423 protein-coding genes and 14 pseudogenes (1 of these 437 only partly in view) are annotated in these 461,373 nt (G+C 58.1%); 248 read left to right on the forward strand and 189 right to left on the reverse strand.

Annotated features, from left to right (window positions below; translation table 11 throughout):
• The 7 genes and pseudogenes from PH552_RS00005 to PH552_RS00035 form a co-directional block, all read left to right on the forward strand.
• Positions 1-341, forward strand: a pseudogene (locus PH552_RS00005) (bifunctional methylenetetrahydrofolate dehydrogenase/methenyltetrahydrofolate cyclohydrolase); the annotation flags it as partial.
• A 114-nt stretch (positions 342-455) separates the two neighbouring features.
• The gene (locus tag PH552_RS00010) at positions 456-1,589 is read left to right on the forward strand and encodes an aminomethyl transferase family protein (RefSeq protein WP_112345238.1); all 1,134 of its coding nucleotides are present in this window, start codon (positions 456-458) and stop codon (positions 1,587-1,589) included.
• A 10-nt stretch (positions 1,590-1,599) separates the two neighbouring features.
• Complete coding sequence (locus tag PH552_RS00015) at positions 1,600-2,205, forward strand: dimethylamine monooxygenase subunit DmmA family protein (protein WP_112345239.1); 606 nt, start codon at positions 1,600-1,602, stop codon at positions 2,203-2,205.
• Positions 2,202-3,167, forward strand: a complete 966-nt coding sequence (locus PH552_RS00020) for a PDR/VanB family oxidoreductase (protein WP_285165258.1) — start codon at positions 2,202-2,204, stop codon at positions 3,165-3,167. The genes PH552_RS00015 and PH552_RS00020 overlap by 4 nt, the downstream gene beginning before the upstream one ends.
• Before the next feature lie 29 nt (positions 3,168-3,196).
• Positions 3,197-4,237 (forward strand): heme-dependent oxidative N-demethylase family protein, encoded by a 1,041-nt coding sequence (locus PH552_RS00025; protein WP_285165259.1) that lies wholly within the window; start codon positions 3,197-3,199, stop codon positions 4,235-4,237.
• Between the two features lie 68 nt (positions 4,238-4,305).
• The gene (locus tag PH552_RS00030) at positions 4,306-5,643 is read left to right on the forward strand and encodes an NAD(P)-binding domain-containing protein (protein WP_113251756.1); all 1,338 of its coding nucleotides are present in this window, start codon (positions 4,306-4,308) and stop codon (positions 5,641-5,643) included.
• 115 nt (positions 5,644-5,758) lie between these two features.
• Positions 5,759-6,358 (forward strand): methyl-accepting chemotaxis protein, encoded by a 600-nt coding sequence (locus PH552_RS00035; RefSeq protein WP_113251763.1) that lies wholly within the window; start codon positions 5,759-5,761, stop codon positions 6,356-6,358.
• Here PH552_RS00035 and PH552_RS00040 read toward each other — a convergent pair.
• Positions 6,355-8,724 carry a trimethylamine N-oxide demethylase gene (locus PH552_RS00040; RefSeq protein ID WP_113251755.1) on the reverse strand — a complete coding sequence of 790 codons (2,370 nt, stop codon included), beginning with the start codon at positions 8,722-8,724 and terminating at the stop codon, positions 6,355-6,357. The genes PH552_RS00035 and PH552_RS00040 overlap by 4 nt on opposite strands.
• Before the next feature lie 242 nt (positions 8,725-8,966).
• On the opposite strand from PH552_RS00040, the gene PH552_RS00045 reads away from it, so the two are divergent.
• Positions 8,967-10,751, forward strand: coding sequence for a trimethylamine N-oxide permease (locus tag PH552_RS00045; RefSeq protein WP_113251753.1), 1,785 nt, complete (start codon positions 8,967-8,969; stop codon positions 10,749-10,751).
• 84 nt (positions 10,752-10,835) lie between these two features.
• Here the strand turns inward: PH552_RS00045 and PH552_RS00050 are convergent, their stop codons facing one another.
• Positions 10,836-12,059, reverse strand: coding sequence for an MFS transporter (locus PH552_RS00050; RefSeq protein ID WP_113251752.1), 1,224 nt, complete (start codon positions 12,057-12,059; stop codon positions 10,836-10,838).
• A gap of 137 nt (positions 12,060-12,196) precedes the next feature.
• Here PH552_RS00050 and PH552_RS00055 point away from each other — a divergent pair, with 137 nt between their 5' ends.
• Positions 12,197-12,790 carry a TetR/AcrR family transcriptional regulator gene (locus PH552_RS00055; RefSeq protein WP_162737093.1) on the forward strand — a complete coding sequence of 198 codons (594 nt, stop codon included), beginning with the start codon at positions 12,197-12,199 and terminating at the stop codon, positions 12,788-12,790.
• Positions 12,791-12,848: 58 nt separating this feature from the next.
• On the opposite strand, the gene PH552_RS00060 is transcribed toward PH552_RS00055, so the two are convergent.
• The gene (locus tag PH552_RS00060) at positions 12,849-13,499 is read right to left on the reverse strand and encodes a glutathione S-transferase family protein (protein ID WP_113251751.1); all 651 of its coding nucleotides are present in this window, start codon (positions 13,497-13,499) and stop codon (positions 12,849-12,851) included.
• 329 nt (positions 13,500-13,828) lie between these two features.
• Positions 13,829-14,560: an SDR family NAD(P)-dependent oxidoreductase gene (locus PH552_RS00065; RefSeq protein WP_113251750.1), complete on the reverse strand. Its 732-nt coding sequence runs from the start codon at positions 14,558-14,560 to the stop codon at positions 13,829-13,831.
• Between the two features lie 81 nt (positions 14,561-14,641).
• Here PH552_RS00065 and PH552_RS00070 point away from each other — a divergent pair, with 81 nt between their 5' ends.
• Positions 14,642-15,034: a winged helix-turn-helix transcriptional regulator gene (locus PH552_RS00070; RefSeq protein WP_113251749.1), complete on the forward strand. Its 393-nt coding sequence runs from the start codon at positions 14,642-14,644 to the stop codon at positions 15,032-15,034.
• An 86-nt stretch (positions 15,035-15,120) separates the two neighbouring features.
• Here PH552_RS00070 and PH552_RS00075 read toward each other — a convergent pair whose 3' ends face one another.
• Entirely contained in the window at positions 15,121-15,510 is a 390-nt protein-coding gene (locus PH552_RS00075) for a limonene-1,2-epoxide hydrolase family protein (RefSeq protein WP_285165260.1), read from the reverse strand.
• 78 nt (positions 15,511-15,588) lie between these two features.
• Positions 15,589-16,329 (reverse strand): SDR family oxidoreductase, encoded by a 741-nt coding sequence (locus tag PH552_RS00080; protein ID WP_113251747.1) that lies wholly within the window; start codon positions 16,327-16,329, stop codon positions 15,589-15,591.
• A 105-nt stretch (positions 16,330-16,434) separates the two neighbouring features.
• Here PH552_RS00080 and PH552_RS00085 point away from each other — a divergent pair, with 105 nt between their 5' ends.
• From PH552_RS00085 to arr, 3 genes are read left to right on the forward strand one after another with little or no spacing between them, the layout of a single operon-like run.
• On the forward strand, positions 16,435-17,376 hold the full coding sequence (locus tag PH552_RS00085; RefSeq protein ID WP_113251746.1) for a LysR family transcriptional regulator: 942 nt from the start codon (positions 16,435-16,437) through the stop codon (positions 17,374-17,376).
• Entirely contained in the window at positions 17,363-17,854 is a 492-nt protein-coding gene (locus tag PH552_RS00090) for a hypothetical protein (protein WP_162737092.1), read from the forward strand. The genes PH552_RS00085 and PH552_RS00090 overlap by 14 nt, the downstream gene beginning before the upstream one ends.
• Positions 17,851-18,273: an NAD(+)--rifampin ADP-ribosyltransferase gene (gene arr, locus PH552_RS00095; RefSeq protein ID WP_113251745.1), complete on the forward strand. Its 423-nt coding sequence runs from the start codon at positions 17,851-17,853 to the stop codon at positions 18,271-18,273. Before PH552_RS00090 ends, arr begins: the two co-directional genes overlap by 4 nt.
• 299 nt (positions 18,274-18,572) lie before the next feature.
• Here arr and PH552_RS00100 read toward each other — a convergent pair whose 3' ends face one another.
• Positions 18,573-19,613 (reverse strand): aldo/keto reductase, encoded by a 1,041-nt coding sequence (locus PH552_RS00100; protein ID WP_113251744.1) that lies wholly within the window; start codon positions 19,611-19,613, stop codon positions 18,573-18,575.
• 118 nt (positions 19,614-19,731) lie between these two features.
• Here PH552_RS00100 and PH552_RS00105 point away from each other — a divergent pair, with 118 nt between their 5' ends.
• Positions 19,732-20,334 carry a TetR/AcrR family transcriptional regulator gene (locus PH552_RS00105; protein ID WP_285165261.1) on the forward strand — a complete coding sequence of 201 codons (603 nt, stop codon included), beginning with the start codon at positions 19,732-19,734 and terminating at the stop codon, positions 20,332-20,334.
• A gap of 327 nt (positions 20,335-20,661) precedes the next feature.
• Here PH552_RS00105 and PH552_RS33685 read toward each other — a convergent pair whose 3' ends face one another.
• Entirely contained in the window at positions 20,662-20,931 is a 270-nt protein-coding gene (locus tag PH552_RS33685; RefSeq protein ID WP_113251742.1) for a hypothetical protein, read from the reverse strand.
• Positions 20,932-21,594: 663 nt separating this feature from the next.
• Between PH552_RS33685 and PH552_RS00110 the strand changes: the two genes are divergently transcribed.
• The gene (locus PH552_RS00110; protein WP_112345259.1) at positions 21,595-21,846 is read left to right on the forward strand and encodes an AbrB/MazE/SpoVT family DNA-binding domain-containing protein; all 252 of its coding nucleotides are present in this window, start codon (positions 21,595-21,597) and stop codon (positions 21,844-21,846) included.
• A complete protein-coding gene (locus PH552_RS00115; protein ID WP_113251741.1) occupies positions 21,843-22,256 on the forward strand; it encodes a type II toxin-antitoxin system VapC family toxin in 414 nt (137 codons plus the stop codon). Before PH552_RS00110 ends, PH552_RS00115 begins: the two co-directional genes overlap by 4 nt.
• 100 nt (positions 22,257-22,356) lie before the next feature.
• On the opposite strand, the gene PH552_RS00120 is transcribed toward PH552_RS00115, so the two are convergent.
• From PH552_RS00120 to PH552_RS00135, 4 genes are read right to left on the reverse strand one after another with little or no spacing between them, the layout of a single operon-like run.
• Positions 22,357-23,538 (reverse strand): site-specific integrase, encoded by a 1,182-nt coding sequence (locus tag PH552_RS00120; RefSeq protein ID WP_113251740.1) that lies wholly within the window; start codon positions 23,536-23,538, stop codon positions 22,357-22,359.
• Entirely contained in the window at positions 23,531-23,815 is a 285-nt protein-coding gene (locus tag PH552_RS00125; RefSeq protein ID WP_113251739.1) for a DUF7673 family protein, read from the reverse strand. Before PH552_RS00125 ends, PH552_RS00120 begins: the two co-directional genes overlap by 8 nt.
• Positions 23,816-23,847: 32 nt before the next feature.
• Positions 23,848-24,249, reverse strand: a complete 402-nt coding sequence (locus tag PH552_RS00130) for a type II toxin-antitoxin system VapC family toxin (protein ID WP_113251738.1) — start codon at positions 24,247-24,249, stop codon at positions 23,848-23,850.
• Entirely contained in the window at positions 24,246-24,503 is a 258-nt protein-coding gene (locus PH552_RS00135; RefSeq protein WP_113251737.1) for a type II toxin-antitoxin system VapB family antitoxin, read from the reverse strand. The genes PH552_RS00130 and PH552_RS00135 overlap by 4 nt, the downstream gene beginning before the upstream one ends.
• Before the next feature lie 650 nt (positions 24,504-25,153).
• On the opposite strand from PH552_RS00135, the gene PH552_RS00140 reads away from it, so the two are divergent.
• Together PH552_RS00140 and tcmP are read left to right on the forward strand one after the other, a co-directional pair.
• Positions 25,154-25,999 (forward strand): DUF5131 family protein, encoded by an 846-nt coding sequence (locus PH552_RS00140; protein ID WP_285165262.1) that lies wholly within the window; start codon positions 25,154-25,156, stop codon positions 25,997-25,999.
• 29 nt (positions 26,000-26,028) lie between these two features.
• Positions 26,029-26,874 carry a three-Cys-motif partner protein TcmP gene (gene tcmP, locus PH552_RS00145; RefSeq protein ID WP_285165263.1) on the forward strand — a complete coding sequence of 282 codons (846 nt, stop codon included), beginning with the start codon at positions 26,029-26,031 and terminating at the stop codon, positions 26,872-26,874.
• Positions 26,875-26,888: 14 nt separating this feature from the next.
• Here the strand turns inward: tcmP and istB (PH552_RS00150) are convergent, their stop codons facing one another.
• Both istB (PH552_RS00150) and istA (PH552_RS00155) read right to left on the reverse strand, forming a co-directional pair.
• A complete protein-coding gene (gene istB, locus PH552_RS00150; protein ID WP_113251376.1) occupies positions 26,889-27,683 on the reverse strand; it encodes an IS21-like element helper ATPase IstB in 795 nt (264 codons plus the stop codon).
• Positions 27,673-29,190 carry an IS21 family transposase gene (istA, locus tag PH552_RS00155; RefSeq protein WP_113251377.1) on the reverse strand — a complete coding sequence of 506 codons (1,518 nt, stop codon included), beginning with the start codon at positions 29,188-29,190 and terminating at the stop codon, positions 27,673-27,675. The genes istB (PH552_RS00150) and istA (PH552_RS00155) overlap by 11 nt, the downstream gene beginning before the upstream one ends.
• Positions 29,191-29,303: 113 nt before the next feature.
• Here istA (PH552_RS00155) and PH552_RS00160 point away from each other — a divergent pair, with 113 nt between their 5' ends.
• On the forward strand, positions 29,304-29,651 hold the full coding sequence (locus PH552_RS00160; RefSeq protein ID WP_285165264.1) for a hypothetical protein: 348 nt from the start codon (positions 29,304-29,306) through the stop codon (positions 29,649-29,651).
• Positions 29,652-29,817: 166 nt separating this feature from the next.
• On the opposite strand, the gene PH552_RS00165 is transcribed toward PH552_RS00160, so the two are convergent.
• The 3 genes from PH552_RS00165 to PH552_RS00175 all read right to left on the reverse strand — a co-directional run bounded on the left by PH552_RS00165 (position 29,818) and on the right by PH552_RS00175 (position 34,805).
• Complete coding sequence (locus tag PH552_RS00165; protein WP_285165265.1) at positions 29,818-31,026, reverse strand: helix-turn-helix domain-containing protein; 1,209 nt, start codon at positions 31,024-31,026, stop codon at positions 29,818-29,820.
• Positions 31,023-31,712 (reverse strand): hypothetical protein, encoded by a 690-nt coding sequence (locus tag PH552_RS00170; protein WP_285165266.1) that lies wholly within the window; start codon positions 31,710-31,712, stop codon positions 31,023-31,025. The genes PH552_RS00165 and PH552_RS00170 overlap by 4 nt, the downstream gene beginning before the upstream one ends.
• Before the next feature lie 783 nt (positions 31,713-32,495).
• Positions 32,496-34,805 carry a hypothetical protein gene (locus tag PH552_RS00175; RefSeq protein ID WP_285165267.1) on the reverse strand — a complete coding sequence of 770 codons (2,310 nt, stop codon included), beginning with the start codon at positions 34,803-34,805 and terminating at the stop codon, positions 32,496-32,498.
• A 296-nt stretch (positions 34,806-35,101) separates the two neighbouring features.
• Here PH552_RS00175 and PH552_RS00180 point away from each other — a divergent pair, with 296 nt between their 5' ends.
• The 6 genes from PH552_RS00180 (at position 35,102) to PH552_RS00205 (ending at position 40,980) form a co-directional block, all read left to right on the forward strand.
• Positions 35,102-36,013 (forward strand): HNH endonuclease, encoded by a 912-nt coding sequence (locus tag PH552_RS00180; RefSeq protein WP_285165268.1) that lies wholly within the window; start codon positions 35,102-35,104, stop codon positions 36,011-36,013.
• A 372-nt stretch (positions 36,014-36,385) separates the two neighbouring features.
• Positions 36,386-36,670: a hypothetical protein gene (locus tag PH552_RS00185; protein ID WP_285165269.1), complete on the forward strand. Its 285-nt coding sequence runs from the start codon at positions 36,386-36,388 to the stop codon at positions 36,668-36,670.
• The gene (gene hxsB, locus PH552_RS00190) at positions 36,667-38,073 is read left to right on the forward strand and encodes a His-Xaa-Ser system radical SAM maturase HxsB (protein WP_285165270.1); all 1,407 of its coding nucleotides are present in this window, start codon (positions 36,667-36,669) and stop codon (positions 38,071-38,073) included. Before PH552_RS00185 ends, hxsB begins: the two co-directional genes overlap by 4 nt.
• Positions 38,070-39,152, forward strand: coding sequence for a His-Xaa-Ser system radical SAM maturase HxsC (hxsC, locus tag PH552_RS00195; protein WP_285165271.1), 1,083 nt, complete (start codon positions 38,070-38,072; stop codon positions 39,150-39,152). The genes hxsB and hxsC overlap by 4 nt, the downstream gene beginning before the upstream one ends.
• Positions 39,149-39,796, forward strand: a complete 648-nt coding sequence (gene hxsA, locus PH552_RS00200) for a His-Xaa-Ser repeat protein HxsA (RefSeq protein WP_285165272.1) — start codon at positions 39,149-39,151, stop codon at positions 39,794-39,796. The genes hxsC and hxsA overlap by 4 nt, the downstream gene beginning before the upstream one ends.
• A gap of 23 nt (positions 39,797-39,819) precedes the next feature.
• Positions 39,820-40,980, forward strand: a complete 1,161-nt coding sequence (locus PH552_RS00205) for a COG3904 family protein (protein WP_285165273.1) — start codon at positions 39,820-39,822, stop codon at positions 40,978-40,980.
• Here PH552_RS00205 and PH552_RS00210 read toward each other — a convergent pair whose 3' ends face one another.
• Entirely contained in the window at positions 40,981-42,852 is a 1,872-nt protein-coding gene (locus PH552_RS00210; protein WP_285165274.1) for a DUF4236 domain-containing protein, read from the reverse strand.
• A 629-nt stretch (positions 42,853-43,481) separates the two neighbouring features.
• On the opposite strand from PH552_RS00210, the gene PH552_RS00215 reads away from it, so the two are divergent.
• The 4 genes and pseudogenes from PH552_RS00215 to PH552_RS00230 all read left to right on the forward strand — a co-directional run bounded on the left by PH552_RS00215 (position 43,482) and on the right by PH552_RS00230 (position 48,031).
• Positions 43,482-45,143 (forward strand): DUF6119 family protein, encoded by a 1,662-nt coding sequence (locus tag PH552_RS00215; RefSeq protein ID WP_285165275.1) that lies wholly within the window; start codon positions 43,482-43,484, stop codon positions 45,141-45,143.
• Between the two features lie 604 nt (positions 45,144-45,747).
• Positions 45,748-46,225, forward strand: a pseudogene (locus tag PH552_RS33690) (ATP-binding cassette domain-containing protein); the annotation flags it as partial.
• A 60-nt stretch (positions 46,226-46,285) separates the two neighbouring features.
• Positions 46,286-47,302, forward strand: a complete 1,017-nt coding sequence (locus tag PH552_RS00225) for a serine hydrolase domain-containing protein (protein WP_285165277.1) — start codon at positions 46,286-46,288, stop codon at positions 47,300-47,302.
• A gap of 9 nt (positions 47,303-47,311) precedes the next feature.
• Complete coding sequence (locus tag PH552_RS00230) at positions 47,312-48,031, forward strand: DUF930 domain-containing protein (protein ID WP_285165278.1); 720 nt, start codon at positions 47,312-47,314, stop codon at positions 48,029-48,031.
• 342 nt (positions 48,032-48,373) lie between these two features.
• On the opposite strand, the gene PH552_RS00235 is transcribed toward PH552_RS00230, so the two are convergent.
• Complete coding sequence (locus tag PH552_RS00235; RefSeq protein WP_285165279.1) at positions 48,374-49,126, reverse strand: nucleotidyltransferase domain-containing protein; 753 nt, start codon at positions 49,124-49,126, stop codon at positions 48,374-48,376.
• Between the two features lie 384 nt (positions 49,127-49,510).
• Between PH552_RS00235 and PH552_RS00240 the strand changes: the two genes are divergently transcribed.
• Positions 49,511-50,017 (forward strand): HIT family protein, encoded by a 507-nt coding sequence (locus PH552_RS00240; RefSeq protein ID WP_285165280.1) that lies wholly within the window; start codon positions 49,511-49,513, stop codon positions 50,015-50,017.
• A gap of 240 nt (positions 50,018-50,257) precedes the next feature.
• Here PH552_RS00240 and PH552_RS00245 read toward each other — a convergent pair whose 3' ends face one another.
• Positions 50,258-50,626 carry a hypothetical protein gene (locus tag PH552_RS00245; protein WP_285165281.1) on the reverse strand — a complete coding sequence of 123 codons (369 nt, stop codon included), beginning with the start codon at positions 50,624-50,626 and terminating at the stop codon, positions 50,258-50,260.
• Between the two features lie 415 nt (positions 50,627-51,041).
• Between PH552_RS00245 and PH552_RS00250 the strand changes: the two genes are divergently transcribed.
• The 5 genes from PH552_RS00250 (at position 51,042) to PH552_RS00270 (ending at position 57,552) form a co-directional block, all read left to right on the forward strand.
• Positions 51,042-52,307, forward strand: a complete 1,266-nt coding sequence (locus tag PH552_RS00250) for an MFS transporter (RefSeq protein ID WP_285165282.1) — start codon at positions 51,042-51,044, stop codon at positions 52,305-52,307.
• A 152-nt stretch (positions 52,308-52,459) separates the two neighbouring features.
• Complete coding sequence (locus PH552_RS00255) at positions 52,460-53,632, forward strand: MFS transporter (protein WP_285165283.1); 1,173 nt, start codon at positions 52,460-52,462, stop codon at positions 53,630-53,632.
• Positions 53,633-53,815: 183 nt separating this feature from the next.
• Positions 53,816-54,940, forward strand: coding sequence for a hypothetical protein (locus PH552_RS00260; RefSeq protein ID WP_285165284.1), 1,125 nt, complete (start codon positions 53,816-53,818; stop codon positions 54,938-54,940).
• A gap of 90 nt (positions 54,941-55,030) precedes the next feature.
• The gene (locus tag PH552_RS00265; RefSeq protein ID WP_285165285.1) at positions 55,031-56,179 is read left to right on the forward strand and encodes an McrB family protein; all 1,149 of its coding nucleotides are present in this window, start codon (positions 55,031-55,033) and stop codon (positions 56,177-56,179) included.
• Positions 56,179-57,552 carry an McrC family protein gene (locus PH552_RS00270; RefSeq protein ID WP_285165286.1) on the forward strand — a complete coding sequence of 458 codons (1,374 nt, stop codon included), beginning with the start codon at positions 56,179-56,181 and terminating at the stop codon, positions 57,550-57,552. The genes PH552_RS00265 and PH552_RS00270 overlap by 1 nt, the downstream gene beginning before the upstream one ends.
• Positions 57,553-58,252: 700 nt before the next feature.
• On the opposite strand, the gene PH552_RS00275 is transcribed toward PH552_RS00270, so the two are convergent.
• From PH552_RS00275 to PH552_RS00285, 3 genes are all read right to left on the reverse strand, one after another.
• Entirely contained in the window at positions 58,253-59,773 is a 1,521-nt protein-coding gene (locus PH552_RS00275; RefSeq protein ID WP_285165287.1) for a hypothetical protein, read from the reverse strand.
• Positions 59,770-61,062 (reverse strand): hypothetical protein, encoded by a 1,293-nt coding sequence (locus PH552_RS00280; RefSeq protein WP_285165288.1) that lies wholly within the window; start codon positions 61,060-61,062, stop codon positions 59,770-59,772. Before PH552_RS00280 ends, PH552_RS00275 begins: the two co-directional genes overlap by 4 nt.
• A gap of 691 nt (positions 61,063-61,753) precedes the next feature.
• Complete coding sequence (locus PH552_RS00285; RefSeq protein ID WP_285165289.1) at positions 61,754-62,527, reverse strand: SOS response-associated peptidase; 774 nt, start codon at positions 62,525-62,527, stop codon at positions 61,754-61,756.
• Between the two features lie 293 nt (positions 62,528-62,820).
• On the opposite strand from PH552_RS00285, the gene PH552_RS00290 reads away from it, so the two are divergent.
• From PH552_RS00290 to PH552_RS00300, 3 genes are read left to right on the forward strand one after another with little or no spacing between them, the layout of a single operon-like run.
• The gene (locus PH552_RS00290; RefSeq protein WP_285165711.1) at positions 62,821-63,579 is read left to right on the forward strand and encodes an ImuA family protein; all 759 of its coding nucleotides are present in this window, start codon (positions 62,821-62,823) and stop codon (positions 63,577-63,579) included.
• Entirely contained in the window at positions 63,494-65,008 is a 1,515-nt protein-coding gene (locus PH552_RS00295; RefSeq protein ID WP_285165290.1) for a Y-family DNA polymerase, read from the forward strand. Before PH552_RS00290 ends, PH552_RS00295 begins: the two co-directional genes overlap by 86 nt.
• Positions 65,005-68,265, forward strand: coding sequence for an error-prone DNA polymerase (locus tag PH552_RS00300; protein WP_285165291.1), 3,261 nt, complete (start codon positions 65,005-65,007; stop codon positions 68,263-68,265). The genes PH552_RS00295 and PH552_RS00300 overlap by 4 nt, the downstream gene beginning before the upstream one ends.
• Positions 68,266-68,466: 201 nt before the next feature.
• Here PH552_RS00300 and PH552_RS00305 read toward each other — a convergent pair whose 3' ends face one another.
• The 3 genes from PH552_RS00305 to PH552_RS00315 all read right to left on the reverse strand — a co-directional run bounded on the left by PH552_RS00305 (position 68,467) and on the right by PH552_RS00315 (position 69,605).
• Positions 68,467-68,670, reverse strand: coding sequence for a CsbD family protein (locus PH552_RS00305; RefSeq protein ID WP_152094911.1), 204 nt, complete (start codon positions 68,668-68,670; stop codon positions 68,467-68,469).
• A 136-nt stretch (positions 68,671-68,806) separates the two neighbouring features.
• Positions 68,807-69,394, reverse strand: coding sequence for a hypothetical protein (locus tag PH552_RS00310; protein WP_285165292.1), 588 nt, complete (start codon positions 69,392-69,394; stop codon positions 68,807-68,809).
• Positions 69,387-69,605 (reverse strand): hypothetical protein, encoded by a 219-nt coding sequence (locus PH552_RS00315; RefSeq protein WP_285165293.1) that lies wholly within the window; start codon positions 69,603-69,605, stop codon positions 69,387-69,389. Before PH552_RS00315 ends, PH552_RS00310 begins: the two co-directional genes overlap by 8 nt.
• 258 nt (positions 69,606-69,863) lie before the next feature.
• On the opposite strand from PH552_RS00315, the gene PH552_RS00320 reads away from it, so the two are divergent.
• Together PH552_RS00320 and ligD are read left to right on the forward strand one after the other, a co-directional pair.
• Positions 69,864-70,094, forward strand: a complete 231-nt coding sequence (locus PH552_RS00320; protein ID WP_152094914.1) for a hypothetical protein — start codon at positions 69,864-69,866, stop codon at positions 70,092-70,094.
• Between the two features lie 52 nt (positions 70,095-70,146).
• Positions 70,147-71,190, forward strand: coding sequence for a non-homologous end-joining DNA ligase (gene ligD, locus PH552_RS00325; protein WP_285165294.1), 1,044 nt, complete (start codon positions 70,147-70,149; stop codon positions 71,188-71,190).
• Between the two features lie 193 nt (positions 71,191-71,383).
• Here the strand turns inward: ligD and PH552_RS00330 are convergent, their stop codons facing one another.
• Together PH552_RS00330 and PH552_RS00335 are read right to left on the reverse strand one after the other, a co-directional pair.
• Positions 71,384-71,809 (reverse strand): phage prohead protein, encoded by a 426-nt coding sequence (locus PH552_RS00330; RefSeq protein ID WP_285165295.1) that lies wholly within the window; start codon positions 71,807-71,809, stop codon positions 71,384-71,386.
• Between the two features lie 109 nt (positions 71,810-71,918).
• The gene (locus PH552_RS00335) at positions 71,919-72,854 is read right to left on the reverse strand and encodes a LysR family transcriptional regulator (RefSeq protein WP_285165296.1); all 936 of its coding nucleotides are present in this window, start codon (positions 72,852-72,854) and stop codon (positions 71,919-71,921) included.
• Positions 72,855-72,916: 62 nt separating this feature from the next.
• On the opposite strand from PH552_RS00335, the gene PH552_RS00340 reads away from it, so the two are divergent.
• Positions 72,917-73,828 (forward strand): SDR family NAD(P)-dependent oxidoreductase, encoded by a 912-nt coding sequence (locus PH552_RS00340; RefSeq protein ID WP_285165297.1) that lies wholly within the window; start codon positions 72,917-72,919, stop codon positions 73,826-73,828.
• Positions 73,829-73,907: 79 nt separating this feature from the next.
• Here PH552_RS00340 and PH552_RS00345 read toward each other — a convergent pair whose 3' ends face one another.
• The 4 genes from PH552_RS00345 to PH552_RS00360 form a co-directional block, all read right to left on the reverse strand.
• A complete protein-coding gene (locus PH552_RS00345; RefSeq protein ID WP_285165298.1) occupies positions 73,908-74,354 on the reverse strand; it encodes a carboxymuconolactone decarboxylase family protein in 447 nt (148 codons plus the stop codon).
• 93 nt (positions 74,355-74,447) lie between these two features.
• Positions 74,448-74,885, reverse strand: a complete 438-nt coding sequence (locus PH552_RS00350) for a cupin domain-containing protein (protein WP_285165299.1) — start codon at positions 74,883-74,885, stop codon at positions 74,448-74,450.
• 25 nt (positions 74,886-74,910) lie between these two features.
• A complete protein-coding gene (locus PH552_RS00355) occupies positions 74,911-75,663 on the reverse strand; it encodes an SDR family oxidoreductase (protein WP_285165300.1) in 753 nt (250 codons plus the stop codon).
• Between the two features lie 11 nt (positions 75,664-75,674).
• The gene (locus PH552_RS00360; protein ID WP_285165301.1) at positions 75,675-76,187 is read right to left on the reverse strand and encodes an RrF2 family transcriptional regulator; all 513 of its coding nucleotides are present in this window, start codon (positions 76,185-76,187) and stop codon (positions 75,675-75,677) included.
• Positions 76,188-76,362: 175 nt separating this feature from the next.
• Between PH552_RS00360 and PH552_RS00365 the strand changes: the two genes are divergently transcribed.
• Both PH552_RS00365 and ada read left to right on the forward strand, forming a co-directional pair.
• Positions 76,363-76,767: a YybH family protein gene (locus tag PH552_RS00365; RefSeq protein WP_285165302.1), complete on the forward strand. Its 405-nt coding sequence runs from the start codon at positions 76,363-76,365 to the stop codon at positions 76,765-76,767.
• On the forward strand, positions 76,767-77,849 hold the full coding sequence (ada, locus tag PH552_RS00370; RefSeq protein WP_285165303.1) for a bifunctional DNA-binding transcriptional regulator/O6-methylguanine-DNA methyltransferase Ada: 1,083 nt from the start codon (positions 76,767-76,769) through the stop codon (positions 77,847-77,849). The genes PH552_RS00365 and ada overlap by 1 nt, the downstream gene beginning before the upstream one ends.
• Here the strand turns inward: ada and PH552_RS00375 are convergent.
• Entirely contained in the window at positions 77,806-78,264 is a 459-nt protein-coding gene (locus PH552_RS00375; RefSeq protein WP_285165304.1) for an Rrf2 family transcriptional regulator, read from the reverse strand. The two genes, ada and PH552_RS00375, sit on opposite strands and share 44 nt — an antisense overlap.
• Before the next feature lie 104 nt (positions 78,265-78,368).
• Between PH552_RS00375 and PH552_RS00380 the strand changes: the two genes are divergently transcribed.
• From PH552_RS00380 to PH552_RS00395, 4 genes are read left to right on the forward strand one after another with little or no spacing between them, the layout of a single operon-like run.
• Positions 78,369-79,091 (forward strand): TehB-like domain-containing protein, encoded by a 723-nt coding sequence (locus PH552_RS00380; RefSeq protein WP_285165305.1) that lies wholly within the window; start codon positions 78,369-78,371, stop codon positions 79,089-79,091.
• Positions 79,072-80,286 (forward strand): NO-inducible flavohemoprotein, encoded by a 1,215-nt coding sequence (gene hmpA, locus PH552_RS00385; RefSeq protein WP_285165306.1) that lies wholly within the window; start codon positions 79,072-79,074, stop codon positions 80,284-80,286. The genes PH552_RS00380 and hmpA overlap by 20 nt, the downstream gene beginning before the upstream one ends.
• Before the next feature lie 57 nt (positions 80,287-80,343).
• Positions 80,344-81,477, forward strand: coding sequence for a hypothetical protein (locus PH552_RS00390; protein ID WP_285165307.1), 1,134 nt, complete (start codon positions 80,344-80,346; stop codon positions 81,475-81,477).
• Positions 81,478-81,497: 20 nt separating this feature from the next.
• Positions 81,498-81,746: a hypothetical protein gene (locus PH552_RS00395; protein ID WP_285165308.1), complete on the forward strand. Its 249-nt coding sequence runs from the start codon at positions 81,498-81,500 to the stop codon at positions 81,744-81,746.
• Positions 81,747-81,946: 200 nt separating this feature from the next.
• Here the strand turns inward: PH552_RS00395 and PH552_RS00400 are convergent, their stop codons facing one another.
• Positions 81,947-83,206, reverse strand: coding sequence for an epoxide hydrolase family protein (locus tag PH552_RS00400; RefSeq protein ID WP_483315471.1), 1,260 nt, complete (start codon positions 83,204-83,206; stop codon positions 81,947-81,949).
• A gap of 324 nt (positions 83,207-83,530) precedes the next feature.
• On the opposite strand from PH552_RS00400, the gene PH552_RS00405 reads away from it, so the two are divergent.
• Positions 83,531-84,040, forward strand: a complete 510-nt coding sequence (locus PH552_RS00405; RefSeq protein WP_285165310.1) for a cytochrome P460 family protein — start codon at positions 83,531-83,533, stop codon at positions 84,038-84,040.
• A 230-nt stretch (positions 84,041-84,270) separates the two neighbouring features.
• Positions 84,271-85,863: an ABC-F family ATP-binding cassette domain-containing protein gene (locus PH552_RS00410; RefSeq protein ID WP_285165311.1), complete on the forward strand. Its 1,593-nt coding sequence runs from the start codon at positions 84,271-84,273 to the stop codon at positions 85,861-85,863.
• A gap of 53 nt (positions 85,864-85,916) precedes the next feature.
• On the opposite strand, the gene PH552_RS00415 is transcribed toward PH552_RS00410, so the two are convergent.
• Both PH552_RS00415 and PH552_RS00420 read right to left on the reverse strand, forming a co-directional pair.
• Positions 85,917-86,675, reverse strand: coding sequence for an alpha/beta hydrolase (locus PH552_RS00415; RefSeq protein ID WP_285165312.1), 759 nt, complete (start codon positions 86,673-86,675; stop codon positions 85,917-85,919).
• A gap of 40 nt (positions 86,676-86,715) precedes the next feature.
• Positions 86,716-88,485 carry a cytochrome c biogenesis protein DipZ gene (locus PH552_RS00420; RefSeq protein ID WP_285165313.1) on the reverse strand — a complete coding sequence of 590 codons (1,770 nt, stop codon included), beginning with the start codon at positions 88,483-88,485 and terminating at the stop codon, positions 86,716-86,718.
• Positions 88,486-88,832: 347 nt separating this feature from the next.
• Between PH552_RS00420 and PH552_RS00425 the strand changes: the two genes are divergently transcribed.
• The 6 genes and pseudogenes from PH552_RS00425 to PH552_RS00450 all read left to right on the forward strand — a co-directional run bounded on the left by PH552_RS00425 (position 88,833) and on the right by PH552_RS00450 (position 94,472).
• Positions 88,833-89,888: an alpha/beta fold hydrolase gene (locus PH552_RS00425; RefSeq protein ID WP_285165314.1), complete on the forward strand. Its 1,056-nt coding sequence runs from the start codon at positions 88,833-88,835 to the stop codon at positions 89,886-89,888.
• 123 nt (positions 89,889-90,011) lie between these two features.
• Positions 90,012-90,752, forward strand: a complete 741-nt coding sequence (locus PH552_RS00430) for a response regulator (RefSeq protein WP_145633521.1) — start codon at positions 90,012-90,014, stop codon at positions 90,750-90,752.
• Positions 90,749-92,079: pseudogene (locus PH552_RS00435) on the forward strand (sensor histidine kinase). Before PH552_RS00430 ends, PH552_RS00435 begins: the two are co-directional and overlap by 4 nt.
• A gap of 163 nt (positions 92,080-92,242) precedes the next feature.
• Positions 92,243-92,659 carry an organic hydroperoxide resistance protein gene (locus PH552_RS00440; RefSeq protein ID WP_285165315.1) on the forward strand — a complete coding sequence of 139 codons (417 nt, stop codon included), beginning with the start codon at positions 92,243-92,245 and terminating at the stop codon, positions 92,657-92,659.
• Between the two features lie 432 nt (positions 92,660-93,091).
• A complete protein-coding gene (locus tag PH552_RS00445; protein WP_285165316.1) occupies positions 93,092-93,670 on the forward strand; it encodes a TetR/AcrR family transcriptional regulator in 579 nt (192 codons plus the stop codon).
• A gap of 70 nt (positions 93,671-93,740) precedes the next feature.
• Positions 93,741-94,472 (forward strand): SDR family NAD(P)-dependent oxidoreductase, encoded by a 732-nt coding sequence (locus PH552_RS00450; RefSeq protein WP_285165317.1) that lies wholly within the window; start codon positions 93,741-93,743, stop codon positions 94,470-94,472.
• A 397-nt stretch (positions 94,473-94,869) separates the two neighbouring features.
• Here the strand turns inward: PH552_RS00450 and PH552_RS00455 are convergent, their stop codons facing one another.
• Both PH552_RS00455 and PH552_RS00460 read right to left on the reverse strand, forming a co-directional pair.
• Positions 94,870-95,616: a pirin family protein gene (locus PH552_RS00455; RefSeq protein WP_285165318.1), complete on the reverse strand. Its 747-nt coding sequence runs from the start codon at positions 95,614-95,616 to the stop codon at positions 94,870-94,872.
• A 62-nt stretch (positions 95,617-95,678) separates the two neighbouring features.
• Positions 95,679-96,254 (reverse strand): isochorismatase family protein, encoded by a 576-nt coding sequence (locus PH552_RS00460; protein ID WP_285165319.1) that lies wholly within the window; start codon positions 96,252-96,254, stop codon positions 95,679-95,681.
• A 139-nt stretch (positions 96,255-96,393) separates the two neighbouring features.
• Between PH552_RS00460 and PH552_RS00465 the strand changes: the two genes are divergently transcribed.
• A complete protein-coding gene (locus PH552_RS00465) occupies positions 96,394-97,293 on the forward strand; it encodes a LysR family transcriptional regulator (RefSeq protein WP_285165320.1) in 900 nt (299 codons plus the stop codon).
• 2 nt (positions 97,294-97,295) lie between these two features.
• On the opposite strand, the gene PH552_RS00470 is transcribed toward PH552_RS00465, so the two are convergent.
• The gene (locus PH552_RS00470; RefSeq protein WP_285165321.1) at positions 97,296-97,619 is read right to left on the reverse strand and encodes a winged helix-turn-helix transcriptional regulator; all 324 of its coding nucleotides are present in this window, start codon (positions 97,617-97,619) and stop codon (positions 97,296-97,298) included.
• 108 nt (positions 97,620-97,727) lie between these two features.
• Here PH552_RS00470 and PH552_RS00475 point away from each other — a divergent pair, with 108 nt between their 5' ends.
• Positions 97,728-98,714, forward strand: a complete 987-nt coding sequence (locus PH552_RS00475) for an NADPH:quinone reductase (protein ID WP_285165322.1) — start codon at positions 97,728-97,730, stop codon at positions 98,712-98,714.
• Between the two features lie 30 nt (positions 98,715-98,744).
• On the opposite strand, the gene PH552_RS00480 is transcribed toward PH552_RS00475, so the two are convergent.
• Positions 98,745-100,163 carry an aldehyde dehydrogenase family protein gene (locus PH552_RS00480; RefSeq protein ID WP_285165323.1) on the reverse strand — a complete coding sequence of 473 codons (1,419 nt, stop codon included), beginning with the start codon at positions 100,161-100,163 and terminating at the stop codon, positions 98,745-98,747.
• A gap of 99 nt (positions 100,164-100,262) precedes the next feature.
• On the opposite strand from PH552_RS00480, the gene PH552_RS00485 reads away from it, so the two are divergent.
• From PH552_RS00485 to PH552_RS00520, 8 genes are all read left to right on the forward strand, one after another.
• A complete protein-coding gene (locus tag PH552_RS00485) occupies positions 100,263-101,165 on the forward strand; it encodes a LysR family transcriptional regulator (RefSeq protein WP_285165712.1) in 903 nt (300 codons plus the stop codon).
• A gap of 192 nt (positions 101,166-101,357) precedes the next feature.
• Entirely contained in the window at positions 101,358-101,969 is a 612-nt protein-coding gene (locus PH552_RS00490) for a glutathione S-transferase family protein (protein WP_285165324.1), read from the forward strand.
• Between the two features lie 57 nt (positions 101,970-102,026).
• A complete protein-coding gene (locus PH552_RS00495) occupies positions 102,027-104,084 on the forward strand; it encodes a 2Fe-2S iron-sulfur cluster-binding protein (protein ID WP_285165325.1) in 2,058 nt (685 codons plus the stop codon).
• Between the two features lie 124 nt (positions 104,085-104,208).
• Positions 104,209-104,757 (forward strand): carboxymuconolactone decarboxylase family protein, encoded by a 549-nt coding sequence (locus PH552_RS00500; RefSeq protein WP_113251629.1) that lies wholly within the window; start codon positions 104,209-104,211, stop codon positions 104,755-104,757.
• Positions 104,758-104,835: 78 nt separating this feature from the next.
• A complete protein-coding gene (locus PH552_RS00505) occupies positions 104,836-105,300 on the forward strand; it encodes a nuclear transport factor 2 family protein (RefSeq protein WP_113251630.1) in 465 nt (154 codons plus the stop codon).
• A gap of 23 nt (positions 105,301-105,323) precedes the next feature.
• Positions 105,324-105,638: a hypothetical protein gene (locus tag PH552_RS00510; RefSeq protein WP_285165326.1), complete on the forward strand. Its 315-nt coding sequence runs from the start codon at positions 105,324-105,326 to the stop codon at positions 105,636-105,638.
• A gap of 65 nt (positions 105,639-105,703) precedes the next feature.
• Positions 105,704-106,594 (forward strand): LysR family transcriptional regulator, encoded by an 891-nt coding sequence (locus tag PH552_RS00515; RefSeq protein WP_113251632.1) that lies wholly within the window; start codon positions 105,704-105,706, stop codon positions 106,592-106,594.
• Between the two features lie 136 nt (positions 106,595-106,730).
• Positions 106,731-107,702 carry an alpha/beta fold hydrolase gene (locus PH552_RS00520; protein WP_113251633.1) on the forward strand — a complete coding sequence of 324 codons (972 nt, stop codon included), beginning with the start codon at positions 106,731-106,733 and terminating at the stop codon, positions 107,700-107,702.
• A 251-nt stretch (positions 107,703-107,953) separates the two neighbouring features.
• Here the strand turns inward: PH552_RS00520 and PH552_RS00525 are convergent, their stop codons facing one another.
• A complete protein-coding gene (locus tag PH552_RS00525) occupies positions 107,954-108,412 on the reverse strand; it encodes an NUDIX domain-containing protein (RefSeq protein WP_285165327.1) in 459 nt (152 codons plus the stop codon).
• A 570-nt stretch (positions 108,413-108,982) separates the two neighbouring features.
• Here PH552_RS00525 and PH552_RS00530 point away from each other — a divergent pair.
• The 5 genes from PH552_RS00530 (at position 108,983) to PH552_RS00550 (ending at position 111,382) form a co-directional block, all read left to right on the forward strand.
• Positions 108,983-109,267, forward strand: coding sequence for a DUF1330 domain-containing protein (locus tag PH552_RS00530; protein ID WP_113251635.1), 285 nt, complete (start codon positions 108,983-108,985; stop codon positions 109,265-109,267).
• 27 nt (positions 109,268-109,294) lie between these two features.
• Positions 109,295-109,600 (forward strand): putative quinol monooxygenase, encoded by a 306-nt coding sequence (locus tag PH552_RS00535; protein ID WP_113251636.1) that lies wholly within the window; start codon positions 109,295-109,297, stop codon positions 109,598-109,600.
• Positions 109,601-109,704: 104 nt separating this feature from the next.
• Entirely contained in the window at positions 109,705-110,169 is a 465-nt protein-coding gene (locus PH552_RS00540; protein WP_285165328.1) for a thiolase C-terminal domain-containing protein, read from the forward strand.
• Positions 110,166-110,576 carry a Zn-ribbon domain-containing OB-fold protein gene (locus PH552_RS00545; protein ID WP_350223701.1) on the forward strand — a complete coding sequence of 137 codons (411 nt, stop codon included), beginning with the start codon at positions 110,166-110,168 and terminating at the stop codon, positions 110,574-110,576. The genes PH552_RS00540 and PH552_RS00545 overlap by 4 nt, the downstream gene beginning before the upstream one ends.
• An 8-nt stretch (positions 110,577-110,584) precedes the next feature.
• Entirely contained in the window at positions 110,585-111,382 is a 798-nt protein-coding gene (locus PH552_RS00550; RefSeq protein WP_285165329.1) for an HpcH/HpaI aldolase/citrate lyase family protein, read from the forward strand.
• Position 111,383: 1 nt separating this feature from the next.
• On the opposite strand, the gene PH552_RS00555 is transcribed toward PH552_RS00550, so the two are convergent.
• From PH552_RS00555 to alr, 3 genes are all read right to left on the reverse strand, one after another.
• Positions 111,384-112,205, reverse strand: a complete 822-nt coding sequence (locus tag PH552_RS00555) for an IclR family transcriptional regulator (RefSeq protein WP_285165330.1) — start codon at positions 112,203-112,205, stop codon at positions 111,384-111,386.
• 213 nt (positions 112,206-112,418) lie between these two features.
• Positions 112,419-113,669, reverse strand: a complete 1,251-nt coding sequence (locus PH552_RS00560) for a D-amino acid dehydrogenase (protein ID WP_285165331.1) — start codon at positions 113,667-113,669, stop codon at positions 112,419-112,421.
• A gap of 27 nt (positions 113,670-113,696) precedes the next feature.
• Positions 113,697-114,827 carry an alanine racemase gene (alr, locus tag PH552_RS00565; RefSeq protein ID WP_113249188.1) on the reverse strand — a complete coding sequence of 377 codons (1,131 nt, stop codon included), beginning with the start codon at positions 114,825-114,827 and terminating at the stop codon, positions 113,697-113,699.
• 125 nt (positions 114,828-114,952) lie between these two features.
• On the opposite strand from alr, the gene PH552_RS00570 reads away from it, so the two are divergent.
• Positions 114,953-115,441, forward strand: coding sequence for an Lrp/AsnC family transcriptional regulator (locus PH552_RS00570; protein ID WP_113249189.1), 489 nt, complete (start codon positions 114,953-114,955; stop codon positions 115,439-115,441).
• A gap of 88 nt (positions 115,442-115,529) precedes the next feature.
• Here PH552_RS00570 and PH552_RS00575 read toward each other — a convergent pair whose 3' ends face one another.
• Positions 115,530-116,159, reverse strand: a complete 630-nt coding sequence (locus PH552_RS00575) for a TetR/AcrR family transcriptional regulator (RefSeq protein ID WP_113249190.1) — start codon at positions 116,157-116,159, stop codon at positions 115,530-115,532.
• 72 nt (positions 116,160-116,231) lie between these two features.
• Here PH552_RS00575 and PH552_RS00580 point away from each other — a divergent pair, with 72 nt between their 5' ends.
• Positions 116,232-116,966 carry an SDR family oxidoreductase gene (locus PH552_RS00580; protein ID WP_113249192.1) on the forward strand — a complete coding sequence of 245 codons (735 nt, stop codon included), beginning with the start codon at positions 116,232-116,234 and terminating at the stop codon, positions 116,964-116,966.
• A gap of 47 nt (positions 116,967-117,013) precedes the next feature.
• Here the strand turns inward: PH552_RS00580 and PH552_RS00585 are convergent, their stop codons facing one another.
• On the reverse strand, positions 117,014-117,904 hold the full coding sequence (locus PH552_RS00585) for a LysR family transcriptional regulator (RefSeq protein WP_285165332.1): 891 nt from the start codon (positions 117,902-117,904) through the stop codon (positions 117,014-117,016).
• A gap of 161 nt (positions 117,905-118,065) precedes the next feature.
• Here PH552_RS00585 and PH552_RS00590 point away from each other — a divergent pair, with 161 nt between their 5' ends.
• The gene (locus PH552_RS00590; RefSeq protein ID WP_113249194.1) at positions 118,066-119,022 is read left to right on the forward strand and encodes a DMT family transporter; all 957 of its coding nucleotides are present in this window, start codon (positions 118,066-118,068) and stop codon (positions 119,020-119,022) included.
• A gap of 248 nt (positions 119,023-119,270) precedes the next feature.
• Entirely contained in the window at positions 119,271-120,044 is a 774-nt protein-coding gene (locus tag PH552_RS00595) for a hypothetical protein (RefSeq protein WP_285165333.1), read from the forward strand.
• A gap of 48 nt (positions 120,045-120,092) precedes the next feature.
• Here PH552_RS00595 and PH552_RS00600 read toward each other — a convergent pair whose 3' ends face one another.
• Positions 120,093-120,782: a glutathione S-transferase family protein gene (locus tag PH552_RS00600; RefSeq protein ID WP_113249196.1), complete on the reverse strand. Its 690-nt coding sequence runs from the start codon at positions 120,780-120,782 to the stop codon at positions 120,093-120,095.
• A gap of 36 nt (positions 120,783-120,818) precedes the next feature.
• The gene (locus PH552_RS00605; protein WP_285165334.1) at positions 120,819-121,499 is read right to left on the reverse strand and encodes a class I SAM-dependent methyltransferase; all 681 of its coding nucleotides are present in this window, start codon (positions 121,497-121,499) and stop codon (positions 120,819-120,821) included.
• A 300-nt stretch (positions 121,500-121,799) separates the two neighbouring features.
• Here PH552_RS00605 and PH552_RS00610 point away from each other — a divergent pair, with 300 nt between their 5' ends.
• A complete protein-coding gene (locus PH552_RS00610) occupies positions 121,800-122,240 on the forward strand; it encodes an Rrf2 family transcriptional regulator (RefSeq protein ID WP_285165335.1) in 441 nt (146 codons plus the stop codon).
• A gap of 62 nt (positions 122,241-122,302) precedes the next feature.
• On the opposite strand, the gene PH552_RS00615 is transcribed toward PH552_RS00610, so the two are convergent.
• From PH552_RS00615 to PH552_RS00635, 5 genes are all read right to left on the reverse strand, one after another.
• Positions 122,303-123,034, reverse strand: a complete 732-nt coding sequence (locus PH552_RS00615; protein ID WP_113249198.1) for an SDR family oxidoreductase — start codon at positions 123,032-123,034, stop codon at positions 122,303-122,305.
• Between the two features lie 73 nt (positions 123,035-123,107).
• On the reverse strand, positions 123,108-123,656 hold the full coding sequence (locus PH552_RS00620; RefSeq protein WP_113249199.1) for a flavin reductase family protein: 549 nt from the start codon (positions 123,654-123,656) through the stop codon (positions 123,108-123,110).
• Positions 123,657-123,711: 55 nt separating this feature from the next.
• On the reverse strand, positions 123,712-124,461 hold the full coding sequence (locus PH552_RS00625; protein WP_113249200.1) for an SDR family oxidoreductase: 750 nt from the start codon (positions 124,459-124,461) through the stop codon (positions 123,712-123,714).
• Positions 124,462-124,722: 261 nt separating this feature from the next.
• Positions 124,723-125,112, reverse strand: coding sequence for a RidA family protein (locus tag PH552_RS00630; protein ID WP_113249202.1), 390 nt, complete (start codon positions 125,110-125,112; stop codon positions 124,723-124,725).
• Between the two features lie 191 nt (positions 125,113-125,303).
• Positions 125,304-126,275 carry an AraC family transcriptional regulator gene (locus tag PH552_RS00635; protein ID WP_285165336.1) on the reverse strand — a complete coding sequence of 324 codons (972 nt, stop codon included), beginning with the start codon at positions 126,273-126,275 and terminating at the stop codon, positions 125,304-125,306.
• A 761-nt stretch (positions 126,276-127,036) separates the two neighbouring features.
• On the opposite strand from PH552_RS00635, the gene istA (PH552_RS00640) reads away from it, so the two are divergent.
• The 7 genes from istA (PH552_RS00640) (at position 127,037) to argE (ending at position 133,989) form a co-directional block, all read left to right on the forward strand.
• On the forward strand, positions 127,037-128,566 hold the full coding sequence (istA, locus tag PH552_RS00640) for an IS21 family transposase (RefSeq protein WP_285165714.1): 1,530 nt from the start codon (positions 127,037-127,039) through the stop codon (positions 128,564-128,566).
• Positions 128,567-128,578: 12 nt separating this feature from the next.
• The gene (gene istB, locus PH552_RS00645; RefSeq protein WP_285165337.1) at positions 128,579-129,316 is read left to right on the forward strand and encodes an IS21-like element helper ATPase IstB; all 738 of its coding nucleotides are present in this window, start codon (positions 128,579-128,581) and stop codon (positions 129,314-129,316) included.
• A gap of 324 nt (positions 129,317-129,640) precedes the next feature.
• The gene (locus PH552_RS00650) at positions 129,641-130,432 is read left to right on the forward strand and encodes an ABC transporter ATP-binding protein (RefSeq protein WP_113249205.1); all 792 of its coding nucleotides are present in this window, start codon (positions 129,641-129,643) and stop codon (positions 130,430-130,432) included.
• A complete protein-coding gene (locus tag PH552_RS00655) occupies positions 130,432-131,127 on the forward strand; it encodes an ABC transporter permease (RefSeq protein ID WP_285165338.1) in 696 nt (231 codons plus the stop codon). The genes PH552_RS00650 and PH552_RS00655 overlap by 1 nt, the downstream gene beginning before the upstream one ends.
• A 5-nt stretch (positions 131,128-131,132) precedes the next feature.
• Complete coding sequence (locus tag PH552_RS00660) at positions 131,133-131,873, forward strand: ABC transporter permease (RefSeq protein WP_113249207.1); 741 nt, start codon at positions 131,133-131,135, stop codon at positions 131,871-131,873.
• Positions 131,874-131,994: 121 nt separating this feature from the next.
• Positions 131,995-132,768 carry an ABC transporter substrate-binding protein gene (locus tag PH552_RS00665; protein ID WP_113249209.1) on the forward strand — a complete coding sequence of 258 codons (774 nt, stop codon included), beginning with the start codon at positions 131,995-131,997 and terminating at the stop codon, positions 132,766-132,768.
• Positions 132,769-132,831: 63 nt separating this feature from the next.
• A complete protein-coding gene (gene argE / locus PH552_RS00670) occupies positions 132,832-133,989 on the forward strand; it encodes an acetylornithine deacetylase (RefSeq protein ID WP_113249211.1) in 1,158 nt (385 codons plus the stop codon).
• Here argE and PH552_RS00675 read toward each other — a convergent pair.
• Genes PH552_RS00675 through PH552_RS00695 form a run of 5 tightly spaced genes read right to left on the reverse strand, consistent with a single transcriptional unit; the run spans position 133,983 to position 139,009 of the window.
• Positions 133,983-134,912 (reverse strand): LysR family transcriptional regulator, encoded by a 930-nt coding sequence (locus PH552_RS00675; protein WP_113249212.1) that lies wholly within the window; start codon positions 134,910-134,912, stop codon positions 133,983-133,985. The genes argE and PH552_RS00675 overlap by 7 nt on opposite strands.
• A 24-nt stretch (positions 134,913-134,936) precedes the next feature.
• The gene (locus tag PH552_RS00680; RefSeq protein WP_285165339.1) at positions 134,937-135,134 is read right to left on the reverse strand and encodes a hypothetical protein; all 198 of its coding nucleotides are present in this window, start codon (positions 135,132-135,134) and stop codon (positions 134,937-134,939) included.
• Between the two features lie 12 nt (positions 135,135-135,146).
• A complete protein-coding gene (locus PH552_RS00685) occupies positions 135,147-135,932 on the reverse strand; it encodes an IclR family transcriptional regulator (RefSeq protein ID WP_113249213.1) in 786 nt (261 codons plus the stop codon).
• The gene (locus tag PH552_RS00690; protein WP_113249214.1) at positions 135,933-137,360 is read right to left on the reverse strand and encodes an FAD-binding oxidoreductase; all 1,428 of its coding nucleotides are present in this window, start codon (positions 137,358-137,360) and stop codon (positions 135,933-135,935) included.
• A complete protein-coding gene (locus tag PH552_RS00695) occupies positions 137,357-139,009 on the reverse strand; it encodes a 5-guanidino-2-oxopentanoate decarboxylase (RefSeq protein ID WP_113249215.1) in 1,653 nt (550 codons plus the stop codon). The genes PH552_RS00690 and PH552_RS00695 overlap by 4 nt, the downstream gene beginning before the upstream one ends.
• 151 nt (positions 139,010-139,160) lie before the next feature.
• Between PH552_RS00695 and PH552_RS00700 the strand changes: the two genes are divergently transcribed.
• The 14 genes from PH552_RS00700 (at position 139,161) to PH552_RS00765 (ending at position 155,019) form a co-directional block, all read left to right on the forward strand.
• Positions 139,161-140,240, forward strand: a complete 1,080-nt coding sequence (locus PH552_RS00700; RefSeq protein WP_113249241.1) for an ABC transporter substrate-binding protein — start codon at positions 139,161-139,163, stop codon at positions 140,238-140,240.
• 63 nt (positions 140,241-140,303) lie between these two features.
• Positions 140,304-141,428, forward strand: coding sequence for an ABC transporter ATP-binding protein (locus tag PH552_RS00705; RefSeq protein ID WP_285165340.1), 1,125 nt, complete (start codon positions 140,304-140,306; stop codon positions 141,426-141,428).
• 173 nt (positions 141,429-141,601) lie between these two features.
• Entirely contained in the window at positions 141,602-142,699 is a 1,098-nt protein-coding gene (locus PH552_RS00710; protein ID WP_285165341.1) for an ABC transporter permease, read from the forward strand.
• Positions 142,700-142,709: 10 nt separating this feature from the next.
• Positions 142,710-143,618: an ABC transporter permease gene (locus tag PH552_RS00715; RefSeq protein WP_285165342.1), complete on the forward strand. Its 909-nt coding sequence runs from the start codon at positions 142,710-142,712 to the stop codon at positions 143,616-143,618.
• A 33-nt stretch (positions 143,619-143,651) separates the two neighbouring features.
• Positions 143,652-144,608: an agmatinase gene (speB, locus tag PH552_RS00720; protein ID WP_113249219.1), complete on the forward strand. Its 957-nt coding sequence runs from the start codon at positions 143,652-143,654 to the stop codon at positions 144,606-144,608.
• A gap of 37 nt (positions 144,609-144,645) precedes the next feature.
• Positions 144,646-145,845, forward strand: coding sequence for a M20 family metallopeptidase (locus PH552_RS00725; RefSeq protein WP_162736936.1), 1,200 nt, complete (start codon positions 144,646-144,648; stop codon positions 145,843-145,845).
• Positions 145,846-145,875: 30 nt separating this feature from the next.
• A complete protein-coding gene (locus PH552_RS00730; RefSeq protein ID WP_113249221.1) occupies positions 145,876-147,183 on the forward strand; it encodes an aminotransferase class III-fold pyridoxal phosphate-dependent enzyme in 1,308 nt (435 codons plus the stop codon).
• Between the two features lie 10 nt (positions 147,184-147,193).
• Positions 147,194-147,568 carry a nuclear transport factor 2 family protein gene (locus PH552_RS00735; protein ID WP_113249222.1) on the forward strand — a complete coding sequence of 125 codons (375 nt, stop codon included), beginning with the start codon at positions 147,194-147,196 and terminating at the stop codon, positions 147,566-147,568.
• Positions 147,569-147,683: 115 nt separating this feature from the next.
• Entirely contained in the window at positions 147,684-149,156 is a 1,473-nt protein-coding gene (locus tag PH552_RS00740) for an NAD-dependent succinate-semialdehyde dehydrogenase (protein ID WP_113249223.1), read from the forward strand.
• A 105-nt stretch (positions 149,157-149,261) separates the two neighbouring features.
• Positions 149,262-150,164 carry a DMT family transporter gene (locus PH552_RS00745; RefSeq protein WP_285165343.1) on the forward strand — a complete coding sequence of 301 codons (903 nt, stop codon included), beginning with the start codon at positions 149,262-149,264 and terminating at the stop codon, positions 150,162-150,164.
• A gap of 325 nt (positions 150,165-150,489) precedes the next feature.
• Entirely contained in the window at positions 150,490-152,004 is a 1,515-nt protein-coding gene (locus PH552_RS00750; RefSeq protein ID WP_285165344.1) for an aldehyde dehydrogenase family protein, read from the forward strand.
• Between the two features lie 38 nt (positions 152,005-152,042).
• On the forward strand, positions 152,043-153,257 hold the full coding sequence (locus PH552_RS00755) for a pyridoxal phosphate-dependent aminotransferase (protein WP_162736938.1): 1,215 nt from the start codon (positions 152,043-152,045) through the stop codon (positions 153,255-153,257).
• Positions 153,258-153,292: 35 nt separating this feature from the next.
• Positions 153,293-154,054: an electron transfer flavoprotein subunit beta/FixA family protein gene (locus PH552_RS00760; RefSeq protein ID WP_113249227.1), complete on the forward strand. Its 762-nt coding sequence runs from the start codon at positions 153,293-153,295 to the stop codon at positions 154,052-154,054.
• Between the two features lie 23 nt (positions 154,055-154,077).
• Complete coding sequence (locus PH552_RS00765; protein ID WP_113249228.1) at positions 154,078-155,019, forward strand: electron transfer flavoprotein subunit alpha/FixB family protein; 942 nt, start codon at positions 154,078-154,080, stop codon at positions 155,017-155,019.
• A gap of 747 nt (positions 155,020-155,766) precedes the next feature.
• On the opposite strand, the gene PH552_RS00770 is transcribed toward PH552_RS00765, so the two are convergent.
• Genes PH552_RS00770 through PH552_RS00800 form a run of 7 tightly spaced genes read right to left on the reverse strand, consistent with a single transcriptional unit; the run spans position 155,767 to position 163,364 of the window.
• Positions 155,767-157,035 carry a glycerate kinase type-2 family protein gene (locus PH552_RS00770; RefSeq protein ID WP_285165345.1) on the reverse strand — a complete coding sequence of 423 codons (1,269 nt, stop codon included), beginning with the start codon at positions 157,033-157,035 and terminating at the stop codon, positions 155,767-155,769.
• 46 nt (positions 157,036-157,081) lie between these two features.
• Positions 157,082-158,029 carry a D-2-hydroxyacid dehydrogenase gene (locus tag PH552_RS00775; protein ID WP_285165346.1) on the reverse strand — a complete coding sequence of 316 codons (948 nt, stop codon included), beginning with the start codon at positions 158,027-158,029 and terminating at the stop codon, positions 157,082-157,084.
• A complete protein-coding gene (locus tag PH552_RS00780) occupies positions 158,029-159,012 on the reverse strand; it encodes an ABC transporter ATP-binding protein (protein ID WP_285165347.1) in 984 nt (327 codons plus the stop codon). The genes PH552_RS00775 and PH552_RS00780 overlap by 1 nt, the downstream gene beginning before the upstream one ends.
• Positions 159,009-160,043 carry an ABC transporter ATP-binding protein gene (locus PH552_RS00785; RefSeq protein ID WP_285165348.1) on the reverse strand — a complete coding sequence of 345 codons (1,035 nt, stop codon included), beginning with the start codon at positions 160,041-160,043 and terminating at the stop codon, positions 159,009-159,011. Before PH552_RS00785 ends, PH552_RS00780 begins: the two co-directional genes overlap by 4 nt.
• Positions 160,040-160,885: an ABC transporter permease gene (locus PH552_RS00790; RefSeq protein ID WP_285165349.1), complete on the reverse strand. Its 846-nt coding sequence runs from the start codon at positions 160,883-160,885 to the stop codon at positions 160,040-160,042. The genes PH552_RS00785 and PH552_RS00790 overlap by 4 nt, the downstream gene beginning before the upstream one ends.
• Position 160,886: 1 nt before the next feature.
• Positions 160,887-161,804 carry an ABC transporter permease gene (locus PH552_RS00795; protein WP_285165350.1) on the reverse strand — a complete coding sequence of 306 codons (918 nt, stop codon included), beginning with the start codon at positions 161,802-161,804 and terminating at the stop codon, positions 160,887-160,889.
• Between the two features lie 27 nt (positions 161,805-161,831).
• Entirely contained in the window at positions 161,832-163,364 is a 1,533-nt protein-coding gene (locus PH552_RS00800) for an ABC transporter substrate-binding protein (protein WP_285165351.1), read from the reverse strand.
• Between the two features lie 289 nt (positions 163,365-163,653).
• Here PH552_RS00800 and PH552_RS00805 point away from each other — a divergent pair, with 289 nt between their 5' ends.
• A complete protein-coding gene (locus PH552_RS00805) occupies positions 163,654-164,808 on the forward strand; it encodes a M24 family metallopeptidase (protein ID WP_285165352.1) in 1,155 nt (384 codons plus the stop codon).
• A gap of 205 nt (positions 164,809-165,013) precedes the next feature.
• On the opposite strand, the gene PH552_RS00810 is transcribed toward PH552_RS00805, so the two are convergent.
• On the reverse strand, positions 165,014-165,931 hold the full coding sequence (locus PH552_RS00810) for a LysR family transcriptional regulator (protein ID WP_285165353.1): 918 nt from the start codon (positions 165,929-165,931) through the stop codon (positions 165,014-165,016).
• Between the two features lie 604 nt (positions 165,932-166,535).
• Between PH552_RS00810 and PH552_RS00815 the strand changes: the two genes are divergently transcribed.
• From PH552_RS00815 to PH552_RS00885, 15 genes are all read left to right on the forward strand, one after another.
• The gene (locus PH552_RS00815; RefSeq protein WP_285165354.1) at positions 166,536-167,558 is read left to right on the forward strand and encodes an amino acid ABC transporter substrate-binding protein; all 1,023 of its coding nucleotides are present in this window, start codon (positions 166,536-166,538) and stop codon (positions 167,556-167,558) included.
• Positions 167,559-167,641: 83 nt separating this feature from the next.
• Complete coding sequence (locus PH552_RS00820) at positions 167,642-168,835, forward strand: amino acid ABC transporter permease (RefSeq protein ID WP_285165355.1); 1,194 nt, start codon at positions 167,642-167,644, stop codon at positions 168,833-168,835.
• Positions 168,835-169,998 carry an amino acid ABC transporter permease gene (locus tag PH552_RS00825; RefSeq protein WP_285165356.1) on the forward strand — a complete coding sequence of 388 codons (1,164 nt, stop codon included), beginning with the start codon at positions 168,835-168,837 and terminating at the stop codon, positions 169,996-169,998. The genes PH552_RS00820 and PH552_RS00825 overlap by 1 nt, the downstream gene beginning before the upstream one ends.
• 4 nt (positions 169,999-170,002) lie before the next feature.
• Positions 170,003-170,767 carry an amino acid ABC transporter ATP-binding protein gene (locus tag PH552_RS00830; RefSeq protein WP_285165357.1) on the forward strand — a complete coding sequence of 255 codons (765 nt, stop codon included), beginning with the start codon at positions 170,003-170,005 and terminating at the stop codon, positions 170,765-170,767.
• 284 nt (positions 170,768-171,051) lie between these two features.
• Positions 171,052-172,557: a M81 family metallopeptidase gene (locus PH552_RS00835; RefSeq protein WP_285165358.1), complete on the forward strand. Its 1,506-nt coding sequence runs from the start codon at positions 171,052-171,054 to the stop codon at positions 172,555-172,557.
• 3 nt (positions 172,558-172,560) lie between these two features.
• Complete coding sequence (locus tag PH552_RS00840) at positions 172,561-173,775, forward strand: MalY/PatB family protein (protein WP_285165359.1); 1,215 nt, start codon at positions 172,561-172,563, stop codon at positions 173,773-173,775.
• A 99-nt stretch (positions 173,776-173,874) separates the two neighbouring features.
• Positions 173,875-175,275 (forward strand): amidohydrolase, encoded by a 1,401-nt coding sequence (locus PH552_RS00845; RefSeq protein WP_483315459.1) that lies wholly within the window; start codon positions 173,875-173,877, stop codon positions 175,273-175,275.
• Positions 175,276-175,952: 677 nt separating this feature from the next.
• Positions 175,953-177,536, forward strand: a complete 1,584-nt coding sequence (locus PH552_RS00850; protein WP_285165361.1) for an ABC transporter substrate-binding protein — start codon at positions 175,953-175,955, stop codon at positions 177,534-177,536.
• Positions 177,537-177,587: 51 nt separating this feature from the next.
• Positions 177,588-179,453: an ABC transporter ATP-binding protein gene (locus PH552_RS00855; RefSeq protein ID WP_483315460.1), complete on the forward strand. Its 1,866-nt coding sequence runs from the start codon at positions 177,588-177,590 to the stop codon at positions 179,451-179,453.
• 49 nt (positions 179,454-179,502) lie between these two features.
• Positions 179,503-180,993 carry a M81 family metallopeptidase gene (locus tag PH552_RS00860; protein ID WP_285165363.1) on the forward strand — a complete coding sequence of 497 codons (1,491 nt, stop codon included), beginning with the start codon at positions 179,503-179,505 and terminating at the stop codon, positions 180,991-180,993.
• A gap of 37 nt (positions 180,994-181,030) precedes the next feature.
• A complete protein-coding gene (locus PH552_RS00865; protein WP_285165364.1) occupies positions 181,031-181,972 on the forward strand; it encodes an ABC transporter permease in 942 nt (313 codons plus the stop codon).
• Between the two features lie 4 nt (positions 181,973-181,976).
• Complete coding sequence (locus PH552_RS00870; RefSeq protein ID WP_285165365.1) at positions 181,977-182,843, forward strand: ABC transporter permease; 867 nt, start codon at positions 181,977-181,979, stop codon at positions 182,841-182,843.
• A gap of 61 nt (positions 182,844-182,904) precedes the next feature.
• A complete protein-coding gene (locus PH552_RS00875) occupies positions 182,905-183,819 on the forward strand; it encodes a LysR family transcriptional regulator (protein ID WP_285165366.1) in 915 nt (304 codons plus the stop codon).
• Between the two features lie 133 nt (positions 183,820-183,952).
• Positions 183,953-184,471: an ureidoglycolate lyase gene (locus tag PH552_RS00880; RefSeq protein WP_285165367.1), complete on the forward strand. Its 519-nt coding sequence runs from the start codon at positions 183,953-183,955 to the stop codon at positions 184,469-184,471.
• 1 nt (position 184,472) lies between these two features.
• Entirely contained in the window at positions 184,473-185,663 is a 1,191-nt protein-coding gene (locus PH552_RS00885) for a pyridoxal phosphate-dependent aminotransferase (protein ID WP_285165368.1), read from the forward strand.
• A gap of 161 nt (positions 185,664-185,824) precedes the next feature.
• Here PH552_RS00885 and PH552_RS00890 read toward each other — a convergent pair whose 3' ends face one another.
• Positions 185,825-186,211 (reverse strand): Rid family detoxifying hydrolase, encoded by a 387-nt coding sequence (locus PH552_RS00890; RefSeq protein WP_285165369.1) that lies wholly within the window; start codon positions 186,209-186,211, stop codon positions 185,825-185,827.
• Between the two features lie 112 nt (positions 186,212-186,323).
• Positions 186,324-187,907 (reverse strand): ABC transporter substrate-binding protein, encoded by a 1,584-nt coding sequence (locus tag PH552_RS00895; RefSeq protein ID WP_285165370.1) that lies wholly within the window; start codon positions 187,905-187,907, stop codon positions 186,324-186,326.
• Between the two features lie 184 nt (positions 187,908-188,091).
• Here PH552_RS00895 and PH552_RS00900 point away from each other — a divergent pair, with 184 nt between their 5' ends.
• Positions 188,092-189,006, forward strand: a complete 915-nt coding sequence (locus PH552_RS00900) for a LysR family transcriptional regulator (RefSeq protein ID WP_285165371.1) — start codon at positions 188,092-188,094, stop codon at positions 189,004-189,006.
• 124 nt (positions 189,007-189,130) lie between these two features.
• Positions 189,131-190,186 (forward strand): dipeptidase, encoded by a 1,056-nt coding sequence (locus tag PH552_RS00905; protein ID WP_285165372.1) that lies wholly within the window; start codon positions 189,131-189,133, stop codon positions 190,184-190,186.
• A gap of 239 nt (positions 190,187-190,425) precedes the next feature.
• On the opposite strand, the gene PH552_RS00910 is transcribed toward PH552_RS00905, so the two are convergent.
• Together PH552_RS00910 and PH552_RS00915 are read right to left on the reverse strand one after the other, a co-directional pair.
• Entirely contained in the window at positions 190,426-191,748 is a 1,323-nt protein-coding gene (locus PH552_RS00910) for an MFS transporter (RefSeq protein ID WP_285165373.1), read from the reverse strand.
• Positions 191,749-191,871: 123 nt separating this feature from the next.
• Positions 191,872-193,233 (reverse strand): FAD-dependent oxidoreductase, encoded by a 1,362-nt coding sequence (locus PH552_RS00915; RefSeq protein WP_285165374.1) that lies wholly within the window; start codon positions 193,231-193,233, stop codon positions 191,872-191,874.
• A 179-nt stretch (positions 193,234-193,412) separates the two neighbouring features.
• On the opposite strand from PH552_RS00915, the gene PH552_RS00920 reads away from it, so the two are divergent.
• The 3 genes from PH552_RS00920 (at position 193,413) to PH552_RS00930 (ending at position 196,944) form a co-directional block, all read left to right on the forward strand.
• Positions 193,413-194,072, forward strand: coding sequence for a GntR family transcriptional regulator (locus PH552_RS00920; RefSeq protein ID WP_285165375.1), 660 nt, complete (start codon positions 193,413-193,415; stop codon positions 194,070-194,072).
• A 498-nt stretch (positions 194,073-194,570) separates the two neighbouring features.
• Complete coding sequence (locus PH552_RS00925) at positions 194,571-196,175, forward strand: CoA-transferase (RefSeq protein ID WP_285165376.1); 1,605 nt, start codon at positions 194,571-194,573, stop codon at positions 196,173-196,175.
• A complete protein-coding gene (locus PH552_RS00930) occupies positions 196,168-196,944 on the forward strand; it encodes an enoyl-CoA hydratase/isomerase family protein (protein WP_285165377.1) in 777 nt (258 codons plus the stop codon). The genes PH552_RS00925 and PH552_RS00930 overlap by 8 nt, the downstream gene beginning before the upstream one ends.
• 171 nt (positions 196,945-197,115) lie before the next feature.
• Here the strand turns inward: PH552_RS00930 and PH552_RS00935 are convergent, their stop codons facing one another.
• Complete coding sequence (locus tag PH552_RS00935) at positions 197,116-197,775, reverse strand: GntR family transcriptional regulator (protein ID WP_285165378.1); 660 nt, start codon at positions 197,773-197,775, stop codon at positions 197,116-197,118.
• Positions 197,776-198,269: 494 nt separating this feature from the next.
• On the opposite strand from PH552_RS00935, the gene pyc reads away from it, so the two are divergent.
• Positions 198,270-201,728 (forward strand): pyruvate carboxylase, encoded by a 3,459-nt coding sequence (gene pyc / locus PH552_RS00940; protein ID WP_285165379.1) that lies wholly within the window; start codon positions 198,270-198,272, stop codon positions 201,726-201,728.
• Positions 201,729-201,876: 148 nt separating this feature from the next.
• On the opposite strand, the gene PH552_RS00945 is transcribed toward pyc, so the two are convergent.
• Both PH552_RS00945 and PH552_RS00950 read right to left on the reverse strand, forming a co-directional pair.
• Entirely contained in the window at positions 201,877-202,671 is a 795-nt protein-coding gene (locus PH552_RS00945; protein WP_285165380.1) for an endo alpha-1,4 polygalactosaminidase, read from the reverse strand.
• 64 nt (positions 202,672-202,735) lie between these two features.
• Positions 202,736-203,449 carry a helix-turn-helix transcriptional regulator gene (locus PH552_RS00950; RefSeq protein ID WP_285165381.1) on the reverse strand — a complete coding sequence of 238 codons (714 nt, stop codon included), beginning with the start codon at positions 203,447-203,449 and terminating at the stop codon, positions 202,736-202,738.
• An 87-nt stretch (positions 203,450-203,536) separates the two neighbouring features.
• Here PH552_RS00950 and PH552_RS00955 point away from each other — a divergent pair, with 87 nt between their 5' ends.
• A complete protein-coding gene (locus PH552_RS00955) occupies positions 203,537-203,935 on the forward strand; it encodes a VOC family protein (protein ID WP_285165382.1) in 399 nt (132 codons plus the stop codon).
• Positions 203,936-204,122: 187 nt separating this feature from the next.
• On the opposite strand, the gene PH552_RS00960 is transcribed toward PH552_RS00955, so the two are convergent.
• Complete coding sequence (locus PH552_RS00960) at positions 204,123-205,061, reverse strand: LysR family transcriptional regulator (RefSeq protein WP_285165383.1); 939 nt, start codon at positions 205,059-205,061, stop codon at positions 204,123-204,125.
• A gap of 80 nt (positions 205,062-205,141) precedes the next feature.
• Between PH552_RS00960 and PH552_RS00965 the strand changes: the two genes are divergently transcribed.
• Positions 205,142-206,038: an MBL fold metallo-hydrolase gene (locus PH552_RS00965; RefSeq protein ID WP_285165384.1), complete on the forward strand. Its 897-nt coding sequence runs from the start codon at positions 205,142-205,144 to the stop codon at positions 206,036-206,038.
• A gap of 11 nt (positions 206,039-206,049) precedes the next feature.
• Positions 206,050-207,042: an alpha/beta hydrolase gene (locus tag PH552_RS00970; protein ID WP_285165385.1), complete on the forward strand. Its 993-nt coding sequence runs from the start codon at positions 206,050-206,052 to the stop codon at positions 207,040-207,042.
• 322 nt (positions 207,043-207,364) lie between these two features.
• On the opposite strand, the gene PH552_RS00975 is transcribed toward PH552_RS00970, so the two are convergent.
• From PH552_RS00975 to PH552_RS00985, 3 genes are all read right to left on the reverse strand, one after another.
• Positions 207,365-208,174: an NAD-dependent epimerase/dehydratase family protein gene (locus PH552_RS00975; RefSeq protein WP_285165386.1), complete on the reverse strand. Its 810-nt coding sequence runs from the start codon at positions 208,172-208,174 to the stop codon at positions 207,365-207,367.
• 4 nt (positions 208,175-208,178) lie between these two features.
• Positions 208,179-208,550 (reverse strand): MarR family winged helix-turn-helix transcriptional regulator, encoded by a 372-nt coding sequence (locus PH552_RS00980; RefSeq protein WP_285165387.1) that lies wholly within the window; start codon positions 208,548-208,550, stop codon positions 208,179-208,181.
• Between the two features lie 269 nt (positions 208,551-208,819).
• Entirely contained in the window at positions 208,820-209,710 is an 891-nt protein-coding gene (locus PH552_RS00985) for a LysR family transcriptional regulator (protein ID WP_285165388.1), read from the reverse strand.
• 172 nt (positions 209,711-209,882) lie between these two features.
• Between PH552_RS00985 and PH552_RS00990 the strand changes: the two genes are divergently transcribed.
• Positions 209,883-210,437, forward strand: coding sequence for a nuclear transport factor 2 family protein (locus PH552_RS00990; RefSeq protein WP_285165389.1), 555 nt, complete (start codon positions 209,883-209,885; stop codon positions 210,435-210,437).
• 106 nt (positions 210,438-210,543) lie between these two features.
• The gene (locus PH552_RS00995) at positions 210,544-210,870 is read left to right on the forward strand and encodes an Atu4866 domain-containing protein (protein WP_285165390.1); all 327 of its coding nucleotides are present in this window, start codon (positions 210,544-210,546) and stop codon (positions 210,868-210,870) included.
• A 95-nt stretch (positions 210,871-210,965) separates the two neighbouring features.
• Here PH552_RS00995 and PH552_RS01000 read toward each other — a convergent pair whose 3' ends face one another.
• Positions 210,966-211,865 (reverse strand): LysR family transcriptional regulator, encoded by a 900-nt coding sequence (locus tag PH552_RS01000; protein ID WP_285165391.1) that lies wholly within the window; start codon positions 211,863-211,865, stop codon positions 210,966-210,968.
• A 96-nt stretch (positions 211,866-211,961) separates the two neighbouring features.
• Between PH552_RS01000 and PH552_RS01005 the strand changes: the two genes are divergently transcribed.
• Complete coding sequence (locus PH552_RS01005; RefSeq protein ID WP_112342975.1) at positions 211,962-212,795, forward strand: SDR family oxidoreductase; 834 nt, start codon at positions 211,962-211,964, stop codon at positions 212,793-212,795.
• Position 212,796: 1 nt separating this feature from the next.
• A complete protein-coding gene (locus PH552_RS01010) occupies positions 212,797-213,342 on the forward strand; it encodes a lipocalin-like domain-containing protein (protein WP_348628022.1) in 546 nt (181 codons plus the stop codon).
• Between the two features lie 50 nt (positions 213,343-213,392).
• On the opposite strand, the gene PH552_RS01015 is transcribed toward PH552_RS01010, so the two are convergent.
• Positions 213,393-214,298: a LysR family transcriptional regulator gene (locus PH552_RS01015; protein ID WP_112342973.1), complete on the reverse strand. Its 906-nt coding sequence runs from the start codon at positions 214,296-214,298 to the stop codon at positions 213,393-213,395.
• A gap of 169 nt (positions 214,299-214,467) precedes the next feature.
• Here PH552_RS01015 and PH552_RS01020 point away from each other — a divergent pair, with 169 nt between their 5' ends.
• Genes PH552_RS01020 through PH552_RS01030 form a run of 3 tightly spaced genes read left to right on the forward strand, consistent with a single transcriptional unit; the run spans position 214,468 to position 217,191 of the window.
• Complete coding sequence (locus PH552_RS01020; protein WP_112342972.1) at positions 214,468-215,460, forward strand: MBL fold metallo-hydrolase; 993 nt, start codon at positions 214,468-214,470, stop codon at positions 215,458-215,460.
• A 22-nt stretch (positions 215,461-215,482) separates the two neighbouring features.
• Positions 215,483-216,565: an aldo/keto reductase gene (locus PH552_RS01025; protein ID WP_285165392.1), complete on the forward strand. Its 1,083-nt coding sequence runs from the start codon at positions 215,483-215,485 to the stop codon at positions 216,563-216,565.
• Positions 216,566-216,606: 41 nt separating this feature from the next.
• Positions 216,607-217,191 carry a dioxygenase family protein gene (locus tag PH552_RS01030; protein ID WP_112342970.1) on the forward strand — a complete coding sequence of 195 codons (585 nt, stop codon included), beginning with the start codon at positions 216,607-216,609 and terminating at the stop codon, positions 217,189-217,191.
• A gap of 181 nt (positions 217,192-217,372) precedes the next feature.
• On the opposite strand, the gene PH552_RS01035 is transcribed toward PH552_RS01030, so the two are convergent.
• A complete protein-coding gene (locus tag PH552_RS01035; protein WP_181592383.1) occupies positions 217,373-218,113 on the reverse strand; it encodes an SDR family NAD(P)-dependent oxidoreductase in 741 nt (246 codons plus the stop codon).
• 67 nt (positions 218,114-218,180) lie between these two features.
• On the opposite strand from PH552_RS01035, the gene PH552_RS01040 reads away from it, so the two are divergent.
• Positions 218,181-218,873 carry a TetR/AcrR family transcriptional regulator gene (locus PH552_RS01040; protein ID WP_112342968.1) on the forward strand — a complete coding sequence of 231 codons (693 nt, stop codon included), beginning with the start codon at positions 218,181-218,183 and terminating at the stop codon, positions 218,871-218,873.
• A 49-nt stretch (positions 218,874-218,922) separates the two neighbouring features.
• Here PH552_RS01040 and PH552_RS01045 read toward each other — a convergent pair whose 3' ends face one another.
• Complete coding sequence (locus PH552_RS01045; protein WP_112342967.1) at positions 218,923-219,861, reverse strand: AraC family transcriptional regulator; 939 nt, start codon at positions 219,859-219,861, stop codon at positions 218,923-218,925.
• Between the two features lie 124 nt (positions 219,862-219,985).
• Here PH552_RS01045 and PH552_RS01050 point away from each other — a divergent pair, with 124 nt between their 5' ends.
• On the forward strand, positions 219,986-220,351 hold the full coding sequence (locus tag PH552_RS01050; RefSeq protein WP_210209430.1) for a DUF1330 domain-containing protein: 366 nt from the start codon (positions 219,986-219,988) through the stop codon (positions 220,349-220,351).
• A gap of 53 nt (positions 220,352-220,404) precedes the next feature.
• Here the strand turns inward: PH552_RS01050 and PH552_RS01055 are convergent, their stop codons facing one another.
• The 5 genes from PH552_RS01055 to PH552_RS01075 form a co-directional block, all read right to left on the reverse strand.
• Positions 220,405-221,028: a class I SAM-dependent methyltransferase gene (locus tag PH552_RS01055; RefSeq protein WP_112342965.1), complete on the reverse strand. Its 624-nt coding sequence runs from the start codon at positions 221,026-221,028 to the stop codon at positions 220,405-220,407.
• Complete coding sequence (locus tag PH552_RS01060) at positions 221,025-221,663, reverse strand: DedA family protein (protein WP_112342964.1); 639 nt, start codon at positions 221,661-221,663, stop codon at positions 221,025-221,027. Before PH552_RS01060 ends, PH552_RS01055 begins: the two co-directional genes overlap by 4 nt.
• Before the next feature lie 3 nt (positions 221,664-221,666).
• A complete protein-coding gene (locus PH552_RS01065; RefSeq protein WP_112342963.1) occupies positions 221,667-222,650 on the reverse strand; it encodes an oxidoreductase in 984 nt (327 codons plus the stop codon).
• A gap of 284 nt (positions 222,651-222,934) precedes the next feature.
• Positions 222,935-223,780, reverse strand: a complete 846-nt coding sequence (locus tag PH552_RS01070) for an SDR family oxidoreductase (protein ID WP_285165393.1) — start codon at positions 223,778-223,780, stop codon at positions 222,935-222,937.
• A 64-nt stretch (positions 223,781-223,844) separates the two neighbouring features.
• Positions 223,845-225,158, reverse strand: a complete 1,314-nt coding sequence (locus PH552_RS01075) for an MFS transporter (protein WP_285165394.1) — start codon at positions 225,156-225,158, stop codon at positions 223,845-223,847.
• 163 nt (positions 225,159-225,321) lie between these two features.
• On the opposite strand from PH552_RS01075, the gene PH552_RS01080 reads away from it, so the two are divergent.
• Positions 225,322-226,245 (forward strand): AraC family transcriptional regulator, encoded by a 924-nt coding sequence (locus PH552_RS01080; protein WP_285165395.1) that lies wholly within the window; start codon positions 225,322-225,324, stop codon positions 226,243-226,245.
• A gap of 128 nt (positions 226,246-226,373) precedes the next feature.
• Here PH552_RS01080 and PH552_RS01085 read toward each other — a convergent pair whose 3' ends face one another.
• Both PH552_RS01085 and PH552_RS01090 read right to left on the reverse strand, forming a co-directional pair.
• The gene (locus tag PH552_RS01085) at positions 226,374-226,751 is read right to left on the reverse strand and encodes a hypothetical protein (RefSeq protein ID WP_285165396.1); all 378 of its coding nucleotides are present in this window, start codon (positions 226,749-226,751) and stop codon (positions 226,374-226,376) included.
• A gap of 105 nt (positions 226,752-226,856) precedes the next feature.
• Complete coding sequence (locus PH552_RS01090; protein ID WP_285165397.1) at positions 226,857-228,164, reverse strand: aspartate aminotransferase family protein; 1,308 nt, start codon at positions 228,162-228,164, stop codon at positions 226,857-226,859.
• Between the two features lie 102 nt (positions 228,165-228,266).
• On the opposite strand from PH552_RS01090, the gene PH552_RS01095 reads away from it, so the two are divergent.
• On the forward strand, positions 228,267-229,112 hold the full coding sequence (locus tag PH552_RS01095) for a LysR substrate-binding domain-containing protein (RefSeq protein ID WP_285165398.1): 846 nt from the start codon (positions 228,267-228,269) through the stop codon (positions 229,110-229,112).
• A 62-nt stretch (positions 229,113-229,174) separates the two neighbouring features.
• On the opposite strand, the gene PH552_RS01100 is transcribed toward PH552_RS01095, so the two are convergent.
• The gene (locus PH552_RS01100; protein ID WP_285165399.1) at positions 229,175-229,801 is read right to left on the reverse strand and encodes a TetR/AcrR family transcriptional regulator; all 627 of its coding nucleotides are present in this window, start codon (positions 229,799-229,801) and stop codon (positions 229,175-229,177) included.
• 175 nt (positions 229,802-229,976) lie between these two features.
• Here PH552_RS01100 and PH552_RS01105 point away from each other — a divergent pair, with 175 nt between their 5' ends.
• A complete protein-coding gene (locus PH552_RS01105) occupies positions 229,977-232,142 on the forward strand; it encodes a prolyl oligopeptidase family serine peptidase (RefSeq protein WP_285165400.1) in 2,166 nt (721 codons plus the stop codon).
• Positions 232,139-232,429 (forward strand): hypothetical protein, encoded by a 291-nt coding sequence (locus PH552_RS01110; protein ID WP_285165401.1) that lies wholly within the window; start codon positions 232,139-232,141, stop codon positions 232,427-232,429. The genes PH552_RS01105 and PH552_RS01110 overlap by 4 nt, the downstream gene beginning before the upstream one ends.
• A gap of 78 nt (positions 232,430-232,507) precedes the next feature.
• Here PH552_RS01110 and PH552_RS01115 read toward each other — a convergent pair.
• From PH552_RS01115 to PH552_RS01145, 7 genes and pseudogenes are all read right to left on the reverse strand, one after another.
• Positions 232,508-232,860: pseudogene (locus tag PH552_RS01115) on the reverse strand (cupin domain-containing protein).
• 292 nt (positions 232,861-233,152) lie between these two features.
• On the reverse strand, positions 233,153-234,070 hold the full coding sequence (locus tag PH552_RS01120; RefSeq protein WP_285165403.1) for an NADP-dependent oxidoreductase: 918 nt from the start codon (positions 234,068-234,070) through the stop codon (positions 233,153-233,155).
• Between the two features lie 146 nt (positions 234,071-234,216).
• A complete protein-coding gene (locus PH552_RS01125) occupies positions 234,217-234,681 on the reverse strand; it encodes a DUF3788 domain-containing protein (protein ID WP_285165404.1) in 465 nt (154 codons plus the stop codon).
• Between the two features lie 102 nt (positions 234,682-234,783).
• The gene (locus PH552_RS01130; RefSeq protein WP_285165405.1) at positions 234,784-235,455 is read right to left on the reverse strand and encodes an FMN-dependent NADH-azoreductase; all 672 of its coding nucleotides are present in this window, start codon (positions 235,453-235,455) and stop codon (positions 234,784-234,786) included.
• A 43-nt stretch (positions 235,456-235,498) separates the two neighbouring features.
• A complete protein-coding gene (locus tag PH552_RS01135; RefSeq protein WP_285165406.1) occupies positions 235,499-236,044 on the reverse strand; it encodes a carboxymuconolactone decarboxylase family protein in 546 nt (181 codons plus the stop codon).
• A gap of 33 nt (positions 236,045-236,077) precedes the next feature.
• Positions 236,078-236,731, reverse strand: coding sequence for a nitroreductase family protein (locus PH552_RS01140; RefSeq protein WP_285165407.1), 654 nt, complete (start codon positions 236,729-236,731; stop codon positions 236,078-236,080).
• Positions 236,732-236,844: 113 nt separating this feature from the next.
• Positions 236,845-237,813: an AraC family transcriptional regulator gene (locus PH552_RS01145; protein WP_285165408.1), complete on the reverse strand. Its 969-nt coding sequence runs from the start codon at positions 237,811-237,813 to the stop codon at positions 236,845-236,847.
• 674 nt (positions 237,814-238,487) lie between these two features.
• On the opposite strand from PH552_RS01145, the gene PH552_RS01150 reads away from it, so the two are divergent.
• Entirely contained in the window at positions 238,488-239,381 is an 894-nt protein-coding gene (locus PH552_RS01150; protein WP_285165715.1) for an SDR family oxidoreductase, read from the forward strand.
• Positions 239,382-239,515: 134 nt separating this feature from the next.
• Here PH552_RS01150 and PH552_RS01155 read toward each other — a convergent pair whose 3' ends face one another.
• From PH552_RS01155 to PH552_RS01180, 6 genes are all read right to left on the reverse strand, one after another.
• On the reverse strand, positions 239,516-240,766 hold the full coding sequence (locus PH552_RS01155; RefSeq protein WP_285165409.1) for an MGH1-like glycoside hydrolase domain-containing protein: 1,251 nt from the start codon (positions 240,764-240,766) through the stop codon (positions 239,516-239,518).
• Between the two features lie 31 nt (positions 240,767-240,797).
• Positions 240,798-241,856: an ABC transporter ATP-binding protein gene (locus tag PH552_RS01160; RefSeq protein ID WP_285165410.1), complete on the reverse strand. Its 1,059-nt coding sequence runs from the start codon at positions 241,854-241,856 to the stop codon at positions 240,798-240,800.
• A 13-nt stretch (positions 241,857-241,869) separates the two neighbouring features.
• Positions 241,870-242,730 (reverse strand): carbohydrate ABC transporter permease, encoded by an 861-nt coding sequence (locus PH552_RS01165; RefSeq protein WP_483315461.1) that lies wholly within the window; start codon positions 242,728-242,730, stop codon positions 241,870-241,872.
• Complete coding sequence (locus tag PH552_RS01170) at positions 242,727-243,578, reverse strand: carbohydrate ABC transporter permease (RefSeq protein ID WP_285165411.1); 852 nt, start codon at positions 243,576-243,578, stop codon at positions 242,727-242,729. Before PH552_RS01170 ends, PH552_RS01165 begins: the two co-directional genes overlap by 4 nt.
• Positions 243,579-243,651: 73 nt before the next feature.
• Positions 243,652-244,926 (reverse strand): ABC transporter substrate-binding protein, encoded by a 1,275-nt coding sequence (locus tag PH552_RS01175; RefSeq protein WP_285165412.1) that lies wholly within the window; start codon positions 244,924-244,926, stop codon positions 243,652-243,654.
• 43 nt (positions 244,927-244,969) lie between these two features.
• On the reverse strand, positions 244,970-245,980 hold the full coding sequence (locus PH552_RS01180; protein ID WP_113249230.1) for a substrate-binding domain-containing protein: 1,011 nt from the start codon (positions 245,978-245,980) through the stop codon (positions 244,970-244,972).
• 113 nt (positions 245,981-246,093) lie between these two features.
• On the opposite strand from PH552_RS01180, the gene PH552_RS01185 reads away from it, so the two are divergent.
• From PH552_RS01185 to PH552_RS01220, 8 genes are all read left to right on the forward strand, one after another.
• The gene (locus tag PH552_RS01185) at positions 246,094-246,678 is read left to right on the forward strand and encodes an ATP-binding protein (protein ID WP_285165413.1); all 585 of its coding nucleotides are present in this window, start codon (positions 246,094-246,096) and stop codon (positions 246,676-246,678) included.
• Positions 246,585-247,619 carry a LacI family DNA-binding transcriptional regulator gene (locus PH552_RS01190; RefSeq protein WP_285165414.1) on the forward strand — a complete coding sequence of 345 codons (1,035 nt, stop codon included), beginning with the start codon at positions 246,585-246,587 and terminating at the stop codon, positions 247,617-247,619. The genes PH552_RS01185 and PH552_RS01190 overlap by 94 nt, the downstream gene beginning before the upstream one ends.
• A gap of 75 nt (positions 247,620-247,694) precedes the next feature.
• Positions 247,695-248,930 carry an ABC transporter substrate-binding protein gene (locus PH552_RS01195; protein WP_483315472.1) on the forward strand — a complete coding sequence of 412 codons (1,236 nt, stop codon included), beginning with the start codon at positions 247,695-247,697 and terminating at the stop codon, positions 248,928-248,930.
• A 108-nt stretch (positions 248,931-249,038) separates the two neighbouring features.
• The gene (locus tag PH552_RS01200; protein WP_113249242.1) at positions 249,039-249,965 is read left to right on the forward strand and encodes a carbohydrate ABC transporter permease; all 927 of its coding nucleotides are present in this window, start codon (positions 249,039-249,041) and stop codon (positions 249,963-249,965) included.
• The gene (locus tag PH552_RS01205) at positions 249,965-250,825 is read left to right on the forward strand and encodes a carbohydrate ABC transporter permease (RefSeq protein ID WP_113249234.1); all 861 of its coding nucleotides are present in this window, start codon (positions 249,965-249,967) and stop codon (positions 250,823-250,825) included. Before PH552_RS01200 ends, PH552_RS01205 begins: the two co-directional genes overlap by 1 nt.
• A gap of 32 nt (positions 250,826-250,857) precedes the next feature.
• Positions 250,858-252,804, forward strand: coding sequence for a glycoside hydrolase family 127 protein (locus PH552_RS01210; RefSeq protein WP_113249235.1), 1,947 nt, complete (start codon positions 250,858-250,860; stop codon positions 252,802-252,804).
• Positions 252,801-253,916, forward strand: coding sequence for an ABC transporter ATP-binding protein (locus tag PH552_RS01215; RefSeq protein ID WP_113249236.1), 1,116 nt, complete (start codon positions 252,801-252,803; stop codon positions 253,914-253,916). The genes PH552_RS01210 and PH552_RS01215 overlap by 4 nt, the downstream gene beginning before the upstream one ends.
• Positions 253,913-254,953, forward strand: coding sequence for a 4-hydroxythreonine-4-phosphate dehydrogenase PdxA (locus tag PH552_RS01220; protein WP_112342928.1), 1,041 nt, complete (start codon positions 253,913-253,915; stop codon positions 254,951-254,953). Before PH552_RS01215 ends, PH552_RS01220 begins: the two co-directional genes overlap by 4 nt.
• A gap of 111 nt (positions 254,954-255,064) precedes the next feature.
• Here the strand turns inward: PH552_RS01220 and PH552_RS01225 are convergent, their stop codons facing one another.
• Entirely contained in the window at positions 255,065-255,247 is a 183-nt protein-coding gene (locus PH552_RS01225) for a hypothetical protein (protein ID WP_112342927.1), read from the reverse strand.
• Between PH552_RS01225 and PH552_RS01230 the strand changes: the two are divergent.
• Positions 255,238-255,399 (forward strand): annotated as a pseudogene (locus PH552_RS01230) (ATP-binding protein); the annotation flags it as partial. The gene PH552_RS01225 and the pseudogene PH552_RS01230 overlap by 10 nt on opposite strands.
• 304 nt (positions 255,400-255,703) lie before the next feature.
• Here PH552_RS01230 and PH552_RS01235 read toward each other — a convergent pair.
• The 3 genes from PH552_RS01235 to PH552_RS01245 all read right to left on the reverse strand — a co-directional run bounded on the left by PH552_RS01235 (position 255,704) and on the right by PH552_RS01245 (position 258,536).
• Positions 255,704-256,807 (reverse strand): NADH:flavin oxidoreductase/NADH oxidase, encoded by a 1,104-nt coding sequence (locus PH552_RS01235; RefSeq protein WP_112342926.1) that lies wholly within the window; start codon positions 256,805-256,807, stop codon positions 255,704-255,706.
• A 76-nt stretch (positions 256,808-256,883) separates the two neighbouring features.
• Entirely contained in the window at positions 256,884-258,113 is a 1,230-nt protein-coding gene (locus PH552_RS01240) for an MFS transporter (protein WP_112342925.1), read from the reverse strand.
• Between the two features lie 123 nt (positions 258,114-258,236).
• A complete protein-coding gene (locus PH552_RS01245; RefSeq protein WP_112342924.1) occupies positions 258,237-258,536 on the reverse strand; it encodes a putative quinol monooxygenase in 300 nt (99 codons plus the stop codon).
• A 303-nt stretch (positions 258,537-258,839) separates the two neighbouring features.
• Between PH552_RS01245 and PH552_RS01250 the strand changes: the two genes are divergently transcribed.
• From PH552_RS01250 to PH552_RS01295, 10 genes are all read left to right on the forward strand, one after another.
• On the forward strand, positions 258,840-261,716 hold the full coding sequence (locus PH552_RS01250; RefSeq protein ID WP_113249237.1) for an ATP-binding protein: 2,877 nt from the start codon (positions 258,840-258,842) through the stop codon (positions 261,714-261,716).
• Between the two features lie 145 nt (positions 261,717-261,861).
• Positions 261,862-263,238: an aldehyde dehydrogenase family protein gene (locus PH552_RS01255; protein WP_112342922.1), complete on the forward strand. Its 1,377-nt coding sequence runs from the start codon at positions 261,862-261,864 to the stop codon at positions 263,236-263,238.
• A 295-nt stretch (positions 263,239-263,533) separates the two neighbouring features.
• Entirely contained in the window at positions 263,534-264,295 is a 762-nt protein-coding gene (locus tag PH552_RS01260) for a response regulator transcription factor (protein ID WP_246698576.1), read from the forward strand.
• A 223-nt stretch (positions 264,296-264,518) separates the two neighbouring features.
• A complete protein-coding gene (locus PH552_RS01265) occupies positions 264,519-264,962 on the forward strand; it encodes a (2Fe-2S)-binding protein (protein WP_112342921.1) in 444 nt (147 codons plus the stop codon).
• 1 nt (position 264,963) lies between these two features.
• Positions 264,964-267,234, forward strand: a complete 2,271-nt coding sequence (locus tag PH552_RS01270; protein WP_113248534.1) for a xanthine dehydrogenase family protein molybdopterin-binding subunit — start codon at positions 264,964-264,966, stop codon at positions 267,232-267,234.
• A complete protein-coding gene (locus PH552_RS01275; RefSeq protein WP_113248535.1) occupies positions 267,231-268,529 on the forward strand; it encodes a c-type cytochrome in 1,299 nt (432 codons plus the stop codon). The genes PH552_RS01270 and PH552_RS01275 overlap by 4 nt, the downstream gene beginning before the upstream one ends.
• A gap of 100 nt (positions 268,530-268,629) precedes the next feature.
• Positions 268,630-270,066 (forward strand): cytochrome ubiquinol oxidase subunit I, encoded by a 1,437-nt coding sequence (locus tag PH552_RS01280; RefSeq protein ID WP_113248536.1) that lies wholly within the window; start codon positions 268,630-268,632, stop codon positions 270,064-270,066.
• Complete coding sequence (gene cydB / locus PH552_RS01285) at positions 270,067-271,080, forward strand: cytochrome d ubiquinol oxidase subunit II (protein WP_285165416.1); 1,014 nt, start codon at positions 270,067-270,069, stop codon at positions 271,078-271,080.
• A complete protein-coding gene (locus PH552_RS01290) occupies positions 271,077-271,214 on the forward strand; it encodes a DUF2474 domain-containing protein (RefSeq protein WP_285165417.1) in 138 nt (45 codons plus the stop codon). Before cydB ends, PH552_RS01290 begins: the two co-directional genes overlap by 4 nt.
• Before the next feature lie 244 nt (positions 271,215-271,458).
• Positions 271,459-271,977 (forward strand): Dps family protein, encoded by a 519-nt coding sequence (locus PH552_RS01295; protein ID WP_113248538.1) that lies wholly within the window; start codon positions 271,459-271,461, stop codon positions 271,975-271,977.
• A gap of 559 nt (positions 271,978-272,536) precedes the next feature.
• On the opposite strand, the gene PH552_RS01300 is transcribed toward PH552_RS01295, so the two are convergent.
• From PH552_RS01300 to PH552_RS01310, 3 genes are all read right to left on the reverse strand, one after another.
• Positions 272,537-273,451, reverse strand: a complete 915-nt coding sequence (locus tag PH552_RS01300; protein WP_183763855.1) for an alpha/beta fold hydrolase — start codon at positions 273,449-273,451, stop codon at positions 272,537-272,539.
• 24 nt (positions 273,452-273,475) lie between these two features.
• On the reverse strand, positions 273,476-274,225 hold the full coding sequence (locus PH552_RS01305) for an alpha/beta fold hydrolase (RefSeq protein WP_113248540.1): 750 nt from the start codon (positions 274,223-274,225) through the stop codon (positions 273,476-273,478).
• A gap of 224 nt (positions 274,226-274,449) precedes the next feature.
• Complete coding sequence (locus PH552_RS01310) at positions 274,450-275,916, reverse strand: mechanosensitive ion channel domain-containing protein (RefSeq protein ID WP_113248541.1); 1,467 nt, start codon at positions 275,914-275,916, stop codon at positions 274,450-274,452.
• A 593-nt stretch (positions 275,917-276,509) separates the two neighbouring features.
• On the opposite strand from PH552_RS01310, the gene PH552_RS01315 reads away from it, so the two are divergent.
• From PH552_RS01315 to PH552_RS01325, 3 genes are all read left to right on the forward strand, one after another.
• Entirely contained in the window at positions 276,510-277,484 is a 975-nt protein-coding gene (locus PH552_RS01315) for an alpha/beta fold hydrolase (protein WP_113248542.1), read from the forward strand.
• Between the two features lie 100 nt (positions 277,485-277,584).
• On the forward strand, positions 277,585-278,259 hold the full coding sequence (locus PH552_RS01320; RefSeq protein ID WP_113248543.1) for a type 1 glutamine amidotransferase domain-containing protein: 675 nt from the start codon (positions 277,585-277,587) through the stop codon (positions 278,257-278,259).
• A gap of 351 nt (positions 278,260-278,610) precedes the next feature.
• Positions 278,611-279,846 carry an MFS transporter gene (locus PH552_RS01325; RefSeq protein WP_162736900.1) on the forward strand — a complete coding sequence of 412 codons (1,236 nt, stop codon included), beginning with the start codon at positions 278,611-278,613 and terminating at the stop codon, positions 279,844-279,846.
• 252 nt (positions 279,847-280,098) lie between these two features.
• Here the strand turns inward: PH552_RS01325 and PH552_RS01330 are convergent, their stop codons facing one another.
• From PH552_RS01330 to PH552_RS01345, 4 genes are all read right to left on the reverse strand, one after another.
• The gene (locus PH552_RS01330; protein WP_113248545.1) at positions 280,099-283,011 is read right to left on the reverse strand and encodes an ATP-binding protein; all 2,913 of its coding nucleotides are present in this window, start codon (positions 283,009-283,011) and stop codon (positions 280,099-280,101) included.
• 288 nt (positions 283,012-283,299) lie between these two features.
• The gene (locus PH552_RS01335) at positions 283,300-284,076 is read right to left on the reverse strand and encodes a molybdopterin-dependent oxidoreductase (RefSeq protein ID WP_113248546.1); all 777 of its coding nucleotides are present in this window, start codon (positions 284,074-284,076) and stop codon (positions 283,300-283,302) included.
• The gene (locus tag PH552_RS01340; RefSeq protein WP_113248547.1) at positions 284,073-284,933 is read right to left on the reverse strand and encodes a cytochrome b/b6 domain-containing protein; all 861 of its coding nucleotides are present in this window, start codon (positions 284,931-284,933) and stop codon (positions 284,073-284,075) included. The genes PH552_RS01335 and PH552_RS01340 overlap by 4 nt, the downstream gene beginning before the upstream one ends.
• Before the next feature lie 127 nt (positions 284,934-285,060).
• A complete protein-coding gene (locus PH552_RS01345) occupies positions 285,061-285,672 on the reverse strand; it encodes a hypothetical protein (RefSeq protein WP_113248548.1) in 612 nt (203 codons plus the stop codon).
• A 260-nt stretch (positions 285,673-285,932) separates the two neighbouring features.
• Here PH552_RS01345 and PH552_RS01350 point away from each other — a divergent pair, with 260 nt between their 5' ends.
• Together PH552_RS01350 and PH552_RS01355 are read left to right on the forward strand one after the other, a co-directional pair.
• On the forward strand, positions 285,933-286,490 hold the full coding sequence (locus PH552_RS01350; protein ID WP_112342906.1) for a sigma-70 family RNA polymerase sigma factor: 558 nt from the start codon (positions 285,933-285,935) through the stop codon (positions 286,488-286,490).
• A complete protein-coding gene (locus PH552_RS01355; protein WP_112342905.1) occupies positions 286,477-287,118 on the forward strand; it encodes an NrsF family protein in 642 nt (213 codons plus the stop codon). Before PH552_RS01350 ends, PH552_RS01355 begins: the two co-directional genes overlap by 14 nt.
• A 493-nt stretch (positions 287,119-287,611) precedes the next feature.
• On the opposite strand, the gene PH552_RS01360 is transcribed toward PH552_RS01355, so the two are convergent.
• The 8 genes from PH552_RS01360 to PH552_RS01395 form a co-directional block, all read right to left on the reverse strand.
• Positions 287,612-288,715 carry an ABC transporter ATP-binding protein gene (locus PH552_RS01360; RefSeq protein WP_113248550.1) on the reverse strand — a complete coding sequence of 368 codons (1,104 nt, stop codon included), beginning with the start codon at positions 288,713-288,715 and terminating at the stop codon, positions 287,612-287,614.
• The gene (locus PH552_RS01365; protein WP_113248551.1) at positions 288,715-290,823 is read right to left on the reverse strand and encodes an ADP-ribosylglycohydrolase family protein; all 2,109 of its coding nucleotides are present in this window, start codon (positions 290,821-290,823) and stop codon (positions 288,715-288,717) included. Before PH552_RS01365 ends, PH552_RS01360 begins: the two co-directional genes overlap by 1 nt.
• A gap of 28 nt (positions 290,824-290,851) precedes the next feature.
• Positions 290,852-291,685, reverse strand: coding sequence for a carbohydrate ABC transporter permease (locus PH552_RS01370; protein ID WP_113248552.1), 834 nt, complete (start codon positions 291,683-291,685; stop codon positions 290,852-290,854).
• Positions 291,682-292,527, reverse strand: a complete 846-nt coding sequence (locus PH552_RS01375) for a carbohydrate ABC transporter permease (protein ID WP_112342902.1) — start codon at positions 292,525-292,527, stop codon at positions 291,682-291,684. Before PH552_RS01375 ends, PH552_RS01370 begins: the two co-directional genes overlap by 4 nt.
• Positions 292,528-292,578: 51 nt before the next feature.
• Entirely contained in the window at positions 292,579-293,898 is a 1,320-nt protein-coding gene (locus PH552_RS01380; protein ID WP_113248553.1) for an ABC transporter substrate-binding protein, read from the reverse strand.
• 24 nt (positions 293,899-293,922) lie between these two features.
• Complete coding sequence (locus PH552_RS01385) at positions 293,923-294,936, reverse strand: LacI family DNA-binding transcriptional regulator (protein WP_113248554.1); 1,014 nt, start codon at positions 294,934-294,936, stop codon at positions 293,923-293,925.
• 487 nt (positions 294,937-295,423) lie between these two features.
• Positions 295,424-295,645, reverse strand: coding sequence for a hypothetical protein (locus tag PH552_RS01390; protein ID WP_113248555.1), 222 nt, complete (start codon positions 295,643-295,645; stop codon positions 295,424-295,426).
• Between the two features lie 396 nt (positions 295,646-296,041).
• Positions 296,042-296,491 (reverse strand): cupin domain-containing protein, encoded by a 450-nt coding sequence (locus PH552_RS01395; RefSeq protein WP_113248556.1) that lies wholly within the window; start codon positions 296,489-296,491, stop codon positions 296,042-296,044.
• A 41-nt stretch (positions 296,492-296,532) separates the two neighbouring features.
• Between PH552_RS01395 and PH552_RS01400 the strand changes: the two genes are divergently transcribed.
• From PH552_RS01400 to PH552_RS01415, 3 genes are all read left to right on the forward strand, one after another.
• Positions 296,533-297,558, forward strand: coding sequence for a LysR family transcriptional regulator (locus PH552_RS01400; RefSeq protein WP_246698575.1), 1,026 nt, complete (start codon positions 296,533-296,535; stop codon positions 297,556-297,558).
• 958 nt (positions 297,559-298,516) lie between these two features.
• The gene (locus PH552_RS01410; RefSeq protein WP_183763864.1) at positions 298,517-298,822 is read left to right on the forward strand and encodes a hypothetical protein; all 306 of its coding nucleotides are present in this window, start codon (positions 298,517-298,519) and stop codon (positions 298,820-298,822) included.
• A gap of 92 nt (positions 298,823-298,914) precedes the next feature.
• Positions 298,915-299,115 carry a hypothetical protein gene (locus PH552_RS01415; protein WP_113248557.1) on the forward strand — a complete coding sequence of 67 codons (201 nt, stop codon included), beginning with the start codon at positions 298,915-298,917 and terminating at the stop codon, positions 299,113-299,115.
• Positions 299,116-299,285: 170 nt separating this feature from the next.
• Here the strand turns inward: PH552_RS01415 and pepT are convergent, their stop codons facing one another.
• The 7 genes from pepT to PH552_RS01450 all read right to left on the reverse strand — a co-directional run bounded on the left by pepT (position 299,286) and on the right by PH552_RS01450 (position 307,853).
• Positions 299,286-300,530, reverse strand: a complete 1,245-nt coding sequence (pepT, locus tag PH552_RS01420; RefSeq protein ID WP_113249043.1) for a peptidase T — start codon at positions 300,528-300,530, stop codon at positions 299,286-299,288.
• 96 nt (positions 300,531-300,626) lie between these two features.
• Positions 300,627-301,910: a CapA family protein gene (locus tag PH552_RS01425; RefSeq protein ID WP_113248558.1), complete on the reverse strand. Its 1,284-nt coding sequence runs from the start codon at positions 301,908-301,910 to the stop codon at positions 300,627-300,629.
• Between the two features lie 98 nt (positions 301,911-302,008).
• Positions 302,009-303,679 (reverse strand): dipeptide ABC transporter ATP-binding protein, encoded by a 1,671-nt coding sequence (locus PH552_RS01430; RefSeq protein WP_113248559.1) that lies wholly within the window; start codon positions 303,677-303,679, stop codon positions 302,009-302,011.
• Positions 303,676-304,551 carry an ABC transporter permease gene (locus tag PH552_RS01435; RefSeq protein WP_113248560.1) on the reverse strand — a complete coding sequence of 292 codons (876 nt, stop codon included), beginning with the start codon at positions 304,549-304,551 and terminating at the stop codon, positions 303,676-303,678. Before PH552_RS01435 ends, PH552_RS01430 begins: the two co-directional genes overlap by 4 nt.
• Positions 304,552-304,562: 11 nt before the next feature.
• Complete coding sequence (locus tag PH552_RS01440; protein ID WP_112342896.1) at positions 304,563-305,540, reverse strand: ABC transporter permease; 978 nt, start codon at positions 305,538-305,540, stop codon at positions 304,563-304,565.
• Positions 305,541-305,545: 5 nt separating this feature from the next.
• On the reverse strand, positions 305,546-307,135 hold the full coding sequence (locus PH552_RS01445; RefSeq protein ID WP_113249044.1) for an ABC transporter substrate-binding protein: 1,590 nt from the start codon (positions 307,133-307,135) through the stop codon (positions 305,546-305,548).
• A gap of 259 nt (positions 307,136-307,394) precedes the next feature.
• A complete protein-coding gene (locus PH552_RS01450) occupies positions 307,395-307,853 on the reverse strand; it encodes a hypothetical protein (protein WP_246721539.1) in 459 nt (152 codons plus the stop codon).
• A 217-nt stretch (positions 307,854-308,070) separates the two neighbouring features.
• Here PH552_RS01450 and PH552_RS01455 point away from each other — a divergent pair, with 217 nt between their 5' ends.
• Positions 308,071-308,343 carry a helix-turn-helix domain-containing protein gene (locus PH552_RS01455; RefSeq protein WP_113248562.1) on the forward strand — a complete coding sequence of 91 codons (273 nt, stop codon included), beginning with the start codon at positions 308,071-308,073 and terminating at the stop codon, positions 308,341-308,343.
• A 1,216-nt stretch (positions 308,344-309,559) separates the two neighbouring features.
• Here the strand turns inward: PH552_RS01455 and PH552_RS01460 are convergent.
• Positions 309,560-309,796, reverse strand: coding sequence for a hypothetical protein (locus PH552_RS01460; protein WP_113248565.1), 237 nt, complete (start codon positions 309,794-309,796; stop codon positions 309,560-309,562).
• Positions 309,797-309,857: 61 nt separating this feature from the next.
• Between PH552_RS01460 and PH552_RS01465 the strand changes: the two genes are divergently transcribed.
• On the forward strand, positions 309,858-310,013 hold the full coding sequence (locus tag PH552_RS01465) for a hypothetical protein (RefSeq protein ID WP_162736903.1): 156 nt from the start codon (positions 309,858-309,860) through the stop codon (positions 310,011-310,013).
• Positions 310,014-310,644: 631 nt separating this feature from the next.
• Here PH552_RS01465 and PH552_RS01470 read toward each other — a convergent pair.
• On the reverse strand, positions 310,645-311,286 hold the full coding sequence (locus tag PH552_RS01470; protein WP_113249045.1) for a TetR/AcrR family transcriptional regulator: 642 nt from the start codon (positions 311,284-311,286) through the stop codon (positions 310,645-310,647).
• Between the two features lie 70 nt (positions 311,287-311,356).
• Here PH552_RS01470 and PH552_RS01475 point away from each other — a divergent pair, with 70 nt between their 5' ends.
• Positions 311,357-312,526, forward strand: coding sequence for an FAD-dependent monooxygenase (locus PH552_RS01475; RefSeq protein ID WP_162736904.1), 1,170 nt, complete (start codon positions 311,357-311,359; stop codon positions 312,524-312,526).
• 1,899 nt (positions 312,527-314,425) lie between these two features.
• Here PH552_RS01475 and PH552_RS01480 read toward each other — a convergent pair.
• Both PH552_RS01480 and PH552_RS01485 read right to left on the reverse strand, forming a co-directional pair.
• Positions 314,426-314,992: a hypothetical protein gene (locus PH552_RS01480; RefSeq protein WP_113248569.1), complete on the reverse strand. Its 567-nt coding sequence runs from the start codon at positions 314,990-314,992 to the stop codon at positions 314,426-314,428.
• Positions 314,985-315,200 (reverse strand): hypothetical protein, encoded by a 216-nt coding sequence (locus tag PH552_RS01485; RefSeq protein ID WP_162736905.1) that lies wholly within the window; start codon positions 315,198-315,200, stop codon positions 314,985-314,987. Before PH552_RS01485 ends, PH552_RS01480 begins: the two co-directional genes overlap by 8 nt.
• A gap of 528 nt (positions 315,201-315,728) precedes the next feature.
• On the opposite strand from PH552_RS01485, the gene PH552_RS01490 reads away from it, so the two are divergent.
• A complete protein-coding gene (locus PH552_RS01490; protein ID WP_113248571.1) occupies positions 315,729-316,202 on the forward strand; it encodes a cupin domain-containing protein in 474 nt (157 codons plus the stop codon).
• 132 nt (positions 316,203-316,334) lie between these two features.
• Here the strand turns inward: PH552_RS01490 and PH552_RS01495 are convergent, their stop codons facing one another.
• The 4 genes from PH552_RS01495 to PH552_RS01510 form a co-directional block, all read right to left on the reverse strand.
• Positions 316,335-316,847, reverse strand: coding sequence for a GNAT family N-acetyltransferase (locus tag PH552_RS01495; protein ID WP_162736906.1), 513 nt, complete (start codon positions 316,845-316,847; stop codon positions 316,335-316,337).
• A 70-nt stretch (positions 316,848-316,917) separates the two neighbouring features.
• Entirely contained in the window at positions 316,918-317,751 is an 834-nt protein-coding gene (locus PH552_RS33695; RefSeq protein ID WP_350223702.1) for a hypothetical protein, read from the reverse strand.
• A gap of 603 nt (positions 317,752-318,354) precedes the next feature.
• Complete coding sequence (locus tag PH552_RS01505; RefSeq protein WP_183763870.1) at positions 318,355-319,401, reverse strand: class I SAM-dependent methyltransferase; 1,047 nt, start codon at positions 319,399-319,401, stop codon at positions 318,355-318,357.
• 199 nt (positions 319,402-319,600) lie between these two features.
• Complete coding sequence (locus PH552_RS01510) at positions 319,601-320,320, reverse strand: LuxR family transcriptional regulator (RefSeq protein ID WP_113249046.1); 720 nt, start codon at positions 320,318-320,320, stop codon at positions 319,601-319,603.
• 575 nt (positions 320,321-320,895) lie between these two features.
• On the opposite strand from PH552_RS01510, the gene PH552_RS01515 reads away from it, so the two are divergent.
• The gene (locus PH552_RS01515) at positions 320,896-321,600 is read left to right on the forward strand and encodes an autoinducer binding domain-containing protein (protein ID WP_112342879.1); all 705 of its coding nucleotides are present in this window, start codon (positions 320,896-320,898) and stop codon (positions 321,598-321,600) included.
• Between the two features lie 3 nt (positions 321,601-321,603).
• On the opposite strand, the gene PH552_RS01520 is transcribed toward PH552_RS01515, so the two are convergent.
• A complete protein-coding gene (locus PH552_RS01520) occupies positions 321,604-321,924 on the reverse strand; it encodes a transcriptional repressor TraM (protein ID WP_113248574.1) in 321 nt (106 codons plus the stop codon).
• Positions 321,925-322,161: 237 nt separating this feature from the next.
• Here PH552_RS01520 and PH552_RS01525 point away from each other — a divergent pair, with 237 nt between their 5' ends.
• From PH552_RS01525 to PH552_RS01535, 3 genes are all read left to right on the forward strand, one after another.
• Entirely contained in the window at positions 322,162-322,383 is a 222-nt protein-coding gene (locus tag PH552_RS01525) for a helix-turn-helix domain-containing protein (protein ID WP_112342877.1), read from the forward strand.
• 86 nt (positions 322,384-322,469) lie between these two features.
• Positions 322,470-323,075, forward strand: coding sequence for a DUF433 domain-containing protein (locus tag PH552_RS01530; RefSeq protein WP_112342876.1), 606 nt, complete (start codon positions 322,470-322,472; stop codon positions 323,073-323,075).
• Positions 323,076-323,095: 20 nt separating this feature from the next.
• Positions 323,096-323,470 (forward strand): DUF5615 family PIN-like protein, encoded by a 375-nt coding sequence (locus PH552_RS01535; protein WP_113248575.1) that lies wholly within the window; start codon positions 323,096-323,098, stop codon positions 323,468-323,470.
• A gap of 2 nt (positions 323,471-323,472) precedes the next feature.
• Here PH552_RS01535 and PH552_RS01540 read toward each other — a convergent pair whose 3' ends face one another.
• The 4 genes from PH552_RS01540 to traA are packed head-to-tail and all read right to left on the reverse strand — an operon-like array spanning position 323,473 to position 329,131.
• Positions 323,473-324,075 carry a TraH family protein gene (locus tag PH552_RS01540; protein ID WP_113248576.1) on the reverse strand — a complete coding sequence of 201 codons (603 nt, stop codon included), beginning with the start codon at positions 324,073-324,075 and terminating at the stop codon, positions 323,473-323,475.
• Between the two features lie 16 nt (positions 324,076-324,091).
• A complete protein-coding gene (locus tag PH552_RS01545; RefSeq protein ID WP_113248577.1) occupies positions 324,092-325,255 on the reverse strand; it encodes a conjugal transfer protein TraB in 1,164 nt (387 codons plus the stop codon).
• Complete coding sequence (traF, locus tag PH552_RS01550; RefSeq protein WP_113248578.1) at positions 325,245-325,811, reverse strand: conjugative transfer signal peptidase TraF; 567 nt, start codon at positions 325,809-325,811, stop codon at positions 325,245-325,247. Before traF ends, PH552_RS01545 begins: the two co-directional genes overlap by 11 nt.
• Positions 325,808-329,131 carry a Ti-type conjugative transfer relaxase TraA gene (gene traA, locus PH552_RS01555; RefSeq protein WP_285165418.1) on the reverse strand — a complete coding sequence of 1,108 codons (3,324 nt, stop codon included), beginning with the start codon at positions 329,129-329,131 and terminating at the stop codon, positions 325,808-325,810. Before traA ends, traF begins: the two co-directional genes overlap by 4 nt.
• Before the next feature lie 254 nt (positions 329,132-329,385).
• Here traA and traC point away from each other — a divergent pair, with 254 nt between their 5' ends.
• The 4 genes from traC (at position 329,386) to PH552_RS01575 (ending at position 332,285) form a co-directional block, all read left to right on the forward strand.
• On the forward strand, positions 329,386-329,694 hold the full coding sequence (traC, locus tag PH552_RS01560; RefSeq protein ID WP_113248580.1) for a conjugal transfer protein TraC: 309 nt from the start codon (positions 329,386-329,388) through the stop codon (positions 329,692-329,694).
• Between the two features lie 4 nt (positions 329,695-329,698).
• Positions 329,699-329,914: a type IV conjugative transfer system coupling protein TraD gene (traD, locus tag PH552_RS01565; protein WP_113248581.1), complete on the forward strand. Its 216-nt coding sequence runs from the start codon at positions 329,699-329,701 to the stop codon at positions 329,912-329,914.
• On the forward strand, positions 329,901-331,859 hold the full coding sequence (traG, locus tag PH552_RS01570; protein ID WP_113248582.1) for a Ti-type conjugative transfer system protein TraG: 1,959 nt from the start codon (positions 329,901-329,903) through the stop codon (positions 331,857-331,859). The genes traD and traG overlap by 14 nt, the downstream gene beginning before the upstream one ends.
• A gap of 264 nt (positions 331,860-332,123) precedes the next feature.
• Positions 332,124-332,285, forward strand: coding sequence for a hypothetical protein (locus tag PH552_RS01575; protein ID WP_186450781.1), 162 nt, complete (start codon positions 332,124-332,126; stop codon positions 332,283-332,285).
• Positions 332,286-332,347: 62 nt separating this feature from the next.
• On the opposite strand, the gene PH552_RS01580 is transcribed toward PH552_RS01575, so the two are convergent.
• Both PH552_RS01580 and PH552_RS01585 read right to left on the reverse strand, forming a co-directional pair.
• Positions 332,348-332,656, reverse strand: coding sequence for a DUF736 domain-containing protein (locus tag PH552_RS01580; RefSeq protein ID WP_112342867.1), 309 nt, complete (start codon positions 332,654-332,656; stop codon positions 332,348-332,350).
• Between the two features lie 636 nt (positions 332,657-333,292).
• Positions 333,293-333,756: pseudogene (locus tag PH552_RS01585) on the reverse strand (zincin-like metallopeptidase domain-containing protein); the annotation flags it as partial.
• Positions 333,757-334,260: 504 nt separating this feature from the next.
• On the opposite strand from PH552_RS01585, the gene PH552_RS01590 reads away from it, so the two are divergent.
• The 14 genes from PH552_RS01590 to PH552_RS01660 all read left to right on the forward strand — a co-directional run bounded on the left by PH552_RS01590 (position 334,261) and on the right by PH552_RS01660 (position 346,393).
• Positions 334,261-334,563 carry a hypothetical protein gene (locus PH552_RS01590; protein ID WP_113249047.1) on the forward strand — a complete coding sequence of 101 codons (303 nt, stop codon included), beginning with the start codon at positions 334,261-334,263 and terminating at the stop codon, positions 334,561-334,563.
• Positions 334,564-335,239: 676 nt separating this feature from the next.
• Positions 335,240-335,863 (forward strand): acyl-homoserine-lactone synthase, encoded by a 624-nt coding sequence (gene traI / locus PH552_RS01600; RefSeq protein ID WP_113248584.1) that lies wholly within the window; start codon positions 335,240-335,242, stop codon positions 335,861-335,863.
• A gap of 10 nt (positions 335,864-335,873) precedes the next feature.
• On the forward strand, positions 335,874-336,851 hold the full coding sequence (gene trbB / locus PH552_RS01605) for a P-type conjugative transfer ATPase TrbB (protein WP_113248585.1): 978 nt from the start codon (positions 335,874-335,876) through the stop codon (positions 336,849-336,851).
• Positions 336,841-337,224: a TrbC/VirB2 family protein gene (locus PH552_RS01610; protein WP_112342864.1), complete on the forward strand. Its 384-nt coding sequence runs from the start codon at positions 336,841-336,843 to the stop codon at positions 337,222-337,224. Before trbB ends, PH552_RS01610 begins: the two co-directional genes overlap by 11 nt.
• The gene (locus tag PH552_RS01615; protein WP_112342863.1) at positions 337,217-337,516 is read left to right on the forward strand and encodes a conjugal transfer protein TrbD; all 300 of its coding nucleotides are present in this window, start codon (positions 337,217-337,219) and stop codon (positions 337,514-337,516) included. Before PH552_RS01610 ends, PH552_RS01615 begins: the two co-directional genes overlap by 8 nt.
• Before the next feature lie 10 nt (positions 337,517-337,526).
• Positions 337,527-339,983, forward strand: coding sequence for a conjugal transfer protein TrbE (locus tag PH552_RS01620; RefSeq protein ID WP_113248586.1), 2,457 nt, complete (start codon positions 337,527-337,529; stop codon positions 339,981-339,983).
• Entirely contained in the window at positions 339,955-340,758 is an 804-nt protein-coding gene (gene trbJ / locus PH552_RS01625) for a P-type conjugative transfer protein TrbJ (protein WP_113248587.1), read from the forward strand. Before PH552_RS01620 ends, trbJ begins: the two co-directional genes overlap by 29 nt.
• A complete protein-coding gene (trbK, locus tag PH552_RS01630) occupies positions 340,755-340,943 on the forward strand; it encodes an entry exclusion protein TrbK (protein ID WP_112342860.1) in 189 nt (62 codons plus the stop codon). Before trbJ ends, trbK begins: the two co-directional genes overlap by 4 nt.
• The gene (gene trbL / locus PH552_RS01635) at positions 340,937-342,118 is read left to right on the forward strand and encodes a P-type conjugative transfer protein TrbL (protein ID WP_113248588.1); all 1,182 of its coding nucleotides are present in this window, start codon (positions 340,937-340,939) and stop codon (positions 342,116-342,118) included. Before trbK ends, trbL begins: the two co-directional genes overlap by 7 nt.
• A gap of 18 nt (positions 342,119-342,136) precedes the next feature.
• The gene (locus PH552_RS01640) at positions 342,137-342,799 is read left to right on the forward strand and encodes a conjugal transfer protein TrbF (protein WP_113248589.1); all 663 of its coding nucleotides are present in this window, start codon (positions 342,137-342,139) and stop codon (positions 342,797-342,799) included.
• Between the two features lie 16 nt (positions 342,800-342,815).
• Positions 342,816-343,628, forward strand: a complete 813-nt coding sequence (gene trbG, locus PH552_RS01645) for a P-type conjugative transfer protein TrbG (protein WP_113248590.1) — start codon at positions 342,816-342,818, stop codon at positions 343,626-343,628.
• Between the two features lie 3 nt (positions 343,629-343,631).
• A complete protein-coding gene (gene trbH, locus PH552_RS01650; protein WP_113248591.1) occupies positions 343,632-344,069 on the forward strand; it encodes a conjugal transfer protein TrbH in 438 nt (145 codons plus the stop codon).
• 11 nt (positions 344,070-344,080) lie between these two features.
• Entirely contained in the window at positions 344,081-345,376 is a 1,296-nt protein-coding gene (trbI, locus tag PH552_RS01655; RefSeq protein ID WP_113248592.1) for an IncP-type conjugal transfer protein TrbI, read from the forward strand.
• Positions 345,377-345,751: 375 nt separating this feature from the next.
• The gene (locus PH552_RS01660; RefSeq protein ID WP_285165717.1) at positions 345,752-346,393 is read left to right on the forward strand and encodes a calcium-binding protein; all 642 of its coding nucleotides are present in this window, start codon (positions 345,752-345,754) and stop codon (positions 346,391-346,393) included.
• A 95-nt stretch (positions 346,394-346,488) separates the two neighbouring features.
• Here the strand turns inward: PH552_RS01660 and PH552_RS01665 are convergent, their stop codons facing one another.
• Together PH552_RS01665 and PH552_RS01670 are read right to left on the reverse strand one after the other, a co-directional pair.
• Positions 346,489-347,229 carry a hypothetical protein gene (locus PH552_RS01665; RefSeq protein ID WP_285165419.1) on the reverse strand — a complete coding sequence of 247 codons (741 nt, stop codon included), beginning with the start codon at positions 347,227-347,229 and terminating at the stop codon, positions 346,489-346,491.
• 192 nt (positions 347,230-347,421) lie between these two features.
• On the reverse strand, positions 347,422-347,931 hold the full coding sequence (locus PH552_RS01670; protein WP_113248595.1) for a LysR substrate-binding domain-containing protein: 510 nt from the start codon (positions 347,929-347,931) through the stop codon (positions 347,422-347,424).
• Between the two features lie 259 nt (positions 347,932-348,190).
• Here PH552_RS01670 and PH552_RS01675 point away from each other — a divergent pair, with 259 nt between their 5' ends.
• On the forward strand, positions 348,191-348,337 hold the full coding sequence (locus PH552_RS01675) for a hypothetical protein (protein ID WP_285165420.1): 147 nt from the start codon (positions 348,191-348,193) through the stop codon (positions 348,335-348,337).
• 432 nt (positions 348,338-348,769) lie between these two features.
• Here PH552_RS01675 and PH552_RS01680 read toward each other — a convergent pair whose 3' ends face one another.
• The gene (locus PH552_RS01680) at positions 348,770-349,666 is read right to left on the reverse strand and encodes a LysR family transcriptional regulator (protein ID WP_113248596.1); all 897 of its coding nucleotides are present in this window, start codon (positions 349,664-349,666) and stop codon (positions 348,770-348,772) included.
• Between the two features lie 137 nt (positions 349,667-349,803).
• Between PH552_RS01680 and PH552_RS01685 the strand changes: the two genes are divergently transcribed.
• From PH552_RS01685 to PH552_RS01705, 4 genes are all read left to right on the forward strand, one after another.
• A complete protein-coding gene (locus PH552_RS01685) occupies positions 349,804-350,133 on the forward strand; it encodes a nuclear transport factor 2 family protein (RefSeq protein WP_113248597.1) in 330 nt (109 codons plus the stop codon).
• Positions 350,130-350,909: an SDR family oxidoreductase gene (locus PH552_RS01690; RefSeq protein ID WP_112342848.1), complete on the forward strand. Its 780-nt coding sequence runs from the start codon at positions 350,130-350,132 to the stop codon at positions 350,907-350,909. Before PH552_RS01685 ends, PH552_RS01690 begins: the two co-directional genes overlap by 4 nt.
• A 325-nt stretch (positions 350,910-351,234) precedes the next feature.
• The gene (locus PH552_RS01700) at positions 351,235-351,633 is read left to right on the forward strand and encodes a DMT family transporter (protein ID WP_285165718.1); all 399 of its coding nucleotides are present in this window, start codon (positions 351,235-351,237) and stop codon (positions 351,631-351,633) included.
• 290 nt (positions 351,634-351,923) lie between these two features.
• Positions 351,924-353,252, forward strand: coding sequence for an acetyl-CoA hydrolase/transferase family protein (locus tag PH552_RS01705; protein ID WP_285165421.1), 1,329 nt, complete (start codon positions 351,924-351,926; stop codon positions 353,250-353,252).
• 19 nt (positions 353,253-353,271) lie between these two features.
• Here PH552_RS01705 and PH552_RS01710 read toward each other — a convergent pair.
• Both PH552_RS01710 and PH552_RS01715 read right to left on the reverse strand, forming a co-directional pair.
• Positions 353,272-353,561: pseudogene (locus PH552_RS01710) on the reverse strand (DDE-type integrase/transposase/recombinase); the annotation flags it as partial.
• Between the two features lie 96 nt (positions 353,562-353,657).
• The gene (locus tag PH552_RS01715) at positions 353,658-354,860 is read right to left on the reverse strand and encodes an FAD-binding oxidoreductase (protein ID WP_112342846.1); all 1,203 of its coding nucleotides are present in this window, start codon (positions 354,858-354,860) and stop codon (positions 353,658-353,660) included.
• A gap of 229 nt (positions 354,861-355,089) precedes the next feature.
• Here PH552_RS01715 and PH552_RS01720 point away from each other — a divergent pair, with 229 nt between their 5' ends.
• Positions 355,090-355,374, forward strand: coding sequence for a helix-turn-helix domain-containing protein (locus PH552_RS01720; RefSeq protein WP_162736927.1), 285 nt, complete (start codon positions 355,090-355,092; stop codon positions 355,372-355,374).
• Positions 355,364-356,692, forward strand: coding sequence for a type II toxin-antitoxin system HipA family toxin (locus tag PH552_RS01725; protein WP_285165422.1), 1,329 nt, complete (start codon positions 355,364-355,366; stop codon positions 356,690-356,692). The genes PH552_RS01720 and PH552_RS01725 overlap by 11 nt, the downstream gene beginning before the upstream one ends.
• Before the next feature lie 639 nt (positions 356,693-357,331).
• On the opposite strand, the gene PH552_RS01730 is transcribed toward PH552_RS01725, so the two are convergent.
• The 6 genes from PH552_RS01730 to PH552_RS01755 all read right to left on the reverse strand — a co-directional run bounded on the left by PH552_RS01730 (position 357,332) and on the right by PH552_RS01755 (position 364,398).
• Positions 357,332-358,846, reverse strand: coding sequence for a gluzincin family metallopeptidase (locus tag PH552_RS01730; protein WP_112342843.1), 1,515 nt, complete (start codon positions 358,844-358,846; stop codon positions 357,332-357,334).
• Between the two features lie 15 nt (positions 358,847-358,861).
• Entirely contained in the window at positions 358,862-359,866 is a 1,005-nt protein-coding gene (locus PH552_RS01735) for an ABC transporter ATP-binding protein (RefSeq protein WP_113248600.1), read from the reverse strand.
• Positions 359,863-360,861 carry an ABC transporter ATP-binding protein gene (locus tag PH552_RS01740; RefSeq protein ID WP_245430378.1) on the reverse strand — a complete coding sequence of 333 codons (999 nt, stop codon included), beginning with the start codon at positions 360,859-360,861 and terminating at the stop codon, positions 359,863-359,865. The genes PH552_RS01735 and PH552_RS01740 overlap by 4 nt, the downstream gene beginning before the upstream one ends.
• A 5-nt stretch (positions 360,862-360,866) precedes the next feature.
• Positions 360,867-361,715 carry an ABC transporter permease gene (locus PH552_RS01745; protein ID WP_112342840.1) on the reverse strand — a complete coding sequence of 283 codons (849 nt, stop codon included), beginning with the start codon at positions 361,713-361,715 and terminating at the stop codon, positions 360,867-360,869.
• Entirely contained in the window at positions 361,712-362,650 is a 939-nt protein-coding gene (locus tag PH552_RS01750; RefSeq protein WP_112342839.1) for an ABC transporter permease, read from the reverse strand. Before PH552_RS01750 ends, PH552_RS01745 begins: the two co-directional genes overlap by 4 nt.
• Positions 362,651-362,820: 170 nt before the next feature.
• The gene (locus PH552_RS01755; protein ID WP_113248601.1) at positions 362,821-364,398 is read right to left on the reverse strand and encodes an ABC transporter substrate-binding protein; all 1,578 of its coding nucleotides are present in this window, start codon (positions 364,396-364,398) and stop codon (positions 362,821-362,823) included.
• A 172-nt stretch (positions 364,399-364,570) separates the two neighbouring features.
• Here PH552_RS01755 and PH552_RS01760 point away from each other — a divergent pair, with 172 nt between their 5' ends.
• From PH552_RS01760 to PH552_RS01855, 20 genes are all read left to right on the forward strand, one after another.
• Complete coding sequence (locus tag PH552_RS01760; RefSeq protein ID WP_112342837.1) at positions 364,571-365,581, forward strand: GntR family transcriptional regulator; 1,011 nt, start codon at positions 364,571-364,573, stop codon at positions 365,579-365,581.
• Positions 365,582-365,595: 14 nt separating this feature from the next.
• On the forward strand, positions 365,596-366,297 hold the full coding sequence (locus tag PH552_RS01765; protein WP_112342836.1) for a creatininase family protein: 702 nt from the start codon (positions 365,596-365,598) through the stop codon (positions 366,295-366,297).
• Positions 366,294-367,310, forward strand: a complete 1,017-nt coding sequence (locus tag PH552_RS01770) for a ketopantoate reductase family protein (protein WP_112342835.1) — start codon at positions 366,294-366,296, stop codon at positions 367,308-367,310. Before PH552_RS01765 ends, PH552_RS01770 begins: the two co-directional genes overlap by 4 nt.
• Positions 367,307-368,053, forward strand: a complete 747-nt coding sequence (locus tag PH552_RS01775; RefSeq protein WP_112342834.1) for an SDR family NAD(P)-dependent oxidoreductase — start codon at positions 367,307-367,309, stop codon at positions 368,051-368,053. The genes PH552_RS01770 and PH552_RS01775 overlap by 4 nt, the downstream gene beginning before the upstream one ends.
• Complete coding sequence (locus tag PH552_RS01780; protein ID WP_113248602.1) at positions 368,050-369,423, forward strand: dipeptidase; 1,374 nt, start codon at positions 368,050-368,052, stop codon at positions 369,421-369,423. The genes PH552_RS01775 and PH552_RS01780 overlap by 4 nt, the downstream gene beginning before the upstream one ends.
• Entirely contained in the window at positions 369,384-370,394 is a 1,011-nt protein-coding gene (locus PH552_RS01785) for a succinylglutamate desuccinylase/aspartoacylase family protein (RefSeq protein ID WP_285165423.1), read from the forward strand. Before PH552_RS01780 ends, PH552_RS01785 begins: the two co-directional genes overlap by 40 nt.
• 188 nt (positions 370,395-370,582) lie before the next feature.
• Complete coding sequence (locus PH552_RS01790; protein WP_245430377.1) at positions 370,583-371,584, forward strand: GlxA family transcriptional regulator; 1,002 nt, start codon at positions 370,583-370,585, stop codon at positions 371,582-371,584.
• A 252-nt stretch (positions 371,585-371,836) separates the two neighbouring features.
• Entirely contained in the window at positions 371,837-373,510 is a 1,674-nt protein-coding gene (locus tag PH552_RS01795; protein ID WP_112342831.1) for an ABC transporter substrate-binding protein, read from the forward strand.
• Positions 373,511-373,583: 73 nt separating this feature from the next.
• Entirely contained in the window at positions 373,584-374,597 is a 1,014-nt protein-coding gene (locus PH552_RS01800) for an ABC transporter permease (RefSeq protein ID WP_285165424.1), read from the forward strand.
• A 3-nt stretch (positions 374,598-374,600) separates the two neighbouring features.
• Entirely contained in the window at positions 374,601-375,476 is an 876-nt protein-coding gene (locus tag PH552_RS01805; protein ID WP_112342829.1) for an ABC transporter permease, read from the forward strand.
• Positions 375,473-377,569 (forward strand): dipeptide ABC transporter ATP-binding protein, encoded by a 2,097-nt coding sequence (locus PH552_RS01810; RefSeq protein WP_112342828.1) that lies wholly within the window; start codon positions 375,473-375,475, stop codon positions 377,567-377,569. The genes PH552_RS01805 and PH552_RS01810 overlap by 4 nt, the downstream gene beginning before the upstream one ends.
• A complete protein-coding gene (locus PH552_RS01815; protein ID WP_112342827.1) occupies positions 377,566-378,837 on the forward strand; it encodes an MFS transporter in 1,272 nt (423 codons plus the stop codon). Before PH552_RS01810 ends, PH552_RS01815 begins: the two co-directional genes overlap by 4 nt.
• Positions 378,834-380,267, forward strand: a complete 1,434-nt coding sequence (hydA, locus tag PH552_RS01820) for a dihydropyrimidinase (RefSeq protein ID WP_113248605.1) — start codon at positions 378,834-378,836, stop codon at positions 380,265-380,267. The genes PH552_RS01815 and hydA overlap by 4 nt, the downstream gene beginning before the upstream one ends.
• On the forward strand, positions 380,264-381,037 hold the full coding sequence (locus tag PH552_RS01825) for an SDR family NAD(P)-dependent oxidoreductase (RefSeq protein WP_245430376.1): 774 nt from the start codon (positions 380,264-380,266) through the stop codon (positions 381,035-381,037). Before hydA ends, PH552_RS01825 begins: the two co-directional genes overlap by 4 nt.
• A gap of 35 nt (positions 381,038-381,072) precedes the next feature.
• Complete coding sequence (locus tag PH552_RS01830; RefSeq protein ID WP_112342825.1) at positions 381,073-382,113, forward strand: NAD-dependent epimerase/dehydratase family protein; 1,041 nt, start codon at positions 381,073-381,075, stop codon at positions 382,111-382,113.
• The gene (locus PH552_RS01835) at positions 382,113-383,054 is read left to right on the forward strand and encodes an allantoinase PuuE (protein ID WP_112342824.1); all 942 of its coding nucleotides are present in this window, start codon (positions 382,113-382,115) and stop codon (positions 383,052-383,054) included. The genes PH552_RS01830 and PH552_RS01835 overlap by 1 nt, the downstream gene beginning before the upstream one ends.
• Positions 383,047-384,756: a thiamine pyrophosphate-requiring protein gene (locus PH552_RS01840; RefSeq protein WP_285165425.1), complete on the forward strand. Its 1,710-nt coding sequence runs from the start codon at positions 383,047-383,049 to the stop codon at positions 384,754-384,756. The genes PH552_RS01835 and PH552_RS01840 overlap by 8 nt, the downstream gene beginning before the upstream one ends.
• 21 nt (positions 384,757-384,777) lie before the next feature.
• Complete coding sequence (locus PH552_RS01845) at positions 384,778-386,112, forward strand: dihydroorotase (protein ID WP_285165426.1); 1,335 nt, start codon at positions 384,778-384,780, stop codon at positions 386,110-386,112.
• A gap of 10 nt (positions 386,113-386,122) precedes the next feature.
• Entirely contained in the window at positions 386,123-386,896 is a 774-nt protein-coding gene (locus PH552_RS01850) for an SDR family NAD(P)-dependent oxidoreductase (RefSeq protein ID WP_112343057.1), read from the forward strand.
• 47 nt (positions 386,897-386,943) lie between these two features.
• Complete coding sequence (locus PH552_RS01855) at positions 386,944-387,729, forward strand: SDR family oxidoreductase (protein ID WP_112342821.1); 786 nt, start codon at positions 386,944-386,946, stop codon at positions 387,727-387,729.
• 451 nt (positions 387,730-388,180) lie between these two features.
• Here the strand turns inward: PH552_RS01855 and dhaL (PH552_RS01860) are convergent, their stop codons facing one another.
• From dhaL (PH552_RS01860) to PH552_RS01895, 8 genes are all read right to left on the reverse strand, one after another.
• Complete coding sequence (gene dhaL, locus PH552_RS01860) at positions 388,181-388,825, reverse strand: dihydroxyacetone kinase subunit DhaL (RefSeq protein ID WP_112342820.1); 645 nt, start codon at positions 388,823-388,825, stop codon at positions 388,181-388,183.
• A 55-nt stretch (positions 388,826-388,880) separates the two neighbouring features.
• Positions 388,881-390,977: a bifunctional sugar-binding transcriptional regulator/dihydroxyacetone kinase subunit DhaK gene (locus tag PH552_RS01865; RefSeq protein ID WP_285165427.1), complete on the reverse strand. Its 2,097-nt coding sequence runs from the start codon at positions 390,975-390,977 to the stop codon at positions 388,881-388,883.
• Positions 390,978-391,110: 133 nt separating this feature from the next.
• Positions 391,111-391,752: a dihydroxyacetone kinase subunit DhaL gene (dhaL, locus tag PH552_RS01870; RefSeq protein ID WP_112342818.1), complete on the reverse strand. Its 642-nt coding sequence runs from the start codon at positions 391,750-391,752 to the stop codon at positions 391,111-391,113.
• A gap of 13 nt (positions 391,753-391,765) precedes the next feature.
• Positions 391,766-392,758, reverse strand: coding sequence for a dihydroxyacetone kinase subunit DhaK (locus tag PH552_RS01875; RefSeq protein WP_112342817.1), 993 nt, complete (start codon positions 392,756-392,758; stop codon positions 391,766-391,768).
• Between the two features lie 34 nt (positions 392,759-392,792).
• Positions 392,793-393,566: an SDR family oxidoreductase gene (locus PH552_RS01880; protein WP_112342816.1), complete on the reverse strand. Its 774-nt coding sequence runs from the start codon at positions 393,564-393,566 to the stop codon at positions 392,793-392,795.
• Between the two features lie 61 nt (positions 393,567-393,627).
• Positions 393,628-394,617, reverse strand: coding sequence for a substrate-binding domain-containing protein (locus PH552_RS01885; protein WP_112342815.1), 990 nt, complete (start codon positions 394,615-394,617; stop codon positions 393,628-393,630).
• An 85-nt stretch (positions 394,618-394,702) separates the two neighbouring features.
• Entirely contained in the window at positions 394,703-395,707 is a 1,005-nt protein-coding gene (locus tag PH552_RS01890; protein ID WP_112342814.1) for an ABC transporter permease, read from the reverse strand.
• A 54-nt stretch (positions 395,708-395,761) separates the two neighbouring features.
• A complete protein-coding gene (locus tag PH552_RS01895) occupies positions 395,762-397,240 on the reverse strand; it encodes a sugar ABC transporter ATP-binding protein (protein ID WP_112343056.1) in 1,479 nt (492 codons plus the stop codon).
• A gap of 158 nt (positions 397,241-397,398) precedes the next feature.
• Between PH552_RS01895 and PH552_RS33700 the strand changes: the two are divergent.
• A pseudogene (locus tag PH552_RS33700) lies at positions 397,399-397,912 on the forward strand (nucleotidyl transferase AbiEii/AbiGii toxin family protein); the annotation flags it as partial.
• A 441-nt stretch (positions 397,913-398,353) separates the two neighbouring features.
• On the opposite strand, the pseudogene PH552_RS01905 reads toward PH552_RS33700, so the two are convergent.
• The 7 genes and pseudogenes from PH552_RS01905 to PH552_RS01935 all read right to left on the reverse strand — a co-directional run.
• Positions 398,354-398,815: pseudogene (locus PH552_RS01905) on the reverse strand (helix-turn-helix domain-containing protein); the annotation flags it as partial.
• A 354-nt stretch (positions 398,816-399,169) separates the two neighbouring features.
• Positions 399,170-399,373: a hypothetical protein gene (locus PH552_RS01910; RefSeq protein WP_145645616.1), complete on the reverse strand. Its 204-nt coding sequence runs from the start codon at positions 399,371-399,373 to the stop codon at positions 399,170-399,172.
• A gap of 65 nt (positions 399,374-399,438) precedes the next feature.
• On the reverse strand, positions 399,439-399,576 hold the full coding sequence (locus PH552_RS01915; protein WP_181592403.1) for a hypothetical protein: 138 nt from the start codon (positions 399,574-399,576) through the stop codon (positions 399,439-399,441).
• 85 nt (positions 399,577-399,661) lie between these two features.
• Entirely contained in the window at positions 399,662-399,886 is a 225-nt protein-coding gene (locus tag PH552_RS01920) for a hypothetical protein (RefSeq protein WP_183765867.1), read from the reverse strand.
• Between the two features lie 324 nt (positions 399,887-400,210).
• On the reverse strand, positions 400,211-400,420 hold the full coding sequence (locus PH552_RS01925) for a cold-shock protein (RefSeq protein ID WP_112343857.1): 210 nt from the start codon (positions 400,418-400,420) through the stop codon (positions 400,211-400,213).
• A 212-nt stretch (positions 400,421-400,632) separates the two neighbouring features.
• A complete protein-coding gene (locus tag PH552_RS01930) occupies positions 400,633-400,899 on the reverse strand; it encodes a DUF1488 family protein (RefSeq protein WP_112343858.1) in 267 nt (88 codons plus the stop codon).
• A gap of 531 nt (positions 400,900-401,430) precedes the next feature.
• Positions 401,431-402,408 carry a 3'-5' exonuclease gene (locus PH552_RS01935; protein ID WP_113248608.1) on the reverse strand — a complete coding sequence of 326 codons (978 nt, stop codon included), beginning with the start codon at positions 402,406-402,408 and terminating at the stop codon, positions 401,431-401,433.
• A 141-nt stretch (positions 402,409-402,549) separates the two neighbouring features.
• Between PH552_RS01935 and PH552_RS33705 the strand changes: the two genes are divergently transcribed.
• From PH552_RS33705 to PH552_RS01950, 4 genes are all read left to right on the forward strand, one after another.
• The gene (locus PH552_RS33705) at positions 402,550-403,005 is read left to right on the forward strand and encodes a putative quinol monooxygenase (RefSeq protein WP_112343860.1); all 456 of its coding nucleotides are present in this window, start codon (positions 402,550-402,552) and stop codon (positions 403,003-403,005) included.
• A gap of 321 nt (positions 403,006-403,326) precedes the next feature.
• Positions 403,327-404,058, forward strand: coding sequence for a helix-turn-helix transcriptional regulator (locus PH552_RS01940; RefSeq protein ID WP_183764658.1), 732 nt, complete (start codon positions 403,327-403,329; stop codon positions 404,056-404,058).
• Between the two features lie 309 nt (positions 404,059-404,367).
• Complete coding sequence (locus PH552_RS01945) at positions 404,368-406,152, forward strand: methyl-accepting chemotaxis protein (protein WP_285165719.1); 1,785 nt, start codon at positions 404,368-404,370, stop codon at positions 406,150-406,152.
• Complete coding sequence (locus PH552_RS01950) at positions 406,152-406,625, forward strand: chemotaxis protein CheW (protein ID WP_183764655.1); 474 nt, start codon at positions 406,152-406,154, stop codon at positions 406,623-406,625. Before PH552_RS01945 ends, PH552_RS01950 begins: the two co-directional genes overlap by 1 nt.
• 484 nt (positions 406,626-407,109) lie before the next feature.
• Here the strand turns inward: PH552_RS01950 and PH552_RS01955 are convergent, their stop codons facing one another.
• The 3 genes and pseudogenes from PH552_RS01955 to PH552_RS01965 form a co-directional block, all read right to left on the reverse strand.
• Positions 407,110-407,595: a hypothetical protein gene (locus PH552_RS01955; protein ID WP_112343864.1), complete on the reverse strand. Its 486-nt coding sequence runs from the start codon at positions 407,593-407,595 to the stop codon at positions 407,110-407,112.
• 131 nt (positions 407,596-407,726) lie between these two features.
• A pseudogene (locus PH552_RS01960) lies at positions 407,727-408,098 on the reverse strand (VOC family protein).
• Between the two features lie 140 nt (positions 408,099-408,238).
• The gene (locus tag PH552_RS01965) at positions 408,239-408,847 is read right to left on the reverse strand and encodes a DUF2026 family protein (RefSeq protein ID WP_285165428.1); all 609 of its coding nucleotides are present in this window, start codon (positions 408,845-408,847) and stop codon (positions 408,239-408,241) included.
• 587 nt (positions 408,848-409,434) lie between these two features.
• Between PH552_RS01965 and PH552_RS01970 the strand changes: the two genes are divergently transcribed.
• Together PH552_RS01970 and PH552_RS01975 are read left to right on the forward strand one after the other, a co-directional pair.
• Positions 409,435-410,541, forward strand: coding sequence for an IS5 family transposase (locus tag PH552_RS01970; protein WP_113248612.1), 1,107 nt, complete (start codon positions 409,435-409,437; stop codon positions 410,539-410,541).
• On the forward strand, positions 410,538-410,864 hold the full coding sequence (locus PH552_RS01975; protein ID WP_112342108.1) for a hypothetical protein: 327 nt from the start codon (positions 410,538-410,540) through the stop codon (positions 410,862-410,864). The genes PH552_RS01970 and PH552_RS01975 overlap by 4 nt, the downstream gene beginning before the upstream one ends.
• A gap of 1,214 nt (positions 410,865-412,078) precedes the next feature.
• Here the strand turns inward: PH552_RS01975 and PH552_RS01980 are convergent.
• Positions 412,079-412,939: a LysR family transcriptional regulator gene (locus PH552_RS01980; RefSeq protein WP_112342107.1), complete on the reverse strand. Its 861-nt coding sequence runs from the start codon at positions 412,937-412,939 to the stop codon at positions 412,079-412,081.
• Positions 412,940-413,077: 138 nt separating this feature from the next.
• Here PH552_RS01980 and PH552_RS01985 point away from each other — a divergent pair, with 138 nt between their 5' ends.
• From PH552_RS01985 to PH552_RS02050, 14 genes are all read left to right on the forward strand, one after another.
• Positions 413,078-413,830 (forward strand): alpha/beta fold hydrolase, encoded by a 753-nt coding sequence (locus PH552_RS01985; RefSeq protein WP_112342106.1) that lies wholly within the window; start codon positions 413,078-413,080, stop codon positions 413,828-413,830.
• 181 nt (positions 413,831-414,011) lie between these two features.
• Complete coding sequence (locus tag PH552_RS01990) at positions 414,012-414,908, forward strand: NAD(P)-dependent oxidoreductase (protein ID WP_112342105.1); 897 nt, start codon at positions 414,012-414,014, stop codon at positions 414,906-414,908.
• Positions 414,905-415,729 carry an oxidoreductase gene (locus PH552_RS01995; protein WP_285165429.1) on the forward strand — a complete coding sequence of 275 codons (825 nt, stop codon included), beginning with the start codon at positions 414,905-414,907 and terminating at the stop codon, positions 415,727-415,729. The genes PH552_RS01990 and PH552_RS01995 overlap by 4 nt, the downstream gene beginning before the upstream one ends.
• Positions 415,730-415,779: 50 nt before the next feature.
• Positions 415,780-416,628 (forward strand): alpha/beta fold hydrolase, encoded by an 849-nt coding sequence (locus tag PH552_RS02000; RefSeq protein WP_112342103.1) that lies wholly within the window; start codon positions 415,780-415,782, stop codon positions 416,626-416,628.
• Between the two features lie 96 nt (positions 416,629-416,724).
• Positions 416,725-417,255: a VOC family protein gene (locus tag PH552_RS02005; RefSeq protein ID WP_112342102.1), complete on the forward strand. Its 531-nt coding sequence runs from the start codon at positions 416,725-416,727 to the stop codon at positions 417,253-417,255.
• Positions 417,256-417,949: 694 nt separating this feature from the next.
• Complete coding sequence (locus tag PH552_RS02010) at positions 417,950-418,372, forward strand: ParB N-terminal domain-containing protein (RefSeq protein WP_112342100.1); 423 nt, start codon at positions 417,950-417,952, stop codon at positions 418,370-418,372.
• Complete coding sequence (locus PH552_RS02015; RefSeq protein WP_183764652.1) at positions 418,369-419,730, forward strand: Y4yA family PLP-dependent enzyme; 1,362 nt, start codon at positions 418,369-418,371, stop codon at positions 419,728-419,730. Before PH552_RS02010 ends, PH552_RS02015 begins: the two co-directional genes overlap by 4 nt.
• Before the next feature lie 11 nt (positions 419,731-419,741).
• Positions 419,742-420,752, forward strand: coding sequence for a cysteine synthase family protein (locus tag PH552_RS02020; RefSeq protein WP_112342098.1), 1,011 nt, complete (start codon positions 419,742-419,744; stop codon positions 420,750-420,752).
• Positions 420,749-421,891: an NAD/NADP octopine/nopaline dehydrogenase family protein gene (locus tag PH552_RS02025; protein WP_183764649.1), complete on the forward strand. Its 1,143-nt coding sequence runs from the start codon at positions 420,749-420,751 to the stop codon at positions 421,889-421,891. Before PH552_RS02020 ends, PH552_RS02025 begins: the two co-directional genes overlap by 4 nt.
• Positions 421,888-423,762, forward strand: a complete 1,875-nt coding sequence (locus tag PH552_RS02030; RefSeq protein WP_285165430.1) for an IucA/IucC family protein — start codon at positions 421,888-421,890, stop codon at positions 423,760-423,762. The genes PH552_RS02025 and PH552_RS02030 overlap by 4 nt, the downstream gene beginning before the upstream one ends.
• On the forward strand, positions 423,759-424,991 hold the full coding sequence (locus tag PH552_RS02035; RefSeq protein WP_112342096.1) for an MFS transporter: 1,233 nt from the start codon (positions 423,759-423,761) through the stop codon (positions 424,989-424,991). Before PH552_RS02030 ends, PH552_RS02035 begins: the two co-directional genes overlap by 4 nt.
• Positions 424,988-426,148 (forward strand): ABC transporter substrate-binding protein, encoded by a 1,161-nt coding sequence (locus PH552_RS02040; protein WP_183764642.1) that lies wholly within the window; start codon positions 424,988-424,990, stop codon positions 426,146-426,148. The genes PH552_RS02035 and PH552_RS02040 overlap by 4 nt, the downstream gene beginning before the upstream one ends.
• 8 nt (positions 426,149-426,156) lie before the next feature.
• Entirely contained in the window at positions 426,157-427,212 is a 1,056-nt protein-coding gene (locus PH552_RS02045; RefSeq protein ID WP_113249049.1) for a FecCD family ABC transporter permease, read from the forward strand.
• The gene (locus PH552_RS02050) at positions 427,206-427,958 is read left to right on the forward strand and encodes an ABC transporter ATP-binding protein (RefSeq protein ID WP_183764639.1); all 753 of its coding nucleotides are present in this window, start codon (positions 427,206-427,208) and stop codon (positions 427,956-427,958) included. Before PH552_RS02045 ends, PH552_RS02050 begins: the two co-directional genes overlap by 7 nt.
• 27 nt (positions 427,959-427,985) lie before the next feature.
• Here PH552_RS02050 and PH552_RS02055 read toward each other — a convergent pair whose 3' ends face one another.
• The 4 genes and pseudogenes from PH552_RS02055 to PH552_RS02070 form a co-directional block, all read right to left on the reverse strand.
• Entirely contained in the window at positions 427,986-430,130 is a 2,145-nt protein-coding gene (locus PH552_RS02055; RefSeq protein ID WP_183764636.1) for a TonB-dependent receptor, read from the reverse strand.
• Between the two features lie 200 nt (positions 430,131-430,330).
• Positions 430,331-430,782 (reverse strand): annotated as a pseudogene (locus PH552_RS02060) (DJ-1/PfpI family protein); the annotation flags it as partial.
• A 49-nt stretch (positions 430,783-430,831) separates the two neighbouring features.
• Positions 430,832-431,887, reverse strand: coding sequence for an NAD(P)-dependent alcohol dehydrogenase (locus PH552_RS02065; protein WP_112342092.1), 1,056 nt, complete (start codon positions 431,885-431,887; stop codon positions 430,832-430,834).
• A gap of 10 nt (positions 431,888-431,897) precedes the next feature.
• Entirely contained in the window at positions 431,898-432,329 is a 432-nt protein-coding gene (locus PH552_RS02070) for a GlcG/HbpS family heme-binding protein (RefSeq protein ID WP_112342091.1), read from the reverse strand.
• Between the two features lie 304 nt (positions 432,330-432,633).
• On the opposite strand from PH552_RS02070, the pseudogene PH552_RS02075 reads away from it, so the two are divergent.
• Positions 432,634-432,936, forward strand: a pseudogene (locus PH552_RS02075) (winged helix-turn-helix domain-containing protein); the annotation flags it as partial.
• Positions 432,937-433,029: 93 nt separating this feature from the next.
• Here PH552_RS02075 and PH552_RS02080 read toward each other — a convergent pair.
• On the reverse strand, positions 433,030-433,347 hold the full coding sequence (locus tag PH552_RS02080; protein WP_285165739.1) for a hypothetical protein: 318 nt from the start codon (positions 433,345-433,347) through the stop codon (positions 433,030-433,032).
• A gap of 165 nt (positions 433,348-433,512) precedes the next feature.
• Here PH552_RS02080 and PH552_RS02085 point away from each other — a divergent pair, with 165 nt between their 5' ends.
• Together PH552_RS02085 and PH552_RS02090 are read left to right on the forward strand one after the other, a co-directional pair.
• Positions 433,513-435,480 (forward strand): ATP-binding protein, encoded by a 1,968-nt coding sequence (locus PH552_RS02085; protein ID WP_285165740.1) that lies wholly within the window; start codon positions 433,513-433,515, stop codon positions 435,478-435,480.
• The gene (locus PH552_RS02090; RefSeq protein ID WP_181592334.1) at positions 435,477-435,644 is read left to right on the forward strand and encodes a hypothetical protein; all 168 of its coding nucleotides are present in this window, start codon (positions 435,477-435,479) and stop codon (positions 435,642-435,644) included. The genes PH552_RS02085 and PH552_RS02090 overlap by 4 nt, the downstream gene beginning before the upstream one ends.
• Here PH552_RS02090 and PH552_RS02095 read toward each other — a convergent pair.
• Positions 435,634-436,440, reverse strand: coding sequence for a GNAT family protein (locus PH552_RS02095; RefSeq protein WP_183764666.1), 807 nt, complete (start codon positions 436,438-436,440; stop codon positions 435,634-435,636). The genes PH552_RS02090 and PH552_RS02095 overlap by 11 nt on opposite strands.
• A gap of 289 nt (positions 436,441-436,729) precedes the next feature.
• Here PH552_RS02095 and PH552_RS02100 point away from each other — a divergent pair, with 289 nt between their 5' ends.
• A complete protein-coding gene (locus PH552_RS02100; RefSeq protein ID WP_285165431.1) occupies positions 436,730-439,462 on the forward strand; it encodes an ATP-binding protein in 2,733 nt (910 codons plus the stop codon).
• 10 nt (positions 439,463-439,472) lie between these two features.
• Here PH552_RS02100 and PH552_RS02105 read toward each other — a convergent pair whose 3' ends face one another.
• From PH552_RS02105 to PH552_RS02115, 3 genes are all read right to left on the reverse strand, one after another.
• Complete coding sequence (locus PH552_RS02105; protein ID WP_183764628.1) at positions 439,473-440,102, reverse strand: pyridoxamine 5'-phosphate oxidase family protein; 630 nt, start codon at positions 440,100-440,102, stop codon at positions 439,473-439,475.
• Positions 440,103-440,156: 54 nt separating this feature from the next.
• Positions 440,157-440,834, reverse strand: a complete 678-nt coding sequence (locus PH552_RS02110; protein ID WP_112342086.1) for an isochorismatase family protein — start codon at positions 440,832-440,834, stop codon at positions 440,157-440,159.
• Positions 440,835-441,030: 196 nt separating this feature from the next.
• Positions 441,031-442,002 (reverse strand): alpha/beta fold hydrolase, encoded by a 972-nt coding sequence (locus PH552_RS02115; protein ID WP_183764625.1) that lies wholly within the window; start codon positions 442,000-442,002, stop codon positions 441,031-441,033.
• A 682-nt stretch (positions 442,003-442,684) separates the two neighbouring features.
• On the opposite strand from PH552_RS02115, the gene PH552_RS02120 reads away from it, so the two are divergent.
• Entirely contained in the window at positions 442,685-442,888 is a 204-nt protein-coding gene (locus tag PH552_RS02120) for a hypothetical protein (RefSeq protein ID WP_112342084.1), read from the forward strand.
• A gap of 217 nt (positions 442,889-443,105) precedes the next feature.
• On the opposite strand, the gene PH552_RS02125 is transcribed toward PH552_RS02120, so the two are convergent.
• Positions 443,106-443,402 (reverse strand): PRC-barrel domain-containing protein, encoded by a 297-nt coding sequence (locus tag PH552_RS02125; protein ID WP_112342083.1) that lies wholly within the window; start codon positions 443,400-443,402, stop codon positions 443,106-443,108.
• 196 nt (positions 443,403-443,598) lie between these two features.
• Between PH552_RS02125 and PH552_RS33805 the strand changes: the two are divergent.
• Positions 443,599-443,694 (forward strand): annotated as a pseudogene (locus tag PH552_RS33805) (IS200/IS605 family transposase); the annotation flags it as partial.
• A gap of 98 nt (positions 443,695-443,792) precedes the next feature.
• On the opposite strand, the gene PH552_RS02130 reads toward PH552_RS33805, so the two are convergent.
• The 6 genes and pseudogenes from PH552_RS02130 to PH552_RS02155 all read right to left on the reverse strand — a co-directional run bounded on the left by PH552_RS02130 (position 443,793) and on the right by PH552_RS02155 (position 455,104).
• Positions 443,793-445,625, reverse strand: a complete 1,833-nt coding sequence (locus tag PH552_RS02130) for a methyl-accepting chemotaxis protein (protein WP_183764622.1) — start codon at positions 445,623-445,625, stop codon at positions 443,793-443,795.
• A gap of 255 nt (positions 445,626-445,880) precedes the next feature.
• Positions 445,881-446,057: pseudogene (locus PH552_RS02135) on the reverse strand (IS6 family transposase); the annotation flags it as partial.
• A 128-nt stretch (positions 446,058-446,185) separates the two neighbouring features.
• Entirely contained in the window at positions 446,186-448,408 is a 2,223-nt protein-coding gene (locus PH552_RS02140) for an MGH1-like glycoside hydrolase domain-containing protein (protein ID WP_285165432.1), read from the reverse strand.
• 3 nt (positions 448,409-448,411) lie between these two features.
• On the reverse strand, positions 448,412-451,084 hold the full coding sequence (locus PH552_RS02145) for a carbohydrate-binding protein (protein ID WP_183764616.1): 2,673 nt from the start codon (positions 451,082-451,084) through the stop codon (positions 448,412-448,414).
• Between the two features lie 8 nt (positions 451,085-451,092).
• Positions 451,093-454,569: a molybdopterin cofactor-binding domain-containing protein gene (locus PH552_RS02150; protein ID WP_285165433.1), complete on the reverse strand. Its 3,477-nt coding sequence runs from the start codon at positions 454,567-454,569 to the stop codon at positions 451,093-451,095.
• Entirely contained in the window at positions 454,562-455,104 is a 543-nt protein-coding gene (locus PH552_RS02155; protein WP_432422002.1) for a (2Fe-2S)-binding protein, read from the reverse strand. The genes PH552_RS02150 and PH552_RS02155 overlap by 8 nt, the downstream gene beginning before the upstream one ends.
• Positions 455,105-455,479: 375 nt before the next feature.
• Here PH552_RS02155 and PH552_RS02160 point away from each other — a divergent pair, with 375 nt between their 5' ends.
• The 6 genes from PH552_RS02160 to PH552_RS02185 all read left to right on the forward strand — a co-directional run.
• Positions 455,480-456,610, forward strand: coding sequence for an FAD-dependent monooxygenase (locus PH552_RS02160; RefSeq protein WP_183764610.1), 1,131 nt, complete (start codon positions 455,480-455,482; stop codon positions 456,608-456,610).
• Positions 456,607-457,407, forward strand: coding sequence for an alpha/beta fold hydrolase (locus tag PH552_RS02165; RefSeq protein WP_183764608.1), 801 nt, complete (start codon positions 456,607-456,609; stop codon positions 457,405-457,407). Before PH552_RS02160 ends, PH552_RS02165 begins: the two co-directional genes overlap by 4 nt.
• Positions 457,408-457,469: 62 nt before the next feature.
• Positions 457,470-458,222: a maleate cis-trans isomerase family protein gene (locus PH552_RS02170; RefSeq protein ID WP_112342077.1), complete on the forward strand. Its 753-nt coding sequence runs from the start codon at positions 457,470-457,472 to the stop codon at positions 458,220-458,222.
• 11 nt (positions 458,223-458,233) lie between these two features.
• A complete protein-coding gene (locus PH552_RS02175) occupies positions 458,234-458,866 on the forward strand; it encodes an N-carbamoylsarcosine amidohydrolase (protein WP_183764605.1) in 633 nt (210 codons plus the stop codon).
• A 53-nt stretch (positions 458,867-458,919) separates the two neighbouring features.
• Positions 458,920-459,951, forward strand: a complete 1,032-nt coding sequence (locus PH552_RS02180; RefSeq protein ID WP_145646436.1) for a 2,5-dihydroxypyridine 5,6-dioxygenase NicX family protein — start codon at positions 458,920-458,922, stop codon at positions 459,949-459,951.
• Positions 459,952-460,114: 163 nt separating this feature from the next.
• Positions 460,115-461,373, forward strand: the 5' portion of a protein-coding gene (locus tag PH552_RS02185; RefSeq protein ID WP_285165434.1) for an MFS transporter. It continues 55 nt past the right edge of the window; 1,259 of the gene's 1,314 nt are visible here — the first part of the coding sequence; its start codon is at positions 460,115-460,117; the stop codon falls past the right edge of the window.

Raw genomic sequence — 461,373 nt, forward strand, 5'->3', positions numbered from 1 at the left:
CGGTCACGACGGCGCATTCGCGCACGAAGGATCTGGCTTCGGTCGCGAGGGGTGCCGATATTCTGGTGGCGGCCGTCGGCCGTCCGGAGATGGTCAAGGCCGACTGGATCAAGCCCGGCGCCACCGTCATCGATGTCGGCATCAACCGGATCGCGGCCCCGGAGCGGGGCGAGGGCAAGAGCCGGCTGGTGGGGGATGTCGCCTATGGTGAAGCCTCCGAAGTCGCTGCCGCCATCACGCCGGTTCCGGGCGGTGTCGGACCGATGACGATCGCCATGCTGATGGCCAATACCGTCATTGCAGCACATCGCGCTGCGGGTAAGAAGCCGCCGAAGTTTTGAGAGCGAAATACCATCCGGACGGCTAAGAAAAACCCTTCGGATCGGCTTGCCAAGGCGTGAAAGACGATTATAGTCAGGAAACAAATATTCCATAGAAGAAAAAGAGGGAACGAAATGGCATTATCATGGCGTTTCTCCGCCTTGGCGGACCGGCACCGTGCTCTCGGATCGAAACTCGAGGACTGGAGCGGCATGGGAACCGCCTGGACCTACGAGAAGGACATGTCGCAGGAACACGTCGCGATCCGCACCAAAGCCGGCATCATGGACGTTTCCGGCCTCAAGAAGGTGCATCTGGTCGGACCGCACGCCATTGCCGTGCTCGACTATATCACCACCCGCGACATGTCGAAGATCTATCCCGGCCGCTCGGTCTATGCCGCGATGCTCAACGACCGCGGCTACTTCACCGACGACTGCATCGTCTACCGCACCGGTCCGAATTCCTGGATGCTGGTGCATGGTTCGGGCTCCGGCCACGAGGAAGTGCTCAAGCAGGCGGCCGGCCGCAACTGCGCTGTCCTCTTCGACGACGATCTGCACGATCTGTCGCTGCAGGGTCCTGTCGCCGTCGATTATCTCGCAAAATATGTGCCCGGCATACGCGATCTCAAATACTTCCATCACATGCAGACGACGCTGTTCGGCGCGCCCGTGATGATCTCGCGCACCGGCTATACCGGCGAGCGCGGTTATGAAATTTTCGTGCGTGGCCAGGATGCGCCGATGATCTGGGATCGCATCGTCGCGGAAGGCGAGGAGATGGGGATCATTCCCTGCTGCTTCAGCGTCCTCGACATGCTGCGTGTCGAAAGCTATCTGCTCTTTTATCCCTACGATAACTCGCAGATGTATCCCTTCGCTGACCAGCCGCCCGGCGACAGCCTCTGGGAGCTCGGCCTCGACTTCACGGTCAGCCCGGGAAAGACGGGTTTCCGTGGCGCCGAGGAACATGCGCGCCTCAAGGGCAAGGAACGCTTCAAGATTTTTGGCATGCTGATCGATGCGGACGGTCCGGCCGATCTCGGCGACGAGGTCTATGCCGAGGGCAAAAAGGTTGGTGTCATCACCTGCCCCTGCTATTCGACCTTGACCAAGAAATCGATGGCGATCGCCCGCCTCGATGTCGACAAGGCGGTGCAGGGCACCAAGCTTGAAGTGCGCGGCAAGAGCCTCAATGCGAGTGCCATCGCCCATACGCTTCCGTTCGACGACCCTGAAAAGAAGAAGAGGACGGCTATCGGTTAAGGAGGCGCTCATGCTTGTCGAAGGCATCAAGAGCCGGCCGGTCTACAAAGGGCTCTCCATCCAGCCGCACGCCCGGCGGCATCTGTTCGCGCTGGAAGGTGAGGGGGCCAATGCCCTCCTCGACCAGACGGTCGGGCTTGACGGTACCATCCTGTCGCGCAGCGAGATCCTCTATGTCGCGCGCGGTTCGCAGGGCAGGGGCCATGATGAGGCCCTGCGCGGGCTCGGCGCCGACATGTTCTTCACGGCGCCGACCATTGCGACGTTGCTCTTCCGCCTGAAAGGCTCGCTCGCAACGGCTCACATGGGCACGCGGCTTTATATCGCCGGCACGGAAGGTTTTATCGGCCAGGCGATGATGGTGGCGTTGGACCTTGGCATGGATCATGCCTCGATCATCACGGAGCATCGCGGCTCGCTTGCAAGACGGGTGCAATGCGTCCACTGCAAGGGCATCACCGACGATGTCACGCATAGTCCTTTTGCCTGCAGCCATTGCGGGCTTCCGCTCTTGGTGCGCGACCATTATTCGCGCCGGCTCGGCGCCTTCCAGGGCGTCAACATCGATGCGGAAGAGCCGGGCACGGCGCCTGATCCCGAGGAGTTGTTCCTGTGAGCGGTGGTACGGAAATTCCGGTTCGTGTCGCGAAGGTGACGCCCGTCGCCGATCGCATCAAGCGCTTCCGCTTCGAGCGTCTTGATGGCGCGCCGATGCCTTATTTTTCCGGTGGCGCCCATGTCATCGTCTCGATGAATGACGAGGGCCATGTGCGCCGCAACGCCTATTCGCTGATGTCGCCGCCGCATGATTGCTCGGCCTATGAGATCAGCGTGCTGCGTGTCGAGGATTCGCGTGGCGGTTCCGCCTTCATGCATGAGAAGGTGCGCGAGGGTGACGAGCTCAAGGTCAGCTATCCCGTCAATCTCTTTCAACCGGACTGGCGCGGCCGCAAGCATCTGCTGATTGCCGGCGGCATCGGCATTACGCCCTTCATCGCGATGATGCAGCAGTTCACGCGCGAGGGCGCGAATTTCGAGCTGCATTATGCCGTGCGTTCGCTCGATCGCGGCGCCTATTGCCGGGAACTTGTCGAGCAATATGGCTCGCAGCGGGTGAAGATCTACTGCGACGCCGATCGCAATTTCATCCCCGTCGCCCGTCTGCTCGAAAGCCAACCGCTCGGCACGCATCTCTATGTGTGCGGCCCGACCGGCATGATCGACGGCGTGTTGAAAACGGGCATCGAGGCCGGCTGGCCGGAACAGAACCTGCATTCCGAACGCTTCCTGTCGTCGCAGCCTGGCAAGCCCTTCTCCATCATGTTGACGCGGTCGGGCAAGACCGTTCACGTCGGCCATCACGAGAGCATGCTGGAGGCGATCGAGGCAGCGGGTGTCGACGCGCCCTTCCTCTGTCGCGGCGGCGCCTGCGGGCAATGCGAGACGGGTGTTGCCGTCTGCGACGGCAAACTTCTGCACAATGACGTCTATCTGAGCGACGAAGAAAAGGCCTCCGGCCGAAAGGTGATGATCTGCGTCTCCCGCTTCGAGGGAAGCGCGCTGCATCTCGACCTCTAAGCATCCGGCCGATATCCAGGAGAATGGGCATGGCAATCGCCTTCAAGCAGGAAACGTTCAGGGACGATTTCAGCTACCGCAATAGTCCGGAAAATATCAGGCGTTTTCCGTTCCCCTTCGATCGCGACGAATACATGTATTCGGTCAACATGGAACCGCATGTGAAGGGGCGGAAGAATACGGTCTACGAAAGCCTCATCGACGTCGACGAGCACTATGTCGCCGAGATGCATGACCGGGCCCTGGTGCTGAAGGAAGATCCCTTACGCTATCAGGCGCTGCCGCACATGATGACAGCGCAATGGGACACGCTGGAACTCTTGATGGAAGAGCAGGCGGCCGGCTATCCCGAGCATTTCACGCTCACCAAGAATGGTGATCAATGGCGCTGGATCAATAGGCCGCTCGGCATAGACGACACCTTCACATTCGGCGATGCGTCCACATTGCCTTACGAACCCTTCGAATACATCACCCGCCAGGCACAGGGTGATTTCTGTATCGTCGACCAGCGTGACGGCAATCTCTGGATGGATGCCGGTATGGTCACGACCCAGGCCGACTGGTCGCTTGATTTCGATATCGGCATGAACTTCATGGAATGGCACGGGCCGGTGCCGCTCGCCCACCAGATCGGCGTCTTCGACCGCGCGCTCAAATTCCTCTTGAACCTGCAGCAAGGCAAGCCGACTCGCCGGTTCAACTGGACCATGACTATCAACCCGCGCCTCGATACCAGCCCCGAAAACTACCCGAAATGGGGTCCGGATCGCACGACGGTTACGCCCGAGAATGTCGGCGAGAAGGTGCACCTGCGCGTCGAGTTGCAGAGCCTATGGCGCCTGCCGCGGTCGAACGCCATTCTCTTCGTCATCCGCTGCTATCTGATGAACATGAATGAATTGGTGACAGTGCCAAAATGGGCGCGCCGCTTCCCGCGCGTGCTGAAGACGCTGCCGCCGGAGCTCATCGACTACAAGGGCCTGACGCGCTTCCACCAGACCACGATCGACTGGCTGTCGCAATATGATGACGGCGCCCCGACCAGTCCGGGCATTTTTCCGGATTGATGCCGGACGCGGCGCAAAACGACTGCATGCAATAAGAACTTCGATACAATCGAGAAGGGGAATGCCACATGACACGAGTTGCCGTTATCGGTGCCGGCCCTTCGGGCCTTGCCCAGCTAAGGGCCTTTCAATCGGCCGCAAAGAAGGGTGCTGATATCCCGGAAGTCGTCTGCTTCGAAAAGCAGGCGGATTGGGGCGGCCTTTGGAACTATACCTGGCGCACAGGCCTCGATGAATATGGCGAGCCGGTGCATGGCAGCATGTATCGCTATCTCTGGTCGAACGGCCCGAAAGAATGCCTGGAATTTGCCGATTATTCCTTCGAGGAGCATTTCGGCAAGCCGATCGCCTCCTATCCGCCGCGCGCCGTGCTCTGGGACTATATCAAGGGCCGCGTCGAGAAGGCTGACGTGCGCAAATGGGTGCGCTTCAGCACGCCGGTGCGTATGGTGCGCTTCGATGAAGAGACGAAGAAGTTCACGGTAACCGCGCATGATCGTCCCCAGGACCGGATGTATGACGAGGTGTTCGACTATGTCGTCGTCGCCTCTGGCCACTTCTCGACGCCGAACGTGCCCTATTTCGAAGGCGTGAAGACCTTCAACGGCCGTGTGCTGCATGCCCACGATTTCCGCGATGCGCTGGAGTTCAAGGGCAAGGACGTGTTGCTCGTCGGCCGTAGCTATTCGGCCGAAGATATCGGCTCACAATGCTGGAAATACGGCGCAAAGTCGGTGACGACAAGCTATCGCTCCAAGCCGATGGGTTTCAAATGGCCTGACAACTTCGAGGAGCGGCCGCTGCTGACGCGTCTTGAAAACAAGACGGCCTATTTCCTCGATGGCTCCTCGAAGGACGTCGACGCGCTGATCCTCTGCACAGGTTATCAGCATCATTTCCCCTTCCTGCCGGATGATCTCCGGCTGAAGACGGCCAACCGGCTCTGGGCCGACCACCTCTACAAGGGCGTGATCTTCGACAAGAACCCGCAGCTCTTCTACATCGGCATGCAGGATCAGTTCTACACCTTCAACATGTTCGACGTGCAGGCCTGGTGGGCGCGCGATGTCATGATGGGCCGCATCAAGCTGCCGCCCGAAGCGGAACTGCAGGCGAACTTCGACAAGTGGCGCGCCCGCGAGGAAACGCTTGAGGATGCCGAGCAGATGATCTGGTATCAGGGCGACTACGTGAAGGAGCTGCTCGCAGAGACCGATTATCCGAGCTTCGATATCGAAGGCACGAACAGGACCTTCATGGAATGGGAGCATCACAAGGCGGAAAACATCATGGGCTTCCGCGATCATGCCTACCGCTCGCTGATGACCGGCACCATGTCGCCGACACATCATACGCCCTGGGTCGACGCGCTCGATGATTCCATGGAGGAATATCTGCGCAATTGATCCTTGACCATTTCCCCACCTGACCGGCAAGGGAGGCGAAAGCAGCCTTTGCCGGATTTTTATGCGTTGAGACGAAACGAGTTCATCCGCAACCTTCTCTTCGGGCATGGCTTCCATGGATTTTCAGACAAGCGTTCTCGGCCGTATGGCGGGTTTTCTCTATCGCTGCCGCGCTGACGAAAACTATACGATGCTTGAGATGACCGACGGCATCGAGCGCATCTTCGGCTATCCCGCCGATGAGATCATCGGCAACCGTGCGCGAACCTTTACTTCGATCATGTGCGAAGATGATATTCCGCTCATGGATGAGCTTGTCGGCAGCGCTCTGGAAAGCCGCACCGACTGGACGATGGAGTATCGCATCCGTCATCGCGACGGCCATTTCCTCTGGGTGACGGAGACCGGCGGCGGTGTCTGGGACGAGGCCGGGGAGCTTCTTTATCTCGAAGGCAGTATCCTGAATATCGAATCGCTCTACCAACGCCTCGACGAGCAGACCGCGGACATGCGGGTCACGGCATCGAAGACCAACGAGATCCTGCAGTCGCTGCGCTACTTGAAGCTGCTTGCCGTCAATGCCGGCATCGAGGCGGCAAGAGCGGGCACGGCCGGATCGGGTTTTGCGGTCCTGGCGGCAGAGATGCGTACGCTTGCCAATTCCTCGGAAGAGGCGGCACGCGCAATCTCGGCCGCGCAGAAGAAGTCGGATTAGGATCGCGGCCGCGTCTTCTGCGGATCGTAGTGAGAAAGCGGCACGATGACGGCTGGAAGCCGCTTCTGCTGGCCATCCAGCTTGCCAATCTCGACCTTGGTTCCAACAGCTGCATGCGTGACGTCGACACGGGCGAGCGCGATGGTTTTGCCGAGGATCGGTGAACGGGTGGAGCTGGTGACCACGCCGATTTGCGCGCGGCCGATATGGATGCAATCGCCATGTCCGACGGCCTCGTTGGCCTCGATGTCCAGACCGACCATCAGATGCCGTGGGTTTTCCTTTCGCCTGACCAACGCCTCACGTCCGATGAAATCGTCCTGCTTGGATTTCAATGGCACGGTGAAGCCGATACCGGCCTCGAAAGGATCGGTCTGATCGTCGAATTCATGATGGGCAAAGATCAGGCCCGCCTCGATACGAACCATATCGAGCGCCTCAAGACCCATCGGCTTCAGCCCGTAAGGCTCGCCGGCTTTCCAGACAGCGTCAAAGACTGTTACCGCATCCTTCGGATGGCAGAAGATTTCGTAGCCGAGCTCGCCGGTGTAGCCGGTGCGCGAGACGACGACCGGCGCTCCCTCGAAGTGGCCGATGCGGCCGACGGCGAAGCGGAACCACTCCAGTTCGCCGATCGTCGGCTGACGCGGCGCCGTCCAGATGATCTCCTTCAGGATGTCGCGGCTCTTCGGGCCTTGCAGGGCGATATTGTGCATCTGGTCGGTGGAGGAGCGCACCCAGGCTTTGAAGCCCTTCTTCTCGGCCTGCTCGCGCAGCCAGATGCCGCTATAGTCGTCCCCGCCGATCCAGCGGAAATTCTTGTCTGCGAGCCGAAATAGCGTGCCGTCGTCGATCATGCCGCCATGTTCGTAGCACATGGCGGAATAGACGACCTGGCCGGTGGAGAGTTTGCGCACGTCGCGCGTCAGGCAATATTGCAGCAATTCCTCGGCATCCGGCCCTGTCACCTCGAATTTACGAAGCGGTGAAAGGTCGATGACGACGGCGCGTTCGCGGCAGGCCCAGTATTCCTCGACCGGCCCCTCCGAGGAAAAACGGTTCGGCAGCCAGAAGCCGCGATATTCGGTGTAGTCGCGCGTCATGGTGGAAAGGCGCGGGTGAAATGCGGTTTCCCGCGTCAGTTCGGGGTCGGCGTCAGGGGTCATGCGATAGGCCACCGCTCGTGTGAATTTTTCTTTGCCGGAAAAGGTGCGCACGTGGATATCGGTCGGGTCCCAGCCATTGGCCGCGTCGATGTCATCGGGGCAGGAGGAGGAGACACAGACAAGATCCGTCAGGGCGCGCATCAGGACGTAATCGCCGGGCCTGGACCAGGGCTCGTCGAGATAGAGCTGGTTATTGTGATCGACATTGGTGTTGTAGAAGTAGTTGAGTGCCTCCCAACCCTTTCGGCCGGCAATTCCATAGGGAGCGAGCGCCGCGTTGAAATTGTCGGTGCAGTTCACGTGACCGGGATAGCCCATGTCGTCATAGTAGCGGGAGTTGCAGGCCGTTGCGAAGGCGTCGTGGCGGCCAACCGTGTCCTGCACGATTTCCACCAGCGGCTCGAAATCACGGTCGAAGGCCTTGGAGGGCAGGCCGGGCGCTGGATAGCTGCGGCCAAGCAGGGTGCGGGTTACGGTTGAATCGAGCGCAAGGTCGAGGCCTTTGTCGACCTTGCGGGCGGAGAAGGCCTGGAAATCGGTGCATTGCCGGCCGTAGACGTCGATGATTTGAATATATTCGCCGGCGCGGACGAAATAGGCCGAAGCGGTCGCTGCCTTGATGCGGATGTCTTCGATCGGATCGGCGAGCGGTTCGGGGAGTGCGGATGCATAGTCTCGCAGGATCGTCGAGCGACGTATTCTGAGCTCGATGGGCGTTGCCGTATCCTGCGTCTCCGGCGACATGGTCGTTCCCGGTGCGCAGGCGATCAGCAGGCCTTTGGTCGCGATGGTGAATTCCGCCGTGCTGCCGGCGCGAGATGACCCGCCGAAAAGGTGCAATGCTGCCGCGGACGCCAGGTCGGCGCCGCGCCGTTCCAATGTTGCGCGCGTGCGGCCGGCGCTTTCATCTCCGGACGAAAGAATGGCTTTCAGACCTGTCGCTTCGCCGGTGAATGCCGACCCCAATCCTGCGGATTGAAAGCGGCCTTTCTCGTCGAGGAAGGTGAGCTCGCAGACCTGGCCACCTTCGCTATCCGTCACCGAAACCCGGTCGCCGGCCTCGACGCGCACGACCAGCGAGCCACCGCCCTTGCAGCGATAGCGTTCGGTATCTTGCGGCAAGGCCGGAATGCCTGGATAGCGGATGATGCTCGCCGAAATCGGCCGTATTCCGGCGGTCGGCGGATGGAGTTCTCGCATTAAACCCTCTCGGGAAATAGGTGCACCGAGGCACTGGAATCATGCTGACAAAATGCCGGTGGAAAGTAAAGGGATATTGACTAAAAAGAAAATATCTTCACTATGCATAAAGGGCATGCATCTGGAAATCCGCGCACAGACTCGGCTCACGAAAACCTCCAGCACGCCCCGCAATGCCATGGGAGGCACGTTCAGGGAGACGTACGAGAGATACGTCCGGAACAAAATGGGGAATATCACCAATGACTGACATCGTGGACGCCGGCGCTCCCGCCGGCACCGAAGGTAAGCTTATACGCGCGCTTGATTGGAAGGGCGCGTTCTGGGTGGCTGCGGGCGTGCCGCCGCTTGTTCTCTTCTCCATCGGCGGCATCGCCGGCACGACGGGCAAGCTTGCCTTCGTCGTGTGGATCATCTCAATGATCATGGGATTTTTGCAGTCCTTTACCTATGCCGAAATTGCCGGCATGTTCGGCAACAAGTCCGGTGGCGCCTCGGTCTATGGCGCGACGGCCTGGCTGCGTTACTCGAAGTTCATCGCGCCGCTTTCGGTCTGGTGCAACTGGTTTGCCTGGTCGCCGGTGCTGTCCCTCGGCTGCGCCATTGCCGCCGGTTATATCCTCAATGCCTTCTTTCCCATCCCCGCGGCAGATTCACAGGCCGTGCTCAGCTGGATCAGCGCCCATGCGACGTCGATCACCGCCGATAGCCCGCGTGTTGCCGAATACATCGCGGCCCATGCCGGTACATCGCCCGACGATGCGGTGAAAGCGCTGCTCAGCGCCGATGGCGTTGCAGCTTTTACGCCGGCCATCCGCACCTGGTCTCTCGTCAGCTTCAACATTCCCTTCCTCGCAACCGCCAATATCAACGCCACCTTCTTCATCGGCGGCGTCCTGATGCTGATCATTTTTGCGATCCAGCATCGCGGCATTTCCGAGACGGCAAGCGTGCAGAAGTGGCTGGCGATCATCGTGCTGGTGCCGCTTCTGATCATCGGCGTCTATCCGATCGTCAGCGGCCAGATCCTCTCCGCCAACGTCACCGGCCTGCTGCCGCCGACAGCGGCTTACGCCGCGACCGACGGCACCTGGAGCAATGGCGGCTGGACGCTTTTCCTCGGCGGTCTCTATATCGCAGCCTGGTCGACCTATGGCTTCGAAACGGCGGTCTGCTATACGCGCGAACTGAAGAACCCGAAGACGGATACGTTCAAGGCGATCTTCTATTCGGGGCTTGCCTGCTGCATCTTCTTCTTCCTCGTGCCCTTCGCCTTCCAGGGCGTTCTCGGTCATGCCGGCATGCTGGCACCGGGCATCGTCGACGGCACCGGCGTCGGCGAGGCGCTCGGTGGCCTGATCGGTGCCGGCCGCGTCGTCACGCAGCTGCTCGTCGTTCTGATGATCCTGGCGCTGTTCCTGGCGATCATGACGGCAATGGCCGGTTCTTCGCGCACGCTCTATCAGGGCTCGAAGGATGGCTGGCTGCCGAAATATCTCGACCATGTGAACGAGAACGGCGCGCCGACGAGAGCGATGTGGACGGACTTCGCCTTCAACCTCTTTCTTCTGGCCATCGCGTCCGACACCAGCGGCTATTTCTTCGTGCTCGCCGTCTCCAACGTCGGATACATCATTTTCAATTTCCTCAACCTCAATTCCGGCTGGATCCATCGCATGGACTCCGGACATATCGAGCGCCCGTGGAAAGCGCCGTCCTGGCTCATCGGCCTCAACACCGTGCTTGCCTTCGTCAACGCCCTCTTCCTCGGCGCCGGCGCCAAGGTTTGGGGCTATGCCAATGCGCTCTGGATCGGCTTTGCCTTCGCGGCCTTGATCCTGCCGGTCTTCGCCTATAGGCATTATGTGCGCGACGGCGGCAAATTCCCGGCGGGCGCGATGGATGACCTCGGGCTGATCGGCCAGGATCTGGGTGTCAGGAAAGCGGGAATCCTGCCCTATCTGGCGCTTGCCGGCGGCCTCGCCATCGTGCTGATCGCTAATTGGATCTTCCAGCTGCCGGCATAGCGGCATCCTGCCTGATCTCCGGTTCACGGCATTGAGGTCCGGCCTGCTCGGCAGGCCGGACCTTCGTTATGTCCTCGGCCCCGCTCATTCGGCGGCTTGATTGACGGACGCAGCATCACCTGCCCGCGCCCCCGACAGGTTTGTTTGACCAAGTGCCACGATCAAGACGGTGATCGCGCTCGATACGACCGAAACCCAGAAACCATTCGCCGGTCCGAAATTATCGACCATCCAGCCGGAAACGAAGGCGCCGAGCGCCATGCCGATGCCAATGCCTGTCATGATCCAGGTCACCCCTTCCGTCAGCATTGACTCCGGCACCCGGCGTTCGATCAGTCCGAAAGCGGTGATGAAGGTCGGAGAGATGGCAACGCCGCTCAGGAAAACCGCAAAGGCAAGCGAGGTCACGGACGCGCCGGCAACGAGAAGCGGAAGGGCGGTGAGGGCAAGGACGCCGACTGCGATCAGCAACTGCCTCTGGAGCGGCGCCTTCGGGTTCAGAGCGCCGATGACAAGGCCGACGATAAACGAACCGAGGGCATAGACGCCGATGACAAGGCTTGCTGCGCCGGGCTGGCCAAGCTGCTTTGTGATGGCGACGGCGCTCACTTCCGCCGTGGCGAAAGTGGCGCCGACGAAAATCAGGGCAAGCGTGATGATCTGGACCGGACGCAGCCGGATGGCCGAATATTGCGGGCGATCGGAACCAAGCGCACGCACCTTGGGCTCTGTCGACCGCTGCAGTAAAAAGGCCGCCGTTCCGAGCGAAAGGAAGATCGTGCTCACAAGCATCCCGGCCTCCGGGAACAGCGAGACGGAAAGGCCGACCGAAAGGGAAGCGCCGGCGATATAGACGAGCTCATCGGCCGCGGATTCGAATGCGAAGGCCGTGTTGAGCTCGGGCCGGTCGCGGAAGATTTCCGTCCAGCGAGCACGCACCATGGCCGGAATGCTCGGCATGGCAGCCGCAAGGAAGGCCGAGGCAAACAGCGTCCATGCCGGCCAATCCTGATTTGAGGCGATGACGAGAACGATAAAGGCCACGACCGAGAGAATGGTGGCCGGCGCGACGACAGCACGCTGGCCAAGCCGGTCGACAAACCGCGATATCTGCGGCGAGACGACTGCATTGGCCAAAGCGAAGGTGGCGGACACCGCCCCGGCAAGCCAATATTCGCCGCGCGTCTGTGACAGCATGGCGACGATGCCGATGGGGGCCATCGCAATGGGAATACGCGCGAAAAAAGCCGCGGCCGAAAAACCTTTCGCACCCGGCGCCCGGAAGATCTCGCGGTATGGATTGGACATCGGAACGCTCCCTGGAATTGGACGAAATCGCCACAGACATACGCGGCGTATGCGAATGAGATAATTGCATACGTCGCGTATGTCAAATAATATACGCAGCGTATGCGAATTTATGCAGAACCATTGACGGAGACGTAATGCGCAAACCCCGTAGTGAAATGATCGCTGAGACGCGAGCCAAGCTGCTGGCCGCCGGCCGTAAGGCATTCGGGAGCGTCGGCTATGCCGACGCATCGATGGATGATTTTACAGCGGCCGCCGGGCTGACGCGGGGGGCACTATACCACCATTTCGGGGACAAGAAGGGGCTTCTGCAGGCCGTCGTCAGCCAGATCGATGCGGAAATGACTGCAAGGCTCTGTGCGATCTCGTCCAGAGCACCATCGCGTTGGCAGGCATTCGTCGACGAGAATGTCGGATATGTCGAAATGGCGCTGGAGCCGGAAATCCAGCGCATCATGTTTCGCGACGGCCCGGCTGTCCTTGGTGATCCCTCCGGATGGCCGAGTGCCAACGGCTGCATCGCGACGATCACAGAGAGCCTCCGCGCCCTTGGAGACGAGGGGATCATCGTGAAGATTGACCCGGAAGCCGGCGCTCGCCTCATCAATGCGGCAAGCAGCTGTGCTGCGCAGTGGATCGCCAATTCGGACGATCCGGCGACAACCTCGAAACGGGCGGTCAAGGCCTTTCGAACTTTCCTCGAAGGCTTGCGGATCGAGAAAGACTGATCCGACCGAAGCCCGCGGTCGCGACCAATTTCCCGCGAAGGCACCGGATGGAGCCTCGTCAGGCCGTCGATGCGGCGGTGAAAACCGCCAGCTGAGCCTCGAAAGCCCGCTTGTATGCCGGCCGGGCTTCGCCGCGGGCGACATAGGCGGAGAGATTCTGATAGTCCTGTAATATACCCGAGTCCTTCAGCCTGAGCAGGACCGATATCATCATGAGATCGCCAGCGCTGAATGCCTCGTCGAGCCAATCGGCACTGCCGAGGTAACGGGAGAGTTCGTTCAGCCGCTGGCGGATGCGTTGATCGACCATGGACAGGCGCTGCTCGTACCAGATCTGATCGCGCTCCTGGATTCTTGCGGTTGCGCGGTCGATGATCGGCGGCTCCACCGTGGAGAGAGCGGCAAACATCCATGTGATCGCCCGCGCACGGGCGCTGGCAGCGTCCGGCAAAAGACCGGCATGGCGCTCCGCGATATGGAACACGATCGACCCCGACTCGAACAAGGCGAGATCACCCTCTTCATAGGTCGGGATCTGCCCGAAGGGGTGAAGGGCGAGATGCGCAGGCTCCTTCATCGCCTTGAAGGAGAGGAGGCGCACCTCGTAAGGCTCGCCAACCTCTTCCAGCGCCCAGCGAACGCGCATGTCACGCGCCAGACCCCTGCCGCGATCCGGCGACTTTTCAAAGGCGGTAATCGTTATCGTCATTGCTGCTCTCCATTACTTGTCTCTCTCAAAGACGGCTGGCTGAGCAAAATTCCGACACTTGGTTTGCGAGATAGCTTCCGAAAGCGAGAATGCCTGAAGAGCCGCGAGGGATCAGATGGAGGAAGCCATGGCAAAGGTTTGAGTTCGGCCCGAAGTGGACGTTTCACGACAGGTGGACGGTTCGTCGAGAACAGAGGCGCTCACATGATCGCACTCGGTGTTCGGTGACTTTTTCGATGTTGAACGGCTTCAATTTTACGTCGGTCTGTCATCGAGCGCGTTTGCCGTACCCGACCTGCTCAGATCGGGTACGGCGTTTCGACTTAACCTTAGACCTGCCGCAAGCCGCCGTCGACGCACAATTCGGCACCGGCGATGTAGCTTGCCTCATCGCTCAACAAGAACAAGGCGGCCGCAGCCACTTCCGAAGGCCGCGCCATTCGCCCCATCGGGATCGGAGCGACAAGTGCCGCACGCATGTCTTCCGAAACCGCAGCCATCATTTCGGTATCCGTTGGACCGGGCGCAACAACGTTGACGCGGATACCTTTGGGCGCGAGTTCTGCCGTCCAGGTTCGGGCATAGGAACGCACGGCTGCTTTCGTGGCGGCGTAAGTTCCGTATGAAGCGTAACCTCCACTATCGGCGATGGATCCGACGAGGACGACCGACCCGCCTTCCGTCATCACAGGCAGAGCCGCCTTCAGGCCAAAAACCATCCCGCGGACGTTGACGTCGAAGTGGCGGTCGAAGTGGTCTGGCGTTATGTCGGTAATCTGCGCAGGCTCGGAAAGGCCTGCATTCAAGACGAGCGCGTCAATACGGCCGCATGCTTTGCGCACTTTTTCGACGGTCTCCACCATATCTTCGGGCACACTGGCATCGGCGGCAATGCCGACCGCATCATAGCCGATACCCTTGGCTGCCTTCTCGGCATCTTCACTTCTACGACTGGTAATGAAGACCTTCGCGCCTTCGGCAGAAAGCCGCTCCGCAATTGCCAAGCCTATACCTTTGGCGCCGCCGACGACCAGGGCAACCTTGTTACTCATTCGAGCCATCGTAAATCCTTTCAATTGATGGTCTCGTCATGATATACGTCCTATATCTGGTATCAATTACGCACCTGAAGTAGCCTAGATATGGACGAGTATACTGACCTGGAAGCACTTTCTCATCGCGCCTGTGGCGACATGGCACGGGTTCGCCCGGTGCTCGACAAGATCGCTGACAAATGGACGATCCTGATACTGACAGTGATCTGTCCCAAACCCTCGCGCTTCAACGAGATCAAGCGGCGCCTCGATGGGATCACGCACAAGGCTCTGGCCGACGCTTTGAAGAGGCTTGAGCGGAACGGCCTTGTGACGAGAACCGTGCTCCCAACGCAGCCGATTGGCGTGGAATATGCCATTACTCCACTAGGCCATTCCCTGCGGGAGCCGTTTGAAGCACTCTGTGCATGGGCAGCCGCCAATGGCGACAAGGTCGAGGCGGCCACGCTGCGCTATGACAACATGGCAAATCGTCGGTGACGATGGCGTTATGACCGCTTCCGGCGCGCAAGGGACCTAGGGTCTCGGCTCTTGCTGGCCCTAAACAGCCAATGCATTCCATTGCGTTATTTCCCGATCAGAGCCAGCTGTCGATCGAAATCAGCGGGATCGAAATAGTCGCGCCATACGGTGATCGATCCCTCCACGACCGTAAGCGTCCCCATGACCGGAAGTATGATTTTTCCACCGCCCTCATGCAGGAAGACGTCGAGCCGTTCGTTGAGGATGACATTTCCGGCCGCCGCGATCTGTGTCACCGTCCGATCAACCGTGAATGTCGTTCCAATTCCGAAATCGCGGTGAAACTTTCGGACGTTCTCCCGCCCGACGATATTCGGGAACGGTACGTTGTCATACAGCACGGCTTCGGAAAGCATGGCGATCGCCTCGTCGATATGGCCGGTGTTCCAGTGGCCGAAAAAGGTCATGGCTGTCTTGGTTGGGTCAGTCGACATTCAGTGAATTCCTTCTTGCGTGGTTCGAAAACCGAGCTACAAATTTCAGAGAGTTCTGGCTCGCAATGCTGGAGGCCTTCAGACCAGCCGCGATCCACCATCCAGGTTGAGGGTCGCGCCGTTCATCCAGCCATTCGCCATCAAGAACACGATTGCCGCCCCGGCTTCCTCAGCGCTCCCGAGACGATGTAATGGCAATGTTGCCTTGAGGGCCTCGACAAAGGCGTCGCGACCGTCGCCAAGCGCCTTGCCAAGCAGCGGAGTATCGATCGGGCCCGGCGAAAGGGTGTTCACGCGGCGCGGCGCGAGTTCCAGCGCAAGGCCGCGTGCCAATGCTTCCATTGCCGCCGAAGCGGCAGCGAGAACGGCGGTCCCATAGGCGTTCGGCCGATCGCCCAGTGCTCCGGAAATGAATGTCACCGAACCGTCGGCAGCGAGCCGATCTCCAAGTGCCCGAAGAGTATATATCGCTGCCCAGATGCGCTCTTCGAACGCGCGGCGGAGATGGTCGACGTCGGCTTCCAGCACCTTGCCGATGACGAAGCTTCCGGCCAGCAAGACGAGGTGATCGACATGCTCGATATCAGCGAGCGCGGATTCGATGGTCTCGCGCTTGGTCACATCGGCGGCCCTCCAGCCGCTGAAGCCATGTTGTTCTGCGGCTTCTTTTGCCCGTTCGGCGTCAAATCCGACCACGATGACTTTTGCGCCGAAGGATTTGGCTTGGATGGCTGCGGCGAGACCGATCCCCGAGGTGCCGCCGACGATGAGTATGGTCTTGCCTGAAAGGATATCCGAGATGTTTGATTGAGTGCCCATCGCTCTGGCTCCGTTTTGGAGGCGCTCGATTGCGCCGACGGCCAGAAGCTAATTCCAATTGGATCGATTGATAATTGGCCCGCTATTCGCTTTACTCATGCCACCATGGCACAAATCGGTATAGAACGTCTCACGGGCCTGATTGCATTCGCGCGGGCCGCATCCCTGGGAAGCTACACGGCGGCAGCCCGTGCGCTCGCGGTGTCACCGTCGGCCGTCAGCAAGAGCGTCCAGCGGCTCGAGCAGCAGCTCGGCATCGTCCTATTCCTCCGTACCACGCGCTCTCTGACGCTTACGCCGGAGGGCCGCGATCTGCACGATCGCGCGCTGCGTCTCTTGCGGGAAGCCGAGGATATCGAGCAGGCCGCAATGGCTGCCCGCGCCGACCCGTCCGGCATTCTCCGGATATCCGCACCACTTCCGGTTGGCGTGCATATACTCGGCCCGGCGCTCCCTCGCTTGCGCGCACGTCATCCGAAACTCGCAATCGATCTGCGCCTGGGAGATCAGTTCGTGGACATGATCGAAGAGGGTGTAGACGTCGCCATTCGGGTTGGAGCGCTGGCCGACTCCCGCTTGAAGTCCCGACGGCTTGCGCCGCATCGCCTTTGCGCCTTTGCTTCGCCCGAGTATCTGAGACGACGGGGTACGCCTCGACATCCTGACGAGCTAGCGGGGCATGACTGCGTCAATTTTCGCTTCCAGAGCTCGGGCCAGACACTTCGCTGGCCCTTTGCATCAGGAAAACGCGTCTTCGAGGCCACGCCAGAGATTGGGATCACGGTGGACACAAGCGATGGTGTCGCCGCTGTCCTCGTCGCCGGCGGCGGCGTCGGCATCTCTCCAACCTACATCGCCGCGCCATATGTGAAACGCGGCGAACTCGTGCCGATCCTCACCGCCTTCGCCGTCGACCGCTCCAGCATGATTGCGCTCTGGCCGGAGAGCCGCCGCGCCAATCCGAATGTCAGAGCATTCCTGACATTTCTCGATGAGGTTTTCCCGGCACGCCCATCTTGGGATGAGGTGGTATTTGCCGGACAGTAGTGTTGCGGGGTCTGGGTACTATCAGGTCGACGGCGCGTATGATGCACTGCTCTTAGCCGATCTGGCATATCAGCAGATTGAAGGCTCGGTGATCGGCCGTCGGCAGCTGCTGCGCGACGTCGCCCTGCGGTTCCGCCGCCGCCATAATGTGGCATGGCATTTCAGTCGCGAGGATTTGAAAGTAGAGGCCGACGAGGTTATCGAAACAATCCTGCAGCTGGGAACAAAAGAGAGGGCGGCCTCGACGGTCAAGCGCGTGCAAGTCTTTTCCGAAGAGATCAGAAGCTCCGGCTGGCGGGTTGGATCAGTGATTGCGAAATACACGGAAATTGAATCTGGCAGACGAGATGATGGCGGAGCCGGTCCGAAACGTGACACGGTCCACTTCAGTGAAATCAGGATCAGGACGATAGTAAACCGAACCTACCCCGGTCGTCTTGCCGGAAGCAGACGCACAAGAGAAGGACGAACACGATGACGGAAGTGCTGGACGAGGGACCTTTCTTTCATGGAACAATCGCGGATTTGCGTGTGGGTGATTTCCTCACCGCAGGATACCGGTCGAATTATCGTCCTGAAGTGGTGATGAACCATATCTATTTCACTGCCATTCTGGACGGTGCCGGACTTGCCGCTGAAATCGCGGCCGAACTCACCGGGGGCGGCGCAGTCCCGCGTGTTTACGTCGTAGAACCCACAGGGACATTCGAGAACGACCCGAACGTCACCGACAAGAAATTTCCCGGCAACCCCACTCGATCGTATCGCAGCAGCGCACCGCTCAAAGTCGTCGGCGAAATCACGCATTGGACCAGATTGACGCCTGAAGCACTACAGGTATGGAGAGAACGGCTAACCGCACTGCGCTCAGACGAACGAGGCGAAATCATCAACTGACGCGAGATGGTCAGCTTTCCACCCCGAATTAGACAGCTGGGTCACATATGCAGAACGGCGGCTTTGAGGACATCTCGCAGCTTGGTTCAACGGCCGAATAAGACGCAAAGTACAGTTGCTTCCTCGCCCCGAAAAAAGGATATGAACCTTCGTCGCCGTTGATCAATTCGGATCAATTACTCTGTCGCAGATACCCGCGGGCAGGACGGTCCTCGCCATGCGTTCAAAGGCATACGTCCGGGTACCGGCTCATCGCCTGAGGAGACACTGTCGAGGACCTCGGTCATCGCCGGCCCGGATCAGGCGGCGGAAATAGCCGGAGCGGTGAACTCTTCGATCTTCCCACCGGTATAGCCCGGACGCGCGCCCTCGAGGACGTTGTAGGGGAAGGCCGTCGGGATCGCGCTGACCTGATCCAGGCGAGCGATCTGGTCGGCCGACAGGGTGACCTTCACCGCCGCCAGGTTGGAATTGAGCTGCTCGATGGTGCGCGGACCGATGATCGGCAGCGTGCCCTTCGCAGCGACCCACGCGATCGCGGCTTCGCCCGGCGCGACGCCCAGCTCGCTCGCGACGTCGATCAGGGTGTCGAGGATCGCCGTGCGCTGTGGCGAATTCTCCTGCTGGAAGACGTTGCCGCCCATTCCTTCCTTACGACCGGTCTCGCCCTGGCGGTACTTGCCGGTAAGAAGGCCGCCACCCAGCGGCGACCACGACACCATGCCGAGGCCTAGCGACTGACCGGCAGCAAGCAGCTCCTGTTCACTCGAGCGGACCACAAGGCTGTGCTCGAACTGGAGGCCGGCAATCGGAGCCGCGCCGCGCAGTTCGGCGATGGTGACGGCGCGCGCGGCGCGCCACGCGGGGAAATTCGACAGGCCGGCGTAAAGAACCTTGCCGGCTCGCACGAGATCGTCGAAACCGCGCACGATCTCTTCGGCCGGCGTCACGCCGTCCGACATGTGGACGAACAGGATGTCGATATAGTCGCTCTTCAGCCGCTTCAGGCTATCCTCGACCGACACGACCATCGCCTTACGGCTATTGCCGGTGACGAGAATGCCACCCTTGGCCCCGGCGGGCATCGTGTACTTGGTGGCGACGACGAAATCGTCGCGGCGGCCGACTAGCGCGTCGCCGATGATTTCTTCCGATTGACCGCCCTGATAGACCCCGGCCGTATCGATGAAGTTGCCGCCTGCATCTGCATAGGCGTCAAGGATGCGACGGGACTCGCCGCGCTCCTGACCATAGCCCCAGCCCGTGCCGAACATGCCAGTGCCGAGCACCAGCTCGGAAACGCGCAGACCCGTATGCTGGCCGAAAAGTTTGTAACGCATGTCTGTTTCTCCTGTTGGAAGTTTTAATTGCGATCGCAATGTATCGCCGTCGAGAGCACTACTTGACTTTAATTGTGACCGCAACTAAAAAATCTGGAACTTGGATCGGAGAGTTTTTATGCGTGTTTCGAAGGAGAAGGCGGCAGAGAACCGGGATGCGCTTCTCAGCGCCGCCAGCCGTCTTTTTCGGGAGCGGGGGATCGACGGAGTGGGCGTCGCAGAGGTCGCCAAGGAAGCGGGGCTCACGCACGGCGCGCTCTACGCGCATTTCAAGTCGAAGGATGAGCTCGCCGCCGCGGCGTTTTCACATGGCTTCGCCGCCAACATGGAGGCCACGCGTGAATGGATCGGCGACCGACATTTGGCGTTCGAGGAACTGCTCGACGGATACCTTTCTCCCTATATGCGCGAGAAGGTCTCCGACGGTTGTCCGATGGCCGCGTCCGTCAGCGAAATCAGCCACCATGACGAGGCCGTCAGCGAGAGTTTCACCAGTGCATTCCTGGCTTGGGCCTCAATGAACGAAGCGTCTCTCGAAGCTTCGATCCCCGAGGGCGACCGGCGAAGACTTGCGCTCGCCGCTACTGCTGCTGAAATCGGCGCTCTCGCCATCTCTCGGGCAGTGGCCAAGGCAAACCCTTCGCTGTCGGACGAGGTGCTTGAAGCTGTCCGGGCCGCGTTTGCTGACGCCCACGAGGTCGCAAAGACGCGGACCAGATGAGATATCAGCCGGTCCCGCGACGCGTGAGGGGCACAAAAGCGGCTCAATTTAATCTCGGGCCGAGGTTTGTGGGAAGGCCTAGCGACATGAGCGAAAAATCATCCCCTCTTCAAACTGTGCCGCCCAATTGAAGCTTCAATTGCCTCAACAAAAAGCCCTGCCTGGTGGGGCCAGGCAGGGCAGCAACAGGAGCACTGTTGAACGCGCGAGCCGGGTGTGAACTGGAGTTCAGTAACTTGCGCAGCTCAATCTATCATTGTGTGACGGTTTTGTGAATGCCACCATTCGCATTTCGGGCCGAACCAGAACTGCGCTCTTTCGCACGAACTACTCGCAAACAGTTTCGCGCACTACGACCCGATGATGATGGCGGTAGCCGTAGCGCCTTTCCGTCCAGCACCGGCGATGATACCGATAGCGAGGGCCATCATAGTACCCATCATATGCGTAGGGAGGCGGATCGCGATAATAGCGTGGCGGCGGCCGATCATAGTCGTAGCGAGGCCCAACTCCGTATTCAAAGTAGACCTGAGAGAATGCCGGCGAGGCGGCCAAAGTCGTTGTGAGCGCTAGCGCCGCGATCATGATTCTTTTCATGGCTTTCTATCCTGATTTACATACAACTGCGAGGCGTTGATCCACGCCTTGGATGTAGTATGCCACGAGCGCTGTTCGTGAATACGGACGAAAGTCGCGACCAAGTACGGACTTAGGCCTCATGCCCGTGATGGCATCGCTAGACGGTAACACCTTTCAGCAAGGACAAGGTCGGGGGCGCAGGCCCAGGTTCTCAGTTCAAGCTCGGGGATATGCTGGCTAAGTGGATAAGACACTGTTCGGACACTGACACGATGAAAGATGGGTCGGTGTTCCTGGATTTTTCCATGAGAAAACGACCCGTTTTAAGCGTGTTTTAGGACCAAACTGGAAGTCCAAACTGCGCGTTTTGCGGGCGATGATAGCGCGGTACTCATATTGGGAGTGAAACGCTTGTCAGTAGGCCTCTGCGGCCGAAATGCCGAAAACTTGCCACCTCATGGGAAGACACGGGAGCGCCGTTGTTGGCAGGCAGCGACGCTAAGAGGAGGGAGCGGGATGGGAATTATCGGCCCGGAGGTTTCTAATTGCGTGAGCAAGAACCCGGCCCACGCGGCATATTGGTCGAGGCTGCGACGCTGGCCAGGAAGGTTTTTGATTTGCTTGCTGGTAATGTGAATTTCAATTACTATCTAATAGTACTCAACGAAAAGGAGTGTCCTTATGACTTCCCTAACGGTAACGATGAAAGGGCAGGTCACATTAAAGCGGGATTTACTGCAGCACCTCGGCATCAAGCCGGGCGAACGCATCGACTTTGACAAACTGCCTGGCGGCGAGCTTCGGGTGAAAGCTGCAAAGCCCACTGGAACTATTGATACCTTCATCGGTCGGCATGCGGGCAAGGTTAAAAAGCCGATAACGATTGAGGAAATGAATGAGCTTGCCGCCGCTGGTTGGGCGGGTGACGAATGAAAATCTCCGTCGATACAAATGTGCTGGCTCGTGCCGTTTTGCAGGACGATGCAGAGCAAGGCCGCGCCGCGAGCAAGCTCCTGAGAGAGGCCTCGCTCATCGCGGTTTCCCTGCCCTGCCTGTGTGAATTGGTTTGGATACTGCGCCGGGGCGCGAAGCTGTCGAAAGAAGATGTCGCCGTGACGATCCGCGATTTGCTGGATGCCGGAAATGTGGTCATGAACCGGCCGGCTGTCGAGGCCGGGCTTGCGATCCTTGAGGCCGGCGGAGATTTTGCCGACGGTATCATGGCCTATGAGGGCAATTGGCTAGGTGGCGAAACCTTCGTTTCGTTCGATAAAAAGGCGGTTGAACTACTTACAGAGCAGGGGCAGGCGGCGCGGCTTTGCCCTGACGGTGCAGCACAGTAGATATCTGCCCACTCCCATAATGCGGTGGAGTTGTTTGCCCGGTCAGCGGAAGAAAATATTGATGCGGCCATAAGGATGCCGGAAGGCTGGTCAGTTTCGGCTACATTGCCAGACGCGCAGCCCGCCCATTCTTCCGGTCGGCGTTGTTATAATAGCTTGCGGCCTGCGGCACCGATTTGTGCAGCGACTGCTGCATGGCTTCCTGCAGGGGGATGCCGCGATTGGCCGCCTCGGTTAGATACCCCGATCGCAGTCCATGCGCCGAAAACACCTCCGGGTCCAAACCGGCCTGCTTGCATCGGGTTTTCAGGATCAGATTGACCGACTGCGGCGTCAGTGCTCGCCGATCAATATTTCCCCATTGGTCTATGCGCCGGAACACCGGTCCGTTGTCGATCCTGGCTTCTTCGATCCATTGCTTGAGCGCCTCAACCGGCCGGCCGATCAGAACCACATGTACTCGGTCTTCAGCCGTCGTCGTCTTGGTGCGGCCGAGATTGATGGTGAGACAGGGCATGAGAGGGGAGGCGGGGTTTGCCGGATCGGCATGCACCGGCTCCTCGTCGACGAGATCCTCGAGGCGCAGGTCAGCGACCTCGGAGCGCCGCCGGCCGCCGGAGGCAAAGGCGGTTAGCAACAGTGCACGATCGCGGACGTCGGCTAGCCGCTCGCCGGCACAAGTGGCCAGCAGCTTTGCCAGGACATCACCGGTGACAGCTTTCTTGCTTTTGCGTCGGCGCTGCCGCGGCGTGGCACGGATTGCCAGCTTGAGTGCAGACTTCAGAGAGGGAGCACCAAAGAAACCGACTAGCCCGCGCCAGCGGGTCAGGATCGACCAGGAGGTCAGGCGCCGGCGCACCGTATCCGGCGCATGCGGGCCATCGACGCGCAGCAGGCCCTTGGCACGCAATCCCATCTCGACGTCATCAGGCATGCCGTGACTCGGATCCTCGGCGCGTTCCACCGGATTCCAGAGATGGTGAGCGACGAATTTCAGGAGCAGGCTCTCCGGCGCTGGCCAGGGGAGGGGCGCGCCGGTAGCCAGCTCGCACCAGGCTTCGAGATAGCCGAGATCGGAGGCAAGCGCCCTCAACGTATTGGCGCCCATACCTTCCTTGGCCAGATGCTTGAGGGTGGCGACATCGTCGTCCGTCAGCAGGGTCGCCAGCTGATCGCGCCGGGCAAAGGGCAGGATGGCGTCGAGTGCATCCAGCTCCTCGGCGCGCGTCAGGATCCCGTCGTCAATGCGAGCGTCTGCGCTGTTTCCCTTGAGATCAGTCATGCGGTTGCGGCCGCCAGGGCGCGATGATCTGTTCGATCTCGCTGCGATAGTCATTGGGATAAACGACATCCTCCTCGCGGGCGAGAAAGGTGAAGACCGTCGCCATGTCCTCGGCGATGGCGCGATCGACATTGGCAAGATCGGTGAGGTCGAAACCGCCATGCACCTCGGCGTTCCACCAGGTGAGCAGGAAATTGGCCACCCGCCGGCTCTGGCCGGTATCCTCGTGGGCGACATTCAGCAGTTTTTCCAGGGCAAAGCGGACACGGTCTTCCATCGGACCCTCGGGCTCGGTTTCGCATTCTTTTGTCAGCCGGTCGAGGCCGGATGTAGTTTTAGGTTGGTCTGGCCGAAATCATTCCCCTTGAATAGCAAGGGTGCCTTGGCGATCGCGGCAACGGCGTACGAATAGCAGTCGCCCATATTAAGGCCGGCTGGATGGCGACCTTTGCCAAACAGGTCGAAGGCCTTCTCGGCAGCATAATAATGCCGCTCGCCAAAGGCCACCGCGGTCACATTTGGCAAAGCGACGAGCTGTGAAATGATGGTTGCAGCGTTGGGAAAGCTCTTGCCGGTGAGCACCATTCGTGCCTCAAGTAAAGTCGGCCAGCCAATGACGACTTCCTCACGGGTGACGAGCGCATGAAACCGTTCAGCTTCGGGCTCTCCCAGCGACGTGGCCACGATCACCGACGTATCGACGGCGATCATTTCGGCAAACCGTTTTCGTCGTAGAGATCATCGTGGGCGGAGGTGGTGCCGGATGGCACGGACCGTCGGCCCTCGGCCATTAACTCCCAAAGCGTGTCGGCTGGCGTCTGTGTCGGCTTTTGCCGCAGTTCTTGGTCGTAGTGCTCGAGCGCAATTTCGACGAGCTTGTTGATTGGTTGGCCGGTGCGTCTGGCCAGCGCGTGCGCCAGATCGCGTGCCTTGCTGCTGCGGATGGAAAGCTGTGGTTCGGACATTTTGGGCACTCCTGGCGCGGATGTCATGCCGCAAAGATAGTGTTTTGCGGTGAAGATAGCAAGGAATTGCCCTGAGATGGCTAACTATCGATACTTGATACCTATCGATGGTGAGACGCACAAAAAAGCGTCGTCGAGGCAACGGAAGCAACAGCGAACTTCGCTTCAACAAGGCAAAAGAATAGTTTTAATTCATATGGTTAATAACATGAAAACTCGAGAATCTCACCGTCGAGACCTAGGTAAGTGGGGCAGATTTCTGACATTGCCGATACTCTCGACTAAATCGGTAAGCAGCAGGCGGCCGCTCAGTTTCGGTTGAGGTATAATTCAACCAAATGTTTGAACTATCAGCCTTATCATGGCATTACATCTGTCCAGGTCGGTTGGTAAAAATGACATTCAGAGTCAGAAGCTCGCGTAATCCAACAGTCACACCGCTGTCTAAGTACGGAAGAAGCGCACCGAGGGAATTAAACGCGCGCACTCGTGTCTGCGTTTAGGGGGCCGTATACTCAAGTTTGGTAAAATGAACCCAATTTTTTCCGACGCGTGAAGCAGCGAAAATCGAGATTATAGACCCGGGAACCTTATCACTTTGCTAAGCCTCGCGCTGATAGCATACTGCAGGACCAAACAAGGAGATGATCGTGGCTGTCAACACTGGAATTGAATGGACTGATCATACCTTCAACCCGTGGACGGGGTGCACGAATATCAGCCCGGGCTGTGACAACTGCTATGCCGAAGCGTGGTCAAAGCGCTCGGGCCATGTGAAATGGGGCAACTCGCCAAGAAAGCGAACGACCGAGAGCTATTGGAAAGCACCGTTGATTTGGCAATCGAAGGCGGCCCTTTTTCAAAGTCAGCACGGTCGCCGTCAAAAGGTCTTTTGTGCCTCACTTGCAGACGTGTTCGATAACCAGGTTGATCCGAGCTGGCGAGCCGATCTCTTCAGGGTCATACGTTCGACGCCAGCTCTAGATTGGCAGCTTCTCACCAAGCGTCCCCAGAATATTAAGAAGATGCTGCCTGAGGACTGGGGTCCTGACGGTTATGATAACGTCTGGCTGGGGTTTACAGCTGAAGATCAGGCACGGTTTGATCAGAGAAAGAAGGTCATCGAACAAGTTCCGGCAACGGTTTGGTTTGTTTCCTACGAACCGGCGATCGGAAGCCTGAGAATCTCCAGCAATGACCCAAAGCCTGACTGGCTAATAGTTGGGGGCGAAAGCGGTCACGGCGCTAGACCTATGGACACTAAATGGGTCCGCGATATTATCCAGGATTGCGAAGCGTTAAACATTGCACCTTTCTTTAAGCAATGGGGGGCCTTCGCCAATAACCCATTGGTATCCGAAGACGGTTTAGCGGTCGATGAAGTGAAAAAGATAGATCCGAATGGCAAGGGTGGTGGCCTTCTCGATGGAAAAATTGTGAGGCGCTTCCCCAATACTTATCCCCGTTCTCAGTCCCACGAAACGAATGCCGCCTGAACCAACTCGCCGCCGTTCACCGAGAATCTATGGCAAAACAAACCGAGCTTTTCCCAGCTGCCCCCAAGCATCTCTCTCCAATGAAAATGAAGAGAGATGCCGAACATAAGGTCTGGACCGAAAACAAGGCCCAGCTGATCGCCAGATACCTGAGGTACTTTGTCTTCATCACCAAGCACGGCGCCTACATCGATGGGTTTGCTGCACCGAAAGACCCGTCGAATCCTCAGAGCTGGGCCGCAAAGCTCGTTGTCGAGAGTGAACCGAAATTCCTGCGCCAATTTTTCTGGTGCGAGCTGGAGCCCGAGAGAGCCAAATATTTGGAAGAATTGGCGGCCGGTCAGGCTGCTGTAAAGCCAGCTCGTCGGTACGAGGTTTTAGTCGGCGATTTCAACAGGTCCATTGACCGGATCTTGGCCAGCGGCGTCATCACTGATAAAACGGCGACCTTCTGTCTCCTCGACCAGTTCATGTGTGAATGCGAGTGGGCGACGTTAGAGAAGCTTGCCAAACACAAGTCTGCCGGGAACAACAAGATCGAACTCTTCTATTTTCTTGGCGTCGGGTGGATGTCCCGCGGTCTTTCTGGGTTTACGAAAAACGTTGAAATTCCGCAAAGGTGGTGGGGCAGGGATGACTGGAGGCATCTGCAATCGCTTGGTCCAACTAAGCTCACCTTGAAATTTGAGGAACGATTCCGAAAAGATCTTGGTTACCGCAATGTATACTCGTTTCCCATTTACGAACACGAGGGGAGCAGCGGCAAGCACATGTTCACGATGATACACGCATCCGATCACGATGAAGCGCCGCGCCTTGTTGGTTTCCGCGCGGAACTGAGCCGGTTTTTCCACCGAGAAGTGAGCCACCACTGATTATGGTTTTCTGATCAGGGTTTGGTCAATGGGCTGGCCTTTTCTCCTCTCTTCTGTGCCGCTGCGGCCGAGCTTGCCTTGAAGCGGAAGCTGTCGTTTCCTGTTTCCAGGATGTGGCAACGGTGTGTCAGCCGATCGAGCAGAGCGGTCGTCATCTTGGCGTCGCCGAAGACTGTGGCCCATTCGCTGAAGCTGAGGTTGGTGGTGATGACGACACTGGTGCGCTCGTAAAGCTTGCTCAGCAGGTGGAAGAGCAATGCGCCGCCCGAGGCGCTGAACGGAAGGTATCCGAGCTCATCAAGGATCAACAGGTCGAGACGGACCAGCGCCTCCGCGATCTGGCCTGCCTTGCCTTTAGCCTTCTCCTGCTCGAGCGCATTGACCAGTTCGATGGTCGAGAAGAAGCGGACCTTTCGGCGGTGATGCTCGATAGCCTGGACGCCGAGGGCGGTCGCTATATGTGTTTTGCCTGTGCCGGGGCCGCCGACAAACACGATATTCTGTGCCCCGTCGATGAATTCGCATCTGTGCAATTGGCGCACCGTTGCCTCATTGATCTCGCTGGCGGCAAAGTCGTATCCGGAGATGTCCTTGTAGGCGGGGAAGCGGGCTGTCTTCATGTGATAGGCGATGGAGCGGACCTCACGCTCGGCCATCTCGGCTTTCAGCAACTGGGACAGGATCGGCACTGCCGCATCAAAGGCTGGAGCCCCTTGCTCGATCAGGTCCGTGACGGCCTGGGCCATACCATACATCTTCAGGCTACGAAGCATGATGACGACGGCGGCACTGGCGGGATCATGACGCATGACGACCTCCCGTGATCCGGACCCGCAAGCCATCATAGCGTTCGACATTGGCCTTGGGTTCGCGAGCCAAGGTCAGCGCCTGGGGCGTATCGATATCGGGACCATCGCTCGTCTTGCCATCGATCAGTCGGTGGAGAAGATTCAGGACATGCGTTTTGGTCGCCACGCCCGCATCCAGGGCCAGTTCCACAGCGCGCAGGACGACCTGTTCGTCGTGATGAAGGACAAGGGCAAGGATATCTGCCATCTCACGATCACCGCCAGGGCGGCAGAGTATCTGGTCCTGCAGCTGTCGAAAGGCCATCGGCAACTCGAGGAAGGGCGCACCGTTGCGCAGGGCACCCGGTTTGCGCTGGATAACAGCAAGGTAATGTCGCCAATCGTAGATGGTCCGGGGTAGCCTGTGGCTGCGCTCGATGACCCGCACGTGTTCACATAGAATGTTTCCCTCGGCTGCAACGACCAGCCGCTCAGGATAGATCCGCAGGCTGACGGGCCGGTTTGCAAAAGATGCAGGCACGCTGTAGCGGTTCCGCTCAAAGGTAATGAGACATGTTGGCGAGACGCGCTTGCTCTGCTCGACGAAGCCGTCAAACATGGCGGGCAACGCCATCAATGATGCCCGCTCATCAGCCCAAATATCCGCAATCGAACCGGCTAGGCTCCCGTGCGCCGTGTCCCGCCAAAGGTCCTGGCAATGCTGCTCCAGCCAGCTATTCAATGCTGCCAAGTCCGGGAAGTCCGGCATCTGTTGCCACAATCGTGGTCGGGCATCCTGAACGTTCTTCTCGACCTGTCCCTTCTCCCAGCCTGCAGCAGGATTACAGAACTCGGGTGCAAAGACGTAGTGGTTCGTCATCGCCAGGAAGCGGACGTTGACCTGCCGCTCCTTGCCGCGGCCAACACGATCAACTGCGGTGCGCATGTTGTCATAAATTCCACGCGCAGGCACGCCGCCAAAGACACGGAAGCCGTGCCAGTGGGCGTCGAAGAGCATCTCGTGCGTCTGCAGCAGGTAAGCTCTGACCAGAAAGGCCCGGCTGTGCGCCAACTTGATATGCGCGACCTGAAGCTTCGTGCGCTCGCCGCCGATCACGGCATAGTCTTCACTCCAATCGAATTGGAATGCTTCGCCGGGCCGGAAAGATAGAGGAACGAATATGCCTCGGCCGGCCGTCTGCTGCTCAAGCCGCCACTGACGGGCGAACGCGGCGACCCGACCATAGGAGCCGGTAAAGCCGAGAACCACCAGATCGGCATGAAGTTGCTTCAACGTTCGGCGCTGCTTGCGTGACCTCCCGGCTTCGGTCTTTAGCCAGCCTGAGAGTTTGTCAGCGAATGGATCAAGCTTGCTTGGTCGTTCCGGTACCGTGAACGTCGGCTCGATCGTGCCAGCGCTCAAATACTTCGCGATCGTGTTGCGCGACAGACCGGTTCGTCGGCTGATCTCGCGCACTGACAGCTTCTCGCGCAGCGCCATCCGGCGGATGATGTTTAAAAGTCCCATGTGGATCACTCCGTTGCCCCCGTCGTTCTCCGCGTTGGGGGGAAGGTTCACATGGCTCAATTCTCAATGGAAATTATGCGCCTAACCGGCTCAGTTCAGCGTGGAAACCAACAGTGAAAATCAATGCTGAGCGGGCACAGGCGGCGTCCCAAGATGTGAAAACGAAAGTCGAAAACTATGGCTTGATAGGCGCTGCCGCGGCAGTATTCACCGTCATTGGAATTTGGGCAACGTTTTACTTCGGTGTCAGAGCCGACATTGCGGCGCTAAGCACCCGAGTAGACGCCGCAATAGATTCCAAGGATAGTAACGGCGGGGGTGCCAAAGATATCCGTTCGTCTACGGCCGAAGGGCGACTTGCGTTAGACTTAGAGAATCTCAGACGCCGTCTTGACGATGTGGTGCGAGAAAATGACTCTCTTAAGGCGCAGGTTCAAACTCTTACCGGTGGCAAGAAGTAGCGATGCGTGCGCCCATTGGCATTACTGGACCGAATTATCTAGTGCGGCCTAGAGCGCACGCGTTAGCCATTCGAGGGGCTCGGGCTCGCTCCATCCGCCGCGCCGGATGAGGCCTCGGTGCTGGGCGCGGAGGCCGGCTCGCATCAAATTTGCGGGAACAACGACGCTAGCGGCGCTTGAACTCAATAACATTGCCGCTTTCTAGATCAGTCATTTCAAAGCCAGGCTTGCGGCGCACCTGGAAATCCACAGGAGTGGCTGTGGCGAGGAAATTTGGCTCCAGGGCGGCCAGCTGTTCCAACTCCTCTAGAGGTTGCGGCAAAGACGCCAATATGGATGATCGCGCAAAATCGCCCGTCTCAAGTAGAACTTCAAAGCCGCGACGTAGCATGCGGGGCTGCTCCAGAGGCATTTCGTTCTGCGCATCAAACGGCTCGGCAAGATGACCTTTCCATCGCCTATAGGTCATGTTTCGAAATAGCCACTGCCGCTGTTCTCCATCGATCATTTGAAGGTCACCGGCCCGCATTATCATGGCGGCAATCGACATTCCCCATCGTTTCTTGAGGGATCGAAGATAGTTCAGAGAAACTTCGCCAACCTCTGATCGGAAAGCGCTCTGCGGGAAAAGAAATGCACCTGCAAATCGATGCGCCTGGCGTTCAATGACTGCGTGATTTTCTGGCTTTTCCGCGTCTTCTTTCGCTACCCGTCCATGCAGAACAATATGACCCAGTTCATGTGCCGCATCGAATCTCGCTCGTGCGCAGCTCGCTTCCTTGATGTTTATACCCACAAATGCCCGATCAAGCATCGGCGAATAAAAGTAGAATCCGTCTTGCTTATCGGAATCGATCCGAAGCGCCGCGACCGGGATCCCCGCGTTCTCTAGCGCCAATACAACATCGGGGACTGGGGCCAACCCCAAACCCCACAGCCGGCGGACAGCGCTAGCGGCGCTCTCGATATCGTCGTCGGTTATCAATCTGAAATCTGCCGGCAAGGTGAGCTCTGGAAGCTTCAGCGTCGGGAAGTCCAGCTCGCTCTCTAGTAGGCCGTACATTTCGCAAAGCCACTTAATCCTCTGGTGGGTCGCTTCTCTTGCAGCCTTTGTTTCGGAACTTCGAGAGCGCCAATGAATGAGGTCAATCTCTTCGGGCCATCCTGGTGTTACAAAGAAATTGACCGAAAACTTCAGCTCAGACGCGATCGCCTCCAACCGAGCCTCCTGCGGGCTGTCCAGACCGTCTTCGTAACGACCAATGGCCACGGCTGACACGCCAATCTTATCGCCGAGCGCGTTTTTATAATAACCCCGCGCTAAACGAGCTTCTTTGAGGCGCTCGCCACGAAAGTTTTTCACACCTACAGTCATTTCAAATTACCGATTATCTTTGCCTTCCGCTTTCTAATGACGATGACCTCGTCGCGCTGTTGTGCTACCTGTGTTCCAGAGAATTCCGAGCTCCTCGAGCCGAACATCGCAAGCTGGTGAAGATCGAAACGTGCGATCCAGCCCTGATACAGATCGTCCGGAATCGCTAGCATGAGGCCACCAAGCATTTTGTCTCGGCGAGTAAACCTCTCCCCGGCTGCGCCGTGTAGCAACACTCCGAGCACTTCGCCAGACCAATCAGTCACTCGATGCCGTCTATCGCCTAAATCGAGCTCTAGCTGCCGGCTGATTCCGAAGGTATTTGCTAACGCCACCTTGTAGTTGGACGCGGCGGGCCGATGCATCAATTCTGAGATCGCTTCCGGAATGAGCAGTACCCGACCCATCTTGATCAGAAGTTTTTGCTGGCCGTTGCAGCCAAGTGTCCAATGCAAGACCGGAACGTCGTGTTTTTTCGCCGCCTGAACGATGGCGCGAACGGCGCAGCCTGACCGACGACGGGAAAACTCGAAATTCTTCAACTCATCCGGCAGCCGGTTATCGGCTTTCAATTCCTCGTAAAGCCGATGATATTCCCAGGCGACGCCTAGAGAAAACGACTCCAAGAACTCGAGATTTACATCATCATGAAATACATGCTGCACGTCTTCGATGGAATGGAGCACTACAATTGCCTCTCAAGCGTTCGCGAAAGCAGAATTCCACAATCTTCGCAAAAAGTAAAGCGTCATCTATTCGGCCTACCGCTTGTCGGCAGCACCCTCGAGCGGAAGCCAGCAGCGTAGTGGGATTGGCTCAGCCCAAATATCATCTGCGCCATCATTGAAAGTCGATATGAGGTGGTAGCGAAGAAAACCACGTCCGTTTTGCGCCGCGGTTAGATCCATGCTCTAAGAAACAGCAGTTTTTCGCGAGAAGATTAGCATAGCGACCGTTTCGGAGTAGTGGCCTTGAAGCAGCTTTATGGCACTCCTGTCTCCCCGTAGATCGGCTGCGTGGTGCGAGCAGCCATTGAAGACTTGAGTTGGCGATTGCGGTGTCTTTGTGTCACACCCTCCCCCAAAGGGCTTCCAATGAAGTAAGGCTGTTGGCTATGGATGAGCCTCTTCCTACAATAACGGATCATTATACTCGATATTCTCGGATGGTAGGTCATCCCACAATCAACACTCGACAATTCAGATGTCTCTTTCGAAGGAGGGGCCGAGCGAGACGAGACAGTGGGGTCGGAAGTCGCCGCTAGTAGCCCTTGAGGTGGGCTAAAGTTCTATAGCCCGCACTCCCCCCGCCTCGACAAGTATGCATCCGAGTTCAAGCGAAGAAATTTTCAGCGAGGAGCATAAAACTTCTGTTAGAGAGTCAATTGGCGCGAAGCGCCGGCGCCACATCACTGCGCCAACGCCAATACATCGAACAGATGGAATCTGCGAACGGTGCGCACCCGAACCTTATGCGGCCTCCCAAACCTGATTGAGTATCTTAGCGGCCAGTGCGGCTTTGTCTTGCGGCAGGAACCGCCCGTAGTGCTGTTGGATCATGTCAGGGGTGTCCTGGATCGCATAGCTTGCCTGCTCGTAGGAACCCGTGAGCTTGAGAATGTGGGTGGCCAATACATCCCGGACATTGTGGGGACCGTGTGGCAGCAAGCCTTTGATCGCTCCGCGGCCGGTATAGGGATTATAGATGCCGTATCGCTGAATAGTCAGCCGCCAGGCTTCATAGAAGGTGGTCTGGTTGTAAGAGGCCTCAGTGCTCGATTGCTTGACCGTCTTTATAAAGAAGGTTCCCGGATCATTGGCATTCGCCAGCAGGATGCGGCGGTGCCGGTCGACGTAGGCGTTGATGTAATAATAGAGGTCAAGGAGATCTGGGAGGATGAGCCGGAATGGCTTGGAGCCGAAGAAGGATGAGTTCGAGTTCTTGAAGGCATTGGCCGGTATCAGGACCTCCCAGCCCTTGTCCCGATCGCTCCAGCGGATTTCGCCGCGCTTCAGCTCTTCAAGCCGGCGCTCCGAGGTTGGAATATGCCCGCGAGGGCAAAGCAGGAGCTGTCGGAGGTTTTTCTGACGAAGGCCAAGATGAAGGCCGAGCCGCAGCATCAGAAACGATCTGACAGATTCGGCCGCCGCTCGTGGATATCGGTCCTTGTCCGGCATCCTGAGAAGGATCTCGTCCGTGATCTTTCGGTACTCCGCCAGTGGGCTTGGCGCCTCGAGCACGCACATGATCGGTTCGAATGGATCACGATGTATGCGCATCACGCGCTGAATTTCCTTGATGCGGTTGCGCGCGTGGGTATGAAACGCGTCACAGCAGGCATGCCAGTCGCGCTTGGCAAAAGCGATCTCCTCTGCCGAGACAAGGCCTTCGATCGGAATGACCCTCTCAATCAGTTCCGGGTGCTGTCTGAGCCAGCCGGTCTCCTCGCGCGTGAGCGACAGGGCAATGCTCAGCATGTCGGCTTCCCAGGCCGAGTAAAATCCACGTCGGCGCTCGCGCCATTGCAGGTACCAGTCCCAGATACCGGGAAATACCAGAAGTCCGAAGGTGAGGGCACCCAGCGCAATTCCTCGTCCCGCGACCTGACCGTCAGGAGATGCCGCAAGGGCTCCGAACATGAGGCCAAGATGTTCCAACTTTTGCGATGCCGTTTCTTCGCCCCAGACGCTATTGCGCTGAAACCCAATTGCCGTGAGCGTCGATGTCTTGAACGAGATCAGATTCGCCATTTCGAGAGCGAGACGGGGAGGGGCATCAATGACGCCCGACAGCAAATCCGGATCACCAAGGTCGCCAATGGGATTATCCTGGCTTGAAGTGCCGCGTCCGATTGGGACCGATGACGCCCGTCCACCATAAGCCATTGCTGGAAAGCGGATTGCATAACGTTGTTTGATTGCCGCCGCCTGAAAACGGCGGTAGTCGGTTGCGCCGGTGATGATGACCCTGCGAACCCATTCGAGGATTTCCTGGCGCTTTGGTTTCGGCAGCCTGTTGAAATTGTCAGGAAGATGCCAGGCCAGCCGGCGGCGCTCCGCGGGAGAAATTTCCTCGTCGATCTCGTGGCCGGTGCCGGCGCGGGATTGATGCGGAAGCTTGGCCTTGAAGTAGCCCTTCGGCAACCGATACCGATGCTCGATACGATCCAGGATCTCGAAGCTGTCCACGCCGCGCGGCACCTTGGTGTCCTTCAGCCAACTGAGAAGAGTCTTCACATCAAAAGTGTCGTCAGGCCGCACAACAGCACGATGGAGATGATAGTAAGTCTCGCCAAAGCGTCTGATGTGCAATTCCAATGCTGCCTGAAACGAGACGGGTTCCGGATAGTCATCGAACAGCGCAACGGGGAATTCCTCAATCGGCTTGGGCCGTGCTCCCGGTTTTGAATTCCTCTTCGCAGAGCGACTGCCGCTGGCAGCTCGAGCTTTCGAGATCCGCGCGGAGCCCGACGATGAACTCGTGCCAATACGAGGTGTCGCGATGTTCGTGTTCACCCAGCGGATAATGGCATCGAAGCCGTGCTGTCCGACGCGCATCAATTTTGTGCTTGGCTTGGCAGCCAGCCGGCATGCCGCGGCGATCTCGGTCCAATCGACTGTTTTGCCCTTCATGGGAGGAAGGGCTTGATCGGTGACCAGTGCCAACATGTAAGCGGTCAAGCGCTTAAGCTCGGCCGGACTTACCAGTGGTGCCAGCCGGATCTCGCAAAAGCTTGCGATCTTGCGTTGAAAGGTTCTCGCCGTCGGATTCATGATCATTCAGGTTTCCCTTACAGATAAGATTCCAGCCCCGGGGCATGGCCTGCTAAGGAATGAACGTTAGCGAAGGGTTAAGATCGGGCCCCTTGGGACGTGGCGGAGATTGCCGGTCAAATCGTCGATCGGATCGAGATCGGCCGCCGCAAAGTCCGAGCTCACCGGCAATCGACGGGTCCCTGCTGTTCGAGAGCGCCACGAGGCGTTCCCGCTAAAAACGTGCAATTCCGGTCATTTTGTCTTCGAGGGAGGGACAGACTTCATATCCGAAGCCGATCTTCTCATGCTAAGCATCGAACATGGGATTCGGAGTTTTCATTCATCGCTCGGACTCGATCTATGACGACAGTCCGGCTGAACAATATCAGTTTCCAAGCCAGTACCTCGGTCGCGTGCAAGGGTGCGTCGGGGATTGGATCATCTATTATGAACCGCGCAAGGTTGCAGCCAGACGCGGCTATTTCGCCGTCGCCAAGGTCGCCCACGTCATTCCTGACCCGAAAGTGGCCGGCATGTATCTGGCGCTCATCGAACCTGGCAGTTATCTGGACTTTATCAATCCTGTTCCGTTCAACGGCCCTGATGGGATCATGGAGCATGGCGTGCTGAACGATGATGGGCGCATTTCCGGGAGAGCGCAATCGGCGGTGCGGCCTATTTCCGCTACGGATTTCAATCGAATCCTAACGACCGGCCTCAATGAGGCAGAACCAGAGCTACCGCGGCTGGATGGAGTGGAAACGGCTGATCTCACAAACGGATTTGCAGACACCGCTCAAGCTCCGTTCATCTTTGAGCAAGAGCGTGACCGCGTGATGCAGCTCACCTCCCGTGCTATTCGCAATCGGCTGTTTCGGCGGCTCGTTTTGCAGGCCTACGACAAACGATGCGCGATCACCGGCTTGAAACTCATCAACGGTGGCGGACGGGCTGAAGTGGACGCGGCTCATATCCGACCTGTGGAGGCGAATGGACCTGACGTCCTTAGTAACGGCATTGCTTTATCAGGCACGGCGCACTGGATGTTTGATCGCGGCCTCATCAGCCTTTCGGATGACCTCGATATCCTGATCTCGCGGCAGGCGAACGACCCGGAGAGCATAAGAGGACTGATCAGCAAGACCGGCAGAGCGATCGTCCCCCTGCGGGTGTCAGCGCGTCCACATCCGCATTTTTTGCGGTGGCACCGCGAGAATTGCTTCAAGCAATGAATTGTGACGCGGGATCAGATAACGCCCGGGGCTGGCGGTTGAAGAAAGCCCAAGGCTCATTTTGTAAATGTCGCGAGGAATAAGTAATATCTCGCGAGATTCCAGCTTCAGCGCTTCGTCAAATAGTCGACGTGATATCCGAGAAAGCATATGGCTTGGGTTTTCAGCCACGTGGCTCTTTCTGAGAATTGTCAGGAACAGGCCGGCTGGAGATGTTTGTTCATCGATGATGTAGGTTGTGTCCCACATCGCCTCGCGTCATGCTGGTGATGCACATCGGAGAGGCGCGTTCGAATCTTGCGTACAACCCTCTGGTGATCAATCGTCTGAGCGAGTACAATCGAAGTCAGAGGGATAGATCGCTATATTGCCATGGAATCAACAGAACTTGGCGAACCGAGCCAACAATGTCGGTGCACAATAATCGAGATCGACGCAGCGCATCATCCTTATCTCGCGGCTGCAATAATCCGTTTCAACGTCCTGCATGCCGGGGTGCGCGTTACCCATTCGGACGAGATTACGCTTTCTGATGACGGTACCGCTTCGGTTGACGCGTTGATCGCCGACTTCCAGCACTGTCTCTATCGAGAGAAAATCTACGCCGAAACGCTTCCTTTGCGACGGGCGCTGATAAGCGGTGTTCTAGGACGATGACGGTTTTCCCCTTGAAGTTCACGCGATTGGCTGCCGATTACCTGTTCTCGGACGACGCGGGTGGCTATTTTCGCGCAGATGGCCAGTTTCTTGATCGATACGCCACGGACAATTTAACGGGTACGGACGCCCACTTTCTGCTGAAGAACGGGCACGCCTTCAAAGAAGTCAATGACACCGCCTACCAGGGATTTTCCTATCGTTGGGCGCAGCGACTTCATCGCCCTGAAGCGCTGAACTACCTAATTCTTGTGCCGACGCTTCGCTGCAATCTCGCATGCGGCTATTGCCAGGTATCCCGTGTGAATGAAACGGCAAACGGCTTTGACTGGACCGACGAGACCCTCGCGCAAGTTCTGCATTTCTTGGACGGCATGGACGCCGCAGGTGCCAAGATTGAGTTTCAGGGCGGCGAACCGTTGCTGCGATTGGACCTACTGCAGGAGGTCCGAGAGTTTGCTCGCCGCAAGTTCCGCAATGTCACGTTCACGGTTTGCAGCAACTTGCAATCCGTCTCTGACGAAGCCTGGGAATTCCTCGATGCGCCAGATACCTTTGTGAGTACATCGCTGGACGGCGACTTATCCGTTCATCAACGACAGAGAACGGTCACCTCTGGTAATACGGAGCAGTTTGTTTCGAACCTTCGTCACGCGATCGGAAGATTGGGGCAGGGAAGGGTGTCCGCGCTGCCGACGCTCGACATCAACAACTTGCCCGCACCGACGGAAGTTATCAAAACGTTTGGCGGCTTTGGCTTTCGTTCCATCTTCTTGCGCCCCATAAACCACCAGGGGTTCGCGCGGAAGCGATTCCAGACAATGGGCCTGGAGAAACGATGGAACGACTACCATAGCCGTTTCGTCGACGCCCTGATCGAGCACAATTGGACGGCGGCAGATCCAGTCGAGGAATTCTATTTCACGCACTGTCTTCGCCGGGTTCTGCGAGGCGGCCATAACCAGCACGTAGACCTTCGAAACCCGAATATCCTGGGTAAGGACTATCTGGTCATCGATTTCGATGGCACCTTCTACCCGACCGACGAAGCCAGAATGGTCACGCGAGTGGGGCAGATCGACCTGAGTGTCGGCAATCTTTGGGATGGTATTGATCAGGCAAAATTGGATGTCTTGAATGAGGAGGCGACGAACACCTTCCATCCGGATTGCATTCACTGCCCGTATCAGGCTGCTTGTGGCATCGATGTGATCGATGACTTATCTCGATACGGACGCATCGACATGCCCAAACGAGACACCGCTTTCTGTCGACGCCACACCGCGATCTTCGACAAGATCTTCCAGCTCCTCTATTCGAACGACGAGAAGGTCCACAAAAGCTTGGCGATATGGGCTGGAATTCCGGAGTTTGAACCATCGTTGGCACCGGTACTTCGATGATCGATTTGCGCCTCAGGATCGATGAAATCCCAATCGATCAGCCCTGCATTGTCCGGCTGCGGAAGGAGGCAGCTGAGAGCGAACATGATGCAATCCTGATCGAAACGGACGAGGCCAGTCAGACATTTGATCTCGCGGGCTATTCGCTTCGCGTACATTGTGATCCGGCCACCGATCTGGATGGCGATGTGCTCTTGCTGGTTCCAGGGCGGCAGTCGGCTCATCGGCTGGTTCGAGCACGGTCCAGACACAACACTTTCTTGGTGACAGAGCAGTGTGATCAGCTTTGCGTCATGTGCTCCCAGCCACCGAAGAAATACCACGTCGACCTTTTCGACCAATTCACCGCCGCCGCCGTGCTAGCTCCTCAAGATACCCGGATCACGATATCGGGCGGGGAGCCGCTGCTGCATAAACAGCGGTTGTTTCAGTTTTTAATAGCTGCTGCCAAAGCTCGCCCGGATATTTCCTTCCACATTCTGACGAACGGTCAGTTTTTCGAGCTCGATGATATTCCAGTGATGGATGAGGTAGGGCGAGATCGCATTCTATGGGGTATCCCGCTCTATGCTTCCCAGGCAGAACTTCACAACTCCATAGTTGGAAAGCCGGGTGCTTTTAGTAGGTTGATGCAGAGTTTTGAAATTCTGATGAAAGCGGGAGCGGCCGTGGAGCTTCGCACTATCGTCCTTCAGCAGAACTGGGATGCGTTTCCCGATCTGGCGAGCTATGTCTCAACCCGGCTGCCTTTCATCGATGTTTGGGCGATCATGCAGCTCGAAAACATCGGCTACGGCCGAATGAATTGGGCGCATTCTTTCAAGGATACATCGTTAGATTTCGCCCACCTTCGCCGAGCGATAAACCTTGCTATTGGGCGTGGCATACAAACTCTGCTCTATAATTTTCCGCTTTGCTCAGTTCCTCCGCATTATAGATACCTCGCACCCGGCACGATTTCAGACTGGAAGAATAAGTTTTTGAAGCAGTGTGAAGGATGTTCTTTGCGTTCTACTTGTGGTGGATTTTTTGAATGGTATAATATCGATCAAGGGTTTGGGGGACTCTCACCGCAATGAAGAAGCGTAAGGTTTACCTGGTTTCGTCCTTGATCGCTGCCGGGTTCATGCCATCGAAAGGCGATGCCACGCCGATCACCGGTCTCACCGAAAAGAAAGCTCCAAACACCCTCTTCGAGCGGTTGCGGGTCAAACAGGTCTACACTTTGGCAGGTCATAGCTCACATTCGAGCCACGCAAGTCATGCCAGTCACGCAAGCCATGCTTCCGCTTCCGGCGGCGGCTACGCTTTACCACGTGGTGACTATGGCAGTGGCGGCACCACCTACAGTCCGCCGGACCCAGCGCCGCTTTATACTCCAAATCAATCACCCGTCATTAGAAGTCTACCTTCTATTCCGAACATACCGGCGACAACTTCAACCGGCACCTATCCCGTACAGACTGCGCCGCAGTCTTCTTCTACCAGCGTTGACCCTGCTCCATTAAAAACCTTACCTGGCAATTCCGGTAAATTTCGTCGGATCGTCATCCAGGTGCAAACCGCGTTGATCGCCTTTGGCTATTTCGGTGGCCCGATCACAGGGCAGGTCGATACGGCTACACGAGGCGGGCTGACTAGGATGCAGGCAGCCTATGGCCTGAAGGTGACAGGAACGATCACGCCACAGGTTCTGACGGCTTTTGGGATTTCAACAAATTGATCGGATGGATCAGGACGGACGCGATGCGGTGGTTTGTGTTCATTTCCGTTATCGTCACATCGATCACCTTGGCTCCAAGCCTTGGTCACGCCGCCATCAGATTTGCCCACTTAAGAGCCTCGAACAGCGATATTTTGCTGATCCAGGGAACGTTTGAACCGGGTGATCTCCCTGATAAGCTCGAAGCCGAGGTAAAGAGCAGCACTCCGAAGTTTATCGCTTTCAGTTCAACCGGCGGCGACGTCGACGCTGCGATGGAATATGGCCGAGCAGTTCGTCGCCTGAAACTTTCGACAATTCAGGTCTCGGGGTCAAAATGTGAGGCTGCATGCTTGTTCGCGTTCGTCGGTGGCGTTCAGCGCTTTGCTGAAGACGGGTCGCTGATTGTGAACCGAAATCTTCGGTCGCCCGGACCGACTGGCCAGCAGGAAAACGCCGATAAATTGAAAATCTACTTCACGGAATTGGGCCTCGACCCAAGCTTTCTCCCGTTTGTCACCGGTCTTGCCGACGGTGATCGGCGCGTGTTGTCGCTGGTCGACATGGCGGGCTTTGGGATCGTAACTGGGCAGCCTACCCCCTATGTGGCACCTTCGGCCGAAGAGACTGCGGTGCCCGACGAGAGCCCTTCGACAATGGCGAACGAGGCCGCTCTCCAGTTCTTTCAGGAAATGCAGCGGACGTGGTCGACCAACGAAGGAATGTTGTTCCTCGCCAACAACTATGGCGATTCCGTTATTTATTACGGATCTCAACGTTCGAAGTCAGATGTTCTCACGGAGAAGCAACAGTTTGCGATCCGTTGGCCGGTTCGCATCTATGCAATACGACCGGGGACCGCCCACGCATCTTGCTTCGACACCTGCGCCGTCTTCGCCATCGTCGACTGGTACACATATAGCCCGGCTCGAAAGAAATCTGCCTCGGGCGTGGTGAATGCCGTGATGACATGGGATCCTGTGACCCATAAGATTTTGGCCGAGAACGGTAAAATCACGACCAGTGATAAGTCCGTCGTGGGCCCTGATCGAATTATTCGTCGATGGTTGACCGACAGCGCGGTATGTTCGCTTACTTACTCGCAGGACGCATGCAACTCACAATCACAGCTACTCACGCAACTGGCCAGCGGTGGCTGGTGCCGAAGATCCGATTCGACTTGGGGGCAATGTACCCTTCAATAACTATCGGCCGCCCTCTCGTGGTGGGGGCGAATACGTGTTCCGCGCCTTGAGGGCGGGTTTAGCCATTTGAAGCGAGACGGGGCGCTGACTAAGGAGTTCTTTCGGGACCCATCCAACGGCTGAAGGACCGCCCGATACGCGGACCCATCCGCCTTCGCTCTCAAGGACAACGAGCAAAGCATTTTGCCCGATGCCTCCAAGAGGCACGTAGTTCGGCCCCGGACCTTCCCGAAACTGGATGGGCAGCTTCAAATAAGCGAATTTCGGCTCGGATGGAGCGACATAAGGGATGGCTGGTGGTTCAATTGGCGCGACTGCAGGAGATGTGTCGGGTGCTGTCGCGGCCGCAATGAGTGTTTCGAAGGCACCGGGATCAGGAGTTTCCACCCGGTCAGGTTGAGGACCGTTGGCCGATGTTTGGTCAATCGCCGGTGTCGAGACTTGTGCACTCGGAGCCGGAGTTGGGGTCTGAGTAGCCGACGCTTGGACGGGTTGAATACTTTGATTGGAACTGGACACAGCCATTGTTGACGTCGCGTTAGGCGTCTGCGGTGGAATTTGCCCAGGCCCGTTGCCGAAAACTGCCTGGGTCGTACTTGGCTTCGTCGAATGCCCAGCATTTTGGAATACGCTGATTGCAATAGAAAGCCCGAAGATAGCTATGACGATAAACGCTACAGTGCGAATATTGCTTTTTGGCTGCGGCACCGCCGGGACAATGATACCTGGCGAAGTCGGTTGTGACGGCTGTGCCTCTGTCGGCGGGATTGCTTTTGGGGCTTCCGACGCTTCCGCCTTTGCCTTCGCCAATGCCCGGCAGCCCTCAACAAAACCAGACAGTTTGCCAACTTGTGAGAATTCCAGCACCTCGTTTACGCCGCTGTCGCTTTGTAAATGGAGGGTGTCGTAGAGACAAACGGGCAGTTGTCGGTTATTTCGAAAGCGTCGATCAGGTCCGCCGCTCTTGTTTGGATGCTGCCAAGTGTGATCGACAATTTTTGCGTCGCGTGGGACGTGGCCATCTTCAATCATCCGTGTTTGTTGCCAGCGAGCACGCAGGTCAGAATAAGATACCGCTCCGAAGCGCGAATTGTGGGCGATCAAGGCTACGTCAGGCATAAAGTATATGACCTGCTTGCCGACATGCATCGAAGGCGGTGTGATGTTGCTCTTTATGACCTTCGGCAATGCGTAGGCGAGCTTCGTAGCTGTGCGCTTAATTATATAGGAAGCGCCCGCATTCCTTTTCCAAGTCGTCAGGTCGTTGACCGCACCGCCAGCCTCGATGTGCCATTTTCCGGCGCAGGCATTCAACGCGTCAAACGCCGCTATGGTATCCTTGTAGGCCTGCTCAACGGGGCCATCGATATCGTAAAACAGCACGGTAGAGCGACGATAAGAGTCGATCCAAGATCCAATAGCCCAGGCGGGTAGGGCGGCGACCAATACCCAAATTCCTACAGTCGATGCTTTAACAAGAAGGAAAATGCCAAGGAGAGCAAAGAGCCAGCCGAAGATGACAGACATTCGCCATTGGCTGGCCTTCGCATTGATTTCGTCGAGCAGGTCGCTGAAATTTTCGTCCCGCATCTCCATGACGTCACCGGACTCGATTTCCACCATATTGACGGTGGATTCTTCGAAGGTGAGTGGTGCCGTAGGAGGTGATTGTATCGCAGCATGACGAAGTTTGCCTGCAGAGCCAAGTGATGCGCGATAATAAACGCCGCGACGGCCAGCGTGAACGTAATGACCTCGTGGCCCAGTACCAAGGCGAAGCCCTTTCACGCCGACAGAGACACCGACGCCGCCCTTGGAGAAGTTAAATCGGAATGGCCCCGCCTTTACCGACTTCCGAATGTAAAATGGCATGCCACCCTCGCCACTGCAACGGATGGATGTTACACGATTTTCTCTTTGCAACGAACGGCTTTGTTGCCAAAATTCCGAGCTTTAGCGATGTCGTCACAGTCGTCCGCCAATGTCTTTTCGCCCTTGTTCAAATTGCTCGCGCGACTTTTTTTACAGCGTTACACGAGTTCGTTTGGGTATTCGGGACAAAAAGCTAAGAAAAGTAAGCTCCGCGATAGAAAATTGTCTAGTGAAACGCTTGTGGATCAGTAGGTTGGACAAATTCAGAGAGGGTCATTGGTTCAACTCCTCTCACCTCAATAGATTTGATGTTGATTGTGGTATGCAGTTTCCAAAAAGCATCGTAGCAAAGCTCGGTGCCAATACTAGCGCGCCTTGATTTCGGTCGTCTAGGTCCGCCGCGGCCGCACCCCGGAAGCCGACGTCCGCTTCATATCACACCTGCCTTTGAATGTGTCGTCAAAACCTTCCTTCCTCGCCTCACGGAGCGTCACCTACGGGAACTGAACCTGCAAAAGCGGAAAATAGCCGAGACGAAACGAAGTTGAGCCGGCAAGCGCTGGTAGTACGCGTGTCCGGCCTAGAGGCAACTTTCGGGTTGTGGTAATAATGTGCAGGGGGGAGCTAATATGACCGGAGAAAAGGCGCGTCTACGTACGCTCAACATTCGATTACTGCGTGAAACCCGAGCTATTGGCGACGCATTTTCACCAACTTTTGCCCAGGGAAGCGACAGGGCTCTAGAGCAGCGACCTTGGAATGGCGTAGAAGGCGCATCCCTTTTTATCGGGCAGATCTACTCAAACCCGCCATCTTGGGTGGAATTTCTAAGCTCGCAAAGTCCGGACCTACCAGCAGACATTTTTGCAAGTGGCGCTGGAGCAGTGATCTTCTTGCCGGTCGGAGATCGAATTGCCGCCATCTGCTTTGGGCATGTCCATATCGCCCTTAACGACGATGCATTCGAGCGCCAGTTCGGATTAAAGGTCACGCTCAATACGGTTTCTAGAGGACAGCTTCGAACGCTCGATCTTGCCACGCCTGACGCCGTGACATTTCAAAAACGCGTACAGGCAAGCCGGGATAGCGATTTGCAAGCTTTTGGCGTGGACATGTTGCGCGACCTAGCTCGGGTTGCAGGCGGTACGCCAACCAACTTGAAATTTGCTCGGTTCGTAGCGGGAAAAGATAGTCTGTCGATCACCTGCGAGGTCAAAGCAGACGGTCTCCAGCAAAAGTGTGCCGAGGTAGTCAAAGCATTCAAGAAGGTCGACTATCAGAGGGAATTCGCCTGGGTCGACAACATGCAGATCGTCCATGAGAAGGACATTATCGCCATGCTCGACGGGAAACTTGAAGAGGCCTTGGGTGAGCTCAGAGTTGGGCAATCCTCTCAGCTCCACATGTCGCCCCCGGAAGTTGTCAACTATACCGAAGGGAACGAGCTTCATTACAACGGATTTGGTTCGCATGGCACGACGTTTCACAGCCTTTCGATCGAAGATTATGTAGCCGAACTAAACCGCTGCGATTTTGACGGTGATTTTTCCGAAGTGAAGGCCAATCATCGCATCAAGGCCAAGGGTGATGGCGAGGAGGAATTCAGTGAAAAATGGAGGGTCTACGATTGCTTCGTATTTGAGGCATCAATTGGAGCTGGGGACAAGGAAAAGCACTATGTTCTGTTCGCAGGCGATTGGTACGTCGTCGAGAAGCGCTTCAAGAAGCTAGTTGAGGATTATTTCAACGCGCTGGAGAAAGTCACGATTATTGGAGCGACAGAGTGCGCAAATGAGCGGGATTTGATCGCGGATCTTGAGGCAAACCGGCGGGATTTGCTGAAGCTTGACCAACAAAAAATCAATCCCCAGGGAGTGCAATACGGCAATCTTGAGCCGTGCGACTTTCTCTCCAAAAACGGCGAGTTCATCCACCTCAAAGACGGGGAATCCTCCGGACCAATCAGTCATGTGTGGATGCAAGGGGTGGTTAGCGCCGAAGCCTTTGTAAGCGACGCGAAGTTTCGCAAGACTTTGCGATCAAAAGTGAAGGGCCTCGGCGACGGTTTTGAAACACAGCTCCCGAAAAGCACAGAGCGCGTCGACCGAACCAAATTCAAGGTCGTCTACGGCGTAATGCGGAAGCCCTATGCGGATGGAACGCTTGGACTTCCCTTTTTCAGCAAAGTTAGTCTGCAAGCTGCCGCGCAACGCATTGAACAGTTCGGGCTCGCAATTGCTATTGAGCTGATCGAAAAACCTGCCGGCGAGGTCGCATCTGGACACGACTAGCCGGCTCCGGCCGACCAGGCAATCTTCACACCGAAGCCGGCCGGCCTCCTCCCGCGCCCGGCCAAGCCAAAGCCTCGTACCTTTAGATTAGCGCGCGCGCCAAATTTGGCCGACAGGCGGTGGCTGAACGCATCTTAACGCAAGTCCCGGCCGAAACCTGCCAGGCCGGCAACGACCCCCATCGGCATTTCCGAGAGCAAGTAGCTGCCTGTACACGGAAATTCGACGCGAACGTATCGTCTGAACTACGGGGTCGGCGGTTCGAGTCCTTTCAAGAGCATACCGAAACCTCCAGTCATCCGGCAATATTGGCCCCTAGTCTTGAGCTTGTCAGTGAATGACCGGTGAGCGAGAGTGCCCTGGCGCACTTGTTGGCGGGGTCGTTTTCCCGGTGCACATCCCTATTCGCTATTCGCAACCATGCTCCTCTTAAAAGACTTGAACAAAGGACTAGCCTCTAAGCAAGCCTTGATTGATAATTTGATTCGTTAATCGTCAAAATCATCAATGATCACACGACGGCTCGGCTGCGATCGTGCCAGTTGATCGACTCCGACGCTTGCGCCCAGAACCTCGGAATACTTGTTTAGGGAGTATTTTCGACATGACGGACATCATAGTCGCCGAAAAGACGTCGAAAACGTTCCGCCAGCGCCGCCGCTATCCCGGGATGCTCGGTTCGATGCGAGGCCTCTTTTCTCCCGAGTATACCGAGATCAAAGCTGCCGCCGGGCTTTCCTTCTCCATCAAGGCTGGAGAAGCTGTGGGCTATCTTGGGCCGAAATGGGGCCGGAAAGTCAACGATGATCAAGATGATGACCGGGATCCTCGTGCCCTCGAGTGGCGGAGTGTCGGTCCTTGGGCGCGTCCCGCACAGGGAACGCATGGCCAATGCGCAAGAAATCGGCGTGGTGTTCGGCCAGCGGAGCCAGCTTTGGTGGGATCTGCCGGTCCGGGATAGCTTCGAGCTTAGCCGTCACATCTACGATATCACGCAGAGACGCTTTGACGGTAACCTCAGTATGCTATGCGGCATGTTGGGTATATCGGCCTATCTCGATAGGCCGGTTCGGCAACTAAGCCGCATCAGCTAAATCAAAGCATCTGCTGCAGCGCTTGCGCGGACCAACCAGAGCAAACGAATGCCGACAACTCTTAAGCTGACAAAAATTTTGTCCATATGCTCTGTCTTGATTTTGTTCCTGCTTGCGGCGATCGCAAACGCACAGTCGTGGCAAAGCGTCGATGCCGCTTCGGTCGGCTGGTCGGACGAGGGATTGAAAGCCGCCCGCGACCACACGATGGCCGGCGGCAAGCCGACTGCCATCATAGTGATGCAAGCTGGCAAGGTGATTGCAAGTTGGGGCGACCCTGGCCGCAAGGTCGACGTTGCCTCTGTCCGCAAAAGCCTGCTGAGCGCCCTCTACGGCATCGCCGTTTCAAAAGGTCGGATCAGGCTCGAAAGCACGCTTTCCGAGCTGGGCATAGATGACAAGCTGCCATCACTCACGGCGATGGAGAAACAGGCAACCGTGCGAGATTTGCTCATGTCGCGGTCAGGCATATATCACGCCGCCGCTCATGAGACTGGCGAAATGCGTCGCAACAGGCCAGAACGCGGGGGTCACGCTCCGGGCACTTTGTGGTGGTACAACAACTGGGATTTCAATGCGCTCGGCACGATCTACCGGCAGCAGACCGGAGAAGATATTTTCCAGAGTTTTTATCAGCGCATTGCCGTGCCGACCGGCATGGAAGATTTCTCACAGGCTGACGGCCGTTACTCTCTCGAAAAATCGTCTGTCCATCCGGCCTATCCGTTCAGGATGAGCGCGCGCGATCTTGCCCGCATCGGTCAGCTATATCTCGACGGAGGGCGATGGGGCGGCAGACAGATCATTTCCGAAGCGTGGGTGCGGGAGTCAACCACACCCTACTCGCACACCGACCGGGGTAACATGGGATATGGCTATCTTTGGTGGACGTTAAATCCGGATATCTTTGGATCCGGCGCAGCGATTGCGTCTGGCTATGGCGGACAACAGATTGCGATTATTCCTTCTAAGCGTCTGGTCGTCGTCCAGACCGTTGATTCCGGGAGGAAGCGAACAAGTCAGTTCGTTGACTTCCTGCGTCAGCTCGTAGCTGCTGCCCCCTGACGCGCTTGCATGAAGTTGGTGGTGAGGACAGAGGATCAATTCGATAAGCGGGGCCTTGCCGGGTCCACGCTCCTTCATATCCTGTTGGGCGTTTTCATACCGCTTTTATCCGCCACACCGAAACTGCCCGAGCAGCAGGAGCAGAGTATAGAGGTGGAAATCGTGACCCTTCCCGGATCCGCTCAACAGGAGAATTCGGTGCGCCAACCTTATCTTCCGCCTGCACGGCAGGGCGAGGGCATGCCGGCGAACACGCCCGAGATGATGTTGAAAACACCGGCAGTTCCCAAGTCGATCCCGAACGAAGCTCATCGTCTTGATGAAACGCCGACGATGGTGAAGCCGTCGCGCATGTTGTCGGAGAAGGTGTTGGACGATCCAAGAAGCCGAAATAGCAGACAACAGCTTGCGATGCTCAGGCCTGCAGATCAGATCGAACAACTATGCAATTTGGAAGCCATGGCTCAGGTCGGAGTGTGGAGCGAAGAATATCAGCCGGATCGCGTCGTGGCCTATGCGATGACCGATCCGAAATTATCGGGGAACACCTTTTCGGCGGATGGGGCTGCGCTGCATAGTAAGGGCGACTGGTATAGATTACGATTCAGATGCGATCTCACCCCGGACCATAAGAAGGTGGCCGCTTTCGAATTTCTCATGGGCGAGCCGATACCGAAAAAGGATTGGGCTGACCATAGTCTGCCCGAAGAAGGTCGCTCGCTTGATTGAGCATGCGACTGCCGCATGAACCGACCGGGTTCAACATTATCCGCGCGTCTGTTTAGTATCTTGATTGACGCTCGGCGACAGGAAGGTATTTGAGTTGCGGTTCAAGCAGCGCGGCTATCGGAGCCTGACGCTCAACGCCTCGCCCCTGCTAGGAAAAACCACTGTAACGCCTTCCCACTGTGCTTGACCTGAGCCATCACAGCCGTACTCGTGACACGCCGCCGCGATAGTTTCCCCTCCGGCTGAGAACACGTCAACAGCCACGAGCACGTCTCAGTTCCTGGACACCGCCCGTGGGATCGCATCCGAATCTTCCCGTAGTTTCCTGAAGGAATGAACCGCTTAATTAAGCGGTTCAATGCGGCGGGCTTGCGGCGCGGCCTCCTGCCGATACCCGTTAAAAAAGCGGCCGCCATGCCTTTCCAACTCGCTTTCGGCGAGCGCGGTTAGCTCAGATGCATCGCCCGACGCTGCTTTTGCAAAGGCGCTGTTTAAGGCGTCGGCCAATCCTTGGTCGAATCTGGCAAGCAAACGGGCCGCCCATTTTCCGCGCCCCGACCATGCTCCTCTGCCGATCAGCATCAAGTCAACGAGCTGCGGATAAAGCATGGCTGCCAACCCGGCTACCTCTGCCGCCGGACGGTCGGCACGTAGATCATCGGCAATATCGCTGATGACGTAGCGCATCCTGTCATAGGCCGAGTCCGAGAGAGGCTTCGGACCCAGAGCTAGCAATCGTTGCGCTTCCCTCTGCATTGCTCCTGCCGCTATATCTTCATTTCCGATGATTATGCCAGTAGCCACCATGTTGACGATGATCGGGCATCCGCTTTGTATGTCGTTGTCCATAAAATATCGGAGCGTCTGGGAATCATGCACGAAAGCCTCCACGGGAAAACCCGATATTTCGAATGACTCTCGCCATGCTCTTGGCAGATTGGGAAATACGACCACAAGATCGATGTCGGAATAATCGTTGCCTTCGCCGCGTATGATTGATCCTGAGGCAAAGGCGAAACAAGCGCCTGCAAAACGGGTCGTCAGGCAGTCAATCGCGACGTCAAGGGCACGCGCAGTGCGATGTCGATTGCTCACTTACCACTCCTCGTTTGACGGACGGAGCGGGCGCAAAATAAAACCCCGCTCGTGCCCGGCGGGGTTGATCCACTTATCAAATGAACAGGTTTAGTTCACGACAAGACCAACCACCGCATTCGGGCGGTCATGGAGGTCGATGAAGTGGAACGCATTCTGCTCATTACTTGAGGTTACCCGCGTCGTATTCTTCAGTCAATCCGCCGCGATGAAGGAGATCACCTCTCGAACGCAAGTCGCGGACTTTTGCGATGTGTGAAGTTTGCAGATTCAACGCTATGATGCCACTGTATTTGCCCGGTTTTGGCGACGTAGCTTCCCAACCTGGACTGATGCGCTAGATTGAAAGCGATACGCTGCCGAGCAACAGGGCGAAGGTTCAGAATGAACGACCGGCAACCATTCGATCTCAAGGCCTATCTGCGCGACAGTGCAACAAAACCGTGCTTCATCTGCGGCTTGGTCGGGAATGATCCCTCTTGCTTTCATCATCGGATTTTTGAGGACGGCGAAACGATTATCTTTTTGAGTAAGTACCCGACGTTACCTGGTTACTGCCTTGTCTGCCCGAAAGAGCACCGCGAGGATTTGGCTCATGATATGTCGACGGAAGAATATCTCCGGCTGCAGGAGAAGGTGCACCTATTGTCTCGCGCCCTGAAAAAGACATTTCATGCCGAGCGAATGTATGTGCTTTCGCTCGGCAGCCAACAAGCCAACAGCCATTTGCATTTTCATGTCGTACCCTTGCCTAGAGGTGTGCCGCTTGAAGAGCAGCAATATCATGCATTGATGGCTGAGTACGGGGTCCTACGTATACCTGATGACCAAATGGCGCAAATGGCGCGGCGGATCGCTGAAGCGTACCGTGCTGAGCTGCCCGCATCATAGTTTAGCTTTAGGCTTCCCATGGAACTTGCGCTTCAAAGCCATACTCGCGGTGTCCTATGACATCAGCATGCGAGATCGGCAACTTTGATACGAAAGGATGATCGTCAGGCTGGCGCGCTCACCAATTCGGCCAACGATAGTATTTTTGATTGACGGATCTCCAGTCCAAGATGATCGCCGAGATAGTGAACCGGTAAACGAAAACGTCCTCGATTGAGCGTGCCTCGCGGAAACCGGGCATCACCACACCAACGCGACTGGTCTACCATTTGAGACGGCTGTTCGACAGGCTTCAAACAGGTCCTCTGCGCATTCGTCGAACAGCGGTCGAGGGTCGTTCGGGTTGCGTTCTATCCAAACGCGCAAGGGATTTATAAGTTTGGCCGCATCGGCGGGCGCAATGAGGATGTGATCGCTCGCTGTCTCAAGCGCCTCATCAATTCCTCGAACAACACTCTCGACTTCAGATCCGGCTCCTTCCGAAATCTCGACTAACACCGCCTCAAATGGCGTCCCGGATTTGTCGCGTCCGACGAACGGTGGACAATGAATATTGATACCACCCATAATGGCGCGCCCCTCTTGCTCGGCGAAATGCTTGACAGCCAACCATGATATCCACAAATTTGGGGCGAATGCCAGCGGGCAGCATGTCATTCGCTTGCTCTGGCGCACCCTATCAAAGCCTGACGCTTAACGCCTTGGTCGTGCCAGGAAAAACGTCCGCAAAGGCTCTCGCCGTGCTTGACTTGATCTATCAGCACCGTACTCGGGTGGGACTCCGCCGCGGCAGTTTATGCTCGTTGAAGAACACGGCAAACTCACGGGCGGAATCTCGCTGGCCAAAGCCTTTAGCCTAGTATTCCGCTCCCATCCGCAAACGATCCCAAACGGGACTGATTTCGAGCAGTGTAGCTATACCGGGCAATTGTGCCACTCCCATCCTCGATCCTAATCCATGGTTGTGGTAGGGCAGATGATCGCAGTGAGTAGCGAAGAGGCTCCATGACGAAGTTCGATATTGATGGTGGTCGCATTGCATCGGTTGCCTGATAGCCTCGCGCCGCTCACCGTGCCGAAACTGCGGCGACTGCTCTTCGCGCAGATTCCTTCTGATCTTGCCGATTGGTTGGATTTTGTGGCGCTAAGTGCGCTCGTGGCATTCCAATGGCAGCTTGGACCTGTGGCGGTCGCGAGTTTAACCTTGGCGCTAGCGTTGCCCTATGTCGTTCTCGCCCCCGCCGTTGGCGTTTTGGTGGATCGCGCCGATCAACGAACGCTGCTGGTAGCGAGTAACGTCATACGGGCCATTTCGACGGCGGCATTTGTTTTGGCGCCAAATCTTGTTGTGCTCCTCATCTGTGTCGTCATCAAATCCAGTGCCGACGCTTTGTTCACGCCGGCAAAGCAAGCGGCAATTCCACTTCTTGCGACCCGTGATCGATTGTTAGCGGCAAATAGTCTCAGCCACGTCATCAATCAGCTAACCAAGATTGTTGGCCCGGCCTTAGGTGGGGTTCTGACTGTATTTCTCGACCTGCAGCAGATTTTCTTGGTGAACGCGGGCCTGTCGCTGATCGCAGCCCTGATTCTCTTTGGTTTGCCGAGCGGTTTGCGCGCAGATCGCAGTGGGGCCGCTAAGGGAAAATTTGGCCAGGAGTTTGCCGACGGCCTGAGACACGTTCTGCGTAAGCCGGTCCTTGCTACCGCCATTGTGGCCATGGCTCTCGGCTATTTTCTAATCTTCCTGTACGACGGCCTGATAGCGCTCCTGGTCAAGGAGATCGGACTTTCGAGCGCCTTGCTCGGAGCTTCCGTTGCGTCCGCAGGAGCCGGCGGAGTAATCGGCGCTTTGCTTCTGGGACAGTTCTTCGGACAGCGCGATCCTTTTCAGCTGATGATCGGTTCGGGCCTCGTTGGCGGGCTGTTAATTGCCGTGATGGGCCACGTCGGACGCGGCGATATCGAGATGTCTGCCGTGAGTTTTTGTGCACTCCTGTTTGCCACAGGTTTGGCTAGCGCCGGCTTTTTTGTCCCCTACCGCGTGGTGCTGCAGAAGGAGACACCGCTTGAGCTTTTGGGACGCGTTGCCGCGGTGGGCGAGGGGCTTAGTGCGGCAGCGATGATGACTGCGCCGCCGCTTGGAGCCGCACTGGCGGAATCTGCCGGGATATCTGCACCATATTTGATCAGCGGCTATGCCACCGCCTTATTGGCATGCTCGTTGCTCATCGTGAGACGACGAACGGACGCGAGAGGTAAAGATTTTGACGCCAGGCAGCAGGACTAGCCGCCAAATCTTCCCCACGTGCTGACGCGACGTCAAAGGGATGCTGCCTATTCTATGGACGGAGAACTGGTTGAATAAGACTAACCCCTCGATCGCGACTGGGAGATACCGGGTGTTACATTCCCGACATGGAGAATGCCTAACGTCGCCTAATGACCCGCACGCTATTCGTCCTCCTCATCCTGGCATTCACCCAAATTACCGGTTGGGGCGTTATTGGCTTCTTGCCGGTGCTTGCGCCTGCAATCGCCGGCGATCTGCACGTACCGCTTCCGACGGTCTTTTTTGGTACGGCCACCATGTATGTTGTGATGGGGCTCGCGGCACCACTCATTGGCAAGGCGTTCCGGCGATTGGGCGGAAAGAACGTCATGACTGCGGGCGCCGTTCTGATTGCCGCCGGCCTTGCGATCGTGAGTGTCGCTGGTTCCATTGCGACCTATCTTGCAGCCTGGGCGTTGCTGGGAACTGCCGGTGCGATGTTTCTGACAACTGCCGCCTACATTTATCTGTCAGATTACGCCGATGAACGGGCGCGCGGTATGATCGGTTCGCTGATGCTGGTCACCGGACTCGCTGGAAGTGTCTTTTGGCCGTTGACAGCCTATCTTCAGCATCTCGTGGATTGGCGTGCGACGATACAAATCTATTCCGCAATCATGATTGTTCTTGTGACGCCCCTCATCTCCTTTGGACTTCCCGACGTGCGCGGCGTCTCGAAATCCGAAGAACCACGGAGCCAGGCTACACATCGAAGCAAGGTCTTCTGGTTCTTTGTCACAGCGATTGCGTTGAACAGCTTTGTCACCTACGGGATGGAAGCGATCGGCATTGAATTGTTTCGTGCACTTGGTGCGGAGCAATCTTTTGCCGTCGGTATAGCGTCGCTGATTGGGATCCTCAAAGTCTGCGGCCGTCTGATCGATCTCCTCGGCGGCAAACACTGGGACGCCCTGTCGACAGGGATCGTCGCGGGAGCAATGATTCCTCTTGGGCTTCTGGTACTCCTGCCCTTTGGTGGCGCGGCTGCGGCGGTAGTCGTGTGCCTTCTGTTTTTTGGCGTCGGCAGCGGCGCCTTCGCCGTGGCGCGTGCGACCATGCCGCTCGTCTTCTTTAGAAAATCGGAATACGCCGCTGCCATGTCGGCAATCGCACTCCCGATGAACCTGACCAGTGCAATCGCAGCCCCGATCCTGTCCGGTCTCCTGACCGCCTCCGGCACGCTCGCGACATTGACGCTGCTGATCGTCTGCAGCACGATAGCGCTAATTCTGCTGGTAAAGCTTGGCGGCTTGAGAAAGCAGGATCTTGCCCCGACTTCGTAAAATTCGGCGCAACCACGGTGGAAGTCATTTTTATCGCGGACAATGGCAAATAGCGCTTCTGCGGTGACGTATTTCGTCGAGGAAGGAAGCAAGGGGAGCGAGGAACGGCCTCACGAACCTGCAACTACTGCTATAAGATGACCGATAGACAATTCGATTCGCGCCCGCCCAGGATTCCACAAATTGCAGACATTTTCTTCACATCAGTTTGCCTTGCTTAGGGAATGGCAGGGTCGGAAATATGACCGGGACAGCCCCGATCACCAGCGCGTTTATCAAGAGCTGAAAACCGCATACGACCTTACCAAGCAGTGGGCTGATGGTGTTCTTGCCGCCCTTTTTCTATCGGGAACCGTCACCTGCCGGCGGCGGCCGACCAATCAGGGAAACAATTTCGAGCGGTACAATTGGGCCCGGATATACCCGACGAAAAATGCGCCTGAACAGCTGGCTTACACGGTCGGAATCGAGGCCGAAGGTTGCTTCGTGGTCAAGATTGACACGGTCCATCTCAGCGATAGTGACCCAATCCGTAAAAAATATGCGGAGATGCGCGGCCCCTATGACAACTCTTCCCGGATAGTGGCGATGCTGTCGGCGGCAGATGGAGTGGACAGGCCCATCTCGGACCTTGTCGCCTGGAGCGTCGGAGAGATCAACAAGTTTTCTCCGGGTTACGATGAATTGGCTAAAGCACTGGGCCTTGGATCCCTTGACGATGGGGGAATCCTTCGCCGGTTCGACGGAAAGGCCGCCTTCAAAAATGCCCGTGCGTCATGGACGCCGCAGGAGACCGAACTCTTTTGCCGCCTAGCGCGGCTGGTGCATGAGCGCGACCTTGATTGGTGGCATATCGACACGGACATCGAGGTCCGGTTCGGCCGCAAGGAGCCAGGCAGCGAGCGCGCCATTGGCGTTCTCGGGACTGTTCACGGGCGCGCGTCTCGGACATTAAGCCTCAGGCACGACCTAGGAGATCTGTCGAAGTTCACGCGGCAGCCGGTGACGGCGGATCTCGTAAAGCAGCTTGAGGCTGCCCTTTCGTCGCGCAGCGCCGTGCTCCTCGATTGGGCAGCCCCCAGCCAGGACCGCCCCGGCTATTGGCCCGATGAAGCGTCGTTTGAGAAGGCCGAGGGCGACGTCGGGAGTGCGGGCGATGACATACGGCCCTCCGCTAAGGTAAGCTCGCCATCTCCACGGAACATCATCTACTACGGCCCGCCAGGGACCGGAAAGACCTTCGCAGTTCGCCGTCTGATCGAGGCCGACTATCAGGACACGACGGCGACACACGACGCCGACGAATGACGCAGAAGCTTCATTGCGGAGAAATTCAGCGAGCTCCGGTGGTGGGAAGCGATTGCTGCCGCGCTCTACGACCTGGGCAAACCTTCGAAGGTGACCGAGATCCGGGACCACCAAATCATTCGAACAGTGGAGGCCGCGAACAACAACAATCATGTGCCGTCGACGATCTACCGTGTGCTTGCATCGCATGCGATTGCCGCGGCGCAGGGCGAAGCGCACGCGCCGATCATTTTCGAGAAAAGCGAAAACGCGCTTTGGAGCCTTGCTGGCGAATGGAACGAGGCCTGCGGCGAGATCATCAAGCTCGTCGATAAGCTCCGCCTCGGTCCTCCTGCAGGCAGTGTTATCAAGCGCTATGAGTTCGTCACCTTTCATCAGTCGTATGGGTATGAGGAATTCGTCGAGGGCCTGCGACCGCTCCTCGACGGGGAAGGCGAGGGGAGTGGCGTTGCCTACAGGATCCGCCCCGGCGTCTTCCGCGTGCTTTGCGAGGCAGCCAAAGCCGCACCGGATCACCGTTTCGCAATCATCATCGACGAGATCAATCGTGGCAATATCAGCAAGATCTTCGGAGAACTGATCACTCTGATCGAGGTCGACAAGCGCCGGGGCATGAAGCAGGAGATAACGGTGACGCTTCCCTACTCAAGCGACAAATTTTCCGTGCCGGCAAACGTCGACATCATCGGCACGATGAACACAGCCGACAGGTCGCTCGCCCTCCTCGACACGGCGTTGCGCCGCCGGTTCGATTTCAAGCCGGTTTATCCGGACAGCCGCGACGAAGCGGGCGCCCCGCTACAGGGTCTGCGAGTGCAAACGGAGGAAGCGACGATCAATATTCCGCAGATGCTTTCATCCATCAACGAGCGGATTGAAGCCCTCTATGATCGTGACCATACGATCGGCCACGCCTACTTCGAGCGTTTGAAGGACTGCCCAGATGGGCTTGAGCGGTTTGAGGCACTTTCGGCGATTTTCCGGGCGAATATCGTACCGCTGCTCGAGGAATATTTCTTCGAGGACTGGCAGAAGATCAGGCTCGTGCTCGGCGATAACCAGAAAGAGCCGCTGGCACAGTTCGTGGCTGAGGTCGGCGATGCGCAAGAGGAATACCGGAGGCTGTTCGGCGCGAATTCATCGATAGATTCCTTCACCGCCAAGGCCAGGTTCGCTCTCCAGCCCGGTGCGTTCTCTATGCCATCGGCTTATGTCGGCATATACAAGATCTTCCGCTGATGGCCTATCCGAACCCCGGTCGCACGCTCACGGTCCACGAATTCGACATGCTCGTCGGAGAGGACGCGGCGCAGTCAGGGCAGAACGCAGCGGCGGTTGTTCCGAACCATGTTTTCGAATGGCTTCAACAACAATGCCTGGCCCAGACGGAGGGTAAGGGAGCGAGGTGGGCGCGGCTGGCGCAGCGCGGCGGCCGGCTAGTCGTGCAGGTTACAAACTATGTTGGCGTGATCCGCGCGCCGGGCGGCGTGCAGATCGAGGTCTTGCCGAAGGTCGGCCGCGCTGGTGGTGCCGACGAAAATTGGGCACGGCGCCTGCTGATCCGCATGCTCTCCTGCCTCGGTCCGTTTCGGCATATCAGGACCGCCCGCGCCGAGCTCGCCGCGACCAGGATGTCGCTGCTCGAGGTTTTCGTGGCTGAATTCCTCGATGCGGTCTCCGCCGTCATCAAACGCGGACTCCGAGGGGCTTATGTAACACGCCAGGGCAATCTGCCGTTTCTGCGGGGCAAGCTCATGATGTCTGATCACCTCCGACACAACCTTGTTCGCGCTGACGCCTTTTTCACAGAACATGACGACTTCTCCACCGATCGGCCGGAAAACCGGCTCATCCACGCCGCGTTGAATGAAGTGATCGCTCAGTCGGTTTCGCTTGAAAATCAGCGCCGGGCGCGGGAACTGCGCTTCGTCTTTTCCGATGTCCCTCCAACCGGCGACTTCGCCGGAGATCTCAGGAAGCTGCAGCCGGACCGGAGCATGATCCACTATGGCGAGGCACTCTCTTGGGCTGAACTGGTTCTGACCGGCTTCTCTCCTTTGACGGGCGCCGGCTACAGGTCAGCGTCGTCACTGCTCTTTCCAATGGAAATGCTTTTTGAGGCCTATGTCGCCAAACACCTTGAATATGCGATCGACCCCACCTTGCGGCTGAAGGTTCACCCGGCGACCCATTATCTCGTCGAGCACGAGACGGAGCAATGGTTCCGGCTGGAGCCCGATCTTGTCGTCCGGAAGAACGGTCGAAACATCGTGGTGCTTGACACCAAATGGAAGTTGCTCGACGTCATCGAAACAATGCGGAAAGAGAGGTACAATCTTTCGCAAGGCGATTTCTACCAGCTCCACGCTTATGGCCACACCTACCTGGAAGGGCAGGGCGACGTGGTGCTCGTCTATCCAAAGACGGAGGCGTTCCCTCGCCCGCTTGAGCCGTTCATCTTCCCGAATGCACAAAACCTTCGACTTTGGGTGTTGCCGTTCTGCCTAGATACCGGGACACTGGTATGTCCTGCTAACCAGCCCGATAGAGCTTCCTTTCCGATGATCCTGCGAGTGCATTGCCACGCTGCCTCTATTTCTGGAGCAAGCTAGAGGCGTGCCCGCCGTTGTTTAGCAGTCAAAAGTGAGAAATTGATCCCGTACATCGTTGTGGGCATGCCGCCAAACGATGATTAGGTTACAACCCCTCATCGTTTGCTCGCTCTGGAAAGATGCCGATTGCGCGCCGGTGGTCGTGCAGTGCAGCCTTCCAGTCGTTCAAAATAAGGCAGCATCGGTCGCAAGTCTCGTGGCCGCAAAGGCATCGCCGATGTGGTGGGGCGACAAGTTATTGCAAGATTTGATCAGTTGGGCTCCTGACCAAGGAGCATAATGCATAGTGCTTCGACTCTCCCGGCAGAAGCTTGTCGCTTCTATTCAAAAGGTCTTCGTGTTCATCCACGGCGGATGGTCGCTCCAGCCCTACGGCCGGGCCGATCTCAACACAAAGTGAGGAAGACCCCGATTAATGCAAAACGGCGCACGAGGCACCTTTGCCGACAAATGGCATCTTGACGACCTTGTCGTATCGATCAATGGCAGGAAATACTGACTGTGGCGTGCCGTCGATGCCGAAGGCTTTAACGTTTCCTATGACTTAAAGGTCAGAGCGGCACAGCAAAGGCCGCTGAGGACGTCGAAAGAGCAACCATGATTGTTCGCGCACCAATCATGTTCCGCCGTTTTCGTGTGGTTGGTCGGCTTTTATCGATCGGAACTAATCTTGCTCTATCCTCCGAGTGAATTTTGAAAACTACATTTTTGGCGTCAAAATCCTGTTATAGGGCAGCTTTGCTTTCCAGGCTGCCTGCGCCTTCTTCACGCGCTTGCTAGATCGGAAGACCATTTTTTGCGGTACGGTTTGGGCAGCCAGCACCTCATGCTGGAATTTAGCTATAGCGGCTAAAAGCTGATCGGTTGTAGCACCGGCGACGTTTCCACCAGTCCCGGAGTAATAGCTGTCACCAGGCTCAATATGGACACCTTTGTATCCGTTCATGGCCCGCAGTACCGGTAATGCTGCCCACTGTTGTGCTAGCTTCAATGCAAACGCGTCAATGGCTGCCTGCCCACCGTCAGATTTGATGAAAGTATCTCCGCCACTAACGGCCATCAGAAGATGGTAGCCGATCTGGTCCTGTCCGTCGGGATTGAACATACTGTCATTGGAAAGCCCCGAAGCTGCGTAGTTTCCGCTAAGGGTGCTCTGGATGATCTGATATTTACCACATGCGTTTCTCGCGCCCAAGCCGCCTTGGTAATCGAGCACATCAGCGATGGTCATATTGGTAAGCTGTGGGTTGTTTTCGTTTCTCACGCGATCGACGACCGCATTGTAATTTCCCGCGGCCTCGTACTTCCCGATGAAGTCGAGTAGGCCCAGAGCGCCCAACCGCATATCGGGACTCGCTCCTCCGATAATCGCGTCCACGACCGAGGTTTGTACCATGCCGACAAGTCTTTGCGTGACTGCGCGCTTGGCGCTTTCGAATTCGGCCTGCACAGCGCTAAACACCGCCGCCTTAGTCGTCTGTTGTTGTGCAGGGAAGAGCTTCGGGCAAGCCTCAATGACGCTGTTAGGAATCGCGGGGGTTATCGCTGATATCGGATCAGGATCGTTCATTTGTGCCAATGCGACTATGTAATCGTCGCCAATGCGATGGCCGACCCGCAAGAGCCAGGCCGCCGGGTCGGCGGTTCCTGCCGTTTTCAAGATTAACTGCAGCCGATTGGCACGGATTGCAGCGAACAGGCACTGTGCTTGAGGGGTAAGTCGGTCAACGGTGGTGTAACCGCGAACAAGTTCCGCGTATCGCGTATCGTTCAAAAGCGATTCCCACACGTCCTCATCGAAGCGGTAAGGCCCAATCTCACCGGTCAAGTCAGCGTCGGCCCCATCCCGTCCCTGCCTGTCAGTATTTGTCCAGCCGCTTTCAGCCCACGCCAACAGCAGCAAGTATTCGACATTCATGCCGCCAGCGTCCAAGAAACCCGAAAGTGCCCGCGCCCCTAAATCGCAGTCCTCGTAGAATTCGAGGTCTCCGATCTGCGGTAGGGCAAATCCAGGTGTTGGGTCCGCAATCTCGTTCAGGTCGCCGTCGTTGACCCACCAGATGGGTGTCGACTGCCCCTGGACCGTGACCGGTCGTCGATCGTTTTGGACATTTCCTTGCCCCTCGAACCGCGCGAACCCTGGTCCCATCGTCACCTTCGGATCCTGGCTCGTGGATGTTTCATAAAGCTTCAAGAATGGACGATTCGCCTCATAGATCATTTTGATGCGCCTCCTTTATCTAGCTTGGTCAGAAACTCTTGGTCTATGTAGTCGCCTTTGAGATTCAGCTCTTTTCGCTTTTTGCGGATCGCGTCACGAAGCGGAGGTTCTACGGTCGTCGCTCCTGTGCTGACAGAAACGTTGAGCGCGTTTGCCAGAAATGCGATCTCTCTGGCTCGAACTCCCGCGACTTCGGACGACGGCGTGCCGGGGCCAAGGGAAAGGGCCGGCGAGTCATAGAGGAAAGCCCGCTCGTATGCGCTCTTGTAACCGAGAGACGCGCAGCTTTTTGTATTCAGCAGATATTTGACATCTTTGTCCCCAAGGCCCTTGTTCAGATCACTGTCGGTTACCTGGGTTGACGCGCTTCCTGTTCTCCAAGCATTGATGGCGGCTCTGGTGGCAGGACCGAATCCGCCGCCCGTTGTAGTGCACAATGCCGACTGGAGCTTTTTGACCTCTGAGTCACTCAGAGCCTTTTCGAACACTCCCACAGCATTGTCCGCTGGTGGAACTTTTGGAGCAGGCTCAAGTCCGTTGCCCGGGTTGAACTTTTGCACCTTTTTCACGGTGCCGGTAATTCCTGCGACAACCCTCAGGGCGTCGGCATCGAAATCCACTCTCCTCCCGTCTGCGCCGGCGGCAGCAAGTGCGTTAAAATCGGAGTTGATGGAAATGGGAGTGCAAAGCCACTGATATTCCCGCCATGCCCTGACAACCTGTGGCTGTGATGAAATCCCCCCAGCGGCGGTGGCCCGACTGAATGCCTGCTGTCGCTTCTCGACGACGCTCATGATGTTCTCAATCGTCATGCTCTGCAGAGGATCTATCATGGATGCGTCGTAGAACGCGTTTGCCGCCGAGGAGGATAGAACCAGGTACGAGAACAGTTTTGGCCCAGCGCTTTCCAAGGTGAAAACACCACTTATGAATGCCTGTATCAGGGAATTTGTACTTTTGAATTGGCTTTCACGAACCCGCGCTTCGAAGACGATCTGAATGTACTGTCTGCAACCGAGATCTATCTCGTTGTAGCCCGCTTGGAGCAGCGCTTGGTAGCCTTCCGGCTTCATGCTTCCGGGGCAACCCGAGTATTCTCCGTACGATGAGTATGACAAGCCCGCGTCCCTGCACATGACCTTCATGTAGGCGAATAGCTGGGAGGACGATATTGACGCATGCTGGGCGTTCAGCTCGTAGCCTGGGCCCCTCAATAGATAGGAACCGTCATTTGCCTGACACGAGGCTAGCGCGAGGCCAGCTAAAATTGCAAGACAACGCGCCAGCATGCTTCACCTCGCTGGATGGAAAGTATAACATAGCAACCGCCTTGCTAATTTCAGAATTAGTACGTTAGAATCGCACTGGAGTCTGCGGCCTTTAAATTAATGGAGAAGATATAAACAACTTTTGCGATTTTTGGTGTATTTCTCCGATGTATGTACAACGATATCGGCGAGCGAAGATTATTAGGACACTAGTGATTCTCTGTTCGACCGGTGATTGGCCAAAAATGCTAGCCTGGTTTTAGAATTTACACATGATATTGTGTCTGGGCCCATTGCCGTATTAAATCCGTGATGCGGCAGCCCAGCGTCATGCGTCCGCGAGGTCGCTTAAACCCCGCAGGCTATTGAGAACAAGCCAGATAAAGGCAGTGTCCACACCGCTAGGACGACCAAGCTGCTGGTCCTTGCGGACGACACGTTATAGCCAACAGCGAGTCGAGATTCTCACGGTCGTCTCCGGCGATAGTTCCAATTCATTGCTCCGCCGAAAGCCAACGCTTTAAACTGCATGACATTTCGCTCCGCTTGATGCTGCGACCAAGAACGTCACGTCCTTCGCTTGGTCAAAGGCCGGCGACGTTCGAGTGAGGGCATTTGCGAGTGGATCGTGACCCAGTCGGCGAAGGCAGCATGCAGGAACTCCTGTTATCCGAACAGTTGCCCGTTCATTGAACCGCCGAAACGACGCTCGCTACAGCAAGCGCGATGAGCTGACCAATTCGCCATCCTTGGTGACGATGGTCGAACCATATGGCTCGCGGGACGCGACAATCAACGCATCATCCGGCAATGGCCGCGCAAGATCCATGGCTTCCTCCCAAGGCGCCCTCATCCAGACATCGGCCTCTTCCTTGGTCAGCAACAGCACCGGCATGGCCTTGTCGTGAATCGGCTTGACGAGATTGTTCGGATCGGTGGTCAGAAACCCATAGAGATCGTCGGTCGTGAAGCCATCCTTGACCTTGCGCACCGATGTCCATTGCGGAACATGAATGCCGGCAAAGAACATCAGCGGCTTATCTTCATCGCGCGCGAACCAGGCATTCGGCACATTGCCGCCTGCTTCCTGGCTTGCCGGATCCGGCTCGGCGAAGCTGGTGACGGGGACAAGACAGCGGTTCTCGACGCCGAACCAGCGCTTCCAATGCGGAAGCTTCAGATTGCGCACATTGGTGACACCACGGTCGACCTGCTCGCGCACCAACTGCTCGAAGTCGAACTCCTTACCCTTGACTCGCAGTTTCTCGGCCTTGGCCTGCGCTAGCTTTTCAAGAACGAACCTTGGGGAGGGAAGGCCCCAGCGGGCATGAACGAGCTGCTTGCCTCCGTCGGCGGTGTTGCGGACGATCGGCCCCATCTGATCTGGGTTCATCTGATAGGCCGGCATCAGGTTGATCAGGCTCTCGGCGTCCTGAGCCCACTTGTTCACCCAGTCCTTGTCTTCCATGCGGTACAAGTTGCACATCGACGCTCCATCTCCCCTTGAAGCAGGCGGACATGGTAGCCGACGAAGCGCCGGAATGCCAATCGATGGGTGCCGGCCGATCGACTTCGAAACTTTTTCGAAAGCTTCATCATCGCCCGATCGAAGTCATGTCCATGATTCCCAATGGGAATCTTAAAGTCGACTAAAATAGAGGGATAATATTCCTATTTCGGGTTGCTTGACTCGCGAATCGCGTTGGAACATTTAGTGAACAAATACACTTGACCGACATCACGTCGATGCTAACGCGACCTCGCAAGGACCCGTGAATGATGACCGCTGCCCGTAATCGGGTGATATCCGATCTGAAGGATCGCATTGCGTTACTGGAAGGCAATGCGGGCAGGAGGAGCGGCTGTCTCGCCTTTGGCGTGCCTGAGATCGATGCCGTATTGCCGGGTGGTGGTCTTGCCTATGGCGCCGTACACGAGTTCGCAGGTGGCGGAGCAGGGGTCGTCGATGGAGCAGCTGCCACGCTCTTCGCCGCCGGCATCGCGGCGCGGACCAGGGGCAAGATCGTCTGGTGCCTGACGCGGCCGGACCTGTTCTTTCCGGCGCTGGCGCAGGCAGGTCTTCATCCCGACCGGGTCATCTTCGTCGAGGCCGACCGCGAGGAGGACGTTCTCGCGTCGATGGAAGAGGCGCTGGCCTTCGGCGGCCTTGGCGCCGTCGTCGGCGAGATCGTCCGGCTGCCGATGGTGGCGTCGCGCCGCCTGCAGCTCGCGGCGGAAAAGACCGGGACGATGGGCCTGGTGGTCCGGCGCTGGCGCCGGCAGGTGGAGGCCTCGGATTTCGGGCAGCCGACGGCGTCGACGACGCGGTGGCGGGTCAGCGTCTTGCCATCGGAGGAATTGCCGGTTCCGGGCGTCGGGCGGCCGCGATGGCTGCTGGAATTGATGAGAGTGAAGGCGGGTGAGTGCGCTGAGTTTATCGTGGGAGCGTGCGATGCCACGGGTCGTATCCATCTATCTGCCGGACCTGCCGATCGAGCGGATCAGGCGCATGAATCAGAAAGCAGAATTATCGCCTGACCGGCCGCTGGTGCTGATCACGAGCAGCGGCTCCAAGCGCTTTATATCCGCGGCCGATGCAAAGGCCAGGGAGGCCGGTATTCGGGTGGGCATGCCGGCCGCCAAGGCGCAGGCCATGGTGCATGGCCTGCAATTCGTCGATGCCGATCCGGCGGCCGATGCCGAAGCGCTGGAGCGGATCGCACTCTGGGCCCTCTCACAATATTCCCCGATCGTCGCGGTCGACGGCACGGATGGCATCGTCATGGATACGGAAGGGGCCGATCATCTGCAGGGTGGCGAGCTTCCCATGCTCATCGGGATCGTCAATCGCTTCCGGGCGCGGGGGCTGACCGTCCATGCAGCGCTCGCCGACACCTGGGGCGCGGCCCATGCCTGTGCCCGCGCCACCAACCGCGAAGCCGTCATCATTCCGCCTGGAGAGACCACCCGCGCCGTCGAACGGCTATCGATCTCGCATCTGCGGCTATCGGCCGAAACCGTCATCAGCCTTCGAACGCTGGGTTTTAAAACCATCGGCGAGCTGTTGGCGACGCCGCGGGCGCCATTGGCGCTGCGCTTCGGTCCGGAGATCGGCCGGCGTCTCGACCAGATGTTTGGTCGTGTCGCCGAACCGATCGACCCCATCCGGGCGCCGGAATGGATCGAAGTCAGCCGTGCCTTTGCCGAACCGATCGGTGCCGCCGAGACGATCGACAAATATGTCGGGCGTCTCATCGTCAGGCTGGTAGCCGAACTGCAGCGCAAGGGGCTCGGCGTCCGTCGCACAGATCTGATTGTCGAAAAGGTCGATGGCAGCAGGCAGGCGATCCGCGCCGGCACGGCCAAGCCGGCCCGCGACGTCGCCTGGCTGACAAAGCTGTTTCGCGATCGAACGGAAAAGATCGAGCCCGGCTTTGGTATCGAGAAGCTGACGCTCGTCGCCGTCATGACCGAACCGCTTGCCGAGGAGCAGCGGTCGTCGCTGGTTGATGAGAACGATCAGGACATCACGCCACTGATCGACACCTTTGGCAATCGTGGCCAGCGCGTCTATCGCATCGCGCCGGTGGCCTCCGACGTCCCCGAACGCAGCGTCCGGCGGATCTCGGCGGCAGCCGAAGACATCACGGAAACGTGGGTGCATCACTGGCCGCGTCCCGTGCGGCTGCTGGCGCGGCCGGAAGCAATCGACGTCATCGCGCTGTTGCCGGATCATCCGCCTGTCTCCGTCACCTGGCGCGGCAGGCGCCGGCGGGTCAGACGCGCCGATGGTCCCGAGCGCATCTTCGGGGAATGGTGGACCAGGAGCTCCGAATTCGATGCGGTGAGGGATTATTTCGTGATCGAGGACGAGAGTGGTGAGCGTCTCTGGATCTTCCGCTCCGGTGACGGCGTCGATCCTGCCACAGGCTCGCATCGCTGGTTTTGCCACGGGATCTTCGCATGAGCTACGCCGAGCTGCAGGTCACCACCCATTTCTCCTTCCTGCGCGGCGCGTCTTCGGCCGACGAGCTATTCCGAACGGCGAAGGAACTCGGCATCAGCGCCTTGGGCATCGTCGACCGCAATTCGATGGCCGGGATCGTGCGGGCGCTTGAGGCTTCGCGGACCACCGGCCTGCGTCTCGTCGTCGGCTGCCGTCTCGATCTTGCCGACGGCATGTCCATCCTCGTCTATCCCACCGATCGCGTCGCCTATTCCCGCCTGACCCGGCTTCTGACGCTCGGCAAGGGCAGGGGTGGCAAGGGCAACTGTATCCTGCATTGGGAAGATATCGCGCTCTATGCCGAGGGCCTGATCGGCATTCTTGTCCCCGATCTTGCCGACGAGACCTGTGCCCTTCAGCTCCGGAAGCTTTCCGAGATCTTCGGCGATCGCGCCTATCTGTCGCTCTGCCTGCGCCGGCGGCCCAATGATCAGCTGCGACTGCATGAGCTCTCCAATCTCGCGGCGCGCTTCAAAGTGAAGACGGTCGTCACCAATGACGTCCTTTTCCACGAACCGTCACGCCGGCAGCTGCAGGATATCGTCACCTGCATCCGCAACACCTCCACCATCGACGATATCGGCTTCGAGAGGGAGAGGCACGCAGACCGTTTTCTCAAACCTCCGGAAGAAATGGCGCGGCTCTTTCCGCGCTATCCCGAAGCGCTCGCGCGCACGCTCGAGATCGTCGAACGCTGCAAATTCTCGCTGGAGGAGCTCACCTACCAATATCCGGAGGAAGCGATCGTACCGGGAAAGACGGCGCAGCAATCCCTGGAGCATTATGTCTGGGAGTGCATTCCGAACCGCTATCCCGAGGGCTTGCCGCCGTCTGTGCTGAAGGTGATCCGCCATGAGCTCGATCTCATCCGCACCATGAACTACGCTCCCTATTTCCTGACGGTGTTTTCGATCGTCCGTTATGCCCGCGGCCAGGGCATTCTGTGCCAGGGGCGGGGATCGGCGGCCAATTCCGCCGTCTGTTATATCCTCGGCATTACCTCCATCGATCCCGAGACCAACAATCTTCTCTTCGAGCGCTTCGTCTCCCAGGAGCGCGACGAGCCGCCGGATATCGACGTCGACTTCGAGCATGAGCGGCGCGAGGAGGTGATCCAATGGATCTACAGGACCTATGGTCATGACAAGGCGGCTCTCTGCGCGACGGTGACGCGCTACCGCGCCAAGGGAGCGATCCGCGATGTCGGCAAGGCGCTCGGCTTGCCGGAGGACGTCATCAAGTCGCTGTCGTCGGGCATGTGGTCGTGGTCGGAGGAGTTGGTGACCGAACGTAGCCTGCGTGAGCTCAACCTCAATCCTAGGGATCGCAGACTGGCTCTGACCCTGAAACTGGCGCAGCAGCTGATGGGCGCGCCCCGTCATCTCGGCCAGCATCCCGGCGGTTTCGTGCTGACCCACGACCGGCTCGACGATCTCGTGCCGATCGAGCCGGCATCCATGGTCGATCGGCAGGTGATCGAGTGGGACAAGGACGACGTCGAAGCGCTAAAATTCATGAAGGTCGATGTGCTGGCGCTCGGCATGCTCACCTGCATGTCGAAGGCCTTTGCCTTCATCCAGGACCACAAGCATCTGGATCTCGATCTGGCTCAAATCCCTCAGGAGGATCCGGCGACCTATGCGATGATCCGCAAGGCCGATACGCTCGGCACCTTCCAGATCGAATCTCGCGCCCAGATGTCCATGCTGCCGCGCATGAAGCCGCGCACCTTCTACGATCTCGTCATCCAGGTGGCGATCGTCCGGCCCGGTCCGATCCAGGGCGACATGGTGCATCCTTATCTACGTCGGCGCGAGGGCAAGGAGAAGGTCGACTATCCAACGCCGGAGCTCGAGGCCGTTCTCGGCAAGACGCTCGGCGTGCCGCTCTTCCAGGAGAGCGCCATGAAGGTGGCGATGGTCTGCGCCGGCTTTACCGGCGGCGAGGCCGATCAGCTGCGCAAATCGATGGCGACCTTCAAGTTCACCGGCGGTGTCTCGAAGTTCAAGGACAAGCTCGTCTCCGGCATGGTCAGGAATGGTTATACGCCGGAATTCGCCGAAAAGACCTTCTCGCAGCTCGAAGGCTTCGGCTCCTACGGTTTTCCCGAAAGCCATGCCGCCAGTTTCGCCCTGATTGCCTATGCCTCATCTTATGTGAAACGCCACTATCCCGACGCCTTCTGCGCGGCCCTTCTGAACTCGCAGCCCATGGGCTTTTATGCGCCGGCCCAGATCGTCGGCGATGCCCGGAAGCATGGCGTCGAGGTCCGTCCGGTCTGCATCAACAGCTCGCGCTGGGACTGCACGCTGGAACCGGTCGAAGGCAGCGATCGCCACGCCGTTCGTCTCGGCATGCACATGGTCCATGGTCTTGCTCAGGTCGATGCGGCCCGCATCATTGCCGCCCGCGCTGACCAACCATTCGAGAGCGTCGATGACCTCTGGCGGCGCTCCGGCGTGCCGGCCGCATCCCTGGTCGAGCTTGCCGAGGCGGACGCGTTTCTGCCGTCGCTCAATCTGCAGCGCCGCGATGCGCTCTGGGCCATCAAGGCGTTGCGCGACGAGCCCTTGCCGCTCTTTGCCGCGGCGGCCGAGCGCGAGCAAAGGACGATCGCCGAGCAGCGGGAGCCAGAGGTCCGCCTGCGCCAGATGACGGAAGGGCATAACGTCATCCAGGACTATAGCCATACCGGTCTCACCCTTCGCCAGCATCCGCTTGCCTTCCTGCGCCAGGATCTTACCGCCCGCAACATCGTCACATGCGAGGAGGCGATGTCCGCCCGTGACGGCCGTTGGCTGATGACGGCTGGCCTCGTGCTCGTGCGCCAGAAGCCGGGCTCGGCCAAGGGCGTCATGTTCCTGACCGTCGAGGATGAGACCGGGCCCGCCAATGTCGTTGTCTGGCCCAGCCTCTTCGAGCGCCGCCGACGCATCGTTCTCGGATCCTCGATGATGGCGATCAATGGCCGCATCCAGCGGGAAGGGGAGGTGGTCCATCTGGTTGCCCAGCAGCTCTTTGATCTCACCAGCGATCTCTCCGGTCTTGCCGATCGCGATCAGGCCTTCAGGCTACCGACCGGGCGCGGCGACGAGTTCGCGCATGGGACGCCGGGAAGCCCGGATTCGCGAGAGCGGGCAATAATGAAGGCGCGGGAGATTTATGAGCCGGATCGGCTTATTGAGAGGTTGAAGGTGAGGGTGCGGAATTTTCAATAAGCATGGGGGTGAGCTATATCGTGATCCTCACGTCCCTATGTTGTTTTGATTTCCAAACCTCTACCTGGAAGCAAGCCACAATCGGCGTGCTTCTGATCTTCACGAATTGATGAGTGAAGAACATCCGCTGGCACGGGCGGGCGAGCTTTTCGATGTGAGTTCCATTGAGAAAGGACCGGCTACGCCGGCCCTTTCGATCTCTTACCAGGTCTGACGGTCATACCAATCGTCGACGTCGGACTTGGCGCGGTCCTTAGCAAGGCCGTACCGCTCCTGGATCTTGCCTTCGAGCTGATCTCGCTTGCCGGCGATTTGATCAAGATCGTCGTCAGTAAGTTTACCCCACTGTTCCTTGATCTTGCCCTTAACCTGCTTCCAGTTGCCTTCGACGCGATTCCAATCCATGGCAATTTCTCCTTTTCGGCTTACCAAGGATCAATGCTCAAAGATGCGAATTGTTCAATTCTAAGCCACTGTCAGCGCGGCGCGCGATAATCTTCCGACTTGATTTCGGATGTACCTGCATCGCCGTTGCGAACAGTCAGGCGACTTTCGCCGCAAGCATTTCGTTGATGCAATCTTCGTTGCGCGCTTCCAGCTGCTGCATCGGAAAGGCATTGATGAACATGCGGATCGTCTCGTCGAGATCGGCACCGGATTGCGACCAGCCCGGACCGCAATTGACCTGCTCGCCGGCGAGATCCTCGACTTGGAACAGGCCACAGGTTTCGCCAGCCTCGTCATCGACGGCAAGCTGAAGCGTGCCGAAACCTCGGTGTTCGTCATTCCAGTAAACAGCCACCTGAAGATAACGGATGCCAGGCCGATTGCCGACCTCCGTCAGTAGCAAGCCATGAACCTCGTCTATCGCGAGCGGCTTCGGCTCGTCCCAGCAAAGTTCCTCGTCCAAGGTCGGGTAGTCCATGACGTTTTCCAGCAGGTCGCGCATCCTGCCGAGATGGTGCAGCATGTCTGGCGACTTGCCACGGAAGCCGGGTCGGTCGTCCCTGAAGGTGTCAAAGGCATGCCGTCCCAAATGACCGACAAAATCATAAAGCGCCTGCGCGTCGTCCTGAGATATAGTGAGGACACCATCTCTAGGCCGTGGATCTCTCGAATATTCAAACATTGCTATCTCCTCCGCTTTCAAAACTCGGAACCCAGCCGCGCGTAAAGCCGACGCTCATTCCGGCTTCACTAAGTGCCAGCTGTCCTCGAACGAATTGCAGCTCGGCGAGAAGAGCGCCGATTGCCGCATGAGCATTGCCTTCAAAGAGCTTGAGCACGGAAGCGACCTGATCGGATTGCAGTTCATCTGTTTGAGCGGCTACGGCTGTCATGAGGCAATATGTCTCCTGCACCCCTAAAATCATGGGGTGTCAAACTGCTGATTTATAAATATGGAATTGCGCGGCCGGTTTTCGCTCTGGCAATTTGTTCCTATTATGTTCTCATTTTAGATGGAGTCAAGAGCACCTCCTGTTTGGCCGAAAGCCAACAGCCTGGTGGCGCGAACCCAAAAGCTTGCAGCGGAATATGACCGAAATTATTTCTATCCGCATACGGGATTGTCGATAGGCGGGAGGAGGAAAACGGCAATGACCGAGCGGTTTGTCAGCAAGTATGATGAGCCATTGACCTCGAATGATCTCGATATTTGCCAGCGGGCCTTGGACGAAATTTTGACGAGGCTGAAGGTTGGCAAGGACACGGAGGAGGCGCAACGAGCAGCGGCGGTCATCATAGAGCTCTACCGACAAGGCGTGCACAGAGATACGCAATTGGTGGAACTGGCGGCGGGGCCGGGAGGAGCAGGCAATCCGGATTGATTGCCACGCGGAAAGACTCGACTCGTGAAGCTTTCTCTGCTGCACTGTTTTCATGACGAAGTCCCAGCGTAAGTCATCAAAACCACTTCTCGCCACCTCGGAAATGCCGCTGCGAAGCCGGGCGCGCAAAGCTCGTGATCCAGACCAACCGCAATTGCCGCTCGATCCAATGCCGGAGCGGATCGAGCCGGCGCTAGCACTTCTGAAATCCGACGTCCCGAAAGGGCCGCAATGGCTCTACGAGATAAAGTGGGATGGTTATCGTCTCGCCATTCACGTTGAACCAGGCCGCGTACGGGTCCTCACGCGTGGCGGGCATGATTGGACCGATCGCTTTCCGACGATCACCAACGAGGCCGCCAAATTTGGCACGACGATGATCCTCGATGGCGAGGCTGTCGTCCTGGATGATCAGGGGAGGTCGAACTTTGGCGCTCTTCAGCGAGCCCTTGGCGGAAGAGGAGGGCACCGCCGGGCGGATGAGGCGATCTTCTATGCCTTCGATCTCCTTTATTTCGATGGTCACGATTTGACAAAGCTGGATCTTGCCGAACGTCGACAAATCCTGGATGGCCTTCTGGCCGATCATGCAGGCGTCATAAAACTATCCGAAGAGGTGGAAGCCGACGGCGACGAGCTGCTGGCTGCCGCATGCGCGCACGGCCTCGAGGGCATAATCGCGAAGAACCGCGAGCAGCCCTATCGCTCTGGTCGTACCGGTGATTGGATCAAGGTGAAATGCGTCCAGAGCGACAGCTTTTTCATCGTCGGCTATGAACCCTCCGCTGTTGCACACGGCGGGATCGGCAATTTGTTTCTCGCTGCCTACAAAGGAAACGATCTCATCTACGTCGGCAACGTCGGAACAGGCTTCAATGAGCGCGACGCAACCAGGCTTCGCAGGGATCTGGATAAGCTCAAGACCTCGCGGGCGCCGATTGCCTTGAAACAGCGCGGCGTCGTTTGGGTGCAGCCAACGCTCATCGCCGAAATCGAATATCGTGCCTGGACCGATGATGGCAAACTGCGCCATGCTTCCTACAAGGGACTTCGGGAGCGGCAGGACAATGCCGAGGTCTATCGTCTACCGCAATGAGGCTCAGAATTATCCTCTGAGCGCGTCCGTATCGAGGCGATCGCGTTATAGAACATCGTGTGGCTGATTGCGGGTCGGTGAACACGTCGATCTCCCTGGCCGGCGCGAAATCAGTCCTCATACTCTGAGAGGGCAAAAGCTCCCTGTTGAGCGCGCAACCCGACGACACCGGGAGTGGCCCGGAGACAATATTTCAACCGGTTGGCAATGAATCCAGGATCGGATCAGGTTTGAAAATCTCCGGTCCAAAACAGAGGCGGCCGTCAAAAGGCCGGATGTCCCGTAGATCCAGGCCGTCGAGTGCAAACGAGACGTGGGGTGTGTAGTCTCGATAAAACCACGTCATCCCCGCCCGGCGAAACTCAACGTGACGGCGTGAGAGCTTGACGGAACCAAAGGCCAGTACGACGATGCCTCCAAAGTCCAGGACAGCTCTTCGTTGGCTGGCGCGGATTGTCAAATCGCTCGCGGCAGGAACCAACTTCCGACCGACGTTCGGGTCGTGGAATTTGCCGATCGTGACATGTAACGCGGTCGCCGGCACGATCTCCTGGAAGCCTTCGGTGATCGCCCAATCAATTAAGTCGTTTCGATTAAGAAGTTCCCTGATGACGAACATACGCTTCTTTCGCAGGAGCTTCAGGAGGGCGCTTATCTCTCGGTCTCTAAATGATTACAAAGATTTATGAAATCGAGACGGGACCTTTGGTTCGATTCTCATCAAGAGCTTAGATCGATCGATTGGCCTTCAGAAAGTCCAGAAAGGCCCGCATCCCCGCTCCGATATGGCGGTGTCTCGGGTAGTAAAGGCAGAGGCCGGGATAGGGCGGGGTCCATTCGGATAGCACCTGCCGGAGTCTCCCGTCGGCGACTGCGTCAGCCGCCATCCATCTTGTGACATAAGCAAGCCCGCAACCGTCCAGAGCCGCCGCCAGGAGAAGTCGGGACTGGTCGACGACGAGGTTGCCTGTCGTTGCTACGACGATCTTCTCGCCGCGACGCTGAAACTCCCAGCGGTAGATCGACCCACCGGCCATCCGGAGCTGGATGCACTGGTGAAGCGAGAGATCCGATGGGCTTGCGAGGGGAGGCGCATTATCGAGATAGGCGGGCGATGCCACGACGATATGCTGCTGGTCCGGACCGATCGGGATCGCGACCATCTCGCTCGGGACGAGTTCCGCTGCACGCACACCGCAGTCGAATCCTCCTTCAGCAATGTCGACCAGTCTTCCCTCTGACCTAACCTCAAATCGCACTGCGGGCTGAAGCTTCATGAAGCGGGTCAGCAGCGGCATTAGCACCTGCTCGGCGGCGTTGGCGTCGCAGTTGATCCGCACGAGTCCGGACAACGAGGCAGTCTGGTCGTGCAGCTCCTCGACCGCGAGGCCAACTTCCGCAAGCGCCGGCATCAGTCTCTCAGCAAGTCTCCGCCCCGGTTCCGTCAGAGATACGTTCCGGGTCGAACGGTGGAAGAGCTTCACCTTTAGACGTCTCTCAAGTCCGGCGACCGCGTGGCTCAGCGCCGACGGCGTCTGGCCGAGCGTCCTTGACGCGGCACGAAACCCACCGTGCTCGGCAACGGCAAGGAAGGCTGCTAGCTCGCCCGGCGGGAGCGAGCCGACTGTTCGAATTATCTCATCATTGCGTCCAGCGTTGGTCATCTAGTTCACGAATGCCACGTGCTTATCTTTTGGGCAAGCCGAATGTCTGAAGGAGAATGACCATGACATCACCCATCCCGTTTGGGTTCTCGTCGACCGCCGCCGATGTATTGGAGGGTATCGACCTTGCCGGCCGGAATGTCATTGTGACCGGTGGCGCCGCAGGCATCGGGTTGGAGACGAGCCGCGCTCTCGCCGCAACAGGCGCGGCTGTGACGATTGCGGCCCGCCGACCGGATGAAGCCGAAAGGGCTGTTGCGGAGCTGAAGCGCGCAATGCCTGAATCCCGCCTCCGCGTTCGTCGCCTCGACCTCGCCGACCTGACTTCCGTGAAGGAATTCGCAGAGAGCTGGAACGAGCCTCTGCACGTCCTCGTCAACAACGCGGGTGTCATGGCCATTCCGGAATTGCAGCGGAATGCGCAAGGACGGGAGATGCAGTTCGCCACGAACTACCTGGGGCATTTCGCGCTCGCACTCGGCCTGCGTCCGCATCTGGCCAAGGCAAATGGTGCCCGTGTCGTTTCGGTCGCCTCGACCGGCAACCTCTTTGCGCCGGTATTCTGGGACGATCCGGACTTCCGCTTCATTCCGTACGATCCGCTGCTTGCCTATGGGCAGTCAAAGACAGCCTGCATCCTGATGTCCGTCGGAATCACCAAGAACTGGGCCAGCGACGGCATCACGTCCAATGCGCTCAATCCCGGAGCGATTGCGACCGGCCTTCAAAAGCACACCGGCGGGCTTCGAACCCCCGAGCATCTGCGCAAGACGATTGAACAGGGGGCAGCCACGTCGGTGCTGCTCGCGGGTTCGCCTCTGGTAGAGGGCATTTCCGGAAGATATTTCGACGACTGTCAGGAAGCCCCAGTCGTCGACGAGCGCGGACCTGGGCCCTTCAAAGGCGTGGCGAGATACGCGATCGATCCGGAAAACGCCTTTCGTCTTTGGGAGATGGCGACTCGGATGGCCTGATCGACGCTTCGGTTTGCGTAACCTGCCGGACCTTGGAGAGACCGACAGGTTGGTTCCTTGCCGACCGCAACAGCCGCGATCAGGCCTTTGCCGCTACTGCAAGCCGGAACGGCGCCCCGAGGCGATTAAAGGCATTCATCGCGGCAATCGTGATCGTTAGATCGACGAGGTCCTTTGGTTCGAAGGCGGCTGCGGCTGCGGCATATGCCTCATCAGACGCGTGAGTCTGGCTGACGTTGGTCACTTCCTCGGCCCAAGCGAGAGCAGCCCGTTGCTGCTCGCTGAACAGATGGGGCACCTCGTGCCATACCGGCAGCAGGGTGATCTTGTCCACTGACATCGTCTTGCGCAAATCGCGGCTGTGCAGGTCGATGCAGTGGGCGCAGCCGTTGATCTGCGACACGCGCAGGAAGACGAGGTGGATCAACTCGTCCGGCAGGTTCGTCTTGGTTGTAACATAGTGGTGGACACCATAGAGCGCCTTTGCGCCCTCGGGGGCGACTTCGGACCAGTTCAAGCGGGACATCTTGCTTTCCTTTCTTGAGGACACGGTTCTCCGGCCGCCGGAGAAGCCGTCGCTGCTCATTCATTAGTTGAGGGCTAGGTTTGGTAGGTCGATCTACGGCTTGCGCGGCGTCGTCAGGATGGTGTCGTCAGTATCAACGACAAACACGGCGAGCAGCTTCGCCGGCTCACTCTTGCTGGCATTGGCGCTGACATCGTGGCGGTCGCCCGGTAGTTCGGTGAAGTTCTGACCGGCGGTAAAGGTCTTGGTCTCACCGCCGTTCACCGCGCTCATGACAGCGCCTTCAAGGATCGTTGCGTAGATCAGCGCGGACTTCGCGTGGGTGTGCGCGGCGCTATAACCGCCGGGGCCGTACTCGACCAGTGCGGCCTTGATGCTCTTGCCTGGTACGTCTGGAAGAGGATGCTCATAGACCAGTGTCACCTTGGCGTCCTTCGTATCGTAGGCCAGCGCAGGCTTGGTGACGTCATGCGCCTGGGCCGCAGCCAGCGAGGCTGCCAGTGCGGCGGCCGCATAGAGAAATGCTTTCATGATTTTTCTCCTGATGTTCGGTGGTTTAGGTGTTAAGCCATCCAGCGAGCGTGATCCCGCCCTTGATGTAGTTGCCGCTGGGCACCAGCGAGCCCGTGACGACGGGAGCGCCAAAGTAGTCGACGGAGGCATCGGCGCTCACCGGCCGGGCGTCGCCCTTTGCATCGAGATAGGTCCGGATGAAGGATTCGAACGGTGCGCGCTCGGGTCCGGCAAGATCGACTGTTCCATTCTTCGGGCCTCCCAGCGCGGTCTCCACCAGAGCGGCGGCGACGTCATCGGCTGCGATCGGTTGGAAGTCGATATCCGGCACTTTCACTGCACCGTCGGCTGCATAGGCGCCGGCCAGGGTTTCGATAAACTCGTGGAACTGCGTTGCTCGGACGATGGTATAGGCCTGGCCCGACGATGCCACCGCCTCTTCCTGCGCCAGCTTGCCGGCCATGTACGGGTTGGCGGCAAGGCCATCGACATTGACGATCGAGAGGACCACGTGATGGCGCACGCCCGCGGCCTGTTCCGCGCTCGTTAGGTTGCGGCTCGACGTTCCAAAGAAATCGGTGATGACGGCCTTGTCGAACGACATCATGTTCGACACGTCAATGACGGCGTCCGCTCCTTCAAGGACTTCTTCCAGTCCTTCACCCGTATAGGCGTTGATGCCGTTGCGAGAACTTGCGGCGACGGCTTCGTGGCCGGCGTCCTGCAGCAGCTTTACTGCCTTCGAGCCGATCAGGCCCGTGCCGCCGATGACGACGACCTTCTTCATCTTGGTCATGGTGCTTTCTCCTATGACGAGGCGCGATTGCCCGTCTTGCGTTCGTGGAGTTCGAGGAAGGCGCATCCGCGGGCGGCGATACCGCCGTCGTCGTCTGCGCCGAGGTCCGCCAGAAGGTCCGCGACGGACACCTTGGCGAGTTCCGCGCGGTAGGCCTTTTCGGCCTTCAGCATCGCGGCATTGATCTGGCAGGGCTTGGTGAAGTAGCGCTGCGGCAGAGGGTTCGGTCCCCGTTGGCGGATCTCGGCGCACCGGAAAGCGGGTGCCGGTCCTTCGACCGCGAGGACGATGTCGAGTAGGCTGATATCCTTCGGGGCCTTGGCTAGTCGATAACCACCCTTCGGCCCCGGCGTCGTTCCGACGATTCCGGCGCCGGACAGCGCCTGCAGGTGCTTCAGCAGATAGCTCGTCGACACGCCGTGCAGTTCGGCGAGTGCTCCTGCCGACAGCACGCCGTCTTCTGACAACCCCGCCAGGAATGCCGTGCAGTGGATGGCTTGCTCGACCCCTTCGCTTAGTTTCATCTTGCATCTCCTAATCGTGGATATAAAATGTCTATGATTGTGATTGGTGTCAATGCCCGATCACTTGGCGCGCTCGAAATTCCGAATATCAGATCAGAAAACGGAGTTTCGACGCCTTGGTGCCTCGCCATAGTCAGGACGCTCGCAGCAGCGGAACAACATCAAAGGACATCGAATGACCACCAAGCTCGCACTCTCCTCGACACCGGAAGGCATCGTCCCGGCGCTTCTCGCCCATCTGAACTCGCTCGACGTCGAGACCATGCTCGGCTTCTACGAGCCGGAGGGATTGATCGTCGACGCCGCGGGCGTCGCTCACGTAGGCAAAGAGGCAATCGGCAGGGAGCTTTCCAAGTACTTCAGCCTCGGCCTTCAGATGTCGATCACGCAGCGTCACCTGTTCGTGGCTGGCGACGTCGCGTCCCTCATCCTCGATTGGTCATATATCGGCACCGCGAAAGATGGCACGGAGATCAACATGGTCGCCACCGCGACCGACATCGCGCGCAGGGGGGCGGACGGTCTGTGGCGCTACCTGATCGACAACCCGTTCGGCTCGATGCCGAGGAGCGCCGGCTGATGACGGACGCCGCGGAAGTTCCGAACGAGGCGACAGCGCCCGCATTCCGCGGCGTGCTCACAACCGGCGTCTATTGCAGGGCGACGTGCATCTCCCGTCCGCCTCGTCCTGAGAACATGCGCTGGTTCGGGTGCGTCTCCGACGCACAAAGAGCAGGCTTTCGCCCCTGCCGACGATGCCGTCCCGACGACGAGGATTTCGCCAGGAGGAATGCCAATCTGGTTGCCGAGGCGTGCAGGCTGATCGATGCCGGGGACAGCTCTCCGACTGTGGCGGCTCTCGCACATGCGCTCGGCGTCAGCGAAGGGCACTTCCACCGGACGTTCCGCGCGCAAACAGGAGTGACCCCGCGAGCATACATTCAGGAGAAGCGGGCAGCCCTCCTACGAGAAGGACTACGGCCGGGAAAGTCGGTGACGTCGACATTTTACGACGCCGGCTACGGCTCGAGCAGCCGGTTCTACGCGGTCTCGAACAAAGCGCTCGGGATGGCGCCTGCAGACTACCGCGCTGGCGGACGCGCGGAAACTATCCGCTTCGCCCTCGGTCTGGCGTCTCTTGGCTCGATCCTTGTCGCGTCGAGCAAAAAGGGCGTCGTCGCGATTCTGATAGGGGATGATCCGGGTAAGCTCCTCAGAGATCTTCAGGATCGCTTCCCGAGCGCCAATCTCGTCGGCGGCGACCAGGACTACGAACATGTCGTCGCCTGCGTCGTCGGAATGGTAGAAGCTCCCGGCCTGGGTTTGGACCTTCCTCTCGACGTACGGGGAACCGCGTTTCAAAGGCGGGTATGGACCGCCCTGCGGGAAGTTCCGCCGGGCCAGACGGTGAGCTACGAGGAGCTTGCTCGCAGGATCGGGAGCAGGAAAGGAGGGAAAGCGGTCGCCAGCGCCTGCGCGAGTAATCCACTGGCCGTCGCTATTCCCTGCCATCGCGTAACAAAGAGCGACGGCTCCGCCTTCCGCTACACCTGGGGCATCGATCGCAAATGCGAGCTTCTGAGAAGGGAGGCAAGCTTCGCCTCGGACCGCTGCGCTGCTAAAGAATGCCTGGGCGAGAGCCAGCGGGGTCCGCATCTGTGATGATTGTGAGTAGCGCAGCAAGATCGGATTTCCTGCGAGCGACGTCGGCCAGGGTGTAGCGGTCGAATACGGAGACAAACGCGGCTGTCGCCTCTTGGAGGACCACGGGAAGACCGCATGCGGGGGCGATGATGCATCCATCGCAGACGAAGAGGTCCGTCAGCTTTTCCGTGTGGCGGAGGATCGATCCGAGGTTGATCTGATCGGCCGGCCGCGCAAGGCGGATGCCACCATTACGACCACGCATCGCTTCGATAAACCCGGCGCCGGCAAGATCCTGAACGACCTTCATCAGGTGGTTCTGGGAAATATCATAGATGGTGGCAACCTGACGGATGGATGTCAGGGCATCGTCCTTTGCCGCCAAGTGGATCATCACCCGCATCGCGTAGTCACTGTAGGTCGAGAGTTTCATCAGCATTCCTGCGACAAAATGGCAGCCGTACAAAATATGCATTTACATAGCATGTTTTTAGTCCCACGAATAGATGCATCTGTTTTGCATCATTTAGGTGAGTCATGGTTACCCAGACAATTCAGCAGGAAGACATCATGCCGGTGCTGTCGAGATTCTATGCGCTGGTCAGGCGCGATCCCGAGCTTGGGCCGGTTTTCAACGAAGTCGTGGCGGACTGGACGGAACACCTGCAGCGGCTTGAGGACTTCTGGTCATCGTTGATGCTCACCAGCGGGCGCTACAAGGGAAATCCCGTTGCGATGCACGTCATCCATGCTCACCGGATCCAGCCCCAAATGTTTTCCCGATGGCTTCAGCTATGGGAGGAAACCACCAACGATATGGTACCGCCTGCCGTTGCGCAGGAAATGCAGACGAAAGCCACTCGAATAGCGGATCGACTGAATAGGGCGATGTATGGCTCAGAGGCCGTTATCGGCGCCCGCTGGCCGTCGGATGCAGCGGTTACAGAGCCATATCGCAGAACGAGGATCTTCGACCAGGTGACCGTGCCGCCGGCTTTGCTCAGCCAGCACCAGACAAAGGACGGCGCATGGGCGGTTGTGAGGATCATGGACGGGCAGGTTGTCCTTCACTTCGAAGGGGCGGCCATCCAACCCATTGTCCTCGACCCGCAAAACCCTGGTTTCATCGAACCGCGTCGGCCTCACCATCTCGAGCTGCAAGGCCCCGTGCGCTTCCAGCTCGAATTCTTTGACCGCGATCCCCGACCAAACCTCAACCTTAACCAGCAAGGACGCCATGATGCCTGCCCCTCTCAGTAACACCACCATCAGGATCGTAAAGGCAAGCGCACCTGCGCTCGCCGTCCATGGAACTGCTATCACGACGGCGATGTATGCCCGGCTTTTCCAGGACGCGCATATCAAAGAGCTGTTCAACCACTCAAACCAGGGGGAGGGAGGATCGCAGGTTCACGCACTGGCGGCGGCGATCATTGCCTATGCCCAGAACATCGATAATCTCGCCCCGGTCGTTCCGGTGGTTGAGCGTATTGCTCACAAGCACATCGGGTACCACATCCTCCCGGAGCACTATCCTTACGTCGCCACCGCGCTCCTGGCCGCGATCAAAGACGTGCTGGGCGACGCTGCCACGCCAGAGCTGATCGAGGCTTGGGGTGAGGCGTATTGGTTCCTCGCCAATCTCCTTATGGAGCGCGAAGCTGATATCCGCGAGAGTCTCGAAGCGCAGGTCGGCGGCTGGAACGGCTGGCGACCCTTTGTGATCGCGGAGAAGCGCGAGGAAAGCAGCGTCATCACGACGTTCATACTGAAACCTGCCGATGGCGGGAGCATCGTCAGGCACAAGCCCGGCCAGTATCTGACTTTCCGTCTGTTTCTTCCGGACGGTTCTCAAATAAAACGGAACTACTCGATCTCGTGCTCGCCGAACGACGACTACTATCGCATCTCTGTCAAACGGGAAGCCAAGGGTGCGGGCGGATCGCGGTTCCTGCACGATACCGCTCAGGTCGGAGACACGATCGAGGCGACGCCGCCGGCTGGAGATTTCTTCCTGCCGGAAGAGCCCGTCCGGCCCGTCATTCTTCTCTCAGCTGGTGTCGGTCTCACCCCTATGGTCAGCATGGTGGAAACGATCGGCGGGCATTATCCTGACGTGCATACCCATTACGTTCATGCTGCATTGAACAGCTCGACCCATGCCATGGATCGCCACGTCAGGTCGATCGCCAGAGACCACGGACGCATTTCGGTGGCTACGTTCTACAGCGAACCTGCGCCGACGGACGCCGCCGGCCTCACTCACGACTTTGACGGCTTCATCAGCGTGGACTGGCTCAAGCACAATACACCGTTCGAAACAGGCGAATTCTACCTCTGCGGCCCGAAGCCGTTTCTGAAATCGCTTGTGACTGGCCTCTGGAACGCGGGTGTTGAAGCCGATCGCATTCATTTTGAATACTTCGGACCAGCCGACGACTTACTGGCAGCCTGATCTTCGAAAGTGGGGGAGGCCCTAGCCCGCCCCACACGCTCCACGAAAGAAACCTCCATGTTGAATGATCTCAAACGCGCAGCACCTCTTATTATCTCTCCCCTGCTCCTCCCCGCCAGTGCATCCGCGCACGTCAAATGGTTCGCGCCCTATATTGTCGGAGCGCCTCCAGAGCCGATCGGAAAAACACTTGCTGACATATGGTTCTGGGTCGGCATCGGATTGGTGTTGCTGTTCTTCTTGCTGACCCGCCTCGTCGAGCTGAGCAAATGGGGTGGCGCAACGATCGCGGGCTTGAACAAGGCAACAAACCCCATATGGTTGCGGCAGGACGATTACATCCGATGCATCATCGCCGCGTTTTTCGTCGCTATATTCTCTGTCGGCAACGTGTACCTGACGCCTGATTTGAAGACGCCGCACGAATGGGTATCCTGGCTGCAACTCGTCATAGCATGCTGCATCTTCTGGCGCGCGACGATGCCGCTTGCAGGGGTTGGAATCATAGCTCTCTGGGTGCTCGCCCTACGCGACTATGAACTGTTTCATCTTTTCGACTATCTTGCCCTCGGCTTGGGCGTCGCCGTGTACCTCATCCTCGAACCCCAGAAGAACGAAGCCCTCAGGGAACGCCGCTTTGAAGCCCTGCGGTGGGGGCTTGCCGTTGCGCTGATGTGGTCAAGCCTCGAAAAATTCGCCTTTCCAAGCTGGTTCTATCCGCTGGTCGTAGAAAAGCCGTTCCTGACATTTGGCATGCCGCGCGACGCCTTCATCCCTATGGCTGGAGTGACCGAGTTCACTCTGGGTTTCGGGCTTCTCTGGACCCCTCTAATCCGGCGCCTTTCAGCGATAGCCCTCCTCGTGATCTTCACGGCTGCGGTATGGCCCTTCGGACGAATAGACCTGATAGGCCATGGCCTCATCATGGCAATCCTCATCGCGGTGGCTGCCGAACAGCGTTCAGGCCTTGATCTGTTCACAGGGCTGAAGCGCAAGTTGATCAACGTGCCCGTAGGATTGTCAGGCGCTCTGATCGTCTTTTGCACTGCCTACTGGGGACTGCACGTGGCATTCTTCGGCATTAACGGAATTGACCCGAACGATCTTCAGACGAAGACGACCCACTCCTATAGCAGCGAACATCCACACGGTCCGGGCGGACCTTCGGACACGCAAGCGCATGGACACTGACGACAGAAGAGAATTGGATTATGCAGCTCTACCCGCTAGGTGAAACGTCGATCGAGCTGCTCAGTTCGATAGACGTTGTCGCCTGCAACGGACGTCTTTTGCAGGTGAGAGAGTTCCAATACCGATTGAAACAGCAAACCAAACAAGGCGAGCGCTGGTTCCCCGGCGCTCGGTTTTGGAAGACGAGCGAGGGGGAGAAGGTGAAGTTGGTGGATCTGACGATGTTTGAAGTCATCGCAACCGGCGAGATTTTGTTCTCATTGGGCTAGGCTGAGATGCTTCGCTCGAAGTGATAGCCGACTGGTAAGAAATCTGAACAACGTTTTGCCACGAAGCAGAAACTCCGCCTAAGCAATGAGAGGTCTGCGGTTCGTGTACCTTCAAGAGCGTTGGATTTAACGCAAAGTGCCATCAGCTGGATGAGATGTTCATGCGATGCCATCTGTCACCGCATGAACGAGGTGCGCGATCAGCGCATGGATTTGAACGCGGCGCGCAGCTCTTCGGCGAAAATCTGGGGCTGCTCCCACGCTGCGAAGTGACCGCCTTTCGCCGCCTGGCTGTAATAGACCAGAGAAGGGTAGGCCTGTCTGCTCCAGCTTTCAGGTGCTTTGTAGATTTCCTTCGGAAAGGCCGTGATGGCGACTGGGACCTTGATGTCCTTTGTCTTCTGCGTCTCCGAGCTGAAATTGTTGTTGTTGTTTTCCCAGTAGAAACGCGACGAGGACGCACCAACATTGGTCAGCCAGTAGAGCGTAATGTCGTTGAGCATGTCGTCTCGGGAGAGGACCCGCTCAGGTACACCGTCGCTATCGCTCCATTGCGCAAACTTCTCGTAGATCCAGGCCGCGAGACCGGACGGGGAGTCGGCCAGCGAGTAACCAATGGTCTGAGGACGGGTAACCATCATCGCACCATAGGCGGCATTCCGGCCAAAGAACGTGCTGAGCGAGTGGTAAGCGTCTCGTTCAGGCTGCGACAGGCTCGCCGGAGCCGGATCGCCGGCATTGATACCCTTCATGAGGTCGCCGGGGACGGTTGCGGGCATGTTCAGGTGAATGCCGAGCAGGCCTTGTGGAGCCTGCCGCGCCAGCGCATCCGAGATGACCGAACCGTGGTCGCCGCCCTGGGAGACATAGCTTGTGTAGCCGAGGCGCTTCATCAACACGTCCCAGGCCTTGGCAACACGATCCGGTCCCCAGCCGAGTTCAGTCGGCTTACCCGAAAACCCATGTCCGGGAATAGAGGGAATGACCACGTCGAAAGCATCTTCCGCGCGACCGCCAAATGCAGTCGGATCGGTCAGCGGGCCAATGGCCTTGATGAACTCGAACTGCGATCCAGGCCACCCATGGGTCAGAATGAGGGGCAAAGCATTTGGATGGCGCGACCGAACGTGAATGAACTGGATATCCACACCGTCGATCGTCGTGATGAATTCCGGCAGTGCGTTCAGTTCCTGCTCCGCCTTGCGCCAGTCATAGTCGGTTCCCCAGTACCGAACCAGGTTCTGGACCCGTTCAAGCTGAATGCCTTGAGAGATATCCCCGACAGTCTCCTTGTCGGGCCAACGCGTGCCGGCGATGCGGCGACGCAGGTCGTCGAGCTGTGACTGGTCGACATGGATCTTGAAGGGCCTGATGCTTTCATCGGCCTTCTGCTCGGTGGCAGTGATTGCGGCCGTTTCAGCAGCGCTTGCTTGCCGTGGTCCCAAGACCGGTAGCAACATCAGAGAGCCGATCGCAAAAGCCGAGACGAGATGCAGATTGCGGCGGGATAACGTGATGATCGAAGTCATTCAACCCTCTCCTTCTTAAAGTCGTCGGTGACGACATCTGGGTGCAGGAGGGATTTACGGAGCCAACGTATCCGGCATGTTTCGTGAACAACCCGAATTGTATCGAGACTGTAGGTGTAATTTTGGCCGATACAGTCCAGTGTCCGCAACGCCGAGGCTACAGTGAGATACAAAGAAGGGTATCCGTGGAAACATGCCAGATACATGGACCGACAAATAAGGTCTGATCGAAATCAGAACATGAAGGCTGGTCCCATGAGAAGCGCACTCTTCTGTTCCATCGCACTGTCGCTTGCAGCGACCGGCGTAGCGGCGACATACTCCGCCGCAGCTGGCAACGGGCCCGAAAATGCCTCTCCCATATATGGTGTCACCATACCCGAAGGCTATCGGGACTGGAAATTTATCGCGCCGGCACAAGAGGCGCCGCCGCTCGATGAATTGCGAGCGGTGTTGGGGAACGATATTGCGATCAACGCCTATAAAAGCGGTACGCTCCCTTTCCCCGATGGCTCGATCTTGGTGAAGCTCGCTTACAAACGAAAACAATCGACCGAGTTTGCGCCTGCGACGGTTCCCGGCGCGCCGACCACGGTTCAAGTCATGGTGAAGGATACGAAAAAATATCCGGACAGCCATGGGTGGGGTTTCGGGCGTTTCGTCGATGGGAAACCGGTTGATGTTGCGCAGCACGAGACCTGTCTCTCCTGCCACGAAAGCAACGTTAAAGATCATGACTACGTGTTCACGCGATACGCGCCGTAACGGTTCAAAAGCTTGTTTCGGAAACCGCGATAGTACGCGGACATGAGGCCAGGTGACCTCCAGTTCCGTTTTCGCTCTTCTATCGCGTCTCATCGCGACTGCCACAAACTTGAGCGCATCGCATATTGCGCTTATGGTGGCAGATCTAACGTTCCAAACAGGATAGCCGACAATGGATTTCAACCCGATCGCAACGCCACCTTGCCTTGCCACATGGGGAAACCTTGTTCATGCCTTCCATCACTCTTTCCAATCTATCCTGGTCCACGCCTGACGGACGCCCGCTCTTCTCCAATCTGAATATCGTCTTCGGTCCTGAACGCGCTGGACTTGTTGGCCGCAACGGCATCGGCAAGACAACGCTTCTGAAGCTGATATCAGGCGAATTGTCGCCGTCTCAGGGATCTGTCACTGCGCCATCACGCACCCATGTCCTGCGCCAAACTGTGCAGGTGGCCGAGGAGGAAACGGTTGCCGACCTCTTCGGCGCGCGGCATGCGCTGGTTCTGCTCGCGCGGGCGCAGGCAGGGAGTGCAACGCTGGAGCAACTAGCGGACATCGACTGGATGCTTGAGGCGAATATCGAGGCGGCACTGGCGCGTTTCGGCTTGTCCATGCCCATGACCACGTCGCTTGCAAGGCTCTCGGGCGGACAGCGCACACGCGCAGCGCTTGCTGCTCAAGTCTATCGTGCGCCTGAGTTCCTGATCGTCGACGAACCGACCAATAATCTCGACCGGGATGGCCGGGCGGCGGTGATCGAGCTTTTGAATGGCTGGAGACAGGGTGCGATTATTGTTAGCCATGACCGTGAATTGCTCGAAATCGTCGATGCCGTGGTCGAACTGACCTCCCTTGGTATTAGCCGGTATGGCGGCAACTGGAGCCATTACCGCGAACGCAAGGCGCTGGAGCTTACTGCCGCGCGTCATGATCTGGCCGACGCACAGAAGCGGCTCGGCGAGGTGGAGCGCAAGGCCCAGGAGACTGCCGAGCGGCAGGCGCGCCGCGATGGCGCGGGTAAGAGAAAGGCGGCGGAGGGCGGATTGCCGAGGATTTCTGCCGGCGCGCGCGCCATGCGTGCCGAGCAGACAGGCGGTGATAATGCTGCTGCCGCAAGCCGGGTGACCGGGGAGGCCAGGGCAGAGGTGGCTGAGGCGCGACGGCGTATCGAGGTTCTCGATCCCTTCAAGGTTTCGCTGCCATCCACGGGTCTTGTGGCGTCAAGGACGGTGCTGCGGCTGGACAAGGTGACTGCGGGTTATGCAAGCGATGCACCAGTCCTCTCTGATCTTTCGCTGACAATGACTGGTCCCGAGCGGCTTGCCATCATAGGCTCGAACGGCACGGGCAAAACGACGCTGCTGTCCGTCATCACTGGAGGCCTGGCACCGTTTTCAGGGTCCGTCAGGGTCGAGGTGCCATGCGCCTTTCTCGACCAGAAGGTCAGCCTGCTTCAGCCGCAGCTGTCGATCCGGGACAATTTCATGCGGCTCAATCCCGGAGCCAGCGAAAATGCCTGCCGGGCGGCTCTCGCCCGTTTCATGTTTCGTGGCGATGCCAGCCTCAGGCAAGTGGGACAATTGTCGGGTGGGCAGATGCTGCGCGCCGGCCTGGCCTGTGTCCTCGGTGGAGAAAGGCCGCCGCAACTGCTTATTCTCGACGAACCGACCAATCACCTCGATCTTGACTCCATCGCCGCCGTGGAGGCGGGGCTGGTCGCCTATGATGGTGCGCTTCTGGTGGTCAGCCATGACGAGGCTTTCCTCGAGGCCATCGGCATCACTCGGCGTTTTCAGCTTGGCGCGCCGCTCGGAGCGTAAAAAAGCCACGCCTTTTTGGGCGCGGCTCAGTTTGATCGGAGATCTGCGGGGTCTTAGTGTGAAAGGGCTTTTGCCGCCTTTTCGATCACATCGGCGACCTTTTCGGGCTGGGAGGCGAAAACGGCGTGGCTTGCCGCAATCTCGGTCACATCGCTGCCCGCACGCCTCGCCATGTCGCGTTCGAGATCGGGATTGATCGAACGGTCATGGGTGGCGACGACCGCCCAGCTCTTGCGCGTCTTCCAGGCCGGCTCGCTAATCTTCGCCGCGAAAGCCTGCTTGGCGGCAAAGACCTGCGATCTGGCGAGAAATTCGGCGTCCTTCTTCGGAAGGTCACCGGCAAAGTCACCCGCGCATGCAGCGGGGTCCAGGTAGAGATATTTCCCGTCCTTCGTTTCGCGGATGTTCATTCCGCCGGCAGGCTTGGAGCTTGCCAGATCGAACAGGCTTTCCCCTTTGTCGGGCTGGAAGGCCGCCACATAAACGAGGCCTGCAACATGGGGGTTGTTGCCCGCCTCGGTTATGACCATGCCGCCATAGCTGTGGCCGACGAGGAGCGACGGTCCGTCCTGCAGGTCGAGTACGCGGTTGGTGGCGGCGACATCGTCGGCGAGAGAGGTGATCGGCTCCTGCACGATGGTGACGTTGAAGCCGCGGTCCACGAGGATCTCGGTTGCCTTGCGCCAGCCGGAGCCATCGGCAAGGGCGCCATGGACGATGACGATGTTCTTCACCTCCGCAGCCTGTGCGGCGAAGGCGATGACGCTGGTGGCAAATGCGATTGCTGCGATGGAGATAAAACGGCGGTTCATGTCGTGATCCTTTATTGTCTGGATAGGTGAGGGAAGGAGTTCAGCCGAAAGTGAAGGCGTAGGCCTGCACGCCGGGATCGAGGAAACGGATGGTGAAGGTTCTGGGCGTGACGTCGCCGGACTGACGGACAAGCTGGTAGAGGCGGGTGGATGTGACCGTGCCATTACCGTCGGCATCGGTATCCGTGCCGTGGTCGGCGCCGGGCGCGTGGCCGTCGATCGTCACCTGGAAACGGACCGGTTTTCCCGAGCCATCCGGCCCCAATACGAGATGCAGGTCGCGGGCGCTGAACCGGTAAGTGATAGCACCGTCGCTCTTGTCGAGGGTCGCTTCTTCCGCGCCGACAGTCCAGCTGCCGGACAGTCCCCATTCGTTCAGGCCGGGCCTGTCGATCGAATAGGTACCGGAAGAGCCGGGACGAAGGCCTTCGTTCGAGGCAAAGCCGGTGGCCTGCCGGTACCCGATATAAGTCTCGCCTGAGCGGATATCCTTCAGGTCAGCGCTCGCTTCTGCGCCTTTTGCCTCGGGCTTGACGGGCGCAGTGGTGGCCACGTCGCTGCCGGCTTCTCTCAGCAGATCCTGTATCGCCTGCTCGGTCCGGCCATAATTGCCTTCGCCGAAATGGTGGTAGCGGATATTGCCCTTGGCATCGATCAGATAGCTGGCCGGCCAGTAGCTGTTATTGAAGGCACGCCAGATCCTGTAATCATTGTCGATGGCGACGGGATAGCCGATCTTGAAGTCGGAGATCGCCTTTTTGACATTGTCGATCTTTTTCTCGAAGGCGAATTCCGGCGCATGCACGCCGATCACGACGAGGCCCTGATCCTTGTATTTCTCGGCCCAGGCGCGGACATAGGGAATTGTGCGGATGCAGTTGATACAGGAATAGGTCCAGAAATCGACGAGCACGACCTTGCCCTTCAGGGCCTCCGCGGAAAGCGGCGGCGAGTTCAGCCATTCCACGGCACCGCCCAGTGAAGGCGCGCGTCCTTCGACGGGAAGGTCGGCGTGAAACGGTTTGCCGTTGCCGGCGAGCATGGAATTGTCGGCGCTTGCGACCTCCATGCCGCCTTCGCCTGGCCGGGTGTGGAGACGATCGAGAACCGCCTGTTCGAAGGAAGACGTGCTGGCATAGGAAAGCTTGGCGAGGAGGCCGGTGTCTAGGCCGAGCGCGATGACGCCAACGCCTGCAATGACAGCTGCGCCAAGGACTTGGCGAATACGCTCGCCGACACCCAGGGACCGCTTCAAGGCGGCAAAGATGCGCCCACCTGCCAAAAGGGCAAGGGCAAGCGATGTGGCTGCGCCCGCGGCATAGGCTCCAAGGAGAACCGTGGTTTCAAGATTGGCGCCCTGCAGGGCGGCACCGGTCAGCACCAGACCGAGGATCGGCCCGGCGCAGGGCGCCCAGAGGAGACCGGTGGCAATGCCGAGAAGCAGAGAGCCCGCAGCGGTGGGAACGCTGCCCGGCTTTCCGGCGGCAATCATCAGGCGGTTACCGAGCCTGACAACAGGCTGGCTCAGGATGGTGGCGATGCGGGGGGAGATCAGCCCGAGGCCGAACAGCGCAAGCAGCAGCAGAGCGGCAAGCCGGCCGAATTCATTGGCCTCGATGGCCCAGCCACCGCCGATCGCAGCGAGCGTCGCGACGAGCGAGAATGTCGCGGCCATGCCCGCCAGCATGGGCAGCGTGCTGCGCAGAAACGGCTGTCCCGCACGGGCAAAGATGAAGGGAAGGATCGGCAGGATGCAGGGGCTCAGGATGGTGAGCGCCCCTCCGAGATAGGCAATGACGAGAAGCGTCATGATCATGTCCTCTGAAGCCCTGGGTGGATCTTGGCGCCGCCGACATGGGCGTGATCGGCAACTGCGCCAATCTGGTCGGGCGCAGGTATCCCGGATGTGTCCGGCTTCGGGGAGAAATGTATCCGAGTGTAGGAGGCGCTCCCGCCGCTACAGTGTGAAACAATCAGGCGGGCGGGACCGGCCATCTCGTCGTCTTTTCGCGCAGGCGAGGCGAGGTCTTTGTATCGAACTGTATCTCGGCGGCGTGCCGCTACACTTGCTTGCAGTTGAGTAGGTCGCAGGACATATCGACAATACATACGGGCTGTTTCTTGGGGATCGTCATCAACGCGAACCGGAGAAAACCCATGACCGATATGTTTCAGCTTCAACGCCGCCGTTTCTTCGGCCTGGCAGCCATGACCGTCGCAGCCGTCGAGCTCGGCGCCACGTCGCTGGCCAATGCCCAATCCGCCGCCGCGGCCGGGTCATCCGGCAATTCGCAAGGCAGGCCGGGCGGCCATACGAAATTTGCTGCCCTGAAGCAGGTCGATGCCGGCGTCCTCAATATCGGATATGCCGAGGACGGCCCGGCAAATGGTCCCGTCGTCCTGCTCCTGCACGGATGGCCATACGATATCTACAGCTATGTCGATGTTGCGCCGATCCTTGCCGATGCCGGCTATCGGGTCATCGTCCCCTATCTGCGCGGTTATGGCACGACACGGTTTCTCTCGTCCGAAACACCGCGTAATGGCCAGCAGGCTGCCCTTGCGGTCGATATGATTGCGTTGATGGACGCGCTCAAGATCGAGACCGCGATCGTCGCCGGCTATGACTGGGGTGCGAGGACTGCGGATATCATGGCCGTGCTCTGGCCGCAGCGCTTCAAGGCGCTTGTGTCCGTCAGCGGTTATCTGATCGGCAGCCAAGAAGCCAATCGCGCTCCGCTTGCGCCCAAGGCCGAGCTTGCCTGGTGGTACCAGTTCTATTTCGCCACCGAACGCGGCCGCGCCGGTTACGCTGCGCATACCCATGATTTTGCACGTCTCATCTGGCAGACCGCGTCGCCGACCTGGAAGTTCGATGACGAAACCTTCAACCGTTCCGCCAGCGCATTCGACAATCCCGACCATGTGGATATCACCATCCACAATTATCGCTGGAGGCTCGGACTGGTTGCGGGCGAGGCGAAATACGATGCCTATGAGGCGCTGCTTGCCAAGGCACCGGTGGTGACCATCCCCACCATCACCATGGAGGGAGACGCTAATGGTGCGCCGCATCCGGATCCGTCCGCCTATGCCGCCCGGTTTTCGGGACGCTACGAACATCGCACGATCGGTGGTGGTATCGGTCACAACCTGCCGCAGGAAGCGCCTGCGGAATTCGCCCGTGCGGTGCTCGACGTCGCGAAATTCTAGCCGCGGCGAATTTCCGGATGAACAGGTCGCCGCGGTGCATTTCGCGGCTTCGCGGCGGCCGCATCCGGGGCTAAATGAGAATGCCTCGACACGCAGCAAAGACAGAGGATGCGAGAACCCGAGATGGAGCATATCGACCATATCCTGATCGTCGATGACGATCGCGAGATCCGTGAACTGGTGTCGAGCTATCTGAAGAAAAACGGCCTGCGCACCAGCGTCGCGGCCGATGGCCGGCAGATGCGCAGTTTCCTGGATGCCAATGCGGTGGATCTGATTGTGCTCGACGTGATGATGCCCGGCGATGACGGGCTGGTTCTTTGCCGGGAGCTGCGGGCCGGCAAGCACAAGGCAACGCCGGTCCTGATGCTGACCGCCCGCGACGACGAGATGGATCGCGTCATCGGGCTGGAAATGGGTGCGGACGACTATCTGCCGAAGCCTTTTGCGGCGCGCGAGCTTCTGGCTCGCATCAAGGCTGTTCTTCGCCGCACGAGAATGCTGCCGCCGAACCTGCAGATCAGCGAGGCGGGCCAGATCCTGACCTTCGGAACATGGCGCCTCGATACCGTCGGCCGGCATCTGCTCGATCCCGAGGGCACGGAGATTGCCCTCAGCGGCGCGGAATATCGGCTGCTCCGCGTCTTCATCGACCATCCGCAGCGCGTTCTCAACCGCGACCAGCTTTTGAACCTGACGCAAGGCCGAGATGCGGAACTGTTCGACCGCTCGATCGATCTTCTCGTCAGCCGCGTCCGCCAGCGGCTGGGCGACGACGCGCGCGAGCCGACCTATATCAAGACGGTGCGTGCGGAAGGTTATGTCTTCGCGGTGCCGGTAGAAATCTCGGAGCCCAGGACATGACGGAGCCGGCGGCGGACAAGGCGGGCCGGCATTTCGCCTTCTGGCCGGGCACCCTGCGCGCGCGCCTGTTTCTCATCCTCTTTTCGGGCCTTGCGATTGCCTATGGCCTTTCCTTCAGCATCCTGTTTTTCGAGCGTTACACATCCGCCAAGGCCGTGATGCTCGGTACGCTCGAAAGCGACCTTGCAACCTCGATCGCGGTGATCGACAGGCTGCCGGCGGCAGAACGTCCGGCATGGCTCGATCGCCTCAGCCGCGGAAACTATCGGCTGGAGCTCGGAACAGGAGTTCCGGGCGTCCCTGACATGTCGGGGCGTGGAGCCGAGATTGCCGCTCGGATCGAGGACGCCGCGGGTCAAAAATTCCCGCTGACGGTACAAGCCATTCCCGGCGAGAACGGCAGGCTGCAGGGGCATCTGACGCTTTCCGACGGTTCCCCGCTGACGATCGACGTGACACCGCGCGGTGTGATGCCGCTGGCCAGCTGGCTGCCTTATGTCTTTGCGGTGCAGATGCTGCTGCTTGTGGCCTGCACTTGGCTTGTCGTGCGTCATGCATTTCGGCCCCTTGGCGATCTCGCCGCTGCCGCCGATGCGCTTGATCCCAATGCCAAGAGCGAGCCCATTAGCGAGAGCGGTCCCCGCGAAGTGGCGCATGCGGCGCGGGCGTTCAACGCCATGCGCGACCGGATCGCCCATCATCTCGAGGAACGGGTGCAAATCCTTGCGGCTATCTCCCATGACCTGCAGACACCGATCGCCCGCATGCGGCTGCGCGTCGACATGGCGGATGAAAGCCCGGAACGCGACAAGCTGGTCAGCGACCTGCGCGAGATCGAAATGCTTGTAAAGGATGGCATCGCCTATGCGCGAAGTTCGCATGGCAATGGCGAGAAGACGTCGCGCATCGACCTTTCGTCCTTCATCGACAGCATTGCCTATGATTATCAGGATACGGGCAAGGCGGTGACGTGATTGGCCCCGTACTGGGCACGATCACGACCAAGCCGCATGCGCTGCGACGTATCCTAACCAACACCATCGACAACGCGGTCAAGTTTGCCGGAGCGGCGGAGCTGAGCGTCGAGCGAAGGGAGGGCGGCGAAACGGTCCTGACCATTCTCGATCGGGGGCCGGGCATACCTGACGAGATGCTGGAGGCCGCCATGCAGCCTTTTGTGCGGCTGGAACAGTCCCGCAACCGCGAGACCGGCGGCACTGGGCTGGGGCTTGCGATCGCTCAGCAACTGGCCACGGCCCTTGGCGGCAAGGTGAGGCTTTATAATCGCGACGGCGGCGGGCTCGCTGTGGAATTGACGTTGAGATGATGAAGGGCGCCGGTATTCCGGCGCTCATTTTTTTGGATCTGCTTTTTCCAATATACTGTTTGATACATTTCACCAGTTTTCCTGAAACAGTGCAGATACTCCAGCGGGCGAAAAACCTCCCTGTCAGCGAACAACGCTGGCCTAGCTTAGAAGGAGTTTTGCCATGCCGAAGATCGACACTGTTCTTTATACCGGACGGACCCACACCACGGGCGGGCGCGAAGGTTTCGCGCGCAGCGACGACGCTGCGCTGGAGGTGAAGCTTTCTCCTCCGGGAAGCGGCCGCCCCGGCACAAACCCGGAGCAGCTTTTCGCGGCAGGCTGGTCGGCCTGCTTCATCGGCGCCATGAGCCGCGCTGCCGGAAAGCGGCAGTTGCGTCTGCCTGCGGAAACCTCCGTCGATGCAGAAGTGGATCTCGGAACGACCGAAAACCAGTTTTTTCTTCAGGCCCGTCTGAATGTCAGCATTCCTGGCGTGGACAGGGACACTGCGCAGGCGATCGTCGACGAGGCCCATCAGATATGCCCCTATTCGAAGGCGACGCGGGGGAATATCAATTTGGAACTCCACGTGATCTAGGAGCATCGAAATGCGGTTTCTCCTAGTTCTGTTCACGAGCGTGTCGCTATTTGCGGCCCCTTGCGTTTATGACGCGACATCGAGTGAACCTTCGGCTCTCGCCGGGCTTGTCGGCGTGATGAGCTCGCGATGAACGATTAAAGGGACGGCCTGTTGGCCGTTCCACCTCCCTCATGAATGATTTTTATAGCAAGCCGTTGGAAGCGCTTATCGGCAGAGATGGGTTGGTCGCTTGATTAGCGAAGGATCAGAGTCGCTGGCACCCATCCGCGCAGCTATTCATCGCTGTGTCAATTTGCAGTGTCCCATCGATCCCGCTCGATGATTATCGACGGCTTCCCACCTAAGTTGCTGCAACGGCAGGCCCCGGCGTATTTTCCGCAAGCTCTAAATTTTATTGACTGATCTGTCCAGAATTGATAAATCGCCCGCATGGCAAGACCGAGAGAGTTCGACCGCGATGCGGCGCTGGAAAAAGCACTGAGGGTGTTCTGGGCGAAAGGTTTCGCGGCGACGTCCACAGACGATCTGCGACAAGCGATGGGAATAGGCCGCCAGAGCCTTTACGGGGCATTTGGCGACAAGCGAAAGCTATATCTTGAGGCGCTGGATGCGTATCAACAGAGAGCGACCTCCGGACATCTTAAGCGGCTGTCCGCGGGTAATCCGATCGAAGGTATCGAGAATCTGCTTGCCGGAGTTGTTGCGGAAGACGATGAAGAGCGAGCGCTCGGATGCATGGGCGTCGGATCCGTTGGCGAATTTGGAGTTACGGATGCGGAGCTCAATGAGCGCAGGAAGATCTTCGGCGAATTGCTCTGCAAGGGCATCACTGCGAGAATTCGGGAAGGGCAGCAGCAGGGAAGGATCGACGGGAGCCTCGATCCGCAGGACGCCGGAGCGTTTGTGCTTATGACCATGACGGGCCTCCAGCTTGCGGCGCGCGGCGGATCGTCGAGCGAGCACCTCAAAGCGATGGCCCGGTTCGCAACGGAGCGGCTCAAGAACTAAAAGGCCTGCCCCACAGGGCGGGTTTTCATTTGTCTAATTATGGACTGATCTGTCAAAAATGGAGATAATCATGACGATCAATGAAAGAAAGGCCGCACTTGTATTTGGAGGTGCGCGTGGCATTGGCGCGGCGTCTGTACGTAGGTTAGCCGAGGACGGCTTCGACGTTGCGTTTACCTACGTCTCCCGCCCCGACAGCGCGTCCGAGCTGGCTTCCTCGATCCTGGCGGCAGGATTCAAGGCTGTCCCGATCCAGGCTGACAGTGCCAATCCCGACGCCATCAGGGCCGCAGTCCGCAGGGCGGTGGACGAACTCGGCGCACTTGATGCCGTCGTGGTTAACGCCGGCATCCTGCGCATTAATACCGTGGACGCGGTTGCTCTCGAAGAACTCGACCTGATGATCGACGTCAATATCCGCGGTGTTTTCCTAGCGATCCAGGCCGCGGTAGCACAGATGAGGGACGGTGGCCGAGTGATCACGATCGGTTCCAACACAGCTGAGAGGACCGGCTTCCCGGGCAGCAGCGTCTATCAGTTCACGAAGGCTGCGGTCGCCGCCATGGTAAAGGGACTGGCGCTCGATCTCGCTCCGAGACAGATCACCGTCAACAACGTCCAACCTGGACCGACGAATACAGATATGAACGCTGGGTCGATCGAATTTCTCACGGACCGCAGCCCGTTGAAAAGGGTAGCCGATCCCGCAGAGATCGCCGAACTTGTCTCATATCTAGCTGGCCCACGATCCTCCTACATGACTGGGTCGAGCTTGACGATCGATGGAGGATGGGTTCTGTAATCGTTCCCATTTCGACGAGTTCAATGCGCTTCGTCAACGCAGCCGTCATTGCTTGGCGGCTGCAAAAACTGCCCGCACCGCCGGATGGGATATCCAGCCTTACGACCGCTTGAATTGGTTCTTCAAAAAAACACACGCGACGCTGCGGATTGGTGAAGAGGGTCGGAAAGTAGAGGTAGAGGACTTCCATCAAAGAAGACCACGAAGGCAGAACGCGCGACACGATTGGCTTAAATCTCGGCGGGCTTCCGCCGTCTAAGCGAAACCTCAACTTTTTACAACGTTGCCCTAACCGAACGGCCTGGGTCGCTGGTTCGACATGCCGGGTGGGGACCTTGACGTGTTGCTGGAGATGACGCCGAGGCCGACGAGCGAGGATAGATCGACCCATGCATCCCTAGGCTCGGCGCCTCTGGTTCCCACTGAACATGCCACCTCGGTAGACCTCCGCCGCAGGATCCATCGAGAATAGCAAGACGTCTGCTTCAGACCATGCGGTAAGATCGTCATAGGCAAAGGTCGAGAATACGCTTTCCCCTTCCGATATGACCTCGCCTGTGATGGCGACCTTTCCACGGTAGACGTAGAGCAAGGTGTTTCTTCCAGTTTCCTCGGCCGGCAACCGCAATTGGACCCCTTCGGTCAGGTGCGAGTCAAGGACGCGGACGTCGGATCTGACCTTCAACGGTGCAGCGCTCGGTCCGGCGATGACCCGCCAGCGATCGACGCTGTCTTCCTCCGGGAACTCATGGAACTGAACCATCGGCTCCAGATCAGGTGCGTTCGGTCGCAGAAATATCTGCAATGCCCGTACGGGTCGGTCGCTAATCATCAGTTCCTCATGCTGGAACGTATGGCCTGCGTTCATCATCATGAAATGCGTCTTGTCGAGCTTCGTCTCGTTTCCGACCGTGTCGCGATGGAGCATCTCGCCGCCACGAATATAGGTCAGGATTTCGTCGTCCTTGTGCGGGTGCATGCCGATGAGATGACCCGGCTGAACCTGGGCGCGGTCGATCCTGCCGATCGGGCCGATACCGGTGTCGTCCGACGTCAGCGTCAGGCCGGGATACAGGATCTGGACGCCGAAGCCTTGACTGAAGTCGCCGCGTATATGGCCGGCGGCAATCTTGGTGATGGTCATGATTGTATTCCTTTCATCCGGACGCGGGCTCTGTGGCCCGCGCCGAAGACGGCTATGTTCGTTCAATGGTAGTTCAGGATGCCGACCAGCTTCTGACCGAGCGGGCTCGTCCAGTCGACGGCAAGCTCGGAGATGATCTGGTCGACGGTGGTGATGATTGCGCCCGCTTTTTCCATGCGGCGCAGGGCGATATCGTCGCCGTACTTGGTGTAGGAGGCGGAGGCGTCGGCTGAGACCTGGACTTCGTAGCCCTCGTCCAGCATCCGAAGAACCGGGAAGGTGACGCAGATTTCGGTCGTGACACCGGCGACGAACAGCTTTTTGCGACCGGTCGCTTTGACCGCCTGGTTAAAGCCGTCGTGGTGCATGGCGTTGACGATGCCGGGACGCTTGACGCGGGCTTTGAACGCTTCGGGCAGGATTGCTTCGAGTTCCGGCAGCAGCGGCCCCTGGATCTGATCTTCCATGCTGGATGTCAGGATCGTCGGGATGTTCGCGGCCTTGGCAATGCGGGCAAGCTTCAGCGCGTTCTGCTTGACCAGGTTGATGTCGTGCGAGTGCGTCCAGGCCATCGTACCGACCTGATGGTCGATCAGCAGCATGGCGGAATTCTCGGGAGTGAAGACTTGCTTATGCATTGTCGTGTTCCTTTTTCTGTCGGCGGCGGTTGGTGAATTGGATTTCTATCCGTCCGATGAGTTGAATTTAACGTTGCAGATTTCAACGCGGTAGCTCTATGGTCGGCCACTCTGTGGAACGAAAAGTGGAACACGAAGAATGATCAGCTTCGAGGACATGCAGACCTTCATCGAGGTGGCGGACGGTGGTGGCATCACAGTCGCCGCCAAGCGTCTCGGCCTCCCAAAGTCGATCGTCAGCCGGCGGCTCGTCCGGCTTGAAAGCGAGCTTGGCGTTCAGCTCCTGGCACGGACGACCAGAGGCGCATCCCTCACCGAAGCTGGCGCCACCTTTCGCGAGCACGCTGCACGCATGTGCCTGGAGATGGACGTCGCACGCGAGGAGATGCTGCCGACCGGAGAGCTGCGCGGACGCCTTCGCGTGGCGGTTCCGTCGTCCTTCGGTGCCGGACACTTCGCCCCGGCACTGGCCGAGCTTGCCCGCCTGCATCCGCTCCTCCAGCTCCACGCGCACTACAGCGACAGATATGTCGACCTGGTGGCAGAGGGCTTCGACTGCGGCATCCGCGTTGGCTACCTGCAGGATTCGAACCTGACCGCGCGCAAGATTGGCGCCTTTGCAGCAGGCCTTTTTGCAAACCCGGAGTATCTGCGTGTCCATGGCATTCCACAGAAGCCGTCAGATCTTCTCGACCATCAGGCCATCTTGCAGGGGACCGAAAGCTGGAGAGTTTCCGACGGCACCCGGACCGTGGTCGTCAATGGTCAGGGACGGTTCAAGGCCGACAGCGCTGCGGGCATCGCCGAAGGGGCCGCCGCAGGCCTGGGCGTCGCGGCGCTACCCGTGGTGATCGCTCAGAATTACCTGGAAGCCGGAACCCTCGTGCCGATCCTGTCGGATTACAGCCTGCCGGAAATCGGGGTCTATATCGTGCGCCCGCCGGGGTCACACGTGTCGCGGAAGGTCCGGGTTCTGGTCGACTTCTTTGTCGAGAGGTTCTCCGCAAAGGGAGGCGCTGGCCAGAGCAAAGAAGGCTAGTATTACGTGGCCAAGCGCCGCTCCTGGAACGCGACGCCCCAGTCGCGCATTGCCATCAGCACGGGCGCGAGCGTCAGCCCGAAGGGCGTCAGAGAGTATTCTACGCGCGGCGGGACTTCTGCGAAAACTTCGCGGGCGACGATCCCGTCGGCTTCGAGTTCGCGGAGCTGCATTGTCAGCGAACGCTGGCTCGGGTCGCCGACAAGGCGGCGCAGCTCGCCAAACCGTCGCGGCCCGTCCAGCAGCCGATAAATGATCATCGGCTTCCATTTTCCACCCGTAACGTCGACGGTTGTTTCGACGGGGCACTTCTGGCCAGCAGTCATTGCGTGCTCCAATAGTGTACTTTCTATCCCTATAGGCAAAACTGTTGCCTACTTGCAAGTTCGCCTGTGTCGCCCCTAGTTGGAAGCAGCTATATTCAGAGGTGCATCATGCGAGCTGCTTTCTACAACCGACAAGGATCTGCAAAGGAGGTGCTGTCCGTCGGCGAGCTACCCGATCCGCAGCCGGGAGCCGGAGAGGTCCGGATAAGGGTGGTCGTGTCAGGCATCAATCCCTCCGACATCAAGACGAGGACTGGATTTGGCGGAAAGCTCATGCCATTTCCCAGGATCGTGCCGCACCAGGACGGCGCGGGGATCATCGACGCCGTCGGTCCCGGCGTCCCCACGTCGCGCGTCGGCGAGCGCGTCTGGATCTACATGGGCCAATGGGGTCGTGCGTTCGGTACTGCGGCGGAATTTGTTGTCGTGCCCTGCGTGCAGGCCGTAAGGTTGGCGGACAACGTTTCCTTCGAGATCGGAGCGGCGCTCGGCGTTCCTGCGATGACAGCGCATCGCTGCCTCTTCGCCGACGGCGACCTGCGCGGCAAGCGAGTCCTCGTCCAAGGAGGAGCAGGCGCCGTCGGCAATGCAGCGATCCTTCTTGCGAAGTGGGCGGGAGCGTGGGTGGCAACGACGGTGAGCCGAGAGGAGCAGGCGGAGGTCGCGCGTGCGGCCGGGGCCGATCTTGTCGTCAACAGGCACGAGGAGGACGTCGCTGCGGTCGTCCGATCAGCCACCGGCGGCCATGGCGTCGATCGCATCGTAGACGTGGATATCTCCGCCAACATCGACGTAGCAATCACCTCTCTCGCCCGCGACGGAGTCGTCTCGGCCTATTCGACGGAGTCACCAGATGCGAAGCTGACGATCCCGTTCTTCCCGGCGCTGTTGGGCGGCTTGTCATTCCGTTTCGTCTATGTCTACACCATGCCGGAAGCCGCTATGCGGCAGGCGGCCGAAGAGGTTTCGGCCTGCGCCGCATCGGGAGCATATGCTCCGCGGATTGCGCAGACATATGCCCTCGACGGAGTGGCCGAGGCACACGAGTTGCAGGAGAGCGGCAAGGCTATTGGAAAGGTTCTCGTTCGAATTTAGAACCCGTGATGCGATCTCATCGAGATCAGCTTATGAGGCGATAACGGCTTTTGGCTCCAGGAACGCCTCGAGGCCGAACACGCCATACTCGCGACCGATACCCGATTGCTTGAAACCGCCGAAAGGAGCGAGCGGCTCGTGCGGCGCGCCGTTAACAACCACGCGGCCGCACTCCAGACGATCCGCAAGCGCCTGCATGCGTGCGACATCGGTGCCATGCAGATAGGCCTGAAGTCCATATGGCGTGTCGTTGGCGATGAACACGGCTTCGTCTTCGTCTCGATAGGTGATTACCGACAGGACCGGGCCAAAAATCTCTTCGCGCGCAACGCGCATCTGGTTGTTGACATCAGTGAATATGGTCGGCTTCGTGAACCAGCCGCGTTCCAATCCGGCAGGTCGTCCCAGGCCACCTGTCAGGAGCCTCGCTCCCTCCTGCATCCCCAGTTCGATATAGGACTGGACGCGATCGTACTGCTTCTGACTGACCATCGGTCCGATCATCGCGTCCGGATCGTCTGGCGCACCGACCTTGAATGTCGCGATCTCCTGCTTGAGCCTGGCGAGGACATCGTCCAGCTGATGCTTGGGAACCAGAATTCGTGTCCCGGCAATGCAGGCCTGGCCGCTGTTGATGAAGCCCATCCGCAGTACGGCGGGTATTGTAACGTCCAGATCGGCGTCATCGAGAATGATGTTCGGTCCCTTGCCGCCAAGCTCCAGCGTGACACGCTTGAAGGTGTCGGCCGCGTTACGCAGGATTTCCCTTCCAACTGCGGTGGATCCGGTGAAGGTCACCTTGGCAATGTCCGGATGCCGGCCGAGTTCCGCGCCGACGACATTGCCGAGCCCGTTGACGATATTGAACACGCCCTTCGGCAAATCTGCGTCATGAAGACATTCGGTGAGGATCTGTGTCTGCATCGCACTCATCTCGCTGGGCTTAATGACGATGGTGGAGCCAGCGGCGATGGCGGTTGCAAGCTTCGAGGTGATGAAGCCAATATTGCTGTTCCACGGCGTGACGGCGGCGGCAACGCCGGAGGGCTGCATGACGACGCGGGCCCGGCCCATCTGTCGCTCGAAGTCGTAGTCCTCCAAGACCTTCGCCATGGTCAGAAAGCTTGAAGCAGCATGGGGAATAGCGAACCGCGTGAAGGTCTGAGGAGCACCATATTCGAGCGCCATCGCTTGCGTCAGATCATAGACGCGCGCGGCGACAGCTGCGTTCAAACGCTGAAGCATCTCGATACGCGCGGCCTTCGTCGTCCGTGAGAACGCCGGGAAGGCGCGTTTCGCGGCGGCGATAGCCTCACGGGCATCTTCGATGGCGCCAAGCCTGACTGTGCCGATCTTCTCCTCTGTCGACGGATTGTAGAGATTGGCGGTCTCAAATCCCCTCGGTGTGACGAAGCCTCCGTCGATGTAAATCTTGTCGATGTTGCGCATCTCAAACTCCTTTTGGCTGTTCCGTCACATCTGGCACTTCGGCGCTGTCCTGATAAGCTGGTCAAACATGCTCAGCCTGATAGGAGATTACGGACAATGATGCGCGGCTCACTTGCTGAACTGGAGGCTGTTCTCGCCGTCGCCTCACAAGGCGGGTTCCGTGCGGCGGCTCGCGAGCTCGGCATCTCGTCGTCATCGCTCAGCCAGCAGATCGCTACGCTGGAGACGCGCATGGGCGTCAGACTGTTCAACCGCTCGACCCGTAGCGTCGTCCTTTCAGCTGCGGGAGAGCAGTTCGTGGCGAGCGTGGGGCCGGCGCTGGAGGCGATCCGGAGCGCTGTCGAGCATGTCGATGAACATCGGGCGGAAGCAACGGGCACTCTGAGGATCAACACGTCGGTGGGCGCAACGCGGATGATCCTTACGCCGCTGATCCTGGAGTACATGCGCCGGAACCCGCAGATGGCGGTGGAGATCGTGACGGAGGGCGCGCTGGTCGACGTCAATGCCAAAGGCTTCGACGCCGGGATCAGGATCCGGGAGGCCGTTCCTCCCGACATGGTGGTCGTGCCGATCGGCGATAGTATCCGGCCGGCCATCGTCGCGTCTTCCGATTACTTCCGCCATCATGGAAAGCCGCGGGATCCGGCAGAGCTCCAAAACCACTTATGCATTCGCGCTCGAATGGCGAGCGGAACTATCTATCGCTGGGAGTTCGAGCGGCGAGGCGAGAGCTTCGCGCTCGACGTTCCTGGGAAGCTCGTGCTCGACGATAGCGACCTTATGCTCCGGGCCGCGCGTGAGGGGGCTGGGCTAGCCTACCTGAGTGAGTGGCAGGTCGCCGACGATGTCGCCGAGGGTAGGTTGGAACAGGTTCTTGCCGAGTGGACCCCGCCGTATCCCGGCTTATGTCTCTACTATCCCGGAAGGCGCAATTTACCGGCGAAGCTGCGCCGGTTCGTCGACTTGATCAAGGAGCTGCGGACAACCGTAACGATGTGACCGTACTCTTCAGCTTGGAGGATCGCCCGACGGGGTGGAGGCGAAGTTCCCCCTTTCATCCTGGTGCTACCGGACTATTCCGCTCCGCGTAACAGTCAAATGTCAAACATGCGTATTCAGCCGCGTGGCTGCGCATTGCATCCTGTGTTCACGGATCGGGAACGAACCCGGCCTTCAATCAGGAGCGATCACATGAAACTCTATCACCATCCGCTGTCAGGTCACGCACATCGCGCCCGGCTCTTCCTTTCGCTGATCGGGATGCCCCACGAGCTCGTCGAAGTCGATCTGAAATCTGGCGCCCACAAACAGCCCGACTTCCTCAAAATGAACCCGTTCGGGCAGGTCCCGGTTCTGGCGGATGGCGATGTCTTCATCTCTGATTCCAATGCGATCCTGGTCTACCTCGCCAAGAAGGCAGGTCAGACGGAATGGCTTCCGGAGGACGCTAAAGGAGCCGCCGACGTCCAGCGCTGGCTTTCTGTCGCAGCCGGGGAGATCGCCTATGGACCGGCAGCTGCGCGTCTGGTGACAGTGTTCGGCGCCAAGTTCAATCCGGAAGAAGTTATCGGGCGTGCACATACCATCCTTGGCCGGATTGAGTGCCATCTGCAAGAGCGTGAGTGGCTGGTAGGCGATCGCCCGACGATCGCGGACGTCGCAGTCTACAGCTATGTCGCACGCGCCCCAGAGGGCAACGTCGACCTGAGCGCCTATCCGTTTGTGAATGCCCTGCTGCGCCGCGTCGAGCAACTCCCGGGCTTCGTAGACTTTGTCAAAACGCCGGTCGGTCTTGCCGCCTGAGCTTCAATAGGGCGTGCGGGATCTCGCGCGCTCTTTGCCCTTTCCCGGAGAACGCAGATGTCCATGAAGCTTACAAAACTGCCGACGTGGCATGAAGGCGAGACCTTTATTCAGGAAAGGCTCGGCGTAAAGGAACGCATGGCCTCCGTCGGCCAGCGTGTCGTTCGTGACTTCATGCCGGACCAGCACCGGGACTTCTACGCCCAACTGCCTTTCATCGTTCTCGGGAGCGTCGATCAGGCTGGTGACGCCTGGGCAACTTTCGTGGAAGGCAAGCCGGGGTTTATGTCGTCGCCTTCGCCCGTCGCGCTTGACATTGCTGCGCACCGCGATCCAAGCGACCCGGCAAGCGAGGGATTGGCGGAGGGCTTGCCCATTGGCCTCCTTGGCATCGAGATGCACACACGCCGCCGCAACCGTATGAATGGTTTTGTCTCGACGATCGAAGGCGGCTTTCGCATCGATGTCGATCAGAGTTTTGGCAATTGTCCGCGTTACATTCAGCTGCGCGACTTTTCTTTCGAGCGTCAGCCAGGCGAACCATTTACCGGTGAAGTCGAGGAATTGCCCGCCCTCAATGACGGGGCGCGCGCGATCATTCAGGAAGCTGACGCCTTCTTCGTCGCGTCCTATGTCGATCGCGAGGACCGGCGTCAGGTGGATGTGTCCCACCGGGGCGGCAATGCAGGGTTTGTCCGCGTCGGCGACGATGGCGTTCTGACGATCCCCGACTTCGACGGCAATCTCTTCTTCGCAACGTTGGGCAATATCCTGCTGAACGGAAAGGCAGGACTTCTATTCGTGGATTTCAACACGGGCGACATGCTGCAGATGACGGGAACGGCCGAAGTCATTTTCGACTCGCCCGAAATCGCCGCTTTCCAGGGGGCAGAGCGGTTCTGGACGTTCAAGCCGACGCGCATTGTTCGGCGGCGTAATGCACTGGCGTTGAGATGGGCTTTTCAAAAGGACGGCTGGTCGCCGAGCTCTTTGATGACAGGCAGCTGGAGCCAAGCCGCCGACCGTCTCCGCGCCGCAGAGTTTGCTAAAAGCTGGCGGCCAATGACCGTCACCGCGATCGTCGATGAAAGCGCGACGATCAAGTCCTTCCATCTGCAGCCAGCCGATGGCGCAGGACTCCTTCCGCACGCGGCCGGCCAGCATCTGCCCATCCGCATCAAGCTGCCCGGCGAAGATAAGGCGGTCATTCGCACCTACACGCTCTCGGTCGCGCCGTCCGACGGGATCTACCGCATCAGCGTCAAGCGCGATGGTCAGGTATCTCAGTTCCTCCATGATCGCATCGCCGTTGGCGATGTCATCGAGGCGCGCGCGCCGGCCGGCGAATTCAGCATCGACGCCCGCTCGACACGCCCGGCGGTGCTTCTTGCAGGCGGCGTCGGCATCACCCCGATGCTCGCGATGCTCCGTCATATTGTCTACGAAGGGCTCCGCAAGCAGCGTGTCCGTCCGGTCACGTTGTTCTACGCGACTCGCTCCAAGGCCGATCGACCGTTCGACAAGGAGATCGCCGATCTTATCGGTGCGGCCAAGGGCAATGTGCGTTTGGTCAGAGTCCTCAGCGACACCACAGATGCTGAAGAGGGAAGGGACTTCGACGCGACAGGGCGGATCGATATGGCGATGCTGACTCGGTTCCTGCCCTTCAACGATTACGATTTCTATCTCTGCGGACCCGCCCAGTTCACCCAAGGGCTCTATGACGGACTGCGGGCTCTTAACATTGCTGACGACCGCATTCAGGCCGAAGCCTTCGGCCCTTCGTCGCTGATCCGCACGAGTCAAGCGGCACCAGCCGGGTCATCTTCCGTCGTGAAGCCTTCGGAGAAATCGGTACCCGTGGTGTTCACGAATTCCCTGAAGGAAACGCGGTGGGCACCTGGTTCTGGCACGCTTCTCGACCTTGCCGAAGCACGTGGTCTTGAGCCCGAATTCAGTTGTCGGGAAGGCAATTGCGGGACATGCCGGACCAAGCTTGTCAAGGGCGCCGTCGCTTACGTCAAGCGGCCCACAGCGAAGATCGAAGCCGACGAAGTGCTTCTGTGCTGCGCTGTTCCTGCCGACCAGGAAGGCGGCCTGCAGCTCGCTGTCTAAGGGCCGATTGCTGCGTCCAGCGTAACAGTCCCTTGTTCCCTTTCGATCTTCAGCAAGATCCCTCACCGGATCATATTCAATCTCAAGAGAGCGACGTCTCTCTCAACCGAAAAAGGAGACTACAATGTCACGCATTCCTACCCCCGCCACGATCAACGACGCGCCGGAAGCCTCTCGTCCGATCCTCGAAACTATCCAGAAGCAGATCGGCTCCGTTCCGAACATCTTTCGTCTGGTCTCCAACAGCCCTGCCGCCTTGACGGGTTTGACGTCGCTCCAGGGCGCACTCGGCAAAGGCAAGCTGCCGCCGGCCACCCGCGAACGCATTGCGCTTGCTGTGGCTGAAGCCAACGGCTGTGACTATTGCCTCTCGGCCCATACCTTCACCGGGACGAGGTTTGCGAAACTCGACGAGTTCGAAATCGCTGCCAACCGCAGCGGCACGTCGAACGATCCCAAGGCAGCTGCCGCAGTCGAATTCGCCCGGGCGCTGACCGTGGCTCGCGGTTCCGTTGCCCCGGCCGAGATCGTCAAGGTCCGTGATGCTGGCTACAGCGATGCTGAGATTGTCGAGATCATCGCCCACGTGGCCCTCAACACCTTCACGAACTACGTGAATGAGGCCCTCGACACCGAGATCGACTTCCCCCGTATTGATCGCGCGGCTGCGTGACCAAACCCTCAAGAGGCGGTGCAAGATGTGCCGTCTCTTGCCAATAAAGACAAACGCCATCTTCAGAGGAACTTGAACATGTCCCGTCCCCCGCTTCCCCCATTCACCAGAGAGAGCGCCATTGAAAAGGTCCGTCTTGCAGAGGATGGCTGGAACAGCCGCGATCCCGCCAAGGTGGCGCTTGCCTATACGCTCGATACGCGCTGGCGTAACCGAGTCGAATTCGCGACGAATCGCGCCGAAGCCGAAGCGTTTCTAACCCGCAAGTGGAACAAGGAGCTCGAGTATCGCCTGATCAAGGAACTTTGGGCTTTCACTGGCAATCGCATTGCCGTCCGCTATGCCTATGAATATCGCGATGATAGTGGCCAGTGGTTCCGCGCCTATGGCAACGAGAATTGGGAATTTGCCGAAGACGGCCTGATGCGGGAACGGCATGCCAGCATTAACGAGCACCCGATCGCCGAAGCCGATCGCAAGTTTCGTTGGCCGCTGGGCCGCCGGCCGGACGACCACCCTGGCCTTAGCGATTTCGGCTTTTAGACGGCTGAGCCAGGAGATAAAAAATGGCCGGCTCGTCAATCGATGCTCGCATAAGGCTTTCAGTAGAACTGGCTGTCACCGGAACCAATGCGAGCAAGCCACTGTTTGCGAAACAAGAAGACGCCGGTCGTGCACTTGGTATGACCGGCGCCGAGATGGACATGGCGCGTCGGGGTTCAAGCTTCGACTTCGAGACGTCGATCGCAATATCCCTTGCATTGAATGCTTGTCAGGAAACGCACCAGCGCGCACTGCGCGCCGGTCTTTCCGAGGAGGCCTGTGCGGAAATAGAGCGCATCTCGCAGGCTTGCCGTTCGCCAATCATGATCCTCTGTTAGAGGCTCTTGAGGCTTTGGTTCCAAGCCCTTAGGGTCCTGGAAACGCAAGTACTTTGGGGGAATGGATGGATCGCTGGCAGGCAATGAGGATCTTTGTGAAGGTCGCCGAAACTGAAAGTTTCGCGGATACCGCACGCCAGATGTTCATGAGCGCACCGGCTGTCACGCGTGCGGTTTCGTCACTCGAAGACCTGATTGGAGCGCGCCTCCTGGTGCGGACCACCCGCTCGGTGAAGATGACCGAAGCGGGGGTTCGCTATTTTGAAGACTGTCGCCGGATCCTTGCCGATATTGCTGAAGCAGAGGCGGCTGCCGGCGGTTCCTACGCGACGCCGACGGGGACTCTCTCGATAACCGCGTCCGCGCTATTCGGGCAGATGTACGTTCTTCCGGTCGTGACGGATTACCTCAATACCTATCCGACGATGAAGGCAAAGACACTTTTCATCGACCGGCCGGTCAACATTGTCGAGGAAGGCATCGACGTCGCTGTGCGCATCGGCCATCTCCCCGACTCTAATCTTTCTGCCGTGAAGGTTGGTACGGTCCGTCGAGTCATGTGTGGTTCGCCAAAATATTTCGAGCGCTTTGGTGTTCCGAAATCGCCAGCCGATCTCAAAGACCACCGTATCGCGGCTTCCACGGCAGCCTGGGCTTCACCAGAGTGGAAGTTTGGCGACGATCTGCGAGTATCCGTGGATGCGGCTTTACAATGCAACACCAACGAAGCAGCGATCCAGTCGGCACGCGAGGGGTGGGGTCTGACAAGAGTGCTCAACTACCAGATCGGCCCAGCTCTCGTTGCTGGAGAGCTGCAGATCATCCTCAGCGAATTCGAGGAACCGCCTTTGCCCATACACATCCTCCATCCGGAGGGTCGGCAGGCTCCAGCAAAGGTGCGCGCCTTCGTCGATATGGCTGCGGTAAGGCTGCGCGAGAACCGCCTTCTCAATTAGTCGCCTAAGCCTGTCGCGTTCATATCACCAGACGCAATAATCCCTTGTCGAATACGAACATTCTCCTTCTACGCCGAAAAAGTGATGTTGGCTGCAGGCAACAAGCCGCCCACAACCACTCCTGAGGAGAACCACAATGTCTCGCACTCTTGCCGCCCTGCTTCTCGCATCCGCCAGCATCTTTGTTACCGCCCCTGCAAGCGTAGTCTTCGCGGAAACGCCGGCGATCGCCCAGCAGGCATCTGCGACGATTCACTATCGCTCCGCGAAAATAGACGGTGTCAACGTCTTCTATCGCGAAGCCGGACCGGCCGACGGCCCGGTCGTCGTCCTGCTTCACGGCTTCCCCACATCGTCGCACATGTTCCGCAACCTGATCCCGCTGCTCGCTGACCGTTACCGCGTCATCGCCCCTGACTATCCGGGCTTCGGTCAGAGCGATGCGCCCGATCACACCAAGTTCGAGTATTCCTTCGGCCACTATGCCGATATCGTCGACACGCTGCTGACCAAGCTCGGCGCTACCAAATATTCGGTGTATCTCATGGATTATGGCGCACCCGTTGGCTACCGGCTAGCGCTCAAGCACCCGGATCGCGTCACCGGAATGATCGTTCAGAACGGCAATGCCTATGACGAAGGCATCCGGGATTTCTGGAACCCGATCCGCGCCTACTGGAAGTCGGGGGCGAAGAAGGATCGGGAAGCGCTCTCGGTGCTCGTCGCGCCGGAGACGACCAAGTTTCAATATACCGATGGCGTCAAGGACCTGACGCGGATCAGCCCCGACAACTGGGTCCACGACCAGGCGCTGCTCGACCGGCCAGGCAATAAGGATATCCAGCTCGACCTGTTCTACGATTACCGCACCAACCTGCCGCTATATCCGCAGTTCCAGGCATTCTTCCGCGACCGTAAGCCGCCGACGCTGATCGTCTGGGGCAAGAACGACAAGATCTTCCCGGAGGAGGGCGCGCATCCCTATCTTCACGATCTTCCCGAAGCGGAGTTCCATCTCCTGGATACGGGCCACTTTGCGCTGGAAGACAAGCTGGACGAGATGGCTCCGCTGATCAGGAGTTTCCTCGATCGCAAGGTTGCAAAATGAAAGCGGAGTGAGGCTCCCGCACCGGCTGGAAACTATTCAGGAAGCCTCCTCCACAAGCCTCTCTCCATGGGGCAACCATTTACTCCGATCGCCTGCCGCATCTCTCCTCCCGCGGCAGGCATTTTTAGATGGAAATGTTGGTCATCATTACCGTCGGCTCTCGTTTGGCAATCGCAGGCACAGGTCGTCGGTTCAAAACCCATCAAGAGCAAAAGTAAATCACACGCCAGCTTTCGGCGTTAAAACCGAAATCAAATGCGGCAGGAGTTATCTTTCGCCGGGAACAGAAGTTCCATCGGATAAGGAAGGGCGAGTTTCGGCATTTCCTTTAAGGAAGTGTATTTGAGGCTGACGGTCTCAGGATCGGCGAAACCGGCCGGCTCGCCGTTTGTTAAGCATTCAAAAAGGACTACCAAATACTCGACCCGATCTCCGTTCGGATATTCATATCGGAAATCCTTGCCACCAAATACCGCCAGAATTTCTGAGCGGGTGACTGTCAGCCCGGTCTCCTCCAGGACTTCGCGGGCTACAGCTTGTTGCGGTGTCTCACCCGGCTCGATAGCACCGGCAGGAAGGCTCCACCCTTCACCGCGACCTTTGCGTTGGAGAAGCAGCCGTCCTTCGGCGTCGGAAATCACGGCCGCAACGCTCGGCAGCATAATGAGGTCGTGACCGATCTTTGCGCGAAGGGATTTGATATAGTTCAAAGGCCTGATCATCCGATATCGAGGTTGCTGGACCCATGCATAGCCCAAAGCGATTAGCAGCTACAATGACCAGTCTTGGCGCTTCGACGTGAAACGTCGGCAGCACCCACAGTTTCAAGCCTTCACGGTCGCTTAGGCTTGCTCTGTCTCCAGTGCGATTTTGACCGAGAAAGTTAGCTCTGTTAGCTGTCGGCTGTGCGGGATTGCGGTTCCGACGCGGCTTCGAGCGGATCAGGGCATAAATTGGCGAAGGAGCGGCTTTGGTTTCGGTGGCTTCGTCATCCCTGGCTTCAGCACAAAAGCCTAAGAACATTCGCGTTCTTCTTCCGTCCCGCTATCTCGCCTGAGTCAGGCAGCATCGGGTGACCTGTCGAAATTTCCAAGCGGCCTCCAAGATGCAGCGACTTTACGCAAGATCACGACAGTTTGAGCAAAACGCCGTGAGACGGCTGCCGATGACTGCATATTTGCTCTTCCACAAGACAGGCCTGACTTTGACCAGCACATATCAATAGCGTCCCGTATAGTCAGGCGCCCTGTCTGCTCTGGCTCGAATTAAGGAGGAAATCCATGTCCGCCTACCTCGTCGTCGACCTTGAGATCTACGATATGAAGTCAATTGAAGAGTACCGAAACAAGGCGCTGCCCCTTGTATCGAAACTAGGGGGCCGACTGATCGCCCTTGATAGCGCACCACTTGAACTGGAAGATTGGCAAAGCACGAACATGCTGATTATCGAGTTTCCCGACAAAGACGCGATCCGTAAGCTGTTCGAGTCGCCAGATTATCTCCCGCTAGCTGCCCAGCGTCAAGCGGCGGCCAAGTCGAGAATCATAGCAATCGACGGCGTATGATCTCTTTAGGAATGGAGGTGCCGCTTTATGGCTGAACTGACCAACGTAGCGTTCTTCAAAGCGAAACATGGCAGGTCTAAGGCTCTCGGAACCGCCCTTTTAGCGCTGGTGTCCCCTACGCAAAGAGAGGCAGGAAATCTTCGATACGAGATTTACCAGTCGAAAGACGCGCCCGACGAGTGGATTGTGGTGGAAGACTGGCGCCATCATTCAGACTTCGACGAGCACATGAAGACTACCTATGTGCGCGAATTCTTGACGAAAGCAGCCGATCTGTGTGTGAACGAGATTGAGATCCAGAAATTTCAGCGGCGCTTTCCAGCGAATGGATGAAGACGTGCGAGTGCAAACACATTTACAGTGTGTTCATTAATTGCTGCCTCATAAACGATGGAGCAGTCGCATTCATCATCACCTCGTCCGAGCGCGCAAAGGATATGCGCACTACACCTGTGTTTATCAGGGGAGCCGCGCAAGCTTCGCAATTTAAAGGAAGCAGCCTGCCGCCTCAGGACTACTGGTTCGAGCCGATGCAGAAGGTCGCCAAAGAGATTTACGCTAAGTCAGAAGTGACACGAGCCGATCTCGACGGTCTCATGATTTATGACAACTTCACGCCCACTGTTCTGTTCTCTTTAGAAGGATTTGGGTTTTGCCCGGTTGGTGAGAGTGGGAACTGGGTCGATGAAGGGCACCTCAGACTAGGTTCAGACTATCCAGCGAATACAAGTGGCGGTCATTTGTCAGACGCCTACCTACAGGGATGGGGTCTAAATCTCGAAGCCGTAAGACAGATAAGAGGAGAGTGCGGAGCTCGGCAGATCAAGAATGCCAACTTCATCCAGTACATGGCCGCGTCTCCGATTGTGACCTCGGTAATCTATGGAAGGGAAGAGGCATGAGCCAATTTCCACCTCCACCAGATGACCCGCTGAACCGGCCTCACTGGGAGGCCGCAGCCTCAGGCAAGCTGATGGTCCAAAGGTGCAGCACTTGCAGAGACACCCGTTTCCCTGCTGTCAAAATCTGCCCAAGCTGTCATTCTGATCAGTCAACATGGATCGAGTGCAGCGGCGAAGGCACCCTCGAGAGCTTCTGCGTCTTCCATAAGGCCTACTGGCCCGGCCTCGAGGAACGTCTTCCTTACACGGTATTGCAGGTTTCACTGCCTGAGGGCCCTACTTTGATAAGCAACTTGGCTGGACTAACCGATCGCGAACCTCGGATAGGCGCGACAGTTGAAGCCGTGTTCGAAAAGATCGCGGAAGATCTCGTCGTCGTGCGCTTCGCCGAAAAGACGGAGCAATAGGAAACATCATGATCGAGCGCACGTTTCTTTTTGTCCCAGGGGACCGTCCAGAAAAGTTTACGAAGGCCATGGATTCAGGTGCCGATGTGACGATCATCGACCTGGAGGATGCCGTGTCGCCGCAACGCAAGTCGCTGGCGCGTCAAGCGATGGCCTCATACCTATCTGAGCCCAAAAGCAAAAAGGTCATCATCCGCGTCAACGGCGGCGATACGCCGTGGTACCATGACGATATCATGGCGGTCAGGACAACGAATATTGTCGGTCTCATGTTACCGAAGACCACAGGGCCGGAGCAAATCGAACGAGTGTTGGAGACCCTGGGGCGTCCACTCGAAATCATACCGCTTGTCGAGACAGCAAAAGGAATAGTTAATTTGCCCGCAATTTCCGATCACCCCGCCGTTCAGCGAATGGCATTCGGGTCGATCGACCTTCAGATGGATATCGGCATCCCTGGGAGCCGGGATGCGTTGCTTTTCGCTAGATCGCAGATCGTCCTTCATTCCAAGGCAAGCGAACTGCTGCCTCCCATCGACGGCGTCACCACAAACTTCAGAGATCCCTCGACTGTCTTGGAAGACTGTAGATATGCGCGCTCACTCGGATTCGGCGGCAAACTATGCATCCATCCCAATCAGATTTCGCCTGCTCGTATGGGTCTTGCTCCTGAGGAGAGCGAAGTAGCATGGGCTGAGGAAGTGCTGAATGCAGTGGCTACCGAAACAGGCGCGGTCTCATTGAATGGGAAGATGATCGACGCCCCCGTCGTTGAGTATGCCAAACGCGTTCTGACGATGACTTGAGCTAGGAGATGCCTTCGAGCTCCCTGACGTCAGGATCTTCCGGATCCCTAAATGCAGACCGCGGCGACGCGGTGAGGTTCGCGCCCAGACTGCGAGAAAGCTCCGAAGTACATTCGAGCAGAATCTTCTTGACGCCTTCCTCGTAGCCTAAGTCCTGTCGAGCGCTAGGCAAAGCCACTCCAATTGACGCTATCGGTTTACCATTCACGTTGAAAACAGGCGCTGCTAGACCGATAATCCCGAGGCGATACTCGTCGCGGACGTCAGCGATCCCCGTTTCGCGTGTGTGCGCAAGCGCCTTCTTGATCGACTCCAACGAGGTATTCGTTAGAGGAGTATATGCCGTTGGCTTGAAGCGCTCGAAAACTCCTTCTTGTTCGTGCTCATCCATGAAGGCCAGTACCGCCCTTCCCACGGCACTGCTAAGCATCGGAAGGTGTTCCCCAAGGTTGAGTGAATGCGAAAGTGGAGACGGTAGCGTTTCCGAACATACCACCACTACTTCATCACCTTTCGGTATCGCCATAGTTGTGTATTCGTTTATGGAAAGAAAGAGTTGATGCACGAAGGGTGATCCCACCCGAACTATGTTCAAGTTCTTGATGTAAGAGTGGGTCAAGAACATGATCTGCGAGCCGATCGAGAAACGGCCTGACTGCTTATCGAGCTGGAGATAGCCTGGTCTTTGGAGATCCCGGAGAAGCTCGGTCAAGCTGCTCTTGGGGATGCCGAGAGCCACGGATATCTCGGCATGCGTGGCGCCGCCCTGACATGTCGCAACAAATTCCATAATCTCGAGCACACGAAGCGCTGATTTGGCCACGTCGAATATCCCTTTGCGAACCTAGTTCGTCTATTAGAACACGAAATGGGCAGAAACAAGTGAGAGCCTGCGGCACACGCGCATCTCAGGTTGCGGGATTCGATAGAACCGGTCCCTGGCATAGCAGTCGACAAAAACAAGCGGGCACCACCTGCAGGCTGCTCGCCGGGCCATCCTCCGTTGGGAACCGGGGCGCAGTCAAAATGCAGGGCGTCAACCGTATCGCGCGATTCCGAGGTCGCTGGCGTCGATATCGGTTTCTTGGCCAGATAGCAGGTCAGCGATGAGTCGAGCGGAGCCCGAGCTCATCGTCCAACCAAGTGTACCGTGGCCAGTGTTTAAAAAGAGGCCGGCGACTTTTGTAGCACCGATCACCGGCGTCCCATCTGGCGTCATTGGTCGAAGTCCAGACCAGAAACTTGCCTTCGACACGTCGCCGCCGGGAAAGAGATCAGTGACGGAATGCTCCAACGTTAGCCGCCGGGGCTCACCGAGGTCGTTCGTATATCCGGATATTTCGGCCATGCCACCGACACGGATGCGGTCGCCCAGCCGCGTGATGGCAATCTTATACGTCTCGTCCATCACGGTCGAGACCGGCGCGCGCGTCTCATCGGTAATCGGAATGGTCAGCGAATATCCCTTGACCGGGTAGACAGGCAGGCGGATGCCATGCGGCCGCACTAGAAGTGGGGAGAAGCTGCCTAAAGCCACGACCACTGCGTCGGCTTCCAATCGGCCATGGGCAGTGATGACGCCTCGAATCCGGGCGTCATCGACATCGAGGCCCCGAACGATACTTCCATAGTTGAAACATACCCCCAACTCTGTGGCTTTGGCGGCCAAGGCGTTACAAAATTTGAAGCAATCCCCGGTCTCGTCTTTCGGCGTCAGAAGGCCGCCGACGATCTTCTCGCGCACATGCTTCAGCGCGGGCTCGACGCGAATACAGCCATCGGGATCAAGCACTTCATAGGGGATGCCGTCGGCCGCCAGCGCCCTGACGTCCTTTTCCGAGGCATCGAGCTGTGCTTCCGTCCGGAACAGCTGCAACGTGCCCCGCATGCGCTCGTCGTAGGCAATGCCGGTTTCCTCGCGCAGCGCGGCAAGCGAGATGCGGCTGTAATCCGCCAGCCGTAACATGCGGCTCTTGTTGATGGCATAGCGCTTCGAGGTGCAATTGGAGAGCATCTTCAGCATCCATGAGATCATGGCTGCATCGGTCTTCGGACGCAGGATCAGCGGCGCATGTTCCATGAACAGCCATTTTAGCGCCTTCATCGGGATGCCGGGGGCCGCCCAAGGCGAGCAATATCCGAAAGAAACCTCGCCGGCATTGGCAAAGCTGGTCTCTAATGCCGGGCCTAGCTGGCGATCAACAACCGTGACCTCGTGGCCGGCCTTGGCAAGCTGGTAGGCCGATGTGACGCCAACAATACCGGCGCCGAGAACGATGACTTTCATTATGGCCTCTAACACAGAGTATAGGGATTAACGGTAGTACCGCTGGTAACGATTGCGCAAACCCGTCAGGATCTCGTAGGAAATCGTCCCTGCATCGCGGGCGAGGTCTTCCAGGGTCTGGTTTGGGCCGAGAACCTCGACAAAACTTCCCAGCGTTAGCCGGCCCTCAGGTAGATCGGTGATGTCGACGGTGATGCTGTCCATAGATACGCGGCCGACCACCGGAAGGCGTATGCCATCGCAATAGACGGCGCCACGGCCGGAAAGGCTGCGCGGCAGGCCGTCGGCATAGCCGGCCGCGATGGTGGCAAGCCGAGCTTCACCTGCTGTGACATAGGTCCCGCCGTAGCCGACCCGCGTGTTTGATGAAACGGTGCGCACCTGCACCACGGCGACATCGAGGCGAACGACCGGCTCCATAGGATTTTTTGCGCCGCCTGTCGCAGCACCCCCATACAGCGCGATGCCAGGGCGCACTAGCATGCCGTGAAACGTTTCGCCGAGGAAGATGCCGCCGGAATTGGCGAAACAGACAGGGAATTGCGCAAATTCACCGGCAATGCGTTGCATCTCAATACGCTGGTCTTCATTCTGGGCGCTGTCGGGATCGTCTGCGGAGGCGAGATGGCTCATGATGAACATCACATCGATTTTACCTTCGATCTGAAGCAATCGAGCAAGCTCTGGCCGATCTTCCGGTGGAACGCCGAGGCGCGACATGCCGGTGTCAAATTGCAGTACGGCAGGTAGTCGGCGGCCGAGTGACTTCCCTGTCTCCGCCCAACGTTGCCATTGTTCCAGCGAATTGATGACCGGGATGATGCCATCGCGCGCACTGGTTTCCTCATTGCCCGGCTGAAGTCCGTTCAAGACGAAAACGGCAGCATTTGCTGGCAGAATCGGTCGCAGGGCCAGGGCCTCGGCGAACTGAGCAACGAAGAAATGGCGGCAACCATGCGCATGCAGTCTACGGGCGACGCGATCCGCGCCTAGCCCGTAGGCGTCTGCCTTCACGACTGCACCTGCCTTCGCCGGCGCTACCTCGGAGGAAAGCCGGGCGTAATTGCGCGCAAGGGCAGCGAGATCAATCGATAGAATACCCGAGCTTCCAATATCGTCTGCGCGGTCGCTGGGTAATTGACGTGATACCTGGCCCATTTCGCCCCTCCAATTAAATTGGGAGGATAGTGAAATAATCGTAGAATTTCCGACGGAGGAATGCTTGATAGTTGCGCACTACTCAGTTTTTCGGACGAACGAAGCAAAATTTAGAATGATCTGCAATGACGGCTCTTGATGCAATTGATCGGAATATCCTGCGTTTCCTGCGGTTGGATGCGCGAAGGAGCAATGCCAGTCTGGCGGCTGAGGTCGGATTATCTCCATCTGCATGCCTGCGGCGGATCAAATTGATGGAAAAGGCCGGTATCATTCGTGGCTATACGGCGCTCATCAATGCAGGAAACGACGAAGCGGTCATCGCGGTGATAATCAACATCACGCTTGAGCGGCAAACCGAGGATCATCTTGACCGCTTTGAAGCGGCGGTGCGCAAACATCCGGAAATTTGCGAATGTTTCTTGATGACCGGTGGATCAGACTACCTGCTACGAGTGGAGGTCGCAAACGCGCGAGAATTTGAGAGCATCCACAAGGACATTCTCTCCAAGTTGCCGGGTGTATTGCGCATACACTCCAGCTTCTCGATCCGAAATGTTTTAGCCACCCGTAAACAAAAAGCTGGCAGGCTCCGACCGGTCGTCATGGATTAGATCCAACCATCTCAGGAAGCAAGGCTCCGCTGCTACTCTTGTGAACGCGAAATTGAAGCGCGTTGTCGCTCTTGCTTGCTAAAAGAAGTCATCCGCCAGATCTTTCTAGGTAAGAAAGACACATCATTATCAATTGTGATCGAATACCAGCCTGCTGGTCTTCGGGGAGCCGCCGCTCGAACACATTTCTGACAGTGCCAAAGATTACGGACAGCAGGCTAACATTCACCAGTTCCAGATTGGCGTAATTCGCACCTGGCGCAGTCTCTAGCATGGCGATAGTGGCCGCATCCATTCTCTTGGCGAAAGCGTCGATCAGCGCCTCGTTATCGAGTTCGACGGCAGAACTGTAGAGAACCCGCGTCACGTCGCTTCGCTCTGTTTTGGCTTGCCAATAAGCGTTGATAAGAGCTTCGACCATCTTGCTGGTTGGATGACCGTGTTGATCTCGACAGACTTTTTCAACACGCTCCGCCAGGAGATCAAGATATCGCGCGTTGAGGGCATAAAGCAGCGCCTGCTTGTGCGGAAAGTACTGATACATCGTGCCGACTGATACGCCCGCGCGTTCTGCCACACGTGTGGTGGTCAACCGTTGAGTTCCTTCAGCAATCAAAACCTGAATAGTCGCCTCGAAAATAGCTTCGAGTGTCGTCTTCGATCGCGTCTGACGCGGCCTTTTCCGGGGGGTCAGGTGTCTAGGGGGCGCTGCGTCCATATGCGAATCCAAAATACGAAGGTTCCTTCATATAATACTAGCCGGCTCTAGCCAACATAGAAAGGAAACTCAATGGAAAGTGCCGGACGGATTGCGCTCGTAACAGGCGCGAACAAAGGAATTGGATTCGAAATTGCTCGACAGATCGCCCAGACCGGGGTTTTCGTGCTGCTTGGCGCCCGCAATTTAGAGCTAGGTCAGGTCGCAGCCAAGAGCCTTCAACCCTCAGGCCTTCCGGTGGAAGCCATCAGGGTTGACCTCAACAACGACGAGACAATCGCAGCAGCAGCAAAAGAGATCCATACAAAGTACGGACGACTCGACATCCTGGTCAACAACGCCGGAATCGTCGATCCGGAGGATGGCCCTCCCTCCAAGGCCTCGATTTCGGCCGTGCGCCGGATCATGGAGACCAATTTCATCGGCACCCTCGCCGTTACGCAAGCCATGCTCCCATTGTTACGCAAATCGGAAGCTGCGCGCATCGTCAATCTGTCTACTACATTGGGGTCGCTCGCGATCAACAATGATCCAACATCCCCCTATTACGAGGCACGGCTAATGGGATACAACGCCTCAAAGGCAGCGCTGAACATGTTGACTGTGCAACTCTCTGCTGAGTTGAAAGGCACTTCGATCGCGGTGAACGCAATCGCGCCCGGTTACGTTAAGACAGACCTGACGGGTGGAAACGGATACATGACGCCTGATGAAGGCGCGCGGTTACCTGTTGCGTATGCGCTTGGGCACAATGATGTTGAAGGTACCGGGCGCTTCGTTGCACCTGAAGGCATCATTCCATGGTAAGCCATTAAAGATGGCTGCCCTCATCAGGATGTCTGAAAAGGAGCCAATCAAACGGCCACCTTCAGCCCCCCGTTGCGACGGACGTGGCTCTCCACCTCCGCGATGAGCGTATCAAGGGGCGCGTTGCGTGTCTTTTTTGCTCGGCGGACTACGTAAGCAAGGTCTGGAGGCTGTGGGAGACGGTCCTTAACCGTCTCCATGTCAGTCTGGAGGTGGCGCTCGCTCAAGAGCGCCACCCCTAAGCCCGCCGCGACAGCGCTCCTGATACCCGCAGCACTCGCACATTCAAAGACCGTTTCCAACTCGAGGCCGCCGTCCTGGCCGATGTCTAGCGCCCATTGCCGGTAGAAACACTCCTCGTCGAAAGATAGAAAGGGCAGGGGGCCACTCGCCGGTAACGGCAGAGCCGCGCGCTTGACCCAAAATAGTTTCTCTCGAAACAGGATAACGTCAGTCGGCCGAACCTCGTGCATGAAGACCTGCACGATCGCCGCGTCGAGCTCGCCGCGCTCCAGCATAGCGCGTAACACCAAACTCATGCGCACCTTTGTTCGGACGGAAACTTCGGGATGGAGCCGGTGAAACCTTCCCAAGATATGCGAAAGATCTGTGCAGGTAGTGTCCTCAGTAAAACCAAGCGCAATGCGGCCGGCAAGCGGCGTTTTCACCAGGCTCACGAGCGCCTCGTCATGGAGGCTGATGATGCGTTCAGCGTAGTCCAGCAAATCCTTTCCGGCGGCGGTGAAGACAGGTGCCCCGACGGTCCGGTTCAATAGGTCGCAACCGAGGCTGGTTTCGAGTCGCTTGATCTTGTGACTCACTGCCGGCTGCGATAGGCCGAGTGCATCGGCCGCGCGGGTAATACCCCCGTGCTGACGTATAGCGGTCAGGGCGCGCAGGGCATCGACCTCCAGTCGCTGGGTCTTAAGCTCACTCATGCGTCTTCATGTCCTTCCTGTAAAGATGTACCAGATGTATCCCAATGCGGGTCAATTACTTAATACTCGAATGAGGTGTCATGACCCTATCGAAATTTGTCATGTGACGTTTCTGGGTAGATCCCGTATCGGAGGTAAGCTCTGGGCTGCCGGGACGACGGATGACTATACAAAATTCTTCAAAACTTTCTGCAAAACCTCACCCTTGGCTTTGGCCCGTCATGGCGACGTTCTTAGTTGTGGGGTGGAGTTCTGGTTTTGTCGGGATCCGATATGCGAGTGAGGGCACGAACGTACTGCTCGTGCTGTTCTGGCGCACACTCTTGTCAGGGCTGATTTTGCTGCCCTTTGCACTCGCGTTTGGACCACGGTTGCAGATCGGCGCCGTTGCAGAGCAGATGCTATTTGGCGTGATGTCGGTCTTTCTCTATCTCGGCGGCTTCGCTCTTGCCATAGAACAGCGGGTACCGACGGGGCTAGTTGCGCTCATTTCCGATCTCTTGCCGCTTGCAATTGCAATTATGTCGCGACCTCTGCTCGGTGAAGTAGTGACCCGCCGGCAGTGGCTAGGGACGGCGATCGCCATAGTGGGCGTTCTCGTTGTTTCAATTGATAGCCTGAGTTTAGGTGAGGCTCCGTTCTGGGCCTACGGCCTTACCGTCGGATCGATGCTCGTCTTTGCGTTCGCCTCGGTGCTACACAAGCGGCGCCCGGCTTTGCGAATGCCAATGCACCAGAGCCTGTGTATCCACACCCTAACCGGCGCAGTTCTTTTCGGTGTCTGTGCGGCATTCCAGGGGAGCCTTGCTCCACCGCTGACCAAAGATTTTGCCATCGGCATGGTGTGGCTGATTCTGATCGCGACTTTCGCAACCTACTCGGTCTACTACACCAGCCTACGGCTGTTTCCGGTGGCAAGCGTCAGCGCCGCAATCTATCTTAGTCCGCCCGTCACCATGCTGTGGGCATGGGCGCTATTTTCCGAACCTTTGACACCGATCATGTTCATAGGACTTGCGGTGACTCTTTTAGGGGTCTGGATGACATCGCGTGCAGCAACAACGTCGGTCAATTCGAGCGATTGCAAGAACGAATTGTCTCGGCGAGCGGCACGCTAGCGCCTGTATTTGTCAGTATTTTTGGGTAGATGACTAGACGCACGCAGTTCATCGAATGATATGTGCCTCACAGGAGGACCGAGGCGATGTACGCTGAGACATTTTTGGCATGTGGATCTGCCGCTGGTGGCTTCATAAAAGCGCTGCACCGCTCACAGTCGTCACGGCCGAATATCATACCTCTGAACGTCAGACTGATCCGAAAGCAACTTCCGCGACATTCCCGATCGGCGGGGAACTGCGCTGAGATGTTGGAAGCGGTGATGGCGCGATGGAATACGCTCGGTCGGGTCGTGTTCTTCGTCGACCCGGACCCCAACAGCCAACTCCTGCTGGTGCGGCTGCTGGCGCAATTACACTCCATCCAGGCCGAACACCGAAACCTCGTTCTCATGCATCGAGGCGAACCCTGGGGAGAGATGGACCCCGGTGAAACAGCAATGGAAACGCTAATTGAAGATCGGGTGGAAGCCGCACATCTTGAGGCGGCCTCCATCGTCTGGGCGGCATACGAGGCTCCAACACCGGAGGCATGGCCTGCAATAAGTTCGCGTTGGGGCGAAGGCCTCTTTCCCTTCCTGCCGGCCGCTGGTAACGCTCTGCTAGAGGATTTGCCCAGCAGCGATAGCGGCCTGGGCTCAAGCGAGAGGCTAGTGCTAAGCACGATCGGGAAAGACGGAGCGACAGTCCGAGATGTGCTAAGGGCACTCCACGTACGCCAAGCGAATTTTCTTGATGCCCTTCAGATTGAGGCTTTGCTCCGTGATCTTGCAGGTGGACCGCGCCCAGTCCTAGCATCCTCTGACGGGTCGATAGATCCGCTGTCCTTCGAGCGGGGGGACCGCCATATTGTACTGACCGATCTGGGGCTTCAGGTCCTTAAGGGGACCATCGATATGATAGAGGCCCATGGTATAGATCGATGGTGGGGCGGTACCCACCTGACCCGCACCGAATGTTGGCGATGGGACAGTGAGGCGAAGAGACTGCTAAAAACGGCGCCTGTCTCCGTGATAACCTAGCATGAACGGCAACTACCTGAGCAAGGCAGCCGTCTCGGTGAAGGCCGATTAAACCGCCACACCAGACTGTTGGATCAAACCGTAGGCCCTCGCACGCTTGCCTTCAGGATAAGAGGGTGTTGCAGCGCTCGATCGCTCGGTGAAGGCATCATACCAATTACGCAGGTTTACACATTCAGGCGGAATGGGCACACCGTAAAAATTGTCGGCGTACTCCAGGGTCGCCATGGCGACACAGTCTGCTATCGTAACCTGCTTGCCGGCAATGAATGGAGTATTGCCCAACATTCGCTCAACCAATCGAAGTTGGTCAAAATACCGTTTCGAACAGAGTTGGGCCACGTCTTTGCTTGTCGGCACCATGCCGTGGCCGAGTTGGCTCCCGTGCCGTGCCCAGAGACCAAAGAATGTGAGAGCCTCGTCGAAGACATGCACGACCTGGCGTGTTACCGCTCTCGCTTGCGCAGTGCTACCACGCATGTCTGGCACGGCATAGGTGTCTTCGAGATATTCAAGGATCGCAAGCGACTGCCCGATAGTCGTGCCGTCTTCATCAATAAGAATAGGAAGGGATCCCGAAGGGGTAAGTGCTTTGATTTCGGCTGGAGGTATGTTAGCGGGGCGGGCGGGCTCTTTATAGAGAGTCAGGTCAATTCCCGGAGGGTTCTTCTCGCTCAAGTAGATATTCAGCCGTTGGGGGTAAGGCCCGAAGGCGAAGTTATGAATCTTGATGGTCATTCTAACCTTCCTTTGCACGCGCCTGCATGCTGGCGTTCATACGTTCGTCATGACCCAGCCGCGGAAAGAGAGCCCAGCGTAGAATAGCGTTGGGTTGGAAAAACCTGCGTCCTTGAAGCTTGCCACCTCTTCAACAGGTGATAACAGCGGCATCCGATCGGCCATCGCTTTGCTGGACGCTATAACCTGTTCCGTTCTTGAACCCGAACCTCTGGCGAAAGCGACGGACCGGGCTAGCCAAGTCTGCGCATCTTCCCCGGGTGCAGTGTGATGTGCAACGATGAGGGAACTGCCGGGGCTTAAGCGGTGTCGAATGTCTCTCAGTATCTGCAACCGTTCGCTTATGCCGAGAAAGTGGAGAGTAAGAAAGCAAGTTGCACCGTCGAAAGGCCCGTTCGGTGCTCGGTCGACTGTGCCGAGCAGATATTCAACCCGATCGGCATAAAGTGAGGTAGTTCGTCGAGCAATATCTAACATGGGGGGTGACGGATCAACACCCAGGAACCTCCAGTCGGGCCGCAGTTGGGCCATTGCCTTGATTTCCATCCCGCCTCCCGCTCCGACCACGAGAATGTAAGCTGGACTCGCCGCTTGCTCTTCGAGCAGCACGGTGGCCATCTTGTGCAAATCCGCCAAGCCCGGAACCTTCAGCGGGGTGTCGTCAACATAGGATGCAACGGCCGCAGCATCCATGAAGGTTGTTCTGATCTCTTTCACTTCAAATCTCCCAAACTAAGAAATGTGAATATCAAACGCACCATCACACTGTCGGCCCACTGGATGGAAATATTTAGCTCGTCAGGGCTGAACCGACGAGGACCTCAGGTCGAAGCGGGCGAGCATCGGGCTCTCGGCTACGAACAAATCGTTGGAGCTGAACAATTCCATAACCTTTCATGTATCAGTTGAAGATACATAACACGACAAGGGTCATGAATCTAGAACTGATACATGATTTTTTCGCAGCCCGTCCGCGTTGCGTTTGACTGCGACAGACGCCATCAAATATGATTAGGGATGAACAAGGATACGAGACTTTCTGACGTCCTACACGTCCTCTTGCATATGGCTCAGGTTGAGCAGCCTTTGACCTCCGAAGTCTTAGCCAAGACAATGGGTACCAACGCTGCTGTTTTCCGCAGGACCATGGCAGGGTTGCGGAAAGCTGGCTACGTGCAGTCGGGCAAGGGGCACGGTGGAGGCTGGCAATTGGCACAATCGCTTGAGCAGATAACGCTGCTCGCGATATATGAGGCGCTTGGTCGCCCCACGCTTTTCGCTATCGGAAATCGTAGCGGACAGCCAAACTGCACAATTGAAAAGAACGTGAACGCGGCGCTCTCAAACGCTATGATCCAAGCACAGTCCCTGCTTTTGGAACGTTTTGGAGAGGTCACTTTAGATCAATTGTTTCCGGTGAATTCCAAAATCGCGCCAGAAGGGCACTTCCGTGACTAGTTGCTTCCGAAGCCGCGCCGACGTCCAACACGCGGCCTCATGAAGGTCTTCTGCCCTATAGGTCATGCACTCGCTGTCGGCCGAACGACGATTTCGCTGGTGTCGACATCCGACGGCTGACTGATGACGTGAACGATTGCGTCAGCAATAGCCTCCGGTTTCAACGCGATCTGGCGATACGATTCCATCGCTTTCGCTGCAATGGGATCAGTGATGGTAGCTGCGAGTTCTGACTCGACAACGCCCGGATAAACGCACGTCACGCGAATCTTTTCATTTTCCTGGCGTAGCCCATCCGAAATGGCGCGCACAGCGTATTTTGTTGCGCAATAGACAGCCGCAGTCGGAGATACGGCGAGCCCGCCAATGGACGAGACGTTGATGATTTGCCCGGACTGTTGCTGGTTCATTGTCGGGAGGACAGCTGCGATGCCGTGGAGAACACCCCGTATATTGACGTCGATCATCTGATCCCATTCGTCCACCTTCAAAGATGCCATCGGAGATAGTGGCATGATGCCGGCATTATTGACGATAACGTCGATCCGCCCAAACGCGTCGAGCGCCGCATTCGCAAACGCTTGAACGTCGTCACGGGATGTGACATCGACTTTCTGGTAGATTGCCTTCCCCCCAAAAGCGTTGATCTCATCAGCGAGCTCTTTGAGGCGGTCCGCCCGCCGCGCTCCAAGGACGACAGTGGCTCCGGCTCGAGCCACCGAACGAGCCACGGCTTCGCCGATCCCGCTGCTCGCGCCGGTGATCAAAACAATTTTGTCTTCGATACGATTCATGAAATGGTCCTCACTTCATTCGCCAAACCGAAACATTGGGTCTGGTACGCGGTTGCTGCTTCTTGCATAGTGGTCAAGGGAGGTGACGCCACTTGACCATTCGGTCCTTGAGATCGAGCGTGCCGTTGTCGACGACAAACGTGCCGTCGCCGCGGTGGTGCAACGTCCGACGTTCCTTGCGCTGTTCATTGATCCAGATGTTCTTGGCCTCAAGGATGAAGAGGTTGTAGGTCTCGCAGAGCCTGTCATCGACAACGCGGCACTCGATGTTTGCCAGGCAGTCACTGAGAAGGGGTGCGGAAACATCCCGGGCGGGTTTGGTCTTTAGGCCAAACCGCTCGAATTTATCCACCTGGTCCCCGGAGCAGTTTCCCACGTCCACAACAGTCTCAGCGAGATCCAATCCAGGAACGGCGATGACACATTCTCCAGTGTTCCGGAGTGCCTGATAACTATGATCCCAAGGCCCAATCACGCAGCCAATCAGCGGCGGTTCGTGCTGGATCATCATGTGAAAGCCCATCGTCATGACGTTCGGCTTCCCTTTGTCGCTCGTTGACACCATAACGATAGGACCAGGCTCAAGTAGACGATAAGCTTGGGACGGGGGCAAATGTTTCATAATACTCTCCTTTGTAGGGCCCCTGCGAATCGCGGGGGCCCTTGGGGTCGGCTTGTTACCAACCCTGTTCAACCGGCAGTACAAAGAGTTCGGCTACGTCGACATGCGATGGAGCTTGGGCGGCGAATACGATCGTGTCGCCAATGTCCTCGCCCTGCAAGAAAGTCATCTGGCCGGCGAGATCATCCATCTGCTGACGATAGCCAGGATCAGTAATGTGGTCATAGAGCTCCGTGGCGACAGCACCCGGCTGAATGCAGGTAACCCGGATGTTATGCTTCGGTCCGACCTCCATCCGTAAGCCGTCCGAAAAAGCCGCAACTGCATGCTTGGTAGCGCAGTAAACGGAGAGGCCCTTGAAGACCTTGCGGCCGGCAATCGAAGACATATTAAAGATATGACCGGAGTGCTGCTTGATCATCTGCGGAAGAACCGCAGCCGTGGTATTGAAGAGACCTTTGACGTTTACGTCCACCATGCGGTGCCACTCGTCAACCTTGAACTGATCGATATCGGAGAGCGGCATTAGACCCGCGTTATTCACCAAAATGTCGATCGCGCCAAAGCTATCAATGAGTTTCTTAGTGCCGGCTTCGACGGAAGCTGGATCGACTACATCCATCTCGATGACGATGGCTTCGCCACCATTGGCCTCGATCCGCTTCTTGATATCTTCGAGCTTCTCAGTGCGACGAGCGGCAAGTCCAATCTTGGCTCCTGCTTCGGCGAGCTTTACTGCGGTTGCCGCACCGATACCGCTCGAGGCTCCAGTCACCAGAGCGATTTTTCCGCTGAGATTAGTCATGTCTTCACTCCTTGTTTTGGGCCACCTGTTCAGGCGGCGGTTTGTGTTGACAAGGACAAATTTGGGATTTGCGCGTGGCGTTTCTCTCGTGCTTTTGCGCCATCTGTTGTGATTTTGCTCGAAAATACCCAATCGGGAAAAGACGAAGTGGGCTCGAAAACGCAATGAGGGCTGAAAGAACGCGAGGAAACGACGGCGAGAACACGGGGTACTCAATGAATTTGCCCAAGGAGATAATCCGGTCGAGAAACCCCTCTCGGTCTAAGGAATGCGGGCGATCACCTTTATCTCGAAGTCGAACCCGGCCAGCCAAGTTACACCGATTGCAGTCCAGTTCGGATAGGGTGGTTTCGGAAAAATTTCGCTCTTAATTGGCATGATTGTCTCAAACTGGTTTTCCGGATCCGTGTGGAATGTCGTGACGTCGACGATGTCTTGGAAGGTACAGCCGCCGGCGATAAGCGTTGCCTCCAGATTGGAGAATGCCAACCGGACTTGCGCGGCAAAATCAGGCTCCGGTGACCCATCAGGCCGGCTCCCTACCTGGCCGGAAACAAATAGCAGATCACGGGAAGCAATCGCGGCCGAATAGCCGTGCGCTTCGTAGAGAGCATGGCGATTGGACGGAAAAATAGCCTCTCTTTTGGTCATCGTTTTCACTCCTTGCTTGTTGGCCGCGTGCGCTGTTGCGCTCGCGTTTGCAAGATAGAAAGCTAGGAGATGCCGGACGCGATTCTCACGCGGTCTTGCTGGACCTGTTGAGATATTGCTGTTTTCGCTATCGTCAGGAAGCATTCCAAGCGGCTCTCGTGGCGACGCGCCCGGTACCCGTGATTTGTCCCTCAGATTGTCTTTCGGCGGTAATGATTGGGAGATAACCCGGTTTCGCGCTTAAAAACCTGGGCGAAATGGCTCGGGCTTGAGTAGCCGACTGCCATGCCAACTCGGATGATGCTTAAATCTGTTTCCTGAAGCAGTCGCTGAGCGTGGGCAACCCGCTGGCGAATTTGGTGACGAGAAGGGGAGATGCCAGTCGCTTTCTTAAATAAGCGGCTGAAATGGAACGGACTCATTCCGACAGACGCGGCCAGTTCGGCTAGATTGAACGGCTTAGAAAGATCTTGCTCCAGATGAGCTATGGCGCGCCGCAGCTTGTAGCCAGGTAACGCCGAATACTGAATTTCATCCGGCTCACTTAAGGCGTAGTTCCGGATCAAATGTACGGCCAAGCTCTGAGCAAGTCCTTGGATGAATAATTGGCTCCCTTTCCCTTCGGCAACAAGCTCTTGGTGAACGAGACCTAGAATCTGGGAAAGCTGTTTGTCCTCCCCTCCAGCAATTTCACGCAGCCGCGGAGGTGCGCTGCATCCGAGGACATCATGCGCGACGCGTTCGAAAAGCGGGACCGATATATAGAGGTGCATGACTTGGAATGGGTCGGTTCCTAATGCGCGCCATCGCATTTCATAGGGCGTGTCGCTACGAGTTAGGAAAAAGTCGCCCACTTTTACGTGCGCTTCGGACCACTCACCGTCAACATCTCGTTCCTCGACATGCGCCTCCCCCGACATTACCCATACGATAAGGGGTTCTGCTACTGCAGGTACGAGAAAGGCCTCCTGATGACTATGCCTCGAATAAACTTGCACAAAGAGGTCACTCCAGGCCAAGCTATCTCCGCTCAACAAAGTCCTTCCCGCTATGAATTGTTCCAATCCTCGGGCGGATGTCCTCTCAGGGACCGCCTCCTCGAATAAAGCGCAAGGGTTGGACGAGAGACCAAGATCGTTGAGCGGTTGCGTGTCACTCGACATGACATCCTCTTTCGGATCCGGTACCTCCATAGACCTACCTCTTTGAAACGACCGGCCGCATTCAACCCCCGACCGCTATAGCCAGATATGGTTTTGCTCTCTGATCAATCAAATATTTGATGGTGCAGAACAAGTTTAGCCTTCAACTGATATGCTGCATATTCGTATATGGTAATCCCGAATTGGCGAAGCTTAACTAGCTCAATAGAAACGAGGAATCAGTAGGATTACCCGATTTCCTTGCCTGAGCGTCATCAAGCTATTCAGGTACGCAGCACCTGGATCGGCGTTGCGTACGATGCCGCGCCATCGGTACCTCGATTAAATGGAAATAGCAGGTCGTTTGCTGCAACTTGCGCTGACCGTGCAACCTAATGCCTCTCATTGATCAGTCGCGAGATTGATCCGCACAACATTTTGTCGAGCATCATATCCAGCGTGATCCACGACATGTTTAGAATATTTCAAACCATCGTTTGAAAATGCCTCCCCTCTTATAGGGGACCATCTTCTTTGCCGCAGGCAGCGTCGTAACATGGTGTAGCACAGAAGTCTCGGCAGTCACGATTGCAAATTCCGAGGCAATCCGCCCCCTGATTCCGAAATGATCTCGCCCCCCAGTTCCGAGAATTAGTCGCCCCCTTGTTCCGAGATGATGCCGCCCCCTTTGGCAGGGATGTGGCGTGGGTGTTCTGCCGGTGTGAAGTTCCTTCCGTCGATGGTGATGGGGAAGGAACGGGATGCCTGCGGAGAGACTGGAGATGCGGCGTGTCCGCGAGATACTGAGATATCGGGCTGAGCAAGGACTGGGCCATAAATCGATTGCGGTTCGGGTCGGGGCAGCGCCGTCGACGGTGCGCGAGACGCTGCGGCGGGCGACGGCTGCAGGGCTTTCGTGGCCGTTGGACGACGACGTGAGCGATGCCGTTTTGGAAGCGGCGCTCTATAAGGCGGCCGGGACGAAGACGGGTCATCGCCGGGCCCCCGAGCCGGACTGGGCCGAGGTGCATCGCGAGCTCAAGCGCAAGCATGTGACGCTGCAAATTCTCTGGGACGAATATATCGGCCGTTATCCGGATGGCTATCGCTACAGCCGGTATTGTGACCTTTACCGCGGCTGGGCGATGAAGCTGCCTGTGACGATGCGGCAGGAGCATGCGAGCGGCGACAAGCTGTTCGTCGATTATGCCGGCGACACGGTGACGGTCGTCGTCGACCGGCTGTCGGGCAAGACGCGGCAGGCACACCTGTTCGTGGCGGTCCTGGGAGCGTCCAGCCTTTCGTTCGCGCAGGCGCGCTGGACCGAGACGCTTCCGGACTGGATCGAATGCCATGTTCAGGCGCTGGAGTTCTTCGGCGGTTCGCCGGCGCTTCTTGTGCCCGACAATGCCAAGGTGGCGATCATCAAGGCGTGCCACTTCGATCCCCAGGTCAACAGGGCTTATTGCGCCATGACGGTGCACTATGGGAGCGCCGTTCTTCCGACACGGCCGCGGCGGCCGCGCGACAAGGCGAAAGTGGAGGCCGCGGTTCGTATCGTCGAGCGCTGGCTGTTGGGACGGCTGCGCCATCGCGTCTTTTACAGTCTCGCCGAGGTCAATGCGGCGATCATGGAATTGCTCCGTGACCTCAACGACATCAGGGTCTTGCGTCGGGTCAATTGCACGCGGCGTCAATTGTTCGAGGAACTCGATCGTCCGGCTCTGCGGCCCTTGCCTGTCGAGCGCTACGTTTTCGCCGAATGGCGTATCCGGCGTGCCGGGCTGGATTACCACGTCGAGATTGAACGGCATTATTACTCCGTTCCCTATCGCTTTGCCCGCGAGCAGGTCGAGGCGCGTATCACCGCCAATACGATCGAGATATTCCATAAGGGCGAGCGGATCGCCGCGCACCGCCGCTCGAGCGGCAACGGCAAGCACACGACCATCCCCGATCATATGCCCTCGGCGCATCGTCGGTTCGCCGACTGGACGATCGAACGCATTCGACGCGAAGCCTCAGCCATGGGGCCGGATGTCGACCTGTTGTGCGAGCGCATCCTTGCCGACCGGCCGCATCCCGAGCAGGGCTTTCGCGCCTGCCTCGGGATTATCCGCCTTAACAAGAGCTTCGGCCGCGACAGGGTCAATGCTGCTTGCGCCCGAGCGCTGGAGATCGGGGCCCGGACCTATGGTTCGGTGCGCTCCATCCTCGACAACCACCTCGACCGGACGGCGAGCTCGAATGGAGCCGCCTCGCATGAACCGATCCACCACGAGAACATCCGCGGACCTCGCTATTACCACTAAGGAGAACGAAGAATGCTTGCTCATCCAACACTTGATCGACTGAACGCCATGGGCTTGGCCGGCATGGCCAAAGCCTTCGGCGAACTCGTCGCCAACGGCGAGGCCGAACATCTCTCGCATGCTGAATGGCTTGGACTGCTGCTCGAGCGGGAATGGAGTTCTCGTTATGACCGCAAGCTTGCCGCACGCCTCAGGTTCGCCAAGCTCCGCCACCAGGCTACTCCGGAGGATGTCGATTATCGCGCCGAACGCGGCCTTGACCGTGCGCTTTTTATGAAGCTGCTCGGTGGTGACTGGATCGGCGCGCACGACAATCTCGCTATCTGCGGCCCCTCAGGCGTCGGAAAGAGTTGGTTGGCATGTGCCCTCGGCCATAAGGCTTGCCGCGACGATCGCTCGGTTCTGTATCAGCGTGTCCCTCGGCTCTTTGCCCAGCTCGCGCTCGCCCGCGGTGACGGCAGATACGCCAGGCTGCAACGCACCCTGGGCCATGTTCAGGTCCTGATCCTGGACGACTGGGGTCTTGAGCCGCTCAACGAACAGGCCCGTCACGATCTTTTGGAAATCCTTGAGGACCGCTACGGCCGCCGATCGACGATCATTACCAGCCAGCTCCCCGTATCCGCCTGGCATGGCGTCATTGGGGACCCCACCTACGCCGACGCCATCCTGGATCGCCTCGTCCACAACGCCCACCGCATCGAACTCACCGGAGAAAGCCTACGTCGAAATCTGCCTCGAAAAGCTTGACACCGGGATTGAACGAACTGACAACAATCACTGCCTGCAGACCCCGCTGAAGCAGGGGGCGAGATCATCCCGGAATCCGGGGGCGCAATCATCTCGGAACAAAGGGGCGGCTTCATCGGAATCGGCAGTCACGATCAACCGCGATTGTCCGTCGCCCAGCTGACTCGCTAATCTTAGTTCCCTCGCGCCGCCTTCTTCGTTGGCCACCCTGCACCGAGCCGACCATTGGCATGAAGCCACTGCAATCAAACCGTTGTTTGAAGCATCGAGAACTCCGGCCAAAACTCCCCGGTCTATACCAAGGAAACAAAAATCGAGGGAGCAATGAAAAATCAACAGTTGAGAGAAGCTGCCGAAGCACTGAGGGTCGAGCAAATCCACAAAAACTTTGGCGCACTGCAAGTGCTAAAGGGTATATCCCTTACGGCGAGAGATCACGATGTCATATCGATCATCGGGTCATCCGGTTCAGGAAAAAGCACCTTCCTCAGGTGCATTAACTTGCTCGAGCGGCCGAGTTCCGGATCGATTCATGTGAAAGGAGAGCAACTCCAGCTCCATGGACGTTCGCCGGCCGGCTTGCAAGCGGCAAACCCGAAACAGCTTGCGCGTCTGCGGTCAAAGCTTGCGATGGTCTTTCAGAGTTTCAATCTATGGCCGCACCTCACGGTGCTGGAGAACGTGACTGAGGCGCCGATTTCAGTTCTCGGTCTGTCAAAGAAGGAAGCGATCGAACGTGCTGAAGAGACGCTGGCAAAAGTTGGCATGTACGAGCGTCGATCTTATTACCCGGCGCATATTTCCGGCGGACAGCAGCAGCGGGCAGCAATTGCACGCGCACTCGCTATGAACCCCGACGTTCTTCTGTTTGACGAGCCCACGTCAGCCCTTGATCCCGAGCTAGTCGGCGAAGTCTTGAAGGTGATGCGCGGACTGGCAGAAGAGGGGCGCACGATGCTGGTGGTGACACATGAAATCGCTTTCGCGCGAGATGTCTCGACCGAGGTGATATACCTTCGAAACGGCGAGCTTGAGGAAAAAGGCACACCCGAGGATGTTCTCCTGAATCCACGATCGGAGCATCTCCAGAAATTCCTTGCGCGAACGAGGACGTGATGATGCTCGACCTCGTCAAAACCTACTTGCCGCTCATCCTGAGCGGCACGATCGTGACAATCTCTGTCGCGATATTAGCACTCACTGGGGCAATATGCATCGGCCTTGCTGGCGCCCTGTTAAGCATCTCCGGAGGCGAATTTTCAAAGAAAGTCGTGGCGTGCTACACTACTCTGATCCGTGGCGTTCCCGACTTGGTTCTCATGCTGCTGGTCTATTTCGGAGGCCAGATGCTGTTGAACCAGTTCGGCGGCGTTACGGGGCTTTGGGATTACATCGAAGTTAGCGCTTTTGCCGCTGGGACTATTACGATCGCCGTTATTTTCGGTGCTTATATGGTCGAGACCTTTCGCGGAGCGGCCCTTGCCATTCCAAAGGGCCAGATCGAAGCGGGCCTGGCGTTCGGCTTATCCAGACAACGTTTGTTCACGCGGATCATCTGGCCACAGCTTCTCCGCTACGCCTTGCCAGGCATAGGCAATAATTGGCAGATCCTGATGAAGACAACCGCGCTCGTCTCCGTGATTGGGCTTCAGGACATGGTCTTCAACAGCTTCCAGGCAGGTCGTGCAACCCGCCATATGTTCGTGTTCATGGGTGTGGCAATGATCCTTTACCTTCTGATCACGTTGATATCCGGCGTCATCATTCATCTTCTATCGCAGAAATACAGCCCCCAAGAACGCGCGAGGTAGGTACGATGATGCAAGCGATCACTGACTTCAGCAGCAACACCTCACCCGTCGATTTCATGCTTGTCTTGTCGAACTGGCAGCTATTCGCCCGCGGGATCGTAAATACGGTTGTTCTTTTCCTTGTGTCGACGACGATCGGTGCTCTGGCCGCGCTTCCGCTCGGCGTAGCTCGGGCATATAGAGTTCCAGCCTTGAGTCCTCTAATCCTCGCCTACACATATATCTTCCGGGGAACACCACTTCTAGTGCAGACGTATCTGCTCTACTATGGAGCCAGCGAACTTGAGTGGATGCGAGAAAGCGTCTTATGGCCTATCCTGAAAGACGCGTGGGGATGTGCCCTAATCGCATTTTCAGTAAATACGGCCGCCTACGTCACTGAAATCGTCTGTTCGGGGATCCGCGCCGTCCCTGTCGGCGAAGTGGAGGCTGCAAAAGCCTGCGGTATGCGCTTCATGACCCGGCTGAAGCGGATCATTCTTCCTAGAGCATTCAGGATGATGTTGCCCACTTATTCCAACGAAGTGATCTTTGCGCTGCATGCAACCGTGGTTGCATCGACCATCACGATCGTTGATGTCCTCGGGGCAGGCCGAACGCTGAATGGCATGTTCTACCTGGCTTACGAAGGGTTTTTGTCTGCGGCAGCGATCTACCTGTTTATGACATATGGGCTCGTCAAAATCTTCAGACTTCTTGAAGTCAGATTGAACCGCCACCTTCTACCGAGAATGGATATCAGCTAGCGATGCCGCGTGGTTCTTCAAACGTTGGTTTTATCAAACGCCGTATCCTGAGATCTCGGTCACGGTAGAGTTTATGCGTGAAGGAAATAACCGCGACATAAGCGCATCTTTGGAGGGATACATGAAAAGATTTCTAGCCGCAGTTTTGTGTGCCACCACGACATTTGTATTGGCCAACGCAGCGTCAGCTCAAGATAAGCTACGCATCGCCACTGAGGGAGCCTATCCACCATTCAACCAACTTGATCCGGACGGGTCGCTAAGCGGGTTTGACATCGATATTGCAAAGGCGCTTTGCGCAGACATGAAGGTGACCTGCGAGTTCGTCAAGCAGGACTGGGATGGTCTCATCCCAGGCTTGCTCGCCCGAAAGTTTGACGTGATCGCAGCCTCAATGACCATTAACGAGGAGCGAAAGAAACGCGTCGATTTCACTGAGAAATACTACCAGACCCCTGCCCAATTTAGCGCAAAAAAGGGCTCGGGGTTGGACGTGACGCCGGAGGGGCTCAAGGGAAAGACGATTGGGGTGCAGCGCGGGACCATCCAAGCTTGTTATCTTGAGAAATTCTACACCAACAGCGAGTTGAAGGTCTATCCAAGCCAACTTGAGGTTTTCAATGATCTGGTCGCAGGTCGTGTCGACATCGCATTCTCGGATCGTGTCACCGCACAGGAGCAACTTCTAAAAGGTGCTGGTGGCGACAACTATGAGCTTGTTGGGCCCCCGCAAAAGGACCCTAGTTGTCTCGGAGAAGGCGTGGGTCTTGCCGTTAGGAAAAATGACAGCGAATTGCGTATCAAGCTGAACAAGGCCATACAGGATATTCGCTCTGACGGCACTTACGCCAAAATCAACGCCAAATACTTCCCGTTTGACCTATACGGTGACTAGGAAAATTGAAGCAGCAGCCCGGACGAGCGCCGGGCTGCTATCTCAAATGTAGGGGCGCAGTGAATGAACGGCTACTCGTCGGTCGAGATCCTCGACAAGCTCGTCGGTTTTGAATCGGTCTCCCACAGATCGAACCTCGATATCGCAGGTTATGTAAGGGACCTCGTGGTGTCCCTTGGTGGGCGAGTAGAGCGGTTTCGATCACCGGACGATCAGAAGGAAGCGTTGCTTATCGCATTCGGCCCCCCTGTAGAAGGTGGCATTGTGCTGTCTGGACATATGGACGTCGTGCCGGTGACCGATCAGATCTGGACATCCCATCCATTTCGATTGCGCCAGGCGGACAACCGCTTTTACGGCCGAGGAGCTGTGGACATGAAAGGCTTTCTGGCCTTGGCGCTTTCGTCGGCCAGTTCCTTGGACTACTCCGCCATGACGAGGCCCCTGTATCTCGCGTTCTCTTACGACGAAGAGGTTACCTGCGAGGGCGTAAAGCCGATTGTTGCTTTCTTGAAGGAACACGCCCCTCGACCGTCGTGTGTTATCGTTGGCGAACCCACAGAAATGCGGATCGTCGGTGCCCACAAAGGTGCAGTAGACTGGCGCATTCAAGTGAAAGGGCAAGCTGCTCATTCCAGTTTACCCCACTTGGGCTCGAACGCGATCCATGCAGCCGCCCAAATCGTGGCTTTGATCGATCAAATTGCGGAGAGCTTTACGCGTTCGCGCCCGCCGGGCTCAGAACTCTTCGACGTTCCATTTTCCACAGTGTCGGTCGGACTAATTAACGGAGGATCAGCACCTAATGTCATTCCTGCCCTGTGCGAATTACACCTAGAGGCCAGGCCCCTTGTCTCCGGTGATGACATTTACATAATGGATCAGTTAAAACAGCATATACGCGATAGTGTACTCCCGCGGCTTCGAAAGACAGCGGCAAACGCAGATGTCACGGTAATAGAAGTGGACTCTTTGCCACCATTGGTTCGCGATCCGAGCAGCAATGCGGAACGTCTGGTTAAGGGGCTGTTAGAAGCCAACGATGTGGAAGCCGTCTCCTACGCGACGGAAGCAGGTTTCTTCCAGTCGGCCGGATTTCCAACGGTTGTTTTCGGCCCGGGCAGTATCCGGCAAGCGCATCAGCCGGATGAATATATTAGCATGAGCCAGTTCGAGGCCGGGGAAAACTTTCTGAGAAGCCTCGTCCAGACTCTCTATTGAGGCTTTATAGTCCGCCCCAGCGCATCCGCACTTTCCAGCAAATCGTTTCGCATTGTCGCGATGAGAACGGAGTCGCGATCGAGCTTCCTCGAAACCAAAAAAACCGGCCAATCAACTCGAAACCTGGCCGGATTGATCCTTTTCAATTGCGTCGACCACTGACCTGCATAATGCTCCGGGAGATAACCGACGTGGAGTCCGGTGAGGATCAACTGCAACGTCGCTTCGGTATGCATCGCAGATACGCTCGAGTTCCAGTTGGTCTCGACCCTCTCTTGTTTCTCAGTGACGAATCCCCGCCGAACGAAGTCAACTTCGGCTAGGTCTTCGTCGGTGAGCCCATCCACATTTCCATCGAAGAGGGGATGCTTTACCCCGCAATAAAGCGCAATGCCTTCAGTGTGAAGCTCCTCGTAAACAAGGTCGGTAAGATCGGACCTGCTGCCCGTGATGCCCAGATCACACCTTCCGTCGTAAACGGCACGTTCGACGTCGTTCGATGGAGCGACATTCACAGTCAGATTTACCTCATTTGGCCGAGCTCTAAATTGTTGAAGAGCGATACCAAGTGGGTTGAGCGGATCGGTCGCCAGGTTGTCCATCAGCCAAACCGACAGGTCGCCCATCAGCTTACCCTTTGCACCGGCGACTGCTGAACGAAAACTATTCAACTCTCCAAAGAGACGCAGGGTCGCTTCATAAACGACCTCGCCCTCCGGCGTAAGAGAGAAGCCGCCGGGTCCCCTCGTGCAGAGCTTGATGCCAAAGCGAGTTTCCAGATCGGATATGTGAATGGAAATTGTCGAACGGCTAAGGTTGAGAGTTTCCTCGGCCGCTGCGAACCCATTGCATTCCGTAACAGCCTTGAAAACCTTCAACAGTCTTATGTCGATCTTGTCGAGCGGTGGGATATCAAAGCGCATTCTTAGCTCACTCTCACGCAGCAATTATCGGCAGGGCGACAGTCCCATATACTGGCTCCAGTCGCGCGACGAAGGATCATTTGGAATGCAACCGTACTTAGCGTAAATCATGCCGTCGCCTGTCTTTGGTCGCTTTTGACCATAAAGGCTAAAGACGAATAGCAGGGTGACCAGGGCAATGCATGTCACCACAAGTCCAAGTGTCTCACCATCGAGCTTCATGTGTCGGCTCCGCTACCGGTAGGTCGAAAGCAAATGCGCTAGCTTAGCGGCAGCCGATTGAACGAACCCAGCCATGTCTTTCTCCTCGAACCGCTCGTGCATCCGCGCGCTCATCCCGACGATGCCGACTGTAAGAAAGACGTTTCCATGCTCAAAAGTCACCGGTGCGGCGAGCGCGAATACCCCAGGATCGAACTCCATATCGTTGACCGCATAGCCGCGAGCGCGGACGGAACTCAGTTGCTCCATGATTTCAGCACGATCCACGGTTGTTACAGCCTGGTAACGTGGAATATCTTGGCTTAGCACATCCTCTGTGAAATCCTGTCCCTGAAACGCAAGCATCGCTTTTCCGCTCGCTGTGGCGTGAAAAGGAAACTCGTAGCCGGGGTGTATCAAAGACGTAGGAGCTTCCTGAGGAAACGCGAAAGCTTCAAGTTTGATCTTTCCGCCAACAAGTCGGCAGATAAATGCGACTTCTTGAACTCTGTTTGCCAAATCGATAAGGAGCGGCGATGCGACTTTCTCTATAGGCGCGTCGCCGAAGCTCAGGTTCAACAACCGGCGAAGCCGTGGTCCGACCAAGTAGACCTTTTGATTTGGCGCAGACTCCAGATAGCCTATATCCAAAAGTGTATTGGTGATGCGATGTGCTGAAGAAACGGGTATTTGCGCCGCGTTCGCAATGTCTTGCAAGGTCAATCCTGAGGACGAGAATGCTACTGCGTCTAAAACCGTTGCGACCCGTCGCAGCGGATTCGAGCCCTTTTCGGCGCTATGTTCACTAGGCTTCGCCATTCACTTTGTTCCGTGCTCGCATTGCGCACCCGGATAAGGAAGAAAGATCTTTCCGGGGTTCATTAGGTTGTCTGGATCCATTGCATGCTTGATAGATCTCATCACGGCAAGGCTGCTGCCATGTTCCTGCTCCAAATATTGCCGCTTCCCAAGGCCAATACCGTGTTCGCCGCTTACCGTTCCACCTAGACCGAGGGCGCGATCGATCAGCCTTTTGTGGAGGTTTTCTGCTTGCTCAACCTCTGATGCAATACCTGGATCGATCAAAATCGCCAGATGAAAGTTTCCGTCTCCGATATGGCCGACAATCGGGGCGCAGAGACTGGTTGAGCGGAGATCTTCCTTGGTCTGGGTGATACACTCAGCCAAGTTAGAGAGTGGAACACAGACGTCTGTCACCATTGCCTTGGAGCCGGGGCGAAGCAGCGGTTCTGCATGAGCCGCGTTATGTCGAGCTTTCCAAATTTCAGCCCGCTGGTTGGGTGTTGATGCAACGTAGACGGATCTTACGTCGCACTGATCAAGAAGCTCCTTTATCGCTTCGCCCGTCGCGTCAAGGGGGGTGATATTCGAGTGGAACTCTAGAAAGACCGTCGGGAGCCGCTCATAGTCAAGTTTGTCGTATCGGCAAACCGCCTCCAACGCCAACTCATCCATGAATTCGGCCCTGGCTACAGGGTATCCGAGTTGCATGAGCAGCACGACGAACTCAACGGCTGAATTCATATGTTCGAATACCGCCCTCAACGCCAGCACGTGCTCAGGTATCGGATGGAGCCGAAGAGTTACCTGCGTGATGATACCGAGCGTACCTTCCGAGCCGACGAGGAGTTTGGTCAAGTCGTATCCCGAAGAGGACTTTCTGGCACGGCCACCAGTTTTGATGATCGTTCCGTCCGCCAAGACAGCTTCTAGCCCTATGACGTTGTCGCGCATGGACCCATATTTCACTGTCGTTGTCCCGGAAGCCCGGGTTGCTGCCATCCCTCCCAGTGTAGCGTCGGCGCCGGGATCAACAGGGAAGTTTAGACCGGTATCGCGAAGAAATGAGTTGAGGACGGACCGCGTGCAGCCGGCCTCAACGGTACAATCCATGTCGGACGCATTGACCTCCAGGACGGAATTCATGCCTGCTAGGTTGATCGACAGCCCACCAAACACCGCGTTGACGCTCCCCTCCATCGCGCTGCCTGTTCCATAAGGAACCACCGGAACTCCGTATTTGGCGCAAATTTTCACAGCGTCGGAAACGTCAGCGGCCGATGCTGCGAAGAGAACGCCATCTGGTTCTGCACCTGGATGCCAGCCTTCATCGTGGCCGTGATGTGAGCGAACAGCAGCGGCGATGGTAAATTTTGAAGCAAAGCGCGCTACGAGCTCAGAGGCGGCAGCTTGAAAATTTGAGTGGCGAAACTGGCTCTCCGTCATCTCAAGAACTCGGCGTCTTGTTTGACAATGATCACAGTGGGACGGTCCGCGGCAAGCGCGCGACGGACTTCGCTCTCGATGTCCGCAAGCGACTGAGGGACAGCTGTCAAGCAGCCGAATGACTCAGCCAGTGCTTTGAAATTCGGATTAAGCGGGCGGACGCTGACCTCTGGGATATCGCGAGCGCGCATAAAGTCAGCGATCTCACCTAATCCGTCATTGTCCCAGAGTATGATCGGAAGTGGCAGCTTCTGTTCGACCGCGGTCGCGAGTTCCTGCACGGTAAAGAGGAGGCCGCCATCGCCAACGATCGCTACGCACGCGCGACCGGGCGATCCTATAGAGCCGCCGATCGAGGCGGGCAGGGCGTAGCCGAGTGTCCCGTATCCAACTGGAAAGTGCCAGGTTCCAGGGACGTCCACTGGGAAATAGACGCAGCCCGTATATGCGATCTGCGTCATATCGGCGTAAATGAGCGCATCCTCGGGGAGGGCGTTCCTCACGGCGCCCAGGACCGCGATGTGCTGCTGCTCGAGTGGGGAAACGTCTTTCTTGACCTGTCGGCGGATGGCGCCGAAGTCATTCTTCCATCCCGATGTTTCGTGTGAAGCTGGATCATGACTCAATTCTACGACAAGAGCCTCGCATGCTAGCCCAGCGTCGCCGACTATAGCCGCGTCAGGTGAGTAATCACGGACGGTCGTTGCAGGGTCGATGTCAATGCGAATGAACTTGCCCGATATCGCCAAGCGCGTGGTGTCAGTGCTTGTCGCTTCTTCGGCTGCTGCCTCGCTGTCAGCAGTCACATAAAGGTCCGGCTCTGAGATTTCCGTTCCTATCGCAATAACGAGATCGGCTTCAGTTTCCACAAGCCGGCGGATCTGGGCGCGCTGAAGAGTAGAGCCGAGCGACAGCGGATGTGCTTCCGGGACCACGCCCTTGCCAGCAACTGTCGTGATCACTGGTGCTTTCAGAAGCTCGATGAGGCGAGTGAGCTGCTTGCCGGCATTTCGGCAACCGCCGCCCGCAAGAATGACAGGGCGTTCTGCCGTCCGAATGAGTGCGGCTGCAGCCTTGATATCAGCGGGATTGGCGCCAGGTTGACGTGGCAGGTATTTCTTCGACGGTCGCGTCGCGACCTCCTCATCCAGCAGATCGAGGGGTATAGAAAGATGTACCGGGCGCGGTCGTTCGGTCTGGAAAGATGCCATGGCCTTGGCCAAATGCTCGCCTATTTGACGCCCGGTAAGCGCAGTCGCACTAAAGCCAGTGATCGGAGCGGTGACTGCTTGCTGATTAGTAATTTCATGAAGCATGCCGCGGCCCAAGCCCATATCATCGCGCGAAATTGCGCTGGCAATCGCTAGTAGGGGAATGGAATCGGAATAGGCTTGTCCGATTGGTGTTGCTGCATTCGTTACGCCGGGGCCGCTGATGATCAGGCAAACCCCGGGTTTACCCGTAGCGCGGGCGTAGCCGTCCGCCATGAAACCAGCGCCCTGTTCATGCCGCGCGCCGATATGGCGGATCTTGCTGTTCGCCAGCGGCTCAAAAAACGCCAGCGTGTGTACGCCGGGCATGCCGAAAACGGTATCTACCCCATAAGACTCGAGCTGAACGACGAGTTCTTTTCCACCAGTATTGCTCATTTACTCTCCCATTCCGTTTTTCGGAAACAATTTCTGTTAACTTGAATAAGGCGTTGACAAGCCGGCTGCAAGCCCTTTATCTTCCATAAAACGAAAAGAATTTCCGGAAAATGGAAACCGTGGAACATTAACAAAAATGGGAACTAAGAACATGAAGAAGTTTCTGACGTCTGTGGCAGCACTGGCTATCACTGCCGCATGCTTCCACTCTCAAGCCTTTTCAGCTGACGCTATCACTGTCGTTTCTTGGGGCGGCGCGTACACCGAGGCCCAGAAAAAGGCTTTCTACGAGCCCTTTACGAAAGCTACGGGCATTGCTGTAAATTCCGTCGATTACAACGGCGGTCTCGGCCAAATCAAAGCTCAGGTCGAATCCAAAAACGTGACGTGGGATGTGGTGGTCGGCGAGAAGGCGCTGGCAGAAACCGGCTGCTTCGACAATATTCTAGAGAAGCAGGATGCATCAAAGCTTCCTGCTGCGAAGGATGGCACCCCTGCTAAAAAGGACTTCATCGAGGGTACGATCGCTGACTGCGGTATCGGGTCGGTGATCTGGTCTACCGCACTAGCCTACAACAAGTCGAAGCTGGCCGATGGCCCTAAGACCATAGCAGATTTCTTCGATCTGAAGAAGTTCCCCGGTAAGCGCGGTCTTCGCAAGTCCGCCGATGTGAACCTCGAATGGGCTCTTCTTGCTGATGGTGTGCCAGCGGCAGACGTTTATAAGGTGCTTCAAACAAAGGAAGGCGTTGATCGCGCATTCGCGAAGCTCGACACGATCAAGTCCTCGGTCGTTTGGTGGGATGCTGGCTCGCAGCCTCCGCAGCTTCTTGCAGATGGGGAAGTTGTCATGACTTCCGCCTATAGCAGCCGCATCTTCAACGCTATTAATGACGAAAAGCAGCCATTTACGATCGTATGGGACGGTCAGGTGTGGGACCGCGACGTATGGATGATCCCAAAGGGTACGCCGCGCCTCGATGCCGCGACGAAGTTTGTCAACTTCGTAAGTGAGACGGCTCAGCAAGCTGCTATTACGAACTCCAGCTCCTATGGGCCCGTTCGCAATTCAGCCATCGCTTTAATTGGCAAGAATGACAAGACCGGCGTTGAGATGAAGGATTTCGTGCCAACCGCTCATCTCGAAAACGCGATCGAGTCGGACAGCGAGTTCTGGTCGACTTACCGGGACGAGCTTTTCGCCCGGTTCAACTCATGGCTCGCTAAGTAACACTTCTCGCGACCGGGTACATTATTCCTGCTGGCAACCGGGTTGCCAGCAGCCTGTGAACTATTGGGTGGAGATAACAAGTTGGCGTCAGTTAACTTTTCGAACGTTAGCAAGACCTACGATGGCAAGACCTCGGTGGTTGATAATCTGAACCTCGAAGTGCGCGAAGGTGAGTTCCTGAGCATGCTCGGACCATCGGGCTCCGGCAAAACGACATGCCTCATGATGCTTGCCGGTTTCGAGACCGCTACGTCCGGCGAAATATTCTTGGATGGCCGCCCCATCAACCGGGTTGCCCCTCAGCGGCGCAACATCGGCATGGTCTTCCAAAATTACGCGCTCTTCCCGCACATGACCGTTGCAGAGAATTTGGCCTTTCCTCTGAAGGTCAGAGACGTTTCCAAAGCAGATATCACATCGAAGGTGAAGCGGGCGTTGGAAATGGTTGAACTTCCTCATCTCGGCGACAGGCGCCCAGCGCAACTCTCGGGAGGTCAGCAGCAACGTGTCGCTGTCGCTCGTGCCCTCGTATTCGATCCAAAGCTTGTCCTTATGGATGAACCGCTTGGTGCTCTGGACAAGCAGCTGCGCGAGCAAATGCAGTATGAGATCAAGCGCATCCATGAGCGCCTTGGCGTGACGATCGTTTACGTGACACACGATCAGGCCGAAGCCTTGACGATGTCCGATACAATTGCCGTCTTCAACTTTGGCAAGATCCAGCAACTGGCAACGCCGAGCGAAATATACGAGACACCGAGTAACAGCTTCGTTGCTCAATTCATCGGCGAAAATAATGTCCTGCCAGGCACGGTCGAAATGCGTGATGGTGACGTCTGCACTGTCCGCCTTGAAAACGGAGAAGCCGTCAGCGCACTTTCCGTCACAAAGGCAGCTGTCGGCGGGACAACTCTCCTTTCACTGCGTCCGGAGCGCATCGTCGTTGAGCCAACGCTGACTGATCAGGTTACCGCGGTGAAGGGAGAGGTCGTCGATCAGATCTATGTTGGCGACCACTCTCGCATCCAAGTGCGAGTCTTTGGCAAACATGAGTTCGTGGTGAAAGTTCAGAATGCTTCGCTCAGGCGGACTTTTAATAAGGGCGAAGCAATCACGCTCGGCTGGCAAGCGAACGACTGTCGCGCTCTGGATCCGGCTTCCGGGCCGTCGCATGGAGGCGTCCAATGAGGGGGAGCGTCGCAACCGGTTGGGTAACCTCTGTCGGCCCAGACCTTCCTTCGTTGAGCGCGATGGAACGGCAGCATCGACGTTCAAAGAGGCAAGCCCAACTAAAAGCCTTGGCTCTTGTGGCGCCACTTTGCATCTTCTTGCTCGTCATGTTCGGGTGGCCACTCGCAACTATGCTGAAGCGCGCGGTGAGTAATGATGAATTTGGCGCCGTTCTCTATCGCACATCGGCCAGCATTGCCGATTGGGACGGAACCGGTACGCCATCAGAAAAGGTCTATGCCGACCTGGTCGCCGACCTGAGGCAGGCGAATGAAGAGCAGAAGCTCGGCCAAGTGACATCCGCTCTCAACTTTGACTGGGCGGGTGCCAGACCGCTTGTCGTGAGGACGGTGCGGCAACTTTCAGCAACGCCGGAAGCAGGGTGGAAGGAAACGCTGATAAAGGCCTCACCGGATTGGGGAAACCCCGACCTCTGGGCTTTGATTAAGAAATTGAGCCAACCCTACACCTCTCGACACTTCCTAGCAGCGCTCGATTTGCAAACAGCCGCAGACGGCACGGTCCAGAGGGTAGACGCAAATAAGGCGATCTATCAGACGCTTTTTCTACGCACGCTGTGGGTCAGTGCAGCTGTGGCAGGGTTGTGCCTGGTGCTTGGTTATCCGGTCGCGGCACTGCTCGCAAGGCTTCCCCTCAAAACATCGAACTTGCTGATGATGCTGGTGCTTCTGCCATTCTGGACTTCGCTGCTTGTTCGGACGACTTCGTGGATTGTCCTGTTGCAGGGACAAGGTGTGATCAATGGCATTCTAGTTTCGATCGGTCTCGTGAGCGACGGCCAGCGTCTTCCGCTGATCTTTAATGTGACGGGTACTCTCATCGCGATGACTCACGTCCTACTTCCGTTCATGATATTGCCGCTCTACAGCGTGATGAAGTCGATCCCACCGACGTATGTCCGTGCAGCCCTCTCCCTAGGTGCGTCTCCGGTAACAGCATTCCGCAAAGTTTACCTGCCTCAGACGATCCCTGGCGTCCTAGCTGGATCACTTCTCGTGTTTGTTCTGGCCGTTGGCTATTACATCACGCCCGCGCTGGTCGGCGGCCAAAGCGGCCAACTCATCTCCAACGTCATCGCCTACCACATGCAGCAATCTCTGAACTGGGGGCTCGCAGCCGCCCTGGGATCGATCCTGCTTGTTGGTGTCCTCCTCGTATATTGGCTCTTCAACCGTTTGACCGGCGGTAACGGCCTTCGGATGGGTTAGGAGACGTAGAATGTCATTGCCCGCACACACCTCGGCTCTTGGCAGGATTGCTCACTACAGCTATTTGGCCTTTTGCGCTCTTGTTCTTCTTTTCCTGATCGCGCCGATCCTCGTTATCATCCCGCTGTCCTTCAACGCTGCGCCCTATTTCACTTTCTCGAGCGACATGCTCCAGTTGAAACCTGCGGCTTTTTCGATGCGCTGGTATTGGGATATTGTCCAGAACGGCATGAATGATCCGAATGTGCCATTTGGGTGGGGCTTCATCGTCGATAGCTGGAACAACGCCCAGTGGATTCATTCCCTGAAGAACAGCGTCGTCATAGCGGTCGCGACGACCATCCTTTCGATGCTACTGGGTACCCTTGCAGCGCTGGGACTGACCAGTCCGAGCATGCCCGCAAGAGGGCTTGTCATGAGCGCTCTCATCTCACCGATGATTGTTCCACTCGTCATAACGTCGGCCGGCATGTACTTTGTCTTCTCGACCTTAGGCCTCACCGGTACCTTCGCGGGGCTTATAATCGCACACACGGTGCTAGGCACGCCTTTCGTGCTGATAACAGTCGCGGCCACGCTCGAAAGCTTCGATCGTAACCTGATTAGAGCAGGCCTTTCCCTTGGTGCCTCCCCGATCCGCGTTTTTTTCAAAGTTATCGTGCCGCTCATCCTTCCGGGAGTGATTTCCGGCGGGGTCTTTGCCTTCGCGACATCGTTCGACGAGGTCGTCACAGTGATCTTCCTTGCGGACTATGACCAGCGCACCGTTCCCAGACAGATGTGGGCCGGCATCCGCGAGCAAATCAGCCCCACAATCTTGGCGATGGCGACTATCCTCGTCTTCCTCTCGATTGGCTTACTCACCGCAGTCGAAATGCTTCGGCGCCGGTCCGACCGGATGCGCGGCGTAGCCGCTTGATCCCAACAAACTTCACAACTTTAGGAGACACTCATGATCGACAGAAACGACTTTCAACCGGTTGACGCCGCCGTCACTCCGCGCTTCTCTGACGTCGCTACCTTCTTGCGCACCCGGCGCCACGAAATTGAGCGAGGCATCGATATCGGCCTTTGCGGCGTGCCCTTCGATCTCGGCCTGAACTACCGTTCGGGACCGCGCCAGGGGCCGGCCGGCGTGCGCGAAGCCTCGCGCATTATCCGCAGAATCCATCCCGTCAGCGGTGTGCGCCCTTACGATATTTGCACTGTCGCTGATATTGGTGACGCCCCCATCAATCCTCTCAACAAGGATGCCTCGATCGATCAGATCCAGGCTTATTTCGAAGAAATCAAGGCGGCCGGAATCCGGCCAATCGCAATCGGTGGCGATCACACGATCCCCACTCCGATCCTGCGTGCGCTGGCAAAGGACCGCCCGGTCGGGATCCTCCATATCGACGCCCACGCAGATGTCATGGACACCATGTGCGGGACGAAGGTGAACCACGCAACGTTCATGCGTAGAGCCTATGAGGAAAACCTCATCGATCCTAAACGAGTAGTCCAGCTTGGACTGCGTGGCACCCGGTTCGGTGATGACGATGTGCAGTTTGGCTACGACAAGGGCTACAACATCATCACGCAAGACGAGTACGAGGAAATGGGCCGCGCGGCCGTGATCGAGAAGATCAACGCGGTAATCGGCGATGGCCCCTTCTACATCTCCCTCGACATCGACAGCATTGATCCCGCCTATGCACCGGGTACGGCCGTGCCAGAAATTGGTGGCCTGTTGCCACGCGACCTTCAGGTCATCATTCGCTCGCTGCAGGGCAAGGATCTCATTGGCGCTGACATCAGCGAAGTCGCACCGGTTTACGATCCCACCGGCATCACGTGTGTCACGGCGGCAAACATGATGTTCGAAATGCTTTGCGTCATGGCGAAGGCGATCGAGAAAGCTCGGTGAACAGATGGTTTCCTCTGGGCAAATGGGGCGCGCAACCATGATAGATCAAACAATTTTTTCAGCAATCGACAACTCTCTTGATGGCGACAGGATGGTCGCCGCTTGTCAGGAAGTTGTCAGGACGCCTAGCCTTTCCTTTGAGGAGGGAAATGTAGCGAAAATCTATGCAAGACACTTGAACGAACTTGGTTTCGACAACGTCGAAATCGACCCGAATGGAAACGTGATCGGGGTCCTTCGTGGCGAAGGTAACGGTCCCTCGCTCATGGTTAACGGCCATATCGATCACGTTCCGACCGGCGAGATGAGCGATCCCTTCAGTGGGGACCTCGTGGATGCGAGCCGTTGGGGCGAAGAAGGCCTCGCGATCTACGGTCGTGGAACATGTGACATGAAGTGCAATGTCATGGCCAGCGCCTACGCGATCGCATCGATCAAGAAGGCGGGCGTGAAACTTCGTGGGGACGTGGTATTTGTGGCTGACGTTGGCGAGGAAGTGGACTCTCCGCTGGGTGTCCCATCCGTAATTGCGAGGGGCGTCCGTACCGACTACGGTCTCAATACGGAATCCAGCCGGGGTCGTGTGCATATCGGACATCGCGGAAAAATTGATGTTGAAATCACTGTTCACGGGCGCACTTCACACGCATCGGAACCCGGAAATGGCATTAATGCCGTCTTTGAAGCTGTTCCCTTCCTCGAAGCACTTCAGCAATACGCCAATGCGATGAAGAACGATGATGTTCTTGGCCCTGCAACGGTCACTCTGATTTCCATGAAGTCCTCGCCGGATAATGGAACGGCGGTCGTCCCAGACCGCTGCATTATTCGCGTTGATCGTCGATATGTGCGCGGAGAAACGGCTGAGACTTGTGAGCGGGAGCTTCGCGATATTCTTGATCGTATTTCTTCTTCGAATTCCGGTTTCAAGTATGATCTGAATGTGATCGTCCATTACCCACTGATGTGGGTTGAGCCAGACAGCCCAGTTGTCCAGGCCGCGCTCCGCGCGCGGGAAAGCATTACCGGGAAGCCGGACTCAGTTGCTTCCTGGAGGTTCGGTGTCAACGGTACCTTCATGTGTGCTGCAGGCATTCCGACTGTCGGTCTCGGCCCAGGTAACGAGAAATGGGCCCACACCCCCGACGAGCACATATTGGTCGCAGATCTTGTCGAGGCATGCGGCATCTGGAGCCGCATGATCGTCGATGTTTGTGGCGTGGCTACAGCCAACTGATTTCTCTTTCTGGTAATTACGGAGGCTCAAATGAGCAGACTTCTTCAAACTGGTCTCAATGCCGGCAAAGATCCGGTCATCAAGGTAGTCGACGGCGAAGGTGTGTACTTCATCTTGGCGGACGGACGTCGTCTCATTGACGGCAGCAATACGGGCGGTCCACTTGGTCACAAACACCCGGTCATGGTTGAGGCAATGATCAAGGCCGCTTCCAACCCTGTTATCAATGAAGGTTGGTTTTGGGCCGAGCGTGAAGCCGCCGCCGATGATCTCATTGAGATCGCCTTTGGCGAGGAGAAAAGCTGGGTTGGCGCCGTTCGCTTCTTCATCTCGGGGAGCGAAGCGAACGATCTTGCTTTGACGTTCTCGCAAGCGTTGACAGGTCGCACGGAACTCGCAACCCGCGAGCGGGCCTATCATGGCATGACCGGCCTGTCGCGCCAGATGACCGTGCAGCCCCATTGGCACGGCGGCCTTGCTCTTCAGAGCGGGGGAAGCAAACCAGTTCCAGCTCAAGTTCCCGTCCGCATCATTCCCGGTCCCGTAAATGCCAAGTTCGGCGGTGTCTCCGATAATCGGCCTCTCAGCGAACGGATGGTTGGGACTGAGGAGGCGCTCTCTGCAGTGGCTGCAACCATTATCGACTACACTCAGGGCGGAACGTATTACGATCCCGAATACCAAGATTACGTCGCAAATGCAGCTCGTAAGGCCGGGTCGCTCTGGATCGCAGATGAAGTAGTGACGGGCCTTGGTCGCAGCGGGCGCTGGTTCGCCTTCCAGGGTGGTGAAACCCGTCCTGATATCGTCACCCTCGGTAAATGCCTTGCGGGTGGTTCGGCTCCCGCGGGTGCGGTCGTCATGTCCAAGGACATCGTTGACCAAATGAAGGGCAAGAGCTGGCAGACGTACAGTACGTTCCGCGCACATCCAAGCGCAGTTGCAGCGATCCGCGCCTATCTCTCCGTGATGAAGGACGGCGAAATCATTCGTCGCGTCAAGAAGCTTGAGGCAAAGATGAAGCAGGGTCTCATCGAGATTGCTCGGCGGCACCCGAGCGTCGCACGAGTTGATGGCTTTGGTCTGCATTGGACGGTCGAACTACATGGCCCAGATTGGCGCCAGTGGTATGCCGACACCGCTGTCTCCCCGATCGCTTCGCGAGTAGCGGCGCGCGCAATCGAGGCAGGTGCAATCATCGGGACAAGTGGCGAGCAAACCTCCTTGTTCCTCGCGCCGTCTTTCATCATCTCCGACAGCGAACTTGATACACTGCTCGCGGCTCTCGATCACGGTCTGGCGCTGGCGGACGCAGAGTTTGAACGCGGCGCAGCCTGAAGGACGACCCATGACCGAAAATACTGTTACTGAGGAAGTCACGGCGGCAGTCCAATCTTATCTAGACGCGCTATACCTTGGCGATGTCGAGAAGTTTCGCTCAGTCTTTCACCCACGAGCTCAGTTGTATTCTGCAACGGAGGGAAATCTGGTGAACCTGAATGTAGACGCCTATCTTGAGATGGTTGCCAACCGCCCGTCTCCACAAGAAAAGGGCGACACGCGCCAGGACGAGATACTTTCAGTCACCATTGCAAGCCCCACCACCGCTCACGCGCGTGTCAAGGACGTCTATCTGCCCAAGCGTTTCGTCGACGACCTGACCTTCGTTTTGGTCGATGGGAAGTGGCAGATTGTCTCGAAGGTCTGGCATTTTGAAGTCTAACTGACTCTGATGTTCGCCCCTCACGAGGCGAGCATCATTCAATCTGTTATGCGCTTTGGGCCGACTGCCGCTCTGCTGTCGGGCTGCTGCGCTATGAGCTGCCTAAAGGTGAACTATGGCCAATACGAGCCTCGTCTCAAAATTGAAAGATCCCACTCTTCTTGTAGAGAAGGCTTATGTAGACGGGCAGTGGATTACTGCTTTGGACGGATCGACCTTCGAAATTTCTAACCCTGCGAATGGTGAAGTTCTGGGCACAGTGCCAAATCTGACGGTTGCCGAAGTGAAGGCCGCTATCGAGGCGGCGTATACGGCTCAGAAGAATTGGGCGAAGCTCACGGCCAAAGTGCGGTCGTCGACACTTCGGAAGCTGTACAACCTCATCGTGGACAGTGTTGAAGATCTGGCAATCATTCTGACCGCGGAGATGGGAAAGCCTCTTCAAGAAGCTCGGACCGAAATCCTCTATGGGGCGGCCTATATTGAATGGTTTTCAGAGGAAGCCAAGCGCCTCAACGGCGATGTTATTCCTGCGCATCAGACGGACAAACGCCTGTTTGTCCTTAAGAAACCAGTTGGCGTCGTTGGAGCCATCACCCCGTGGAACTTTCCGAGCGCTATGCTCGCCCGGAAATTGGCTCCGGCGCTCGCCGTCGGCTGCGCGTTGGTCGCAAAGCCGGCAGCGCAAACTCCCCTGTCGGCATTGGCGCTTGCTGTTCTTGCGCACCGTGCGGGCGTACCAGCTGGCGTCCTGAATGTGATCACTTCCACGGATGCGGCCATGGTTGGGACTACACTTTGCACGAGTGAGTTGGTGCGAAAGATCTCGTTTACCGGCTCGACAAATGTTGGGCGCATTCTCATGCGGCAGGGCGCTGACCAGATCAAAAAACTAAGCCTCGAACTGGGGGGAAACGCCCCGTTCATTGTTTTCGATGATGCTGACATTGATGCAGCCGTGGAAGGGGCAATTGCGGCAAAGTTCCGGAATGCCGGGCAAACCTGCGTCTGTGCAAATCGCATTTATGTCCAGGCGGGTATCTACGACGAGTTCGCCGAGAAGCTTGCCAAGCGGGTTGCCAAACTGGCCGTTGGAGACGGTTTCGCTCCAGGCTCTGAAATCGGTCCCCTTATCGATGGCAAGGCCATCAAAAAGGTCAGGGAACACGTCGAAGATGCAGTATCGCGCGGCGCGAAGATCGCTGTAGGGGGCTCATTGGCTGACCAGGGCGACCACTTTTTCAATCCCACAGTTCTTGTCGGCGTTACCTCAGAGATGAAGGTCGCCAAGGAAGAGACGTTTGGTCCGCTCGCTCCCCTCTTCAAGTTTCAGACAGAAGAGGAGGTGATAGCCATGGCCAACGACACCGAATTTGGGTTGGCGGGCTACTTCTACTCTCGCGATATCGGTAGGATCTTTCGAGTGGCCGAGGATCTGGAAACCGGAATGGTCGGCGTCAATACCGGCCTGATCTCATCCGAACTCGCGCCTTTTGGAGGCGTCAAGCAATCAGGGCTGGGCCGGGAAGGCTCGAAGTATGGAGCTGACGATTATATCGACCTCAAATACATCTGCCTAGATGTGTAACGATGCATGAAGACGATGGCAGGTGCAAATGCCTGCTGTCGTCTCCGCACCGAAAGATGGTGCCTATCAAGCAGAAGTCCGCTCCTTATCCCAGGGCTTTCAAATATGACTGAGAAATCAACGTCGTTCGCCTTGATCTACGCCGCGGCGACAATTGCTGTAGTCTTGTGGGGTGCCTCGCCTGTTGGGACCAAGTTTGCTTTAGCGGAAGTCTCACCTCTTGACGTGATGACGATCCGTACAACGGCCGGCGGTCTCGGAGGACTTGCGCTCGCGGTCATCTTAAAGATCAGACCTCCGCGGCATCGTCGAGACGTTTTCCAGGTGGCTCTAGCTGGAGCCTGCGGAATGATTGCATTCCCTACGGTGTTTTCGCTGGGAATGCAGACGACGTCTGCTTCACACGGCGCTATGATTTTGGCCTTCATGCCCGTCACCACCTCTGCAATCGCTTTTGCTGTCGATTGGGAAATGCCGCCGATTCCCTGGCGGCTCGGCTGTGTTCTCGCAGTCATTGGCGAGGCCATACTCGTGTTCAAGTGGGAAGGGGCTGCCGCCATAGGCGAAGCGTCGTTCAAAGGCGACATTCTTGTTCTTTTATCTACGTTCTTTGCCAGCGCAGGTTACGTCCTCGGCGGAAGACTGCAGAAGCGCGGTTATCCGGCTCGCGGCATCACATTTTGGGGTGCAGCTATTTCCGGAGCTGTTCTTGTTCCGTTGTCGGCAAGACTAGTGGTCTCGGTAGATGCCACCCTTTGGCACCCTGCAACATGGGTCGCTCTTGGGTACCTAGCGTTTGGTGTCACGATCCTCGGCTATATCTGCTGGTACTGGGCACTCGGCCAGGGCGGAGTGAGCCGGATAAGCTTGATGCAGTTCCTGCAACCGATCTCCGGCATGGCTCTGTCGTTGGCTTTCTTTGATGACCGGGCTTCTCTCCAGTTGATCTTAGCTGCAGGTCTTATTTTTGCAGGAACGGTCATATCTTCACGAGGGGCGACGCGGTGAGCAAGTGTAGAGCACTCGCGAACGTCAGATACTTAACCAGCCTGAGAGTTGGTCTACGTCCGGAACATCGGCTTCGAGGTTGGCCTTACTCAAACAATGGTTTGGCCTATCGAGATCGCGCTCCTTCCTCATCACTAGTAAGAAGTTCATCTGGCTATTTGGCTTTGCACTGGAAAGCGTTCAGGCGCTGGCGAGGAGGAGACCCATCTATAATTCGATGCATCAAGTTGGCAGCAACGAAATGCCACAACGATTGATCCATCGCGCCTCCCGCTAGCAACCGGCTCGTATTCCTCGAGCGAAGATCAACGAAAGTGAGAGCTTGATGCACCAGAACATCGTCCATTACTTCGAGCAGTTTGGCGTTCCCGCCGAGGTTGTGTCGTTTGTTAATCGGCCCATAGGCCACTTCATCGATGGAAATGAGACTAGATCCTCGGATGACCAGATTGACCTAGTCGAACCTTTTACTTCTAAGCGCTTGACTGGCATTGCCAATGGGACTGCGGCCGACGTGGATCTAGCCGTTAATGCTGCCCGCAGGGCGCTCACGGGACCATGGGGTAAGATGTCCGCGCTCGAGCGGCAAAAGCTCATCTTGCGCTTGGCCGCTGCCATGGAAGAAGACTTGGAGGTTCTCGCGCATCTTGAGGCGATCGATGTTGGGAAATCGATCAGTGATGCGCGCACGGTCGATGTTCCGGGAGCCGTTGCCAATCTGGAGTATTTCGCGGGCTGGTCTAGCAAACTTGACGGCAGGACAGCAAGCGCGGTGGCTCTTCCTGGCCATCCACTCACCTACACGATCAAAGAGCCAGTAGGCGTCGTCGCTGCGATCGTACCTTGGAATTTCCCACTCCAGATACTTTCATGGAAAATTGCTGCGGCGCTCGCATGCGGTTGCACTATCATTTGTAAGCCGTCCGAGGTAACGCCGTTGTCGGCAATGCGCCTGGCGTATTTGGCGGCTAAAGTCGGCTTCCCAAGCGGCGTCATCAACGTCGTCAACGGTTTTGGTCATGTCATAGGGCAAGCACTTGCAGCCCATCCCGGCGTTGACAAGCTTTCTTTCACGGGATCGACCCCGGTGGGAACGTCTGTCGGTAAGACTGCGCTTGACACCATGAAGCGATTGACCCTCGAACTCGGCGGCAAGTCGCCGGTCATTGTAACGAGCAAAGCGAATGTCGACAACGCAGCCAATGCCATTCTAGCCGGAATTTTCTTAAACTCAGGTCAAGTCTGCGATGCAGGCTCGCGCGTCTATGCAGATGCGAGTGTTCACGATGAGTTGCTGGCAAAGCTCCGTTCTGGAGCTGAGAATTTGCCCATCGGACCCGGACTCGATCCGAGGGCGAAGATAACGCCTTTAGTTTCTGCGGCACATCGCGGCCGCGTGCTGAAGCACATTGAAACGGCACACGCCGAAGGGGCGGCTTTGGTCACCGGGGAGCTCGGGCAGGGCAGCGCGCGCGAAGACGGGATTTTGTTACCTACAATCTTCGACCAGTGCTCCGAGAATATGAGCATCTTCCGGGAGGAGATCTTTGGGCCCGTATTAGGTGTAGCAAGGTTCGATAGCCTCGATGAGGCAGTCGAGAGAGCAAACTCGAGCATTTATGGGCTGGCGGCTGCGATCTACTCGGAAAGCGTGGACGAGACGATCACGCTCTCGCGTCGGCTCAAGGCGGGTAACATCTACATCAACGCCCACGGGCTCGTTGACCCAACGATGCCGTTTGGTGGTTTCGGGGCATCTGGTTTCGGCAAAGATATGGGACCCGAGCAGCTGGACGGCTTTCTCTCCACCAAAAGCATATATGTGCAACTAAACGACTGATGGCGTTCGATAGCGCTTTCAGGGAAGGAAGTCTGGATATGAAAACCGTGCAGCATTTGTCCATTCCAAACCAGGACCTTAGGTTCTCGTCCCATACGCGGGCTATCGCGAGCGAGGGCGCCGCAGGTTGGGCCATTGCGGACGCGGCAGCCGATGCATTGGATAGAGGGGCAGATGTTATCAGCTTGTGCCTTGGGGATACCTCATTCGATACGCCCGAACGGATATCCGAGGCAGCGATACAAAGCATCCGGACAGGGCGAACCCACTACGCGCCGGTGCCCGGTACGCCCGAACTGCGCCTCAATATTGCCAGCGCTCAGAGCCGCTTCGATGGTCAAACATGGACGCCTAACGAGGTCACAGTCTTCGCCGGAGCACAGAACGCCTTGTTCGCGGCCATGATGACCGTCGCAGGGGCTGACGAAGAAGTCCTGTATTTCGAGCCCTGGTATGCTACTTATGAGGCGACGATCCGCGCGGGTGGGGCGACTCCCAAGCCGGTAGAACTGAACCTGGAAAGCACATGCGCGAAGGTCACTAGGGACGTGCTGGATCGGGCTGTCAGCTCGAAGTCTCGCGCAATTTTGCTCAATTCTCCCAACAACCCCGGGGGATACGTTCTTAGTCCCGATGACCTCAAAACGGTGGCTGATTTTGCGGAATATCACAACCTTTGGGTAGTTAGCGACGAAGTCTACCGAAGCGCAGTCTTTGACGGAAAGTTTACGTCAATCTCCTCACTGCCAAAATTTCGGAACCGCACGATTCTCGTCAATAGTCTGTCCAAGTCGCACGCTATGACGGGCTGGCGCGTCGGTTGGACGCTTGCACCCGTTGAAGCAACCCTGCATCTACACAACTTCGCTCAATGCATGCTTTTCGGTTCACCGACCTTCGTGCAGGACGCTGCTGCCGCTGCGCTCTCTCCAGAAGGCGAGGCCGAGATGCGCTTTTTCTCCGAGGAATTGCGCAGGCGTCGCGACTTGATGTGCGCACGCCTTTCCGAGATCGTTTCTTTGAAATTTGTCCGTCCCGCAGGTGGCATGTTCTGTTTTGTCGACGTAAGTGCGACCGGAATGACAGGCACTCAGTTTGCTCAGCGGCTCTACGATACACACGGTCTGGCGCTTGTGCCTGGTACTGCCTTCGGACCGAACATGTCTGCGTTTGTAAGAATATCGTTTTCAGGATCGGAGGATGCGATTTCGGCCGGGATGGACCGTTTGGCCCGATTCTGCTCCTCCCTGTGATCGGCAGACAAACGGTGCTTGATAGAGGAACTGGTATGAAAATTCTCGTCCCGGTGAAGCGGGTGGTTGATTACAACGTGAAGATCCGCGTCAAGCCGGATGGCACGGGTGTTGAGCTCGCCAATGTGAAAATGTCGATGAACCCGTTCGACGAGATCTCGGTCGAAGAGGCTCTGCGCCTGAAGGAAGCCGGCAAGGCTGAGGAAGTGGTGGTCGTCTCGATCGGTCCGGCCAAGGCCGAGGAAACGCTGCGCACCGCGCTCGCCATGGGCGCCGACCGCGCCGTTCTCGTCGAAACCAACGAGACGCTAGAGCCGCTCGCCGTTGCCAAGATCCTGAAGGGCGTCGCCGATGCTGAAAAGCCCGGCCTGATCATCGTCGGTAAGCAGGCAATCGATGACGATTCGAACCAGACCGGCCAGATGCTCGCCGCCCTGCTCGGTACCGCCCAGGCGACATTCGCCTCGAAGATCGAGATCGAAGGTACTGGCCCTGGGGGCAAGGCAACCGTGACCCGCGAAGTCGACGGCGGCCTGCAGACGATCGACGTCAAGCTCCCGGCTGTCGTCACCACTGACCTTCGCCTCAACGAGCCACGCTATGCCTCGCTGCCGAACATCATGAAGGCGAAGAAGAAGCCGCTCGACAAGAAGAGCCCGGCTGATTTCGGCGTCGACACGAGCCCGCGCCTGAAGGTTCTGAAGACCGAGGAGCCGTCCGGCCGCAAGGCAGGCGTCAAGGTCAAGTCGGTCGCCGAACTTGTCGAAAAGCTTAAAGTCGAAGCTGGCGTCCTCTGAGGCTCGCGAAAGGATTTACTACCATGGCCATTCTTCTTCTGGCTGACCACGACAACGCAACCCTTTCCGACCAGACCGGCAAGGCACTGACGGCCGCTTCCAAGATTGGTGGCGACGTTCACGTGCTGGTCGCCGGCAATGGCGCCAAGGCTGCTGCCGATGCGGCTGCCAAGCTCGCAGGCGTCTCCAAGGTTCTGCTCGCCGAAAGCGACGAACTCGCCAACAATCTGGCCGAGCCGCTCTCAGATCTGATCGTTTCGCTGGCTGGCAGCTACGACACGATCATCGCGGCTGCGACCTCGACCGGCAAGAACGTGCTCCCGCGCGTTGCCGCTCTGCTCGATGTCGCGCAGATCTCCGAGATCATCGAAGTCGTCTCCGCCGACACCTTCAAGCGCCCGATCTATGCCGGCAACGCCATCCAAACCGTACAGGCGACCGACGCCAAAAAGGTCATCACGGTGCGCACCGCTTCCTTTTCCCCGGCCTCCCAAGGCCCAGCTGCTGCCGTTGAGGAAATCTCAACGGCAGCTTTTTCCGGCACCTTTTCGACCTTCGTCTCGGACGCCCTCTCAACATCAGATCGTCCGGAGCTCACTTCCGCCAAGATCATCATCTCCGGCGGCCGTGCGCTCGGCTCCGCAGAAAAGTTCCAGGAAGTCATGCTGCCGGTTGCCGACAAGCTCGGTGCCGCCGTCGGCGCCTCGCGCGCAGCCGTCGATGCAGGTTACGCCCCGAACGACTGGCAGGTCGGACAGACCGGCAAGGTGGTGGCTCCACAGCTCTACATCGCCTGCGGCATCTCGGGTGCGATCCAGCATCTCGCCGGCATGAAGGATTCGAAGGTCATCGTCGCCATCAACAAGGACGAGGAAGCGCCGATCTTCCAGGTCGCCGACTACGGCCTCGTCGGCGACCTCTTCGACGTTATCCCAGAGCTTCAAGCAGCAATTGAGAGCCGGTGAGTATCCCCCAAGCTCCCTGTTCGAACTGAAACATCTGCACGGGTCCTTTGTATAAAACAGCATGGCGCGGTTGGTGCTGTAGTGAAGGCGCAGGCGACGACAGAAGCAGCACTCGCTTTGGCAACCGTCTGGGCTTTCGCAGGTGCGCTGACCGTAGTTTGGCATTCTGGTCTTAAGACCTTCGTGCCTCCCACCGCCGACCATCAACGCTCAAGCGGCCTGACCTGCGGCCTTCACCGGAGGCTTACGTCGATTCCGCTAGAGTATGTGGGTAAACAGGAAGCTGGTTGGACCATGATGAACGCGTTAACAGTGGCTGCGTGCGCAAGCAGGACGAGCGGAAAGCCTAAAATCTTCCATCGGGCCCGCGAAATCATGCATCCGCACGTGATGTGCATCGTCCGTGATCTCTTTTCGGCAGTATGGTTCTACGGGCCTCCCTTGAAATGGGATGAGCGGCCGATGCTTTTGGTGTTTCGGCCGTATGCATGCTTCACGTGTGCGATCGGCGAAAGTTTTACCGAGGATTAGCTGGCACATGCAGATCGGTGAGGAGATCGGATGCGTTGCGTCGGCATCGGCGAACGTGCCCGTATCGACCATGCTCCACGATGGCCATCTTGTAGTATGTCAAGGAGTCAATGTTTGGCCAAGAATTACGACACCGAAACACCAGCCTTAAGCAAGCGTCGAGGGAGTGGTGCTCAATCTTCCACGTCCAAGCGATGCTCCTTCTTTCCGGGATGCCTAATCAATGAGTATTGCGCGCACGTCGTTGACATTGGTTAGAGTGGGCCCTGTAACAATTAAGTCATCAACCGCGCGGAACGCTGTGTAGCTATCGTGCTTTTCCAAACAGAGCCGAGGATCGATCCCTCTTTCCTGCATGCGGGAAATAGTTGTTGGGGTTATAAACGCTCCTGCAGCGTCTTCGCTCCCGTCTATCCCATCAGTATCCCCGGCAATTGCCCAGACGCCTTGCGTGCCCCTGAGTTCGACTGCTAAGCTCAAAAGGAACTCAGTGTTCCTTCCCCCCTTGCCCCTCGAACCACCACCAATGGTCACCGTAGTTTCTCCACCTGATAAGAGGACCGCTGGGCCTTGAACCGGATGGCCGTTCCTCTTCACAGATGTCGCAATCCCGGCCATAAGCCGCCCTAGCTCCTTTGATTCTCCTTCTAATGCGTCGCCTAGTATGATCGGCGTAACTCCGGACGCTTTGGCAGAAGCGGCGCACGCCTCTAAAGCCATCCTGGGGCTTGCAATTATCTCGGTCACCATTTCGGGGAACCTCGTCTCATGAGCAGGTTCCTTTGAGCGAAGTACATCCCAGGCGGCCTCGGGAATATCCAAGTTATAGCGACGCGCGATGCTATATGCGGATTCAACGTACTCAATCGGTTTCACGGTCGGGCCGGAGGCGATCTCCGCTGGCTGATCTCCGGGAACATCCGAAATGAGGAGAGTGACAACTTTCGCTGGGAAAGCTGCTGCGGCCAGACCACCCCCCTTCACCAGGGAAAGCTTCGTACGAATACGGTTCATCTCGGAAATCGTAGCCCCGCTTAGGAGCAATGCCCGGTTGACAGCTTTTTTGTCCTCGATACTCATCTGGCCTGCTGGAGCCACCAGAAGCGATGATCCTCCGCCTGAAACAAGCGAAACGACCAGATCGTCTGGCTTCAAATTACGCACCGCGGACAGCATGCGGCAAGCAGCCTCAACGCTTCGATCGTCTGGCACTGGATGTGATGCTTCGAGCACCTCGATGCGGCCTGCCGGGACCGCATGCCCATAACGGGTGACCACAACACCGGAGAGATCGACATCTGGCCAGGCTGTATCCAGGGCGGCGGCCATCGCTGCGCTCGCCTTACCCGCACCCACGACGATACAACGCCCGTGTGGCGGAACTGGAAGATGCTTCCTGATCAGATTTCGAGGGTTAGCACTGGCTATTGCCTCTGTGAACAGGTTCGTGAGAAAACCACGTGCGTTGATCGTGTCCCAGGTCATGCACCAAACCCATTATTGCCAAAGGTGAAGCAAACCTCGAAAAGCTTTATGTGACGACGTTCGTCGGCTTGCCTTGATGAAAGTTTTCAATGAGCTCAACCACCTGGTGCCAAAGGGCTTGCATAGCCTCGTGACTCGCCCAAGCGACATGCGGCGTCACAACAACGCCCGGATGGTCAAGAACCGTAAGGATCGGGTGGTCAGGTGGGGGCGGCTCAACAGTTAGTGTGTCGACGCCGAAGCCTTGGATGAGACCGCTTTTGAGCGCAACGACAAGATCCCCTTCGTTGATAATACCGCCCCGCGCAGTATTTATAATAATGGGTTTGCGTTTCATCTTATAAAACTCACGGAGAGTAAACAGGTCGCGAGTCCCGTCGGTTAGAGGAACATGCAAGGTGATCACATCTGACGTTTCAAGGATCTCTTCAAAAAGAGCTATGTTGCTATGAGCGGGATCGGCAACGTCGTAAAACTTGACATCCATACCGATTCCGTCAGCGATTTTCCCAACCGCGTTTCCGATCGCACCTTTTCCGATGACGCCAAGCGTTGAGCCGGCAAGGTCACGTATTGGGTGATTAAAGAAGCAAAACTGGCCGGAGCGTTGCCATTCACCGGCAGCCACATCACGATGATACGGTATAAGCGATCTTCTAATGGCGAAAATGAGTGCAAATGTGTGCTCCGGAACCGTATTCCTTGCATAATTGCGGACGTTCGAAACGATAACACCGTGATCAGCCGCCGCTAGTATGTCGATTTTGTCGTAGCCCGTTGCGGCAACTGCGACCATTTTCAGTTTAGGTGCAGACTGAAGAAGCTCCCTTGTCAGCGCGACCTTATTGGTAATTACGATGTCCGCCTGTGAGATGCGTTCTTCGACTTCAGTTGGCGTCGTTTGTGCATATTCAGACCATTGATGGGAAAAACTCGGCCTGGTCAGGTCAACCGAGGGTCCGATGGTCTGACGGTCTAGAAACACGATGTTCATCAAACTGCTACTCCAATCGATTTATTTACAAAATGACACGCGGTCTTGTGATCGGCTCCGGTGTCAACCAGCTCTGGCACGAGATTCTTGCAAACGGACATCGCGTTCGGGCACCTGTTTGCAAATCGACAGCCACCGTCCAGTAGCTCTTGCTTCTCGATCTCGCCCTGAGCAGTGAGTTGTCGCTTTCGGCCGGGTTGAGGCAACGGCACCGCAGACATCAGCAACTGCGTGTAGGGATGCATTGGATTGTTGTAGACCTGCTGCTTATCGCCATACTCAACGAGCCTGCCAAGATACATCACGGCGACACGGTCCGCGATGTGCCGGACGACGCGAAGATCGTGGGAGATAAACATATAGGTCAGCCCAAACTGCTGCTGCAGGTCTTTGAGCAAGTTCACGACTTGAGCTTGTACGGAAACGTCAAGTGCTGAGACTGGTTCGTCGCACACAACAAAATCAGGACGGAGTGCAAGTGCTCTCGCGATACCGATCCGTTGGCGCTGCCCGCCGGAGAACTGGTGAGGAAAGCGATCGCCATGCTCATGCGACAACCCAACGAGCGGAAGCAATTCGCGGACACGCTCATTTTGCTCAACAACTGAGCGCCTGGCAATCTTCATCGGCTCCGCGATGACGTTTCCAACAGTCATCCGGGGGTTGAATGCGCTTGATGGATCTTGGAAAATGAGCTGTAGGCGCCGTCTTTCTTGTTTTAGCTTTTCGCCCTTTAATGTCATCAGATCTGCACCGTCGAAATCAATCTGACCGGCGGTGGGCTCGATCAATCGCATCACGAGACGACCCATTGTTGATTTTCCGCAGCCGCTCTCGCCTACAACCGCAAGGGTCTCGCCGCGTTCGATCGTAAAGGATACGTTATCGACTGCGTTCACCGCGCCAATTTGCCTCTTCATCAATCGACCGGCAAATATCGGAAACGATTTTGAAAGGTTAGAAGCGGAGATCAGAGGTTTCATAGACGAGCGCTCCCTTCAGTCAAAGGATAGAGACATGCGACATTTCGTTCTGGTGAAACCGCCCGGAATGGCGGCACTCTCTGTGAACAGTCCGGGTGTCCCTTGTCGCAACGCGGCAAAAACGGACATCCGGGAGGCATCGCCAGTGGGCTCGGAACAGACCCATCGATGCTTGTCAGCCTGTCGGCCGCGATGTCGAAACGCGGAATGCTGCGAAGCAGCCCTTGAGTGTAAGGGTGTGCTGGGTTTTCAAAGATATGGCCTACTGGCGCTCGCTCGACAGGACGGCCCGCGTACATCACTTGAACGTCGTCAGCAAATTCAGCGACAACCCCGAGATCGTGCGTGATCAAAATGATCGCAACGCCCATGTCGTCGCGCAGCTTTTGGAGCAGGTCTAGGATTTGGGCCTGCGTTGTTACATCCAATGCAGTGGTGGGTTCATCCGCGATCAACAATCTTGGCTCGCAGGCAATAGCAGTCGCGATGAGAACTCTTTGACGCATTCCTCCGGATAATTCGTGAGGATACTGATCGAGGCGGCGAACTGGATCCTTGATACCCACAAGATCCAACAGCTCTCCCGCGCGTCTCATCGCTGCATGTCGGGTCATTCCCAAATGGAATCGGAGCGGCTCCGCAACTTGAGCGCCAATCTTCATCAAGGGATTGAGCGATGTCATGGGATCCTGGAAGATCATGCCAATATCGCGACCCCTGATGCCACGCATCTCCCGCTCTGTAAGCCCGACAAGGTCAACTCCGTCGAGCAAGATTTGGCCCTCGGTCAATTCGGCCACCTCCTCGGGCATCAAGCGGAGGAGAGACAGAGCTGTTACGCTTTTCCCGCTGCCGGATTCTCCAACCAAGCCGAGCACCTGGCCCTTCCGCAAGTCGAAGCTAACCTTTTCGATGCCTCGGACCACTCCGGAACTGGTGTGGAAATCAACACTGAGATCTTTAACTCTCAGCAGAATGTCCGATCGGGGAGGGGCCAGGAACGGTGCAACTGAATCGCGGCTGGATTTCATCTCGATTGTTCCTTCGGATCGAGGTACTCGCGCAAACCGTTGCCGAGCATGTTGATGCTAAACACCACGATGATGATTGCGATACCCGCGCAGTTAGCAATCCACGGAGCGGCGAAAAGGCGTTCTCGACCCTCCGACAAGATGTTTCCCCAGGTGGCCGCCGGTGGAGGTAAGCCGAGGCCCAGAAATGACAGGGCAGCTTCTTGAAGGATCATCTGTGCGACTTGGAGAGTGGCGACAACAGCCAAGACCGGAATGATCTGCGGGAGAATGTGCTGAAACATAATGTAGCGGTCGCTCCCCCCGTAAGAAACCGCAGCTTCGACGAACGACCTTTGCTTGATCGATCGGGCCATCCCAAAGACAAGACGAGCATAGATCATCCATCCTGAGATCCCCAGGACGATGACCAGGTTTAATGTTCCGCCACCGATCGCGGCGGCCATGATGATCGCAAAGAGGATATCGGGGAAAGCCATATGTGCGTCCGCAAAACGCATGATAAATTGCTCTACACGGCCGCCCTTGAAGCCTGCAATCAAACCGGCCAAAGTCCCGATTGCGAAAGACAGGATCATGGCCGCCAGACCGACGGAAATTGACGTGCGGGCTCCATATATCAACCGGGAGAGAACATCTCTTCCGTAATTGTCGGTGCCAAGAATATTTCTGAAACTACCTCCCTCCATGAAGGCAGGCGGCTTAAGCCGACGCAAAAGGTTTTGCGCGAATGGATCATATGGCGCGACGTAGGGAGCGAATATCGCCGCCATAGCGGTAGAGGCTAGGATCGAGCCACCAATTATGATTTTCGTTCTTGTCCCGAAGATTCGTTCTTTCATATCAGTCCATCCCAATGCGAGGGTCATTGAGGGAAATCAGAATGTCGACCAGGAGGTTTACACCGACCATGATGAGACTGATTACGAAGACGCCCGCAAGAACGACAGGCACGTCACGCTGAAAGATGCTCGAAATCATCAGACGACCAACTCCCGGCCACGCGAAGATCGTTTCTGTCACAATGGCGCCTCCCATCAGACGCCCGACCTGAAGTCCCAGAAAACTTAAGATGGGGTTGAGCGCATTTGGCAGGACGTGGAAGACAAGGATGCGTGTCCTAGACATTCCCTTGGCTCTCGCGGTAATAACAAACTGCTCGTTTAGGGTTTCCAAGACGCTGGTGCGTGTAATTAGCACGAAGTTTGGCATTATGAATGCGGCGAGCGTTGTCGCTGGCATTACCATGTTGAGGATGCTTCCACGTCCAGAGGTAGGCAGCCATTGAAGATCGATTGCAAAAAACTGGATCAACAATATGCCGAGCCAAAAGCTTGGCATCGACTGCGCTCCTACCGCAGCCGTGGAGATCAGGAAATCCGATACGCGATCTTTTCGCAATGCAGCTGTGAACCCGGCAAAAACGCCGAGTACAACGGCAAGAATGACGCCTACTGCGAGCAACTCTATAGTAGCTGCCAAGCGGGACATCACCACTTCGAACGCCGCGCCACCAAACTGAAGTGACTCTCCAAAATCGCCAGTTAAGACATCTCGCACATAGATGGCGAATTGTACGACGATTGGTTCGTCCAGATGTAGACGCGCCGTTAGCGCGTCTACCTGCTCTTGAGTTCGGTCAAGGTTAAGATAGATGTCGACAGGATTGCCCGTTGCCCGCAGGGCAATGAACGCTACGGCCGACACCAGCAGCACCGATAAAGGGAGATAGACCAGTCGGCGAAGTATGTACGAGAGCATGTGAGCTACCGATGCTGGTTCTCAGGACTATTGGAAGGCGACGTCGGTCACGCGGAGTATCTTGTCATAAGGGGCTTTGAAGCCTTTTACCTTTGACGCCGCACCATAAACTGCAGGAAGACCGTATAGGAACATCGACGGATTTTCGTCGTGCAAAATCTGCATCATTCGGGCGTAAATTTTGCGTCGCGCGCCCTCGTCCAGGGTCGATCGAGCTTCTTTGAAAAGCCGCTCGTATTCCGGATTGGTCCACGTCGTGCGCTTTCCACTCTCAGTGTACCAAACGGAGGCGAAGTCCGCGTCGCCTTGACTGTACCAGCCAACCATATAGATGGGCCCCATCTCTTTGACGGCCCACTGTTTCAGGTACACACCACTCTCAACGACGTTAATGTTTGCGGTGATTCCGACGTCAAGCAGCATGCCGGCGATTGCGTTGCAGATGTCGACGTCGGACACGTATTTGCCGGCCTGCGTCATGATAGCAATGGGCGTCTTAAAGTCGAAATTTGCCTCTTTGAGAAGTTGCTTTGCCTTCTCGGGGTCGTACGGTCTTGCCCGAATGTCCGGATTGTAACCCAAAGTTTTTTTAGTGACGAGTTGACCGTCCAATAGTTCAGCTTTGTTTTTGAGAATTTCCTTGAGGATCAGCTGTTTATCTACCGCGTAATCCAAGGCCTCTCGAACTTTCGGATTGTCAAAAGGCGGCTTTCGAACATCATAGGTCAGCACCAGTCCTACTGTCGTCGACGCACTATGGATTTTAGCGACACCAGATGCCTCGACTTCCTCAACGGAATCAATCGGCACCTCCTCGATAATATCAACCTCGCCGGAAAGGAGGGCTGCGATACGAGTTGCTGCCTCGGGTATCTGTCGAATTACGAGGCGGTCGACCTTCGGCGCGCCATTCCAGTACTGCTTGTTGGCTTCGAGTTCGTACCGGTCTCCAGGCACCCATTTCTTCGCGATGAAGGGTCCGGTCCCCATCGGTTGGCGTTTCACGCCGTCGGCGCCAACCTCCTTATAGTAATGTTCCGCTTCGATAACGACGTCCGTTAGGCCTTTCGGAAGCGTTGGAAAAGTTGATTTCGTTTTGATGTCGACCGTATAAGGGTCAACGACGGCTGCGCCCGACACTTGGCTAATTCGCCCAAGGAAGCCATAACCGGTCTGCGGATCAATCACTCGGTCGATCGTAAATTTAACATCCTGGGCAGTAAGCTCCTTACCGTCGTGGAACTTTACACCCTTCCTAAGGTAAAACCGCCAGGTATTAGCGTCAATTGGATCCCAACGCTCTGCCAACGAAGGCACGAAGTTCCCGTCATTGTCGCGGGCTACTAGGGTGTCGTAGGTCTGCAAAATCAGGCTTTCTGAGGTTGCAGACGATACGCCGGTCATCAACGAATCCGGAAAAGTTGCTGCGCCAATCGTGAGTGTCGTTGCAGCCAGGGCCTGACAGGCGCCTACGGCGACGAGCGCTGCTGCGCCGGTCAATATCCCCAACATCCTCGCCTGCAGATTATTGTGTGGAATGCGTTTTTCTGTCGGATTCATTCTGGTTCCCCTAGATCTCGTGGTGGATCTGTTTTGCAAAAATCATCAGATCATGTCTCTTCGCTTACAAAAAGCTCAATTTTGCGTTCTTTATGTTGCCCATTTGGCATCAGAGCCCGGGAGATGATGGCGCAGAACCAGTGGTCTACGGCCTGAAAAGCGCTCTTCCTTAGGGTTTGACCAAGCCAGGGCACGCTATTGAGCGATGCTGAACCGGCATCAGAGAGATCGCTTTATAGCGCTTTTCGATATTCCACATGTAGGCCTAAGCTGAACCTGTACAAACTCCATGGATGAAGAGGAGCAAAAATTGAAAGTCCGTCCCAATAAAGCTGCGCTTGAAAAGCTGCTTGCCGAAAAGCAGCTCGACGCGCTCATCTGCATGAGTCCTGAAAATTTCACTTATGTTGCTGGAGTGCACGTCACTACCGTGGAAAACCTACGGCCTCGTCAGGCGTTCGTAATACTGAAAAAAGACGGCGCGGCAGAACTTGTCGTGTGCAGTATCGAAGATAGCCTGGTCCGATCGGAGAGCTGGGTCCGCGACGTGACTTTATATACCGAATTTGTTCAAGAGCCTGTCGATGCCCTGGCGGCGACCCTAAGGAAGTTAAAACTTGACCACGGTCTTGTCGGGATGGACTTGGATTATCTTCCTGTTTCCTCATACGTGCGCCTGACAGAGGCGCTGCCTGATCTCAAGATTCTTAATACTACCGAAGATGTCGCCTCCATCCGTAGCGTGAAGCTTCCCGACGAGATCGCCGTTCTTGAGCGCGTCGCAAGACAGACACATCAGGCGGTTCTGGAAGGAATTGGGGAAGGCAAGGTCGGGGAGACGGATAAAGCTCTCGCTAACCGCATTATCAAGAAGATGTTTGACGCCGGGGCGGATGGCACACTTCATTTACACCTCGCGTCCGGTGAACGAACTCCGCATATCCATAATCACCCAGGCGATTATCCTACGCAGCCCGGCCAGATATTGAGGTTGGATGTCGGGGGGTTGTATGGGGCGTACATGAGCGATTTTGCCAGGACGTTCTCGACCGGAAATCCGTCGAAACTGCAGCAAGAAACCTACCGTAAGCTGTGCGATGTCCAGGAAGTCACAATTGCAGCTATGAAGCCGGGCGTCACGGCCGAGGAGATTTTCTTCCTCTGCAAATCGGAATTCGAAAAGCGCGGCCTTCCATGCACGCTTCCTCACGTTGGGCACTCCTTTGGGATCGAAGTCCACGAGCGGCCAATGATCCGGCCGGGGGACAAAACTCCGCTCGCACCCGGCATGGTAATCAATATCGAGCCAATGACTACCGATGAAGAAGGCAGCTGCTACCACACCGAGGACCTCGTACTAATTACGGAAAGGGGCAACCGCATTCTGACACTTGGTTTAGCGCCGAAAGAAATACCCATACTTGGTGAATTCACCGCGCGCTAACAGGTCTGGACCGGCACCATATGCCGGTCCGTCCGCACAGCTTTATGCAAAATTCGATTTCTCCAAAGCCGCCCTCGGTTCCTCGCGTTAGATCATTCGTCCACGAGAGCCGTTGCTTTAACGCGTGCTGGATGTGGGACAGCGATCGGATCTAGGACCGGGAGCGCTTTGCCTCAGGGATGCCGGCACAGACAGCGTCCGATCTTCACTGTGTCAGATCAGGGACCATTCTGAAAACATCCATTTCCTGTTTGAGAATCGAAAGAAAACGATCTGCTGCAACCGGCAGACGGCGTCCGCTAAGGGCAAAGACTTCGAGAGAACCAGAGTTCAGGATCTCGTCCTCGAAGCGGATCGCCTTGAGCTTCCGGCTTCCGATTGTTTCCGCGCAGCTATGGCGGAGCAACACGGCAACCCCCGTTCCCATCTGCGCAAATCGATGCAAAAGTTCCACCGATGTAGATTCAAGAGATGGTACGATTTGAACATGCGCTTCCCTACATGCTTGATCGAAAAGTATTCTACCCCCGCTATAACGGGGGCCGAGCCCGACCTGATGCATGGCAAGATCGCTGACGCTGATTTGCTTTTTCTTCGCAAGAGGATGGGACCTCACGACAACCGCGTACAGAGGTTCCCTGGAACGGTATATAACCCGTGTTTCATCGGTCGTGTTGGGCATGAAAGCGATGCCGATATCGCACGCTCCCTCTGAAACCCTGCTTACAACTGTGTCACTGGTTTCTATCTCAACCGAGAAGGTTATGCCTGGGTACTGGGTTTTGAAGCGATCAATCGCTTTTGGCAGGAGTAGAGGGACCAGCGATTCCATCGACGAAATCCGTATGTGTCCCTTCCGCAACCCCTGCAGCGCGTCGAGCTCTGATTCAAGCCGCTCTTCTTGGAATACAGCCTCTCGACCGTAGGCGAATAACACCTCGCCGGCAGGCGTGAGAGTGACGCCTCTTGCGCGCCTCTCCAAAAGTGGTTGGCCTACTTCATGCTCCAGTTGCTGCAACTGTCTACTAATAGCGGATTGCGCAACATGCAGTTCCGACGAAGCCGCGCGAATTGACCCATTCCTTACGACCGAGATGAAATACCGGAGCGAGTTTTTCAGCATATTCCTAACGCTTTCGCGTCCGCCGACGCTGGTAGTGCCCGTTCATTATCCATAGTCCGCCTCGGCTTCCATTTTGCCTTACCCTTCATAAATGCAGGAGCAATCGTTCATTGACAACGTCCTTACCCTCAATGCCCGGGAATTCCGAGCAACGCGAGCTAGTATTTCATGATGAACGATCCATTCGCTGCACTTCCGCGGCATCTCTGTCTTTTGCAAGATAACGCGATCGCGACGCCGAACTCACGCGAGCGGATCGATCAGGACATAAAGTTATAGGGAACGTTGATTTTTGCTCCTTGAACAGGACTGATCGCTATCATCCGAGCAGCACTTTCGCTGAAAAACTTGTCAGCCAAAATCAGCCCTGGTAGGAGGGCCGCGCAATGCGCATCCTCGTCCCAATGCGCCACTCCGGCATCTGTACGTGATCAACCTGAGCCGGGGCGTTACCCAACGGGCAACGCCGAGGGTTAATCTTTGCATCTTCCTTGTGCTGCGGCTTCCAATAATTTCCCCCCATCGTCTGCTGGCTGCTCGTCCTGATCAAGAATGCGAAAAACGCATGCAAGCTTGCAATGCCGGCGCAAAGGGAGGGTAACCGATGAAAGCAGCAATATACGGCGCAATCTGTTTTGTGCTTGGGTTCAGTGTGAGCAGCGCGTGGGCGCAAGAGACTTCAACGCTTGGTAAGATCAAAGCTCGCGGCGAGCTTCTGTGCGGCGTAGGAACCGGCCTTGCCGGGTTTGCATTGCCGGATTCGGAAGGGAATTGGCAAGGGCTTGACGCAGACTATTGCCGCGCTCTGGCAGCCGCAGCGGTTGGCGATGCAAAGAAAGTTAAATTTGTGCCACTTACGGCCAAGGACCGGTTTGCTGCAATCCAAGCTGGACAGGTTGATGTGCTCGCGCGGACCACGACCTGGACGCTTTCTCGGGACACAGTAAACGGCCTCGATTTCCGCGCTGTCGATTTCTTCGATGGGCAGGGGTTTCTTGTAAGAGCCGATAGTGGTCTCAAATCCGCCGCCGAGCTCGACGGTGCCAGCATATGTCTGACACAGGGATCGACGGCGGAATTGAATACGTCCGACTACTTCCGATCGAAGGGCATGAAATATAAGCCGGTAACATTTGCGACAAGCAACGAGACGGTGAAAGCCTATGAAAGCGGCCGTTGCGACAGCTATTCCAACGATTCGTCCGCATTGTATGGCGAACGCCGCAGGATGGCTGAACCGGACCAGCATGTCGTGTTGCCAGAGATAATTTCAAGAGAACCACTAGCCATCGGGGTATTGCAAGGTGACAGCCAGTGGTCCGATTTGACGACTTGGCTTCATTTCGCTCTCCTCATTGCGGAAGACAACGGTATTACTCGAACGAATGTTGACAGCTATCTCACGAGTGAAAATCCTGAGATCCGACGCCTTCTCGGTGTCGAAGGCAACACCGGGGAACTTCTTGGCGTCGATAAGGAGTGGGCGTTGCGAGCGATCCGCGCCGTGGGAAATTACGGGGAAATGTATGACCGAAATCTCGGTTCAGGTTCACCGCTGAAAATCCCGCGGGGCCTAAATGCCTTGTGGAACAAAGGCGGCCTGCAATACGCACCACCGCTTCGATAAGCATTGTCTGCCCCGTCGACGCCCTGCCGATCAAGCGTGTCGGCGGCCAGCGGTAGAGCGCCAAAGCAAGGCAATGGTATATCATGTTAACCCGAATATCTTTGAAATCAGGACGACGCCGTTCGGCCACCGCCCGAGAGATCGCTTGGCAGGCGCTATTGGTTATCGGTATTGCCGCCTTGCTCGGGAGTGCAGCATGGAACGCGAGCCGAAGCCTTGCACGCCAGGGCATCGCTTCCGGGTTCGGCTTCCTTGGCCATACCGCAGGTTTCGACATAAGTCAGAGCCTGATATCTTTCAGCGCAGTTTCGACCTATGGCCGAGCATTCTTGGTAGGTCTGCTAAACACCGTAGAAGTCACGTTGATAGCGATACCTGTAGCAACCGTGCTTGGCTTCGTAATCGGTATCTCACGACGATCACCGAATTGGCTGCTGAACCGTGTGGCGGCAGCCTATGTAGAGGTCCTCAGAAATACGCCTTTGCTCCTCCAACTCCTGTTCTGGTATAATGCTGTCTTGGCGGCACTCCCAGCAAAGACTTCGGATAGCCTGCAGCTGGGCAATCTTATATACCTGAACCGCCGTGGCCTGGCTGTTCCACAACCAGTCGTTCAAGATTTCGGTGCCGCTTGGTTCGTAGTCGCCATCATAGTGGTATTGGCCGTTTCCTTAACAACGCATGTGGCAGTTAGAAGACGCAGGGAAACAGGGCATGGTCTTCCGCTTCTCCCAGTGAACCTTCTGATCATCTTTGGACTTCCTCTTACTTTCTATCTTGTCGCCATCTTCTGGACAGGTAAGTCACCGCTTCAGTTCGATGTGCCAGTGATGGGAAGATTCAGCGTTGACGGTGGGTGGCAGCTTTTGCCGGAATTCGTCGCTCTTCTTGCCGGTCTAATTTTTTATACGGCATCATCCATCGCCGAGGTCGTTCGCTCGGGTCTGGCAGCCGTGCCCAGAGGGCAATATGAAGCGGCCCGCTCCCTTCATCTTCCACCCAGCAAGATCATGAGAAGGGTTATATTGCCGCAGGCAGTGCGGGTCATCATTCCACCCTTGACGAACCAGTATCTTAATCTCTTGAAAAACTCTTCTCTCGCCGTGGCAATCGGGTATCCGGATCTCGTGCAGATTTTTGCCGGGACGGTTTTGAACCAGACCGGCCAAGCGGTTGAAATCGTCCTAATGACTATGGCGGTTTATCTTACCATCTCGCTGCTGACTGCATTCGGGATGAACATGTATAATCGCCGCATCAATAAGGTGGAGCACTGATGATAGTGGGTACGTCTTTTCAGCCGCTGCTGCCCTCGACCTATTGCCAGAACGATCCTTATCCGTCTGCTTCGCCCCCTCAAGCAGAGGGAGGTGCACTCGGCTGGGTTTCCCGAAATCTCTTTCCCAACTGGCGACAGTCCCTCTTATCTATCCTGTTGTTTGCCTTTCTCGCTGTCATGGTGTGGCAACTGTCCAGGTTCCTTGTTCTGGATGCTGTGTGGTTCGGCGATAACGGGGAAGCGTGCCGCTCCCAAAGCGGGGGCCGAGTTGGCGCGTGCTGGGCATTCATCGCTGACCGTTTCCCGTACTTCATCTACGGTTCCTACCCAACCGATCAACGATGGCGCGTCAATGTTGTTTTCTTAGCTGGTGCGATCTGTTTCGCATATCTGCTGTGGCCACGTGCCCCTTTCAAGCGACTTGGAATCGTCACTGTCATCACAGTTCTGCCGTTGACCGGGTTTGTCCTTTTAAGCGGCTGGGAGGCAGCTGGGCTCCGGCACATTCCGACCAATCTCTGGGGCGGACTGACGGTCACCGTTGTGGTCGCTATCGTCGGGATTTCCACTGCCTTGCCGATCGGCATATTGCTCGCACTCGGCCGCCGATCGCAGCTCCCTATCGTGCGGTGGTTCAGTATTGGCTTGATCGAGCTTCCAAGAGGGGTGCCGCTAGTAACGGTGCTTTTCATGGCAAACACGATGCTTCCGCTGTTCCTTCCGCCCGATCTCAATCCGGACAAGCTGGTACGAGCACTCGTCGGAATCACTTTTTTTGCTGCGGCCTATCTTGCAGAAATCGTCCGTGGCGGATTGCAAGCGGTCCCGCGTGGTCAAAATGAGGCAGCATCTGCACTGGGCTTTGGGTATTGGAAGACGACTTGGTTTATCACCTTGCCTCAAGCGCTCAAGGTCGCTGTTCCGAATATTGTCAGTATCAACATCGGTCTGTTTAAGGATACTTCGCTCCTGTTGATCGTTGGGATATTCGACTTCCTATCGACGATCGAAACAGCGCGGATCGATCCGAAATGGGCCGCGCCGACCATAAGTACAACCGGCTATGCCTTTGCTGCGCTCTTCTATTTCACCTTCTGTTTCTGCATGTCGAGATACGGCGCACTTATCGAGCGCCGGTTGTCCCGAGATCGTGAAAGGTAGTTTTATGGTCGCCAATGACATGGCTATCCCGGCTAATCTCCCCGCGATACAGGTCCGGGAGCTATCCAAATGGTACGGGAAATTCCAGGTGCTGAACAATATCAATCTTGACGTACCGATGGGCGAAAGAGTCGTCATTTGCGGTCCATCTGGATCAGGTAAGTCCACGCTCATCCGATGCATCAACAGGCTCGAAACTTTCGAAAGTGGCCGGCTCTACGTCAACGGCGTTTTGATCTCGGATGCACAAAAGAGTGCACGCACCGTCCAGCAGCAGATCGGCATGGTCTTTCAACACTTCAATCTATTTCCCCATCTAAGCATCATGGAGAACTGCATCCTTGGGCCTACGGTAGTCCGAGGATTGTCGCGCAGACAAGCAGAGGATATCGCGCGTCATTACCTGGCACGGGTTAAGCTAAGCGATCAAGCTTTGAAATTCCCTGGTCAGCTATCCGGCGGGCAGCAGCAGCGCGTCGCGATAGCGCGGGCCCTTTGCATGGAACCTAAAATCATGTTGTTTGATGAGCCGACCTCTGCACTCGATCCAGAGATGGTCAAGGAGATCCTCGATACGATGACGGATCTGGCAACGGATGGTACGACAATGATCTGTGTTACCCACGAAATGGGCTTCGCGCGCCAGGTCGCCGATAGAGTGATTTTCATGGACAAGGGCCAGATTGTAGAAATTAACAGGGCCGATGTTTTCTTTAAAACGCAGTCCAATGAGCGCACCCGCCAGTTCCTGGCAAAGCTGGTTCACTGACGAGATTCAGAGAGCGATATCGGTATCGCGCCATTACCATATTAATAGAAACTCGTTCTGCAACGGGCACGAGTCATAAGAGACATTGCAAGATGCTACGAGCGACGTGCACCTTCACGACCCGACATTCTGCAATGTTTAGGTGGCGACTGCAGGTGCAGTAAGTCGAGGGCAACGTGGGGCGTTGCTCTCAAGGCAATGAAGCCAACCCAAAGCTGCTGCTTCCGCAGAGACTTGCTCCCCTTTACAGCCGTTATTTCGCTGACGCAATTAGGGAGAGGGCCTTGCGCATACTTGTGGCGGGATTTGAACATGAGACTAACACGTTCGCGCCTTCAAAGGCGCATTACCGAAACTTCCTGAATGGCGAAGGTTATCCAGCTCTGAGGCGTGGAGCCGAGCTTTATGAGCTTCGGGAAGTCAATCTCGGGGCTGGCGGGTTTATCAAGGCGGCGCTTTCGGCAGGTCACGAGTTGATACCGGTTGTCTGGGGTGGTGCCAGCGCATCGGCTCACGTAACGACGGATGCATTTGAACGTATCGTCGGCGAGATTGCTGAAGCTGCACGCAAGCATTCGTATGACAGCATCTTCATCAATCTGCATGGTGCCATGGTTACTGAAGCCCATGACGACGGGGAGGGGGAAATTCTGTCGAGACTCCGCGCAATTATAGGGCCGGATGTGCCTCTCGTGGCATCCCTTGACCTCCATGCCAATGTGACTGAACGAATGATCGAAGCTGCTGATGGTATGGTCGCGTACCAGACCTACCCGCACCTGGACATGGCAGATACGGGTGCGAAGGTACTCCATTTGCTCGAAGAATACCGCCAAACGCCAGATCCCTGGTATAAAGCCTTCCGCAGACTACCATTTCTTATCCCGATCAATGGGATGTGTACCTTGGTTGACCCCGCACGTCTCGTTTATGAGAAGCTCCGAGAACTTCAAAGTGATGACGTGATCTCACTCTCCTTTGCGCCAGGATTCCCAGCAGCAGACTTCCCTGGATGTGGCCCCACAGTCTGGGGCTACGGACGTGACCGCCAAGCTGTTGAGGATGCCGTCTCGACGCTGGTCGACATGATCGTGGCTGAGGAGCCGAACTGGCGGGTAGAATTCCTTTCGCCGCGAGACGCCGTAGAACAGGCTATGCGGATTTCCGATGAGGCGCGGAAGCCTGTTGTAATCTCCGACACTCAGGATAATCCGGGTGCGGGGGGTGACGGGAATACAACGGGTATGCTCAAGGCACTTTTGGAATGCGGAGCGCAAAACGCAGCTCTCGGTGTGTTTTACGACCCAAAGACTTTCGAGACAGCAAGAAACGCTGGTGTCGGCGCTGAAATAACCATCTCGCTCGGCGGCACATCCGGAGTGGAGGGCGAATCTCCTCTCCACGGCACTTTCCGTGTGGATTTCATTGGAAGTGGGACGTGCACATTCGAAGGCCCGATGTTTCACGGCAACAAGGTCGATCTCGGAGGCGTTGCCTGCCTTAGCATCGAAGGGATCAGCATCGTCGTCAGTCCAACCAAGGCACAGATGTTTGACAGGGTGCTTTACCGAATTGCCGGGATCGAACCGGAAACGAAATCTATACTTGTAAACAAAAGCTCGGTGCATTTTCGGGCAGACTTCACTGATATGGCGGCGGCGATTTTGGTTGCAAAGTCACCGGGACCGATGAAAGCCGATCCAGAAGATTTGCCATGGACCCGCCTAGCTGAAGGAATGCGTATCTCGCCAATGGGACCAGCATTCACCTCCCAGATTTTGGAGAGTTGATAGATGCAGATGTCGGGAGGAGCCAACCCTGGTAGCGGCCGGGGCACTCAATCTTTTTTGATGGATCAGACCGCTTTGCGACGTCGCGGAAATCTGAAATGGTTGAGCTACGGTGAGGATGTGCTTCCTGCTTTCGTAGCGGAGATGGATTACGCCGTCGCGCCCGCAATTAATGATGCATTGTTAAGAATTGCAACCGAGCAGCAGTATGGCTATCCCGCCAGAAGTGGCATCGTCACCCCCGGCTACGCTGCTGAGGTTTATTCGAACCGAATGAAAAAAATGTTCGATTGGCAGCCGGACCCTGACAACGTCATTGTTGTCTCCGACCTGGTACAAGCCATCTTCACGACCGTTCTGGCATTTTCGCAAGAAGGCGATCGCATAGCGATACAGGAACCGTGCTATCCACCGTTTCGTGACGCGATCACCTCGACCGGACGCACGTTCGTGCCGGTCAAAACTGTTGATTATCGGAGCCGATTATCAATCGACTTTGATGACCTCGCGGAGTGCGTACGGCCCCAAACGCGCGTGCTAATGCTTTGCAATCCCCACAATCCAACAGGGCGTGTCCTCGATCGCCAGGAACTGGAAAAACTGGCGGCCCTCGCAATCGAGCACGACATGCTCATCATATCGGACGAAGTACATTGCGAGATCACCTTCGACCAATATCGGCATATCCCCATCGCTTCGATTAACGACGAGATCGCGAAACGAACGATCACTCTGGGGTCAGCTGCGAAATCATTTAATACGGCCGGATTGAAATCTGCGTTCGTTCACTTCGGCACGGCGGCATTGCGGGAGCGCTACCTGAAGGTCTTTCCACGCAGAGTGATTGTTCCGGGCCAAATCATGGGGATCGCCGCTACGGTCGCCGCCTGGGAGCACAGCCACCAGTGGCAAGCCGATGTTCTATCATACCTCGCAGACATGCGCGGCCTTCTTATGCGCCGATTGAAAGAAGAACTGCCGGAGATCAGGGTGCATGCCCCGGAAGGTACCTATATGGCTTGGCTCGACTGCTCCGCTCTGAAGCTGAACCGCCCGGCTTATAACTTCTTTCTCGCCGAAGCGCGCGTTGCCTTGAGCGCCGGGGAAACCTTCCTAACAGGAGGAGAGGCTTTCGCGAGGATGAACTTCGCAACTTCCGAACCAATACTGAGCGAGATTTTGCAGCGCATGACGCATGCGGTGCGCAGTCGCGCATGACCTTCGGCAATGCCGAAGCACCTGAGGAGCGCGGCGTCGCTCCGTGAAGGCCAGCCGGCCGCGTGCGCAATCTAAATGCTTGAAGAAGGAGATATGTCTGTGGATCAAGCCGCAATAGATAGTATTCTGGAAGGCGTCGAGGCAGCGGTGAGTGTCAGAGCGGCTCGCTATGCACAACTCGCGGATGAGATCTGGGAGTTTGCCGAACTGGGTTTCGAGGAAACTCGGTCTAGCAAGGCACAGATCGAAATGCTGGCGGCGGAAGGCTTTAGAGTTACCGTCGGCATTGGTGGGTTGCCCACCGCTTTTGTTGCAGAGCGCGGGGCAGGCAAGCCCGTGATCGGGCTGCTGGGGGAATTCGACGCATTGGCAGGAATGAGCCAGGTAGCAGGGGTGGCTAAACCCGACCCTCTTCGTCCGGGCTCCCCCGGGCACGGTTGCGGACATAACTTGTTGGGAACCGGTTCGGCACTCGCTGCGGTGGCTGCCGCGGAAACGATGGAAAGCTTAGGCATTCCGGGCACCATTCGATATTATGGCTGCCCTGCGGAAGAAGGTGGCGGCGGGAAGGCCTTTATGGCTCGAGCAGGTGTATTCGACGATCTGGATGCAGGGTTTTCATGGCATCCGGGACCCGCGTCTTCCGCTCATATGAATCGAACCAATGCCTTCCTTCAGGTACGCGTGGTATTCCTCGGAAGATCCTCGCACGCGGCCCTGACGCCTCATTTGGGAAGAAGCGCTCTCGATGCAGCCGAGTTGATGAATATGGGATGTAACTATCTACGCGAACATATGGAAGAAGGGGAGCGTATCCACTACGCCTATCGTGATTCAGGAGGCATAGCGGCAAATGTTGTCCAGTCCAAGGTTGAGCTGGCATACATCGTTCGATCGCGGAGCGTCGAAGGCTTGCAACTGCTCGCGACACGTGTCGAGCAGGTCGCCCGCGGAGCGGCCATGATGAGCGGGACAGAGGTGGAGTTTACGATTGAATCGGGAATGTCGCCTTATCAACCAAACTTGACTCTGACTAAAATGATGCATGAGCAGTTCACCGCGGTCGGCTCACCGGACTTCGACGAGAAAGATATAGAGGCAGCAGCCGCTTTCACCGACACACAAGACAGGCGCAACCGTCCACTGGACGACGAAATTGCGCCGCTGTCAGATCATGTGGGCAATTCCCTCGGTTCGACCGACGTCGGGGACGCGTCAATTGTGACGCCATTCGCGCAGATTTGGGTTGCGAGCTTTGCCCGCGGCACAGCGTTTCACTCATGGCAACTTGTCGCACAGGGCAAATTACCGGCTGCCCACAAGGGAATGTTGCAGGCGGCCAAAGTTATGGCAGGATCTGCCGTTCGTGCGATTCAAGATGCGGACTTGCTTGAACGGGCGAGACAGGAACATCTGCAACGGAATGGGGGGGCACGTTACAATTGCCCGATCCCAGACCACGTCCTGCCGCCTTTGCCGCGCTCTCAAGCCCGAGAATAAGGTACGGGGCAATCCTGCCCGTCAGGGTATAAGAAATGCCGTGGAACCGATGCTGCCGGACCGTTTGCCCGGGCGCTCTTCAAAACCGCGCCGAATATCCGTCGGAGTATGCGGGCTCCCGAAGGCGGGGGTCCGTTATTGGCCGGCTCCGGCTGCGACCGCTTCAGACCCTCGAAGTAAAGGAGCGGAAAAGTCAGCGGACTGTTCTCCTGTGGGGCCGGCGCACTGGAAGCGTGCTTGACTGATATCATTTAGTTCTCTGCTCACGGATCCGGGCCCATCGTGTGGACACCAGGGTCTCATTCATGCGACCTCCACAGCGGCACTCATTCTGCAGCGCTAGAGCGCTTGGCGTGCCTAATAGACGCGCTGCCAAACCGCAAGGAGCTGCTCGAAAGGGTCGGCTCGGGCAACGCTGCTCATCCTCCCTGATCGTGCCAGTTCGCAGAAACCTGCTAGCCCCACCGCACCCGCAAGTCTTGCGTCAGGTCCACTGCGCACCCGCGCCGCTGAAGACCAAGTGGTCCAACCACCGTGTTGCCTAGTGAGCAACACCGATTTGCTTCCTTTGCGGTTTTACGGCGCACGCAACTCCGCTTACGTTTCAAGCAAAGAACAAAGGCGGTTGTTATCCCCGCGATAGCGATAAGCCAAATAAAGAAAGAGGTGGAACGATCATGACAACGACAAGACGCAATTTCTTATACGGGACGGTGGCCTTCACATTCCTCGCAGCAGGCCATAGAACGCTTGCTCAATCTCAGCCAAATGTGATGCGGTTTGTGCCGGCTGGAAATCTATCGTCAATAGATCCAATCGTAACAAGCGGATATCCGATCCGCAATCACGGCTATTTGGTATACGACACCCTGTTTGCGGAGGACGAGAACTTTGAAATCCATCCGCAGATGGTGGATAAGGCCGAAGAGAGTAACGGCGGCCTCTTATACACCCTCACACTTCGGCCCGGGCTAAAGTTCCATGATGGCGCGCCAGTACGTGCCCAAGACTGCATCGCGAGCATTAAACGCTGGGGCGCAAAGGACGGCTTGGGGCAGTCTTTGCTTGAAGCGACGGAGAGGCTTGAAGCGGTCGATGACAACACGATCCGGTTCACCCTAAAATCGACATTCCCACTTATATACACGGCTCTCGGGAAGTCCTCCACCCCGGTATGCTTCATCATGCCGGAGCGCGTCGCGGGCGCCACTGATAGCAAGACGCAAATCAAGGACGCCACAGGTTCAGGTCCCTATCGCTTCCTGCCCAACGAATGGGTCCCTGGCAGCAAGGCAGCCTATGAGAAATTCAAAGACTATGTTCCGCGCAAGGAAGCGCCAAGCGGCATCGCTGGCGGAAAGCAAGCTAATTTCGACCGCGTGGAGTGGGTTATCATTCCGGACCAATCGACCGCAGTCGCCGCCTTGAAGCGTGGCGAAATCGATTGGTTCGAAAAACCGGACCTCAACCTCGTAGAACTTCTCAGGGGAGATCCCCGCATCGTCGTCGACAACTACGATCCATACCAGGGAACTTTCCTTCGATTTAACCAGCAGCAAAAGCCGTTCAACAATGTGAAGATCCGTCAGGCGGTGATGGCTTCGATCAAGCAGGATGACGTCCTCGCCGCAATGGTCGGCGAAGGCAACTACCAGGTCTGCAAGTCGTTCTTCTTCTGCGGCACACCAATGGCCTCCGGGTCCGGTTCGGAGGTTATGAAAGGCGATCCCGCATTGGGCAAGGCCATGCTCAAGGAAGCCGGTTACAACGGCGAGAAAGTAGTCCTGATCTCAGCAACCGACATCCCTTGGATTCACTCTGCCAGCTTAGTCGTTGAGCAGCTTTTACGTGAAATCGGAATGACGGTTGAGGTCCAGACTATGGATCTTGGAACGTATTTCACCCGTCGAAACTCAACTGAACCGGTCGAAAAGGGCGGCTGGAGCGCCTTGGTTTCGGGCGCTGGATCGGTTGATTTTCTAAGCCCGGCTCAACATCTCGCATTGCGTGGGAATGGTCTTGCCGGATGGCCGGGGTGGCCAGATGACCCCGAACTGGAACGCTTGCGCGCCGAGTGGATGAAAACGGGTTCTCAGGCCGAGCGGAAGAAGATTGCAAGTGACGTCGAAGCCCATGCGTTTCAGTCTGTGCCTTACGTACCGCTGGGCCAGCGCTCCCAGATCACCGCTTATCGCAAAAATATTAGCGGTATTGTGAAATCTCCTGCGCCGCTGTTTTGGAACGTTAAGAAGAACGCCTAACGCGGAAGTTCTCCACCCACCAGGCCGCGCTTAAGGCGCGGCCATTACGGCATGTTTTCGAGAATCGGAAGAGCGTCTGTGGTTGAAACTATTTTATCCATTCGGAATCTTGAGGTTGCGTTCCTCTCAAGTCGAGGCACGTCGCGCGTTGTCAATGGCGTCTCATTCGATGTCAATTCAGGGGAAACGCTCGCCATAGTTGGCGAGAGCGGCTCGGGAAAAAGCGTGACGAGTTTGGCAATCACACGTCTTCTAGATCCGCGATCAAGCTCGATCAAGGGGCAGGTAATGCTTCACGGTCGCGACCTCACCGCCTTGCCAGAGCGGGAAATGCGCCGGGTGCGCGGCGGAGAGGTCGGGATGATCTTTCAAGAGCCTATGACAAGCCTTAACCCGGTCCTGCCGGTTGGTCGACAACTAGCGGAGACGCTTGTCCTTCATCGTAAAATGTCGACGTCCGAAGCCCGCGCGGAGACGAAACGGCTGTTTGACCGCGTAAGTATCCCGGCGGCTGCCAGTCGTTTAGATGACTTTCCTCACCAGTTTTCGGGTGGCATGCGCCAGCGCGTCATGATCGCACTGGCGCTCGCTTGCCGACCTAAACTTCTGATCGCCGATGAACCAACAACGGCCCTGGACGTCACTATCCAGGCGGAAATATTGCAGTTGTTGCGCCAGCTGCAGGCCGAAGAGCAGATGTCCATACTGTTTATCACCCATGATATGGGTGTGGTGGCGGAGATTGCGCATCGTACGCTTGTGATGTTTCGCGGCAATGTCGTCGAGCACGGTGACACCGTAGATGTCTTTCATCAGCCAAGGGACAACTATACGCGCACACTTTTAGCTGCTGTGCCGCGCCTTGGGTCTATGGCCGGGCTATCAGAGCCCACCCATTTTGTTCTTCCTGATCAAGATCAGACGACCGCTGTACCGGCCGCAGCAATATCGACCTCTGGCAACGCGGCGAGCGAGACGACGTCGCCCGTCCTGGAAGTCAAAGATCTGGTCACCCGCTTCGCCGTAAACAATGGTTTCTTTGGAAGGCTTGGAGGAAGGGTTCATGCAGTCGAAAACGTCTCCTTCAGCCTGAAAGCAGGGGAGACCCTAGCGGTGGTCGGTGAATCAGGCTGCGGTAAGTCCACCACCGGCCGGTCCATCATGCGGTTGGATAATCCGCTGAGCGGTGAAATCATCCTGGATGGTCAAGATCTGATGAAAAGTTCGGCTGCCGAATTGCGCAAGGCCCGGACCAAAATGCAGATGATTTTTCAAGATCCTTACGCGAGCCTCAATCCCCGAATCCGGATCGGGGATGCCATCGCTGAACCAATGCTGTTGCACGGCATGACAAACAAAAGCGACTCTAAGGATCGAGTTGCGAAGTTGCTGCGGGAGGTTGGACTCCAACCAGATATGATGAAACGATATCCGCACGAATTCTCAGGCGGACAGCGCCAACGGATTTCGATAGCACGCGCTCTTGCCGTTCGACCGAAACTTATCATCGCGGACGAGGCGGTGTCGGCACTTGATGTGTCGGTGAAGGCGCAAGTGGTCAACCTTATGCTCGACCTTCAGAAGGGGTTAAACTTATCCTACCTCTTTATCTCTCACGATATGGCTGTGGTGGAACGGGTCAGTCATCGCGTGGCCGTGATGTATCTGGGGGAGATTGTGGAAATCGGACCCCGAGCCTCAATTTTCGGCAATCCAACGCATCCCTATACCCAAAGACTGCTTTCGGCGGTGCCGGTGCCGGAGCCGCGCGAGCGCGGTAAACGCCCCGCGCCCCCTATCCGCGAATTGCCCTCGCCAATCAAATCACCCGATTACGTCCCACCGCGTCGCACGTACCGGGAAGTCTCTGCCGGGCATCTTTGCCAAGAGTGGGATCCAATAGTCTGGGCCCGCTGATCAAGTCCCGGAAGCCGCTTGCTTCAAATTCAGGCTATAGGAGAGCCTCTTGAGAGTTTTCATTTCGACTCTGGCGACAGAAACAAATACGTTTTCGCCATTCCCATCCGTCCGTGAATCATTCACCACCCGCGAGTATTTCCGCGGTGACGGGGGGCTTCGTCCTCCTGTTCTTGGTAATATTCCTTTGATCGAATGGCGTCGCTTAGCCACAGCGGACGGGGACGAGGTGGTCGAAAGTATATGCGCTTTCGCAGCGCCAGCAGGAAAAACGCAAAAGGCTGCCTACGAAGGATTACGAGACGAAATCCTGGAGGATCTCCAGCGAGCGCTGCCGGTCGACAAGGTTTTGTTGTTCCTACACGGAGCTATGGTGGCTGAAGGATATGACGATTGTGAGGGCGACATTATCGCCAAGGTTCGGGAGGTGGTTGGACCATCCGTACCGATCGGTGTCGAAATTGATCTTCATTGCCACCTGACGGAACTGATGTGCAACAGCGCCGATATTATTGTTGCATTCAAGGAATATCCGCATACTGACATCGCAGAACGGGCTCGAGAGGTCTACGAGCTCGTGGCCCGGACAGGGGCCGGTGAGATCAAGCCGGTGATGGCGCTCGAGGACTGCCGGATGATCGGCGTGTGGCGCCCGCCAAGCGAGCCAATGCGATCATTCGTGACCCGCATGTGCGAAGCTGAAGGACGCAATGGAATCTTGTCTGTCTCGTTCGGACATGGCTTTCCGTGGGCTGACGTACCAGAGGTAGGAGCCAAGATGCTGGTGGTCGCAGACAACAATCTTGAAGCCGCGACAAATACAGCCAAACGATTCCGTCAGGAATTGTGGGATATGCGAGATGCTGCGAGTCAACAGTACGACACGGTCAACGAGGCGATAACAGCAGCGCTTTCCTCCGTTGAAGCACCCATCGTTTTCGCGGATGTCGCAGACAATGCCGGCGCTGGCGCGGCTGCAGACAACACAAACATTCTGCGGGGTCTGCTGACACGAAATGTGGAAAATGCAGCGATTGGCTGCTTCTGGGATCCGGTTGCTGTTCAGATGTGTGTTGAAACTGGGGTTGGCGGCGAGCTTGATCTGCGTATCGGCGGGAAAATGGGCCCCCAGTCCGGAGACCCGATCGACTTGCGCGTAAGGGTCATGGGCATCAAGCGGGATCACTCTCAACCTGCGCTGAGCGGCGGGCGCATGAGCCTTGGCACAGGCGTTTGGGTGCGGGCCTCGGGGCTCGATATTATTCTGACCTCGACCAGACTTCAAACGCATTCGCCGGAAGCGTTCACCGCGCTCGGATGCCACTTAGCCGACAAAAAGATCATCGTGGTCAAATCGATGCAGCATTTTCTCACGGGCTTCGGGCCACTTGCCGCCGAAGTGCGATACGTCGATGCCGGCGGATCCGCGTCGACGCAATTCGCAAATCTACCATATTCCAAAAAGACAAAGCCTTATTGGCCGGCATCCTCGAATCCATTCGAGGCAAGCACCGGACATTCTGGAGTGGAGGTCCGATGATGTCTCTTCCGTTCAAGCCAATCTTTGGAGAGTAGTCATGACATACTTCGTCGCGCGACGCATTCTGGCGGCTCTTCCGGTTATGTTCCTCGTCGCACTGATCGCATTTTCGCTGCTTTACTTCGCGCCAGGTGATCCCGCAGCCGTTATCGCCGGAGATATGGCGCGTCCAGCCGATATTGCAGCAATCCGCGAGTCCCTCGGGCTCGATCAGCCATTTCACATACGGCTTGGGATCTTCCTCTGGAACACGTTCCACGGCAATCTTGGGACTTCCATATTCTCCAACAAGCCGGTCATCACCTTGATCGCGCAGCGGCTTGAACCGACCTTATCATTAGCGGCGCTTACCATTGTTATTTCGATCGTGGTGGCGGTCCCACTCGGCACCCTTGCCGCCTGGCGCGCACGTGGTATTTTCGATCGCTTTGCGATGGCGGTGGGTGTCTTCGGTTTCTCAGTTCCGGTGTTTGTCATCGCGTATTTAATGATCTGGTTCCTGTCCGTCAAACTGGCGTGGTTTCCAGTCCAAGGCTACACCCCCTTGACCACAAGTTGGTCGGGTTGGTTATACAATCTCATTCTGCCTGCGCTTTCCCTCAGCACGGTCTACACGGCCTTGATAACCCGGATCACACGAGCGAGCGTAATCGAAGTCCTTTCCCAGGACTACATTCGCACAGCAAGGTCGAAAGGACTGAGCGAGTTTGTGGTACTATGGCGTCATGCCTTGAGAAATGCGGCCGTACCGATCGCAACAATTGTGGGGATTGGCGTCGCACTGCTCATGGGCGGCGTGGTTGTTACCGAAACGGCGTTCGCGATCCCGGGTCTTGGCCGCTTACTGGTCGACGCAATCCTGCAACGTGATTATCCGGTTATTCAAGGTGTACTGCTTCTTCTTTCAGCGATTTACGTAACAGTGAACCTGTTGGTTGATATTAGCTACGCCGTATTTGATCCCCGAATCAGAAATTAATCCTATGGCCCTTACCATCGAAAACACTCCCTCCCGTTTCGCGCTTTGGCAGCGTCTAGTGTCACAGAACCTATCAATGGTGGTTGGTGGCATCCTGCTGACAATTGTCCTTTTGATCGCGCTCGTTGGACCACTCGTCCACACGGTCGACCCGAACGCGATTTCACCCTTAAGAAGATTGAAACCACCTTCTTCATTGAACTGGTTCGGAACCGATGCCTTGGGGCGCGATGTCCTTGCGCGCGTGATCGCCGGCGGTCGAGTATCTTTGCTTGTCGGGGTATCTGTGGCAACATTATCACTCGCCGCCGGCATCCTGCTTGGCCTTCTTTCCGGCTTTTTCAGGTCGGTTGATGCAATCATGAGCCGCATTCTGGAAGCCTTTATGGCCATACCGGCCGTTCTACTCGCAATTGCCCTAATTGCGCTCACAAAAGCGAGCGTAGGCAACGTCATCATTGCGTTAACGATTTCGGAGATCCCACGCGTCACTCGTCTTATGCGCTCCGTTGTCCTCACGCTGCGCGGCCAGCCATTCGTCGAGGCAGCGATTGCTTCCGGAGCGCCGATACCTCACGTTCTTTTCCGCCATATGTTGCCAAACACTCTTGCGCCGCTGATCGTCCAGGGAACCTTCATCTGCGGATCCGCAATCATCGTTGAGTCAATCTTGAGCTTCATCGGCGCCGGTACGCCATCATCCGTGCCGACTTGGGGGAACGTTATTGCCGACGGTCGCAACTTCTTCCAAATCTACCCCCACATGATTTTTTTCCCGGCCTTGTTCTTGTCCGTAACAGTTCTCAGTATCAACCTCATCGGTGATGGCTTGCGGGATCATCTCGACCCTCGGATGTCACGCAACATGTAACTAAGATGCGCGGGCGGCGGGAGATCCACACCGTCGCCCGCCTGAAGCGAGGTTGGTCAAGATGCGGGAGATCAATGAGCGGCGACTTCGGTACTTCTACAATGTCGCACTTCACGGCTCTATTCGTCGAGCGTCAGAGGAGTTGAACACTGCACCTTCCGTCGTTACGCGACAACTGAGACTGCTCGAGCAGGAATTGGGCGTTAAGCTTTTCGAGCGTGACGTCTCGGGCAGCAAGCCGACGGATGCTGCTCAATTTCTCCTCGACTACTGGCATTCCTCCCGTTCGCTGATGGAAATCCTCGAAGAGCGCATCGAGGAAACTCGAACGTTGAAGCGCGGCAAGGTTCATATATCGCTTTCGGAAGGATTTCTAATTGATTTCGTCGACAATGTTGTCAAACCGTTCAATCGAGACTTTCCAGGGATAGCGCTTTCCGTAAACACACATTCGGTCGGAGACATCGTCGACCATGTCGCCTCTGATATTGCTCATCTGGGCATTGTCTATAACCCGCCCAAAGTCAGCTCCATCCGTTCCTTCCTGCATGTGGACGTCCCGATCAAGCTGTTTGTGAGTCACGACCATGAACTGGCAAGTGCGACGGAACCGATAACGTTAGCTCACGCCCTTTCTTATCCGATTGCGAAAATGCCCAATGACTTCGGGCTCGGAAGAACGACAGAATTATTAGCAGATTCAAAGCGAATTCCCCTGAATGTCGTCTTTTCCTCAAATTCCTCTCGCGCGATCGCCCATTTTATTTGCAATGGGACTGCTGTCGCATTTCTTGGCCCGCGGTATGTCACGGCCGAATTCGGCAGCGGCCAACTGAAGCCGATCGAGATCGCCCATCCATTGTTGACGGAAAACCAGGCGAATGTGATAGCGCGATCCGGCCGCACGCCTACCAAGGCGATGACCACCATGATCGAGTATATAAAAAGGCATTCGAAAATTTTTGGCAGACGTTGACTTCGTAAAAAGGCGGTGCCGAGCGAGCAACACCACCTCGCAGCGTTTGCGCATATCGTCCTTGAGACACGCTTGGTAGCGTCCTTGTCGGAATAGGTACTTCTGTTCTTGGCAAAAAACGAGGAGGCACTACGTGGCGTTGGGACATCGAATTCAGATTGAAGAGTTGACAGCAGAGGCGTTTGCACCCTTTGGGCGAGTACTGGAGCCATCGGAGACGGCGGACTTCGACCTTCCAACCAAAAGTCTTCACAGGTTTCCCTGGCAATGCGACGCGCCGGTCATCGTCCAGCTCCTGAGCTTCAAGCCGCAGCCATTCAAGGTTCACAAGATCGAAAGGCATTTCCACGTCACAGAGTCCCGCATGCATATTGGCGGATCCGCGACTGTTATCGTCGTGAGTGAACCTGCGGAAGAGGTGCCCTCGCCAGTGAAACTGAGGGCGTTTCGCCTAGATCGTCAGGGGGTGATGTTCAAGCAGGGAACTTGGCATGCCGTCGATGCATACCCGCTCGGCGCGGAGCCTGGACTATTCCTTTTCCTCTCGGACAAAGAAACGCAGAGCGAATTGTTCGATAATCCGGTTGCTGATCCGAGACGAAGCGTTATTCGAACATACGACGAAAATCCGCCGGAAATTTGGGTGGATTAAGATGGTCGGGAATCACCCAATTTCACGCGCAGAACGGATCAGGGGAATTGAGGTTTCGGGTATCGTCCAGATCTCCGAATCCGCTGCGCGCCTACGGGCAAAAGGTAAATACGTCATCGATATGGGCATCGGGGAACCTGACTTTCCGACGCCGGAACATATCGTGGAGGCTGCCTGTCAGGCGGCTCGGGAAGGCAAGACCAGATACACCGCAAATTCGGGCGTGCCAGAACTGCGGGAAGCGATCGGGAAGCGTCACGACGCGGAGGCGAAGGAAGTACTTGTAAGCGCGGGTGCTAAACAGGTGATCTTCAACGCGTTCATGGCAACTCTGAACGCTGGTGACGAGGTGATTTTCGCCGCACCATTCTGGACAACCTATATGGACGTTGTGCAGGTCGCCGGAGGCCGGCCTGTGATCGTACAAACAGCAGACACCGGGCTGAAGATTACTCCAAAGGAACTAGAGGCTGTAATTACTTCACGAACCCGTTGGTTGTTGCTCAACAATCCTGGCAACCCTTCAGGTGCCATGTATCAACAGGCTGAACTAGAGGCCCTTGCAGATGTCCTAAGACGCCATCCGCATGTCGCAGTCATGAGCGATGAGATTTATCGCGAGATCAGTTATATGCCGTTTGTCAGCCTGCGTAACGCAGCGCCCGACCTGCGGGAGAGGATGCTCATTGTCGATGGAGCATCCAAGGCTTATGCGATGACCGGATGGCGTATCGGGTGGGGCGTTGGTCCTTCCTCCCTGATATCCAGCATGGCGATCATTCAGGGCCAGTCAACGTCCTGTCCATCCTCCATCTCGCAAGCGGCTGTGCTTGCGGCGCTAACGGGCCCTAATGATTACCTGGCCGAGCGGTGTCGGTCATTCCGGGATCGCTCGGTGTATCTCGCCGACAAACTGCGAGAAACAGGAATATTCGAATGCGCGGTCCCCGATGGCGCCTTTTATCTTTTCCCACGCTGCACGTTGGCGTTTGGCAAGCGAAAGCCAGATGGCAAAGTCATTGAAAACGATGACGATTTCAGTAGGTACTTGATGGAGGAAGCGGATGTCGCCGCAGTTCCTGGACATATTTTTGGTAGCCCAGGCCACTTGCGGATGTCGTACGCCTTAGGCCAAGACGCATTGGAATTGGCGTACGATCGCATAAAGGCTGCGTGCGCGAGGCTGGATTAGTTACCAGCCGCACGGAAATTTGATCCCGGTCATGCCGGGATCATTGCTTTTTGGGTTCCACCCGCATCTGCATTGGGGCCGCCCTGATTTCGGAAGTCGGCCAGGCCACACATGCGTACATGCCGCGGAAGCTTTCGAGCCTGAGAGGCAAGAACGAATAACTAGGCCAGTGCGATGACTGCTTCGACTTCGACTTTAGCCCCCAAAGGTAAAGCTGCGACCTGGTATGTAGCTCGAGCAGGGTAGGGTGCTGTGAACGCTTCGCCGTATGCAGCATTTATGTCTTTGAACTGCGATAGGTCCGTGACCAGCACGGTGGTCTTAAGGCAGTTCGACATTGACGTCCCGGCGGCGTCGGCAATCGCACGGATATTCGCGAGGCACTGCCTGATTTGCTCGGCAGGCTCATCCGAGGAAAATTTCCCCGTCAATGGATCGATCGGCAGTTGTCCCGACACGAAGAGCAGCCCTGCATGAATTCTGGCTTGCGAATATGGCCCGATAGCCGCGGGGGCTTTATTGGTGTTGACGACTTCTAAACTGGACATTGACGAACTCCGATGTGGGTGAAACCAACGATCTACGGGGCGGAACTCTATACTTGGCCGGACCCGATCCCATTCGCGTCCGGTCAATCTCGGGAACGACGTTGGCTTGAGATTAAGCCTTCTGGAGGTTCCAAGCGATGGGGATTGGGGCTTTGAGCATCCCAGTGATCGTTTTAAGTCTGGCCGAAGGTGTTTTGAATTGGCCAAGCGGCACGAAAGGCGCAGTCATGAAGGTCCGCATCTCGATTTTCTTTGTAACGGAAGCCCTCGCATCGTCCGATGTCGCCTGAATCCAATCAAGTCGTAGGGCTTCGAGATCTGGATCTGTCGGCCAGCCGGGCCAGGTTGTTTTGCCCGTGGCCTGCAGCCCGAGATGCGTGGATGGATCTAGAATGTCGGTCACGTTCCATCCAGCATGGAAGATAGACCAGCCGCCCTTATCAACCGTTTCCATGTTGGTCCGGCGGGTATAAAACGTGCCAAGGTCCATGGCCTGAAGCTCGACGTTCATGCCAAGTTGCTTGAGAAGCGCTTCGGTAACCAAATTAGCGTTATACAACCAAACAAGGTCAGTAGGTGCGAGCAGGACGATTTTTTCCCCCTTATAGCCGGCTTCCTTGATCATTTGCTTGGCTTTATCTACATTGCCAGTCATCACCTCACTACCGGCGCCGCTTGATGAGGGCGTGCCGCAGAAGAACATTGACTTGCATTCGTTGTACATTGCCGGGTCGCCTGCTTCCGCCGCCAGATAATCCAGCTGGCTGACAGCCATCATGATCGCCTGACGGATTTTCACGTTGTCGAAAGGCGGATGAAGGTGGTTAAACCGAATACAGGTGATGTAACCGAAGTCATCGAAGGGTGTGAGGTCAATCTTCGGTTCATTTTGGAGGAGCGGCAGAAGATTCATGTCTGGATTATGGTACCAGTCGATCTCTCCACGGACGGCTGCGGCTGTCGCAGTCGCGGCGTCCGGGATGATGTGCCATTCGTATCGATCGACATAGACTTTTTTGCCGCCCGTTGTTCCGCTCGGCTGCTCGTCTCGCGGAATATATCCGTCGAATTTCGCGTAGACGGCCCGATTTCCCGGCACCCACTCATCCGCAACGAAACGGAACGGACCGGATCCAACTGCTTCAGTAATGGATGTATTTGCATCTGTCCTAGCGATCCTCTCTGGCATAATAAAAGGAGCAGGGCCGCCGATTTTGCCGAGAGCTTCCGGCACCAAACCGAAGGGTGACTTGAAGCGAAAGCGCAACGTTTTATCGTCAACGGCCGACACATCATCGGCGAGTGCGAACATCCGCTGACCGAGAGGATCTTTTTGGCCCCAGCGACGCAGACTTGCAACACAATCGGTGGCGCGCACGGCCTCACCGTCGTGAAACTTCAGACCGCTCCTCAGCTTGATTGTCCAGTCCTTCTTATCCTGAGACGCCTCAAAGCCCTCCGCCATCTGCGGCTTCGCCTTCAAATTTCTGTCCAAGCCGAACAGCGTGTCGTAAATTTGGTAGCCGTGGTTACGGATCGGCTGTGCAGAAGTCACGACGGGATCGATTCCTGACAGATTAGAAATAGGAACGACTTTTATAACCTTCTGTTCTGCTCGACCAATCGATGGAGTTCCGAGTAGCGCGCTACCAGCCGCGCTGGCTGCGGCGCCCTTCAAAAACGTTCTTCTCTTCATGTTATCACCCCAGTTGGATACTTGCCCTCTTGCAGCGGATCGCTGCTTTTATATTGTGTGTCATAGCCCCAAACGCTGGGGAGTTCTTTTGACAACGATGACAGAATGCGTCTTCCTCAGCGTGCGAGAAAGATGCAATGCGTCGTTCAAGCCGTTGCCTCCAAGGCAACATTTCGGGGGTGGTATGAGAGACATTCATCCGCAGCGACTGAGATACTTTTACGCTGTTACCGTCAGTGGATCGATCAGGGGCGCCGCTGAACGATTAAACACGGCCCCATCAGTGATTACGCGCCAGATTCGGCTGCTCGAGGAGGAACTTGGTGCGAAGCTATTCGAGCGGACAATCTCTGGAAGCGCGCCAACTGAAGCCGCAGTCGAGGTGCTAAAGTATTGGAAGGCATCGCGGCTGCAACTTGAAGACCTGGAACAAAGAATCAACGAGATTGGTAACCTTAGTCGAGGTCATGTACGCATGGCGGTCGGAGAGGGGTTTGCACCGGGTTTGCAGCAGCAAGTGATTATCCCGTTTTCTGCGTTGCATCCCAATATTCACTTCACGGTCGAAGTATTGGGTGTCACAGATATCCTGGAGGCCGTTGCAGACGGTATTTGCCATCTCGGTATTGCATTCAATGCGCCAGCTTCTCACAGAGTGGTCTCGCTAGCGGAGGTAGATGTGCCGTTGCGAATGCTAGTTCGTCCTCAGCATCCGCTCGCCGCAGCAGTAGGCCCTTTGACCATTCGTGAGGCGTTTTCTCACCCTCTCGCGCTGCTCACGCCGTCCTACGGCATCCGCAAGATCCTCGACCACATTGCATATTCCGAGGAAGAACAGATGATCGCGGCATTGACGACGAACAATCTGCGGATGTTGATTGATCAGGCCTTGAAAGCCGATATCGGGACCTTTCTGGATCCATTTCATGTGGCTGAATATCTTGAAACAGGGCAACTGGTTGCGCTGAGCATCGATCACCCGCTTCTTGTCTCAGGGAAGGCCTCTATCCTTGTTAGATCTGGACAAACTCTGCCAAAGCCTGCGCGCGAAGTGCTGGATTGGATCCTGAACAAATCTAGCGTTTTCGCCAAGCGCTGAAGGGGCGTTCGACATTCGGCAACGGAGGGCGGCTTCTTTTGCTGCTTTGAGAAATGAACCGTCCGCGGGATCTAGCGCTTACAGGCGATTTTTGAGCTGTTACGCCAGACTCCCGGAGGTCCCCATGAAAGAGAACGTTCCAATCTTTGACGGCCATAACGACATTCTTTTGAAACTCTATAATCAACGATCAGATGATCCAGCCCGCGCGTTCATCCACGGCAACAAGAGCTTTCATATCGACTTGCCTAAGGCGCGCTCTGGCGGGTTGTTTGGCGGGCTCTTCGCGCTCTATTCGCCGTCCCATGACAAGATATCATTCGCTGGAATGACGGGCGGTAGTTATAGAATACCGATGCCGGCGCCACTGGTTATCAGCGAGGCGCAGCCGTCTGTTTTAGCAGAGCTTTCTATCCTCCTTCGTATTGAACGCGAGTCAAATGGCGCAGTGCTTCGATGCATGTCCACCCGCGAAATCCGGGCAGCGCGTGATAGCGGCGCTCTTGCAGTAGTCGTTCACCTGGAAGGCGCGGAAGCAATTGACGAAGACTTGCACTTTCTCGACATCCTCTATGGCTGTGGGCTGCGCTCGATCGGGCCGGTCTGGAGCCGCAACAATATCTTCGGCTACGGGGTACCTTTCCATTTTCCGGCGTCGCCCGACTTGGGACCGGGCCTCACACATGCGGGTGAACGCCTCATCAAAGCCTGCAATCGGATGAAAATCCTTGTTGACCTCTCCCATATCACGGAAATGGGCTTCTGGGACGTCGCGCGCCTCTCGACCGCTCCTCTCGTCGCAACGCATTCGAACGCCCACGCCCTATGTCCGAGCCCACGCAATCTAACTGACAAACAGCTGGATGCTATCCGAGATACCGGAGGGCTAGTGGGGCTGAATTTCGCAACGTGTTTTCTGCGTAACGACGGGGAGATGCGCACCGATACGCCAATCGATCTGCTTATCGAGCAGCTTGATTATCTCCTGGAGAGGGTTGGAGAAGATCATGTTGGCTTGGGTTCAGATTTCGATGGAGCAGCGATACCAGAGGCGATCGGCTCTAGCGCTGGCTTGCCGGTACTTATGGATTCGTTGAGAACCAAAGGGTATTCGGATACGCTATTGCTGAAAATCGCCTCCGAGAATTGGCTGTCGGTTCTCGCGCGTACGATCGACTAGGATCACCTGCGGTCGGCGCAGCATGGGTTGGCAGTTGATCCTTGGCGACCTCATATAGCGCTCCAGATAAGCTACCGTGCTACACCATCATCAGGAGCTAGATGGTTGAAGAGTTAAATTAAATCGTAAGAGAAAGAGGCGCCGAAATAATTCCGGCGCCCCTTTTTTTAAACAAATCTCAAATGGGTGCGAAATATTAAGAAGTAGTCACACCTGGTAAGTTGCGAGCTCAGGAGCTATTACGCTCTTGCCATTTGAGAAGCGGATCGCATCTTGCGAGGCCCTGTCTGGATAAAGCTTGCTGCAATTATCCCCATCACCACACATGCTCCAATGAATACCCACCCCAGCGAATAGTCTTTTCCGGCCTCGTTGACGACGACCAATGCAGCAAATATTTTCGCGCTGAATGCGGCGACTGTATACCCGGCACCATTCACGAATCCCATCGCCTTTCCGTAAACTTCTGGCGTGAATATCTCCGCGGGAACCGCAAGGAATGGTCCCCAGGCCATGTTGCCGAAGAACCCCATGCCGCAGAGGCAAAATGCCAGCATTACTGGATGGGCTTCACTGAGAGTGGCCAACAAAAAGATAAAGGGGGCGAGGCCGATGAAGCACGTTAGGATCATAATCCTTCGGTTACCTTTGAAGACTTTGTCGGAAAGATATGAGGATGAGAAACTTCCGATTGCGCCGGCGCCGAAATAGAGGGCGCTCCATAGCCCCATTTCCTGAAGCTTAAAATGAAATACGTCGGAGAGGTAAAGCGGTATCCATGTCAAAGCGCCGTAAAGGGTAATCTGCATGACGATATCGACAAAGATCACAGCGACGTAGCTTCTGTTCTTGAACAGATCCAAAAACTTGACGTCATGCTTTTGAAGGATTTGGTTTTGGGCGTCTCCGTACGATCCTTCTCGGATATCGCCGCGCTCAATTTCGTCCCGGTAGGCGTATTCCAAATCCGCCGGCGTGGCTTTCTTATAATGTTCCGGTCGATCAAAAACCAGCAACGCAATCATGATTAGAGGCACGAGACCGAATGCCGCTGTCACATAGAAAACAATCCGCCAATCGCCGGCGGCATGGGCGAATTGTGTCGCGAAAACACTTGCCCAGGCAGGAGTGAGGATCCAAGCCCATGAAAGGAGCGCTTGAGCCCTCGCACGCCCTTCTTTGTTAAACCAGCGCATCAAGATACGTGCCGAAGGTACGTATTCGGTCCCGACAAGAGCGCCGAACAACGCCATTCGGAAAAAATACTCGTCCCTTGTTTGGATATGCGCCATCCACGCCGTCATGACGGACCAGGCGATAACGGAGAATATCAAGATACGCTTGGCCCCGAACTTATCGGTCAGAATCCCGGAGACGTATTGCGACGGCCCGTAAAACAGAAGCATCAGAAATGCTCCAGTTCCAAGATCGCTGACCGAGAGACCCACATCATGCGCGATGACAGGGTTCAGGACATTCGTTTTAACTCGATCCAAGTACTGAATACTGTAGGCCGCGAAAAGGGTAAAAGCGATTACCCATCGATAAGGGACTGTTTTCATTATCTCCTCCACATTTTTGTGAACACACGCCTCCGTTCGTCGCAGAGCCTCTGCGACGAAGATCCCAAACTTACTTTTGAACTGGCCGCCGACAGGGATATGCGCGAACCCCGTATCAGCAGGTTAGAGAGCGCTGCCCAGCCGAGCCATCTCTGCCCGAACCTCCTCGCCGGTGATGCTGGAAAAGGATCTGCTCTCGTCGATCGATATGACCGCTGCTGTAGCGGCGGCATTCCCATATTCAAAACATTGTGCAGTAACCCGTGCCGAGGCGAGAGCCTCATGCTCCGCACTCAACGAACGGCCTGCGACGATGATATTTTCGCCGCGCAGAGGGACCAAACTCCCGTATGGCACTTCGTAGTAATCGTCTAAGAGCCAATGAAGCTTCGGCTTGTCGCCGCTGTGCAACTCGATCGGCCATGGCACGCGGCAAATGCCGTCAGGACGTTTACGGCATGCGAGCACATCATCGTTGCAGAGTGTTTCTATGCCGACAATTGAACGAGTTTGCCGTATCCCAGCCTCAACGCCGGTATCAACGACAAAACTGTCCTGGCAACCAGGGACAGCTTCGGCAAGAAAGCGCGCATACTCTCTGACCTGACGACGTCCCTCGATCTCAGCTTCGGTGAAATCCGCCGGATCGATAACGTTCAACATTCGTCCGTTCCGTCCAGACAGCCGGGTAGCATTCACCATCAGTTCGTTTGGTCGGGTGGTCGGAAAAATCCAGATCTTATTTCTTGGAAGGTTGTACTTCCCGCTCTGATTGGCCGAAGAGATAGCGTCGGTAACCTTCGGCGGGCTTATCGTATCCTCGCCCCAAAACGCGGAAAAGGCATCCAGATCCACATTACCCAGCCTAAACAACATCGTAGGGTTTTGGATGCGACCATCGTCGCCGAACGTTGTAGAATAGCCAGCACGTGCAACAACCGCCGCGTCGCCCGAAGCGTCGATGATCCGCTTAGCCCGTATTACGGTACGTCCGGCATTTGACTCGGCAATGATACCAAGGAAGGTTTCACCTTCCATGACTACGCCCGTAATCACGGTGTGGAAGAGGACCGTTACCCCAGCTGTTTCGAGGAACTGGTCGGCAGTCTCACGCCACATCAATGGATCGTGTGTTACCGTGAATGTCTTGCCATATACTTGGGGTGCCGTTAAACCGCCGCGCTCATCCAATGCTTTCCTAAAGCGCTCGGCGAAGCCGAAGACGACCTGTTCGGGTTGGCCAATTGTCTCGCGGGCCATGTAGAGCCCGCAAATTGTGCCCGACATGCCGGCGACGGCAGCGCCACCGCAGAAGCCGTAGCGCTCGACGAGCACTACCGATTTTCCTTTTTCAGCTGCCACGGTCGCTGCCGCAACGCCGGCCGCGCCTCCTCCGACTACGAGAATATCAACGTCCGCGAGCTGCGGCAGTTCGATATCCGATCCGGCTATGCACTCGATGTTCCAACCTTCAAACTGGGTCACGGTCCCTCCCTGAGATACTCAGTTGTCGATCAATTGCATGGCACATTATGTGGATGGATTTTGTTTGTCCAGATCGGCTCGCACTTTTCAGTCAGCTTGTCATCGGCCGCTGTGAGATGGAGCACGAATGGCGAATCTGTTAGGTCAACCGGTGGAGTCGCGCGTCCGTGGAGAAGTGAATGACAAGTGACATTAGCAAAGCAGACCACGCTTATGATTTATTAGAGCGTATGATCACATTTCAGGAACTTAAGCCCGGCAGCATGGTGTCAGAAGGTTACTTGATGGAGTTGACCGATCTTGGTCGACACCCGGTGAGATCAGCGCTTCAGCGATTGTCATGGGAACGAATGGTAGAGGTTCACCCTCGCCGGGGTATTATTGTCCCACCCATATCAGTCGAAGCTCAGGTAAAGCTATTGGCCGTACGGCGGACGGTGGAAGAGTTGGCGGTACAGTGGGCTTGTCTCCGAGCAACCCCGACGCAGAGAAGAACGATGTCCACCCTCTCGACTAAATTGGAGGAGGTAACCGAAGCGGTAGACATTATCGCTTTCGGAGGCCAACTAAAGCACATCCACGAAATCATCGTACAAGCAGCCCATAATGAATACCTTCGGCTGTCGATCGCGCCCCTCCAAGGTCTATCGAGACGATTTTGGTTTGCGAACATCAAGGATCCGGAGATTGAGCTAAGACGAGCGTCGAGTCTTCATCGATCGACTCTTCTCGCGATCTCTACCGGAGACGAGCAAGCCGCAACATCGGCGTCCTTGGCGCTGAACGACTACCTGACTGAGTTCACCTATCGAACCCTGCATACAGCCGTATCATCGTGATCCTCGACCAAACCCCACAATTTCTGGGGTGGAACCGCCCTTTAGTTGAAAAAATAGAGCAATCCAACCGGCGATCACCACTTGCTCGCGTTGGTGAATCACGCAACACCGGCAGCGGTACTAGGAGCGGTCACATAGCAGTTGTCTGCAGGCGATCGCCGGCTGGTACTGACGCTCGTTTTCGATAGCGGCCATCTATTCCCAATTTGCTTGCTGGTGCTGCGCGAAGTTTCCCTTAACTTTGAGCTTAATGGTACGCTGACATACCAGTCGGCTAAAGGGATCCTGAACGGAGCGCGGCGATACCTTTAATGGATGCGCCGAAAAGACGTCCAGGCCCTAAAGTCCCTCTGGTAAGCGATTTCCATTATTAGTACCGTTGACCACGTTGTCGTCCACTGATATGTCAGACGTCGATTAGACGGCTAGTGGCAACGCTTGCGCTTAAATGGTTCGCCGCAACACCACCTCGCGATCGAAATAGAAAGGGATAAAAAGATGAGATTTGTTTCCCCGCAGGAGGCAGTATCCGGGATCGCTGACGGCGTGACCGTCGCATCTGTCGGCGTGATAGGATGGGTTACTCCTGACGCAGTGCTAAAGGCACTCGGCGACAGGTTCTCGCAGACCGCGTCTCCCCAGGGGCTTACTTTCTATTTCCCCTGTGGCACCGGCGACGCACAGTCAATCAAGGGGATGGATCACGTCGCAAAAGAAGGGCTGATGAAGCGAATTGTGGCTGGGTCGTACATCAACCCGGTGGATCCGCAGACCGGAAAGCGGCCCGAGCTGATGCGACTCATTCGAGAAAATAAAATCGAGGCATACTCTTGGCCCATCGGTGCATCCATGCACTGGCTGAGAGAAGTTGCGCGCAAGAGCCCGGGTTATATCACTGATATTGGCATCGGGACGTATGCTGACCCGGACAACGGGGGTGGTCGGTTCACTAAGCTTGCGACTGAAAACTTGATCCGCAAGATCGAGTTCGACGGACGCAAGATGCTATACTATCCCAGCTGGCCAATCGACGTTGCTATCGTTCGCGCGTCATCAGCGGATGAGTTCGGCAATCTATCTTGGGAAGACGAGGCGCTGGTTTCAGCCAACATCGGCCTTATCTTGGCAGCCAAAGCGTCCGGAGGTCGTGTCATTGCTCAGGTCCGCCGTAAGGTACCAGCAGGGGAACGGCTTGCTTCGCAAACGTCCGTTCCAGGTTATTTCGTGGACGACGTCGTGGTCGTTCCAGACATGATGATGGCATCGCAGACCCCGTTTGACCCAGCCTATTTCTCAGGTCGGCGCATCCCAATCCAAGAACTACCCAAACCAGAGATGTCGGCCGACAAGATCATTGCGAGGCGGGCATCAAGAGACGTACGCAGGCACGAACTTTCAATCTTTGGCTTTGGCGCTTCCGCTGACATTCCTCTCGTTATGGCAGAAGACGGGCTTTTCGACGGGGCCGCTGGTCGCGACTACTGGTTCACCACCGAGCACGGCTCTTATGGCGGCGTCGTGATGTCAGGTTGGCAGTTCTCTGCAAACGTGAACCCAGATGCCATCATGGACGGTCTTTACCAATTTGACGCTATCGACGGTGGGCTGTGCAGGTTCGCAGCGCTTGCCTTTGCACAGTTCGACGCCAGCGGGGTTGTGAACGTTTCAAAATTCGGCGCGGCTAATCCAGGCGCGGGCGGCTTCATCGACATTGCTCATAACGCCAAACGTCTTGTCTTCACAGGCACGTTCACGACTGGAGGGCTTCAGACCGAGGTTGAGGATGGTAAACTGAAAATCACCCAGGATGGCAAAATCTCCAAATTCGCAAAAGAGGCGGAAAGCGTAACCTATCGCGTGCTGGATGGCGTGCGCGAGAGGGGGCAAACAGCGACAATTGTCACCGAGCGTGCCGTATTTGAAGTAACTCCCCGAGGACTGAGACTGTCAGAAGTCGCGCCAGGCGTTGATGTCAGACGCGACGTGCTGGAGCGAATGGATTATGCGCCCGCCGAAATAGCCGAGCCCCTGCCACTGATGGACCGTTCGCATTTTTTAGAAAAGAAACAGCATGAGCCGATGATGGAGGCCGTCGATGCTTGATGTCGCTTTTGAAAAACGCGTCGCTACGTTGAAAATCGACCGGCCGACGCGTCGTAACGCCCTGGGCACCGAACTCGTCGAAAGACTTGGCGAGGTCTTCCAAAAACTCGGGACCGATCTTGATGTTGGCGCCATAGTGTTGACGGGGTCTCCACCAAGCTTTTGTGCGGGGAGCGACCTGAAAGAACTCGGCGCGATGGATGTCAGAGGGATGGTGCGCCACGAAGCCGATACTGCCTTCATGGCACGCTCTATAGGTTTGCTCGATGTACCTGTAATCGCCGCCGTAGAGGGGCACGCTCTTGGCGGGGGCTTCATTCTGGCAATGTCTTGCGACATTGTCGTCACATCGGAGACGGCAAAATGGAGCCTACCTGAAGTTCCAAATGGCTGGTTGCCTCCGTGGGGCTTGAAAGCGCTCACGAGCCGAGTCGGTGCTCCGACTGCTCGGCGCCTTGTTTGGGGGTACGAGGTCCTAGATGGTGCTTCAGCTCACGATATCGGGGTTGCTGATTACTTGGCGCCACACGGGGGTGCTCTGGCAAAAGCGCAAGAGATCGCCGCTCGTATCGCTTCATTGCCTCGCGCTGCTGTCAAATCGACGAAGCGTTATTTCCAAAGCGAGGTGCTTGGCCAAGCGGAGGTATGGGATTTTCAGGCGGGAGAGATTTTCGCCGAGAATTGTTCTCACGAGGAAGCGATCTCGACGCTGAAAAAATTCGCGGCGCCGCGGCAGACGGCCGGTGAGCATTCGCCATCTCAGTCCTGACTGGATCTACGAGCTTGCATGCCTCAATCAATTCTCGATCAAGTGCGCGGTACGTTTGGCGTTGCGCTTTTTGACAGAGTATTGGAGCAGCCGTACGATGCTCTAGAAACCGGAAAAGACACATAGTGATTCACCCGAGCCGTCTTTGATGGCCCGGGTGGATGGAATGAACTATAGGCGACGCTCGATCGCCATTCGCGTTAGGCTTTCCAAATAGTCCATTAACCGTACGACGTTTTCAGTCGCTTCCTTGGGCGCGTTATGGGCAATGGACATCACCACATCTGCATGCAGCGCCGCAGCTGTCCTCATCTGCTCTTCGCCGATGTAAGCGTACCAGAAACGTCGGGACAGGCCATGCACTGCACGAATGGTTTTTTCAAACGTTTCGTTATGCGTCGCAGAAGCTGTCACTTCGTGAATGGCCTTATTAGCCTCGTAGAATTTCAAGCGCTCGCCCGTTGCTGCCGCAGCCCCTATTTCAGCCGCCAGATCAATAAGCTTGCGTCTCTCCGCATTCGTGGCCCGTATTGATGCCAACTTCGCTCCCAGTTCTTCGAGAGAGCGGCGAACCTCTAAAAGCTCTAGCTGCTTTAAGACGTCTACGGGGGTCACCAGAGCCCCCCGCCGCGGATGCACATCGATGTAACCCTCTAATTTGAGGCGTTGAAGTGCTTCGCGAACAGGCGTGCGGCCACAACCGAGTTCTTGCCCGAGTTGCGCTTCCGAAATCATCGTTCCGGGAGCTAGTCGCTGCATGACGATCATTTCCTCGATCCGGCGGTATGCCTTCTCGGCCATAGAGCCTTCTTCTTCCTTCTTAGCGTTCAATACCAGCTCCATTCGTTACGCGGCGGCTGCAGCGTGCAGTCGCAAAATTCATCCATCTAGTTTATCAGTTGCATATCAGGGTCGAGTATCTATGACAACGGATGCCCTATCGCAAACGGCAGACACATGTATCACGCGTTGGTCTAGTTTGATAACAATTGCTGATCCGTGCGAAGCGGCATCAAAAACGGACTTGCGCACTTGAGCCTTCTGACATACTACTGGTCGCCCAGTGAGGCACTCAGAAGAAGCCGTCAGGATGATCGTCGCCAGACACCGTCTGTTGACAGCGTCCCTTTCTGTCCCAACGCACATGAAATGCGACGGTGACGGCTTCGAGAGCTGCCAAGTCTAACCAGTCTTGGCTTGGTCTGATCGGCACACGATCGGCTGTCCATTGCTGCTAATCGATGCGCTGATATCAGGCTCAGACTTGATAGTACGCACAACCTCTCTTTCTTTGCATGAGAAGGCTCATGCCCCGGAGAAGAAAATTGTCCATATCCAAGATTCTTGTCGCCAACCGTTCCGAAATCGCTATTCGCGTGTTCCGCGCGGCCAACGAATTGGGCATCAAAACGGTAGCGATCTGGGCGGAGGAAGATAAACTTTCACTCCATCGCTTCAAGGCGGATGAGAGCTATCAGGTCGGTCGCGGCCCGCATCTGGCGCGTGATCTGGGACCAATCGAAAGCTATCTTTCCATTCCGGAAGTCATCCGGGTTGCCAAGGCGTCCGGCGCGGACGCGATCCATCCGGGATACGGCCTGCTGTCTGAAAGCCCGGAATTCGTTGAGGCCTGCAACGCTGCAGGAATCATTTTCATCGGTCCGAGGCCCGATACGATGCGCCAGCTCGGTAACAAGGTGGCGGCGCGCAATCTGGCGATATCTGTCGGCGTTCCGGTCGTACCGGCCACGGAACCTCTGCCGGACGACATCGAAACCGTGAAGAAGATGGCCGCGGAAATCGGCTATCCTGTCATGCTGAAGGCATCGTGGGGCGGTGGTGGCCGCGGCATGCGCGTCATCAGATCGGAAGCGGACCTTGCCAAGGAAGTGACAGAGGCCAAGCGCGAAGCCATGGCGGCCTTTGGCAAGGACGAGGTCTATCTCGAAAAGCTTGTCGAGCGCGCGCGCCATGTCGAAAGCCAGGTGCTGGGTGATACGCATGGCAATGTGGTGCACCTCTTCGAGCGTGACTGCTCCATTCAGCGCCGTAACCAGAAAGTGGTCGAACGCGCACCGGCACCCTACCTCTCCGAAGCACAGCGGCAGGAACTGGCGGGCTACTCGCTAAAAATTGCCGCCGCCACGAACTATATCGGCGCGGGCACCGTCGAATATCTGATGGATGCCGATACCGGCAAATTCTACTTCATCGAAGTCAACCCGCGTATCCAGGTCGAGCATACGGTCACGGAAGTTGTGACTGGCATCGACATCGTCAAGGCGCAGATCCACATTCTGGAAGGTGCCGCTATCGGCACCCCAGAATCGGGCGTGCCTGCCCAGGAAAACATTCGCCTCAACGGCCATGCCCTGCAGTGCCGCATCACCACGGAAGACCCGGAACAGAATTTCATTCCGGATTATGGCCGCATCACCGCCTACCGCTCGGCAGCCGGTTTCGGCATTCGTCTGGATGGCGGCACGGCCTATACGGGCGCGATCATCACCCGCTACTACGATCCGCTGCTGGTGAAGGTTACGGCGTCTGGCGGAACCCCGCAGGAAGCGATCAGCCGCATGGACCGTGCACTGCGCGAGTTCCGTATTCGCGGCGTGGCGACGAACCTCACCTTCCTCGAAGCCATCATCGGCCACCCCAACTTCCGGGATAACTCCTATACGACCCGCTTCATCGACACCACGCCGGAACTCTTCCAGCAGGTGAAGCGCCAGGACCGCGCCACCAAGCTTCTGACCTATCTGGCGGATGTAACCGTCAATGGCCATCCTGAAACCAAGGGCCGCCCAAAGCCTTCCGACAAGGCGCCCAAGCCGGTCGTGCCCTATATCGAGGCACAGGTTCAACCGGGGACGAAGCAGAAGCTGGATGAGCTGGGGCCGAAGGGCTTTGCCGAATGGATGCGCAATGAGAAGCGCGTGCTGCTGACCGACACGACCATGCGTGACGGCCACCAGTCGCTGCTCGCTACCCGCATGCGCACCTTCGACATCGCCCGTATCGCACCCGTCTATGCCAAGGCGTTGCCGAACCTCTTTTCGCTGGAATGCTGGGGCGGCGCAACCTTTGACGTGTCCATGCGCTTCCTGACGGAAGATCCGTGGGAGCGTCTGGCGCTGATCCGCGAAGGCGCGCCGAACTTCCTGCTGCAGATGCTGCTGCGTGGCGCAAACGGCGTTGGCTACACCAACTACCCGGACAACGTGGTGAAGTACTTCGTACGACAGGCGGCGAAGGGCGGCATCGATCTCTTCCGCGTATTCGACTGCCTGAACTGGGTCGAGAACATGCGCGTCTCCATGGACGCCATCCAGGAAGAGAACAAGCTCTGCGAAGCCACGATCTGCTATACCGGCGATCTCCTGAACAGCGCCCGCCCGAAGTATGATCTCAAATATTATGTCTCGCTGGCTGAAGAGCTGGAAAAGGCAGGCGCCCACATCATCGCGCTGAAGGATATGGCGGGCCTGTTGAAGCCTGCGGCCGCCCGCGTGCTGTTCAAGGCGCTGCGGGAGGCGACCAGCCTGCCGATCCATTTCCACACGCATGACACGTCCGGCATCTCGGCCGCAACGGTTCTCGCCGCGATCGATTCCGGCGTCGATGCCGTGGATGCAGCCATGGATGCCTTCTCCGGCAATACCTCGCAGCCCTGCCTTGGTTCGATTGTCGAAGCGCTGTCGGGCACGGAGCGCGATTCCGGTCTCGATCCGGAATGGATCCGCCGCATCTCCTTCTACTGGGAAGCGGTGCGTCACCAGTATGCTGCCTTCGAAAGCGACCTCAAGGGTCCGGCTTCGGAAGTCTATCTGCACGAAATGCCGGGCGGCCAGTTCACCAACCTCAAGGAACAGGCCCGCTCACTCGGACTGGAAACCCGCTGGCACGAAGTCGCCCAGACCTATGCCGACGTGAACCAGATGTTCGGCGATATCGTGAAGGTCACCCCCTCCTCCAAGGTGGTCGGTGACATGGCGCTGATGATGGTGAGCCAGGATCTCACCGTGGAGGACGTCGAAAATCCTGCCCGCGACATCGCCTTCCCGGATTCGGTGGTATCCATGCTGCGCGGCGATCTCGGTCAGCCCCCGGGCGGATGGCCGGAGGCACTGCAGAGGAAGGCGCTGAAGGGGGACAAGCCCTATACGGTTCGCCCCGGCTCGCTGCTGAAGGACGCCGATCTGGATGCCGAGCGCAAGGCGATCGAGGAGAAGCTTGGCCGCTCAATCGATGACTATGAGTTTGCGTCCTACCTTATGTATCCCAAGGTCTTCACGGACTTCGCTCTCGCCTCCGATACCTACGGTCCGGTTTCCGTTCTGCCGACGCCCGCTTACTTCTACGGCATGGCCGATGGCGAGGAGCTGTTTGCCAATATCGAACGCGGCAAAACGCTTGTTATCGTCAATCAGGCGGCCAGCGTTCCAGATGCGCAAGGGTTGGTCACGGTCTTCTTCGAACTGAACGGCCAGCCGCGCCGCATCAAGGTGCCGGATCGCAGCCGCGCCGCGACAAGCATTGCGCGCCGCAAGGCGGAAGCGGGCAATGCCGCACAACTCGGCGCGCCGATGCCGGGCGTCATTTCCCGCGTCTTCGTCTCTGCCGGTCAGAAGGTGAAAGCGGGCGATGTTTTGCTCTCCATCGAAGCGATGAAGATGGAAACAGCGCTCCACGCGGAAAAGGATGGCGAAGTCACGGAAGTGGCCGTGAAGGCCGGCGACCAGATCGACGCCAAGGATCTGCTCGTTTTGTATAGAGTTTGAGGATGGTGTCCCCTTGTTGAAACATGAGAACCCAGTACGATTCCCTGGCACTTCGCCGGGGAATTTGCCCTTCAAGAGCCGCACGTAGTTGGACTGAAACCTTGCGGTTACATTTGAGAGCAGCATCCCAAACGGCTGAACATGCTGCCTACTCGCATATCTCGAGAACGTAGCCTGCAGACCCCACAGGTACTAACATCTTATCTCTAAGGATCATTTTTTCGGGGCGGTTTGGTTCGGCGCAGGCCGTAGTGAAGTCGTTCCGGAGATTATCAACGTATTCAATATCGATAACCTGCCCAATGCCATATATATTCGAGTATGTTTCACATTCGCGCCAACGGTCGCATTCCTCAGCTACTGCAAAAGAAAATCCCGCCTCATCGCGTCCCATCCTGCCGAGTGCTCCCGCATTTTTTTGACCTGAGGGCAGGCCACGTTCCCGAGCGCTGTCGACCAAGAGCTTCGCAAACGACAATGCATCTGCTTGATTGATATGGCCGCGGGAGCGGGTGTAAGAGTCGAGGTTGTCAAACTCGATCGCATCGAATCCTTTCTCGGCGCAAACGTCGATGTAGCGTTTGATTAGAGCGAGATTGCGTCTTCTGCTTTTTTCGGTCGATATGTCTAAGAGGAACTCGTCGGGCCATCCGGGATCGACCATCGGCTTCCCATCCAGTCCCCGCACGAGCAGTTCCTCGGGCCAAGCCACCCCGGGCTGCGTCTGAAACCCATTGATGTAGCATATGTTGAACAGGCCAGGCACTGGCTGGTCGGTGCTATCGCGGACGACGATTGTTACGTTCAAGCTTGGTGGGTAGCCGCCACCAAGCTGGTAATCTACAAGACCGTTGTCTGGTAGAGTACCAGCCAGTGCAGGACGATATAACCCAATTAGTGAGACCGCGATTGCAGCAAAGCTTATAAGTTGAATGAGACGCATCTCGGAATTCCTTCTTCCTTACCTTCTCCTGGTGGAAAAGCCGCGCCTGCCCGAGTATGCACTATTACGGAATTTGGATAGCGCCTCGACGGGATTGTTCCTCTTGGCGCCATTGCAGCCATTTCTGCTTCAATTTGGACTTGGGCAAGTCAATTCGGTCTTCGAGTACTTGAATGGCGCGCATGCGGTCTGATCTAAAATGGCGGAATTCCTCCTTCAATTCACACCATGCGATCAACAGACAGATGCCGCCATCGTATCCTAAAAGCACTGGCCAGACCACGCGAGAGGTTATCGTGCCGTTCAATGCTTGATACTCTAGCCGTATTTTACGTGTCTCCCGTAGAGCGCTCCGTAATGGACGGGTATCGCATCGCAAATCACCGATGACCATATCCGGTCTTATGCCAACAGTTGGTTCGGCGATGAAAGATCGCAGATTGCTCGGCACTGCCAAGGCGACCTTCGTGAGAACGTCCCTTGCGGCAGTCGTCAGAGCGCGATCCCCTAACCGAGCCACCATTTGAGAGCCCAGCACCACTGCCTCAATCTCTTCTGACGTTAGCATTAATGGTGGCATGTCGTATTGCTGATCAAGAACATATCCGATCCCTGCCTCCCCACGAATAGGGACGCGCTGGCCGATCAGGTCTGCGATATCACGATAAATGGTTCGCCGAGCAACTTCCACTTCAATCGCCAGTTGCGAGGAGGTCACTGGACCAGTCGACCGGCGAAGTATCTGGATGATTTGGAACAGCCTCTCAGCTTTTCGCATCGCCTTATGCTCCTGCTGCCACAACGTTGTCAGCACCCATGTGTCATACAGTAGATGAATGCCACTTGCCAACGCAGGAGAAACTACATGAAGTTCGCATCCGTCCGCCTTGTTGCCGAAAACATCGATGAAATGGTAGCCTTCTACGAGCTGGTGACGGGCTGCACGGCGGATTGGCTTGCACCCGTTTTCGCTGAAATCGTAACACCCGGCGCCGTCTTGGCTCTGGGTAGCGTCGAGACCGTTGCCCTGTTCAAAGAGGGCAGTGCGCTTCCCCGAACTAACAAAACGGCCATCTTGGAGTTCATGGTTGCAGACGTAGATGCCGAGTTTGAGCGTTTGAAAAACAGGGTCGAGGTTGTGCATATACCGAAGGATTTGCCATGGGGCAATCGCACCATGCAGATCGCGGACCCTGAGGGTACTAACGTGGCTCTTTATACCCCGGTAACTGTCGAAGCTCGGCGGCGCTTCATCAATCGTTGATCTCGGGCGATCCAAAATGGCTGCTCGGCCAGACGAGATACGTCCTCTGCGTGATGAGCGAAGGCGTAGATATCGAGCGCAACGACATCCAGTCGAAAATTTTTCACGACTGCAAATGTCGACGGTCAGTCGCAGATCGCACTGGATCTTTAGCTTGTTCGTAGGATGCGAGCACTTATTGCGGAGTCTATTCCACCACCGCCTGAACCAGATCTGCTACCTGCGAACGAATCCATTCTGTTGCAGGCTCACGATCGAGGTGGGCTGACCATATCATCGCAATAGGGTTTACCGTAAGTTCAAGAGGCACAGGGCTTTCGGTTAATCCGAACGTCGACGCATACCGTTTGATAATCCGCGTCGGTAGCGTCGCAAGAAGCGGCGCGACTTTTGCAGTGGACAAAACGGTTAGGAACTCGGGCGCCGCCATCGCCACGTTCAACCGAACGCCGATTTTATCGAGAGCCTCGTCTAAGCAGCCTTCAATGGCATCTTTTTGAGAAACCATAACGTGTTCGGCTCGCAGGTACGCATCCCGGCTGATTGGGCCCCGAAATGGAAGGAGATTTTCATTGTAGCAACACATCAATGATTGTTCGAACAACTGTCGGTGACGATGGCGGCTGTTTCCTTTTCCGTAGCAGCCGACGCCGAGATCGATGACGCCCTCGTCCAGCAAACGATGGACCTGCTCGGGGGGGACTGCGCGCGCAAGTAGTTTAACCCCCGGTGCTTCCTTCCGTAATTTAGCAGTGAGCTCCGGCATCAAGATAACCTCGAGCTCGCTCGAGAACCCAATGCGAAATATTCGCGACTCCTTCGACGGATCGAACCTTTCCGAGATAATCAGTGCATTGTGCGCCTGCGCAAGAATTTGCTGAATGGTCGGGGCGAGGGCATGTGCCCTCGGTGTGGGCTGCATCACCTGACCAACTCGGACAAACAGCTCATCCTGAAATAGAGCCCTTAAAGTTGATAAATTGTGGCTCATTGCAGGCTGTTGGATCTTCAGCCGCCCAGCAGCCTGCGTCACGCTCCTATCGCGCATCAGAGCGTCGAAAGCGACAAGAAGGTTGAGGTCGAAAGACCACAAATTGAAATGATCAATGGAGACTATCTCGTTCATCGATTTGATTATTAATCGACCTCGCTCTTAATGTCTAGGCCTTCTGAGGCAGGTCGTGTCTCACCTAAAAAGAGGGCATTATGACTCATCAAGGCAAAATCCATCATATTGGCGAAGTGACAATCCAAAAGGTCACCGAACAGCCGCTTCGCAACGTCCCGCAAAGTTTCCTTTACCCTCTGGCGACGACAGAGGATCTGGACGGTATTCAGTCTCATCTAGCCGTCGAAGATATGGAAGAGAACCGAAGCGATCTCATTCAGAGTATTCATACTTGGGTCGTTCGTACTCCCGATCATCTAGTGCTTATAGATACGGGGTCGGGCAACAATAAGCAGCGGCCACAGTTCCCAATTGTCCACGACCAGAATATCCCCTTTCTCGAAAGGCTTCGCGATGAGGCTGGAGTTGATCCCCGCGATGTCGACTACGTGTTCAACACCCATCTCCATGTTGATCACTCGGGTTGGAATACGGTGCTGAAGGATGATCGGTGGGTGCCAACATTCCCGAACGCTCGCTACGTGTTCCCACGAAAGGAAGCTGAGTATTACGGAAGTCCGGCGAGCCACAACGAGGTCAATATTCCCAGTCTCGGTGTCTTCGAAGACAGTGTTCTTCCAGTCATAGAGGCCGGGCTGGTGGATTGGATAGAGCCGGAAGGAGGGAAATACCTCGATCTTTTCACGTTCATCCCAACCCGTGGCCACAGCATTGGCCATATGTCGATCCGCCTGGATTCTGCTGGCAAAGCAGCCATCTTTGGCGGAGACTTGATGCATCACCCGATCCAAGTCCTTAGACCGCATTTGAATACGGTATTTTGCGAGTTCCTAGAGGACGCCGTTTCCTCGCGAGCGCGCATTCTGCAGACGCTTGCCGACGATGAAGCTCTCTACTGTTCAACTCACTTTGCTGGCTCCTCGGCGGGATATGTCTCCCGCGAGGATCGCGGCTATGCTTGGACGTATGCTTGAAAGGAATTAAAATGCGCGACAAAACGATTTCTCTCAACGAAATTCAGTTCGAAGAACATCACATCCAAAGCGACACGCCCGGCATCAATCTTTACCTGCGAAACAAAAGACCACGCGGCGTAGAGCAATTTGGGCCCGAAAAAACCATCGTAATGGTTCACGGAGCGACTTTTTCGTCTGGTAGTCTATATGACGTTCGCCTCGGCGGCTTTTCATATATGGACTATCTTGCCGCGAGCGGTTTCGACGTGTTCGCGGTAGACGTCCGCGGATATGGACGCTCGACCAGGCCACCCGAGATGGAGCAGGACGCGAGCCTGTCGCCGCCTCAGGTAAATACCGCAACCGGAGTGGCTGATTTAGCGAGTGCCGTTGACTTCGTGTTGTCTCATCGCGGCCTAGACGAGGTAAATATATTTGCCATGTCGTGGGGAGGGACCGTTGCGGGTGCCTATACCGCGAGCAACCCCGATAAGGTCTTGAAGCTGGCCCTTCTTGCGCCGCAGTGGCTCAGCGACAAGCCAATCCCGATTGATACCGGCGGAGACCTCGAGGCTTACAGGCTTGTGCCTGTGCTGGACGCGAAAGCCCGTTGGCTGTCCACAGCGCCTGAATACGCGCGCGACAACCTGGTGCCAGAGGGCTGGTTTGAAACTTGGGCTGATGCCACTCTCGCCGAAGAACCATGGAGCCGGGAAAAGTCGCCGAACCGCTTGCGTGCGTCAAATGGCCCGATACAGGATATCCGGGATTATTGGCGCGCCGGACGGCCTTTTTATGATCCCAGTCAAATAAAGTCGCCCACGTTGCTGGTACATGGCGAATGGGACATCGATGTCACGATCGACTTGGCACTAGCAATTTTTCAGAAACTTACTGCTGCACCATATCGGCGGTGGGTTGAAATTGGCGAAGCCACCCATCTGGTGTTGATGGAGAAAAATAGGCTCCAGGCATTCGAGGCCGTAGCTACTTTCTTCGCTGAAAGCTACACGCCGGAGTGACCGTCATCAAATCACACACCGGTCGACCTCACTTGGCCGGCCGGTGTTGACGTGTTGGTAGAGGCTCGCGTTGCTACCGAGCACATGTCCAAATGCTGCTCCACTTGGTGTCTTAGCTTTCCCGAATACGCGCCCTTGTTCCATAATGGAGGCTTATCCACGAAAGGCACACGACTCAGTACGTTAGATAAATTTCAGAGGGCCGTTGGTTCAGTTCCTTTCAAGAGCGCTACGAAAAAACCAACCATTCAGGTGCGCCAAGTAGGCAACAGACGCTAACAGGCCAAAATGTCGAGCTCGGCCACCAAGTTCTGCGATCCGCCTACGAAATTCCTTCCTGCCAAGCCTGATACACGGTCCTTATGCTGGCACGAAAACCCAGGCTGCGGGCGAGGGACGTATCGACATGCAGGTACCAGGGGTTTTCGAGAGGCTCGGAATTCGGCGCCAACCTGGATCCGACCATACCCGCCAGTTCGTAGATGGAGGAGGGCGCCTCGTCGGCTAAGTTTACCACGCGTCGATCGAACACACCCTCCAACGCCAGCGTGACTGCCTGGGCGATGTCACGATGGTGGATCGTGCTCATGCGTTGGGCCGGATGCCAGGTGCTGACGTGCTTGGGAAGAGATTGGAGATGTCCGTCACCATCGCCATAGATGAAGGGGAAGCGAAGGATGGACCAGTTCAACCCGCTTTCGCGCAGTTCCTTTTCCGCGGCAACCTTGCTTGCGGGATAGGCGTGCTGAGGGTCGACCGGGTCGTCTTCCCTTCCCGGATGCGGATTGTCCTTGTTGTAGACATGGCTGGTGCTCGACATGATGAAACGCGCGTCGGGAGCATGCGCCTTCACGGCGGCAATCAAGTTGCGTGTCCCGTCGAGGTTGCTCTTCCAGATGAGATCGGTATCCTGCGTGCGGAATACGGCGGCGAGGTGCACGATTGCGGAAACCCCTTGGACGGCGTTCGCCAGGGTTGAAGGGTCGAGAATATCGCCCGTTGCGGCACCTATTCCTTCAGGGCAGCTCCTGCCCGCCCGGAGCAGGGCTCGGCAAGCATAGCCGGCCTCCACCAACCGCGGCAGAAGTCGCTCGCCAACGAGCCCGGTGGCTCCGGTGATCAATAAGGTCATTTGCTCAATCCTTTCGCAACAGGGCCTGCAGCCGTTCGGTCGCTGATTTGAGGACACCGATGGTCGTGGCCAGATCGGCCTCGTCGATCCCGCCGAAGGCAGCGTCGTGAATGAAAGAAAGATCAGGGATCCGGCGCCACAGCGCCTCGCCGGCGGCTGTCAAAGTCAGCAGACGTTGACGGTGATCGTCTCCATTCGCGGTCTGCGTGACCAGGTCCTTGCGGACGAGTGTGGCAATAATCCCGCTCAGGGTCGCGCGTTCCAGTTCGAGTGCGCGACCGAGATCACGCTGGACGGACGGGCCGTTGTTGACGAGATACCAGAGAACATACCATTGCGTGGATCCCAGATCGAAGGGCCGCAGGCGCTCGTCCATGAGAGCCCGGCCCGCGAAGTAACACCGCTTCGTCCATGCTCCCACGGAGAGAATTTTGGTGTCCGCCTGATCCTGCATGAAAAGCCCATTTATTTCGTTCGCTACCATACGATAATTGCAAGGTAGCGAACGAATATCAAGGCTCGATGCTGTCGGAATCGGATGAAGCGATCTCACGGCGCCGGGCCAGAAAGCTGGACAGCCGTCTTAAACGTAAGTGACGCGATGAGGCCGGCAATGACTGTGATGACGACGACGTCGTTGGGGCGCTATCGCCACCGTTTCACATGGTCGACGAGCGCCCGAAGCTTCGGAGCGAGATTTCGCCGGCTGGGGTAGTAGAGAAAGAAGCCGGCAAACGGAGGGCAATAGTCCTGAAGGAGAGGGACCAGTTGACCAGATGCGACATAGGGTTTGAACGTGTCTTCCATACCGAAGGTGATGCCGCCGCCGGCACAGGCCGTGCGGATCATAAGCCACATGTCGTTGGTGGTGATCTGCGGGTCGACAGCCACGTCGAACTCGCGCCCGTTTTCGCCGAATTCCCAGCGATAGGGTGCGCTGTGTGGCGCTGGTCGCCAGCCGATGCACCGATGCGCTGAGAGTTCCGAAGGATGCTTGGGCCTGCCGAAACGTTCAATGTAGGACGGCGCAGCGAAGGCGCCCTGGCGCTGGTCGCCCGAGACTGGAACGGCAATCATGTCCTGATCGATGACCTCGCCCAATCGCACCCCCGCGTCATAGCCTTCCGCGACGATGTCGAATTCCTCATCCGTGACCGTCACGTCGATCTGAACTGAGGGAAAGGCATCCGCGAAACGCGCCAGAAGCGGCCCCGAAATGAAGTGCTCGGCGATGGACGACACTGCCAGCCTCAATAGCCCGTTTGGCGCACTGTCGCGGTCCGCCGTCGCGTCGAGCGCCAGTCCGACTTCGGAAATCGCCGGCGCCACCCGATGATACAGTTGTTCGCCAGCCTCCGTGAGACTGACACTGCGCGTCGTGCGCCGCACGAGCGCGACGCCCAGCCGATCTTCAAGACGTCGGACAGCCTGGCTGACCGCTGGCCGAGTGACGCCCAGATTCTCCGCGGCCACACGAAAGCTGCGCGCTTCGGCGACAGCCAGGAAAACGGAAATGCCATTCAGATCGATTGCCATTGGTTAGATAGTTTTACCAGAGCGGTCATCATTGGGCAAATTGTCCGATCTCATCGAGGCGCCTACTTTGGATCTCACGAACTAGGACGCGAGGCCTGTCGACGGTGCACGCAGCTTCATCGCCGGTCGATGGCTCTCATCAAGCTCTCAGCAGCCAGGAAAGGACTGTACCATGACCATTCTTCCGATACGCCAGTGGGTCGCCGGCGCGAGCCGTAGAGCTCTGATCACACTGGCATTGCTGTCGCTCGCCCTGCCGGGCACAGCCGTTGCAAACGCCACGGCAACGCAGGTGCAGGCCGCGGACAGTGCGGCTATCGAGCAACGGAACAGAGCGATCGTCGAAGCCGCCTTCGAAAAATGGCGCGGGGGCACCTATGTCTTCGGGGAGCTCCTCGCTCCAGACGTCGTCTGGACGATCCATGGTTCCGGGCCGGTCGCCGGCACCTATCGCAACCAGAAGGACTTCATCGAGAAGGCCTCGCGTCCCCTGACCAGCCGGCTCGCCACCTTGATCGCGCCGGAGGTGCACAACATCTTTGCGGACGGGGACACGATCATCATCCGCTTCGACGGAACGGCGACCACGACGTCGGGCGCACCTTATCGCAACCAGTTCGTCTGGATACTCAAGATGAAGGACGGCCTCGTCGTCAATGCGGAGGCCTTTCTAGACCTCGTTGCTTATCAGCAGGTGGTCGACAACAACGCCCCGCGGTCCCAATGACCGACGCCTGCGGTTCGGCAGATCTGAGAGTCTGCCGACCGATAGCCGCGCATCCGTGCGCCATGGCTTCCAAACCGAGAACAGCAACGCTCAATGGAGCAGGACCATGCGACAGGCACTTGCGGCAATCATCACGGCCACCCTTTCGATCCAACCCGCAGAAGCACAGGAGGCCAATCCGCAGCCGCAACATCCTTACGTTGGCACGTGGGTCACCGACGACAACCATGTTCGCCACGAACTTCTGCCGAGCGGACGCTATATCGAAGCCCGCGGTCAGCGCGAGCGAGCTTATGAGGGTCGGTATGAAGTAGACGGGACGCATATCGAGTATTGGGACGACACCGGCTTCACCGCTGATGGCGATTTCGTCGATGCCAACACTCTGCATCATGGCGGCATGATCTTGCGGCGCAAGCCGGCGACACCGTAAACACCGGGCGAGCCTGCGCGATGCGAAACGGGTCTGGGTGCCGCAGGTCTTCCTCAATCTACCTGATGGGACGGACGCCATTCACCGCCGCCCTGTCATCGTTGTTTTTCCACCTCTCGCAGGAGATCGATGAAGGCGCGTAACGTGGACGGCAGGTGCCGGCTGCGCGGATAATAGAGTGCCAGGCCCGGTATCGGCGGGCACCATTCATCAAGTACGGTGAGCAACTGGCCGGACGCCAGAAACGGCCGTGCGAAATACTCGGGCACATAGGCAATACCGCGCCCGTCCACCGCCGCCTGCACGAGAAGATCATTGTCATCGAGGGTGAGATTGCCCTGGACGTTGATCGCCACTTCGGCACCGCGTCTGGAAAATTCCCAGCGATAGCGCTTTCCACTGGGCAGACGTTGGCGGATGCAGCGATGCGCATGTAAATCGTCGGGCGTGTTTGGCCTTGCCTTGCCGTCCAGATAGGACGGCGCCGCCACGGTGATGAAACGGACGTCGCCTCCGAACTTCACTGCGACCATATCTTTCGGGACGGCTTCCAGCAGACGTACCCCCGCGTCGAAACCTTGTTCCACGATATCGACGAGCCGACCTTCCGACACGAGATCAAGCTCGACATCTGGATAAAGATCCAAGAAGCGCGGCACCACGTCTGCGAGCAAGATGCGGGCACCGCTTTTGTTCGCATTAATCCTAAGTGTGCCGCTTGGAGTGCCGCGCTCCTCCGAGAACGTGTCGAGCGCCCGATCGAGTTCCTGCAGAACCGGGTCGAGTCGCGCGAGCAGGCGCGCGCCGGCCTGCGTCAGAGATACGCTGCGTGTCGTCCGATTGAAGAGGCGGACGTCCAGCTTTGCTTCCAATCCGATGATCGCGTGGCTGAGGGCGGAGCGCGAGACCCCCATGATGTCGGCCGCTCTGCGGAAGCTTTTGTGATTGGCAACCGCGGCAAAAGCGGCAAGGTCATTCAGACTAGGGCGCATCATTCGTGATTTATCCTCACCACTTCATCTCAAATTGGCAGCCTTATATCACCAATCGTGCGGGTCTACATTCGGCGATGAACAGATGAGGAAAATCACATGCCAAAGACATGGTTCATTACCGGCGCTTCTTCCGGACTCGGTTTCGAAATGGCGCAGCAGTTACTCGCCCAAGGGCACAAGGTGATTGCAACGCTCCGCCGCTCAGGACCACTGACGCAACTTGAGCAGGAATATCGCGAGCACCTGGATACCATTCAGCTTGATGTGATCGAGCCGGAGAGCATTGTCTCGGCCGTCGAAGGAGCCTTTAAGCGGCATGGCCGCGTAGACGTGATCGTCAGCAACGCGGGCTATGGCCTGTTCGGTGCTGCGGAAGAGCTCACGAATGAAGAGATCGACCGGCAGATCGCCACCAATCTTACCGGATCCATTCATCTGATCCGTGCTGCACTGCCCCTTCTTCGAAAGCAAGGCGGCGGGCGGATCGTTCAGGTCTCGTCCGAAGGTGGGCAGATCGCGTATCCCGGGTTCAGCCTCTATCATGCGACCAAGTGGGGCATCGAGGGCTTCCTCGAAGCCGTGGCACAGGAAGTGGCTCCGTTCGGCATCGACGTCATCATCGCCGAGCCGGGACCAACCGGCACGAATTTCGGAGCCAATCTCGTCTGCGCGAAACCGATGGATGCCTATGACGAAACTCCTGCCGGCGCCGTTCGCCGGGCGATCACTGAGGGTAGCTTCGAAATCAGGGGAGATGCGGCGCGCACCGTGTCCGCAATCATAACAGCCGCCGAGAGCGAGACGCCGCCATTGCGGCTGGCGCTGGGCAGCACGGCCTATTCCTCGATCTCACAGGCGCTGTCCGCGCGCCTCGCCGCCCTTAAGGCGCAGCGGGGAGTGGCGAATTCCGCCGATAGGCAGGATCTGTGAAGTGCAGCAACGGCTGGGACACACAGATCTCACGCACAGGAAAGGAAACAGCATGTCCGTTCAATCAGCTATATTGGCGCTTGTGTTGACTGTGTCATCTTCTGCATCCGCGCAGACAGCAGCGGAGAACCAAGTCGTCGGAACCTGGCGTATGATGTCGGCGACGATCGACCCCGGCGGCAGAAATATCGCTGCTTATGGAGAAAAGCCCAACGGGCTTCTCGTCTTCACGCCCGATATGCACTTCGTGGAAGTTCTGACCGACGCCGATGTCCCGCGGTTTGCTTCCAATGTCCGCGGTGGGGGGACGGACGATGAAAATCGCATGGCCATGTCACGCAGCATCGGGTTCTTCGGCACCTACACCATCGATGAGAAGGGAGAATTCAGCGGAAACCGCGTCGAGGGATCGACATTCCCGAACTGGATTGGCAGCGTGCGAACACGTGATGATCTCACGCTCGTCGTCGATGGCGACCGCATGACTGAACAATTCCGCAGGCCGGAAGGCATCGAAATCAGGATCGAATGGCAGCGGGTCAAATGAGGCACTGAAGGGCGGTTCCCCTGAGGCCTCGACCTTCGAGCGTGCGCCATTCAGTCCTTCGCCTCCCAGTCGTAGCTTCTCATGAAATCGAGAAACGCACGCATGGCGGCGCTCGGAAGTCGGCGGCTGGGGTAGTATAGAAACCAATGCGGCAAGGTCGGGCTCCAGTCGGAGAGAAGCTCCACCAGCCGGCCGGTTTGGATATGCGGCTTCGCATAGTCGTCGAAGACATGGGCTATTCCTCTGCCCGCCAGCGCAGCTTGCAGTTCATTGTGTGCGGAGCTGACCGTCAAGCGGCCGGTTGGAGTGACTTCGATCTCTTCGCCCCCCTCGGAAAATCGCCAGGTAACGAGGGTGCCACCTGGGAAACGACGTCTTATACAGTCGTGATCAACAAGCTCGTGTGGTGTCTGCGGCTCTCCGCACCTCTTGATGTAGCCGGGCGAGGCGACGATTGCATAACGAAGCGCGGGCCCGAGTGGCAGCGCGATCATGTCCTGGGCCAGCTGCTTGCCGAACCTGACGCCGGCATCGAAACCCTGTTCTACGATATCGATGACGGCCGCATCGCTGATGATCTCGATCTTCACCTCGGGATAAACGTCCATGAAGTCGAACACCAGTGGGCAAAGAAAATGATCGACAGCCGGCGCCGGCGCGTTGATCCTAAGCGTTCCAGACGGACTATCCCGTAATTCGTCCACCTCGGCGATGGCGAGCCGGATGTCGCTCAGTGCAGGCGCCAGACGTTCCAGAAGGCGCTGTCCTGCCTCCGTTGGGAATACGCTCCTCGTCGTTCGGTTGAGGAGCCGGATACCCAGAGCCTCTTCCAGCCCATTCATCGTTTGGCTCAAGGCCGACGACGACACGCCTCGCTCATGTGCGGCTGCGCGGAAACCACCACAGCGCACGATGGCCACGAACACATCGAAGCTGTCCAGGCGAATAGGATCCATTGCAAAGTTTTTCTAATCAAGCCGATAAACTTAAAGCAGATTATCAGATCAATTGCCCCATGTCATGGTTGATGCCGAGCTCAACGCGGTGCTTGATGTTTGCTTTCACGGTCAATTCGACCCGTGCGAAGCGATGAAGCAATTGAGCGCCCACACGGAGGAAAACCTGATGAGTGCCTTTACCCTCAACAGACGTGCCATCATGCTGTCCGCTGTCGCCGGCGCATCGACCATGTTCATCCCAAGCCTGGGTGGCTCCAGCAGCGCCAACGCCCAGGCCGCGTCCCCGGTGACGGGCAATGCCGGTCACTACCGCTTCCGCGTCGGAGACATCAGCGCGACTGTCTTGAGCGATGGTGTGATTGGTGGCCCGCCTCGCGTCTATGCCAGCAACGCGCCGGAAGCCGAGCTTCAGGAGGTCCTGCGTCAAGCATTTCTGCCGACCGACCACATGACCCTCAATCTCAACACCCTGCTAATCGAAACCGGCGGTCGACGGATTCTGATCGAGGCCGGAGCCGGCAAGACCATGGGCCCGAATGGCGGCCGTATCTTCGATAACCTCGCGGCGATCGGCCTCGGTCCTGCAGACATCGATGCGATTGTCGTCTCGCATACCCATCCCGACCACGTCGGCAATCTGAGAACCGCAGACGGCGGCAAGGCCTTTCCCCGCGCCACGGTGTTTGTTCCGAAGGCCGACTGGGACTTCTTCGTCCGCACCGATCCGGATCTCTCCTACATGCCTGTGCCGGAGGAATTCCGTTTGCGCTTTGCGGCAAACATCAAGAACAGCCTTGGGCCGTTTGCGAACGATGTCGAGCTTTATGAAGCCGGCGCCGAGATCGTGCCGGGTCTGACGACGATCGCCGCATCCGGTCACACGCCGGGCATGGCCACCTTTCTCGTCCATTCCGGGAGCGACCAGTTGCTGCTGACAGCAGACCTTGCCTATCACCCTGTTGTCAACGTCGACAGGCCCTGGCTTCCGGGCCCGGACCGGGACAAGGAAACGGCCTTTTCCTCGCGCCGGCGCATTTTCGACAGGGCGGCCGCCGAGCGCATGCCCGTTCTTGGCTTCCACTATCCGTTCCCCGGCCTCGGCCGGATGCTGAAGACCGATGGCGGCTACGCCTGGGTTCCCGCCAACTGGCAGTTCTGACGCTCAGAAACAGGAAACACCTATGGAACAGTTGAATATCAACAGACGCGGCTTTCTCGGCACGATGGGTGCGGCGGCAACAGGGTTGGCTCTCGCCACCCACGCTACCGCGCAGACCTCGGGAACGAATGCGGCGTTGTCAGCTTCTGGAGCAAATCAGGATGTCCTGACTCGCACATTGCCACGCACCGGCGAACGGGTCACTGCCCTGGGTCTCGGAACCTTCCTGACCTTCGACCTCAAGCCCGGGGATCGCCGGGACGCTCTCCGCCAAGTCTTCAAACGTTACGTCGCCGCAGGCGGCCGCGTGGTCGACACATCACCTCTCTACGGCTCGGCCGAAGTCAGCGTCGGCCAGTTCATGGGCGAGTTTGAAGGATCCGACGAGTTGTTCCTCGCCAACAAGGTCTGGTCGACGGGAGAATATCTTGGAGACGAAAGCCACGCGATCGAAAGCTTTCGGCAGTCGCGCATGCGGACATGGCGTGACACAATCAATCTCATGCAATGCCACAGCATCACCAATGCGCCGGTCATCATTCCGCTGATGAAAGCCTGGAAGAAGGAAGGGCTCATAGGCCACGTCGGCGTGACCCACCACGAGTCGGCGGCGCAGGACCAGTTGCTGGCCATCATCCAACGCGACGATGTCGATTTCATCCAGACCAACTACTCGATCTTCAACCGCGACGCAGAGAGGCGCTTGCTGCCGGCCGCCGCCGACAAGGGCGTCGGCGTCCTGATCAATCTGCCGCTCGAAAAGGCGCGGCTGATGAAGGTAATCGAGGGGCAGCCGCTTCCCGGTTTCGCAGCCGAATTCGGTGCGACGAGCTGGGCGCAGTTCTTTCTGAAATGGGTCATGGCGCATCCGGCCGTCACGAGCGTACTTTGCGGTACGTCCAACCCCGACCACATGAGCGACAATGTCCAGGCGATGACGGGGCCGCTACCTGACGAGCGCATGCGCGCCCGCATGGTCGCACATATGGAGACCCTTCCCGGCTTCGGCTCCATCGGTACGATGCCGTGGTATCCCGGCAAGGAGAACATGTATTCCGGCCTGATCCGAGAGGCACAGGCCAACGCCGCGCAGCGCCTGCAGTAACGGCGCGTCGATTAACCCGCCATCACACCGGGAGACCGGACTTGCCCTCCACCAGACGCTCGCTTCTGATGGCCTTTCTGACGCTGCCTCTCATCGAGGCGGCGAGAATGAGGGCGTTTGCGCACGTCGCTCCCGAACTGCCGCTCACCCCCGCATGTGACGATGAAGACGAACTGACCCTCGAACGGGAAGCCGGTCCCTTCTTCAGGCTGAACTCACCGCTCAATCGGGATCTCTATTCGGATGCACCCGGAGGCGAGCGAATAACCGTCGCCGGTTTCGTGTTTGACAATCGTTGCCGGCCGCTTGGCGGCAGCCTTGTCGAAATCTGGCACGCGGACGAAAACGGCGACTATGACAGCGTGGGCTTCCGCTTGCGCGGATACCAATTCGCCGACACGCAGGGACGCTGGTGGTTCAACACCATCGTGCCCGCGCTATATCCCAGACGAACGCGTCACTTCCATTTCAAGGTCCAGCGTCCCGGTGGGCGCCTCCTGACCACGCAGCTCTATTTTCCCGGCGAGGCGAGGAATGCCGGAGACAGATTGTTTGATGAGGCACTGCTCCTCGACATCAAGCAAACCGGCGATGGAAAGTTTGGACGGTTCGATTTCGTGATCTAACGAGGAAAGCCGCTAGGGAGGGGAGTGTTTAGTCGCCAGCCTACTTTTTCCAAATTCGGCCATTGAGCTCTTTTACGGAGCCTCGTTGACAGAGACAAGCCGTCCTCACGCATTATTGGTTGTTTGAAATTGCTTGCCGGACGTCGTGATGCCCGACGTCCAAACACAGCAAGGGTTCAAATCAGGCGTTGAAGCCCGCGTCTACACTGAGAACCGCGCCGGTAATCAGACTTGCAGCGGGACCCGCCAGGAACGCCACCGCGCTGGCGACTTCACGGGGCTCGCCGAAGCGCCCAAGCGAGGTGAGGCTCCTCTGATAGTCAGCATTCTCACCATTGGCGGGATTCATTTCCGTGTCAGTTGAACCCGGTAGAACGAGATTGACGGTGATGCCTTGAGGTCCGAGTTCGCGCGAAAGGCCCCGAGTGAACGACAGAAGTGCCGACTTCGACATCGCGTAAGCCGTCACACCCGGGAAAGGAACGCGCTCTGCAAGAGAGGAGCCGAGAGAGATGATCCGGCCACCGGATGAAAGATGCGGGATTGCTGCCTGCGCAAAAAGGACCGGGGCGCGAACGTTCACATCAAGCATGGCCTGCAGGTCGACGAGTGCCAGATCCGCGGTCATGCCGGCGGTTCCGATACCCGCGCTGTTGACGAGGATATCAAGCCCTCCAAGTGTGTCGACGGTCTGGCCGACGGCGCGGCGGATGGCGTCCGGGTCGGCACTGTCGGCTTGAATGGCAAGCCCACTGCGGCCTTTTTCCTCGATGGTCTTGACCACTGACGCAGCCCTGTCCGCCGAACGCTGATAGGTGAAGGCGACATCCGCGCCCTTCTCAGCAAGAGCAATTGCAATCGCAGCGCCTATTCCGCGAGAGCCGCCGTTCACCAAGGCGCGTTTTCCAAGCAATTCCATGATCTTTCCTTTTATGCAGTGATCGATGTAGAAATACGTATGGCCATTGCAAACCGCCGTCAACTGAATTATGCAGTGGTCGATGCACAATAATTCTCCATCGTCACCTAAAGCTTCAGAACGGCCCCTCCGCTCGCGCGGTCGACCGCGAGAATTCGACCGCGTTACAGCACTCGCCAAAGCGACAAGACTTTTTTGGACCAAAGGCTACGAGGCAACTTCCATCGCTGATCTGACGGATGAGATGGGGATCGGCACGAAGAGCCTCTATGCTGCCTTCGGTTCGAAGGATGAGCTCTATGCCGAAGCGCTTAAGTACTATTACACGACCTACGAGGGGCTCGTATGGACGCGGTTCAGAAAGGCGTCCACTGCGAAAGAGGCGGCTCTCGCATTCCTCGAGGATTCCGCGGTCGCGATGACCGGTGGAGATTGCGATCTGCCTCGCGGGTGCATGGCGACACTCGCCACCGTGGGCAGTAAAGGACACTCCGACCTGAGCGAACTCATGCGAGCGACCCGCGCAGGTGGTTTCGACATCCTCAAGGCGCGCTTTGACAGAGCAAAGAGCGACGGTGATCTTGTCCCCTCGGCAGATACGACGAGGCTGGCAAGGTTCGTGCAGATCGTCCAAAGCGGCATGGCGATCCGCGCTCGCGATGGAGCGGAACGGGTCGAACTGCATGCCGCGGCGGAAATGGCGCTGTCCGGCTGGGAGAATATGGCCGGTAACGTCGATCAGCACGCGGAGCGCAGGGCCTGAGCGTCGACCCGAACCGATAAGAATTTTGGATGGTTCAACTCTGCTCTTCTTATGAAGAGCGGAACGAGCTTTCTGCGAAACGGCTTGGCGAGCAGCCGACGGCGCGGGTGAAGGCAGTGCTGAACGCACTTGCCGACTTGTAGCCAATTGAAAAGGCGATCTCCTCCACCCTTGCCGTCCCAGACTTGAGGGCCTCCTTCGCAAGCGCCATGCGCCACCGCAAAAGATACGAGATTGGTCCGATCCCGACGAGCGATTGGAAACGGGTAGCCAAAGCAGAGCGGGAAACACCGCAAAGCTTTGCCAGAGCTCCGACCGTCCAATCTTGCCCAACATTTTCGTGCATGGCCCGAATGGCTTTGGACGTAACGGGGTCGCGAAGGCCGGCGAGCAGGCCCGGACCGGCGGCTCCCAGACTTTGTTCCGGAAAATCCGAGGCCGGCATCCTGAGAATCTCGACCAGCGTCAGTTCGACGAGACGGATGATGATGAATTCGCTTGCCGGCCCAGGGTCGCGGGCTTCGGATTCTATTAGCGTGAGCAGGTTGTGAAGCCGGTGGAGTTTGGGCGAATGCGAGGGTATCTGAACCATGGGCGGAAGAAGCCCTGCCAGGAGATCCTCGTTGGCTGCTGAGAACAGAAATTTGCCCATGTGGAGCGAAATCTGCCTTTCCGGACCGGAGCCCAGCTTCAAGCGGCCCCCCTGTTTAGCGGCCACCGCGGCGACGCTGTCCAATGGCTCTACTTCCTGACTTGAGGTCAGTGTAAAGGAAAGCGTTGTGCGCAGCAGCACGAAGTCGCCCTTTTCCAGCAGCAACGGATCGCAACCGGGTCGTATCAACTGACAATTGCCGCCTTCTATCCAGAAAAACAAAAGATCTCCCAGCGCCGGAAAGCTCAGGCCCCAGTCACCGGCGGCGTCCATGCCTCTACCCAAAAGAGCAGCGCGCGGTTGCAGCAGTCGAATTAGATCAAGAAAAGGATCCATTTTTTGGGCTTTAGATAAAGTCTTCTGGAGTCTGCATTATGGAGCGTGCAGAAGCGATAGCATAGTTTGCCGGAGGATTTCACGAGACCCCTATACCTCGGGGCCGTTTCACCGGAGAATAATGTTGATCAAAGTCACTGCCGCCGATATTGACCGTTTTCTTGCCGAAGACGACGGCCAGCCCATCGTCATGCTGAACCTGCTTCGGTTCAAAGCTGACGGCGGAAGGCAGCGTTATCTCGACTACCTTGCCATGGCCGGTCCCATCGTTGCCCGCTACGGCGCCGAAATCCTTTTTGCCGGCGATGGGGCGACCGCACTCTGCGCCGAACCCGGCCAATCCTGGGATGCGGTGGCGCTGGTGCGCTATCCAAACCGGTCAACTTTCGTCGATATGATCGCCGACCCGGCCTACGCCGTTGCCGATCCAATCCGGATGTCGGCTCTGGAAGAAGCGGTGCTGCAGCCGATTAGCGTGATGAAACTCTGACGCAACTGGCGCTCTCGCATCCGAAAGGCTCAGGATCGTGCAGCTGAGTCCTTCTACCATAAGGTAACAGATCTAGACGCTTCCGATTGCACGCCCTGCCGCAGTCTTCGTCGCGTGATGCGATAGACGGCTGCGGGCGGGATATTGGCAAAGGTCCAGCCGACATACGTCGCCTTCAGGCCTAGACGGTCGAGCAAGGGTCTGGCAATCGGACATCGCGGTCCGTAGGTGAATTGGTAGAATGCTCCATTATGGCGTAGGAGCGAAAATGCCCCTTCCACGATCGCGAGCACCTTGCGCGACGGCATCGATAGAAGAGGAAGGCCGCTGACAACAGCACCCACAGGCGCCTTCGCGTGAATTGGCAACTTGCGCAACCGAGCAGCATCCATCTGAACAGTTCTTGCGGCTGGAAAGCGGTTGCTGAGCTGGTTCGCGAATTCCGCACCATATTCGACCAGCACGAGATTTTCTTCGGCAACACCCCGTTGCAGCAAGGCTTCCGTAAAGACCCCGGTTCCAGGACCCAACTCGATGACTGTGCCCGTCTGCGCCGATATCTCTGCGGTCATAAGGGAAGACAATGCGCGCCCTGACGGAGTGACGGAGGCAACGCGAAGGGGAGCAGAAAGCCACGCCCGAAAAAACAAAAATGCATCTGCAGTTCGGTTCATCATCGCTTGCTTGCTCCAAAAGCCGGGCGCGCTCGATATCGCCGCTGAAGCCGCCACACCGAGGCGACGAGCAGTTCCGCAGTAACAAGCAGGATCAGTATTTTCAGGGCGAGTGCGGACGAATTAATGCCGGGGATGGCCAGTACAGCCAGGTAACCGCCGGCAATAAACAAGCCGTTCCACAGGACGATGCCGATCGATGCGCCAGCGACAAACCGCAGCGTACTTGTGCCTAAAAGCCCAGCCGCCACCGGCGAGATCAATCGCACGGTAGGAATGAGCTGCGACAGGATCGTCAGCGCCCGTTCACGCTCGCGCAGGGAGGATAGTGTCCAGTCGATACGGGGTCGTGATAGTCCCACCCATCCACCGACAGAGTAGAGAAGCGCCGAAGTCCGCTTTTTTCCGACTGCACGCACGAGAAGATAGAGGCCGAGAGCTCCGATCAAGCTTCCAACCGTCGTCCCGATGACGGCAGTGTGGAGCGACCAGACCTCATCGTCGGCCGCAATACCTATGGCGACGAGGACCCCATAGGAGGGCAGGGCAGGCAAGAAACGCTCCGCAAGCCCGATCGCGAAGAGACCAAACATGCCATATAACGCAATCCAGCCGACAAGATTTCCGAGCGGGTCCATCTCTCACCCCTCCCGTCTGATCGTTGTCTCGTCCAGACTGGAGCGCTCGGGAAGAGGAACCTGCGCACTGAACGAGATGCCCGTGAGCTTCTCTGAAATCTCCCACAGCCTATGCGCCACATGCTTTTCCATCGCCTGTCGCGGAATCTGTGCTTCCGTTGGGTGACCACGGGTCTCGCTTAGCCTGTCAGGCCCGTAATAGCCGCCGCCGCGGGCATCGGAAGACGTAGCCGCAAACAGAGTCGGCAACGCGCCTTGTGCAACAGGCTGAAACAAAAACCACAAGAACGTCCTGAGGAGGCCTTGGGCACTATGGCGCCCAGGGGCATTGTGAAGCAGATCGGTGCGCGATACGCCTGGGTGGGCAGCGATACTGGTAACCCGCCAGCCCGCTTCTTCGCTCCGCCGTTGCAGTTCGAACGCAAACATTAGACATGCCAGCTTCGACTGAGTGTAGACAGGCATCGGCTTATAGCCACGCTCCGCTTGCAGGTCGTCGAAATTGATTGCGGCGCTTGCGCTTCGAACAGCAATGCTGGAAAGCGTGACGACCCGCGGGTACTGTGCCCGCATGAGCAGCGGCAGGAGCTGGCCCGTCAGGGCAAAGTGGCCGAGGTAGTTGGTGCCGAACTGCAGTTCGAAGCCGTCTTTGGTCGTCTGACGCGTCGGCGGCGTCATCACGCCGGCATTGTTGATGAGAACATCAATATGGTCGCGCGTTTCTTTCAGTCTTTTCGCCAGCGCCTCGATCGATGCGAGGCTGGCGAGGTCGACGATTTCAAGAGTGACCGATGACTGCGGCGCCCTTTCCTTGATGCGCCGAACGGCTTCGGCGCCTTTCGTTGGATTGCGCCCCGCGATGATCACGTCGCCACCGGCTTCAGCCATCGCAACTGCATCTTCGAAGGCCAGACCGCCCGTTCCGGTGATCAAGATCGTCCGGCTCTTCTGAGATGGCATATCGTTTAGTGTCCAGGGTTGTGGCATCGTCCATTCCTTCTGTTTCTAATGGGGCAAAAGCCGTCCGCCGAAGACGTGTTGTTGGAGCATGCCTTCGGCGGACGGACGGGAGATCGCCGTGGGGTGAAGCGACCTTTCGCGGCTCCAGAATGGGGTGGTTCCGGATCCGAGCCTATTCGATGGCATCGACCGACCTGCCGAGGCGGCGCCCGGCCCCTTCACCTCATCCAGGCCGGATGTTCGGGAGTTATCTCGCTGACAGCGTCCGGATCGACGACGTCAGCGCCAATACACGCCGCAGCGGTTGCCCATCAGGCGATGCCGCCATTCGCGAAGATGTTTTGACCATCGATCCAAGCCCCGTCCTGCGAGCAGAGAAGGCCGATGACATTGGCGATATCTTCCGGCTGACCCAGGCGACGAAGCGGGGTAGCCTCCGGTATGCCGCGAAGTGCCTCTTCCCCATGCTGGCGCAGGAGTTGAGTGTCGACGGCACCCGGCGATATCGCATTGACCGAAATGTTGCGGCCGCCCAGTTCCTTGGCAAGAACGTTTGAATAGATCTCCTGCGCCGCCTTGGTTGCAGCGTAGGCTGCGGTACCGGCAGGGCTCATTTTGATGATACTTGAGCTGAGGCTGATGATCCGTCCGCCATCGCGGACCCGTCGTGAAGCCTCGCGCAACACGTTGAAACTTCCTTTGACGTTGGTGGCCATCATCCGGTCAAAGGCCTCGTCGGTCATCTGGGCGAAAGGACCAACGTTCATGATGCCGGCGTTATTGACGACGATGTCGACGCCGCCGAAGGCTTCGTCATTGGCGTCGAAAAGAGCTTTGACTGCAGCTGGATCCGCAACGTCCCCCTGGCGAACGATGGCGCGACCGCCAGCCGCCCCGATGTCGCGCACGACCGCCTCGGCAAGATCCCGGTTTGTCAGATAGTTCACCGTCACAGCATACCCGTCTCGCGCCAAGCGTCGGGCTGTCGCGGCGCCAATGCCGCGCGAAGAGCCGGTAACCACTGCGCCACGCTTGTCGCTAGGTCGCGTGTCAGCGTCGAGCGTCTGCGCCGACGCAAGCCTTGTCATGGCAAGAGCAGAAGGAACAGCGGCGGCCAGAGCCAGAAAGGAGCGGCGAGAGTTATCGGTATTGGACATCGTGGTATCTCCTTTGAAAAAGATTCGAGATGCTGCGGACGTCGCCCGCAGCCGCGTTTCGCGCTCAGCGCTGGCGAAGGAAATTCGCGATCCGTTGATTTGTGATCAGGTAGACTACGCCTGCCAGTAGGCTCGCCAACGGTACGATCAACAAACCAAGCCCGAGGCCATTGGGAATCTCAACGGCCGTAGCCGCATCACTGACGATGCCGACGATTAAGGGACCGAGTGCAGGCCCGGCAAGACCGGATCCGATCATAACGAGGCTCGTCGCCTGGGCCTGACGCCCCGAACCGGCGATCAGATGCGCGGCTCCGAAGCCCCACGGCAACATGAACGAGAATGACAACATTCCGGGCACGAAGAGTGCAATGGACATCCAGCCAGTCGGCGCAAACAGCGCTGCGGTCGTCGTTACACTAGCGAGCAGGAACAGAATTGCAGGAGGGCCGAGTACCTTGCCGGTGCCTGAGCGAACAGCGCGATCAAACCAGCGTCCGCCGCCCAACGTCCCGATGATCCCCATCAACCCTTGCAACATGCCGAACGAAACGCCGACCTCTGTTGCGGTAAAGCCATGGGTGCGGATCAGAAACGGTATGGAAAAGGCGTAGAAAGGGGCGCCTGCGAAGCCCAGGCAAACAGCCCCCGTGAACAACCAGCGAAACGCCGGAGACGACAGCAGGTCCAGACTGGTTCGCAGAAAAGGTTCGTCGCGCGCCGCTGTTGTCTGGAGAGGGGGAGTGGGACCGGATACAAGAATGGTCAACAGACCGATCAAGACGCCGATGGCTCCAGCACCGATCAGAACGACGCGCCAGCCGAAAACATCTGCAATCGCGCCGCCTGCGGCAAATCCCACCATCGTTCCTAACGGGATGCCCATCGCGAAGAGGCCGATTGCAAGACCGCGCCGCTCTAAGCCAATTTTGCGGACGATGAGAGCGTGACCTGCCGGAACGGCACCAGCCTCACCGAACGCAACACCGAAGCGTGTGAGGGCCAGGAACATGAAACTTGCGGCGAAACCCCCGAGCGTCGTCATGACGCTCCAGATCAGGACGCAGGACACCAGCACGAACCGCGGAGATCCCCGATCTGCTGCACGGGCAAGCGGCAAAGAGAGAAGCGCGTAGCAAACCGCGAAGGCGAGGCCCGTCAGTAGGCCCATCTCGGTGTCGGTCAGCCGCAGCTCTGCCTTAATCTTTTCCGCCAGGATGAACGGAAGGATCCGATCGATCTGCGAGAACGCATTGATCAGCAAAAGCACCATGCATATGGCGGCCATTCGCGGGCCCCTTACGCGTTCCTGGCTGGACGCAACGGGCGGCGCTCGTGTCTCTGAACGGTCTATTGACCGGGCGACAATTTCTGTCATCTTGGGGTCACTCCACGCTTGGTTTGCACCCTTAAGCTAGATGGAGTGTCCAATGAGCAGAATGCCAGAACCTTCAAGAAACTTGCCTATTCCTACAAGTGAGGCGATGATGCCGGCGAGGAGCCACGTGTTGCCGTGGCCTCTGAAACAGCCGGAGCCCCGCTTGAATACACCATTGCTCTCAGCCGTCACCGCCTACATCGAAGAACAGGGTGGTGGGCAAGGCCTGTTCCCGACGGCCATAGAAGGCTTCAATATCGTCCGCTCGTTTCAATCGATGATGCCCATGCGAAACATCTATCGGCCGTCGCTCTGTGTCGTGTTGGAAGGGGCGAAGGAGTTGCAGTTCGGCGATGAACATCTCAATTACCGCAGCATGGAGTGCCTGGTCGTCAGTGTTGGCGTCCCGGCAACCGGAAGGATCGTGGAGGCAAGTGCCGCAACGCCTTATGTTGGCGTTTTGATCGACTTCGATGTGGCAACTGTGCGAGAAGTCCTTGAACAGTTGGACACACCACCAGCCCAATCGGAAACGACCGGTCCTTGCGCTTTTATCGCCAAAGTTGATCAACCACTTGCCGACTGCATCCTCCGCCTGGTTCGGCTGCTGGAAACGCCGAAGGCAATCCCGATCCTGGCGCCTTCGATCGTGCGCGAGATTTGCTATTGGCTGTTGAGTGGCCCACATGGCGGAGAGATCTGCAAACTTGCCTGCCCGGAATCAAACATCGAGCGTGTCGTAAGAGCCGTAGCCCTTTTACACACTAACTTCGCGGAAACTTTGCGCGTAGATCAATTGGCTGATGTCGCGCGGATGAGCCCATCATCGTTTCACCAGCATTTCAAGGCGTTGACCTCGATGACGCCGCTGCAGTTCCAGAAGCAACTCCGCTTATTGGAGGCCCGTCGCCTCATGGTCACGAAGGCTGCCAATGTTGCCGAAGCGGCTTACAAGGTGGGATACGAGAGCGCGTCGCAGTTCAGCCGGGAATATTCAAGAACTTTTGGCGTCACGCCTAAACAGGATGCTTTGAACCAACAGCGCCTCCACAACGAATATGCGAGCCGCACTGTACGTTCCGCGTAATCCGGTCAGAATGAGTTAGCGCCTAATGTGCAAAAGGGTGAGCATAGCCGTCAGCCGGCTTGCCGGCGCCGATCGGTCATTCCAAATGGCGAGGTCGATGTCCGTTTCACTCTTATAAAATCGAAGCCTTAGAACGCAGATTGTAGTGCCAGTATGCCGACCGCCAACACGTAGACCATTGCGATGGCGACGAGAAGCAAGAGTGGAGATCCGAACTGTCCTCCTTGTCCGACAGCCGTCGGCATCGCCAGGTCCCGTGCGCTCCTGTATAGCTTCTGCAGCAGGATCAGGTTCGTCGGAGGAAACATCGGAAGGAGTAGCACGACAACGGCAAGCCGCAGATTGCCGTCCATCGGAGCACCCTTTGCATACGGAAACAGGTCGCGACCGGAGACGATGATCGTCGCAAACGACGACATGAAGAGAAGCGCGGCCGAAGCTCGGCCACGCATACCGACCGACGCAATGGCAGCTATCACTGCAGCCAGCAGCACGAGTGCATGCATCGCTGGGTAGCTGCTTATGGCACCACTATGCATAACCTGCAGCCTCCCCACGCTTTCATCCAGTCGAAGGCATTTCCTCCAACACATCATCACATGACAGATCTGTCAGGCTCCGGAGGCAGCCTGGATGGAATCCGACATTATCTCGACACCACGGTCGATTTCCTCGTTCGAAACTGTCAGTGGCGGCGCGATGCGAAACACGCCGCCCATTCCAGGCAACTTGACGATATTCATGCTCAGTCCCCGTCGCATCGCCTCTTCCATGATCTTGGCACCGAGAGCGAACCCTGGCGCTTTCGTCTGCCGATCCGCCACGATCTCCAGACCCATCAGAAGGCCGCGGCCGCGTACATCGCCAACGCATTCAAATCTCTGTTGAAGAGAGACAAGTCCGGCCCGCAACCTCGCCCCACGCTCGATTGCGGCAGCGACCAGGCCTTCTCGTTCGACAACGTCCAGAACAGTGACGCCGACTGCGGCGAGAAGGGGATCGGAGACATGCGTGGTGTAGAACAGATATCCCTTTTCGAAGGCCTTCTGCTCGATCGCCTCGGTCGTCATCACCGCAGCCAGCGGCAAGCCGGCACCCAGCGTTTTCGAAAGGGTCAGGATATCGGGAGTGACACCATCCCTTTGGAACGCGAACATGTGCCCGGTTCTGCCCACGCCAGTCTGGGCCTCATCCAGGATGAGAAGCATGCCTCGCTCCTCGCACTTTCGCTTGAGCGCGGCCAGATAACCAGCAGGAAGCTCCAGAATGCCACCGCTCGACAGAATTGGTTCGGCTATGAACGCGGCAAGGTTTCCAGTCGACTGGTTATCGATAAGCGCAAACGCATCATCCAACTCGGTTTGCCAATCATTCGTGCCATCCGGCTTCGTGAATCGAGGACGATATGAGTTAGGGGCGGGGATCGCGAGAGAACCTGCAGCCGTCGGCCCGTATCCGCGACGTCCAGCGCTATAGGTCGCGGCGGCGGCGGCGCCCGTCATGCCATGCCAACTCTGCGCGAACGCCACCACTTCATGTCCGCCGGTCACAAGTTTGGCCATGCGAATGGCAGCCTCGTTGGATTCTGCTCCCGTCGTCAGCAACTGAACACGATCGAGACCTGGCGCGAGCGCCGCAAGACGTGACGCCAGCTCCACCACCGGACGCGAGAGCATGCCGCTAAAGAGATGTGCGACCGAGCGCATCTGTCGATCGACCGTCGCAACGATGTCTGGATGAGTGTGGCCGAGGAGGGCGCTCATCTGCCCCGACGTAAAGTCCAATATGGGGCGGTGGTCGGCGTCATACACGTAGCTTCCGCTCGCACGCTCAACGATGATGCTCTCGAAGCTTGGCCCGTATCGCGTAAGGTGCCTGTTCGCCTGATTCCAGAAGCTCTGTTCATCGTTGAGGGACACGGGTCTATTCCTTCGGTTGGCACTGAGGAGAAACTATGCAGTGTTTTCTTTTTCGGCAAATTGATATTATTCCATTCCGATATCAACGAAATCGATGGCGAAATGACCCTTGATCTTTCGGTCCTCAGAAACTTCGCGGTGGTTGCCAGGTCAGGCTCCATAAGCGTGGCATCCCAGCAGGTAGGTCGCACGCAATCGGCATTGAGCATGCAGATGCAGCGCCTTGAAGACATGATCGGACAGGCCCTGCTCCATAGGAGCGGATCCGGTATCCGCCTGACGTCAGCCGGCGAAAAGCTGCTCGTGCATGCGGAGGCGCTTCTTGCCCAGCATGACGAGTTGCTGGCGACTATGAACGGGGCCACTCTGCAGGGCTCCGTCAGTCTGGGCTGCCCTGAAGACTACTCCATCGCCTTCCTTCCCTCCATCCTGAAGGGCTTCTTCGAACGACACCCGGACGTGGAACTACGAATGGTATGCGCGCCTACCACCGAGCTCAGGCCGATGCTGAGAAGAAGGCAAATCGATCTCGGTATGGTCTCGCTTTCGGAATTGGCCAGTCCTGAAATCATCAGGCGAGAGGATTTCGTGTGGGTGGCAAATTCGTCCAGGCCAGCTATCCTGGATCTGCCCATCTTGCCCCTTGCCCTTTCCGCGCCTGCCACGCTCGACTTCCGCGCGGCCTGCGACGTCATGGAGGCGTCAAACCGCCGATACCGCGTCGCCTTTGCAAGCAATAGTCTCGCGGGGCTGACCGCAATTGCACGATCAGGTCACGCTATCAGCGTCTTCACCAGGACTGCTGTTCCGCCGGATCTCTTTGTCGTCACGGACGGACTGCCGACGCTTCCCACGATAGGTCTGGCCGTGGAGTTCGGAGAGAGCCGGCCTTCGGTGATTGCGAAGGCTCTTGCCGAGCATATCCGCTCGACCCTTCATGGGCTGTAGGGTTTGGGACCTACATAAAAACGGAGACCGGACGGACCTAGCTCATCCCTTCGCTGAGCCGGTCAACGCGGCCGCGGTGTAATTGGATCACAGAACGGTAAGGTGCTGGCGCGGCGGATTGCCTGCGCGAGCCGGTCATTGGTTTCCTCGACAGTGGGTATCTGTCCGTATTTTACTGCTGCACGGCTGATAGTCTCGTCTATGACGCGCATGGCCGCGGCGACAGTGGCAGCGCACAGGCGTACCTCAAAGTCGGTCGGCGACATATCCAGCCTGAAAGCAATCACGCGCGCCATAGCGATCTCTGTCATGCGCGTCGCCGTGAAGAATGGCTCCAGCAGTGCCGGCTCTTCATCCAGCCGGGAGATGAGGTGAACGACGAGCTTGCCGTCCTCGATTTCTTTGGTGTCGATTTTGCTGAAGTCGTACGCGATCTCCAGGAAGCGTTCGACCGACATATCGAGCGGCCATTTTACAAGCTTTTCGGCAAAGCGCTGCGACGTCAGCGCAAATAGCGGCTCGATGCAACTCTCCTTGGTGCGGAAATAACGCCAGAGAGTTCGCTTTGAGATGCCGGCCGCCTCAGCGATCTCATCTCCGCTGGTCTCTGCAACGCCCCGTTCGAGGAACAGGCGCGCGGCGCATCGCGCGACGTTGATATGGGCGTCCTCCGCAATCGTCCTGCTCATCCCATCCTCTCACTCGATCGATCTTACCCTTATATGGCAACACGTGCCACATGAGAAGCAGCTTGACGGTTGCCAGTGCACGAGTGTTCGCGTATCAACAGCCACAATAATGACATTTAGTGCCATTATTTGTTTTGCCGCTGACGAGGCTTTCGCCATCTATCGAGGGATGCCGATGAAGAATTCTACCGCCATTGCCGTGTCGCTGTTCATGCAGCTCAACAGCGTTTCCGCTCAGACCTTGGAGAGTGACGTGTCAGAGATCGAGTATCCACAAACCGAACGTGTCGACGTAACGGAGGAGCGTTTCGGGGTGACCGTTGCTGATCCGTATCGGTGGCTGGAGGACGCGGAGGGCAAGCGCGCGGCCGTCGATGCCTGGATTGAAGCCCAGAACAAGGTCACGCGGCGCTATCTCGACACGCTGCCCGGTCGAGACATTTTGGAACAGCGCATCAAGGCCTTGTTCGAGTACGAGCGTTACACGGTTCCCCGCAAACGTGGCGACAAGTACTTCTTCACGTTCAACAAGGGTCTTGAGAACCAGCCCGCCTTGTATGTACGCGACGGCGCTTTGGGACAGGCTCGTCTGCTGATCGACCCCAACGCGTGGTCTGACGACAGTGCCGATGCGATCGGTGAATGGAGCGTTTCCGACAACGGCCGTTATCTAGCGTCCAGTGTCCAGAAGGGCGGAAGCGACTGGCGGACGATCCGCGTGCTGGATGTCGAGAGAGGTCAAGAGCTTCAGGACGCCGTCGACTGGGCGCGGTTCACCCATGTCAGCTGGGCACCGGACAGCTCAGGCTTCTTTTATTCGCGCGTGCCGGAGCCCGCTCAAGGTGCGACCGGCGCAGCGATCGCCAACCACGCAGTCTATTTTCATAGGCTGGGCACCCCTCAGGATGAGGATCGGCTGATCTATTCCACACCCGACAAACCGGGCCTGCTGCACGTTGCCAATCGCGCTGAAGGGGGCCGCTATCTTGCCATCTCCTCGACGCCAGGAACGAACGAAAACGCGCTGACCGTTGTCGATCTCCACTCCATGGAATGGAAAGCTCAGACGGTCGTGCCGCACATGGAGGCGGAATGGTCCGTCATCGCCAATGACGGCTCCAAACTGATCCTTGTCACCACCGATGGCGCAGAACGCCGTCAGGTTGTCTCGCTCGACATGGGCGAGGAAAGTCCGCAGCCGAAAGAAATTGTACCCGAAGACGCTGAAGACGCAGTTCTCAATGACGCTGCAGTAATGGGCAACAGGCTCTTCATTGCCTACCTCGTCGATGCCAAGACGGAGATACGCCGCTTCGGTTTGAATGGTACGCCCGACGGGATCGTTCCGTTGCCTGGTATTGGAACTGCTGGCGGGTTTCAGGGCGGTCCGGACGAGAGCGAAGCGTTCTTCGCCTTCACGGCATTCGATGCGCCGACCGCGATCTATCAATACGACACGGAGACCAACTCGGTTAAGCCCTGGGCACAGCCGAAATCGTCCATCAATCCGGACGACGTCGTTGTCGAGCAACGGTTCTACCGCTCGAAGGACTGGACGGAGGTGCCGATCTTCATCGTGCGCCGCAAGGATGTCACGATAGCGGCTCCGACCTTGCTCTATGGCTACGGCGGCTTCGGCATTCCTCAAGTTCCATATTACAGCCCGATCCAACTCGCTTGGGTGGAGCAGGGCGGGGTCTTGGCGATCGCCGGCATTCGTGGCGGCGGGGAATATGGCCGGGCATGGCATCGCGCCGGGCAGCTCGACAAAAAGCAGAATGCGTTCGACGATTTCATCGCCGCCGGGGAGTTTCTCAAAAAGAGCGGCATCACCTTATCGAATGGTCTGGCCATCCAAGGCGAATCCAACGGAGGCCTTCTGGTCGGAGCGGTGACGAACCAACGGCCTGACCTGTTCGACGTTGCCTTGCCGGGCGTCGGTGTCATGGACATGCTCCGCTTCGACAAGTTCACGGCCGGCGGTTTCTGGATCAGCGAATTCGGTGACCCCGCGCAAGAGCGCCATTTCCGCGATCTCATCGCCTACTCGCCCTATCATACGATCAAACAGCGCAAAGACTATCCGGCCGTATTGGCGACGACAGCCGACGCCGACGATCGCGTCGTGCCTGCCCACACCTACAAATACGTCGCCGCGCTCCAGGCCGCCGAGCTCGGGTCGAAGCCGCGACTGGTCCGCATCGAAACGCGCGCCGGACATGGCGCAGGCATGCCGCTCGACAAGGTTATCGCCCGACATGCCGAGATGTGGGCTTTCGCTGCGCACTGGACCGGCCTGAAAATCAAACCCGTGATCTCAAAACCTTCAAGTGGAGAATGATGAAAATGACCATGCTTAATTCGACAACCAGATCTCTGGCGTCAATCTGCAGCGGCGGCCTGATGTTGCTGACGCTGACAGGCTGCTCGGTGGCCGACGACAATCGCTACAGTGACAGCCGACGCTGCTCCGGGTATCGCGATTACAACGGCTGCATGTCGGTGCAACGGCACTATCGCGACCGCGAGCAGCTCATCAACCAGGAAAAGGCGCTTATCAATGCGGCGCAAGCCAGAGAGAACCTGCGCATGCTTCGAGAGATCAGACGTCGGCGCGGCGAGCAGTGACGTGCACGATCCTCGATCAGGGTAGGGCCATCCGGTTGTAAGACCGGATAGTCCCGCTTAGTGAGGGGTCGTCTCGATTCATCTCTCGCGCGCCTCGGCCCAGTGCGGATAGGTCACAAAGGCCGTCGTCGCACCCTCTCCCTCGGTGGTGATGGTGACGGATTGGCCCTTAGGCATATAAACAATGTCGCCGGGTCCCGCAGTGACCCTGCCATCACTGGTAGATACGGACAATCGGCCCTCAAGGACGATCATCGTGTCGTCGACGGCCATCGTCTCGGTTAGCGACTGACCGGGAGCGTATCGGCCATAACCAATAGAGACCGGGCCACCGTTTCTCTCGTCCACAAGGTTCCCGACATAGATGTCGGCATCCTGTCCGGTGATTTGACGAGTTCTGCGTCTGTAATGCTGAACCTTTGGACCTTCACCTACGTCCTCCTGCGTTTCCGCTTGAGATAGCGCGAATTCCAGGAATGCCAACCTGATCCTACGGAGAAAGATATGACTGAGAAAACCAGCTAGGCATCGACGCCAGAACAGCGCAAGTACCTTGAGCGCCAATAGACGACGTACCCCACGAGGCACGCCAGTCGGACTGGCGACGCTCGCCTCCGCCTGATCCACCGCGTCGATTGCGGCCGGCGTTCTTACGCCGACCGTGAGGACCCGAGCTGAGGTCTTTTCCGAATATCAAGATTCGACATCGATGCCCTAGGCCTCTCATGCTTGAGGGCGGATGATCGTCTTCCCGGTCGGACGCTCCGTTGAGTTGAATGCGGCAACGGCATTGTCGAGCGTTGAGATGTTGCCGATATTCGCCCGAAGGCGTCCGTCACGTACCCGCTGAACGATCCCGCGGAGTTGGGCGCGGTCGGATTCGACGACGAAATCAATCGCCAGACCATCGGCGGGGCGCGCTTCAACAGGTCCAACCACGGAAACGAGAGCCCCTCCGGGTCGTACCAAGCCTGCGGAGCGCCTCTGGATCTCGCCGCCGATCATGTCAAGCACGAGATCGACACTCCCGATTTCCTCGAGCGTGTCATTTGCCAGATCGACGAACTCGTTCGCGCCAAACTCCAGCGACTTCTGTCGGTCGGCAACGCGTCCAGTAGCGATGACATAGGCTCCGAATTCGCGGGCTAGCTGCGTCGCGATCGAACCGACCGCACCGGCGGCGCCATGGACAAGAACGCTCTGACCGGCTTGAAGACGGCCATGCTGAAACAGCCCCTGCCAGGCGGTGAGGCCGGAGATCGGCAGGCTGGCACCCAGCGTGAACTCCACGTCGCCTGGCAGTGGAGCGAGGTTGCGCGCCTCCACGGCCACATATTCCGCCAGGGTGCCGTCGCGGTACCAGTCCGTCAGGCCGAACACGCGCTGTCCCAAGGACAGGCCGGTCGTACCATAGCCAAGCGCAGTAACCACGCCGGCGAACTCATGGCCCGGGATGGACGGCGTTCGTCTTTGGCCGACGCGATCGGTCCAGGTCGACGGCCAGCTCAGTTCGGTGGGTACAAAGCCCGACGCGTATACTTCAACGATGACGTCGTTTATCGCCGCCTCCGGCTGCGGGCGCTCCGCCAATGACATACCGGCGACACCGGCGGCTTCGTCGGTTGCTATGATCGCTTTCATCGATTGTCTCCTTAGATGTTTTGACGATTTGAGGTGATACAGCGCGAGAGACCCTCTCGATCTCCCGCAGGCTGCTGTGGGACGGTGCCGCCCATGTGTTGCTGTGGGTGTCGTGCGTGAGCGGCATATTGCAGATGAGAGAATGCTCAGCGCGGGAGCGGCGGGCGCTTCATCGCCAAAAGCTCAGTGACATCCTGCAGCTCGTCTATGGACGAGACGGGAAGCGTCAGCCATTTCCCGTCGATGTAGGTCTTTGCATCATCGTAGGCTCTGACCAGTTGCGGCCGCCAAAAATAACGCCGCTCTTCGAACTTCTCCCGTTCGGCTCTGCCCATCACGACGATGGCAGAGAACCGCCGATATTCGGGCACCAAAGTGGTAAGCGCCCTGGTCTTCTTGAAGCGCAAGGACCAACCGCAGTTCTTTCCGCCGTAAAGCCAGTCCGGTGCGAACACTCCAGGGTAAGACGCGTCGATCCAGGTTCGCAGTTCGGTCCATCGACCGTATGCCTCCGACCCCAGCCATTCGCGGATGGCACCGTCATCGGGTGGTGTCGAATTGCCGGCGATCCTGTCACCGATCTTGGGAAACGTAGACGTAGATAAAATCATCTGAAGCCTCATGTTTATGGTCCGGTTGCGCCGGGTCGTTGATGTGCTGATGTTAGAAATCTTGCGTCCTCAGTCCGCGCTTGGCGATGCTCGCGTACGCGGTTAGGTCTGCGTGCATCCGATAGCGTTCGCGATCATTGCGGGTTGGTTTTGGATTCCGGTCATGCGCTCCACCGCGGTGCGGTCCAGAGCAGCAAGCGTCTTGTCTCTCGCCTCTGCCGCCTGCTTCCAGTCAAGGAAGGCAGTTCCTTGAAGCGGGAGAAACTGCTGGCTCTTTAGCCCGATGGAGTTGAGCGCGACCGAAAGATAGGGTGTCAGAAAATCCGGTTGGTTGGCGCGCTCGCCGGTGAAGAATCCACCGGATGCCACACCAACAAAGACCGGACGGTCGCGAAGCATTCCCACTTTCCCGGCCGGCGTTGATTTCATTGTGCGGCCGACGCGCAGGATCTGGTCGATCCAGGTCTTGAGCACCGAGGGAATGGTCAGGTTGTGCATCGGCGTTCCGATGACGATCGCATCCGCCGCTTCGATTTCCCGGATAAGCTGCTCGGAAAGATCGAGTGACCCAACTGGCGGGGCCGCCAAAGTCGCCGGCGATGCCAGCGCGGCGGCATAAAGGGCTGCGGTCTGAGGTAGGGGATCGACGCCCAAGTCACGCCGGATGATGTCCGCTCCAGGCGCGACCTCGAGAAGCTTTTCGACGATCGCCGCCGAAAGCCGGCGACTATGTGATTGTTGGCGCGGACTGCTATCAATGTGGAGAATGTTCATGGGATTGATCCAACAGCTTCATGAGGTTGCGAGAGAGCGGAGCTTAGATCGCGCCGGCCGGGGCAACGGCGGGAAAGTCCTTGTCCGGATCGAAGACGTTGTTGAACAGGTTCGTCAGCGTGTACATGGCCACAAGGGTGACGATCTCGATGATGTTCGCCTCGGTGAACCCTGCATCGCGGACAGCCTTGAGATCAACATCGCTGACTTTCCCTCGGGTCTCGATAACCTTTCGCGCGAACTGCACCGCCGCATCCCGCTTTGGGTCATTCGCATGGCCCTTGCGAGCGAGAATGATCTCGTCGGCAGGCAGCTTGGCCATATGTTCGGCGGTGAAGCTGTGAACCGTGAGGCAGTAGTTGCAGCCATTCACTTCTGAGACAGGAAGGCCGATGCTGTCTCGTGTCCTCACGTCAAGCGCCTTGCTGAGCGAGCCAAGCAGCGCAGCCCATGCGTTAAAGGCAATCGGGCTCTGCGCAAAGGCTGCCAGCATGTTTGGGGTGAACCCAATGTTTCTGGTGAAAGCATCGAGGGTTTCTTTGGATGCAGGCGGCACCTGTTCCGGCGTCAGAACGGTCGTTCTGGTCATGGTAGTCTCCATAAGTGGTGATTGAGATGGGGGTTATGCGAAGGACAGGACGTCTGCCACGGGCAGGCGTGGCTTCTGCGGCCAGTTGCCAGACCGCTCGGGGCCGATGGTCAGGAGCATGACCGGGATTTCGTCGTCGGCGAGGCCGAATTCGCGATGCACGGCTTCCGCGTCGAAGCCAATCATCGGCGTCGAACCGAGGCCCAGCGAGCGCGCCGCATAGATGATCGCCGCAGTACCGAAGGTGGCGGAGCGCACCGCTTCGTCACGTTGCCGCTGGGGCTGATTGTCATAGAGGCTGCGGGCGGGTGCTTCCCATTCCGGCACCAGGTGGGCCGGCATGATGCCGGCTTCGACGACCGGCGCCAGGCGAGCGGGCACGGTGCTGGCATCGGCCAATTGCCCCACGATAATAAAAGTCACCGCCGCGTCGGTGATAGCCGGCTGGTTCCAGGCGATCGGGCGTAGCCGCGCTTTGGCGTCGGGCGTGCGAACGGCGATGAACCGCCAGTTCTGCAAGTGAAAGGACGTCGGCGCCGACGTGCCGATCCGCACCAGATCGCGGATCTGATCGTCGCTCAGTGTGGCGGTGGTGTCGTAATATTTAGCGGCGCTGCGGCTGAGGATGGTTTCGATGACAGCATTCGTCGGTGCTACTTCGGAGGCTGTGTTGCTGATGTAGTTCATTGGGTGGCTCCCTCATCAAGTGATTACGGAGCCGATTTTACGAGCGGCTTTGATATTATCGAGACTGGATCGTACCAAAATAATGCTCGAAAGGATCAAACTTGGCGGCTGCCTTAACTTGCACTTTTCTCGCCGGTCTGCGCCAGACTGCGCCACTCCCCTGGCGTCATCCCCATTTTGTCGGCGAACACGCGCCGGAATGCCGAAACGGATTGATAACCGACCCTTTCGGCGATTGCCTCGGTACTGATCGCCGGTTTCTTGAGCTCGTTGGCGGCGAGACTCATGCGCAGATCAGTCAACAGGTTCAGCGCGGAGTAACCGAGCCTGTCCTGGAAGTGACGCATGAACGTGGCGCGTGACATGCCGCAGAGGTTTGCCAGATCAGGCAATTTCCAAGGCTTGGCTGGATCAGCGAGCATGGCGTTGATCGCCGGCGCCAATCGCGGGTGGCCCGCCAACGCCAGCAAACCCTCAGGAGCTTTTGCGGATTCGCTGGCCGCGCGTAACACCAGCGTGAAAAGAGCCGAAGACAGTGCATTGAGAACGGCCCGTCCTCCCGGTCGATCGCCGGCCGCTTCCATGCGCATCAGCCCCACTAGACCGGCGAGTTGACCAGTTGCGGCCGCGACACCGTCTTCGCGGAGGCCATCTGAGGTTCGCGCCACGAGATTCAGGGGCAGGTAGTTGCGGATCAGTCTATCGTGAGGAGGTGCGATGAAAAATCGGCCACATAACAGGTCGAGCTGTTCACCATTGCTGTCGTTCTCGCTGAGCATCCAACCGGCCGAACCCTGCCGCTGCTGAGTGGGGACGGGCGTCTGCCCGCTACCGTCGTGCAATACATGCGCCGCACCATGGGGTAACAGCACGATATCGCCGCTCGTCAATTCTCGCCGCGTTCTTGCCTCCGGATCCTCAAAGATCGCCCGCCCCCTGACAATGACGTGGTAGGGAATCTCGTTCGGCGCAGCCCGGTTCCAGGTCACGCGCCACGGAGCGCCGTAGGCACAGCGCACCTCGAGCTGGCCGGTAACCGTGATGATTTGCAGGAGCTGGCTCAACCAATCAAGTTCAGACATGGGACCTCGGGAATCTACGGTTCAGGCGTTATATCGTATCGCACAACAACCAGTTGCGCTCCATGGCTGAATCCACGAGCTGACGGATATAACTCGCGGTGTCGTGCACTCCCAAGGAAGTCGAAAATTACGCGTTCCCGCGCCGAAATGAGGATAAGGGGATAGCAGGGGCATACCCCCAGATAGGGTGGCACTCGGTCGGAAAGCACTTGCCTGAGGTTTCGGCCCACCAGGACCTCTGCCGTCATCTACCGCCTCACGTGGCGGCCGCCAACAGAAGCCGGGACTGGTCGACTGGGAGATTGCCTGCCATCTAGAAGATCAGAGCCTCGCCGCACCGTTTGTATTCTAAACGGTAGATTGATCCGCCTACCATGAGCAGTTGGACGCATTGGTGGAGAGCGAGGCCGAAGGATTTTGAGACCGGGTGTAGGTGCGGCATGTCTATACTCCTGGGTCGAAGAGGCAACGCGCCGATCGGCTCTTGTTTCCGGTGGATGGAACATTGCAGCGCCACCTTAGTTTGTGCCCTGGGCAGTAACGCCCCGCACGCCGAAGGGGCAATCATGAAATCTCAGCACTCGTTTCCGATCAGCCGACGATCCGTACTCTCGGCAGCAACCGCGACGCTCGCGGCGTCGGTCTTTCCCAGCGTCGCCTGGTCAGCTTCGAACATGCAGGAGAACACGCAGATGGACGATCCCACAACGAAGTACCCGAAGCCACCGTTTCAGAAGCAGAGTCAGCCGTTTCCCGGCCTTGCCAGCAAGATGAACCCCACGCCGGATCATGGGGAGACCTCTTATACGGGTTCGGGTCGTCTCGTGGGGCGCAAGGCGCTGATAACCGGAGGCGATTCCGGAATGGGCCGCGCCGCAGCCATCGCCTACGCCCGCGAGGGCGCGGATGTCGCTATCAACTATCTTCCTGACGAAGAGCCCGATGCGAAGGAAGTCATCGCGCTCATCGAGAAGGAAGGGCGCAAGGGCGTGGCGTTGCCCGGCGATCTTCGTGACGCCGCCTTCTGCGAGAAACTGGTTGACGATGCGGTCAAGGCACTGGGCGGTCTCGACATCCTCGTGAATAATGCCGGTCGGCAGCAGCAGGCTCAGTCAATCGACGACATCACCTATGAAGCCTTCGACGCGACGATGAAGACCAACATCTACGCCACGTTCCTTCTGACGAAGGCTGCCCTCAAGCACATGAAGCCAGGATCGACGATCATCCAGACGACGTCGGAGCAGGCCTATGACCCGTCCGAGAACCTCGTCGACTACGCGATGACCAAGGCGGCAATGATGAACTTCACCAAGTCGATGGCGAAGCAGCTCGGACCGAAGGGCATTCGCGTTAACGGCGTCGCGCCTGGTCCGATCTGGACGCCGCTTCAGGTCAGCGGCGGAGCGACGATGGAAAAGCTGGAGAAGTTCGGTGGCGACACCCCGATGGGCCGTCCCGGTCAGCCCGCGGAACTCGCATCGATCTATGTGCAGCTTGCGGACCCGCAGGCGAGCTACGCCACGGGACAGGTCTACGGCGCGGCGGGCGGCGGCGGCCAACCGTAAATTCGCCCGCTGCCGGTCGCAGGTTTGATATGGTTCAACTAGACAGCACATTACTGATTGCGATTGCTTCAGGTTGAAATCTACTACACTAGTTAAGACCAAAATGTATTCGCAGGCGCCACCGGCACCTAAGTTTATGACGCGGCGAGCCACATATAAGCTGCAGCCGTCCAGGAGAAGCCGAGGCCGCCGCAGCCTTCCCCGGTGACCGGGTCGAAATATTCGGCAAAACCCTCCGCCTCGATCGCCGAGATGGTCGACCTGCGCAGCTTCTCGGCATCGTCCACGCGGCCGTTGCGCTTCAGGCCGTCGATCAGCAGCCAGTTGATGATCGCCCAGGCGGGGCCGCGCCAGTAGCGTTTCGGCTCCCAACTGTCGATGCCGGGCTTTACTGTCGGGAAGGCGACTTTCATCCCCTTGGACCATGCCTTCATTTCATCGACGAGAGCACTAACGACCGCCTGGTCGAGATCGAGCGACAGAAGCGGGATGAACCCCGCCTGTGTCGGTGCCACGATATCCTGGCCCGAAACGAGATCGCGGGATACGAAACGCGCCAGATCGGGTCGCCACTGGGCGAGGATCGCGTTGCGAGTTTTTTCATTGAACGCGGCGATCTCGGCCCCGTCTTCATTGCGGCCGAATTCGTGGGCGAGTGCTTCGAGGTCTTCACCGGCCTTGAGCAGGATCGCGGTGGTCTGGATCTCGGCGACCTTGAAGGGTGCCTTCGCCCACTGTCTAGCCGCCTCCCAACCGCAGGCCGCATAGGTGTCAACCAGGTGTATGAAGCGCTGATAGTCCTCGTTGCGGGGACGCATCAAAGCGTCCACGTGGCCGGTATCCTTGCGCACGACCGGCGTGTCGGTGGTGGTGGGAACGCGGGCGAGCGCGACGTCCCATGCGGGAGAATTGTCGCTGCCGCTTTCCCAGGGATGAAGCAGGGCAACCAGGCCGGTCCCTTCCGGGTCACGGGCCGCATACCACCAGCGGTGCCATTTCAGGGCGGCTTCGTAGAGCGGCAGGGTGCGGGTCTTGTCACCAGTGGCTTCGTGCAGCCTGCGCAGCGCGATGGCGAAAACGGGCGGCTGGGTGATGCCGGAGGTGGGGGGCGTGTGGCGGGTGCGCCAGACATTCGGGCCTGGAAAATAGGTATCGCTCGGCTGGTGGAAGACGATATGCGGGATCATGCCGTCCGCCCACTGGCCCTCGACCAGCCGCTCCAGTTCGCGATAGGCGCGGTCCGTATCGTAGAGCGCGAAACCCATGGCGACGAAGGCGGAATCCCAGTTCCACTGGAAGGGGTAGAGCCGGTCCGTCGGCACCGTATAGCCGCCGCGGTCGTTGGCGACGAGAATGCGCTTGGCTTGATCGATATGCAGGTTCATGTCGGTACTCCGGTATCGGGGAGGGACGCCACTAGGCCGTCACAGCCGGAAAGGATTGGCCGCTTTCGGGCGAAAGCCAGGTGATGCGCTTGCGATCGAGCTTCAGGCCGATCGTATCGCCGCTCCTGACGGTTTCGGAGGCAGGCAGGATGACACGGACGGGCTGATCGTGGATCGAGCCGGTCAGGAGCAGGTGCGAGCCCATCGGTTCGGCGACCCGCACTTTCATTTCGAGGCCCTCGGGCAGGCCCGCGAGCTCGACCGCCTCGCCGCGCAGGCCGAGGATGATCTCCTTGCCGGCTTCCTGCGGTGCATTCAGTTGCTCGATCCCGGCAGCGACCTGGCCGTTCAGGACGGGCACCTTGATGAAGTTCATCGGCGGGTTGCCGATGAACCCGCCGACGAAGCGCGTTGCGGGATGATTGTAGACATCGACCGGCGAACCGACCTGCTCGACGATCCCTCCGTGCATGACGGCGATGCGATCGGAAAGGCCCATCGCCTCCGTCTGGTCGTGTGTGACGTAGATCGTCGTCGTGCCGGCCGATTGCAGCACCGTCTTGAGTTCGGTGCGCATTTCGAGGCGAAGCAGTGCATCGAGGTTGGAGAGCGGTTCGTCCATGAGGAGTACCTTGGGCTCGACGGCAAGCGCGCGGGCAACGGCGACGCGCTGGCGCTGGCCGCCCGAAAGCTTGTTCGGATAACGGTCGAGATACTGCTCGATATGCAGCGGGCCGGCGGCCTTTTCGACCTGCGCCTTGACGCGCGCCTCGTCTGCCTTCTGCATGCGCAAGCCGAAGGCGACGTTTTCGTAGACCGTCATATGCGGGAAGACCGCGTAGTTTTGGAAGACCATCGCGAGCCCGCGGTCCTTGGGAGCGAGCCCGAGGACCGACTTGTCGCCAATGCGGACATCGCCGCCGGATGCGGTCTCGAGACCGGCGATGATGCGCAGGAGCGTGGTCTTGCCGCAGCCGGACGGGCCGAGAAGCGAGACGAATTCACCGTCGTTGATCATCAGCGAGACCTCTTTCAGGGCCTGGAATGCCCCGAAACTCTTGCGGACACGGTCGATGACAATATTGGCCATGGAGTTGGTCCCGTTATTTGGAGGAAATGCCCCAGATCGCGAAAAGGTAGCGCCTGACCGCGAAGATGAAGACAACAGAGGGAAGGATAAGCATCAGGCCGCCGGCGAAGCGGTAATGCATCGGGCTTTCGGAAAGCACCGTCAGCAGATAGGCTGTCAGTGTGCGATTGCGCACCGTTAGCACCGAGGCGGCGAAGACTTCGTTCCACGAAATGACGAACGCAAAGACGGCCGTTGCGACGATCCCCGGCAAGGCGAGCGGCGCAACGACCTTGAAAAAGGCCTGGATGCGGGTACAGCCGAAAACCCATGCGGCTTCTTCCAGCTCCTTCGGGACGCCGAGGAAAATCCCCTGGGTCACCAGAGCCGCGAAGGGGAGCGCCAGGACCGTATGGATCAGGCCGACGCCGACGATCGTATCGTAAAGGCCGAGCCGGATGAAGGAGACGGTGAGCGGCAGCGCCAGGATCGCCAGCGGGAAGGCGCGTGTCAGCAGAACCAGGAGCCGGTAGCTATCCTTGCCCGGAAATTCGTAGCGGGCGAGCGCGTAACCGGCAGGCGCCCCGAGCAGGATGGAGAGCGCTACCGTGATGCCTGCGGCGCCCAGTGAATTGAGGAAGGAGCGGACGACCCCTTCCGTCTGCAGGAAGAGGATGAAGGGTTCGAGCGAGATGCCGGTCGGCAGGCCGGTCTTCGGCCAGATGTAGACGCCCTGTCGCCCACCAAGTGCGCCTAGCGCCACGAGATAGATCGGCACCAGAACCCAGGCGCAAAGCGCGGCGATACCGCTCCAGAGCAACCAGCGGCGCGATGAAACGAAGCTTGCGGGATTGGCGGTGGCGGCTGCTTCGGAACTGATGGCTTGCATGTTCATGGCAGGCGCTCCGGATCGACCTTGAAGGCTTTGAGATAGACGAGGGTTGCGGCGAGCGAGATGACCATGATCAGAACCGCATAGGCGGCCGCGACGCTGTAATTCTGGTTCTGGTTCTGCCAGTTGTAGGCTTCGCCCACGAGAACCGGGAAATTACGGCCGCCCAGTGCGTATACGACTGCGAAGACCTCGAAAGCGAGCACGGTGCGCAGGATGAGGGCCGATTGCAGCGCCGGGCGGATCAACGGCAGGGTTATTTTCCAGAAGCGCGTCCAGGGACCAGCCCCGAAGATTTCGGCGGCCTCCTTGAATTCCTTCGGCACCTGGTTGAGGCCGGCGACGATGATGACCATGACGATCGCCGTGCCGCGCCAGATCTCCGCCACCGCAATGGCGATGAAAAGCGCAACCGGCGTCTGGTAGGAGAGCCAACTCGCCTGGCGGCTGATCACGCCAAGGCTAAAGAGCAGCGAGTTGAAATAACCCGTATTCTGAAGGATCGACAGCCAGACGAGGCCGGCGGCGAGATCCGAAATGCCGAGCGGGATCGTCCAAATCCAAAGAATCGTCTCCCGCCCGCGGCCGATCTTGGCGACCATCGTGCCCATGGCAAGCGCGATGGCGATCTGGATCGGTACGACAACGATCGTCAGCAGGAACGTGTTGCGCACCGATTGGATGAAATTGATGTCCGTCACCATGCGCTGCATGTTTGCAAGCGACGGCGCGCCATCATCCGAGACCGCCAGCCAGATCGTCTGCACCAGCGGCACGATGAAAAGCAGGCCGAGGAAAACGACGGATGGCAGGATCAGCAGATAGGGGATCCAGGGTCGGTTTTGGCTCATGGGTTCCCGCCTCGAAAAAGCAGGGTTGTGGAAAGGATGACCGGACATTCGAGCCCAGGCACCCCAGGGAGGATTATTGAACCGGGCAGGCGCCGTCACTCTTGGCATCCGGCGCCCAGCAGGGAGCCTTGGTATCGGTCATTAGCTTGGCCATGGCGGCACCCTGCTTGGCGAGCACGTCCCCGACAGGCTGGTTCTGCAGCACGATCAGCTGGAAGCTGTCCATATAGACCTTGTTGAACTCGCCGCCCTTGTCGCCGAGGCCGACTGGGAGAAGCGAGATCACTGCATCCTTGGCCTCCTGGGTCTTGGTGACGGCCCCGGCGAGAAGTGCGACGCCCTTGTCGAGATCCGGCGGCAGCTGGACGTTCAGCGTCGGAAAGAAGCCGACCTTGGATGCGGTGAGCAGCTGAATCTTCTGGGTCGTCAGTGTTTCGATGATCTTCATCGCGCCCGCCGCATCCGGGGCACCCTTCGGAATCGAAAGGCCCGCGAGAACGGGCATGTATCCGCGCCCCTTCGGGCCGGCCGGGGGCGGGAATACGACATAGTCGTCCGGCGAGGCGGAAATGGCATTCTTCAGTCGGGCGACATGGTCCCAGGCGACCATGACTTCACCGGCGGCCAGCGGCTCCTGCATGAAGTCGTAATTGGTCGAGTTGGGGTTTACATAGGCCCAGAGCGCCTTCAGTTTCTCCCAGCCTGCCGCGGCATCGGCGTTCTTGAAGGTGCGCACGACGCCGCCGGTGAAGGACGGATAGAAATAACCCTCGAAGTAACGTGCCATCAGGCCCTTAGGGCCGGCCGGGAAGCCGATCTGCGGCTGGCCCGTCGCCTGCTGCATGTTCTTGCCCCACTCGATCAACTGATCGTAGGTGATGGCGTTGATATCGGCGCCCTTCGGCAGATATTGCAGGGCTTCCTTCTTGGCCGCCATCACATAGGTCGCCTGCATCCACGGAATATATTGCTGGGTAGATTTGCCGAGCTTGCCGAGATCGAGGAGCGATTGCGGCATGCCGTCGGCGGCGAGCTTCTTAGCGAGATTATCAAGCGGTTCGAGCTGATCCTTATCAGCGAGTGGCGAAAGCTCACCGTGCAGCGCGCCGACCAGGCTGACGGTGTGCTTGCCGGCCTTGGCCTCGGCTTCCATGCGTACGGCGAACTGCGGCGGTTCCTCGACCACATAATCCACGTTGCCGGCATCCTTCAGCAGGTCCTGCCGCACGACCGTCGCCTCTTCGATCGGGCGAAGCTGGGTGGATACGAAAACCGTCTGAGCAAGCACCGGTGAAGCAAAGGCTAGCACGGTGAAAGCCAGAATTCCGATTGATGTAATACTTTTCATATTCTCTCCTCCTCATTGTTCTTGTCTGTGATGCACCGCCTACTCATGCCGCCTTCATCGGACGGCGATGGCTGTCGCGATCGATGAATTCGATCGCGTGAAGCTCCTGCAATTCCTCCGCAGGCTCACCGGCGATTGCCCGCAACAGCAGCGAGGCGAAGCTCGCGCCGAGGTTTTCGCCGGTCATGCGCATGGTCGAGAGGGAAGGGCTGGTGAAGGCGCCCGTCGGCAGGTCATCGTGACCGACAATGCTGATCGTGTCGCCGCCATCGATCTCGCGTAGCGCTCTGAGCGCTCCGATTGCCATTTCGTCCGTGGAGCAAACGAACGCGGTGGGACGCGAAGGCTGCCGGAGCAATTCGAGTGCGGCAAGATAACCGCCCTGCTCCGTGGGAGCGCCTTCGGCGCAGAGATCGGCATCCAGACCTGCCTCGTCCATCGCCGCCTTCCAGCCCGTGCAGCGCACATGGGCGAAGTAATATTCCTGCGGCCCGGCAATATGGCCGATGCGGCGGTGGCCGGCGGCCTGAAAACGAACCGTTGCCGCGTGGAACCCGGCAAAGCCGTCCCCGTCGATATAGGCATGCGGCACGAGGCTTTCGGTGCGACCGTTGGTGACGAAGGGAATGCCGCGCGACTGCAGAAATTCGACGCGTTCGTCCTGCCGCCTGGTGCGGACGAGAAGCATAGCGTCGACGCGGCGGCCATCAACGAAACGACGGCAGATGTCGAGTTCGCTTTCACCGCGCGGCACAGGCGCGATGACCAGATTGAGGCCGGCACCCGCAAGATGTTCGGCACAGCTGGAGAGCATGTCGAGGAAATGCGGCGGACCGATATGGCCGGGGTCGCTCGGCAGCGTGACGGCAACCAGTTCGGCACGTTGCTTTCTTAGCCTACGCGCCGATGCGTTCGGGCGGTAGCCAACTATCTCTGCAGCCTCTATTACCCGCTTGCGGGTTGCTGCAGAGACATCGTCGTAGCCGTCGAGTGCACGGGAAACTGTGGTGATCGACAGTCCGAGGGACTGCGCAAGCTGCTTGAGGTTTGCCAAGATCGTCCTCCAGAACGGCGTGAAGGATTCTCCAAAACGTTTTGGGAGTCAAGCTCAAACGTTTTGGATTGATCGGATCGACAAGAAAGCTAAGGGATAGCGCGCGAGGACGGATGGGTGGAAGCGGTCATAAGGACGCCCTGCTTTCCGGCATTGATCGGATCGAGAACCTGCTCGTCGAGAGCCTGAATTATCTTCGAAACGACTATGCCACGGAAAGCATCGAGCTTGTTGACGTTGGAAGCGCCCTGCAAACGGTCTGCAGCGAATTTGCGGATATCGGCCACGCCGTCCGATATGCTGGGCTGAACAGGGGGCTTGCCAAATGCTGTCCACTTTCCACCACGCGCGCCGTCGCCAATCTTTGCGATGACGCCATTAAATTTGCAGGCAGCGCGGAAGTGACGATGGCCGAACGGCCGGAAAGCGCGATCACTATTGAAGATAATGGCCCGGGCATCCCACAGGAACTTCGACAGCGGGTCCTTGAGCCATTCTTCAAGTCGGATCAGTCTCGCGCTGAGGGCGGCTATTCTTGCGAGTCGCTGCGCGAGAAATATTTTCTTGGGAAAGCCTTTTCCTTCTTTCTAAAATGGATTATACATTGTGGGAAAGCGCTTTCCCAAAGGAGGAAGTCTTGCCGAGCGACTTATTTGAGCGCGTCACGATATACGACGTCGCGACCGCCGCGGGCGTGAGCATCGCAACGGCATCGAAGGCGTTGAACGATACCGGTCGCATATCTGCCGAAACACGCATTCGGATCAGGCAGATTGCCCAAGAGCTCGGCTTCCGTCCCAATTCGCTCGCGCGCAGTTTGACCAGCAAACGATCTTTCACGGTCGGACTGCTTACGAACGATACTTATGGACGTTTCACGCTACCGGTCATGGCCGGAATTTCGGAGGGCCTGATCGATCACGGCGTCTCGGTCTTCTTGTGCACCATGGAAGACAATCCTGAACTCGCCAAGGTGCATCTCGATGCCATGTTGGACAAACGAGTCGACGGTATCATTGCAACCGGCAAACGTGTCGACAAGCGGCTGCCGGTGGACCTTTCCAACCTTCCGGTTCCCATTGTCTACGCGCTGACTGCAGGACCTGATGATGCCGTCACGCTAGCGCCAGATGACTGGCAGGGCGCACGGGACGCGGTCCTACATCTCATCGCGGCGGGGCGCAAGCGGATTTCCCATATCACCGGGCCTGCAAGCTTCAGGGTTGTGCAGGAACGCGCTGCGGCATTTACCGAGACGCTGAAGTCTGCGGGGCTTCCGCTGCCGGAAGTGAAACATGGGAGTTGGTCGGAGCTTTGGGGTCATCAGGCCATCGAGCAGCTGTGGGATGCGGGTCAACGTCCGGACGGCATTTTCTGCGGTAACGACCAAATCGCGCGAGGCGTGGTCGATGCGCTTAGGGAGCGGCAGGTCAGGGTGCCGGTGGATGTGTCCATCGTCGGCTTCGACAATTGGGAGATCGTCGCCGAGCAAACCCGGCCGCCACTCACCACCATCGACATGAATCTCAAGGAACTTGGACGGCAAGCCGGTCAGGCGCTCGTGCGCCTCGTGAATGGCGACCAGGTTGAGAAGGGACTGTGGAAGTTGCCATGCACGCTCGTGGTCCGTGGCTCATGACGACTTCGCAAACGAGCTGGAGGCTTGGCTCAAAACTGTAACAATGATCTAAGGGGAGGAGACCCGATCATGAAAATGCTGAGAGTTATGGCTGTTGCCACGACGACGCTTGTCGCGTTGTCATCTACGGCGCTCGCGGAACAAAAACTTACGATGTGGGCACGCAGTGCGAGCGAGGCCTTTATGCCGACCTTGATCAAGGCCTTCAATGAATCGCACGAAACGCAGATCGAGCTGCAGATCGTACCTAATACGGAAATGGTTCAGAAATACGCGACTGCTGCCGCAGGCGGGTCTGCGCCTGATTTTGTCTCACTCGATCTCGTCTATGCTTCCGCCTTCGCCAAGTCAGGGGCGCTTGAGGATCTGACTGATCTCGCCAAGGGTCTGCCCTATTTCGACAAGCTGTCGAAGGCTCACGTCGGAACCGGTACCTACGAAGGCCGGATCTATGCCCTGCCAATGTCGGCAGACGCCTCGGTTCTTCTTTGGAACAGGAAGCTGTTCAAGCAGGCAGGCCTCGATCCGGAAAAGGCACCGACCACCTGGGCAGAAATTGAAGCCGATGCAGCCAAGGTCAATGCGCTCGGCGGGGACATCAAAGGGTTTTACTTCTCCGGTGCCTGCGGCGGCTGCAACGCCTTTACCTTCATGCCGTTGATCTGGGCGTCCGGCGGCGACATTCTCGTTGATGACGGTAAGCGCGCCACTATCGATACCCCGCAGATGCATGACGCGATCGACTTCTATCGCGACATGGTCGCGAAGGGTTTCGTACCGGAAAGCGCCAAGACAGATTCGGGCAAGAACTTCTTCGGTGGCTTTGCGACTGACAAGATCGGTCTGTCGCCGATCGGCGCCTTCGCCATCGGCAATCTGGTCAAAAACTATCCGAGCGTCGAATTCGGGGTGACCTTCATTCCGGGTAAGGATGGCGGCAAGGCGTCCTTTGCCGGCGGCGACGACTTTGTGGTTACCGCCGGCCGCGATAACCTAAAGGCGGCCAAGGAGTTCCTCGAATTTGTCTATTCCATCGAAGGACAGACGCTGCTCGCCAAGGGCGGCAGCCTGCCGACGCGGTCCGACGTGGCGGATGAGGCGATCAAATCGCTGGATGAGCGCTACAAGGTCGCGACCGAGGCCATGAAGATTGGGCGCACGCCTTCCTCGCCGGTCTACAACGATATCATCAACAGCAGCACCGGCCCCTGGAAGCAGATGTTGAACGAGGTCTTCTTCGGCGATGACGTGAAGGGATCCGTCGCCAAGGCCCAAGAGGCGATGCAATCGATCCTCGACTCCGCGAACTGACGGCAACTGCAACCGGGATTCCTTCTCCCTACCTCGGAAGCTGGCGCGGACGGTCTTCTTCCGTCCGGGCCGACCGAGGCGCGTGCAATGGGCAAAAGGCCAAAGGCGATGATCCACCAGAAGCAAATTCACAACGGTGAGCCAACCCCAAGGCGCAACACACGGCAGCGGCGTAAACAGCTGGCCGGCCTTGCCTTCGTTGCGCCGGCTCTCGTCCTTGTACTGATATTTTTTATCATTCCTCTCGGAATGGCGTTCTGGATGTCTCTGCACAACTGGCCGCTTCTCGGCAAACCGCGCTTCATCTGGTTCGACAATTATGCGAGGCTGGCGAGCGACGCTCAATTCTGGTCGTCATTGCGGTTCACGGTGTATTACACCCTCGTGGTGACAGTGGCGATCTTCGCGGTCGCTTTCCCGATGGCTCTCTTTGCAGAGAAGTCACGCCGGCTCACCAAGCTTTTCCGAACGGCATTCTTCCTGCCCGTTGTCGTGGGCTTCGGGTCAGCGAGCCTTTTGTGGGCATGGCTGCTGGACGTCGACTCGGGTCTCTTTTCTCCTGCCGCGCAATATCTTGGATTGACGGCGAGCCGCTTCAACCTGCTGGCGAGCTTCGACACTACCTTCTGGTCGATCATTGTGATGGTGGTTTGGAAGACAGCCGGCTTCAACATGATCATCCTGCTGACCGGCCTCCAGGGTATCTCAACCGAGGTTCAGGAAGCGGCCCGCATGGACGGTGCATCATCCTGGCGGCGTTTCCGCCGCATCACCCTTCCGCTGATGCGGCGCACGATTGCTCTGGCGCTCATTCTCTCCGTCTCCGGATCGATGCTGGCATTCGACCAGTTCTACATCATCGCTGACGGCGGACCACGGAACAAGACGGTGACGGCGGTCTACTGGATATTCAGCCAGTCCTTCGGCTCGTTCCATCTCGGCTACGGTGCCGCGCTTTCCATGGTTCTTCTTGCGATTCTCGTTTTCATAAGCGTCCTGCAGCTCAGACTGCTGCGCAACCCGGAGGGTATGTGATGGCCCATAGCCAAATGTCAGCTACTCGGCGTTTGCTTGGAACTGCGCGCTACAACGTTGTTGGGATTGTCGCCGCACTGCTCTTCGTCGCGCCGCTTGTCTGGAGTGTACTCGTAAGCTTCAAGCCATCGATTGAGGCAAGGCAACCGCCAATTCCGCCATGGCCCACCGGCGGGTTCAGCTTACAGAACTACGAGAATCTTGCACAGTATGGCGCTGGAATCTGGACCTATACCGGAAACAGTCTCACCGTCGCCCTGGCAACGGTCGCCGCCTCCGTGATGATCAGTCTGCTTGCGGGCTACGGCTTCTCGCGATTTCAGTTTCCCTTCAAGAACGTGCTGTTCGTCCTGATCATCTCGACGGTCATGATCCCGTTCCAGTCGATCCTGACGCCGCTCTTCCTCATCCTCACAAAACTGAAGCTCCAGAACACGCTGACGGGCATCGTCTTGGTCTACGTGACGCTGCAGATGCCGTTTTCGATCTTCATGATGCGCAACGCCTTCGATGCGGTGCCAAAGGAGATCGAGGACGCCGCGCGCGTGGACGGCGCATCGATATTCGCTGTCCTCTATCGCATCATGTTGCCATTGGTTCTGCCGGGTGTCGCAACGGTGGCGATCTTTGCCTTCCTTGCCTCATGGAATGAATTCCTGGCAGCCCTGATCCTGCTCACGGACCAGAACAAATATACGCTTCCGGTGCTCATGGCTGCCGTCCGCTCCGGTCAGTTTGGGACGATCGACTGGGGGGCGGTCCAATCCGGCGTGACGCTCATGATGGCGCCCTGCCTCGTCATCTTTCTTCTTCTGCAGCGCTACTACATTCGCGGCCTGACCGCGGGTGCCGTCAAGTAATTCCAATCCACGAACCGAACAGGTAGATCGATATGACCATCTTGAATACACCGAAGACGAGCGGCTTCCGGCCCCCTGCTGTTCATGAAGTCGATGTGCGTGGCTTCTGGGGTGACCGTATCGAGGCGGTTGCCGATAAGACCGTGATGATCCTGTACGAACGCTGCGTCACTGCCGGAATGTTCGACCAGATCGATCCCGACCGTCCGGTTCCGGAACTTCGGCTGCCGTTTCACACCCGTCCGGATGGCTCGCCCGACACCGCCAACGTTCAGATGTTCTGGGACTCGGACGTCGCCAAAGTGATCGAAGCGGCAGCCTATGTCCTCTATCGCAAGCGCAATCCGGAACTTGAAGAGAAGATGGATTCCATCATCGACATGTTCTACAAATTGCAGCAGCCGGATGGCTACCTGAACTCATGGTTCATCCGCATGCAGCCAGGCCAGCGCTGGACCAATCTCCGGGATTGTCACGAACTTTATTGCGCGGGTCATCTGATGGAAGCCGCGGTCGCATATTTCTATGCGACCGGGAAGCGCCGGCTGCTCGACGCGATGTGCCGCTATGCCGATCATATCGATCGGATGTTCGGTCCACGGCCGGGACAAAGGCCCGGCTACTGCGGCCATGAGGAAATCGAGCTTGCGCTGGTACGGCTCGCCCGTGCGACTGGCGAGAAGAAGTACCTCGAACTAGCCCGCTACTTCATCGAACAGCGCGGGCAGCAGCCACATTATTTCGATATCGAAGCCGCCAAACGTGGCGCCGATCCGAAACAATTCCGCCACCGCACCTACGAGTACAATCAATCGCATCTGCCCGTGCGAGAGCAGACGCAGGTTACCGGCCACGCTGTCCGGGCCATGTATCTCTATTCCGGCATGGCTGACGTTGCGACCGAATTCGGGGATGATAGCCTAACCGACGCGCTGAAGATCCTTTGGGACGATCTGACCACCAAGCAGATGTATGTTACCGGCGGCATCGGACCGGCAGAAAGCAACGAGGGTTTCACTGACTATTACGATCTGCCGAATGAAAGCGCCTATGCGGAAACCTGCGCGTCGGTCGGCCTGATCATGTGGGCTAGCCGCATGCTCGGACGCGGCCCCGACAGGCGATATGCCGATATCATGGAACAGGCCCTCTACAATGGTGCGCTATCGGGTCTTGCGACCGACGGAGCTAAGTTCTTCTACGACAATCCTCTGGAAAGCCGAGGAACCCATCACCGCTGGATCTGGCACCGTTGCCCGTGCTGCCCGCCGAATATTGCGAGAACCGTCGCTTCCATCGGTAGCTATATGTACGGCGTCTCTGTCGATGAGGTGGGCGTTCATCTCTATGGTGAAAGCACGGCCCGCCTGCAGGTCGGCGTGGTCCCGGTGACACTGACGCAGCGTACGGAATATCCCTGGAATGGGCGTATCGTCCTTACGGTCGATGTCGATGCTCCGGCGTCCTTCAAGCTAGCCTTACGGGTCCCTGGTTGGTGCCGGAATGCGTCGTTGTCGATCGACGGGGAAGCGATCGATATCGCGTCCGTCGAAGACAAGGGCTATCTGCGGATCGACCGACTTTGGAAGGGCGGAGAGGCGCTCCACCTCGATCTGCCGATGGATGTGCGCGCTGTGCGCGCCAATCCCGCAGTCAAGGCAGATTTGGGTCGGGCGGCGCTTGCCAGAGGTCCGATGATCTACTGCGTCGAGGAAGCCGACAATAAGGCGGACCTCAACAGCCTGGTGCTTGTCGATGATGTCGCGAAGGCAAGGACGGCGCCCATTCATTCGTTGGGTCAGGCCGTCATTGCAATCGACGTACCAGCGAAACGCGAACGATGGAATGACTGGGCCGGCAAGCTTTACAGCACCGATACGCCGTCGCTGGAGGACACGACGGCGCGCTTCGTTCCCTATCACCTTTGGGACAATCGGGATCCCGGGGAAATGCTTGTTTGGGTGAGGACACAGAGATGACGCGGGTGGCTGAAAAGGCGACGATCGAGCTTCGCGGCGTTCGCAAGGCGTTCGGCGCCCTGAATGTGGTCCATGGTCTCGATCTGACAATCGAAGGCGGCGAATTCGTTGTTTTCGTCGGTCCGTCAGGTTGTGGAAAATCCACCTTGCTGCGGATGATCGCCGGCCTCGAGGACGTTACCGCGGGCGATATATTGATCGCCGGGCGCGATGTGACCGAAGTCGATCCATCCAAGCGCGGGATCGCGATGGTCTTTCAATCCTATGCCCTTTATCCGCACATGAGCGTTCGCCAGAATCTCGCCTTCGGACTCGAAATGGCGAAAACGCCCGCCGACGAGATCGAGCGCCAAGTCCAGTCAGCCGCCGAGATCCTGAAGATCGGCGCGCTCCTGGAGCGACGTCCCGGACAGCTTTCCGGAGGCCAACGTCAGCGCGTCGCGATCGGCCGCGCTATCGTGCGTAAGCCTCTCGCGTTCCTGTTTGACGAACCTCTCAGCAACCTTGACGCCGAATTGCGGGTTAGCATGCGTATCGAAATCGCAAGGTTACACCGAGAGCTCGGAAATACGATGATCTATGTGACCCATGACCAGACGGAAGCCATGACGCTTGCCGATCGAATCGTGGTTCTTCGTGATGGCCGCATCGAACAGGTCGGAACGCCGCACGAGATCTATGAGGATCCTAACAACCTCTTCGTGGCGGGCTTTATCGGCTCGCCCAGGATGAACATCATCGATGCGATCTACCTCGGAGACGGTCGCGTCACCGTGGCTGGCACCACAATTTCCCTTGGTCATCCCCTGGCCGGCGTCGCCGGGGGTGAGAAAGTCAAATTTGGCATCCGCCCCGAGCATCTGACACTCGGCCAGATATCGGAAAATTCCCTGAAGGTGAAAGTCGATTTCGCGGAGTATCTTGGCAGCACCCGCTACTTATACTCCATGCTGCCGACTGGCGAGAGCCTGACAATTGAGCAGCGCAGCGGCGCGGACCTTTCATCCGGTGAAGAGGTGTGGCTGAACTTCGATGTCGCGCGGGTGAGGTTGTTCTCATCCGTGGGCAGCAGGCTGCGTGCGGCGACCCGGGAAATGGTTGCGACACAATGACGATCGGGGCTAACCTTTCGTCAGGGGAGCGACCACTCATCGCGCTTGCGATCGGCGACCCCGCGGGTATAAGTCCGGAATTGACCGCCAAGCTCATCCACTCGCCGGCGGTCGCAGCTGTGGCCCGTTTGGTGGTCGTCGGCGACCAACGTGTGCTTGCGCTCGGCGCGCGCCAAGCGAGACTTGCCCTCAATATCGATACAGTCGAGGACGATGACATTGGTCCTGCGAACAGATCCGTCATGATTGATCTGCAAAATCTCGATCCGGCCCATGTACTGGCTGGGGAGGCGACCCAGTCGGGGGGACGTTTTGCAATCGACAATTTCGTCCATGCCCTGAAGCTTGCAGAAGCCGGCAAGGTGGATGCGGTCTGCTACACACCCTTTAACAAGAAAGCGATGCGGCTTGCCCATCCGGGCTATGACGACGAGAGCAGCTTCATTGCCGAAATTCTGAATTTGACAAGCCGGGTCAAGGAATTCAACGTCCTCGATCAGATCTGGAACGCCCGGGTCACGTCGCACATTCCGCTGAAGGATGTGTCGGCAAACCTGTCGCAACAGGCTATCCTGGATGAAATCGCTTTGACGTCGGAATGCCTGAGAAGGTCGGGCGTCGAGAGCCCGCGGCTGCTTGTTGCGGGTCTAAATCCGCATGCCGGTGACGGAGGCAGCTTCGGCATGGAAGAAATCGAGATCATCGGTCCGGCCGTCCAAGCAGCCGCGATTGCCGGCTTCGATGTTGCCGGCCCCTTTCCCGCAGACACGGTCTTCCTGACCGCGCTCAAGGGCGGCTACCACGCGGTGCTTACCATGTATCACGACCAGGGACAGATCGCGATGAAGCTGATGGGCTTCGATCGCGGCGTCACCATGCTCGGCGGGTTGCTCTTTCCCGTCTGCACGCCCGCCCATGGCACGGCATATGACATTGTCGGACAAGGCGCTGCCAATCCGCGCGCCAGCGAAGAGGCGTTGTTGCTTGCCGCACGCATGGCGATATCGTCACAAAGGAAGAGGATTGATGCATCATGAGGAATGTCATCATCAAGATTCCCGTATCCTGTCGCTCCTCGAGCCCGGCTCCTGTGTTGAAAGTCCCTCGATCTCGACAGTCTGTTGCTGTCGCTGCAGAAAATTAACGGATCAATTCATTGATGCCCACAGGCCATCATCCTCGAGTGCGAATAATCGTCTTCGCTGTTCGTCGCTCCAGGTTAGATAAATTTCAGGAAAGGTTGTTGGTTCGAACCATTTCAAGAGCTTGGATTCTTTCCGCTCGTTAAAATGCTGGTCGCCTGGCGGTGTGATGGAGATATGCAGCGACATCCGTCTCGACTTCCGATTTTTCCGGATTGCGAATGTTGGCCGAGGCATGTGGAGCGAGGTTCGTTTCAGGCATTGTCCTGTATGATCATGACAAGGTGACCCCCTTCGGGGAACGCCTATCCGCCGTGCCAATTTCGGCATTGTGGCGTTAGCGCGTGGGAATTTCTCTTCAGTCTCCAGACATGAATATTCTTGAAGCGTCGACCGTTTCGATAAAAATGAATTTCCGGTTCGATTCCCAATCAACTGCGGTAAACAACGTAATTGTGCTTCGTCGTGTTCCCGAGCGAAATCCGCTGCTATGGAGACGGCAACTCGAAGGAATAGCCGCCGCGGATCTATTACGAAGCCTTGGAGGCTACTTCGGCCTGCCATAAGGCATTGATCGCATCGGGCGAGGGCAAATCAATCACGGCCGTCAAGCCCCCGGGAGCGGCATTTCCCAACGTCAAAGTGTCATTCCGTCTCGAAAAGCTCGCGATAGCGATTGGGCTGCGAGCGAAGATACTGCTTTGGCACACGAACTTTACCCCCTAGCTCCGCAGCAGCATGCCATGGCCAGTTCGGATCGAACAAAATGGTTCTCGCCAGCGCCACCATGTCGGCATCACCAGTGCCGACGATTGCTTCGGCCTGATCGTAGCCGGTTATCAAGCCGACCGCGACGACGGGGATGCCAATGGCCTTCCGTACCTCGCGTGCCAACGGGACCTGGTAGCTAGGCCCTACCGCGATCTTCTGCGCGGGATGGAGGCCTCCACTGGACACATGTATCGCCCCAGCGCCGTGCTTTTCGAGTTCTTGTGCGAACACGAGTGACTCTTCAAGCGTCAGGCCTCCCTGAACCCAATCCGTCGCAGAGATGCGCACTGAAACCGGCTTCTGATTGAATGCCGCCCTGACCGTATCGAAAACTTCTAAGGGAAAGCGCATGCGGTTCTCGACGCTCCCGCCGTATTCGTCAGTGCGTTGATTGGCTAACGGTGACAAAAACTGATGAAGCAGATAGCCATGTGCGGCATGAAGTTGCACGATGTCGATGCCGAGTTTGTCGGCTCGCGCCGCGGCAGTTCCAAATGCATCGCGAACGCGTTTCAGTCGCTCTTTATCCAAAGCGACGGGTGGCAGCTGGTCAGCGTTGTAGGATATCGCCGATGGGCCATATGTTTGCCAGCCGAGTCCGTCAGTTGGCGCAAACTGGCTGCCACCTTTCCAGGGTACCTCGGTCGACGCCTTCCTGCCGGCGTGACTGAGCTGAATTGCGATAGGCATGTCCGACCATCGCCGGATGCTTTCGAGGGTTAAACTCATAGCCGCGTAATTCTGATCGTTGTAGAGGCCGAGATCTCCATAGGTAATCCTGCCCTCCGGGAGAACGGCAGTCGCTTCGATCGTCAAGAGCGCCGCGCCAGACAGGGAAAGCTTGCCCAGATGTATCAGGTGCCATTCGTTCATGTTCCCTTCTTCGGCGGAGTACTGACACATTGGCGCAATGACAATCCGATTGGCCAGTATGAGGCCCTTTATCTTTATCGGCGTGAAAAGCTTTGGTTTGGACATTGTTGCTGCTCCCAACACGGCTTCCTCTTGCCGTACGTTTGCCCCTACGCACCGAAGTACCGCGATGTGTAATGGTCTAAGCGGTTGCCAGACGTGGGCGGTGAGTCAACGTCACGGTGAAGACGACGAGACCGGCGAGCGTGAGGCAAAAACCCGCCCAAGCAGCGGAGAGAATGCCGAAGCCGCTCGCAATCGCGAGGCCGCCCGACCATGCCCCGATCGCATTGGACAGGTTAAGTGCCGCCAAATTCATCGCGCCGACAAGGGTGGGCGCTTCGGGAGCGAATTTAGTCAGTCTGACCTGGATAGTCGGTATCGCGGTGAACATCGTTGCGCCGACCAGGAAAAAGCCGGCGAATAGGATGGGAAGCTTGAACCCGAACGTGGCCAGTGCTGCGAGTACGACGACCGCTACGCCGAATCCGAGCAGTAGACCACGTGCGGGATACGCGTCGGCGAGACGACCGCCGAGAAAGTTGCCTGCAGTCATTCCGATTCCAAAAACTGCAAGTGCGATCGGGATCCATCCTGCTTCCAGCATGGCGACATCCGTGATCAACGGTCCTACGAAAGTGTAGATCGCAAATATGCTCGCCACGCCGAGAGCGGCGACAAACATGGTCATCCATACTGTTCCCTTACGCAGAGCGCTAAGCTCCTGTATGACCGAGCTGCCGTTGAGAGCGGCAGTTTTCGGCACGAACGCCATGAGGGCCAGGAACGATAGCACGCCGAGGCCCGACACTGTAAAGTAGGTGTTTCGCCAGCCGACCGTCTGGCCGAGGAGCGTCGCGAGCGGCGAGCCGACGATGGTCGCTATGGTCAGTCCCATCATCACCAGAGCAAAAGCCTTGCCGGTATGGCCAGGGCCGTAGACGTAGGTGGCTACAACGGCTCCCGCCCCGAAATAAGCACCTTGCGGCATGCCGCTGATGAATCGAGCGAGTGCGAACATCTCCAAGTTGGCCGCCAATCCGGACAGGACATTCCCCAATACGAACTGCGCCATAAGCATGAGAAGCAGGGTGCGACGGTTCAATCGTGCAGCCGCCAGCGTGACAAGCGGAGCGCCGATGACCACTCCGAATGCGTAGGCAGTCACGGCGTTCGTCGCAGTAGGAATGCTTATCCCAAGGCTTTCGGAAAACAGTTGGAGGATACCCATGCTGGCGAATTCGGAGGTGCCAATGCAGAAACTGCCCAAAGCCAGCGACAGCAGTGTCAGGCGGCACCGCCCGCGTTCCACGGGATCGGAGGAATGAACGTTAACCGCGGCGCATTGAGCGTGATAGGCTTTGTCGAGCATCGGTCGCATCCTTAATGGAGTGGAAAAATGTTTCGGACCCGTATCTGTCGATGGATGCGTCATCTTCACGCCGTATCTCGATCGAGAGTAATTAAGCGTTGTAAAAAGCAGTGAATCTCACGCTCATACGTCAATCACGTCGACGGCTATCACGGTATAAACGGATCGATCCGCGAGTTCGCTGATCTTGCCCACGTAGTTTTGAAAATGAGGAGTTTCACGGTGAGAGGAGTTAGCCTCCGCGTCGACGTACATCTCGTCCAGGATGAAACGCCTCGGCTCCGCGGTGTCTCGCCAAAGATCGTAGCGCAAGTTACCTTTCTCTACCCGCGAAGGTGCAGCCATGCCTCTTAGCAAGTCTTCCAATTCTAACTCTTTTCCCGGTTTTGCCGTGAGAACCGCGTAAACCTTAACCTTTGTCATATCGTGTCCTCTGATCTAACAGCCTACCGATCACGAACGGGACGATCACCGACAGACAAATTATCAGGTTGCCTTGGAAGACGTGCGTAAAACACGGTAAAAGAGCGTTAAACAGGCGAAATCGTGTCCACGCAGGGAAAGTTACCTTCCGACCGACGGCATTTAGTTCTCACGGCGGTAGCGGCTACTATTATTTACCTGTTTTTACCCCCCGCCTTTCTCACATCCTGTAGACTGCCGACACCGGACAAGTGTGCAGGGCCTCGATCGCCAAGCGATTGCGGTCACACAAGGGGGCGTGTCGTGAACGGCGTTTTCAAATTCGGCCCTTTCAGCCTTAATCCGATCTCGCGGATACTCGAGCGGGACGGGTGTGAGCTGCCCATCGGCAGCCGTGCTTTCGATATGTTGGTCGCGCTCGTCAACAAACAAGGTGAGATCCTTTCGAGACGCGAACTGATGGCTCGTGCTTGGGCCGGTCTGAGCGTTGAAGACTCCAATGTACGTGTCCAGATGGCCCACCTTCGCCGTAAGTTAGGTTGCGGCGTCAACGGCGACCGATATATTGCCAGCATCGCGGGCAGGGGCTACAGCTTCGTGATGCCTGTCGAAATGCAACAGGACGTATCCTCTGCGCATTCCGACGATATTTCCGATGAAGCAGCTTTCGGCGATTCCGCCGTTATCCGACCCGAGATCAAGGTTCCGATCGCGTTTCGCTCGGACAAGTTCTTGGGTCGTGCTTCCAATCTTGAAGAGCTGGAGCGTGCAGTCCAGGAGCGCCGATTAATCACGGTAGTTGGACCTGGTGGGGTCGGTAAAACCACCCTTGCCACAGTCTTGGCACGCAGCCTCCCGAACTTCGATGAGATCAGGTTCGTGGATCTCAGTGTTATCACGGACGATGCTCTAGTCGCGGCCGCTATCGCATCATCGGTCAATCCAAGTGTGCGAAGCAGAGATCCGCTTCGTGACGCGGTTACATGGCTTTCTAAAAGGCGAAGCCTTTTGATCGTCGACAACTGTGAGCATGTCATCAACGGGGTTGCCGATGCGGTTTCGTTCGTCCTCAAACATTCACTTTCGACGCATGTGCTTGCGACGAGCATCGAGGCACTGCGGGTCACGGGGGAGGCGGTGTATCTATTGCGGCCCCTGGGAACTCCTCCCAATACGGGACGGATGACCGCGAACCACGCTCTGGCGTGGCCATCGGTTGAGCTTTTCATGAGCCGGGCCGTAGACGGTGGCCATAAAGCGGCTCTCGCTGACGAGGAGGCAGCCATCGTCGCTGCAATCTGCCGGCGGTTGGACGGCAATCCCCTCGCGATAGAACTGGTGGCCAGCCGCGTTGGTATTTATGGATTGGACGGAGTATTGGAGCTGTTGGATAATCAATTGACGCTCCGTTGGCGTGGCGACAGGGACGCGACACCTCGGCACCAAACCGTTCAATCACTGCTCGACTGGAGCTATGTTCTGCTGTCGAAGCAAACGCAAACCGTTTTGAACAGGCTATCTGTGTTCGCCGGCGAATTCACGATAGATGCGACGACGGATGTCGTTGCTGGATCCGGAATAAGTGATGCGGACGTTTCAGTGGCGATAAGTGAGCTGGTCGACAAATCCATGGTGTCGTCGGCGGGAGTGGATCAGACAACCAGCGCGCTGAAACTCCGGGAGATGGTCAGAACATACGCGGCCTTCAAGCTGGCGCACGAACCCAAGCGGCACGAAACCCAGCGAAGGCATGCCCTTTTTTACCTAAGAAGAATGCGGGCTCGCGAGAGCGGATCGGATAAAAACACGTCGCTTCACGACTTCGACATTGGAAATGTACGCGCTGCGCTCGAGTGGGCCTTCTCCGAAGGCGGAGACGCCGAGATCGGAGCAGAGACATGCTGTCTCCTGCTCGAAACCTTCCAGGATTCGATGCAGTTCGATGAGTGTAGAAGATGGTGCCAACGCGCGTTAGAGCTTTTGCCGCCCAAACATCAAAACACGGAGCTGCACCTTAAGCTTCTGGAGAGCCTTGCGATCGCAACGCTCTTTGGGCATGGCGGCGATACGGGAGTTGCAAGCTTATTCGATGTCGGACTGGAGCTCAGTCGTCGTCTCAAAAACTATCGTATAGAAGCTCATCTGCTGGCGGGATTGGGGTTGTACCATCTGAAGCAGGGCGATTTCCGTTCTGGCTTCAACGTTGCAGAAGCTTACGCTCACAAGCTTGATCGTCACGGTGGTTCGAACGACAATATTGTGGCGGGCTGGATGCTGGGAACAGTGTACCATATGCTCGGAGAGCAATTGGAGGCTGCAGCCACTTACAATTATAGCCTCGCGCGAACCACCGGATTTTCTCCGTCGAGATTGGGGTACTTCGAGCAGGCCCATCTTGCGCTAGCGAAGATCGCCCAAGCGCGCGTGACCTGGCTCCGAGGCTCCCCGGAAACAGCGTTGCAGATGGCCGAAAGTGCTATCGGGGAGGCAAGAAGCCAACCGGCCGCCTTATGTTTGAGCCTGCTTATGGGCATATTCATTTTCCTGTACAGCGGCGAGCTAGATCGAGCAGATATCCTGACCGATGAACTGGCTGAACTGACGGCAACAAATGGCAATCTGTCCGGATACCATGACGCTGGCATGGCGGTGCGCGGCCAACTTCTTGTCATTCGTGGCGAAGCGGAGCAGAGTATTGATCTGTTGCGAGGGAAGCTGCGATCCGTGAGTTCGATTGGCTTTCAGAGTATGATATTCGGGTCCCTTCGTGCCCTTGCAGAGGGACTTTCCATCGCCGGCGAGCATACCGAAGCGATTTCGGCCATCGATACTGCATTGGGTCTATGCGAACGCGCTGGGGGAACCTACCTCCTGCCGGAGCTTTTACGAACGAAGGCTATGATCCTTCTTTCGTCGCCACACTCGAACTTCAATGCGGTACATCGCCTTTTAAACGATGGTACGGCAATTGCGCGAAGAACCTCGGCGCTGGGGTGGGAGCTTCGACTGCATCTTGCCCGGATAAACGCCGACAGGTCGATGGGTCTCAAAACGACCGAAGAAGGTTTCAGCAACCTTGCGGAAGTCGTGCGGAGTTTTCAGGACGGTTTCGAGACCGCCGACCTACGAGCGGCCAACTCGCTGCTGCGACAGCGGGTAGATATGGCGCTCGTAAGCTGAACATGATTTCCCACGAAATAACCAGCCTTAACTCGCCGAAGCCCGAAGCAGCCGCTAGCCTTACGCCAAGGGCCATCGCTGCCGCCGATCACCTGCCTCGGCTTTGGTGCCGATGCGAAAGAAACTCTCGAAGCAGGATAGAACCATGATCGAGATCGTTCAAGCTTATGACAGGAAGCACCTTGCAGATGTTCAGAGCGACGACGCAGCCGCCCTGGAGAAGAAGCTCTCCAGCGCATTCAAACTTTTCAAGGATCGTAGCAGCTGGCTGAAGCCGCATCAGCGTTTGGATATCTTGCATAGGCTTGCGGCGCTGATGCAAGAACGGAGGGAAAAATTCGGTCGTCTGATCGCGCAGGAAGGAGGCAAGCCTCTAACCGACGCGCTGATCGAAACCGGCAGAGCAATCGATGGCGTGCGAGCAGCTGCGGACTATCTCCGCACCAGGGGTGGGCGGGAAATCCCCATGGGGTTGACTGCGGCTAGCGACAATCGGCGTGCCTGGACGCTCGTCGAGCCGATCGGTGTCGTTGCCGCCATCTCGGCGTTCAACCACCCTTTGAATCTTGTAGTCCACCAGATAGCCCCGGCAATTGCAACTGGCTGCCCAATCATTATCAAGCCGGCCACCGCAACGTCACTCAATTGCATCGAGTTCGTGAAGCTCGTTCACGAAACTGGAATGCCTCACGAATGGGTGCAGACATTTTTGCCGGAAGAAAACGGGCTGGCGCAGGTGTTCGCAACAGACTCGCGCATCGCCTTTCTTAGCTTCATCGGATCGGCGGCAGTTGGATGGAGCCTCCGGTCCAAACTCGCGGCCGGCGCCCGCTGTGCACTGGAGCATGGTGGCGTAGCGCCAGTTATCATCGATCGTTCGGCCGACATCGAGAAACTGATAGAGCCGCTGGCGAAGGGCGGCTATTATCACGCAGGCCAAGTCTGCGTGTCTGTTCAGCGGATCTATGCCCACCGATCGATCATGAATGAGTTCACAAAGCTCTTTCGGGAGCGGGTCGATCGGCTTATCGTTGGGGATCCGCTCTTGCCGGAGACGGAGGTCGGCCCGCTGATTAAACCAAGAGAGGTTGACCGCGTGGCGACCTGGATCGCGGAAGCCGTGACAGGCGGCGCCCAGAAATTCGGGGGCGAGCAACTGTCGCCGACGACCCTGAAGCCCTGCATCCTGGTTGAGCCACCCAAGACCGCGAAGGTCTCGACGCACGAGGTTTTTGGCCCGCTCACATGCGTTTACGGTTTTGACAGCCTCGACGATGCAATTACGGAGGCGAACTCTCTACCGGTTGCGTTCCAATCGAGCATTTTTACCCAAAACCTCTCGACGGCTCTGGACGCGGCCGAACGCCTCGATGCATCCGCTGTGATGATCAACGATCATACCGCCTTCCGGACGGATTGGATGCCCTTCGCGGGCCGGCGCGAGTCAGGCTACGGTATTGGCGGTATTCCGTACACCATGGACGAGATGTCGTCCGAAAAGATGGTCGTCTTCCACACCTGACGGTACGAACGGCGCCACGGCCATCGCTGGATGGCTGCGGCTGGTCGATAAGTCCTGAAAACTAGCTCGCCTTGCTCCGGCGATGACTGGACCAGTGCCGTTGCTGATCTTGCGTCGACAGTGCAAGCTTTCATCCCGGCGTACCGCCGTGGTGGGAAAGACGCCGGCGGACAATTGTCAAAGCGGGTTTGCCTCCGCTTTTGCACCGTTTGACACGATTTCACTGACTTCAACTTTTGTCTTGGGGAAACACGCGTAAGCTTGACTTGTGTCGAAGCGCGAGAGGGGAAGCCCAATGATGATTTCTGCATCAAGGCGAGCAACGAGTTCCACTCTGAACGATGATCTTCATAAACTGGGCTGCGTTGCAGTCATCGAGGATGATCCGGATACTCGCATGCTGGTAGCGGATCTGATCGAGAATGTGGGGTTTTCGGTCGTGAGGTTCGCAGGAGCCCTCGAGTTTCTCTCATCTCCACTTACGGTCGAACCCAGCTGTATTTTGCTGGACGTAAGGCTGCAGGGGATGAGTGGCCTTGATCTCCAGCAGCGCCTGTCGCATCGAGGCTCGCAGTCCCTGATCGTGTTCATGACCGGTTTCGCGGACGTGAGCATGAGCGTGCGCGCGATGAAGGCCGGCGCATTCGACTTCCTCCAAAAACCGTTCCGGGAGCAGGAAGTCCTCGACGCCGTTTGCGCCGCTGCTCTGGCGTATAGGCACCGTGCCGGCATCAATCGTACCAAGGCCGCGATTGACCGGCGTTTTCACTCCTTGACGTCACGAGAGCGCGAGGTCTTGGAGGGCGTTGTCGACGGACTTTTGAACAAGCAGATCGCCGCCATACTTGGAATTTCCGAAATCACCGTGAAAGTGCACCGTGCAAACTTGATGAAAAAGATGCAGGCGAGGACCCTGGTAGATTTGATAAGGGACGTCTCGCTGCACCTGTCGTTCGAACGGTCCCAAACTCTCGCGAACGCGGACGACGGCGGCTTCAACGAACCCCGGGGGTGGACTGCCGATACTCGGAGCGTCGTGATGCCGACCTTTGCCTGAATGCGGGTATTGTTCCGATAGAACGTCGCTAAAACCAGTTGAGCGGATGTCGTTTCGATAACAGTGTGGCTGTACGAGGTCTTCGATACCACGCGTCCGCGCGGTTGGCCCAAGCCAGGACTATACCGCGGTATAAAGCCTCTTAGCCTCGCGTATCTCTACATAAATCAGCATGGAGAATTAACAATCGCAGGCGTTGAGTTGCGCTCAAGAGGAACCGAGTATGTCAATACCAGCCACCATAAACGGCAAGCGCATTGAACTGGATGGTCCTTCGGATATGCCGCTGCTGTGGGCGCTACGCGACCTTCTGGGGATGACGGGAACTAAATTCGGATGTGGTGTGGGGCAATGTGGAGCGTGCACCGTCCACCTCGACGGAAAGCCGGTACGCTCTTGCGTGCTTCCGATCGGCGACATCCAGGGAAACATAACCACGATTGAAGGCGTGGCCGAGACAGAGGCCGGTCGGCGTATCCAGGACGCATGGTTGAGACACGAGGTCGTCCAGTGTGGGTACTGTCAGTCGGGCCAGATTATGGCCGCCGCTGCCCTTTTGTCACGAGACTCGGCACCCGACGATGCGGAAATCGACGCTGCCATGTCCGGCAATATATGCCGGTGCTGCACCTACGTCAGAATACGCGCTGCGATCAAGGATGCCTGACATGCAATCGATCGGCGTACTCGACGCAACATCCCCACTCCTGGCCAGCCGCAGGGAATTTCTGTTCGCAAGTGCAGCGCTTCTTCTGGGCTTTGCCCTCCCGAAGAGGGCCAGCGCGATGGTGGATGAAAAAGGGCTGCTGGCGGCAGGCGCGACTGATGCGGCCGCCTCTGGGTTCGACGGGTTTGTCCCCGACGGCTTTATTCGCATCGGAGGAGACGGCCGCATCGTGCTCGTCGTACCGAGTTCCGAGATGGGACAGGGGATCGCGACAACCGAAGCGATGTTGCTGGCAGAGGAGCTGGAAGTCGGTATGGACCAAATCGAGGTCGCCCTGGCTCCGGCAGATCTTGGAGCATATGGGCAGTCGATTCTCAAGAACCAGATCACGGGTGGATCGACATCGGTGCGTGCTTTTTTTGATCCGCTCAGAAAGGCAGGTGCGGCAGCACGGACTATGCTGGTGAACGCAGCTGCGGAGCAGTGGCAGGTCGCGGCATCGGAATGCCGTGCCTCCCGGGCGACTGTCCTACATCAATCGAGTGGGCGCAGCGCGTCCTATGCATCGCTCGTTGAACTCGCCCGGGCACAGCCTGTCCCCACGGAAGTGACGTTGAAGAAGCCGTCCGAATTTAAGTTGATCGGGAAGCCTTTAAGGCGCGTCGACACGCCCGAAAAGGTCAACGGAACGGCTAAGTTCGGGATAGACGTCGCAGTGGCGGGTATGCGCTATGCCGCGATCAAGATCTGTCCCACCATCGGCGGAAAAGTCAAATCGATAAACGATCGCGAAACCCGAGCTTTGCCCGGCGTACTCGATGTCCTTGAAATTGAGGACGCGGTAGCGGTTGTCGGAGAGCATTACTGGGCGGCAAAGAAGGGCCTTGACGTTTTAGAGGTTGAATGGGACCCCGGGCCGCATGCAACATTGTCGTCCGCCGATCTATGGCACGAGCTGCGGACCTGCAAGGCGACGCCAATCGTCGCAAAAGTGCAGGGGAATCCCGACGAAGAGCTTGCCAGTGGAATTCGCATCGAAGCCACATATGAATTGCCCTTTCTCGCACATGCGGCCCTTGAGCCAATCAATACGACCATACATGCGAGAGCGGACGCATGCGATGTTTGGGTCAGCACACAGGTGCCAGTTGATGCTCAGACTGTCACGGCCGAGATTCTCGGCCTTCGGGCCGAGCAAGTAAATATTCACTCCTATCTCATCGGCGGGGGCTTCGGCCGACGTCTGGCTGTAGACACGGTCCAGCAAGCGGCGCGGTTCGCAAAGCTGGCAGATTACCCGCTCAAGATAATCTGGACCCGAGAGCAGGACATCCAGCACGACCGGTTCAGACCCGCCTATTGCGATCGCGTAGTCGCAACGCTGGACGAGAAGACGCGCTTTCCCAAAGCGTTCCATCACCGCACAACGGGATCGACGGTCCTCCAATATTTCACGCGAAAAGGTTGGCCTGAAGGTCAACTGGATCCGGATCTGGTCGCGGGTTCCGTCAGCCAGCCTTATCGCATTCCCGCAGCGAAGTGGGAGTGGCTTCGACAGGATAGCCCAGTGGCCGTGAACTGGTGGCGCGGCGTCGGGGAAGGACATAACGTGTTCGTCGTGGAAGGCTTCATCGATGAACTCGCCTCGGCTGCCGGTTTCGATCCAGTAGCATATCGCAGAGCACTTCTAAGCGACAATCCACGCGCCAGGGCCGTCCTGGACAAGGTAGCTCGCGCCTCGAATTGGGGCGAGCCGCTTCCACAAGGTCACGGCCGCGGCGTTTCGCTCCATCAGTGCTTCGGTTCATACATGGGGCTTGTCGTACAGGTTGAGGTCGATGAGTACGGCGAAATCTATCTCCGCCGGGCGACTGCCGCGGTCGATTGTGGCGTTCCGATTAACCCCGACAGCATCGCCGCGCAGATGCAGGGCGGCGTGCTGTTCGGCTTGTCGGCTGCGCTTTTCAACGGCGTTACTTTCAAAGACGGCAAGGTCGAGCAGAGTAACTTCCATGACTACCGGCAAATCCGCCTGAACGAGGTTCCGGCTTTCGAGGTTTTTGTGATGCCGAGCATCGAAGCTCCGGGCGGAATTGGGGAGGTGGGTACGGCTGCCGCTGCACCCGCGCTGACGAATGCGATTTTTGCGGCCACCGGCGTTCGATTGCGTTCGACACCGATCGACAAGTCGAGCTTGGCCAGGAAGGGCAACCGCGACCGGGTCCCCGAGACAATCGCATTGACCAGCCTCGATCGAGCGGGGCGGCCATGAGCGGACTCAGGAAAGTTGTGATTGGGCTTCTATCCATCGCACTCATTGTAGCAGTGGGGGCGGCCGCCTTCTTTTTCTGGCCTCACGGGCTCCCGCAGGTTGCCGCGAGCATTTCGCAGCCCAAGGGGCCGGACCTGATCGCAAGGGGGAAATATCTTACGACCGCCGCCGATTGTGAGGCATGTCACACCGCGCCAGGAGGCAAGCCATTCGCTGGTGGGCTCGGGTTCGAGCTTCCGTTCGGAACACTCTATTCGCCGAACATCACGCCTGACGATCAGACGGGTATTGGGACATGGACAGATGCCGAATTTGTCCGGGCGGTGCGATCCGGCGTGGGTAAGCATGGCGAGGATCTTTATCCCGCGTTTCCGTACACCTCTTACGCACTGTTGGCGACGGATGATGTACTCGCGATCAAGGCCTACCTCGACACCCTTGCTCCGGTGAATAGCAGTCCTCCAGAGAACGAGCTGCTTTTCCCTTTCAACCAGCGTTACGTGATGCGGGGATGGAAGCTGTTGTTCGTGCCCTCGGCTCCGTTCAAGACAGACGCCGGCAAGAGTGAAGCCTGGAATAACGGCGCTTACCTAGTCGAGGCTTTGGCTCATTGTGGCGAATGCCACACTCCGCGCGGCCTGATGTTTCAAAGGAAGCAGGGGAGTGCGTTGTCGGGTGGTAGTCTCGAGGGGTGGACTGCCTGGAACATCACGCCAGACCTTGAAACAGGCATCGGAAGCTGGTCTGACGAACAGATCAAATCGTATATTTGGAAAGGGTTCGCACATGGCCGCGGGCCTGCCGCAGGAGCTATGCGACAGGCCATAGATCTCAGCCTAAGCCATCTGCCGGAAACGGATGTCGATGCAATCGTCACTTACTTGAGATCAGTCGAGCCGCGGAAAAGCAGCTATGCAAGCAGCACCATCACCGCTGGCGCCACGCCGGCATCGGCCTCCGAACCATGGAAGCCGGTCGATGGGCCTGGCGGTTTGGGTCGCAAGATATTCGCCGGAGCATGCGCAAGTTGCCACGGCTGGGATGGAAGTGGACAAAACAGCGCGCGAGCGGCGTTAACAGGCTCACATTCTGTGGCTGACGAGACCGGCGCAAATCTGGTGCAAGTGATCCTGAAAGGCACCTCGGATCCGAACGGCTCGGCGGCGACGGCCATGCCTGGTTTCGCAAGATCTCTGTCGGACGCGGAAATTGCTGCACTCGCCAACTATGTCATCGGGCATTTCGGAGGAAAGAGAGGAAGCGTAACGCCGAACGACGTGGAGAAGGCTCGATGACGGATTCGGCTGATAGTGCGTCCAGATGCCTTGCTCCCGATGGAGGGCCCCGGTCTGCCGCAGAGGATCCATTTGGCTCAAGCCACACGGGAGGTTCGTGATGTTCGATTTCACCGCACTTGAACTCGCTCGCATACAGTTCGCGTTCACGGTTGGATTTCATATCATCTTCCCGACGATCACCATCGGGCTCGCAAGCTATCTGGTTGTTCTTGAGGCACTATGGCTCGCCCGCAGAAACGACGTGTATCAGAAGCTCTATCATTTCTGGTCGAAGATCTTTGCGGTCAACTTCGCAATGGGGGTCGTTTCCGGGATTGTAATGGCCTACGAGTTCGGAACGAACTGGAGCGGGTTCTCCAAATTTGCCGGCGGCGTTACCGGCCCGCTTTTGACCTACGAGGTTCTGACGGCGTTCTTCCTTGAGGCGGGATTTCTGGGAGTGATGTTATTCGGCTGGAACAAGGTCGGACCCGGCTTGCACATGTTCGCAACGACGATGGTCGCTGTCGGTACCTTAATTTCGACGACATGGATACTGGCCTCCAACAGCTGGATGCAAACACCGCAGGGCTACGCAATCGTTGACGGCCGTATCGTTCCCACGGACTGGCTCGCGGTGATCTTCAACCCGTCATTCCCTTATAGACTGGTCCATATGACGCTGGCGGCGTACCTTTCCACAGCGCTCTTCGTCAGCGCGTCAGGCGCTTTTCATCTATTGCGAGGCAACGACACGCCTGCGGTCCGGAAGATGTTCTCAATGGCGTTGTGGCTGCTCCTTTTTGTCGCTCCACTACAAATCGTAGTTGGCGATGCCCATGGCCTGAACACTTTGAAACATCAACCGGCGAAAATCGCCGCTGTCGAAGGCCATTGGGAGAATGATCCAAAGGAGACCAGCTTGCCCCTCATCGCCTTCGGGATTCCGGATATGCAGGCCGAGGCGACGAAGTACGCGATCGAGATTCCCTACCTCGGAAGCTTGATCTTGACCCACACGCTCCGCGGAAAGATACCCGGATTGAAGGAATTCGCACCTGGGGACCGGCCCAACTCGACGATAATCTTCTTCACGTTCCGGGTGATGGTCGGTCTGGGCATGGCAATGCTTCTGCTTGGGGCAGGGGGACTGTTGTTACGGTGGCGCGGGCGGCTCTTCAACTACCGGCCTTTCTTGATTTTTTCCGTACTCATGGGGCCGGCGGGGTTGATCGCGGTCCTGGCAGGTTGGATGACCACCGAGATCGGACGGCAGCCTTGGGTTGTCTATGGCATCATGCGGACGAAGGACGCGGTGTCGGGCCAATCGGTGATCGCACTCAGCGTGACTCTCGTTGCGTTCATCCTCATCTACTTCTTTGTTTTCGGTACGGGGATCAGCTTCATGCTCAAGATGGTAGCTCGAGGTCCGGACAAGTACGGGACGGAGAAGCCACCGCAGGAGCCAGGGCAGGTCCGAAGGCCAGCGCGACCACTTTCCGCTACGCCTGATGATATCGATCCTGCGCCGCGGCTCGAAAGGGAGGACGTTTAAATGGGCATCGATCTACCCGTTGTGTGGGCAACGATAATTGCTGTCGGCGTCATGATGTACGTTATCCTGGACGGGTTCGACCTCGGTATCGGCCTTCTCTTTCCCTTGATTCCCAAGCGGGTCGAGAGGGATACAATGGTAAACACCGTCGCCCCTGTTTGGGATGGCAACGAGACATGGCTCGTTCTTGGCGGGGCGGCTCTTTTTGCCGCGTTTCCGTTGGCCTATTCGACGATACTCAGCGCCCTCTATTTCCCGATGATGCTTATGCTTGCCGGGCTCATCTGGCGTGGCGTCTCATTCGAATTCCGGTTCAAGGCTGGCGACAGAGGAAAGCCATTGTGGGACGCTGCCTTCTCTATCGGTTCCTACCTCGCGACATTCGCGCAGGGCGTTGCATTGGGAGCTTTCATCAACGGCTTCCAGCTCGACGGCACAACCTATGTCGGCGGCCAATTCGATTGGTTGACACCGTTCAGCGTCTTCGCGGGATTGGCGCTGATAGTTGCCTATATGATGCTCGGATCGACCTGGCTGGTGATGCGCACGACGGGCGATCTGCACAATAGAATGCGCATGCTTGGGCAGTGCACATCAGTCGCACTTTTCCTTATGATCGTGATAGTCAGCATTTGGACGCCGCTTGTTCATGACAGCGTTGCTGCTCGCTGGTTCGTTTTACCAAATCTCCTGATTTTCGCACCCGTACCGCTGCTTGTTGTCGCGGCGACCGGTCTCCAGGTGTGGGCATTGAGACGAGATGAACCGGGAGCGCGACCTTTCGTGCTGGCGCTCCTAGTGATGTTCCTGGGTTACAGTGGCCTTGCCATCAGCATGTGGCCCCACATTATCCCGCCATCGATCTCGATTTGGACGGCATCTGCACCGCCTGAAAGTATGGGTTTCGCTCTTGTCGGAACGCTCCTGATCATCCCTATAATCCTGGTCTACACGACTTGGTCCTACTACGTGTTCCGGGGTAAATCCGAGCCGGAAGCGGGGTATCACGAGTGAAGTCTCGGTCGGTTTTTCGGCTATCAAGACAGATCCTTTGGATGGGGGTGATCTGGACCCTCTCGGTGTCGACACTTGCGGTGTTGGCTGGGCTTTTACGAATTCTGATGTCGGCCGCCGGCATGACCTCATAGCGAGAGCTTTTAGGTAGAAGACGAAGCGAGGAAAGCTGGATGTCGGTAGGTATGAGATCTGCTATGGGCGCATCCGTTTGCTCGAACAAGAGGCGCGAAATACGAATTTGCCGATGTTGCTTCATGCCTGCAATTGTACTCGAGAATAGGTGTACTTAAACCATCGAGAATTTCTCTGCGGACCCTCCAGCGGGTAAGCTTCCGCTGGCGCTGTTGACCCTCCTCCCTCTCAAAGGAAAACGCCATGGACAAAAAAGTAGCGCATCAACACCGCAGCCTGCCGCTCTCCACGCCCACAGACTTGGGGGAGGACGCAACACGTGATATTGCGGCAGCGCTTACGGCTCTGCTAGCGGATGTCTTCGCACTCTACCTCAAGACCAAGAACTTCCACTGGCATTTGTCCGGACCGCATTTTCGCGATTATCACCTGATGCTTGATGAGCAAGGTGCCGAGATCTTCGCGATGACAGACGATATCGCAGAGCGTGCACGAAAGGTTGGCGGGCCGACACTGAAGTCCGTCGGTCATATCTCGCGACTTCAGCGGATCCTCGACAACGACGCGGATTTCGTGACGCCGCAGGACATGTTGTCCGAGCTTCGTGATGACAACAAGCAGCTTGCCGGTATCTTACGTCAGCTACATGAGTTGACCTCTTCGTATAACGACCATGCGACCACGAGCCTCACCGAGAACTGGATCGACGAGGCGGAACGCAGAGTGTGGTTCCTGTTCGAGGCAACGCGTCTCGATCTGTAGCGCCTCGAGAAAGGCGGCCGAAATCCGTGTCGATAAACTAGAAGGCGAGCCGCCCCCCGGCGAGAGGGGCGGCTCTCCTGGACCGCGATCTTAGGCTGCGGTGGGAAGGGGGACCTCCAAGCCTTGGTCTTCGATTGCCTTAGGAGGAGGGCGACGGAGATGATGTTACCTCAACCGTAGAACGTACAAAATTGAGCCGGGGTATAGATTTAGTTATCCGCACGCCGGACATATTTTGTTCGAAGTTCCGCACTGAAAAAAGCCAGTGCAAGCTGCTTCTCGCAAGCCGGGAACCCGTTCGGATTCCGTCGAGCGTGTCCGGACGGCCTCCCTTGTTCTCGATTTGGCTGCAGCAAACTTGGAGCAAACGACTCCGGCCACAGTGCTAGCTACGCCCGATTGGTTTCTCGATTTTCGCATAGGAAGCGCCGGACCGGATGCACCCGATCGCCCTGAGACTTTGCATGCCGCGATCGACTGGAACTTCAGTCTGCCGTCGGATACCAAGGCAACAGCTTTCTGCATGGCGTCTGTGTTCGCGGATATCGCACGCTCACCTTCACGTATGGTGGGCGCTACGAGTGTTGAAACCGGCCAGAAAATGATCGATCAGTGACGCGACCTGAGGGAGGCATTCCTCCAGCGCGAAGTGTCCGGTATCGAGGAATTGTAGATGGGTGCGAGGGAGATCTTCTAGGTACGCCTGCGCTCCTGCGGGAGTAAAGAATGGGTCGTTCTTACCCCAGACGATCAGCGCAGGCGGCACGTTGGCTCTCAGCCATTCCTGCCATTGCGGGTAAAGCGGCAGGTTGCTCCTGTAGTCGAAAAGCAAATCGAGTTGCGGCTGTTTACGGCCGGCCTGCTCGATATAATGGAAGTCCAGTTCGTAGTTATCCGGCGCTATGCGTTCCGGTCGCGACGCCCCGGTCAAGTACTGGAAGCGTACTCCCTCGGCGGTCAGGAGGCCTTCCAGTTCTGCGGTGACCGCGGCGTCATCTGGACGAGCGGACATCAGCCTCCTTGCTGCTTCCGACAACCCGGCGTCGTAGCAATTTCCGTTTTGGATGATCAGGCCGGCTATGAGTTCGGGTCTTCTGGAAGCGATCCTCATGCCTACGGGTACCCCAAAGTCGAAGATGTAGAGGATTACGCGGGTAAGACCCAGATCATCTATGAACGCTTCGATGGCGCGTGAGAGGTTTTCGAACGTGTATTCGAACGTCCCTCCGTCGTTCTTGCTGACGGGAGCCGTGCTTTGACCGAACCCCGGGTAATCGGGGGCGATCATTCGGACGTTTCCGCCAATTCGCTCCATGAGCGCTCTGTATTGGTGGGAGGTTGACGGGAACCCGTGCAGCAATAAAATGGGAGGGGAAGGCGATGCTACATCTTTCGGGTGGGTTTCCCGATAGAAGATCTCCATGTCACCGACAGCGAGCCGGCGATGGGTGATTTCATGGTAGCTCGATGTCATTGCCGCGCCTTCTCCAATTGCATTCTACTTTGCTGCCTCGATGATCAAATCCGACACCTCCTTGGGATGCGATAGCATCGCGACATGGCTGGAAGGTATCTCGATCGCCTTCGCATTGGCCGCCTTCACCTGATCCTTTTCCAGTTGCGGCGGAATGATCTGGTCCTTGGTTGCCACTACCATAAAGGTCGGTTTTTCACGCCAGGCGGCTGCAGTGACCTTCGCGCTCAGGCACCTGATGTGAAAGGGGCCTTGCGTTGCAGCGACGACAGCCTTCGATTCAGGATCGAGATCGGCGGCGAAGTACTTCTTGATTCCCTGGTCGCTGATTCTCAGGAAGCCGTCGTCATCCTTCATGTACTCCTTACGACTTTCCAGCAGGGGGTATTTTGACGTGATGTCCTCCAACGACTGCCCCTTGTCGGGCGCGTAGGCTGCCACATAGACCAGAGACTTCACCTTGGGATCAGCCCCCGCTTCCGTTATGACGACGCCCGCCCAGGAATGCCCGACAAGAACCACCGGCCCCTCGGCGTTCTTGATGGCGCGCTTGGCGGCGCTGACATCATTGTCCAGCGAGTCGAGAGGGTTCTGGACGGCTATTACCTTGAGGCCGGCCTTTTCCAGGTGTGGGATAACCTTCTGCCAGGAGGTGCCGTCGGCGAAGGCTCCGTGCACGAGGACGACGGTTTTGGCTGGCGCATCCGCAGCCAACACCGCGGTCGATGCCAAATTTGAAATCAGAACTGCGGCGAGTGGCAATATCTTCATCATGTCAGTCTCCTTGTTGCCGGGTAGGCGAGCTTGAGAGTTGATCGATTGTCGAGCTTTTCCGGTAGGCCCGATCCGTGTCCAAATGAGATGCGCGGAGTGAGGGATTGGCCGCATTGGCCCGCCGCGTACTCTGGGAGCCTCCCGTGCGGGACGCTTCCATTGCACCCAGGCTAGAACACGGCACCTCGGATTTCGCGTTAATTCCTGAAAAAGCTCGCGAAATGCTAGAGATGGAAGAGTCGTAGAATTCGCATCCTCAAGTCAGGTACTGTCTTTGAAGCGTGATTAAGTCCGGCTTGGTGCAACGCTTCCTCGGCCTTGGTCCGCACCGAGAGAAGGGCTGCGAGGTCCTCTGCGATAGTCGGGCGTTCTCGAAGCAGGTCGGCAATCTTCGCCTTGCTTATCTGATAGAGGATAACGTCCGTGAGACACTTCGTATCAGCGACTTCCTTACCACCGAGGAGAACGCCACGCTCTCCGAGAAGGTCACCAGGCGCGAGACGGGCGAACTCGATCCTGCCTTCTTCACTGCCGTCTTCAACGATCGCCACTCCGCGCGCCAAGATCATCAGGGACGTCGTGGTCGAGCCCTTCTTCGCAATAACCGCACCCTGCTTCATCATCAGGCGCTCCGCCGCGGCGACCAATGCATTCCTCTCGTCATCAGAGAGATTGGCAAAAATCGGAGCCATGTTTACGAGGCGCCTCACAATGTTGGGTGGACCGTCAGCGCTCTCCGGGTGCTCTCCTGGAGGGTCTGAAGCGAGGGCAAATCCCGCAGCCATCGTATGGCGATAGACCAAGTCGAAGATCTCGTTTTTCGCCTTCGTGACGGACAGAAGAGTAGGGACGCGGAACGACAGCTCTACCTCGATGCAATCCCGGCTCAGCCCTAATATCGAAACAGATGGGCTCGGTGTTCTCAGGATTTCGCTACTGCTGAGGAGGACCTGTTGCATCGTGCTCTCGATGAGGCTCGGTTGCGAGTTTGCCTGCATTTTTACCGTTAGACTCGCTCCGTGCGACATGTCGGGAACGCTCAGGTTCGTAATGCGGCTCTTCGCAAGCATGCTGTTTGGGACAACCACCAGATCACCGGTTTTGTTGAGGAACTGCGTGGATCTCCAATTCGTCTCCACGACTTTTCCCTGGACATCATGGTCCAGAACAACCCAATCACCCACGGAAAGGGGCCGGTTGAGATTGAGAGCTATACCGGAGAACACGTCGTTCAACGTGCTTTGAAGAGCAAGGCCAAGCACGATGGCGAATACTCCCGACGTCGCTATGATTGTCCCGACCGGCAGGCTGAAAACATAGGCGATGATGCATAACGCGGCGCTGACATAGATAATCGCGACAACGAGATCCTGAAGAAGTCTTCCTTCGCGGGGCTTGTGTTCGAGTATCAGAAATACCCGGGCGCAATTGGCCAGCACCATTGCGCCTGCGAGCCACCAGACGGTCTTGAGAACACCACGCACGAGACGCAGCGTAACCCCGGGATCGACGCCTTCGATCGAGTATGGCGGAATGTTGTTCCACAGCAACAACGTGGTCAACGCAGCGAAGAAGACGCAATCGATGATCAGGCGGCGAGTCCCAGGTGCAGGGAACACAATATGTGCGGCGCCTCGGGCCGCAAACAGCACGCCGAACTGTATCCAGATATCCGTGAGTACGGATGGCATTCATAACTCCCGGCGGAACTTGAATGGCTGCCGTGCTCCGACGTCGCGGCTGTTCGCAAGATATCAAAGCGATACGACACCTTTGAGTGGCAAGCAGGTGAAATCGTGTGAAACCTCGTAAAACCTGCCACCTCGCAAGTGTCGGCGTTGAAACTTTTTCGCTATTTGACGACCTTTAGCACCCGCTCTCGGTCCGCGCTGGTATCGTGCAGCCTCCACATCCCGGCCTGCCACATCGCTCACAGCCGGTATCGCTTTATGGTCACTGAGCCTCAAGATGCGGGAGTTTTACCGATGCTGGAAGAGACGCTCGAGCAGATCAATGAGCAACTCGAGCTTTCAAGGGCGGGTGAAATCATCGGGCGAGCCGTACTTCAGTTCTAAGAGCCTGTAACTCGTCGATTAGGGGACTGCGGTGATTGCCGCAATCCGCTTGCCGCGCCTGAGCATCCTCGCTGAACCAACGCTTAATCCAGCGCGAACGATATTCGTTTCCCTGGGATTTACGAGGATTAACTCGTTCGCGGTTCTGCGGTCAGGCAATATCCAACAATTAATAAAGTACTTTGCGATCGTAAGAAGGAAGAACGTGCATGCGCTGTTTTGTCTTGGCTTTGCTGCTCGCTATCATCTCAGCGCCACCTATTGCGCGGGCTACGGATGCCGCCGCGCAGCAGGCCCCAGAGATGCACGTTCCCATCGTCACCGTGCACTACCGGTCAGCCAAAATCCAGGGCTTGAACATTTTCTACCGAGAGGCCGGACCGGCCGACGCCCCCGTCGTGCTCTTGCTTCACGGGTTCCCGACCTCTTCGCACATGTTCCGAAATCTCATTCCCCAACTGGCGGATCGATACCACGTTATCGCCCCCGATTATCCCGGCTTTGGGCAATCCGACGCTCCGGATCACAAGGATTTCAAATACGGCTTCGGCCCGTATGCCGACATCGTCGACGAACTGCTGTCCCGTATCGGCGTCAAGAGTTACGCGATGTACGTGATGGACTACGGCGCACCTGTCGGTTACAGGCTTGCACTGAAGCATCCCGATCGCGTCACCGCGTTGATTATTCAAAATGGAAACGCCTATGATGAGGGCCTGCGAGGTGCCTGGGACCCTATCAAGGCCTACTGGGCAGACGGATCAAGTGCACACCGGGACGCGCTGTCCGGCCTGGTGACTCTCGATGCGACCAAGTTCCTATATACCGACGGGATGTCGGACGTCAGCCGCATAAGTCCAGACAACTGGGTTCAGGACCAAGCGCTGCTGGACCGGCCTGGTAACAAAGATATCCAAATGGATCTCTTCTATGACCACCGCACCAACGTGCCGCTCTATCCGGCATTTCAGAAATACTTCCGCGACTATCAGCCGCCGACGCTAATCGTCTGGGGAAAGAATGATAAAGTCTTTTCCGAGGAAGGAGCGCATGCCTATCTTCGGGATCTGCCAAAAGCCGAAATCCACTTGCTCGATAGCGGACACTTCGCGCTCGAAGACAAGTTGGATGAAATGGTTCCGCTAATTCGCGGCTTTCTGGATCGTGAATTAGCCAAACCATAGATGAGGCCCAGACGAGCCGGTCCTGTCGCTTTAAGCTCGCGTATGGCGTCTGCCGACGATCAAGATCCCGCATACTCAACTATCAACGAAGGAGAAGACAATGACAAAGCACGTCCTATTCATCGTCACTAACGCAGCGGTGATCGGTCCGCACAATCGCCCCACTGGGTTCTTCTTCGCGGAAGTCGCCCACCCGTTCGACGTCCTCGACAAGGCGGGCGTCGCCGTCGAGTTCGCGTCACTGGCTGGCGGATGGACTCCGTTTGACGCCTATGACGAGAAAGACGCCGCGCAGAAAGAGTTTCGCGAGAGTAAGGCTTTCCGCCGACTGAACCGCAGTCGCCGGCTGTCCGAAGTGGACGCCGCGGATTATGATGCGATCCTCATTCCAGGCGGCCTGGGGCCGATGGTCGACATTCAGCGCAATCCTCAGGTCCAGAGTTCGATCGTGCGCGCCTGGACGACGAATAAGATCGTCAGCGCGGTCTGCCATGGACCGTGCTCGCTGCTTGGCGTTGATCTTGGCGACGGGGCACCGTTCGTACGCGGCAAAAAGGTTACGGGCTTCTCGAAAAAAGAAGAATACGACTACGCCCGCGAGGATGTACCGTTTGAGCTTGAGGATGCCCTGACGGGCGAGGGAGCTGTCTATTCGTCTGCGGCGAACTGGGAGCCCCATGTCGTCGTTGATGGTCGCCTCATCACCGGCCAGAATCCGGCTTCGGCTGGCCCCCTGGCGCAGGAGTTGCTTGCGGCCCTCAAAAAGCAGGGGTGATCGAAACGCTAGCTTTCGCCCCTGTCCGAGCCCGGGCGTCACGGATTTTCCCGAGCCGCCGTAGGGGGGCCTGGTGGAGGCTTCTCGTGGAGCCGAAACTCATTCAAAGGGCCGCTTACCGTCGGAGCGAGCGCTGCGGACGCATCGTCTTTTACGGTCGCAGCACAGGGGATGTTGCAAGGGCTAAGGCGCTCGATGCCACGACCTCTTGCTTCGGCGACTGCCGTTTCACGCCGGCTCGGCAACCGTTGCCTCGCAGCGGCACCCGTAACCTCTTGCATAAGCTGCTGACGGAGATACGTTGCGCATCATGGTTGCCGAACTCTTGGTTTCGATGAAGGGAAGTCTTTGGTGAAAGAAACGGACTTTTCCGAGTTTAGGAACGGCTGGCGGATCGTTTTGGCCGGCCTTCTTGGAACGGCTTTCGGCCTGCCTGCCATTCCGTTCTACACAATCGGCGTTTTCGCGCCGATTTTCGCGAGAGAATTCGGCTGGTCGTTCGCAACAATTTTTGGCGGCCTGTCGCTGCTCGCCGCTTCAGTTCTTATTATTGGGCCATTTTTCGCGATGCTGATCGACAAGTTCGGAGCGCGCCTGGTGGCATCGGCCTCTCTGCCGTGCCTGGGCTTGAGCTATATGACGCTCGCGGCGTCGAACGGCTCGGTCGGACAATATTATCTCTCGTGGCTGGCTATTGCGATCTTCGGCCTGGGGGCGACGCCAGTCGTTTTCACACGGGTGATCAACAGTGCGTTTGAGGAGCGGCGGGGCCTTGCCCTTGGCCTCACCTTGTCCGGCCCCGGTTTATTTGCCTTTGTGGTGAAGCCGCTCGCTCAATTATTGATCGAGACCGGCGGTTGGCGTGTCGCAATCGTCCTAGTCGGCGCAATGCCGATACTCATAGCGTGTCCGATGGTTCTTTGGGGCTTCGCCGGATTGCGCGCCAGGAATGTTGATGCGGGACCAGTGCGAGTGAATGCTTCGGAAGGCATGACCGTACGCGAGGCCTTTCGCTCGCGCTCCTTCTGGCTTCTGGCCGTCGTTTTCATCCCGATGTCGCTCGCCGTCGCGGCGCCGCTTCCCAATATCGAAAACATACTTCGTTCGTTGCGCCTGTCGCCAGGTGAGATCGTCCCGCTCGCCTCGCTTGTCGGAATAGCGGCCGTAGCCGGTCGGCTTCTTGGCGGCGTTCTGGTCGACAGATTCTGGGCGCCTGCGGTCGGCACGGTCATATTGGCGCTCGGCGCGGTCGCCTGCTTTATCCTTTCGCTGGACGATGCAAACTTCTTCATGGCTTGCATCGCCGTTTTATTGCTCGGCCTCGTTTCAGGAGTGGAATTCGACCTAATGGCTTATCTGGTTTCCCGCTATCTCGGGATGCGCAGCTACGCCACCATCTACGCAATACTATACGGAATATTCGTGGTGGGCGCCTTCGTGGGGCCAAGCCTGTTTGGCTACGTATTCGACCGTACGGGCACCTATACAGGTATCCTGAAAGCCTGTGCGCTGCTGCTTATCGGTGGCGCAACAACGGTTCTCTTTCTGGGGCCTTATCCTATCAGGAAAATCCAGAGATTCGCGTAGCGCCGCCGGGCCGATCCCGATCGTTGTGGCTCAGTTCCGTTTTTAGGTTGTCAACCAGCCGACCCGCTGTCGCCACGATATCGTCTGCGAAGTTGCTCAGATGGCCGACTTCGGTCCGCGATCCAATGCAGCGCTAAAATGGGTAGCCGCCGCATGTCGTGACTGACCATTGTCAATAAAGCGGGCAATGCGCTCCCGCAGGATCAAGTGAATAGGCTTTGGTCATCGCAAATCACCGCCGAACGAAGCGGATCACGAAATGCCATCGACAGGAATCCCAAACGGTTCAATCTGAATGTCCGACGCTCTGGTGCCCCGAGGGTTTTGCCGGCAGGCTTCGAGAAGTTGACGCGCCTTCATCACGCTCACGCAGGGCAACACGTCATCGAACTGGGCGCAGACGGGCGACAGCAACTCGGCCGCCGCCGCATGCCGATCGGCTTCCGCCCATAGCTCCGCTAGCGCCGTCGACGCCCGAAGCCGGAAGAAGAGCGCACCGCTTTCCCTTGCCGTGTCTGCGGCGAGCAGCAGGGTGTCAGAGGCGCCGGACAAATCGCCATCCAGTCGCTGCAGCATTCCGCGCACGCGCAGCAGTTCCGGCCGGGACCAGTGCTCGCCTTGCCGGTCGGCGCGGTCGAAGGCTGCGCGCAGGCTGTCACGGGCAAGCGCGATGCGTCCGCCGCGCAACGCGGCTTCGGCGAGGGTGGTGAGATAGAACGGCACCCGAACGAGGAAGTTGTTGGTGATGAGCTGCTCGATGGCGAGGTGCATGGCGTCAACCCCTTCGGGGTCGCCGTCCATGCTCGCAACGGCGCCATCGTAGAAGCGACAGACTGGGTTCCAGATCGCGATCTCACGTAGAGCAAGATTGCGTGCAAGCGCCTCGACATGTAGGCGCGCGATCCTCGTCTCCCCTGACCACAGGGCGATCGGTAGGGCCGCCTGCGCCAGAGCGTTGGAATGAGAGACCACATGGTCGAGCGCGAGACTGTGGTCGAGAGCATCCTTTAGTGCCGCCGTCGCCTCGCTGCGATCTCCCGCTACCCAGGCCGTCATCGCCAGGGCCACGCGGATCGACACGAACCGGTCCATCTGGAAGCGGGCGACGCCGGAGCGCTTCGCGGTGGTCGCGTGATCGCGTGCAAGCCGCTTCAGGTCATTATGCGCACGCCGGACATCGCCGCAATAGAAGAGGGCCGTCAACCTGACCCGTTCTCCCTCCGCGACAGCCAGCCGTTCATCCTCTCGGCCGGCGAGTTGGGCGAACTCTTCAAGCGTCGCGATCGCCTGCCGATGCCGCCCGGTGAAAGTTTGCAATATGCCGTAACCCCACAAGGTGCGAAGCTGATAGTCGACATTCCCGATCTCCCGCGCCAGCCTGTTGGCCTCCATCCACGCCGCGTCGGCTTCGGGACCGAAATGATCCGAGAAATTGAGGCCTGAAGCATAAGACGCGATGAGCTTCATGTTGACGGCGGCGTCGCAGCGCGACAGGGCATCCGCACATTGCAGCGCCCGCTCGACACGTCGCCGGCTTTCGGCGACGGTTGACAATTCGTCCCACAGCGGGATTGCGGCTGCGGTGAGGCGAACGCCGACCTCTGGTTGTGCGCCGTCGCCGAGAGCCCAGTTGATCGCCTCGCGCAAATCGTTCGTTCGCTGTGCGTAGCGAGCGGTCCAATCGCTCCTCGGTCTCCAAAGCCACTCCGCCTCGGCTTGCTCGAACAGTCGGAGAAGATACCGCGCGTGGCTCGATCGGACGTGGGCAGCTTCTCCACTCCTGTCCAGCCGCTCGGCGGCGAAACTCCGGGTGCTATCGAGCAGGCGATAGCGTAGCCCCTCGGCGTCGTGCGCGGCCGACAAGAGCGATTTGGCCGCGAGGCTTTCCGTGCAAATCACGATGTCCTCTATGCTTCGGCCGAGGTCACCCGCGACTCCGATGACATCGGAGAAAGAAAAGCTTGCCGAGAAAACCGACAGAAGACGCAGAAGCTGGGCTTCGTCCTTGGATAGAAGCTGATAGCTCCAGTCCAAGGTCGCGAGCAAGGTCTGGTGCCGTGGCGGAGTACCGGCGGAACTGGCGACAAGTGGCTCGAAACTGTGTTCGAGAAGAATGAGCAGCGTTGTCGGTTTCAAAACCGGAAGCTGCGACGCGGCAAGTTCGATTGCAAGCGCAATTCCGTCAAGACGTCGGCAGATGGCCGCCACCACAGGTGCGCTGGCGTCATCAAGTTGGTACCCGTAGGCCTCGTTTGCGCGTTGAACAAAGAGCTGCACGGCGGGGAAGGTTAGGGCCGCGGTCCGGTCTTTTCCGCTGCGCTCATCTGGATATGCCAGCGGAGACAAGCGATAGACGCTCTCCGACCGCGATCGAAGCGGCTCGCGGCTCGTGGCGATAATATGAAGACCGGGAAGCGCAAGCGTAAGGTGTTCCGCGATCGCCGAAGCGGTGCTGAGAACATGCTCGCAGTTGTCGAGCACGAGCAGCATTTCGTGCCCCCGCAATGCCTCGACGATTCCGGCAAGCGTATTTGACCATTTGCCGCCGATTCCGAGCGCGGCCGCTATCGTCACGTCGACAAGCTGAGGATCGCCGATGACGGCAAGATCCACGAAACAAACACCCTCCCGATAGTGGTCCAGGAGGCTTTTTGCCACGGCGACGGCAACAGTCGTCTTTCCAACCCCCGCCTGTCCGACAACCGTTAACAGGCGTCTTTTCGGAAGCCTCGCACCGAGCTCCGCAACGATGTCGTCGCGACCGACGAGATGCGGCAGGCGAGGCAATTCACGGGTGGAAGCCTTCACCGGATCGAAGGAGTGTTGCCTCCGGTCTCCACCGTAGGTGCGCACGGGCGCAACGAAGCGGTAGCCGCGCCCCGTCACGGTGGCGATGTACGACAGGCCTGAAGCGTCCCTTGATAGGGCACGGCGCAGCGCGGCGATGTTGACTTTCAGGTTGCTCTCATGAACAAAGATGTCCGGCCAAGCGAAGCTCATAAGCTCGTTCTTGCCGACGACCTCCCCCGAGTGACTGATGAGCTTGTGGAGCAAATCGAGAGCTCGGCTTCCCACGCGTACCGGCTTGTCCCCAAGCATCAGCAGTTGCCGGTCCGGAATGAACCGATAATCACCAAAGCAATATGTTTTGCCGTCCGGTTCCATGCACCTCAAATGACTCCGCCATGAACGTGCTGTTCTGATTTGCGCCGAACTTCATTCGGCCGAGCGTATCCAAGGCTCAAATCTAAAGCTTGGCACGTATGAGCGAATCTAGCTGCATTTTGCGCAAACGTCACCTATGCGTGTGTTTGCCACGCATGTCGAGCCTTCATGACGGAAAAGGTTTCTTGCAATGGGAAGGAGACGCGGTATCAAAACCGCACCTTACGCCTATGCCACTGATCTCGTCTATGGTCGCTGCGGCCAATCAGTGACGTCTGGCACGACATCTCAGATGCCGGCATACCATTCGTAGCCACGATCCTCCCAGAACCCGCCGTTACCACCCCAGAGGTCATCAAACCGATCACGTATTTCGATGCGCATGACGTATTTGGCATGTTTGTAGCCAAGATGACGCTCGACTCGCAGGCGCAAGGGGGCGCCGTGTTCGACTTCCAGATCCTTCCCGTTAAGCGAATAGGCGAGGATCGACTGCGGATGAAAGGCGTCGATCAGGTCAATACTCTCGTAGTAGCGGCCGCTGCCATCGAGTGTTTGTTCCAGTTCATCTGCGCAATAGAAGACGGCGTAGCGAGCACCGGGCTTCAATCCGGCAGTCTGCAGGATTAACCCGAGAGGAACGCCCTGCCATTTACCGATGGCGCTCCAGCCTTCGACACAGTCGTGGCGGGTGATCTGGGTGCGAGAAGGCAGCTTCTTCAGATCGGCCAACGAAAATTCCATCGGCCTATTGACCATGCCGTCGATCTTGAGCCGCCACTCGGCAAATTGGGTTTCGACCATCTGGATATATTCAGCGCTGTTGGGCTGAGTTGATCCATTCGGATGAAAGCTCGGTGAAATGTCCGCGTCGGTATATTCTCGGGCAAGCGTTTGCGGAGAGACGATGAGCCGCTGTGTGCCCATGGTCAGCCGCTCAGCCAGAGCGAGTACCTTCTGGACGTGCTGGCTCTGAGAAATGTCATCGCAGCCGGTCAGGCCTACGGCGCCCAGGCTGGCGGCCGAGCCGATGAGAAAACGGCGGCGGGTGAAGATGGAGCTCATCGGTCGGTCTCCTCGTTGATGATCGCGTAGCGGCCGGTCACCATCGAACGCATGTTGTTCCAAAGGCCGGAGAGAATGACCATCGCGATATGCACGACGACGAAGGCCACCAGGCTCCAGGCGGTGATGAAATGAATGGAGCGGGCCGATTGGCGACCACCAAAAATATCGAACAGGAAGGGGTAACCGGCGTCTATCGCGGGTGACATGGTCAATCCCGAACCGATCATCAGCGGCAGCAGGACGAAAATTACGATGAGATAGGTCAACTTCTGCAACGCATTGTAGCGCCGCGCCTTTTCGCCCTGCGGGAAGCGCAGCCGGGCGTGGTCCTTGATTTCATGCCATATATTTCTGGGCGCGATATCTCGAGCCGTCGGTGCGAGATCGCGGCGGAAATGACCGCCGATCAGGCCATAGGCTATGTAAACGAGCCCATTGATGACAAACAGCCAGGCGAAGAAGAAATGCCAGCGTCGGCCAGCTGCAAGATCCTGGTAGCTGGGTATCGTCGCCCAGGCCGGGAATGCGCGCGGCATGATTTCGCCGTCGGCCGTGGAAGCACCGAGTATGCCGGTTGTGGTGATCGAGAGACGGCCGATACGCACTATTCCCGTGATGTTGTCGCCATCCTGATTGCTGGCGATTTCGAACCATGACGGATCTTCAACCGCGCCGTAATTTCCCCAATGCAATTGTGGATCTGCATTGAAGATCTGCATGCCACTCATCAGCAGCAAGGTCAGACACAGCACATTGATCCAGTGCGTTATCCGCGTAAGAGCCGAATGACGGCGAATGAAGATCTTGGCTGGGGGCGGTGGCGGCGCTGTGCCGATCTGCTCGATGCTTGTCATGGACAATTCTCCTGACGTGCCGCCGGACGGCGGTGTACGAAATCATATGCTGCGACGCTATCGCGCTCATTGAGCTGCCCGGATGCGATTGGCAACCGGGCAGCCCCGTGATGTCGGCATCGATGCGTCACATTGGCGGGATGACGCCGTTTATGCCGACCACGACACGGTCGGATTCAACCGTATTGTCTCCATCGGTCGTGCCGTTGATGATGACTCCTGCGCCGGGCTTGATGTCGTCCTTCGTCGCCTTGCCGAAGGTGACGACCGGCGTGCCTGGAGGGATCGAGATCTTCTTCTCGCCGCCTTTGTAGGTGAGCGACAGGGTGGGACCATTGACCGAGGTGACGGCGCTGGCAACCGTCGCATTGGTCATCGAGCTCTTCGGCTTCAGATCCCAGCCGTAATCGCCTTCGCCGGTGCCTTTCATCGCGGCGGGGAAGATCAAGACTTCGAGCGCCCCGTTGATGCCGCTGTCGGTCGGAACGGACGCGATGCCGACGAAATCCCCAGGCTTGATGTCTGTCACGGAGGCGTTGACGATGCCGTTGATGGCCCAGCCGGATTTCAGCTTGATCGTCACGTCCTTGCCTTCGCGCGATTTGACCATCAGCGTATCGCCGCTGAGGCTTTCCACGACGCCGCGAACGCGTGCCTTGTCGGCAGCCTGTGCGGATAGTGTGGTCACGGCACCAAGCGCCAGCACCATACCCATGATCTTCAACTTCGTGAGCGACATTCTGCTCTCCATATCTTTCATCTTTTCGATATGATACCCATCCGGCTATCTCGAGCGGGTAGGGCGATCGTTCTGGAAATGAGGCACGGCGGCGATGGCATCTTGCCAGCGACAACCGATTGTCCCTCAATTCCGCCCCCTCATTCGGCGCTTGTGCGAATGCGTTACAGCGATCACGTCGTTGTGATCGCAAGAAGGGCGACAAAAAATCCGGTTCAGGATGTAACAAATAACGCCGATCAACGAATGACTGCACGCGAATGACGAAATCGGTATCGGAACAGGTCCTGAAAGGCTTGATGCTTCTCTCGCTTGACGGCGATGAGGCTGCGTACAGGCGTTTGCTCGTCATTTTGCGAGATCTGCTTTTGGCATTTTATCGAAGGAGGCTTGGATCGAATGCAGACCGTGACGCCGAGGATCTAGTTCAGGAGGTGCTTTTGGCGGTGCATAGCCGGCGCATTACCTATGATCGGGAACGGCCGTTCACCGCGTGGTTTTTCCAAATCGCGAAATACAAGCTGATCGACCACTTCAGGGTAAATGGCAGCAAAAGAGGCGTGGAAATTGCTTTGGGAGATGAGATCGCGGCTGAATTTCGAGAGGAGACACTCTTTGCTCACCTCGATATCGACCGTCTTCTCGACCAATTGCCTGCCAAACAGAGGGAGCTTCTGCGGCAGGTAAAGATTGCAGGAAAAACCACTGCTGAAGCCGCGAGCGAGAGCGGCCAGTCGGAAGCAATGGTTCGCGTCAGCATTCATCGAGGGATGCGCGCGATTGGACGCACGCTGGGTTTTGCCAATGACGAAAAATGATGAATTCATCGAGGTTCTGGTACGCGATCTCACTCCGGTTCGCCATCATGCGCTGCGAGTGAGGCTTGGGCTTACAATCATTGTCGGCGTGACCGGCGCGGCCATCGCACTGCTGATATCGCTCAGCTTTCGCCCGCATCTGCACCACGTGACGGTGGCGGCGTTTTTGGTGAAGTTTTTATATACAGCCGTACTAATGAGCGCGACGATCGTGGCTCTTGAACGGGTTGCGCGCCCAGAGGGTTCGATTGGAAGTATGGTTCGGGTTCCGGTCGTGGCATTCAGCATTGTCGCGCTTCTGGCCATCGCTCAACTCGCGCTGTCGCCAGCTTCATCCTATCCAGGTTTGATCATCGGATATTCAGCGTTCTTTTGCCCGTTCCTGATCGTGGCTTTCGGCATTCCCGCTTTCTGCGCCAACATGTGGTTTCTCAGGCGTGCAGCCCCCACGCGCCCGGCACTTGCCGGCTTTGTCGCGGGTGCTTGTGCCGGGGGCGTCGGCGGCTGGGTATATTCCTGGGCCTGTGTCGAAAACGGTATCCCATTCATCGCGATATGGTACACGTTCGGCATCGTGCTGGGCGGGCTGGTCGGAAGCCTGTTCGGGAAAGTCAGCCTGCGCTGGTAGCTTCGTTTTGACGTGCAGAGGGCGAGCGGCCGGAGACGATCGGGCATTTTCGCCTTATAAATGGTAGTCATTGATCCTACCAATCAGGCGCTGAGGTGTGGCGGTTGAAGTCACAGCTTTCTTCCGATACCTTTCAACATGGCTAACATCGGTTTTTGAGAGGGGGCCGCGGAGGGGTTACTTATTCTGACAGATACGCCTCCGTTGAAGCTGAGTTTTTTATAGCATGCATTTATGGTGCCATGTTTTCTGTCCGCGCCCGCGAGAAGCCTGAGATATTCGCCACGATACTGGCGCCTGCGATCAGGCGGCTGACCTGGGCAATATGTTGCTGAAGGTGCGCCAGTCGATCGATTCGGCAACACTCGATGTCGGCCTTGCCGATATCGGCTGTCAGGACCTGTGTCGTGGGCCCGATCAACTGATCGAACAGGTATCCCGCCAATTCGACATGGCGCGGGTTGAAGTGCCGCCTTACGGCGGCGCTTTGGCGTCACGAATGTTGCAGATCCCGCTCGACGGCCTTGTCGGTCAGCCGGCGTCCGCCGGCATCGAACAGGCAGATCCGTTCCGTTCGGGGCTGCAGCCAGATCGTCTCTTCCAGTTCGATATCGAGCCGGTCATGGAAGACGATGACGATTGTCTGCCCGCCCAGGGTCGCCGTTATATGCGTTTCGGAACCGAGCGGCTCGACGACTACCACGCGCGCGGGAATGCCGATATTTGCAGGCGAGAGGGTGAAATATTCCGGTCGGATGCCGTAGACGCCTTCCACACCGGAAACCCTGGGAGCGTTGTTGGGCAGGGGCAACAGGACGCCTTCATTGGTCTTGAAGACAGGCTTTCCGCCACCAGTGTCGAAGCGTCCATTCAGGAGGTTCATGGCCGGCGAGCCGATGAACGCGGCAACGAAGGTGCTTTGCGGATTGTCGTAAAGCTCGAGCGGCTTGCCGATCTGCTCGATATGGCCGCCGTTCATGACGACGATGCGGTCGGCCATGGTCATGGCTTCAACTTGGTCGTGGGTGACGTAAACGGTCGTCGTTGCCAGGCGCCGGTGCAGGCTCTTGATCTCGGCACGCATGGCGACGCGAAGCTTCGCGTCCAGATTGGACAGAGGTTCGTCAAACAGGAAGACTTGCGGATTGCGGACGATCGAACGGCCCATGGCGACGCGCTGGCGCTGGCCGCCGGAGAGCTGGCGGGGATAGCGCCCGAGGAGATCGGTGAGGCCGAGAATCTGCGCGGCATGTGCCACGCGCTTTTGCTTTTCTTCCTTCGCGGCTCCGGCAAGTGTCAGCGAGAAGGCCATGTTTTCGGCGACCGTCATATGCGGGTAGAGCGCATAGTTCTGGAAGACCATGGATATGTCGCGTTCCTTGGGCGGCAGGTTGTTCACGACGCGTCCGCCGATGCCGATTGTGCCGCCGGTAATATCTTCAAGGCCGGCGATCATCCTGAGCAGGGTTGACTTGCCGCAGCCAGACGGGCCCACAAGGACGACGAATTCGCCGTCGGCAATGTCGGCCGAGACGCCGTGGAGAACCTCCACGGCGCCATAAGCCTTGCGTGCCTTATCGATGGTGACCGTTGCCATCATACTCCTCCTATCCGGATCTCGTTCGACGACAAGGCGCCTTCATGGATGAGAAGGCCGACGCCGCCGTCACGGAAGGCATCGGCGGCGGTATCTTCCGCCGTCACCGAAACACCGTCGGCCTCGAAGGTGATGCGCGCACCCTGCGCCGAGATCTTCATGGCGATATGCTTGTCGAACTCGGTCTTGAAGGCGGTTTCGGCAAGAACCTTGGTTTCCTCGTCACGCACCTTGACGATCTGCATCTTGCCGTCGCGCGTCACGCGCGCGCCGTAGTATCGGCGCAGGCCCTGAGCGCGGATGGCAAGGCCGCCGTAATTGCCGAGATGGATCATAACCTGGCCTGAGGCCTGGTAATCGGTCCATTGGCGCGTGCCATGAATGATGATGCCTTCGCCTCGGTTCTGCGCGATGCGGAAGGCGGCCGGGAAGCGCTTGGAGAAGAAGCTTGCGCCGTTCACCCAGGCCATGCGCCAGAAATCGCCATCGCCAGCCGGGCGCTTCAATGTCAGTTTGGGCGCGCCGTCCCAGCGGAGATAATCCACGAACACGCGGCCATCGGCGCGCCTGCCGGTGCCGGTTACGGCGATGCCGATCTCGGCGATCGGCTGGCCGTCGGTCTCAGGAAGGGTCCATTCGAGAATGGCTTCCGAGCCGGGCTCTATGACAACCAGCGCCGAGTCGATGTCGCTCAACTGATCGCGTCCATCATAGACCCGGATGCGTAAACGCGCTTCGATTATGCCGCGGTTCTGGCCGTCGGCCTTGACGCGGGCCTTCACCGTCTGGCCCGGATAGACGAGTGGTGTCGCCATTAGGTCGTAGGTGCGCATGTCGAGCATTTCGCGTGGCGAGAATGTCGGCGTCGTCACGACGGCGCTTTGCGCCGGTCCGAGGGCTTCGTAGTCGATCGTCAGCGCGCGGCCGCTTTCGAATTCAGTATTGCCGACACGCACGCTGCTTGCCGCGCCGAGACCTGTCAGAGGGCGGAAGCCCTGCTGGCTGCCGGGAAGTGAGAAGTGAAACTGCGCACCGCTCTTCGGGGCCTCGAGCGACAGTTGCCCGGCAAGCTGGAGACCGAGATTGGTCAGGAAATAGGCCTGACGCACCGCATCGTTGATAGAATTGCCGCCGTCAGCTGAGGAGATCAGCATGCGGTCGGCGATGGGGCCGCGAAAGTCGGGGCCTTCGGCAAGTCCATCAAGGCCGTTCATGATGCCGAGCAGGCAGCCGACGTTGCCGGCGTTGCAATCGGTATCCCAGCCCGATGTATTGATGATCATCTGCGCCTTCTGGAAATCATGCGGCGCATAGAGCACCGTCATGATCATCAACGCGTGGTTGGGCATGATATGGCAGTTGCCGGGATATTTGTCGTAGCCGTAATTGTCCTGGATCTTCTGGCGTGTGTCGCGCCAATCGGGATGCGCCTTGTGCCAGGCCCTGATGTCGGCAATCAGCCGGGCGATCTGGCTGTCGCTTGGGATCTGCTTGAGCCCGGTATCGATCAGATGGTCGATGTCGGAGGTGACGAAAGCCTCGGCTTCCATCGCTGCCCAGAGCATGGCGGCATAAACGGATTCGCCATCATGGCTGACCTTGCCGGCCTGTTCTGCAAGCTTGGCCGCGAGTTCCGGCTGACCGGGGGCGACCATCGCCCATCCATCGATGAAGATCTGGGCGCCGATCTGCTCGGCAACGCCCTGGCCATTGGTGGTGATCGAACCGGACTGCGGGGCCGGCACGCCCTTCTTGAGATTAAGCCAGGCGGTGTGTTCGGTGGAGTTGCCGTTGCCGCCCCACCAGAGGATCGTGCGTTCCTCGACGATGTAATTGAGCCAGGCCTTGCCGATTTCTTCGGCGGAGAGGTTCGGCTTGATGCCGTAATCTTCCAGCGCGCGGATGAAGGTGAAGGTGCCGGCGACATCGTCGTCGGTGACGACGAGCGGCTGGTTCAGGCGTTCATGCACGTAATATTCGATAGGGCCGAGTTCTTCCATGATCTTCTCGTAGGTCCATCCCTCGAAGGGGCGGCCGAGATAGACGCCGATGAGCTTGCCCAGGACACCAGCATAGACACGTTCGAGATAGTCGTTCGGAAGCTGCATTGCTTACTCCATTTATCGATAAATTCGTTCAGCCTTTGACGGAGCCGCCAGCCATGCCCTCGATGAAGCGCTTCTGCATGAAGACGAAAAGCGCGACGACAGGCACGACGATGATGAGCGCTGCGGCCATGATCTCCCCCCAATCGGAGCTGTACTGGCCGGACAGCAGGAAGAAGGCGATGACGGCGGTCATGTTCTCCTGCTTTTGCAGGAAGGTCGTGGCGATCAGGAACTCGTTCCAGGAGTTCAATCCGATAATCAGCGCCACGGTGAGGATGCCCGGCGAGACGATCGGCAGCATCACCCGCCAGAAGACCTGCCAATGCGTAGCGCCGTCGACGATCGCTGCTTCCTCAAGCTCCTTTGGAACCGCCAGAAAATAGGTTCTGAGCAGCATCACGGCAAAGGGGCTGTAGAGCGCGGTGTAGATCAGTGCCACGCCGAAGATGTTGTTGATCAGCCCGAGCTTGGCGAAGCCGAAATAGAGCGGGAAGATATAGAGCTGGATCGGTGCGGTCGTGGTCGCCAGCAGATAGAAGGTGAAGATCTTCCAGCTTTTGATCTTGCGGCGCGCGATGACATAGGCCGTCAGCGACGATGTCGTGCAGACGAGCGCGATCGTCGTGCCGGAGACGATCAGCGAATTGACGAAAGTCTTTGAGAATTTCGCGTGGTTCCAGGCATTGGCAAAATTCTGCCAACGGATCGTTTGTGGCAGGCCGAGCGGATTCTGCACGATCTGAGCCGCCGGCTTCAGCGAGTTCAGCACCAGAAGCGCGATCGGGAAGAGGGCGATGAAGGCGAATATGCCGAGAAGGATGTAGCAGATCCAGAGGGTCAGGCGGCTTTCCACGAGCCTCATTGTTCGCCCTCCCTGGTTTGGATGCGCACGTAAAAGAAGGTGCCGATCAGCCCGAACAGGCTGATGACGAGGGCTGCGGCGGCCGCTTGTCCGACGTTCAGATCATAAAAGGCCTTGCGATAGGCGAGTGTCGAAAGCAGTTCGCTGGAGAAGGCTGGGCCGCCCTGGGTGAGGATGTAGACGAAATCGAAGGCGAGGAACGACCAGATGACGGTCATGATCATCATCAGCGTGATCGTCGGCCGGATGCCGGGAAGCAGCACATAGCGCATCATCTGGACATAGGTCGCGCCCTCGATGCGGGCCGCCTCGATCTGTTCCTGCGGCACCTGGCGGAGTGCGGCGAAGAAAATGACGCAGAGAAAGCCCCACCAGTGCCAGAGGTCAACGGTCGCGACGCCGAACAGCGCGATCGGCGGTTGGGTCAGCGGATTGGGGATCGGCAGCCCGTATTTTTTGAGGAGGCCGAAGACACCGGTCACGGGGCTATAGATCATACCCTGCCAGATGCGGGCCGTGATCGCGGTCGCGATGACGACGGGCAAGAAATAGACGACCTGAAAGAAATTGCTGCCGCGGCGCACGATCAGCAGCATCGAGGCGGCAAGCAGCCCCATGAGGATTGGCACCGTCAGGAAGACGATGGTCCAGATGATGTTGTTGCCGAGCGCCAGCCAGAAGACGCGGTCACCGGCAAGCGCGCGGAAATTGTCGAGGCCCGCAAAGGTGGGCGGGGAAATGCCGTCCCAATTGCAGAAGGCGAGTGCCACCGTCAGCAAAGCAGGGACGAGGACGATGATGATATTAATGATCATCGTCGGAACGAGATAAAGTCGGTGCATAATATCCTCCGGACGAGGACGGCGCTTTCAACGCCGTCCTGCCGCGGCTTGTCAGGTGCGGGGTGGGACCGCCGGCGCCTTGCCGGCGTCGCGTTCCTGCTTGAAGGTCTCGTCAAGTTTCTTCAGGAAGTCGGTCGACTTCGTTTTCTTGAGCCAGACCTCTTCCATGCCGCTGACCAGGTATGTGTCTGTGGCCGGCGGCAGGAAGGTCCAGGTCGTGTAACCGTATTTGCCGGCGGCGACTGCGCCTGCCAGCTGCTTCATGGCGTCCTCGTAAAGAGGCAGGACTTTATCGGAGAGCTTGACCTTGGAGAGATCGGCCAGCGGCAGGTTCCATTCGCCCTGCCAGACCGAGTTCATCTTGCTGTAGTAGTCGTCGGTGAACATGTAATCGAGAACGGCAGCGGCGCCATCGGCATTGCCTGACTTGGCGTTGATTGACAGCGTCGAGCCGATGCCAAGTGCGAAGATCGGATCGCCCTTCTCGCTCGGGAAGCCGACGAAGCCGGGCTCCGCGTTGTTCTGCGGAAAGTAGGTCTGGACGTTGGTGAAATTCCACGTGCCCGTCGGTGCCATTCCGGCCTGGCCGCTGGCGATCTGCGCGAAGGCCTGTTCCAGGGTCAGCGAGAAGTAGTTTTCGCCAAAATATCCCCTGTCCCACCACTCCGCGAGCTTGTCGATCGAGTGGACAAAGGCGGGATCGGTCCACGGAATGGCGCCCGTCAGCGCTTTGTAGACATTCTCGGGTCCGGCAATCGAATTGATGGCGATCGAGACATAATGCTCGTTGGCCGGGCGCCAGTCGGCATTGCCGGCACCGAATGGAGTCAGGCCCTTGGCCTTCATCTCGTCGGCAAGCGCCTCGAAATCAGATATCGTCGTTGGCACCTTCCATTTGTTCTGTTCGAACAAGGTCCTGTTGTAGAAGAGGCCGAGTGTTTCATATGTCTTCGCGAGCGCGTAGAGCTTGCCGTTGTAGCGGCCGAGATCGAGGAAGAGCGGCAGCAGACGCTCGTCCCATCCGTATTTCTTGGCGTAGTCGTCAAGCGGCATGAGTTGACCGGCCTGTGCCATTGCCGCGACATAACTCGGGCCGGCCGTGAAGACGACATCGGGGCCGGTGCCGGCCAGCATCGCGACGCGCAGCTGCTTGTCGAGATCCGAGCCGCGGAAGTCGATGCTCAGGAGGTCTTCGGGATGTGCCGCATTGAACGGATCGATCAGAATGTTCTTGAGGTTATCCTGGTTCTCCGGCGAAGCGGATTCGTACCAGAAGGATACAGGCTTCTGATCCGCCGCGAAGGTGAAGCGGGACATAAGCGGCAGGGCAGCCAGGCCGAAGCCGGCTTTCAAAACTGTACGTCTGTGCATCGGTTTTCTCCTCCCGATTTGGTTTTATTCGTTGCTAGTCGAACCCCTGACGATGAGATCGAAGGGCATTTCAACGGCGGTTCCAGCACCGGTCTTCTCTCCGCGCAGGCGTTCCATCAGCATCTGCGCGGCACGTTCTCCCATTTTCCATTGAAACTGCGCGACCGTCGTCAGCGTCGGGGTGACGAGCTTGGCGGCGGAAATATCGTCGAAACCGACGACGGCGATATCCTCGGGAATGCGGATGCCGCGCTCGCGCAGCGACTGCATCACCCCGATCGCCATCAGGTCGTTTGCGGCGAAGATGGCGGTCGGTCTGAAGTCGCCGCCGAGGATGCTCTCAGCCGCTCGGACGCCGCCCATCTCGGAAAATTCATCATCGGTAACAACATGGTCGGGATGGCCGAACTCTGCGAGTGCCTTACGATAGCCCTCGATACGGTGGGCCTGTGGACCGCCGCGACCGGCGACCAGCGCGATGCGCTTATGACCGAGGCCCAGCAGATATTCCGTCACCGTCTGCGCCGCCGCCCTACTGTCGACATAGATGTCGTCGATCGGGATTTCGCCACCGCGCTTCTTGGATGATTCAATTCTCACTATGGGAACGCCGGCCTCGACCAAGGAATTGAAATCCTTGGCCTTCAGCGTGAAGAAGACGCCGATTACGCCATCGACACGACCCTGTCGGGCCCAATCGAGAAAATGACGTTCGCGCTCGGGCGTCCCGTCCGTGTTTACCGTGATCACATCGTAGTTCTGACCGTCAGCGACCGATTGAATGCCGCGGATCAAAGACGGATAGAACGGATTGGTGATGTCGGGCACGATGCAGGCAATGGTCATCGTGCGGCTCGTCTTGAGCGCTTGCGCAAAACGGTTTGGTACGTAGCCAAGGTCCTTTGCCGCCTTGGTGATGCGCTCCCATGTCTCCGCGGGAATGGATGCTCCGCCGCCGCTCAGCACCATGGAAACCGTAGCCTGCGAGACCCCCGCAGCCCTCGCCACATCTTTTTGCGTCGCCCGCCCAGTTGTCATCGCTTGTGTTCATTTATACGTATTAGTGATACGTATCAATAAAACGACGTTCTCAATGTGTCAAGCGTGCCACGTACGCCAAGAACGGCCTCCAAGGTGCAGGCCTCTCATCGTCACAACTTCAGGCTGCGATTTCGCATGCGCCTCTACACTGGAATTGGCTTTACTTTAGTGGGTGGAGGCTTTCTCGTTGGCGAGAAAGATAACATAGTCCTCCGAAGCGTCGGCCAAAGCTAACGCGATTTCCTCGATCAAAAATCCTTGCTGCAAATTCCTCTATCATTTCCAACATCGCGATTTCGACACGGGCACGAGCAGGGCCTCGGGGCCTTGCGGATATGCTATTATTTGCCCGCCTACACTCATTTCATATCCCTTCTTAAAGGCAAGAGCGCTAATGACATTACGCACATCGTAGAGATTACGCGAGTAATGGATGAATAAATAGAAAATTTCACAACTATTATTGGCAGCGTTATTTAACGATCTAATGTTCCGGTTTAAAGCTATACTTATAACTCCATGCATCAAAAAGCGGGATTTTTTGGGCGCTACGCTCGAAATGGTTCTGGTTGAATAGCGTGATGGCAAGTGCTTCGGCGATGCTCGATCTCCAGTCGTGACTGACGACGGAGAACCGCTCGATGCCGAGACCATCGATCAGAGCAATCGCGTCCATTGCAAGAACCGCGCTGTTTGCAGTGTGCAATGACATCTCGTTCTGGAAAATGATTCCGCCGAAGGCCCCGCAGGAAGGCGCAATGAAGCGAAGGTTCCGGTCCTGGAGCGGCGACGAAATCGCCGTCTAGATGGAGGCGTCGTCAGGCCATTCATGCAGCGAGAGAAGGGGATGGCGTCGCGTGCTCCGCAATCTTCGAAAGCGATCTGCAGGTCGTGAGTGTCAAGGTGTGACTGACAACACTGCTAGCTCTACAAGGCAACGCGCCGATCCACTAGCGTACATTGCGCGCCAGAACTCGCATCTACACTTGGCAGCGCCCTGCATGACGCCGGATTGCCGGAATAACGTGTCTTGAACCTACCGTAGCAGGATAGAACATCCGGATGACAGGCCTGTATTTTCTCCCATAGGCTGCACGGCTGGCTAGGCCGCGCCCAACGGCGGTCCAGTGAAGCGAAGGCCGTGCCTGCCCGCAGATTTTGCAATCATTTCCATATCCTGTGGGATTTGGAACTGGCCTGCAGCCATTTCCGCGAAAAAGCCTTCAAAGCCGCCCGGAGTCAGGATAACCAGATGCCGCGAAGGCATATCGCCGACAACCCGGAAGGTATGTTCGATCCCCCGCGGCACAAACATGGTTTCGCCCGGCCTTTTGGTAAAGGTGTGACCTCGCGTCCAGAATTCGCAGCAGCCGGAAAGAAGGACGAATGTCTCATCCTCTCTTTCATGAACATGTCGCGGCGGTCCGCTACCAGCGGGCGAGAGGCTGTCGACGATGGACATTGCCCCACTCGTCGCCGCGGTTGCGAGAATAGTTCGGTAATGAACGCCGAGCCATTTAATAGTATCGGTGTGTTCAAGAAGATCAATCATCGCTTCCTCCGTTGTCGGAATGGAACGAAAGCGCTTTCGTCTTGCAATTCTTAGCATTCCGGGCGTTATTAGAAAAATCGTTTGATGATATAGAAGCTATCGATAAAATGAATTTCGCGGCCTTGGATCTTAATCTTGTGCGTGTGCTCGACGCATTGTTGCGGGAAGGATCGACGGTTAAAGCTGGCGAAAAGCTGGGCATGTCCCAATCGGCAGTTTCTGGCGCACTTTCGAGACTGCGTTATGCACTCGATGATCAATTGTTCGTCCGTCATGGTCACGGCCTGCGACCCACGGATTATGCGCGAGATTTAGCGATACCCCTCCGCGAGACGCTAGACAGATTGGAAGCAACCTTGAGTGGTGCATCCTTTGATCCCAAGAGCGCCAGCATAACTTTCAAGTTGTCAGGTAGCGATTTTTTTGCGGAGATGCTCATGCCGCGGCTGGCGCGAGAGGTTCACGAGCGTGCACCGGGCATTCGGGTGCAATTGGTCGACCTGGTGCCAAACAGCTACATCGAGTCTCTTGAGCGATATGAGGCCGATATGGCTCTCATTCCTGCTGCAGAATTGCCGGATTGGTCGGAACGACGCCCATTATTCCGTTCGTCCTTTGTGACCATCGCACGTAAAGGAAACGTCGCGATCGAAGCAGCGGGAATAAAGGCAGGCGAAACCTTGCCCATCGAGCTGTTCTGCGATCTTGGCCACATCCTCTTCTCGCCGGAGGGAAAGACCAAGGCCATGGGCGATGCGGCTCTGGCGAAGATCGGACGCTCACGAAATGTAGTCATGACGGTTCCTGTCTTCTTCGGCGTCTGCCGGGCTGTCGGCGAGAGTGATCATATTGCACTCGTTCCTCGCCAGCTGGCGGAACGGTTGGCGGATCTTTTCGGGTTCGCTCTTTATGCGCCACCTATGCAGCTTCCGCCAGCACTGATCGTTGGCGTGTGGCATAAGCGGTCCACGGGGAACCCGGCTCATCGCTGGATCCGGAACCTCATCGCCGAGATCTTGTTGCCGCTTAACGTCGGCGAACAGCCGCTGCCTAACGAAACAAGGTGAGAGCGATTTGATGCCGATCAGCGCCAAGCATCCCTGAAGCTCATCTTGGTTTCGAGCGGTTGACGGAGTGGTTGAGCATTCCGAAATCGACGCCCTCGTTCCACGCCATCACAAACTGAAGATAGGGTGGCAATACTGGCAGGAGGGAGGGGACGCTGAGTTCAACCAATGAAAAATGATCAGCTTAGAAAGCTGGTCTAGCATTATCGCGATTAACGCTGCCATGGCCACCCAAAGTAGTTGCATCACTAAGCTCCTTAGATGGTCGCAAGCGCCAGTACTTTAAATGTCCGCGAACGCCCTATTCTCGACGTCACCGTTGCTCGCTGATGCGAACTCCGACCGCCCCCGTGTGTAATGATGGAAGAGATCTTCATCGAGATGGCCCCCCATTTGAGCAGATCACCTTTTCTCTTATGATCGCCTTGAACTCCCTCCTCAGTTTTGCGCGTCTCGCATTTATCACAGCGCAACGTGTACTCTCGACGCCAAGTGCCGAAAGCCACGAGTAGGCCGCCAGCGCATCGATCAAGCTGCGTCTGCTGCCGCGAAGTGAGCTAGCTGGTCGTCGTAAGCTTTGAGAAATGCGGGTCTTGCGGTCAGGCGCTCGACGTAAGCGCGGCAAGCTGGATGATTTGCTAGCCCTCATCCCATCTTGCACATTCTCTCGCCCGTTATGTTATTTTGGAAAACAGTGTAACTGTCGGAGCCGCACTATGGAGGGTAGAGTGCCAGTCGAGAATGACGATGACTATTGTCGTGAGAAGTTCAGCAGCGGCGATATCGGCCATTACCTGCATCTGGAACCGCAAGTCGGACGCGACGCGGCCCGCGTAGCCGGCAAGGCTGCGTGCGGTTGCAGCATAATATGCCAAGCTTAGCAACGCTGCGTCGGTCCGACGTTATGAAGCGATCGAGCAGCAACTCGATAACCAGATCGAATGACGGCCGAGGTCTAATGCGGTATGGCGGTTGTTTGTTGATGCGAATGTGTCTTGCGATGCCATCATTCGCGGAAAATGACGCGCTCCCAGGCGATATCCGCGCGTTTATCAAACGCCGCGATAACTGTGATCATTTCCGTGGCGAGACAGCCTCCGTTGAAGATCGTCAAGCCGAAATCGACAGGCAACTGGACAGGCTGTGCCGCGGAAGCGACGCTGATGTGGCCCATCTGAAGCGAAAATACATAGGGAAGAAGACTGTCCTGAAGATTCTTGGCACTTACGATCCCGTTATTGAAGGCGGGGATGTGAACGAGTGAGGTGTGATGCGCAGATCACCATCTGAAAATGCGACTTGAAGTGAAACGAATGTTACAAACGTCAAAGAGAAGCTAATCTGGAGATGGATGCCATGTCGAGTTCTTCCAAAGGCCTGATAACTGCTGTCGCACTTATGATTGGCGGCGCAGTAGCTTTCTTCCTCTTTCTTTACATCACAGGGCATGATCCCGATGAGCGCCCATTAAGCTTGGTTGAGTGGGTTATCGCCGGGATCCTAATCGGGCCGGGATTCGGTTATCTTCTGAAATGGAAAGGCCAAAAAGGCCGTTAGAATTTCCTACTGGCTGCGCCTCGACTGGGTTCACGTCGAGCTTGCATCAAATTCTGAAGTTCACCGCAACAGTTGCTGTCGTGAATTGCCCCGCCATAAACTGACCTTGAGCCACTTCGCATCGGAAGCATAGACGGTTCCGACAGCGACAGGTCGCGGTTCATGTCCTCTTAATGGCAGTCCGGTATCTTTTCCCTGGTGGCCAACTGACATATTCGTGCCGCAACATCCAGCGATCTTTCGAAGGCTTTTATGGGTAGAAACTCGAACCTGGAATGGAAGTTATGGGCCCCAGTAAAAAAGTTGGGTGTCGGTATTCCTCTAGCGGAAAGCACGGCACCATCGGTGCCGCCACGCATGGGCAAGAGCTTCCTTTTGATCCCGAGATCACTGAGGGCCTCGAAAAGTAGCGTTGCGGCACGATTATCAGCGGAAAGGCTGCTGGCGATATTTTGATAGGTATCAGCCAACTGGCAACGAACAGCGCAAGTCGGATATCGCGATCTAATCAAATCCGCGACCTCGACGATCCGATGTTTGCGGACATTGAAGCCGACCTCGTCGAAGTCCCGGATCAGGGCGGTCAATGTCGCCTCGCTATCGTTTGCGATCAGATCCTTGAACCAGAAAAACCCCTCGCGATCCTGCGTGTTCTCAGGTGTGTCCCAACGCTCGAAGTGAGAGATGAAGTCGATCGCCATCAGCAGCGGATTGACGAGGGTGCCCTTCGCCGACATGGGGTGTGCGCTGACACCGGTGAAGACGATTTCACACGTTGCGGCGTTGAACGTCTCCAGGACCACCTCGCCAAGCCCGCAGCAGTCGATCGTATAGGCGAAATCGCAGGGGAAGCGGGAAAGATCGAGCGCCTTGGATCCCCGCAACCCGACTTCCTCGTCCGGCACGAAGGCGACGAAAATGTCTCCGTGATCGCCTTGTGCATCGAGCCGAGCAACCAGCGTCATTATGACCGCGATCGCCGCCTTGTTATCCGCGCCCAGGACGCTGGTGCCGTCGCTGAAAATGATCTCCTCTCCTGTCCAGGAGCGGATCTCCGGATGTTCGGCGACGCGCAGCCAAATGTCTTCCTGACGATTGAGGCAAAGATCCATGCCCTCGTAGCGAAGAACTTGCGGGCGGACGACCGGGGACAGGCCCACGTCTACGGTGTCGAGATGGGCTATGAAGCCTACTTTTGGAGCCTTCGGTCTGTTCCCACGCTTCACGCCCGTGACAATGGCATGCTCGTCGACCAGGACATCATCAACCCCGAGCGTTCGCAATTCCTCAGCTAGTAAGTCGGCGAGCTTCAGCTGCCCAGGCGATGAGGGCAGCAATTGAGAACGGCCGTCGCTCTGGCTCTCGATCGCCGCATAGCGAAAAAATCGGTCGATGAGTTCGTCTCGAACTTGCATGTTTTTCATCCCGTCTAGGTTGACCCAAGAAGATGCCGCTTTCATTCGCGGCATTTCCATTTCTTGGCGCGTCGATCATAGCATTCGAGCGGGGTGTCAGATCACAAAGCGATCGTGCATGACCTCTGAACCTGATGTCCCCGGCTGGAGCCGCACGACACCGATATTGTCCTCGACCACGACATGGACGCCGAGGCCGGCGGATTGTTGGGAAAACCGCCGCAAGATTCTCTCGGCGCTCTTCCCTATTGCCAGATGTGGCACCAGCCGACGCTCCAGCAGACCGTCCTTCAGTCCCTCGTCGCCGCCGATGATGACGGGATGAAGGTTTATGTCCGTCAGATTGTTGTTCCGGTCGAAAGAGCACGAGCCGATCACGCTCTCCCAAACCTCCGGCGCCGTCCAGGTCGATTTCTCCGAGCGGACATGGAAGATAAAGTTGCCGAGGCTGTAAAAGATCGGCTTGCCGCGATAGATCTCCAGTGGCTGGAGAACCGGTGCGCCGTGGCTGACAAACATGGCGGCGCCGGCATCGATGCATTGCCTGGCAACGCCGCCAACCCATTCGGGAACCTGGTACCAATCCGAGGCCCAGTGATGATGGTGAAGGTAGGCGACCACCAGCGACCCGTCGGCCGCGGCAGTGTCGATAGCCGCGAGATTTCTCGCCATGTCGCGCTCATCGATCTTCACGCCACGGCCGAACCTGTTGGATCGCGTGAACACCGCCCGCCCGATACCGATCTCGCAGTCTGGAGCCAGCCGGCGCGGATCGTCTGGCTGGCTGTCATTGGCAAGATCGATCGCCGTGTAGCCGACCCGGTCCCGGATCACGCCGATCCGCCGGAACGCGTCTTCGTCCACTTCGATCACCTGTGACAGGCCAAGCCGGTTCACGCCGGGGCGTTCGGGACGGCCGTTGTCCGCATCCGCTGCATACATGAAATCCGGGCCGGGGCCGCCATCCATTGCGACGATCGCGACACGTCGGCCGTTGATGGTCCCCACGCCCGGACGCGAGGCCTCCTGAGCGTTGCAGCCGAGACCGGCGTGAAGGAAACCCCGCTTCTCCACCTCCTCCAGCGTCGACAGCACGCCCGGCGGACCAAGATCAAAGGCATGATTGTTCGACAGCGAAAGTGCCCCGAAGCCGATGGATCGGAGAGCATCCAGGACTGCCGGTCCGCTGCATCCGAAGAACGAGCCCTTGAGCGGCCAACCGCCGTGATGTCCAAGGATTGTCCCCTCGAAGTTAGTGAACGAAAGATCGGCCCCATAAAGCAGCGAGCGAACCTGCTCGAAGGCTGGAGCGCTGATATCGCGAATATCGTGCTTTATGAGCGATTGGCCGGTGACGACCAATGTGAAGCTGTTGTTCATATGTCACCTTTTGCAGTGGCGAAGGCCACCAATTTCCGAAAACCAAAAAACCAAATATTGAAGCGCGCCGGCACTCAGCCGACGCAACAAATCGAAGCTCAGGCGGTGAAGCGGTGAGGCCGCGCACTGATGAGCGTTCGCGTGTAGGGGTTGCCGGATTGCGAGAAGATGACGTCGCAAGGCCCGGCATCCTCCACCTGGCCATCCCTGAAGATGTAAAGGGAATCGCAGAGCTGCTGCACGACGGCCAGATCATGGGAGATGAAGATCATTGTTATGTCCCGCTCGGTGATGGTGTCGTTCAGCAGCCTCACGATCTCGGCTTGCACGGAGACGTCGAGAGCCGATGTCGGTTCGTCCGCCACGATGATTTGCGGCCTTGCCAGCAGGGCTCGCGCGATGCAGGCGCGCTGCTTCTGGCCGCCTGAGAGCTGGTGCGGATACCGGCTTAGCAGGTTTCGCGCGAGGCCGAGCCGATCCATCATCGTCACGAGATCGTCATGCTCCCCATCGTGACATGAAATTTCGCCAAACCGGATGCTTTCGCTCAGTGTCTCCTCGATCGTCATCCTGGGATTGAGCGACATGGCCGGATCCTGAAAGATCATTTGCACGCGGCCGAGAAGACCGCTGTGCCGACCATTCTTCGAAATGTCATGCTCGTTTCCACCGATGACGATCCTGCCGGCAGATGCGGTGTCCAGACCAGCGACGACACGGCCGAGCGTCGTCTTGCCGCTGCCACTCTCACCGACAATGCCAGTGATCGTGCCGCGCCGCAGCTCAATATTGACGTCACGCAGCGCGAACTTCGGGCTGTTCCGGCCCAGGCGCCACGCCAAGCCCGGCGAGAAGGTCTTCGAAAGACCTTCAACGACGAGAAACATGTCCTGACGGTCGTTGACGTCAGACGACGGGTCATGCTCTCCATCATAGTCCGCGTTCATAGCTGGCGCGGAAATGCGCAGCCGTGGCACCGCCGCGAGCAGGTTTCGCGTATAGTCGTTGCGCGGAGCGTCCAGGATGGCGGTGGTACGATCCTGCTCGACCACCTGACCCTTCCGCATGACCAGGACCCGGTCGGTGATCTCGGAGACGACGCCCATATCGTGCGTGACGAGGATGATCGAGACGCCGGTCTCATCGACGAGGGTTCGAAGGAGCCCGAGGATCTGTTTCTGGACGGTGGCATCCAGCGCCGATGTCGGCTCGTCGGCGATGATGATGTCGGGAGAACCGGCAAGCGCGATGGCGATGACGATCCGCTGCCTTTGGCCGCCGGAGAACTGATGTGGATAGTCGCTATATCGCCGCCCCGGGTCGGGGATTCCGACCCGGACCAGCAGATCGATGGCATGCGCGCGCGCTTGGCATCGTGAAAGAGATCGGTCCACCGCCAGGATCGTCTCCTCAACCTGCATCCCGACGCTCATCAGGGGATCGAGCGAGGACGTATGATCCTGAAAGATCGCCGATATCCGCCGCCCGCGAAGGGCATCGCGCTCGCCCGGCGTCATGGCGCCGATGGATTTGCCATCGAATTCGATCGTTCCGGCGGTTTGCTGGAATTCCGGTGCAAGCAGACCGAGTACGGCATTGCCCAGCGTGGATTTTCCCGCTCCCGACTCGCCGATGATGCCGAGGATCTCACCACGATCTAGCTCGAAGCTCACATTGGTCAGGATTGTCACAGGCCCGGAGGCCGAGAGGTGACGAAGGCCAAAGTTTCTTACCCGAAGCAGGGGAGTCTTCACATTCTCTTCGCTCATACCGTGCGGCTCCTTGGATCGAGGCGACGGCGAATATCCTCGCCGACCAGATTGATGCTGGCGATCAGCCCGAACAAGGCGAGACCGGGAAAAAGGCTTATCCAGTACTGGCCGGTCAGGAGATACTGAAAGCCGTTCGCGACGGTGGAGCCGAGGGAAGGCGTGTCGAGCGGGACCCCAAGGCCCAGAAAGGACAGTGTCGCTTCGAGCGCGACCGCATGACCGATCTCGATCGGTATCAGTGTCACGGCCGGCGCGATGCTGTTCGGCAGCAGATGACGGAAGATGATCCGCGAGGTCGGCATCCGCAGCAGGCGCGCGGCATCCATGTAAGGCTTGCCCGCCTCACTCAGCGCGATGCCGCGCGCCAGCCGTGCATAGGTCGCCCACTGGGCAATGATCAGGGCCAGGATGATCCGGTCCATTCCGGGCCCGAGCGTGACGATGGCGATCAAGGCGATCAGGATCGTCGGAAGGCTGAGCTGCAGGTCGACCAGCCGCATGATCGCGATATCAACCCACTTGCCGAAATAGGCCGCGCTGACGCCAGCCGTCAGTCCGATCAGGGCCGCGATGGCGGCGCTGGTGACCGATACGATGAGGCTGATGCGCAGCCCATACAGGATGCAGCTGACGATATCTCTGCCGAGCCCGTCGGTCCCGAGCAGGTAAAGATAGCCGCCACTGCCCGATGTGCCCGGCGGAGAGGACGCCTCCCAGCCGTAGATCTGCAGCGGATCATAGGGATTTTGCGGTGCGATCGCCGGTGCGGCGAGGGCGAGGAGAATATAGACAGCGAGAAGGATGTTGGATGCGGTCAGGACCCGCGGATACGAACGCCTCTTCAACGCCTTGAGAATTTCAGCTTTCATGATGGATTACCTTATGAAGACAGGCGCACACGTGGGTCGAGCACGGCCTGAAACAGGTCGACAAGGGCATTCAGCACGACGAAGGCGACCGCGATGAAGGTCAGGGTGGCCATCACCACCGGTCGGTCGAGAAGCTGGATGGAATCGATCAGCAGCTTACCGACGCCCGGCCATGCGAAAATCGATTCCACGACCACCGCGAAGGCGAGCATGCCGCCGAACTGCAGGCCTATGATCGTCACGATCGGCACGCTGATGTTGGGAAGCGTATGGCGAAGCAGTATTCTTCGCGCGGAAAGCCCTTTGGCGCGACAGAACCGCGTGAAGTCCAGGTTTTCGACCTCGATCGTGCCCGCGCGCGACAGCCTGGCGATCAGCGCGATATTCGGGATTGCAAGCGCCAGGGCGGGGAGGGCGAGATGCCACAAGCCGCTTGCGGTGAATACACTCCATTCCACTCCCAGGATGGCCACAGTCGAACCCCGGCCGCCGGATGGGAACCAGCCCGTCAGGATGGCGCCGACGAGGATCAGCATCATGCTCAGCCAGAATGAGGGAATGCTCAGCGCGAACACGCTCGATCTCAAGATGGTCTTATCGAGCGACGTAGCTTTCCTCCGGCCGGCAAGGAGCCCCACTCCTGTGCCGACCGGAGCCGCGATGAGCATCGCCACACAGGCGAGCTCAAGCGTCGCGGGAAGCTTCGCTATGATCAGCGCGAAAGCCGGCAGGTGATAGATGTAGGACGTGCCGAAGTTTCCACGCACGACATTGTCCAGGAAGAGGAGATACTGGCGCCAGATCGGTTGATCGAGCCCGAGCGCGATCGTCGCGCGCTGAATATCCTCGGGCGTGGCGGTTTCCATATTGACGATGCTGAAGACCGGATTGCCGACGCTGTGAAGCCCGATGAAGCCGATCAGCGACATGGCGAGGAGGAGAAGGAGGGCTTGCGAAAGCCTTCCGAATGCGACTGAAACCAGGGCCATGATACTTACTCCGTCGCTGCCAGCGCCTGCATGGCGGTCGTCCAGCCACGGGGATGCATCACGTAGGAGGCGATCCGCGGCCCGTAACCGACGATGTGATGGAAGTGATAGAGGGGAATGATCGGCTGGTCGGCCATCACGAATTCTGTCGCCGCGGCAAGCGCCTTGTTCCGCTCCGGCCCGCCCTGCATGCTTTCCGCCTTGGCGAGCATCGCGTCGAAAGCCTCGTTACGATAATGCCCGAAGTTCAGGGCTCCGGTGCCACGGCCGGGATTGGGGGAGGCAAGCAGCGCATCGAGGATGACATCCACCGTTTCGCCCGAACTGCCGCCATACCACAGGGCGTAGTCGCCCGCCGCCCGCTTGGTGTTGAAGACAGAAAACGGCGAGGCGATCGGCCGGACGCTGACGCCGATGCGAGCCCAGCTCTGCGCGATGGCCTGAAGGCTTTCGGCGTCGCCAGGATAACGGCCGGCGGGACCGGCGAGAACGACGTTGAAGCCGTTCGGAAAGCCTGCCTTCGCAAGCAGTGCCTTCGCCTGCTCATAATTCGGAGCCTCAGGCTTCAGCCTGGCCGATGTGCCTGGCAGGCCTGCCGGAAAGACCTGCGCGGCGGCCGTGCCATAGCCCGAGAGGATCTTGTCGACGAGGATACCGCGATCGGTCGCCATGGCGAGCGCCCGGCGGACGGATGGGTCCTTGAAGGGGTTGGGAATGGGTTCGCCGGCCTTTCCCGTGACGTCCGGGAGCGTATTCCTGCCCACGTCGAACTGCAGGAAATTGATCCGCGCCGCGCCGATGCTGGCGATCCTGACGCCGCGATTTTTTAAGGAGGCGACATCGCGCGCGGGAATGGCGTCCGCCACGTCGACGTCGCCGGTGGCCAGCGCCGCCACGCGTGCGGCGGGGCTTTCGATGACCCGGAACGTCACTGCGGACCAAGTGGGCTTACCGCCCCAATAGTCGTCGTTTCTGCTGAGCTTCAGTGTCTCGCCGGAGCTCCAGCTCTCGAACTTGTAAGGTCCCGTGCCGACAGGGCGGCCAGTATTGAGCTCCTCGGTGGTCTGGAAGCCCTGCGCCGGCCGGTGCATCACGAAGATCGAGGAGAAGGACAGCGGCAGGTTCGGGAGATTGCCGTCCGTGTCGATGACCACGGTGAGGGGGTCTTTTGCCGCAACCGACTTGATCCCGGTCAGATAGGACCGAAAGCCGCCGCTCGGTGGCTTCAGGACATCGCGGATGCGCTCGATCGTATAGACGACATCGTCCGCCGTGAACGTCGAGCCGTCGTGAAAACGGACATCGTCGCGAAGCTTGAACTCCCATTGCGTGGCAGAGACGGCGCGCCAGGAGACCGCGAGTTCGGGCCTGAGGTCGAGATGCTCATCCTGGTAGACCAGCCGTTCGTAGATGTGGGAGAGCAGCGACGTGTTCTCGTTGAGGTTCGCGTAATGCGGATCGAGCGTCATCAGCTTGTACGAGGTCGCGATCCGCAGTTCCTGAGCCCCCGCCACCCCGGCCAGCACGCTCCAGGCGGTAAGCAGGATCAGCGGCGCGGTGAGCATGAGCCGACGCAATGGATTTCCGAGTGTCATCATGAAGTTCCCTTTTTTGATTTTTGGCGCGGCCGACGCCGCCGCAGCGGAAGCGATCCCACCACGCATGTCTGTTGAGATGATTTCTTCAGGGATCCGGCTCGCACCGTTTGGCCTCGCCAGCCCTCCCGATAAGCAGCCCCGAAGCGCAATCCTCCGATCACAAAAGGCATCACCACGTCAGCGGAGGCGAACGAAAACCAATAATTTCCTAGGGGGAATCGAAACGGTGAACCTGACCTACGGCAGACGCGCGGTGCTAAACGCCGTGAAGGGCTCCCTGCATCGCCGCCGTCACCTGACGACGTACGCTCCCACGAGACGATATCTCCGCGTCGATCTTCAGCAAGTCGGCGATGAGGGAACGAAGCTGCGCCCAGGGATACTCTTCGCTCGAAGCGGATGGTTGCCATCTGAAGAGCATGGCATCGAGCTTGACAGTCGCACCTAAGATCGATTCCGCCGGCGTATCCCACAGCCTTCCGGCCAGCTCGTCCTCAATGGCGGCCGCGCGTTCCTCTTCCTGGACCGCTTCGCAATATCCGATCTCCTGGTCGGCGGCCTTCCAGGCTTCAGGCGCATCGGATGGCGTGCCAACCATCTCGAACAGCCTCTGTTCGAGCCCCTGCTGCCGCAGACATGATTCGATCAACCGGTGCCGCGCCACGCACCATTGCTCCCAAATGGTAAAGGCAAGATCGTCATTTTGGATATCCAAGGGGCTCGTAAGTCGGGCTGCAAGCCCAGGATGTGTGGGAAAAGACGCCGTCACGAAGGAATGGAGGTCTCCCTGCGTGACCCTAGACAAAGTTCTGCTATTGTCGGAATCAGCCATGATCCGAGCTCCCGTAAGCTTAGGTTGTGGTCAGGCTGCATGCGGTGTGCCAGCACCGGATGCAGCTGCTAGTAGCACTTACGTAGCACACGAGATCCGATTGATCAATTCGAAATCACATGAGTTTAACAAAATCACCGGCACGCAACTGCGCGCGGCGCGAGCAATGCTTCGTTGGAGTGCAAAGGACCTTGCGCAAGCTGCGGGAATTGGTGTCGCGACAGTCAGTCGCGCAGAGGTCGAAGACGGAGTGCCTTCCGTGACGACTGCAAATCTAAAGGCCATGCAACTGGCTTTGGAAACCGCCGGAATAGAATTTATCCCCGAAAACGGCGGCGGAGTCGGTGTTCGTCTCAAGAAGCCGGGGGCGTAGCGTACCCTCTGCACCCCGGCCAGTGCTGGGCAGGCCAAGCGCTGATCTACACAGCAAGGGGCCTAAATTGGATGCCAATAAGAGGTGAACTTTGGACGCCGATTGACACTACATGTGCCGTAGAGCTCATCGAGTTCGTGCGAATCCATTCGATCACCCGTCGTCCATGGCTTGTGTGTTTGGCACGACTCCTTGTGGAATTCAATGGCGCGGGGTTTCTCGCTTAAGGGGCTGGTTGTCTAAATGAGGAAATCAGGAAATAGCTAAATAGAGAAGCTCCTATGGCTCCTAAGTGCGCTCGAAGGGATAGGCTAACGTATCTCTCAGCCACTCTAAGGCATTCATTGCCCATGAGACGCATCGCCGAGGCTTGGCAACGCTCCAGGCTCTAAAGCCGCTATTGACGAGATTGTATCGATCCTCAGTATTTGAGGCAAAAGGTGCAAACTGAAAGTCATTTGCCAAGGAAGTCTTCAATTTAATGAAGCAGGTGTGTGAGGTGTCTGTCTGGCCGTTGATCGTCCATCCCTTTGGCTTTGCGAGCCAGGTGGAATCTCCACGAATGCATCGCTCGCTTACGTGTTCTACTAGTTTTCCGTTGTCGGAAATATCGCTTGTGATCTGAATCCCGCTCACGAAACGCTGATCATTTTGCGGCGTCCATTGCACACGGATTACGAGATCCCGATCGCTTAGCTGCTGCAAGTAGTCAAGCGTATCAAAGTTAACCCAGCCACCCCTCATATCTGTTCCTGATCCGTTCACCATGAATTGGTGGTAAATGAGGATTTTGTCCGTGAGCCGCACGCGGATTCAGCCCTGAATCGGGACGTGCTCCAGGAGATCCGTGTCCAGGTTGAGTTGGCGCGCGTTCATGTGGCGTCGAACCAAAGAAGTTCAGCGAGAGTGCTGTCATCGGGCTGTAGACGGCACTGGATCACAAGCATTGCCGGCGACCGGATGGATTTAGTGCGTACAACGTCGCCGACCCGAATTGTCATAATTTTTCCCATTGCACATAGTAGTCGCCAAATCGGCGCCGACCGCGTTTGCGTCTGCTAATAAGGACACGGATGACCGCTTGCATAAGCAAGTCCGGCGGGTCGTCTTCCAACTCTTGTAAGATGTCGTCAATCGTTTCCCTCTTGGTCCAGGACGTGCCCATAAAGATGTATGTGACGCGATATAGGGTCATGGTGCAGCCATATCGCGCCGGTCACCACCCGCTCCTGAATGGGTAGGGGAGGGTAGTCATGAAATTCTTGGCTGCCCTGATCGGATCCGCGATATTTCGGAATTGCTGCTTCTCCTCGCCCGTGATGGCGAACAACTGGCCGCCCATGCGGAGAAACAGCTTGTTGTGTTCCATGCCTATCCCAGTCTCGCCGCTCTCCGGCATGCGATCGGTCAAAGCTTCGGCGATGTGATTGTAGATCTCGTTGCGCGTGGTCATGGCAAATCTCTTTCACTCACCAATGTGTTTCGTGATCTCGGCTGTGAGGAGAATTGCCACGATGACGAAGAGAATGGCAATGGCAAAGTTTCCCGATGCCGTCGCTTCGAACAAACCAAGAAACTTGATGCTGAGCGAGGATTGCATGGGCAGACCTTTCACCAAAATTAAAGTGATGGCCTGCTGCCTGCTGTGCACTGTGCCGGGCAACGGCTAAATCTGCAAGGGGTAGCGCGGCATGAATTACAGGGATCACGCCGCTGCTCACAGGGCTAGCTCCTTCTGTCCGGTGACGGCGTGCCAAAAGTCCAGGCGATCGCCGATGCTATTCCCTGCGGGAGCCGTTTGAAGCACTGTGTTCATGGGCAGCGGCCAACGGCGACAAGATTGAGGCAGCCACGCTACGCTATGGCAACATGGGAAATCGTCGCTGACAGTGTCGCTATGACCGCTTCTGGCGCGCAGGGGACATGACTATGCCGCGGAACTATGTCACCTTCCAGGCCATGCAATGACGACCGATACGAACCTTCACTCGCAAATTAATCAATTCAGATCAATGGCTTAGGCGCAGGGATTCTCGAGTTCCGGATGGTTAGGAGCGTAAGGGAATTCAGACACAATTGCTCCGAACACGCGCTCTCGCCGATCACTCGCGTGCATGGAAAAATCAATGGTCCCGCCGAGGAGCCTTGAAGAGGAACTAGATGAGCGTCACGCCGTGGCACGCGCTGCATATCTCAATCGTGACATAGTCGCATATGGTGCGCTGTTCTCACCCGATCTGGCATAAGCAGCCTCCCGGCCGGGAATGATCGGCCTAAAGCCGAAAAGGATCAATTGCCGGATCAGGCATAGGCGGTACCGGCGAGCGCCGCCCCAACCCCAACCGTCCCTCGATCAATCAGGTCCAGGAAAATACGGTTCGCATCGTTCGTGTCGCGCGTGCGGCCAAAGAGCACATGCGCCTGAATGAATGCTACGCTCCATACAGACGCGATCATGCCGGCGGCAAGATGCGCATCAGGATCGTCACGCGAGCGGTTGGCGGCATCGGCGAGGACATCGGCTAGCGCGCGGACAAAGTCGTCGCGCATCTGGCGGGCACGCGCCTTGAGCGATTCGCTGGCGAGCGCCGTTTCCACAAACAGGTATGTGCCGCCAAAGAGCGGATAGGAAGGATGAGGCTGCTCAATCAAGCGATGCGCCAAAGCACCTAACGCGTGAATGGGCGAGGTGCCCGCATCACGCGTTTGGATGGCCGCAAACGCGATGTCCCTCATCTCCTGCTCCCGATCGAAGAACATGTCCTCCTTTCGGGGAAAGTGGTTGAACACCGTCATTCGCCCCACGTCGGCAGCCGCGGCAATTTCGTCGATCGTCACGTGGTCGAAGCCCCGCTCAAAGAAGAGGCGGGTCGCAACATCGGAGATGGTTTGGCGCGTTACCAAGCGCTTTCGCGTTCGCCGCTTGATGGCTGACTCAGACATGCCTTGCTTTCTATACGCAGTATATTTATGTATCGAGTATATTTTACACAGATTCGATATTGAGGGCTCCTTGGTCAATCCGTCAACCTCCGTCTTCTCCCCTACCCATGTTGACCACCCGTCGGTGCTGGTCAGCGGCGCAAGCTTCGCCGGTTTGGCAACCGCCTATTGGATGACAAAGCTCGGCTATCGCGTGACGGTCATTGAACTTGCTAGCAGTTTGCGGCGAGGCGGCACCCCGGTCGATATCGAGGGCGAGACGATAGAGATCCTGTCCCGCATGGGGATGATGGAAGCGGTACGTGCAAAAGCGCTTCCTCCGCGCGACCTTGAATTCAAGGACGAGGAGGATGCCACTTTGGGCGGGTTGACGGCAGCCTCCGGGCCTGACGATCCATCGGGGCTACGATACGAGATCCATCGCAATGATCTGCTCGACATCCTGTTCGAGTCGATCGACGGCTCCGTCGAAATATTGTTCGGACGATCCTTGAGCCAATTGGAGGATGGGCCAGCAGGCGTCGCAGTTACATTCAGCGATGGCTCGCGGGGCGACTATGCGCTGGTGCTTGGATGCGACGGCAATCGCTCCAATACCAGAGAGCTTGTGTTCGGAGACTCCGACTCATCGTCCTATTTCATGGGTGGCTACTTCTATCTGCGAGTAGTGCCGGAGTCCGGCATGCTTCCAGCGAACAAGACGCAGATCTTCAGCGTGCCGGGCCTGACGGCCATGCTGAATGGTTATGACGATCGCACCGACATCGCCCTAGCGTTTCGCTCCGATCACCAGATCGTCTACGACTATCGCGACAAGGAGCAGCAGCGCCGCCTCATCCATGATCACTTCGACGGGCTCGGATGGAAGGTACCGGCCATGCTCGCTCACGTCGACACGGATGGCGACTTCTACTTCGACCGGGCGAACCAGATCAGGATGCAGCGCTGGTCCAAGGGGCGGGTGGCGCTAGTTGGTGACGCGGGATACTGCGTTTCCCCCGTCGCCGGCATGGGAGGATCCATGGCCCTGATCGGCGCGGCGCGGCTGGCCGACGCTCTTCGGCGCCATCCGGGCGATCATGCCGCCGCCTTCCAGGAGTACGAAGACAAGCTGCGACCCTTTGTGGAAGAGGTGCAGGAGAGAGCAGCCACCGACGGCATGTCATTGCTGTTTCCGGGGGATGAGCTCGAACTTGCGGAGCGCGACCGCAAGCTCCGCGAAGGGACAATAAATCTGTGAGACTCAGCACCACCCTTAGAAGTTTCGTCCAGTGAGCAACGCGCCCACGGCGTAATTGTCGGTGAACGCCGGAAAGGGGACGCGTATAGCTGCTGTTTAAACCGTCCTAGGCCTGTATTCGGAGTGGTGACGCAAACATCAGATGTCGTCGGGCGACGCCCTTTGATATCCCGGCAATAGCGACCGCCATCATACGGCGGATGGTCACATTGAAGCGTCCGACGACGCATTTGATTGGGGGTAGCGCCGTCGGACCCTGCATTCACCGGATCGGGGGTGGCATCCAATCCGACGGCTGACAGGATGACATCTACCAAAGGTTTAATGAAGCTGCCCGGACGGGTGGTTCCGGAATCGCAAGGATACGGATTTTTGCAGGATCCCCGGGCAGGAAGGACCAGGCGGAAGACGGATCAAGACGAGGGTCTCGGCTGGGTTCTCTTAACAGCCGCCTTCGCAAAAAAAAGCCGGACGTTAGGTCGGGCCGAGCCGGGCGGGAGCGCATCAAACTGTCGCCCTATCAAGGCCCCAGTGGTCTGAAATGAATTGCCCTGCCTGGTGGGGCCAGACAGGGCAGCAACAGGAGCACTATTGAACGCGCGAGTGGGGGTGAACTGGAGTCCAGTAACTTGCGCAACTCAATCTATCATTGTGCGCAAGATTTGTGAATACTACCATTCATATCTAGGCCGGACATGAGGAACCAGAGCCAGGTTCTTTCGCGCGGACTACTCGCAAACGGTTTCGCGGACGACCACCCGATGAGGATGGCTATAGCCGTAGCGCCTTTCTGTCCAGCACCGGCGATGATAGCTGTGCGCGGGTCGTTCCATTTCGATTTGCATAAGGCTGCTGCGCGGCGACCCACCTTTAAATGTAATCGGTCAGGAGCTCTGCTGGCGGATACCGACCAAAGTCCCGACCAAGGGGAGACTTACGCCTTGGAGTTCATGACGCCCATCAGAATGGATGGACTCGTCGTCTGCAAAGGGTAAGATGGGGTATCGTTGCCAACCGAATAAGTAGGCGGTGGCGACTGAGGGTTTATACGTGCTCTCGCCTCCAAGACTGAGGAAGCGGTATTATGCCCTTTCGGAAATTCACATCTATTCCAAATGATCCCAATTTCCGCGAGGCATTATTGCGTTGGGCTCGCCAGCTTGTCGGATCCGAGGCAATCGCAAGACGTGTGGCTCAGCGGACGATCGATGTGCTATGCGACAATCCCAACCTCCTCGACGGACGTGACGTAAACGAAGCGATTTTCACGCTATTGCGTCGGCACGCGTTCGATGAGGCCGAATTGTCTTCCGCGAATAGCCTTCGAGATGATGGCGCCATTTCTGAAAAGCGGCCTGTATGCTGATGTGGACGGCCCATTGCTTGTTAGCAATTAGCCCTGCCTCGGGGGGTCTGAGGCAGGGCTGTGAGGCTAAGCAATTAACCTCGAATGCAAAGATCCGGTTGGGCAGATCCGTTCGCACGGTCATTCTCTAAGCGGCCTTCCTGAAATGAGCATGAAGGCTCCGCTTGCCAGTCGCAGGCAACGCGAAAGCCGAGATGAACGTGCTAGATTTTCACGTCTTTCCATATCGGCTTGCGAATAATCCTGATCTCCGTGAGCCGTCGCACGCTCATACCGACGAGCTCTCTCGATGGAGGGCTTACCAGGTGGGCGGTCAGATAGTCCTTCCTCTTGCATTGCTTGCATCGGAACTGCTTTGCGATTTGCCGAACCGAGATGTTTCCGCATAGCTGCAGGAGATCCACCGGCTCGTAGAAGCGCTTCACCTGGCAAAACGCACAGTCGATTTTGACGTAGTAGGCCCCTGTCGCGTAATCGCGCAACGTTGACGCTGACAGCACCTCTACCCGGCTCGGAGCTTTCTCGGGCATTTATCATGCGCTGGGCTCAGCGCCGCCCTCTTCTTTGAATGATATGGCGTTGACGAAGATGCCGATGGTCTCATCCATGCTTGCGCCGGCCTTCGTCCATGTTGCTGCGCTCGTCATGCCTCTGACGCTCACTATTGCGCAGGCCTCGCCGGCCTCGTCGTCAATGGCGACTTCCAGCGAACCAACATGAATGCCGTCCGGAGCGAGGTAAATGCCGACACAGTGGAAGTGGACTTCCGTCCGGTCCGCCACGGCCGATATTAGCTCTGGTTCCACCTGATCTGCCGGAATTTCGCTCGGAGGAGACCAATAATAGAATGGCTCGATGCGGGGGTAATCCAGCAGAGTGTCGAGGATTTGCTGCACGCGATCGAGATGACTGCGTAGGGCAGGAGATTTCATCATCCCGCGATCCTTGAAGCGTTTGTCGTAACAACGAATGTTCACATGGCGCACGAATTCGCTAAGGGCCATTGCATCGCTGCCGCTGATCGTCATGGTGTCAGCCTTCGGCCTCGGCCCGTCACTGCCTTCGTCAGCATCATTTTCCAGATAGATCACGTCACCCATGGCGGTTCTCCTCCAATCTGGCCATGTCATAGGCGCCAAGCCCTTTCAGCACGCTCCTGGCGTCGCTAATCCGACGCTGAAACGCATCCGATTTGGCGACTGCTCCGTCGCGCCGACGCTGGTCAAAAACATCCTCGCCAAGGAATGCGACGAGATCCCTGAAAACCTCTGCGTCGTGGGGCGTAATGGTGTAGCCGGTCGTTTGCATGGCACACGTCTCCGTTCCGCCGGGGTGGCGGTTCGTTTCCTCGAATTTTGTGTAAACCCAGGCCATTAGCCTTGTTTGTTCTATAGATGTTCTCATTTTGGAGAAGAGTCAAGTCCGCGGCGGGTGGCCAGAATAGCACCGTTGACGCGTAGCTGATGGTGCCTTGGCATGGGCAGAATTACATGAGCCATGCAACAAGGAAAAGATCCGGGTCGAGGTTCAACGTAGGCACTTGCTTTCGCGGCCGAATTCTCGTCTGCGGGGCAGTTGGCCGGAATCGGCTGCGTGATCCTTGTTGTCTGATTGCTCGGTCAGAGCGGCATAAAGCTCTACGAAGAAGTCAGGGCGGTGGGATTTCGCAGCCCGTTTATCTTCATGCGCCGACGGGCTACGCAGTCGATTGGCGACAGCACAACGACCGAACAGCGCCGACTTGTTCAGGGTGGACTTAGTGACGTTTAAGTAGCTTAATTGCGGGGCCGCTGTCGGGGACGGGATGCCCGACGAGAGCGAAGGGGGGAGTGCCGAATGTCATCTCGGAAGGCGATCATTTCGTTGCCCGACAAGCCGCGGGTAGCAAGGACTCCTTTTGGAGCGAGGATCGTAATCCACGCCACCGCCGCCGAGACCGGGGGAGCCCTTGGCATGTGGGAGACGTTCACCCCACCGGGACAGGGGCCAGCGCCTCATACCCATACCCGGGAGACCGAAATCTTCCGAGTGATAAAGGGACTATATCGCTTCGAATGCGGAGGCGAGATATTCGATGCGCCGCCGGGGGCGGTGGTCGTCCTACCACCTCATGTCCAGCATGCGTGGAGAAACATCAGCGACGAACCTGGTCAGATGTTCGGGACCGTCATTCCCGGCGGCTGCGAGCAATTGTTCATCGACATCGAGGCGCTTCAGGCCGACACACCTGAGAAGATCGCCGTAATCGAAGCGCGACTGGGGATCATGAACGAGATGACGAGGGCACTCGGGCTGGGCACTAGGGTGTAGCGGACACCCGGTTGTCGATCGCCGCAGTGACCGCACCCAGCAAGTCCTGGTGCCGTACTGGCTTCGTCAGGAATTCGACAGCACCAGCCTTCATCGCTCGTAGCTAACTTGGGATACGGGCGTGGGAACCGCTCATCCGCCCAATCGCCACACCATGATAATGTCGTCGACTTCCCTGCCTCCATCAAGCACTCCGCCGGGAATTCGGCCGACCTCGACAAATCCATGGCGCAGATAGAACTGCATCGCCACCGCATTCTCCGCATTGACCGCGAGTTCCAGCTGCGCAATTCCAAGACGTCTTGCGTAATCCGAAACCGCGGCCAGAAGATCGGCAGCGATCCCGGTTCCACGCTCACTCTTTCGCAGATAGACACTCACGATGGTTGCGCGATGCGCCATTTTCCTCGGTCGATGACACGACAGGCCCATCATCCCAACCGGCTCCTTATTGATGAATGCGACGAAAACCGGCTCGCTCAACCGGTTACGCCACTCCTCGTCCGGAAGATCTACCCAATCGTCGTGGACGCTCGCAAATGAGGACGGGTCGCACGAAAGTGCCTCCAGACGAATGCGGCGGAAGATTTCGACATCGTCGACTGACAGGCGCCTAATCAATAGCCTTCGTGCGTTTGGCGACATGTCCATCTCCAGTAGGGTAGGCTGGTTATGACGGGTGAGGGAGCCGCATGTTTTTCTCTAAGGGAGTTTGCTACGACGACCGTGCCCACCGCCACTCTGGCGGCGGAACGCGAATTTCCTCGCTCTTCATGCGCGCCGTCAGCCCCGCCCAAATCGGATCGCCGGTAAAACTCGCGAGATCACCGCATGTCTCGGCAAGCGTCTGCTTGCCGTAGAGCTCGAGCAGATCCATCACGGTCTCATTCTCCAAGTCCGCGAAGGGGGAACCATTATGCGGCTTCAGCACGCGATGTCCCCATACGCCTGGACGGACGTCGGCGCGGAGGGCGTGCAACAAACTGGTTTCACCTGTTTTCTGAAGCGCTGTCGCAAGAACATGACGCATGAGGGGATAGTAGGCGACCTGACGACATCCACCGAGAACGCGTGTTCCAGGCAGGATGGAGATCACCAGAAACGTCATAAACAGGCTGGGCACGATTCTACGTTGCCGGAGCGCCACGGCGATACTCGCGGGTTTGAACCGTACGTCCGGCCGGGATCCTTTGACGTCCCAAAGGAGGCCATCTTTCAACCGCAAGGGAAAAATCTTGCCGTCAGCCAACCCCCAGAAGAGGTCTGTTGTCCTGCGGATCCATCCTGCCCATGGCCCGGCGTCAAGTTCATCGATCGCCTCCAGGATGGCGGAAGCCCATGCGCCATCTCCACCGATGCACTTTGACAGCCACGAGTCCGTATCCTCAAGGTGATCGGCTACGAGATCAGCGACGTCGATGTCGTCAAGCTGAAGCAACCGAACCTGCCTCGGAAAAAACCGCGCCCATAGGGCCTGATTTCCGGCCTTGATCGCCTCGGCGGCCGATGCGAAATCTTCACTGGGCAGGATCGTTTTCAGCCTTTCCACCGATGGATTGGCCGCTTGTCCGCTTTCGCGTCCCGACAGCAGGAAACGATAGGGACCGTTTGATCCGCATAGGCTATAGGCGTCCATTCGGCTTCGCGGAAGACCGAACACATTGATCGGTTCGTTCTCAAGATTGAGCCAACCGGGACCCTTCTTCGCCTTCTCGATGAATTTGACAGTGGAGGCGCCATACCAGATATGCCATTGAAGTCGACGAGCGCTAAGACCAAGCAGGCTGAACAGATGTGTGTAAAAGGCATCGGGCTCTATCAACAGATGGCAATGCGGTCCGGTTTGCATGACCGGCGCCGTGGTCAATTGTTCCGCGGCCTCTCGCGCCTGCGCGCGATCCGCACCTGACCTTAGCGCTGTTCGTTCGACACAGGCTTGCAGCCGGATCATCGCATCGCGGCGGATAGCGCAACCGGCTCGGTGGCTCTCGACTTCGTAGAGAGCTCTCGCATAATCCTTGAGCTCTCGGTTCCAAAACTGGTCAAGACCTGGCATCACGTGTGACAAGGCCTTCTTCAGGTCCGCCAAAGTCAAACACCCGTTGGAACTTGCATCCATGCGTGTCTGGTTCCCTTGTTTTGAACGGCGATGTCAGAACCGTCCGGCGGGGCGAGCAGCGCGCCATGCCCAAGGCTCATCGAGCGGCGGCGCTGTCTCGCGCGCGAAAACGAGAGGCAGCTGCTCGTAGCAAAACTCTTCCGGAATCGCCGGCTTCACCATTGAGCTGACGAAATCTAGCAGGGAAGCGGCCGAATTGGACGACACTATCGTGTAGAAATTGCCACTGTTCCAGGTGACGACGGAACAGCTGAAATACGCCCTCAGAGCTGAAATCGTGGTTTCCAGGTCGACTTGATAATCTGCCATCGTGTCGAGAACTTCGCGCTTCTTTGCGACGATCTGCGTCTGCGAAAAGTAGCGTGACTTGAAGTCTTCGTCCTTTTGACGCTCGCGAGCGAAGTAGGCCTTGATGTCTGGGTGTATCAGCTTTTGAACCTGTATCAGCAATCCGCCAGCCCGAATCCGCGGGGCTATGACGGAGAGCTGGGCTTCCCGATCGCGGCCATACATCTGGAAGGTCGTATCCTCCAGCACCAGGTCATATCCGTCTCGAAACGGTTGAAGATTATCATCGGTAGCATAGCGCTCGTCGTCCAGTTCGAAGAATGGACCGTGATGGAAATGGGCATGCTCACTTCCCCGGCGTGCGAAGAAACTGCTGCGATTGCCGTCTGTCGGGCTGCAGCACAGGGTTTTCAGCCTTCCGTCGCCCAGTCTTGCCAGCGCTCTTGCAAGAGTGCCAGCTCCCGCCCCGAGCGTATAGACGGCAGCGGCTTGCCGCCTCCGTCCCCATGCGCCCAGAGCAAAGGCGAGCATTGCGGCACCCATTCGGCACTCCTCTTCCAGGCGATAGGGAATACTTGCGAAATAATGATTGTCGAAATTCCCCCAAAGGCGGCGGTGCGTGTCCCAGAACACCATGGAGTCGAGATCGAATTCCAGGAGCGATAAGTCGGGTTCGGGAGTGCCAAGGTCAGGCATTCCGCCAAGACCGCGTGCGGTTCGCTCGAAAAACGGCGCGAACGCGTTCAGGCGGGGCGCCTTTTGCCAAGCATCAATCGTCTGCCTATCCACCATGATCCAATCCTTCCTGTAAGGCCGAAAGGAGCAGCCGCGTCGCGATAGGACCGCGGTTCCAGACAAGACTACGGCTTGCTGCAGCGCAGGCTCCTTGAATGCACAGATGTCATCGAAGAGGGATGGCGCTGCAATCGGTCGATTTTATCAGATTGACGGACAAGCGGAGGTTGTCGGATTGGCACCGAATGGCATTGGCTCACACATCAATGATCTCCAGGAAACTCGCCCTGGCGACCGCTTGGTAAAGCGTCCTGGCGCCGAGCTTGCGCCTGGCCAGGCGGAGATAAAGCCGTATTGTCCCTTCGGAAATCTGTAGTCTAGCGGCAATCTGCTTGGGGATCTCGCCGCGCGCGATAAGCTGCAGGCACTCCCGCTCGCGTCGAGACAACATATCGCGAGCGCCGCTTGCCCGAAGACCGGAGACAAGTACGGCCTTATCATGCAGATAATGGGAGAGAACCTGCAGTTCCCAGATGCTGGCATCACGAAGTCTCCGCCAGTCCGACCGGTTCGCAGCCGACGTTACCGAAAAAAGGGAACGCTCTCCGTTGGCCCCTCTCACAGGCATGGTGAGGCCATGTCTGCCGACGCCAAACCCTCTTGCATCCCTCAAGAAGGCTTTGCCCTTTAGGGATTGCGCGCGTAACGCATGCCAGTCCACCGGGAGAAAGCCGGTACGGCTGATCTCGATGACGGGATCAATTTCGAAATAGTTTCTTCGTAAATAGATATCCGTCCATTCGGGCGGATAGGTCGTGCAGAAGAAGGGATAGGGAAGGGGAGAAATACCGGCACGAACGACAAGCAAAGTTGCATGTGCAAAGCCATATCCGCGGCGGATTTCCGAGAGAACGAATTGCAAGTCATCGGCCTGCCGCGCATTTTCCAGTGTGTTCAGCACAGATGACAGTCGCATTTCCTCTGCATGCGGCCGCGCCATCAGCCTTTTACTCGGGCAGTGCAGCGTTTGACGAAACCCATTCCCAGCCCGCCACTATCCAATGATCATCCTCGAAATCTTGTCGGATCTGGTGGCCGAACGTGCTTATGGTCTGAATGCACCCCATCCGAATCCGTCAGAATACGCGATCTCCAAAATTGTCGGCCGATGACACATGAGCAATATGAGGATTCATCAAGTCTGGCGGCAACATGGAAGGCCGGCGCCCCAGGGGGTTACGAGCATTGAACTTCATGTTGCTTGGGACCATGCAAGGAGCCTCGTAGCCAAGGAGCCGAGCCGCGAGCGGCCGCTTTCTGTGTTCTAACGTCGAAACCGAAGTTTGATTCCGACACCGCCGAACTTGCTCGAAACAAAAAAAATAGTACCCGTTAAGCGCGAATGACGTTATCATAAATTGTTCATAAACACCGGGAAATGCGAGTCACGGCGGGAGGCCGTGGTCGCTGAGATAGTCTGGCGTTGCGGAACCCGGCACTTTGCGAACAGACGAAAGGGAGGACTGACGCAACCGGACTGGAGACAACTTTATGGATAGTGATCTTCGCTCTCTCATCGACATGACCGAGACCGCCCACGATGAACGCATGGTCAAGAGCGCTCTGAAGACATTCACTCATTCATGTGGCTTCGAGCGTTTCGCGTTTCTGCGGACCGAGGGCCTACAAATCCGAACATTCAATTCGTATTCGGAGGAATGGCAGGGCGTTTATTTCGAAAGTCAGTATTCGTTAATCGACCCAGTTATCACCGAAGCCAAACGTCGCATGGACATGTTTAGCTGGAGGGCCGACGACTGGCCGGCGCGGGGATCCTCTGAACTCAGGCGCTTTCGAGACCAGGCAATTAAGCATGGCATTCGTAGCGGCGTGACGATACCCGTCGCAGGAAGCTTCGGCTCCACGATGATGCTGACCTTTGCGTCCTCTGCACAGTCCGCAGACATTTCGAAACTTCAGGATCGACAAAAGGCGATTCATGCAGTTCTCGCGGTCCACTACGGCCTGAAAATCATCGCCGCCTCTACCATTTTTGCACCAAAGCGATTGCTTTCTCCCCGGGAAGCCATGTGTGTCATGTGGGCCGCGAAAGGCAAAACCGCTCCAGAAACCGCCACCCTGACGGGGATCAATGCGAGGACGGTGCAGCATTATCTTGATAGCGCGCGTCGCAAGCTCGAAGCTGCGACGGTTCCACAACTTGTCGCAATCGCAAAGGATCACGGATTGGTCTAATCTTCACTTCTCGTCGTCGAGCGGAACCTCAGGGACATAACCGAGAATGTCGATGATTTCCGAAAGCTCTTGCTGTTGTGCCTCGGATTTCTTCTGGCGCGCGAGATATTCGTCCTGCAGACTGGCGAGGACATCGTCGGAGACCGACGGGTCCGCCGACGCGCGGGTCCATTCTTCATAAACGGCCTCGTCCGCGACAAGAAGGCGGCGGTGTTCAAGGATCGCGGAAACAGCCAGCGCTTCCAGCTTCGACTCTGGCATCGACCGGTAGCGAGATTCACGCGCGGCCTGTTCGTCTGCCTCGGATGAGCTGGCCTCAATCATCCCTGTCTTCTCCTGCTTTATTTTTGCGGTCGCCAATATCCGAGGCTTACTGGCATCACGCATGGTTGCGGTCGATTACCAACTTTCTGAAGGTCGAAAGGGAAATTGATTTTTTGCGGGTCATCGCCCAACATGCGCACCCTTTGGCGTCCCACATAGCCTTGATTTTGCGAACAAAATAGCTTTGTCGAGTATACTCCGTGGTGAAATACTCTGCAAGAGGTTGCTCTCTCGATCATGGAGATTCGAGAGGTGCTTGCACGAAACTTGAAAGCTGCGCGTCTGGCCAAAGGCTTGTCGCAAGAAGAACTCGCGCATCGAGCAGGTATTGACCGAACCTACATCAGCTCCCTGGAACGCAGCATATACAATGCCAGTATCGACGTGGTGGATCGCTTGGCAAAAGTCTTAGAAACAGAAGCGTCTGATCTGCTGAAACGGCGGCCGGAAAAGAAGTGAAGCCGCGATCCTGACTGACGAAAATTGTCGCAGGACTTTACGATAGATATCGCCTGAACTATATATTCTCCACAAGGAGAATGATTATGGCCACCGCTACTCGCGCTTACACGCCCACCGAAGCTGCAGCGCTCAGCGAGATTGCAGTAAAGTCGGTGCATAATGCAATCGACAAGCGGATCATCGCTGCCCATTTAGGACGTGGAGGGCGGGAACTTACCGACGAGGATCTATTGCGCCTCAAGCTCTGGTACGGCGTCGGATCGATCCTCACGGCCGAGCGCCGCAAACGATTGTTCGAGACAATTGACCGGAATCCCGACGCCGATACGGTGAGGGCAGATGACTATTTGATCGTCGACGTAGCGCGGGCGAGGGAGCAGCTGGCCGCGCGTGCAGACGCCCTTCGAGAGGCCGAGCAGAAGATCCAGACTGTGAAGGGCGTCGCAGGCGGCGAGCCGGTGTTCACCGGAACTCGAATTCCGGTGCGCATGATCGCTGCTATGAGACAGCAAGGTGCCAGTACGGCAGAGATCGTCGAGGGCTATCCTTCCGTCACAGCGCGGATGGTGGAACTCGCCGAAATTTGGGCGGCGGCTCACCCTGCTAGAGGGCGCCCAAAAAAGCTGTCGGAACAGGGATTGAAGGTGAAATCGGTGAAGCGTTTGCCGCTGGCCAAAGTTGATTCCTGAAAATCCTCGGGCGCCGCTTCTTGAAATTCCTTATCGATGAATGCCTGCACACCTCGCTCGTGGCTGTGGCGCAAGAACACGGCCACGACTGCTTTCATGTCAATTGGCTTGGTCTTAGCGGCGAGACTGATTGGGACCTGATGCCCCGCATTCTCGCGGATGATTTCACGTTCGTGACGAACAACGCACGCGACTTCAGGAAACTGTCCGCGAAAGAGGAGCTGCATGCTGGCCTGGTAATCATCGTGCCGCAGGTCCTGCCGGGTTTGCAGCGCGAATTATTCATGGCGGTGCTGCAGGAACTTGCCGATTCCCAAGAGATCGTGAATGAAGTGGTGGAGATTGCCATCGAAGATGGTGACGTTATCCTGACGCGCTATGCGCTGCCGGAATAACGTCAATTTCCGCCAATGCCGGAGAGATCGATCCGAATTCCCGCCCGATCAACCTCCTCATTCGTGTCCGATTGCTTTTCCGGTGTCGCCACTGCCTCGTCATCGACCGAATTCACTTCGCTTTGCTGCGGCAGTTCTATGGCACCTCCCGGATCCGCTGCGTGGAATACGCTTACGCCTTCAAATTCACCCGTTTTCCAGGCATAAACGGCATCCTCGAAAATCTGCGGGAAAACCTCTTCGCTCTTGGGGTTGCCGTACCACCTGGCTACGATCCTTAGAACCTTGGCGAACAGTGCGGTTCCTTTATGAAGGTTTTCGCAAGGCTCCACGAGGTCCGGTAACAAGTCGGCAGCGTCCTTGGAGCCGACGCCAGCGGGGAGCTGCGTCAGGCCGACGCGAACGACGGCCTGTCCGACATATTGCCTCGCGATCGCCATTGCCTCGTCGACCGACTTCGCCTTCGGCACGAGGACCAATCGGCCGCCGGATTTGACCGTGACGGCGAAGGGATCCTCCGAGCCTGCGGCTGCCACGAACTGCTCGACGACCGGGGGCCTGAGTGAAGGATCGGCGCATTCCTTGATAAACGTAGGATCCAACATGACGTCTCCTCGGGCTTCAGGTGTTGAACGAAAAAACGAGCGGTTTTGCGAAGAGCTTTGCCCAGGCGATGGCGCTAGCGTGCTGGATCGCAACGATAGACGTCCCTCTGGTCCACCATCCGTTGCCGACGGCGATGATCAGGTCGGGGTCGTCGAGCATCGATTGCAGCACCGGCCAGACGATCAGTTGCTCGTAGCAGATCAGCGGCGCGCCTCGCGCACTCCCAAGATCGACAATGGGATTTGCGAAGAAGTGCGCTCTCGCTCCGCCGCTCTGGCCGAACCACGTCCGCCAGGGCTGCCACATCGAGCCCGGCACCGGCATGCGTTCGCGATAGAGGACCCTGGCGTCGGTTGCGGAGATGGCAACGAGCACGTTGTCGTAGCCAGCCGCATCCACTGTGGTAGCCCCAGTGACCGCCGTAACGTCCGTATCTTCAAGAGCCTTGACCCACAGCCGTTCGACCGACGGCGTCCAGAAGCCCAAGGCGCTCTCGGGCAGCACGATCATTGGGCTGCCACCAACTCCACGAACCTTCACCGTTGCAATCAGATCACGGTGGCGTTGAATGCTGGTGTCACGGCCGAGCGATGACCCCATTTCGAGATCGACGCCCTGCCAACCATCGGGTAGATGCGGCCCGGTCCAGGTAGCGGCGGACCAAAGCCAAAAGCCTGCGAAGGCGATCATGACAGCCGGCCACATGCGGGTTACGAGGCCCATGAGGCCGGCTGTCGTTGCCGCCAGTCCCCACCATCCCCATCCCGGAAACAGAATGCCGGCCGCCGTCACCGGATGTGCCCAGCCGATGATACCGAGGGGTGGAAATGCCATGAGGACCATCGCAGCAAGATAGTGATATGGGCGAACACGGGAGCGCTTTGTCCAGAGGGCCGTATGCACGCCAACAAAACTCACAGACGCACACAACCATAGCAACAGACCGGGCCAAAGGTCCGACGAATAGAAAGTTGCGACGCCCTGCGGCAGACCACGTGACGCCGCAAGAAAGTATTCGGCAGAAACAAGCGCCGCCACCCATCTCGTTTGCGCCCGCGCCCAAAGAATCGGGAACGCCAGTGCGGTCGGAAGCAGCAAGATATGACCACTCCATCCAACTATTCCGGCGACAATCGAAACTGCGATAAGCGGTACCGGCTGGAAGCAATCATGGCGCATCGGTCAATACCGGTTGCGCGAGACCCAGGATCCCGGAAGCGGGGACGGGACCAAAATAGCGGGAGTCAAAGGACCCAGCGAAAGCCGAATGAAGGAAGATGCAGCCCGCTGGCACGATCCCTCCGCCGAAAGGCGTCAGCGACCGTCCCTGCCTATCTCGCTGTGCAATGGTGGAGGAGGCAACCGGGCGGCCATCCACGGTCACACTGGCGCCGACGTCGACCCGTTGTCCCGCAACGGCCATCACCATCTTGATCAAAGGTGCAACCCCACTTGGGCACAAGCCGGAGCGCAGATAGCCGCGACTGCGCGCCTCCTGCATGGCTGGCGTCCGAGGCGGGCAAACGAAGACCAGATCGCCAACGGCCGCCGGGCGATCGAGTTCGACGATACGCCAGAGACCGAGTGGCTCGCTGGGCGTAAGATTGAGCCGGAAGCCACCGAGCCAGGCGGCCGCGATCGCGCCGAGAAGTGCCGCAGTGATTACCGCCAAGATAAGAGACAGAGCTTTTCCTGGTCGCCTCAACGACGATGCTTCAACAAGAAAAATGTTCATTTCAGCGACAGCCCCTCGGTCCTGCTCAGGCGAAGCGTCTCGGCCTGTTTCAGGGCTTCGACCGTTCGCTCATTGGCGTTCAGCTGTTGCACTGTACGCATCAGGCTCCATGCCGATTGGACCTCCGCCTTCTGAGCTGGGTTCATGCCCGCCGTGACCGACCTAAAGGTTTCCCCGTTCGCCTCTTTGGCGCCCAGGGGCAGGAAGGTCCGTTCACCGAAACGCTCGGCAACCGCCTTGGCAAATCCCTCCAGCTCCGCCTTCACCATTTTATCGGCAAGCGCGAACTCGAGCGCCGACGGAAGATCGTTTCGATCAATGGCGTCGCGCACCCGCTCGAGCGTCTGGCGTGCACCTGGCGACAGCGCCGGAATGTCGATTGCGACCCTGCGACGAGCCGCCATTTCATCAGCCTGATACCGCTGTTCCGCCTGTCTGCGCTGACGCAGGTAATCGCTGAGACTCTGCACCAGGGTTGGCACATTGCCTTCCGCCCACTCGCGTTCCTGCCTGTCGGCGCGGCTTGTGAGCAGGCCGGTCTTCCCCTTGAGGGTACCAAAACTTTCCGGCTCGTCGGCGATCTTCGCCAGTGTCGATCTGGCGGTCGCTCCATCCTTCAGTATGGCGTCGACGTTGACGGCCTTGAAGGCGGCTTCCGGCTGCGCATAGACGAGATGGAAGCGGGTCGAGACGTCTTCCCATTGCTTCTTGAGACCGGGATCGGCTTCGACCTTTTCGGCAACCGCTTGCTCGACCGTTTTCGTAGATATCGTGATGCCGGCAACCATTGGGCTGACCTCATTGGTGCTTGGGGATTGGGTCGGTTTGGGGCTGGCACTGAGGCCGAGTTGGACGCCGACGGCGAGGAGCCGGTGGGCAAGACCGGCGAGTTTCTGTTTCTGGCGGATCGTCCATTCAACCCGGTCGCGGACAACCGTTCGGGCGACATTGACGATATGGAGGCCGCGGGCTTCGGCAAAACGCAGTGCCTGGCGATAGAGACTGCCCTTCTCGTAGTCGAGCGTGGTTTCCTTGGCTTGTCTGCGTGACAGGATCTCGACCAGGCCGCCGGCCAAAGCAAAAGATCGGGTACCGTAATAGACGCGGAGATCCTCGCGATGACGGGTCATGGCCACATAGGTCAAATGCCGATCAAGCGAGAGTGACGCGAGCACCTTCACTCGGTCGACGGTAGCGCCCTGGCTCTTATGGATCGTGGTGGCATAACCATGGTCGAGATTGTTGTAGAACCGCTGTTCGACGATAATCTGTCGCCGGTGCTCGCCCTCGCCGATCTCGGCGACAATACGGTTTTGAGCGGTTTCGACGACCTTGCCGAGCATGCCGTTCTTGACGCCGAGCGATCCTTCGTTCTTCAGAAAGACGATCTGGTCGCCGATGGCGAAGTTGCGGTGCCCGTCCTCCGTGCGGAATGCAAAACCTTCACCAAGGATGCCACGCGTGACGAGCTCGGCCCGCGCCATGTCGTTGAGCATTCGCACGTCGCGCCGGAGGTGGGCGAGGATCAATGTCGTCTTCGTCGGGTCGAAGTCCCGACTCCAATCGGCGATAAGCCTATACGCTGTCTCGTCCTTCAGTCTCAAACCGATCATTCGGCCATGAACGGTATAGGCACCGATAGCCTTGCGGATGTTGCCGCGGGCGAGGTCGAGCGACGCATCGCGCATCCATTGCTCGCGCTGGCGATAGATGGTTTCGAGTTCGGAGTAACCTATGCGGTCGGCAATCGCCCGGAACGCGGCGCCGGCTTCGATCGGCTGGAGCTGTTCGGGATCACCAACCAGGACAAGCTTGGCGCCGGCCTTGGTCACCGTCTCGACCAGCTGCGCCATCTGCCACGACGACACCATGCCGGCCTCGTCGAGAACGAAGACCGTCTTTGCGTCAAGCTGGTTTCGGCCGCGGCTCCAGCGAAGCTCCCAGGATGAAAGCGTACGCGAGGCGATCCCTGCTTCCTTCTCCAGCCCTTCGGCAGCCTTGCCGGCGAGTGCGCCACCCACGACACGATAGCCGGCGGCTTCCCACGCTTCACGCGCTGCCGTCATCATCGTGGTCTTGCCGGCGCCGGCACGGCCTATGATCGCTGCGATCCGTTCGGGTCCAGCGACATGTTCGATCGCTGTCCTCTGCTCCTCCGATAAGCGCGAATGGCGCGCGAACGTCCTCTCGAGCACTGCTTCCCGAACGCCATGTGAAGATCGCCCTGAGAGCCAGATTGCACGGTTGGCCATCTCTGCTTCAAGCCGGATCAGCTCGCGCGTCGTGTACCTGGCCGGCACTCGGGTTCCGGTCGCGAACGAGATCCTCTCGCGCTCGAGACGGAGCGCTTCAGGGCTCTGCAGGACGCGAACCATCAGGTTTTGGAAAAGGACGGCATCGTCAATATAGCGATGCAGGATCTTCGCAACGTCTTCGGCATCGAAGACGCTCTTCTCGCGGGTGATCAGGTCGAGGACGATCTCCGGCCGGCGCTGGATGCGTCGTGTGTTCTCGCTTCGCCGCTTCTCCTGCAGCTCGATCCGTTCGAGCTTTGGCGGCCCTGCCGACGACTTGATCTTCACCTGCTCGGCCTTCCGGTCGATAGCCGTCGCGCCGACACCGACATGGATGGTCGGCTCCACGTCGACACCCTGTTTTTCGAAGGATCGGCCATCGACGCGAATATCGAGCCCGGTCATCGCCAGATGCCGGTTTTGGCAGGCGAACCAGCCATCGCGAAGAACGTTGAAGTCGTCGAGGCTGCCAGCCCAGAGTTCGTAGACGATCTTGCCGGCGTCGTTGCGGATCGGGTTTCCGTCCGGCCCGCGAATCGCAACCTTCTTGGCACCGAACCCGTCCTCGGTGAGCGGCCTCAACGTCGTCATCAGATGCACATGCGGGTTGCCCGGTGCATCGTGATAGACCCAGTCGGCGACCATTCCGTTAGCGGTGATGTGCCGCTCGACGAAATCCCGAACAAGCGCGATATTCTGCTCGGCCGTCAGTTCGACGGGCAACGCGATCGTAACATCCTTGGCGAGTTGGGCATCGGATCGCTTCTCGAAAACCTCGACCTTGTTCCAGAAGGCTTCCGACGCACCTGAGACCGGACGATCGGCGATCATCGACCGCAACCATTCGGGTGCGTCTGAGGGGATGACGAACTCCTCATGCAGGAGGCCTTGCTTGCGGGTGTAGTCGATCGTCCGCGCTTCCCGCTCGTAGTCCATCTTGGCGCAGTGGCGATAGGCCGCCGACAGCACAGCGCTGCGGCCGGAGCCACGGGCGACGATGCTGACGGAGAAATGAGGTACGGCCACGACGGCATAAACTCCCGAATGCGAATGAATTCGACGCGTTTGTCGGGAGCGGCGGCCCTTCCGGGGTCTCTCAGCAACACGTCGCATCAGCGACGTATAATTGCGCCCTTGGAACCCGCTCCTTCGGAACGGCCGGGATCATTCCCCAAAGCATCGCCACTGGCGATTGTAGGATTCACCGTAGTGCGTCGCGCACCCTCATCCGAAAGACTGGCTTTCAAAGACACGCTTTCTCAGCCAGGAGACGATCGGAAATGAAGAGACCTTCCTCGAAAATCCGCGACGAAATCGCCAAGCTGCAGGAGCAGCTCAAGGCTGCGGAAACGCGCGAGGCCGAGCGGATCGGCCGCATTGCTTTGAAGGCTGGTCTCGGAGAAATCGAGAGCGACGAAGCCGATCTTCAGGTAGCCTTCGAGGACATCGCGAAGCGCCTCCGAGGAAGCCAGGATGGCGGGAGCGAGGCCGCGACTGGCGGCAAAAAAGGCGATGGCGGAGGCGCGGCGGGTGCATCGACCGCGGCGGTCTCGCCTGGCACGGCTCAGGGCGGCAATGGCGAGGCTTGAGCGGATGGCGAGAACAACGACATCGGACGCGCGCAAGAAGGACACCCGCGAGAAAATCGAACTCGGCGGCCTGATCGTCAAGGTAGGCTTGCGATACGAGAAACGCGCGCTGCTGCTCGGAGCATTGATCGAACTTCGCTCACGTCTGAGGTCTGACGAAGGCGAACGGGCGCGGTTGATCGCGATCGGAGTGAAGGCGTTTAGCGATGAGAGCGAATAAGCTTGCTCTCGCCGCCGCACCGATCGTGCTGATGATGCTTACCGTCATCGGCATGACCGGGATCGAGCAGTGGCTTTCGGCCTTCGGTAAGACGGAGACCGCGAGGTTGACATTGGGCCGGGCCGGCATCGCCATTCCCTATGTTACGGCCGCGGTCGTCGGCGTGATTTTTCTCTTCGCGAGTGCCGGCGCGAGCGGTATTAAGTTCGCAGGCTGGGGCGTCGTTGCGGGAAGCACGGCAACGATCCTGATCGCGGCAATACGCGAGATGGCACGGCTTATGCCGTTCGCCGGTCAGGTACCGCCGGGCGAGTCCATCATTTCATATCTCGACCCCGCAACCCTGATCGGCGTGACCGCGGCACTGATGGTGGGAAGCTTCGCGTTGCGGGTCGCGCTAATCGGCAATGCCGCCTTCGCGCGCTCCGCGCCGAAGCGCATCCGGGGACAACGGGCGCTGCACGGTGAGGCCAACTGGATGAAAATGCAGAACGCAGCAAAACTTTTCCCCGACGCTGGAGGCATCGTCATCGGCGAACGCTACCGGGTCGACAAGGATACCACGGCAGCGCGCTCGTTCGGTGCAGACGACACCGAGACCTGGGGCGCCGGCGGCAAGTCACCGCTGCTGTGTTTCGACGGTTCGTTCGGATCGTCGCACGGCATCGTGTTCGCCGGTTCGGGTGGCTTCAAGACGACATCCGTGACAATCCCGACGGCCCTCAAATGGGCGGGCGGCCTTGTCGTGCTGGACCCTTCGAACGAGGTCGCGCCGATGGTGCATGGACACCGCAAATCCGCCGCGCGCTTCATCCGCATACTCGATCCGAAGGAACCGGAAACCGGGTTCAACGCGCTTGACTGGATTGGGCGGTACGGCAGAACCAAAGAGGAGGATATCGCTTCGGTCGCATCGTGGATCATGAGCGACAGCGGCGGCCCGCGTAATGTCCGCGACGACTTCTTTCGCGCATCCGCACTTCAGCTGTTGACCGCGCTGATAGCCGACGTCTGCCTGTCAGGTCACACCGACCAGGAGCACCAGACCTTGCGCCAGGTCCGTTCGAATCTGGCCGAGCCGGAACCGAAACTGCGCGAGCGGCTGCAAGCGATCTATGACAACTCGAACTCGGATTTTGTGAGAGAGAACGTCGCTGCCTTCGTCAACATGACGCCGGAAACCTTCTCCGGCGTTTACGCCAATGCAGTCAAGGAAACACACTGGCTGTCGTACGCCAACTATGCGGCACTCGTGTCGGGCTCGGCCTTCTCGACGGAGGCGGTTGCAGACGGTAAGACCGATGTGTTTATCAACATCGACCTGAAGACATTGGAGACGCATTCCGGGCTCGCGCGGGTCATCATCGGCTCGCTCCTCAACGCGATCTACAATCGCGACGGCAAGGTCCAAGGCAGGGCACTCTTCCTCCTCGACGAGGTGGCGCGACTGGGTTACATGCGCATTCTGGAGACGGCGCGTGATGTCGGCCGAAAGTACGGCATCACGCTTGTCATGATCTACCAGTCGATCGGGCAGATGCGGGAAACCTATGGCGGTCGCGATGCCGCAAGCAAATGGTTCGAAAGCGCAAGCTGGATTTCGTTCGCGGCGATCAACGATCCGGACACTGCCGACTACATCTCGCGACGATGCGGCATGACCACGGTCGAAATCGATCACGTCAGTCACAGCTTCCAGTCGAAGGGGTCGTCGCGAACACGATCGAAACAGCTTGCTGCGCGGCCGCTGATCCAGCCGCATGAGGTTCTCCAGATGCGCGCCGATGAGCAGATCGTGTTCACTGCGGGAAACCCGCCGCTTCGATGCGGCCGCGCGATTTGGTTCCGGCGTGAAGACATGAAGGCCTGCATCGGCGAGAACCGGCTTCATGGGTTGGAAAGCCGTCTTAAGCCTTTGCGATCGGATCGGCGCACAGCGCCGTGAGCAGGGCTGATCCAGAAAGATGAAGAGTATCGGAGAAATAAGCGCGAGCGTTCGCCCGTCGGGCGAGATTTCGGGAATTCTCGTCGTGCGAGGCCGGGAATAGCGCAGCCGCAGGAGCCTCAACATCGTGGCCCGAAGGGGAGGCGGGACCGACTGCGCCCCGCGCCTCGCACACCGTTTGGTCGGCCGTTCCGCTAACTCGTCTCGCTTCGCGGAAAAAGGATGATCCCTTTCCACCGCAAATGAGAGACGACGGCAACAGCGTTGAAGCAAGCTGCTGCCGCTGCTGCCGGCCCGAGATCACTCACGAATGAAATGGCCGACCTCGATGCGGAAGTCGCTACCTTGCAGCGTCAGCTTGCAAAGAAGCTCATCGAGCAGAACGCGCAATTGCGCAAGATCCTCGCTAGCTTCGACGCGCGTTAATCGCGCGCTGCTATTCGGATAGGGGAAAAGGCTCCGCCGATGGCGGAGCCCCGTTACGTCGATCAATCCCGGTTTGGGCGGGACCAGATGAGCTGGAGACCGTCTTCGCCTTCCACCTCGGCAAGCGTTGCGTAGATCGGAGCCGGGAAGCTCGGATCGTCCAGCTTGACCGAGAGGTAATCGCGGCCTTGCTCGGAGGTCTTCTGCCAGGCGGCGCCGAGTTCAACGCTGCCGACGTAGACGCGGAACTGCGGGCCCTTGTCGGAAGGGTTCTCGATCCGGGCGATGCGGGCCTTGATGTTGAGGGCGAGAGTGCGAATGGAGCCGGTGAAGCCGTTTTCGGCGGAGGTGAAGGTACCGATGGTTGCCATTGTTGTATTCCTTTCTTGTGTATCGGGCCGCGCCCATCGCGGCCTCGATGGCTGTCGCAAAGACCGGTGGCGATCGGACCGCACCCGATAGGGCCGCAATGAAATGGAGGGCGGCAAGTCGCCGATTTGTTAGTGGGCGAGGAGGAAGGTGCAGCCTTCCGGGGTAAGAAATCGGCGAGTTGTCGTTGCGGGAAGACGATCGAGGCGCAGCCGGTCTCCGGTCAGACATGCCTCATCGAGCCCGCAGATGGGTTGCCGGAAACTCTCACGGAAGGGATATTGCAATGGCGTTCCGCCGCATTTGCCTTGGGTAGGGATGCTAGCCTGCGCCATGCCGCACTTGCACCGTCGTCGTTAGACGCTTCAATTGGGGAACGGGCCCTTCGCAAACATCGGCCGGCTTGCCACCACGCCTCGTGCGATGTCGTTGCCCTCGCGAATCGCTACCTGGAGGATCAATGCGTCAGCAGACCAAGCCGTCCATCGTTGAACGCAAACCGTCCCGTAAACCTAAACTCGACGCTTCAAAAACGTCGATCTGGGAAGGCTTGGTGCTAACATCGCACAAGGTATCAAGGAGCAGCGGATATGGACCACGCGGCCGCCACCGGTGGTGACGACCACGCTTGAACGGCAGGCCGCGGTCTTCACATCCGCTTCCGGCTGCTGGGAATGCAGAAAGCTCACAGCGCGTTTCGCATGCGCTGCCGCCTGAAAGATCGCCCACTTGTCGTTGGCCAACTCCGAGAGCCACTACTGCAGATAAGAAGCATGATCCGGCCGCGGCTCGAGCTCCGGCGCGACACCGAGGTCGGCGCAGAGGAAGCAACTGCCAAGTTCGGCGATGAGTTCTTCCCGCGCCCGCTCCGTCCGGTCCTTGGCATAGCGCGACAGGTCACGTCCCACGCGATGTTCTGTCGGCGTCTAGTGGGTCGCCTCATGGCTGAGGACGGCCGTGTATCCGGCAGCGTCGCGAAACGCCTCAAAGGGCGGCATCTGGATGTAGTCCATGACCGGGGATAGTGGGCCTGATTGCCGCCGTGCCGAATGACTGCGCCGATATCGGGGAAGAAGCAATCGGCGCTCGCGATCCGCTCGAGCCTGCCCTCGCGCAGAGAGGCTGGGTCGGACGCCACTCGGCGCGACAGGCCTTGAAACGCCCGACCGCCGGTTCAGATCGCAGCGAACAAGGAGGGCAGTCCGGCACGGGTCCGATGCCAATCCCGAACAACGAGAAGGACCGTGGCCGAGCCCTCAATGCCGATGACATCGAAGTCAGGCAACTTCAGCACCAGCGCCCTCGTTTCGGGTCGTCGCGGCTTGAGAACGGATCGCGCTCAGCGACTGGTTATATGGCCGCAGCTGCGGTGATCGCAGCGACGAAACCGCTGCGTTGGATAGATTTATCCCCTTGCGGCACACCTATAAAAACGGCCTTCCGCTGGTGACGGAGGCCTCGACCGAATCTAGGATGGGATGTAACCCAGGTTCGCTACTCTGACCAGCGAGGACGGCAGGATGCAGCCCTCATGTTGCCATCGTTTGTTATGAACAACGGATCGCCGGCATACGGCATGACTCGGATTGACATGAGGAATTTCTCGATGCTGAAGACCACCATTGCCACAGCAATTGGCATGTTCGCTCTCGCTCCACTTGCGAATGCCTCGAGCGACGCCGCTTGGAATGCCCTCTTCGCTAAGGCGAACGGCACCTGCATCGGTCAATCTCGCATGGTCTCTCCCGAGGCGACCGCACCAGTCGTTTTCGATGATGTCATCGGAAAGATTGCCATTCTGCTCCGCGAAAAGAACCCGGAGTCCAAGAAGATGGTCAATATGATCTGCCTATACGACAAGAGATCAGGCAAGGCTTCGATCGCTGAATATCAGTGGTTGGCGCAGTAAACGCGGCTACTCACTCCCGGAACGAGTTTGTTTCCAACATTTCTAGGGTGTCGCCCGGTGGGATCGTCTCAACCTCACGACCGTCCGTGTTCGTCTGCCGCTGGACGGCACTTGTTATTGGTAGCTCTGACGTAGCCAGAAGACTCGCCGGGAACGGTAGGGGCGTTTAACCGCCACGTGGTAGGGCAGGGCTTGGACGAGGTCATCCATCACGGGTCGGGACTGCCGATCATCGTTGCGCAAAGATCGCAAAGTGGCGACCCGCTCGACAGGCAATGTCATGTTGGTTTTTCCGAAATGCTTGCGGAATTGGGTTAGATCGCATTCCAATGGCCAAACTGCTTGCGATCCACAACGACGTCCGGGCGGCGCAGGATGTTCAGTTCCAGACTAAGCCGTTGACCATGTCGCTGGGAGCGGCCTTGACGCCTCCATTCTGCCCTACTCGCCGCGTGGCAGGCGTGGCGAGGAACAGTTTGAAGGCGGCGGCAACTTTGGCCAGAAAACGCTACCTGCAAGAGTCTGCTCACATCAGAGGCCAAATCGTACTCGAACCGACTTTCCCCGAGTATACAGCGACCGCGAATCGCACCGCCGCATTGTAGGATTCTACAACTGCCGCACGATTCCAATCTGTGCTGATTTCTACGCAGAAGAAACAACGACGGAGAAGTTCATGCGAGTTGTCGCGTTCTCAACGCCCCGGACGATCCAAGAGGCACACCTCCTCCACAGCCATCACAAACTTCGTGCCCATGTGTTCTCCGGTCGCTTAGGCTGGGACGTCAAGGTAACTGCGGGATGCGAGTCAGATGTATTCGACGCTCTTGGGCCGACTTACGTCCTCGCGATTTCTGACGGTGGCCAAGTTGCGGGATGTGCAAGGCTGCTCCCGGCGCTTGGTCCGACCATGGTGACGGAGGTCTTTCCCTCGCTTCTCCCGAACGGCCAGCTGAATGCGCATAACGCGATGATCGAAAGCTCCCGCTTTTGCGTCAACACTGCGCTTAAGGAGGGCAGGGGAGAGGGCTCTGTGCATGAAGCGACCCTGACCATGTTTGCAGGCATTATCGAATGGTGCATGGCGAACAACTTCGCGGAAATCGTTACGGTGACCGATGTCCGCTTCGAGCGAATACTCGCTCGTGTCGGTTGGCCGCTCCAACGCTTGGACGAACCCAGGAAGATCGGTAATACCATGGCAGTAGCCGGTATCTTGCCTGCCAATGACAGGACGTTTCAGAAGCTCCGCCCCTTCAGCTACCGCTCGGAATTCACCCCTAGCAGCCAGGCAGCGTAAGGAGAAATCGGTGAACCAGCTTCGTTCTCACCCCCGGCTTGTCCGCAAACTTCAAGAAGCGCTCGGCGATCAGCTCTGTGTAGCGCTGGATGACGCAACCGTCGTCGAGATTATGCTCAATCCAGATGGAAAGCTTTTCATCGAGCGGCTGGGGCACGGTATCGCTCCGGCCGGCGAGATGTCGTCGGCAGCAGCTGAAATGGTGATCGGCACCGTGGCCCACGCACTTCAATCGGAAGTCGACACGCAACAGCCGATCATCTCAGGCGAGCTCCCGATCGGCGGTCATCGGTTCGAAGGTTTGCTGCCGCCGGTGGTGACCAAGCCTGCCTTCACGATTCGCCGGCGCGCCTCGCGTCTGATCCCGCTCGACGATTATGTGCGCTCCGGCGTGATGACACCGGATCAGGCCTCTACGATCCGAAGCGCTATCTCCTCCAGGCTGAACATCGTCATTTCCGGTGGCACGGGCTCGGGCAAAACAACCCTCGCGAATGCGGTGATCGAAGAAATCGTTAAGAGCGCACCGGAGGATCGGCTCGTCGTTCTGGAAGATACCGCCGAGATCCAATGCACGGCCGAGAATGTCGTTCTTCTTCATACCAGTGACGCAGTCGACATGGCGAGGCTCTTGAAGAGCACCATGCGCCTGCGTCCCGATCGGATTGTTGTTGGAGAAGTCCGTGACGGTGCCGCTCTCACATTGCTTAAAGCATGGAACACTGGCCACCCGGGCGGCGTGGCAACCATTCACTCAAACACGGCCATATCCGCGTTGCGGCGGCTTGAGCAACTCACCGCCGAGATGAGCCAGCAGCCGATGCACGAAGTGATCGGCGAAGCAGTCGATCTCGTCATCTCCATCGAACGGACACCGCGAGGACGGCGCGTTCGCGACGTCATCCAGGTCGAGCGCTTCACCAACGGCCAATACGAAATCGAATCCGACCCGCTCACCGAGAAAGAGGAAGCACCCCATGTCGCCTAAGAACGTGAGTTTCACCATTGCGCTGCTTGCCATGCCTTTCGTTCTTGCCACCGTTGCGCCCGCGTTCGCTAGTTCCGGCGGCAGCCTGCCGTGGGAGGGGCCATTGCAGCAAATCCAGGAATCGATCACCGGTCCGGTCGCCGGCGCCATTGCACTGGCCGCCGTGGCCATCGCCGGCGGAATGCTGATCTTCGGCGGCGAGCTCAACGATTTCGCGCGACGACTGGTTTATGTCGTTCTCGTCGCCGGCATCCTGCTCGGCGCCACCAATATCGTTGGCCTGTTCGGCGCCACCGGCGCTTCGATTGGACTGCCTGATGGGCAGTTCACATCGACCCGACAGCCCTCAGAGGGGGAGAGGATTCATGGCTGACTCCCTGTCCAGCCTGCAGCGCAACCGCATCCACCGTGCGCTTTCGCGTCCGAACCTCCTACTGGGGGCCGACCGCGAACTGGTGCTGCTCACCGGTCTGGCCGCAGTCATCCTGATCTTCGTGGTGCTGACCGTTTATTCGGCGCTTTTCGGCGTTGCAGTTTGGATTGTCGTCGTCGGACTTCTCAGGACGATGGCGAAGTCCGACCCGTTCATGCGGCAGGTCTACATTAGGCATATTTCCTACAGGCCCTATTACAAGGCGACCACATCACCTTGGCGCCGGTATTGAGGAGACGGCCATGGCAGCACTCAAACGCTTCCGCGCGACCGGTCCATCCTTCGCCGACCTCGTTCCCTATGCTGGCCTCGTCGACAATGGCGTGCTCCTACTGAAGGACGGGAGCCTGATGGCCGGCTGGTACTTCGCCGGGCCGGATTCGGAAAGCGCAACCGACCTCGAACGCAACGACCTGTCGCGGCAGATCAATGCAGTGCTGTCGCAGCTTGGAAGTGGCTGGATGATTCAGGTCGAGGCCATCCGCATTCCGACGGTCGACTATCCATCGGAAGATCGTTGCCATTTCCCCGATCCGGTCACGCGTGCGATCGATGCAGAACGCCGGGCGCATTTCGAGCGCGAGCAGGGGCATTTCGAGAGCAAGCACGCCCTCATCCTGACCTACCGGCCGCTTGAGTCCAGGAAGACCGCCCTCAGCAAATATATCTATTCGGATGAAGAGAGCCGGAAGAAATCCTACGCGGACACGGTGCTGTTCGTTTTCAAGAACGCCGTCCGTGAAGTCGAGCAGTATTTCGCGAACACGTTATCGATCAGACGGATGGAAACCCGTGAGACGATCGAGGGGGGAGGGGAGCGGGTTGCCCGCTATGACGACCTGCTTCAGTTCGTCCGCTTCTGCATTACCGGCGAGAACCATCCAATCCGGCTTCCGAATATTCCCATGTATGTCGACTGGATCGCGACGGCCGAACTTGAGCACGGCCTGACACCGAAGGTCGAAAACCGCTGCCTTGGCGTCGTGGCGATCGACGGTCTGCCGGCGCAGAGCTGGCCAGGCATTCTCAATATTCTCGACCTCATGCCGCTGACCTATAGATGGTCGTCCCGCTTCATTTTTCTCGATGCGGAGGAGGCGCGGCAAAAACTCGAGCGCACACGCAAGAAATGGCAGCAGAAGGTCCGGCCGTTCTTCGACCAGATATTCCAGACGCAAAGCCGGTCGATGGACCAGGATGCCATGACGATGGTGGCCGAGACGGAGGATGCCATCGCTCAGGCCTCATCGCAACTGGTTGCCTACGGCTATTACACGCCGGTCATCGTGCTGTTCGACAGCGATCGCGAGGCGCTGCAGGAAAAGGCTGAAGCAATCCGCCGGCTGATTCAGGCTGAAGGCTTTGGCGCTCGGATCGAAACGCTCAACGCGACCGACGCCTTTCTCGGCAGTCTGCCAGGCAATTGGTACTGCAATATACGCGAACCGCTGATCAACACGAGAAACCTCGCGGATTTGATCCCGCTCAACTCGGTGTGGTCGGGAAACCCGATCGCCCCATGCCCGTTCTATCCACCGAATTCGCCGCCATTGATGCAGGTCGCCAGCGGCTCCACTCCATTCCGGCTCAACCTGCATGTCGATGATGTTGGCCATACGCTGATTTTCGGACCAACCGGCTCCGGCAAGTCAACGCTTCTGGCGCTAATCGCTGCGCAGTTCCGGCGATACAGCCAAGCTCAGATCTTTGCATTTGACAAAGGAAGCTCGCTTTTGCCGCTGACGCTCGCAGCTGGCGGCGATCACTATGAGATTGGCGGCGACGCCGAAGGAGACGATAGGGCCTTAGCCTTCTGCCCCTTGTCCGAACTCGCAAGCGACGCCGATCGGGCCTGGGCGACGGAATGGATCGAGATGCTGGTCGGCCTGCAGGGCGTCACCATCACGCCCGATCATCGCAACGCCATCTCCCGTCAGATCGGACTGATGGCGAGTGCCTCCGGTCGTTCGCTTTCGGATTTCGTGAGCGGCGTGCAGCTGCGCCAGATCAAGGACGCACTGCATCACTACACCGTCGATGGGCCGATGGGGCAGCTCCTCGATGCGGAGCAAGACGGGTTGACCCTTGGTGCCTTCCAGACCTTCGAGATCGAGCAGCTCATGAACATGGGCGAGCGGAACCTCGTCCCGGTCCTGACCTACCTGTTCCGCCGGATCGAGAAGCGCCTGGACGGGTCTCCCAGTCTCATCGTCCTCGACGAGGCTTGGCTGATGCTCGGCCATCCCGTGTTCCGCAACAAGATCCGCGAATGGCTGAAGGTGCTGCGCAAGGCCAACTGCGCAGTGGTCCTTGCGACCCAATCCATCTCGGACGCCGAGCGCTCCGGGATTATCGATGTCCTGAAGGAGTCGTGCCCGACCAAGATTTGCCTCCCGAACGGGGCCGCTCGTGAGCCGGGAACGCGGGAGTTTTATGAACGGCTTGGTTTCAACGAGCGCCAGATCGAGATCGTATCAGGCTCGATCGCCAAGCGCGAATATTACGTGGCAACGCCGGAAGGCCGGCGCCTCTTCGACATGTCACTTGGGCCGGTCGCGCTGAGCTTCGTCGGCGCCTCCGGCAAAGAAGACCTGAAGCGCATCCGCGCACTGAAATCCGAACATGGCCGCGATTGGCCAATCCGCTGGCTTGAAACGAGGGGAGTTCACGATGCCGAATCGCTACTCAAGTCCGAATAGTTGGCTCGCCTGCCTGGCAGTCGCTACCCTGACGATCGGAGCCGCCGCTTCAGCATGGGCGGGGACCGCCACCGGTGCTGCGACGGAATGGACGCAGCTCGCCAACAATGCGCAACTCGTGGACCTCATGAAGAGTTCGGGCATCCAGGTCGACAATCAGCTGACGCAGATCAGCCAGCTCGCTGAGCAGATCGAAAACCAGCTTAAGATCTACCAGAACATGCTGCAAAACACGGCCCAGCTTCCTGGTCATGTCTGGGGACAGGTCGAAAGCGATCTCAAGCAGCTGCGCAGTATCGTCGACCAGGGGCAGGGCATCGCGTTTTCGATGGGCAACGCCGACGACGTTCTTCAGCAGCGTTTTCAAAGCTATGCCGATCTCAAGACCAACTTGCCGGATAATGCCACATTCTCCTCGACCTACCAATCCTGGTCAAATACCAATCGCGAGACCATTGCCAGCTCCCTGAGAGCGGCGAGCCTGACGGCCGGGCAATTCGACAGCGAGGAGGAAACGATGTCCTCGTTGAGATCGATGTCCGAGACGGCCGATGGGCAGATGAAGGCGTTGCAGGTCGGGCATGAAATTGCCGCCCAGCAAGTCGCGCAGATGCAGAAGCTTCGCGGTCTCGTCTCCCAGCAGATAACGATGATGGGAACCTGGCTCCAGACGGAGCAGACCGACAAGGATTTGGCTCAGGCGCGGCGTGAAAAGTTCTTCAATGCTGAGGTCAAGAGCATTCCCGAAGGTCAGAAAATGGAGCCCCGCTGGTGAGCCGCGCCGTCCTCATTGGCCTGCTGCTTGCCGCCATCGCTGCGATCCTATTGATTGCTGATTTCACGGGCACAGCCAAACCGGCCCTCAGCGAGGAGCAACGTGCCCTTCGCGAGAAATTCTTCGGCTCCGGCAAGGAGCTGCCACCAATCAAGGACGGCCAGGAGATGCGTTCAAGATGGTGAAGAGGAATTTTGCACGTTCATTCCTGATCGCCGGACTTGTCTGCCTCGCCTGCGCGGCACCGGCGTTCGCACAGCAGGGACAGGTCCTCACAGAACTGGAAAACCAGGTGTCAGCTGCTGCGAAGGGATGGGAGACCACCATCACGGATGCGGCGAAATCGCTGTTCTGGATCCTCGCGACGATCGAGATCGGGATCGCTGCGGTCTGGCTCGCGATCCAGGCCGCCTCACTGGATAGTTGGTTCGCCGAACTCGTAAGGCGGATCATGTTCATCGGGTTCTTTGGCTTCGTTCTCACGCAAGGCCCGACGTTTGCACGTGCGGTGGTCGACAGCCTTTTTCAGATCGGCTCAGGCGGGGGTTCTGCTTCACCCGCCGAAATATTCGACGCCGGCATCCGAGTCGCCTCGCAAATGTCACAACAGGCGAAATTCGGGGTTTTCGAGGACAATTCGTTGGCGATCGCGGCTGTACTTGCGATGGGTGTTGTCGTCATTTGCTTTTCCCTTGTCGCAGCGATCTTTGTATCGGTTATGGTCGAGATGTATGTTGGTCTGCTCGCCGGCATGATCATGCTGGGGTTGGGCGGCTCGTCCTACACGAAAGACTTCGCCGTCCGTTACCTCATATATGCCTTCGGCGTCGGCATGAAGCTGATGGCGCTGGTGATGATCGCCAAGATCGGGTCGCAGGTCCTCTTAGGGCTAGCGAATGCTCCTACGGCGTCGTCCGATCAATTCGTGACCACTTTATCGATCGCCGGCATTTCCGTGGTAGTCTTCATCATCGCCATGTATGTGCCGAACATCATTCAAGGCGTTGTCCAGGGAGCCTCCGTCAGCGGCGGCATGGAAACGATCCACCATGGTGGGCAGGCGGCGTCCTTCGCCACCGGCGCTGGGTTCCTCGCCGCGGGCGCTGCCGGCGCCGGCTTCGCGGTGGCCCAGGCCGCGCGGGCCGCCGGCTCCTCCGTCGCTGGTGCAGCACTTCGCGGCATCGGTGCGGGCTTCAGTTCGGGTGCGCAGGCAGCCGGCTCAGCGGCCAAGGAAAAGGCAATCGGCTCTCCCGGCGCCTATGCCGGCTCCATTCTCGGACTTGCCAACGCGAAGCTCGATGAACAGCGCAGCGGCCACAGCGGACCCAAGCCGCTTCCTGAACGCAATGAAAAACCGTAATCACGAGGGAAAGGATAAATGGCAGCGAACCGCGCCCCTGATAATCCGTATCTTGCCGCACGCCTCGAATGGAACGAACGCTATGGCTCCTATGTAAAGGCGGCCGCCGCTTGGCGGATCGTCGGCATCCTTAGCCTGGCGATGGCCGTGATCGGCTTCGGCTACGCAATGTATCTTAGCACCCAAGTGAAGCTTGTCCCCTACATTGTCGAGGTTGATAAGCTTGGAACCGCAGTAACAGCTGGCTTCCCCGAACAAATCGAATATGCCGATGTGCGCGTGGTGCGCTCGACGCTCGGCAATTTCGTCACCAGCTTCCGCTCAATCACGCCCGATGCCGTGGTGCAGAAGCAATACATCGATCGAGTTTACGCCCTTCTTCGCAACTCCGATCCGTCGACTGAGAAAATCAACGCCTGGTTCCGTGGCAATTCGCCTTTCGAGAAGGCGAAATCTTCGACAGTTGCCATTGAGGTCAACAACATCGTGGCCCTTTCAAATCAGACCTACCAGATCGACTGGACGGAATACGAGCGGGACCGGAAGGGCAAAGAAACCGGGACACGGCGGTTCCGAGGCATCGCAACGGTCGCGCTGACCGCGCCACAGGATGAGGCGACGATCCGCCTCAATCCGATCGGCCTCTATGTCCGGGATTTCGATTGGACGGCACAGCTTTAAGGGCAGGGATATCTGAATGCAAAAAAAAGGATTGATCGCGGCCGCTGGCTGCATAGCCGGACTCGCCTTTGTGGCGGGTGCGCAGGCGCAAAGCATGACGAACAATGAGGTGAAGGGCACGAATATCTCTCGGAAATGGCGGGGAACGTCCGGCCTGGTGACCACGGGGGCGGATGGCAAAGTCATCTTCCTATTCGGCGAGACCCAGCCCTCCGTCGTCTGCTCGCCGCTTCAGGTCTGCGATATTGAGCTCCAGGGGGGCGAGATCGTGCGCGACGTCTTGGTCGGCGACACCGTGCGGTGGAAAGTGGAACCAGCGACCTCAGGCGCCACCGGAGGCCAGGCGATTCACCTGATCGTCAAGCCGTCTGAACCCGGTCTTGTGACCTCGATGGTGGTCACGACATCTCGACGCACCTACCACATTCAGCTCAAGTCCCATCCTAGTCAGTACATGGCGCGTGTCGGCTTCGAATATCCGGAAGATGTTTCGACCAAGCTTGCAGACATCAATGCGAGGCTCGAGATAGGCGGCATTCCGGGAGCGGCGCCGGACAAGCTGAACTTTTCCTTCTCCGTGAGCGGCAGCGCACCCTGGAAGCCGAAGCGGGTCTATTCGGACGGCGTGAAGACCTACATCCAGTTCCCGAGAGCTATCTCGGGCCAGGATGCGCCGGTACTCTTCGTCGTTTCCGGTGGTCAAAACCGGATCGTGAACTATCGGATGAAGAACGACATGATGACCGTCGACTATGCGATCGACAAGGCGGTCCTCGTTTCGGGCGTCGGCTGGCGGCAGCAGAAGATCACCATTTGGCGGGGAGGGTGATCGATGGGTAAGATCTTCGGATTTCTGATCGTGGCCGCGCTACTCTCCAGTTGCCAAACGGCCGACGACGCGCTGACCACGAGCTCAGCTCCTGTCGCCATCACCGGAGCCGCCGAGAGTGCCATTGCTGGCGATATGGCAAGCCGGTTCGCCGAGCAGATCGGCTCGGCCGGTGCGACGGCGATCAAGATGGAAAAGGACACCTCGGAATTCGCGACCGCACTCGAGGCAGCCCTGAAGGGGTGGGGCTACACGGTCGTCACCGACGGCAAGGTTGCAAAGGACGTCAAGCCGGTCGAACTTGCCTATGCAATTGACGGCTTCGACGGGCAGGTTCTTGCTCGTCTGTCGACACCTTCCATCGTTCTCGGTCGTGCTTATACGACAACGGCGGCTGGCGCCACGCCGGCCAGTCCGCTTTCGATCATTCAGCGCAACTGAAGGAGGTCGACATGGTCCAATCGCTCCAGCTTGGCACGTCAGGCCAAGCCGATGGCCAGAATGGCATGCGACGGCTCAACCGCCTGCCGATCATCGTAGCCGTCATCGTCATCGCTTTGTTTGCAGGGGTAGTCGTCACCGGCCTGTCGCTGCGTGGCCTTTCCTTTCATCGTGGCGACATCGAGCCTGCCTCCAACACTCCTGCGACCAGCTTTGGCGACCAGCTCAAGCGAGGTATAACGGATGGAATTATCGGCGAGCCAGAGAAACAGGCGGTGTTTCAACCGAGCCCTGTCCTCGAAGAGAAAATGGAAAAACACGAATCGATCGTCGAGCGACAACTAGCGGAACAGCAAGATCGCCGACCAAGGCCTGAGTCGGAAGAAGAGTGGAAGGCGCGTTTGAAGCGGGAACAGGATGAACAATATATCCGCGAGGCTCAGCGCCAGCGGATGGCCCGCTTGCAGGCGCGCGCTACGGCGCTTGATTCACCGCTGAAAGTCGACATCTCAGATGTCGAGAAGGCAGCGAGCTCCACTAATGAGACTGGCCCACAGCCGGCAAATGTCGCTGCGAACGGTACTTCGGACCTCTACGCTGCTGCCATGAAATCCGGCGTCCTGGGCCAAAACGTCGACCAGAACGGGCAGACGTCGAAGGAGGATTTCTTCAATCAGGACATCAAGGATCTCGGCTACCTGCCGAACCAGGTCGTGCCGCAGATGTCGCCCTATGAATTGAAGCGCGGTTCGGTCATCCCGGCGACATTGATTACCGGCCTTAACTCCGATCTGCCTGGGCGGATCACCGCTCAGGTCAATCAGAACGTCTACGACAGCGCGACCGGCTATCGCCTCCTCATCCCGCAGGGTGCCAAGCTGTTCGGTCGCTACGATTCCAAGGTATCGTTCGGGCAGGAGCGCGTTCTCGTGGTCTGGTCGGATCTGATTTTCCCGAACGGATCCACCCTGCAGATCGGTGGCATGGCCGGCACAGATGCCGAAGGATATGGGGGCCTTCAGGACAAGGTTGACCGCCATCTCTGGAGGACATTCGGTTCAGCAGCGCTGGTGGCTATCATCGGGGCGGGGATCGACATGTCAGTCCCGGAGAGCTCGACGCTAGCAACGCAGGATACGGCCTCGGATGCAGCACGGCGAAATTTCGCCGAGAGCTTCGGCCGGGTCGCGGAACAGACGATCTCGAAGACCCTTAATGTTCAACCGACGGTCCAAATTCGGCCGGGCTATAGATTCAACGTACTGGTGGACCAGGACGTCATCTTCCCAGCTCCCTACCGAGGATGAAAACAGCCTCGACGATCCGCCAGCGCCTTCGTGCGTGCACGAGCGATATTCCTCCCCAACCCGCTCTCGGCTATTCCCCTCTGGAGGTTTTCACCTTCACACCTCAAGGGCCGCGGTATCAGCCGGCCCTTTTTTCTGTGGGTTGACATAGCTCCATCTGGCACTAACGACGCTTTGGGTGGTTTGCTCATCATGCACGGCACCAATACGTTGAAGCGTAAAACGGCGCATTTTTACTTTCACCCCTGACGTCATTAATGAATTTTTGATGAAACTTTAAATTGTCAAATGCGCTTCTTTTGCAATTTCAATGGTTGAATCGAACAGCTGAACAAATTTACCAAATATTTATCAGGGATTGCAGAAAACGCTTTAATCCTTCAGCTTCGACTACACGTTTCCGGTGGCGACGGTAACGACACCCTCAATGGCTACAACGGCAACGATGCTCTGTATGGCGGCGCCGGGACCGACATTTTGAACGGCGGAATTGGCGACGACTCTCTCTACGGCGGAGCAGACGATGATCAGCTCTTTGGAGGAGCTGGGAACGACTGGCTCACAGGAGACGCTGGCAACGATCATGCAGAGGGTGGTGCGGGAAATGACGTGTTTGTCGGAGTTGCGGGGAACGATACCCTATTCGGTCAGGCCGGAGACGACCAGTTCTTTGGTGACGCAGGCACAGACACGATGGATGGTGGCGCGGGAAGTGACCGCCTTTGGGGAGGAGCAGGCAACGATCAGTATCAATACAATGGCCAGGGCAACGACTACATCAATGACGGTATAACCAACACAGGAACTTCCCGCACTGATACGGCATACGATCATGACGTTCTGTTCGTCACATATACCGACGCCGATCTCGGGTTCTCACAGTTCGGCGATGAACTCTGGTTCTTTTCTCTCGCTGGTTATGCCAACGACAACAACGTGGATAATGCTGTCATTATCGAAGACTTCTTTCTCGGCGGCCACTATGTCGTTGAAACTTTGTATGCGGCAAACGGATAGGGCGGGCATTACGACCTGACGACGCTCCTCACCGCTTGATATCTCCATTGCAAAGCAGGCAAGCCGACGGTATGTCGCCGGCTTGCCTCATGAGTCTACTGCCGACCGAGATAATCAGCCCTTTCTCGTTCGATGTTGGCGTGTTTCGCATACAGATTTTGAAGTTGATCATATAGTGGATCGGTCTTCATCGTTGGGTAGTCGATCGTTGAAGTGGGCTGCTCAAATGCTGCTAGTATACCGTACTCGCTTTGTGTCATTGCCGTTCCCGCTTTAACGATCCGTCCACCTAGCATCTCGGCAATTTTATCCGCCCTGTTTTGAGCAGCAGCAGGGCCGCTAGATGTCGCATCCTCGTTAAGTCCGGTGAGAAGCTTGTTGATTCGCTCACCGAGCTCGTTGCTTTCAGTACTAACGACGCCTTGATTATCAATTGTTGCAACAACTTGGTCCGCGACTGTAATCGTTGCATATGGTTTCACGCGCGGGTCGTTTGAGTAGTTCGGGTTGGACGTTTTCGTATACTGACTTTCCAGGTACTTCTTATTTGCTCCTATGTGGCGCTGATTTGCCTCCATGAATTCCTGATATTTGTCTTCTGAAAGCTCGGCCACGTTGATCGGCTTCAAATCCAGCGCCGTCATGGCGATCTTGCCTTGAAAAATACTAGCCGAAGCAGATGGACGGCTATCGATCGTTGGCCTCATATCGGAGGTATCCGATCCCTTGCCGCCTCCTTCGTCGTCGGAAAGTTTGTCATATACATCACCACTGGCCGGATTCGATCGATCAGCGATAGAGTATCGAGTTGTTGAACTGTAGTATACAGAAGTCATGGTCAATCCCCATGGTTGCTCATTCCCATCGTGACACCCGTAGCTTGTCTCAACCTATCCTTGCAGACGGATTTCAACGACTAAGCCGTGCTCGAGGACTCTGATCTCATCAAGGTCACTGCTGGAGATTAACCGCTAACGATTCCTATGACACGCTAGTGTTCCCCGTCGTGGCGCAAGCGACAGCGATCTCTATGGCATCTTGCAGAACCGGACCGAGCCGCCGGCCTTTTTGCCAGAAGATGGCGTAGTGATAGAGAGCGCTAGGCTCAAAGGGCGGATTTCGACAGGAAAGGCGGCAAACTGACGGGCGGCGAAGGTGTTGCTGCTTGTGATGCCCAGCCCTGCGGCGACGAAGTTGACTTCCTGCCCAGTGACATCGAACTGGATCGCCAGGTTGGGCTCTGCACCCATGTAGCGCATCGCGTTTTCGTTCATATGATGCGACTGCATCTGAGGCTCCACATAGGTGAGGGGTTCGCCGATCAGGTCCTCAGGTCTGATGACGTCTTTCTGCGAGAGCCGGTGCCCACGATGGAAGATGTAGACATTGGTCGCCGTCGCTATTGGGCACCACTCGAAGATCTTGTCGTCCAGCGGCAGTCGTCCCAGACCGATATCCGCGCGTCCCTCCAGCACATGTTCGATGACTTCCCGATAGTTTCCGACCTGAGCTGAACCGAAGTTATGGCCTGTCGGGATCGCAACGTCCTGATAACGTCCGGAAGCAGTCTCATTGAAAAGACGTAGGGTGCCGCGATGCTGATGGTGTCACTGTCGATGCCCCGGATCGATGTCACTGTTTTGGCGATCCGCTCCATCTGGGCAAAGGTCGCATCGGTATTCCGAAACAGCGCCATCGCCTGGGCACGAGGAACCAGCCGGCGCTTGTCGCGTATGAAGAGTTGGCAACGCGGCGGTCCTCCTTACGAAATGGGCCTGGGCATGGGTGGCGGCGACCGTGGGCCGCGACGAGCAGGCTGAGGTCGCACGTGCGGCCGGGGCAGATCTCATCGTCAACAGGCACAAGGAGGACGTCTCTCAGGCCGTACGATCGGCGACCGGCGGCCACTGGGTTGACCGCATTGTAGAGCTCTGCCAACGTTGACGTGGCGGTGGCCTGTCTGGCGCGCGACGGGGTCGTCAAGGCCTATTTGACGGAAACGCCGCAGGTCAGGCTCACGATCCCGTTCTTCCCGACGCTGATGGCGGTTTCTCGTTCCGCTTCGTCTATGTCTACACCATGCCGGAAGCAGCGATGCGGCAGGCGGCCTACGAGGTTTCGGCCTGTGCCGCCTCGAGGGCATATGCCCCACGGGATTGCGCAGACATACACCCTCGACGAAGTGGCCGAAGCACACGAGTTCCAGGAGAGCGGCAAGCCCGTCGGAAAGGTTCTCCTCCGAATTCAGAATCCGTGACGCGGCCAGCCTAACCTCGGCTCCTCAGGCGATGAGGGCTTTCGGCTCCAGGAACGCCTCTAGGCCGAACACACCGTGCTCGCGACCGATAGCATTGGCACCGCGATACGCCAGAGCTATCACCCCTTTGCAAAATCGCGAGCGGCTTGGACGAACGCAGTGAAGGCCGCGGGCGGGTTCTTCCTTCCGGGGTAGTAGAGCGCCAGCGGCGCCAGGAATGGCGTCCAGTCCTCCAGCACGCGCACAAGCCTTCCGGCTGCAATGTCTTCTCGCACATCCGCCTCCATAACGTATCCAAGGCCTACTCCGTTCTGTGCGGCTATCCTGACCAGGCTCGACTCGTCCAACGTAATCGACCCCTGAACGTCGATCTGAACGGCATTTCCGTCCTTTTCGAATTTCCACCGGAACAGAGCGTTGTTGGGAAGACGCGCGCGGATGCAGCGAAACCGGTACAGGTCAGTCGGCACAGTCGGTGTGCCATGGGTGCGAAGGAATTCCGGCGATGCGACCACTGCATTGCTGCGCTTCAGGCCCAGAGGCACAGCGATCATGTCGGCCGGGACGAGATCGGCCGGCCGCAGGCCGAGGTCAAAACCGGCCGCGACGATATCAACGATCCGTCCCTCGGTGACTAGGTCGACGTGAACCTGGGGATAGCGCTGTATGAACGAGAGGATCAGCGGCTCCATCACTTCGCGAGCTGCGGTGGCAAACGCGTTGATGCGCAACGTGCCCGTCGGCACTTCCTGGAGCGATTGGGCCGCCAGCATGGCGTCCTGGATGTCGGTCACTGCCGGCCCGACCCGGTCGACGAAGGTCTTGCCCGCCTCGGTCAACGAGACGCTGCGCGTCGTCCGGTTGAACAGGCGGATGCCGAGGCGCTGTTCGAGCTTTGCGATGGAATTGCTCAAGGCCGTCGTGGACACGCCGAGGTCCAGAGCGGCAGCCCTGAACGACCCGAGGCGGGCGATGCTGAGGACGGCATCGAGGTCAGCAAGAACAGATCGGATCATTGTCCCCCTTTTCGCAACGTCTCATCCTCTTTCATCCCGCTTATTCCGTCAATGAGGGTGATCTAAGTTGGGGTCAGTCGATCTCGCAGGGAGGTCAAACCACAGCGCAAGAGGCTGTTTCAGGATAGGAGAACCGAATGACCATCAAACTTCCGAAGGCTATCCAAGACTATTTCGACGCAGACCGGACAGGCAGCCCCGATACCATCGCGGCCACATTCACCGAGCACGGCATCGTGAAGGATAAAGGCAAGACCCACGAGGGACGCGAGGCCATTCGCGGATGGACGGCTGATGAGGCCCAGCAGTACAGCTACACGGTCGAACCCTTCTTGATCACCATCGAAAACGGGAAGACTGAGGTAATGGCCCATGCCATCGGCGACTTCCCTAGCAGCCCGATCGACCTGCGATTTATCTTCGTGCTTGCAGGCGACAAGGTTGCCGAACTGGAGATCACCGTATGAGCGCATTTCTTACCCTCAAGGGCCGTCGCGCCCTCATCACCGGCGGCACCTCGGGTGCGGGCGCTGCTACCGTGGCGTTGTTCAAGGAGTTTGGCGCCCGCGTGCTGACCACCGCCCGCAAGAAGCCGGCGGAGTTCTCCGGCGCGGCCTTCGTCGAAGCAGACCTGGCCGCGGTAGACGGCGTCCAGACTGTCGTTGACGCCGTTCACCAAGAGCTCGGCGGGCTCGACATCCTTGTGAACGTGCTGGGGGGCTCCTCGGCCCCTTCAGGCGGCTTTGCGGCGCTAACCGACGAGGAGTGGCAGAAAGAGTTCAACCTCAACTTCTTTCCCGCCGTCAGACTGGACCGCGCTCTCATTCCCGGTATGATCGCTCAGGGAAGCGGGGTGGTCATTCACGTGACCTCGATCCAGAGGATTCTTCCACTGCACCAGGCGACAACAGGCTACGCGTCGGCCAAGGGAGCCCTCAACACCTACAGCAAGAGCATCTCCAAGGAGGTCTCCCCCAAGGGCGTGCGCGTAGTGCGGGTCTCTCCCGGTTGGATCGCCGATCCAAGCTCCAACGGTCTTGCCCTGCGTATCGCAGAGGAAGCCGGCATCAGCTACGACGAAGCTGTGGAGACGATCATGAACTCGCTCGGTGGCATACCGCTCGGGCGACCGGCCAAGCCGGGAGAGGTCGCTGACCTGATCGCGTTCCTGGCATCCGATCGAGCATCCTCCATCACGGGAACCGAGCATGTGATCGACGGTGGGACGGTGCCTACCGCCTGAGCATTTAGGTCATCCACCGCCGTTGCAGGTCAGGCGGGTGCGTCCCACCCGCCGATCTGGGATGCCCGGCGAAATGAGAAACTGACCCTCGTGTCCAAACGAGGAGAGATGGATGAGCACTAGCGCGATGTCACCCGCGGTTCGCCACGCCGAGAGCTGGCTGAGAAAACGGTTGCGCAATGCGCTGTGAGCATCGTGCGGTTATGCAAGACATTTGGATTCAGCGAGACCTGTTATCGGTATAGTATCCGGCTCGGGATAAACGCCCGACCTTCATATCGACAGGCTGAAGGGAAGGCTCTGGGGCGCAACGCTCTGCGATCTGATTGTTCTCGCCGTCACCGTCCCGGTGAGCGTCGGCTATGTCGCGGGTGCACAGCTGTCGGCTCGGATCGGATTATTCGCCGCCACCACATGGTCGATTCTCGTCGGTGCAGAGATCGCCTTGCCTGCCCTTCCGACGTTGGTGGGGGGCGAGGTCACGTGGAACGGTTGGGCGGCCCTTGCCTTCCTGATCATGGTTTGCACTCTCATTGGGTTTGCGGCCTGGTTCTGGGCGCTCGCCAAAGGTGGGGTCGCGTCGTTCGCGCCACTGCAATTTGCAAATCCCATCGTCAGCCTTATCGTCGCGGTGACGTTGCTGTCCGAGAGCCTTTCGGTGACGAGCCTAGTCGCCTGGTGCCTGATCTCTTGTGGTTTATACCTGTCGCGGCGCGCCTTGTGAGGTCGGCCTGGCCGGCCCCAAACTGCGAAAATGGCCGACTTGGCGAACAATGGTGTGAGAAAGGCTGCGGGTTTCCATGCCGAGCTGGGCATGCCGCTTGATCCCGGGAATGTTACCGCCCTCCCACATCACTGTTCGTCCAGTCTTGCCAGAACACGCATTACGCGGTTTTGATAAAGGCTGTTCTGGGCAGAGGAGAACAGCCACAAGGATCATAGATGCCGGGGAGGGCATCAACATGCAGATCGATGCTGATTTTTTTCTGAGAATGACATCGGGAGGAGGACCCAATGACTGGTACGCATCAGATGCTGTATCGCGAACGGCTGCGATCCGCAAAGGAGGCCGTCGACCTAATTCCGTCGGTCGCGAAGGTCGCGATGCCGATCGCTGCGGGGCAGCCACCCGCCATTCTTGCGGCCCTTGCTGAACGGGCTCGGGCGGGAGCCATCGACAATTTGCGGCTCCATTATCTTCTTTGCACCGGCGTTGCGGGAACCAGCGTCTTCGATTTCGACCTGTGTGACCAGATCATTCCGATAAGTTACTTTCACGGAGACGTGGAACGTGCGCTCGACAAGAGGCGATCGGCGGAAGCATTGCCGGCCGTCGACCTGGTGCCCTGCCATTTCAGCCAGGTGCCGCGCTCGCTGGTCGAGCATGTCGGGGTGGATACGCTGATCGCAACGGTCGCGCCGATGGATGCGGATGGTAATTTCAGCCTCGGCGTCAGTACAGATTATGCGCTCACCGTATCGCGCAAGCCGGGAATTCGGCTGATCCTCGAAGTCAACGCAAATATGCCCTATGTTCGGGGCGATTGCATGATCCCCATATCGAGCGTGACGGCGCTGGTCGAAAATGACGTCAGCCTGCCGATACTGCCGGCAGCTCCAAGCAATGAGGTAGACGATACCATCGGCGCGATCGTCGCAGGCTTGGTGGAAGACGGCGATTGCCTGCAAATGGGCATCGGCGCGTTGCCGGATGCGGTGTGCTCACGCCTTTTGCATCATCGTCATCTCGGTATCCATACGGAAATGATGACGGTAGGCCTCGCCGATCTGCTTAAGGCGGGTGTGGTCGACAATAGCCGCAAGCAGACGCATGTCGGGCGGTCGATCTTCACCTTCGCGCTGGGAGATCAATCGCTTTACGACCTCCTGCACGACAATCCGGACATCGAAGCCCATCCGGTCGACTATGTGAACAATCCTTTCGTCATTTCTCAGAACGACCGGGCGGTGTCGGTCAATGCGACGCTGCAGGTCGATCTGAACGGGGCGTGCAATTCGGAATTCGTGAATGGCAGGCAATTCAGTGCATCCGGCGGCCAGGTCGATTTCGTGCGTGGCGCCTATGCGTCGCGGGGCGGACGGTCGATCATCGCCTGTCATTCCACCGCGGCAAAGGGCACGCTTTCGCGCATTGTTCCGGCGCTCACCGGGCCGGTGACCACATCGCGCAACGACACCCATATCATCGTCACCGAATATGGATGGGCGAACCTCAAGGGCAAGTCGGTGGCCGAGCGAGCAAAGGCATTGATTGCGCTGGCGCATCCTGATTTTCGCGAGGAGCTGGACCGGGCAGCCCACGGGGCAGGGCTTTATGCCTGAATTGGCGAACTTTAGACGCGCCGATCGACCGAAATCCTTGCCGGGTTCGTTCTCGCTTCCGAAATGGTAGACGTGAATTCTCGGCCCTGTTGTTCAGGCCTTTATGAGAGCGATGCTCGACGGCGGGCATGACCTGACGCCGGGCGGCGCCGTAAAGGATCGCAGCTTGTCGGTGATGATGTGTTTGGGCGCCAAGCCCTGTTTCTTCAGCAAACGGACCAGCAATCGCTTGGCTGCCTTGGTGTTGCGACGAACCTGAACGATTTCATCCGGGACATACCCGTCTGGATCCACGGCGCGGCACAGCCAGCCCAAGATCATCCATTCCCGGCAGCAAGACTCGCAGTCGTTCCCATAGGCGGTAATCAACACCCGCTTTCCGCCTCACCAACGACCGTGCAGAACTCACCCCGTGGAAAGCTTAACCGGTCTCGCTTTTAGCACTTTGCCTGGATTCATCATGTTATGAGGGTCGAGGCTATGCTTGATCGCCAACATGAGATCCTGCTCGATGTCGCCGCGATATTTGAGGAACGCATCGGTCTTCATGCTTGCAAGACCGTGTTCAGCGGCGACGGAACCGCCGAATCGGTGGGCTTGATCGCAGATGATGCCCTCAATTTCCTCCGATCTGGCTAGAAACTCCTCGGCCGGGATTCTTTCCGGTGCAACGATCCCTAAATGGATATTGCCGTCGCCAAGATGGCCGAAGGCAACGATCCGGGCGCCGTCGACCGCCTTTGTGATCTCGCTCGAGCAGCTGTCAAGGAAGTGGGGTATTACTGAGATCGGAACGGAAATATCCCCCTGGATCGTCGGCCCCTCCTTCATGTCGGCTTCCGCCAATGCTTCGCGAATTGCCCAGAAGCTTCTGCTTTGTTCGATGGAGGCAGCGATGGCCGCATCGACGATTAGGCCGGATGCATGGGCCTCGGAGAGCGTGGCTTCGATCCGTTCCTGCTGAGAGACGGCCTCGTCGATTGAGGAGAACTCGATGAGCAGTTGCCAATCGTGCAGCCTGTCCAAAGACATGCGGTACGCCGGAAAATGCTTAAAGGCGAGCTCCAGACCATTGCGCGGCATGAGCTCGAAAGCCGTTATCTGCCCACCGGTCCGCTGCTTGGACAGGGCCAGCAGCTCCAGTGCCGCTTGGACCGACGGCACGGCGCAGACAGCTGTGGCGATAGAGGCAGGCTTCGCAAACAGCTTCAGCACGGCGCCGGTGATGATGCCGAGTGTACCCTCGCTGCCAATGAAGAGCTGCTTCAGGTCGTACCCCATATTGTCCTTACGCAGTCCACGCAACCCATTCCATATCCGCCCATCCGCCAACACGACTTCCAGGCCGAGAACCAAGTCTCGGGTATTGCCATAGCGTATGACATTGCTGCCGCCGGCATTGGTGGCAAGGTTGCCGCCGATCTGGCAACTCCCCTCGGAGGCAATGCGCAAAGGGAAGAGGCGCATCGCTTTCGCCGCTTCGGCCTGAATCGCAGCGAGCAGGCATCCCGCCTCGACAGTGATGGTGTCGTTGATCGTGTCGATATCCCGGACCTTGTTCATCCGTGCGAGGTTGACAATGATTTCGACACACTCGCCGGCCGACACGGAGCTCCCTTTGACCTACTATGGCCTATACTCGCGGTGTATAAAATTCTGGCCGCGAGCCCCCACTATGACCAATCAAATGAACAAAACTTGCCCGGATGTAAGGTTGATGTCATACTGTACAGAATTCTGGACGTCAGAGGACTTCATGTCCACTCAAATGAACGAAGCGAGATATATCGTGCCCCGTCAGAGAAGCTATTCAAGAATCACGCGCCAAGCCCTCACCATGCTCGGCAAGCTGATCCGCGTCGGCCGCGCCGAGCGCGGCCTGACCGCGCAGGAACTGGCCGACCGCGCCGGCATCAGTCGCACGACCCTATCCAGCATCGAAAAGGGCGCACCCAGCCCCGAGATCGGTATCGTCTTCGAGGTCGCTTCAATCGTCGGTGTACGCCTGTTCGACTATGACGAGCGCGCCCTGCAGATGCACAACGCCCGCCTGGACGAAAAACTGACCCTTCTGCCCAAAAGCGTCCGCCACAGTGTGAAGGAGGTCGATGATGACTTCTAAGGCGGATGCCACCGAAGCCTTTGTCTGGATGTGGCTGCCGGGGGCGACGGAACCGGTGGTCGCGGGCCGCCTCGATCAGGACGGCGAGCGCCTGCTCTTCACCTATGGCTCCAGCTATCGGCGCCGTAAGAACGCGATTTCCCTCTATGAGCCGGAACTGCCGCTTCAAGAGGGCACGATCCCCCCGATCAGTGGCCTGTCGATGGCGAGCTGCATTCGCGACGCCTCGCCGGACGCCTGGGGCCGCCGAGTCATCATTAACAGGCTGACGGGCAAAAAGCCCGACGCTGCCGGCGTGCCTGACATCAACGAGCTGACCTTTCTGCTCCAGTCGGGCTCCGACCGGATTGGCGCCCTCGATTTCCAGGCATCGGCCACAGAGTATGTTCCCCGCCTTGCCGCGCAAGCCTCGCTTGACCAACTCCTCGAAGCGGCCGAACTCGTTGAAAAGGGCGTCCCACTTATTCCGGTACTCGACCAGGCACTCAATCACGGCACCTCGATCGGCGGCGCGCGCCCCAAGGCGCTGATCGATGACGACACGAAGAAGTTCATCGCCAAATTCTCGGCCACCAACGACACCTACAGCGTCGTGAAGGCCGAATTCATCGCCATGAGGCTTGCGACCGCCTCCGGGCTCAACGCCGCGTCCGTAGCAATGACCCGTGCCGCGCAAAAGGACGTGCTGCTGATCGAGCGCTTCGACCGCAGCCGCACCAAGAACGGCTGGACGCGGCACGCCATGGTCTCGGGCCTAACCATGCTGGGCCTTGATGAGATGATGGCCCGCTATGCCTCATACGAAGACCTTGCCGAGCTGATCCGCCACCGCTTCACCGACCCCAAGGATACGCTCAAGGAGCTGTACGGGCGGATTTGCTTCAACGTGCTGTGCGGGAACACCGACGACCATGCTCGCAACCATGCCGCCTTCTGGGATGGCAAGGCGCTGACCCTGACACCCGCCTATGACATCTGTCCGCAAGGCCGCACTGGCAACGAAGCCACGCAGGCCATGCTGATCAAGGGTGAGAGGCGCGCCAGCACGCTCGCCACCTTGCTCGCTGCCGCGCCTGACTATCACCTGAAAGAAACGGAAGCCGCCGCGCTGATCGAGCACCAGATCAAGACCATCGCCGAACACTGGCGAGAGATCTGTGACGAAGCAGCCCTCAGCCCTGTCGACCGCAAGCTGTTCGCCGGGCGTCAGTTTCTCAACTTTTATGCCCTCGAAGGCCTCCATAACCACAAGTCACTGCAGGATGCATTCCGCACCGCGCGCGAAACCCTGATCGCCAGCGGAGGTGGCAGACGATGACCACGCCCAGGCAACTCAAAAGAGGCGCATGGCCGGGAGCATTCCTCCACTCCCTCGGCCATGAGTCATGGACTGCCGAGCAGACCGCCTCCGGCATAAACATCCGTGGCGGCCGCGATCGGGCGCCCTTTTCTTCTTGGGCAGGCCCGCGCAGATCACCAGCGCGCTAGGCTTCACCTCGATAGAAGTACCGCTTTACCGCTGGCCGCGGGCCAGTCCGCAAGGCAACACGAGGTGAAACCGGCACAGGCGATAAGTGTGACCGCAAGCGCTAATGACAAATGCAATCTGGCGATTGCACTTGAACATTCGGTATCGTGCCTGGCACCTAGGAAAACTTGCTTTCTCGAGGTTTTCGACGGGCCGCCCCCGGAAGGGCGGCCCCGCGGCGGGCAAAGCTTTGCCGAATTTCAGACATCGCGTGCATGAAAATTGAAGCCGTTGTATTGAGTACACGCCACTCTATGACGCGCAGACAGAACGGCCATAGTTACTCGTGTGCTTATGCGCAACTTCATGTGCGGCCTGTAATATCTGCTGTAGGCGTCGTCTGAAAGGCATTCGCCGATTTTGCGAGCCGCGAAACTCTGGCTAGATCTTTCTAAGGCCAGCTTGCGGTCGGTGAGTGACCTTGCCCAATCAAGCGGTGAGGTCTTCTACCTTGAGTTTCAGGTCGCTGACATAGGACGCGACGGAAAGGTCTTCGCCCGTCGCGTCCACCAGCAACTGGCTCGGTCTTTTCGACCGTCCGTATTGATGGACATTCTCGTTCAGCCAGGTCTTCAGCGGGAGGTAATCGCCGTCTTCCAATCCACGCTCGATTGCTGTCTCCTTGCGGGCGGCGGCGAAGAACTGCGAGGACATGATGTTGCCGATCGTATAGGTGGGGAAGGAGCCGACCATGCCTGACGACCAGTGAACATCCTGCAGCACGCCGAGTGTATCGTTCGGCACATCGAGGCCGAGATAGGCCCTCATCTTTTCGCGCCAGATCTCGGGCAGATCAGCAACACGGATTTCGCCCGCTATCAGTCCCGCCTCGATCTCCGAGCGCAGAATGATGTGCAAGTCGTAGGTCAATTCGTCGGCCTCGACACGGATGAACCCTGGACGTGCAGCGTTGACCGCCCGCCAGAAATCCTCCGGAGTGACGTCGCTTAGCTGGTCGGGGAAGACCCTCTGCAGATCGGCGAAGTTGAGTTCCCAGAAACGGCGGGAGCGGCCGACGCGGTTTTCCCAGAGGCGAGACTGCGATTCATGTGTGCCAAAACTGGTGCCGCCGACCGCGTGGAGATTTACGAAATCGGTGGTGAAGGTGGAACGGCTGAAGGCTTCAGATATGCCCTGCTCATAGATGCCGTGACCTGCCTCGTGCCAGACTGCGAAGAGGCCGCCGGGCAGCCAGGTTTCACGAAAGCGGCCGGTGATGCGCACGTCGGAACGTGTGAAGGAAATCTCGAACGGATGGACGGTGTCGTCGAGGCGCCCACGATTGAAATCATAGCCGAAGCGGGCTGAAATGAGACTGGAGAAGGCGCGCTGCTTGTCGACCGGATAGGCGCGATCGAGAATTTCTGACCGCACGTTGGCCTCTTTCGACTGTGCGAGCAGGGGCAGAAGGCCATCGCGCAGCTCGTCATAGATGCCGCGCAGCCGTGACCAGCTCATGCCCGGCTCGTAAGTTGCGACCAGCGCATCGTAGGGATGCTCTTCATAGCCGATGTCGGCAGCGATCTCACGCTGCATCTCCATCGTGCGTTCCAGAAGTGGTGCAAAGGCGGCAAAATCGTTGGTGGCGCGGGCCTTGGTCCAGGTGGATTGCGCGACGGTCTTCAGTTCGGCCGCGGCGCTGACGAGACAGGGGGAAATACGCGAAAGTGTGCCGATGGCTTCGGCTGCCTGCTCAACCGCGAGACGGCGTGGGTCGGCGGTATCGGCGCCGGACAATTCCGAACGCGCGCCTTCGATGGCGCGCTGCAGCTTGTCGCTCGTGGCAAGGTCATGGGCAAGGCCGACCAGTGTAGCTATCTGCTTGCCACGTGCATCGACGCCGCCTGGCGGCATCATGGTGCGTGCATCCCAGGTGAGCAGGTTCACGGCGCAAAGGATATCATTGATCCTGGCGATGTCGGTTTCGAAAGCGGCAAAGCTCATGGTCATCTCATCCTGTCAGGGCGTCGGCGCCCCAAAATCTTGAAGGTGGCAGGCGGCAAGCTGGCCGTGACCGCGCGGCGTCAGAAGTGGTCGCTCGACCCTGCAGCGGTCGAAGGCATGCGGACAGCGGCTGGCGAAGGCGCATCCCGGCGGCACCGCCAGTGGGCTTGGCAGTTCGCCCCGCGCCGCGACCATGCGGTTGCGACGCGACGGATCGAGTTCCGGTGCGGCATCGAGCAGCGCTTTGGAATAGGGGTGACGCGGGGCGGTGAAGAGACCTTCCGACGTATTCACTTCCACCACCTGCCCGAGATACATGACAGCCACGCGATGCGAGATGTGGCGTACCAGCCGAAGGTCGTGAGCGACAAAGATGACGGTGAGGTGCAATTGCTCCTGAAGTCGCAGGAGTAGATTGACGACCTGGGCCTGCACCGAGACATCGAGCGCCGACACCAGCTCGTCTGCAACGATGACATCGGGCTCCACGGCAAGCGCTCGCGCAATGCCGATGCGCTGGCGCTGGCCGCCGGAAAACTCGTGGGGATAGCGCGCGGCGGCGTCCTGCGGCAGGCGTACAAGTTCAAGCAGTTCGGCAATGCGATGGTCGATTTCGGCGGCAGGGCGCATCTTATGGACGGAGAGCGCTTCTCCGAGGATCTGCGAAACGGTCATGCGGGGGTTGAGCGAACCGTAGGGATCCTGAAAGATCATTTGGACGCGCCGGTTGAAGGCGCGCCGTTCGCCGCGGCGGAATGTGCCGATATCCTTGCCCTCGAAACGGATCGCTCCGCCATCCGGCTCATGCAGACGCACCAGACAGCGTGCCAAAGTCGATTTTCCGCAGCCGGATTCTCCGACGATGCCAAGTGTTTCACCGCGATGGATCTGAAGCGAGACGTCGCGCAGCGCGTGGACTGCGAGCGGCGGTTTTCCTTGAAGGCGGCGCGCCAGCGAATAAGGACCGGCAAAATGTTTCGAGACGCCATCGATCGAAAGAATGGGAAGGTTCGCGTTCAAATGATTGCCTCCGCCGTCGCCACGAGGTCATGGTGGAAACAGGCAACCATCCGGCCGTGGGGAGTCACGGTCTCCAATACCGGCCGCTCTTTCAGACAGTGTTCGGTTGCAAACTTGCAGCGCGGATGGAAAGCGCATCCTTCCGGCAGATTGGTGAGGCTCGGCGGCGTGCCCTCGATCGACTGAAGCACGGTTCGCGACGTGCCGGAGCGCGGCACCGATCCCAGCAGGCCGCGCGTGTAGGGATGGCGCGGCTTGCCGAAGACATCCGCAACCGTTCCGGTCTCGACGATACGGCCGGCATACATGACCGCCATGCGGTCGCAGGTCGCGGCGACCACGCCGAGGTCGTGGGTGACGAGAACGACACTCATCGACAATCGATCGCGCAGATCGAGCAGCAATTTGAGGATCTGATCCTGGATCGTGACGTCAAGCGCTGTCGTCGGCTCGTCGGCGAGCAGCAGCTTCGGCGAGCAGGCAAGCGCGATAGCGATCATGGCGCGTTGGCGCATGCCGCCCGAAAACTGGTGCGGATATTGCTGCAGCCGCCGTTCGGCGGCGGGGATGCCGACGATGTTCATCAGCTCAAGCGCGCGGGCCCTGCGTTCTCTCGCGTTCAGCGCCGTGTGGGCGGCGAGGTTTTCCTCGATCTGCATGCCGACCGGCAGCACCGGATTCAGCGCTGTCATCGGTTCCTGGAAGATCATCGCGATCTCGCCGCCACGAACCTTGCGCAGTTCTTCGGCCGGCATGGCGACGAGATCGCGGCCGCGCCATTCGACACGTCCGCTCACCTGTCCTGGTTCGCGGATCAACCGCATGATGGAGCGCAGCGTCACGCTCTTGCCGGAGCCGGATTCGCCGACAAGGCCGACAACTTCGCCTGGCGCCACATCGAAATCCACATCGGCGGCCGCGATCGCCTGTCCACGCGGCGTATCGAAGGTCGTCGTCAGGCCGCGCACGATCAGCCCGCCTTTGTCGTTCGGCATGCCCATCATCGTTTGACCCTCAACAGTTCCGCGACGCCATCACCCGCCAGGCTGAAACCAAGGCCGGTCAGCACGATCGCGACGCCCGGAAAGACGGAGATCCACCAGGCCGTATTCATGAAATTCTTGCCATCCGCGATCTGCACACCCCATTCGGCTGCCGGAGGCTGGGCGCCGAGACCGAGATAACCAAGGCTTGAGCCGAGCAAGATAGCGAGCGCCATGTCGGTCATCCAGTAGACGATCGCCGGGGTGATCGCATTGGGCAGCAGGTGGCGAAAGATGATGCGCAGCGGCGCATAGCCCATGACCTTGCCCGCATCGGCATAATCGAGCCGTTTTTGCACCTTGATTTCGGATGCGACGAGACGCGCATAGAAGACCCAGCCGACGACGCCGACGGCGACATACATGTTGCCGAGACCGGGGCCGAGCACCGAGACGATGGCGATGACGAGCACCAGAAACGGAAAGGTAATCGTCGCATCGACGATGCGCCCGAAGATCGATTCCCAGATGCCGCCGGCATAGCCGACGAAGGCACCGACAATCGTGCCGAAGATGAAGGGGCCGATCGTTGCGAAGATCGCGATCTGCATATCGATCGTGTAGGCGTGAATGACGCGCGAAAGCACGTCGCGGCCGAAACTGTCGGTACCGAAAGGATGCGCCCAGCTCGGAGGTTTCAAAAGCGCATTATAATCGAACGTCGTCGGATCATAGGGCGCAATCAGCGAAGGCCAGATAGCGATGACCAGGCTGAGACCGAGAATGATGCCGCCCCAAATCAAGGAGCGGGGCGGCCTGCGCAAGCGCGAAGCGGAGCGAGCGGCCTTGGCTGCGATACCTATCATCGGGCAATCCTCGGATCGAGCCAGGCCTGCACGATATCGGTGACGAGGAAGGTCAGTGAGACGAGGATCGCAAGGGCGATGGTCAGACCCTGCAGGACCGGATAATCGCGGCCGTAGATGCTCTCGATCAGCAGGCGGCCGGCGCCGGGAACGGCAAAGACCGTTTCCGTGATGACGGCGCCGCCGAACAGCGTGCCCGTCTGGAGGCCGAACAGCGTCACCGTGGAAATTAGCGCATTGCGTAAAACATGGCGCATGAGGATGACGCGCGAGCGCAGCCCCTTGGCCGTGGCAAAATCGACATATTCGGCATTCATCACACCGATAATGGAGGAGCGCAGATTGCGCATGAGCACTGCGGCAAAACTCAATGCCAGGGTCAGGGCCGGCAGGAAGAGATGATAGATCCGATCACCGAAAGTGTCGCCGTAGCCGCCGACCGGGAAGATTTTCAGCTGAGCGGCAAATACCGTCAGAAGCACGATGCCGACATAGAAGACCGGCATGGACAGGCCGACCTGAAATGTCCCGCGAATGATGCTGTCGGGAAGCCGTTCGCGCTTCAGCGCGGCGACGAAGGCAAGCGGCACGGCAAGAACGAGGGCGATCAGGGCCGACATCATGGTCAGCATCAGCGTCACTGGAAGCCGTTGCAGGATCAGCGACATGACGGAAACCTTCAAGCCGATGGAATTGCCAAGGTCGCCGGTCAGAATGCGCTCGACGTAATAAAGGAACTGTATCGGGACGGGCTTGTCGAGCCCGAGCTGCCTGTTAATGCGCTCCACATCCGCGTCGATGGCTCGGTCCCCGAGCATGGCACTGGCGGGGTCACCCGGCAGCAGGCGCACCAGCACGAATGTGACGATGAGAATGAAGATCACCGTCGGGATCATCTGAAGCACGCGCCGAATTATGAAACTGAAAAGGGGCAATAGTCGCTCCCGGTCTTCCCTTTAGAACGCCGGGTGTCCATTCGGACACACTAACTCTTTGAAACTACGCATTAGCTTTCCGAAAATTGGTCTCGATTTTCGGGCCGATACCGCAATCGAAAAAAGGCCGCAGGCCTCGTGGAAGGCCCGCGCAGCAGGCTCGTTCGGGATTACTTGTCTTTCCAGGTCTTGGCGAAGATGTTGTTGCCAAGCGGGATCTGAAGGAAGCCGTGAACCTTCTTGCTGAGCGCAACCGGGTAGGGCGTCTCATAAAGAGGCACGGTCGGTCCCTCGGTGTTGTAGATGGCCTGCATCTTCGCATACTGCTCGGCGCGCTTTTTCGGATCCATCTCCTTCTGGGAGTCTTCGAAGAGCTTGTCGGCCTCGTCGCTCTTCCAGCCAGTGTGTAGGGCGTCGATCGTCTTGGAATAGACGAAGTAGGAGGTGATTTCGTTCGGATCGGCGATGTCGTCCGTCCAGGCGGCATTGCGCATCACGAAAGTACCGTCGCGATATTGCTGGGTGCGGGTCGGGTTATCGACCTGCTGCAGTTCCAGCTTGATGCCGATCTGCGCCCACATCTGCTGCAGGGCAGTGGAGATACCGATTTCATCCTGATTGCCCGCGAGGACCAGGATACTGGTCGAGAACCCCTTTTCGAAGCCGGCCTCCTTCATCAGGCTCTTCGCCTTTTCAAGGTCGTAGGGATAAAGCGGCTTGTCCCCGACATGCAGCGGCGTCGCCGTCGACATATAGGAGGTCTGCGGCGTGCCGACGCCATGGGTGACAATCTGGATGATCGCATCCTTATTGACGGCATAATTCATCGCCTGACGAACTTTGGCGTTGGACAGAGGATTGTCCTTGCCGCCGAGCTGCGGGCGCACGTTTAGCGTGATGTATTCGACGCGGGTCGAAGGGTAAAGTTCCATATTGAGATTGTCCGCCGACTTCAGTTCGTCAACGCGGGCATAGGGAATGAACTCGGCCCCATCGATCTCACCGGAAGTGAGTTTGAGGATACGGGTCGCATCGTCGGGGATCAGCTCGAAGTCGATGCCGTCAAGATAGGGTAACGGTTTGCCGTCCTCGCCCTTACCCCAATAATATTCGTTGCGCGCCAGTTTCATGCTGGAGCCGCGATTCCACGATTTCAGCACGAAAGGACCGGAACCGATCGGATGCTCGCCGAAGGCCTTGGCTTTTTCTTGATCGGTAGCACCTGGCGAAGCCTCAAAGGCCTTTTCCGGCATGATGCCGGTGTTGAACACCGTCAGCGCGGCGAGGATGGCGGGGTCCGGGTGCTTGAGTTTGATGGTGACGGTTTTGTCGCCCTCGGTGGTCACGTCATCGATGGACTCGATCATGAAGCCCCAGATGCCGTTGCCCTTCTTGGCAGCGCGCTTCAAAGACCAGGCGACGTCGGCGGGGGTGATCGGTGAACCATCGGAAAACTTGATGCCGTCCCGCAGAGTGAGCGTTACACTCTTGCCGTCGTCGGCGAGCTTATAGTCACTGGCGAGGCCCGGCTGTACGCCCTTGCCATCGTCGGTCGGCAGGAGCAGAGTGTCGTAAAGGTTGGATAGGATCCAGATGTCGACATTGGCATCGTTCAGGACCGGATCCAGAAAAAGGCTGTCGGCGTAACGGCCGTAGACCAGCGTGCCGCCCCGCTCCAGGGCGAATGCTGAAACACTGGTGCCGAGTAAAACTACAGCGGCTACGGCCGCACGAGCGATCGTTTTCATATCATTCCCCTTTTATAAAATTAACTGTTCTTGTTGGCTATAACGATTTCATGCGAAAAATGGCCTGTCAACCTAATTTTGCGCGCAACGTTCAAGGCGCTTGACTTGCAAGCGCGTCGATTTCACAATAATCGTTATAGTGTCCTATAACAGATCGTACCGAACGGGTTTCATGGATTTTTTCATCGACCGGGATCTGCCTGTGCCATTGCGCACGCAGCTTCATGGCCTCATTGAATATGGTATCGCCTGCGGTGAGCTGGCTCCGGGAGAGGCACTTCCTTCCGTCCGCGAGCTCGCCGATAAGGTGGGTGTTGCGCCGATGACGGTCAGTCAGGTCTATGCCGATCTGAAGGCTGCTGGCCTCATCGATACGCGTCCCGGTTCCGGCACTTTCGTCAGCGACAGCCATCAGGCGCGGCTTGCGGGACGGGCCGATGTCACGGAGCTGCACCGCCAGATCGACCACCTGATCGATGAAAGCCTACGGCTCGGCATTCGCTCATCGGATCTGGTATCGCTTGTCAATGCTCGTGCCTTTTATCGTGACAGTATCGGGCCGCGGCTGCGGATCGTCATGATCGGCATCTTTCAGGATGCGACGGCAAGCTATGCCCGTTTCATTGCTGCTCGCCTCGGGCGCGAGGTGACGGTCGAGCCGCTCACTGTTTCGGCGATCGAACGCAATCCGGCAGCCAAGGCGCGCGCCAATTCCGCCGATCTTGCCATTACATTTGCCAACCGCCATCGCGAGGTCGCCACTCTGGTGCCGAATACCAAGGTGGTGACCATCAGCTTTACGCCATCGGAGGAGACGCGCAGGGCGCTTGCTTCTCTCGATTCACTGGCCTCGATCGCCGTTGTCTCGCGTTTTCCAGATTTTTTACCGATCATGAAAAGCGGTGTGCAGCGTTTTGCACCGCATGTCAGCGAAATTACCGCCACCACGTTGGAGGCGCCGGCGCTGGAGCCATTGCTCGCCAATGTTTCCGTCGTGATCTTCGCATCGGGTGCGGAACGCGTGATGGAGCTCCTGCCTGCTGGAGTTCAGGCAATCGAATACCGCCACGCGCCGGACACCGGCGATATCGAACGGGTGATCGTGCCGATCATCCGGGCAGACGGAGCCTCGCCCAGAGGCGAGGAAAATCCCAAGCAAAACGAGATTGATGCAAAGGTCTAGCAAAGGCAGACGAGATGAGAGTATCTGAGGCAAACTGGCAGCAGATCGAAGCCTATCTGAAAACCGATGACCGGGCGATCCTGCCGCTCGGCAGCACCGAGCAGCACGCCGGCCTGTCGCTCTCGGTTGATTCAATTCTGTCGGAGAAAGTGGCGGCCGATGCTGCTGCCCCCCTCCGCATTCCGGTCTTCCCGGTCGTGGCCTATGGGATTACCCCCTATTTCCTCTCCTATCCCGGCACGATCAGCATCCGCCAGGAAACCTACATCAGCCTGGTTCGCGATATTCTCGACGGTCTTAGACGGCAGGGCTTCCGCCGTATACTGGTCGTCAACGGCCATGGTGGCAATCAGCCGGCCGGAAGCATGGCGATCGAATGGATGGCCGATAATCCGGATACGGCGGTGAAGTTCCACAACTGGTGGAATGCGCCGAAGACCTTCGCCAAGGTGCAGGAGATCGACACGCTCGCGTCGCATGCGTCATGGATGGAAAACTTCCCCTGGACCCGTCTCCAGGGCATCAAGCAGCCGACGCAGCGGAAGCCAATGATCGATCTCGCCCGTATGCGCGTCATGTCGCCGGACGCCGTCAAGGCGTATCTCGGCGATGGCAACTTCGGCGGCTATTACGAGCGACCGGATGAGGAGATGCAGGCGATCTGGGATGTGGCTGTCGAGGAAACCCGTGCGCTTCTCGAAGGAGGCTGGGCATGAGCGACCCGATCCTGATCTGGGGCGCCGGTGCGATCGGCGGTACGTTGGGTGCCGCCTTCATCCGCGCTGGCAACGAGGTGATCTTCGTCGATAATGTGAGGGAACACGTCGATGCCATCAACGAGAAGGGCCTGACGATCGTCGGCCCGATTTTCGAGGATGTGGTGCAGGCCAGGGCCTATCTGCCGGAGGAGCTGGAGGGTACATATGCGCGCACCTTCCTCTGCGTGAAGGCTCATCATACCGAAGACGCGGCACATATGCTTGCCGAGCATCTTGCCTCGGACGGCTACGTGGTGTCGGCGCAAAACGGTCTAAACGAGCGCGTCATCTCCCAAATCGTCGGCGAGCACAGGGTCATCGGCTGCTTCGTCAATTTCGGAGCGGATTATATCGAGCCCGGCGTCGTCCAATATAGCGGCCACGGTGCCGTCGTCATCGGCGAGCTTGACGGACGCTTCACCACTCGTACCGAATACATTTACGACCTGATGAAGCAGTTCGAACCGAAAGCCCTGATCACCAACAACATCTGGGGTTTTCTCTGGGGCAAGCTGATCTATGGCGCGTTGCTCTTCGGCACTGCGCTGACGAATGACAGCATTGCCGATGTGCTCGACAATCCGATCGCCAGGCCGGTTCTGCGCAGGCTGGCACTTGAAGTCGCGACGGTAGCGGCAATCAACAATATCAAGCCGGAAGCCTTTGACGGCTTCGACCCTTCGGCTTTCGGTCCGTTGGCGACGTCGGAGCAGACCAACAAGTCCTTTGACGATATGTCGGTCCACAACCGAAAATCCGTCAAGTCGCACTCCGGCATCTGGCGTGACCTGGCGGTGCGCAAGCGAAAGACCGAAGTCGATGCGCAAGTGTTGCCGGTGGTCGAGATCGGCCAGGAATTGCGGGTTCCTACACCGCTCGCAGCGCGCGTCATTTCCATGATCCATGAGATTGAGGACGGCAAACGGCCCCTTGCCATGGCCAATATCGAAGAGCTTGCGAGGGTCGCATGAATATCTCCTTCGATGGAAAGGTGGTGATCGTCACAGGGGCTGCTCATGGTTTCGGCCGGACGATCGCTCAAGGTTTTGCAAGCCGCGATGCGCGTGTCCATGTCTGCGATGTGAATGCGGCCGGACTGGCGGAAACCGTCAAACTCTGTGGTGAGAAGGCGACGGCGCATGTGCTCGACGTCGGTAACCGCGCCGACGTACAGGCGCTGGTGCCGGCCTTCGGCGAGGTCGATATCCTCGTCAACAATGCCGGCGGCGTACGCGGGCAGGTGGGCCGGCCAATCGAGGACATTTCCGAGAGCGACTGGCAGACGATCTTCGATGTCAATCTGTCGGGCGCCTTCTTCATGGCGCAGGCAGTGGCCCCCGCGATGAAACGGCGCAAGACGGGCCGGATTGTCAACATTTCGAGCGGCGCCGGCCTCGGCATTTCGCTGACCGGCATCCAGGCCTACGCCAGCGCCAAGGCAGGCCAGATCGGCCTCACCCGCCAGCTTGCTCATGAGCTCGGGCCATGGGGCATCACCGTCAACAATGTGGCGCCGGGCTTCGTGCGCTCCAACCCGACGACCGAACGCCAGTGGGAAGCGATGGGCGAAGAAGGTCAGGCGCGGCTTCTGCACAATATCGCGCTGAAGCGCCTCGGCCTGCCCGAAGATATCGCCGCGATGGTGATGTTTTTTGCTTCCGACTATGCCGGGTGGATATCCGGTCAGGTCATCAGCGTGGACGGCGGCAAATGAGCGTCGAGACCTATCTGGAAGACAACTATCCAGCCGCTCTCGACGATCTCAAGGCTTTCTGCCGCATTCCGAGCGTCAGCACCGATCCCGCCTTTGCGGAGGGTATGCGACAGGCTGCGGCATTCGTGGGAGATCGCTTGCGCAAGGCAGGCTTCTCGGCCGTCGAGATGCTTGATAGCGGTGGTCATCCGGCCGTCTATGGCGAGATCCTCTCTGATCCGGTCCTGCCGACCTATCTCGTCTACGGTCATTATGATGTCCAGCCGCCGCATCCGCTTGAGAAGTGGATGACGCCGCCTTTCGAACCGGACGAACGCGATGGCAGGCTCTATGCACGTGGCGTCTCCGACGACAAGGGACCGCTGCTAATCCCGATCATCGTTGCTGAGGCCTTCATGCGCGTCGAAGGTCGGTTGCCGGTCAATCTCAAAGTGTTGATCGAGGGCGAGGAGGAATCCGGCAGCCCGCATTTCGCGCATACGCTCGAAAAATACCGCGATAAGCTCGGCTGCGATCTTGTGCTTTCTGCCGATGGCGCCATGTGGCGCCCTGACAAGCCATCGATTACGGTGGCAAGCCGTGGATTGGCTGCTCTCGATATTGCCATCACCGGTGCCGCCAAGGACCTGCATTCTGGCCGCCACGGTGGCAGTGCGCCGAACCCGATCGCAGCCCTTGCCGGCCTGCTCGCAACCATGCACGGTCCGGATGGGCGCGTTAGCGTCGAGGGCTTTCTCGATGGAGCCACACCGCCCGATCCGAAGATTGTCACGGCAATCGAGGCATCGCAATTCGATAGCGCCGCCTACTATCGGGAGATCGGGGTTGCCGGCGGTGAACCGATCGACAACGGCCGCGAGCTGCTGATCCGCCAATGGCTGGAGCCGACCCTGGAATTCAACGGGATCTGGGGCGGTTATCAAGGCAAGGGCACCAAAACGGTCATTCCGAATACGGCCAGCGCGAAGATCACCTGCCGCCTCATTGCCGGGCAGAAGCCGGATGCAGTGATCGCCGCCATTAGCCGCCATCTGCATGAGCATCTGCCGAAGGGTTTCCAGCTCGAGATCCATCGCCATGGGCCGGGCAGCGAGGCCGAATTCGTCGATCCCGACCTGCCGGCGTTGAAGATTTCCGAAGAGGTTCTTGGCGAATTGCTAGGCGCAAAACCCTTGCGCGTCGCCATGGGCGCGACGATCCCCATTGGAAGCGCCTTTCGCAACTATCTCGGCAGTCCCTCGATCTTCTTCTCCTTCTCGACGGCGGACGAGGACTACCATGCGCCGAACGAATTCCTCCGGCTTGGCAATTTCAAGCTGGGCATGCGGGCATGGACGATGCTGCTGAGGCGGCTTGCTACTTCAGCCTGAACGACACCAAGACGAAGAAGCGCGCCGATGGCCTTTCGACGGAGGATATTTCGATGACATCCTTGCCTGCGCTACGTACCGGAAAGCCGCGGTCGGAATTCGGCCATGTCCGTCCGACCAACGAGCTGGAAATCCCCTTCGCGATCATCGAGGGGGCGGAGGAGGGGCCATGCCTGCTCGTGACCGCCGGCGTTCACGGTTCGGAATTTTTCTCCATTGAGGCAGCCGTCCAAATGATGAAGACGAGCCCGGAGGAGATCAAGGGCACACTCATCGTGCTGCCAATTCTGAATGTCGAGGCCTTCCGCCGTCGCAAGATCTATGTCATGCCGCAGGACGACAAAAATCTGAACCGCATGTTTCCGGGTAAGCCCGACGGAACGACGAGCGAGCAACTGGCACACTGGCTGGTAACTGAAGTATTTCCGAAAGCAGATGCTTATATCGACTGCCACGGCGGCGATCTCGACGAGGGGCTGGCACCGTTTACGGTCTTTCCGGCAGGCTGCAAGAAATCGCAAGCGCTTGCCGCCGTCTTCGGCATCAAGGTTGCCGTTGCGGCCGGTGGGTCCGGTTACACGGTCGATGCGTCTCACAAGCTCGGCATCCCAAGCATCCTACCTGAAGTCAGCGGCAACGGCCTTTGGGGCGAAGAGACCGTGACACAGATGACTGATGGCATCCGCCGCGTCATGCAGCATATTGGCATGCTGCCCGGCGAGGCACCAACCACGAGTCTCGACGTCGTGACCATGTGGGTGCCGACAGCATCGGTCACCGGCCTCTGGTACCCGAATAAGGATTTGGGAGAGCCGGTGGTAGCAGGTGAACTGTTGGGCGAAATCAAAACCGTCTTCGGCGAGACGCTGGCGAGCATCCATTCCGAAAAGTCAGGCTTTATCCTCTATCGGCTGACGAGCCTGTCGGTGAATGAGAAGGAAGCCCTACTGGGCGTCGGCACACCAGTCTAGGCAAGAGAAACTCGATATGCCCTTGGGAAACAAAAACAGCGGGCATTCTGTCTTTTGGGCATGGCGTTCGTTCTGATCAGCAATCCGGATCGGACGTTCAATATATGGCTTATGTTCACTGTTTGGATCGGATGTTTCTGACCTGTCGCGATGATTGATCAATCGAGACTGTAGGCGGTGGCTTTGGCATGCAATACGGTTGGGAAATGACGCGACAATCCTTTTCTTTTGGACAGCTGAAACATAGCGAGCGGCCGGTGCGTATCGGCTTCTTCCTGGCGCCCGATTATCCGCTGATGACCTTTTCGGCGGCACTGGATTCATTGCGCCAGGGAAACCGCCTGCTCAAGCGTAAGGCCTTCGAATGGGTCCTAATCTCGGCCGAGGGCAAGCAGGCGAGGTCGAGCAGCGGGCTGGCCTTCCCAGTGGACTATGCGATGGCGCAGGCTCCGAAATGCGATATTCTCTTCGTCTGCGCCGGCGTCAATTACACTGAGAGTTACGATCCGGCGCTGTTTTCCTGGCTACGCCGCGTCTATTCCGAGGGCTGTGTTCTCGGCGGCGTGAGCACCGCCGTATTCTATCTGGCGAGGGCCGGGCTGCTCGAGGGGCGCCGCTGCGCCATACATTGGGAATCGCTGCCGTCGTTTCGAAGCGAGTTTCCCAATTGCTTGGCGACGGATGATATCTTCTCCGTCGATGGCCGCCTGATTACGTCCTCCGGTGGCACCGTCACGCTGGACATGATGCTTTACCTAATCGCCGCGATCGAGGGTCGCGACCTTGCAGAGCAGATTTCCGACCAGTTCAATCATCCCCGCATGCGTCGCCAGAACGACGTTCAGCGCATGGTGCCGGAGGACCGTTTTGGTATCAGGAACGCCAAGCTCGGTTTCGTCATCCGTCGGATGGAAAGCAGCTTGTCGGAACCTATCGAAATCGCGGAGCTTGCTGCAAGCGTCAAGGTCTCGCCGCGCCAGCTGGAGCGATTGTTTCGCACACATCTCAGCAAAAGCCCGTCGCAGTTCTACATCGACCTGCGCATGGCGCGGGCCAAGGAATTGTTGATCCACACCGATCTCAGCGTCTCCGATATCGCCGGCGTCTGCGGCTACGAATCGCCGTCTCATTTCAGCCGATTTTACCGCCAGCACTTCAAGGAAAGCCCTGCCGCCACGCGCCGCGCCTGATCGGCACAGCTGCAATTTCTGCCTGTCTTTCCGATCGACGGACATCGTTATTGGTGCAATGCAGCAATATGTCGCCTGGCGCATATTTCATGTCGGATGAATGCATTCTGTCGCATTCGTATTGCCTCTAGATTTGGTCTCGACGGCGAAAACGGACATTAGATCCGCGCAGGCCGAAGCGGCGGGAGACCCGCTCCGCTTCGCATTCAGACAATAACGGGAACAGTTTGCACGAACTAGGAGAGCATCCTCGTGGACAAGAATCAGCATTCCTATATTCCGACGCTTATCAAGGACCTTTCGGACGGCAGCATCAACCGCCGGGACTTCCTGCGCAAGTCGACGCTTCTCGGCCTCTCAGCTGCCGCGGCCTATTCGCTCGCCGGCCTTGCACAGCCTTTCGGCGAAGCCAAGGCCGACGACATGCCGAAGGGCGGCAACCTGCGCATTGGCATGCGCTGCATGGAAATCAAGGATCCACATCTGGCTGACTTCGCCGAGAAGTCGAATGTCATCCGCCAGGTCTGCGAATACCTGACCTTCACCGACCGCAACAACATCACCCATCCCTACCTTCTCGAAAAATGGGATGTCAGCGACGACCTGAAGACCTGGACGCTGCATGTTCGCAAGGGTGTCAAGTGGCGCATGGGCGGCCGTGAGCTCAACGCCGACGACGTTGTCTGGAACCTGAAGCGTGTCAGCGACCCGAAGGTCGGCTCGTCTGTTCTTGGCCTCTTTACCGGCTATCTCGTCCAGGAATATGACGGTGGCGAGAAGGACGACAAGGGCAATCCGAAAAAGTCGAGCAAGCTTTGGGCCGACAATGCGATCGAGAAGGTCGACGACTACACGGTTCGCCTCAACTGCTTCGCGCCGCAGATCGCCGTTCCCGAACACCTCTATCACTACCCGATGTTCATCCTCGATCCGGCCGACAACGGCTCCTTTGGCCCTGACGCCAACGGCACGGGCCCGTTCGAGATGACGGAATACACGGTCGGCAAGGCTGCCAAATATAAGGCGCGCACCGACTACTGGGGCACCGGCCCCTATCTCGCAACGTTCGAATTCGTTGACCTCGGCGACAATCCAGGGGCAGGCATCGCGGCCATGGCATCCAAGCAGGTTGACGGCCTGTCGGAAGCTGACGCCGTGCAGATCAGCTCCATGAAGAACTTCCCGCATGTGGCGGTCTACAAGGTAGAGACGACGCAGACCGTCGTCGCCCGCATGCATCCTGACGTAGAGCAGTTCAAGGATAAGCGCGTACGTCAGGCCATGCGCTTTGCGATCGATCGCGACAAGGTTATCCAGACGTCCCTGTTGGGCGCGGGCACGCCGGCAGAAGACCACCACGTCGCCCCGTCGCATCCGGAATATGCGGCGTTGCCGAAATATCCGCGCGATATCGCCAAGGCCAAGAAGCTGCTGGCCGACGCTGGCTATCCCAACGGCTTCGAATTCGACATGGTCACGCGTCCGGATCCTATCTGGGAGCTCAACACGGCACAGGTGCTCGCCCAGCAGTTCGCCGACATCGGCGTCAAGATCAACATCAAGTCGCTGCCGAGCGCCCAATATTGGGAAGTCTGGACCTCCGCCCCTTTCAGCCTAACGGCCTGGGGCCACCGTCCGCTCGCCATCATGACGCTGTCGCTCGCCTATCGCTCGAACGCCGCCTGGAACGAATCCCACTATGCCAATCCGGAATTCGACCAGCTGCTGACTCAGGCCGAGGGCATTCTTGATCCGAAGGAACGCAGCAAGGTCATGGCGAAGATCGAGGCGATCATGCAGGATGACGGGCCGATCGTTCAGCCCTTCTGGCGCGTCTTCTCGACCGTGATGGACAAGAAGGTCAAGGGCTTCGAGCTCCATCCTTCGCAGTACATCTTCGCGCACCAATACGCGATCTCCGCCTGATCGAGCGGCCAGATCGCCCGGTTTCCGCCGGGCGATTCCCTTGAAGGCCCGCGAGAAAACCGGACTGAGTGCAATGTCGAAATTCCTTTTCAAACGGCTGGTCATGATGCTGCTCACCATGCTTTGCGCATCCTTCCTGGTCTTTGCTGTCTGCGAATTTACGCCCGGCAGCGTGGCGCGAAAATCGCTCGGCCCCTTTGCCACACAGCAACAGGTCGATATCCTGACCGAAAAGCTGAAGGCGAATGATCCGCTGCTCGTGCGCTATGGTCGCTGGCTCGGCGTGCTCGTCGGCGTCATTCCGGATCCGCTGCAGGATCCAAGCACGGGCCTCAATTTCACGGATCCACGCGGGGCGCAATATTTCGGCAATTTCGGCTATTCGACGCTGAACAAGCTGCCAGTCAACGACGTGATCTGGAACAGACTGGGCAATACCGCGATCCTGGCCGGCTTCGCCTTTATGCTCATCGTGCCGCTGTCGATCATCTTCGGCATCCTGTCGGGGCTAAAGGAAGGAGGGGTGCTCGATCGAACGCTCTCGATCATCTGCATCACCTTCACCTCCATCCCCGAGTTTGCATCGGGTGTCTTCCTGGTAACGCTCTTCGCCATTCTCTGGCCTATCCTACCAGGCACGAGCCCGCTCAACAGCGACGGCGGATGGCCGGTGCCCTATCAGTTCGTCCTGCCGGTCGCCGTGCTCGTCATCTACGATTTCGGCTATGTCGCCCGCATGATCCGCGTCTCGATGATCGGCGTCATGGAGCGGCCCTATATCCGCACCGCTGTGCTAAAGGGCATGAGCACCCGCCGCATGGTTCTCGGCCATGCGCTGCGAAATGCGATGATCGCTCCCTTCACCGTGCTTCTCCTGCAGATCAATTTCCTGATCAGCGGTGTTGTCGTCACCGAGCTTGTGTTTGCCTATCCGGGCTTTGGCCGGCTGATCCTCGATGCCAGCCTCTTCGGCGATATCGCGACGTTGGAGGCGGCGACTCTGATCACCGTGGCCGTCGCCGTCGCGACGCAGCTGCTCGGCGACCTCGGCTACATGCTGCTCGATCCACGCATCCGGGTGAGGTAAGCCATGGCAATCCAAGACAATATTGCCGCGATAAAGGTGACGGGTGTCAAGCGCGCGGCGAGGCCGAGCTGGATGCGGATCTTTCATTCCAAGACGGCCATCGTCGGCCTGTTCCTCGTCGTCTTCTGGGTGGCCGCAGCCGCCCTCGCGCCCATCCTGCCGCTGCCGTCTCCGACGGATTCGGACGTGATGGCGATGGGCAATCCCTTTCCATCAGCCACGCATTGGCTCGGCACCGATATTCTCGGCCGAGACGTTCTCTCCCGCCTGATCTTCGGTGCGCGCACCGTCCTCTTTGTTGCGCCGCTTTCGGTCGCTGTGGCGATGATCGTCGGCATCACCATGGGCATGGTGGCCGGTTACTACAGCGGCTTGATCGACGCGCTGATCAGCCGCTTCTCCGACATCGTGCTCGCCTTTCCTGTTCTCGTGATCTACGTGATCCTGATCGCCAATATCGGGCCCTCGGTGCTCAATATCGTCATCGCCACGACGATCGCCTCGTCGCCGGGCATCGGTCGCATCACCCGCGGCCTCGTTCTCAGCCTCAAGGAGCAAGAATATATCGCCGCAGCGAAGCTCAGAGCCGAAAGCACGCTCTACATCATGCTCGTGGAGCTCCTGCCGAACTGTCGCAGCCTGCTCATCGTCGATGCCTGCTTGCGCATCGGTTATACGATCATCACCATCGGCATTCTCGGCTTTCTCGGTCTCGGTCTGCCGCCACCGAATCCGGACTGGGGCGGCATGGTCAAGGAGAGCGTCACCGTTCTCAATGTCTGGCCGCTCATGTCGCTCATTCCGTCCGCCGCCCTTGTCAGTCTCGTGCTCGGTTTCAATCTTCTTGCCGATGGCATGCGTGAGGCGTGGAAGCCATGAACCTGTCCGTCTCCAACCTGCAAGGCGCCGCCATGCCCGACGCTTCAAACACCGATCTGGCACCGCTACTCGATATCAGGGATCTCAGGATCGAGTTTCGCGGCAAGAGTGAGACAGTGGTCGCGGTGCCGAATCTCTCTTTCTCCGTCCGCCCGGGCGAGAGCTACGGCCTCGTCGGCGAGTCCGGCTGTGGCAAAAGCACGACGGCCATGGCGATCATGGGCTATCTTGGCAACACAGGCGTGATCGCCGGCGGCAGCATCCGCTTCGATGGCGCCGAACTCGTCGGCGCCAGGGAAAAGCAGCTGCGGGCGATCCGCGGCCGGCGCATCGCCATGGTCTATCAGGACCCTATGAGCGCGCTGAATCCGGTCAAGACGATCGGATCGCAGCTTGCCGAAGTGCCCTTGCTGCATCTTGGCTCGACGAAGGCGGAAGCGATGGAAATGGCCGCTGCCATGCTCGACGACGTCCGCCTGCCAGATGCCGGCGACATGCTGAAGCGTTATCCGCATCAATTGTCCGGCGGCCAGCAACAGCGCGTCGTCATTGCCATGGCGCTTCTGGCGCGGCCCTCGCTGCTACTGCTCGACGAGCCGACGACAGGCCTCGACGTGACAGTCGAAGCGGCCGTCATCGACCTCATCGGCGAGTTGCGCCGGCGCTATTCGACCAGCCTTCTGTTCATCTCGCACAATCTTGGCCTGATCGCCGAAACCTGCGACCGCGTCGGCATCATGTATTCCGGTGAGATGGTGGAGGAGGGCAAGACCGGCGATCTCTTCCGCAGGCCGCGCCACCCCTATACGCAGGGGTTGATCGACTGCATTCCCAATATCGGCAGCGACAAGCGCAGCCGCGCGCTCGCCGCCATCCCAGGCCATATTCCGCTGCCGCAGGAGCGGCCGGAAGGCTGCTTCTTCGCGCCTCGTTGTGCCGGCTTCACCGCCGGCCTATGTGACAGGCCGGGCCTCGCACTGACCGAGGCAGGCGCCGACCATCTGGTCCGTTGCGTCCGCTGGCCTAACATGGAACGGCCTGTCGGAAGGCTGCCGGCGGAACTCGGGCAGGTCGCGCCGAAGGAAGAGGCAATCACGCTCTCCGACGTCACCAAGCTTTACCGCATCGGCACCGACAAGACCGTCAAGGCCAACGAGGCCGTCTCCTTCGGCGTGCGCAAGGCCGAGATCGTCGCTCTCGTCGGGGAGTCCGGCTGCGGAAAATCGACCCTTGCCCGCATCGTTACCGGTTTGGACAGCGCGACGTCGGGCTCGATCCGCATGGCGGGCGAGAATATTGCCGAGCTGCAGGCGCGGCAGCGACCGCGCAACATGCTGCAATCGATCCAGATGATCTTCCAGAATCCGGACAGCACGCTCAATCCCTCGCATTCGGCCGCCTTTTCCATCCGCCGTTCGATCAAGAAATTCGGCATTCGCAATGGCAAGGCGGCGATCGAGGAGCGCGTGCGCGAGCTTCTGGAAATGGTGCGCTTGTCGCCCGCGGTCGCCGACCGCAAGCCGAACCAGCTCTCCGGTGGTCAGAAGCAGCGCATCGCGATCGCCCGCGCCTTTGCCGCCGATCCGTCGCTGATCGTTGCCGACGAGCCGGTTTCGGCACTCGATGTCTCCGTGCAGGCGGCGGTGGTGACACTCCTTCTCGATATCCAGAAGGAAAAGCACACGACGATGCTCTTCATCAGCCACGATCTGGCGCTGGTGCGGCATGTCGCCGACAAGGTCGTCGTGATGTATCTCGGCAAGGTCATGGAACAGGGCACGGTCGAAGAAGTCTTCGGCGGCGGCACGCATCCCTATACCGAAGCGCTGATCTCTGCGATCCGCAGCCCCAACCTCGACGAGGCAACGCGTGAGCGGATACGGCTGACCGGCGAAACGCCGAGCCCGGTCAACGTGCCGGCAGGCTGTCGCTTTGCCACCCGCTGTCATCGCAAGGTCGGCGGAATCTGCGACGCGGTCGCGCCGCCGATCCGGCAGATGTCTGAGACGCATCAGATCGCCTGCCATATCGAGAAAGATCGTTTGCGCTCCGAACTGCCGGTCTATGCATCGGTGACGGGGGAGGAGGGATGAGCTCCGAGACCTCCATCGCGGCGAGCTTCTGGAAGAGGGCGCCGCGTTTTCGCGCGCTGGTGCCTGTCATGGTAGGGATCTGCGTCATCGGCACCGGAAACAGCCTGCTGACGACCTCGGTTTCGCTGAGGCTCAGCCAGCTCGGGATCGATCCTGGCGTCGTTCAGCTTCTCCTGACGGGCTTTCCCGTCGGATTTCTCGCCGGCTGCCTTGTGGCGCGTCTTCTTGTCGCCCGCCTCGGCCATCGCGTCGCATTTCTGGTGGTCAGCTTCCTCGCGACCTTTGCCGGCTTCGGCTATATGGCAACGGCGGCGACGCCCGTCTGGCTTGTCCTGCGCTTTCTCAGCGGTTTCTCGATGGCCGTCCTCTTCGTGGTCTCGGAGAGCTGGATCAATCTTTATGCCGATGAGCGCAATCGCGGCGCCTATTTCTCGCTTTACATGATGATGACCTCGCTCGCCGTGCTTTTCGGCCAACTGCTGGTCGAGGCCGCAGGCCCGCATTCGCCGCACCTCTTCCTGATGGGAGCCCTGACGATTACGGCAGGCACGCTCTATTGCCGGTTTGTGGGACGTCCCTGGCCGGCACTGCCGATGCGATCCGTTCGCCCCCTGCAGACAGATGTCACCGCGGCCGATCAGCGTTACGGCCTATGGAAGCTCGCCGTTCTGGCCCCGGTCACGATCATCGCCGTCTTTCAGGCGGGCATGACCAACATGAACGTCTTCGCGTTGACGCCGCTCTATGGCGCGAAGATCGCGCTTCCTGCATCGACCACGATTGGGCTGGTGACGGCGTTCAGCATGGGCGGCATGCTGGCCCAGACGCCGGTCGGCTGGCTGTCGGATCGCTTGGACCGCCGCTGGATGCTGCTGGTACAGGGCATGCTTGCGGCAGCGCTCTGCGCGGCGGTCATCCTGCTCGCGAACCATTATGTGCCGCTGCTCTTCGTGCTTTTCTTCCTCTACGGCGCGACCGCCCTGACGATCTATCCCGTCGGCATCGCCTTTGCCAATTCGCAGATCGATAGTCGTCACATGGTGTCGGCATCGGGCGGGCTGTTGCTGCTCTATTCGATCGGCAATGTCCTGACCCCAGGAATTGCCGCCGGCCTCATGGACTACGTCGCGCCCTATGCGCTTTTCATCATGCTCGGCAGCGGCGCCGCGCTGGTTTCGGTCGGCGCCTGTTTCAACCTTCGGCGCAAAGCCGCCACGCAAATTATGGAGGCGGCGCCCGATGGCCTTGCTTCCGGAGTGAACCAATGAGCAAAGATGTTCCCTTCGATCTCGTCATTCGCGGCGGCCGCGTCGTGCTTCCGGATGAGACACGCGAAGTCGATATCGGCATTCGTGATGGCAAATTCGCCGCCATCGCCAAGGGTCTGCCCGAGGGCAAGAGCGAGATCTCGGCCGAGGACAGGCTTGTCCTGCCGGGCGGCGTCGATAGCCATTGCCACATGGATCAGCAGCCCTGGGAAGGGAAGGCCACCGCCGACGACTTCAACACGGGAACGCTTTCCGCACTGTGCGGCGGCACGACCACGGTCGTTCCCTTCGCCATGCAGATGCGCGGCCAATCGTTGCGCGACATTGTCGAGGACTATCACGAGCGGGCGCGGCCGAAGGCGCATATTGATTATGGGATTCATTTGATCGTCGGTGATCCCTCGCCCGAGGTGTTGTGCGACGAAATCCCGGCGCTGATCGCCGAGGGCTGCACCTCGATGAAGATCTATCTCACCTATGACGGGTTGAAGCTCGACGACTACGAGGTTCTTAACGTACTGGATCTCGCCCGCTCGCATGGCGCGATGGTCATGGTTCATGCGGAAAACGACGCCTGCATACGCTGGCTAACGGAAAAATTCATCGCCGCCCGCAAGACGCAGCTGCGCTATCACGAGAAGACCCATTCGGAGATTGGCGACCGCGAAGCGACCTATCGCGCCATCAGCCTGTCGGAACTGGTCGAAACGCCGATCCTTGTCAGCCATGTCGCCGCCGGCGGTGCAGTCGAGGAAATCCGCCGCGCCAAGGCGCGAGGCCTGCCGATCTATGCCGAAACTTGCCCGCAATATCTCTTCCTCTCGGCCGAAGACATCGACACACATGATCTCTCCGGCTCAAAATGCGTGTGCACGCCGCCGCCACGCGACAAGTCGCACCAGCCGGAGATCTGGCGCGGCATTCTCGACGGCACGCTTGAGGTCTTCTCATCCGACCATTCGCCATGGAATTACGCGGACAAGATCGCCGGCGGGCCGGACACACCCTTCAACCGCATCCCGAACGGCATCCCCGGTATCGAGACACGTCTGGCGCTGCTATTTTCGGCAGGCGTCAACGGCGGACGCATGTCGCTGCAGAAGTTTGTTGATCTGACTTCTGCTGCGCCGGCGCGCCTCTTCGGCCTCTATCCGCGCAAGGGCCTGATCGCTGTCGGCTCGGATGCCGATATCGCCATCTGGGACCCGGATCGCCTCGTCACCATCAACAACGACATGCTGCATCACGCGACCGATCACACCCCTTATGAGGGGCAGACGGTGCGCGGCTGGCCGGTCATGACGATCTCGCGGGGCGAGCTCGTCTGGAACGACGGCGAGGTTCTGTCGCAGCCCGGCCGCGGCCAGTTCATCCCGCGCCTGCGTCCCTTCCCGCCGCAGCAGGGGCTTTCCAGGGTGCTGGCGTCATGACCTCGGACTCCGATCCCATGACTGCCCGACTTGCCGGCAAGGTCATCCTGATCACGGGTGCCGCCAGCGGCATCGGCGCGGCCATCGCGCGGCGCTGCCTTGCCGAGGGCGGCAGCGTTGTCTGCGCCGACCATGCGGAGGATGCCGCCGCCAATCTGGCCGAGGAACTCGGCTCGCGCGCGCTTGCCGTGCGCTGCGACGTCACCGACGGGCGTTCGATGGAGCGCGCGCTTGATACGGTCCGCGGCCGGTTCGGCCGGTTGGACGGCCTGGTTCACAATGCCGCTGCGCCATCTCTGGATGGGACGGTGGTCGATCTCAGCGAGCAGCAATGGCGCCGCGAGCTCGATGTCAGCCTGACGGGGGCTTTCCTGGCATCGAAGTTCGCATTGCCCCTGATGATTTCTGGTGGCGGCGGTTCCGTGGTCCTGATCGCCTCGCAATTCGCGCATGTCGCAACCGGCAAGGCCGTCGCCTATTGCGCCGCCAAGGCAGGTCTCGTCCACCTCGCCAAGGCCATGGCGATCGATCATGCGGGTGAGGGCATCCGGGTGAACAGCCTGTCGCCGGGCGCGGTCGCAACGCAGCGGCTTCTGCAGCGCTGGCCGGATCTCGAAGCCGCCGACCGGCAACTCGGCCCGGCGCATCTGCTCGGCCGGATCGCCCAGCCCGACGAGATTGCGGCCGCGACCGCCTTCCTGCTCTCGGCCGACGCCTCCTTCGTGACGGGCACAGACCTGCTCGTCGATGGCGGCTATGCGGTGCGCTGAACCCATGAATGCAATGATCTGGATTGGATTTTGAAATGACCCTTCTCGTCACAGGCGGCACAGGCTTCGTCATGAGCGTCGTGGCACGGACCTGGCTGGATCGCGATCCCACGGCCCGCGCCGTCATCCTCGATCGCTCCGGCCTCGATGCCATGGCCGAGCGCTATTTTGCGCCGGTGCGCGATCGGCTTTCGGTCATCACCGCCGATATCTGCGACCCTTCGCACTGGTCGGCCGCGCTTGATCAGCACGGCATCAGCGTCATCGTGCATGGCGCGACGATCACGCCGATCTCGCGCGGCAGCGCTGCCGAGGCCAAGCGTCAGCCGGAGGCCGAGGAGCCAGCCAGGATCGTCGATGTCAATCTGATGGGCACCGTTCACATGCTCGAATGGGCGCGCAGCCGCCCCTCCGTCAAGCGCTTCATCTATGTCAGCTCCGGCTCGGTCTATCGTCATCACGGGCCGGACTGGGCCGGCGAACCCCTGCCGGAAGACGGCTATGTCGCGCCGCTGACGCTTTACGGCATCTCCAAATTCGCCTCCGAAATGGTGGTCAACCGCTATGCCGATCTCTTCAGCCTATCTGCGCTCAGCGTCCGTCTCGCCTCGGTTTACGGAACGATGGACCGGGCGACCGAGAGCCGCAATTTCCGCCATGTTCCGAACAAGGTGGCGCATATGGCCCTGGCAGGTGAGGTAATCCGGCCAAACAGCCTGGAATCAGTCGGTGACTACGTCCATTCCGCCGACGTCGGCAATGCCGTCGTGGCACTGCTGACGGCGCCGCGGCTTCGCTATCGCCACTACAATATCGGCAGCGGTCGCACCTCGACCACAGGCGACATCATCGAATGGGCGCGGGAGCGCGTGCCTGATTTGAAGGTCGAGGTCAGCCCACACGACACCGCCAATGTCATCCAGGACGCGACGCTGAAGGACGGCATGTGGGGCGAATATGATCTCGCCCGCATCGAGCGCGACACGGACTGGCGCCCGCGCCCCGCCAGGGAAGCCTTCCACGACTACATGGACTGGATCGTCGCGAATGAAGGCGCATCCGGGGAGACGAAATAATGTCGGCACCCGTCAAACCCGAAAACACGGAACGCCAGGCGCGCGATTTTATCGGCTATGGCCCGAAGCCGCCCTTCATAAGCTGGCCCGGTGGCGTCAAGCTCGCGATCAACCTGGTGCTGAACTACGAGGAAGGCTCGGAATATTCCTGGCTGGAGGACGGCCGCAACGACAATTGGGGCGAGTACAATATTCCAAACAGCCCGCCGGTGCGCGATCTCGGCACCGAGACGCATTTCGAATATGGCAGCCGCGCCGGTGTCTGGCGGCTTGCGCGCCTCTTCGATCGCTACAAAGTCCCGATCACCGTGTCAGCCTGCGCCGTCGCGCTTGAAAAGAACCCAGCCGTCACCGAATGGATGAACGCCCGCGGCCATGACCTGCTCGGCCACGGCCTGCGCTGGAGCGAATATTCGACCATCGAGCGCAAGGACGAGGAGCGCCAACTGCACGATGCGGTCGCTCTCTACAAGAAGCTGACCGGTCGCCGCCCGATGGGGTGGAATTGCCGGTCCTTCCCGAGCGTCAACACCCGCGATCTCATCGCGAAAGAGGGCGGTTTCCTCTATTATTCTGATCCCTGCAACGACGACCTTCCCTATTTCATCGATCACGACGGCACGCGTCTGCTCGTCGTCCCCTATTCCAAGACATTGAACGACAGCCGCTATCTGATTGCGCCCGGCTATAGCAATCCGCGTGACTTTGCCGAGGATTGCCGCTCCGCCATCGACTACATGATGGGGGAGGCGGATGAGACCGGTGGCCGCATGCTGACGATCGGCGTTCATGCGCGCTGGATGGGTCAGCCGAACCGCGCATCGGGCCTGCGCGATGTCATCGAACATGTCCAGAAGACGCCGGGCGCTGGCTTCATGCGCCGTGAGGATATTGCTCGCCACTGGCTCGAGAACCACGAGGCCTTCGGCCGCGATGCGTGACGGGATCGAGAGCGGCATTGAGCCATCGAGGGAAACGAGGGAAGAACGGGCCATGTGGGGCAAGGACATGAGCGGCGCGGATGTCGTGGCCTCCATCCTGAAGCAGGAGGGCGTGAAGCACATTATAGGCTTCCCGAACAGCGAACTATTCGACGCGTGTGCTCATCTCGACATTCCCCCCGTCATCACCCGCACGCCCCGCGTCGCCGTGAATATCGCCGAGGGCTATGCGCGCACCACGGCCGGCCGCGAACTTGCCGTCGTCACTGTGCAATACGGCCCCGGTGCAGAGAGCGCCTTCGGTGGTATCGCGCAAGCCTTCAACGACCGTGCGCCAATCCTCTTCCTGCCGACGGGCTATCCGCGCGGGTCTGAGGCAGTGGCACCGAATTTCGAGGCGAGCCGCAACTTTCGCCATGTGACGAAATGGTGCGAGGCGGTGACGCGCGTCGAGCATCTGCCGAAGCTGATGCATTCGGCAATTTCCCGCGTTCGCAACGGCCGTCCGGCGCCGGTTCTGTTGGAGCTGCCCGTCGATCTGCTGGCCGAGCGGCATGCGCCTTCCGCCAATCCTTATCTGAAGCCGAGGCGCAGCGTGCCGCAGGCCGATAGCGGCGAGATCGCCGAACTGGTGGTGATGCTGCTGGCGGCCAAGAACCCCGTCGTCTTCGCGGGGCAGGGCGTGCTTACCGCCTCGGCTTCGCAGGAGCTCGTGGAATTTGCCGAGCTGTTCCGCATCCCGGTCATGACGACGCCAAACGGCAAGAGCGGCTTTGCGGAAAACCATCCGCTGGCGCTCGGCACGGCCGGACGCGCGCGGCCGGCGACGGTCGATCATTTCCTGGACAAGGCCGATGTCGTGCTCGCGCTCGGCACCAGCCTGACTCGCTCGCACTACATCCTGCCGATCGCCAAGGACAAGGTGCTGCTGCAGGTGACGATCGACGAGGGCGATCTCGGCAAGGATTATGCGATCGCGCAGGGCGTGGTCGGTGACGCCCGCTCCGTGCTCCGGCAAATGATTTCGCTGGTTGGCGAGGGGCGTCTTGATGTTCCGGCACGCACTGAAATGGAAGAGGAAATCCGCGCTGTGCGCGCCGCCTTCATCGAGCGATGGATGCCGCTCCTGACAGCGGAGAGCGAGCCGATTTCTCCCTATCGCGTCGTCTGGGAAATCATGCGCGCGGTCGATCCGGCAAAGACGGTCATGACCCATGATGCCGGCAATCCGCGCGATCAGTTCAGCCCCTTCTATGAGGCGACCGTGCCTGGCAGCTATATCGGCTGGGGCAAGACCACGCAGCTTGGCAGCGGCCTCGGCTTTGCGCTCGGTGCCAAGCTGGCGCGACCAGAGGCGACGGTCGTCAACCTGATGGGCGAGGCGGCCTTCGGCATGGTCGGGATTGATTTCGAGACTGCGATCCGTTGCAACCTGCCGATCCTGACCGTCGTCATGCGCAACAACGTGCTCGGCGGCTACGCCGCCAGCATGCCGATCGCCACTCAGAAATACGGAGCAAACCGTATGTCGGGTGCCTATGCGCCGATCGCGGAAGCGCTGGGCGGCTATGGCGAGTGTGTGACGTCGCCGGCGGGCCTTCGTCCGGCGCTTCTGCGTGCCCTTGGGAGGGTCGGTGCAGGTCAAGCCGCGCTGATAGAGGTGGTGACCCACGAAGAACCGCGCCTGCCGGGCCTCTGCTGACGAGTGATCGGGATGAGCGGTATGTTCGATACAATCATATCAGGCGCGACCATCGTCAATGCGAGCGGCGAGGTAAGGGGTGACGTCGTCATCTGCGACGGCCGGATCGCGACAATCCTCTCGCCCGGCGAGGCGGTCGAAGCCCGCAGCATCGTGAATGCCGAAGGCTGCTATCTTCTGCCCGGTCTGGTCGATGGCCATGTCCACCTGCGCGAACCGGGGCTCACGCATAAGGAAGATTTCGACAGCGGGACGCGTAGCGCTGCCTTGGGCGGTGTAACAACCGTGCTCGACATGCCGACCGATGATCCCTGGACCGCGACGGCCGACCAGCTTACCGCCAAGATGGAGATGGCTAGGGGAAGGATCCATGTGGATGTCGGCTTTCAGGTTGCCCTCAGCCGTGAGACCGCCCCCCTGGATCGATTGCTGGATTTGCGACCGGTTTCGCTGGAGCTATTCACGGCCGATGTGCCTGACGCCTTCCTATTCGACGGCATGGATGCCGTCTCGCGGATCGTCAGTCGCCTTGCCGAAAGCGATACACTCATCGGCATTTCGCCAGGCGACCAATCGATCTTGGTCGGCAGCAGCTTACGCAATCGTACCGGGGATATCGCGGCATTTCTCGAAAGCCGGCCGGCTCTGGCTGAGGCATCGGGCGTCGTCCGCGCCATTCTGGCGGCGGCGGGCACGAATGCCCGCATCCATGTGCGCCAAGTCAATTCGGCGCTTGGCATCTCCACATGGCGGCGACTGCGGGACATGGCTGATGCGACGGTCGAGACGACGCCGCAGAATGTCTTTTTCACCGCCGCCGACTACGAGAGGTCGGGCGCAAACCTAAAAGGCTCGCCGCCTTTCAGGGCGCCGGCCGACGTCGAAGCGCTGCGAGCCGCCCTTTCCGAGGACCTGATTGATATCGTGGCCACTGATCACGCGCCGCACAGCCCCGCCGAGAAGGCAGCTACTTATGCCGCGTTCGCAGATATTCCGGGTGGAATGCCGGGGCTTCAAACCCTGCTTATGACCATGTTACGGCTAGTCGAAGAACGGGTCATCGGGCTCAGCGATCTTGTGCGCATATGTTCTTTCAACCCCGCTGGACGTTTCGGCTTAGGTCGTTCAAAAGGCGCGATAGCGACTGGCTTCGATGCCGATATCGTGGTGCTCGACCGGCGCCAGCCGAGCCGGATCACAAATGCCGATCAGGTCTCGCGCGCCGCCTATACGCCATTCGATGGCTGGAACGTACCGGGTATGCTGACCCGGGTGTTTCTGAAAGGTCAGGAGATCGTTCGCGATGGAAAGATCATCGCCGAGAGACGCGGCAGTGTCGTCACCCGTGAAGCCTGAGGACCAGCCGATGCCCATGCTCCAGAACAGAATTGCCATCGTCACTGGTGCCAGCTCCGGCCTCGGGCGCGCCATCGCGTTGCGCTACGCCACCGAAGGTGCCTTCATCGTCATCGCCGACATGATTGAGACGCCGATCGAGGGTGGCGAAACAACGCTGGAGCGCATCCGCGCTACCGGCGGCAATGCTCTTTTCGTAAAGACGGATATTTCTAACTGGGATGCTGTCGATCATCTGGTCGGCGAGACTGCCCGCCATTTCGGGCGACTCGACGTGATGGTCAACAATGCGGCAATCTACACATCGACCAATTTGCTGGAGACGACGCCGGAGCAATGGGCGCGCGTCATCGGCGTCAACCTCACCGGCTTCTTCTATTGCTGCAAGCGCGCCGCGCAACAATTCGTCGCACAGGAACCAGTCGGCGAGGTGCGCGGGCGCATTATCAACATTTCCTCGCAGCATGGCATGGTCGCTTGCCCCGGCGATTTTCCCTATGGCGTCAGCAAGGGCGGCATCGTGCAGATGACGCGGCAGATCGCGGTGGATCATGCCGACGACCTGATCATCTGCAATGCGATTGCGCCGGGTAAGATCGTCACCGGCAAGCCTGGTGTCGCCAATGATTCCGATGCACTCGACTATTCGCGCCGCCGCACGCCCTGGCCGCGTCTCGGCGCCCCGGAAGATGTTGCCGGCGCAGCTCTGTTCCTGGCAAGCGACATGTCGAGCTACATGACCGGCATCAACCTCATGGTAGACGGCGGTTGGATGGCCGGCTGACCTGCAAAGCAAACCGGTTGTGTGCCGGAAAATGAAAGGAAACACGCATGGATCTAGGACTGAAGGAAAAAACTGCGCTCGTCCTCGGCGCAGGCGGTGGCCTCGGCGGCGCAATTGCCAAGACATTGGCCGCCGAAGGGAGCCATGTCGCTGTCGCCGATATCAACAAGGAAGCGGCTGAAAAGGCGGTCGCGGAGATCGAAGCAAGTGGTGGCAGCGCTGTGGCGATCGCCTGGGATCTTGCCGACCTCAGCATCATCACCTCGAACCTCTCGACGATCGAAGCCCGGTTCGGATCGGTCGACGTCCTCGTCAATATCACCGGCGGCCCGCCCCCGACGCTCGTTTCTGGCCAGAATGCCGAAAGCTGGCGTAAGCATTTCGATAGCATGGTGCTGTCGGTCATTGCGATTAGCGATGCCGTGCTGCCGAAGATGCGCGAGAAGAAGTGGGGGCGGATCATTACCTCGACCTCGTCGGGCGTTGTCGCGCCGATCCCGAACCTCGGACTTTCGAACGCGTTGCGCATGTCCTTGGTCGGTTGGTCGAAGACCCTTGCAGGCGAGGTCGGCCGCGACGGCGTGACGGTCAATATCGTGCTGCCTGGCCGCATCGCCACTCAGCGCATCACCTTCCTGGATGAGCAGAGGGCCAAGCGCGAAGGCCGCTCGGTAGAAGATGTCTCGGCGCAAAGCACCGCCTCCATTCCAGTCGGCCGCTACGGCGATCCGCAGGAATATGCCGATGTCGTCACCTTCCTGGCGAGCACGCGTGCATCTTATGTTACCGGAAGTGTTCTGAGGATCGACGGCGGTCTGATCGCAAGCGTTTAGATGCGGTAGCTCAGGCATTCCAATCGGCTGACTATGTTCCAAGGGCTGGTGATATCTGGCAATATCGCCAGCTCTTATAGTTTTGTTGGCTATCGGGAGCGCCGCGCAGCTCGTCGCCACTACTTCTAACCTGGGCAAGATCCCGCTCGTGGCAGTCATTCACCGTCGCGTCGGCAATATTGCGCCACCGAATAATGATTGACGTTCCACCAAGGCCGCTGAGGTTGTAGCCTTGCCGCTGTCGACCCCTTTGGGGCCCGCGGGATCGTTCGCAACGCGAGATAGGTACTCGTTCCAAGCGCTTGTCATGGCCGATCAGTACAAGAACAATCCCACCGACGAGGGGCCGGCAGCCAGAGCAGCAGTGCAATGCTTGCATTGCTGGTTGCATCGCGATAGCTTGTCGAAGCCGGGGCGATTTGGTGGCTTCTACAGCTGCTTAGTGCTAAGCTCAGCTTGCTTCAAACGTATCGCGCATCGCACGCAGAATGATAACGGCCGAAGCCGCGCCGGGATCGATATGCCCAAGGGATCGCTCTCCCAGCCGAGCGGCCCGACCGCGGGCGGCCACCATGGAGCTTGTCGAATTAGCTCCAGCTTCGGCAGCGTCAACGATCGAATTCCACATCGTCATAGCATCGTGCGAATTCGCCTTGGCGTGGATTGCGGCCTCGGCAGCGGGGATCCAGGCGTCGAGCATGGTCTTGTCGCCACGCTGACCTTTGCCGCGCTGCTGGATACCGGCCCGCATCTCGTCGACGATCATTGCCTGGCAGGCGAGCGATAAGGATTCGTCCGCCTTCAATGACTGCGAAGCGCGGCGGAAGGCGGTGGCATAGAGCGGGCCGGTCGATGCGCCGACGGCATCCAGAAAGGCGGAGGCTGCCGCGGAGAAGATTTCGGAGGGTAACGCCTGCGCAAGATCGAGCTTTGCGAGCTCCGCGTTCACCGCCATGAAGCCGAGAGACATGGTGATGCCGTGATCGGCGTCGCCAATTGCGCCATCCAGCTCCGAGAGGCGATCTTTTTCGGCATTGATCGCGATCGATATGCGCTGAAACATGGTGCCCAGGCATCGGGCGGCTTCTTCCGACATCGTCTTCCTCCCGGTCCCGGCCATGTCTGTTGTCGCCGGGCACATTTTTATAGCTTCATCCGACCTTCAGCGCGAAGGTGTCGCACGGATGGTAGAGCATGTCAGTCAGTTCCTGATCGAGATGCAGGATGGATATGGAGGCGCCGACCATATCCAGCGACGTGCAATAATGTCCCACCCAGTTTGCCTCGATCTTGATGTCCTTCGCGCTCAGCCTCTGTTCGACGCGCCGGAACAGAATATAGAGCTCCATCAGCGGCGTTGCGCCGAAAGAATTGATGAGCACCGCCACTCGATCGCCTGCAACCGGCTTCATTTCGGAGAATATCCGGTCCATCACCCGATCGGTGATCTCGTCGGCGCTCATCATCTTCTCGCGGGTGACACCGCGTTCGCCGTGAATGCCCATGCCAAATTCGATATCGTCAGGTCCGATTTCGAAGTTGTGGCGTCGGGTCTGCGGCAGCGAGCAGGGCTCGAGTGCGACACCCATCGTGAAAGTCCGATCATTGGCCTTGCGCGTCACCGTCTCGCATGCGTCGAGCGACAGACCCTTGTCGCAGGCGGCGCCGGCTATCTTGAAGATGAAGAAGTTGCCGGCGACGCCGCGTCGTCCCTCGCGATCCTCGATCGGCGAGGAGGAGATATCGTCTGTGGTCAGCACCGTGCGGACGTCGATTTTCTGCTCCTGCGCCATTTCGGCGGCCATCTCGAAGTTCATGACGTCGCCGGCATAGTTGCCGTAGACAAAAAGTACGCCTTCGCCGCCGGAAGACGCCTTGGCACATTCGAGGATTGGCGTCGGCGGAGGCGAGGAAAAGATGTTGCCGATGGCAACGGCATCGGCAAGCCCCTTGCCGACATAGCCAAGAAAGCTAGGCTCGTGCCCGGTACCGCCGCCAATCACCAGGCCGACCTTTCCCAGCCTCGGGCCGGTTCGCGCCATCAGCGCGCGGTTCGATCCCTTGATCGGCGTGATATGCGAGGCATGTGCCTTGACGATGCCTTCCAGCATCTCGTCGACGACATCGTCGGGATTGTTGAGGAATTTCTTGATATGCGTTCGATAGCTGCTGGGCAGGGCAATGCTGTTGTCGGTTTTCGGACGCTGCTGGGCTTTCTGATCGAACTCGGTGACACCATCGGCATTCAGAATGCCGCGCCCGGTGGCTGCATCGGTAATCAGCACGTTGATATAGCCGCCGCGCAAGGCGGCGAGAATTGCGGGCACCTTGTCGAAGCCGCCGGCGACGGCGATGCGTAGCCCGATGGATTTCAGCATGTCGAGGGATATGCCGATGGTGCGGTCGTCGAGCGGCCCTGCAACCGGCAGACCCTTGGTGTCGATGAAACGGCCGGCAAGAACGCCAACAGCATTCTTGGCCAGATAATCCTGCAGGGAGACGGACTCGAAGAAACCGCTGCTGTGAACCGTCGAGTTCGGCCGCAACGACGCCACGCCGAAGATAGCTTTGTTGGCTTTGGCAAGGGTAGCAAATTGATCCTCGACCAATGGTTCGCGCAACAAGATCTCCCGAACTTCAGGCGCCGAAACGATCGCAGGGGCCGTGATATTGATCAGCCTGCCGCCTGTCACATTGGCAAAGGCACTGGCACAGAGTTCCGGCGTGTAGGCAAAGAGTGCACGGGTGCCACCGGTTGCCTGGACGATGGTAACATCCTGCAGGTTCGGCACATTGGCTTGCTCCGCGACCGCGAGAACCGTGCGGCCCCAGGCAACGGCAAGCGTATCGCCGGATTTCAGTAGGCGGGCGATGGCCTGCGCACCGGCGGTTCCGAGGCGGTCGATAAGCGGCCGCGAACCGTCGTCGCTAGGCACCACGAGACAGTCGTGCAGGCCGAAATGGCGCTTGAGTTCTTGAGCGATGGAGAGCGAACTCAGGCGAGAGGGCTCGAGTGAGATATTGACGATGCCGCGGCTGCGGGCATCGGCGAGATAGCTGTTCACGGTCGCCCGCGAAATGCCCATAATCTCGGCGATGTCGCCTTGGGTCTTGCCATCTTCGTAATAGAGCCAGCAGGCCCAGACATAGGGGTCGTCGCCATAGCGCAACGGCATGCTATCGGTCGCATCCGGCACGCCCGCCTTGCTTGCACTGTTCTTGCCGGCCGAAGATGCCTTGCCTGTCATGATGATTCACTGTTTCCCGTTTTCGCCAGAAGATGAAAGCAATGACGCATGTTTGCAAATGCTTCTTCTTGAGGAAGGGCGGCGCGCGACCCCGTGGTGGAGCACGGGATCGCGCAGCCTTGGGAGAGCCCTGTTATTGCAGTCGTGCGCGAGCGCAGAGCGAAAGTTCCTTCAGGATGATAGCGCAGGAAGTCGCACCGGCGTCGAGAACGCCGAGCGAGCGCTCGCCCAACCGGCTGGCGCGGCCGATCTTGGCAACGAGATTGAGGGTGGAGTCGCGGCCGACCTCGGCTGCAGCAACCAGAGCATCGAGCGCCTCCGCAAAGGATTTGCCGGCTGCATTCGCAGCATCGAACGCCTCGATTGCCGGAACCAGCGTGTCCAAAAGCGTCTTGTCGCCGACTTTGGCGGAACCGATCGACTGGATACCTTCAAGCCCGGCATGCAGCGCCCTGCTATAGGCTGCGCTATCGATGGCCTCGATGCCGTTGAGCTTTTCGGCAATCTCGGTGAACATGACGCCGTAGAGCGGGCCCATGGAGCCGCCGATCTCGGTCATCAGCACCGTGCCCAGCGTATCGAGCGAGACTGACAGCGACTGGTTCTTGCCCTTCAGGCGTTCCGCGGCCATTGCGAAGCCCTTGGCCATGTTGACGCCATGGTCGCCGTCGCCGATCTTGCCGTCGATCTCGCTGAGATAGGCGCGGTTCTCGACGATGCGATCGGCCATCGCCAAGACGATATCACCCGATGTTGCATTGTTGAATGTCTGCATGCGTGCGTCCCCCTCAGAGCAGCGTCGTGCACTCGACCTCGACGTCCAGAAGCTCTTTCAGCTCCTCGTCGAGTGCCATCACGGTCAGCGTCGCGCCGACCATTTCGAGCGACGTGAAGTAGTTGCCAATATAGGTCCTGTAGATATTCAATCCCCGTTCGGAGATCTTCGTCTCGATCGTGTCGTTGAGGATGTAGAGCTCGTTGACCGGTGTCGCGCCGAGGCCAGACACGAGGACGGCCACTTCCGTTCCAGTGGCCAGATTATGATCATCGAGCACGATCTGGCACATATCCTCGGCTATCTCCGCTGCCGTCTTCAGCGGCTCGACGCGAACGCCGGGTTCGCCGTGATGGCCGATGCCGACTTCCATCGTGCCGGGTTCGATCTGGAAATTCGAATGACCGACGGCGGGCAGGGTGCAGGGACCAAGGCCGATACCGACGGAGCGGCAATTGTCGATCGCCCTTTGCGCGGTCACGCGTACTTCCTCCAGGTTCGCACCCTTGGAAGCCTTGGCGCCGCCGATCTTCCACATGAAGATTTCGCCGGCCACGCCGCGGCGCTTCTCGCGCTCCTCCGGTGGTGCCGAGCAGACATCGTCGTTGGCGACGACGGTCGCGACTTCGATGCCGTCCTTGGCGGCAAGCTTCGTCGCCATCTTCACGTTCATGTTGTCGCCGGCATAGTTGCCGTAAAGGCAGATAACACCACGGCCACCATTGGCCTCGCGGATGGCGTCGTGGAAGCTCTTGGCCGTTGGGGACGAAAAGAGCTCGCCGACTGCGACCGCATCCAGCATATTCTTACCGGTATAGCCGATGAAGGCCGGCTCATGGCCGGAGCCACCGCCGGTGACCACGCCGACCTTGCCGGCATACGGCGCATCCTTGGCGACGACGACGCGCGGATTGTCTGCCAGACGAACGATATCCGAATGCGCTTTGATGAAGCCTTTTACAGTATCTTCAACGACTTCATCGGGATTGTTGATGAACCGCTGCATGGTCTCTCCTGTCGAAATTGTCGAGCGCTTGCGCTCAAAGAATGGTGTAGCCGCCGTCGATCAGCAGATCGGCGCCGTTGATCATGTCCGCGCCGGACGAGGAGAGGAAAACAGCCGCGGCTGCAATCTCCTGCGGGAAGGCGAAACGGCCCGTCGGGATGCGCTTCTTGGCGGCTTCGCCTTTTTCACCGGCCCAGGCCTTCTTGCCGAGCTCGGTCAGCACGATGGTCGGCGAGATGGTGTTGACGTTGATGCCGTGTTTGCCCCATTCGGCGGCAAAGGTCTTGGACATGCCGATCACGCCGAACTTGGAGGCGCAGTATGCCACATGCTCTTCGATGGCGACCGTGCCGGCTTGCGAGGCGAGATTAACGATCTTGCCACCCTTGCCGGCGGCGATCATCGCGCGACCGACAGCCTGTGTGACCAGGAACGTTCCCTTGAGGTTGATGTTGATCGTCTTGTCCCAATAGTCGAGCGGCAGATCCTCGGCGGGAGCAAGGAAGACGACGCCGGCGCTGTTGACGGCGATATCGATGCCGCCGAAATGCGATACGACATCGCTGACGGCCTTGCTGACCGAGGCCGGATCGGACACGTCGCAGACGAATGCTTCAGCGCCGCCGCCGATTTCTGATGCCTTGGTCTTCGCCATGTCGACATTGATATCGAGAACCGCGACCTTCGCGCCCTTGGAGGCGAATGCAGCCGCGACCGCAGCACCGATGCCGGAGCCGCCGCCTGTGACGAGCGCCGTCTTGCCTGAAAGCGGGAAGTTCAAATCAATGTCTGGGGATGTCTCGGTCATCTTTTTCAAGCCTCTGTTTTCGGGGTGTGGCGAGGCGATGGTTCGCCCCGCCACATTGATCTTACTTGCGGGTTTCGAGCAGCTTGTCGACGTTCTCGGCCGTTACCGGGGTCCACGGAACATTGTAGTTCTTGTCCTTGCCGTCGTTGAACGGCATGGCCGGATACTGTTCCCAGATCTTGGATTCCGGCTTGTAGTTGCCCTTCTTGGCGGCAAAGATTGCCAGATCGAGGGCGCCCTGAGCCTGCGCGCTGGCGTCCTGCAGGATCGAGGTCATCGTACCAGCCTTGACGGCATGGAGCGCATCGGTGATGCCGTCGATACCGGCAATGGCGAAGTCTTTGACGTTCAGCTTGGCAGCCTTGATCGCTTCGATCGCGCCGAGCGCCATCTCGTCGTTCTGGCCGATGACGCCGTTGATCTGGCCGGGATGAGAGGTCAGCCAGTTTTCCATGAGGGTCTGGGCTTCGGCACGCGACCAGTTGGCGGTCTGGTCTTCCAGCACCTTCACATTCGGGCACTCGGCAAGCGCCTTCTTGTTGCCTTCGAGGCGCGAGATCTGAGCGGACTGACCGATCGGGCCTTCGAGGATGACGACATTGCCCTTGCAGCCGATCTTGTCGAGGACGCTCTTGGCCTCCATGTAGCCGGAGATCGTGTCGTCGGAACCGACATAAGCAGTCAGCAGATCGGAATTGACGCGGGTGTTCGAGCCGACGACGGGGATACCGGCGTCATGGGCGGCCTGTACGGCGGTTGCTGCGGCCTCGATATCGATCGGTACAAAGATGATCGCGTCGAACTTCTGCGTGATCATCGTGTTGACCTGCTCCTGCTGCACGAGCGCGTCATAGCGGCCGTCGAAGATGGTCAGATCGACATCGCCATTCTTGACGGCGGGGTGTTCCTTTAGCGCTGCCGACCAGATCTGCATGAATTCGGCATTCAGGCCGTAGGGAGCCGCGCCGATTTTCAGCTTCTTGTCCTGGGCGAGGACAGGTGAGGCCAGAATTGCTGTCGCTGCAGCAAGAGCAATCAATAATTTCTTCATTATAGGTCTCCTCCGTTGAAAGTCCGGCCGTCGTCTTGACGAGCCGTTGGGTTTTCCGAGTGTGGACACTGGAATGTCTTCGGGCTCAGCCGCCCAGGTTTCTCTTTTGGTCGAGCATGACGGCGCCGACGATGAGCGCGCCCTTGAGGACCTGCTGGTAGTAGGACTGGATGCCCATGAGATCGAGGCCGTTGTTCATGACACCGATGATCAGCGCGCCGATCAGCGTGCCCGTGATGCGGCCGACGCCGCCGGAAAGGCTGGTGCCGCCAATGACGACGGCTGCAATCGCGTCCAACTCATAGGCGATGCCGGCCTGTGGCAGAGCGGAGCCGGTGCGCGCCGCAAGGATCATGCCTGCCAGACCGGAGAGGCCACCGGAAATGACGTAAACGAGGAAGCGCAGCTTGCTGACGTTGATACCGGAGGTAACGGCTGCATGCGGATTGCCGCCGACAGCATAGATATAGCGGCCGAAGCGGGTGCGGTTCAGGACCCACCAGGCGATGATGAAGACGATGGCAAGCAGAACGACCGGCATTGGGATGGACAGGATGCTGCCGGTGCCGATCCAGCGGAAGTCAGGCGTGAGAGCTGGAACCGGCTTGCCGCCGCCATAGATCAGCGTCAGGCCGCGGGCGGCAGAGAGCATGCCGAGCGTTGCGACAAAAGCGGGAACGGCAAAGCGCGAGACAATAAGGCCGACCACGGCGCCACAGGCGACACCGACCAGCAGGCCGACGACGAGTGCGACATAAGGCGGGTAGGGTGCACCGATGATCCCGGCCGTCGCCGAGGTCGTCGCGAAACTGGCGCTGACGATGCCTGTGAGTGCGACCACGGAGCCGACGGAAAGATCGATGCCGCGCGTCAGGATGACGAATGTCATGCCGATTGCCAGCACCCCGTTGATCGAGGTCTGCAGCAGCACGTTGGAGATGTTGCCGGCCGTCAGGAAGTATTGGTTCGAAACGGAGAGGACAGCTGCGAGCAGAAGGAAGGCGAGAAAGATCCCGTATTCCTGAATGATCAATCGGCGCCGGTCCGAGCCGAACCAGGAATTGGACGGATTATTGTCAGTGGCGGACATTGCAAATACCTCTTGTTGCCGGACGCGTTCTTTTGAGCTTCGTGCCTGCTGTGTTCAGGTCGACAGATGCACGAGCGATTGCGCGTCGGCCTCCTCCCTCTTGAGAATTCCGGCAGACCGTCCCTGGCGCATCACCAGGATGCGGTCCGACATGCCGAGAACCTCGTCTATTTCGGATGAGATCATGATCACGGTGCCGCCTTCGGCGGCGAAGTCGCAGATGATGCGATAGATCTCGCGCTTGGCGCCGACATCGACGCCGCGCGTCGGCTCATCGAGCAGCAGCACTTTCGGCTTGCGCAGAAACCATTTGCCGAGCACCACCTTTTGCTGATTGCCGCCCGAAAGGCCGGAGACCGGCATGCTGTCGCGTGCAGCCTTGATGCCGAAGCGCTGGATCATGTCCCGGCTGGCGTTGGCCTCGGCCCGGCGATCCATCGAAAAATTGGGGCTCATTTCGGGTAGGCTCGCAAGGCAGATATTGTTGCGAACGCTATCGATCAGGTTGAGGCCGGTCAGCTTGCGATCTTCGGTGACGAAGGCGATGCCATGCTGCATGGCTTCGGCCGGTTTGCGCACGGTTATGGGCTCGCCAGCAAGCTTGATCTGGCCGTTGCTGACGGCATCGATGCCGAAGATGCAGTTGAAGATCTCGGTACGGCCGGATCCCATCAGGCCGTAAATGCCGAAAATCTCCCCCTTGTGAGCGGTAAACGAGATGTCGTTGACTTTGCCCTCTGCTGTAAGCCCGGCGACTTCCAGCCCCGGCGTTACCGTCGGGACGTTGGTCTTGATGTATTCTTCGCCAAGCTCGCGGCCGACGATCAGGCGGATGAGGCCCGGCCGGTCGATATTGGCAAGCGCGCCGCTGCCGACATAGGACCCGTCGCGAAAGGCCGTGTAGGAATCGGCGATCTGGAAGATTTCGGACAGACGGTGCGAGACGTAGACAACGCCTTTGCCTTCAGCCTTCAGCCGCTCAATGGTCGCAAACAGCTGCTGCGCTTCCTTCTCGCCGATCGCGGAGGTGGGCTCGTCCATGAAGATCACCTCGGCATCGTGGCTGAGCGCCTTGGCGATCTCGACCAGCTGAACTTGCGCGACCGAGAGGTTCATCATGAATTGCGTGGCGCGGATGTTGAACTGCAGTCGGTCGAGGAGCGCCTGCGCGTTGCGGTTCATTGTCTTGAAATCGATGCCGCCAAAGCGCGCCGATGGCTCGCGGCCGAGATAGATGTTCTCCGCAACCGTCATGTGCGGGATGGGGCTGAGCTCCTGCTCGATGATGGCAATGCCGGCCGCGAGCGCTTCGGCAGGGCTTGTGTAATCCACATCCTTGCCGCGGCGGCGAATGGAGCCGGCATCGCGCTTGTGAATGCCCATCAGAATCTTGAGGAACGTCGACTTGCCCGCACCGTTGCCCCCGCACAAGGCGTGGACGGAGCCGGGACGCAGCTGAAAGCGCCCATCGCGCAATGCGGCGACGCCGCCAAAGGACTTTTTCAGCCCCTTCACTTCGAGCAGGAATTCCACTTTCTCCTCCGCATTCCTCAGGCCGGAACGAGCTTCGACGACGACGCAGTTGATCATCGCTCCGTATTAGATTTGACAAAATTCGAATCGTTTTCGACAAATGTCAATATGCTGATTTCGAGATGCCTTCAGTGATGCGAATGTCGCATTCGTGAGGGCTGGAATATGGCGGGCTCAGGTTGCGGGTCGTGGCCTTGATCAGTGGCGCGCGGATTACCCTGACGATCGACATCGGATTTGGCGATGCGCTCGAGCCTGGGGCGGAGACGCTAGATTATCCTTCTATGCTCGTTTTCCGATGGCCCGGCTCAGAGCCTATGCGCGGGAGACGGTCATTGCCGAAAAGTTCCAGGCGATGGTCATGCTGGGGCGTGCAAACAGCCGCATGAAGGACTTTTACGATATCTGGATTCTCAACAGGTCATTCGATTTCGATGATGACAGAATGGCGTGTGCGATCAAAGCGACTTTCGAACGTCGAGAAACACCGATCCCCCGGAGATACCCGACGCCCTGACGGACGCCTTTGTCAAGGACCAGGAAAAGCAACGGCAATGGCACGCATTCGTTGAAAGCGTTGCACATGAACCCGGCGATCTGAAGGATGTCATCACAGAGATTGCCGCGTTCCTGACGCCACACGTCATTGCCGCTGTGAGGCTGCGCAAATGAGCATTTTGCTCACAATCGCCCGGTCATGGAGCAATGACAAATCGATTTCGCTGACCACGTAAATAACTGGTCACACGTTCGTGTCCCTCACATCAGGTTTTTTGTCAATTGTTCATTCGAGTGGCATCGAATTTCTCCTTGGTGAGTGGGATCCACGGTCTGAGCCCATGGCAATTACCTGCCCGGTTCTCGAGCCTGTACAACCTCACATGCGGTCGCCGCTCTTTGGCGGCAGACACCAATTTCCCGCTTTCGCGAGCGCGGGTTCAGGAGAACGGGACCAATCTCAAGATCGGCGGTTGAAGCCAAAAGGAATCCCGGTCCGTTCACCTGGATCCGTCAGGGCTGATCAGGCCCTGAGGATTGGAATTTGTTTTTCACGGGCGCTTCCCGCTTCAGGCGGTTTTCATGATTGCACCTTCGATCAGGACGCCAGAGCTCATGCGCGAGCTTCACGGTCGTCGTTACGCCGTTGATCAGAATGATCTCGTGGCTCCAGTCGAACTGGTAAGCCTCACCTGGCGCATAGTAGAGCGGCACATAGGCTTCCGCCGTCACGGCTCCCCGGTTCTTCGCCCAGGTCTTGGCATATCGCCGGATCGCGTCATAACTGCCATCGTAGCCGAGTGCCCGAACCTCCTCGTAAATCCGGATCAGCGTCAGCCGTTCGCGTGACGGCTTGCCCTCATTGGCTGTCAAAAACCGCTCGATCTCGGCCTTCCACGCTCCGATCCTTGGCAGCGGTTGCCGCTCCCGTTCATAGGTAAAATCGGTCTCGTCGGAGCGCAGTATCTTGCGAACCGTGTTGCGCGATACATGGAGTTCCCGGACGATCTTCTTCACTGACCAGCCCTGCACATGGAAGGCCCGTCGAACACGCGCAATCGTATCCACTCGCTTCAACTCCCGCTCCATCCGCCGCCAAAAGCCGGATGGTCAGATGAAATCTGAGGGGGGTCAAAATTGGATGCCGATTACCCCGCCAAGGGGGTCAAATTTGCACGCCGAAACACAATCAGCCGAGTCGACGCGAAAGCGGGTAATCTGGCGCGTCGTAGAGCGCACGGATCTGGTTCTGATCGAAACGCGCCTCGTCAATTTCCAACATAGACCCACGCTGCTGACTGCGTGGCATGTCTTCTATTGCGAAACGGAGGGCCTCGGCAGCTGTCTCGAACCGCCGATAGCGAGGGCCGCTTATTCCAGCTTTCGACTTGCCGGCGTAAAGTCCAGCTCCGCCCGTATAGTCGAACCGGGTCACATTTGCGCCCTCGCGGTTGCGACAGGATGACGGAGGCGACGGGCGGCATCTCGGACGGTCCGTTCGCTATCGCGCAGTTGGCGCTGGCGCAGCTGCATCCCTTTTCGAAGGTTGAAGAGCTTTTCGGCACTGGAACCGGCTTCGGCGGCAGGTGCACGAAACAGCGCTTCTGCGGATTTTCGGGTGGTGTAGCTTGTCATTTTGTCCTCGAATAATGAGCGCGTTATCGCGCCCTTTGCGATGGTATTGGCGTGACAACGCCGAGCTATTTCTTGCTGAAGCTCGCCGTATGGCCGCCCGTGAGCTTGACCTGCGCGCCAGATGGCGCGGGTGCCGCTGCTGCGGATTTGTCTTTTTTCGGTTTACGGATCTCGCGGTTGCTACGCGTTTGGCCTTTGGCCATGGGTTTATCCTCTGGCGCCCGGATAAATGTCGGCGCTGTTTGAGCTGGAGTGATTTGGGTCGGCGTTTGTCTCGAAGCAAATTTGCTAAACTGGGAGGAGTGTCCTGCCTTGAAGTATCGTCCGCATGTGGGTTTTTCCGTCGATGCCGAAATTTGGAAAGGCACTCATCGCCGCGGGCAGGATTCGCTGAGCGGCTCGGGTGACCACGGTTTCGAGAAGCGCGCGAAGGGTCGCTTGTTCATGATATCCGAATGGACTCGAACGAGCCAGATTTTGTGAAACGTAGCCGGAATACTCGTTGGAAGACATCGCGTCCTCCTCTCGGTTGGGTAAAGCCATCGGAAAGACAGCGATGCCTATGATACGGCTATTGCGTCTGCCACATGCCTGCCTCGCCGTTTGGGCAGGCTATTGTCATTTCTGCCTGCGGGCCGCTCGGGCTAGATGTTGCAGCGGTTGAAACCAGACCCATCCTTCCGGATGGTACAGGTACAATGCTGTCACTGGGGCATAGCCGGTGGGGGTGCCAATCTCTCTCGCGAGAAAAACAAAAGGCCGGGCATGAACCCGACCTCTCACAGTCATTCAGCTTTGCTGCCAGTACATCCGTGGTCAACGGTGCGAATGACCTTATTACGCCGCCTGAAGGTTGTCGGCAGAGTTCTTGCCGGACTTGCGGTCCTGGACGATGTCATAAGTAATCTTCTGACCATCCGAAAGTGAACGCATGCCGGAGCGCTCGACGGCAGACACGTGCACGAACACATCCGTGCTGCCATTGTCAGGCTGAATGAAGCCGAAGCCTTTGGTGGAGTTAAACCACTTTACAGTACCAGTGTTCATAACGATTTCCTTTCAAAGCAATCGTTGTGGTTCCCGCGATGCCTTGCGGGATTAGATCGATTATTTGAGAGGAAATCCAACGGGAGCATAAAGCTCTGGAACGACGTCACAAGCATTGGTCGATAAACAACATATAAGCTCAATTTTTGGTTTTGCAATACCTATCTCGTTTTTGTTCTAAGCTCCTGTATCCTTTCAGCATCACGGTATGCTCAACGAAAATGCGCGAGATCTAGCGTGATGGCGCTGGATCGAGCTTTTGAATAAGCAGAGGTCGCAGCTTTCAGAATTCTTGGCCGCAATGCATCGAACGCCGTCAGGTAGTCTGCCTCGCTGGCATTTCGATGCGATTTCTCGCAGGCCAAGACTTCGGTCGCCAGATAGAATTTGATCTCGAACATCCCGTCGTATCCGGTGAAACGGACACAGCGATTTCTGTCGTCAAAACTACGAGCTTCGTTTGGGAAGGAGATGCCCATCAGCGCCCACCCTCATCTTGCCACCGGTCAATAGCGCTACTCTTGAATTGGGGATCAAGGCTTGCTCGCGTCGACGACTGTTTCCGGTTGGCGAGAGAACTCGGGAGAGCCGATTTTGTCCTCACACCCCAGCGGAACTCGGTTGAGAGAAAGAGTGAGGCGTCACGTTTCATGTCGGAAGTCGCGTCCGACCGAAATCCCCGGAGGCCGGCGGACCTTAAGACTTCCCTGACCAACTTGAAGCCGGCGGGTTCGATATGCGATGCTGCTGGATTGGAAGACATCACATCCTCCTTTGTTGGGGCAAGGTTCTGCACCCTTGGTGACAGCGCCCTGAAGACAAGCCGTCACTACCATCTAAGTCGTGCTGAAATACTGGATTACAAGGGGAGGCCGGGTAAAGAGGTCTGGAGCCATAACCAAGGATCGTCGAGAACTACGCTCGACAACCGAAAAGGGAGAGAATTTCTGGCCTTGACGCGCGACGAAATAGCCGGGCAGAAGTTCAACTCCCTTCAAGAGCAAAAGGAATTATCTTCGCCCCCTGAACCGGTCGAATGCCGACAAACGCTGGATCGGCGGGTCGGCATCCTCCCAGTGGTAGATTTCGTTTCGCAGGAACTGAAGCTCATCGTCCATGGCCTCTTCTGCGATCTCGATCCACCACGCTTTCGGCCGGCCGTCACTGCCATCGGACCAGCGATAGCCCCGTTCCTTCAGCCGGTCCTTGAGGTCGAAGGGTGAGTTTTCCGCGAAGATGCGAACGCGGGAACGCAGGCTTGCCTGATAGAGCTCGGCGAAAGGTGTTTGATCGTTATCGCCCTGAGCGAGCGCCAGCACCTCCAGCAGCGCAAAGCAATCATCGACCGCCCGGTGCCCGACATGAAAATAGCCACTCTGGTTGATGAGATAGCCAAGCTTGGTTCCCTCATATCCCCTGGCGCTCCAATCGATCTCGGAATTGGAACAAGCCCATGCCTTGCGGGCAAAGATCGAGGAGAAGGCTTCGCAGAACGGGCGATCGAAGCCGGCATTGTGGGCAATGACGAGATCGGCGGGCTCGATGAGCGCGCGCATGGCCGCCAAGTCGATCATCTGGCCGAGGACCATGGCGTCGGTGATGCCGGTCAGCCGGGTGACGTCGGCCGGGATCGGAATGCTCGGTTGCTGCAGTCCGCCATAGACACCGGTGATATCGCCGATCTCGCCGTCCTCATTGAAAGTGAAGCCGATCAGGCCGATTTCGATGATCTCGTCCTTTCTGGCATCGAGCCCTGTGGTCTCGGTGTCGAGGATGACAGCCCGAAGCGGATAGCCCGGCCTGGGAGCAGCAGCAATGGGCCGAGCTTCGAGTTTTCTCAGGATTTGGTAGCGGCCGGTTGCTTGCAGGATCCGCACCATCTCAGTCTCGTCAGGCGCTGATCCGGCTGGCCGTGCGCGCAGGCTTGGCGCCGACGTTCTGTGAACGGGCTGAGCATTCTCCGAAAACATGTCCAGCTGAGACGTCATGGCCTATCCGACGAAAATGATCGGCGTGAATTTAACGCCTTGGTTGACTGATGAGAAGCTTTCGATCGAGCCGGCGAGCGATACCCACGGATATTGCGAATAAAGGGCTTATTGACGAGGATGAAACCCCGATCGGTATGATTGGGCATCCTTCGACAGTTCGTACCTTACTGCCGAGCTGAAGCAGGTTGCCCCAGCTTTGTGGCCCACCAGTCGGTCGATAGGCCGGACGAATTTCTGCTCTGCGAGCATTATGGCAAAGAACCAGATTTCATCGATCATCAGGCGCCGCCACATTTCAAAGAATTTGTCCTCGGGCGGGCCGTGCCGCTTCTCGCCGCGCGCGCGCCTTCCGTTTACAATCCTGGTTTGACTGACGCCTCCGAGATAGTTCGCTGGCCGAGGAACTGCGTCCTCACCGGCACCACGTTGTACAATTCACTTAAATCATACTGCAATTTAACAATCGTGGGGCCTATCACAGCCCTCGAACAGAGCTGGAGCGGAACCTTCAGCCGAACTTGCCTGGATCAACCGGCTTTCTCTTATACCGTTGACGAACCACGTCATTCCTGGTCCAGATTTCTGCAGGTTTGAAGCCACAGTATTTATTATCGCGAGAATTTGACCCACTTTTTCATTTCGCGGTGGTCCAATCGGACCGTTAAATGGCGTTTGCCGACAAAATGATAGCCCGGATATTGTGGGTCAATGCGAAATGAAAAGTGAGTTAAATCATCCTGCAATTCAACAGTCACGGACATTCTCGAAGACCGGGGCGTAGCTAGACTAGTCCTGCGAACCGTGGCGCGGTAGTCGTAAACGCTACACCGGATAAAGCTTTGGGTTGCGAACTTACACATTCTTAATATTTAAGCCCCAGAACCTGATGTCTGAACTTGGTTGGAGATTTGAAGATTGCCGTTCTCCCGCGCCCTCGCTCTCAGCAACCCTCTAGATGAAGTACCCGACCTGAGGTCGCTGCCCACCCGTCGGCAGGTTGTATCGCATCCTTTTATTGAGAAGCTGCGCGGAGCGGTTCCATTTGATTTCTTTGCGGTGTCAGGCCTGGACCTCGATGGCTACCGGTTCGGGAGCGGACACTCGATCGACACGGATGTTCCGCCAGCCTTTCTTGACGCCTATTATGGCGATGACCTTCTGAAATCCGATCCTTTCGTGATTGCATCGCTGTCGTCCGCGAATGTGGTCGTTGAGGAGGACGTCTATGCTGAGACACCTCCTCCCCAGAGGCTGCAATATCTCGCCAGGACTTTCGGTGTGCTCAATCGTACACTTTTTCCTATCCGACGCGGTGATGTAGTGTTCGGCGCTGTCACCTTCTCTCGTTCAACACCTTTCTCACAGGAAGAAATCGCATTCCTGGGCGAGATCGCCGAGATCACGCACCGTGTGCTGACCCGACCTATCATGGACAAGTTCTCGGCGCAGACCCTGAAACTGATCGAGGGCGAGATCAGGTGCCTAAGATTTGCAAGCCTCGGCAAGACGACGGACGAGATCGCCGCAGCGAGCGGTTATACACCTGATACCGTCAATAGCTACATGAAGGCCGCGATTCGGAAGCTCGGTGCGGACAATCGCGTTCACGCGATCGCTGAGGCGATCCGACGCGGACTAATTTCCTAGCTTACGATTCGACGAAAGTGGTGTGATCGCGTTTGCTGCCTCGGCGAGGCGGCCTTCGAACGCGCTTTACAACCTTGAGGGGGTTGGACTTGAGCAAAATGTACACTTGCCGAGCGAATGCTCATGTGCGCCACCGAAATTAAGGTTTCGTTGGGTGTTTGACCCTAAAAATAGGGGCGCCGGGAGGAAGGGTTGTCACAATATCGATCAGCCGGCTGACCTGTAACCGAAAGCCACGGTTTCTAAGTCCGACTGAACCTAATCGGCGGACACGAGCCCTCGGCAGACATGGAGCGCATCTTGGGTATTATGTCTTTGGGTTTCTCGTCCGACGCCGGGGCCGTGCTCGCTGCAATGAGCAAGTCGCAAGCGATCATCGAGTTCGATCTCACGGGAAAAATTCTGTCCGCCAATGCGAACTTTTGCGCGGCGCTCGGTTATGAGCTGAGCGAAATCGTGGGCCAGCATCATCGGATGTTTGTCGATCCAGCCGAGGCCGCGAGCGCCGAATACCGCCAGTTCTGGAGCGATCTGGCTGCTGGCAAGTTTGACCAGCGTCAATACAAGCGCATTGGCAAGGGCGGCAAGGAAATCTGGATCGAGGGCTCCTACAACCCGGTCTTCAAGGGCGGTAAGCCCTACAAGGTCGTCAAGTTTGCAACTGACATTACCCCCCAAAAGCTGAAGAGTGCCGAGGATGCTGGAAAACTGGATGCGCTGTCGCGCGCTCAGGCCGTGATTGAGTTCACACCTGCGGGCGAAATTCTGACGGCCAACGAGAACTTTCTCAACACTCTCGGATACCAGCTGTCGGAAATCAAGGGAAAGCATCACTCGATCTTCTGCGAATCCGCCTACATCAACAGCGACGACTACCGCAAATTCTGGACCCGGTTGGCGGGAGGAGAGTTTGTTGCCGATGAGTTCATGCGGCTGGGCAAGGGCGGAAAGAAGGTCTACATCCAAGCCTCGTACAATCCGATCTTTGACATGAACGGCAAGGTCTTCAAGGTCGTCAAGTTCGCGACGGATGTCACGAAACGTGTCGAAAACGTCGACCAGCTCGCATCCGCTCTGCAAGGACTTGCCGACGGCGATCTTACCCAGCAGCTCAGCACGCCCTTCTTGCCGACGCTGGAGAAGCTCCGGTTGGATTTCAACAGCGCTGCCTCCAAACTCCGCTCGGCCATGGAAACGGTATCGCAGAATGCCGCGGCCATTGCCGCCGCCTCGCAGGAAATCCGAACCGCTTCCGATGATCTCTCCCGCCGCACGGAGCAGCAGGCTGCTTCCGTCGAGGAGACGGCCGCTGCTCTCGAGGAGATCACTACTACCGTGTCTGGCTCGAGCAATCGGGCTCAGGAAGCTGGCCAGCTCGTGCGCAGGACGAAGGAGAATGCCGAACGCTCGGGCCTCGTGGTTCGACAGGCGGTTGAAGCAATGGGTAAGATCGAAGCCTCGGCATCGGAGATCGCCAATATTATTGGTGTGATCGACGAGATCGCGTTCCAGACAAATCTGCTGGCCTTGAATGCGGGTGTTGAAGCCGCTCGCGCCGGCGACGCTGGCAAGGGCTTTGCGGTTGTCGCACAAGAGGTTCGGGAGCTTGCCCAACGCTCTGCCAAGGCCGCGAAGGAGATCAAGGATCTGATCGGTACGTCCAACGGTCATGTCAAGAACGGTGTTGCTCTCGTCGGCGAAACCGGCAAGGCCCTGGAGGAGATAGTCGGGCAGGTTGTCCATGTCGACAGCAACGTCGGGGCGATCGTGGACGCCTCCCGCGAGCAAGCGACAGGTCTGAAAGAAATCAATACGGCCGTCAACACGATGGACCAGGGCACGCAACAGAACGCTGCTATGGTCGAGGAAACATCTGCAGCCGCTCACGGTCTCGCCAAGGAAGCTGACGCCCTGTTCCAACTTCTGTCCCAGTTCAATATCGGCGGGGCGCAATCCCAGCGTTCGGCTCCGAGAGCTGCATCTGCCATACCTCGCGCGGCTGGCAATCCGGTGCGTCAGATGACGGCCAAGGTCGTGCATGCGTTCCAAGGCAACGCCGCCGTTAAGGGCGGCGACAGCTGGGAGGAGTTCTGATGACGGGCTTGAGCACCAATATGAACGGTCAAACGACACTGGACATCATTGCATTCCAGCTTGGCGAGCAGACATTCTGCATTGAGACGACGTCCGTTCGCGAAATTCGCGGATGGGCGGCCTCGACGCCACTGCCACACACGTCCGATGAAGTTCTCGGCGTGATCAACTTGCGCGGGACCGTCATTCCGACGATCGATCTGGCCCGCAAACTTGGGATGCGGCCAGGCGAGACGACCGAGCGCAGTGCGATCGTGGTGGTGGAGGTGCACGGAAAGCCGATGGGACTTGTTGTAGACCGGGTGACCGACATGCTCTCCGTCACTGCGGATCAACTTCAGCCGCCCCCCGACGTCATCGGGTCCATCGATCGATCCTGTTGCGAGGGGATCATCACGCACCCATCGGGAATGATTTGCTTCCTTCATTTGACGAATATCTTCGCACCGGGAGATGAGGCTATCGCAGCGTAGACCGGTCGAAGCGGCGTCATTCACGCCTGCCTCCTTCTCCTTAAGCACCGCAATGATCTGCTCTTCCGTAAATCTCTTCTTCTTCTTCATTCGTCCGTCCTTAATCAGGCCGGACTCTAATCCAATCTGGAGGAAATTACCCGTAGCACGTCAATATCGATCTGCTTCACTTGAGGCGTCCTATAACATTTCCGCAAATCTAATATAGTTGTTGGGTTTGCGCGAGCTCGACGGCGAGCAGCGGCCTCAATGACTTACGCGAAGACTTCGTCATCGCAACAGTGCACCCAGACAAACCTTAACGATCCGAGTCTTTCCGTGACGCCACGACCGCAATAGCTGCCCTAGAATCCGTTTGTTGTTACCTCATTACCTCATGCACGGCAGTGAAGCAGCCGGTGCTGTCCGAGCTAGCATTCCGTTGTTGAGCAGTCACTATCGGTCAAGGCGATCTCCACGTAGTCTGGCTTCCACCACCTTTGGTCTATCGATTTCCGGGGTGCCCAAGCCAATTGTGTACAGAGGCCATGACGCTCTCCTTCACCTCAGCCATCCAGTTTCGAACGATCTCGACGCGATCCATAATCCATTTGAGCCAGCCGTAGGTCAGAAGCTTGTCACGGCCCCCGTGGAACAGGCGCTCAACCAGGAGAAAGCTCATCAGATAGGCCAGTGCGATTATGACCAGTCCGGAGATCACATGGCCCCGGGCGATCACGACCAATGCGTAGATCTTTAGAGGTTCGGCAATCGCGAGCGGAACGACAAAGAGAACGAGTATAACGCCTCGTGGCAATGAACCGACAAACTCGCCAAAGTGCTTTACGATGGAAAGCGAAGCAAACCAGTTCACGAGTGGCCGATAAACAGGCCGGGCGATCTCGCTGATGATGACGAGCGCAGCGATGATGAGCCGCAGGGGCAGTAAAAGGAACTGCCAGGCAGACTGGTGTCGGTGTTTCATGACCATTTTCGAATGCCTGGAAGCGCCATCAATCTGTTGACGTTATGCCGCTTGTTTGATTTTCGCCAAAATTCGCCGTGTCATCTCGAATGCTCTCTTCCTATGAAGGATAATCAGGTCGATCTTCCCAAAACAAGCTATTTGACACGCCATGGCGGGTTAACGCGATTTTGCCCGGCAAAATACAGCAGGACGCGATTGCCGCCGGGATCAAACAGCTCGGCTTCCCGCTAGAGCCAACTTTTATCTTCCGGCGGGCTTGTGAATTGAGGTCCTTTCTTCTCCAGCTGGCTAACCGTTTCGTCCAAATTGTCACATTCAAAATACACCGTTGTCCCACCACCGTTGCTCTTGCTTTCATGCAGTGAGAATGTGCTGTCGCCGTCCGGGCATAAGAAACGAGCATAGCGGGGACGTGCATCGACGACGGGCTTGAGGCCAAGAGTGCAATAGAAGTTCCAGCCCGCATCGAGGTCAGACATCGTTACCGTCACTTGATTCAAGCGCATGATCTATGGCCTCCAGAACCAACCCGTTGCTGCCGTAATATGTGGGCGATGGGCACTGGATCATGCAGCCACCGTGCGCAAGCAAATTCAAGGGGAGCGGGGGTATATTCCGATTGTGAGCGGACATGGTCGTGCGACGATTACCAAGCACCAACAAGCGAGTTGCAAATGAGCGGTACGGCGCTGGATTTGCCATCCTGATGCCGCACCGTGATCGCTGCCTGCATCTTCCTGGGAGATTTTCGAAACCAGTTCGCGGCGAGGCTGGCAAGGTCTCCAATCATCGGATTCTTGCGCCAATCTGCGAAACGTCGGCTCGTTGCATCAGGTTCGGAACGATAGAAGAAGTCGCCGGACTGGCTCAAATCATTGATGGACGGGCGCATGGATGAGAGCGGCCGCTGAAACATCTTCGGTGGTATCACCAAATCCGGCATGCTCTGTGAGAATGCAGGGGCCATGAAATCGATCGCCCAATCGTCAGCCTCGACCCAGCAATGGAAGTTCTCCCCAGCGCCGGAGACGTACCCATCGTCGCGCTGGTCTGCGAACAGGATGTACTTTCCATCAAGATTGTAAGCTGCCAATCCGCTTTTTGCCTTTGCCTTGACCTTGAAGTGGTGTTCCAAGATGAAGGCCCCGAAGGTGCTGAAGTACATCGAAGCCGTCGCCGGATCGGCGTTTTCGTTGATTAACAGGCTGTTGATGACCCGGTAAATCCGATTATAGTCGCTTTGCGTGATCAACATCGCCGGTCCCCTTAATCCCGATGGTTGGCATTCCCGTAAGCGACGGCGGCGGCGGTGTAAACTCCATATGTGGCGGGTCGCAGCGACGAATTCGATTTCAGTCTTGCCCGTAATCCAATTGTCGACCGCCTCGTCAGTGATACGCAAAATCTTCCCACACGCATCTGCATCGTCCGGTACGCACCTTTCAGCCAGTGCCAATCGATGCCCGAATATTGCGAATAAGGACGCGTCGGACAGCGTGATCGGGCGGGTGTTTCTGGACTTCCGATTGAATCGCGGTAGCACGCTTGTTAGAAGGGCAACGGCGGGGCGGATGGGCAAGACGGGATAAGCCCGGAGGGATGGTGCCCGGAATGCGGCCCGTGCCGATGCTAACCGGATTCATGCGATGGGTTCGAATCCCACACCGCCAATAACGATTGTCCAGCTTAGAGATGCTGCCACTATGACACGACCGAGATCGTTTCGAAGATATCGCATGGGAGCATGAGGTCAATACGGCGGTCTAGCAGGCTGTTGAAGAAGTCTGTGGCGTAGCGTGTTTGGGTGTGATTCACTGTATCGGGGTGATTTGGGGATGGTGGATGCGCGGATTGGACGAACGGACAGGCTCGCTGTTTTCGTATGTGGACCTTGAGGCGCGGGTTCGGCGCGATCATCCGCTACGAGTGATCCGGGAGATCGTGAACGCGGCTCTTGCGGAGATGGATGGCAATTTCGCGGTGCTTTATCCGGCTGGGCTCGGCCGACCCTCGATCGCGCCGGAACGCGTGCTGCGTGCGATGCTGCTGCAGGCCTTCTACGGCATTCGCTCGGAGCGCCAGTTGATGGAGCGCATGGAGTTCGATCTTCTGTTTCGCTGGTTCGCGGGGCTCGGCGTTGACGAGCCGACCTGGGATCACTCGAGTTTCACCAAGAACCGGGATCGGCTGTTGGAAGGTGAGATCGCGGCAAAGTTTCTGCGTGCGGTGCTGGCGCAGCCAAGGGTGAAGCGGCTGTTGTCGTCGGATCACTTCTCGGTGGATGGGACGCTGATCGAGGCCTGGGCTTCGATCAAGAGCTTCCGCCGCAAGGACGGCGGCGATAATGATCCGGATGGCGCTGGCCGCAACGCCAAGCGCGGCTTCCACAAGGAAAAGCGCTCCAACGATACGCACCAGAGCACGAGCGACCCGCAGGCGCGGCTCTACAAGAAGGGCGACGGTCAGCCGGCGAAGCTGTGCTACATGGGCCATGCGCTGATGGAGAACCGTCACGGGCTGGCCGTGGATGGCGGCGTCACCCAGGCCACGGGCAAAGCCGAGCGCGAAGCTGCGCTTGCCATGTTGGAGCGTCGGCCATCGCGGCGGCGCATCACACTGGAGGCCGACAAGGCCTATGACGTACGCCAGTTCATCAAGGACCTGCGTGAGCACAAGGTCACGCCGCACATCGCCGTCGACGGCCATCTGAGTAAAACCGGCAAGCCTCGCGTGACGGCGATCGATGGCCGCACGAAGCGCCATCCGGGTTATGAAGCCAGCCAGCGCTGCCGCAAGCGGATCGAAGAAGTGTTTGGTTGGATCAAGTCATCGGCCGGCATGGCCAAGGTCAAGCTACGAGGATGCGCCCGTGTGGGCGCGGCCTTCACCCTGAACCTAGCGGCCTATAATCTGATCCGCTTGCCCAAGCTGCTGGCGGTGCAGATATGAGCCTCGCCGGCCGTTGGCGGATCGTCGCGATGCCCGACTATGTCGAGGACTATCCCGACATGATGGAGCCCGCTTACATCGAGTTCGCCGCCGACGGCTCCGGCGAATTCGCCTTTGGCTGCGTCACCGGGCAGATCTTCGGTGCGCGCGACGGCAATCACGTCGCCTTCTCCTGGCAAGGCAGTGACGAAATGGACGAAGCCCAAGGCAACGGATGGGCCGAAATCCAATCAGACGGCTCCGTCGTCGGACAAATCTGTTTCCATAACGGTGATGAAGCTGACTTCGCCGCCCGAAAATGGACTTCTTTAACACCCTGCTAGAGCTCTACGGACGTATTGAAATCGCCGACGCTATTCGAAACTGGCTAGGCGTGCGCGGACAATCTCCCGCATCTGCGCCGGCGGATTTGCTGCCGGTCGGCTGGTGAGTGCCAAGTGTGCGTCTTTCCAGCAGGCAACGTCCCGCGGTGCCACGGTTTTTTGATGATAGCGCGACAGCAAGATGGATGCTACCGCCTAATGTCGTCTAGTCGCACCAAGCCGGACTAATGCATATCCGGCGCCACCAATCTCAATCAGAAGGTCTGCTCTCATTTCCCGATCGGTGACCACCTTGATTTTAGTCCATTTGTCTATCTTGGTGTCGAGCGGGAGAGGCAATCCTTCTCGCAATAAGAGGGTGAGCTCAGGTGCTCTTTCCGATTTATAAATACAAATCCTCATGGCACGGAACCCCAACTGCACAGATTTGTGACAGCTATATTGCGGTGCGTTATCAGCTATTGCAATGCCGCAAAGCTATTTTCTGCAAATGTGCCGAGGTATGTTCCGTCCTCTCGTCCACATACTGCCGCTTCTTCCGGCTATGCGTATGAGATAACGGCAGACCGATCAGCGTCCAGAATCCGGCTGCACGCTGCGATCCAACGGTCTCATTGGCTCGTGAGCCGACATCTGGAAGTCTCGACAACACGTTACTATCTCCGCTGGCGCCAAGCTTCGATGTGCCATGTTTCATGATGAAAAGCCATTTTTGGTGGCATACATCATGAAAAGCAGTGATTGCGTGCTAGAAATTGCAGGTTGAGAGTTCGACCCCCCAAAGAGCATCGATGCGTTCACTTGAACTCAATTTAGCCGAGGTATATTTAGACCAGAAGATAGTGGCGACGAGAGCTCAGGAAGTAGCGAGCCGAAGACCGTCGCTGTAAGATACCGGGCTGCTCGCTTCACCTCCACCATGACGGTCCCTTGCCTCGTGGTTTCGTTTGCCGGGCTCCTTCCGCCGCAGACGATATCTCCAGTGAGCAAAGATATTCCGGTCTTACTTGTGGATGGACAGAACGACACGACGATACCCCGATGGCTTCGACACTCGCTGCAGCCTAGCTTGGCGCCACGGGTTTCGAAGTCGAACTCGAGGTCGAGCCGGGCGTCGGTCACACCATTTCGCCGACAGGCGCGGATACCTCAATCGCAAGCCGGGAGCGATCGCCCTATTTTTTGGGCAGTCTTGATCATCTCCGGGCCGCTCGTCATGCGGTCGCATTCACGAGATGGTCCGATACGGTCGAGATGAACGCACGAAGCCGCTGAAGACGTCGTAGATCCCGGTGATATCCCATCCAGATGTCTCGCGCCGGTGGCTGCGTCGGCAGTTCCAGTCTGCGGATACCCGCGATCTGATCGCCGACCACGCGAGGCAGCACGGCAATCCCGACGCCTTGCCGACACATACGTCCCTGAACGTTGCGGTTATTCGATCGCAGGACCGGTCTCGCTTTGGGGAAGCTCTCGATGAGCCAAGCGATATCGGGAAACTGCCCGGTCGACGTATCGTGGGTGATGAGCCGGAAACCAGCCCCGTCGCCATATTTGGGATCAGGCGACTCCTCTGCGACGTAGACGCCGTATTCGAGCCTGAAGAGCCGCCGCTGAACGACATCGGCGGTGTTGAACGGAACGATACGAAAAGCGATGTCGGCCTCGCGCTGAGCGAGGTTGAACAGGCGCGTGCCGGTCAGGATCTCGACGTCGACATTGGGGTAGGCGTTGGAAAAATCCGCCAGGATGGGAGGCAGTACGTAGGCCCCGAACCAGTCCGCTGATGAAATGCGCAGACTGCCTTTGAGATTCTGCTCCTGCCCCGCAAGCCGGCGCTCCATGGCCAGCGCGCCTTCTTCCATCTGCTCCGCCAGCGCGATGATCCCGTGGCCCTCTTCCGTCAGAACAAGACCGTCCGCAGTCCGCTGGAAGAGCGTGTGGCCGATCGCCTGCTCAAGTGCGCGCAGGCGCCTGCCGACGGTCGGATGGCTTGTCTGAAGAGAACGCGCGGCGCCGCCGAGCGTGCCGGATCGCGCAACAGCAAGAAAAATTCTGACATCACTCCATTCCATCACGATACCCTTACAAAACTGAACGCCGAGAATACATTTTTGTCACTTAAAGAACAAATCTAAGCACCTAGATTCCCACCATCGGTCCATCGGACCATCTCTCGTGTACCACCTCATGTCATTCGGAAGGATCGGCAAATGTCTCTCAAGTCCCTCTATCTCGGTGCTGCGGCTCTTGCAGTGGTGTTCGGCGCGCCGTCCGCTTTCGCGCAGCCGGCCCAGAATGTAATTTTGGTCCATGGCGCGTTGGTCGATGGCAGCGGCTGGAGGGGCGTTTATGAGCGCCTGGTCGCCAAGGGCTTGAAAGTCACGGTCGTCCAGGAACCGAACACTTCGCTGGAGGATGACGTTCAGGCGGTTCACCGCGCTATCGAGCAGCAAAATGGACCGGTCGTCCTCGTTGGTCACAGCTATGGTGGTCAGATCATCACCGAAGCCGGCGTCGACCCGAGCGTTTCGGCACTTGTCTATGTCGCGGCCATTGTCCCGGATGTTGGCGAGAGCGTCGGCGATCTGTTCGAGAAGTGGCCGAGTCCGACCGCGGACGCGTTCAAGCCGACGTCTGACGGCTTCCTACTGTTCGATCCAGCGAAGTTCCGGGTGGGATTCGCCGCTGACCTGTCCAAGGCCGAGGCGGATTTCATGGCTAACTCGCAGGTGCCGGTTTCGGCGAAGATCCTTGGAACCAAGACGCAACACGCGGCCTGGAAGACCAAGCCGAGCTACGGCATCGTGGCCGGGCTGGACATGGCTGTCGCCGCCGAGGCGGAGCGGTCCATGTACAAGCGGGCAAGCGCGAAGGCCACCGAGGTGCCCGGTGCCAGCCATGCGGTTTATATCTCGCATCCGCGCGAAGTCGCCGACGTCATCGCCGAAGCGGCGAGCAAATGAAGCCGATGCCTTGATGTTCAGGCGCAGGGCTGCGGATGTTTCGTGACCCATACGCGGAAGCCACTCCTGTGGCTTCGGCATCGCGACCGGCCAACTCATCGGCGGGCCTCGTCTGACGATCGCCCGGCGGCCTGGGTACTACCCGGCGCCCAGCACTTATCCGAACAACAGGAGATAGACCATGCAGATCGGATTTATCGGTCTCGGCAGTATGGGTTCGGCAATGGCCATAAATCTGGTGAAGGCAGGCCATGATGTTCGGGCCTGGAACCGTAGCAAGGTCGCCCAGGATAGTGTCCCCGGGGTGACGCTTGTCGAATTCGCGGCGGATGCATTCCAGGCTGACGCAGTCTTCACAATGCTATCCGACGACGCTGTCATTCGCGAGGTGGTCCTCGATGCCGGCCTGCTCGCAAGCGCGCCTGGGCTCACCCATATTGTCACATCGACGATCTCGGTCGCTTTTGCGCGAGAACTGGAGCTGCTGCACGAAGAGGCGGGCCTTGGCTATGTGTCCGCACCGGTGCTCGGGCGACCGAACGTAGCGGCGCGTGGCCAGCTTAACATCCTGGCGGCCGGGAAGGCCAATGCAGTGGCCGCGATCGAGCCGCTGCTCGCTCCTCTCAGCAAAAAGGTCTGGAAGTTGGGGGAGAACCCCGCTCGGGCGAATGCGGCGAAGCTCGCCTGCAACATGATGATCGCCATGGCTATCGAGGCGATGGCTGAGGGTGTCGTGCTGACCGAGAGCGTCGGACTCGAGCGCGCGGATTTCTTTGAACTCATTTTAGGCACCCTTTTCTCGGGCCGCGCCTATGAGAGCTACAGCGCGCAGATCACGGAACGATCATTCGAGCCCGGTTTCAAGGCCAAGCTCGCCCTCAAGGACATGCGCCTCGCGACTGAAGCCAGCAACGAGATCGGACGCACGCTCCCGATGCTTGAAGCTGTCCGGGAGGGGCTCGACCAAGCCGTCTTGGCGGGCTTTGGCGAGAAGGATTGGTCGATCATGGCGGACATGACGGTTCGTGGCGGCGACAGCATGGCGTCGTCTGAAACCAACTCGGAGACAAACCAATGAGAACTTGGCTCATCACAGGCTGCTCAAGCGGCTTCGGCCGGCGGCTCGCGCTCGCTGCGGCACAGCGTGGCGATCAGGTCATCGCGACGGCCCGCAATATCAAAACGATCGGAGAAATGGCTGAGCCTTTTGGCGGCCGCATGATTACTTTGCCGCTCGACGTGACGGATGCGGCGGCAGCCAAGGCCTCGGTCGCAAAGGCGGTCGAGACATTCGGCGGATTTGACGTGCTCGTGAACAATGCCGGCTACGGACTGTTCGGCGCGATCGAGGAAGGCACGCCCGAAGAATATCGGCCGATGTTCGAGGTGAACGTGTTCGGTCTGATCGAAACCACCAGAGCCGCCCTTCCCGTCCTGCGACGTTCGGGCGGAACGATCGTCAACATGTCGTCCGGCGCAGGCATCGCCGGCAGCGGCGGTGGCGGATATTATAATGCCGCCAAGTTTGCCGTGGAAGGGATTTCCGAAGCGCTCGCCGGCGAGCTGAAGCCGTTCGGCATCCGCGTGCTGATCGTCGAGCCTGGGCCGTTTCGCACCGATTTCCTTGGCCGTTCGATCACCATAGCGGCCAACGAAATGCCGGAATACGCCGCGAGCTCGCGCAAGCACTATCGCGAAACCAACAACGGCAATCAGGCGGGCGATCCCGACAAGGCGATCGCGGTGATCCTGCAGGCAGTCGATGCCGACAACGCTCCGCTTCATCTGCCGCTCGGCCCGATCGCGCATTCGCTCGCTGAGCGAAAGCTGGCTTCCTTCCGCCGCGATATCGATGCCTGGCGCGGCATCACGATCGCGACCGATTTCGACCAGCCCTGAGCGCTGGCCGCAAGCTCTGTTCGAATGTCAACCTCGATTGGAAAGTGATCATGATCGCAACTTTGAAGGGGTTTACCCAGCAGCTGATGCCGGTGAATGGCATCAAGATCAACGCCGTCACCGGGGGCTCAGGCCCGCCGATCCTTCTGCTTCACGGCTGGCCGGAAACGTGGTGGGAATGGCACCATGTGATGCCGCTGCTGGCCGAGCATTTCAGCGTCGTGGCCATGGATCTGCGCGGCGCGGGCTTTTCCGACTGCCCGCTTGACGGCTATGACAAGGCGACGATGGCGCGCGACGCACACGAGGTCATGGTTGCACTTGGGCATGAACACTACGCCGTGTGCGGCCATGACATTGGCGGAATGGTGGCGTTGCCGCTGGCCGCCATCTATCGGGAGGCTGTCACCCACCTGGCCGTCCTCGACGTTCCGCTTCCAGGCTGGACGCAATGGGAGGCGACGACTGCAAGGATCTGGCACTTCGGCTTTCATATGAACCGGGATCTACCCGAACGCCTGATCCATGGCCGTGAATATGACTATGTTTCGAGCTTCATGGCGGAGCGGTTCTACGATCACAGCACCTTCGATCCGGCGGACATCGAGATCTACGCGAAAGCGATGGCCCTTCCTGGCCGCACGCGCGGCGGCATGGAATGGTATCGCACTCTCGCCGCCGACCATGCGGCTGCGCTCGAGTACAAAAGGCAACCACTCGAGATACCGGTGTTAGGTCTCGGCGGGGAGCAGCGCTTCGGTGCGCATATGGTCCCGATGCTCAAGGAGTTCGCCAGCAATGTGACGGGCGGCTCGATTGCGCGGTGCAGCCACTATGTCGCGGACGAGCGGCCGGATGAAGTGGCGGCCGCTCTGCTCGATTTCCTCAAGACCAGTTGAAACTCTGCGACCACCCCGTCGTGGGCCGGATCGCGACATTGCGGGCGAGTTGCGCCCGATCGCGTTCGATCGATCAAATAAGAAAGGAAAACTGTCATGACCGCACCTGTCATTCGCGGAGTCAATCATATCGGCATCACGGTGCCTGACATCGAAGCAGCAAAATCGTTCCTGGTGGAAGCTTTCGGCGGCCAGGTGATCTATCAGTCATTCGGACCGCAGGATCCGCCGCGGCAGGGACCCGAATTCGAGCGGGCCACTGGCGCTTCCCCTGGAACGGTCGTGCGTGCGCAGGCGATGGTCAAGATCGGAAACGGACCGGACATCGAACTCTTCGAAATGCACGGTCCCGAACAAGCCCAGCCGGTTCGAGCGAGCGACTTCGGCATTACACACTTCGGTGTCTACACCGACGACATCGACGGATCGGTTGAGCGCTTTGAAAAGGCTGGAGGCACGCCCCTTACTGCGCCACGCGCTATTCCCTACGCAACCGAAAAGGGTCCTGGAAACAAGGTCTGCTACTGCCGCATGCCATGGGGCACGACTGTGGAATTCATCACCACGCCCGACCGCATGGCCTATCATGGCCAGACGGATCTGCGCAGGTGGCAGGACGATGACTGAGGCGGGCGAAAAGGCAGTCTTGAAGTCGCGGCGATGCTGACGTTGTCGGACGGTTCGACCAGTCCGCAGCCGCGACGGCTGTCGTGCCAGATCGAATGGGCCGCCGTCACCCATCCGAGTGAGCGTGACTTTCGTCAGGGCGTGTCTCATGTCGCGATGCGAGCAGCGATGTTCGTACGACGTTAGGTGCGCGTGCGCCATCGAGAGTATCGGGGCGGGCAACGAGAACGATGATGCCCGCCGCGTCATGTCTGAGTTGACGAGCCTGCATGCACGAATGCCCCCGGCCGCACGCAGCAGGCGAATGAAATGCTATCTAAGAGCGATGAGATTCGCTGCTATATTCCTTTTCATGTTTGCGCACGTGCCTGCCGCGCTTGGCGGGCAATCCGGCGGGCATGGCCCGGACGGGTCTGTCGATGTCATTGGCAAACGATTTACCAGGCAAGGCAAAGCTTCTCCGCAAGTCCGGATCGACAGAAACAGCTGTCGGGCATTCGACGGCTGTGCATGCCGATGCCGTCCTGGGGTGGATGTCTCTTGCGGTGGATCCCAGCAAAAATCGACAGGCAGAGCAATAACCCCTCGTTGACAGATTTGTCATGATCGCGTTAAGGGTGCGATATAATATGAGTTATAGAATCAAGTTTTGACACGCTCTTAGTCAAATACGAAACGAACGCTGGGTGAAACAATGAAATTCCATCTGCTGCCCCCGCATAAGTTGATTCCCACCGAGGAGACAGATGCAGGCAGGGTCGATGAAGTTCATGGCCTTATCTCCACGATCGGCCGCTGGACAGTGCCGATCATGGTGGAGAAGGACGCGCTCTTCGTGATGGACGGCCATCACCGTCTGGAAGTGGCGTTCCGGCTTGGGCTGGCCGCCGTGCCAACCTTTCTCCTCGACTACCGGAGCGTACGCGTCGAAGCCTGGCGGGCCGGTGAGACGATCACGCCAGCCGATATTTATGACATGGCCTGCAGCCGGCAAAAATTTCCGATCAAGACCACACGCCACATTTTCCTGGATGATCTGCCAGCGTGCGACGTGAAGCTCGAGGATCTTCGACAGTGGTATGAGCCCCTCGACAATTCGGAGAGGCTTGCCGGATGACGTCCCACATCGACCCGATCACGGGGCCCGAGCTGTCTCCAATTCTCTCTCCTCTTGCTGCCGACATTCTGACCTCGAGCGCGTCCCTGCACAAATGGACCGAAGAATACGGGTCTCCGCTTCACCTCGTGCTTCCGTCGGAACTCAACGCAAACGTCGAAGGCCTGCGCCGCGTTTTCGATGAACGGGGCGTCGGATACGCGATCTACTATGGTGCGAAAGTCAATAAATCCTCGGGCCTGATGCGGGCCGCACTCGAAGCAGGCGCAGGTATCGATGTGTCGAGCGTTTACGAGCTTCGTGATGCCGTAAAGCTCGGAGCTTGGGGCAGTGGCATTGTGGCGACCGGCCCTGCGAAAACCGCGCAATTTCATGACGAACTCGTGCGCATCGGGGCTCTCATCTGCGTGGATAGTCCGGAGGAACTGACCGACGTATCGAAGCGCCTGCCAACCGATGGGGTCGAGCAGCCCGTCCTTTTGCGACTGCAGCCGAAAGGCCACGAGAAAAGCCGTTTTGGCATGGCTGGCGAGACGGTGCGAGCCTGCCTGTCGCGCATCGCCGCCGATGATCGTTTCCGCTTCGACGGCATACATTTCCATCTCAGCGGATATCGCTGGCAAGATCGTGCGGTAGCGTTTGAAGAGGCTGCCAAGCTGATGGAGGAAGCACGCGCAATCGGGCTTTCTCCCAAAATGATCGATATCGGCGGCGGATTGCCGATCCAATATGTGTCTGAGGTGGCATGGGAAGAGCATCTGCTGCGCCAGCGCGCCGATGATTACCGTACGGGGAAGGTTCCGGCTTCCTTTTATCCCTATGGCGGTCCGCAATCTGCGGCGGCGTGGCTTTCCTGCTTCCTGGATGCGCAACTGTCGTCGGGCCTGACGATCGAGGACTATCTCAAGCAGCGCGAACTGACGCTCGCGATGGAGCCGGGGCGGTCCCTTGTCGACCAGGCGGCAATTTCAGCTTTCCGTATTACACGCGTGAAGGATCTCGGCGGTGGAGATGGTGTCATCTTCGTCGAAGGCAGCAGTTTCAGTGCCTGCGAGACCTGGTTTGCGTCTGAATTCATGGTGGATCCGGTCCTGCTGCGTCAGAACGACCGGGCTCGGGCGGATGAGCCATTCCGGGGCTACATAGCGGGACATAGCTGCCTCGATGAAGACGTCCTGAGCAACCGCTGGCTCGGCTTTTCCCAGATTCCGGAGGCCGGAGACCTTCTCGTCTGGGCCAATACCGGCGGCTATCAGATGGATCTCCTCGAAAACGAGTTTCATCGCCACCCGATGCCCAAGCGGTTGTGCGTAACAAAGAGCGCAGCCGGTCAACTGTCGATCTATCCCGATAACTAGGAGAGGACACCATGCTTCCTACGAATGTGACGCAATTGATCGGGCGCACCCCGGTCATGTCAATCGAGATACCGAGCCGAGATACCATCCTCGTGTTGAAGATAGAAAAGAACAATCCCGGCGGTTCCATGAAGGATCGTATGGCGCGCAGCATGGTCGTGGCCGCCTTACAGGACGGCCGGCTTGCTCCGGGAGGAACAATCGTCGAATCCTCCTCGGGAAATACCGGTATCGGCCTGGCGCTGGCGGCGGTCGAGTTCGGGTTGAATTTCATTGCCGTCGTGGACCATCATGCCGCGCCTGATAAAATCCGCATGATGCGGGCGATCGGCGCCGAAATCCGTTATGTCGAAGGGGACTTCAGGGAAGATGAAGTCGCCGTCGTCGCCCGGCAGAGACTGGCAGCGCAGCTCGGCGCGCAATTGCCAGGCGCCATGTTCATGAACCAGTCCGACAATCCTGCCAATCCTGAGGGTTATGCCGAGTATGTTGATGAACTGATGGAGCAGCTTCCCGACGGCATCGATGCATTTGTGGGATGCGTCGGCACCGGCGGGTCGATGACGGGAATTTCGCAGCGGCTGAAGCAGCGCTTGCCCACGATCCGCACGATCGCGGTGGAACCCGCGGGCTCCATCGTGTTCGGACAACCCGGACATCCTTATTATCAGTCCGGAACGGGCACGCCGGCCGGCGACGAAGTCGGCAAGGTCCTCGACTACAGCTGCATTGACGAGGGCGTACAGGTTACCGATCAGCAGGCATTCGAAACGGCCCGTTATATCGCACGCCGTAAGGCACTGCTGGTCGGAGGGTCGACAGGCGGGGCGATCTACAAGGCTCTCGAATTCATCGCTTCCGGCAAGTTGCGGGGGACCGTCGTGACGACCGTAGCCGACGGAGGGGAGAAATATCTCGGTTCGGTCTTCGACGACGAATGGATGGCAAAACGCGGCCTGTTCGACCCGTCGATTGCCGCTGAGCTCGATGCGTGGCTTTCCGGGCAGGCACGCGCGGCATGAAGGTCACGATATGCGGGGCCGGGCGAACCGGCCATCTGAATGCCGTCCTGTTCAAACAGCGCGACGGCGTGGACGTATCCGTTCTGACGTCGTCGGCCGAGCTTGCCGACAAATGGTCGGGCGGAGAACAGGTCTGGCGGGTGAATTTGCCCGAGGGCGGTGCTCTGAAGGGACGGATCGACCATGTTGGCACCGATCCGCGGACGGCACTCGCCGATGCGGATCTGGTCGTCGTGACGCAGCCTGCGCAGGCGCGTCCGGCGCTCCTGCAGCAGATCGCGCCCCATCTGCCTGACAGTAAGCGGGTCTTCGTCGGAGCCATTCCGGGATTTTGCGGGTTCGACTGGCTGGCCGAGACTGCGTTCGGCGAACGCGAGAATATCGTGATCTGGGGGATGAAGGACGTTCCCCATACCGCCTATAATCTCGTTGCGGGCAGCGAAGTGCGCATGGGTGGCGCAAAGGCGCAGCTATATGCGGCGCTTCATCGTCGCGAGGCGGCGGACGCGAAGGAAGAGTTGTCGGATCTGCTCGCCCGGCTCTATGAAGCGCCGGTCGGCATCCTCGACGACTATCTCGAGATCACGCTGACCCCAGGCAATGCATTGATGCATCCGGCTGTCCTCTACGGGCTTGTCGGTCCTGGCGCTCGATGGGAGGCGCTTCCCTTCGAAGAGCCGATCTGCTGGTGGAGCGATTGCCCGCGCACCGGCGCAGAAATGCTGGAAGCGTGCGATGCCGAAAATCAGGCGCTCAAACATGCCGCCGAAAGGCGGCTCAAGGTTGACCTGGGAAGCATAAAGCCGCTTCGTCAGGAGCTGATCGAGGCCTATGGCGACCAGATCGGCGATGACAGCACAATGTATTCCCTGCTGAGAACCAACAGCGCCTACGCAGGAATCCGCGCGCCGCTCGTTGCCAATCCGGATGGACCGGGCCTGGTGATCGATCGGGAAAGTCGCGCCTTTCATGAAGACATTGCCTTCGGTCAGGCGCTCCTCCTGGAAATAGCCAAGCGGCTGGATGTGCCGGTGCCCGCGATCGAAACGACCTACCATTGGGCGCGCGCCTATCACGGCAATCTGCCGCAACCTCCTCTGAATTTTGTTCCCGTGACGTGGGCGGAGGCAATCGGATGAATGAAACTATCGTCCCGTCCTATGCGAGAGATGCGATCGACCCGCAATTCCGCCAACAGGCAAGACATAATGCCCTGGCACGGCTGGTGCGATGCCTGCTCGCCGAGCGCATCCTCAATCCCGACGCCTTGCTTTGGTCCGAAGACGGCAAACAGGCATGGCTTCCGCTATGGTCTGCGAGAAAAGTTCTCCATTTCGAAGACCTGCGGCGGCTGCCGGCGAATACGATGCTGACCCGTGGTGCCATCGAAATCATCGATGACAGCGGCAGGCGACGGCGGCTGGAAGAACCAGCCGACCTGATTGCCGAAGTCTCATCGGACTGGTCGGTCGCACCTGCCGCGGACGGGATTGCGCGCCTGCTCGCCGACATCGACAACAGCATCGAGAACGATGCGCTGATCCGTCGTCACCGGCAGGACTGGATTGGCTCGCTCAGCCGGGAAATAGCGGCCGGTGGCGACACTGGTCTCATTGCCTACCTGCGCCATACGCGTCCCGTGCATCAGGCCGCCATGATGCTCGACCAGTGGGGATCCCTGGAGGGACATCCCTTTTACCCGACCTGGAAATCGAAGCCCGGCCTTTCGGCGCAGGAGGTCGAGGCGCTGTCGCCGGAGTTCGGCGCGCGCGTCAATCTGCGTATCGCCGCCCTGCGGCAGGATTGGGCCTATGTAGAGACGATGCCCCATGTCGACAGCTATAACGGCTGGTTCCGCCACAATTTCCCGGAGCCATGGGATGCCTGGGTCAAGGCGTTAACGGAACGGGGGCAAACGCCTGAGGACTGGCTGCCCCTGCCGATCCATGCCTGGCACCTCGATCACTTTGTCCGCCGGGAATTTGCTGACGAGATCGCTTCCGGCGTGCTTGTGATCGATGGACCGGAGATTGTCACAATCCCCTCCATGTCCTTTCGCACGATGCTGCCGAACCTGGAAGAAGCAAGGCCGTTTGTCAAACTGCCGGTTGCGATCTGGATGACGAGCGAGATGCGGACCCTGCAGGCGAAGTCCATTCACATGGGTCCGAGGCTCAGCACCTTGATGTCCGACATTCTCGCTGCCGATGAAGCCATTGGAGGCGAACTGGAGTTCTTCCGCGAGGAGCTGGGGGCTATCCTCCACCATCCCGAAACGGGCGACGAACATCCGGGCCGTTTCCTCTCCGTCGTCTATCGCGAGGCCGAGGGCATCGCGCGAAAAGACGATCTGATGCCCGTCACCGTGGCCGCGCTACTTGCCGCAAGTCCCGTCGATGGCCGGCCGCTAATCTGCGAACTGATCGCACGCATGGGCGATGATGGTCGAGCGGCCGCTGAGTTCTTCCGCATCTATGCCGGGGTCGTTCTCAGGCCGACGATCGCCATGTACCTGTCGTATGGCATCGCCTTCGAAGCTCACCAGCAGAATAGTACCGTCCTCTTCGATCCATCCGGACGCCCGCGGCGCCTGCTCATTCGCGACTTCGGCGATGGCCGCAGTTTCGCCCCGCTGTTCGAGGCGCGGGGATATTCGCTGAAGCCGTTCAGCCGACCCGGCATCCTGCCGACTACCTTCAACGATGACATCTCCCTTGTTCGCTCGTTCGTTATCGATGCCTGCTTCGTCTGCCATCTTCATGAAGTGGCGCTTTGCCTGGACGAACATTTCGGGCTCAGCGAAGCATGGGCGATCCTGAGGCAGAAGACGGAAGAAGCGTTTGACCGGGTACGACCCCGCATGCTGTCGGAAGAATTCTGGCTGGAAGAGCGGGACGCGTTTCTCGATCGCCCCTGGCCGACCCGTTCCGTCTTGCGCATGCATCTCGAGCGATATCGCGACTATCGTCTGGAGCATCAACTGCCGAACCCGCTCACGAAGACGCCATGACGGGGACTTTTGCGGTTATACGAGGCTTCGGGCCGGTCTTTGCTATTCTCTTCGGCCTGCAGTTCATCTCCATGGGAGCCATGGAGATGAGCGGTCCGTTCTGGCCACTGCGCATCGAGGAACTATCATCGTCAGGGGGAATCTTCGCGCTGGCTGGAATCGGCGTCTATGTGTGCCCGATGATCGGCGTCTCTCTGACAAGCGCGCTATGGGGAAGGATGGGTGATCGGTACGGCAACCGCCTGATGATGGTCAGAGCGCTTGTCGGGCTTGCGATCACCCAGATCCTCGTTTCCTTCGCCCAGGACGTCTGGCTGATCCTGTTCCTGCGGTTTCTGCAGGGATGTTGCGCCGGCTATATCGCGCCGGCCCAGGCCTATGGCATCCAGATTACCGGCGGCCGCAATCGCGGCGTGCTTTTGACCTGGCTTCAGGTGGCGACCAATGTGGGGTCGCTGGGTGGCGCCTTTCTCGGCGGTCTCATCCTCGACGTATCCTCCTTCACGACGATCAACCTGACGGCCGGTCTCATCTGCGGTATCTGTGCCGCCGCCGCCTATGTGATCTTGCCGCGACCCGTGGCAGAGGCGAGCAGAGCCGATCGAGCCCAAGCCCGCCAGAATCAAGCATTCACGGGGCAAGCTACCGCACCCGTCCGGGGCCTTATGGCGCTGACGGGAATGATGCTCGCCAGCCGAATGGTTTTGCAGGTGCCCTTTGCGCTGTACATGGCTGAGGTCTTTCAAGCCCCTCACTGGGTCACGGGTTTCAGCTACGGCCTTCTGGCGCTCGGGTTTGTCGTGGCGGCGCCGCTTTGGGCGCAATTTTTCAACGACCGTCCGGCAAGCTTCATCCTTGGCTGGATAGTCCTGATTGCCGGCGGATGCGCATTGCTGACCGGTCTAGCCGGCCTCACGCGCTCGGTTGAATATTTTGCCCTGATCTATCTGTTCTGGGGCGGACTGCTCGGCGGAACGACCCCCGTCCTCGTGGCCCTCATGTCTGCAGCCACGGCCGATGGACGTCAGGGTTCGGTATTGGGCGCTGCCCAGTCCTGGCAGCAGATCGCATCCGTGGCGGGGATAGCCGTCGGAACGGGCACTGCCCAGATATTCGGGCTTACAAGCGTTTACCCTCTCGTGTCGCTGCTTTATGCGGCATCCCTCCTTACTGCCCTCGGCCTGTGGCTGTCGGCACGCTCGCGCTCACCTGTTGGAGATACCCTGTGACCTGCCTTCGCCTCTACGCGTTTGCGATAATCCTGTTATTGACGCCGCTTACGGCTCTTTCTGCCCGCGCCGAAAATGGCGCGGCCGCGCAAACGACCGTGACTGTCAAGGATATCGCCGGGCGGGACGTGCAGGTTAAGGTGCCCGTCTCCCGGATGCTGCTCGGGGAGGGCAGGCAACTCTATCTGATCGCATCGCTTGACCGAGAGAATCCGCTGGAGCGCATCGTCGCGTGGCGCAACGATCTGATCGAAGCCGATCCCGCGACCTACAACCAGTATCTCGAAAAATTCCCCGAGCTTGCGAAATTGCCGACCTTCAAGGGAAATGAAGGAAGCCTGATCGATATCGAATCGGCGATCGTGAAGAAGCCCGACGTGGTTCTTCTCAACCTCGAAGCCAAACAGGCCAATGAAGACGCTCAATATATCGGGAAACTTGCATCGCTCGACATACCGGTCCTGTACATCGATTTCAGGCACTATCCGCTTCAGAATACCGATCCGACTATCCGGCTGCTCGGCAAGATCATGGGACGCGAGGCGCAGGCAGAAGAGGTGATCGCATTCCGCAGGGAGGCGATGGCTCGGGTCGAGGATGTGCTTGCCAGGGCGAAGCCGGAGCGCCCGAAGGTTTTCATCGAGCGCATCGGCGGATATACGGAAGACTGCTGCCTGTCATTCGGCGCGGAGAATTTCGGCAAATATGTCGATCTGGCCGGCGGACACAATATCGGCAGTGACTTTCTGCCCTCGACATTCGGGCAGCTGAGCCCCGAGCAGGTGGTCGTCTCCAATCCCGATCATGTGATTGTCACCAGCGCCGACTGGCAGGCTTACGTGCCCGGTGGCCGCTGGATTCCTGTCGGCCCGAATGCAGATCTGAATGCCTCGAGGAAGAAGCTGGAATGGTTCACGATGCGGGATGCTTATGCCGGGACGACGGCACAGACAAAACGCAATTTCCACGCCATCTGGCATCAATTCTACAACAGCCCCTATGAATTCATCGCCGTCCAATGGATCGCAAAATGGCTCCATCCCGATCTCTTCGCCGATCTAGACCCGGATAAGACGTTCGCCGAATATCATAGGCGCTTTCTGCCGATCGCCTATCAGCCCGGCTATGCCGTCAGCCTCGATACTCAAGCACAGTGACCGAAACCATGACAACCGTCAGCCACATCAATGCGGTCGGCCGCTATCGCCTCGCGAGCCTCAGAAAATATGTCGTGCTTTGTCTGCTGCTTGCCGCAGCGATCCTCGTGCTTCTCGCCGATATTGCCACCGGTCCGGCCTGGTATGGACTGGATGATGTGCTGAAGACCGTACTTATGCCCGCGGATGCGCAGCCCCAGATGCGCGTCGTCATCTGGTCCATCCGGATGCCGTCAGCCCTCATGGCTGTGGTCGTCGGAATGGCGCTTGCAACCGCCGGTGTCCAGATGCAGACGGTGCTCAATAATCCGCTCGCGAGCCCGTTCACGCTTGGCATTTCATCGGCAGCAAGCTTCGGCGCGGCGCTCGCTCTTGCTTTCGGCCTGTCCTTCATACCGGTCGCTGGCGACTATATCGTTGCCGTCAACGCCTTCATCATGGCGCTCGGATCCGCCCTCGTCATCCATTCCGTGGGATTGCGGCGGGGAAGCTCGGTCCAGACGATCGTCCTGCTTGGTATCGCGCTGGTGTTCAGTTTCAATACCGCATTGGCGATCGTCCAGTATTTTGCAAATGACCAGGCGGTCGCCGCTATCGTCTTCTGGACGATGGGCAGCCTGACCAAGGCAACCTGGCCAAAGCTCGCCGTAACGGTCGCCGTCCTGGTTCTCACCATTCCCATCTTTGTTTATCGGCGCTGGCAATTGACGGCTCTTCGTCTTGGAGAGGCGCGAGCGGCATCCTTCGGAATCCCGGTTCGTCGCCTTCGGCTGGAAACGCTCGTTCTGATATCGCTTCTGTCGGCCATGCCGGTGGCTTTCGTCGGAACGATCGGCTTTGTCGGACTTGTTGCGCCACATATTGCGCGGATGCTCGTCGGCGAGGATCAGCGGCATTTGCTGCCTGCCAGCGCCATGATCGGAGCCCTGATCATGTCATCAAGTTCCACAGCCGCGAAAATTCTCGTGCCGGGCGCGGTCTTGCCGATCGGGGTCATTACCGCCGTCATCGGCCTGCCGGTCTTCTTTTATCTTATCCTGAAGGGAGGCCGCGAAACGTGGTAGTCCTCAGCACTGAAGCGCTCGGAGCGGTCTACGGCGCGCGAACCGTCCTCAGCGACGTATCGTTGCCTCCATGCCACGGAGGAGAAATCATCGCGCTGATCGGATCTAATGCAGCCGGCAAATCAACGCTTCTGCGCCGTATAGCCGGCATCCTTCCGGGTGCTGGAGAATGTCGCCTGACAGGTGTTGACGATCGCGAAACAGCGATCGCCTACATGCCGCAGGATCAGGTGAGCGGAGCGGCGCTGACCGTCTTCGAAGCCGTGCTGTTGGCACGCAAGCAGACGAGTGGCTGGAAGCTTGCCGATGCAGATCTCCATGAGGTCGAGCAGGCACTCGCTGCCCTGCAAATCGCCGATCTTGGGTCCGAATATGTTTCGGAACTGAGCGGCGGTCAGCGCCAGCTCGTAGCACTTGCACAATGCGTCGTCCGCGCTCCGACCGTCCTGCTTCTCGACGAGCCGACGAGTGCCCTTGACCTCCATCGTCAGTTCGATGTCATGAGGCATGTCAGGTCGCTGGCAAAGGAAAAGGGCCTGCTCGTCATCATCGCGGTCCATGACCTGAACCTGGCGATGAAGTTCGCCGACAAGATCGCCATCCTTGCGCATGGAACGCTGCATGCATTCGGCTCCGTTGCCCAAGTGCTGACGCCCGCGAATCTCGAGACGGCATTTCGGGTGAAAAGCCGTCTCGAGAGATGTTCTCAAGGCAAGCTTCACCTGATCGTAGATGATGCAGTGTGAAGCCTGCCTTGGCTGCTGTCGGCCGCCTCAGAAGTCCGTGGTCATCGATACCTTGAAGGTGCGTGGCGCACCCTGGGCGATCGTGCTGAAGCTTGCGACACCGGACCAGTAGTCCTTATCGAACACGTTTTCGACGGAGGCCCGGAATGTGACGGGCCTCGTTTCGATTTCCGTCTTGTAGCGCGCGCCGAGGTCAAGCCGCGTCCAGGAAGGGATCTTCAGCGTGTTCGTCGTGTTGATATATTGTTCGCCGGTTTGAATGACATTGGCCGTCAGCGTCAGGCCTTCCAGGAAAGACGCGTCCCATTCGGCTCCGATATTGGCCTGGATCTTGGGTACGCCGACCGGGCGCTTGTCACGGGTCGAAGCGCTCGACGTATTCGTCAGTTCGCCATCCATCAGCACCAGACCGCCAAGCAAGCGCAGATCATCCGTCACCTCGCCAAAGACGTTGAATTCAACGCCGCGGTTGCGCTGTTCCCCACCAGCGGTGAAGACCTGGCCGCCGCCGCCTGGTTCCAACTGGCCGAAGGGCTTCTCGATCTGGAATGCGCTTACGGTCATGGCGATCTGTCCGAAGTCGATCTTGGTGCCGATCTCGTATTGGGTCGTCTTGTATGGAGCGAGCGTTTCGCCCGCATTGATGGCCGTGGTGGGAGCCGTATCGCCTATGCTCAGGCCCTGAGCGTAATTGGCATAGAAGGAAACCTTTTCCCAGGGGCGGACAACAAGGCCAACGAGCGGCGTGACGGCGTCTTCATCCGAGGACGACGACACGGCACCTGTTACTGCATTGAAATTCTTCGAGTCGATCTGCTGGAAGCGGCCACCAAGCGTGAGCTGTACACGCTCGTCCAGCATCGACAACGTATCCGAAAGGCCGATGCCGGACAGTCTGGCCTCCGAAACCTTCGGCACGGAACGTGGATCGGCTACGAATTGTTCTATGCGACGCACAGGGTCGTACATATTGCTCAGCTGAGCAGTGCCTGAAACGATCGCACGATTAAGGCTCTGGTGGAGATAGCTCGCTTGCAGGGTCATCGTGTGGGAGATCGGCCCTGTGTCGAACTTGGTGCGAATACCCGTTTCTGCCGTCAGTCTGTCGACGTCGAAAATCGCATTCTGTGGCGTGATGCTGACGTCGCCCGCCGAGTTCAGGATGGTGGGCAGGCCAAAAAGGCGATGCACGTGAGAATTGCCGCCGCCTAAAGCGCCAAACCAGGTGATATCGTCGGTCAGGTCATATTCGACCCTGCCCAGGACCGAGCGGTCCGCACTCTTCGACCACTCCCACGGTTCCTGGACATTGAGCGATCCGTCGGGTGCGTCGGGCACGACCAGTCCTGTCGTTTGAAGGAAGGGACGCTGAGGTGCGTCGAGAGTTTCGCGCTGTCCGATCACGTCGAGCGTGGCTCGGAGATTTTCCCCCTGATAATCGAGAGCCAAGGCTCCGATGTAAAAGTCCCGTGTCTGATCATCGATCGGCGTGTCACCCCCATGGACGCTGCCGTTCAAACGAATACCGAATTGCCGTTCATCGCCGAACCGGCGCGACACGTCGACATGGGTACCGCCCTGAAAATCGGAAGCGTAGTCTGTCGTCAGCCGCGTCAAATCCTTATCGAGCGCTCGCTTCGGAACGATATTGATCGTGCCGCCGACAGCGCTGTTGGGAGAAATGCCGTACAGGAAAGCTGTCGGACCCTTCAGCACCTCGACCCGCTCGGCATAGTCGGTGAAAACACGGTAGGTGGGAGCGATACCGTAAATCCCGTCAAATGCGATTTCGCCGGCGTTGCCTTCGCCGACCGGAAAGCCCCGGATGTAGAACGAATCCAACAGGCCGCCAGAGGAGTGCGTGTTTCTGACAGACGGATCGTTGTCCATTAACTCGCCCACGGTCTGGGCACCCTTGTCTTCGATTAACTCGGATGTATAGCCAGTCACGTTAAAGGGGGTTTCCATGAAATCCCGGTTTCCCAGCGCCCCCAATCGTGCCCCCTTCGCGACCTGACCGCCTGCATACTCTTCCGGCAGAGTTCCGATCGTGGACGTGGCGTTTTTTGTCCCGGTAATCACTATTGGCGCCAATTGCGTGGCATCCTGCCCATATGCGGCACCGCTTGCCACAGCGCTCATAGCGACTGTGCAGCCTAACATAAACTTCATGTAAAAATCCCCTAATCAGTCGGCGCCTGATCCCACGAACTGCGGCCATCGGCACAACTACCGCTAAGTAACATGATAAAAAATGTCAAGATTTATAAAGCCACATATGTGTGCTTGAACGGGCGTTCCCTTGATGATCGATGCGTCTACATCTGTCTCCTGGAATCGGACACAGTTTCGCGAAAACGAGCCGCAAAGCATCGCGCTCCGCGCACGAACGGCGTGCCGTCACCGAGATCGACGCCAAGCAGAGCAAAGGGGCCGTGGCAAACGGTGGTCACGAGCTTTCCGGTCGTCCAGGCCCGCACGATCGCCTGCTGGACCTCCGCATTGCGCTGGATGTCGACCGTAGGTCCGAGGCCGCCGGGCACTAGAATGGCATCGTAGTCGCCGGCATCCACCTCGGAGAGTTTGCGGCTACGATTGAACCGGCGAAAGGCCTTGCTCTCGAAGAACGCCTTCTTGGCAGGGTCGTTATCGTCAAACGCGCCGTAGGGGCCATCGGTCGGCGGGCGAGGCGAGTTCAATCGCGAAGCCGGCGTCATCCAGCACGTCGAAAGGATGGGCGATCTCTGCAAAGAAGAAGCCGGTCTTGCGACTTTGGGGATCGATTAGCTGCGTTGGTAACGATGAACAGGACATGCTGGGTCATGATCATCTCCCAAACATGTGGCTCGACTTTATTGTCGCGATCCATGCTGTCAGAATGTGACGACCGCCCGACCGACGATCTTATTGTCCCGCATGAGATCGATATATTCGTTGATATCGTTGAAGGAGATCATCTTGATCGTGTGCTGGATCTTGCCCTCTGCCGCGAGTGCCATGACCTCGATGAGATCAGCATTGTTTCCCCAGAAAGAGCCGTGAAAAGTCTGCTCCCCGTGGACGCGTGGGAACAACGGAATGTTGATCCGGTCGCCGATGAAGCCGACATCGACATAATGCCCGCCGATCGCGAGACGTGAGAAGGCGAGCTGCATCATTTCCGTAGCACCCGCGCAGTCGATGATCGCGTCGAACTTGTCCTGGCCGGTCGCCTTCTTAAGCTCCTTTCCCACATCGTCGGAGGACTTGCCTTCGAGCGCGATGATGTGGTCGGCGCCATATTTCTTCGCGACCTGGAGTTTCTCCTCGTTCCTCGCGACGGCGACGACAGGGCCGCCTGCGCCCAGCAGCTTGGCATATTGGACGGCATAAGCGCCAAGGCCACCGATGCCGAATACGCCGATCACCCGGTCGGGTCCGAGCCCGCCGGCATCGCGGATCTTCTTAAGCCCGCGGTACGGAGTTAGCCCGGCGTCCGTCAGTGGTGCAAGCTGCTCGAACTTGAGATGCTTGGCGACCTTGATCGCATAACGCGCCGGTACGGGGATATACTCGGCAAAGCCGCCATAAGGACCAAAGCCTGGCCAGCGGACATTCGGGCAGATGTGCGTGTTGCCGACTTGGCAATGCTTGCAGACGCCATCGCCCCAGCCGGGGGACACAACCACATGGTCGCCTTCCTCAAGCCCTGCGGCCTTGGCCACGACGCCGCCGATCTTATCGACCGTGCCGGTAATCTCATGGCCAGGAATAACGGGGGGCGGAATATCGCCATAGCCCTGAAAAAAGCCATCGATCAGCAGCACGTCCGAACGGCACATGCCGCAGGCGGCGACCTTCACGAGAATCTCGTCGGGCTGAATGTCCGGAACCTTGATGTCCCCGAGGACGAGGGGCCTCTTGTATTCTAGAATGCGCGCAGCTTTCATCACTGGTCCTTCACGATGTTGGATTCGTAGTGATCGCAGCGACCGCCGCTTCGGCGACCGCGATGTCCTGCTCGATCGAACCGGCGCTGGTCCCGACGGCACCGACGATCTGGTCGTCGATCGTGACGGGCAAACCGCCGCCGAAAATCACGACATGACCGCCATTGCTCTGCTCTATCCCGAACAGCGGCCCTCCGGGCTGTGCCAGTTCAGCGAGAAATTCAGTCGTCTTGTTGAACATTCGTGCCGTCTTCGCCTTACCGATGGCAAGATCGATGCTCCCTTCGAGCGCGCCGTCCTGACGCGCGAATGCGATCAGCGCGCCACCTGCATCGACCACGGCGATGTTGTAGGGAATGCCAAGGTTGGCCGCCTTTGCCTCACCCGCCTCAAGCATCTGCTTGGCGTCCGATAATGTCAGTGTGCTGAGCGTGCGGGGCATGCCCTATGTTCCTCGATTAATCCGGATCCAGGCACAAACAATCATGGCCAACAATGACCACCGGAAGCTCAAACCTGCTGAATAAAGTCGGACCTGCGCAAACCCCGCGGGATTTCCTTCACCTGATCGGCCCGCCACCTTGATATCATCGCGGCACCGACATGGTCGGTTAAAAAAGGTGAATTTGCTGGTATAAGGCTATTAGGCTCGGAATAGCCCGAAATTCATTCGGCGGCCTGTCGTCGTCAGAGCGCGCATCTGCGACGCATTGCGCCCTCGCAATTGCCGCCGCGAAGGGGGGATAGTGGAAGGGGCTGATGCGATCGATGCCACGACCTATTGCTTCGGCAACTGCCGTTTCACGCCCGCTCGGCAATCGCTGCTTTGCGGCGATATTCCGATCCGCCTCGGATCGCGCGCCATGGATTTGCTTCACGCGCTTGTGCGCCGGCCAGGCCAGGTCGTCAACAAGAACGAACTCCTTAACGCGGCGTGGCCCAACCTTTTCGTCGAGGAAAGCAACCTCAAGGTCAACATTGCTGCTCTGCGCCGCGCGCTGCAGGCCAACGGCATTGATGTTCCCTGCATAGCGACCGTCCCGGGCCGGGGGTATCGCTTCATTGCGCCGCTGACGGTGCTGGGTCCACGGGAGGCAACGCTTCCCGCGTCGATCAAGGAGATTGACGGGGCGCTTCCGCCGTCAAAGCCGCTGGTCGGACGCGCCGATGCGCTGGCGGGAATTGTCGAGGCGCTGCGCCAAACCCGGCTGCTGACGATCGTCGGCCCTGCCGGCGTCGGCAAGACCAGCATCGCTATCGCAGCCGCAAGAAACATCGGTGACACCGAGGCGCAAGCCGTGTGCTTCGTTGACCTGGCTGCGATCGAGAATGGACAGCTTGTCGTCCTGGCCATCAGCCGCGCGCTCGGCATCGAAAGCCAGCCGATCGATGCGCGGGAAGGTCTCGTTGACGCGTTGCGCGACCAGAACCAGCTTCTGGTCCTCGATAATTGCGAGCACGTCTTAGCGACCGTAGCCGGCATAACCGATCATCTGAACCACGCATTGCACAGGCTGAATATCATCGCGACAAGCCGCGAGCCATTACGATGCAGGTTCGAGACGGTCCATCGGCTTCCCCCTCTGTGTCCGCCCGAGGACGCGTTTCTGGATGCCGGGTCGGCAATGGCCTTTTCGGCGATCGAATTGCTGGTTCGGCGTGCAGAGGCGCATGGCTATCGACTGAAGGACGCGGATGTCCCGGCGCTCGCGAGTTTGAGCCGGCGTCTCGACGGTATTGCGCTGGCGATCGAACTGGCGGCTCCGCAACTCAAGGAAAGCGGTCCCGCAGGGCTGCTGCAAATGCTTGAGCGTGACTTCGAAGCGTTGGCATCACGCGGAAATGGCATGTCCCGACACAAGACGCTGACGGCGACGCTCAGCTGGAGTTACCGGCTGCTTTCGGAGAGCGAGGCGCGGCTACTCCGTCATCTTTCGCTTTTTGGCGGCACCTTTGCGCTCGATGATGCCATCGACGCCTTCGGATATCTGGCGGATGAGCAGGATGTCACCGCGTGGCTGGAAGCCCTCGCGGCCAAATCCATGGTGTCGGTCAACTACACGGGGAGGCGTCGCCGATACCGGTTGCTCGACAGTACACGAGCTTTCGCCAACGAACGGCTGATTGCGCAGGGCGAGCAACAGGTCGCGATGATCGCATATGGCCGCTTCATTCTCGCGTTGTTCGAAAGAGCAGAAAAAGAATGGACGTGGCGGCCGCGCGAAGACTGGATGGCGCTCTATGGCGGCTGGAGCGCGGACCTCCGTCGCATGATCGATTGGGCTTATCGCTCGGAAGGACAGGCCGAACTTGGGGTGCGGCTAACCGTTGCCGCTTTGCCGTTCTGGGTAGAATTCTCGACGATGGTGGAAAGCGGGTCACGGGTCGAAAGCGCGCTGTCCGTGCTGGACGACCTGCCCGGTGATCACCTTCTGCTCCGCATGAAGCTGGTCGCGGCCCATGGTTGGAATCTTTGTTATCGCTATCCTTTCGGTGATGAACTCGAGGTAACTTGGACGAGGGGTTTCAAGCTCGCTTTGGAAGCCGGAAGCGTGGAACACTGTCTTCGAACCAAGATGGGCCTGGCAATGGTGCAGACCGCCATGGGCTTTCATCAAAGGGCGTTTGAGACGATTGCCGATCTCCGCCGCTTCATGGCGTCCGTAGGCGATTATTCCGCGGCTCCCAATGCCGATCGGGAGTTGTTTACGTGCGAATTCTATCAAGGGAACATCAGATCCGGGCATGCGGGTCTCGAGCGTCTGGCTCGTGAGCATGCGACTTTCGGCAATGGCGGTCAGACCTCGAGATTCCAGATCGACAGGTTCGTCAATTTCCGAAATCATCTTTCGTTGTCCACTTGGGTGGTCGGCCAGCATCGGCGTGCACTTGAGATTGCGGAGGAAGCATTGAACGCCGCGCTGACTTTGAACCACGACTTGTCTTGCGCGCATTCGCTTGCAGTCGCGGCCACGCCAATAGCCTTGCTGTGCGGGCGAATTGATTTAGCGCAGGAACGAGCATCGCTGCTGGCCGAGCGCCTGAAGTCCCGCCAGATCGACACCTGGCCGCCATTCGCCCGCTTTCATCAGGCGGCGATTGATGCCGCACGCGGAGACGCGGAGGCGGTTCAACGGTTGAGGGATGCAATAGCCGCCATTCGCGAGTGCAATTTTCTCATCCATTTACCCCTACGGTACGTGATGCTCGCTCACGCGGCGCTTTCGCACGATCAAGTCACGGTTGCTCGCCAGAGTATCGATGAGGGCGTGAACTACAGTCGGCAGCGCGGAGACCGATGGTGCGACGCCGAATTACTGCACCTTCAGGGTCTGGTATGCTGGCGGGATGGAGATGCAAACGGCGCGATGCGGCACCTTCGAGATGCGATAGACCTGGGTCGTGAGAGTGGCGCAATCGGATTTGCTCTGCGCGCGGCAACGAGCCGCGTCAAGCTTGCGAAGGAGATCGGCGATCCTGTATTGGCCCTGGCGGAGCTGAAGGACATCTGCGACCGCTGCGACAGCAGCGGCAGCGCGGATATTGCCGCCGCGCATGATGCGCTCGCGTCAACTCATGCTCAAACGACATGAACAATCCGACCACCGGAGACCTTCAACTTTCTGCCGCGGACGCCACCGAAACCGTCGAAACCGGCCGCACGATCAAGAGCAAAGCTGGCACCACGGAGATAATCCCGACCTCAATGATTGCAAATTGGAGTGCGTTGCCCGCGCCAGACATCGTCACAGAATGAAGTTGCTGCGGTTATAGAGATGCACGAATCCCATTTTTGCCAGGTTGGCGTTCGAAATGTTGGCCTTTTCAGGCGAGGGGACCTCGGTTTCGACCACGAAAGTCGACACGCCACGGACCGTGCCTTCTTGTAAGCGAGCGTGAATCAAGGCTTTCTGCGCACCCCGGTTTCGAAAGCTCGGAACCGTCGTTCCCCCGCCGAGCCAGGCAAAAGATCCTGAAACAAACATTGTTCCAGTTCCAACGGGTGTTTCTCCGTCCAACGCGAAGAAGCACGACCATCCGTCTCTTCCAACGATTGCGGCCCATAGCGCGGTGAGGCTTTCGGGAAAACCAAACCCGGCGCACATCATAGCGCCGAATGCCTCGGCTTCATCGCGCAAAACTTTGCGTGTTTTTACAGGTCCTGCCGGTGGAAGAGACATAGCGTGTGCGTTTCGCCCCAGTTTTGCCCACCCAGGACCATGCGGGACCAATCCTTTCGACTGGATCCAATGTCTCAACTCGTCGGACGCAGTGTCGATGTTGACCTGCAAAAATCGATTCCCCTCCTTTTTGCGCATCCAAGTGTATGCTTCGTCGAGGTTTTCCGGCGCCGTGAGACCGAGGATGCGATTGAGGCCGATGGCAGGCGCGCGTGGAAGTGAGATCGTGCATCCGCCATTGATGGAAACGCACTCGAATCGTTCCTCATCCGGCAATCGCCCATGGGAGGCCTGATGCAGATCAATGAACGCCTTGGCCTCAATGGCATCTTCCATCGTAGGGCAGGGGTGATCAGAAGAACAAGGATTCAAGAGAGTGCTCCTAAGCCAGAAACCTCGCTGGGGCGGGATAAGGGGATCATTCGCTTCAGGACGGGAAATAGCAGCTGCAATTTCCTGCACATGGGTCTCAATCGTCAAATGGCAAGTGTCGAGCAATTGCACCCTATGCCATCGGCAGGTCTCTCTTATATCTGATTTGAGAAAGCCATAAATCTCGTTGCGACCCGCATTGCGCGAGTTTGCGACGATCTCTCCGTACGGCTTGCAAATAGGCTAGTGCGGTGTAAAGTCTAGCTTTTTACGGGTATGTGAGGTCGTAGTGACGAATGACGGCAGTGCTTTGCCGAAGCAAACCGCCTATCAGTTCGGCGATTTCCGGTTGCTGCCCGAGGCCCAAGCCCTCCTGCACAAGGGGAAGCCTGTTCCCCTCGGCGGGCGAGGTTTCGATATACTGACGCTGCTCGTAGCGCGGGCTGGCGAGGTGGTCAGCAAAGCCGATCTGTTCGCGCATGTGTGGCCTGACTACATTGTTCACGACCATAACTTGAAGGTCAATGTCGGCAATCTCCGACGTTCGCTGGCTGAACTCGATCCTGTCACGGAGTACATCACAACCATCACAGGGCGGGGGTACAAGTTCGTCGCCGCCTTGGAAATCGACCGCCCGGCGCCAGCACGGCAAGTCGTTTCAAGCACAAGTCACCATATCGCTGCTCCTCGAGCGCGGCAGCTTCTCGGCCGCGAAGACGCGATCCGACAAATCTCCGAGAAGCTGGATCAACCGGGTTATGTCACCATTGTTGGGCCGGGCGGAGCCGGAAAAACGTCTCTTGCGGTCGCGGTTGCTCAGCAATCCGGTGGGGCAGGCGAGGCCGTTGCCTTTGCGGACCTCTCTACACTCAGCGATCCGCGATTTGTGGTGCCGGCGATCGCGTCCGCTTTCGGTGTCTCCCTCGGATTTGACGATCCTATTGCAGGTGTGATCGAAGTCCTTCGCAGTAACAAGTTAATTCTAGTTGTAGACAATTGTGAGCACGTCATTGCGATGGCGGCAACAGTTGTCGAGCGGATATCAGCGGAACTTCCTGCTGCCCGTATCATTGCAACCAGCCGCGAGCCACTACGGACGCGGCACGAGCAGATCCATTTCCTCACCGGACTCGCTTATCCGGACCAGACGACGGCGCTTTCCACCGGCGACGCGCTGCAGTTTCCCGCGATCCAGCTGTTCATTTCAAAGGCGTGCGGTTCAGGCAACCTCGAGCCTTCCGACGATTATGTCCGAAGCGTCGTTTCGATCTGCACACGCCTGGACGGGTTGGCACTAGCCATCGAACTGGCCGCCGGCACCGCCAGTGCCCTTGCACCCTCGGCGCTCGATGACCTCTTCAAGGATGGCTTCGATACCATGAATCGGGGAGCGAGGGATGCACCCTTGCGCCACCAATCTCTGGAGGCGACCCTCGACTGGAGCTATCGGCTTCTTCCTGACCGCGAGGCTGTATTGCTCGGTCTGCTTTCGGTGTTTTCAGGTCGGTTTAGCACTGACGACGTGGAGGCCATGTATTCTGCCGGCGCGCTCGAGCCTATGACCGGGCGGGATGCACTGTCACAGCTTGTGGCCAAATCGCTTGTTTCGGCGGAGTATGATGGTTCCACTATGTACTATAGGCTTGCCGAAAGCACTGGCACCTATGCCGCGCGACGTCTGTTAGGTTCACTCCATAGGGGGAAGGCAAGACGCCAATTCGCCGTTCGAACAAGGGACAAACTGCAGTTTGCTGAACGGGAATGGTCATCGCAGACGTCTCGTGAATGGCTCGGGAAGTATCGGAGGCAGATCGATGACGTGCGTTCTGCGATCGGCTGGGCGTTCGATCCTGCAGGCGACGCCGCATTGGGTGCCGAACTGGTGGTCGCTGCATTGCCGCTTTGGCAAGAGCTTTCCGCTTTCAGAGAGATGCTGGAGGCCATCGATCTTGCAAGCTCGAACAGCACTGCCCTGGTAGGGCTTGCATCGTCGGGGCGAACAAAGCTGTCGACCGCACGGGCCTGGGCCATGACACTTGCGCGCCATATGCACCCGCAAACCGACGACGCTTGGCGCGAGAGCATTTTTCATGCGAACGGGTCGCGCGATGCCGAGTTTCAGGTACGCGCGGTCTGCGGACAGGCCGTCTTTCTGGCCTATTCTGGCCGGCCGCGTACGGCGCTACGCAGCATGAACGATTTTGCAGCGGCAAAGGGTTTGGACTGGGCGACCGCGCCTGACGGGAAGCGACTGTTGGCGCATATCCAGATCTACGCAGGTGAACTGGATTCGGCATCAGCCCATCTGGAGGCGCTGATGAATGATTGGGGACACGTGAAAGAAGGTTATGGGCTATCCAGGTTCCAGGTCGACTTGCCGGCCGGCATACGCCTATCTCTGGCGCTCGTGTCCTGGTTACGGGGTGATTCTGATCGCGCCTCCGATCTAGCCAGTCTGGCGATCGAACGTGCTGTCGATCTTGACCACATGATTTCCCTTGGCAATGCGATCTCTCTGGCGGGGTTGCCGATTGCTTTCGTGGACGGCAATCTCGAAACCGCTTCGCAGCTTCAGCTGCAGCTGGCCGACGTCAGCCGCCGTGAGAGCGTCGGCATTTACGAGGGGACAGCCACGTTTTTCGCCGGCGCCATCCAGTCGGCTCGAGGTGACAAAGCAGGTTTCACCTTGATGCAGGACAGCATTACTGGATTGCTGCGGGGAAGCTGGCGTGCTCGCGTCCCATTCTACCGCAGCCTGTTGGCTGAGGCCTATATAGCCGCCGGCGAGATGCAACTTGCCGAAAACAGCCTGCGCGCCGTACTTGGCGAAATCGGGATACGTGAGGAACGATGGTGGCATCCTGATCTCTGGCGCGTTGCGGGAATGATTGAGGCCGGAAACGCCCGCCCACACCATGCAGTGCGCTATTTCCAGAAGTCCTTGGATAGTGCCGTTGCCATGGGGGCAGGCGCCGCGACCAGACGCACCCGCCTTGCCATGGCCGCGATGGATGTGCGCTGATCTTGGCGCCTCAATCTTTTGTGCGCACGTCAACTCGCTCGCGAAGCGACGCATTTTCCTGCTCGAGCTGGGTAACCTTGTCGATCAGATATTGTGAGGCCGCGAGAAATTCGGCTTCCGTATATCGTGGCTCGATGTGCTGCGGACAATTCCAGTCGAACGCCTCAAGCTTGAGCTTGAAAATTCGTTCGGCCTTGGCTCGGTAATCACCGTCGGTGATGCTCGCCGTGAACACTGGATCCGCCTCGAGCGCCAGCTTTTCGGTGCGGGCATAAATCTTCAGGCGCGTGCGGGCGGGATAGTCCATCAGGAACAGGCACGTCCGGTCATTTTCCGCGAGATTACCGGTGCTGATATACTGGCGATTGCCACGGTAATCGAGGAAGGCAAGCGTGCGGTCGTCAAGCACTTTGAGAAAGCCTTTAGGCCCGCCGCGGTGCTGGACATAGGGCCAGCCCGTCTCGGAAACCGTGGCCATGTAGAAGCTGTCGCGCTGTGCGATGAATGCGGTTTCCCTTACGGAAAATCGGTCGAATTCGCGGTGTCCCGTGAAGTCGGACCACAGACGATCCGCTCCCATTTCCGCCTGCGCCCTGCGAACTGAAGGAGTGATTGCGATATCCATAAAACCATACGTCATATCAGTGAATCCTCATCGTGTTGTCGGCTCGAAGGGCGTCGGAAGCATACGGTGCTAGATTGCCCCTCTCGCGGCCTGCTGCGCACGTGCAAAGCTTTCGGCCACAGCAGCATAGTTGGGAGCGACGAGTCCATAGAGCTTGCCGAGTTCGGCAGCTTCCGGTCGCGCCCAGGTCCGGTGAAGCTCGGATACCAATGCGTTGGTCGATGTCGGCTTGACACCGCCTTGAACGAAACGGCCAAGGGAAATACGCGATGCCATTTCGCTCGGATCACCCGACGCATCGAGCACCGCATAGACGTCATAGCCAGCGGCGCGCGCGTCGAGCGCCGGGAACATCACGCAGACGCTGGTCCAGACGCCTGCCATGATGAGAGTGTTTCGGCCGGCCGCGCGGACCGTTGCGACGAAATCGTCATTGTCCCATGCGTTCACTTCCCCCTTGCGTGGCACATAGACCGCATGCGGAGCCAGTTCGTGAATTTCGGGTATCAGCGGACCATTGATGCCCGCAGGTTCCGACGCCGTGGTGATGACAGGGATGCTCAGGAGCGTGGCGAGCCTAGAGATCACCTCTACATTCCGGCGCAGGTCGGAGACGCATATGTCCTTGACTGTCTGAAAAAGTCCCAATTGCTGATCGAGCAGCAGGATCAGGGTGTCGGAGGGATCGATCAGGGCCGCGCCGCCACCCGTCGGAAGCACGCTTGGCTTGGATTTGCTATTATACATGATCATTATCCTTCTTTGGGATTGAGCTGCTGGGTCAGGTTTCGGGCGCGATCTCGCGATGCTGATAAAAATCCCGGAAGAGCGGATCATCGTTGAGCGCCTGGAAGCGGCTGACTAATACGGCAGAAACTGCGCCGACGACGTGACGGCGGATGCCGCGGGGGCCGGTGGCCCCGCGCTATGAATTAGCTAGGGATCAGTTGCAAACCTTGCGGTCCAGGAAGTCGCGGATGAGCGGCGCCATCACGTCGAGCTTGTCCTCAAGAGCGAAATGGCCGCTGTCGAGTATGTGCATCTCGGCGTTCGGAAGATCGCGAAGATAGGGATGCGCGCCGGACTCGGGGAAGATCTTGTCGTTCTTGCCCCACACGATCAGCGTCGGCGGCTGATGATCGCGGAAGAAGGCCTGGAACTGGGGATAAAGCGGTACGTTGCTGCCGTAATCGCCCAGGAGATCGAGTTGGATATCCTTGTTGCCAGGTCGATCGAGCAGGGCCTGATCGATGACCCAGTTGTCGGGGCTGATATGTGCCACATCGCCCATACCGTCGGTATACTGGAACTTTGTCGTTTCGAGCGTAACCAGGCCGGCGAGTGCTTCCCGACGTTCCGGCGTCTTTTCGGCCCAGTAGGCCTTGATCGGGTCCCAGAATGCGGCGAGGCCTTCGGTATAGGCATTGCCGTTCTGCACGATCAGGGTTTCGACCCGCTCCGGATGTTTCAGCGCCAGGCGGTATCCGATCGGTGCGCCGTAATCCATGACGTACATGCTGTATCGATCGGCTCCGACCTTTTCGGTCAGCTTGTCGACGATGTTGGTCAGGTTCGCGAATGTGTAGGAAAACTTGGTGTGATCGGGTGCGTCACTCTGGCCATAACCGGGATAGTCCGGTGCGATCACGTGGTAACGGTCCGCGAGCAGTGGAATGAGGTTGCGGAACATATGTGACGAGGTGGGAAATCCGTGCAGGAGAAGGAGGACCGGTGCGTCCTTCGGGCCGGCTTCACGGTAGAAGACCTTCACACCGTCGATGATCGTGTTTTTGTACTGAATGAGGGGAACAGCCTTTGCGGCGATGACAGCGTCGTTCGGCACGCAGCGGGCTTCGGCAGCTACGGGAGAGATGGCCATAAGAAGTGCGACAGTAATGAGAAGATGTTTTTTCATGATGCTTTCCCTCTTCAAGAATGGGTGCCGATCCACATCAGCGCCTCTGGAAAAGGACTAGCATTGCCGGTCGTCGGACCTGGGATAAAAAAAGGTAAAAAGTTGGACGGTGCGCCATGGCTGACCCGTGTCAAAGCGCTGGAAGCGATTGCTCGTCTATCCTTCGTCTTGAGGGCGGATTGCGTGCATCGAAGCCGGTGACCGATGGTTTGAGGAGGAGATCCCGGAAGGGTTTCTGCCGATCGCGGTTTTTGCGCATCGTCCGAGATCGCCTTGCGTTTTGTTCGGCCCCCGCACGGACGATGAGTTCGTTACACTCTTTGAGGATGAGAACGAGGCCTTACCATCGAAGGAAAACCACCATGGCTGAATTCGCGTTGAACCCGGCCGCGTTCGGATCCTCACGCGGGGAGGGCGCGATAGGACCGATCGGTTTCCGATGATCGGCAAGGAGGCTGCGAACGTCGGAGATCGCCATTTCGTTGCCGCCCGCTCGTAGGCTTCATCAATCTCGGAGCTTATATTAGACGCCGAGTTGTCTGTTGGGAACATTTGGGGAGCTTCGGAGTAATTTATTCAAGCGAGACATCTTTTAATCCGGACAAACGCTGAAACAGAACGATTCTGCCCAGCGCGGAATTGGAACCATTGAAAACTGTCCCTCAATTTGACGGAGAGTGCCGTGGCAAAGACTGCAAGAATTCCTGACGTCGTTCCCCATGATGATCATGTCCTCACGGCAAAAGAAGCGCTTGAGATTTCTTTTCTCAAACTGGAGCAGGAGGTAGAAGTCCGCCTCGTCGCCGCGGCTCTACGTGCTGGATGGTCGGCAGACGAGGCATTGGATGCCATCGATCAGCTGCGGGCCGAAGAAAGCGGACATTGAAACCGACGAATGAGGGAAGCGGACGAACGAGGCACGGCCGTCGCGATCGACGTTTAAATCACGTCACCGTGTGACGAAAAATGGGAGCTACTATCGCCGCGCACCATTCTCGTTCTGCTCGGTGCAGCAAATGTGTCCGGCGCGCTTGGATATTTCTCGCGTATGGAAATCTCGGTTCAAAGGGGAGCTTCCCCATGCGGAAGCTCCCTTCCAGTGTTTAATCGCGATGCTCGGGCATTGCCTTCAGCTGATCCTTGGTCCAGGAAGTCACGCCATGGATCTCGCCGCTTTCGTCGCGCATGAAATCGAGATCGGTCCCTCGAACGGACACCGGCTTTGCACCGATACCAAGGAAACCGCCAACGTCGATCACGACGCTGCTGCCGACGCCGGCTCCATGTACGTGGTCAACCGTACCAACCTTGTGGTCATCGGCATCATAGATCGATGCGCCTTCCAGATTGGCTTGTGTGAGTTCTTCTTCGGTCAGTCGTATGTGGTTGCTATGATCCATGACCTATTCCTCCATTGATTTCGGGCGTAATGTCGAGCGATGTGATTGGCGTTTGCGTTCCTGTGCCTTGGTGGACTTGGATTAATCGCCACCGGGCTTGGCCTTTCCTCTTTCGCTCATCATAAGAACGAACGGCCATGCGAAAGCTTTGTTCCGGGCCGCAATTTCGGGGGGATCAATCCCCCACGCGCTGAAGGGCTACAATGAGCAGGTCGTCAGACAATATATCCGTAATCAGGAAAAGGCCGACAAAGCTTCCGACTTTGCCGACCTCTTCAATCGTAGCTACTAAGCGCTAACAATACCGCTTCTAGCAGTTCAAGCGCAGCGTTTCAAACCTCCACCTCTGGTGGAGGTCATGACTAGGTTGAGCTGCGTGGTAGGGCCTGTTCAGCCTGCCCGTCGCATCTGATGGCCTATTCTATGTAGTTCGCTTGCAGAGCTGTTGGTGCGGAAGCCTCGGATAAGATCCAGCAGGTCGCCAGTATCGTTGGCGAGAACTTCTGCCGAAGCGGTGGTTTCTTCCGCCATGGCGGCGTTCTGCTGGGTGGCGGTGTCGAGCTGGTTGAGCGCAGAGGAAATCGAGCGCAGGGTCGAATCCTGCTCCTGAGCGCTGTGCGCGATTTTCGAGACGATATCGTCGGCGGCGGTGATCTGGCTGGAAATCCGCTTCAATGCCTCGCCGGTCTTACCGACCATTTGCACGCCCTGTTCAACCTGCCCGGTGGAGCGGGCGATCTGCTCCTTAATTTCCTTGGCGGCCGCGGCAGAGCGTTGAGCAAGTTCGCGCACCTCCTGGGCGACGACCGCAAAGCCCTTGCCGCTGTCGCCGGCGCGCGCCGCTTCCACGCCCGCATTGAGGGCCAGCAGGTTGGTCTGGAAGGCGATCTCGTCGATGACGCCAATGATCTTGGTGATCTCGGTGGCCGATTGCTCGATACCGCTCATGGCGGCGATCGCCTGCTCGACAATACCGTCACTCTGGCGCGCTTCCTGACTGACGGATGCCACGCGGCTTGCAGCTTCCCTGGCACCTTCCGCCGTCTGGCGAACCGCCACCGTCAGCTCATCGAGAGCTGCCGAGGTCTCCTCCAGATTGGCGGCCTGACGCTCGGTGCGTTGCGCAAGCTCGTTGGAAGCGCGACGGATCTCTTCCTTGGAAACACTGATGTCGGTGCCTTTCAGGTTGACGCGGCTCATGGCCTGTTCGAGGCGGGAAAGGGCGTCGTTGAAGTTGTGGCGCAGGCCCTCGTACTTTGGACCCAGATCGGCGCAGCGAACCGTGAGGTCGCCGACAGAGAGCTGCTCGAGCGAGGCGCCGATGGTGGCGACCACATGCGCTTGCTCTTCGGCTTCCTTGCGCTGAGCATCAAGATTGCGCTGGCGCTCGGCGTCCAGTTCGCGCTGCTGCTCTTCCTGCCGTGCCAGCATAGTGTGGCGCTCGCGCACTTTCTCCTGCAGAGCCTTGGTCGCACGCGCCATCTTGCCCACTTCGTTGCCCATGTCGGTGTGGGGAATGTCCAAGGTGACGTCTTCATCGGCCACGGCATTCAGCGCATCGTGGATGGCATTGAGCGGACGCGAAATACCTCGGATGATGAAATAGGCCGCGGCAATCGCCAGCAGGAACGCAAGCGCGGAGCCACCGACTATCTTGATGGTCGAATTGCGAATATCTTCTTTCAGATCGTCCGTATAAAGCCCGGTAATGATGACGATCTGCCAAGGTTCGAAGACCTTGGCATAACTTGCTTTGGAGTAGCTTCGGTCATTCGGGTCCTTGCCCGGCTTCGGGCCGATGAACTCGACATAGCCGCCGCCGGCCCGGCCCAGCCGAACGAGTTCGTCGCGATAGGCAAAGCCGTTGGCGTCCTTCACGCCTTTGTTGCTTTGGCCGACACTCGGCGAGGTCGGATGAAAGACCAGCACGACATTGTAGTCGTATCCGTAGAAATATCCGTCCGGCTCGAAGGTCATCTTGTTGAGCTGGCCATAAGCCTGCTTCTTGGCTTCATCAAGCGACAATTGGCCTTTCTCGACCCGGCTTTGATAGTCCTTCAATACGGAGATAGCCGTTTCCACTTGCGTGCGCAGCATTTCATAGCGCTCATGGTAGATGGCCGTCGTTGAGGACCGAATCTGGAGAAATGTCAGGCCTGCGAAAGTCGTTATCATGGCTCCAACCAGCAAAAACAGCTGGAGCGAGATTTTCATGTTCTTCATCGATACCCACCGCGCTGAGTTGCTGTCGTGCCCGTCGCGAAGACTGGCGTCACATCGGCAACAATTCCTGCGCTTCCTGCGCATCACCGAACGCTACATGCATCCCAGATGCTAAGATTAGATTCTAAATTTAAACAAAAAAATAACTTGCTTAGATGAACTCACGGTAGAAAAACGGGGTTTTCGTTTTTGAACGGTTGATGGGTAGATTGAGCCGGCCGGCTGAACGGCGGCGGATTTCGTGGCAAAGGCACGTCCGAATTTCTCAACCCATGACCGGATCGTCTGATGCGAAACGATGATCCCGCATGCCGCCATCATGCCCTCAACCATCCGCAGGCTCAGAGGGAATCGGAAAGAGAGCCAGACGGCGTGGACGATAATTTCGGCGGGAAAGCAGTGGCTACGATAGAGCAGAGTACGGTTCGTTATGACCCGTCAGCGCATATCGATGTCCGAGTTTCGTTAAGTTGATGTGGTGGATGGCGCCCTCCGACGGCATCAAGAGAGGAGCCACCCACCATGGACGATATTACGACAATCGGGCTTGATATCGAGTGTTAAATCCGGCTTGTATCGGCTCCAACGAAAATTTCCAATTTGCGTGCTTCCGAAGAGGCGGCGATGGCTATGGTGAGAGGACCATCCACCCGCTCGGAAGGGATTGCGATGCGATCGAGATATATGCCCATGACGTCATCTGCATCGAGCGCAGGAAAGATAAGGACACCGCCTGGGTCAACCGGCGAAATCGTCATACGAACGTGACCCGGCGCGATCGATAGGCCGGAAAGTCGAAGGGGGAGGCTGGTCTCGAGAAAAAGCTTGCCGTTTATCGAGAGCAATAGGCGGCCGTCTGCAATCCGAACGCTCATCGGTCCCGCCGGAGAGACGATCGTGCCCAAGTTTGCATCTCGCTGTCGGTTGCTGATCGCCCAACCATCCCAAGGGTCGACATCGACGACATCGGACATCGCCATGAGCGGCAACAGGCCTGCCCAGATATAGAAGGGATCGGTATCCCCCTGATCCATCGCCTCGCCGGTCTGCGAATTGTAGTTCTCGGCCGCGATCCGCTTCCCTTCCCAGGACTTGAGGAAAAGCTCCTGTGACTGTGCTCTTAGCCTCTGCGCTTGCGGTTCAAGGCCGTAGCGCTTCAGGCCAAGCCAGACGAGATAGTTGACATTCGGCCAGATGCGGCCGCGCCAATAGACATTTTCTGCGTAAGCCGGATCGTTGCGGGTGGCGTTCGGAAGACCGAACTCACCGGCAAAGAGGCTGTCGTCCTGAAGATGAACCATCAGGTGGCGGGCCTGTTCGTCGCTCGCGGCGCCACAGAGCAGCGGATAGAAGCTGGTGGGCGAGAGCGACTTGACGAAGGCGCCGGAACGCTGGCGGTTGGCGAAGATCTTGCGCTTGTCGTCCCAGAGTTCTTCACTGATCCGCTGGCGCAGCCCGGCGGCGATAGCCTCGAACTCTTCGACTTCGACAGTCTTGCCGAGAACGGCGGCGAGCTTGGCGAGCATTTCGGCATCGAGTGCGACGACGCAGTTCAGGCCGAGATCAAAGGTTGAGAGGGAGCGCGTATTCGGGTCGTAGACCGCTTCATCATGGGTGGCCGAATTGTCCATGCCGGTTTCGTTGCGGGCTCCGAAGGCGGTGCCCTTGTAGAGTGACTCACCGACATCGGATGTGCCGCAGGAAATCATCCCGCGGCGATCCGGATCACGGTTATCCCACCACCAACGATGAGCGCGGGCGACGACGTCGTAGCTCGCCTCGACGATCGAGCGCTCGCCGCTGCGTTGATAGAGATCCCAGAGAACGAGCGAGCCCAGCGGCGGCTGCGTGCGGTCGACCCATGCGTCATTCGATGTGACGATGCAGGCGACGTTGCCCTGCGGCGTCACGCCGGCAAAGGCGGCCGCGAGGTTTTCGCGGGCGATGTCCATGTCGAACAGGCCGGAGAGAAGCGCGGCATAGGTCTGGTCATTGTACCAGACGGCGAACTTGCCGAGGTTCCAGATGCGGGTGACGGCGGTGTAGGGCCGGTTGTTGGTCTCGTCCCAGATCGTGTTCCAGCCGACGATATCGCGAACCGCAGCGAGGAAGCTGTCTGTCTGATCGGCCGCGGGCGCTGCCTTCCTGGCAAGGGCGGCCCGTGCCTTCTCGATGGCAAGATCGGCGCGGTCGGCGACGGCCGCCGCATAGCTGCCGTCGCGCATCATTTCGAGGTTGAAACGCAGTCCGATGACGGGCGCCGCATTGCTGCGGCTGGCGAGATAGAAATAGCCGTTCGCCTCGAAATCCTGCCTCAGATCGGCAATGCTGTCATGGCCGGTCACCTGCACCGGACTTTCGGCGCTGACCACGGCCACGAAGCGCTGGCCGATCTTGATGAGGGCGGCGCCCGCTGCCGCGTCGTAGGTGACCGTGGCGCCGTCGGCGGAGATCGCCAGCGTCACCCAGAAGCGGAGCCCCCACTCAGCGGAGGCCTGTGCCCTCCAGCCGCCGGTAACCACGAAGGGATCAGGCTTGCTCCAGTGAAAGGAGAGGGTGGTGCCGGTATGCTCGGTCTCAAGCGAGACTTCCGAACCATCGAGCTCGTGCCGCCCGAGGCGAACCGTGTCGTGACGGGGCTCGATCGCGGAGGTCGTCCGGCTACGGCTTGAATAGAGCACCGGCGTCAGGCGCACGCCGAGCGGCAGGAAGACCATCTCGGCCGGCCGGTCGCTCCAGGTATTCCAGGCGCGATTGAGGGGAATGGTCGTGTGCTGAGGCATGTCTTACAGTCCTGAAAAGAAAAGGATGGGAGGCGCGCCGAGCCCTGCGGGATCGTCCTTGCCGCCCTTGAACGGCGTACTGGCATAATAGGCATTTGCCGCCGTGGAGGAGACCGAAATTTCCAGACGATGATCGCCCGGCTCAAGTGGCCCCAGATCGAAGCGGTAGGGGCGCCAGCCGCGTCTTCCCGCCGGGCGGCCATCGATGCTGACGCTGGCGGCGGTATGGACGATGGGCAGCTGCAGCTGGTAGCGCCCGGCATCGCCTGTGGTAATCGTCCGCACATAGATTGCCGTGCCTGACACTGCGTCAAACCCCTGCGCATCCCAGCCGCGATCGACGCGGATATCGATCGGTTCGGAATTTCCCTCGAAGCGCAGCTTCCACTGCTCTGCAAGGGCAACGCCGGCCCGCTCCGTGCGATTGGGTGCCTGCGGCGAGAGGACTAGCTTGCTTGCGGGCTCCTGGCTCGGGACAAGCCGCAAGCAGAGTAGTTCATGGGGTTCAAGGCTGATCGACAGATCAGATGATGTGCCGTGACGTGTTTCCGTGGCGGTGGCGCAATCCCATGATGCGATGTCAAAGCACGTATTCAGCGCGAAGTCTTCCGTTGTGGGCGCGACGCTGTCGTTGAACAGCGCCAGTCGCCAGCCCGCCGTATCCTCGCCGATCCAGCGCCAGAACGTCGGCGCGGGATCCGTCAGCAGGATCGGTCCGCGCGGGGCGAAGGCCGATAGAAGCGCCTCGACGTCATTGCTGGTGGGCAGTCGGGCGAGGCTCCTTGACGAAGGATTGTCGATTGAACATTCGCCGTCAAGCGGCACGAAATGGTCGCTGCCACCGGATGACCAAACGATACCTCCCGCAACGGTGAAACGTTCGAGAACGTGGATGGCCTCCAGGCCGCCAATCGTCGTGATGGCAGGCAAGATGACGGCATCGAAGGTCTGGCCGCTGATCGTGATCAGCGAACCGTCGATCGCGGCCTTACCAACAGCTTCCTCGGAAACGAAGAGGAAATCGATGCGCTTTTCCAGAAGCGCTCTGCACCAGGCGCCGACATGATCCGCATGCTCATGTCTTGGACCTTCCGCCAGCGCAGTGTGGAGCGGATAGAAAATAGCAACGCGCGTCAGCGGGCGCGCGGGCTCGATGAAGGCTGAGAGCCTTGCGGTCTCGTCGGCGAGTAGGTCGTGGAACGACCACCAAGGCTCGAAATTGATGCCGGGCGCAAAGTCGAAACGCGGATTGACGAAAGGGCGCGGCTCGGCGGTTCCGGCCGACAAGTAGAGCCCGTGCCAGATCGACTGGCGCATGCCCATGAAATGCATGCGGATCAGGTGCGCACGCAGGGTTTCGAGCGTCAGCTCCCATTGGCCGGCGGCTCGAAGCGTGGTGCGTTCGGCGGTCGCGTAGGTCTCCAACATGCAGCGGCCGCGCCCGTTTGCGCGCGCAACCGAATCCGCGAGTTTCGGCGAAAGCTGCGGTATGAAATTGTTGGCGTCCGCCGCCGTCAGATGGCGGTAAGCGTCGATGCCGAAAAAATCGACGGCTGGCGCGATGCGCGGGTCGATGCCCTTGAAGGTGCCGTTGAGATCGAAACTGCCGACATGCGGCAGGATTTCGTGGCCGGTCAGCAGCAGGTGCTTTTTCTCCGCCCAGGCGCGCAACGTGCCGAAGAAGGCTTCGTTCATCTGCTGCGACAGGGCCGCATAGGCCTTGGCGCGGATGACCGCTGTCTCCGGGCCGATATCGCCCACCAGCGAAAGCAGTGAAATGGCAAGCGGCCGGCCGGTATGATTGGCGAGCGAGCTGGCAAAGGCAGCCGAAAATGGCAGGCTGTTTTCCAGATTTCCGCTCTTCTGTTTCCAGCTGTAAAAGCCAGCAGCCGGTTGGTCGTAGAAAATCTGATCGACTGGATCGGGCAGGAGACCGTCGAGCGCCGATATCAATGGTTCCACACCATGGGTGATGAAGGCCTCGGCGGCCTCGGGCAGCAGATAATTGATGATGCGCGAGGTGCGGCTGCGGGCGCTGACGAAGACCGTAACCTTGAAACCGGCTGGGACGTCACCTGAGATCCGGAATGCGCAATCGTCGTCACTGGTGCCGGTAATCTCAACGGAACCGGAAAATACCAAGGCTTCGCCCGTGGATGCGACAGCCTCCGAGGGGTGGAGGGCAACAGCCTCGATCTGCCAGTCACACCAGGCGGGACGCCCCTCGTCATATTGCCAATCGAGAATGTCCTGGCCCATTCCCGCTGTCCAGGACGTGACGATGCCGCTGATCTCACCGGTCGCACCTGGCGTCTCGCACCAGAACAGATGCCGTTCGCGAAGCTCGTCACGGCCTTGCACGGTGCGTCCGGCCGCCTGGCCGCTGATCCAGTTATAGTCGTCATAGATGCCGACGCGCAGACCAAGTTCGCTTGCTACCTCCACCGCATCTCGGTAAGCGGCGACGAACGCTCTGGAGAGGTAATCCTCCCTCGGCATTGCCAGTCTGGCCTGAATGTAGATCCGGCCGAAACCCTTGGCGACGAAGTCCGCAAGCTGTTCCCGTGTCACCGCGCCGGAGGGGATCGAATGCCAAAACCAGTAGGCGGCCGGGCGGAATTCCGGGCCGGGCGACTGGAAGCTCTGATCGGTCGATATGTCCTGGCGTGGCGGCATCGGTATTCTCAATGTCCGGAAGCGCGTGCTCTGGCAAGGCTGCCGGTGATATCGGTCCATGCGGGCTCGTCGGGCGCGAAGCGGGCACGTAGGTAGGTGACGAGATCTTCCATGGAGCTGTCGCTCAGCGTCTCCTTGAAGGCAGGCATCGACATCGTTTCCGGCGAATTCCGAGCCTTCATCTCCGCTGGCGCTTCCGCGCCGCCGAGGATGGCCTGGATGATGTTATCGGGAGTCCCTGCGTATAGATTGGAGTTCAGCGCAAGCGAGGTCAGCGCGGTGCTGCTGCTGTGACAGGTGGCACAGGCGCCTTCGAAGATTCGCTGGCCACGGGGAGATGCGGCAAAGGCCGTCTGTTCGGCAGCGGTGGCTTTGGCGATTGCTTCGGCGGCAGCAGCTGCCGGATCGGCCGGAGTTTCCCGCTTGTTCAGGCTGGCGAGATAGGTTGCCATCGCCCGGATATCCTCATCAGGCAGCGGCTCCAGCGCCTTGACGACATGGCCCATCGGTCCAAGGGCGCTGCCATGGTGGGCGGCATTGCCCTTGCGGAGATAGTCGTAGAGCGAGGCTTCGGTCCATTGCACCGGCGACTTACCGGAACCATCGAGCGCCGGCGCATGCCAGCCGTCTGCATAGCCGCCCGCAAGGTGGGACCTGCCCGACATTTCGGCGCCAAGCGCGTTGCGTGGCGAGTGGCAGGCCGAACAGTGGCCCAGTGTTTCTACGAGATAGGCTCCTCTGTTCCAGACAGCATCCTTGTCCGGCTGAAACTGCGTCCCGCTGCGCTGATGGAAGAGCGCATTCCAGCCCGCCATCAATGGGCGGATGTTGAAGGGGAAGGAGAGTTTTGTCTCCGGTGCCTTCGTCTCCACCGGCGGCTGGCTCATGAGATAGGCATAGAGGGCCTGCAGGTCCGCGTCCTCGGCGCCTGCGAAGGATGTGTAGGGATGCGCCGGATAGAGGCGGTGGCCGTCGCGGCTCACCCCGTTGCGCATTGCTCTTTCGAAGGCCGGATAGGACCAGGCGCCGATGCCCGCAGTGACATCGGGGCTGATGTTGCTCGCATAGATCGTACCGAACGGCGTTTCCAGCGCCCGGCCGCCGCCAAAGGCGCGACCGTCGTTCGAGACGTGGCAGACATTGCAGGCCCCGATCGCCGCGGCAAGCTTCCCGCGCTCGATGGTCGAGGCGGAGAAGACGCCAGCATCCGGACGACTGATCTGTGCGATGCTGGGCTGCCACGGCGACAGCAACTGGAGAAGCCCGCCGGCAACGGCAGCAATGCCTGCCGTGCCGAGCGAGAATTGCCACCATTTGCGGGCCTGCTTGGGAGGATCGGCCTGCTTGGAGGTGACATTGCCCAGTCCTGCAAGGACAGCTTCCGGCGTCAGCGGCAATTCGCGGAAGCGGACGCCCGTGGCGTCATAGACGGCATTGGCAATTGCCGCCGCACTCGGGACCGATGCCGACTCGCCGACGCCGAGCGGTGGGTCGTGCGGCCGGTCGAGCATCAGCACATCAATGTCGGGCACCTCGGGGAAGGTGATGATCGGGTAGCCGCCCCATTCCTTGGAGAGCACGGCCGTATCGGAGAACTCGACCCTTTCCTTGAGGACGCGGCTTGTCGACTGGATGACATTGCCATGGATCTGGTGGCGCACGCCATCCGGATTGATCATCAGGCCGGCATCCTGCCCGCAGGTGACCTTGGTAACGGCGATCTCGCCGGTCTTCCTGTTGACCGCCACATCGGCGACCCAGGCCGCCCATGCGGCAGCCGTACCCGGGAATTTCCCGTGGACATAGACGGCATAGGCGAAGCCGCGGCCATAAAGGAGATCGCCTTCGCCCCCTAAGGTGCCCCAGGTCGTGTGCGGTTGCCATTTTGCCCGTTCGGCGACGGCGCGGACGAGTTCGCTGGCGCGCTGATCCGGCAGGTAACGAAGACGGTATTCGATCGGATCGACCTCAGCGGCAGCGGCCAGTTCGTCGATATAGCATTCATGCGCGAAGGTGTTCGGCATCGCCGAGACACCGCGGAACCATGAGGCACGCGCAATCGGCGGCATGTCGTGAACCGTTACCCGGAGGTTGCCATAGGCATAGGGCGGGATTGCGGTTCGATCGCCCATCTGCACGACATCTGCCACCGGAGCGACCTTGCCGGTCAGGATCAGGGCAAGTGTCGGTGAGAGATTGGACGGGTAGCGCGTCTCGAAATCATAGGCTGCCGGTCCGCCTTCGGTATCGAGGCCGCCGCGAACGTCCATGACCTGTGCTGCTCCCTTCGGCTCCCAGGCATGTTCCTGGTCGCGGGTCAGCTGTACGCGAACGGGTGCGCCGACTGCGCGCGAGAGAAGAGCGGCATCCGCCGTCACGTCGTCGGCGCAGTTTCTGCCGTAGCAACCTGCGGCCTCGAGACGCTCGATAATGATCTGTTCTTCCGGGATTTCCATCAGCATCGCGAGATCGCGCCGCATCGGATAGGGGTTCTGCGTTCCCGACCAGACTGTCAGGTGATCGTCCTCGAAATGCGCGACGGCGCATGACGGGCCGATCGAGCCATGCATCTGGTAGGGCCAGACATAGGTGCGATTCATCGCGGAAGGCATGCCTTCCAGCGCCAGATCGACATTGCCGCGGTCGATCAGCTGGCGGGGCGTGGAGGGGTTGGCGCGCAGCGCGATCTCCGGCCGGTTGAGGTCCGGCCGTCGTTCGGGCACGAGCCATTCGACCTTCAGCGCGTTCATCGCGGCAATCGCGTTTTCTTCCCGGGTTGCAACGACGCCGACGAAATCGCCAACGACGACAACGGCGACGAGACCGTCGATATGGGCGACCGAGGTTTCGTCCACGGAGACGAGGCTCGAACCGACTTGGACGCCATGGTCATAGCCGGCATAGGGCGGCCGGATGACGCGGCCATGCAGCATGCCGGCGACACGGACGTCGTGCACGAAAGTCCAGGCGCCGACCGCTTTCAGCGGGATATCGACGCGGGAACGCGATTTGCCGACCAGCCGGTACTCGGCGATGCTCTTCAGAGCGGCATCGGGATCATGTGTCAGATGCTCGTCGAGGCCGTCGACGAGTTCGGCATAGCTGATCGAGGCGTTCCGTTCGCCGTGACAGGAGATGACGCCGTCCTCGATCGTCAGGTTCTCATCCTCGAGACCGAGAACGGTGCGCGCCCGCGCCAGCAGGAAGCGCCGGGCTGTCGCCGCTGCCTGACGCAGTGGAATGGCGGTGACCTGGATGGTTTCGCTGGCAATCGTAGCGCCCTGATCCAGTCCGCCGACGGTGCTGCCGAGCACCATCTCGACACGCTCGAATGCCACATCCAGTTCTTCGGCAACAATCTGCGCCAGCGAGGTGCGGATCCCGGTGCCGAGGTCGACATGGCCATTGAAGGCAACGACATGGCCATCGTCCTGGACGACCAGAAACAGGGGGCCGGTCTGCGTCTTGAAATGAACGCTAAGCATTCGGCTCTCCTTGATCTGCTTTTCTGTCTGCTGGCTGTTCGCTCTGGCTATCCGGCGAATGTGCGGCTTTCGAGAGCATCAGGGCGCGCTTGGCGGCGGCAAGGATTTCACGGTGCGTGCCGCAGCGGCAGAGGTTGTGTTCAAGCGCATGCTTGATCTCGTCGTCGTTGGCATGTGGCTCGCGCAGTGCGAGCGCGGCAACCGTGATGATCATTCCGTTCAGGCAATAGCCGCATTGGGCAGCATTCTCGTCGATAAAAGCCTGCTGCACCGGATGCGGTGCGTCGCCGTTCCCCAGACCTTCGAGCGTCACGACGCTGCGGCTCTGGACGGCGGCGACCGGCACGACGCAGGAACGGACGGCGCGACCGTCGATCAGCACGGCGCAGGCGCCGCATTCGCCAAGCCCGCAACCGAATTTCGGGCCGTTCAGGGCAAGGTCGTTGCGCAAAACATACAGTAATGGGGTCTTCGGATCACAACAGACAATTTGTTGCGTGTTGTTCACTCGGATCGATATCGACGATGCGCTCACGTGAGGATCACTCCCGCGGCATGCCAATCGGTACACCGGTCGGGGAGGGCGATGGTGGCAAAAACGACTGCCAGATCTGGCATCCCAGTCTCCATAGCGAGCTTTCGCCCGCATGATATTCGCAGCCTTTGCATCGGGATCAACCGATATCGCAAAGGAGCGCGTTCCCTTTTTATTTAATAGCGTATACACTGATTTAAGATGGGTCGGCTGTCAACGGGTCGTCCGCCTTAGTTTCTACGTGCTACGCTGCGCACGTTGATAGCGAAGAACATCGGGTCGCCGAAATCTCGCTTGCAATAAATAGTGTATACGCTTAATCTGCCTGAAACTGATGGCGATGCGATATCAGCCAGAAAAAGGGGACTGCTGCTTATGGGAAAACAGAAGATTGCCATTATCGGTGCCGGCCTTGGCGGCGCTGTCGCAGGGTCCCTGCTCCAGCATTCAGGCTTTGATGTCGATGTCTACGAACAGGCGCCAACCTTCTCGCGTCTCGGTGCTGGGATTCATATGGGCCCGAACGTGCTCAAGATCTTCGAGCGCATCGGCGTTGCCGAAAAGGTCGTGTCGATCAGCAGCGCGCCGAAATTCTGGCTGAGCCGCGACGGCATCTCCGGCGAGTATCTCTCCCGCATCCCGCTGGAAGGTTATGGCCACACCTATTGCACCGTCCACCGCGGTGACCTGCAGGCGCTGCAGTGCGACACGCTGAAGGAAGGCACGCTTCACTTCGGCAAGAGGCTGGCGACGATCGAAGACACCGGCAGCGACGTCTATATGACGTTCGAGGATGGGACTTCGGCGCGCGCCGATATCGTCATCGGTGCGGATGGCATCAATTCGAAGGTTCGCGAGACGTTGCTCGGCTTCGAAAGGCCCAATTATAGCGGATGGGTCGGACATCGCGCGCTGATCAATGCCGAGCGCCTCAAGAAGTACGATCTTGAATTCGAGGACTGTGTGAAGTGGTGGGGGCCGGACCGTCACATGATGGTCTATTTCACTACCGGCCGGAAGGACGAGTATTACTACGTGACCGGCGTTCCCCACGAGGCTTGGGAATTTGAAACGGCATTCGTCGACAGCAGCCGCGAGGAAATGCATGCGGCGTTCCCCGGCTATCACCCCGTCATCGAGGCGCTGATCGACAGCACTGAGACAGTGACCAAGTGGCCGCTTTTCAACCGCAATCCGTTGCCGATCTGGAGCCAGGGCCGGCTTGTTATGCTCGGCGATGCGTGCCATCCGATGAAGCCGCACATGGCGCAGGGTGCGGCGATGGCGATCGAAGATGCCGCGATGCTCACCCGTTGCCTGTTGGAAACAGGGATCTCGGATTACGCGACTGCCTTCAAGCTCTATGAAGTCAACCGGCGCGACCGGGCGACGCGGGTGCAGTCGGTCTCCAACGCCAACACGTTTCTGCTGACGCAGGAGGATCCATCCTGGGTCTATGGTTATGACGTCTACGCCGAACCGCTGCGTACGGAGAATGCAGCATGAGCAGCCGGTTCCTCTATGGCGCGAACGTCTTCGCCAATGGCGTCCGCCAGCACTATCTGCGCTACGGCGGCAAAGGGCCGATGGTCGTGCTGGTTCCCGGCATCACGTCGCCGGCGATCACCTGGGGCTTCGTTGCCGAAATCCTGGCGCTGCGCCACGACGTTTACGTCCTCGACGTTCGCGGCCGTGGTCTCTCCTCGACCGGTCCCGATCTTGATTATGGCCTCGACGCAATGGCTGATGATGTGATCGCTTTCGCCAGCGAGCTTCGACTGACCCAGCCCGCCATCCTCGGTCATTCGATGGGCGCGCGCATCGCGATGCGGGCTTCCAACCGCGCGCCAGGTGCCTTCAGCCGTCTCGCGTTGATCGATCCGCCGGTTTCCGGTCCCGGGCGCCGCCCGTATCCGAGCAAGCTGCCCTGGTATACGGATTCGATCGCAATAGCCGAGAAGGGCATGGATGCCGAGGCGATGAAGGCGTTTTGCCCGACTTGGACGGAAGAGCAGCTGCAGCTGCGCGCCGAATGGCTCCACACGTGCTATGCGCCCGGGATCATCAAGGCGTTCAACGATTTCCACGATATCGACATCCTGCCCGATTTCGCCAGCCTGGCAGTTCCGGCGATGCTGATGATCGCTGGCCGCGGCGGCGTGATCCAGGCTGCCGACGAAGAAGAGATCAAGGGGCTTAATCCCTCGCTACAGATCACCCGTGTCGAGAATGCCGGCCACATGATTCCCTGGGATGACTTTGAAGGCTTCTTCGCCGCGCTCGGCGACTTCCTGATTCAGTGACATTTCCATGACGCGGGCAGCCGCGTCATCGCTCTCTTGAACGCATTGCAAAAGGACAAGCCGTGCAAAAGGTCTATCGTATTGGTCAAATCGTGCCGAGCTCCAACACGACGATGGAGACGGAAATTCCTGCGATGCTGCTCGCAAGGCAGTCGATCCGTCCGGAGCGTTTCACCTTCCACTCCAGCCGCATGCGGATGAAGACGGTCAAGAAGGACGAGCTGGCGGCGATGGACGCAGAATCCGATCGCTGCGCCATCGAGCTGTCCGATGCGCAGGTCGATGTTCTTGGTTACGCCTGCCTGGTCGCGATCATGGCGATGGGGCACGGATATCACCGCGAATCCGAGACGCGTCTTCGGGGACGCACGGTCGAGAACGGCGCCAACACGCCTGTGGTTACCAGCGCCGGTGCTCTCGTCGAAGCGCTGAAAGTGATGAAGGCGAAGCGGATCGCCGTGGTAGCGCCCTACATGAAGCCGCTTACCGAACTGGTCGTCGACTACATCCGAAACGAAGGTTTCGAAGTCGGCGACTGGCGCGCACTCGAAATTCCGGACAATCTGGCCGTTGGCCGCCACGATCCGCAGAACCTGCCTGAAATCGTTGCCGGTCTTGATCTGACCGATGTCGACGTGATCGTGCTTTCGGCCTGCGTGCAGATGCCGTCGCTGGCGGCTATCGCCAAGGTCGAGGCGATGACGGGCAAGCCTGTCGTCACGGCTGCCGTTGCCACCACCTACTTCATGCTAAAGTCGCTAGGTCTTGAACCCGTCGTGCCCGGTGCGGGCGCGCTTCTGTCTGGCGCATACTAGGGAGCTCTGCGATGGAGACGGCCGAAGCGAATTACCAAGGGGTGTGGGGTAACAGGATCGGCTTCGGCCGTTCTCCCGCGCTGCTCGTCATCGACTTTCTGAAAGCCTACACGATCGAGAGCGCACCTCTCTATGCGCCCGGCGTCGTCGATGCTGTGGCACAGACGCCGGAACTCATCGAAGCCGCCCGCAAGGCCGGCATCCCGGTCATCCACACCCGCATCCTCTATCTTGCGGACAATTGCGCCGATGGCGGCATGTGGGTGAAGAAGTCCCCGGTCATGAAGGCCATGGTTGAAGGCAATGTGCTTGCGGAGTTCTGCGACGAGGTTGAGCCCGCCAAGAACGAGCTGGTGATCGTCAAGCAATATGCCAGCGCCTTCTTTGGAACCAGCCTGGCCTCGCATCTCCATGCGCTGGGGATCGACACCGTCATCATGGCGGGCTGCTCGACCAGCGGATGCATTCGCGCCAGTGCAGTGGATGCGGTTCAGCACGGTTTCCGAGCCATCGTCGTTCGCGACTGCGTCGGCGACCGTCATCCCGATCCTCACAATGCGAACCTTTTCGATATCGACAGCAAATATGGCGATGTCGTCGTGAAGGCGGAGGCGATTGCCGAAATCGCCAAGGCCAAAGTCTGACTTCCGTAACGATACGGCGCATAGCAGTCCTCAAGCACTATAAGGGAACAAGCATGGATCAGTTTAGCTTCACGGAAATCTGCCTGCATCAGTTGAAGATGTCAGGCGTTCACGAGGGCGAAAAGCTTATCGTCCTGACCCAGGGTAACGAGCGCCTCGATTATGCCGATGCCTTCATGGCGGCGGGCATGCGTCTCGGCGCAAAGATGTACCACATGCGTTTGCCGCCGGTCCCGCCGGCGGGTGCCTGGGCCGTCGGCCAGACCGGACTGGCGGCGATGCCGGATGCGGTGGAAGCGCTCAAGGCCGCAGACATGGTCATCGATTGCATCTTCCTGCTCTTCAGCCCGGAACAGATGGCGATCCAGGCATCCGGCACGCGCATCCTGACGGCGGTCGAGCCGCCGGAAGTTCTCGCCCGTATGCTGCCGACGAAGGAGCTGCGCGAGCGTGTCGAATTCGCCGGCGAGCTTCTGTCCAAGGCCAAGGTGATGCGCATCACCTCCGAGCATGGCACCGACGTCACCTACAAGCTCAACACCTATCCCGCGATCACCGAGTATGCCTGCACCGATGAACCGGGCCGCTGGGACCACTGGCCGTCGGGCTTCGTCTTCACCGGCGGTGACGATGACGGCGTCGATGGTACGATCGTCGTTGCTCCCGGCGATATCCTGCTGCCGCAGAACATGTATGTCCGCGATCCAATCATCTACACGATCGAAAATGGCTGGATCACCGACATTCGCGGCGGTCTCGATGCTGAACTTGTCAAGTCCTACATGGCCGGTTTCAACGACCCGCGCGGCATGGGCATGAGCCATGTCGGCTGGGGCCTCAACCAGAACGCCAAGTGGCATCGCATGGCGCCGGGCGAATTCCCTGGCGGCATGGGCATGGAAGCGCGCTCCTTCTATGGCAACGTGATGTTCTCTACTGGGCCTAATAACGAGCTCGGCGGCCCGAACGACACCGCCTGCCATCTGGATATTCCCATGCGCAATTGCTCGCTCTTCCTCGACGACGAACCAATGGTTCTCAACGGCGACATCGCGGTCAAGGAAATGCAGGCCAAATTCGGCTGATCGAAGTCGCCGTTTTCGGCAATCCAAATCGTTCTTTGCATTCCGGTCGCATATATCGCAACCGGAATGACTGAGCGCGTGCGCCTCGATCCGCGGCCTCAAGGTGGCGAAGATCACCGTTCTCGATGCAAATCCAATAAAAATCAACGAATGAGGGGTTAAAATGCAAACTTCAATCACAGTGGAAGAAGGCATCCGCGCGGCTGGCGTCGGGCGTTTTCAGAAGCGACTTTTCACTATTTTCGGCCTCGTCTGGGCGGCCGACGCCATGCAGGTGTTGGCCATCGGCTTCACCGCACCATCCATCGCAGGAAGCTTCGGCATCACCGTTCCACAGGCATTGCAGACCGGAACTCTCTTCTTTCTGGGCATGCTCGTTGGGGCCTTTGTCTTCGGGCGTCTTGCGGACCGGATCGGCCGCCGGCCCGTGCTGTTCATCGCAATCATTCTCGATGCGATTTGCGGCGTGGCATCCGCCTTCGCGCCGGATTTGCAATGGCTGCTCGTCGCGCGCTTCCTGACAGGCCTCGGAGTCGGCGGAACTCTCCCGGTGGATTACGCCATGATGGCTGAATTCCTTCCCTCCGACCGCCGCGGCCGTTGGCTGGTGCTGCTCGAAGGTTTCTGGGCCGTTGGCACAGTGGCTTTGGCGCTTCTTGCGCTTGTTGCCGGTTCGCAGGGTGGCGAAGCCTGGCGTACGATCTTCTTCGTGACCGGCCTGCCGGCACTGATCGGTGTCATCCTTCGCTTCTATGTGTCGGAATCTCCGCTCTATCTCAATCAGCAGGGGCGTTCGGAAGAGGCTCGCAAGGTGCTCAAGCGCGTCGCGATCTCAAATGGAAACACGGTAGAGATCCCGCCCCTGAAGCCGCAGAAGTCACAGCACAAGTCGATTGCTGCCCTTCTGTCACCTGAGCTTCGCCGCCGAACCGTTTTCCTCATGCTGGCATGGATGCTGATCTCGGTGTCCTACTACGGTGTCTTCGTATATCTGCCCGTTCGACTGGCCGCCGGAGGCATGGGCTTCATGCGCGGACAGCTGTTTCTGGTCGTTCTCGCAATCGCCCAGCTTCCGGGTTATGCGCTGGCGGCCTACGGCGTCGAGAAATGGGGGCGCAAGCCGACCCTCGTCGGCTTCCTGATCCTGAGCGCCGTCGGCACTCTCGGATACGCGCTTGGCCAATCGGTCGAGATCGTCGTGACCGCGACGCTCTTGCTCAGCTTTGCGCTGCTGGGTACTTGGGGGGCTATCTACGCCTTCACGCCGGAAATTTATCCGACCACGCTGCGTGCCAGCGGCATGGGCCTTTCAGGATCGGTCGCGCGTTTCGGCGGGCTTTTGGCGCCATCCATCGTGGCTCCGATCATGACCTCGAACTTCGGCCTCGCACTCGGCGTCATCTCGGCTCTGCTGTTGCTTGC

It is taken from the genome of Rhizobium aureum, assembly GCF_030182495.1.
Classification (GTDB): domain Bacteria; phylum Pseudomonadota; class Alphaproteobacteria; order Rhizobiales; family Rhizobiaceae; genus Rhizobium; species Rhizobium tropici_C.

Bases quoted from the DNA above. Each gene is read 5' to 3' on its own strand.
- PH552_RS01315 (WP_113248542.1), top strand. From the start codon at position 276,510: ATGCGCTGTTTTGTCTTGGCTTTGCTGCTCGCTATCATCTCAGCGCCA.
- PH552_RS02015 (WP_183764652.1), top strand. From the start codon at position 418,369: ATGACGTCCCACATCGACCCGATCACGGGGCCCGAGCTGTCTCCAATT.
- PH552_RS01610 (WP_112342864.1), top strand. From the start codon at position 336,841: ATGTCGCCTAAGAACGTGAGTTTCACCATTGCGCTGCTTGCCATGCCT.
- PH552_RS00680 (WP_285165339.1), bottom strand. From the start codon at position 135,134: ATGAAGCTCGATGGTGAGACACTTGGACTTGTGGTGACATGCATTGCC.
- trbG (WP_113248590.1), top strand. From the start codon at position 342,816: ATGCAAAAAAAAGGATTGATCGCGGCCGCTGGCTGCATAGCCGGACTC.
- PH552_RS00930 (WP_285165377.1), top strand. From the start codon at position 196,168: ATGCTTGATGTCGCTTTTGAAAAACGCGTCGCTACGTTGAAAATCGAC.
- PH552_RS00580 (WP_113249192.1), top strand. From the start codon at position 116,232: ATGGAAAGTGCCGGACGGATTGCGCTCGTAACAGGCGCGAACAAAGGA.
- dhaL (WP_112342818.1), bottom strand. From the start codon at position 391,752: ATGCAGACATTCAACAATGCAACATCGGGTGATATCGTCTTGGCGATG.
- PH552_RS00820 (WP_285165355.1), top strand. From the start codon at position 167,642: ATGTTAACCCGAATATCTTTGAAATCAGGACGACGCCGTTCGGCCACC.
- PH552_RS00535 (WP_113251636.1), top strand. From the start codon at position 109,295: ATGGCTGAACTGACCAACGTAGCGTTCTTCAAAGCGAAACATGGCAGG.
- PH552_RS01125 (WP_285165404.1), bottom strand. From the start codon at position 234,681: ATGATTTTATCTACGTCTACGTTTCCCAAGATCGGTGACAGGATCGCC.
- PH552_RS00400 (WP_483315471.1), bottom strand. From the start codon at position 83,206: ATGTTGCTACCGGTCTTGGGACCACGGCAAGCAAGCGCTGCTGAAACG.
- PH552_RS00105 (WP_285165261.1), top strand. From the start codon at position 19,732: ATGCGTGTTTCGAAGGAGAAGGCGGCAGAGAACCGGGATGCGCTTCTC.
- PH552_RS00380 (WP_285165305.1), top strand. From the start codon at position 78,369: ATGGTTACCCAGACAATTCAGCAGGAAGACATCATGCCGGTGCTGTCG.
- PH552_RS01205 (WP_113249234.1), top strand. From the start codon at position 249,965: ATGGCCCATAGCCAAATGTCAGCTACTCGGCGTTTGCTTGGAACTGCG.
- PH552_RS00675 (WP_113249212.1), bottom strand. From the start codon at position 134,912: ATGCGCTTTGATATCCCACCGCTCGACAAGATCGACATAAGACTGTTG.
- PH552_RS01210 (WP_113249235.1), top strand. From the start codon at position 250,858: ATGACCATCTTGAATACACCGAAGACGAGCGGCTTCCGGCCCCCTGCT.
- PH552_RS01130 (WP_285165405.1), bottom strand. From the start codon at position 235,455: ATGAACATTCTCCACATTGATAGCAGTCCGCGCCAACAATCACATAGT.
- PH552_RS00030 (WP_113251756.1), top strand. From the start codon at position 4,306: ATGACACGAGTTGCCGTTATCGGTGCCGGCCCTTCGGGCCTTGCCCAG.
- PH552_RS01175 (WP_285165412.1), bottom strand. From the start codon at position 244,926: ATGAAAAGTATTACATCAATCGGAATTCTGGCTTTCACCGTGCTAGCC.
- PH552_RS00455 (WP_285165318.1), bottom strand. From the start codon at position 95,616: ATGACCATCACCAAGATTGCCGCCGGCCATATACGCGGCGACTTCAGT.
- PH552_RS00510 (WP_285165326.1), top strand. From the start codon at position 105,324: ATGGCCGGCTCGTCAATCGATGCTCGCATAAGGCTTTCAGTAGAACTG.
- PH552_RS00650 (WP_113249205.1), top strand. From the start codon at position 129,641: ATGAAAAATCAACAGTTGAGAGAAGCTGCCGAAGCACTGAGGGTCGAG.
- PH552_RS00620 (WP_113249199.1), bottom strand. From the start codon at position 123,656: ATGAAACATTTGCCCCCGTCCCAAGCTTATCGTCTACTTGAGCCTGGT.
- PH552_RS00405 (WP_285165310.1), top strand. From the start codon at position 83,531: ATGAGAAGCGCACTCTTCTGTTCCATCGCACTGTCGCTTGCAGCGACC.
- hxsB (WP_285165270.1), top strand. From the start codon at position 36,667: ATGACGGTTTTCCCCTTGAAGTTCACGCGATTGGCTGCCGATTACCTG.
- PH552_RS00310 (WP_285165292.1), bottom strand. From the start codon at position 69,394: ATGTTTGAATATTCGAGAGATCCACGGCCTAGAGATGGTGTCCTCACT.
- PH552_RS00350 (WP_285165299.1), bottom strand. From the start codon at position 74,885: ATGAAAGCATTTCTCTATGCGGCCGCCGCACTGGCAGCCTCGCTGGCT.
- PH552_RS01690 (WP_112342848.1), top strand. From the start codon at position 350,130: ATGAGCGCATTTCTTACCCTCAAGGGCCGTCGCGCCCTCATCACCGGC.
- PH552_RS01355 (WP_112342905.1), top strand. From the start codon at position 286,477: ATGACGAAAAATGATGAATTCATCGAGGTTCTGGTACGCGATCTCACT.
- PH552_RS00655 (WP_285165338.1), top strand. From the start codon at position 130,432: ATGATGCTCGACCTCGTCAAAACCTACTTGCCGCTCATCCTGAGCGGC.
- PH552_RS00830 (WP_285165357.1), top strand. From the start codon at position 170,003: ATGGTCGCCAATGACATGGCTATCCCGGCTAATCTCCCCGCGATACAG.
- PH552_RS01370 (WP_113248552.1), bottom strand. From the start codon at position 291,685: ATGAGGCTCGTGGAAAGCCGCCTGACCCTCTGGATCTGCTACATCCTT.
- PH552_RS01835 (WP_112342824.1), top strand. From the start codon at position 382,113: ATGTCGGCACCCGTCAAACCCGAAAACACGGAACGCCAGGCGCGCGAT.
- PH552_RS02160 (WP_183764610.1), top strand. From the start codon at position 455,480: ATGGGAAAACAGAAGATTGCCATTATCGGTGCCGGCCTTGGCGGCGCT.
- PH552_RS00485 (WP_285165712.1), top strand. From the start codon at position 100,263: ATGCGCGGCTCACTTGCTGAACTGGAGGCTGTTCTCGCCGTCGCCTCA.
- pepT (WP_113249043.1), bottom strand. From the start codon at position 300,530: ATGCAAGTTCGAGACGAACTCATCGACCGATTTTTTCGCTATGCGGCG.
- PH552_RS00920 (WP_285165375.1), top strand. From the start codon at position 193,413: ATGACAAGTGACATTAGCAAAGCAGACCACGCTTATGATTTATTAGAG.
- PH552_RS00505 (WP_113251630.1), top strand. From the start codon at position 104,836: ATGTCCCGTCCCCCGCTTCCCCCATTCACCAGAGAGAGCGCCATTGAA.
- PH552_RS00230 (WP_285165278.1), top strand. From the start codon at position 47,312: ATGAAGTTGGTGGTGAGGACAGAGGATCAATTCGATAAGCGGGGCCTT.
- PH552_RS01980 (WP_112342107.1), bottom strand. From the start codon at position 412,939: ATGGAATGGAGTGATGTCAGAATTTTTCTTGCTGTTGCGCGATCCGGC.
- PH552_RS01590 (WP_113249047.1), top strand. From the start codon at position 334,261: ATGCTGAAGACCACCATTGCCACAGCAATTGGCATGTTCGCTCTCGCT.
- PH552_RS00330 (WP_285165295.1), bottom strand. From the start codon at position 71,809: ATGTTCGTCATCAGGGAACTTCTTAATCGAAACGACTTAATTGATTGG.
- PH552_RS01745 (WP_112342840.1), bottom strand. From the start codon at position 361,715: ATGATAGGTATCGCAGCCAAGGCCGCTCGCTCCGCTTCGCGCTTGCGC.
- PH552_RS00660 (WP_113249207.1), top strand. From the start codon at position 131,133: ATGATGCAAGCGATCACTGACTTCAGCAGCAACACCTCACCCGTCGAT.
- PH552_RS00735 (WP_113249222.1), top strand. From the start codon at position 147,194: ATGACCGAAAATACTGTTACTGAGGAAGTCACGGCGGCAGTCCAATCT.
- PH552_RS01220 (WP_112342928.1), top strand. From the start codon at position 253,913: ATGACGATCGGGGCTAACCTTTCGTCAGGGGAGCGACCACTCATCGCG.
- PH552_RS00965 (WP_285165384.1), top strand. From the start codon at position 205,142: ATGACTCATCAAGGCAAAATCCATCATATTGGCGAAGTGACAATCCAA.
- PH552_RS01855 (WP_112342821.1), top strand. From the start codon at position 386,944: ATGGATCTAGGACTGAAGGAAAAAACTGCGCTCGTCCTCGGCGCAGGC.
- dhaL (WP_112342820.1), bottom strand. From the start codon at position 388,825: ATGTCGGAAGAAGCCGCCCGATGCCTGGGCACCATGTTTCAGCGCATA.
- PH552_RS00575 (WP_113249190.1), bottom strand. From the start codon at position 116,159: ATGGACGCAGCGCCCCCTAGACACCTGACCCCCCGGAAAAGGCCGCGT.
- PH552_RS00110 (WP_112345259.1), top strand. From the start codon at position 21,595: ATGACTTCCCTAACGGTAACGATGAAAGGGCAGGTCACATTAAAGCGG.
- PH552_RS01105 (WP_285165400.1), top strand. From the start codon at position 229,977: ATGAAGAATTCTACCGCCATTGCCGTGTCGCTGTTCATGCAGCTCAAC.
- PH552_RS02130 (WP_183764622.1), bottom strand. From the start codon at position 445,625: ATGAAGAACATGAAAATCTCGCTCCAGCTGTTTTTGCTGGTTGGAGCC.
- PH552_RS01840 (WP_285165425.1), top strand. From the start codon at position 383,047: ATGCGTGACGGGATCGAGAGCGGCATTGAGCCATCGAGGGAAACGAGG.
- PH552_RS00560 (WP_285165331.1), bottom strand. From the start codon at position 113,669: ATGAAAGTCATCGTTCTCGGCGCCGGTATTGTTGGCGTCACATCGGCC.
- PH552_RS01705 (WP_285165421.1), top strand. From the start codon at position 351,924: ATGACTGGTACGCATCAGATGCTGTATCGCGAACGGCTGCGATCCGCA.
- PH552_RS00840 (WP_285165359.1), top strand. From the start codon at position 172,561: ATGCAGATGTCGGGAGGAGCCAACCCTGGTAGCGGCCGGGGCACTCAA.
- PH552_RS00895 (WP_285165370.1), bottom strand. From the start codon at position 187,907: ATGAAGAGAAGAACGTTTTTGAAGGGCGCCGCAGCCAGCGCGGCTGGT.
- PH552_RS01740 (WP_245430378.1), bottom strand. From the start codon at position 360,861: ATGCCGAACGACAAAGGCGGGCTGATCGTGCGCGGCCTGACGACGACC.
- PH552_RS00725 (WP_162736936.1), top strand. From the start codon at position 144,646: ATGATAGATCAAACAATTTTTTCAGCAATCGACAACTCTCTTGATGGC.
- PH552_RS01760 (WP_112342837.1), top strand. From the start codon at position 364,571: ATGGATTTTTTCATCGACCGGGATCTGCCTGTGCCATTGCGCACGCAG.
- PH552_RS01295 (WP_113248538.1), top strand. From the start codon at position 271,459: ATGGACAAAAAAGTAGCGCATCAACACCGCAGCCTGCCGCTCTCCACG.
- PH552_RS00850 (WP_285165361.1), top strand. From the start codon at position 175,953: ATGACAACGACAAGACGCAATTTCTTATACGGGACGGTGGCCTTCACA.
- PH552_RS01955 (WP_112343864.1), bottom strand. From the start codon at position 407,595: ATGGTCATGAAACACCGACACCAGTCTGCCTGGCAGTTCCTTTTACTG.
- PH552_RS02140 (WP_285165432.1), bottom strand. From the start codon at position 448,408: ATGCCTCAGCACACGACCATTCCCCTCAATCGCGCCTGGAATACCTGG.
- PH552_RS00085 (WP_113251746.1), top strand. From the start codon at position 16,435: ATGGCACAAATCGGTATAGAACGTCTCACGGGCCTGATTGCATTCGCG.
- PH552_RS00635 (WP_285165336.1), bottom strand. From the start codon at position 126,275: ATGTCGAGTGACACGCAACCGCTCAACGATCTTGGTCTCTCGTCCAAC.
- PH552_RS01975 (WP_112342108.1), top strand. From the start codon at position 410,538: ATGAGCCTCGCCGGCCGTTGGCGGATCGTCGCGATGCCCGACTATGTC.
- PH552_RS00975 (WP_285165386.1), bottom strand. From the start codon at position 208,174: ATGACCTTATTGATCACCGGAGCCACCGGGCTCGTTGGCGAGCGACTT.
- PH552_RS00465 (WP_285165320.1), top strand. From the start codon at position 96,394: ATGATCAGCTTCGAGGACATGCAGACCTTCATCGAGGTGGCGGACGGT.
- PH552_RS01055 (WP_112342965.1), bottom strand. From the start codon at position 221,028: ATGATGAACCGAACTGCAGATGCATTTTTGTTTTTTCGGGCGTGGCTT.
- PH552_RS00430 (WP_145633521.1), top strand. From the start codon at position 90,012: ATGGAGCATATCGACCATATCCTGATCGTCGATGACGATCGCGAGATC.
- PH552_RS00515 (WP_113251632.1), top strand. From the start codon at position 105,704: ATGGATCGCTGGCAGGCAATGAGGATCTTTGTGAAGGTCGCCGAAACT.
- ligD (WP_285165294.1), top strand. From the start codon at position 70,147: ATGACGAAGTCCCAGCGTAAGTCATCAAAACCACTTCTCGCCACCTCG.
- PH552_RS01200 (WP_113249242.1), top strand. From the start codon at position 249,039: ATGATCCACCAGAAGCAAATTCACAACGGTGAGCCAACCCCAAGGCGC.
- PH552_RS01280 (WP_113248536.1), top strand. From the start codon at position 268,630: ATGTTCGATTTCACCGCACTTGAACTCGCTCGCATACAGTTCGCGTTC.
- PH552_RS01485 (WP_162736905.1), bottom strand. From the start codon at position 315,200: ATGCAAACGACCGGCTACACCATTACGCCCCACGACGCAGAGGTTTTC.
- PH552_RS00175 (WP_285165267.1), bottom strand. From the start codon at position 34,805: ATGATCATGAATCCGACGGCGAGAACCTTTCAACGCAAGATCGCAAGC.
- PH552_RS02065 (WP_112342092.1), bottom strand. From the start codon at position 431,887: ATGAAAGCTGCGCGCATTCTAGAATACAAGAGGCCCCTCGTCCTCGGG.
- PH552_RS01875 (WP_112342817.1), bottom strand. From the start codon at position 392,758: ATGCAGCGGTTCATCAACAATCCCGATGAAGTCGTTGAAGATACTGTA.
- PH552_RS00225 (WP_285165277.1), top strand. From the start codon at position 46,286: ATGCCGACAACTCTTAAGCTGACAAAAATTTTGTCCATATGCTCTGTC.
- PH552_RS00275 (WP_285165287.1), bottom strand. From the start codon at position 59,773: ATGATCTATGAGGCGAATCGTCCATTCTTGAAGCTTTATGAAACATCC.
- PH552_RS00855 (WP_483315460.1), top strand. From the start codon at position 177,588: ATGTTTTCGAGAATCGGAAGAGCGTCTGTGGTTGAAACTATTTTATCC.
- PH552_RS00365 (WP_285165302.1), top strand. From the start codon at position 76,363: ATGACCACCAAGCTCGCACTCTCCTCGACACCGGAAGGCATCGTCCCG.
- PH552_RS01525 (WP_112342877.1), top strand. From the start codon at position 322,162: ATGGAGATTCGAGAGGTGCTTGCACGAAACTTGAAAGCTGCGCGTCTG.
- PH552_RS00480 (WP_285165323.1), bottom strand. From the start codon at position 100,163: ATGCGCAACATCGACAAGATTTACATCGACGGAGGCTTCGTCACACCG.
- PH552_RS01300 (WP_183763855.1), bottom strand. From the start codon at position 273,451: ATGACATCGAGCTACCATGAAATCACCCATCGCCGGCTCGCTGTCGGT.
- trbH (WP_113248591.1), top strand. From the start codon at position 343,632: ATGGGTAAGATCTTCGGATTTCTGATCGTGGCCGCGCTACTCTCCAGT.
- PH552_RS00885 (WP_285165368.1), top strand. From the start codon at position 184,473: ATGGTCGGGAATCACCCAATTTCACGCGCAGAACGGATCAGGGGAATT.
- PH552_RS00780 (WP_285165347.1), bottom strand. From the start codon at position 159,012: ATGAAACCTCTGATCTCCGCTTCTAACCTTTCAAAATCGTTTCCGATA.
- PH552_RS00730 (WP_113249221.1), top strand. From the start codon at position 145,876: ATGAGCAGACTTCTTCAAACTGGTCTCAATGCCGGCAAAGATCCGGTC.
- PH552_RS00520 (WP_113251633.1), top strand. From the start codon at position 106,731: ATGTCTCGCACTCTTGCCGCCCTGCTTCTCGCATCCGCCAGCATCTTT.
- PH552_RS00810 (WP_285165353.1), bottom strand. From the start codon at position 165,931: ATGCTGAAAAACTCGCTCCGGTATTTCATCTCGGTCGTAAGGAATGGG.
- PH552_RS01785 (WP_285165423.1), top strand. From the start codon at position 369,384: ATGGACGATGCTGCTGAGGCGGCTTGCTACTTCAGCCTGAACGACACC.
- PH552_RS00250 (WP_285165282.1), top strand. From the start codon at position 51,042: ATGGTGGTCGCATTGCATCGGTTGCCTGATAGCCTCGCGCCGCTCACC.
- trbJ (WP_113248587.1), top strand. From the start codon at position 339,955: ATGCCGAATCGCTACTCAAGTCCGAATAGTTGGCTCGCCTGCCTGGCA.
- PH552_RS00875 (WP_285165366.1), top strand. From the start codon at position 182,905: ATGCGGGAGATCAATGAGCGGCGACTTCGGTACTTCTACAATGTCGCA.
- PH552_RS00950 (WP_285165381.1), bottom strand. From the start codon at position 203,449: ATGCGAAAAGCTGAGAGGCTGTTCCAAATCATCCAGATACTTCGCCGG.
- PH552_RS01510 (WP_113249046.1), bottom strand. From the start codon at position 320,320: ATGCGACTGTCATCTGTGCTGAACACACTGGAAAATGCGCGGCAGGCC.
- PH552_RS00970 (WP_285165385.1), top strand. From the start codon at position 206,050: ATGCGCGACAAAACGATTTCTCTCAACGAAATTCAGTTCGAAGAACAT.
- PH552_RS00290 (WP_285165711.1), top strand. From the start codon at position 62,821: ATGACCGCTGCCCGTAATCGGGTGATATCCGATCTGAAGGATCGCATT.
- PH552_RS00910 (WP_285165373.1), bottom strand. From the start codon at position 191,748: ATGAAAACAGTCCCTTATCGATGGGTAATCGCTTTTACCCTTTTCGCG.
- PH552_RS00495 (WP_285165325.1), top strand. From the start codon at position 102,027: ATGTCCATGAAGCTTACAAAACTGCCGACGTGGCATGAAGGCGAGACC.
- PH552_RS01160 (WP_285165410.1), bottom strand. From the start codon at position 241,856: ATGGCCAATATTGTCATCGACCGTGTCCGCAAGAGTTTCGGGGCATTC.
- PH552_RS01245 (WP_112342924.1), bottom strand. From the start codon at position 258,536: ATGACAAAGGTTAAGGTTTACGCGGTTCTCACGGCAAAACCGGGAAAA.
- PH552_RS01170 (WP_285165411.1), bottom strand. From the start codon at position 243,578: ATGAGCCAAAACCGACCCTGGATCCCCTATCTGCTGATCCTGCCATCC.
- speB (WP_113249219.1), top strand. From the start codon at position 143,652: ATGATCGACAGAAACGACTTTCAACCGGTTGACGCCGCCGTCACTCCG.
- PH552_RS01470 (WP_113249045.1), bottom strand. From the start codon at position 311,286: ATGTCTGAGTCAGCCATCAAGCGGCGAACGCGAAAGCGCTTGGTAACG.
- PH552_RS01680 (WP_113248596.1), bottom strand. From the start codon at position 349,666: ATGATCCGATCTGTTCTTGCTGACCTCGATGCCGTCCTCAGCATCGCC.
- PH552_RS01725 (WP_285165422.1), top strand. From the start codon at position 355,364: ATGACTTCTAAGGCGGATGCCACCGAAGCCTTTGTCTGGATGTGGCTG.
- PH552_RS01020 (WP_112342972.1), top strand. From the start codon at position 214,468: ATGAGTGCCTTTACCCTCAACAGACGTGCCATCATGCTGTCCGCTGTC.
- PH552_RS01615 (WP_112342863.1), top strand. From the start codon at position 337,217: ATGGCTGACTCCCTGTCCAGCCTGCAGCGCAACCGCATCCACCGTGCG.
- PH552_RS01445 (WP_113249044.1), bottom strand. From the start codon at position 307,135: ATGACACTCGGAAATCCATTGCGTCGGCTCATGCTCACCGCGCCGCTG.
- PH552_RS00080 (WP_113251747.1), bottom strand. From the start codon at position 16,329: ATGGGCACTCAATCAAACATCTCGGATATCCTTTCAGGCAAGACCATA.
- PH552_RS00470 (WP_285165321.1), bottom strand. From the start codon at position 97,619: ATGACTGCTGGCCAGAAGTGCCCCGTCGAAACAACCGTCGACGTTACG.
- PH552_RS00945 (WP_285165380.1), bottom strand. From the start codon at position 202,671: ATGCGTCTCATTCAACTTATAAGCTTTGCTGCAATCGCGGTCTCACTA.
- PH552_RS00775 (WP_285165346.1), bottom strand. From the start codon at position 158,029: ATGAACATCGTGTTTCTAGACCGTCAGACCATCGGACCCTCGGTTGAC.
- alr (WP_113249188.1), bottom strand. From the start codon at position 114,827: ATGGGCCAGGTATCACGTCAATTACCCAGCGACCGCGCAGACGATATT.
- PH552_RS01235 (WP_112342926.1), bottom strand. From the start codon at position 256,807: ATGTCCAAACCAAAGCTTTTCACGCCGATAAAGATAAAGGGCCTCATA.
- PH552_RS01155 (WP_285165409.1), bottom strand. From the start codon at position 240,766: ATGAACCTGCATATCGATCAAGCCAAGCGCATTCTCGTCGCCAACGAC.
- PH552_RS01810 (WP_112342828.1), top strand. From the start codon at position 375,473: ATGAACCTGTCCGTCTCCAACCTGCAAGGCGCCGCCATGCCCGACGCT.
- PH552_RS01075 (WP_285165394.1), bottom strand. From the start codon at position 225,158: ATGACAGAAATTGTCGCCCGGTCAATAGACCGTTCAGAGACACGAGCG.
- PH552_RS00815 (WP_285165354.1), top strand. From the start codon at position 166,536: ATGAAAGCAGCAATATACGGCGCAATCTGTTTTGTGCTTGGGTTCAGT.
- traG (WP_113248582.1), top strand. From the start codon at position 329,901: ATGAGAGCGAATAAGCTTGCTCTCGCCGCCGCACCGATCGTGCTGATG.
- PH552_RS00905 (WP_285165372.1), top strand. From the start codon at position 189,131: ATGAAAGAGAACGTTCCAATCTTTGACGGCCATAACGACATTCTTTTG.
- PH552_RS00240 (WP_285165280.1), top strand. From the start codon at position 49,511: ATGAACGACCGGCAACCATTCGATCTCAAGGCCTATCTGCGCGACAGT.
- PH552_RS00055 (WP_162737093.1), top strand. From the start codon at position 12,197: ATGCGCAAACCCCGTAGTGAAATGATCGCTGAGACGCGAGCCAAGCTG.
- PH552_RS00415 (WP_285165312.1), bottom strand. From the start codon at position 86,675: ATGAACCGCCGTTTTATCTCCATCGCAGCAATCGCATTTGCCACCAGC.
- PH552_RS01880 (WP_112342816.1), bottom strand. From the start codon at position 393,566: ATGACCGAGACATCCCCAGACATTGATTTGAACTTCCCGCTTTCAGGC.
- PH552_RS00890 (WP_285165369.1), bottom strand. From the start codon at position 186,211: ATGTCCAGTTTAGAAGTCGTCAACACCAATAAAGCCCCCGCGGCTATC.
- PH552_RS01385 (WP_113248554.1), bottom strand. From the start codon at position 294,936: ATGACAACTGGGCGGGCGACGCAAAAAGATGTGGCGAGGGCTGCGGGG.
- PH552_RS01025 (WP_285165392.1), top strand. From the start codon at position 215,483: ATGGAACAGTTGAATATCAACAGACGCGGCTTTCTCGGCACGATGGGT.
- PH552_RS00740 (WP_113249223.1), top strand. From the start codon at position 147,684: ATGGCCAATACGAGCCTCGTCTCAAAATTGAAAGATCCCACTCTTCTT.
- PH552_RS02125 (WP_112342083.1), bottom strand. From the start codon at position 443,402: ATGGATCATAGCAACCACATACGACTGACCGAAGAAGAACTCACACAA.
- PH552_RS02110 (WP_112342086.1), bottom strand. From the start codon at position 440,834: ATGTATAATAGCAAATCCAAGCCAAGCGTGCTTCCGACGGGTGGCGGC.
- PH552_RS00585 (WP_285165332.1), bottom strand. From the start codon at position 117,904: ATGAGTGAGCTTAAGACCCAGCGACTGGAGGTCGATGCCCTGCGCGCC.
- PH552_RS00755 (WP_162736938.1), top strand. From the start codon at position 152,043: ATGAAAACCGTGCAGCATTTGTCCATTCCAAACCAGGACCTTAGGTTC.
- istA (WP_285165714.1), top strand. From the start codon at position 127,037: ATGCGGCGTGTCCGCGAGATACTGAGATATCGGGCTGAGCAAGGACTG.
- PH552_RS01915 (WP_181592403.1), bottom strand. From the start codon at position 399,576: ATGGCCAAAGGCCAAACGCGTAGCAACCGCGAGATCCGTAAACCGAAA.
- PH552_RS01800 (WP_285165424.1), top strand. From the start codon at position 373,584: ATGTCGAAATTCCTTTTCAAACGGCTGGTCATGATGCTGCTCACCATG.
- PH552_RS01000 (WP_285165391.1), bottom strand. From the start codon at position 211,865: ATGATGCGCCCTAGTCTGAATGACCTTGCCGCTTTTGCCGCGGTTGCC.
- PH552_RS00710 (WP_285165341.1), top strand. From the start codon at position 141,602: ATGCTGAAGCGCGCGGTGAGTAATGATGAATTTGGCGCCGTTCTCTAT.
- PH552_RS00600 (WP_113249196.1), bottom strand. From the start codon at position 120,782: ATGACCATCAAGATTCATAACTTCGCCTTCGGGCCTTACCCCCAACGG.
- hmpA (WP_285165306.1), top strand. From the start codon at position 79,072: ATGCCTGCCCCTCTCAGTAACACCACCATCAGGATCGTAAAGGCAAGC.
- PH552_RS01685 (WP_113248597.1), top strand. From the start codon at position 349,804: ATGACCATCAAACTTCCGAAGGCTATCCAAGACTATTTCGACGCAGAC.
- PH552_RS00550 (WP_285165329.1), top strand. From the start codon at position 110,585: ATGATCGAGCGCACGTTTCTTTTTGTCCCAGGGGACCGTCCAGAAAAG.
- PH552_RS00255 (WP_285165283.1), top strand. From the start codon at position 52,460: ATGACCCGCACGCTATTCGTCCTCCTCATCCTGGCATTCACCCAAATT.
- PH552_RS01965 (WP_285165428.1), bottom strand. From the start codon at position 408,847: ATGTTGATCACGCAAAGCGACTATAATCGGATTTACCGGGTCATCAAC.
- PH552_RS00215 (WP_285165275.1), top strand. From the start codon at position 43,482: ATGACCGGAGAAAAGGCGCGTCTACGTACGCTCAACATTCGATTACTG.
- PH552_RS00025 (WP_285165259.1), top strand. From the start codon at position 3,197: ATGGCAATCGCCTTCAAGCAGGAAACGTTCAGGGACGATTTCAGCTAC.
- PH552_RS00500 (WP_113251629.1), top strand. From the start codon at position 104,209: ATGTCACGCATTCCTACCCCCGCCACGATCAACGACGCGCCGGAAGCC.
- PH552_RS00185 (WP_285165269.1), top strand. From the start codon at position 36,386: ATGGAATCAACAGAACTTGGCGAACCGAGCCAACAATGTCGGTGCACA.
- PH552_RS01255 (WP_112342922.1), top strand. From the start codon at position 261,862: ATGATCGAGATCGTTCAAGCTTATGACAGGAAGCACCTTGCAGATGTT.
- PH552_RS00445 (WP_285165316.1), top strand. From the start codon at position 93,092: ATGGCAAGACCGAGAGAGTTCGACCGCGATGCGGCGCTGGAAAAAGCA.
- PH552_RS00360 (WP_285165301.1), bottom strand. From the start codon at position 76,187: ATGAAACTAAGCGAAGGGGTCGAGCAAGCCATCCACTGCACGGCATTC.
- PH552_RS02085 (WP_285165740.1), top strand. From the start codon at position 433,513: ATGGCCTTTTCGGCGATCGAATTGCTGGTTCGGCGTGCAGAGGCGCAT.
- PH552_RS01620 (WP_113248586.1), top strand. From the start codon at position 337,527: ATGGCAGCACTCAAACGCTTCCGCGCGACCGGTCCATCCTTCGCCGAC.
- PH552_RS00180 (WP_285165268.1), top strand. From the start codon at position 35,102: ATGGGATTCGGAGTTTTCATTCATCGCTCGGACTCGATCTATGACGAC.
- PH552_RS01145 (WP_285165408.1), bottom strand. From the start codon at position 237,813: ATGTCTGAACTTGATTGGTTGAGCCAGCTCCTGCAAATCATCACGGTT.
- PH552_RS00010 (WP_112345238.1), top strand. From the start codon at position 456: ATGGCATTATCATGGCGTTTCTCCGCCTTGGCGGACCGGCACCGTGCT.
- PH552_RS01410 (WP_183763864.1), top strand. From the start codon at position 298,517: ATGCGGTATGGCGGTTGTTTGTTGATGCGAATGTGTCTTGCGATGCCA.
- PH552_RS00450 (WP_285165317.1), top strand. From the start codon at position 93,741: ATGACGATCAATGAAAGAAAGGCCGCACTTGTATTTGGAGGTGCGCGT.
- PH552_RS01520 (WP_113248574.1), bottom strand. From the start codon at position 321,924: ATGATTGAGGCCAGCTCATCCGAGGCAGACGAACAGGCCGCGCGTGAA.
- istB (WP_113251376.1), bottom strand. From the start codon at position 27,683: ATGCGTCATGATCCCGCCAGTGCCGCCGTCGTCATCATGCTTCGTAGC.
- PH552_RS01015 (WP_112342973.1), bottom strand. From the start codon at position 214,298: ATGGATCCTATTCGCCTGGACAGCTTCGATGTGTTCGTGGCCATCGTG.
- PH552_RS02030 (WP_285165430.1), top strand. From the start codon at position 421,888: ATGAATGAAACTATCGTCCCGTCCTATGCGAGAGATGCGATCGACCCG.
- PH552_RS01135 (WP_285165406.1), bottom strand. From the start codon at position 236,044: ATGACCAGAACGACCGTTCTGACGCCGGAACAGGTGCCGCCTGCATCC.
- PH552_RS01195 (WP_483315472.1), top strand. From the start codon at position 247,695: ATGCTGAGAGTTATGGCTGTTGCCACGACGACGCTTGTCGCGTTGTCA.
- PH552_RS01310 (WP_113248541.1), bottom strand. From the start codon at position 275,916: ATGCCATCCGTACTCACGGATATCTGGATACAGTTCGGCGTGCTGTTT.
- PH552_RS00900 (WP_285165371.1), top strand. From the start codon at position 188,092: ATGAGAGACATTCATCCGCAGCGACTGAGATACTTTTACGCTGTTACC.
- PH552_RS00040 (WP_113251755.1), bottom strand. From the start codon at position 8,724: ATGCGAGAACTCCATCCGCCGACCGCCGGAATACGGCCGATTTCGGCG.
- PH552_RS01140 (WP_285165407.1), bottom strand. From the start codon at position 236,731: ATGAACTACATCAGCAACACAGCCTCCGAAGTAGCACCGACGAATGCT.
- PH552_RS02020 (WP_112342098.1), top strand. From the start codon at position 419,742: ATGCTTCCTACGAATGTGACGCAATTGATCGGGCGCACCCCGGTCATG.
- PH552_RS00750 (WP_285165344.1), top strand. From the start codon at position 150,490: ATGCACCAGAACATCGTCCATTACTTCGAGCAGTTTGGCGTTCCCGCC.
- PH552_RS01340 (WP_113248547.1), bottom strand. From the start codon at position 284,933: ATGACAAGCATCGAGCAGATCGGCACAGCGCCGCCACCGCCCCCAGCC.
- PH552_RS00715 (WP_285165342.1), top strand. From the start codon at position 142,710: ATGTCATTGCCCGCACACACCTCGGCTCTTGGCAGGATTGCTCACTAC.
- PH552_RS00995 (WP_285165390.1), top strand. From the start codon at position 210,544: ATGCGACAGGCACTTGCGGCAATCATCACGGCCACCCTTTCGATCCAA.
- PH552_RS00355 (WP_285165300.1), bottom strand. From the start codon at position 75,663: ATGACCAAGATGAAGAAGGTCGTCGTCATCGGCGGCACGGGCCTGATC.
- PH552_RS00610 (WP_285165335.1), top strand. From the start codon at position 121,800: ATGAACAAGGATACGAGACTTTCTGACGTCCTACACGTCCTCTTGCAT.
- PH552_RS01305 (WP_113248540.1), bottom strand. From the start codon at position 274,225: ATGATGAAGATATTGCCACTCGCCGCAGTTCTGATTTCAAATTTGGCA.
- PH552_RS01640 (WP_113248589.1), top strand. From the start codon at position 342,137: ATGGCAGCGAACCGCGCCCCTGATAATCCGTATCTTGCCGCACGCCTC.
- PH552_RS01995 (WP_285165429.1), top strand. From the start codon at position 414,905: ATGAGAACTTGGCTCATCACAGGCTGCTCAAGCGGCTTCGGCCGGCGG.
- traF (WP_113248578.1), bottom strand. From the start codon at position 325,811: ATGAACATTTTTCTTGTTGAAGCATCGTCGTTGAGGCGACCAGGAAAA.
- PH552_RS01580 (WP_112342867.1), bottom strand. From the start codon at position 332,656: ATGGCAACCATCGGTACCTTCACCTCCGCCGAAAACGGCTTCACCGGC.
- PH552_RS00540 (WP_285165328.1), top strand. From the start codon at position 109,705: ATGCGCACTACACCTGTGTTTATCAGGGGAGCCGCGCAAGCTTCGCAA.
- PH552_RS00460 (WP_285165319.1), bottom strand. From the start codon at position 96,254: ATGCATAAGCAAGTCTTCACTCCCGAGAATTCCGCCATGCTGCTGATC.
- PH552_RS00035 (WP_113251763.1), top strand. From the start codon at position 5,759: ATGGATTTTCAGACAAGCGTTCTCGGCCGTATGGCGGGTTTTCTCTAT.
- PH552_RS00685 (WP_113249213.1), bottom strand. From the start codon at position 135,932: ATGGCGAAGCCTAGTGAACATAGCGCCGAAAAGGGCTCGAATCCGCTG.
- PH552_RS00690 (WP_113249214.1), bottom strand. From the start codon at position 137,360: ATGACGGAGAGCCAGTTTCGCCACTCAAATTTTCAAGCTGCCGCCTCT.
- PH552_RS01990 (WP_112342105.1), top strand. From the start codon at position 414,012: ATGCAGATCGGATTTATCGGTCTCGGCAGTATGGGTTCGGCAATGGCC.
- PH552_RS00210 (WP_285165274.1), bottom strand. From the start codon at position 42,852: ATGCCATTTTACATTCGGAAGTCGGTAAAGGCGGGGCCATTCCGATTT.
- PH552_RS01415 (WP_113248557.1), top strand. From the start codon at position 298,915: ATGTCGAGTTCTTCCAAAGGCCTGATAACTGCTGTCGCACTTATGATT.
- PH552_RS01040 (WP_112342968.1), top strand. From the start codon at position 218,181: ATGCAGTGGTCGATGCACAATAATTCTCCATCGTCACCTAAAGCTTCA.
- PH552_RS01335 (WP_113248546.1), bottom strand. From the start codon at position 284,076: ATGAGCTCCATCTTCACCCGCCGCCGTTTTCTCATCGGCTCGGCCGCC.
- PH552_RS01330 (WP_113248545.1), bottom strand. From the start codon at position 283,011: ATGGAACCGGACGGCAAAACATATTGCTTTGGTGATTATCGGTTCATT.
- PH552_RS00615 (WP_113249198.1), bottom strand. From the start codon at position 123,034: ATGAATCGTATCGAAGACAAAATTGTTTTGATCACCGGCGCGAGCAGC.
- PH552_RS01935 (WP_113248608.1), bottom strand. From the start codon at position 402,408: ATGACGTCTCAGCTGGACATGTTTTCGGAGAATGCTCAGCCCGTTCAC.
- PH552_RS00960 (WP_285165383.1), bottom strand. From the start codon at position 205,061: ATGAACGAGATAGTCTCCATTGATCATTTCAATTTGTGGTCTTTCGAC.
- PH552_RS00280 (WP_285165288.1), bottom strand. From the start codon at position 61,062: ATGCTGGCGCGTTGTCTTGCAATTTTAGCTGGCCTCGCGCTAGCCTCG.
- PH552_RS00985 (WP_285165388.1), bottom strand. From the start codon at position 209,710: ATGGCAATCGATCTGAATGGCATTTCCGTTTTCCTGGCTGTCGCCGAA.
- PH552_RS01465 (WP_162736903.1), top strand. From the start codon at position 309,858: ATGACGAAGAGAATGGCAATGGCAAAGTTTCCCGATGCCGTCGCTTCG.
- PH552_RS00100 (WP_113251744.1), bottom strand. From the start codon at position 19,613: ATGCGTTACAAACTTTTCGGCCAGCATACGGGTCTGCGCGTTTCCGAG.
- PH552_RS01890 (WP_112342814.1), bottom strand. From the start codon at position 395,707: ATGTCCGCCACTGACAATAATCCGTCCAATTCCTGGTTCGGCTCGGAC.
- PH552_RS00630 (WP_113249202.1), bottom strand. From the start codon at position 125,112: ATGACCAAAAGAGAGGCTATTTTTCCGTCCAATCGCCATGCTCTCTAC.
- ada (WP_285165303.1), top strand. From the start codon at position 76,767: ATGACGGACGCCGCGGAAGTTCCGAACGAGGCGACAGCGCCCGCATTC.
- PH552_RS00440 (WP_285165315.1), top strand. From the start codon at position 92,243: ATGCCGAAGATCGACACTGTTCTTTATACCGGACGGACCCACACCACG.
- PH552_RS01095 (WP_285165398.1), top strand. From the start codon at position 228,267: ATGACCCTTGATCTTTCGGTCCTCAGAAACTTCGCGGTGGTTGCCAGG.
- PH552_RS00980 (WP_285165387.1), bottom strand. From the start codon at position 208,550: ATGGACGAGCGCCTGCGGCCCTTCGATCTGGGATCCACGCAATGGTAT.
- cydB (WP_285165416.1), top strand. From the start codon at position 270,067: ATGGGCATCGATCTACCCGTTGTGTGGGCAACGATAATTGCTGTCGGC.
- PH552_RS01350 (WP_112342906.1), top strand. From the start codon at position 285,933: ATGACGAAATCGGTATCGGAACAGGTCCTGAAAGGCTTGATGCTTCTC.
- PH552_RS00340 (WP_285165297.1), top strand. From the start codon at position 72,917: ATGACATCACCCATCCCGTTTGGGTTCTCGTCGACCGCCGCCGATGTA.
- istB (WP_285165337.1), top strand. From the start codon at position 128,579: ATGCTTGCTCATCCAACACTTGATCGACTGAACGCCATGGGCTTGGCC.
- PH552_RS02150 (WP_285165433.1), bottom strand. From the start codon at position 454,569: ATGCTTAGCGTTCATTTCAAGACGCAGACCGGCCCCCTGTTTCTGGTC.
- PH552_RS00825 (WP_285165356.1), top strand. From the start codon at position 168,835: ATGATAGTGGGTACGTCTTTTCAGCCGCTGCTGCCCTCGACCTATTGC.
- PH552_RS01545 (WP_113248577.1), bottom strand. From the start codon at position 325,255: ATGCGCCATGATTGCTTCCAGCCGGTACCGCTTATCGCAGTTTCGATT.
- PH552_RS00925 (WP_285165376.1), top strand. From the start codon at position 194,571: ATGAGATTTGTTTCCCCGCAGGAGGCAGTATCCGGGATCGCTGACGGC.
- PH552_RS01850 (WP_112343057.1), top strand. From the start codon at position 386,123: ATGCCCATGCTCCAGAACAGAATTGCCATCGTCACTGGTGCCAGCTCC.
- PH552_RS01365 (WP_113248551.1), bottom strand. From the start codon at position 290,823: ATGCAGCTTCCGAACGACTATCTCGAACGTGTCTATGCTGGTGTCCTG.
- PH552_RS01540 (WP_113248576.1), bottom strand. From the start codon at position 324,075: ATGTTGGATCCTACGTTTATCAAGGAATGCGCCGATCCTTCACTCAGG.
- PH552_RS01720 (WP_162736927.1), top strand. From the start codon at position 355,090: ATGCTCGGCAAGCTGATCCGCGTCGGCCGCGCCGAGCGCGGCCTGACC.
- PH552_RS01070 (WP_285165393.1), bottom strand. From the start codon at position 223,780: ATGTCCAATACCGATAACTCTCGCCGCTCCTTTCTGGCTCTGGCCGCC.
- PH552_RS00115 (WP_113251741.1), top strand. From the start codon at position 21,843: ATGAAAATCTCCGTCGATACAAATGTGCTGGCTCGTGCCGTTTTGCAG.
- PH552_RS00800 (WP_285165351.1), bottom strand. From the start codon at position 163,364: ATGAATCCGACAGAAAAACGCATTCCACACAATAATCTGCAGGCGAGG.
- PH552_RS01425 (WP_113248558.1), bottom strand. From the start codon at position 301,910: ATGAACAACAGCTTCACATTGGTCGTCACCGGCCAATCGCTCATAAAG.
- PH552_RS00060 (WP_113251751.1), bottom strand. From the start codon at position 13,499: ATGACGATAACGATTACCGCCTTTGAAAAGTCGCCGGATCGCGGCAGG.
- PH552_RS00865 (WP_285165364.1), top strand. From the start codon at position 181,031: ATGACATACTTCGTCGCGCGACGCATTCTGGCGGCTCTTCCGGTTATG.
- PH552_RS00545 (WP_350223701.1), top strand. From the start codon at position 110,166: ATGAGCCAATTTCCACCTCCACCAGATGACCCGCTGAACCGGCCTCAC.
- PH552_RS00475 (WP_285165322.1), top strand. From the start codon at position 97,728: ATGCGAGCTGCTTTCTACAACCGACAAGGATCTGCAAAGGAGGTGCTG.
- traC (WP_113248580.1), top strand. From the start codon at position 329,386: ATGAAGAGACCTTCCTCGAAAATCCGCGACGAAATCGCCAAGCTGCAG.
- PH552_RS01100 (WP_285165399.1), bottom strand. From the start codon at position 229,801: ATGAGCAGGACGATTGCGGAGGACGCCCATATCAACGTCGCGCGATGC.
- PH552_RS00305 (WP_152094911.1), bottom strand. From the start codon at position 68,670: ATGGATTGGAATCGCGTCGAAGGCAACTGGAAGCAGGTTAAGGGCAAG.
- PH552_RS01490 (WP_113248571.1), top strand. From the start codon at position 315,729: ATGTCATCTCGGAAGGCGATCATTTCGTTGCCCGACAAGCCGCGGGTA.
- PH552_RS00165 (WP_285165265.1), bottom strand. From the start codon at position 31,026: ATGACTGTAGGTGTGAAAAACTTTCGTGGCGAGCGCCTCAAAGAAGCT.
- PH552_RS00490 (WP_285165324.1), top strand. From the start codon at position 101,358: ATGAAACTCTATCACCATCCGCTGTCAGGTCACGCACATCGCGCCCGG.
- PH552_RS00420 (WP_285165313.1), bottom strand. From the start codon at position 88,485: ATGACGCTTCTCGTCATTGCCTATCTCGGAGGGGCGCTCACCATCCTG.
- PH552_RS01970 (WP_113248612.1), top strand. From the start codon at position 409,435: ATGCGCGGATTGGACGAACGGACAGGCTCGCTGTTTTCGTATGTGGAC.
- PH552_RS01065 (WP_112342963.1), bottom strand. From the start codon at position 222,650: ATGCCACAACCCTGGACACTAAACGATATGCCATCTCAGAAGAGCCGG.
- PH552_RS00695 (WP_113249215.1), bottom strand. From the start codon at position 139,009: ATGAGCAATACTGGTGGAAAAGAACTCGTCGTTCAGCTCGAGTCTTAT.
- PH552_RS00870 (WP_285165365.1), top strand. From the start codon at position 181,977: ATGGCCCTTACCATCGAAAACACTCCCTCCCGTTTCGCGCTTTGGCAG.
- PH552_RS01930 (WP_112343858.1), bottom strand. From the start codon at position 400,899: ATGGGCATCTCCTTCCCAAACGAAGCTCGTAGTTTTGACGACAGAAAT.
- PH552_RS00345 (WP_285165298.1), bottom strand. From the start codon at position 74,354: ATGTCCCGCTTGAACTGGTCCGAAGTCGCCCCCGAGGGCGCAAAGGCG.
- PH552_RS01165 (WP_483315461.1), bottom strand. From the start codon at position 242,730: ATGAACATGCAAGCCATCAGTTCCGAAGCAGCCGCCACCGCCAATCCC.
- PH552_RS00320 (WP_152094914.1), top strand. From the start codon at position 69,864: ATGACCGAGCGGTTTGTCAGCAAGTATGATGAGCCATTGACCTCGAAT.
- PH552_RS00395 (WP_285165308.1), top strand. From the start codon at position 81,498: ATGCAGCTCTACCCGCTAGGTGAAACGTCGATCGAGCTGCTCAGTTCG.
- PH552_RS02055 (WP_183764636.1), bottom strand. From the start codon at position 430,130: ATGAAGTTTATGTTAGGCTGCACAGTCGCTATGAGCGCTGTGGCAAGC.
- arr (WP_113251745.1), top strand. From the start codon at position 17,851: ATGACGGAAGTGCTGGACGAGGGACCTTTCTTTCATGGAACAATCGCG.
- PH552_RS01380 (WP_113248553.1), bottom strand. From the start codon at position 293,898: ATGCACAGACGTACAGTTTTGAAAGCCGGCTTCGGCCTGGCTGCCCTG.
- PH552_RS01225 (WP_112342927.1), bottom strand. From the start codon at position 255,247: ATGTCGCTGCATATCTCCATCACACCGCCAGGCGACCAGCATTTTAAC.
- PH552_RS01440 (WP_112342896.1), bottom strand. From the start codon at position 305,540: ATGGCCCTGGTTTCAGTCGCATTCGGAAGGCTTTCGCAAGCCCTCCTT.
- PH552_RS01060 (WP_112342964.1), bottom strand. From the start codon at position 221,663: ATGGACCCGCTCGGAAATCTTGTCGGCTGGATTGCGTTATATGGCATG.
- PH552_RS01515 (WP_112342879.1), top strand. From the start codon at position 320,896: ATGGATAGTGATCTTCGCTCTCTCATCGACATGACCGAGACCGCCCAC.
- PH552_RS01730 (WP_112342843.1), bottom strand. From the start codon at position 358,846: ATGAGCTTTGCCGCTTTCGAAACCGACATCGCCAGGATCAATGATATC.
- PH552_RS01925 (WP_112343857.1), bottom strand. From the start codon at position 400,420: ATGAACACTGGTACTGTAAAGTGGTTTAACTCCACCAAAGGCTTCGGC.
- PH552_RS01780 (WP_113248602.1), top strand. From the start codon at position 368,050: ATGAGCGTCGAGACCTATCTGGAAGACAACTATCCAGCCGCTCTCGAC.
- PH552_RS00595 (WP_285165333.1), top strand. From the start codon at position 119,271: ATGTTGGAAGCGGTGATGGCGCGATGGAATACGCTCGGTCGGGTCGTG.
- PH552_RS00075 (WP_285165260.1), bottom strand. From the start codon at position 15,510: ATGTCGACTGACCCAACCAAGACAGCCATGACCTTTTTCGGCCACTGG.
- PH552_RS01260 (WP_246698576.1), top strand. From the start codon at position 263,534: ATGATGATTTCTGCATCAAGGCGAGCAACGAGTTCCACTCTGAACGAT.
- PH552_RS00285 (WP_285165289.1), bottom strand. From the start codon at position 62,527: ATGTGCAACTTGTACCGCATGGAAGACAAGGACTGGGTGAACAAGTGG.
- traI (WP_113248584.1), top strand. From the start codon at position 335,240: ATGCGAGTTGTCGCGTTCTCAACGCCCCGGACGATCCAAGAGGCACAC.
- PH552_RS02070 (WP_112342091.1), bottom strand. From the start codon at position 432,329: ATGCCCCGCACGCTCAGCACACTGACATTATCGGACGCCAAGCAGATG.
- PH552_RS00805 (WP_285165352.1), top strand. From the start codon at position 163,654: ATGGATGAAGAGGAGCAAAAATTGAAAGTCCGTCCCAATAAAGCTGCG.
- PH552_RS02180 (WP_145646436.1), top strand. From the start codon at position 458,920: ATGGATCAGTTTAGCTTCACGGAAATCTGCCTGCATCAGTTGAAGATG.
- PH552_RS02045 (WP_113249049.1), top strand. From the start codon at position 426,157: ATGACAACCGTCAGCCACATCAATGCGGTCGGCCGCTATCGCCTCGCG.
- PH552_RS01755 (WP_113248601.1), bottom strand. From the start codon at position 364,398: ATGAAAACGATCGCTCGTGCGGCCGTAGCCGCTGTAGTTTTACTCGGC.
- PH552_RS01185 (WP_285165413.1), top strand. From the start codon at position 246,094: ATGGGTGGAAGCGGTCATAAGGACGCCCTGCTTTCCGGCATTGATCGG.
- trbI (WP_113248592.1), top strand. From the start codon at position 344,081: ATGGTCCAATCGCTCCAGCTTGGCACGTCAGGCCAAGCCGATGGCCAG.
- hydA (WP_113248605.1), top strand. From the start codon at position 378,834: ATGAGCAAAGATGTTCCCTTCGATCTCGTCATTCGCGGCGGCCGCGTC.
- PH552_RS02145 (WP_183764616.1), bottom strand. From the start codon at position 451,084: ATGCCGCCACGCCAGGACATATCGACCGATCAGAGCTTCCAGTCGCCC.
- PH552_RS00795 (WP_285165350.1), bottom strand. From the start codon at position 161,804: ATGCTCTCGTACATACTTCGCCGACTGGTCTATCTCCCTTTATCGGTG.
- PH552_RS00700 (WP_113249241.1), top strand. From the start codon at position 139,161: ATGAAGAAGTTTCTGACGTCTGTGGCAGCACTGGCTATCACTGCCGCA.
- PH552_RS00990 (WP_285165389.1), top strand. From the start codon at position 209,883: ATGACCATTCTTCCGATACGCCAGTGGGTCGCCGGCGCGAGCCGTAGA.
- PH552_RS02090 (WP_181592334.1), top strand. From the start codon at position 435,477: ATGAACAATCCGACCACCGGAGACCTTCAACTTTCTGCCGCGGACGCC.
- PH552_RS01395 (WP_113248556.1), bottom strand. From the start codon at position 296,491: ATGATTGATCTTCTTGAACACACCGATACTATTAAATGGCTCGGCGTT.
- PH552_RS00785 (WP_285165348.1), bottom strand. From the start codon at position 160,043: ATGAAATCCAGCCGCGATTCAGTTGCACCGTTCCTGGCCCCTCCCCGA.
- PH552_RS00295 (WP_285165290.1), top strand. From the start codon at position 63,494: ATGCCACGGGTCGTATCCATCTATCTGCCGGACCTGCCGATCGAGCGG.
- PH552_RS01770 (WP_112342835.1), top strand. From the start codon at position 366,294: ATGAGCGACCCGATCCTGATCTGGGGCGCCGGTGCGATCGGCGGTACG.
- argE (WP_113249211.1), top strand. From the start codon at position 132,832: ATGAACGGCTACTCGTCGGTCGAGATCCTCGACAAGCTCGTCGGTTTT.
- PH552_RS01845 (WP_285165426.1), top strand. From the start codon at position 384,778: ATGTTCGATACAATCATATCAGGCGCGACCATCGTCAATGCGAGCGGC.
- PH552_RS00045 (WP_113251753.1), top strand. From the start codon at position 8,967: ATGACTGACATCGTGGACGCCGGCGCTCCCGCCGGCACCGAAGGTAAG.
- PH552_RS01775 (WP_112342834.1), top strand. From the start codon at position 367,307: ATGAATATCTCCTTCGATGGAAAGGTGGTGATCGTCACAGGGGCTGCT.
- PH552_RS01530 (WP_112342876.1), top strand. From the start codon at position 322,470: ATGGCCACCGCTACTCGCGCTTACACGCCCACCGAAGCTGCAGCGCTC.
- PH552_RS02005 (WP_112342102.1), top strand. From the start codon at position 416,725: ATGACCGCACCTGTCATTCGCGGAGTCAATCATATCGGCATCACGGTG.
- PH552_RS01085 (WP_285165396.1), bottom strand. From the start codon at position 226,751: ATGCATGCACTCGTGCTGCTGGCTGCAGTGATAGCTGCCATTGCGTCG.
- PH552_RS00270 (WP_285165286.1), top strand. From the start codon at position 56,179: ATGGCCTATCCGAACCCCGGTCGCACGCTCACGGTCCACGAATTCGAC.
- PH552_RS01985 (WP_112342106.1), top strand. From the start codon at position 413,078: ATGTCTCTCAAGTCCCTCTATCTCGGTGCTGCGGCTCTTGCAGTGGTG.
- PH552_RS01375 (WP_112342902.1), bottom strand. From the start codon at position 292,527: ATGCACCGACTTTATCTCGTTCCGACGATGATCATTAATATCATCATC.
- PH552_RS00300 (WP_285165291.1), top strand. From the start codon at position 65,005: ATGAGCTACGCCGAGCTGCAGGTCACCACCCATTTCTCCTTCCTGCGC.
- hxsA (WP_285165272.1), top strand. From the start codon at position 39,149: ATGAAGAAGCGTAAGGTTTACCTGGTTTCGTCCTTGATCGCTGCCGGG.
- PH552_RS01275 (WP_113248535.1), top strand. From the start codon at position 267,231: ATGAGCGGACTCAGGAAAGTTGTGATTGGGCTTCTATCCATCGCACTC.
- traD (WP_113248581.1), top strand. From the start codon at position 329,699: ATGGCGAGAACAACGACATCGGACGCGCGCAAGAAGGACACCCGCGAG.
- PH552_RS00125 (WP_113251739.1), bottom strand. From the start codon at position 23,815: ATGGAAGACCGTGTCCGCTTTGCCCTGGAAAAACTGCTGAATGTCGCC.
- istA (WP_113251377.1), bottom strand. From the start codon at position 29,190: ATGGGACTTTTAAACATCATCCGCCGGATGGCGCTGCGCGAGAAGCTG.
- PH552_RS01885 (WP_112342815.1), bottom strand. From the start codon at position 394,617: ATGAAGAAATTATTGATTGCTCTTGCTGCAGCGACAGCAATTCTGGCC.
- PH552_RS01945 (WP_285165719.1), top strand. From the start codon at position 404,368: ATGTCTTTGGGTTTCTCGTCCGACGCCGGGGCCGTGCTCGCTGCAATG.
- PH552_RS00425 (WP_285165314.1), top strand. From the start codon at position 88,833: ATGACCGATATGTTTCAGCTTCAACGCCGCCGTTTCTTCGGCCTGGCA.
- PH552_RS01830 (WP_112342825.1), top strand. From the start codon at position 381,073: ATGACCCTTCTCGTCACAGGCGGCACAGGCTTCGTCATGAGCGTCGTG.
- PH552_RS01865 (WP_285165427.1), bottom strand. From the start codon at position 390,977: ATGACAGGCAAGGCATCTTCGGCCGGCAAGAACAGTGCAAGCAAGGCG.
- PH552_RS00205 (WP_285165273.1), top strand. From the start codon at position 39,820: ATGCGGTGGTTTGTGTTCATTTCCGTTATCGTCACATCGATCACCTTG.
- PH552_RS00135 (WP_113251737.1), bottom strand. From the start codon at position 24,503: ATGTCCGAACCACAGCTTTCCATCCGCAGCAGCAAGGCACGCGATCTG.
- PH552_RS00530 (WP_113251635.1), top strand. From the start codon at position 108,983: ATGTCCGCCTACCTCGTCGTCGACCTTGAGATCTACGATATGAAGTCA.
- PH552_RS02115 (WP_183764625.1), bottom strand. From the start codon at position 442,002: ATGAAAAAACATCTTCTCATTACTGTCGCACTTCTTATGGCCATCTCT.
- PH552_RS00955 (WP_285165382.1), top strand. From the start codon at position 203,537: ATGAAGTTCGCATCCGTCCGCCTTGTTGCCGAAAACATCGATGAAATG.
- tcmP (WP_285165263.1), top strand. From the start codon at position 26,029: ATGGCAAAACAAACCGAGCTTTTCCCAGCTGCCCCCAAGCATCTCTCT.
- PH552_RS00335 (WP_285165296.1), bottom strand. From the start codon at position 72,854: ATGACCAACGCTGGACGCAATGATGAGATAATTCGAACAGTCGGCTCG.
- PH552_RS01480 (WP_113248569.1), bottom strand. From the start codon at position 314,992: ATGGGTGACGTGATCTATCTGGAAAATGATGCTGACGAAGGCAGTGAC.
- hxsC (WP_285165271.1), top strand. From the start codon at position 38,070: ATGATCGATTTGCGCCTCAGGATCGATGAAATCCCAATCGATCAGCCC.
- PH552_RS01495 (WP_162736906.1), bottom strand. From the start codon at position 316,847: ATGTCGCCAAACGCACGAAGGCTATTGATTAGGCGCCTGTCAGTCGAC.
- PH552_RS01150 (WP_285165715.1), top strand. From the start codon at position 238,488: ATGCAGGAGAACACGCAGATGGACGATCCCACAACGAAGTACCCGAAG.
- PH552_RS01460 (WP_113248565.1), bottom strand. From the start codon at position 309,796: ATGACCACGCGCAACGAGATCTACAATCACATCGCCGAAGCTTTGACC.
- PH552_RS00625 (WP_113249200.1), bottom strand. From the start codon at position 124,461: ATGACTAATCTCAGCGGAAAAATCGCTCTGGTGACTGGAGCCTCGAGC.
- PH552_RS01005 (WP_112342975.1), top strand. From the start codon at position 211,962: ATGCCAAAGACATGGTTCATTACCGGCGCTTCTTCCGGACTCGGTTTC.
- PH552_RS01045 (WP_112342967.1), bottom strand. From the start codon at position 219,861: ATGGATCCTTTTCTTGATCTAATTCGACTGCTGCAACCGCGCGCTGCT.
- PH552_RS01665 (WP_285165419.1), bottom strand. From the start codon at position 347,229: ATGACTTCTGTATACTACAGTTCAACAACTCGATACTCTATCGCTGAT.
- PH552_RS02035 (WP_112342096.1), top strand. From the start codon at position 423,759: ATGACGGGGACTTTTGCGGTTATACGAGGCTTCGGGCCGGTCTTTGCT.
- PH552_RS02105 (WP_183764628.1), bottom strand. From the start codon at position 440,102: ATGACGTATGGTTTTATGGATATCGCAATCACTCCTTCAGTTCGCAGG.
- PH552_RS02025 (WP_183764649.1), top strand. From the start codon at position 420,749: ATGAAGGTCACGATATGCGGGGCCGGGCGAACCGGCCATCTGAATGCC.
- PH552_RS33685 (WP_113251742.1), bottom strand. From the start codon at position 20,931: ATGAAAAGAATCATGATCGCGGCGCTAGCGCTCACAACGACTTTGGCC.
- PH552_RS01270 (WP_113248534.1), top strand. From the start codon at position 264,964: ATGCAATCGATCGGCGTACTCGACGCAACATCCCCACTCCTGGCCAGC.
- PH552_RS00770 (WP_285165345.1), bottom strand. From the start codon at position 157,035: ATGACCTGGGACACGATCAACGCACGTGGTTTTCTCACGAACCTGTTC.
- PH552_RS00665 (WP_113249209.1), top strand. From the start codon at position 131,995: ATGAAAAGATTTCTAGCCGCAGTTTTGTGTGCCACCACGACATTTGTA.
- PH552_RS01505 (WP_183763870.1), bottom strand. From the start codon at position 319,401: ATGGTGGATAGGCAGACGATTGATGCTTGGCAAAAGGCGCCCCGCCTG.
- PH552_RS00790 (WP_285165349.1), bottom strand. From the start codon at position 160,885: ATGAAAGAACGAATCTTCGGGACAAGAACGAAAATCATAATTGGTGGC.
- PH552_RS02165 (WP_183764608.1), top strand. From the start codon at position 456,607: ATGAGCAGCCGGTTCCTCTATGGCGCGAACGTCTTCGCCAATGGCGTC.
- PH552_RS00015 (WP_112345239.1), top strand. From the start codon at position 1,600: ATGCTTGTCGAAGGCATCAAGAGCCGGCCGGTCTACAAAGGGCTCTCC.
- PH552_RS01950 (WP_183764655.1), top strand. From the start codon at position 406,152: ATGACGGGCTTGAGCACCAATATGAACGGTCAAACGACACTGGACATC.
- PH552_RS01110 (WP_285165401.1), top strand. From the start codon at position 232,139: ATGATGAAAATGACCATGCTTAATTCGACAACCAGATCTCTGGCGTCA.
- PH552_RS01120 (WP_285165403.1), bottom strand. From the start codon at position 234,070: ATGAAAGCGATCATAGCAACCGACGAAGCCGCCGGTGTCGCCGGTATG.
- PH552_RS00130 (WP_113251738.1), bottom strand. From the start codon at position 24,249: ATGATCGCCGTCGATACGTCGGTGATCGTGGCCACGTCGCTGGGAGAG.
- PH552_RS01435 (WP_113248560.1), bottom strand. From the start codon at position 304,551: ATGAAAGCTGAAATTCTCAAGGCGTTGAAGAGGCGTTCGTATCCGCGG.
- PH552_RS02000 (WP_112342103.1), top strand. From the start codon at position 415,780: ATGATCGCAACTTTGAAGGGGTTTACCCAGCAGCTGATGCCGGTGAAT.
- PH552_RS01345 (WP_113248548.1), bottom strand. From the start codon at position 285,672: ATGTCGCTCACGAAGTTGAAGATCATGGGTATGGTGCTGGCGCTTGGT.
- PH552_RS00120 (WP_113251740.1), bottom strand. From the start codon at position 23,538: ATGACTGATCTCAAGGGAAACAGCGCAGACGCTCGCATTGACGACGGG.
- PH552_RS00410 (WP_285165311.1), top strand. From the start codon at position 84,271: ATGCCTTCCATCACTCTTTCCAATCTATCCTGGTCCACGCCTGACGGA.
- PH552_RS00050 (WP_113251752.1), bottom strand. From the start codon at position 12,059: ATGTCCAATCCATACCGCGAGATCTTCCGGGCGCCGGGTGCGAAAGGT.
- PH552_RS01265 (WP_112342921.1), top strand. From the start codon at position 264,519: ATGTCAATACCAGCCACCATAAACGGCAAGCGCATTGAACTGGATGGT.
- PH552_RS00065 (WP_113251750.1), bottom strand. From the start codon at position 14,560: ATGGCTCGAATGAGTAACAAGGTTGCCCTGGTCGTCGGCGGCGCCAAA.
- PH552_RS01430 (WP_113248559.1), bottom strand. From the start codon at position 303,679: ATGAGCGAAGAGAATGTGAAGACTCCCCTGCTTCGGGTAAGAAACTTT.
- PH552_RS01805 (WP_112342829.1), top strand. From the start codon at position 374,601: ATGGCAATCCAAGACAATATTGCCGCGATAAAGGTGACGGGTGTCAAG.
- PH552_RS00390 (WP_285165307.1), top strand. From the start codon at position 80,344: ATGTTGAATGATCTCAAACGCGCAGCACCTCTTATTATCTCTCCCCTG.
- PH552_RS01215 (WP_113249236.1), top strand. From the start codon at position 252,801: ATGACGCGGGTGGCTGAAAAGGCGACGATCGAGCTTCGCGGCGTTCGC.
- PH552_RS00590 (WP_113249194.1), top strand. From the start codon at position 118,066: ATGACTATACAAAATTCTTCAAAACTTTCTGCAAAACCTCACCCTTGG.
- PH552_RS00070 (WP_113251749.1), top strand. From the start codon at position 14,642: ATGGACGAGTATACTGACCTGGAAGCACTTTCTCATCGCGCCTGTGGC.
- PH552_RS01240 (WP_112342925.1), bottom strand. From the start codon at position 258,113: ATGCTCGACAAAGCCTATCACGCTCAATGCGCCGCGGTTAACGTTCAT.
- PH552_RS01765 (WP_112342836.1), top strand. From the start codon at position 365,596: ATGAGAGTATCTGAGGCAAACTGGCAGCAGATCGAAGCCTATCTGAAA.
- PH552_RS00745 (WP_285165343.1), top strand. From the start codon at position 149,262: ATGACTGAGAAATCAACGTCGTTCGCCTTGATCTACGCCGCGGCGACA.
- PH552_RS01790 (WP_245430377.1), top strand. From the start codon at position 370,583: ATGCAATACGGTTGGGAAATGACGCGACAATCCTTTTCTTTTGGACAG.
- PH552_RS01920 (WP_183765867.1), bottom strand. From the start codon at position 399,886: ATGTCTTCCAACGAGTATTCCGGCTACGTTTCACAAAATCTGGCTCGT.
- PH552_RS02175 (WP_183764605.1), top strand. From the start codon at position 458,234: ATGGAGACGGCCGAAGCGAATTACCAAGGGGTGTGGGGTAACAGGATC.
- PH552_RS01910 (WP_145645616.1), bottom strand. From the start codon at position 399,373: ATGACAAGCTACACCACCCGAAAATCCGCAGAAGCGCTGTTTCGTGCA.
- PH552_RS01360 (WP_113248550.1), bottom strand. From the start codon at position 288,715: ATGGCAACGGTCACCATCGATAAGGCACGCAAGGCTTATGGCGCCGTG.
- PH552_RS01825 (WP_245430376.1), top strand. From the start codon at position 380,264: ATGACCTCGGACTCCGATCCCATGACTGCCCGACTTGCCGGCAAGGTC.
- PH552_RS00765 (WP_113249228.1), top strand. From the start codon at position 154,078: ATGGCCATTCTTCTTCTGGCTGACCACGACAACGCAACCCTTTCCGAC.
- PH552_RS02010 (WP_112342100.1), top strand. From the start codon at position 417,950: ATGAAATTCCATCTGCTGCCCCCGCATAAGTTGATTCCCACCGAGGAG.
- PH552_RS00570 (WP_113249189.1), top strand. From the start codon at position 114,953: ATGACGGCTCTTGATGCAATTGATCGGAATATCCTGCGTTTCCTGCGG.
- PH552_RS01320 (WP_113248543.1), top strand. From the start codon at position 277,585: ATGACAAAGCACGTCCTATTCATCGTCACTAACGCAGCGGTGATCGGT.
- trbL (WP_113248588.1), top strand. From the start codon at position 340,937: ATGGTGAAGAGGAATTTTGCACGTTCATTCCTGATCGCCGGACTTGTC.
- PH552_RS00760 (WP_113249227.1), top strand. From the start codon at position 153,293: ATGAAAATTCTCGTCCCGGTGAAGCGGGTGGTTGATTACAACGTGAAG.
- PH552_RS01815 (WP_112342827.1), top strand. From the start codon at position 377,566: ATGAGCTCCGAGACCTCCATCGCGGCGAGCTTCTGGAAGAGGGCGCCG.
- PH552_RS00315 (WP_285165293.1), bottom strand. From the start codon at position 69,605: ATGACAGCCGTAGCCGCTCAAACAGATGAACTGCAATCCGATCAGGTC.
- PH552_RS00375 (WP_285165304.1), bottom strand. From the start codon at position 78,264: ATGAAACTCTCGACCTACAGTGACTACGCGATGCGGGTGATGATCCAC.